The organism is Pseudomonas sp. LB3P25, from assembly GCF_054897985.1.
In genome coordinates, this window is sequence record NZ_CM142711.1 from 3,830,092 (window position 1) to 4,291,464 (window position 461,373).

Consider the following 461,373-nt stretch of genomic DNA (forward strand, 5'->3'; position numbering starts at 1 on the left):
GAAACTTTGCCAGCGGGTATCGCTGAGGCGATACCCGCGAATTTGCGACGACGATCCCGCGGCCTCTTCGCGGGGCGTGGTGGCGCATGGGTGATTGGCTTGTCGGTGCTGGTTTCGCTGCTGTCGCTGCTGCCGATTGCCTTCGTCATCGGCGTATCGTTTCAGACAGGTTGGGCGACCCTCGTACCGCTGGTATTCCGGCCGCGGGTCGCTGAATTATTGATCAACACCGTTTTACTGGTGGTGATCACGATTCCGTTGTGCGTCACGTTAGGCCTGTCTCTGGCCTGGCTCAGCGAGCGCACCAATCTGCCGGGGCGGCGCTGGTGGTCGTTGTTGGCGACCGCGCCGCTGGCGGTGCCGGCGTTCGTTCACAGCTATGCGTGGGTCAGTCTGGTCCCGCCGATTCACGGGCTGTTTGCCGGGGTTCTGGTCTCGGTCATCGCCTACTTTCCGTTCCTGTACCTGCCGATTGCTGCGACGCTGCGCCGGCTCGATCCGGCCATCGAAGACGTTGCCGAATCGCTCGGCCTCAAACCCTGGGCGATATTTTTCCGCGTGGTGCTGCCGCAACTGCGCCTGGCCATCTGCGGCGGCGCCTTGCTGGTGGGCCTGCACCTGCTGGCCGAATATGGCCTGTACGCGATGATCCGCTTCGACACCTTCACCACGGCCATCTTCGATCAGTTCAAATCCACCTTCAACGGCCCCGCCGCCAATATGCTGGCCAGCGTACTCGCCCTGTGTTGCCTGGTGATGCTGACCGCAGAATCGGCCGCTCGCGGCACGGCGCGTTACGCCCGGGTCGGTTCGGGAAGCGCTCGTGAACAGCGGGTGGTGCGCCTGAAATCCGGTACAACCCTCCTCGCGCTAACCGTGCAGGTCGTGACCTGCGCGCTGGCGCTGGGCGTGCCGCTGGTGACGTTGGGTAACTGGCTGGTGGCGGGCGGTACGCAGGTCTGGCAGATGGACGAGCTTCTGCCGGCGCTGGAACAGACGCTGCTGTTCGGCGTTGCCGGTGCCGCCCTGACCACCTGCGCCGCCATCCCGATTGCCTGGTTGTCGATTCGCTCTCCGGGCCGGTTGCAACGTGTGCTGGAAAGCTGCAACTACATCACCAGTTCGTTGCCGGGAATCGTCGTTGCCTTGGCATTGGTGACCGTCACCATCCATTTCGCCCGGCCGATTTACCAGACGACCATCACGGTGTTGCTCGCGTATCTGCTGATGTTTTTGCCCCGCGCCCTGGTGAGTTTGCGCGCCGGGATCGCGCAGGCGCCGGTAGAGCTGGAAAACATGGCCCGCAGCCTCGGCCGCTCGCCTGCTCGGGCATTGTGGCTGATCACCCTGCGCCTGGCCGCGCCCGGCGCTGCCGCTGGCGCGGCGCTGGTGTTTTTGGCGATCACCAATGAGTTGACCGCCACCCTGCTGCTCGCCCCCAACGGCACGCGCACCCTGGCCACCGGATTCTGGGCCATGACCAGCGAAATCGACTACGCCGCCGCTGCGCCCTATGCCCTGTTGATGATCTTGCTGTCGCTTCCGTTAACCGGACTTCTTTATCACCAATCCAAACGAACGGCTGGCCGATGAACGCTCTTGAAATCCATTCCATTTCCAAGTCCTACGGCTCCCATCAGGCGCTGGAGAACATCAACCTGTTGGTGCCGACGGGCAGTCGAACGGTCATCGTCGGCCCGTCTGGCTCAGGAAAAACCACGTTGTTGCGGATGATCGCCGGCTTCGAATTTCCGGACTCGGGCCATCTTTCACTCAATGGTCAAACGCTCGTCGACGACACCCACGAAGTCCCGGCGCATCAGCGCTTGATTGGCTATGTTCCCCAGGACGGCGCCCTGTTCCCGCACATGACCGTGGCCGCTAACATCGGTTTCGGGCTTTCGACCAAGGGCCACGCAAAACAGGAGCGAATCGCCGAGTTGATGGACAGCGTGGCGCTGGATGCGAACATGGCCGGCCGCTGGCCCCATGAACTCTCCGGCGGCCAGCAACAACGCGTGGCACTGGCGCGGGCGCTGGCGCAACAACCCCTCTTGATGTTGCTGGATGAGCCGTTTTCAGCCCTCGACACTGGGCTTCGGGGCGCCATGCGCAAGATGGTCGCACGGCTACTGACAGACGCCGGCGTGACCACCATTCTGGTCACCCATGACCAGAGTGAAGCGTTGTCGTTTGCCGATCAGCTGGCGGTGATGCGTGACGGTCGACTTGTGCAGTCAGGCCATCCGCTGGATCTTTACCGCTACCCCGGCGATGAACAAACCGCGCTGTTTCTGGGGGATGCCGTGGTCATGCCCGCTAGAATCGAAGCCGGCTGGGCCCATTGCGATCTCGGTCGCATACCGGTGAACAACCACCGGAACAACAAATCGGCGCAGATCATGCTGCGTCCCGAACAACTGCAACTCGTCAGCATCCAGCCCAGCCCAACCGAGGTTGCCGGGTGTCGTGCCGTTGTGACCGAGCGGGATTTCAGCGGCAATACCTGCACGTTGACGGTGGAATTGGAGTCTTTCGCTTCCGGGCAACAGCCTGGTCGATCATTAATGGTGCGCAGTTCGGGCCTGTATGCGCCACCCGCCGGCAGTGCGGTTCACGTCTCGACGATCGGCCATGCCCACGTACTGAGCGAATCTTGAACCCCGTCCATCAAAGATCGAACCGGTCCACGGCCCTACGCCGCTCGTTGTCATCGCGCACATCGTAGTTGGCCGTTGTCTGGATGTTGCTGTGATGGGCGAGTTTCTGGGCTATCGACAAGTCGTACTCCTCAATCACTCGGGTAATGAACGAACGTCGAAAATCATGCGGCATGATTTTCACCCCGACCTGCGCGCCCCGTTGTCGGGCGATGTAATAGATCGCATGTTTGGTGATGCGCTCGCGGGTGATATGACTGCCGCGGCGGATGCGGTTGAACAGGAACGGATCGTCCGTTTCGCCCTCCTTCAGTAGCGAGCGCCGCAGTTCCAGCCAGTCATTGAGTTTGGCGAACGCCCAGGCCGGTGCGTACTTGATCAATTGCTTGTTGCCCTTGGCGGTCACACGAAGGCTGCGCTCGGTGAAATCGACCTGATTCAGGTCCAGGTTCACCGATTCCGATTTGCGCATGCCTGAGCCATACAAAATCCCGATGATCGCCGCATCCCTCAACCCTTGTGGCCGTGGATCGGCGGCGCAGACCGCCATCAATTCCTGGATCAGCGTGCGCCTGAGGTTTCGCCCCTGGGACAATCGCGTGCCGGCAATCCCCTTCACCGAACGCATTTTCAGCAAGTGTTCCTGACTGATCAGGCTCATGCGCCACGCCTCGTTCATCACCCCGCGTACCGCGTTGACGTACAGCGAAGAGGTGTTCGGCGCGTAGCCGTCCGTGCGCAAGGTGGCCACCAGTGCGATGACATCTTCGGGTTGCAGGTTGTGCCAGGGAATCTCCTCGACATTCATGTCTTCGAAGCCCAACCGGTCAGCGGCGTCCTGCAACACATAACGCATGGTCAGTTGGCTGGAGGGTGCCAGACGTGCCAGATACAGGGTCAACGGATTGGTCTTTGAGGGAATTGAGGGAATTGAGTCGGTAGCGGGTAAGTCGATCAAACGAAACGGCCTTCAGTGGAAACAGTTCATTAAACAACTAAGGATTGAAACATCCTTCATGTAAAGCAGGACACTTCTGTAGGACTTTCTACTGGAAAACTCGATGAACGGCAGGAGTCTGAACAGTGGCTGTATGACCTCCAGATAAACGATTCGCCGACCGGTTTTTCATGTTCCTTTCACAAAATCGGGAATAACCTCAATGGATCCCGCCTGTCTCTTTGCGAGGGACCAACCTGCCGACCATGGCAGAAAATGTCAACCGATGTAAAACGTCAGGTATTTCGAGTAACTAATTGATGCAGCTTTTGTTTTAGCGTCTACGCTTGCAATGGATCCAAATTTTTTTTAGCCTCACAGGCTATTCACTCTTCAGCCCCGAGGTGTCCATGAGTCAGGCTTTTCTCCCCTTCTCCCGCCCCAGTATCGGCGATGAAGAAATTGCCGCCGTAGAGCAAGTATTGCGCTCCGGATGGATCACTACCGGGCCGAAAAACCAGGAACTGGAAGAGCAATTCGCCAACTACGTGGGATGCCGTCATGCCGTAGCACTGTCCTCGGCCACCGGCGGGATGCACATCACTTTACTGGCATTGGGAATTGGTCCGGGCGACGAAGTCATTACGCCGTCCCAGACTTGGGTGTCCACCGCCAACATGATCTGCCTGCTGGGCGCGACACCAGTGTTCGTCGACGTTGATCGCGACACGTTGATGAGTGACCTGGCCAGCATCGAAGCAGCGATCACACCGCGCACCAAAGCCATCATTCCGGTGCATTACGCCGGTGCCGCGTTCGATCTCGATCCGCTTTATGCGCTGGCCGACAAACACGGCATCCCCGTCATCGAAGACGCCGCTCACGCCGCAGGCACCTTCTACAAAGGTCGTCATGTCGGCGCGAAAGGCACGGCGATCTTCTCGTTCCACGCGATCAAGAACATGACCTGCGCCGAGGGCGCCATGTTTGTCAGTGACGATGAAGGCCTGGCCAGTCGTGTGCGCATGCTCAAGTTTCACGGCCTCGGCGTCGACGCCTATGACCGCATGACTCACGGCCGCAAACCTCAGGCGCAGGTCATGGAGCCCGGTTTCAAGTACAACCTGGCCGACATCAATGCCGCCATCGCCTTGGTGCAGTTGAAGCGACTGGACGAAATCAACGCCAAACGCACGGCACTGGCCGGCACTTATTTGCAGCGACTGGAAGGTTTGCCGGTGCAACCCCTGGCCCTTCCAGCCTATGCGCAGCAGCACGCCTGGCACCTGTTCATCCTGCGTATCGACAGCGAGCGCTGCGGGCTGGACCGTGAAGCGTTCATGAAGGCCTTGCAGGAGCAGAACATCGGCACCGGCATTCACTTCATCGCCACTCACTTGCACACGTATTACCGCCAGCGCTTCCCCAACATTTACCTGCCCAACACCGAATGGAACTCGGCTCGGCTGTGCTCGATTCCGTTGTTCCCCGATATGACCACCGATGACGTCGATCGTGTGGTCGGTGCCATTGAAAACGTTATGGACTCAAGCCTGTGAAACCTTACCCGATCCGTTGCGTGTCGATCGTCATCCCGGTCTACAACGAGCAAGACAGCCTGCCGGAATTACTCCGGCGCACCGAAGCGGCGTGTCAGCAACTGCACCATGACTACGAGATTGTGTTGGTGGACGACGGCAGCCGCGACAACTCGGCGCAAATCCTCGAAGAGGCCGCCCATCGCGAGTGCAGCCCGGTGGTAGCGGTCATTCTCAACCGTAACTACGGCCAGCACGCGGCAATCATGGCCGGTTTCGAGCAGTGCAAAGGTGATGTGATTATTACCCTCGACGCCGACCTGCAAAACCCTCCCGAAGAGATCCCGCGGTTAGTGGCTCAGGCCGAGCTGGGTTATGACGTCGTCGCCACCGTGCGCAACAACCGTCAAGACTCGGCACTGCGCCGCTGGCCGTCGAAGCTGATCAACCTGGCCGTGCAGCGCTCAACCGGCGTCGCCATGACCGACTACGGCTGCATGCTCCGCGCTTACCGGCGAACCATCGTCGACGCCATGCTCGCCTGCCGCGAACGCAGCACCTTCATCCCGATCCTCGCCAACAGCTTCGCCCGGCACACCACGGAAATCGTCGTGCCCCACGCCGAGCGCGAACACGGCGAATCCAAGTACAGCCCGATGCGCCTGGTCAACCTGATGTTCGACCTGATCACCTGCATGACCACCACGCCCCTGCGTCTGCTGAGCATTGTCGGTTTTGGCATGGCGGCGCTCGGCGTGCTGTTCGCCATCGCACTGATCGTCTTGCGCCTGGTCTTTGGCGCCGGATGGGCAGGCGGCGGTACGTTCGTGCTGTTCGCCGTGCTGTTCGTCTTCACCGGCGGGCAATTCATCGGCATGGGACTGTTGGGCGAATACCTGGGTCGCATGTACGGCGACGTTCGCGCCCGCCCCCGGTTCTTTATTGAAAAAGTCCTGCGTAACCAACCCGCTGCCCCTGCTCCCGTTGTCACCGTTGACGGTCTCACCTCCATTTCTTCAGATCAGGTTCACTCATGAGTGCAAAAGCTGTTGTCTTCGCCTATCACGATATTGGCTGTGCCGGCATCGAATCCCTGCTTAATTGCGGTTATGACATTGCCGCTGTGTTTACTCATCCTGATGATCCAAAGGAAAACGCGTTCTACGGCTCCGTTGCGCAACTGTGCGCACGCAAGGGCATCCCGGTGCACGCCCCGGAAGATGCCAACCACCCGCTGTGGATCGAGCGCATCAGCAAGCTCAACCCGGATTACCTGTTCTCGTTCTACTACCGCAACCTGTTGAGCGAACCGCTGTTGGCCACAGCCAGCAAAGGCGCCTTCAACCTGCACGGTTCGTTGTTGCCGCGCTACCGTGGTCGTGCGCCGGCCAACTGGGTGCTGGTCAACGGTGAAACCGAAACCGGCGTGACCCTGCACCGCATGGTCAAACGGGCCGATGCCGGCGCAATCATTGCCCAGCAAAAGGTCGCGATTGAGCGCAGCGACACGGCGCTGAGCCTGCACGGAAAATTGCGTCTGGCCGCTAGCGACTTGCTGCGTGACACGCTACCGGCGTTGCTTCAGGGCAAAGTCAACGAAACCCCACAGGACGAATCCCAAGCCACGGTGTTTGGCCGCCGCACCCCGGCCGACGGCAAACTGGTCTGGAACAAACCGGCGGAAGAACTGTTCAATCTGGTTCGCGCCGTCACCCAGCCTTACCCGGGCGCATTCTGCGCCGTGGGCGAACACAAGCTGATTGTCTGGAGCGCAGAAGTCGCCCAAGGCAATGAAGGTCAAGCGCCTGGTCGCGTCATCAGTGTCGACCCACTGCGTATCGCCTGCGGCGAAGACTCCCTGGTGATCACCGCCGGCCAGCGTAACGACAACGGTCTGTACCTCAGTGGCCCGCAACTGGCCAACGAACTGGGGCTGGTGGACGGTTCCGTGCTGCGTGGCGCCGAGTCCGGTCGTGCCCCGCGTCGCACGCGCGTGCTGATCCTCGGCGTCAACGGCTTCATCGGTAATCACCTGTCCGAGCGCCTGCTGCGCGACGACCGATACGAGGTGTATGGCCTGGACATCGGCTCGGATGCCATCGAGCGTCTGCGCAGTCACCCGAACTTCCACTTCGTCGAAGGCGACATCAGCATCCACTCCGAGTGGATCGAATACCACATCAAGAAGTGCGACGTGATCCTGCCACTGGTGGCGATCGCCACGCCGATCGAGTACACCCGCAACCCGCTGCGGGTGTTCGAGCTGGACTTTGAAGAGAACCTGAAACTGGTTCGCTACTGCGTCAAATACAACAAACGCGTGATCTTCCCGTCGACTTCCGAAGTGTATGGCATGTGCCAGGATCAGAACTTCGACGAAGACACCTCCAACCTCATCGTCGGGCCGATCAACAAGCAGCGCTGGATCTACTCGATCTCCAAGCAACTGCTCGACCGGGTGATCTGGGCCTACGGCCAGAAAGGCCTGAACTTCACGCTGTTCCGTCCCTTCAACTGGATGGGCCCACGCCTCGACCGCCTGGACTCGGCGCGTATCGGCAGTTCCCGCGCGATCACCCAGCTGATCCTGAACCTGGTGGAAGGCACGCCGATTCGCCTGTTCGATGGCGGTGAGCAAAAACGCTGCTTCACCGACATTGCCGACGGCGTAGAAGCCCTGGCGCGGATCATCGACAACGAGAACGACGCCTGCAACGGCCAGATCATCAACATCGGCAACCCGGACAACGAAGCCAGCATCCGCCAGTTGGGCGAAGAGCTGTTGCGTCAGTTCGAAGCGCACCCGTTGCGCGACAACTTCCCGCCGTTCGCCGGGTTCCGCGATGTCGAAAGCAAAGCGTTCTACGGCACCGGTTATCAGGACGTGTCGCACCGCAAACCGAGCATCGCCAACGCCAAGCGCCTGCTGGACTGGACGCCGACGGTGCAGATGAGTGAAACCATCGGCAATACGCTGGATTTCTTCCTGCGTGAAGCCATGCTCGAAATCGCGGACAAGCGCTGATGCAGGCAGGTCTGCGGATTGATGTCGACACGTACCGAGGCACCCGTGAGGGGGTGCCGCGGCTGCTGGAAATCCTCGATGAAGCGCAGGTCAAGGCGACGTTTTTCTTCAGTGTCGGGCCGGACAACATGGGGCGTCATTTATGGCGCCTGATCCGGCCGCAATTTCTCTGGAAAATGCTCCGTTCCAACGCGGCCGGCCTGTACGGCTGGGACATCTTGCTGGCCGGCACCGCGTGGCCCGGCAAACCGATCGGCCGTGATCTTGGGCATTTGATGCGTCAAACCGTGGCAGCCGGGCATGAAGTCGGCCTGCACGCCTGGGATCACCACGGCTGGCAGGCCAATGCCGGGCGCTGGAGCAACAAGCAGCTGATCGAGCACCTTCGCCGGGGCGTCGACACCCTCGCCGACATCCTCGGGCAAAACGTCGAGTGCTCGGCATCCGCCGGGTGGCGGGCGGACGAGCGCGTGATCGAGGCCAAGCAGGCGTTCGGTTTTCGCTACAACAGCGATTGCCGGGGCCAGAGCCTGTTCCGGCCGCGATTGGCCGATGGTGGCTTGGGAGCTCCGCAGATTCCGGTGGACTTACCAACGTTCGATGAGGTGGTGGGCCCCACCGTGGCGGCCAAGGACTTCAACGCTTTCATTCTTGATCGCTTCCACCCCGAAAAACTCAACGTCTACACGATCCATGCCGAAGTAGAAGGGATTCTGATGGCCAACGATTTTCGTCAACTGCTGGCCGATGCGCGCCGGCAAAACATCCGTTTTCAACCCTTGGGCGATCTGCTGCCCGAGGTGCCCGACACCTTGCCGGTTGGCCGAGTGCTGCGTGGCGTGCTCGAAGGACGCGAAGGCTGGTTGGGAGTGCAAGGCGTATGAGCAAGCGCTGGGCATTGCCGTTGTTGCTGGCCATCTTCGCTCTGGCGTACCTGCTGCCGCTGGGCAGCCATGGCTTGTGGATTCCCGACGAAACCCGCTACGCCCAGATCAGCCAGGACATGCTCCTGAGCGGCAACTGGGTGTCGCCGCACTTCATGAGCCTGCGCTATTTCGAAAAACCGGTGGCCGGTTACTGGATGATCGCCATCGGCCAGGCGCTGTTTGGCGACAACCTGTTCGGTGTGCGGATCGCTTCGGCCCTGAGCACCGGGCTCAGCGTGTTGCTGTGCTACCTGATTGCCCGCCGGCTCTGGAACGAACCGCGCAAAAGTTTCGCCTGCGCGCTGCTCTACATGAGTTTCATGATCGTTGCCGGCCAAGCCGGTTACGCCAACCTCGATCCGCAATTCACGTTCTGGGTCAATCTGAGTCTGGTTGCCTTATGGTTTGCCCTCGACAGCGTCAGCCGTGGCCAGCGCCTGATCGGTTGGGCGGCGTTGGGCCTGGCCTGCGGCATGGGGTTCATGACCAAGGGTTTTCTCGCCTGGCTGCTGCCGGTGCTGATCGCCCTGCCCTGGATGATCTGGCAAAAACGCTGGCGTGAACTGCTGAGCTACGGGCCGCTGGCGATTGTCGTGGCCATCGCCGTCAGCTTGCCGTGGGCCTTGGCGGTGCACGCGCAGGAGCCCGATTACTGGCGGTTCTTCTTCTGGCACGAACACATTCGCCGTTTCGCCGGCGACGATGCCCAGCATGACGCGCCGTGGTGGTTCTATTTGCCGTTGCTGGTGGCGTTCAGTCTGCCGTGGGCGGCGTTGCTGCCGTTGGCGCTGAAGCAGGCGTGGGACACACGACGCCAGGCCAACATCGCTTTCCTGCTGCTGTGGCTGCTGATGCCGCTGATTTTTTTCAGCCTGAGCAACGGCAAGCTGCCGACCTATATCATGCCGTGCCTGTTGCCGTTGGCGTTGCTGCTGGGCCACGCACTGGTGGACCGCTTGAAGCTTGAGCAAGGCCGGGTACTGGGCATCAATGGTCTGCTGAACCTGATGCTGGGCCTGACAATCCTGGTGGCCCTGGTCTACCTGCAACTGAAAAAACCGCTCTACAACCATGAACTGCACAACCTGGTGCTGGTGTTCATCGGTTTGATCGGCTGGATCATGGCCAACCTGCTGCAAGCCTTCAGACCTCTGCAATGCTGGGCGGCGCCGGCTTTCGGCAGCCTGCTGCTGATCGGCCTGTTGCCGGCCGGGCTGCCCGATTCGGTGGTCGCCAACAAGATGCCCGATCAATTCATCCTCGAGCATGCCCAGGAACTCGGCCAGACCGACCAGTTGCTGAGCAACGACCTCGGCGCCGCCGGAGCCCTGGCCTGGCGTCTGAAACGCCCGGACGTGGCGTTGTACAACACGATAGGCGAATTGAAATATGGCCTCGCCTATCCTGACGGCGCACAGCAGCAAGTCGACCCGAACCAGGTTCATGCGTGGATGCGCGAAGCCCGCCAGAGCGGTTCGGTCGGCGTGGTCATGCGCATCAAGGGTGACGACGAGTTGCGCGAAATCGAACGGCTGCCCAAGGATGGCAAGCGCTATGAACAAGGCAACATTGTGATTCTGATTTTTCCTCAGGAGGCGTCATGAGCCTGTTATTGCTCTTGACCGCCTGCCTGCTGACCTGCCTGGGCCAGATCGCCCAGAAATACGCCGTTGAAAGCTGGCGCTACAAGACGTCGGGCTGGAGCGAGAAACTGCGTTCGCCGTGGTTGTGGCTGGCGCTCGCCTCTCTGGGATTGGGCTTGCTGGTGTGGCTGCTGGTGTTGCAGCGCCTCGAAGTCGGCATCGCCTACCCGATGCTGAGCCTCAATTTCGTATTGATCACCCTGGTCGCCCGCTTCGTTTTCCACGAAACCATCGACCGTCGCCACTGGTTCGGTGTGGCGCTGGTGATCGGTGGCGTGGTGCTGCTGGGGCAACACACATGAACCTGCGTCGCGGAATCACCTTCGCGCTGGGCAGCGTGCTGCTGGTCAGTGCCGCGCAACTGGGCATGCGCTGGAGCATGAGCCGCCTGCCATCGCCCGAGCACTGGTTCACCACCAGCATCGATCTGTCCGCTGTCGCCGTGGTGCTGGTCGCCATTCTCGCTTACGCCCTGTCGATGCTCAGTTGGCTTGCCGCTCTGCGGGATTTGCCGCTGGGCCGGGCTTATTCGCTGCTGAGTATCAGCTACGCGCTGGTGTACCTGCTGGCCGCCAGCCTGCCGCTGTTCAACGAAGCGTTCAGTCTTACAAAAACCATCGGGGTGGCCTTGGTCATCCTCGGTGTCATTACCATTAACTCTCGGCCTGCTCGCGTGCGCGAACTCAGGAGTGCCCCATGAAAATCAGTGTATTTGGTAGCGGTTACGTTGGTCTGGTGCAAGCCGCCGTCCTGGCAGAAGTTGGCCACGACGTGGTCTGCATGGACATTGACGAGAAGAAAATAGAACTGTTGCAACAAGGCCACGTGAGCATTTTCGAACCGGGGCTGGCCAGCCTGGTGCGCGAAGGCCTGGACGCCAAACGTCTACAGTTCACCACCGACGAAAAACTCGCAGTGCAGCATGGTCAGGTGTTGTTTATCGCGGTCGGCACACCGTCCCGGGACGATGGTTCGGCGGATCTGAGTCATGTGCTATCGGTGGGAGAAGCAGTTGCGCGTCATCGTGAGCAACCGGTGATTCTGGTGGAGAAATCCACGGTGCCGGTGGGCACGGGTGACACCCTGCGCGCGCATATCGACAAGTGCCTGATCAAGGTCGGCCGCTTGCTGCAGTTCGATATCGTCTCCAACCCGGAATTTTTGAAAGAAGGCTCGGCCGTGGCCGATTGTCGGCGCCCGGACCGGATCATCATCGGCTGCGAACGCGATGAAGTGCGTGACGTGATGCGTGACCTCTACGCGCCCTTCAACCGCAACCATGACCGGGTCATGTTCATGGACCTGCGCAGCGCCGAGCTGACCAAGTACGCCGCCAACTGCATGCTGGCGACCAAGATCAGCTTCATCAACCAGATCGCCGAACTGGCCGAACACCTGGGCGCCGACATCGAATCGGTGCGCCTGGGCATCGGTGCCGATTCGCGCATTGGCTACCACTTCATCTACCCCGGTTGCGGTTATGGCGGCTCGTGCTTTCCCAAGGACATGCGCGCGCTGATCCACAGCGCTGAAGAGGCGCATTGCTCCAGCGATCTGCTGCAAGCGGTGGAAGCAATCAACGAGCGTCAGAAGCACAAGCTGTTCGAGCGCATCAACGCGTTCTACAAGGGCGATTTGCGCGGCAGGACCTTTGCCGTGTGGGGGCTGGCGTTCAAACCGAACACTGACGACATGCGCGATGCACCGAGCCGGGTGCTACTGGAATCGCTGTGGGCTGCCGGGGCCAACGTCCGCGCGTTCGACCCGGAAGCCATGCAGGAAACCCAGCAGCTGTACCCCGATGAATCGAAGTTGATGCTCATGGGCACACCGGAATCGGTATTGTCCGGCGCTGACGCGTTGATCATCTGCACCGAATGGCAGCAGTTCAAGGCCCCGGATTTCAGCCTGATCCAACAGCGGCTCAACGCACCGGTGATCTTCGACGGACGCAACCTCTACGACGCCGATCGCCTGGCTCGCGCCGGCTTCAAGTACTTCCCGATGGGCCGCGGTGAATCGCGCAATCTGCCGATTCCGCATCAGCAGTGGCCCGCTGCTTCGGTCACCGCTTGATTGCGACATCACCTGGTATCCGCCGACAGTCTCTAGGCCTAGGGCTGTTGGCGCTGCTGCTGTTCAGCGCCGGGGTGTATCAGCAGGCGGTGATCGGCTTCGATTCGCGCTTCGTGCTGTTTGCTCAGGAAATGTTGCGCCACGGGCCGGCCTTTTTTCCGACTACCTATGGCCAGCCTTATGCCGACTATGCGGCTCTTTCGACGCTGTTCACCTGGCTGCTGTCGCTGCCGTTCGGACAGGTCAACAGCCTGAGTGCCTGGTTGCCGAGCGCCATTGCCGGGGCGGTGATCGTCACGTTGATGTACCGGTTGCTGGCGCCCTACTCCCAGCGCTGGGCGTTGCTGAGCATCGCCCTGATGCTGCTGACCAACACCTTTGTCACCGAAGCCCGTGCCGTGTCCCTGGATTTGATGCTCGCGGCGGTGGCTTTTTCAGTGTTCTACCTCGGCTATGCCGCCGATCATTTCGCAGCAAAGCGCCGGTGGTGGCTGATCTTTACCTTGTTGCTGCTGGGTTTCGGGATTCGCGGGCCGATCGGGCTGGTGATTCCCACGGGCATGCTGTGCAGCTATTTCTTGCTCAATCGACAATGGCAGCATTTTTTTGGTTTTGGCCTGATGGCGTCGGTGCTGCTGGCCGTGTCCGTTGGCGTACTGCTGTGGCTGGCGGAAACCATCGGCGGCCCGGACTTCATGCACGACGTGGTGCGCATGCAGTTCATGGGGCGCCTGGACGGTAGCGAAGGCGTCAGCGGTTCGCTGTATTACTTCACCGGCTCGATGGGCAACTATGCGCTCGCGTATCCGTTGGCGTTGTTGGTGCTGGCCGCCGTCTGGCTGACAAATCCGCGGCAGACGGGTCCTGCGTTGCGCCTGTTGCAGCACTGCACGGTGGCCGGCCTGATCGTGATGGTCGGGCTTTCGATCCCCCAGGCAAAAAAGGCCCGCTACCTGCTGCCGATGTTGCCCATGGCGGCGATCATTGCGGCGTATCCGTTTCAGGTGGTGCAAGGTCGGGTATTCGTGTGGTTGCGAGGTTTGATGCAAGGGCTGTGGCTAGTGGTCCCTGCCCTGTTGATCGGCGGACTGCTGGTCGCCCAGCGACGGTTTCCCGATGAACTGACGACGCTGACTTCGATACTGATCATTCTCGGCGTGCTGCAAGTCATTGCCCTGGCAGCGTTTGTACGACCGCGCTGGCGGGCGCAAACACTTGCCTTTTGCGCAGTCCTGGCGCTGTGGTCGGTGTATGTTTTGGTGTTCGAGCCGGTCGAACGTCAGCTCTACGACACCCGGACCTTCAGCCGCTCGGCATTTGCGCTCGTGCAGAAAGACCCGGCGCCTCTGGTGCTGCACGGTATGGGCAAGGATGCCAAGGCCATCAAGTTCATGGTCAATATCGAGCAGGACTTGCAACCGGTTTTCACCGAATCGACCCAAGAACTGGAAAACCTTCAGGGACCCGCGTGGTTGATGATGGACCAGATCGATTACAACGCCCTGAAAGGTACGCCGCTGGGTGCATTGCCGCCCGTGTTGAGCGGCCGTTTCGACAAAAACGATTATGTCCTGCTGCACCTCAATCCCCTGTAGCAGTTGCCGAGCCTGCGAGGCTGCGTTCGGCGACGAAGTCGCCGCAAGACTTGCGCATGAGGTCTTCCTGAAACACCGCGTTGCCTGGGTTCACGACGACTGCGTCGTCGAACGCAGCCTCGCAGGCTCGGCAGCTGCTACAGTGACCCGCATGAATTTCGCTATTCGCCGTGCCCAACCTTCCGACGCCATCGCCCTCCCCGCCATCGAGCGCTCGGCGGCTGAGCTGTTTCGCTGCGAGCCTTCGTTGGCCTGGCTTGCCGATGCTGCGGTGACTGATGCCGAACAACATCAACGGGCAATAGAGACGAATGAGGTTTGGGTCACGCAATCCCCTGATGGCGTACTTATAGGATTTCTCAGCGCGAGGGAAGTCGCCAACGAACTGCATATTCAGGAACTGTCCGTCAGACAACACTTTCAGGGCTGGGGCGCGGGTCGAAAGTTACTATTAACCGCGGTTGAGCATGCCCGAGATCGAGAACTCTATGGTCTGACGCTGACCACGTTCCGCGACTTGCCGTGGAATGAACCGTTTTATCAGCGCCTGGGTTTTGAAACATTGAGCCTTGCACAATTGGGTCCGCGATTAGCGACTGTATTAAACGACGAAGTCGCCCACGGCTTACCCGGTGATCGGCGATGTGCGATGCGTTTGCGCCTTAGAGCGGCGCCTTCAAATTAACCCCCAACGCCTGGGCAAACGCCTTCACCAACGGGCTGCGCACCGTGTTGTGCCGCAGGATCAGATTGAACGGCGTGACGATGTTGATCAGGTCCGGACGCACCGCACGGAACTGCCTTTGTTCCACCAGCGACGCGGCGTAATGCTGGGGAAGAAAACCTACGAAACGCCCGGTCTTGATCAACAACGCCACCGCTTCCACCTGGGTGGCTGAGGCGGAAAAGCTGTCGTAGTGGGCAAAGTTCAGTTTGTCGCGATGGATCGCATAGCGGTGGTTGATGCACTCGTAATCCTTGAGCACATGACTGCCGATTTCTGCGTCCGGCACCGAATACAACGGATGACCGACCGCACAATAAACTTCGGAGCGTTCTTCATAAAGCGCGTAGTAATCAAACTCTTCGCGCTTCTGATAAACAGGCACAATCCCCGCTACTAACCGCCCCTCTACCACGCCCCTTTCCACCTCATCCAACTGAGAGGCCTGAAGTTGAAACCTGACCTTGGGCGATTCTTCTTTAATCCTCCTAAGCGCCGCAACTAACGGCGAATTAACATCGGAAATCGTATTATCAATAACCCCCACACCAAGATCACCGATAAGTTCATTTTGCGCTGAACTAAGCCGATCACGAAAGTTATCGACCGAGGCAAATAAATCAATGGACGCCTGATACACCAGACGACCCTCTTCGGTCAGGTGAAACCCCTCTCGACCTCGGGTGCACAAGCGCATGCCAATGCGAATCTCAAGGTCAGAAATCTGTTTACTGATGGCGGCCAGTCCCACGTTCAGCTCGTTCTGGGCCGCACTGAAACCGCCGGCCTCGACCACGGCCTTGAACACTTTGAGCAGTTTGAAGTCCAGACCACTGAGGGCCAGCGGTGCCCGTTGTACCGGTTTTGGTGGCGGGTTTCCGGAATTGGAAAGTGGGGTTTCCATAATGCTTATTTACCTCTGGCGCCCTATTCAACACTCTGTGCTCAACAACAAAAATAGTGCTGGCCAATAATAATGAACACAGAAAACCAGGCTTGGCAACCGCTAATAAATCCCGCACATCAGTGCCAACTCACTGATTCCGAACTACTAAAAGCTGACACTTCGATCAGCTCTCGCAACGATGCAACTGCCCCTATTGAAAACTGCTTTGGCCTAACCACGCCCAATTGAATTGCGGCGAGAGTTTCAGGCCCGGCACACCGATTTCAGTTCGCTATACCGACGAGGAAAACAACAATGTCTCAAACCACCGACCGTCTCTGGGGTGCTCGCTTCAAAAGCGGCCCGTCCGAAGCCCTGGCGGCCTTGTCCCGTTGCCCCGAGCGCTACTTTCGCCTTACCCCGTACGACCTCGCCGGTTCCAAGGCGCATGCCCGTGAATTGCAGCGCGCCGGGCTGTTGAGCGAACAAGAAACCCTGACCATGCTCGACGCCCTTGAGCGCATCGGTAATGACTTCCGCGCCGGCAGCATCGCCCCGACCCTGGACGACGAAGACGTCCACACCTTCATTGAGCGCCTACTGACCGAACGCCTCGGCGCCCTCGGTGGCAAGCTGCGCGCCGGCCGTTCACGCAACGACCAGACCGCCAACGACCTGCGCCTGTTCCTGCGTGATCACGTGCGCACCCTGGCCGTTGAAGTGCTGGCCCTGCAACAGGCGCTGGTGGATCAGGCCGAGCAACATATTGAAAGCATCTGCCCGGGCTTCACTCATCTGCAACAGGCCCAGCCGATCGTCTTCGCCCACCACTTGTTGGCCCACGCCCAATCCATGCTGCGTGACGTGCAACGCCTGGTGGACTGGGACAATCGCACCTCGCTGTCGCCACTCGGTGCGGCCGCCATGGCCGGCTCCGCCATCGCGCGCCTGCCTCAGCAGTCGGCCAAGGAAATGGGTTACAGCGGCGTGTGTGAAAACTCCATCGACGCCGTGGCCAGCCGCGATCATGTTGCCGAGTTCCTGTTTATCGCCAGCATGCTCGGGATCAACATTTCCCGCCTCGCCGAAGAGTTCTGCCTGTGGTCGTCGCGGCAATTTCGCTGGGTCGCGCTGGATGATGCCTACGCCACCGGCAGCTCGATCATGCCGCAGAAGAAAAACCCGGACATCGCTGAACTGGCCCGGGGCAAGGCGGGTCGCTTGATCGGCAACCTGACCGGTCTGCTCTCCACGCTCAAGTCCCTGCCACTGTCGTACAACCGCGACTTGAGCGAAGACAAAAACGGCGTGCTCGACAGCGTCGATACCCTGTTGCTGGTGCTACCCGCCATGGCCGGGATGGTCGCGACCATGAAGGTTAACGTTGAAGAGTTGCGTCGTCAGGCGCCACTGGGCTTCACCCTCGCCACCGAAGTCGCCGACTGGCTGGCCATGCGCGGCGTGCCGTTCAAGGAAGCTCACGAAATCACCGGCGCGCTGGTCCAGGCCTGCGAGAAACACGACATCGAATTGTGGGAAGCGTCCCCGGCACTGTTGGCCGAGATTGATCCGCGCCTGACCGCGGAAGTGCGCGACAGCCTGACCCTCGAAGCCGCCATTGCCGCCCGCAGTGGCTGGGGCGGCACCGCGCCGCAACAGGTACGCGAGCAGATCGGCCGCTTGAAAACGGCCCTCGCCGCGCAGCAGCAATGGACCGAGAACTATCAGGGTTTCCGCCTCTGAAGCAGGACGCAAAACCTGTGGGAGCGAGCCTGCTCGCGAAAGCGGTGGGTCAGTCAACATCAAGGTTGAATGAAAAACCGCATTCGCGAGCAGGCTCGCTCCCACAGGGGATTGTGGTTGGCCTGAATTACCAAGTGTACGGAGAAACAACATGAGCCAGACTCAGGCAGAACGACTCCAGGCGGAGCGCAAACTGGCGGAAAACCAGTTCGATATCACCCAGTACCACCATGTGCCACGGCGCTACTACGGGCGGATTTTCTTCGCCACCGTCATCGTCATCGCAATTCTCGGACTGGTGCGGGCCTTCGCCGAAGGCAAGATCGAGTGGTCCTACATCGGTCAGTTCCTCACTTCCCAGGCGATCATGTGGGGCTTGTTCAACACCGTCGTCATGGCGGTGCTGGCCATGGCGCTGGGCATTGTTTTCGGGGTAATCACGGCGATCATGCGCATGTCGGCCAACCCGATCCTGCGCTACGTGGCGGTGACCTACACCTGGCTGTTTCGCGGCACGCCGCTGATTCTGCAACTGCTGTTGTGGTTCAACCTGGCGCTGATTTTCCCCACCATCGGCATCCCCGGCCTGTTCGAAATGGACACCGTGAGCCTGATGACGCCCTTCGTGGCCGCCCTCCTCGGCTTGAGCATCAACCAGGGCGCCTACACCGCCGAAGTGGTGCGTGCCGGCCTGCTGTCGGTGGACACCGGGCAGTACGAAGCCGCCAAGTCGATCGGCATGCCGCGCCTGCAAGCGCTGCGCCGGATCATCCTGCCCCAGGCCATGCGGGTCATCATTCCGCCGGTCGGTAACGAGTTCATCGGCATGGTGAAAATGACCTCGCTGGCGAGCGTCATTCAGTACTCGGAACTGCTCTACAACGCCCAGAACATCTACTACGCCAACGCCCGGGTCATGGAGCTTCTGATCGTCGCCGGTATCTGGTACCTGGCCACGGTCACCGTCCTGTCCTTCGGTCAAAGCCGTCTGGAGCGTCGTTTCGCTCGCGGCGCCGGCAAGCGTTCTTGAGGAGCCCCACATGAGAAGCATCGTCAAGGCCGTGAGCCTGAACAAGTACTACGACCATTTCCACGCACTCAAGGACGTCAACATCGAAGTCGAGCAAGGCGAAGTGCTGTGCATCATCGGGCCGTCCGGCTCCGGCAAAAGCACCTTGCTGCGTTGCATCAACCAGCTGGAAAAGATCGACAAGGGCGGCCTCTGGGTCGACGGCGAGCTGGTGGGCTACCGGATCGTCGGCAACAAACTGCACGAGCTCAACGAGTCGCAGATCGCCCGTCAACGCCTGTCCACCGGCATGGTGTTCCAGCGTTTCAACCTGTTCCCGCACATGACTGTGCTGCAAAACATCATCGAAGGGCCGTGCCAGGTGCTCAAGCGTTCGCCCAAAGAGGCGCACGAAGAAGCCGTGGAATTGCTCGCTCGCGTCGGCCTGGCCGACAAGCGCAACAGCTACCCGATCGAACTCTCGGGCGGTCAGCAACAACGGGTAGCCATTGCCCGTGCACTGGCCATGCGGCCCAAGCTGATGCTGTTCGATGAACCCACTTCGGCACTCGACCCGGAACTGGTCGGTGAGGTGCTGTCGGTGATGCGCGACCTCGCGCAAACCGGCATGACCATGATCGTCGTCACCCATGAACTGGGCTTCGCTCGCGAAGTCTCCAACCGCATGGTGTTCATGGACGGCGGGCAGATCGTGGAGGCTGGAAGCCCCGAAGAAATACTAATAAGTCCGCAAAACCCGCGCACCCAAAGCTTCATTTCTGCCGTTCGAACCTAAGGGCCGTGCTTGGAAAACAAGAGCCGCCTCACAACACTCATAAGAGAACGACCATGAAGAACATAGTTATCCCAGCAGTCCTCGCAAGCGTTATGGCCTCCGGCTTCACCATGGCCGCCGAATTGCCGGCGAGCATTAAGGCCAAAGGCGAGATCGTCGTTGCGATCATGCCGAACTATCCGCCGATGGATTTCAAGGACCCGGCCACCAACACCCTCACCGGTCTCGACTACGACCTGGGCAACGCCCTCGCTGAACGTCTGGGCGTGAAGATCAAATGGCAGGAAACCGGCTTCGAACAAATGATCAACGCCCTGACCACCGACCGCGTGGACATGGTGCTGTCGGGCATGACCGACACCGCCGAACGGCAGGCCAGCGTGACCTTCGTCGACTACTTCACCAGCGGTCCGCAGTTCTACACCTTGCAGAAAAACAAGGATTTCAACGAAATCACTGACCTGTGCGGCAAGAAAGTCGGCACCAGCCGACGCACCACGTTCCCGGCGGAAATCGCCGAGTGGAGCAAGGCCAACTGCGAAGCCGCGGGCAAGCCTGCGATCAACGTGATCGGCACCGAAGGTTCGGCGGACGCCCGTGCGCAACTGCGTCAGAGCCGTATCGACGCGGCCATGCAGGGCAGCGAAACCCTGCCGTACCTCAAGACCCAGGAAAAGGACATGTACAAAACCGTGGGCCTGCCGATCTCCGAGCAGTTCTCGGGCATGGGCGTCAGCAAGAAAAAACCTGAGCTGAGTGAAGCGGTGAAGGTCGCGTTGCAGAGCATGGTGGATGACGGCAGCTACCAGACCATCCTGAAGAAATGGGATCTGGAGTTGGGTGCGATCAAGACGGTGACCATCAACGCCGGCAAATAATCAACGGGCGACCCGGTTTCAAATGTGGGAGCGAGCCTGCTCGCGATAGCAGTCTGACTGGCGACATCGATGTTGAAGGTGCCGCCGTCATCGCCAGCAGGCTCGCTCCCACAGGTTTTGCGTTATGCCAATAAATCTGCGGAGCACCACGAATGTCCTCCTCGCTACCACCCACCTGGCCCGACCAGCACAAAGCCTGCCTCGCCCTGGCCTTCGACCTCGACGGCCCGACCGGCGATGCCATGCTCAACGGCTCGATCTGGCGCAAGCCCGAGTACTTCGGTTTCGGCAGTTACGGCCCCTACCGGGCCTTGCCACGCATCCTCGATGTGCTTGATGAATTCCGGATCCCGACGACGTTCTTCGTCCCGGCCTGGGTCGTGGAGAACTGGCCGAAACAGTGCCAGGCGATTGTCGAGCGCGGGCATGAAGTGGCCTACCACGGCTACAAACACGAATCCTTTTACGCCCTGACGCTGGAACAGCAAAAGGACGTGATGAAGAAATCCCGCGAGGTGTTCTGGAAACACCTGAACATCCGCGCCGAAGGTTTCCGCACCCCGTCTGGCGATTGGCGAGCCGAAACCCCGGCGATGCTGGTGGAAGCCGGCGTGACCTACTCCAGCAGCATGCGCGGCGATGACCGGCCGTACCTAGTGAAAGTGCCGGGCTTTGATACGCCGCTGGTGGAAATCCCCGGCCGCTGGGAAATGGACGACTACGCCTCCCTCGCCTACACCCGCGCGCCAGACTTTCCTTCCGGGCTCGACCGCACCGCCAGTTACGCGCTGACCCTCGATAACTGGTGCCGCGAGTACGACGGTGCCATGAACGAAGGGTTGTGCCTGACCACCCTCTTCCACCCCAAGATCACCGGCAAACCGGGACGCATCCTGCTGCTGGAAAAACTCTTCGAACACATGCGCCAGCGCGATGACGTGTGGTTCGCCACGTGCCGCGATGTCGCCCAGTGGTGGCTGAAGGAGCATCACCATGGCTGATTCCACTGTCTGGCCCAAAGGCTACCGCTGCGCCGTAGTGCTGACCGTCGATTACAACGACATCCACGGCATCCTCACCCAAGCCCCGGACGTCGCCGGGCGCGACAAGACCCTGTCGGTCTGGCGCTATGGCACCCAACGCGGCGTTGACCGTTTGCTCGGTTTGTTCGAAGAACTGGGGGTTTCCAGCAGCTGGTTTGTGCCCGGTATCGTCGCCGAGGAAAACCCCGGGCACATTCGGGCAATCCAGGCCGCTGGGCATGAGATTGCCTGCGCAGGTTATCGCCACCAGAACTATGACAACCTGAGTCTGACCGAGCAAAACGCCGAGATTGCCAAAGGCTGTGAGGCGTTAAGCGCGCTGACGGGCCAGCGCCCGATGGGGTTTCGCCTCCCGGCCGGCAACGGTGCGCCGGGCTTCATCGAGGCGTTGAAGGATCACGGCATGCGCTGGTCCTCATCCTGGCGCGGTGATGATTTGCCGTTCGCTCACCCGACCGCGCCCGACGTCATCGAACTGCCGTTGCACTACGAACTGGAAGACGAACCCTACTTCGCCTTCAACCTCAGCCCGGCCGTGCCGCCGGCGCAATCGCGGATCGCCTCTTACAGCCACACCCTGGGCAATCTGCAAATGGACTTCGCCGGGTTTCACCGGTTCGGCTTGTGTTATGTGCTGCGGCTGCACCCGGAGATCATTGCTACGCCTGGGCGGATTGGCGTGCTGCGTGAGTTGCTTGAGGGGATTCAACAGCACGATGACGTGTGGATCGCCACGGGCGCCGACGTCGCTCAATGGTGGGCTGAATCGGCGCCGCCGGTGACCGAGAACCATCCGGCGGCCGTGTATGAGCGGCATTATCGGGATTACCTTTTATGAGTGAGCGGATGCAGCGACTGGCGCAGCTCTGCGTCGAAACCCGATTCGAAGACTTGCCGCCGGCACTGGTGGCACAAGCCAAGCGGCACATACTCGACACCTTCGGCGCGACCCTGGCCGGGGCTGGCAGCGACGTAGCGAAACAGGCTCGTCAGGTCTTCGACGGCGAAGTCGGGAACACGCTGATCTGGGGCACCGATCAGCGTACCGGTGCGGCTCAGGCCGCCATGCTCAATGGTGTCGCCGCCCATGCCCTGGAACTGGACGACACCGGTGGCTGCGACCATTCCGGCGCGGTGGTGCTACCGGCAGTCATGGCGGCGGTGTCGATGTCTGGAAAACCGGTGAATGGCCGGGAATTGATCACTGCCGTGGTGATCGGCTACGAAATCGGTCGCCGGGTGCTCGAAGCCTGCGGCAGTTATTCGGCCCACAACGGCGCCGGCTGGCATTCCACCGCCACCTGCGGCGTGTTCGGCGCAGCGGCGGCCAGTGCACGAATTCTCGGGCTGGACATCGAGCAAACCGTCTCGGCGTTGGGCATTGCCGGCAGTTTCAGTGGGGGGTTGTGGGCGTTTATCCACGACGGTTCGCAAAGTAAAAAGCTTCACAGTGGTCGTGCCGCTGAAGGCGGACTGCTGGCGGCGCGATTTGCCCAACAAGGCATCACCGGGCCGACCCGATTATTCGATGATGTCTGGGGCGGTTTTCTGAAAACCCTGGCCGGTGTGAACGCACAACCTGACGCGCTGGATGCGGATCTGGGCGTCGTATGGAAACTCGCTCGCTGTTCGATCAAACCTTATGCCGCGTGCCGAGGAACGCATTCAGCAATCGATGCGCTGGGCCTGTTACTGGATCAACTGCAGGTCAGCACGGATCAGGTCGAGGATGTCCGGGTTTCGTTGTGCGGGTTTCTTCAGGACATGTGCGGCGGGCGCGACGTCAGCACGTTGGCGGCGGCGCAGATGAGCCTGCCGTATGCCCTCGCTTCCCGGCTGCTCCAGGGTCATTGCCGGTTGGAAGCTTATGACGATGAACAACGAGGCGATCCACGGATTGCTCACTGGATGTCGCGCGTCCACCTTGAAGTGGATCCGCAACTGTCAGAGGATGGCGAGCCCGTCATCAGCGTGCGGACCGTGGACGGTCGGCAGGCGAGCCTGTGTGTCGACCCGCCGTTGGGTGCTCCGCGTAATCCGTTGAGTGATGCGGCGCTGGAGGAGAAGTTTTTCAGTTTGGCGGTGCGGGTGATGCCGCGACAGCAAGCGGCAGAACTGCTTGAGCAGTTGTGGCGGGTTGAAGAGTTGGGGTCGGTTGATGGATTAAATGTATGGCTGAGGAATGAGGTTGATCACTAAAACCACCCCTCACCCCAGCCCTCCCGAAACGTCGGACCGCCCCATAGGGGAGAGGGGGAAAGGGAGCCGATCTTCATGCCTTTCAAGGCCTGAGTTCGACTCGATGCCGCAAATATCTGAGCTTTCAAAACTTGAGCTCGACTCGGAATTTCAGGTCGATGTACTTCGAAAGAACACCTCGGTCAGTCCCCTCGCCCCTCTGGGGAGAGGGTTAGGGTGAGGGGTGGATCCCAAGCCAAACACCAAAATAAGGACATCCGCACCACCGTGGCCACTTACTCACTCGTTATCCGCCGGTTGATGATCGTTTCGCTGACCATCGTCGTCAGCCGCGCCATTACCAGCCCGCTGCTGACGTTGTTCCTGAGCAACAAACTCGGCCTCAACCAACAGGACGTTGGCTTGCTGCTGGGCATCGCGGTGTTCATCGCCACGTTGCTCGCGCTCTACGGCGGTTACATCATCGACCGCCTCGAAAAGCGCCGACTGCTGATCCTCGCGATGCTCTCCAGCGCCATCGGCTTTGTGCTGCTGACCTTCGCCGACAACCTCTACCTGACCACCGCCACCCTGGTGATCACCGAAACTGCCTCGGCGCTGTTCCTGATCGGCTCGAAGGCGATCCTCAGTGAAAACCTGCCCATGGGCCAGCGCGCCAAGGCGTTTTCCCTGCGCTACACCTTGACCAACATCGGCTACGCCACCGGCCCGATGCTCGGTGTGGTGATTGCCGGCGTGTACCCGATTGCACCGTTCCTGATAGCCGGCGGCATCGCGTTCTTCAGTATTTTCCTGATGATCGGGATACCGAAGGACTCGGCCCAGGCACCCGTGATTGGCCAGCCCGCGAGTTTTCTCAAGACGCTGGTCACCCTGAAGAACGACCGCACGCTGATCATGTTCACCTGCGGCTGCCTGCTCAGTACCGTGGTCCACGGCCGTTTCACTCTGTACCTGTCGCAATACCTGCTGGTGACCCACGATTCCAAACGGGCACTGGAAACCATGGCCGCCCTGCTCGCCTGCAATGCGATCAGCGTGATCCTGCTGCAATACCAGATCGGCCGATTCCTCAAACGCGAACAATTGCGTTACTGGATCGCGGGCGGTACCAGTCTGTTCATCGTCGGGTTGATCGGATTCAGCCTGGCCGACAGCCTTGTGAGCTGGTGCGTCGCAATGTTCATCTTCACCCTCGGTGAAATGATCATTTACCCCGCCGAATTTCTCTTCGTCGACACCCTGGCCCCGGAAGAACTGCGCGGCAGCTATTACGGCGCGCAAAACCTCGCGGCCCTCGGCGGCGCCCTGAGCCCGGTGATTTGCGGTTTCCTGCTGATGCACACCCCCGCGCCAACGATGTTTTATGCCTTGAGCACGCTGACCGCCATGGGCGGTTTTCTGTGTTTCATGAGTGGTCGCCGGGTGGCCTTACAGCAAAATTAATGCACTAAAGCTGCATTAATATGAATTTGTCAGCATCAGGAATCGACGGCACACTGTGCCCGTTCCTCCCCCAATAGTTGGAACAACTTCAAGGGCTTTCTGGGTATCCCAGCTAAGCCTTTTTTTTGCCTCGTTTTTTTCAACGGATCGTCTGCCTCATGTTTGCTCGCTGGTTTCCCGCCGCCATCAACACTCGCCCCTCCGAATGGAGCCGCGCCGCCATCGGCATGTCCCTGGGCACGATGTTCAGTGTTTGGCTGTGCAGCCAGGTATTCGGTATGCAAGTGGCGCAGCATCTGATCGGTCCGCTGGGCGCATCGGCCGTGTTGCTGTTCGCAGTGTCTTCCGGCGCCCTCGCCCAACCCTGGTCGATTCTTGGCGGCTACCTCAGCGCCGGGGTGGTTTCGCTGCTGGTCGCTCACGTGCTCGGACGAACCCTCGGCAGCGCTTGCCTGGCGGCCGGCATGGCGCTGATTCTGATGTGCTGGCTGCGTTGCCTGCACCCACCGGCCGGGGCGCTGGCACTGCTTTTGGTGTTGGCAGACCCAGCGACCATTGCCCTGGACTGGAAAGCCCTCGGCCCGGTGATGCTCAGCGGATCGACCATGCTGCTCAGCGCCCTGGCCTACAACAACCTGACGCGCATTCGTTACCCAAAACGCGCCAGCGAACCGGCGTCCAGGGTGCCGGCCGACCACCCGCCCACCGACAGCCAGGCGATCACCGCCCAGGACCTGAAACTGGCCCTGGCGGACATGGAAGCCTTCTTCGACGTCACTCCCGAAGACCTGGAACAGTTGATCCATGCCAGTGAGTTGCATGCCAAACGGCGCAGTATTGGTGAAGTACTCAGCAATAGAACCTGAAGAAACACAGATCCCCTGTGGGAGCGAGCCTGCTCGCGAAGGCGGTGTGTCATTCAACATCAATATTGACTGACAGGGCCCCTTCGCGAGCAGGCTCGCTCCCACAGGTTCAGCGCCAACCCAAAAATCTGTTTAGGCTGCTGACTGTTGCCGCACCGGCACCGCCAGACTCACCGCACGCACCGATGATCCGGCACTCAACCCAAGGCTTTTCGCAGTCTCTGCATCGACAATCAACGTACCCGCGGCCACCCGCGCCGGCGCCGCGGTAATCCGGCACTCGGCAAATTGACGGTTATGAATCAGGTACGTCGCCGCCTGTTCACCCGGTGTGCCGATGCTCAGTTGCAGCACCTGGCTGTCGCGCACCGCGCGGATATCCCCAGTGGCACATTCGATCAGCGGGCCGCCGTCGAAGATGTCGATGTAGTCGCGGTGCTCGAATCCTTCGGCATTGAGCATGCCCAGCGCCGGTTCGGTGTTGGGGTGAACCCGACCGATGACGGTTCGCGCCGCTTCTGGCAACAGGCAGGTTGGCAGCGGAAACTTGGGCATCAGTTCGGCGATGAACGTTTTGTTGCCCAGGCCGGTCAGGTAGTCGGCATCGGCAAAATCCATTTTAAAGAAGTGCCGCCCCAGACCTTCCCAGAACGGTGAAACACCCTCTGCGTCCGAGTAGCCGCGCATTTCGGCAATGACCTTTTCACCGAAGTGCTGACGAAACTCCGCCAGAAACAGGAACCGTGCCTTGGACAGCAAACGCCCGTTCAGACCGCTGCGGTGATCGGCATGCAGAAACAGCGAACACAGCTCCGAATGGCCGGTCATGTCGTTACCGAGGAACAATGTCGGCAACTGCTGATTGATCCCGAGGTTTTTCGAAGCCGCCACAAACAGGCCCAGTCGATAGTTGTACCAGGGCTCGCGCAGGCCGACGGCACCGGCCAGTGCGCAGATACCGATGGCTTCATGCTGGTCATTCTCGAGCACAAACAGGTAATCGGCATCGGCGCGTTCGGCCTCGCCGGCGAAGGTTTTCGCCGCCCACTCCAGACGCTGACGCAGACGCCCCGCGTCGGCCGGCAAGGTGGTCAAACCGGTCCCGGCGCTATGGGCCAGGGCTAACAGTGCCGGCAGGTCTGCCGGTGTGGCTGGACGAACGATCATTGCACGTGCTCCTGGGTAACCTGACGTTTGGACAGAAAGACCTCGGCCAGCATGCAGCGCGCGCTGCCGCCGCCGATGCGCTCGATGGTGTCGATATTCACGGGGAGTGGCGTGGTGTGGGTTTCGATCAAGCGACGCTGAGCGGCATCCAGCGATTGCCAGGCCGTGCGCGACATCACCAGCAAGGGTTCGCCCGCGGCGTTGTGGACCTCCAGCATGTTGCCGGCGAAGGATTCCAGCTGCTCCCAGCTCAGGGCGATGACCTTCTTGCCGCTGTCTTCCAGGCGTTTACGCAGGGCCAGGCGTTCGGCCGGGTGCGTGACCGACGCCAGGCAAGCCACGGCCAGGCGCGTGCCGACACTCATCATTACGTTGGTGTGGTAAATCGCGACGCCCTGGCGGTCCACCGCGTTGAAGGCGCACAACTCGTAACCAAGGTGGCTGACCACCTGATCCAGAGCGCGGGCATGGGTGCGGGTGGAATACCCGGCGAAGCAAATCCGTTGCTGACGATCCAGCACCATGCTGCCAGTGCCTTCGAGGAACACTTCCTGCTGTTCGAGACTGGAAAGGTCCAGCAATTGTTCCACCCGGTACTCATCCCGCAGCCAGTCGAGCACGCCTTTGTCCCGCTCCAGACGCCGGTTGTGGCCCTGCATCGGGTACAGCACCAATGTGCCGTCGGGATGGCTGCTCCACCAGTTGTTGGGGAAGATCGAATCCGGGGTATGCGGCGCTTCGCGGTCGTTGTGCACCATGACTTCGACGCCGTGGTTACGCAGCGCGGCAACGTAGCCATCGAACTCTTGCAGGGCCTTTTGCTGAACGTCTTCGCTGACGTCGGCCGGCTGCTGGAAACGGTTGTTCGCCGCCGTGTCCTGATTGAAGGAGAAACGTGTCGGGCGAATCATCAAAACGGTATTGGTGGTTTGCATGGGCACAGATTCAATGAGGGTTAAGAGGTACTCATTGTCTGTTTCGGCGCCGGGAAAACCCGGTTGATAAGGGGGGTTGGTTGTGATGGAAACGGCTGAAGATTCTGAATCGCTCAGCCGATTCGGCGAAGGTCTGTAGCAGCTGTCGAGCCTGCGAGGCTGTGGTGAGGGGATTTATCCCCGTTCGGCGGCGAAGCCGTCGTAATCCATTGGACGCGGTGTGGCTGGAAAAACAGGGGCCGCTTCGCAGCCCAACGGGGCGGTGCGACGTTTCGCTAAATCCCCTCACCACAGCCTCGCAGGCTCGACAGCTGCTACCAGGGCCGGGGGCAGTTTTATTCCATCGTGGTCTTGACCATCGCCAATTCCGGATGACTTACCAACTTGTCGATGTGCAAATCCGGGTCATCGAACCAGACTTCGGTCAGCACCCGGTAATGCTCCATGTCCCGGCAACGCATGCGCAAGCTGTAGTCGAACGCACCGCTGATCAACCGACATTCCAGCACCTGCGGGCAGGCGCGGACCTTGGCTTCGAACGCCTTTTGCGCCGCCCGCCCACTCTGGTTGGACAACGCAACCAACACCAGCAACGACAAGCCTGGTGTCAGTTTCTTTTCATCGAGAATCGCGCCATACCCACGAATGACCCCGAGCTGTTCGAGCTTGCGCACCCGTTCCAGGCACGGCCTGGGCGTCAGGTGCACACGCTCGGAAAGCTTTTGATAAGTGATGCGCCCTTCGTGGCGCAGCACTTCGATGATTGCCTGATCGATACGATCAAGCACGATCGACAGATCGCGGATATCCGCCATGTACGTCTTGCCTCACTTCAAACGACCCGATAGAAATTGCTGCAAACGTTCACTTTTTGGCTGGTCGAGGATCGTTGCGTCACCCTGCTCCTCGACCTTTCCCTGATGCAAGAACAACACCTGGCTGGAAACCTGCCGGGCAAACCCCATCTCATGAGTCACCATCAACATGGTACGGCCTTCTTCGGCCAGTGCCTGAATGACCTTCAACACCTCACCCACCAATTCCGGATCGAGTGCCGAGGTCGGCTCATCGAACAACAGAATCTCCGGTTCCACCGCCAGGGCACGCGCGATTGCCACCCGCTGTTGCTGTCCACCGGACAGAAACGCCGGGTATTGATCGGCCACTCGTTGCGGCAAACCGACCTTGTCCAGATAAGCCCGCGCACTCGCTTCGGCGGCCTTGCAGCTGATCCCCAGCACCCGACATGGCGCCAGCACGATGTTCTCCAGCACCGTCAGATGGCTCCACAGATTGAAATGCTGGAACACCATCGCCAGGCGCGTGCGCAAACGCTGCAATTGCGCCGGATGAGCGACGCGCATGCCACCGGCACCCGGGCGCGTGATGACGCGCTCGCCGTCCAGTTCAATGGCGCCTTCGTCCGCGCGCTCCAGAAAGTTGATGCAGCGCAGCATCGTGCTTTTACCCGAACCGCTGGCGCCGATCATGCTCACCACATCGCCTGCCCGTGCGTTCAACGAGACGCCCTTGAGCACTTCGTTGTCACCAAAACGTTTATACAGATTTTCAACCGTGAGTTTGTACATGTCAGCACTCCTGGAGCGGCGCGCCTGGCGGCACCGCTCTGGATAAAAAATGGGGTTCAGTGAGTCGGGCCGAGAAAACTCAGCCAGCGCTTCTCTGCCAGGCGGAAGGCTGCGACCAGGCCGAACGACAGCGTGAGGTACAGCAGCCCGGCAATGCCGAAGGCCTGGAAGGTCATGAAGGTCGCGGCATTGGCGTCCCGAGCGATTTTGAGGATGTCCGGAATGGTGGCGGTGAACGCCACTGAAGTCGCGTGCAACATCAGGATCACTTCGTTGCTGTAATACGGCAGTGCCCGGCGCAATGCCGAAGGCAGAATCAGCCGCAGGTACAGGCGCCAGCCACTCAAGCCATACGCATGGGCGGCCTCGATTTCACCGTAGGGAATGCTGCGAATCGCCCCGGCGAAGATTTCCACGGTGTAGGCGCAGGTGTTGAGCGTGAACGCGAGCAAGGTGCAATTCATCGCATCGCGGAAAAATGCTTCGAGCAACGGCTGCGAGCGCACCACGGCGATGCCATAGATCCCGCTGTAGCAAATCAGCAACTGGATATACAGCGGTGTACCGCGAAACACATAAGTGAAGAGCTGAACCGGCCAGCGCAGCAATCCCCAGCGCGAGGTGCGCATGATCGCCAATGGCAACGACAGGAAGAACCCCATCACAATGCTCGCCACCAGCAGCCACAAGGTCATGGCCAACCCGGTGAGGCTGTAGCCGTCGCTGAACAGAAAGGGTTTCCAGTATTCGGCAATCAACTCGATCATCGTGCCATCCCCCGCACACCCTGGTTATAGCGCCGTTCCAGCATGCGCAAAACGTAGTTGGACGCGCTGGTGATCAGCAAATACAACGCCGCTGCCAGCAGCAGGAAATCGAGCATGTTGAAGGTGCTTTTACCGGCTTCCTGCGCAACCTTGACCAGGTCCGACAAACCGATGATCGACACCAGCGCCGTGGCCTTGAGCAGGACCAGCCAGTTATTGCCGAGGCTCGGCAAGGCGAAACGCATCATTTGCGGGAACACCACGAAGCGAAACCGCTGCCAGCGATTCAGACCAAAGCACGCGGCGGCTTCCTGCTGGCCGCGCGGCACGCTCAGAATCGCCCCGCGAAAGGTCTCGGTGAAATACGCACCGTAGATAAACCCAAGGGTGATGACGCCGGCCACGAACGGGTCGATTTCCATGTAAGGCCAGCCCATGGCCTCGGTCAGGCTGCTCAGCCAGCCTTGCAGGCTGTAGAAAATCAGCAGCATCAGCACCAGGTCCGGCACACCGCGAATCAGCGTCGTGTAGAAGGTCGCCGGCAGGTTCAACAGCTTCAGCGGCGACAGTTTCGCCGCCGCGCCGAGCAGGCCCAGCGCCATGCTCACCAGCAGCGAGAGCGCTGACAATTTCAGAGTGACCCAGGTGCCGTGCAGCAACAAAGGGCCATAGCCTTGCAGGGCCGAGAGATCGACCCCGATCAGATTCAGGAAGGAGTTCACGTCAGTCACCTGTCTTGAGGCGCCCGCGCTCAAACGCTGCGCCTGTTACCAGAACGCAGCCTTCGGGGCGCGAGGATCAGTAGTTGTAGAGGTCCAGATCGCCGAAGTGTTTCTGCTGGATCTGCGCGTAGATACCCTTGTCATGCAGGGCCTTGATGGCGGCATTGAGCATGCCTTTGAGTTCTTCGTTGTCCTTGCGCACGCCGATGGCGATGTCGGAGGGGACCAACGGGTCGCTGATGCCTTCACTGTTCTTGAAGTCAGCCCCTTGCGGTGAGGTCAAAAAGCTCATTTGCGCCTGCATCTTGTCCTGGATGGAGGCGTCGAGGCGACCAAATACCAGGTCGGCGTAGACCTGATCCTGATTCTGATAGGCACGCAGTTTCACGCCGCCGGGTGCCAGTTTGGCCTTGGCGTAGGTTTCCTGAATCGTGCCCTGCATGTAACCGATGGTTTTGCCCTGCAGCGACTCGGCGGTGGGCATCAGCCCGGAATCCTTGCGGGTGACGATAGCGGTCGGCCCGGCATACAGGCGATCGGTGAAGTCGATCTGCTTTTTACGCGCGTCGGTCACCGTCATCGACGATTCGATGGCATCGAACTTACCGGCCTTGAGCGCCGGAATCAGCCCGTCGAAGTCATTGCTGACCCACACGCATTTCACCTTCAATTCGGCGCAGATCGCGTTGCCCAAATCCACGCCAAAGCCCTGCACGCCGCCATCGGCGGTGGTGGATTCAAAAGGCGGGTAGCTCGGGTTGACGCCGAATCGCAGCTCTTTCCATTCCTTGGCGCTGGCGCCAGTGGAGCAGCACAGCAATGCGAGTACCGACAAGCTCAGCCAATGAGTCTTCATCTTCTTGAATCCCGATTTGATTGGAGTTATCGCGGCCAGGCTAACCAGGCCACCTTTATGGGCAGGAACAGAGAGTCGATGCGGCTAACACCGCAACAGCGTTCTTATTGTTTTGCACGGTGGGCCGCACTCAGCGGCACCCGGCCTGAAACCCTCGGCACAGACGGCTTCAAACCCGAGGCCAGAATGCCAACAGATGATCGGGTGCAGGTGTCGTACTGGCCGGTGTAGACACCCGGATTGCGCTGATAAGGCTGTTTTGACAGCCGAATCTGTCGTAAGCCCGGCCCGCGGCCGTTTTCGCAGAGGAATTCTTCGCCAGCATTACAAAAATGCAGACGAGACCTGCACATATCCCGGTTGTACATCACAAATTTGCACTGTTACGATCCAGCATCGCTCGCGCGCGAGCTTCTCTATAAAGAACAATAAAAGCAGGGAGTTAGTGATGACTGCTCAGGTTTCATCGAAGGGGACTTCGTCCATGGATGCCACGCAAAACGAAGTGCTGGCCGAGGTTCGCAACCACATCGGTCACCTGACCCTCAATCGCCCCACCGGCCTCAACGCCATTACCCTGGACATGGTGCGCAGCCTGCAGCGTCAGCTCGACGCCTGGGCACTGGATCCGCACGTACACGCGGTGGTGTTGCGCGGTGCTGGCGAGAAGGCTTTCTGTGCCGGCGGTGACATCCGCTCGCTGTACGACAGCTTCAAAAACGGCGACACGCTGCACGAAGATTTCTTCGTCGAGGAATACGCCCTCGACCTCGCGATCCACCACTACCGCAAACCTGTGCTCGCCTTGATGGACGGTTTTGTCCTGGGCGGCGGCATGGGCCTGGTACAAGGCGCCGACCTGCGGGTGGTCACCGAGAAAAGCCGTTTGGCGATGCCGGAAGTGGCGATCGGTTATTTCCCGGATGTCGGTGGCAGCCATTTCCTGCCGCGCGTTCCCGGTGAACTGGGTATTTACCTCGGCGTCAGCGGCGTGCAAATCCGCGCCGCCGATGCGCTCTATTGCGGCCTGGCCGACTGGTACCTGGAAAGCGACAAGCTGGGCTCTCTGGACGAGCAACTCGATCAGCTCGAATGGCACGAAACCCCGTTGAAAGACCTTCAAGGTCTGCTGGCGAAACTCGCCGTGCAGCAACTGCCGGCTCCGCCATTGGCGGCGTTGCGCCCGGCCATCGATCACTTCTTCGCCCTGCCCGATGTGCCGAGTATTGTTGAGCAACTGCGTGAAGTAACGGTCGCCGACAGCCACGAGTGGGCCACGACCACCGCCGACCTGCTGGAAAGCCGTTCACCGCTGGCCATGGGCGTGACCCTGGAAATGCTCCGTCGCGGCCGGCACCTGAGTCTGGAAGACTGCTTCGCCCTTGAGCTGCACCTGGACCGTCAGTGGTTCGAGCGCGGCGACCTGATCGAAGGCGTACGCGCCTTGCTGATCGACAAAGACAAGAAACCGCGCTGGAACCCGCCGACCTTGCAGGCGCTGGACGCCGAGCACGTCGCGAGTTTCTTCACGGGTTTTGACCAAAGCGGGAGCTGAGCCATGCACGATATCGAATTGAGCGAAGAGCAAGTCATGATCCGCGACATGGCCCGGGACTTTGCCCGCGGCGAAATCGCGCCCCACGCCCAGGCCTGGGAAAAGGCCGGCTGGATCGATGACGGTCTGGTGGCGAAGATGGGAGAGCTGGGTCTGCTGGGCATGGTGGTGCCCGAGGAATGGGGTGGCACCTATGTCGACTACGTCGCCTACGCCTTGGCCGTGGAAGAGATTTCGGCCGGTGACGGCGCCACTGGCGCACTGATGAGCATTCACAACTCCGTGGGCTGCGGTCCGGTCCTCAACTACGGCACTGAAGAACAGAAACAGACCTGGCTACCGGATCTGGCGAGCGGTCAGGCCATCGGCTGCTTCTGCCTGACCGAACCCCAGGCCGGTTCCGAAGCCCACAACCTGCGCACCCGCGCTGAACTGCGCGACGGCCAATGGGTGATCAACGGCGCCAAGCAATTCGTCAGCAATGGCAAACGGGCGAAACTGGCCATCGTGTTCGCGGTGACCGATCCGGATCTGGGCAAGCGCGGCATCTCGGCGTTCCTGGTGCCGACCGAAACAGCGGGGTTCATCGTCGACCGCAGTGAACACAAAATGGGCATCCGTGCTTCCGATACCTGCGCCGTCACCCTGAACAACTGCACGATTCCCGAAGCCAACCTGCTCGGTGAGCGCGGCAAGGGACTGGCGATTGCCCTCTCCAACCTCGAAGGCGGCCGCATCGGCATCGCCGCGCAGGCGTTGGGCATTGCCCGCGCGGCATTTGAAGCGGCGCTGGCCTATTCGCGGGATAGGGTGCAGTTCGACAAACCGATCATCGAACACCAGAGCATTGCCAACATGCTGGCCGACATGCACACCCGATTGAACGCGGCACGACTGCTGATCTTGCATGCTGCACGCTTGCGCAGTGCCGGCAAGCCGTGTCTGTCGGAGGCTTCACAGGCGAAGCTGTTTGCGTCGGAGATGGCCGAGAAGGTGTGTTCGTCGGCGATGCAGATTCATGGCGGGTATGGGTATCTGGAGGATTACCCGGTGGAGCGTTATTACCGGGATGCGCGGATTACGCAGATTTATGAAGGGTCAAGCGAGATACAGCGGATGGTGATTGCTCGGGAGCTTAAGAACTATTTGGTGTGATGTTTGGGATCGGGGGTGGTCTTTGAAATCCACCCCTCACCCCAGCCCTCTTCCCATAGGGGAGAGGGGGAAAGGGAGCAGATCTTCAAGCTATTCAAACTTGAGTTCGGCTCGGAATTGCAGGTCGAAGAACTTCTACAAAACAACTCGGTCAGTCCCCTCTACCCTTTGGGGAGAGGGCTAGGGTGAGGGGTGGATTTCAAGACCACCCCCGCAATATCACTTACCCTTAAACTCCGCCTCACGCTTACCAATAAACGCCGCCATCCCTTCCTTCTGATCCTGCGTCGCAAACGCCGCATGGAACACCCGACGCTCAAAGCGCACACCTTCCGACAGGCTCACTTCAAACGCGCGGTTGACGCTTTCCTTGATCATCATTGCAATCGGCAACGACTTCTTGGCAATCAGCGCCGCGACTTTCAACGCTTCTTCCAGCAACTCATCAGCCGGAACAATCCGCGCCACAATCCCGCAACGCTCCGCTTCCACCGCATCGATCAAGCGACCGCTGAGGCACATTTCCATGGCCTTGGCCTTGCCCACGGCGCGGGTCAGGCGCTGGGTGCCGCCCATGCCCGGCAGTACGCCGAGGTTGATTTCCGGCTGACCGAATTTGGCGTTGTCGCCGGCCAGGATGAAGTCGCACATCAGCGCCAGTTCACAACCACCGCCCAAGGCGAAACCGTTGACGGCGGCAATGATCGGCTTGCGGCGGTTAGCCACGCGATCGCTGTCGCTGAACAGGTCGTCGAGGTAGATCTGCGGGTAGGTCAGTTCGGCCATTTCCTTGATGTCGGCGCCGGCCGCGAACGCTTTTTTCGAGCCGGTCAGCACGATGCAGCCAATGTTCGAATCGGCTTCCAGGCCATCGAGGGCGTGGTTCAGCTCGCTGACAATTTGCGCGTTCAACGCATTCAGCGCTTGCGGACGGTTCAGGGTGATCAGGCCAACTCGACCATGGGTTTCCAACAAAATCGTTTCGTAGTTCACAAGTAGCTTCCTTCTCAAAGATTGCGCGAAATGACCATGCGCTGAATATCGCTGGTGCCTTCGTAGATCTGGCAAACCCGCACGTCGCGGTAGATCCGTTCCAGCGGGAAATCGTTCAAGTAACCGTAACCGCCGAGGGTTTGCAAGGCTGCGGAGCAGACCTTCTCAGCCATTTCCGAGGCGAACAGCTTGGCCATGGACGCTTCGACCAAGGCCGGTTTGCCGCTGTCTCTTAACGCCGCCGCGTAATGCACCATTTGCCGGGCGACGGCAATTTGGGTTGCCATGTCCGCCAGGCGGAACGCTACCGCTTGATGTTCGATGATCGGTTTGCCGAAGCTTTCACGCTCGCGGGCATAGTCCCGGGCCGCTTCGAACGCTGCGCGGGCCATGCCCACCGATTGCGAAGCGATGCCGACACGGCCCCCTTCGAGGTTGGCCAGGGCAATTCGATAGCCTTCGCCCTCCTCGCCCAACCGGTTGGCCACCGGCACCTTCACGTCTTCGAACAGGATCTGGCAGGTGTCAGACGCGTGCTGGCCGAGTTTGTCTTCGACCCGCGCGACTTTGTAGCCCGGCGAATCGGTCGGCACGATCAGCGCCGTGATACCACGTTTGCCGGCACTCGGATCAGTCACGGCGAACACGATCACCACCCCGGCATTCTGCCCGGAGGTGATGAACTGTTTGCAGCCGTTCAACACGTAATGATCGCCTTCCAGACGGGCACGGGTTTTCAAGCCACTGGCGTCGGAGCCGGCCTGCGGTTCGGTGAGGGCAAAAGCCCCGAGCATCGAGCCGCTGGCCAAAGGTTTGAGAAAACGCTCTTTCTGGTCGTCGTTGCCGTACTTGAGAATCGGCACGCAACCCACCGAGTTGTGCACGCTCATGATGGTCGAGCAAGCGCCGTCGCCGGCCGCGATTTCTTCCAGGGCCATGGCGTAGGCCAGGTAACCGGTGTCGCAACCGCCCCACTCTTCCGGCACCAACATGCCGAAGAAGCCCAGCTCGGCCATCTCGCCGATGGCTTCCTTGGGGAAGCGGTGTTCGCGGTCCCACTCGGCGGCGAACGGTTTCAGCCGTTCCTGGGCAAACTGCCGGGCCGCGTCGCTGATCTGAAGTTGTTCGTCATTGGGAATCATGCCAAATCCTTAAAATTATCCTTTCGGCGCAGAACCTGTGGGAGCGAGCCGGCTCCGGGCGGCGTTCCGAAGAATGCGGTGTGTCATTCAACTGTGATGCTGACTGACAGGGCCCCTTCGCGAGCAGGCTCGCTCCCACATTGGGATAGCGCCAGTCTCAATACAGGCATTCAACGGCCATGGCCGTGGCTTCGCCGCCGCCGATGCAGATCGCTGCAACGCCGCGTTTCAGGCCTTTCTGGCGCAGGGCCGAGAGCAAGGTCACGAGAATCCGCGCGCCAGATGCACCGATCGGGTGACCGAGGGCGCAAGCGCCGCCGTGAACGTTGATCTTCTCGTGAGGGATTTCCAGTTTGGTCATGGTCACCAGACTGACCACGGCGAAGGCTTCGTTGACTTCGACCAGATCGACTTCGTCCAGGGACCAGCCGGTTTTTTTCATCAGCTTCTTGATCGCGCCCACCGGTGCCACCGGGAACAGGCCCGGGGTGTCGGCAAACGCCGCGTGGCCGTGAATCACTGCCAGTGGTTTCAGGCCGCGCTTTTCAGCTTCGGAACGGCGCATCAACACCAGCGCCGCGGCACCATCGGAAATTGAGCTGGAATTCGCCGCCGTCACCGTGCCGCCTTCGCGGAACGCCGGTTTCAAGGAAGCGATCTTGTCCAGTTTGGCTTTCGGTGGCTGTTCGTCATTGCTGATCAGCACCTGCTCTTTGCCGACGGTCACGGTGAGCGGCACGATCTCATCTTTGAAGCTGCCGTCCTTGATCGCCTGCTGCGCGCGGGTGGTCGAGGCAATGGCAAACGCGTCCTGGGCTTCACGGGTGAAACCGTTGGTTTCGGCGCAATCCTCGGCGTAGGTGCCCATCAGGCGCCCCTTGTCGTAGGCATCTTCCAGGCCGTCGAGGAACATGTGATCAAGTACACGACCGTGGCCCATGCGGTAACCGCTGCGGGCGCGGTCCTGCAGATACGGTGCGTTGGACATGCTTTCCATGCCGCCGGCGACAACCACGTCGGCGCTGCCGGCCACCAGCATGTCGTGGGCCAGAATGGCCGCTTCCATGCCCGAACCGCACATTTTGTTCAGGGTGGTGCAGCGGGTCGATTTATCCAGCCCGGCGCCCAATGCGGCTTGGCGCGCCGGCGCCTGGCCGAGGCCGGCGGACAGGACGCAACCGAACAGCACTTCTTCAACCGAGTCTGGCGCCACACCGGCGCGTTCGACGGCGGCGCGAATCGCGGCAGCACCGAGTTGTGGTGCGGTCAGGCTTTTCAGTTCGCCCTGGAAACCACCCATCGGGGTGCGGACGGCGCTGACGATAACAATGGGATCGTTAGAAATGGTCATGACAAATCCTCCTTACTTGGCGGCCATGCGCAAGGCGCCGTCGAGACGGATCACCTCGCCATTGAGCATGCTGTTTTCAATGATATGCCTGACCAGCCCGGCATACTCGCTCGGTTTGCCCAAACGTGGCGGAAACGGCACGCCAGCGGCCAGGGACGCGCGGACTTCCGGGGGCATGCCGGCCATCATCGGGGTTTCGAAAATGCCGGGGGCGATGGTCATCACGCGGATGCCGAAGCGCGCCAGTTCACGGGCGGCGGGCAAAGTCAGGCTGACGATCGCGCCTTTGGAGGCAGCATAAGCGGCTTGACCGATCTGGCCGTCGTACGCGGCGGCCGACGCGGTGTTGATGATCACGCCGCGCTCGCCGTCGGCATCCGCTTCGGTTTCGGCGATCGCCGCAGCCGCCAGGCGCAGCATATTGAAACTGCCGATCAGGTTGACGTTGATCACCTGACTGAAATTGGCCAGCACGTGGGGGCCGTTCTTGCCGAGGATCTTCTCACCGCGCACGATGCCGGCGCAGTTGACCAGACCATTCAGGCCACCGAAGGCTTTGACCGTCGCCTGCACGGCGGTTTCAGCCGCGGCTTCGTTGCTGATGTCCGCCACCACGCTTTTAGCGCCGAGACGTTCAGCCTGGGCCGCAACGGCTTCGGCGTTCATGTCCACCAGCATCACTTTGGCGCCCGCCGCGACCAGCATTTCAGCCGTGGCTGCACCGAGACCGGACGCACCGCCGGTGACGAGAAAAATCTTGTTTTCGATCTGCATCATTGTTTCCTTGGATTCAAGCTGAAACGTTCTTCGCGGCGGCCTCTTGAGCCTTGGCGATTTCCTGGTTGCGCAAGATAAAGCGCTGCAATTTGCCGCTTGGGGTTTTCGGCAACTCGCTGACAAATTCGATTTCACGGGGGTACGAGTGCGCGGCCAGTCGTTTGCGCACGTGTTGGCGCAGTTCTTCGGCCAGTTCCGGCGCAGCACGGTATTGCGGGCTGAGTACGACAAAGGCTTTGACCAGTTCGGTGCGCTCTGGATCGGGTTTGCCGACCACGGCTGCTTCGACCACGGCCGGGTGTTCGATCAACGCACTTTCCACATCGAACGGACCGACCCGGTAGCCGGAGGTGGTGATCACGTCATCGCTGCGACCGACGAAGCTGATGCTGCCGTCCGGGTTCCACTCAACGGTGTCGCCGCTCAGGTAATAGTTGCCGACGAAGGCCTTGGTCGGTGCGCCTTCGTAACCGGCGAACCAGCACATCGGCGACTGGGTGCGATCGATGGCCAGAATGCCCGGCTGGCCGACGCCGAGTTCTTTGTACTCGTCATCCAGCACCACGATACGGTGGCCCGGCGAGGCGAAACCGGCGGCGCCCATGTGGATCGGATGCTCCAGGCCATGGTGGTTGCACAGGACCATGCCCAGTTCGGTCTGGCCATAGTGGTCGTGAATGACCACGCCGAGGTTGTCGGCGAACCAGCGAATCACTTCCGGGTTCAGCGGCTCGCCGGCGCTGCTGACGATGCGCAGCTTGCCCTTGATCGAGCGGGCGAATTCGTCGCCACCGGCAATCAGCAGGCGATAGGCCGTCGGCGAACCGGTGAGGTTGGTGATCCCGTATTTGTTGATCACCCGGCAGGTGCTTTCGAGGGTGAACGGGCCATCGTAAAAGGTGATCGGATGCCCCATGGCCATGGGCCCGGTGACCCCGAAATAGATGCCATAGGCCCAACCCGGATCGGCGACGTTCCAGAAGGCGTCTTCGGGGCGCAAGTCCACGGCGTCACGGGTGTAGCTCTGGAAGGCGACGATGGCCTTGAGCGGCACAGACAGCGCTTTCGACGGACCGGTAGTGCCCGACGTGAACATCAGCAGGAACGGGTCTTCGCCGGTCAGCAGGACCGGTTCGCACTCAGGAGAATAATTGGCCAGTTCGGCCCAGAAGCTGTAATCGCCGCGGACGATGCCTTGGCCTTTAGGGCCGGCGACGGTGACGATGGTCGGGCAGTCGGCGACTTCAGAGAGTTTGGAGCGATTGCCCGCGTCGGTGACCACCACTTTGGCGCCTGAGCAACTGAGGCGGTGTTCGATGGCTTTCGGGCCGAAGGCCGTAAACAGCGGCTGATAGACCGCGCCGATGCGCCAGGTGGCGAATACGGTGATCAATAGTTCGATGTTACGTGGCAGGAGACCGGCCACCTTGTCGCCCTTTTTCACGCCCTGTGCCAGGAGGAAATTGGCGAAACGTGCAGCTTTGTCCTGCAAGTCGCTGAAGGTGTAGGTCGCGCTGGCGCCGTCGCGGCCTTCCCAGAACAGCGCGATGCGCCCCGGCAAGGCATGCCGGTCGCAACACTCGACGCACGCGTTGAGGGCAGTCAAATCGCCCGCCAGCGCGGTATCGACGGTGTGCTGATAATTGAACTGTGATGTAGCAGACAAATAATCGCGCATTGCCAGAATCCCACTGTATTTTTATTAGGTTGGGGGAACCGTAATTAACAGGGAAATACTCGCTCTGCGCGGGGCGCGGGACAATGGTCAAAGCTATCAAGTTGCGTGACTGGTTTGGCCAAGATTCAAGGGATGTGGTGCCTGCCAGGGCTTCTTCGCGAGCAGGCTCGCTCCCACAGGGGAACGCATTCCAAATGTGGGAGCGAGCCTGCTCGCGAAGAGGCCGGCTGCATCACCACCCAATCCGGATCAGCTCGCCTCATTGAGGATCAAACTCCGGTAATGCCCCGGATTTGACCCTGACCACTTGCGAAACGCCTTGTAGAACGAGCTGGCGTCGGCAAACCCCAAACGCGTGGCAATCTCGGCGAAGCTAATCGCAGGCTCGGCCAGCCAAACAATCGCCAGCTCCTTGCGCACGCTGTCCTTGAGCCCTTGGTAAGTCTGGCCCTCTTCGGCCAGGCGCCGACGCAGGGTGGAAGCCGACATGCACAGCTGTTGTGCCAGGGGTTCGGTTTCCGGCCAGTGTTCGGCGGGCAGTTGCCGCAAATCGTGCTTGATCCGGCTGGCCAGGCTCTGCGGGTCGCGGTACTTGACCAGAATATTGGCTGGCGCATGGGCCAGGAAACGCTTGAGTTCGTCCGCGCTGCGTTTGATCGGCAAGTCCAGGCACTCGGCGGAGAAAATCATCCGCGTGCGCGGCCGGTCGAAACGCAGGTTCTCGGAGAACATCACCTGATAGTCATCGCAGAAATCCGGTGCCGGGCAGCGCAACTCGATGGCCAGGATCGGAATCCGCCGCCCCGCCAGCCAGCAGGCGACGCCGTGAACGATCATCCAGTAAGTGAAATAAGTGAAGGCGCGGCGCGGGTCCTGGTCGTCTTCGAGCAGGACGATTTCCGCCAGGCTTTGCTGACGAACCAGCTGCGCGGGCAGGTGTTCGAGCATCAGCGACAAAAAGCTCAAACCCGAGGTCAGACCGGCGGCCAGGCTCGGCTGAACCATGGCGCAGCGACAGAGAAACGCCAGACTGCCGGATTTGAGTTTGCGTGGGTCCATGCCAAAAAACTCATCGTCCCGGCGTCGGGCCAGCAAACGCCAAAGACGTGCATATGCTGTGGCCGGAACGCGTGCATCGCTGCTTTCGAGAAGTGCCGGATCGATGCCGACTTTGTTCAATACCTCTTCGGTAGCGACTCCCGGGGCGCAGCTTTGCAACAGCGCTTCACGCACCAGTTGAATGGAGATGGTGTCTTTTTCCGACATTGACCGAGGCGAGCCTTGTTCTTGTTTGAGTGAGGGGCATATTAGCGCAGAACCCTGTGGGAGCGAGCCTGCCCGCGAAGGGGCCGTACCAGTCAGTATTGATGTCGCCTGACACGCCGCTTTCGCGAGCAGGCTCGCTCCCACAGGGGGACGATGTGATATTCAGGGTTGTTCAGGTTAGGTTCAGGTAAATGCTAATGAGTGCCATTTGGGAATGAGTGTCATTATGTTACAAATTAGCACCCTATCTAATGACGCCCCGGTGCTGAATGCTCGTTCCTTTTCTGATCATGTTGCGCGAAGGCATTGAAGCCGCGCTGATCGTTGGCATCATCGCCAGCTACCTCAAGCAGACCGGCCGCGGCCAGTGGATGCCCGCGGTGTGGATCGGCGTGTTCCTCGCCGCGGCCTTGGCCCTGCTGGTGGGCGGTGGCCTGGAACTGGTCAGTGCCGAGTTCCCGCAGAAGCAACAGGAACTGTTTGAAGGGGTGGTCGGCCTGATCGCCGTGGGCATTCTCAGTTCCATGGTGTTCTGGATGCGCAAAGTCGCGCGTTCAATCAAACAGTCGCTGCACGTTTCTCTCGATCACGCGCTGACCGGTTCCAGACACCAGGTCACGGCGCTGATCGCCATGGTGTTTTTCGCCGTGGCCCGGGAAGGTCTGGAAACGGTGTTCTTCCTGCTCGCGGTGTTCCAGCAGAGCGAAGGCCCGGCGGCGCCGATCGGCGCCCTGCTCGGCTTGATCCTGGCGATCATCGTCGGTTTCCTGATCTACACCGGCAGCATGCGCCTGAACCTGGGGGCGTTCTTCCGCTGGACCGGCCTGTTCATTCTGGTGGTGGCTGCCGGAATCCTTGCCAACTCCGTACAGGCGCTGCATGAAGCCGGGGTCTGGAATCACCTGCAAACCGTACTCTTCGACTTCAGCGCAACGCTGCCGATGGATGGCCCGCTGGGCTCGGTGATGGCCGGAATGTTCGGTTACCAGGACGCGCCGACCGTCAGCACCCTCGGGGCGTATCTGATTTATCTGGTGGTCGCGCTGGTGATGTTTTTTCTCCCGGCCGCGGCATCGGCTAAACAACCTTCTTCCGTTTCCAGTCAGTAAGGGCACCCATGCCAAATCAAGCCTCTCCCCAGGCCTTCCCTCCCCGCGCCTTGCGCTGGGCGGTGGCCGGTTCGGTGATCGTGATGATCGCCGCCGGTGGCCTGTTCTACTACGCCTCGAAAATGGCCGCCGCCAAGCGTCAGACCCACCATGACGAAGTGCTGGTGACCATTCACCCACACAGCTGCGAGCCGAATGCACTGAGCGTCCCGGCCGGTCGCGCCAGTTTCCGCATCGTCAATCGCTCGGACCGGGCCGTTGAGTGGGAAATTCTCGACGGCGTGCTGGTGGTCGAAGAGCGGGAAAACATCGCCCCCGGCCTGAGCCAGGTGATCAATGCCAACCTGTTGCCCGGTGACTATGCGATCACCTGCGGCCTGCTGAGCAATCCGCGCGGCACCTTGCACGTCAGCCCGACGGCCGCTTCAGACGCTGCGGCCAAGGCCAAACCTTCGATGGTGGCCTTTGTTGGCCCACTGTCGGAATTCCGCGTTTACCTGAGCACTCAGAACAGCGCGCTGATCAAAGCCGTCACCGCCCTTGAACACGCTATCGAAGCCGGCGACCTCACTCAGGCGCAAGCCTTGTATGTGCCAGCCCGCGCCGCGTATCAACGGATCGCCCCGGCCGCCCAGCGTCTGGCCGAGCTGGACAATACGATCAACGCCCGCGCCGATTACTTTGAGAAACGCGAACTGGATCCGGGCTTTGTCGGCTTCCACCGGCTCGAATACGCCCTGTTCCAGCAACGCACCCTCGACGGTCTGACGCCCGTCGCCCAGCGTCTGATCGCCGACGTCACCACGCTCAAACAACAACTGCCGGCCCAGTCGCTGCCGCCTGAGCAATTGGTGAGCATTGTGGTGCGCAACCTCAACAGCATTGCCGATGTGCGCGCCAGCAGCGGTGAAGAAGAACGCTATAGCCACACCGACTTGAACGGTTTTGCCGCCAACCTCGACGCCACCCGCAAGGTCGTCGACCTGTTGCGCCCGTTACTGAGTAAATCCGCCGCTGAATTGCTGCCGAAGATAGACAGCGCCGTCATTGCGTTCGACGCCGAACTCAACGACTTCAAGGTCAAGGAAGGCTACGCGAGCTACGACAGCGTCAGCGCCGAGCAGCGCAAACAGATCGCCGACAAGGCCAAGGTTCTGGCCGATGCACTCGATGGAATCGATCCCGCCCTTGGCCTTTCCGGCCTGTAAGCAGAAGAACAAACCGATGAACGATACAGAACAATTCAACCTCCAGCGTCGCCGGGTATTGATGGGCATGGGCGCCGCTGGCGTGGCATTGGCCGGCACCGTACTCAGTTGCCCGGCGATGGCCGCCAGCCCGGCGCAAGTAACTGAAGCGCCGAGCAGCGACAAGACCGAAGACCGCCACGCGTTCCACGGCAAGCACCAGACCGGCATCGTCACCCCGCGCCAGGCCTGCGGCATGCTGGTGTCGTTTGACGTATTGGCCAGCGACCGCGAAGACCTGGAGCGCTTGTTTCGCACCCTCAACGAGCGCATCGCCTTCCTGATGAAGGGCGGCCCGGTCACGCAGGTCGATCCGAAACTGCCGCCGGTGGATTCGGGGATTCTCGGCCCGGTGGTGACGCCGGACAACCTGACCATCACCGTGTCGGTGGGCGAATCGCTGTTCGATCAACGTTTCGGTCTGGCCGCCGCCAAACCCAATCGGCTGATCCGCTTGGTCGGTTTTCCCAACGATGCGCTGGAAGCCGATTGCTGCCACGGCGACCTCAGTGTGCAGTTCTGCTCCAACACCACCGACACCAACATCCACGCCCTGCGCGACATCGTGAAGAACCTGCCGGACTTGCTCCTGGTGCGCTGGAAACAGGAAGGCAGCGTGCCGCCCCAGGCCCCGGTCAAACCCGGTGTACCCGCGCAGAGCGCGCGCAATTTCCTGGGTTTTCGTGATGGCTCGGCCAACCCGAACTCCAACGATGCCAAGGTCATGGACAGCATCGTCTGGGTCCAGCCCGGCAGCGACGAACCGGCCTGGGCGGCCAATGGCAGTTATCAGGCCGTGCGGATCATCCGCAACTTCGTCGAGCGCTGGGACCGCACGCCGCTGCAGGAACAGGAAAGCATTCTCGGCCGGGTCAAGAGCACCGGCGCGCCGATGGGCGGCGAGCACGAAACCCAGGTCCCGGACTATGCCAAGGACCCTGAAGGCAAGTTGACCAAGCTCGATGCGCATATCCGCCTGGCCAACCCTCGCACCGCGGCGACACAGGCCAACCTGATCCTGCGCCGGCCGTTCAACTACTCCAACGGCGTGAACAAGAACGGTCAGCTGGACATGGGGCTGCTGTTCATCTGCTATCAGGCGGATCTGCAAAAAGGCTTCATCACCGTACAAACCCGACTCAACGGCGAGCCGCTCGAGGAATACCTCAAACCGGTCGGCGGCGGGTACTTCTTCACCCTGCCCGGCGTGACGGGCGACAAGGATTTCATCGGTCGCTCGCTGCTTGACGCCACACGACCAGCTCTTCAACCAAAAGCAACCGCATAACCAACCCCCAACACGGAACCGTCCCATGCATAACTCGCCCCTCGCGTTACTGCTGACCCTTGGCTTGCTCAACACCCCGCTTTCGGCTTTCGCGGCGACGGCGCCGCTGGAGTTGGTGGGGCCGATCTCGGACTACAAGATTTACGTGACGGAACAGCTCGATGAGCTGGCCAGCCACACCCAACAGTTCACCGACGCCGTGAAAAAAGGTGATCTGGCCACCGCCAAAAAGCTCTATGCCCCGACCCGCGTCTACTACGAGTCGATCGAGCCTATTGCCGAATTGTTCAGTGACCTGGACGCGTCCATCGACTCCCGTGTCGATGACCACGAAAAAGGCGTGAAAGCCGAAGACTTCACCGGTTTCCACCGCATCGAATACTCGTTGTTCTCGGAAAACAGCACCCAGGGCCTTGGCGAACTGGCCGATGGCTTGAACAAAGACGTAAAAGACCTGCAAACCCGCGTCGCCGGCCTGACCTTCCCGCCGGAAAAAGTGGTGGGCGGCGCCGCTGCACTGCTTGAAGAAGTCGCCGCGACCAAGATCTCCGGTGAGGAAGATCGCTACAGCCACACCGACCTTTATGATTTCCAGGGCAACATCGATGGCGCGAAGAAAATCGTCGACCTGTTCCGTCCGCAGATCGAAAAGCAGGACGCGGCCTTCATTGCCAAAGTCGACAAGAACTTCGCGACGGTGAACAAGACGCTGGCCAAGTACAAAACCACAGACGGTGGTTTTGAGACATATGACAAGGTGAAGGAAAACGACCGCAAGGCGCTGGTCGGGCCGGTGAATACACTGGCTGAGGATTTGTCGACGTTGCGGGGGAAGTTGGGGCTGAACTGAGTTTTTTGTAGCGTCTGATCGGGCCCTTTCGCGAGCAGGCTCGCTCCCACATTGGATTTGTGATCCACACTCCCTGTGGGAGCGAGCCTGCTCGCGAAGGCATTTTGGAGGGCGACGCACCTACCCCGCCATGCTCACAGAATCCGATAGAGCAACCGCTCGATCCGCACCCGACTCACGCGTTTGAGAAACTTGGCCACCGCCGCCGGGTATTCCAGCAGCGTTTCCAGGTCCTGGTAACGCTCGATGCGGCGGGTGTTCTCGAAAATTTCCGCCAGCTCTTTACGACGCGGCTCCAACAACTCGCCTTTCGGATCATCAATCAGCAAGGCGTTTTCCAGGTCGAGACGAAACGCCCGCGGGTTGAGGTTGTTGCCGGTCAGCAAGGTGTAGCGCTGATCGATCCACATGCCCTTGAGGTGATAGGTGTTGTCGCCGTCACGCCACAGGTGCAGGTTCAACTGGCCGCTGTCGATGCTGCGATGATGCCGCTTGGCGAAACGCCGAAGGCTGATCTCGTAAAGATAAGGCAGCGCCGAGATCACCTTGAACGGCTCGCTCGGCGGGATGTAGAAGTCGTTGGCCGTCTTGTCGCCGACAACGATGTCGATCTTCACGCCCCGCGCCAGTGCCCGGTTGATTTCCCGGATCACGGCCAGCGGCAAGTTGAAGTATGGCGTGCAGATGGTCAGTTGATGTTGAGCGCTGGCGATCAACTCGCAAATCACTCGGTTCAACGGATTGTTCTTGCCGACACCGAGCAATGGGCTGACCGACAAACCACCCTTTTGCGTGGTGCCTGTCGTGGTGTCGTACGCCGCGTGCTTGAGGCGGCTGCGCAAGTCGCCGATGTCGTTGCGCAGGCTGCGAGTGGTTGGCAGGTTCGGCAAATCCAGACGATGCACCGCTTTGGAGGCGATCAGACCGTGCTGAATCAGGTGCTGCATCGAATCAGCCAGGGCGCGGTTCTGCAGCAGGTGATAACGGTCGTAGCGGTATTTGTCGAACTTGTGCAGATAGACGTTGTTCAGACTCGCGCCGCTGTAGATCACACAGTCATCGATCACAAAGCCTTTCAAATGCAACACGCCGAACAGCTCTCGGGTCTGCACGGGAACACCATACACCGGGACTTCACTGGCATGAGTGCGGGTCGTTTCCTGATACCAGGCCGAGTTGCCCGGCTGCTTGCCGGCGCCGATCAAGCCGCGCTGGGCACGCAGCCAGTCAACGACCACCACCACGTCCAGTTCCGGACGCGCCAGTTTGGCCGCGTGCAAGGCATCGAGAATTTCCTGGCCGGCTTCATCCTGTTGCAGATAGAGCGCGACGATATAAATGCGCTGGGTGGCGCTGGCGATCTTTTCCAGCAGACACCGACGAAACTCGGCAGCGCCAGAAAGGATGGTGACGGCATCGGCGGTCAGCGGAAAACTGCGCAGTTTGGGCAGCAGAGAGCGTTTGAAAAGCGACGGCATAGGGCTCGCAAAAAGGTCGAATCCGAAGAACCCGAGAGCTTACACCATGGATCGGTTCGGGTCTTGTTACTGTCTGTAATGCCCCCTTCGCGAGCAGGCTCGCTCCCACATTGAAATGCATTCCCCTGTGGGAGCGAGCCTGCTCGCGAAAGCGATTTTTCAGGCGACAAAAATATCTTCTTGACCAAGGAGAACGATCGTTCTACTGTTCGCCACATGAACGAAATAATCAGCAACGACACACGCGACATCATTCTGGATGTCACCGAAAAGTTGATCTACAAAAGTGGCATCGCGGCCACCGGAATGGATCTTCTGGTGAAAACCGCCGGCGTCTCCAGAAAAAGTATTTACCGCTACTTCGCCAACAAGGAGGAGCTCACCGTCGCGGCCCTGCAACGCCGTGATGTGCGCTGGATGCATTGGTACAGAAGCGAAGTCGACCAGGCCGAAACGCCGGCCGACCGGTTGCTCAACCTGTTTACCGTGCTCAAGGCCTGGTTCGCCTCCGAAGGCTTTCGTGGCTGTGCATTCATCAACACCAGCGGTGAAACCGGCGACCCGCAAGACCCGGTTCGCCTGGTCGCCAAAGACCACAAACAGAAGCTGCTCGACTACGTGCGCGAGCTCTGCACCGAACATGGCGCCGCAGACCCGGAGACGCTGGCCGAACAGCTGCTGATCCTGATCGACGGTGCCATTACCGTGGCGCTTGTCATGGGTGATCACAGTGCCGCCGATAATGCGCAATGCATGGCGCGAAAGTTATTGGACCTGTAACACTTTAACCAAGCCCGACAACTTGCTAGAACTTTACTTTGATAGGGAGACTATTAATGTCTAATGCCGAAGTTCGTCCGCCATTGCCGCCATTCACCCGTGAATCGGCCATCGAAAAAGTACGCCTGGCCGAAGACGGCTGGAACTCCCGCGATCCAGAACGCGTGTCGCTGGCCTACACCCTGGACACCAAATGGCGTAACCGCGCCGAGTTCGCCTACAACCGCGAAGAAGCCAAAGGTTTCCTGACGCGCAAATGGGCCAAGGAACTGGATTACCGCCTGATCAAAGAACTTTGGGCCTTTACCGGCAACCGCATCGCCGTGCGTTATGCCTACGAATGGCACGACGACTCGGGCAACTGGTTCCGCTCCTACGGCAACGAAAACTGGGAGTTCGACGAGAACGGTTTGATGGCCAATCGGTTTGCCTGCATCAATGACATGCCGATCAAGGAAAGCGACCGCAAGTTCCACTGGCCGCTGGGCCGTCGTCCTGACGACCATCCAAGTCTGTCCGACCTGGGTCTGTAAGCACAATTCCAATGTGGGAGCGAGCCTGCTCGCGATGGCGTCCTCAAATTCAACATCAATGTTGACTAATAGACCGCTATCGCGAGCAGGCTCGCTCCCACAGGGTTTTGTGGTGTTCAGGCGACCGCAGCTTGCGGCTTCACGCCTGCCTTGGCTTCAAGCTCCCTCACCAACGGCAACACCCGCTGACCGAAATACTCCACCTCCTCCTGAAAGTGCAGAAACCCCGCCAACACCAGGTCCACACCCACCGCTTTCAACGCGACGATCCGCTCGGCAATCTGCTGCGGCGTACCGATCAGGTTGGTCTTGAAGCCATCGTTGTACTGCACCAGATCCTCGAACGTCGACTTGGCCCAGTTCCCCTCGCCCTCAGGTGACGCCCTGCCCGCCTGCTTCGCCGCGTCGCCAAATGCGTTCACCGCCTCCGGGTCTGCCTGATCGATGATTTGCGCCAGCACGGCTCGCGCTTCTTCTTCGGTGTCTCGGGCAATGACAAACGCGTTCACGCCGACTTTCACCGAATGATTGTTTGCCGCCGCCTTGGCGCGGATGTCATCGACCTGGGCCTTGATGCCTTCCGGGGTGTTGCCGTTGGTGAAGTACCAGTCCGAAACCCGCGCCGCCATGTCCCGAGCCGCGCGGGAACTGCCACCCTGGAAGATTTCCGGCTGACCCAACGGTTTGGGTTTGAGGCTGTAGTTGTCGAAACGGTAGAAGTCACCGCGAAAGGTAAAGTTGTCCTGGCTCCAGATGCCCTTCAGCGAGCGGATGAATTCTTCGGAGCGGCGATAACGCTCGTCGTGTTCCAGCCAGTGTTCGCCAATCGCCTGGAATTCACCCTTGAACCAGCCACTGACAATGTTCACCGCCACCCGGCCGTTAGTCAGTTGGTCGATGGTCGCCAATTGTTTGGCCGCCAGCGCCGGTTGCCAGGGGCCGGGCAGGATGGCGGCGATCACTTTCAGTTGAGTGGTGGCGGCCAGCAGCGCATGGCTGAAGGCGACCGATTCGTGCTGGTACTCGGCGCCGTAACCGGCGGTGAAGCGAATCTGCGTCAGGGCGTATTCAAACCCCGCCTCTTCGGCCAGTTGCGCCAGTTTGCGGTTGTAGTCGATGCCCCAGTGGGTGCGTTGCTCGATCTTGCTGACCACCAGCCCGCCGCTGACGTTCGGCACCCAGTAGGCAAATTTGACGGCTTGCTGACTCATTGGCATGTCCTCGGGACTTTAGGGATGTCCTGGGGTGAGAGCAGCAACCGTGCCACCGCCAATCTTTGAGGTGAGCCGAGAACTGTGGCGAGGGAGCTTGCTCCCGCTGGGCTGCGCAGCGGCCCCAAGTTTTTGTGAGCACTGCGCACTCAAGCGGGAGCAAGCTCCCTCGCCACAAATGTGGGTGTGTCTGAGGCAATTTGCTGCTGCGCTGTTGGCAGGGCAACAGTTGCAGACGGAGCAAACCCACACCAGCCCGCAATAGCTGGCCTCTGGGTTTCGGCATGGACCCTGCAATCACCCCTGGCAGACGCAACACTTTCTACTGCCGATCCAAGGAGCCGTCCCATGACCGAACACCAGGTAATCAATCCGCTGTCCATTGGCACCGACTACGAAGCGCTGGCCGCAAAGTTCCGGCCGATTTTCCAACGCATCGCCGCCGGTGCCGTTGAGCGCGAACAGTCCCGCAGCCTTCCGTACGAACCGATTCAGTGGCTCAAGGACGCCGGGTTTGGCGCGGTGCGGGTGCCGATTGAATACGGCGGTGACGGCGCCTCCCTGCCACAACTGTTTGAGCTGCTGATCGAATTGGCCGAAGCCGATTCCAACGTACCTCAGGCCTTGCGCGGGCACTTCGCTTTTGCCGAGGATCGCTTGAACTCGCCACCTGGGCCGGCCCGGGATCTATGGTTTAAACGCTTCGTCGACGGTGACATCGCCGGCAATGCCTGGACCGAAATTGGCAGCGTCGCCATTGGCGATGTCATCACCAAAGTCTCGCCTCACGGCGATCAATGGAGGCTCAACGGCGAGAAGTTCTACAGCACCGGCAGCCTGTTTTCCGACTGGATCGACGTGTACGCGCAACGCAGCGACACCGGCGGCGACGTGATTGCCGCCGTCCGAACCCACCAGCCGGGCATCGTGCAGAGTGACGACTGGGACGGCTTCGGCCAGCGCACCACCGGCAGTGGCACCTCACGGTTTATCGATGCCGACGTGGAGGCCGAGAACATCATCGACTTCGCCACCCGCTTCAAATACCAGACCGCGTTTTATCAGTTGGTGCTGCTGGCGACTCTGGCCGGGATCGGTCGTGCGGCGTTGCGCGATGTGGCTCATCAGGTGCGTGAACGCAAACGCATCTACAGCCATGGCAATGCGCAGCACGTCAGCCAGGATTCGCAGGTGCAGCAAGTGGTCGGTGAAATCGCGGCATTGGTGTATGCGGCCGAAGCCAGCGCTTTGAGGGCTGCACAACCGGCGCAGCGGGCTTATCTGGCGCGATTCTCGGGTGATGAAGCCTTGGAACAGACGGCGAATGTCGCGGCGGAAATCGAATCGGCCAAGGCGCAGGTGGTGGTTTCTGAGCTGATCCAGCGAGCAACCACGCAACTGTTCAACGCACTGGGGGCTTCGGATACTCGCGTGGGTAAATCGCTGGACCGACACTGGCGCAATGCGCGGACGGTGTCGTCGCACAATCCGGTGATTTACAAGGCGCGGATTGTCGGGGATTGGGCGATCAACGGGACCGAACCGCCGTTTGTGTGGCAGATCGGGAACGGGCCACAGACCAAGTGATGTGTCGTCAGGGATGACGCCTTCGCGAGCAGGCTCGCTCCCACATTGATCTGTGCAACGCCGCAGATCCCCTGTGGGAGCGAGCCTGCTCGCGAAGAGGCCAGACAGGTCGCCGCAGTAGTTGGATATAGGTAAGATATCGGCCCTTCCCCGCAGCCCCGTTCTGCACCCCGCCGAATAAGCCGATTCCATGCCTTTCGAACTCAGCGTTGACCTCACCACCCTGGCCATTCTGGCCCTTGTCGCTTTCATTGCCGGTTTCATCGACGCCATTGCCGGCGGCGGTGGTTTGTTGACCACCCCGGCACTGCTGACCGCTGGCCTGCCGCCGCATCTGGTGCTGGGCACGAACAAACTCAGTTCGACATTCGGCTCGGCCACCGCCAGTTTCACTTTCTACCGACGCAAGCTGTTCCATCCCAGGCAGTGGATGCACGCCATTGTCGGCACGCTGGTGGGCGCATTGACCGGTGCCGTGGTCGCTCACTACCTGCCGGCGGAATGGCTGAACAAGATGCTCCCGGTGATCGTTTTCGCCTGCGGCGTCTATCTGTTGTTTGGCGGCACGCCGAAAGCGCCGCTGGACAGCGACGCACCGATCAAGAAAAAGTGGCAATCGACCCAAGGCTTCAGCCTTGGTTTCTACGACGGCGTGGCCGGCCCCGGCACGGGCGCGTTCTGGACCGTCAGCACCCTGCTGATGTACCCCGTTGATTTGGTGAAGGCCAGCGGCGTGGCGCGCAGCATGAACTTCGTCAGCAACATTGCGGCACTGTCGGTGTTCGTGTTTTCCGGGCAGGTGGACTGGATCATCGGCCTGAGCATGGGCCTGTCGGTGATGGTCGGGGCATTCTTCGGCGCTCGCACCGCCATCAGCGGCGGTGCGAAGTTCATTCGCCCGGTGTTCATCACCGTGGTGCTGGGCTTGACCGTGCGGTTAGCCTGGCAACACTGGTTCAGCGTGGCCTAAGCGCCGCGCCACATAGACGTCGATCAAGTAACGGGCAATCGAGCGTGACGCCGGCAACGGCGGCAGCTCATGAACGTTGAACCACTGGGCGTCTTCGATCTCGTCTTCCTGACACACGATTTCGCCACCGGCGTATTCGGCATGGAACCCCAGCATCATCGAATGCGGGAACGGCCAACACTGGCTGCCCATGTACTGGATGTTCTTGACCTCGATCTGCACTTCTTCGCGGACTTCGCGAATCAGGCAGTCTTCGGCCGACTCGCCCGGTTCGGCAAACCCCGCCAACGTGCTGTAAACCCCGGTGACAAAGCGTGGTGAACGCGCGAGCAGGACTTCATCGCCACGGGTCACCAGCACGATCATGCTCGGCGAAATGCGCGGGTAATAGCGCAAATCACACGGCTCGCAGTACATCGCCCGCTCACGCGGAACTTGCGTCGCCGCCTGACCACAGTTGCCACAAAAGCGATGCTCGCGGTACCAGGTGCCAATCTGCGCGGCATAACTGAGCACCTTGTAGACCGTATGGTCGCCTTCGAGCATGAACGCCCGCAGGCCTTTCCAGTTACAGCCCGGCACGTCACTGTGACTGCGCAGCTCCAGCAAATAGACCGGTTCGCCGTCCAGGTGACCGATGCCATGTTCAGCGAGGATCGACAGATCCTGGCGCTTGAGCCATTCGCGGGGGAACAGCGCGCCATTGTCATCGAACAGAAAGCCTTCTGGGCTGCGCGCCACGGCCCAGCCGCCGGGCTGACCGGTGTCCAGTACTGCAGTGGTCCAGCGTGAAGTCATTTTTAATCAATCCAGAAATTCGGGTTTCTGTTTGCTCATATGGGCGGCCATGGCCACGCGCAGATCGGTGGATTGCAACATGGCGGCGTTCCAGGTGGCGACGTATTCGAGGCCGTCGTCGATGCGATGGTCGCGCATGTAGCTGATCATCTCTTTGGTGCCGGTGATCGCAATCGGCGACTTGCCGGCGATCTCGCGGGCAATGCCCATGACACCGTCGAGCAGGCTGGCGGTGTCGCTGTAAACGCGATTGACCAGGCCCATGCCACGCGCTTCTTCGGCGCCGAACGTGCGACCAGTGTAAGCCAGTTCACGCAGCATGCCGTCACCGATGATCCGCGGCAAGCGTTGCAAAGTGCCAACGTCGGCCGCCATGCCGATGTCGATTTCCTTGATCGAGAATTGCGCGTCTTCGGCGGCGTAACGCATGTCGCATGCCGAAATCAAATCAATGGCGCCGCCCAGGCAATAACCCTGAACCGCCGCCAGTACCGGTTTGCGGCAATTGTCGACGGCATTGAAAGACGCTTGCAGGGCGAGGATCTTGCGGCGCAGCAGGCGCGCGTTGCGACCGACGTCCTTGCCCAATTCATTGGCCACGCCGGCCAGCATCATCAGGTCGATGCCAGAAGAAAAATGCTTGCCTGCGCCACTGAGCACCACCACTCGGACTTCGTCGGTGTCATCGACCCACTGGAAAATCTCGATGATCTCGCTCCAGAACGCGGCATTCATCGAATTGATCTTTTCCGGCCGATTGATCTGCACATGAGCGATTTTATCGGCCAGTTCGACGGTGAACGCGGTGTACTGAGACATGGCAGTGATCCTTTACCAGGCAAAAAATGAGGCCCGAACTATAACAAGGCATCAAGCCCATCTGTAAGGCAGCGGTTCGGCCAAAGATGGGACTTGCCAAGCGCACCATAACAGTGCGCAAGCACTGCCGCGCTTCGCACATTCATGTGACATCTCGAATATTTTTTGAGGCAAAACGGTAAAAAAAACATGCCCTTCGTCGGTGCGTTGCTCCCTCCAAGCGGTACGTCCGTACCTCTTTAAACCGATTGTCGAACAATTTTGCCATCTGGCCTCCCCCGCTCTAAGTTCTGGCCTAGACTCAGTTCCGCGGGGCGAAACCGGCCGGTCACAAAGCGGAAAGAAAGTCGAAACTTTTGCCGCTCGTGACGGGTCAGGTTAAAGGGAGGTGCGTTGCGACTGGTGCAATCCTTGCAACGATCTCTACAGCCATTCTGCTTCAACGTATTGGCAGCGCTTGCTCACCGATGCGTAGCGCGTTTGCGCCCGGCCACCGGAATTGGCCACGAAACACCGTTTGTGCCAGACCTAAGAATTAGATCAACAACACGGGAGATTCATATGATCAGTGCGGCTTTAGATATTCAGGGAGAACGTGCTCATCAGCAGGTCGGCGAAACGAGCGCCGTGAGCGCCGCCAGTCACCAATCGATCAGCGTCCCCGGCACCAAGACGCTGGTACCGGTGACCAGTCAGAATCCGAACAGAAAGAAAGTGCTGTTCGTCACCTCGGAGATCGCCGATCTGGTGAAAACCGGTGGTCTGGGCGACGTTTCCGCAGCACTGCCGCGAGCCATGGCTCACTTGCACGATGTTCGAGTGTTGATCCCCGGTTACCCGCAAGTGCTGCACAGCGAAAACCCGATTCACATTATTGGTGAGCTCGGTGGCCACGCCGCGTTGCCCCCCTGCAAGATCGGGCGCATGGACATGCCCGACGGTCTGGTCATTTACGTGTTGATCTGCCCCGAACTCTACGAGCGCGAGGGTTCGCCTTACGGTGCCAACAACGGCCGCGACTGGCCGGACAACCACATTCGTTTCGCCCGTCTGGGCCTGGCAGCCGCCGATATCGCCGCCAATCTTGCACAAATTCACTGGTGCCCGGACCTGGTGCACGCCCATGACTGGCCTGCCGGTCTGGCACCCGCTTACATGCACTGGCGTGGACAGCGCACCCCGACGCTGTTCACCATTCATAACCTCGCCTACCAGGGCGTGACCAGTCTTGGCTCGTGCCCGGAACTGGGTATTCCCTTGCATGCCTTGCAACAGGAAGGCATGGAGTTCTACGGCAAGATGTCGTTCCTCAAGGCCGGCATGGCCTATTCGAGCCACATCACCACCGTCAGCGCCACCTATGCCCAGGAAATCACCACCCCGGCCTTCGGCTGCGGTCTCGACGGTTTTCTTTCCGCCAAGACCCAGCAAGGTCAGCTCAGTGGTATTCCCAATGGCATCGATGAAAGCTGGGACGCCGCCACCGACCCGCACCTGTTCTGCCCCTTCAAAATTGGCGATTGGGAAGGCAAAGCGGTCAACGCCACCCACGTCCGTGAGCTGTTCGGCCTGGACGATTCTGAAGGTCCGCTGTTCGCCGTGGTTTCGCGACTGGTCTATCAGAAAGGCCTGGACCTGACCGAAGCCGTCTCCGAGTACATCGTCAAATCTGGCGGGCAGATCGCGATCATCGGTCGTGGCGAGCCGGAAGAAGAACAAGCCATGCGTGAACTGGCCCTGCGCTTTCCAGGCCAGATCGGCGTGCGCATCGGTTTCAACGAAACCGATGCCCGTCGCATGTTCGCCGGCAGTGATTTCCTGCTGATGCCTTCGCGTTACGAGCCTTGCGGGCTGAGCCAGATGTACGCCCAGCGCTTCGGTTCGTTGCCGGTGGCACGCAACACCGGGGGTTTGGCCGACACCATTGAAAACGGCGTGACCGGTTTCCTGTTCGACGAATCCACGGCCGAAAGTTACGAGGAAGCCCTGAGCCGGGCCTTCAAGGTTTTTGCCTTCCCCGACCTGCTCAATGCCATGCGCTGCCGGGCCATGGCCGCGCCTTTCAACTGGTGCAAGGCGGTCGAACCGTATGCCGAACTCTACGAAAAACTGGTGACCAAGGCGCTGGGTAAATCGGGCAAACATTAAGAGGTTTTCAAAGATGCCGTTACGGACCCTTGAGACCTGGCCCCACGGCGCAATCATGCTGGACGCAGAGCACACGCGTTTTGCCTTGTGGGCGCCAGATGCGTTTTACGTCAGTGTCGAACTGGAAGATGGACAATCCTTGCCACTCCTGCCCCAGGCAGATGGCTGGTTCGTGATCAACACCCGTTGCCCAGCCGGCACGCGTTACCGCTATAACATCGACGGCGAGCTGGAGGTGCCCGACCCGGCCTCCCGCGCGCAGGCCGGTGATATCGACCGCCACAGCGTGGTGGTCGATCCACTTGCCTATCAATGGCAACACAGCGCCTGGCTCGGGCGGCCGTGGAATGAGGCGGTGATCTACGAATTGCACGTCGGTGCGCTCGGCGGCTTCAGCGAAGTCGAGCAGCACCTTGCGCACCTCGTCGAACTGGGCATCAGCGCGATCGAACTGATGCCCCTGGCGCAGTTCCCCGGTGATCGCAATTGGGGCTACGACGGGGTTCTGCCCTACGCGCCCCAAGCGTCCTACGGTACTCCCGAACAACTCAAACACCTGATCGACACCGCCCACGGTCATGGCCTGGCGGTGATTCTCGACGTGGTCTACAACCACTTCGGTCCGGACGGCAATTACCTGCATCGCTACGCCAAGGGCTTCTTCCGCGAAGACAAGCACACCCCATGGGGTGCGGCCATCGACTTCCGGCGCCGCGAGGTGCGGGACTTCTTCATCGACAATGCGCTGATGTGGTTGCTGGAGTACCGCTTCGATGGTTTACGCCTGGACGCGGTGCACGCTATCGAAGACCCTGACTTTCTTCAGGAACTGGCGCAAAAGGTTCGCCAGCAAACCGATCCGGCCAGGCATGTGTGGCTGACCGTTGAAAACGAACACAACCAGGCCAGCCTGCTCGAAGAAGGCTTCGACGCGCAGTGGAACGACGACGGCCACAATGCCTTGCACGTGCTGTTGACCGGCGAAACCGACGCCTATTACGCCGACTATGCGAAAAACCCCACCGAACAACTGGCTCGCTGCCTGAGCCAGGGCTTTGTGTTTCAAGGCCACGTGACCCGTCACGGTACAACCCGCGGTGAGCCCAGCGGTCATTTACCGCCCAGTGCTTTCGTGCTGTTTCTGCAAAACCACGACCAGATCGGCAACCGCGCCTTAGGCGAACGATTGCATCAACTGGCCAACCCCGACGCGCTAAAGGCAGCCACGGCATTACTGCTGTTGTCGCCGATGATCCCGCTGATGTTCATGGGCGACGAGTTCGCCGCCAAGCAACCGTTCCTGTTCTTCACCAGCCATCACGGTGAACTCGCGGAGTTGGTCCGCGAGGGACGACGTAACGAGTTTGCCGCGTTCAGCGCGTTTGCTGATCCGCACATACGCGAGCAGATTCCCGACCCGAACGCGCGCCAGACCTTTGAGGCTTCACGCCCCGAGCTGACATCAACCCGACAATCGGCCATGCACGACCTGTATCGCCAACTGTTGCAGATCCGTCATCAGCAGATCATTCCCCGCCTGCCCGGTGCTCAAGCACTGGGCGCCGACGTGCTGGCCGCAGGCGCGGTAACCGCTCGCTGGCGACTGGGCGATGGCAGCCAGCTGCGCATTGACCTGAACCTCAGCGACACGCCTGTGGTCCACTCCCCACAGGCCGACGCTTCGTTGTTGTTCGAATACCCGCCACAGTCAGCCGGTCTGTTGGATCAGGGCACGCTTGCCCCGTATTGCGCGCTAGTCACCCTCACGGCCGCAGCCCCTTTGCTACCCCCGGATGGAGAGCGCCAATGAGCGATGCGCAACTGGAAATACTGGCCAGCCGAGCTGGCCTGGCAGTCGACTGGATCGACGCAAACGGCCGCCCACAGAAAGTCGCTCCATCAGTGTTACGCAATGTCCTCACCGGACTCGGCCACCCGGCCGGCAGCGCTCAGGAAATCGACGCCAGCCTGCAAGAACTGCAGCAGGTGCAACAGACCCGACACCTGCCGCCGCTGCTGACCGCAGACTTCGGGGTCGGCCTCAGCCTGGCACATTACTTTGAGCCCGAAACACCGTGCGAGATCCACCTTGAAGATGGCTCGCGACTCAACCTGAAACTGGATGCCGAGGCAATGCTGCCCGGCCTGATCCCGGTCGGTTATCAGCACGTCAGCATTGACGGACAGCAATTTACGTTAGCCGTTGCACCGACTCGCTGCTACAGCGTGGGCGATGCCGTCGACAGTCCGATCCCGCGCGCCTGGGGCCTGAGCGTGCAGCTGTACTCACTGCGTCGTCCGGGCGATGGCGGTTTTGGCGATACCCAGGCACTCGAAGACCTGGCCCGGGTGGCCGGCGAACGCGGTGCCGAAGCATTGGCGATCAGTCCGCTGCATGCGATGTTCGGCAGCGACACCCAGCGCTACAGCCCGTATTCGCCTTCCAGCCGTTTGTTTCTCAACAGCCTGTACGCCGCACCGGGCGCCATCCTGGGTGATCGAGCGTTGCGTACCGCGATTGATGCAACCGGCCTGGCGGCAGAACTCAAGCACCTTGAAACCTTGCCATTGATTGATTGGCCGGTGGCGGCCGAAGCCAAACATCGTCTGTTGCAGGCGTTGTACGAAGGCTTTGTGCAGGGTGAACACCCGCTGCATGCCGACTTCAGCAGCTTCCGCCACGCTGCTGGCGAAGCCCTGGAAAACCACTGCCGCTTTGAAGCCATTCAAGAAGCCCGCGCCGCCAAGGGTGAAAGTCTCGACTGGCGGCAGTGGCCCGAGCAATGGCAAAACCCGCGCAGCGCGGCCTTGGCCGAATTCGCCGAAGAGAACGCCGGGCGCATCGGCTTCTTTGCTTTCTGCCAATGGCTGATCACGCGGTGCCTGGAACGCGCACAAACCGCCGCCCGCAGCGCTGGCATGAGCATTGGGCTGATCGCCGATCTGGCGGTGGGCGCCGATGGCGGTGGCAGTCAGGCCTGGAGTCGTCAGGACGAATTGCTCGCCTCGCTGACCGTGGGTGCCCCACCGGACATTCTCAACCGCACCGGTCAGGGCTGGGGGATTTCCGCGTTCTCGCCCGAAGGTCTGGTGCGCAATGGCTTTCGTGCCTTCATCGAAATGCTCCGCGCCAATTTTGCCCATGCCGGTGGCCTGCGCATCGATCACGTCATGGGCCTGCAACGGCTATGGGTGATCCCCAATGGCGCGTCACCCGCCGACGGCGCCTACCTCTATTACCCGGTGGACGACCTGCTGCGTTTGCTGACCCTCGAGTCCCATCGGCATCAAGCCATCGTCCTCGGTGAAGACCTCGGCACCGTGGCCGATGGTTTGCGAGAAAAGCTCATTGCCCGTTCGATCCTCGGCATGCGCGTGCTGCTGTTCGAACAGGACAACGCACACTTCAAATCGATTCTCGACTGGCCGGACAACGCCCTCGCGACCACGAGTACCCATGACCTGCCGACGCTCAATGGCTGGTGGCATGGCCACGATATCGACTGGAACGCCCGACTGGGTCTGGTCGAGGCCGCGGGTGAAATCGAATGGCGCCACCACCGCGAACGCGAGCGCGAAGGCCTGCGTCGAGTGTTGAGCGAGGACCCGCAGAACTTTCGCGAAGAATCCCATGAAACCGATCAGGTGCTCGACGCCGCGATACGTTTCCTCGGTCATACCCGTGCGCCGCTGGTGTTGCTGCCGCTGGAAGATGCCCTGGGCATCGAGCAGCAGGCCAACTTGCCTGGTACCACCGACACGCACCCCAACTGGTCCCGACGCTTGCCCGGCGACAGTGAGGCCTTGCTCGATGACCCGGACGCCGCCCGGCGCCTGGAACTGCTCGCCTGTGCGCGGCTTCAGGCGGCCGAGCGTGACCAATGAAGCAAACGCTTATCCAACCGCTGCGGGCAACCCTGCGGCTGCAGTTCCATAAAGACTTCACGCTGGACGATGCGGTGCCGCTGGTGCCGTACTTCGCCAGCCTCGGCATCAGCCATGTCTATGCGTCACCGCTACTGAGTGCCCGCGCCGGCTCCCTGCATGGCTACGACGTCGTGGACCCGACCACGGTCAACCCGGAGCTGGGCGGCGAAGCGGCGCTGCGGCGTTTGGTCAGCGCATTGCGCGAGCAGCACATGGGGCTGATCCTCGACATCGTCTCCAACCACATGGCCGTCGGCGGTGGCGATAATCCCTGGTGGCAGGATTTGCTGGAATGGGGACGCCTGAGCCCCTACGGCGAGTTCTTCGATATCCAGTGGCATTCGCCCGACCCGTTGATGGAAGGCCAGTTGCTGCTGCCCTTCCTCGGCAGCGACTACGGCATTGCCTTGCAGGACGGCACCCTGCCCCTGCGCTTCGATGCGCAAAAGGGCGCGTTTTATGTCGAGCACTATGAGCATCACTTCCCGATCTGCCCGACGAACTACGGCGAATTGCTCAGAACCGATGACCCACTGACCGCCGAATCGCTCAAGTCGCTGGCAGACCGTTTCAGCACCTTGAGCTACCAGACCGACGCCCATAGTCTGGCGATGCCGCTGAAAACAGAGTTGCGTGAACTGGCCAGCAATCCGGCGATTCTCCAGGCCCTCCAGCAAAACCTCAGTGCTTACGACTCACTCACCCCCGACGGTTTCCAACGCCTGCACCTGTTGCTTGAACGCCAAAGCTATCGCCTGGCCAGTTGGCGCACGGCGGCAGATGACATCAACTGGCGGCGTTTTTTCGATATCAACGAACTGGGCGGCCTGCGCGTCGAACGCCCCGCCGTGTTCGAAGCCACCCACGCGAAAATCTTCGAGCTGGTGGCCGAAGGCCTGGTCGATGGTCTGCGCATCGACCACATCGACGGCCTCGCCGACCCTCGGGGCTACTGCCGCAAATTGCGGCGACGGGTCGACAGCCTGTCGCCGGATCGGCACCTGCCGATCTACGTCGAGAAGATTCTCGGCGAAGGTGAAACCCTGCACCGTGACTGGTCGGTGGATGGCACCACGGGGTACGAGTTCATGAATCAGTTGTCGTTGCTGCAACACGCGCCCGAAGGCGCCGACACCTTGGGCGAACTGTGGAATCGCTACAGCGAACGGCCCGCCGATTTCCGGCAGGAAGCGCAGCTGGCGCGTCAGCAGATCCTCAACGGCTCCCTCGCCGGAGACTTCGAAAGCGTCGCTCAGGCCCTGTTGCAAGTGGCCCGGGATGACCTGATGACCCGCGACCTGACCCTCGGTGCGATTCGTCGGGCGTTGCAGGAACTGATCGTGCATTTCCCGGTGTACCGCACCTACATCAGCCCCCGTGGGCGTTCGGCTGAAGACGATGTGTTTTTCCAGCAGGCCATGGGCGGTGCCAGGCTTACCCTCGGCGAGGCCGACTGGCCGGTGCTCGATTGCCTGGCCAACTGGCTGGGGGGTGAATCATGGCGCAAACACCCATTGGGCCGGCCGCGCAAGATGCTCAAGCATGCCTGTGTGCGTTTTCAGCAACTGACGTCGCCGGCGGCGGCGAAGGCTGTGGAAGACACTGCGTTCTATCGCTCAGCGACGTTGCTGTCGCGCAATGATGTGGGGTTCAGCACCGAGCAGTTCAGCGCGCCGGTGGCCGATTTCCATGCGGCTTGCCTCAACCGTCTCGAAGCGTTCCCCGATAATTTGCTGGCCACCGCGACCCACGACCACAAACGCGGCGAAGACACCCGCGCGCGCCTGGCGGTGCTGAGCGAGCGCAGTGCCTGGTACGCCGAGCAAGTCCCGCTCTGGAGGACCCTCGCCCGCCCGCTGCGCGACGACGACCAGATGCCGACTGCGGGCGATGAGTTGATCCTCTATCAAGCGATCCTCGGCAGCTGGCCACTCGATGTGCGCAGTGATGATCAAACAGCCTTGGAGCACTACACTCAACGTCTGTGGCAGTGGCAGCAGAAAGCCTTGCGCGAAGCCAAGTTGCAAAGCAGCTGGAGCGCGCCGAACGAGGCTTACGAACAAGCGGTTCAGCAATTCCTGCAACGACTATTGCTCAGCCCCGAAGGTGAACTGTTACGCGCGGCCCTCGGCAAAGCAGCCAAGAGCATCGCCGTCCCCGGCGCACTCAATGGATTGGCGCAAACCTTGCTGCGCATGACCGTGCCGGGGGTACCGGACCTTTATCAGGGCAACGAGTACTGGGACTTCTCGCTGGTCGATCCTGATAACCGCCGGCCGGTGGATTACGCCAGCCGTCAGCAGTCGATGCAGACGCCATTGGCACTGCCCGAGCTATTGGCTAACTGGCAGGACGGGCGCATTAAACAAGCGCTGATCGCTCAGGTGTTGAATCTGCGACTCGAGCACACCGAGCTGTTTCGGCGAGGGACGTATCAAGCCCTTGAAGTCGTCGGCAGCCAGGCTCACCGGGTGCTTGCATTTGCTCGCTCGCTGGAAGGAAAACACGCCATCGTGATCGTACCGATACGCTGCGCCGAACTGCTGAAAAACAGTGCCGAACCCCGGATTGACGCGCCGCTGTGGGGCGATACACGAGTCAAATTACCGTTCACTGTCCCTGATGATAATGTGAAGGGACTTTTTTCAAGCACCGCAGTCACACCCCAAAGGGAACTGAACATCAGCACCGCGCTGGGGGATTTCCCGATCAATCTTTTTATCCAAACTACCCATACTTGAGTTCAGTTCAGGAGCATTGCGATGAGTATCAACGATAAACGCATCCGCGAATTTGCCTATCAGATCTGGGAATCGGAAGGAAAACCCGAGGGCCAGGACGCTCGCCATTGGGAGATGGCCCGCAAACTGGCTGAAGCCGAAGCCCTGGCACCGAGCAAATCGCCAAAAGCCGCCGGCACCAAGGCCCCAGCCAGCAAATCCACCAATGGCAAGGCGGCGGCGCCAAAAACCAAAGCCAAGCCCGCCGCTGCCTCCAAGATGATCCCGCCGGGCGAAAAAGCCACCGAGAAAAAGCCTCGAGCAGCGCGTAAACCGCCCGCTGTCTGACGCCTTTCATCTGTGTCCTGATTGAATTCGTGGCGAGCCTTCTCGCCACCGAGGGCTCGCTCGCCCTGAATTATTGATTTTGTGCAACAAAGAACGACGCGACACCCGTACCCCTTTTTGCAGGAGCACCAATGACCAGTCCAAAAAAAGCCGCGCCAGAACCTCTCGTCGAGGCCTCGCGAATCCGTGAAGGCTTGCCCTTCCCGCTGGGCGCGAACTGGGATGGCCTGGGGGTTAACTTCGCCTTGTTTTCCGCCAATGCCACCAAGGTCGAGTTGTGTATCTTCGATGATGCCGGTGAGGTCGAACTGGAACGCATCGAACTGCCGGAATACACCGACGAGATCTACCACGGCTACCTGCCCGACGCGCATCCGGGGATGATCTATGGCTACCGTGTCTACGGCCCGTACGACCCGGCGAACGGTCATCGCTTCAACCCCAACAAACTGCTGATCGACCCCTACGCCAAACAATTGGTCGGCCAGTTGAAATGGTCCGAAGCGTTGTTCGGCTACACCATCGGCCATCCCGACGCCGACCTCAGTTTCGATAAACGTGACAGCGCCCCGTTTGTACCCAAGTGCAAGGTGATCGACCCGGCTCACACCTGGGGTCACGACCATCGGGTCAGCGTGCCGTGGGACAAGACCATCATTTATGAGACTCACGTGCGCGGTTTCAGCATGCGTCACCCCTCCGTCCCCGAGAATGTGCGCGGCACCTTCGCCGGGTTGATGGTCGATGACGTGCTGGAACACATCCGCAAGCTCGGCGTGTCGACGGTGGAATTGCTGCCGATTCATGCGTTCGTCAACGACCAACATCTGTTGCACAAAGGCATGACCAATTACTGGGGCTACAACAGCATCGCGTTCTTCGCCCCCGACCCGCGCTACCTGGCCAGCGGCAAGATCGCCGAGTTCAAGGAGATGGTCGCGCACCTGCACGAAGCCAATCTTGAAGTGATTCTCGACGTGGTCTACAACCACACCGCCGAGGGCAACGAACAAGGCCCGACCCTGTCCATGCGCGGCATCGACAACGCCTCCTACTACCGCTTGATGCCCGACGACAAGCGCTTCTACATCAACGATTCCGGCACCGGCAACACCCTGGACCTGAGTCACCCGTGCGTGCTGCAAATGGTCACCGACTCCCTGCGCTACTGGGCTTCGGAAATGCACGTGGACGGATTCCGCTTCGACCTGGCGACCATTCTCGGGCGCTACCACGATGGCTTCGACGAACGTCACAGCTTCCTTGTGGCCTGCCGTCAAGACCCGGTGCTGCGCCAGGTGAAGATGATTGCAGAAGCCTGGGATTGCGGCCCCGGTGGTTATCAGGTCGGTAACTTTCCACCGGGTTGGGTTGAGTGGAATGACAAATTCCGCGACACCGTGCGTGCGTTCTGGAAAGGCGACGACGGCCAACTGGCGGACTTCGCCAGTCGCATGACCGCCTCCGGCGAGATGTTCAATCAGCGTGGTCGGCGGCCGTATGCCTCGGTGAACTTCGTCACCGCCCACGACGGTTTCACCCTGAACGACCTGGTGTCGTACAACGACAAACACAACGAAGCCAACGACGAGAACAATCAGGACGGCAGCAACAACAACCTGTCCTGGAACCACGGCGTCGAAGGCCCGACCGACGATCCCGAGATCAATGAGCTGCGTCAGCGGCAGATGCGCAATTTCTTTGCCACGCTGCTGCTGTCCCAAGGCACGCCCATGCTGGTGGCCGGCGACGAATTCGCCCGAACCCAGGAAGGCAACAACAACGCCTATTGCCAGGACAGCGAGATCGGTTGGGTCAATTGGGACCTGAGCGAAGACGGCAAGGCCCTGCTCAAGTTCGTTAAACGCCTGATCAAGTTGCGCCTGGCCTACCCGATCCTGCGTCGCGGCCGGTTCCTGGTGGGCAATTACAACGAGGACATCGGCGTCAAAGACGTCACCTGGCTCGCGCCAGATGGCAGCGAAATGTCCATCGAACAATGGGAGGAAAGCCATGGCCGCTGCCTCGGCATGCTGATGGATGGCCGCGCCCAGGAAACCGGTATCCGCCGCAAAGGTGCCGACGCCACCCTGCTGTTGGTGGTCAACGCGCATCACGACATCGTCAATTTCCTGCTTCCGGAAGTGCCCGACGGCGGTTTCTGGACGTGCATGATCGACACCAATCAACCGTCGATTAGGGGTCAGGAACGTTTCGAGTTCGATCACGAATATTCGGTCACTGGCCGTTCGCTGCTGTTGTTCGAATTGCAGCGTGAGGAAGAGGAGTGAAATGGATCTTCAGGGATTCCAGGCACTATTCGCCCCGCAGCGCTCCAGTTGCCGGGACAGGGTGCAGCGCGGATAAAAAAACGTACCGAATGGAACATCGAGGCGACGAATAGCGTCACATAAGCAATACTCTGCTCGCGGCAATCCAGGGTTTGGAGCGCCGCACATTGCTATCAACGAGAACAAGGACGTAGCCCCATGAAAACGGTCTCCATCAGCGAAAGCAGCTTACCTGTACAAATCTGGAACAGCGCCCCGCAACTGGACAACATTCCTGTCATCAACACTCAGACCCTGGTTCCTGCCGGCGCACGCGCCGTGTTGATTGCCCCACATCCCGGCGATGAAGTCGTGACCTGTGGCGGCCTGCTGCAGTTGCTCAGCGCCCAGGGGCATCCCCTGCAATTGATCTCGATTACCGACGGCAGCGCCAGCCATCCGGGCTCGCAACAATGGTCGGAGAAACGCTTGAGCGTGTTCCGCCCCCAGGAAAGCCTCGAAGCCTTGCGCCGGCTCGGGTTGCCGATGCACAGCCTGAAGTGGATTCGTGGCGGCTTCACCGACAACGCCCTGGCCGAGCGGGAGTTTCAGATGATTCAATTCATTGCCCGTTATTTACGCCCAGGGGATGTGGTGTTCAGCACCTGGCGCGAGGATGGCAATGTCGACCATGACGCCGTTGGCCGGGCCAGCGCCAAGGCCGCGGCCATGGTTGGCGCGGCGTTCAACGAAGTACCGGTCTGGGCCTGGCACTGGCCCACGCGTGATCGAGGGCTCATCCCGTGGCATCGCGCGCGCAAGGTGCGCCTGGACACTTGGACCGTAGCGCGCAAAAGCCACGCCACCCACGCCTATGCCAGCCAGCTCGACGGCGAACCGGCCATCGGCCTCGCCCCGCTGCTGCCCCCGGTGCTTCTGGAGCGGATGCGGTTACCCTATGAAATCATCTTTGTCTGACGCAGCGTTGTAGCAGCTGTCGAGCCTGCGAGGCTGTGGTGAGGGGATTTATCCCCGTTCGGCGGCGAAGCCGTCGTAATCCATTGGACGCGGTGTGACTGGAAAAAACAGGGGCCGCTTCGCAGCCGAACGGGGATAAATCCCCTCACCACGGCCTCGCAGGCTCGGCAGCTGCTACAGTTTTCGGTGAGCGGTTATTACGACGAGTCGTTCTGAACTGCCCGCTCCTGTATCAGTCGCATACATAAGCAGCCCTGATTCAGAGGAGTGAACGTGACCAGTGATTCCAAGTGGCAGGCCGTCAAATCATCTCCATTGAACACGTCCCCGGCGATTCATCGACTGAGAGTGCTGACGGTCAACACTCATAAGGGTTTTACCGCACTCAACCGACGTTTCATTCTCCCGGAATTGCGTGAAGCGGTACGCAGTACGTCGGCGGACCTGGTGTTCCTGCAGGAAGTTGTCGGTGAACACGACCGTCATTCCACTCGCTACAACGATTGGCCGCAGACCTCACAATACGAGTTCCTGGCCGACAGCATGTGGAACGACTTCGCCTACGGCCGCAACGCGGTCTACCCCAACGGTCATCACGGCAACGCCCTGTTATCGAAATACCCGATCCGCGAACACCGCAACCTCGACGTCTCGATCACCGGCCCCGAACGCCGCGGTCTGCTACATTGCGTGCTGGACGTACCGGGCCACGCCGAAGTCCATGCGATCTGCGTTCACTTGAGTCTGCTGGAAAGTCATCGCCAGCTGCAGCTCCAACTACTCTGCCAACTGCTCGAATCGTTACCTGACGATGCGCCGGTGATTATCGCCGGCGACTTCAACGACTGGCAGCTGCTAGGCAACACCGCCCTCGCCCGACGCGATTACCTGCATGAAGCCTTTGAACGCCACCACGGTCGCCCGGCGAAAACCTATCCGGCGCGCTTTCCGCTGCTGCGTCTGGATCGAATTTATCTGCGCAATGCCAGCAGTCATGAGCCGCGAATACTGGGGCACAAGCCCTGGACGCATTTGTCGGATCATTTGCCGCTGGCGGTGGAAGTGCATCTGTAGCGGTTCTACCGCGAGCCGCAACGGATGATCGGTTTCAGCCTCATTATTGACAGTAATAAACAGCGAGAATCAGTCAGCAATCAGCTCGCCCGGAGCTGTTTGAAGACCGACTGTCGGCTGACAAACGCCTCTGATTCGCGGGTTTCGCGATGATTTTTCGTACAAACAAGAACTTAGATAAACGCTGAAAAACAAATAGTTGCAGCGGCTAAATTAGCCATACCACTCATCGTTCATTTTCTTGACGCAGGGGCATCGGTCTTCTTAGCTACACGTTACTACCCCCGGAATTACCACCCGGGGCAACCCCCCCAGACACCCGCAAAATCGGGCCGCCAGAGGCTTGCCCCACGACATTCGGTCGCCCCTCATTCGGGGTAGGAGAGACGCCAGAGCGAGATACGGCATGCGATTGCAAGGTATACCTCCATGAAAACTTCATTCACCCAACATGAGATCAAAGTTACTTTTTGTACTGTCTCGAGCTCACTTCTGCTGTGCTCATCCATGGAAGTACAGGCAGGGCCGGCCGAGGAGGAAACCACGCCTTGGTACCGTCAGGATGTTCCGGTCATGACCTTGTCCGCCCTCACTATCACCGCCCCCTACCCCGGCCGCTTGACCACCGCCTCCGATACACGAAGTTCACGCCTGACCATCGAAGACGCCGCACCTTCCGCCTGGGATCAGGTGTATGGGCAGGCTTCGCGGCAGGCGCAATCCGATTTTCTGGCTCAGGGTTTTTCTAACCCCGACAGTAGCGAATTCAAAGGCCCGGCGATCCTGACTCTGCAAAGCGATAGCGGTCATACCCAGCGGGTTGGACTGGTCGGCGGCCTGACTCAGTTACAGGGCAACAGCAACGGGCTGCTGACCAGTCGCGCCCTCGCTGACCCCAGCAACGACACCCTCAACCTCGAAGGCCAGAGCCTCGGCGCCTACTGGAGCCTGACCGGGCCCCAAGGCTGGCACGTGGACTTGACGGCCAGTGGCGGCCGGGTCAATGGCTATAGCCGCAATGACCAGGGCGCCCGACAAGCGACCGAGGGCAGCGCGGTAACGCTGTCGGTAGAAGGTGGTTTCCCCATTGGCCTTAGCGATCACTGGGTAGTCGAACCCCAGGCGCAATTAATCAATCAACGCATTACCCTGGACACCCCGTATGCCGGGTCAGGCAATGCCTCGTCCAGCGATCTGACGTCCTGGAGCGGCCGGGTCGGTGCACGGTTGAAAGGTAGTTACGACATCAACGGCCTGGGGGTCGAACCCTATGTGCGAACCAACGTGTGGCACACGGTGTACACCAGCGATACCGTGAACCTCGATCAGGTCGAGAAGATCAGCAGCAGCCGCTACTCATCGACCGTCGAAGTGGGTTTGGGCTTGGTGGCCAGAGTGACACCTGCCGTGAGTCTCTACGTCAGCGCCGACTACAGCAGTAGTGTGGATGACAATGATTTGAACGGGTTGATTGGCAGTTTGGGTGTGCGGATGCGGTGGTGAGCATCTGACTGATCATTCCCACGCTGTGGTCTCCACACACAAAAAACCCCATGATCGCTCATGGGGTTTTGTGTTTTCAGCGTCGGGTTTTATGCCGGAGCCGAGGTGCGGATCAAGTGATCGAATGCGCTCAGGGAAGCTTTGGCGCCCTCGCCCACCGCAATCACGATCTGCTTGTATGGCACGGTGGTTACGTCACCGGCAGCGAACACACCTGGCATCGATGTCTCACCGCGGGCATCGACGATGATCTCACCGCGAGGCGACAGCTCGATGGTGCCTTTTAGCCAGTCGGTGTTGGGCAGCAAACCGATCTGCACGAAGATCCCTTCCAGCTCGACGGTAAGCAACTCGTCCGACTGACGATCCTTGTAGCGCAGGCCGTTGACCTTCTGGCCGTCCCCCAGCACTTCAGTGGTTTGCGCACTAGTGATCACGGTGACGTTCGGCAGGCTGTGCAACTTGCGCTGCAAGACCGCATCGGCGCGCAACTGCACGTCGAACTCAAGCAGTGTCACATGGGACACGATACCCGCCAGGTCGATGGCCGCTTCGACGCCGGAGTTACCGCCGCCAATCACCGCCACGCGCTTGCCTTTGAACAGCGGGCCGTCACAGTGCGGGCAATACGCCACGCCTTTGTTGCGGTATTGCTGCTCGCCCGGGACGTTCATTTCACGCCACCGCGCACCGGTCGCCAGGATCACGGTTTTGGCTTTCAGGGTCGCGCCGCTGGCGAAGCGGACTTCGTGCAACTCGCCGTTCTTGCCCGGCACCAACTTGTCGGCGCGTTGCAGGTTCATGATGTCGACGTCGTACTGCTTGACGTGCTCTTCAAGCGCCACGGCCAGTTTCGGCCCTTCGGTTTCCTGCACGGAGATGAAGTTCTCGATGGCCATGGTGTCCAGCACCTGCCCACCAAAACGCTCAGCGGCCACGCCGGTGCGAATGCCTTTACGCGCGGCGTAGATCGCGGCCGAAGCACCGGCCGGGCCACCGCCGACGACCAGCACGTCAAAAGCCTCTTTGGCGCTGACCTTCTCGGCCTGACGCTCAATGCCGCTGGTGTCGATCTTGGCGAGGATTTCTTCCAGACCCATGCGACCCTGGCCGAAGTTCACACCGTTCAGGTAAACGCTTGGCACGGCCATGATCTGACGGTCATCGACTTCGGCCTGGAACAGCGCGCCATCGATAGCGACGTGGCGGATGTTCGGGTTCAGCACGGCCATCAGGTTCAACGCCTGGACGACGTCCGGGCAGTTCTGACAGGACAGCGAGAAGTAAGTCTCGAAGTTGAACTCGCCTTTAAGCGAGCGGATCTGTTCGATCACTTCAACACTGGCTTTCGAAGGGTGACCGCCGACTTGCAGCAAGGCCAGCACCAACGAAGTGAATTCGTGGCCCATCGGTATGCCGGCAAAACGCAGGCTGATATCGGCACCCGGGCGGTTGATCGAGAACGATGGTTTACGTGCATCGTCACCGTTGTCGAGCAACGTAATCTGGTTGGAAAGACTGGCAACGTCTTTGAGTAATGCGAGCATTTCCTGGGATTTCGCACCGTCGTCGAGGGAGGCAATGATCTCGATCGGCTGGGTGACCCGTTCCAGGTATGACTTCAACTGGGTTTTAAGATTGGCGTCCAACATACGGGCGATTTCCATGCTGTTTGGTGAAGAGACGAAAACATAAAAAAACGCCCGAGCGAATCTCGCCCGGGCGTTTTTGAGGGCGGTGCAGCTAACTTAGGAGGTGCGGAGTTCCGCCCTGATGAAGCGTGTCACAGACTTAGATCTTGCCGACCAGGTCCAGGGACGGAGCCAGTGTGGCCTCGCCTTCTTTCCACTTGGCCGGGCAAACCTGGCCTGGGTGAGCAGCGACGTACTGAGCAGCCTTGATTTTGCGCAGCAGCTCGGAAGCGTCACGGCCAACGCCGCCATCGTTCAGTTCAACGATTTTGATCTGGCCTTCAGGGTTGATCACGAAGGTGCCACGGTCAGCCAGACCGGCTTCTTCGATCAGCACGTCGAAGTTGCGAGAGATGGCATGAGTCGGGTCGCCGATCATGGTGTACTGGATTTTGCCGATGGCTGGCGAAGTGTTGTGCCAGGCAGCGTGGGCAAAGTGGGTATCGGTGGAAACGCTGTAGATCTCGACGCCCAGCTTCTGGAACGTGTCGTAGTTGTCAGCCAGGTCTTCCAGTTCGGTCGGGCAAACGAAGGTGAAGTCGGCAGGGTAGAAGAACACTACAGACCACTTGCCTTTCAGGTCAGCGTCCGACACTTTTACGAAGTCGCCATTTTTAAAGGCGTCAGCTTTGAACGGTTTAACTTGGCTGTTGATGATAGGCATCGATGACTCTCCGTCAGGGTTGAAAAGTTTGGTTGAGAAGTTGATGGAGTGAATCCTACCCACTCGATTGCCGGATGGCTCATTGGCAAAGCTCATGCTGCTCATTGGTTTTCGCTATTAGCCGAACGTATTAATAGAAGAAAACTTACTTAGCAGCGCCAATGGTTTTTTCCGCGAGCGGTGTCATTCCGAGAAACGGGCTGGCTTCAACATAGCGCATGGCGGACTTCATATCCTTCCAGCCCACGTAACTCATCAACGACTTCAAGTCCCAACCGCTCTGATGCGCCCAGGTGGCAAAGCCGCGCCGCAAGGAGTGACTGGTGTAGTGCTCGGCCGGGATGCCGGCACGTTTCAGCGCCTGGCGCAGTAACGGGATCACGCTGTTGGCGTGCAGCCCCTCCTCGCTCAGGTGGCCCCAACGGTCGATGCCTCGAAATACCGGTCCACGGACCAGCGCGGCTTCGGTGATCCAGTCGATGTAGGCCTGCACCGGGCACAGGCGCTGCAACGCGGGCGTCTGGTAAGTCTTGCCGAGGTTTTCGCGGTCGCTCTTGGTTCGCGGTAAATAGAGCGTGATGCCTGAGCCGGCAGCCGCTTTAACGTGCTCGATCTGTAGTCGGCACAACTCGTCGCTACGAAAACCGCGCCAGAAACCCAACAGAATCAGCGCCATGTCGCGCCTGGCCCGCAACAGAGCCGGTTGATCGTGTTCAGATTTCGCGGTTTGCGCTTCTAGCTGCAACCAGGCAACCACTTGCTCCAGATGCTGAAGCTGTAACGGCTCGGCCTGTTTTTCTTGAGCCGGGTGTAGCGCGCGAATGCCCTTGAAGACCTTGCGCACCACGGGCGCCTTGGTGGGGTCGGGAAACCCTTGGCTGTTGTGCCATTGCGCCAGCGCTGACAAACGCAATTTCAAGGTATTGATCGACAGCACACCCGCATGAGCGACGAGGTAACGCGCGACGCTGTCGCTGGTCGCCGGCAGGAAGCCGCCCCAACTGACTTCAAAATGCTCGATAGCCGCCCGGTAACTGCGACGGGTGTTGTCGCGGGTGGCGGCTTGCAGGTAACGATCCAGCTCAGTCATCGGCTCAACTCTCTAAAACGTACCGCTTTGGCGGGTGAAAACACGCCCAGGACTTATCACACGGGGTAATACCAGTATATCCCGCATGAATACCTATCGTATTTTAAGTTTTTAGATACCGTGGTACATGGTGTACTTTAGTGGCATGTACCACAGTACGAAATCGTAGGAGAACTCATGGCTCGTGGCGGTGTAAACAAAGCAGTGGTGCAAGCGGCGCGTTTGGCGATTCTGGCTCGCGGCGAAAACCCAAGCATCGATGCGGTACGGATCGAAATGGGCAACACGGGCTCGAAAACCACGATTCATCGCTATTTGAAGGAGCTGGATGACGGCGCCGAGCGCGCCGAAGCGCCGTCGCAACCCATTGATGATGAGCTGGCGGGACTGGTCTCGCGGCTGGCACAAAGACTCAAGGAACAGGCGCAGGAGCCCATCGATCAGGCCCGCGAGCAGTTCGATCAACAAAAAAAACAGCTGGATACGCAGTTGCATGAAGCCCACCAGGCCAACACGCAATTACAACAGCATTACGAAGTTCAAAGCCTGGCACTGACTCAAGAGTCCGAGGCACTGCAAGAAACCCGTTCCATGCTGCAGACCGAACAAACCCGCAACGCCGGACTGAACCAGGCATTGGCCGATTTCGAATTACGCTTGCAAGACAAGGACGAGCAGATCCGCTCCCTTGAAGAAAAACACCTGCATGCTCGCGACGCACTGGAACACTACCGCAACGCGGTCAAAGAACAGCGCGAGCAGGAACAACGTCGCCACGAAGGCCAGGTGCAGCAGATTCAGATGGAATTGCGCCAGGCCCAGCAAAGCGCATTGGTGCGCCAGGATGAGGTCACGCAACTGCACCGCGACAACGAGCGCTTGTTGACGGAGAACCGTGGCACCCTGAGAGAGTTGAGCCTGCTGCAGGATCAACTCAAGCAAACCAACGCTCGACAGGATCATCTGCTGGAACAGGTGAACCGTATCGACAGCGAACGCACCCTCCTCCAGGAACGCTTGCGTGCCGCCCTGCTGGAAAGCCAGTCGCTGAAGCAGAACGTCGACGAGCAGTCGCAGATAAACAAAGCGTTGGAAATTGAGTTACTCAAGACTCAGGCGAGCCTGGATGAGAGCCTGCGGCTGGCGGCCGTCATTGCGACAGCGCCAGACGCATCAGAGCCCGAAAAGGACGATTAACCCGCGACCGGCGTGCGCATGGTGACGAACTCTTCGGCGGCAGTCGGGTGGACGCCGATGGTTTCGTCGAAATCGCGCTTGGTGGCACCCGCCTTCAATGCGATCGCCAAGCCCTGCACGATTTCGCCAGCCTCCGGGCCGACCATGTGGCAGCCCAGAACCTTGTCGGTCTTGGCGTCCACCACCAGTTTCATCAGGGTGCGCTCCTGGCATTCGGTCAGGGTCAGTTTCATTGGGCGGAAGCGGCTTTCGTAGATCACCACATCGTGGCCAGCCTCCCGGGCCTCTTCCTCGGTCAAACCGACCGTGCCGATGTTCGGCAAGCTGAACACCGCTGTCGGGATCATTTTGTAATCCACCGGGCGATATTGCTCAGGCTTGAACAAACGTCGCGCCACGGCCATGCCTTCAGCCAGAGCGACTGGCGTCAACTGAACCCGACCGATCACATCGCCAAGCGCGAGGATCGACGGCTCAGCAGTCTGATACTGCTCGTCCACCTCGACGAAACCTTTCTTGTCGAGTTTGACGCCCGTGTTTTCCAGCCCAAGATTGTCGAGCATCGGACGCCGGCCGGTGGCGTAGAACACACAATCCGCTTCCAGCTCACGACCGTCCTTGAGGGTCACCTTCAGGCTGCCATCGGCCTGCTTGTCGATACGCTCAATGTCGGCGTTGAACTGCAGGTCCATGCCACGCTTGGTCAGCTCTTCCTGCAGGTGTTTGCGCACCGCACCGTCGAAGCCGCGCAGGAACAGTTCACCGCGATACAGCAACGTGGTGTCGGCGCCCAGGCCATGGAAGATCCCGGCGAATTCGACGGCGATGTAACCACCACCCACAACCACAACGCGCCTGGGCAGTTCTTTGAGGAAGAACGCCTGGTTGGAACTGATCGCGTGTTCGTGACCTGGAATCTCTGGAATCTGTGGCCAGCCGCCGGTAGCAATCAGGATGTTTTTGGCGGTGTAACGCTCGCCATTGATCTCGATCTGGTGCGGATCAACGATTTTGGCGTGGCCTTCATGCAAGGTCACGCCGCTGTTAACCAGCAGGTTGCGATAGATGCCGTTCAGGCGATTGATCTCGCGATCCTTGTTGGCGATCAGCGTCGCCCAATCGAACGTTGCTTCGCCCGGCGTCCAGCCAAAACCTGGCGACTGCTCGAAATCTTCGGCGAAGTGTGCGCCGTAGACCAACAGCTTCTTCGGAACGCAGCCGACATTCACACAAGTGCCACCCAGGTAGCGGCTCTCGGCCACTGCCACTTTCGCGCCAAAACCGGCAGCAAAACGCGCAGCCCGCACACCGCCGGAACCGGCGCCAATCACATAAAGGTCAAAATCGTAGGCCATTTTCAATCTCCTCGGCAGTCCACAAGCATACCCGCAGACGCCCGTTGGGCAAGCGCTGCAAACGATATGGGGACGGAAAATGAAAAAGCCACCCGAACAGACTGTGTGAAAACGCACTGATGGTGGTTCCATTCAAACGCCCCAACTTGTTCGGGGCGTTTGCTTTTTTGCGGACAGCAGACAAAAAATGGGCGTTTCAGCCCATCAGCGCCATCAACTGACGTGCGCCAAGCACGTTAATCGCTCTTTTCAGGTTATAGGCGTTCACCGCCAAGGCCATTTCAGCTCTCGTGCCTTCGAGTTGTCGTAGCAAGAACCGAGCATTGCCAAACAGCCACTGTTTTAGGTTGCCAAAGGGATGCTCCACGATGGATCTTCGGCTGACCATCATTTCGGGGTGTCCCTGCATTCGCCGCTCCATTCGTTCGAAAGCCTCTTCGTGAGCATGGCGTGTGACATAGCGGCGCTGGGCCTCAGTACATTGCGCTTTCAGCGGACAGGCGGCGCAGTCGCTAACCGCCGCCTGATAGATGCGATCCCCCTTACTGATCTGCTTGAGTGTCAGCCATTTGCCGGCAGGACATTGATATCGATCCTGCGCTGCATCGTAGGTAAACACTGTTCGATCGAAGAACGCCTGCTCCTTACCGCAGGAGTTACTTGACCGATTCGGCGGTACATAAACCGTGATGCTCTCATCCTCACAAGCCTGGAACTGCTTGCCATTCGAGTAGCCCGCATCGGCAGTGACCGTCAGTTCATCTTGCTGCAGTTGTTCCTTGGCGGCCTTGGCCATCGGCTCAAGTTGCTTGCGATCATCACTGTCCTGAGTGACTTCATGATGCAGAATCAGGCAATGCTCAGCGTCCACGGCGGTTTGCACGTTGTACGCAACCCGCGGCCCTTTGTGCGTTCGCATCATTCGGGCATCGCTTTCGTGGGTATTGAATTGCTCAAGCTCCATTGATTTCATCAGTGCCTGGCACGTCAGGTTATTGGAGTGCCTGAGTTCAAGTTGCGCCAAAGCCGTCTTGACCGCACTGCGATCAACCACCTCATTGGCTTCGTTTTTATCCGCCTCATCCAACTCGGCCAAATACTGAGCGATGCGTTTATCCAGCTTCTGCTCCTGGTGCTTGAGCCGCTTCAAATTCATATGACGCCGCGAGGAAGCAACCGCCTGAAACTTGCTGCCATCGATGGCCACCAGCTCGCCGGCGATGAGACCCACCGTGCGGCAAAACTGGACGAAGGCACGACAGGTCGCGATAAAGGCAGCTTTGTTGTTCTTGCGAAAGTCGGCAATGGTCTTGAAGTCGGGTTTGAGCCGGTTGATCAACCACATCACTTCGATGTTGCGCTGGCACTCGGCTTCGAGACGCCGCGATGAGCGAATCCGCTGGAAATAGCCATAGAGGAACAGCTTGAGCTGATCGGCGGGATCGTAAGAGGGGCGCCCGGTACCTTTTGATAAGGCTTTATCAAAACCCAAGCGCACAAGATCAAGCTTGGCGACGTAGGTGTCGATCACACGAACGAGGTGATCCTCGGGGATCAACTCTTCCAGCGAGACCGGGAACAGGCTGGTCTGGCTGCGGGACTGTCCTTGGATGTAGGCCATAACGAAAAATGCTCCGTATCTTTCGATACGGAGCATTTTCTTTGAGCTCCGCGCAGATTGCTAGGTTTTCACACAGTCTGCGAAGGTGGCTTTTCAATACAAGTGGGTCAGGCGCTATCAGTAGGCCTTGCCAGTCTTGTAGAAGTTCTCGAAGCAGAAGTTGGTCGCGTCGATGTAGCCTTCAGCGCCACCGCAGTCGAAACGTTTGCCCTTGAACTTGTAGGCCATGACGCAGCCATTTTGGGCCTGCTTCATCAGGGCGTCGGTGATCTGGATTTCACCCCCCTTGCCTGGCTCGGTCTGTTCGATCAGGTCGAAAATGTCCGGAGTCAGGATGTAGCGGCCGATGATCGCCAGGTTCGACGGCGCATCTTCCGGCTTTGGCTTCTCGACCATGCTGTGAACGCGGTAGATGTCGTCGCGGATCATCTCACCGGCAATCACGCCGTACTTGTGAGTTTCTTGCGGATCGACTTCCTGGATGGCGACGATCGAGCAGCGGAACTGCTTGTACAGCTTGACCATCTGGGTCAGTACGCCGTCGCCTTCGAGGTTGACGCACAAGTCATCCGCCAGGACTACGGCGAAAGGTTCGTCGCCGATCAGCGGACGACCCGTCAGAATGGCGTGGCCCAGGCCTTTCATTTCGGTCTGGCGCGTGTAAGAGAACGAGCAATTGTCGAGCAGCTTGCGGATACCGACCAGGTATTTTTCCTTGTCGGTGCCCTTGATCTGGTTTTCCAGCTCGTAGCTGATGTCGAAGTGGTCTTCCAGAGCGCGTTTGCCGCGACCGGTCACGATGGAAATTTCGGTCAACCCAGCGTCCAGTGCTTCTTCGACGCCGTACTGGATCAGTGGCTTGTTTACCACCGGCAGCATTTCTTTGGGCATGGCTTTAGTCGCTGGCAGGAAGCGAGTACCGTAACCGGCTGCTGGGAACAAGCATTTCTTGATCATATAAGTCCTTGATAGGGCTGTGTGTACGAGTTTCGGCGCAGTCTAATCAGGCGGCGTGCACCTTACAATGCCCCGCACTGGCTAACCGATGCCATCATAGAGAAATATTCTCGCGGATAGTTCCCGAGATAGCTCCGCAGCCTTTATAGATAGCACAGACCACCAGATCTGCACGGCTGCGAATCGCACCACCCTACACCATCAGCACCCGTTGAGTGCATTTGGCGCTATCATTGCGCGATTGAACCAGTCAACGAGGCAGATAGATGTCGGTAGCGAAAAGTGTCAACGGGTTCCTGATCAATCAGGCGAAAGACGGCCAGTGGTGGGTAGACAGTGCCAGCGGCGAGAATATTGCCGGGCCTTTCCCGACCGAGGCGTTGGCGATTGAAGTGGCATCCGTATTGGAGCTCGAACACCCAGCCCCGAAGCGTCGCGGCAAGGACAAGTCCTGAGAAGCACCCGACTCGACCCAAGCCCTGCCTCGCGCAGGGCTTTTTTGTGATTGCCTGCAACGAAGTGGCCATTCGCTATAACCTTTTGACGCCAGCGCTGTCACAGGCTTAGCCCCATCCTCCTGACGACGACAACGACATGAATAAATTTTTGCCACTGATTGCGGTGTTGGCCCTGAGCGGCTGCGCCACTTCCGAAACGACCTACCTGAACAACGGCGAGCAAGGCCTGGCCATCGACTGCTCCGGGGAAGCCAACTCCTGGGCCACCTGCTACGAAAAAGCCGATGCCTCTTGCGCCGGCACCGGCTATCGGATCGTCGGTACCGACGGAACACCTTCGACCAAGGAAAGCGAGAAGACTCTGGGCGTCGACGTCGGCAACTACAAGAACCGCAGCGTCGTGGTGGTCTGCAAGTAAGGCGCCCTGCCCTACATGTGAATTTCGGCGAACTTGATCCCGAGGCCGCGCACCGTCTCGATCAAATCATCGAGGCTACTGAAGGATTCGACTTCATCGTTTTCATCCACCAGAAAATAACTGCGCCCGGCGCTTTTCTTGAAAAACACGATCCATTCTCCCGGATTTGCCGGATTCTGAATCACGTGGGTAGCAGAGATGTGACCCTCTGCATGGCGCTCCCGTACCTGCTCTCGCTTCATGCTCGACTCCAGAAATGACAATGCCGCCAAAGCGCTGCTTTGGCGGCATCGGTGCTGACGGGCGACAGTCTATCAGCCGGAAATGCACGCAGTAGCGGCATTGCGTACATCCTTGGGGCGCAACGGCACATTGGAGATGCGCTCATGCAACTTGATGCTGCTGCCGCCGGAGCGGTCTTCGATATCAAATACCGCGGCCGGCCCCGAGGAGAACTTCTGCGGCACGATGACTCGCATACCGTCCTTATGCGGTTCGACTTGCAAGGCTCCCCGGCTGCTGGCCAGTTTCTCGGTCAGGCATTGCGCGTACTCATGAGGCTTCTTGCCTGAAATCACGTTCATGGTGGGCAGCGTCTCATTGATCTCCGAGACACTCGCACAACCGCTCATCGCTATCGCCATAGGCAGGACCAGCACACCCCACTTCATACAACACCTCCGATAAAGACACTCCGACAGTACAAATGCTGTTTTTCTCCGAGGCTTGCTGCGTTTATCGCTCATAGAATTCCGTATAACTGTTTTTAATTGTCAAAGCGGACCCCGACGACCGGATAATAACCCGTTCGGGCTGATAAACTGCGCCAATCGCCCATGCTATCGTTTTGATTTTGTAGAAAAAGCCCTTCTGGAGGCGCCTCATGAAATTTATCCACCAGCGCGAGCACCTCAACGAAGACGACATCGTCGTCATTCAATGCTCCCAAACATGCAATATCCGCTTGATGAACGACGCCAATTTCCGCAGCTTCAAGAATGGCGGTCGCCACACTTACCACGGTGGTGCATTTGACACCTTCCCAGCCCGGATTACTGCGCCAAGCACCGGTTTCTGGAATATCACCATCGACACGGTCAACCGCCGGCCGATCAGTGTCACTCGTAAACCGACCCTGACTCACACCATCAAGATCATCCGCCGCTCCAGCTCGAAACTGAGCTGATTGACACCCAAACACGAAGACAAGCAGGTATGACCGTGGCCCAAACGACCAAGTACGTCATCAAATACAAACTCAATGGTGAGCGTCGCTTCGAATTTGCCCAACTTGAAAACGGCACCGAAGAAGAAGCCAAGGCCGCGCTGGACGCCATTCATGGCCAGAGCGATGACGTGATCAGCGACATAAGCGTCAGCAAAGCGTTGTAACGGGATCTGGAGCGACAACATGGACGTCTGCTCCTGCCTCTGGAATTCAACCGCAAGCGCCGGAGTGTTAACGAAGTCCCCGCTCCCTAGACTGGCCACCTCAACCTTTGGTTAAGGAGTCAGAACATGCCTACTTCCTCGATTCGCTTCATCAGCGGCACTTCCAGCCTTGGCATCTTGCTGCTGGCGTTCAGCGCCGAGGGGCTGTGCGCGCTGCTGCTCGGTGACGACCTCGCCACGCTGGAACGCGATCTTGCGCGGCGCTTCCCCGGCCCACAAGCACCGCAGCGCGATGAGGGCTTGATGCCTGCGCTCGAGCAAACGCTGCGCCACCTCGAAGACCCGCGCACTACCCTGGATTTGCCGCTGGATCTGACAGGCAGCGTGTTTCAACGGCGAGTCTGGGATGCCCTGCGACAAATACCGGCGGGTGAAACCGCCAGCTACCAGGACATCGCGCGACAACTGGGTCAACCCACGGCCTTTCGGGCAGTGGCCAATGCATGCGGAGCGAACCCGCTGGCGGTGATCGTGCCGTGCCATCGAGTGCTGCGTCAGGATGGCAGCCTCGGCGGCTACCGTTGGGGGCTGGAGCGCAAACGGCAACTGCTGGAGCGTGAGGCGCAGAGATGAGCGAGCGTTCTCTCGGTGGACTGGACTGGGCCATGCTCGAGCAACAACTCGATCAGGATGGCTGCGCGATCATCAGGTCGCTTTTAAGCCACGAGACGTGCGATGAAATCAGCACTCTGTATGCCAGTGCCGAACCGTTTCGCTCGCAAGTGATCATGGCTCGTCACGGCTTTGGCCGTGGCGAGTACAAATACTTCAGGTACCCGCTGCCGGATATCGTCGCCCGTTTGCGCAGTGCGCTTTACCCCAGGCTAGTGCCGATAGCCAATCGCTGGTACGAGCACATGGACCTGCCGACCCGTTTCCCTGAAACACACGAAGCGTTCCTCGAACGCTGCCATGCCGCTGGTCAGGAACGGCCTACGCCGTTGTTGCTGCAATATGGACCGCAGGACTACAACCGCTTGCATCAGGACCTGTACGGCGAACACGTCTTCCCGCTGCAAGTGGCGATTCTGCTGTCAGAGCCGGACGAAGACTTTACCGGCGGCGAGTTCGTGCTGACTGAACAGCGCCCACGGATGCAGTCGCGCCCCCAGGTCATTGGCCTGAAGAAAGGTGACGCACTGATCTTTGCCGTCAACCAACGACCGGTCAAAGGCGTTCGTGGTTATTACCGGGTCACTCTGCGCCACGGCGTGAGCCGCCTGCACAGCGGAAAACGGCATACCCTTGGAATCATCTTTCACGATGCGTTATGACCCCATGAACCCGATCACCTTCGACTTGTTTGCCGACGCCGAACCCGAGCAGCAACCCAGGCTCGATCAGATCGGCGAACAGTCCTGCGTCCTCAGAGGCTTTGCCCTGCCCTGGCTGGATCAGTTACTGCCCGCACTGGACGCGGTTCTGGCGGCTGCACCGTTTCGGCAGATGATCACGCCCGGGGGCTTCACCATGTCGGTCGCCTTGAGCAGTTGCGGCGTGCTGGGCTGGACCACCGACCGCAGCGGTTATCGTTATACCCGACATGATCCGCTGACCGGTCAACCCTGGCCGAAAATGCCCGACGTGTTTTTCGAACTGGCACAAGCGGCGGCGCGGGAAGCGAGGTTTGCGGATTTCGTGCCCGATTCCTGCCTGATCAACCGCTATGTTCCCGGAGCCAAGATGTCGTTGCACCAGGACAAAGATGAAGTTTCCTACGCCGCGCCCATTGTTTCAGTGTCCCTGGGATTGCCGGCGATGTTCCTGTTCGGCGGCTTCGAACGCAGCGATAAAAGCCAACGGGTGCCGCTGTTCCATGGCGACATCGTGGTCTGGGGTGGCGTGGACCGCTTGCGGTATCACGGCGTCTTGCCGATCAAGGATGGCCTGCATCCGCGACTGGGCGAACAGCGGATCAACTTCACCTTTCGTACCGCTGGATGAAGCCTTCGAATTCGACCGCAAGACCCGGAGTGCAGCGATCCCGTCAGCTGGTTAATCTGAATCAAACAGGTCAGGACATGAAGCCATGACAAGCCATTCGACAAAGATCGCCACCGAGAACGACCCCCGCTGGGCCGCCGTCGTCGCGCGTGATCCCAGGGCGGACGGACAGTTTGTGTATGCGGTGAAAACCACCGGCATTTACTGCCGCCCCAGCAGCCTGGCGCGCTTGCCTAAACCGCAGAACGTCGAATTCTTCGACACCGCCGAGCAGGCCCAGGCGGCGGGTTATCGCCCCAGCAAACGAGCCGCGAAAGATCAAAGCGAAGTCGCCGCGCAACATGCCGCGACGGTGGCGGCCGCTTGCCGCCAGATCGAAACCGCGGAGAGTCTGCCTGTACTGAGCGAACTGGCCTCTGCTGCGGGCCTCAGTAGCTTTTACTTCCATCGGGTGTTCAAAGCCGTTACCGGTCTGACACCCAAGGGTTACGCCACGGCTCATCGTTCACGCAGGGTCCGTGAACGCCTCGCGGACGGAGACTCAGTGACCGACGCGCTGTATGACGCCGGTTTTAACTCCAACAGTCGTTTCTATGAAGCAGCCGATCAGCTATTGGGTATGAAACCCGGTGATTACCGCGCAGCCGGTCAGAACAACGACATTCGTTTTGCCGTCGGCCAGTGTTCCCTGGGGGCGATTCTGGTGGCGCAAAGTGAACGGGGGATTTGCGCGATCCTGCTGGGCGATGACCCGCACCAACTGGTCTGCGATCTGCAGGACAAGTTTCGGCGTGCGAATCTGATTGGCGCCGACCACGCGTTCGAGCAACTGATCGCCAAGGTGGTTGGTTTTATCGAAGCGCCGGCCCTGGGCCTGGACTTGCCGCTGGATGTTCGCGGCACCGCTTTTCAAGAACGGGTCTGGCAAGCCCTGCGGGAGATTCCCGCCGGCTGCACCGCCAGCTACGCCGATATCGCTCAGCGAATCGGCGCGCCAAAAGCGATGCGCGCCGTGGCTCAAGCCTGCGGCGCGAACAGCCTGGCGGTGGCGATCCCTTGCCACCGCGTGGTGCGCAGCGACGGCAACCTGTCGGGCTATCGCTGGGGTGTGGAGCGCAAGCGTCAGTTGCTTGAACGCGAAAACCCGTCTGAATCCTGAATGCCGATATAGACCGACACTGAATCCGGGCCGGTGTAGACCTCGAAGTCTGTGGCGAACGTGCGGCAAACCTGCGGGTTGTCCTTAAAGTAGGCCCAGATCAGGCCCCACGTCTGAATGACGCTTTCCGGCATCGCCCCTTTGGCGCTGAACACCAGGTAATCGCCTCCCTCCACCTGAATCTGCGGAAAGTCCTCGGAGGGCGCGGTGACCGCCACACCCGCGGTCACATCGAAGTGGCCCGAAGCGTCGGACTCGTAGTTGGAATAGACGCCGTACATGAAGGAGTCCGGCTGTTTGTGGGGGATCTTGTCGAAGATTTCCTCAACGAAAAATTGCTCCCACATCGGGCCGATGCGCGCAGTGTCCGGCTGCTGCTCTGCGGTATTGAGGGTGCGCACTTGCAAACCCGAGACGCTAAAGGGCTGCACTTCACGCAGTTTTACATCCATGGTCGATAGTCCTTGTCTCTGTAGTTTGTCTGCTTGAATTAGGGTGAGACAGTCAACGATTGACGTCGACCACCACCCGCCCACGTAATTGACCGGCGAGCAATCGCGGTGCGGCCTCGATAACTTCGCTCAAACCGATTTCGTGGCTGATCAACGGCAGCAAGGCGAAGTCGAGATCCTTGGCCAGACGATTCCAGGCCAGTATCCGCTTGGCTTTGGGCTGAGTCACGCTGTTGATCCCGGCCAGGGTCACGCCGCGCAAAATGAACGGTGCGACTGAAGCCGGAAAATCCATGCCTTGCGCCAGACCACACGCGGCGACAGTGCCGTTGGCCTTCGTGCTGGCACAGGCGTTGGCCAGAGTGTGGCTGCCGACCGAGTCGATGACCGCTGCCCAACGCTCCTTGGCCAAGGGTTTGCCCGGTTCGGACAGTGTGGCGCGGTCGATGATTTCGCTGGCGCCTAATTGCTTGAGGTAATCGTGCTCAGAGGTGCGGCCGGTGGACGCGACCACCCGATAACCGAGTTTGCTCAACAGTGCGATGGCGAAACTGCCTACACCGCCATTGGCGCCGGTGACCAATACTTCGCCCTGCTCGGGCGTCACGCCGTTATGTTCCAGCGCCAGGATGCTCAGCATCGCCGTGTAACCCGCCGTGCCGATGGCCATCGCTTGCGCCGTGGTGAATGCCTTGGGCAGCGGAATCAGCCAGTCGCCGCTCAAGCGAGCCTTCTGCGCCAGTCCACCCCAATGTCCTTCGCCAACACCCCAGCCATTGAGTACGACTTGATCACCGACCTTGTAGTCCGGATGCTCACTGACTTCGACAGTACCTGCCAGATCGATGCCCGGCACCATCGGGAATTTTCGCACCACCGGGCTGCTGCCGGTGATCGCCAGGCCATCCTTGAAGTTCAGCGTGCTGTACGCCACACGCACCGTCACATCGCCCTCGGGCAATTGATCGTCATTGATCTCTTGCAGTGTGGCCCGGTAACCGCTGTCGTCTTTGTCGATCAAAATGCCTTGGAACATCGCTGCCTCCTAATGGAATCACTCAGTTGTGGTGCAATTGAAATAACACATAGCGATCTTTCACCGTACTCGACTTTAAGCCAAGAGTGGCACACGAACTGAAAACTCGACTGGCCTTATATCAGTCATAGCTGATACAAAAACGGTCCTACCGTCCCTGCCCTGTTATGACGTCGGAGAACCCTTCAAATGAGCAAATGGCCAGACACCCGCATTCTTGACCTGCTCGGCATTGAGCTGCCAATCATCCAGGCGCCCATGGCTGGCGCAACCAATTCGGCCATGGTTATCGCAGCCAGTAACGCCGGCGGCCTGGGCTCGATGCCGGCAGCCATGTTGAGCATCGATCAGTTGCGCGAGGAGCTGAAAACGATTCGCCAACACACTCAGCGCCCGATCAACGTCAACTACTTCTGCCATCAGCCACCCGCCGCCGATGAGCAACGCGCTCGAGACTGGAAGAATCTGCTGGAACCCTACTACCGGGAACTTGGCGTGGACTTCGACGCGCCGACGCCGGTGTCCAATCGAGCGCCGTTCGATAGCGCGGCCTGCGAGGTGATCGAAGAATTTCGCCCCGAAGTCGTGAGTTTCCACTTCGGTCTGCCGGAAAAGTCCCTGCTGGATCGCGTGAAAGCCACTGGGGCGAAAGTGCTCTCCTCGGCCACCACCGTCGAAGAGGCGATCTGGCTCGAGCAGCAGGGTTGTGACGCGATCATTGCCATGGGGTACGAAGCCGGCGGCCATCGGGGCATGTTTCTCAGTGATGATCTGAGCAGCCAGGTGGGCCTCTTTGCGCTGGTGCCCCAGATCGTCGATGCGGTGAAAGTGCCGGTGATTGCTGCCGGAGGGATTGCCGATGCACGAGGCGTCGCGGCGGCTTTCCTGTTGGGGGCTTCGGCTGTCCAAGTAGGCACGGCGTACTTGTTCACGCCAGAGGCCAAGGTCAGCGCGTCTCATCACAAGGCGTTGCGCACGGCCAAGGAAAGTGAGACAGCCGTCACTAACATTTTCACCGGACGCCCGGCGCGCGGAATTCTCAATCGGGTGATGCGCGAACTTGGGCCAATGAGCGCCAAAGCACCGGCCTTCCCGCTGGCGGGTGGTGCGCTGATGCCGTTGCGAGCCAAAGGAGAAGCGGATTTCAGCAATCTCTGGGCGGGTCAGGCATTCACGCTGGGCGCTGAAATGACCACGGCGGAGTTGACCCGGAAGCTGGCAGATGAAGGGTTGGCGAAATTGCTTCGTCGGTAACGCACGTTCTTGTAGCAGCTGGCGCAGCCTGCGTTCGGCTGCGAAGCGGTCGTGAAACCAGACACCGCGGTCTTTCAAATTAATCGTGGCAGCTGAATTTACGACTGCTGCGCAGCCGAACGCAGGCTGCGCCAGCTGCTACAGGTTATGCGTGGCCTCAATAACACGCATCCGACACATTCCGTTTGCAGGCAATTCGCTATATATTCCGCTATATAGCGTTTTACCCCCTCGCTGCACTTGCCTGCCACGGAGCCGTTTCATGACCATTCGTGCCTCACGTTTTGCCCCCACCTGCCTGGCAACCCTGCTCGCAGTGTTCGCTTTCGGGTCCGCCCAGGCGGACGAAGTCCAGGTCGCCGTCGCAGCCAACTTCACTGCTCCGATTCAGGCGATCGCCGCCGATTTCGAAAAAGATACTGGGCATAAACTGGTCGCCGCCTATGGCGCAACCGGCCAGTTCTATACCCAGATAAAAAATGGCGCACCGTTCGAAGTGTTCCTCTCGGCGGACGACACCACCCCGCAAAAACTCGAATCCGAAGGCGACACGGTCAAGGGCTCGCGCTTCACCTACGCCATCGGCACCCTGGCGCTGTGGTCGGCCAAGGACGGTTACGTCGATGCCAAAGGCAAAGTGCTGAGCGACAACCAGTATCAGCATCTGTCCATCGCCAACCCGAAAGCAGCGCCTTACGGTCTGGCCGCTACTCAGGTGCTGGCCAAGCTGGGCCTGACCGACAAGGTCAAAACCAAGATCGTTGAAGGCCAGAACATCACCCAGGCCTATCAATTCGTCTCCACCGGCAACGCCGAACTGGGTTTTGTGGCCTTGTCGCAGATCTACAAAGACGGCAAAGTCACCAGCGGTTCGGCCTGGATCGTTCCGGCCAACATGCACGAGCCGATCAAACAAGACGCGGTGATCCTCAACAAAGGCAAGGACAACCCGGCCGCCAAGGCGCTGGTTGACTACCTCAAAGGCTCGAAAGCCGCCGCTGTCATCAAATCCTACGGTTACCAACTCTAAATGACGCTATCGAGTGCCGACTTTTCTGCCATCTGGCTGACCCTGAAACTGGCGTCGCTGACGACGGTTATCCTGCTGGTCATCGGCACTCCGATTGCGTTATGGCTGTCGCGCACCCGCTCGTGGTTGCGCGGCCCGGTCGGGGCGATCGTCGCCCTGCCCCTGGTGCTGCCGCCGACGGTGATTGGCTTTTATCTGTTGCTGGCGCTCGGTCCGAACGGGTTTGTCGGCCACTTCAGCCAATCACTGGGACTCGGCCCCCTCACCTTCAGTTTTGCAGGGTTAGTGATCGGCTCGGTGCTCTACTCGATGCCGTTCGTGGTCCAGCCACTGCAAAATGCTTTTTCCGCCATCGGCACTCGCCCCCTGGAAGTGGCCGCGACCTTACGCGCCAATCCCTGGGACACGTTTTTCAGCGTGATCCTGCCGCTGGCCCGCCCCGGTTTCATCACCGCTGCCATTCTCGGTTTCGCCCACACCGTGGGTGAATTCGGCGTGGTGCTGATGATCGGCGGTAACATTCCTGACAAGACCCGCGTGGTCTCGGTGCAGATCTACGATCACGTCGAAGCCATGGAATACGCCCAGGCCCATTGGCTGGCCGGCGCAATGCTGGTGTTCTCCTTTATTGTGTTGCTGGCGCTCTACTCCAGCCGTAAAACCAAAGCGGGCTGGAGCTGATCGATGATTCATACGCGTCTGAAACTGAAGTATTCAGGGTTCGCCCTAGAGGTGGATCTGCAATTGCCCGGCCGCGGCGTCACGGCACTTTACGGTCATTCCGGTTCGGGCAAGACCACCTGCCTGCGTTGCATCGCTGGCCTTGAGAAGGCTGAGCAGGGTTTCATCCAGGTCAACGATGAAGTCTGGCAGGACAGTGACAAGAAGATTTTCGTGCCGCCACACAAACGGGCGCTGGGTTACGTCTTCCAGGAAGCCAGTCTGTTTCCCCATCTGTCGGTACTGGCCAATCTGCAGTTCGGCCTCAAGCGCATTCCTCGCCAACAGCGCCGGGTCGACATGGCTCACGCGACCGAACTGCTCGGGATTGGCCACCTGTTGGATCGCCATCCGCAGCACCTTTCCGGAGGAGAACGGCAGCGAGTCGGCATCGCCCGCGCCTTGCTCACCAGTCCCAAACTGTTGCTGATGGACGAGCCGCTGGCAGCGTTGGATAGCCAACGCAAAAACGAAATCCTGCCTTACCTGCAGCGACTGCACGATGAACTGGACATCCCGGTGCTGTACGTCAGCCACTCACAGGATGAAGTCGCGCGGCTGGCCGATCACATCGTCTTGCTGAGTGAAGGCAAAGCGCTGGCCAGCGGCCCTATCGGGCAAACCCTGGCCCGCCTCGACCTGCCCTTGGCGCTGGGCGACGACGCCGGCGTGGTGATCGAGGGGCACGTCAGTGCCTATGACGCCGACTATCAGTTGCTGACCCTGCAACTGCCCGACACAACCCTGAACATTCGGGTGGCTCACTCACCGATGACCCCGGGTCAGGCGCTGCGCTGCAAGGTTCAGGCGCGGGATGTCAGCCTGAGCCTGCAAAGCGTCGAGCAAAGCAGCATCCTCAATCGCCTGCCGGTCACCGTGATCAGTGAAATGGGCGCGGACAATGCCGCCCACGTGCTGATCCGTCTGGACGCTGGCGGCACGCCGCTGCTGGCGCGGATCACCCGCTACTCTCGGGACCAATTGGGCGTGCACCCCGGCCAACAACTTTGGGCACAGATCAAGGCGGTAGCGGTGCTGGCCTAAATCCGCTGGCACGACTGCAACGGCGTGCGGTCAATGGCTGTAACGGCCCCTGATCCATCGCCAAGGACTACCGCCATGCCCGATACCGCGCTGCCCGATGCGCTGCCATCCGACCTGCATTACGTCGATGACACCCAGCCCGGCATCGCCCGCAAGAAACTGCGCGGCAAGTTCTTCTACTTCGATCCAACGGGCCAGCGCATCACGGACCCGGACGAGATCAAACGCATCAACGCCCTCGCCGTGCCCCCCGCCTACACCGATGTATGGATCTGTGCCGACCCGCGGGGCCATCTGCAAGCCACCGGTCGTGACGCCCGAGGTCGCAAGCAATACCGTTATCACCCGCGCTGGCGAGAAGTGCGCGATGCCGACAAATATTCGCGCCTGCGGGACTTTGGGCTGGTGCTGCCGAAACTGCGCAAACAGCTTGAAACTCTGTTGTCGGCTCCCGGCTTCAGCCGCGACAAGGTCATGGCCACAGTTATCACTTTGCTCGATGCGACGCTGATCCGGGTCGGCAACACCCAGTACGCGCGGGACAACCGCTCCTACGGCCTGACCACCCTGCGCAACCGTCACGTCGAGGTCAACGGCAACGCGATCCTGTTCCAGTTCCGTGGCAAGAGCGGCGTCGAGCACCAGATCACCGTGAAAGACCGGCGCCTGGCGCGGATCATCAAACGTTGCCTGGAAATTCCCGGGCAAAACCTGTTTCAGTACCTGGATGAAAACGGTGAGCGACACACCGTCAGCTCCTCCGACGTCAACGCCTACCTGCAAACCCTCACCGGTGCCGATTTCACTGCCAAGGACTACCGCACCTGGGCCGGCAGCGCGTTGGCGTTGGCAGTTTTGCGGAAACTGCAGTGGGAGCCTGAGTCGGATGCGAAGCGACATGTGGTGGAGATGGTCAAGAACGTTGCCAAACAACTGGGTAACACTCCGGCAGTCTGCCGCAAGTGCTACATCCACCCGGCGGTACTCGATGGTTTTCTTTTGGGTGCGTTGGCTGAGTTACCCAGGCCACGAGCGCGCAAAGGGCTCAGGGCGGAGGAAGTCGGGCTGGCGGTGTTTTTGGAGATGAGGGTCGCAACCGTTGAAGCGACGAACTGACCTGCCTATTTTTTGCACGATCGCAAATGGCTTCTATAGTTGTTGTGAACCTGAATTAGCTGCGGTGACGCCATGGAAGACATTTTCGTTGTGAAGCGTTGCAACAAGATCATCATCCATGGTCGCCGAGCCGGAGAAACCAACCATCCACCGCCCGATGCCGCCGTCTGGTATCGCATCGCTGATACTCGAACCCACGGCTTCATCGGTGACGGTTTCGATCGTGAAGAAGACGCTCGACGTGAATGCTGGCGGCTCAATTCCAGGTCACAAGTGACGGCCCGACAAGGCTGAGGTCACCTGCCTTTTACGGGTCTATACTGAAAAAGCTGAAGGAACAGTGACCCCATCGGCAGAAAGCTCGCTCCCCGCGGGCTTTTTGCTGCCAAATACAGGTTTCTTGAACGGAGGTGTTTGCCATGTCCGAAAAAGAGTCCATCACCACTCTGCTCACCCTGCTCGACTCCCGTCAGGCTCGCCTGGCAGCGGCGTGCAAGGAAATCGCCGACTGGGTCGATCATCAAGGCGGGCACCCGACGGCCCTCAGAATCCGTGATCGTCTGAACGACATCGAGAAGGACGCGCCACTGATTCGCAATACGCTGTCGTCGCTCAAACCTGTCGACCCGCCCCTGCCGCGGTTCAGATGATTCGATCTGGACATCCTCAAGGACACGGCCTGATTCAGGACGCATGAACGGCGACCTTCTCGTCACCGGGTGCGTCCTTGCCTGAACACTTCCTGCTACACCCCCCAACCCGGCCTGGCGCTGGGCTTTTTTATGGCTAAGCAGTCTGTTTCACACCGTGTTCACAACTCACGCCCTACAGTGACCGGACTCCTTTGAAGACTCCCCCTGGCCCGCCCGCATGCGGGCCTTTTTTTTTCCCATTAATCAGGCAACGAACGTCACCGTACGCTGGAGGTCAAACCATTACACGCAACAAAGGAGACGTCTGATGGTTACTCACTACAAAGTCGGCGGGCATCTGGCCTGCGGTCACAAAGGCACCAAGCTCGTTTCAACCAGCGAACTTACCCGGGTGAAATGCAGAAGCTGCCGAAACACCGATGCATTCAAAGACGCGCGTAAAGACCAGCGTAACGCTGCACGCCGCGCCGCACGCAAAGCCAAAGTTACGCACACCGCCAATGACTGGCGTGCGGCCTGGGTCGAACGGCTCACCGCCATGCCTGGACTGCAACGATTGCCTCGTGGTTTTACCGGTCAACCCTTCGTTTAACTGACAGCTTTGGCGGCTGAATCGAACTCACTCGATCCGGCCGCTGGCGCCATGATTTCGCGCAACGACATGCGCTTGAAGGCCTCGACCAGACCACGCCCCTCCTCGGGTGCACATGAGATGGCCAGCCGCATGGTCGCCTCCCCCAGATGCCAGATCAGAAACGCGGATTCCCGAACCCGCAACGCATCGCTGTCGGGGAATACCCGAAGCATCGCGTCGGCCAATACCCCGCCCGCAATACGACTCTCCTGCAGTTCCAACTCCATGAGCTGTTTGTCCGCCTGCATCCCGGACCAGATATCACGCATCGCCGGAGTAGCCAAAACGATCTCGTAATACTGATCGAGCAGCTCCGAATAGGCTGCTCCAAGCCCCCGCGCGTCCTCGACCGCTCCCAATGCCTCTTCGATGCAGCGACGGCTTTCGGCGTTATAGCGCTCGGCCAACATCCGAATCACCGAACTCTTGTCGGGAAAGTATTGGTAAAGCGATCCGATCGATATCTCTGAACGCTCGGCAATTTCACTCATTTTTAGTTGATCGCTGCCCTTGGTCGCGATCAGTTGAGTCGCAACGGCCAGAATTCGCTCCTGACGCTCTCGACTGCGTTGTTGCGTGGGGTTGCGCCGAGTCGGCTCTGAAACAAGCGGCTCGGGCACCTCAGGAATTTTCTTGGGCACTGGTGCGCTTCCCGTTCAATAAACATGACATAGGCTCACCTTAGCACCGCTCATCAACGCGCCCAACAGGTAGCGTCCATACGTCGGCTCTTCGGTTCTAATCGTTGACGACATAACGTGAGGGTTCATCATCTTTTTAACATGAGCATCACTCACATTAACCCAATGGAGATGAACGCGATGAAAACCACTCAAGACAACATCCTGATTCTCGGCGCAACTGGCAAAACCGGACGACGGATAACCCAACGATTGGAAACTGCCGGCCTGCCTGTTCGCCTGGGTTCCCGCAGGGCGACTCCACCCTTCGACTGGGAAGATCGAGCTACCTGGGAAGCAGCGCTTGATGGCATTCACGCGGTCTACCTCTCCTTTCAACCAGACCTCGCCGTCCCCGGCGCGCTCGAAACGGTTCAGGCATTCACCGATCAGGCGGTCAAAAGCGGCGTCAGCAAACTGGTGCTGCTATCAGGGCGCGGCGAGGTCGAAGCAGAACAGGCCGAACGCGTCATCCAGAACAGCGGAGTCGACTGGACAATCCTGCGAGCCAGCTGGTTCTTCCAGAATTTCAGTGAGGCGCACTTCCTGGAACCTATCCTTCAAGGGGAATTGGCCCTCCCCGTCGGTCATATCGCAGAACCCTTCATCGATGCAGAAGACATCGCCGAGATCGCGGTCGAGGCACTGACCAAACCAGGGCACTCAGGCCATCTCTATGAACTGACCGGCCCTCGAGCGCTGACGTTTGCCGAAGCCGTCGATGAAATCGCCCGTGCGACAAAACGCGAAATCCGTTTCGCCGCAGTACCGCCGGACGCTTATCGTCAGGCGCTGGAACAGGAAGAGCTTCCTGCACAATTGATCGACCTGGTGCTGTATCTCTTCACCACCGTGCTTGATGGCCGCAATACACCAGTTGCCAATGGCGTGCAGCGTGCGCTGGGTCGGCCAGCGCGAGACTTTTCCGACTATGTGCGGCGTACGGCCGCTACGGGCGTCTGGGCAAATGAAGGATGAAATCGAAGCATCGTGCGCTTCCGATTGCGATAACGGGTGTGTGTGTTAGCTAGATGATGCTTAGCTAATACACACTGAACTTATTGTTAGTTGTCTTTTTAGTTTGATCTACAAGCCAAACTGAAACACTGTCACTGTGTGCTGTATTGCATTCTTCGCCGTACTTTTGATATTTGACACAAATGACATCGCCCGCAACTGTCCAACTGCCTCTTTCCACAGCATCACTGGAGATCTGGATTTTCGCAGTCCCGTCAGGACTCAGGGTTTCCCGGAAAGAGAGCCCCGAAGCCGTTACGCTGGTGAGCTTACGACCAATCAACGTCTGTTATATCTCACTGCTCAATATATGGTTTGGCTATAAGAGTAATAGCGGCATCAGCGAGGTGTGCACCATTGCCATGCAATTTTTTGGCGGCAAACAGATTCCTCGACTAGGGTTCTATCGAACCAAAATTGCGCCGACTGTGTTGGCGGGCACTCATCAAGGAGGGGACAGATGACATCAATTCGTAAAACCGAGCAAACCTATCGCACTTGGTCCAGCCCTATCTTGCTTGAACTCAAGGAGAGAGAGCACCAGCTGGACGCTGAAGCCCGCCAGGCCCTTCAAAATGTCTTGGTAGAGAGAAGGCTTGTCGATACCGGCAACCCTTCTGGCGAAGATCGACGCGTCGCTGATCCCAAAAAATAGCGACCCACAAACAAACAAGGGTTTGCATTAGCTTTCGCCCGCAAACCCTTGATTTATATGGTGCCCGAAGCCGGAATCGAACCGGCACGCCCTTACGAGCGGGGGATTTTAAGTCCCATGCGTCTACCAATTTCGCCATTCGGGCGGTAGCGCGGTAAAGCAGTCTGAAGACTGTCAAATAACAATCTGGCAGTTCTGACGCCTGTGCAGCAGAGGGGGAAATATATACATCCCGCCCCGGCGAAGCAAGTTCGCGACTGCCCTTTTCAAGACTAAATCTTGCAGGACAGCGCAAATAAAAAAGCTCCGTAAATCATAGATCTACGGAGCTCGTTTAAAGTGGAGGCCAAGGTCGGAATCGAACCGGCGTAGGTGGATTTGCAATCCATCCACAAAACAAGCTATTTCAATAGGTTAGCAGCTTTGCCGTTCCGCAAGCTACTGATTTTTAAGACCCTACAACCCACACCCGCTGCGGAAGGCATTTTAAGTTGCGCAAAGGCTCTTTCTCACTCCAAAGCGGTCATCTCGGTAGACCAACGACCGTCAGCAATCGGCCAAAAGCACTCATTCACCGAAAAGACGCTATCGAGCGCGCCTGCCTAATCCCAACTCGCCGAACACCTTGATCCAAAGCCCGACGGCTGGTGCGGCCTGTCTCACGCGCCAGTTTGCACAGCGCGCGCTTTCGCATGTCGCGAAAGACCAATCTTGATGCCGACCAGCAAGGGAGCGGCGACGACAAACAGCAGGGCCACGGCGTAGAACGCGGTATCGAAAGCAATCACCGTGGCCTGTCCCGACACGGCCTTGCCCACCAAGCTGGTAGCTGCCCGGCCTGCGGCTACTTGATCTATCCCCTTCCCCACCAACATCGCCGTGGTGGTCGTCAGACGTTCGATGAGCGCGTTTCCCCCAGGGCTGACGTTGGCGTCGAGGGCCGCGACATTGATGACGATGTTATGGTCGATCAGGGTTTGGAGCCCGGCGACACCCATTAAGCCGCCCAATTGACGCCCCGTATTGAACAGGCCTATGCCGCAGGCGAGGTTGCGGCTGTTGAGGTCGCTGAAGGCGATCAGCGTGATCGATAGAAACAGGAAGCCAAGGCCCAGGCCGCGCAACAGGATGGCCGTCATCATGTCGTCGGTGCCGCTTTCGCTGGTCGAACCGGACAGCATCCACATCGCACCCATGATCAGCAGGATGCCAACGGGCACTGTCGCAACCGGTGGAACGCGGCGGACCTTGATGAGAAAGGCAGCGATGAGCAGCGAGCCGACAAAAAGACCGCCACTGGGCAGCAGGAGCAAGCCGGCATCGGTCGGCGTGAATGCAAGCACCGACAGGGCGAACGCCGGAATCAGGAACGCGCTGCCGAACAAGGCGGCGCCGGCGACAAAACTGACGATAAAGGCAAAGGTAAAATCGCTCGATTTGAACACCGTGAAATCGAGCAATCCCTGACCTTTGGCCAAGACTTGCTGGCCGAGAAAAGCCAGCAGCGCTGCGGCGCCGATCATCGTCAGCATCAGGATGCGAGGTTCCTCGAACCAGTCCCATCGGCTGCCCTGACTGAAAACGTAGGTGAAACAGAACAGGGTGGCCGAGATCAGGGAGAAGCCGAGCCAGTCAAAGGGACGCTGCCGGCCCCTGGCGGGCATCGGGTGGTCTGCGATGAGCAAAAGGCCGGTCGCCGCCAAAGCCAGCGGCACCACGCTGAAGAAAATCCAGGTCCAGGACTGGCTGTCAATCAACCACCCTTGAAGGGCCGGGGCAATAGTCGCCGGCGCGACCACGGAGCCCATGGCAAACAGGGCTTGGAGGATCGGCTGAAGGGCACGCGGATAAGCACGAAAAATCATCGCCTGGCCCGCCACCAGCAGGGTGCCGCCGGCGAAGCCTTGAATGATGCGAAGCGCGATCAGCAGGTCCAGCCGAGCGGTGATGGCGGCCACGCAGCACGCCAGGCCCATGGCCAGGGTTGAACCGACGATCAGGTTACGCGCAGAAAAACGCTGTATCAGCCATGGGGCCGAGATGAAGCCGATCAGCTTGAGCGCGGTGTAGCCGATGTCCAGCCAGGCAAATTCATCAGGTGTTGCATAGGTGTCGCCGATGATATGGCCGCGCCCGATCGATAGAACGGTGCCGGCGATCGCTTCTGTCAGCGTGGCCAGCACGATGCCCACGATGAGCAGGGCGCCAGTCGTAGCCCTGGCACTGCTCGGCGTGGCGCTGGCAAAGGTGTTCATGAGCCTTTCCCTTGCATTACCTCCACCCGCGCGGACAGGCCAGGCACGATGCGCCCCGGCAGCGGATTGTTGGCCAGCCGGATCTTGACCGGAACCCGCTGCACGACACGGACAAAGTTGCCGGTTGCGTTGTCGGGCGGCAGCAAGCTGAACGCCGCCCCACTCCCCGGTGCAAAGCTGTCGACCACGCCTTCAAGTGCCGCGTTGGGGTAGCCATCGATCGTGATGCGCACGCGCTGACCGGGGCGGATATGTTCGAGCTGGGTTTCCTTGAAGTTCGCCACGACCCACACATCATTGACCGGCACGATATCGAGTAAGGAGACGCCCGGGGTCACGAACCGGCCGATGCGCACCTGGCGATTACCGATGACACCATCCACAGGCGCGTGCACCACGGTGTGGTCGAGATCGATCTGGGCGAGATCACGTGCAGCCTGTGCTTGCGACACAGCAGCCACGGCAGCCTCTCTCTCGGCCACATAGACGGCGATGTGTTGCTGTTGCGCCTCGACCGTTGCCGAAGCGGCCGATACCGAAGCCTCGGCTCTGGAACGTGCCGTGCCGGTTTCATCGACCAAGGCTTGGCTCACCGCGTTGCTGACGATCAGTTTGCGGCTGCGATCGTGGGTCTTTGTCGCCAGATTCATGTCGGCGGTGGCCGAACGCCTTTGGGCTTCGGCCTGCCGAATCAATGCACGCTGAAGCTGGGTCTGCGCATCGACATGGGTCAGGCGCGCCTTTGCAGCGCTGACATTAGCCTCTGCTTGCGCAAGCTTTGCGCGATAGTCCCGGTCATCGATACGGAACAGGACGTCACCCGCCCGGACGGTTTGGTTGTCCTCGACCTCTACCGCAGTGACATAGCCGGCCACCTTTGCGGCGAGTGAGGTCACGTCACCGCGAACATAAGCGTTATCGGTCAAGGTTGCGCCACTCGAAACAGCCATGGCCCCCCAGGCAGCCAAGATCACCACGGCGCCAACGCACAGCAGTATGCCGATTATCTTGCGTTTGCTTCGCCGCGCCACGACGACGGGGGTCCCGGCGCTTGCGCCGGAGGCAATGGTGGCCTTGTCCTGGAGCGAGTTCATTTTTTCATTTCCTGTTCAATGCCATGCACTGCAGCCGCCCCAGGGCAGCAGTGGCCTGCCGCTCTGCTGTCGAGCATTCGCCCTGCTGTCGAGCATTTATGAGCGCGTTGATCGGCTCACTTTTTGATAGGTGTGACGAGCGTCTTTTCGTCGGTGTCGAGGACGAACACGGCCAACAGGCGTGCAGGTTCGGTGTCGCTGGCGTTGGCGCTGACTTCGTGCACGGAACCCGGCTCCTCTACGAAGTTTTCGCCGGTGTGGTAGATCTTTTCCGGCTGGCCTTTGACTTTGATGCGAAACGCGCCCTCCAGGACCGTTGCATAGATGAAGGCCGTTTTCGGATGGGTGTGGGACGGCGACGCGGCGCCCGGCCCATACTCGACGACCACACCCTTCATGCTCTTGCCAGGGATGTTGGGAATGGGACGGTCAAACACGACTGTCACCTTGCCGGCGGGCGGCTCAGCGGCCGACGCTGCGCTGATCGACAGTGCTGCGAAAGCAGCGGCCAAGAGAAGTCGGGTAACCATGGCAATACTCCTTCGTGGGTAGGTGTTATGACGGCGCGCCCCATTACCGGGGCGACGCCTTCCTGAGTTGTCCCTGGAGGCCTCAGCGGCCCGCTTCGGCCATTGACTGGCTGAGCCAGTCTTCGAAACGGATCGCGCCCAGGCGTGGGTTCTTGCCGGGTGTCAGCGATTGATCGTCAAGCACGGCGCCGTAGTAGCGCGCGTGTACGTCCGGTACGACCTGGCGAGGATCCTGAGTGGCCCGCAGAAAGCGCCTGATCAGCTCGTCGAGCGGCAAGGCCTCGGGCCCCGCGACTTCGACCGTGCCATTAACCGGCGCAGCCAGCACGATGTCGGTAAGTGCCGCCACCACGTCGTCGGACGCCATCGGCTGGATCAGCGCCGGCGAAACGCAAAGCTCTTCGCCGACGGTAAACGAATGGGCAATGCCGCCGACAAATTCGAAGAACTGCGTCGCACGTAAAATGGAGTAAGGAATGCCGGATGCCTTGATCAGGTTTTCCTGCGCGACCTTGGCCCGGAAATAGCCGTTCTCGGGAAGCCGTTCGCTCCCGACAATCGACAGGGCTACGTGATGGCGAACCCCGGCGGCCGCTTCGGCGGCGAGCAGGTTACGGCTCGACGTTTCGAAAAAATCGAGGACGGCCTGATCCTCCCACGACGGCGCGTTCGCCACGTCGACGACGATGTCAGCACCATCCATCGCCTGGGCCAAGCCCTCGCGGGTGATGCTGTTTACGCCCGTGCTGGGGCTGGCCGCGAGCACGTCATGGCCGCGCTCGCGCAGGTTCTTCACAAGTTTCGATCCGATGAGGCCGGAGCCTCCGATGACGACGATCTTCATGGGCTTTCTCCACGTGTCGACTGCAACCATTGCGTCGGTGTAAAGGGAGATTGCCTGCGCGCGTGAGCGAAGTCCTTGTGCCTGCTATGGGTTTCCCTCCACGAAAGCTTGGTTTTACGTCCAAAGAAGCCGCCGTCCGACGTCGTCTCTGCTGCGGACGGTGCGGCGGGTTTAGCGCTGCCGTATCATCAATTTCAAATACTAATCGACAGTCGCCTGGGACACGGAGTTGAGGGCGCTTCGCCAGGGGAACCTCACTTTGCCATTCGTGTTTGAAGACTACGTGCTCGATGAGGAGCGCCGGGAACTCACCTTGCGCGGGCAAGTCGTGGCCGTCGGGCCGCAGGTTTTCGATCTATTGCTGCTGTTCGTCAACAACCCCGATCGCGTCGTCAGCAAAGACGACCTGCTCAAGACGGTGTGGAACGGCCGGATCGTCTCGGAATCGACGATCACCAGCCACATCAATGCGGTGCGCAAGGCCATCGGCGATACCGGCGAGGAACAGCGCCTGGTGCGCACCATCGCCCGCAAGGGCTACCGCTTCGTCGGCCAGATCAAGGCCGACGGGATCGGTGAAACGCAACAGTCTGACCGGCCTGACATCGACGAACGCGCGTCCACAGACCCGAAGGAGATGCCCTCCTCCTCGCTCGTCCTCCCGGACAAACCCTCCATTACCGTCTTACCCTTCCAAAATTTGAGCGGCGATCCGGAGCAGGAATATTTCGCTGACGGCATCGTGGAAGACATCATCGCTGCCCTGTCGCGTATCCGCTGGCTGTTCGTCATCGCGCGCAATTCGAGCTTCACCTACAAGGGCCGGACGGTGGACGCCAAGGGCGTCAGCCAGGAGCTGGGCGTTCGCTACGTGCTGGAAGGCAGCGTGCGCAAGTGCGGGAACAAGGTACGCATCACCGGGCAGCTCATCGACGCGACGAGCGGGACGCATATCTGGGCGGAGCGCTTCGAAGGCACGCTCAACGACATCTTCGAGCTGCAGGATCAAATCGCCGAAAGCGTCGTCGGTGCCATCGCGCCGCAACTCGAACGGGCAGAAATCGAACGCGCCAAACGCAAACCGACGGAAAGCCTGGACGCCTACGACTACTATCTGCGCGGAATGGCAAAACTGCACAATGGCACCCGGGAAGCCCTCGACCAGGCGCTGCCGTTGTTCTATAAGGCCATCGAGCTCGACCCGGAATTTGCATCGGCCTATGGTATGGCAGCCTGGTGCCACTTCTGGCGCAAGCTGAATGGCTGGATGACCGATCGGACGAAAGAGATCGCTGAGGGCGTAAGGCTTGCGCGTTTGGCGGTGACGCTCGGCCGCGATGATGCGGTTGCGCTGACACGAGGTGGACATGCATTAAGCCATCTCGCCGGCGATGTTGACGGCGGCATTGCATTGCTCGACAGGGCACGTCTGCTCAATCCCAATCTCGCCCCCGCCTGGTACCTGGGCGGTATCCTGCGCGCGCTGCGCGGTGAAACAGACGCCGCCATTGAGCATCTGACCCATGCCGTTCGCTTGAGTCCGCTGGATCCGGAAATGTTCAGGATGCAGGTCGGAATGGCGCTCGCGCATTTCTTCGCCGGGCGTTTCGATCCCACGACGCAATGGGCGGAAAAGGCGCTGGGCAACCTGTCCAGTTTCCTGGCCCCGGTGGCCCTGGTGGCGGCCAGTCAGGCCCTCAGCGGACGAATGGATAAAGCGAGGTTGGCGATGCAGCGTCTACGCGAACTGGATCCCTCGTTGCGCCTCTCCAACCTGAAAGACTGGCTGCCCATCCAACGGCCCGAGGATTTCGCGCGCTTCGTTGATGGACTGCGGTTGGCCGGGTTGCCCGAGTGACCGTGGAACGGTTCCATGAACTCAACGTCATCGGGAATGTGCAGGCAGACGATACGTTTGTTCGCCAGTTACGAGCGCAATCGTGCGGTGATTTTGTTGGAAGCCCTTGGAGCGAGAGGCGCCCTGAGTGACGCTGAATGGTGTGCATGATGTCCGAACAAGCAAGCCGCCCTGTTTGGGAAGGCTCTGTAGGTGCTAGCACACCGCATGACGTGACAAATTACCTGAATGCCTTACGCAAGCTCAGTTCACACCGCCCCAGGACGCACGCCTAACCAGCCTCCTGATGTAACGAATTAAGTCACGGACATTTACCTATAGAGCAGATCCTTATACGATGAAGTCCGCATCTACTGCTCTCCATCAGGCCTGAGTAAGCTATGGTTATTGTATGACAACGCGACTTAACAAATTGAACTCTATAGCCACGCAAGATTTTGCGCAAAAAACAAGCAAAAGCTGCATACAGGTTCAATTATTTTTAGAATTAAATACAACACCATTGAGCGCCTGAACGATGAACAATACTAGTTTTCCGGCTGAAAGCCATAAAACTTTCAGCATAGTTATAGTAAATTACAAAACACCAGAAATTACCAAGATATGCTTAGACTTATTGCACCAGCATGTGGGCAGCAACAGCGTCCCAATATGGGTAGTTGACAACTATTCCGCCGATGAAAGCACTGAGTATTTACGAACGCTTGACTGGATCAATTTAATCGAGCGCTCTGTTTCTGAACCAGAACCGGGCCATATCGCGCATGGCAAAGCACTTGACCTGGTTTTGGAGCGAGTTGAAACTGATTATTTATTCTTAATGCACACTGATACATTTGTTTTCGATAAAAATGTTTTTCCGATGATGCTAAATAAATGCTTGAAAAACCCAAAAGTCGTAGCCGTCGGTTGTGTTGAGCAATTAAACCGTGGCACCACGAGAGCTCTTTGGCGCTTTAGCTCACGACTATTCAAACACCATTTCAGGCACCTGAAAATCTCCATGGGATTACGTTCCAGAGAACCAAAACCGTACAGAGAAGTCTACTTGAAGAGTTTCTGTACATTGTGGAACTGCAAACTTATCAAACAGCACAACATGCATTTTTCGATGGATGATCGCGTGCCAGGCTATACGCTCCAAGATCGCATGACCGAGCTTGGCTATGTCGTTGAAATGTTATCACCGCGTAAAATTTTCAGCTATCTGGATCACATTCAGGCCGGCACGGTCGCAGCGGCTGGCGGCTATGATAAGACTCATAGACGAACCAAAATGTACAACAATATCCTTAAGCGTCTGAACAAGAATGACAGCAAAAATTAAGCTGCGAATAGACGCAACGAGCAGTGCGTTCAACGCTGTTTGAAGTCACCCATAAGTCTTTGTATTAAGTTATTGGAGCGGTAATGGCACCCATCACTCAAACACTACCTATCACCCTCTCCCCGGAGCTTGATTTCGACCAAAACGCCGCCAGCGCCTTTGGTGACTCATTGGCCAGTCACTATATTCAGGCTACGCCATTTCCGCACATAGTCATCGACAACTTCTTACACGAAGACCTGATTGCGAGTATCTGCTCGCACTTCCCAATCGAGCCAACCAACAACGAAATGCTCTACGAGCGCGGCTATAAAGGTCAACGAAAACGTCAAATTAGTCCCAACGAATGCGCCCCCTATTTGAAGACTATTTTCAACGTCTTCAACTCTGCCCCCATGCTGCAGTTTCTTGAAAAGCTCACAGGCATCGAAGGTTTGATACCCGACCCCTACTTTACCGGTGGCGGCCTGCATGAAACGAAAAGTGGTGGTTTTCTGGGGGTGCACTCCGACTTCAGGCTCAACAAAAAGCTTAATATTGAGCGCAGACTGAATATCATAATTTATCTGAATGAAGACTGGCGAGAGGAATACGGCGGCAACCTGGAACTTTGGGATGTCGACATGAAGACCTGCCTTAAAAAAGTCCTGCCCATTTACAATCGCTGTGTCATTTTCAACACAGACAAAGACAGCAATCATGGGCACCCAGAGCCTTTAACGACTCCAGAACACATCACCCGTAGGTCTATAGCACTTTATTACTACACCGCTGGAACCATGGCGATCGATCCCGCACAAAGAAACAAAACCCACTACAAGCCAAGGCCCAAAGATCGTTTAAGCCTAAAGTACTACATGGGCAAACTAATCAAGAAGAAAAACTAAACTATATCGCCAGACGATCGAGTTCGTGCTTTTTTGAGCGTTCGCTTGCAAAACTGGATATGCCCCCCACGCACAGTTACAGCTATGACATAGTTTTTTGATCTCTTCACCCTTCTCAGAGTCGAGGCACTACCGACTGTCGGCTTTGGGTCCAGGCTGTGTGAAAAGGTTTTAGAGCACGTTGAATAGTCAACGCTGGAGCGAAAATCGCGCGCCCATGTAACTTTCAAGTCTGCTAACTGATCAAGCGTTGGCAGACTTCAAAACGGCGCATACGTTTTCACACAATCTGGGCCGGAAGCAGCCATTCACCGCTAACGCCTAAAGCATGAGAATGCCTTTCTGGTAGTGACCGCATTGCACACTATCTACCGACCCTGCCTATCCCCGTCTCCACCAAGGCTCTTAAGATCCTCATGATGAAGGGAAGCTTTTCAAGCGCCTAAATTACAGATAATGTAAATACATCTACAAAATAACTAGCGATCTCTACATGTCAAAATGGCTAGCGTTGATTCTCGGTTTACCTACCGCGAATGCCACCGAGCGCATGCGCGCTTGGCGGGCCCTAAAAGCTTCCGGGGCTGCGGTTTTGCGTGATGGTGCCTATCTGTTGCCTGATACCGGTGCCTGTCGTGAGGCTCTGGCGTCTATCGAGCGCGACATCCTTTCCATCAATGGCACTGCCTATGTGTTGCCTGTGGTGGATCCAGTCGGCGAGCGCTTTGTCGGGTTGTTCGACCGCAGCGAGGACTACAGCAGACTTCGTGTTGAGATTGAGGAGTGCCGAGGACAGCTCACGACCGAGAATGCGCTGTCCACCACCAAACAGATTCGCAAGCTGCGCAAAGGCTACGAACAGCTGACCAGCATCGATTACTTTCCTGGCAAGTCGAAGCAGCAAATCGACGCTGCCTTGCAGGAGCTTGAGACTGCGGTCAGCAGAGCGCTGTCTGCGGATGAGCCACACAGCCGCAACCAACCAATAACAGCACTCAACCGTGGCGACTATCAGGGTCGTATCTGGGCAACCCGCAAGCGTCCCTGGGTCGACCGCCTGGCTTGTGCCTGGTTGATCCGTCGCTTCATTGACCCCAACGCTCTGATCCTCTGGCTGGACACTCCACTGAACTGCCCGGCCGATGCGCTGGGCTTCGACTTCGATGATGCGACTTTCAGTCATGTGGGCAACCGGGTGACTTTCGAAACCTTGCAAGCCAGCTTTGAACTTCAAGAGCCTGGCTTAAGCCGCATCGCAGCCTTGGTGCATTACCTCGATATCGGAGGCATTCAGCCGGTGGAGGCTGCCGGTATCGAGCGTGTGCTGGCAGGGCTGCGCGAAACCATTACCCACGACGACCATCTACTGGCTGCCGCGAGCGCCATATTCGACGGCCTGCTCGCCGGGTTTGCGAAGGAGGAACAACCCAATGAGTAAGGATTTGGCACCCGTGGTTGAAGAAGAACTGTCGAGACCGGAAGCAATCAGTTTGCGTGAGGCCTTCTGGTTCTGGCTGAAGCTCGGCTTCATCAGCTTCGGTGGGCCAGCGGGACAGATCTCGATCATGCACCAGGAGTTGGTAGAACGGCGGCGCTGGATATCCGAGCGCAGATTCCTGCATGCCCTCAACTACTGCATGTTGCTGCCCGGCCCAGAGGCTCAACAGTTGGCGACCTACATCGGCTGGCTGATGCATCGAACCTGGGGTGGAGTGATTGCTGGTGCGCTGTTCGTGCTGCCCTCACTGTTCATCCTGATCGCTTTGTCATGGATGTACATCGCCTTCGGAGAAGTGCCTGTGGTGGCTGGGCTTTTCTATGGGATCAAGCCCGCCGTGACGGCCATCGTCGTGCAAGCGGCGCATCGGATCGGCTCTCGGGCATTGAAGAATAATTGGCTATGGGCGATAGCGGCGGCGTCATTTACCGCGATCTTCGCGTTCAATGTTCCGTTCCCGTTGATCGTTCTGGGTGCCGCATTGATTGGTTATGTCGGTGGACGCCTGGCACCCGAGAAATTCAGAGTTGGGGGCCATAGCGCCGCCAAAAAATCCTTCGGCCCAGCCTTGATCGATGACGACACTCCGTCCCCGGAGCATGCCCGGTTCAGCTGGTTGAAATTGGCATCGCTCGCACTGATTGGCGCCGCACTATGGGCATTGCCGATGGGGATTTTGACCGTATTATTTGGCTGGGAAGGCACCTTTACCCAGATGGGCTGGTTCTTTACCAAGGCGGCGCTGTTGACGTTTGGCGGGGCCTACGCGGTGCTGCCGTATGTGTATCAAGGCGCTGTCGGTCACTATGGCTGGCTGACCGCGACACAGATGATCGACGGCCTGGCGTTAGGCGAAACCACTCCTGGGCCGTTGATCATGGTCGTGGCCTTCGTCAGCTTTGTCGGGGCGTATGTCGCACAAGTGTTCGGTAGCGAACATGTGTTTCTGGCAGGAGCTGTCGCAGCTTCTTTGGTGACATGGTTCACCTTCCTGCCCTCGTTCCTGTTCATCCTCGCGGGTGGCCCACTGGTGGAATCGACCCACAACGAACTCAAGTTCACCGCACCACTCACCGCCATTACCGCGGCAGTCGTCGGTGTGATCCTCAATCTGGCGTGCTTCTTCGGCTATCACGTGCTGTGGCCGAAAGGCTTCGGCGGCAACCTTGATTGGCCCTCTGCGCTGATCGCCATTGCAGCGGCGATTGCCTTGTTCCGCTTCAAGCGTGGGGTCATTGAGGTGCTGATGGCCTGTGCGCTCGTCGGCTTGGCAGTGCATCTGTTGCGCTGAAAAACTGGCGGGCACCCGGCCCGCCAGATCACCCAGTGGCAGTGGCAGACGTTCCTTTGTGGTCACGATGGAAACTTCTATTTAACACTCAACACCTCGTTATGCAGTCAGGCCTATCCAGCCATGGAAGCCCACGTAGAGGCCAACACCGATGATCAACACGCTGGACAGGTAGGGCGCACGACGAGCAACGGTGCCCAGCCATGGCCAGCGATTGGACGCCTGTTTAGCGCCAATGGCCGCAGCAGCACCCACTGCCACCAACGTGATCGCAAGGCCAATGCTGAAGCACAGAACGAGCATGCCTCCCAGCGCGACTTCTTTAACCTGAAGACACAGCAACAGAACGGTGATGGCCGCCGGACAAGGAATCAGCCCCCCAGTCAAACCGAACATGACGATCTGTCCTGTGGTGACCTCCCGGTTGGTGAAACGCTTACGGATGTCGTTGGCATGTGCACGTTCGTGCGCATCCTGATAGCCGTCAATCGACAACTCCAGGCCTTCCAGTTCGGAATGCGCGTGCCCGTGATCATGCTCCAGGTACTCCAGGTCGTAATCATGGGAGTGACCGGCATGCCCAAGACTCAAGCGAGCACTGAACTCATGAGGCTCGGGGATATCGACAGTTGATTCCAGGAAGCCTTCACGCTGAGCAAATGAGAACGCTTGAGTGCTGCCGTCACAACGGGTAGTGATCAGACGAACGTCTGAAGCGGGCCAGGCATGCCCACTCAACGCTTTCATGCGCCAGTGGGGTGGCATGCCGTCTTCGAAGATCGACAGTTCAATACGGCCATGACCAGTATCGATACGATGGGTTTCATCATGGTGGCCGTGGTGGTGATCGTGTCCTTGCTCGAACTTGAACATCTGCTCGCCGCGCCAGGTACGCCACAGCATCCAGAGTGCAATCACAATAATCAGTGCGCAAGATACAAGCTGGAAGTAAGGCTCCGTGGTTTGAGCATCCAGACCTTGACCCAGGTACATGCCGCCGATGGCGATCAACCACACCACAGCGGTGTGCGAAAGCGTAGCGGCCAGGCCCAATAACACCGCCTGTTTTACCGAGCCACGAACGGCCACGATGAAGGCCGCCATCATGGTCTTTGAATGTCCGGGCTCGAGCCCATGCAATGCCCCTAACAGTATCGCGCTGGGGAAATAGAGCCACGCGTGGGCGCCACCCTGCTGAAGCAGTTCTGCAAAGTTTGGCATTACCGGGCCTATTTCGAGTAACGACGGATGGCTTCGAGCAGCTCTTCGACACCCTTGGCCCGCGCCTCATCGCTCAGCTCAGGGCTGGCAACATGGGCATGAGCGTGAGCTTCGATAATTTCGTCCATCAAGCCGTTCATTGCCCCACGCGTAGCCGCGACAAGATGCAGAGTTTTGGCGCAGTCAGCATCTGATTCCAGCGCTCGCTCTATAGCCTGCACCTGTCCAGCGATGCGCCGTACGCGTTTCAACAGATCATCTTTTTGCCCATGAACATGCGACATACCATACCCCCCCTACCTATGACGGCACAGATAATCACCTGCATTGAAGGCATTCGCAAGCTCTGCGTCCGTGCTTCTCAAAGAAGTTGTGATCCAGAATGACAGCCAGAGGGGCTCCCGCGCGTGTTGCCGGGTAGCATGTGAAGGATGAATTGCAGAGCACTCAACTTTCCCACAGGCAATCGGCATAGGGGACGGCCTTCATAGGCCGTTCCCCTGCCACACCACCCGGCATGCGGGTCCGCACCGGGCGGTTCGAGAGATTGAGGTCAGGAGAGACGCGGTAAACCCGTTCTGTCGAACCACGCTATATCGAGCACTCGGTTGAGTTCAAGAGCGCTATTGCGCCACCAGCAGCGAGAGCTTCCCGCCACTTTGCGAGCAGTAGCCTCACTTGCACCCAACCTGCGCAGCTCTCGATAGATCGTTGAACTACGCCGCCATTGCTTGAGCTGGATTGCTCGTAGTCGGTGTCGTATCCATTCATCTAACTCTCGCCAGATTCTGGGAGTTTGCGACAAGCCGAAATATCCCTTCCAGCCAAGCATGTAGGGCCTTAATCGGTCGACAACTTGTTGCAAGCTGCGGCCACCTGAGCGCCGGGTAAACCAGCGGATGCACTGTTTGAAGCGCTGACGCGCTTTGACCGCTACTGTCCTTTTGACGCCTTGTGGAGAAGCCCAGAACGCGTACCCCAGAAACTTGCGACCAAATACACTCGCCACCGCACTCTTGCTCTCGTTGACGCTCAAGTGCAGCTTTTCATACAGACGCTTGAGCAAGGCCATCACTCGCTGCCCGGCCTTCTTGCTGCGAACATACACATTCGCATCGTCGGCATAGCGCACGAAGCAATGACCTCGACGTTCAAGTTCCCGATCCACTTCGTCCAGCAGCACGTTCGCCAGCAACGGCGACAGCGGGCCGCCTTGCGGCGCCCCGCAGCGGCTTTTCTCGACTACGCCATTGATCTGCGTTCCCGCATCCAGATACGCCCGAATCAGCCGGATAACCGCCCGATCCGCAATCCGCTTGCGTAAACGATCAATCAAAATATCGTGATCGACCCGGTCGAAGAACTTCTCCAGATCAACATCCACCACCACTCTTCGCCCTGAAGACACATGGCGCTGAGCCGCCAAAACAGCATCCTGCGCGCAACGTCCCGGGCGAAAGCCGTAGCTGTGTTCACTGAAAGTCGGATCGAGTTCTGGTTGCAAGACTTGCAGCAACGCTTGTTGGATCAAGCGATCGGTGACCGTTGGAATTCCCAACTCGCGCTGACCGCCGTCAGGTTTGGGGATGACCACACGTCGTACCGGGCTGGGCCGGTAGACGCCTGAAAGAAGCTGTTCGCGAATCGCCGCCCACTGGCTCAGTAGATGTTCGGCGGTCTGTTCAATATCCAGACCATCGACGCCCGCTGCTCCCTTGTTGGCCTTGACCCGCTTCCATGCCCGCTTCAGGTTTTCTCTCGCAAAGGCCCGATCCAGCAGCCCTTGCCCTGCGTTGTCGGATTCATCTTGCGGGCGATTGACCTCGTCGCTGATGGGGCTTCTCACGGTTTCACCGCTCGCGTCCTCACATCCGCCCCGCGTTTGGCAGGCATCTGACTTCCGGTCGTTCGCATCAACATGGCCTATAACGCTTTCTCTCGTTCGGCCCTTCGTCAAAAAAAAAAAAAAGACTACTACGGCCTCTGCTGACTTCTCGCTCCGGCTTGCACCGTCGCCCTTTCAGGCACAAGGCGAGATCTCCCCAGGTAAGAACGCAATCCTTCACCACACAACCGCCGGATTTACGCAACCTGATCCTTGACCACAAGAGCTTCGCGGTTTTATGCCCGCTCGCCCTGATCGGCTTCGCCTTCTATCCGGTTCTTGTACATCGGCTCATGGCTTCGATCCACGCTTCCTCCCCACACTCGGTCGCCCTCATGCAGTTGCGCTTCACTTCGTTCGCTGTGGTCAGCTTACGGCGGGACTTTCACCCACAAGATTGCGCCCATGCTGGGCGCACATAAAAAACCCCGTAGATCATTGATCTACGGGGTTTTTAATAGTGGAGGCCGAGGTCGGAATCGAACCGGCGTAGGTGGATTTGCAATCCACTGCATAACCATTTTGCTACTCGGCCTCAAACATCTGATGTCATGTAGCACAACATCAAACGCGTACAAACTTGGAGTAAGATTCGTGATCTAACTCCTTGAAAACATTGAGCTTTTTCAGCGGTCAGTGCTTTCGATGGCGTGAATTATGTACTGATTTCCCGAGGCTGGCAACCCCTTGATTTCAAAAAAAATTCCGTCAGGTGGTTTCTATGTTTCAAGGGGGGCTCAGCTCTTCCGGCCGGGATCGTCCGTCACGTCTTCTACCGCGTTCAACGGTTCAATGGCCCAGTCCCCATGCAGATACCAATCGTCTCCAATCATTTCGGCCGGATGCATTGTCCTGTCGGAGCCATTGCCGCACGCCAGGGAGTTTGCTGGACAGTATCTGTCGCAGCCCCAGCAAATGCGCTCGGGATGCTTGGGGCTGATGGGAAAATTCTTGGCCATGTCGATCCCCTGTTCGCCAAGTAGTTGCTCAAAGCAGATCTGGCGCATCGCGCCTTTATCGTCCTGGCTGCACAGCGCTCTGACGTTGTCACCGAGCACCGGCCGATAGCGCCGTGGTGGCCGGGCATAGTCGAACACCATCAGCCGGTCAGGTTCCAGCTCGATAATGGTCGCCAGCTTCAGCGCGAAACTGTCTGGCGTCTGCCAGGCATGGCCAAAACCCAGATCGACGTTGATCGATCGAAACCTAAAGGTGCGCGCGGCATCCATGAGCGATTGAATCGGCGCCGGGTTCTGGTAGCGGGCCACCGACCTGTCACAGTCGGCGTCGATATCCGGAACGCCGATGCTGACGTGATTGAATCCCTGGTCGCGCAATAACCCCATGGTCGACCAGTCGGTAGGGTGAAGGTCGACCTCGACGCTGTAGTCGCCGCCCTCATGTTCGAGAAAGTTGAACCGGCCGCGCAGATGACTCATCAGCCGTTCCAGATGGGCAGGCGCGGGGGTTCCGCCCCCCAGATGAAACTGCTCGACCCGTTGCTCCGCACCGAGGTGACAACCGACGAGATCGATTTCCTGCTCCAGATGCTGAAGGTACTGCTCGATACCGTCGTACTCGCTGGCGATATCACGCGGGGAACATGAAGACGGCTTGAGACTGGAAGGCAGTTGCACGCTCAGGGACAGCGGACGGCGCTTCTGGCGGCTGACGCGCAATGCACGAAGCAGATCCAGAGAGCCAATACCGTCATGAAATTTTTGCGTGTCGGCATGACAGTTAGGGTCAAGCACGCCTTGATCGCACCGGGCGATCTCGCCTGGGTTGTGAAATAAATCGAGCATGACGGTCTCCGAGACTGGCTGCGGATTTACAGTCTCCGGGTTTAACCATCAATGCTCCTTGATTTGCGTCAAGCGCAAGCCAAGTGTCTGCACAACGGACCACCGGTCAGCCCCGATTACCACGTCAGGTAAAACATGCCCTTGGCCAGCAGCACGATAACGATCATGTGGCAAAACAGGCTGCCATGGATGAAGTGCAGGTATCGCGGGCTCATTCGGCCGCTTTTGAACAGAAACATGGCGCCCAGGAAATGCAGCAGCACACTCACGGCCACCGCTATTTTCAACGCCAGCAAGGTGCCGAACGATGAGGCCAGTGGTGAGGCAAGAGCTGGTAAATAGCGCAACCAGACCATGCCCAGTCCCGCACCGAACAACACCAGCAGCACCCACGGCATCAGCGAGCGGGCCCGGCGACCGATACCCTGCTCCACCAGCAGCATCACCCTGGCGGGTAACTGTTTGCGGATGCTTTCCAGGAACAGGACTTCGAAGAACACCGTGCCGATGAAGATCAGGGCGGCAAACAGGTGCAAGGTAAGAATCAGCGGATAGATCATGGAGTTTTCGCCTTGAGTCAAGGCAACCCGCGCTACGGCGAACATTGGGGTGAGCGCACTGGCTGTCGGTCTCTGGAGACTACAGAGCCCGCCTGGCCATGCGGTTGATACCGATCAAGAAACCCGCAAAACCTCCCAGTTCGTGTGTATATCCGTTACTGCGGTCACGGCTGCTTATGGTTCCGCCCTTACGGCGGGTCACTTTCGAAGAGCGCGAAAGTAACCAAAGCGCTTTGCCCCTGACGTTCGGTGCCTCGCCTAGGCTCGGCATGCCCTCGCTCCGGTCCTGCTCCGTGGGCCCGCCGCCATCGGCCATCCATGGCCGGGGGCGGCTAACCCGGCATCCATGCCGGGTTGCCCACTGCGCAGAACCTCCACTCGGCCTCTCGAGGGGGCGTACACCGCAAAAGCAAAAGCGAGGCGGCCTACCTGGCCGGCCTGCCTCTTCAAGCGTACACATTCCCCCTGTGGGAGCGAGCCTGCTCGCGAAAAACGTCCGGACACCGCGTTCATTCAGACAGCACGCGTTATCGTTCACGTCTTTCGCGAGCAGGCTCGCTCCCACAGGTACAGCGCCAGGCTTTTGATCTTGCTTTTGATCTTGCTTCTGATCTTGATCTGCCCCGTCGGAAGGCCGAGCGCAGGTTCTGCGCAGTGGGCACCGCGGCAAGGATGCCGCGGTAGCCGCCCCCGGCCATGGATGGCCGATGGCGGCGGGCCCACGGAGCAGGACCGGAGCGAGGGTATGCCGAGCCTAGGCGAGGCACCGTACGTCAGGGGCAAAAGCGTTTGGTTACTTGGCGCTTTTCCAAGTGACCCGCCGTAAGGGCGGAACCCTAAGTCGCCATCACCGCAGAAACGGATATGTACCCCCAACCTTAATTAAACAGCGAGGCGCCACCCCATTCAGTGCCCACGAATGTAATGCTCCAACTGCCGAATCAGATCAGCCTGCTCGACGATGGCTTCCTTGACCAGATCCCCAATCGATAACAGACCAATCAGTTCGCCGCCGTCCACCACCGGCAGGTGGCGCAGATGGCTATCGGTCATGACCGCCATGCAACGCTCGATGCTCTGCTGACTGTCGGCGGTCACCACGGGCGCGCTCATGATGTCGCGCACCGGCGTACCGACCGAAGAGCGCCCCTGCAGAACGACCTTGCGCGCATAGTCGCGCTCGCTGATCACGCCGACCACCTGCCCGGCCTCGATCACCGGAAGCGCGCCCACGTTCTTTTCGGCCATGACCCTCAGGGCTTCAAGCACCATTTCATCGGGCGCGATGCTATGCACCTGGCGGTTTTGCACGACCTTGAGTTTCAGCAATTGTGCGGCTGTTTTCATCAGTGCCTCCGATACCGTTGCGCGATCCTGTTGACCACCTTCAAGCCACCCCGACTTGCACCACACCGGCGTTCAAGCGCACAGGCCAGACACGCAGTCGCTGTTGCGGGTACTCCAGACAGCTGCCGTCCTCAAGGCGAAAATGCTGTTTGTAGATCGGCGATGCAACAACCAGATCCCCCTTGATGCTACCGACCAACCCGCGACCGATCACATTCGCCCCGGATTGCGGGTCATGATTGTCGATGGCGTAGAGGGTCCGACCCTCGGCACCGGGCAGGTAGAACAACGCCACCTGTGCGCCGTCGAGCCAGACGACGACGCCGGAGTTGCTCACCAGGTCCTGTTGCTCACACACCGTTTGCCAGGCCTCGGTGTTTTCCAGGGAATCGATGCGTTGGGTATTGGACTGGCTCATCAGGCAATCTCCTCGGTAACAGGGATAAGGTTGAGTTCGGCCGCCATGATCGGGCGCCGCTGGCCGCGCTCCTGGACAAAGTGGATGTCCGGGTCCGGGCGTTTATCGTTGACGAAGGTACGGAAGCGTTTGAGTTTTTCCGGATCTTTGAGGGCATTCGCCCATTCGCATTCATAGCGATCGACGACCAACTGCATTTGCGATTCAAGTTCCGCGCCAAGTCCGAGGCTGTCGTGAATGATCACGTCTTTGAGGTAATCGAGGCCGCCCTCCAGGCTTTCGCGCCAGACCGAGGTACGCTGCAATTTGTCAGCGGTGCGGATGTAGAACATCAGGAAACGGTCGATGTAGCGGATCAGGGTCGCATCGTCGAGGTCGGTGGCGAACAACTCCGCGTGACGCGGGCGCATGCCGCCGTTGCCGGCGATGTAAAGGTTCCAGCCTTTCTCGGTGGCGATCACGCCAACGTCTTTGCTCTGGGCCTCGGCGCATTCCCGGGTGCAACCAGACACCGCGAACTTGAGCTTGTGCGGCGAGCGCAGACCCTTGTAGCGGTCCTCGATGGTCAGGGCCATTTGCACGCTGTCTTGCACGCCATAACGGCACCAGGTGCTGCCGACGCAAGACTTCACTGTGCGGGTCGATTTTCCGTAGGCGTGCCCGGTTTCGAAACCGGCTTCAATCAGCTCGGCCCAGATGTCCGGCAATTCATGCAACTGCGCGCCAAACAGGTCGATACGCTGGCCGCCAGTGATTTTGGTGTAGAGGTCGTATTTCTTCGCCACCACACCAATCGCGATCAGTTTGTCGGCGGTGATCTCGCCACCGGGGATGCGCGGCACCACCGAATAGGTGCCGTTTTTCTGCATGTTGGCCATGAAGGTGTCGTTGGTGTCCTGCAGCGGCACCAGCGACGCGTCCATGATCGGCTGGTTCCAGCACGACGCGAGGATCGAGCCCACCGCCGGTTTGCACACGTCGCAACCGGTGTGGCCACGACCATGCTTGGCCAGCAGTTCTTCGAAGGTGATCACCCCTTCTACCCGCACCAGCGCATAAAGCTCCTGACGGGTATAGGCAAAGTGTTCGCACAGGCTCTTGTCGACGCTGACGCCACGGGCAATCAACTCATGCTCGAAAACCTGCTTGAGCAACCCGGCACAACCGCCGCAACCGGTGCAGGCTTTGGTCTGCGACTTGAGCAAGCCGAGGTCGGTGCAGCCACCGTCGATGGCCGAGCAAATGGAACCCTTGGTGACGTTGTGGCACGAGCACACCGTGGCCGATTCGGGCAACGCGCCCGGGCCCAGGGTCGGCGCGCCTTCGGACGACGGCAGAATCAGGCTGGCGGGTTCCGCCGGCAGCGCAATCGCGTTCTGCATGTATTGCAGCAGCGTGTCGTAATAGCTGTTGTCACCGACCAGCACCGCACCGAGTACGTGCTTGCCCGTGGCATCCACCACCAAGCGTCGATAGCTGGCCGTGGTTTCGTCGATGAACTGATAACTGCGCGCGCCCGGCGTGCTGCCGTGCGCGTCGCCGATGGAACCGACATCGACGCCCAGCAGTTTGAGCTTGGTCGACATGTCCGCGCCCATGAACGGCTCGGCGGTTTCGTTGCACAGCAGTGCGGCAACACCACGCGCCATTTGGTAACCGGGGGCGACCAGGCCAAAAATGCTGCCATTCCACGCGGCACACTCGCCGATGGCGTAGATGTTCGGATCGCTGCTCTGGCATTGGTCGTCAATCACCACACCGCCGCGCGGGCCGACTTCCAGCGAGCATTGACGGGCCAGTGCGTCTTGCGCACGGATACCGGCGGAAAACACGATCAGGTCGGTTTCAAGAAATTCGTCATTGGCGAAGTTCATCCGGTAGCGGTATTCCTCGCCTGCGCTGATCGATTGCGTTCCGCGCGACAGGTGCACACCGACGCCGAGCCGCTCGATCTGCGCCTTGAGCGCCAGGCCGCCGTATTCATCCAGTTGCACCGGCATCAGGCGCGGGGCGAATTCCACCACATGGGCTTCCAGGCCCAGGGTTTTCAGGGCGTTGGCCGCTTCCAGGCCCAGCAAGCCACCGCCGACGACCACACCACGTCGGGCGTTGGTCGCCGCGGCACGGATGGCGTCGAGGTCTTCAAGGGTGCGATACACCAGGCGCGAATCGCCCTCGGCGCCTTCGATCGGCGGCACAAACGGATAGGACCCGGTGGCCAGCACCAATTTGTCGTAAGAGACACAGCCTTGCGCTGTGATCACCTGACGGCGTGCGCGGTCGATTTCCAATACCGGCACACCCAAATGCAGGGTGACGCCCGGGGTCTGGTACAACGAGGCTTCACCGAGGGCCAGCGACTCGGCATCACGGCCGGAGAAATACTCGGAAAGGTGCACGCGGTCGTAGGCACGCATCGGCTCCTCGCTGAACACGTGCAGCCGATAGTGATCAAGGGCACCGCGTTCGATCAGCTGTTCGACACAATGATGTCCGACCATGCCATTGCCGATCACGATCAGCGTTTGCAGCTTGTTCAAAGTGGCAACATTGGAATTCATAAGAGACACCCGTCGATAGCTGTTCAAAAAGCAAAAAAAAACGCCTGAAACCTTGCGGTTCCAGGCGTCTTTGCCTGTTCGTTTACGGTGCTAAGTCAGGCATCTATGCCGGATCCACCGATGTTGCCCGCGACCTGTTCGGCCAATCGATCGTCGTTGACCGAGGGGGCTGCCCACTCGACTGCGTTCACAGTGGGCCTGAACAGTGTCTTGCAGACTTTGTGCCAGTCGGCCATTGGCAGTCCTTGCTCCAGTAAACGTTGACCACGGGTGTCCATGAACGCCCGATATTTGCCTTCGCATAGTGCAGAGGCGTGTTGCGCGGCCTTATAAAAGTGCACAAAAGCTATCCCGTTCCAGATCAGAATTTGCCACCCAGCGGGTATTCAATCGCCAGGCGGATCTGATTGGCGTCCAGCTCTGCTTGCGCCGCATTCCCGCGGTGAACCGCATGCCGCAGGCTAAACGCGAGGTTTTTCGCGACGCCCGACTGCACCACGTATTTGGCCTGCAGATCACGTTCCCAGTGCTTACCACCCTGCCCGTAACCCAGCCACTTGTAGCCGCCGTTCGGGTCCATGTGAGTGCCGTCGATGCCGCTGCCGCGCACGTACAGTGCGCCGAAGCTCAGGCCGGGAATGCCGTAACCGGCCATGTTCAGGTCGTAGCGCGCTTGCCAGGAAGCCTCCCGGGGCGCGTTGAAATCGGACAGCGCCACGGCGTTGCTCAGGTAGATCGCGCCACGGGTCACGTAATCGAAGGGCGTGTCGCCATCGACCTTTTGATACCCGAAGCCGAAGCTGTGGGCACCGAGCTTGTAGGTCGACAGCAAACTCCAGGTGGTGTTGTCGATGCGGCCGGACAAGGCTTTGCCGGTGTCCTGAGTTCGGTACAGATTGAGATCAAAGATCAGGTCCTGGCCTTCCGCCAACGGCTGGGTGTAGACCGCGCCCAGGTAGTGCTGCCGCCAGGTGTCGGCATAATCCGCGCTGAACAGGCTGGCGTTGAGCCCTTTGACCGCCGTGTTGCGCACCCCCACCAGGTCGAAGCTGTCGCCCTGTTTGCCGTTGGAGTAATTGACCACAAACCCTCGGTCATGACTGGTGGCGTTGCGGTCGGTGCTTTCGTTGAAATGTCCGCCATACAGGGTGGTGGCGGGCAATTCGCGACTGGTCAGCAGCCAGCCGGTGGCGGTCTCCGGCAGCAAGCGGCTGTCGGATGAACCGAACACCGGCGTTTTCACCCGCTGCTCGCCGTAACGCAATTCCGTCGAGGAAAACCGCAGCTTGGCCACGGCGCCGCCACGGCTGAATTCATCCTTGGGGTGCCCGTCATTGTCCACGCCCAACACCCGCGCCTTGCCGGCCCGCCCGCCGCCGCTGTCCAGTTCCCAGCCGGAATACACATGAGCATCCATACCCAAGCCCACGGTGCCGGCGGTGTAGCCGGAGGTGAAATCGGCCATCAGGCCGTAAGCCCACTCCTCGGCCAGGTCGCTGCGTTCGGCGCGGGGCTTAAAGGCATTGCGCGCGCCATTGCTCAGTGAGCCGTGTTCATAGTCCCGACGGTCATAGAGGCTGCGATTGAGCAGGCTCCATTGACTGTCCTCGATAAAACCTTTTGCGGTGTCTTGCTCTGAAGCCAGGGCGAGCAGGGACTGCCCGCCCAATGCCAATAGCAGGGTGTGTGTCGATAGGGTTTTCACAGTGCAACTCCACAGAATTCGGGGTCTGCAAGGTGTCCCGCCGAACGGGGGACACCCTTGGGCACGTCAGAGGTATTTGAGGATCGCGATATCGCGACGGCGCTGTTTGAGGTTGGCGAACCAGCGCGTCGGGAAGAACAGCAGCACCCCGAGGATCACACTCCACAGCCACACCGTGGGCAGGTTATCGAAGCCATAGTAATCCCCCTGATTGGCGCCCCAGATTGCGACCGCCACCAGGTACATGGCCTTGAGTACGTACAAGTGCAGCAAATAGAAGAACATCGGCGCCCCGCCGTAGATCGCCAGGGTTGCCGTGGACCAGCGATCCTGCAGCTTCTCGAACAGCGCCAGCAAGATCAGCGAAAGGCCAATCGTCGGCATCAGGAACATCAGCGAAGGCGGGTACTTCTTGGCGCTCATGAAACTCATGAAGGTGCGCAACGAATCACCGGTTTGCACCCAGGGTTTCTCGCCATAGACGTTCAGGTAGCGAATGAACACGAACGCCACCAGCAGCCCTGCACCCAGTTTGAGCAGGCGGGAAATCCGCTCGGCCGGGTCCATGTCCTTGCCGAACCACGGCCCGATTCCCCACCCCAGCAGAATCACGCCAATCCAGGGCAATACCGGGTAAGTGGTGCGGGCCCGGGTGAATTCGGTGATGTCGATGAACACCCGCTGATGCAGGATCGACCACGGCACGAAGAACGGCGACTCCGGCCCCACGGTCACGCCATCGAGCAGGTTGTGCCCGGCGACAATCGCCACCCCGAGTACGATCAGCCAGCTGCGTTTGAAGTGCAGCAACCCGGCGAGCACGATCATGCAGATGCCGATGCACCAGATCACCTGCAGCCACAGGGTCTTGGGCGGGAACTCGGCATTCCAGGCAAAGCACACGAAGGTGACTTCGAGAAATACCAGGAACAACCCGCGCTTGAGCAGGAACACCGAGGTTTCTTTCGCCGTGTGTTTCTGGCTGTACAGCCAGGCCGACAAACCGGTGAGGAAGATGAACGCCGGGGCGCAGATCTCGCTGAGCATGCGGGTGAAGTACAGGTCCGGCGTGACGCTCAACGCATCGATCGGGTCGGTGACCTGACGGTGCAGCAGAAAGGTTTCCCGCACATGGTCGATCAGCATCAACAGCATGACGAAACCACGCAGGGCGTCGATCGCCAGCATTCGGGTGTTGGCCTTGACGGCACTGGTTGCAAGCGCAGGGGAAGCGGTTGTCGCCTGCCCTGCCAATCCTGAAGAAGGGGTCATATCAGTCACTCATGTAGTGGTCGAGGGATCAGACTTGTTTCTTGAGCCTGGCGACTTCCGATGCCGGAAGCTGCGACGGCGCTCGCGGCAATGGCGTCTGGCCCTGTGATCGATAGAACGACAGTGTCGAACTGAAGCTCTTTATATCGAACGGTTCGGCCTTGCCTTGAGGACTGATGCGTTCGCCGGGCGTGCGGTCCTTGTATTCCACGGCCACCACGTAGGTGCCCTGCCACGGCAGCTCGAAGCTGACTTTGCCCGCGGCATCGGTGCGCTGGGTGAACACGTCATCGGAGCCGGTTTCCAGCACCACGTCCTGGTCGGTCAACGGTTTGGACGCATAGAACACCTGGAACTGCGCCTTGCCAGCATCGGCGACGCCGGTGGGCACGATGTCCAGGGTCAGTTCCGGGGTGCGCGCGCGCAAGTCACCGACCCAACGGGTCGCCGGCGTCCAGTGAGTCTTCAGCGCCTTGTCCGCCTCATGAAGGTCGAAGATCGGATAGTGCGGGTCCTGGGCCAGCAGCGAATCATCTGCCCTGGTTTGATGAGCCACCGCAAAGGCCTGACGCTGCAAGGTCAGTGTTAATGGCTGGGACCTGTTGCTGATCGACCAGCCCTTGAGTTGCTGGAACCGGTCCATCCCGCCCGGCGTGACTTCCAGCATGTTCTTGTCATATTCCCCGTAGTACAACGCCAGGGGTTGCCCGGGTGGCTGTTCATACCAGATTTGATGCGCCTCGCTGCTGCTCGCCAGCAGGAGGACGCCGTAACCCAATAGTGCTTTTGCGTTGCTCATTCGCATTTTTTTCGCTCCGATTGGTGTTATTCAACGGGTCGTTGCCGCCGCCTCGTTTTATCGAAACCAGCCAGACAACAAACCGCTCCCCTCTCTCTGAACGCATTACACCGCAGAGACTTTTGCGCTTTGATCCGAAATCAACGCACAGGGGGCAATCGGCAACTGTTTTTGTGGCTTGAAACAGCCGTTTGTGCGGCTTGCGCCAGGATGAAGCGCCTTGGGCGGTTGTGCCGGCCTGATGTCCAAACGCAGTGCAATGCGAATACAACTGTGGGAGCGAGCCTGCTCGCGAAGGCGGCGTCACAGTCAACAGAGATGTTGAATGTAGCGGCCTCTTCGCGAGCAGGCTCGCTCCCACAGGGGGTTCATGTTGGGATTGGGAATGGGGGGATTGGTTCAGTGACGCAGAAGCTTGCGCAGCGGCACGCCGTCCTTGAGTACCGGAGATTTGATGACGATGTAACTGAAGTACTTGGAGATGCCGATGTTCTTGTCGAGCAGGCTTTCGATCACTTCCTGATAATGCTGGATGCTGCGGGTCATGAAGCGCACCAGATAATCGTAGCCACCGCTGATCAAATGGCATTCGAGCACTTCGTCCACCAGACGGATATTGGACTCGAACTTGGCGAAGTCTTCGCGCTTGTGGTCGCTCAAGGTGATCTCGGTAAACACCGTCACCGAATCGGTGATCTTGGCCAGGTTCAGGTGCGCCTTGTAGCTGGAAATATACCCGGCCGACTCAAGCCGTTTGACCCGTTGCAGGCAGGGACTGGCCGACAACCCCACCGCATCGGCCAGGCTGACGTTGGTCATGCGCCCGTCCTTTTGCAGCTCCACCAGGATGCTGATGTCGATTCGGTCCAGTTTGACTAACCCTTCCATTGCGTACCTCTTGACTGCCGTTTGTAAGACAATCTTCTAGCAAAATCAGCGCCGTAAAGACAGCTGATGCTGAGTCACCAGATCCGCCATGCTGTTAATACAGTAATCCGCCGCGCACGGCGTGGGGTGTTTTGACCGGCCACGACAGATCAGGCACACGTCTTTGGCCGCCTGTCGACCGGCCGAAGGTCGGGTCACGTGCAGGATGCTGCCGGGTTCAAGTTCGCTGGCCTTCAACCACTCTGGATCGAGCAAAGGGTCGCCGACCAGTGAAATGAAATCGTCGGGCATGATCCCCAGTCGCTCACACAGCAGCCCTCGATCCTCGGCGTCCCGGTCGCCGTGCACCAGCAAGCGGTAGAACTTGCGCAGGTACAACATCGCCCCGGGCGCGTCCTCGAATAGCGACCAACCGGCCACCGAACGGGCAAAGCTCATGCCCTCCTCCCAACTGGCTTTCAGGCCCCAGCGCTCGGCCAGCTGGCGATGGGCAAAACACAGCACGCCACTAAAGCCCAGTTCAGCGAAACGCGGATACAGCGCTCGCACCACCTCGCTGTATTCGGCCAGCACCTGTTCCTTGTCCGGATGACCGCCTCGGCTGTCCAGCAGCGGTTGCAGTGCCGTCCAGACACCCGAGTCCCGGTCGACCAGGACCTCATCGCAATCGATGAGCAGTGCTCGATAATCAGTCAGCCCCATGGTGCGCAAAGCCTCCGACGATGCATTCCATCAATCCATGCTCCATAAACGCTCACGGGCTGCAATCCGAAACGCAGACGCTGGAACTGGGTGTCGGGGCCAGCGCGGTGATCGGTCGAGGGACATCGCTGCGACTCCAGGCTCAAGCGGATACGTGCTGGGCCTTTTGTGCCGTCACCAGCCCCAGCGCACAGCCGACACCCGGCCTGACCGCGCTCGACCCGCTGGACATGCTCTCGCCTTCGGCCGCACCGGAACCGCAGATTTTGATCGGGCCGACGCCGCAGTGCCGCTCACACAATGCCTTCGAAGACGACGCCACCCAGCTACGCGTCGGTGTTTGGGATTCGACACCGTATGAGCGCCACGGCCGCCCCCACAAACTCCATGAGCTGATGAACCTGATCGAAGGCAGTGTCACCCTGCTGACACCTGATGGAACGAGTGTGGAGGTCAACACCGGCGACAGTGTGTTTGTGCCGCGAGGCGCACCGTGCGCGTGGAAAAGTACGCGGTATGTGCGCAAGTTCTATGCGGTGAAGTAGAGGAAGGCATCGTGATCACTGAGTCGAGCGCTTGCACTCAACCCTGATCCTGTTGGGCCCCTCCTCCTGGCAATCGATTGTCATCGGCAGGAAGCGTTCAATCACCGCGATATTGCTTTGCAGATGCTCGGTCATCCGCGGTGTTGTGAAGCTTCCACCGCCCGCCAGCGCCATGGGCAACAGCAATTGATCGGCAAGGTGTTCGGCCACTGCCGCCTCGCTATTGAGCCAGTCCGCCGCCTGATTGATCGCGCCATCGGCGACCTTTTCTGCGCGAAGGGCCGCCTGACCGAATGCGCTGAACACTTCAGTGATGTGCTCAAAAGCATATTCCAGCAGCAGGACGTTACCGGGGCCACGGTCCTGATCGAGGACGACGCACTGCAATTCGTCTTGCGCCATGTCCAACCGTTTGGCGACCTGACTCAGTTCACGCTCAGCCACATTCGGCGCGATGCCCGCGACCAGCGCACAAGCGCGTTGTGTGAGCAAGGCACCACGCTCCAGCAGGTGCAACGGAATCAGGGTCGACGGCTGAATAAACGCCTCGATCTCGCCGCCCCCAGCCGGCACAAACCCATGCCGCACCAGCTGCAATTCAACCTCGGCGCCCATGCGTCGCAGTTGTGGCAACCAGGCCAGTTGCAGAAAATCGGTGGGCGGCGCCATCGAATTATGAGTACCGCCCGATATGCGCACGCGACTGGCTTCAGGTGCCAACAACAAGGCAGGCAACAGCGTCTGCAACACCAGGGTGCAGCTTCCAGCGGTGCCAATGGCAAAGCTGAAATCCCCGCCGCGAATCGGCCCCGGCTCGAAGGACACGCTTTGCGAGCCCAGCTCGACGCCCTGCACGCTCGCATCGCAAACCTGAGCCGCCGCCAGTACGGCGGTCAGGTGCTGACGCAGCAATCCGGGTCGGCTGCGCCTGGTTCGAATATTTCTAATGTGCAGAGCGCGACCGGTCACCATTGACAGGCTTAGAGCGCTGCGCAACACCTGACCACCGCCCATGGCGCCGTCCAGTTCAATCACTTCCTGTTTCATCTTCATCCTTAGGCGTAGTGCTTGACGGTCTCTCTCAAGTAGTCGTCCAGCAATCGCGAGTTTTCCTGAGTGCGCGGCAGTTTGGGTACGGCACGCTCCAATTCTGCGGCGATGAACGCGTGCAAGGCGTGGCGCTTTGGGCCGTATGCGCTTTCATCGGCGTTGCGTTTGAGCACCAGCAGTTCCGCGACTTCATCCAGCAACGACGAGTCATCTACGGTGTTCAGCAGATCGGCGAACGTCATCGGCGGGCGACCCAGACCTTGATCGATCCAGCGCACGGCCAGCAACGGCCGTAGCACGTAGAAGTACTTCTTGAAGCGAACGCTGTCGCCTTGCAGATAGCCACGAAAGTTCTTCTTCGCCATCGACAGGTAATGGTTACGTGCTGCCGGTGGACTGTAGAACGCTTCGGCCAACGCACGCAGACGCAAGGTCGCAGCAGATTCGCTGCGATACACAAGCGGTGAATCCAGCCACTCCAGCAAGGTCGGGTTGGATTTGCGTAACAACCCCAAGGTCTTGCGCAGTTCCCAGCCGCTGACATCGAGTTCATCGTCCAACGGGCGCTCGATCACATCCCGCGCTGTATCAACCTGAACGAACCAGTCGGGCTTCTCCACATACACGAAACGTACGTCGTAATCGCTGTCAGTCGAGGCGAAACCCCAAGCCCGACTGCCGGATTCGCAGGCGTAAAGTACGGTGACGTTACGCTCGCGTTCTATGCGTTCCAGCTCCTGCAGAACCCTGACGCGCATCTCGGGCGCCAGGGGGTGGTGATCGTGATATTCCATTTTTCCTATCCTTTTACGCACACCACCTGACGCAAGGTGTGCAGCACTTCCACCAACTCGCGCTGGGCGTGCATGACGTGGTCGATGTCCTTGTAGGCCATCGGAATTTCATCGATGACGGCAGCATCCTTGCGGCACTCCACGTGGGCGGTGGCACGGATCTGATCTTCGACGGTAAACAGGCTTTTCGCTTTGGTACGACTCATGGTGCGGCCGGCGCCGTGGCTGCAGGAGCAGAACGATTCCTCGTTACCCAGCCCACGAACGATGAAGCTTTTGGCGCCCATCGATCCCGGGATAATCCCCAACTCGCCCTTCCTGGCCGATACCGCGCCTTTGCGGGTGACTAGAATTTCCTGACCAAAATGCCGCTCTTTCTGCACGTAGTTGTGGTGGCAGTTCACCGCTTCCAGCGCCACCTCAAAGGGCTTGCTGATCACTTTTCGTGTCGCTTGAATCACCGCTTGCATCATCAATGCACGGTTCTGCCGGGCGAAGTCCTGGGCCCAGCCGACCGCTTCGACGTAGTCATCGAAGTGCCGGCTGCCTTCTTTAAAGTAAGCCAGGTCACGGTCCGGCAAATTGGCGAGGTGCTGACGCATGTCCGCCTGAGCCATTTGAATGAACAGGTTGCCGATAGCGTTGCCGACGCCACGGGAACCGCTGTGGAGCATGAACCAGACCCGGTTGGCTTCATCCAGGCACACCTCGATGAAGTGATTTCCGCTACCCAGCGTGCCCAAGTGCCCACGGTTATTGGTGTTGGCGAGTTTCGGGTACTTGTCGGTGATCGCCTTGAACCGCGAGTCCAGTGCCGCCCAGGCCCGGTCCGCCTGATGCGGAACGCTGTCCCAGGCACCCTTGTCCCGACCGCCGCGCCCACTGGTGCGGCCATGGGGCACCGCTTTCTCGATCGCGCAACGAAGGCCATGCAGGTTGTCTGGCAAATCACTGGCCGTCAGCGACGTGCACGCGGCGATCATGCCGCAACCAATGTCCACTCCGACGGCGGCTGGAATGATCGCGCCGACCGTGGGAATCACGCTGCCGATGGTCGAGCCCTTGCCCAGGTGTACATCGGGCATCACGGCCAGATGCTTGAAGATGAACGGCATCTTGGCGGTGTTCATCAATTGCTGTCTGGCTTCGTTTTCTACCGGGACGCCCTCGGTCCAGAGCTTGATCGGTTTGCCGTTGGCGACTTCCAGCAGTTGGTAAGTATGTTCTTGCATGATTTCGATTCTTTTCTATTGGCCGATTGTTCGGCGTTGTTCTGTGGTTTCTCCGGCATTTACCGGGCAAATCCAAAAAGGTGGCACGACAAAAATGAGTGACTGTTGCGCGTTGCCGCGCTCCGGGGTTAACCGGCCTAAGATGTACAGCCACTCGGCATTCGTGCCTTTCACAAGCGCTGACAAGGGTTTGATGAGACGTCGTTGATGTAGTCCCATCGGCATTCAGCGCCTGTAAAAAATCAATGCTCTGTGTGACCGATCAAAGCTCCATGGCCTCGATCGCGTTTACCCAATGTTGCGCGCCATAGTTGCCGGCGGTGAACTGCGCGATCACGTCGAACACCGAGTCGCTGAAACCGCCGACATTCAAGATGTCTTCACGGTCTGGCGCCTGGGTCCAGAAGCCGGGTTGCATATCAATGCACACCAGTCGCGCCTTCGGGTTGATCTGTTTGATCCGCTCCCATTGGCGCATCGTTTCCGTTGCACCGCGGCGCCGCGCATCCATCCAGGATTCGTTGTCCGAGACCATGATCAGCGTATCGACCTTGGCCCTGGCGTCCGCCAGTTGCTCCAGCGGCGCGGAACAGCGAGTCCCGCCGCCACCGATGGCGGCCAACTTCTCGGCATTGCTCATCACGCTGTCGCGAGGGTTGAGCTGAATGTCCACCACCTGCATTTCAAACGGCATCACCCGAGCAGCCGGTTGCTTGCGCAGTACGGCGGCGGCCAGCAGCGCAGCCACATCAATACAGCGTACTGCTGTGGTCGCGCCCTGACGATAACCGGTCACCGGACTGTGCATTGATCCCGAAACATCCGGACAAACAATCACCGAACCTTGCAGCGCCGGCACGTTGACCAACGACAGTTCCAGCGCATCCTGCAACGCTTCTCGCACCACCTGCGGCACCTCATCACCGGTCATTCGGTAGGCCGCGAGCAACTGATACGGATAAACCCGCGCCTTGGCCACCGCCTCGGCATCCGCCAGGCGGGCCGCCACATACTCGGCGCAACCCGGCACCTGAAACGCACCGTGGCGCGCCAGGGTGTTGAGGTTCATACGCAGCGCCTGCCAGCCCATGTTCCTGGCTTGAGTCGCCCATTGTTCCTTGGTCAGTGTCTCATTGCCCAGCAACTGAAACGGTACCTGCGGCACCTCCTGGCTCGCCCCGCTGCGAAAGGCCAGCAGCGAGCGCGTCAGTTCAGGCAGTGCCTGCACATCCACCGGTTTACCGATCAACCAGGCAAAAAACGCTTCACGCCAGGCTTCAGAGGGTTTGGGGTGAACCATCTTCACCACATCCGCCAGCGATGGTTGATGACCGATCGATGCCTGTAACAGCTGACGTTCACTGGCGTTGTTCAACCAGTTTTGTACCAGCCGTTTTGGCTGCGAACCGAGTGACTTACGCCCCGTCACCCCGCTGCGCAGGATCTGTACGAAATTGCGCAGCATCTTGCCGCTGTCCACCACCTGTTCGAACAGCGCTGGTACCCGCTCTGAGCGCTGTGCAGTCAGGGCTGCAAGCATCAAGGCCGGCATGTCTTTCATGTGACCTTTTTTACGAGCGTAAAGGGCGGCCTTGGCGACGTAGTGGCTGTCCAGTTCGGCCACGAGGTGCAACACGTTATCCAGTTGGCTTTCGGCCGACGCGTAAAAGGTCTGGTTGAGGCAACCGGTCGCTGCCAGTTGGGCCAACTGATGTTTGGCTGTGTAGGCATAAGCCGGTGCTTGAGCCGCGTTCAGCGAGTCGCATGCCGGCAGTGTTGCCTGTTGGGTGTTGAACAGCTTGAAGTTGGCCATCGTGGCGTCTCGCTTGTTGTCTTGTTCGTTGCCAGAGGTATTGCAGCCGACGTGCCAGTTTTGATTTTCTAAACAAATAACTTTTTATCTTGTTGTTTTATAAGGTTTTTATTTTTTACGATAAATTTTATCGATCCAAATCAAGACATACCGTCAGATGATTATCTATCCTTACCTATCGCTATTTATCCTTTGGTATAAACATGTCAGACAAACGCACGGTCGCCATCGGTTTTATCGGCTCCACCCTCGACCGAGTCGGCAAAGGCGCCAATCGCTGGGGTCATTGGCGACCGACTGTTGGCCTGTGCCAGCAACAGGATGTGTTGATCCATCGACTGGAGCTGATCCACGGCGTCGACGCCCGAGACGTCAGCCTGGCGGAACGCGTGCGTGAAGACATCCGCCAGGTCTCGCCGGAAACCGAATTGCACCTGCATCCGATGCCACTGCGTAACCCGTGGGATTTCGAAGAGGTGTACGCAGCACTGCACGATTTCACCACGGCCTACAGCTTCGACACCGAACACGAGGACTACCTGGTCCACATCACGACAGGGACCCACGTGGCGCAGATTTGCTGGTTTCTGCTCACAGAAGCGCGCTACCTGCCAGCGCGACTGATCCAGACCTCCCCCGCCCGCCAGCTTGAGGAGCAAGAGCGCGCCATCGGCACCCACGCCCTGATCGACCTCGACCTGTCGCGCTACGACCGCATCGCCACGCGGTTCGCCCACAAACGCCTGGAAGGCCTGGCATTTCTCAAGTCCGGGATCGCCACCCGAAACGCTGCGTTCAACCGCTCCATTGAGCAGATCGAGCGCGTGGCGGTGCGTTCACGAGCGCCCATGCTGCTGATCGGCCCCACCGGTGCTGGCAAATCCTTTCTGGCTCGGCGCATCTATGAACTCAAGCGCAGTCGTCATCAGATGCAGGGCCGCTTTGTCGAAGTGAACTGCGCCACGTTGCGGGGTGACGGCGCCATGTCGACCCTCTTCGGGCACATCAAGGGCGCTTTCACCGGCGCGCAAAACGCCCGCGACGGCCTGTTGCGAGCGGCCGACGGAGGCATGCTGTTTCTCGATGAAATTGGTGAGCTGGGCGCGGACGAACAAGCGATGCTGCTCAAGGCCATTGAAGAGAAACGCTTCTTTCCACTGGGTTCGGACAAGGAAGTGGAAAGCGACTTTCTGATCATCGCCGGCACCCACCGCGACCTGCGTAGCCGCGTGGCCGAAGGGCTGTTTCGCGAGGATTTGTATGCGCGAATCAATCTGTGGACGTTCGACCTTCCCGGCCTGGCCGGTCGACGCGAAGACATCGAACCCAACATCGATTTCGAGCTCGAGCGCCACGCCCGGGAACAAGGGCAAATGGCGCGTTTCAACCTCGAAGCGCGGCGTCGTTATCTGGCATTCGCCAGCTCCAGCGAAGCGGCCTGGCTGGGTAACTTCCGAGAGCTGTCGGCCTCCATCACCCGCATGGCGACATTGGCCGACAGCGGGCGGATCGATGAAGCCCAGGTCGAGGAGGAAATTGAGCGCCTGCGCTATGCCTGGGGCCTGGCTCAACCAGACGACGGACTGAACAGGTTGCTTGGCGAAAACGTCGAGATGGACCTGTTCGATCGCCTGCAACTCAACGCCGTACTCGACATATGCCGGCAGGCGGACAGCCTGTCCGATGCAGGGCGACGCCTGTTTGGCGTATCACGCCAGGCTAAAGCACAGCCCAATGACGCTGATCGTCTGCGCAAATACCTGGCGCGCTTCGCCCTCGACTGGAAACAGGTGTCAAGTTGACGCTGCACCCGCAAACCCGCGCTGCAGGTCCTCAATCAACGCTTCGACATCTTCAAGCCCGATATGCAGCCTCAGCACCGGATTCAATGAACGATCCGCAGCACTGTCTCGATCCGTGGTATCGGCGACGGTGACCAGGCTTTCGTAACCACCCCAGGAAGCGCCGAGCCCAAACACCTGCAGCGAATCAATAAAACGTTCGACGTAGGCAGGGTCTGCATCACGCAGCTCGAAGGACAGCAAACCGTTGCTGCCATTGAAATCGCGCTGCCACAGGGCGTGACCGGGATGCTCGGGTAACGCTGGATGGAACACCCGCTTCACCTGCGGTTGCGCTTGCAGCCAATGAGCGATTTCCAGCGCCTGGCGTTCGTGCACGTCCAGTCGCGGTGCCAGGGTTCGCGCGCCGCGCAACACCAGGTAGGCGTCGTCGGGGCTGACGGTGGCGCCAAAGGTGTCGCCCATGGACGCCAGCGGTTGCCAGACGTCTTGTCGGGTGCAGACGCTGCCCATGACCACGTCGCTGTGGCCGCACAGGTACTTGGTCAACGCCATGATCGAGATGTCCGCGCCCAGGGTCAGCGGTCGGTACAGGTAACCCGAGCCCCAGGTGTTGTCGACGGCCAGGAGAATGCCTCGCGGTTTGCACAGGGCGGCGATGGCCGGCAAATCGCAGAGTTCATACAGCAAGGAGCCCGGCACTTCGGTGTAGACCATTTTGGTGTTGGCTTGCAGTTGTGCTTGCAGACCGCTGCCATCCGGCGCGAAGTAGCTGACCTGAATGCCGAACGGTTCAAGAAACTCCCGGGCCAGACGTCGCACAGGCGCGTAGACCGCATCGCTGATCACTACGTGATCGCCGGGCCGCAGGTAGGCCAGGAAGGTCTGCGCGATCGCCGCCAGCCCGGTGCCGAACAAGCGGGTACGGTAACCGCCCTCCAGCTCCGTCACCAGATCTTCCAGGGCGAAGGCCGTCGGATTGCCTCGGGCGCCATAGCTCAAGACCCGCTCGCTATCGCGGCGGGCACGGGCGTCGCGCATTTGCGCCAGGTTATCGAACAGCACCGTGCTCAACCGCGTGACCGGCACGTTGACTGCCCGGGCGCCATCGCCCTGTTCGGTACGCGCCGAATGGACCAGGCGTGTACGCACCCGGGCATCGCGGGGCGCTGTGACGCGCAGCGGCTTGAGACTGGCGATCTCGTCGTCGCTCATCTGCGCCAGCAAACCGATTTCCCAGGCCAAATACTGACGCGCCGCGTCCTTGTTGCCGGCGTGACGGTCGTGGGTGAAGAACAGAAAATCGATGCACTGCTTATCGGGCGGTGTCTGGGCGGATTCCTGCACGGCAAGGCCCGCCGCACGCCAGGCATCGAGGCCGCCGTCCAGCAGCCGCACGTGCAAACGCTGAGCTTCAGGCAATTCCAGCGCCGCGAAAGCGGCCAGCCATGGATCATCGGCGACCAACACCAGTGGCCGTTGCTCACCGGCCACTTCAGACGCCAGTAACGAGCGAATCGACCAGCGCGACCCGGTGATATGACCCTTGCGATAAGTCATGCTCGGTCGCAGGTCAATCAGCGCAACGGCGTCGTCCTTCAGTGCATCGGCCAAGGCCCGTGCCGTGATCAACGGCAGCGCCTCGTGAGCGATCACCTCAAGCGCGGGCAGCACCAGATCACTGCTCACCCCGCCTGCCAGCACATAGGCCTCATGCCCCAATTGCCGCAACCAACTGGCAACAATCGGTGCGCGCACGCCATCACTGTCGAGCAGCACCAACCGCGCCTGACGCACACCGACATACAGATCCGTGGATTGAATCAACTGCCCGCCCGGCGTGTGTTGTGCTCCCGGTAGACTGCCCGCAGCAAACTCCTCGGCGGTGCGCACGTCGCACAAAAACAGGCTGCGACCGGCCTCCTTGGCCCATTGTTCAACCTGCGCCGCCTCAACGGTTTTCACACCGGCGCGTTCCGCCAGTTGCGCAGCCGCGAGTCGCTGTGCCGGCAACGTGCCAGACGACACTTCCTCGGCATAACGTCGGGTGCTGCCATGCTCCAGCTGAAAATCTTCCAGATACCAACCCTGGGTTCCGTTTTCCAATGCGTAGACCGGGTTCTTCAAGCCCAGATTGATCAACGTCTGGGCCCCGATAATGCTGCGGGTCCGACCGGCACAATTGACCACGATCGGCGTGCTTTCGTCCGGCACCAGATCGTGGACGCGATAACCCAGCTCACCATTCGGGCAGCACAGCGAGCCGGGAATGGTCATTTTGCGGTACTCATCGAACGGCCGACCGTCGAGCACCACCAGCGGCTCGCCCCGCTCTTGCCATTCGGCCAGTTGTTTCGCGGTGACATGCGGCGTATGGCTGGCCTCTTCCACCAATTCACCAAAGGCCTTGGAAGGCACATGCACCCCGGCAAACAGCTGAAAACCGGCAGCCTGCCAGCCATCGGCACCGCCATCAAGCACATGCACGTGGCGATACCCGAGCGCCTGCAGACGCTGAGCGGAACGCGCCGCGACACCCCCGCTGTCCTGGTCATAGATCACCAGCCGAACCTGAGGATTCGGCGCCAGACGCCGGACCTCCAGCTCCAGACGGCTATAGGGCACGTTCACCCCGAAAAACAGGTGGGCTTCGCCATATTGGCCGTGCTCGCGCACGTCAAACAGGGCAATTTCCTGCCCGTCGAACAGCCACTGCTGCAGTTGCCCTGGAGTTACGGTCTGGCTCATGGGAGTCCCGTTTGAAAAAAAAGTTATTGAAGCGCCAGAGAGCGCTCATTGGCCGCGACTTCCCGGCCCTTCGCGTACGCACGCTGAATGGCCGGTCGCGCCTTGAGGCGTTCGCGCCAGGCATGAACATGCGGGTAATCCGCCAGGTCCTGGCCCTGTCGCAACGGTTGAATCCACGGGAAGATCGCCATGTCGGCGACGGAATATTCCCCCGCGACAAAGGGCACTTCGGACAAGCGCGCTTCCAGAACCTTGTACAGGCGCGTCGCTTCGGCATTGAGCAGGTCCAGAGCGAACGCAATCGGTTCCGGAGCCTTCTCCTTGAACAGCTGCAACTGGCTCAGGTACGGGGTGATATGCCCCACCTGCCAGAACAGCCATTCCTGAACTTTTTGCCGCTCCGCACTGCCGGCCGCTGGCAGGAAACGCCCGGCCTTGTCGGCCAGGTAATTGAGGATGGCGCCGGATTCGAACAGGCTCAGCGGCTCACTTAAGCCCTGTGGTGCATGGTCGACAATCGCCGGAATCCGTCCATTGGCGCTGATGCGCTGGAACGCTGCCTGCTTCTGCTCGCCTTCTCGGATGTTGACCGGCAGCACGCGGTACTCAAGCTCCAGCTCTTCCAGCAAGATGCCGATCTTCAAGCCATTGCCAGTCGGCCAGTAATACAGATCGATCATGCGTAGGCCTTGATCGACGGCGCCATTTGCGAGGCGTTGTAATTGAGGATGCGCCCGTCGGCCTCGACACCGTACCGGCCGTTGAGGGACTCCAGTGGCAAACCGTACAGGTGGAAATGCAGGGTCGCCTGGTCGCCTTCGACACGAATGCCATGCAGGTCTTCGCCGAGAAACGAGATGGAGGTGCCGGGTTGCACGATTACTTCTTTTTCCAGGTGCAAGGTGGTGAAACCGGGCTCGCGGCCTTCGTCATCACGACGGTAGACGTAGTTGATTTCCTGGCCTTCGACCGCGCTGATGATCGCCCAGGTTTCATGGTTATGCGGGATCGTGCTTTTGCCCGGCAGCAACGAGTTCAGGTACAGCGTCGGGGTGTCGCCATCGTCATTAAGACGGTAGCGAAACGCGGTGCTGCCCTGCCCCGGCACCGGCGCCGGGAACTCGTCGAAATTGAACAGATCACGGCGCTCGGCCAGAACTTCAAGCAAGGAAACGATTTCCACCAGCGCGGCGCGGTCGACGCCCCGTTGATGGATGACACGGATTTTCTTCAGGAAATCCTCGATGACGGCGGCACGGTTAACGGTACTCATGAACAGGCTCCTCGGTATTAGACGGACAGGCTGTAGCGACTCAGGTTGGTCAACAGATACGGATCATTGGCGATGGGCGGCCGGCGGCCCGGATCACCCAGGGCGTGACGCAAAAACTCCTGGGTGCGCTCGCTGGTGGGGTGCTGAAAGATTTGCGCGGCACTGCCGTGCTCGACGATCACGCCGTTCTCGGTGAAGTAGACGATGTCGCTGATTTCTTCGGCGAAACGCATTTCGTGGGTGACCAGCACGCAGGTCATGCCCTCTTCGGTCAACTCGCGAATCACCGTCAGCACCTCGCCGACGGTTTCCGGATCGAGGGCCGAGGTCACTTCATCGAACAGAATCAGTTCCGGGCGCATCGCCAGGGCGCGGGCAATCGCCACCCGTTGTTGCTGACCGCCCGAGAGCTGGCCCGGATAGGCATCGGCCTTGTGTTCCATACGCACCTTGGCCAACAAGGCGCGAGCGTCTTTTTCGGCGTCGATCCGGTTACGCCCCAGCACCTTGCGCGGGGCAATCACCAGGTTTTCCAGCACCGACAAATGCGGGAACAGGTTGTATTGCTGGAACACAAAACCCACGCGCTTGCGCAACTCGATGCGCTGGGCTTCATGGGCCAGGGTGTGAACCTCGGTCGTACCGACGCGGATGCTGCCGCGCTGGGGCTGCAACAGGCCGGTGATGCAGCGCAGGATGGTCGATTTGCCGGAACCGGAGGGGCCGATGATCGACACGGCCTGGCCCCGGCGCACGTCGAGGTCGATGCCTTTGAGCACCGGGTTAGTGCCAAACGACAGGTGCAGGTCGCGCAGGCTGACCAGGGGCTCGGCGACGGTTTCAGTAGAAGGCATAACGTCGCTCCAGGCGTTGGGTGAGTCGGGAAATCGGGTAGCAATAGGCAAAGAACAGCACCAACAGGCTCAGATAAATCACCACGGTGAAGCCGGTCATGTTCACGGTGTTGCTGGCGATTTGCGCGGTGTCGATCACGTCATGCACGCCCACCAGGGACGCCAGCGCAGTGCCCATGGTGATTACTGCATACAGGTTCATCCACGGCGGCAACATGCGCTTGAAGCACTGCGGCAGGATGATCGAACGGAAAATCTGCCCGCGGGTGAATGCCAGGGAACGTGCGGCTTCCCACTGGGTGCTGGGGATCGAGGCAATGGCGCCACGGAAGATTTCCGCGACATTGGCACTCGCCGGCAACGCCAGGCCGAGGGTGACCTTGACCCAGTCCGGGAACGAGACATAGGCACTGCCGATGTGGATCTCGAACGGGAACACATAGGTGGTGAAATAGATCAGCACCAGCCAGGGCGCATTGCGAAAAATCTGCACCCAGATCCACGCCGGCAGGCGCAGCAGACGCAGGGGTGACAGCGCCAACGCACCTACCAACAACCCCAACAACGACCCCAAGCCGATGGCGACGAGACTGATCAGAATGTTCTGGCCAAAGCCCACGGCCAGCGCCGGCGACCATTGCAGCAAGGCCTTGAACACCGGGCTGTGCGGGGCGACATACACCAGCCACAGTACGACGCACACCAACAACAGCAACTTGCCGACATGCCGCCGAGGCCAGGCCACCGGTGCGGTGACGGACGATTCAATGGCCATAGCCGGGCATCCTCAGGCGCGCTTCAAGGTAGCGCCCCACGCAATTGACGATAAAACTCAGCAGGCCGAAAAAGCTCAGGATCAGAATCATCAACTCCAGCACGTTGTCGCTTTGGGTCCAGATCATGATCGCCGCGTAAGTGATGTCCCCCACGGCAATGGCCGAGGCCACGGCCGTCATTTTCACCAGGTCGATCAGGTTGTTGATCAGCGACGGCAAGGCAAAGCGCAGGGCCAACGGCAGTTGCACATTCCACAGCAACTGACGACTGCTGAACGCCAGCGAACTGGCCGCTTCCAGGGTCACGGCCGGCACCGCCTCGATACCGGCGCGCAAGGCTTCGGCATGGAACGCGCCCTTGTGCAACGAGATCACGATCACCACCCAGGCGAACGGCGTCAGCGGGTTGGCCGCGCCGACGGCTTGAGTCAGCAGCATGTTCAGCACCAGGAAGGCGCAATACAGCTGCACCAGCGTCGGCGTGTTGCGGGTGACCTCGACAAATATGCGTGCCGGATTCGCCAGCCAGGGTTTTCCAGAGGTCAGCATCGCCGCCAATCCGACACCCGCCAGCAGGCTGCCGACAATAGTGAACAGGCAGAGCAGCACCGTGGTCAGCGCCCCCTGCTCCAGGGTTCCGCGCTGGTAGGCGTCCAGCAGAAAACCGTAGTTCAGGCCGATCCCGGCAGTCCAGTGGACGAAAAGCTCCAGCCAATGACTCATGGTTCGCCCCGCAATTGCGCGCAGGCGTGAGCGATGCGACGCCCGGCTTCGGCAACGGTGTCGGTCGCCGTGGCGATGGACAGGCGAAACCACGGCGACAAGCCATAAGCTCTGCCCGCCACACCGGCCACGCCCTCCTCCAGCAAATACGCCACGACATCGGCGTCGCTGTGAAGGCATACGCCGTCTGGACGATAACGCCCCAGCAACCCGGCGCAGCGAACAAACACGAAGAAACCACCTTGGGGTTCGAGCACCTCGAGACCTTCGACTTTGCGTAAGGCGCTCACCAGTAGATCCCGACGTTGCTGATAGGCCGCCACCTGCTCCGGCAAGAAATCCAGGCCGCCTTCGAAGGCCGCCAATGCGGCAGCCTGTCCCACCGAAGAGGCCCCCGACGTGGATTGCGATTGCACGACCGCCATGGCGTTGGTCAGCACTTGTGGCCCGCCACCGAAACCGATGCGCCACCCGGTCATGGCGTACGTCTTCGACACACCGCCCACCAACAGGCAGCGCGGTTGCAAGTCCGGCGCGACATTGAGCAGGCTCTGCGCGGGCTGACCGTCAAAGCGGATATGTTCGTAGAGCTCATCCAGCAGAATCAGCACCTGCGGATGGCGACGCAGCACCTCGGCCAAGGCTTGCAATTCGGCCTCGCTGTACACCGCGCCGCTGGGGTTGCCGGGGCCGTTGAGAATCAGCCAGCGAGTCCGCTCGCCGATGTGTTGGTTCAGCTGTTCTGCCGTGAGCTTGCAGCCCTGCGCCAGTGCGCACTCGATAAACACCGGTTCACCGCCATTGAAGCGCACGCTGTCGGGGAAGGACGGCCAGTACGGCGTCGGCACCAGAACTTCATCGCCGTCGTCGAGGGTCGCGGCGAAGGCATTGAAGATGATTTGCTTCGCCCCGTTGGCAATCACGATTGATTCCAGCGGATAGTCCAAATGGTTTTCCTGCTGGAGCTTGCGTTGCACGGCGACACGCAAGGCTTTTACGCCAGGCGTCGGGGTGTACTTGGTGGCACCGGCAGCGATGGCGGCATAAGCGGCCTGTTTGATGTGCTCGGGAGTGTCGAAATCCGGCTCGCCGGTGGTCAGGTCGAGAATGTCGCGACCGGCATCACGCAACGCCGTGGCTTGGGATTTGGCGGCGGCATTGGCCGACAGCGAGACGCGCTGCACGCGCTTGGACAGACGAATCGTCATGACGGAACCACCTCCAATACCTTGCCCGGATTGAGCAGGTTTTTCGGGTCCAGCGCCTGCTTGATGCGGCGCATCAGATCGAGCTCCACCGGACTTTTGTAGCGCTCCAGCATGTCCCGTTTGCGCTGGCCGATGCCGTGTTCGGCGCTGATCGAACCGCCATGGGCATGGGCACTGTCATGAACCAGCAAGCTGAGCGCCGCGTAGTGAGCCATATGCGCCTCGACCGTCGAATCAAGAGGATGAGCAACGTTGTAGTGCAGGTTGCCGTCGCCCAAATGGCCGAACGTGAAATGGCGGACACCGGGAAAATTCGCCTGCAACAGCGCATCGGTATGGGCGACAAACGCCACGACCTGGGAAATAGGCACTGAAATGTCGTGCTTCATGTTGCGACCGGCGCGCTTCTGTGCCTCGCTCATGTTCTCCCGCAATAGCCACAGGGCTTCGCTTTGGGCCAGGCTTTCAGCGATCAACGCATCGGCCAGCAACTCGCGCTCGAAGGCCTCCCCCAGCACTTGTTCAAACGCTTGGCGGGCATGGGCTTCGCTGTAGTTGTCGGACAGTTCCAACAGTGCAAACCAAGGCTGCCTGGCACCGAGAAAAGGTTGCGGACCTTCGGGGAATTGCTCGCGCAGCAGCGCGAGGCAGTCGGCACTGAGCAGTTCGAACGCGGTGAGACTGGCACCGAAACCGGCGCGGGCATGGGACAGCAATTGCACCGCTTGGTCCAGAGAGTCGAAGGCCAAGAGTGCCGTCGCTTGCGCCTTGGGCAGCGGGAAGAGTTTCAGGGTCGCGGCAGTGATGATGCCGAGCGTGCCTTCGCTGCCGATATACAGGTCACGCAAGTCGTAACCGGTGTTGTCCTTGCGCAAGCCGCGCAGGCCATTCCAGATTTCACCCTCGGCGGTGACCACTTCCAGACCCAGAGTCAGCTCGCGGGTATTGCCATAACGCAGCACCGCGGTGCCGCCGGCATTGGTGCCCAGATTGCCGCCGATGGTGCAACTGCCTTCGGCGCCCAGACTCAGGGGAAACAGCCGGCCGGCGTCACGAGCAACGTCCTGGACAGTTTGCAGAATGCAGCCCGCCTCGACGGTCAGGGTGTCGTTGTCAGTGTCCACCGCCCGCACACGATTCAATCGGTCGAGCAACAGCAACACCGCTTGGCCGCTGGCGTCCGGGGTCGCGCCGCCCATCAGGCCGGTGTTGCCGCCCTGCACCACCACCGGCGTATCACTGGCCACACACGCGCGAACCACGGCCGCGACTTCCTCGGTGTTCGCCGGGTGCACCGCAGCGATGACCTGCCCGACGTAACGTCCCTGTTTGTCGGTCAGATAGGGCGCGGCCTCTTCGCTGCTCTGCACATGGCTGGCGCCGAGCAATTGCTGCAAAGCCACGAACAACGTCTGACTCATGGCTGCACCGCCAGCGGCGCGGCGTTGCGGTACTGCTCGTGCAGATCACGCAATGCTTGAGATGGCGTCATACCGGTGCGCTCGCCCAATTCGATCAGCCAGCCGCTGCGGTGCCAGTCGCGCACGATGGCATCCAGTTTTGCCTGGGTATCGTGCTCGCCTTTGCGCAGCCAGATCACCGAGTTCGACGGGATCAAATCACCCGGCAGAGGGATTTCATACTCAGCCCACTCGGCATCGCTCAACAGCGCGTGCATGGTCGGGCTGACATGCACCGCCGCCACGCAACCATTGCCGCGCAACGACAACAACGATTCGGATTGGCTGCGGAAGGCCTTGATCTCTGCGCCGTAGGTCTCCTGCAATGGCTTGATGAAGTTGCTGCCCTGGGACACGCATACCGGCTTGCCTTTGAGATCAGCCCATTGAGTCACGCCAGCCCCTTTGCGAATCAACGCCGCGCCGCCCACTTCTTCATAAGGCGTGGGCACGTAATCGAGAATTTCGCCACGCTCTTCGGTGAACTGCATATTGGCGATCAGGATGTCGACCTTGCCCTGCTGCAGGAACTGCACGCGGTTGGGCGCCAGTACCGAAACGGTCTTCGCTTCGACGCCCAATGCCTTGGCGATGCCCTTGGCCAGTTCGACGTTGTAACCCAGGTGTTCGCCGGTCTTGGGGTCGATGGTGCCGAATGGCGGACCACTGAGAATCACCCCGACGCTGATGGCGTGGCGTTGCTCGATCTTGTCCAGCGTGGCATCGGCCTGGGCAAGACTCGCACCCAACGCGGCGGACCAAGCAAGGCACAGGGTGGTCAGGGATTTGGCGGAAAAATAACGGTTCATGCACGACTACCTTGAACGACCGCCCGGCAAAAGGACGGTCTGTTGAAAACGATGAGGTGGAGAACCGGGGTCAGGCGCCGTTGGCCTGGAACTGTTTCTGCAGTTCCACCAAAGCGGGTGATGCGGGCGTGATGTGGTTGCGGGTCTGGGCCTCAATCAACCAGCCGCTGCGGTGCAGTTCCTTGACGATTGGATCGAGCTTGGCCTGGGTATCGCTTTCTCCGGGGCGGGTCCAGATCACCGACGGCGCAGGGTTGAGTTCCGGCGTAAGTGCGCGATAGCCCTGCCATTCGGCGGTGCCGGCGAGCAGCGGATTGATCAGCGTGGCGTCATGCACCGCTGCGACGCAATTGTTGCCGCGCAGGGCCAGCAAGGATTCCGAAGAGCTCTTGAAGGCTTTGATCTCGACGCCCAACTCGGTGAGCGGCTTGATGTAGCTGCTGCCCTGGGAGGTGCAGACCGGTTGGTTTTTCAGGTCTTCCCAACGGGTGATCTTGCTGTCCTTGAGCACCGCGGCGGTACCACCAACACGGTAGAACGGTGTCGGCACAAACCCGAGGATCTCGCCGCGTTCGGCGGTCCACTCCATGTTGGCAATCAGCAAATCGACTTTACCCTGCTGCAAAAACTGCACGCGGTTGGCGGGCAATACCGGCACCAGCTCCACTTCGGCACCCAGTTGCCGTCCCAGCTCCTGAGCGAGGTCAACATTCAAACCACGCGGCTTTTGGGTCGCTGGATCAATCCCGCCAAACGGGCCGCCGGACAGCAACACGCCGACCACCAACACATGCCGTTGCTCGATCTTGTCCAGGGTTGCATCAGCCCGGGCACCGGTGCTGGCAACCAGCGAGATCAAGGCGCCCAGCATCACAGGCAACAATTGTTTAACGGCTGAGTACTTTTGCGACATGGATCTTCCCCTGATGATTGATCGGCGTACCCCGACCTGATGTGGAGGCATCCTAGGTACAGCGTTGAAGTAACGGAAATTCAAATATCTAATATCGTTATAACTTCCCGTGTTCACACCGGGAGACGACCTCCATAAAGCCCGTATTTACTGACATTAAAGATCTACCCACTAAAAAATCAGCAAAAATACATAAATAATCGTAATGTTTATGTTTTCAGCCTTGATATAAAAGCAGCCCCGGAAATGGCCATGCCGACCTCACCCACCCTCGATCTCGAATTGCTGCGCACCTTCATTGCCGTCGTCGACCACCACAGTTTTGCCGAGGCCGGCGCGCAACTGGCCCGCACGCAATCGTCGGTCACCCAACACATGCAACGCCTGGAACAGCAAGTGGGGGTGAGCCTGTTCGAAAAGCGCGGGCGGCAAAAGCAACTCACCGAACCCGGCTTGCAGTTGCTGCGTCATGCCCGGCAGATGTTGTCGCTCAACGACGAGGCATTGAACTCGCTGCGTGAAAGCAGCTTGAGCGGCGTGTTGCGCATCGGCTCACCCCATGACATCGCCGACACCATCCTGCCGCCGATCCTCAGCCACATCGCCCGCTCGGCACCGCGCTTGCGTCTGGAAATCGATGTCGGGCGCAGCCCGTTTCTGATGGAGGATTTGCACCGAGGCAAGGTCGACATGGTGATTTCCACTCGCCAGGACCCGAGCCTGGAAGGCTTTGCCTTACGCACTTCACCGGTGTGGTGGATCTGCTCGGCGCAGTACATTCACAACCCCGGCGAACCGTTGCCACTGATCCTCGTGGATGAACCGAGCATCTACCGGCGCTATGCCCTGGAGGCGCTGGAACGCGCCAATATCAGTTGGCGCCAGGCGTACCTGGCATCGAATCTGATTGGCATCAAGGCCGCGACACGTGCTGGTTTGGGTGTCACCCCCCGAAGCATGGAGATGCTTGGTCCAGACATGCGCGTGCTGGGTGAAAATGACGGATTGCCGCGACTGCCGGACGTGACCTACTACCTGTGGATCAGGCCCAACACCGCCAATTTGATTGCCCGCAAAGCCTATGACTTGATTCGTGCAAGCCAGGGATTGTCTTTTTCTTGAAATGAGCGGCCTCGATGTTTTGCACGATGTGATCGGGCAAAACATCGAGGCCGCGGGACATTTCAGAGCTTGGCGATCGAGACTTCGGTGGATTTGACGAAGGCAATCACCTCGCTCCCCACTTGCAATTCAAGATCGCGCACTGAGCGGGTGGTAATCACCGAAGTGACGATGCCGGAGGCGGTTTGTACATCGATTTCGGAGACCACTTCGCCTGTCACAATTTCCTTGATGACACCCTTGAACTGGTTGCGGACGTTGATCGCTTTGATGGTCATGATGAGGCTTCCTGTCTGATGTCGAATACATCCGCACGGATGTGCAGGCCTTCAAAATGAACCTCCCGGATCAATATTAAAAGGAATATATATTGATTTGCTTATTCCTCAATAGAATATACAAACCGACAGCCGCTCCCTGAAAATCATCTACCACAGCGCCAGGGTATAGCTGACGATCAGGCGGTTCTCATCCAGGTCATTACCGAAGTTCGAACGCACTGACGCGTTGCGCCATTTGAGTCCGAGCCCTTTCAACGAACCGTCCTGCACCACGTAAGCGATATCGGTGTTGCGTTCCCATTCCTTGCCTTCTCCCGGCGCAGTGCGTTGCACATTGTCGCCAGAGATGTAGCGCGTCATGAAGGTCAACCCCGGCACACCGAGTGCGACAAAGTTGTAGTCGTAGCGCGCTTGCCAGGAATGCTCGTCGATGTTGGCGAAGTCACCGATCTGCACGAAGTTGACCAGGTACGGATCGCTGCGCCCGATATACGGAAACGGATCGTCGCCGCTCATGCGCTGATAGCCAAAGCCCAACGCATGGCCGCCCAGGCTATAGGTGAACAACGCACCGAAGGCCTGGTTGTCGATATCACGAAAGTTACCGTCTTCGGTGCTGCGCGCATAGCGTACGTCGCTCTTGAGCGACTGGCCGGAGCCCAGGTCCAGCGTGTGCACAAGCCCGAGGTAATTTTGCTGGTAGATGTTTTCAAGTTTGCCGTAGCGGTACTGCGCGGTCAGGTTCGGCAGGAACTGATAGTCAGCCCCGGCAAACTGGAACTTATCGCTTTGCCCGCCGATGCGGTTGGCGGTCATGTCCTGATAGTCGGTGGAGTCGACAAAATTGATCTGCGTGAGTTGACCGGCCGTGAGCTTCAAACGATCAATTTCCTGCACATTCACCAGGCCGCCCTTGAACGTGCCCGGCAACAGGCGGGTATCGTTGGAGCTCACTACCGGGTCCTTGATCTGCAATGTCCCCAATTTCAGGGTGCTGTTGGACACGCGCATTTTCGCTGTCAGGCCTAACTCGCCATAGCGATCCTGTGAGCCGCCGGACCCATTCGGCGGCAACAGATTGGTGCCCGCCGTACCACCACCGGAGTCCAGTTTGAAACCGGCCATGCCTAAAACATCCAGGCCAAAACCAAACATGCCCGCGGTGTAACCCGACTCCATTCGCAACAGAAAACCCTGCGCCCATTCCTCGGCCTTGTCGCGCGAACCGTCCTGGCGAAAATCACGGTTGAAGTAGAAGTTGCGCGCTTCCAGGCTGCCTTTACTGTCCGCGACGAAATCCGCCTGAGCGGTCGGCGCGCAGAGCAGGCTCAGGCCGAGCAATGTGCCAGCCGGGGCGTACCCATTGAATGGGCGGGTGCGACCCGCTTTTAAAGGCACGTGGACGGTCATGATTTTTTCCATGGAAGAGGTTCCTGCAGCAGCAAGCGAAGATGACGGACACACCTCATTGTTTTTTTGTGAAGGCGTTGTCGTGGGGGGCGGACGCAGCGACCTGCGTCGTGGAGCGGATTCTTCGGGCCGAGACAGAACGGCGTCAAACGGGAAAAAGACGAGGTTATGCATAAGAAAATTTGATGCCCGTTGCGGCGGACTCTGGAGTAACAATTGCAACCCGCCCCTTCATTACAAGAGCCACAAGCGCCAAGGGAACCGCCATGAACCTCAAATTCCTCGAAACCTTCGTCTGGGTCGCCCGCTTGCAAAGCTTCAGCCTGACCGCCGAGAAAATGTTCAGCACTCAGGCAGCGATCTCCAGCCGGATCGCCGCGCTGGAAGATGAGTTGGGCTTGCGCCTGTTCGTGCGCGATTCACGCGGGGTGTCGCTGACGCCCGAGGGTCTCAAGGTGCTCGACTACGCCGAGCAGATGCTCGAGGTCCAGCGCGCGCTGAAACACTCGCTGGACAACACCAGCCCGCAGCAGGGGCTGGTGCGCATTGGCGTGATGGATACGGTGATTCACACCTGGCTCAGCCCGTTGATGTCGACCCTGATGCAGACCTTCCCCGCCGTGGAAATCGAGATCACTGCCGACGCCGCGCGCAATCTCTGCGAGCAGTTGAAAAAGGGCTATCTGGACATCGTTTTTCAGACTGACCTGATCCGTCACGAAAGCGTGCGCAACCTCGAATTGGCGCACTATCCCATGCACTGGATCGCCGCCAGCAACTCGATCTACGCCCGGCCTTATGCCTCGCTCACCGAGATGGCCGGCGAGCGCATCATCACCTTTGTCAAACACTCACGACCGCATCAGGATGTACTCAACCTGTTGCACGCCCATGGCGTAGGCGCACCGCGCGTCAGTTGCGTCAACTCGGTGTCGGCCATGACCCGGTTGATTCGTGACGGCTTCGGTATCGGCGCCTTGCCGGCGGCACTGGTGGCCAAACCCCTGGCCAGCGGCGAGCTGATCCAGCTGGATCCCGGCAGCCGCTTGCCGCAACTGGATGTCGTGGCCTCGTGGCGTGCGGGGGTCGGGCTGGAACTGATCGAGAACATTGTCGAAATGAGCCGCCAGGTGGTCTGCCAATACGCTGCGGATGTCGGTCCGTTACTCATGGTGGCGGCGCCGGGCCTCGACAGCCGACTGCCCCCTGAATAACTTTTAGTTGTTTGGGGGCAACAACATTCCTTGTTGGACGGCATCACCGTGGTTTTCTAAAAAGGGTCAACAACCTGCCGAGATGCCATGATGAATCAGCCCGCCACGTCCTTCGAACAATTGCAGCGCAGCACACCTCTGGCCCTGCGCCAAAGCATCGCCGCCGGATACTATCAGGGCCACACCAGCGGCCTGGGCCAAGGCCGGGTGCAAGCCAATATCGTGATTCTTCCCAGTGATTGGGCCGATGAGTTCCTCAGGTATTGCACCCTCAATCGTCAAGCCTGCCCGTTGCTCGACATTACCGAGCCCGGCGATCCGTACTTTCGCAATCTTGGGACAGCCATTGATATTCGCCATGACGTGCCCCGATACAGGGTTTATCGACAGGGTTTACTGAGCGAAGAACCGCTGGATATCGAGCATCTCTGGCAGGATGACCTGGTGGCCTTCGCCATCGGCTGCTCGTTCTCCTTCGAACAACCGCTGCTGGATGCTGGCATCCCCCTCAAGCACATCGATCTGGGGCGCAATGTCGCCATGTACCAGACCAACATCGACACGCGCCCCACCGCCCGACTGAGTGGCAAGCTGGTGGTGAGCATGCGGCCGATGAAAGCCGCTGCTGCCATCCAGGCCATTCAAATCACCGCGCGCATGCCCAACGTCCACGGCGCCCCCGTGCACATCGGTGATCCGTCGCTGATCGGCATTCACGCGCTCAACATCCCGGACTACGGCGATGCCGTTCCCATTGAAGCTGACGAAATACCGGTGTTCTGGGCGTGCGGTGTGACACCTCAATCGGTGGTCCAGGCCTCACGTCCGCCACTGTGCATTACCCATGCCCCCGGCTGCATGCTGGTGACGGATTTGTACAACAGCGCTTTGTAAAGGCGTGGGTGTGCTTGAGTTCAGGGGGGGCTGGGACGAAAAAAGAGGCCGAAGCCCTAATGCCAGTCAGTAAGCCAAAACGTGATACGTAGCAACTGGCGAAGCCTGCGTTCGGCTGCGCAGCAGTCGTAAAACCTGCGTTTGCGGTCTTCCTGAAACACCGCATTGTCTGATTTTACGACTGCTGCGCAGCCGAACGCAGGCTTCGCCAGCTGCTACAAGGTTTGCGTTGCGGCTGAAATGGCTTAACTGATCGGCATTAGTCGAAGCCTTGTAAAACCACTCAATGTAGTCAACGATGCAATTGGCCTTCGTCCCTTGTTTTGTGCCATGGACCCTGTCCCATTTCCTGAATGCTCAGGACTAAAGTTCGCGCACTTTACCCACAAAAGACCTGATGACAGCAGAACCGACTATCCTTTCGGATAGTGAACGCTGCACTCTTGGCAAAAAGGGACGCCATGCCAGACTATGATCGCGCCATCGGCTCCAGACCCGGCATCACAGGCGGTGATCGAACCTGTCTGATCAGGCGCCGGTTACTCTGGATGGCTTCAATTACGGCTTTCTGTCTTTTCGCGGCAACTCCCGGATACGGCCAGAACCTGCCAACCGCAGAGGGTGTCGAAAACGCCACGGTTACGGTGATTCAAGCGCAGGAAATCGTTTCCAGGGCCACCCTCGAAGCCGTTCGCTGGAGCGGCCCTGAATCCGGCCCGCAAGCCCTGCGGGGCAAGAGCATCGCCTTTGTCTCAGAAGATTTGCGTAACGGAGGAATTGTCGGTGTCGCGCAGGGCGCTCGCGAGGCAGCCAAGGCGATGGGCTGGACGCTGAAGATATTCGATGGCGCCGGATCATCGGCCGGGCGCGCAAAGGCCTTTTCCGATGCCCTGACAGCGAAACCCGACGGCCTCATTCTGTGTGGCTCCGATGCCCTTGAGAACAATGCGGCGCTGATCCTCTTCGCCAACAGGAATGTGCCGGTGGTTGGCTGGCACGCCGGGGCACGACCCGGGCCGATTGACGGCACGCCGGTGGCCATGAACGTCACGACCGACCCGCTCGAAGTGGCTCGCCTCACGGCCATGGCGGCAGTGGCACAGTCAAACGGACACGCCGGCGTGGTCATCCTGACCGACTCCAAGTACAGCATCGCCATGGCGAAAGCCAAGGCCATGGAAAACGTCATTCGGGCCTGTCGGGAATGTACGTTGCTGGAAGTGCGCGATGTCGCGATCTCCGAAAGTGGCGAGAAGATGCCGGCGATCACCAAGGAGCTGCTTCAGCGCTATGGCAAGCGCTGGACCCACACGCTGGCCATCAACGATATCTATTTCGACTACTCGATTACCTCATTGACCAACGCCGCAATACCCAGTGACGGCATCAGTCTGTTGTCTGCCGGTGATGGCAGCGCTTCGGCTTTCTTGCGCATACAGGCAAAAACCTACCAGACCGTCACCGTGGCCGAGCCGCTCAACCTGCATGGCTGGCAAGTGATGGATGAATTGAACCGGCTGTTTGCAGGTCAGCCGGTGAGCGGCTTCGTCGCGCCGATTCACCTGGTCAATGCCGACAATATCGCCTTCGACGGCGGGAAGAAATTCCAGTACGACCCTGACAATGGCTATCGAGACATCTATCGCCACCAATGGAATCCCTGACATTGGACGTTACTTCCCGGCTCGGACGCCCGCTATTGCCGCAATCGCTACGCGCACAGTTCACACTGGCGTTTCTGACGCTGGCGCTGCTGGTCCTGGCGAGTGGTGCAACTGCGGTCTACGCCTTGCGCACGTCAAACAGCGCCACCCGCCAGCTGACGGATGAACGACTGGTCCGCATGCAAAATGGGCAAGACATGCTGCAGCGTACCTTGCTGATCGAACGCCAGACCGATCAGCTTCTGACAACCCGCTCCCCCGACACCCTGCGTTCAAGCTATGCGGCGACCGTCGAACAGCTTGAAGCCCTTGATCAACTGGTGCAGCAGCTGACTGCCGCGAACAGTGGCGTGGCGATACTCGACATGCATCAGTCGAGTCAGATGTTCCGCAATACCGCCAACATCGTCGCGCAGCTGCGAGAAAGCCTGCTGCAAACCGAGGTCACCTTCGAGCAAACCATGGAGGATCACACCGCCCGGTTAACCGCGACTCAGACCCGGGCCAGCCTGGAACTGGCGGTGTTACTTTTCGATCTGCCGCAGGCTGTTGACAGTGATGCCGTGCAACGCCTGCGGATCCGATATGAGCGCCTGTCACGCACCGCAGGCAAGTTACCCGACGCTGATGTGGAGACGCCCGATCTCTTCTCCCTGCGCCTGAGGCTCATCAATCAGCACAACGTCATACAGCGCTTCAATGAGGAACTGAAGAATGAGGCCGGGGTTTTGGTCGCGGTGGCCCGTGCGCAATCCAGTGCTTACACCGAAGACTATCGCGAAGCCCTGCAGCGCCTGGTCGAGGCCTCAAATCGTAGCCAGCAATGGGTGCTGATCATGTTAGGCGCCAGCCTGGTGTTCGCCTGGTTCGTGACCCGGGTCTTCATGGGCCGTCATGTGCTCGTGCGTCTGAATGAAATAAGCCGGCAATTGCGTCAGGAACACACTGACAAAACGCATTTGATGATGGCGGAACATGGGAAGGACGAGATCGGCAACATGGCTCGCGCGGTGAATCAATTCCTCAAAGACCGACTTCAGCTGGAAAAAAGAACGGTCCAATTGAGTATCGCCACCGAGCGGCTCGCCCTGCAAAACAGCCGATTAGAGCAAGAAGCCGTCATCCGTGCCGGACAAGGTCATGTCCTGGAGCTGATCGCCAGGAGCACCGAGCTTGCAGAAGTCCTCGACAGCCTGGCTCACCTGGTGGAGTCCCAACTGGAGGGGATGATGGTGTCCATCCTGGTGCTGGATGAGGATGGCAAGCACCTGCTGCACGGGGCGGCCCCCAGTTTGCCGAAAGCCTATAACCAGCTCATTGACGGGATTGCGATCGGCCCGAACGTCGGTTCATGCGGCACCGCGGTGTATCGACGAGAACCGGTCATCGTCACGGATATCGAGCTGGATCCGCTGTGGGAGGCGTACCGTTCAGTCGCAACGCCCTATGGATTTCGCGCCTGCTGGTCGACGCCGATTCTGTCCCACGAGCGAAAGGTATTGGGTACGTTTGCCTTGTATTCCAACACCGTACGCAGCCCTAGCTCGACCGAGACGCGACTGATCAACATGGCGACACCTCTTGCCGGCATTGCGATAGAACGCCAACTTACCGAAAAGCGCATTCGCTATATGGGCGACCATGACGCACTGACCGGGCTGCCGAATCGCACACTGCTCGAAGACCGTCTCAAGCAGGCAATACTTTATGCTCAGCGCTACAGCCGCCTGGTGACGGTGGTGTTTCTCGATCTGGACAAATTCAAACTGGTGAATGACAGCCTTGGGCACAGTGCTGGAGACGAACTGCTGAAAACCGTCGCCCAGCGCATGCTGGAGTGTGTACGCCGCACCGACACCGTCGTGCGACTGGGTGGCGACGAGTTTGTGATCGTCCTGTTCGACCAGCCCTCAGACCTCGACGGCGTTACTCCAGCCCTGCACAAAATCCAGGAAGCCATCCTGCGGCCGATTCAACTCAGCGGACATACACTCCACGTCACCTGCAGCATGGGGTTGGCCACCTACCCTGCCGACGGCAGCGATACCGACACGTTGCTCAGCAACGCGGACGCCGCCATGTACCGGGCCAAGGAGTTGGGTCGCAACAGTTACCAGTTCTATACGAGCGAGATGAATAACAAGGTTCAGGGCAAGCTCGCCATGCAAGACGGGCTTCGAAATGCACTCAACCATGATGAGTTCCTGCTGCTGTACCAGCCACAGGTGGATTTGCAGTCAGGTCAGATTATCGGTGTGGAGGCACTGATCCGCTGGCAGCATCCCGAGCTCGGCATGGTGTCTCCAATCAAATTCATTCCGCAGGCCGAAGAGACCGGGTTGATCGTGCCCATCGGCGACTGGGTGATTCATACCGCGTGCAGACAGAACAAGGCCTGGCAGGACGCGGGCTGGCCGCCGATCACCATGTCGGTGAATATTTCAGCACGCCAGTTCATCGAAAGGGACCTGATCGACCGGGTGATGCATGCCTTGCAAGAAACCGGACTGGACCCGATGTACCTTGAGCTGGAGCTGACCGAAAGCCTGATCATGCAAGACCTTCAGCAAGCCATCAGCAAAATGAAAGAACTGCAATCAATGGGGATCAGTCTCTCGATCGACGACTTCGGCACCGGCTACTCCAGCCTCGCCGCATTGAAAAGCTTCCCGATCGCGAGACTCAAGATCGACCAGTCTTTCGTGCGCGATCTGCCCAACAACGAGAACGACAAAGCCATCGCCACCGCGGTGATTTCGTTGGGGCACAAACTGAACCTCAAGGTCATTGCCGAAGGTGTCGAAACCGAAGAGCAGCAAACCTTCCTGCGTGAAAACGGCTGCGATGAAATTCAGGGCCACTTTTTCAGCAGAGCGGTCAGCGCAGAGGAAATCAGTCTGTTACTGCGTACGCCCCGGTTGCCTCAACCGAGCCGCATTGCGCGCCCTGACTCGGTAAGGCGAAAACGCGATGTAAAACGCCCAAGCAGTCCAATGCCCGGGCATTAATGACTCAGCGTACGGTAAAACGCTGCTGTGTCAGAAGCCGATCGCCCGGTCTGACCTACAGCAGCCAAAGCCGATGGGCGTTCCCGTACTCTGAGACCATAAAATGCGTGTAACCCTCAGCATTGATAGACACTCCTTTGTTCATTCGCAGAAAAAAAACCCCGCAACCGAATGCGGTGCGGGGCAAAAAATTGGTTGGTTGCGGCCAACCAAAGGAGCTCTATGAAACGCGTTTACGGGCCGGGGTCAGATGCAATCCTGTGCGGCGCGTTCAAAACTCGAAGGCAGGAAGTTCGAGGCCAGCAAATGCCGCTCGTAGATGAACACCTTGCCGCCGTTCCCGGCCTTGTAGGCTTCCAACACGTTGTCCGCCGAGACTTTGCTCGGCACCACGATCCGGTAGCTGCGCTGGGTTTGCGAGACAGTCGGGTTCAACGCACTGCCCTGCAATTTCGGTACGACGCAGTCGGCGTATTGGGCAGGAGTCTTGTTGGTCTGCAAGGTCAGGGTCGGATCGTTCGGCGCGGAGGCACAACCGGCGAGCAGCAAAGAGGCAAACGCCATGGCAGACACGAATAAAGGGCGCATCGGTTTCATCCTGAAAATAAAAGGTTCGGTTTATTGAGCAACGGAACTGCGTCACGGGCGCCGCCATTGCCATTTGTGTTTTGTGTGTTCAGCCAAGTGCAGTGACCACTCCGCCCCTCAGCAGGGCTGACCAGAGCCAGTCGGGTCAATATCTTCATCGCGCAGGTTTCTTGACCCGCGTGTTCGATGGAGGCGATTTTCCGACTATTGCCGACAAAGCAGAACTTGCGTTTGGTAATGGTCACTATTACTTCTAGCAATAGTTGATTGATGAGGATCTCTCCTTGAGAACTTTTGACCTGATCCGCGACGCCGTTTTGCCCGATTTCCGTGACCGGGTGGCCGAGTACCTGGTCCAGTACGAAGCCGTACTGTTGTGCGCAAACTCGCCCGACCTGGAGCATGCGCGGGCCACCGCCAATCAGTTGCGCGGATATTTGCGCGGGTTGAACACCACGCGGATGTTGGGCTGGCGGATTGGGAGGAGCCAGATCGGCGAGTGGTGAATACGTGGCTTTAGCGCCCGACCAAACACAGGCTCGACTTCCCGAACTGCGCCGCAGCATCCGGGCCGCCAACGCTCTTTTCTTGCGATCTGGAGGTGTCCAATGAGCGATTACACCCGACGAGCCACCTTCAACGGCTGGGCCGTAACCGCCTGACGGCAAGCACTACGCTGCCACCGTCACCGGGCTACGACGACAAAGGCATCGACGCGGCACGGTCCACGCCGGGTGAGGTCTGGCGGTGTATGTCGGAGTGTCGTGAGCCTGCGCTGAGATGAAAACATCTCAACCCAAGCGTTTTTCAAAGTAGACGCGATCAAATCCCTCCTCCGAGCGCCGCTGCACTTCGACGTAACCGAGTCGGGGATAAATTGACAGATTGTCGGTCATCTTTGCATTCGTATAGAGATGAACGCTGCCAAGGCCCAAGCGCACCGCCTGCGCCTCGCAAAATTGAATAAGTGATTTGCCGATACCTTTTCCACGCCCTGCTTTTGACACGGCCACGTTTTCGAGAAACATATGCTGACCCACCGGAAAGAAGACGATGAAACCTTGCAATTCGTTTTGCTCTCCAGTGCAAAGGTACACATAACCCGCTGCAATCTGTCCCCTGAAATCCGCCAACATCGGTGCAGGCTTTCGTCCTATCACGCAAACATACTGGACATACGCCTGCTCGACACAAGCGCGCACGGCTACCTCATCGTCTGCAACTGCTTGGCGGATCATGTGTCGTTCACTCATGGCAAATCCTGACTAACTCAGCGTAATGTCGGCTTGGAAAAAACGTAACCGCACCCGGCCGACACGGCGACACGGCGACACGAGCGCTTGCGGTCACAGAATACCCGCGCGAGCCGCTCTGTGGCATGGGCAAGCGCCTCGATGTGCATTTATAGAATGATACGCAGCGAAGGCAGATCTGATGGCTACCTGGGTCGATTTCAGTCGTTCGGGACAGGCTGCTATCGGCCATGAGGAGACACTTGCTGCCTGGCTTGATCAGAGTGTCCATCGGCACCGGACCTTCTCATGCTGATTGTCTGCGCCAGGTGCCGGGTGATGTGCCGAACTGGCGTTTGAATGCGCGACTGAACGCGGCTTCGGATTCGTAGCCAACTGCAAAGCCAATTTGCGCCACATTACCGCGACCTTCGCGCAGGTGTTGAGCCGCCACGTGCATACGCCAGAGTGTCAGGTATTGCATCGGTGGCTGTCCGACCAATGCCGTGAATCGCTCCGCGAATACCGAGCGCGACATGCCCACTTCAAGCGCCAGGGCTTCTGCAGTCCAGCCCTCGGTTGGACGAGCATGGAGCAGCGCCAGTGCGCGTCCAATATGCGGATCTCGCAAACCCGCCAGCCACCCGCGCCGCTCAGCCGGGAGGCTCGCGACATACTGGCTGACGGCTTCGACGAACAGCAATTCGGATAGCTTGGCGATGACCGTTGTCGAGCCGACGCGCCCCGCCGCGATCTCACTGACAGCGAAACGGAATGAGCTTTCAATCCAGGCTCCCGAAGCCGTCGCGCGCACGTCTAACTTCAATAAGGATGGCAGCGACGAAAGCAACGGACTGAACGGTGCTTCAGAGCCGAGGAATCCGCACAATAACTGTGTGGCCTCGCCGCCCCCGCCGTACTTGATTCGTGAAATGCCGCCGACTTCCGGCGGCTGAATAACGTCGCGCGCCGACATGGGCGCAATGCTTGGATCACTGCCAAAAGTATGAACGTCATTGCGAGGAAGCAGAATGAGTTCGCCTGCCCGCACATCGAGGGTGGCGCCATCGTCGATTCGTAATTGCATGTGCCCCGCCGCGACAAAATGCGACGCAATGATATGTCGAGGGGCCGCCAGGAACGGTTTGCAATCGTCTGCAGAGATTCTTCCGCTGATGCACCAGGGCGCAGTGAACTCCGCCTCGAGGAAGACCCCTCCAGACAGCCGAATCACACGCAAGACATCAGAAAGCGCATCCAGCAATTGCCAGCCCTCCTTTCCGGAGTCCAGAGCATGTAATCAGGCGCACTGGTCATTCGCCGCCTGAACTGCGAGGCCTAGATTAGCACCAACGTGGACTCAGTGATCGAGACGATCCCCAGAGGCTTCACCGATGATCATTGGCTCCGACGTTAACCGTAATGGCCCCTTCCAACTCGACCAGGGAAGCAGGAGATCGATATGAACACCCTCGCTACCATACCCGGCTCAGATTCGGGCAACGCCGCCCGTTATGCTCAAATCGTCAGATCATCGAAGAAAGCGGAATGGCAGATCGATCGCGATTTGCTACAGGACCGCAGCTTCGACTTCTCGCGCAAATTCTTGCCTGACGGACTATCGCGGATCGACCGCCTGACCTTTCTCGCCGCAGACGAGGCGCGCCTGCTTAGCCAGATTCAGGGCCGAACCTATGCGTATATTTTTGGCCTGGTCGAGCGTTTTATCAGTGCCAAAATGCTCGATCAAGGTCGGGCCCATGTATTTGACGATCAGCTCGCACTCGAAGCGCTGGTGCGCTTTTCCAACGACGAGATCAAGCACCAGGAGCTGTTCCGGCGCATTGAGACGATGATGGGTACGCAATTGCCAGCGGGATATCGTCAAATTGCCGATCCAAATGATGTGGCGCGCGCGGTACTGGCGGCCAGCACCTGGTCGGTGCTGGCGCTGACCTGTCATATCGAGCTGTTTGTTCAAACGCACTACGCGCAAAGCATCGCCCCGCGCGAAGAGTTGTGCCCACTGTTCAAGGATGTCTTCAAATTTCACTGGAAGGATGAAAGCCGACACGTCGTACTCGATGAACTGGAGTGGAAGGCGGAGCACGCGAAACTCTCGCCAACCGAGCGCGACCAGGCAGTGAACGATCTGATTGCGCTGGTGGCAGCCGTCGACGCAATCCTGCAGGCACAATCGGCATCCGATGCCGACTACTTTATTCGAAATGTTTCACGATCGTTCAGCGTCAATGAGACAGTGCAAACCAACGCCTCCGTGCTGAGCGCCTACCGCTGGCAATACATTATCTCGGGCGTGCAGCATCCACACTTTGGCCGGCTGCTTACGGGCATGACAACACCCGCACAGATGTCCAGGATTCAGACCGCACTGGCACCCATCATGAGCAATTGATCGACAGGGCGCGACCGACCACGCGTCGGCCGCGCGGCTGTGGGATACGGATCGCCATCGCCCGCGCCTTGGCGCCGTCCCCTGCCCTGGTGCTTTAGCCTGAAGATTAATGGCACACCAGCCCATCGCTGATCTTCAAACTGTCGAGCATGATCGCATTGCTGCGTAGCTCCCATGCCCTCTCCTGCCCGCCCCGTTCCTGCCATTCGCGCAACCCCGCTTGCACCAGCTTCAGGCTTTTTCGATCCGGCTGTGCCAGATACACCTGAGCATCGGCGCTGGCTTCAAGGGTTTTTGGCAACATCCGATAAAATCGCCAGTCGGGTTGTTGGAGCAGGCTTTTGAGTACGCTGCGCTCATCGGCGAGCAACCCGCAGTCACCGGCGATGAACGCGGTTGTCGCGCGGATGCTTGAAGGGTAGGTCTTGAGAATGGCGCCTTGACGCTGCAAAGCGGCCGTCCAGGGACTGCCAAATGCAACGCAGACTGCCTGGCCATTCACCCCTGATCCAGCAGTCCGCGAGTCGTTACGCAATGCCACTAACGCCCCGATGTGGTAGGAAGCAGGCGGTTCGGTGAGCGCCGCGCGTTGATGGGTCAGACCCGGGACATCGAGGCTGCCAACGATCGCCGCGTCCACTTCGCCTTTGCGCAGAAAGAGCGCGATATCCTCCGCTGGTAACGCCGTCAGATGTACTGCGACCCCCAGAAATCGGCCCAACGAAGTTGCCAGCTCGCGGTCCATTTCGTCAGGTTCGGACACCATGGCGGCATTGCTGAACGTCGGTCGCGGGTAGCTACGCACGGCAATGCGTAACACCTGCTTTTGCCGGGCTTGCGCCAATACCGGCCCGGCGGGCTGCGCGGCGGGGTCAAATACCAGCAGAACCCAAAACGCCCAGATCAACCCTGCACCCACCCCACAGGCAAGGATCACCAATCCATAGGGTGCCCAACCTCGGGCAACTGACCGCTCCGGATCAGCCCGCATGTTTGAGCCCACGACGCCAGCGCGTGAAGCGCCGCTCCAACAGCGCCAGCAGGCAATTGAGCAATAGGCCCACCACCGCCAACAGCAGGATCCCGGCGTACATACTCGGAATCTGGAACACCTCTTGGGAGTTGAGCGTCAAGAAACCCAGCCCCGAGTGCGCGCCAATCATCTCTGCAGCCACCAATGCGGTGATGCTATAGGCGCCCGCTAAACGGACCCCGGTAAAAATCGAGGGCGAAGCGGACGGCAAGACTATTTTCAGAAACAGAAAACGACGATTAGCCCCCATGGACAACGCTGAATTGATCAGCAAGGTGTCCACCTGCTTGACGCCGCTAATGGTGCTCAACAGGATTGGCCAAAAGGATGCCCAGAAGATGATCGCCACCTTCGACATCTCGCCGATACCCAGAAACAGGATAAATACCGGGAAAAGCGCCAGCGCCGAGGTTTGCCGAAAGAATTGCAGCAGCGGGTCGAGCACCCGTTCCAACCTGACAAACCAGCCCATCAGTAAACCTAACGTGACTCCACTGATGATCGCCAAGACCAGGCCCGCCACGGAACGAATCAGGCTTGCCTGTAAATGCTTGAACAACACACCGGACCTTGCCATGTCTGCAATGGCTGCCAGTACCGCCGAGGGCGGACTCAAATACCCCGGATTGACCCATCCCAAACGCGGTAGCGCTTCCCAGAGTGCAAGAAAAACCAGGATGCCCAGAGAGCTGTCGACCACCCTGCGCGAAGCTGAATGCCAACTCATAATCACACCCCTACCCGGTAGCCGCCGCGCTGGGCAACCTGTTGCCAACTCTCCCAGCGGGCTCGTTCACTTATGCCTTGATCATCGGCAACTGTGCCGCCCATGGCCTCTCGCAACGATGTCCACGCCCGTTGACGCAACCGCACAAATTCGTGGCTGTTGCGCAGTTCCGGCAATCGGGGCCGCTCCAGGTTGATGTCGATGATTTCCTTGATCCGCCCTGGCTGCGGGGTCATGACCGCGACCCGGTCCGACAGGAAAATCGCCTCGTCCAGACTGTGGGTGATAAACACGATGGTTTTCTTGTGCAGGTCCCAGATCCGCAGTAACTCGTCCTGCAATGTCTCTCTGGTTTGCGCGTCCAGGGCCGCAAAAGGTTCATCCATCAGCAAGATGTCCGGCTCATACACCAGCGAACGAGCAATGGCCACCCGCTGGCGCATGCCGCCCGACAGCTCATGGGGATAACGCGAAGCGAATCCTGTGAGGCCCACCAAATCCAGGTACTCGCGGGCTTTTTCCAGCCGCTCTGCTTTTGCCACCCCACGGATTTCCAGCCCCACCGCAATGTTGTCGAGCACCGACCGCCACGGCAACAACGCATAACCCTGAAACACCACCCCTTGATTGCGGTTAATGCCCTGCAAGGCTTTGCCATCGATGTCCAGCACGCCGCCGGTTTTCTTTGCCAGCCCGGCGAGGATGTTGAGAAAGGTGGATTTCCCACAACCCGAGGGGCCGAGAATGGACAGGAACTCACCTTCGCGCACCTGTAAATCGAAGTCCTCCAGAACCACCACCCGCTCGCTGCGCCCGGTTTCATCCTGTGCCTGGTATTCCATTTGCACGCCCCGGGCTTCGATTTTATGTGTTGGCGCCTCCGTCATCAGGCGTGACCCTTGGCAAGCGGGTTGAAGTCATTGGTGTAGACGTCCTTGACGGATATAGCGCCGCGGCTCAGCTTTCCTTCGTTTTCCAGGATATCGATGTAGTACTGAATCGGCGGCTCGGTGATAACCAGATCCTCGACATAGGCGTAGCGCTCGACCAGTTCGAGCCGGGTGCCGATACGCTCGGACACGAGCTTGCGCGCGAGGTCGGGATTGGCATTCGCCCAGTTTGCTGCCTTGGCGATCGCCGCGACGAAATCGCGGGTAGCTTCGGGGTTTTCCCGACTGAATTTTCCGTAGACGCTGTAAGGCGACATACCGCCGAGGCCTCTGTCCAGGTCGTAATCGCTCCACAGCTTACGCAGATCAGGGTTGTGCTCCGCTCCGCCCGAGGCAGGTGGATGGATGATTGCGATATCGATGTTGCCGGTGGCCAGGGTTTGCTCAGCCTGGTTATCGGGGATCACCACCCAGTTGATTTTGTCGACATTGACTTGGTGCTCACGCAGGTATTTTTTGGTGACGAATTCGGCGCAGGCTCCAAAACTGTTGAAGCCTACGGTTTTGCCTTCCATGTCCTTCGGAGTGAATATCCCTGAATCGGCGCGCACGAAATACTTCATGTGTGGCGCTTCTTCCAGCGTCTTGCCGCCCGCGGCAACAACTTTGAGGTCCAGGCCACTGGCAATGGCGGAAATCACCAGCGGCACCATACGCGAGCCGAAATCAATCTCGCCGGTGCCCACCAGAGGGATGATTTGCGGTGCCGCAATGCGCCCGATGTAATTGGGTCGCGTACGCGTCCCTTCGAAGTAGCCCAGCGAATCGGCGAGGTACACCAGGTCGAAGGACGGGTTGTCCGGATACTTGAACCTCACCACTTGGTCGGCGCGGCTTTTAATCACCGCGGGTGCGCCGACAACTGGTTTAGCCGGCTTGTCGCAGCCCGGCAGAATCAACCCCGCTGCCCCTGCAACCCCTAGTAACGCGACCTGCTTGATGAACGCTCTTCGGCTGTTACGCTCTTGCATCCTGACCTCTCCTTTCGTGGCAGCCGAAAAACCTGCCCAGTGATGTAACCATTACGTCGAATAATCCGGGCTCACACCCGCGATTGACGTCCAAAAAATGGATGACTCGGGTCGTTGTAACCTGGCGTCGAGGAGTGACCTGTCACCACCAGGTCATTGACGAAGGCTTCGTCCTCGGCGGTGAATTTGTACTCCAGCGCGGGCAGGTAATCGTCCCATTGCTCTTCGGTACGAGGGCCGGCAATGGCTGAAGTGATCAAGCGATTATTCAGTACCCAGGCCAATGCGAACTGGCCGCTGGTAATACCTTGTGCCTGGGCATGATCTTTGATGCGCTGCGCCAGATTGAGCGACTCGGGTCGCCACTCGGTTTGCTGCAGGCGCGCATCCTGGCGACCGGCACGGGTGTTTTCCGGCACTGGCTGGTCGGGGAGGTATTTGCCGGTCAGTACACCGCGTGCGAGCGGGCTGTAAGAGACCACACCAATCCCGTAGTAATCGGCGGCAGGCAAGTGCTCGACTTCGACTTGTCGATTGGCCAGGTTGTACAGCGGCTGACTGGCGGTGGGACGCTCAACGCCCAGTACATCGGCGGCGCGACTGAATTCAGCCAGCTTCCAGCCACGATGATTTGACAGCCCGTAAGCGTTAATCTTGCCGGCACGTATCAGGTCCGACAGGGCTCGAACCGTTTCCTCCACCGGGGTGTGGGGATCTTCACGGTGCAAATAAAACAGATCGATGTAATCGGTGTTCAGGCGTTTAAGACTGGCGTCCACCGACTGAATGACATTGAGCCGCGACGCACCACGGTTGTTGGGCCCCTCGCCTCCCGGATTAGGGTTGACGAACTTGGTAGCCAACACCCACTGCTGACGCCGTGCGCTTATCAAGCGCCCTACCACGTCTTCAGAAGCCCCACCGTTGTAGCCGTTTGCGGTATCAATGAAGTTGATACCCTGATCAAACGCCTTGTCGGCGATACGCTTGGCCACTTCTTCGCTGGTTTGCCCGCCGAACATCATGGTACCCAAGGTCAACGGCGACACTTTAATGCCGTGACGACCTAAAGGGCGGTATTCAATAGCGCTCATGGCAGCTCCTGTTAACTAACGTGATTAACTTAACGTGACAAATAAAACGCCGAACAGCAGCAGGCCACGACAATAATTAACACCGCCAAACTCCGTCAATCTCAAGTTAAATTGTCGCTATAACATTTTCAGCTAAAGTTACGCCTACGCTCGAACTAAGCATATAACTAAAAAATCATCAAATAGCTCTACCACGGCCATCCTCGATGCCTTCACGCTACTTTCTCAAGCGTCAGCCCACCCCTCGCCATCATTGAAGTGTTGCCTGAGCAACAGCAATTACACAGAACGCCTTATTGCAACACAACACTTTCAGCGGGACTCATTTAATAACGCGCCGGCTTTAACCCCGGTATCACGTGACTTATTCATTGCTCGCCATAAACGGCACATACATTGCACTCACCCTCTTATGTAATTGAACATCGGAGTGTTCGCCTTGCCGTCTTTATCCTCGCCCCTCGATTTCCCCGACAGCCCTTTATCACGCGCGTTTTCCCAACCTCTAATGCTTGGCTTGTTTCTGCCCATCCAGGCCGGAGGATGGAGTCCTTCAGCACTGCCTCGCGGGACGGACTGGACGTTCGACTACAACAAGCAATTAACCTTGCGCGCAGAAGCCCTCGGCTTTGATTTGGTGTTTGCGCTTGCCGAATGGCTGGGCAAGGGCGGCTATGGAGGCGACATTCGTTACCATGACGAATCTCTGGACGCGTTCATTACCCAGGCCGCACTGGCATCGGTGACCGAGCGCATCATGCTGATCTCAACGCTGCACGTGCTGTATGGCCCTTGGCATCCACTGCACCTGGCTAAATTCGGCGCCACGCTGGATCACATCAGCAAAGGTCGCTGGGGCTTGAACCTGGTGACCGGTCACCGTCACCGCGAGCACCGGCGCTTCGGCCAAGGCCCGATTGAGCATGACCAGCGCTACCAACAGGCCGACGAGTTCATTCGGGTGGTGCAGCAATTGTGGGGCAGCAACGAGAACGTCGATTTCAACGGTGATCACTACCGTCTCGAAGAAGCCTACAGCAGCGTTAAACCGCTGTTTGGCCGCCCGGTACTGGTCAATGCCACCGGATCCACGGCAGGCATTGATTTTGCGGCCAGGCACTCGGACATCGTCTTCACCACAAGCCCCGGCAGCGCTGAGATTGAAGACGCGCTGGCCAAGCTCCCCGAGCATTTGCAGCGTATCAAACAGGCAGCTCATGGCCACGGCCGTCAAATACGTACGCTGATCAACCCGCTGGTGATTTGCCGCGACAGCGATGCCGAAGCCTGGGAGGTGCACGCAGCCATTACCGCAGCAGGCGACCCCGGTGCGCTGGCCGGACATACCCGCGAAGCCAGTGATGCCCATGCCTGGCGAGGCCATCAAGCGGCCCAGCGCTACGTCGGCGGCAACATCCAGTTGGTTGGCAGCCCCGAAACCGTTGTGCGCGACATTCTGCGCCTCAAGCAGGCCGGCATCGACGGCATACAGTTGAGCTTCTTTGATTTCGTCCCCGACCTAGAGCAGTTCGGCGAGCGTGTCTTGCCCCTGTTATATCAAGCCGGTTTGCGCAACTGATCATTTCCCAAGGATGACCGCTCATGCCTTTCTCAAGACGCCAATTGCTCGTCGGTTTGTCTGCCCTGCCCCTGTTGGGCGCAAGCGTGCCGTTTTTGCCCAGTGCCCTCGCGGCAGCCAGCGCAGAAGCCGCAACAGGCCGCCGTATTTTCAACCTGCTGGTCAACCCGGAGCCGCCGTCGTTGAGTTCGTTCAACACCACGGCAGGCACGACGATTACCGCCAGTAGCAAAGTCCTGGAAGGTCTGCTTCGATACGATGAAAACCTGACACCCACGCCTGGGCTGGCCGTGGCCTGGAGTGTTGCCGCCGATGGCCTGAGTTACCGCTTTGATTTGCGCCAAGGCGTGAAATGGCATGACGGCCAACCCTTCACCTCAGCGGACGTGGCGTTTTCTCTGGATCTGATCAAACGCTATCACCCCCGTGGTGGCAGTACCTTTGCCAACCTGCTGGCCGTCGATACGCCCGATCAATACACGGCGGTGGTACACCTGGCCAAACCGGCGCCCTATCTGCTTCGCGGCTTTGCCGGTGGCGAAACACCGATCCTGCCCAAGCACCTTTATGAGACCGGTGATCCGCTGAGCAATCCGCACAACAACGCGCCGATTGGCACCGGCCCTTATCGTTTCAAACGCTGGCAACGCGGAAGTTATATCGAGTTCGAGCGCAACCCCGATTACTGGGGCGTCGACCTGCCCGCCGTCGATACATTGTTCCTCAAGGTTGCACCCGACTCTGCGGCACGCCTGGCAGCGTTCGAGAATGGCAGCCTGGACGCAGGCGGCCAAAGCCCGGTACCGCTCAGCGATCTGGCACGCATTACTCAGTCAGGAAAACTGAAATTCACCACCCGCGGATACGCCTATAGCGTTACCCCGACGATGCTGGAGTTCAACCTCGATCACCCCTTGCTGTCACGCCACGAGGTGCGCAAGGCTATCGCCCATGCCATCGATCGCGAGGTCATCAAGAAGGTGGTTTATTACGGCTATGCCGACGTCAGCGTGTCGCCGATCCCCAAGAGTTTCCCGCAGTACCTCTACACCGGTCCCAACCCTTATCCCTTCGACATCGCCAAGGCCAATGCGCTGCTGGACGAGGCCGGCTTGCCGAAAAAAGGCAATGCCCGGTTCAGCCTGATTCTCGACCCCCTGCCCTATGGCGACAGCTACGCTCGCACGGCCGCGTACATTCGCTCGGCACTGGCCCGTATCGGTATTGATGTCCAGCTGCGCGCGCAGGATTTTCCGACCTACACCAAACGCATCTACACCGATCGGGATTTCGACTTCGCGGTGGTGGGCATGGGCACCATGTTTGATCCCACGGTGGGCGTGCAACGGCTGTTCTGGTCAAAAAACTTTCGCAAAGGCCTGCCCTTCTCCAACAGCACCCACTACAACAACCCGGAAGTCGACCGCCTTCTGGAACAAGCAGCGGTGGAGACTGACGAGCAACGGCGTGGCGATCTGTTCAAGGCGTTCCAGAAGATCGTCATCGAGGAATTACCCTCGATTACCTTGGTCATGCAGCAACAAGTGACGGTCTTCAACGCCCGGGTCACAGGGTTCGAAACCGACGGCAATGGTCTGGATGGCAGCCTGTCCGACGTCCGCCTGGGCGGCGAAGCGATTGCTCATGGTTGATCGCCTGAGGATTCTGCGCCTGGCGCGACGCACCCTGTGGCAAGCCGTACCGACGGTTTTAGGCATTCTGTTACTGAACTTCCTGCTGTTACGGCTGATACCCGGCGACGCCGTGGATGTGCTGGCGAGCGAGTCAGGGGGGGCGACCGAGGCGACCCTGGCCCAGTGGCGCAGTCACTTCGGGTTGGACCTGAACCTGGGACAGCAATTGCTCGCCTACCTCACGCATCTGGCGCACCTGGACCTGGGAGTCTCGCCGCGTTTCAACATGCCGGTCAGTCAGTTGGTGTTCGACCGGTTACCCAACACCTTGCTGCTGATGGTGGGTGCTCTGGGCCTGGCGCTGACCATCGGTATCGCGGCGGGGGTACTGATGGCGACCTGGGTTGGACGCTGGCCTGACCGTTTACTATCGCTCGCGGTGCTGGTGCTGTATTCGGCGCCCGGTTTCTGGATCGGTCTGATGGCTGTCGTTGTGTTCTCGGTCACCTTGGGTTGGCTGCCCAGCGACGGCATTGAAACCCTGGGTCTGGATTTGCACGGTATGGCCTGGCTGACGGACCGGCTCAAGCACACCGTGCTGCCGGTGCTGACCTTGTCGACTTTCTATATCGCGCTGTATGCACGCCTGACCCGCGCCTCAATGCTGGAGGTGCAGCGACAGGATTTTGTGCGCACCGCCCGGGCCAAAGGCCTGCCCCCTACGCGTATCGCCGTACGCCACGTATTGCGCAATGCGCTGCTGCCGGTCACCACCCTGGCCGGGTTGCACTTCGCCGCGCTGTTTGGTGGCGCCGCCGTCACTGAGACGTTGTTCGGCTGGCCGGGGTTGGGCCGCTTGACCCTCGATGCCGTGCTCTCCCGGGACTACAACCTGCTGCTCGGCATTTTGCTGCTGTCCTCAATGTTGGTGGTACTCGTCAACGTGTCCATGGACCTGCTGCAAGCCTGGCTCGACCCCCGCATCCAAGTGGAATAAACCCTTTATTTAAAGAGTGAATTTTCGATGTCGATCATTGCTATCAAGCCGACCAGGCGTGGCCACAGTGAAAGCATATGGGCTGCGTTACGTCGCAACCCAGTGGTCCTGACAGGTGCCGGCATCCTCATCCTGACGTTGGCAATTGCCCTGAGCGCTGACCATTTCTTCCCCGGCGACCCTATGGACATGGTCGCCGCACCGTTGCTCTGGCCTGGCGCTGACCCGGCTTACCCCTTGGGCACCGACTCACTGGGCCGTGACGTGGCATCGAGCCTGGCCTATGGCGCGCGGGCCTCCTTGTTGATTGCCCTCAGCGCGACGCTGCTCAGCGTGACCCTTGGCGTCGCTGTCGGCGCGTTGGCGGGTTACCACGGTGGCCGGTTGGGCGATGTGTTGATGCGCATAACCGAGGTGTTTCAAACCGTGCCCTCGTTTTTGCTGGTGATTGTGATAGTCGCCATTGGCAACCCCACGGTTAACATCATTGCCCTGGCCATCGGCATATCGTCTTGGCCTACGGTCGCGCGGCTGATTCGAGCCGAGTTTCGGACCCTACGCGAAGCTGATTTCGTCACCGCGGCGCGCAGTCAAGGCTTCAACAATCGCACGATCATCCTGCGCGAAATTCTGCCTAACGCCCTGGCTCCTTTAGTCGTGACGGCATCGATCCTGGTGGCCTCGGCGATTTTGATTGAAGCGGGCCTCGCGTTTCTGGGAATGAGCGATCCCAATAAACCGTCCTGGGGCGGCATGATTGGCAGTGGTCGCGAGCAAATCGCCAGCGCTTGGTACCTCACCGCGCTGCCCGGCCTGGCGATTATTGTCGTGGTGCTGGCATTCAATATGTTGGGGGACGGCCTCAACGACGCACTCAACCCGCGCCTTCGTCGGTACATCCCATGAGCTTGCTCGACGTACGCGGGCTTCGCGTGAGTTACGACGGTGTAGACGCTGTACAAGGCCTGGATTTCACCTTGCAAGCCGGCGAAACCCTGGCGTTGGTCGGTGAGTCTGGGTGTGGTAAGTCGACGACGGCCTTGGCATTACTGAGACTGCTGCCACCCAACGCCCAATTGCAGGGCCAGGCACTGTTCGAAGGCCGCGACCTGCTGCAACTCTCACCGAGACATATGCGCCAGTTACAGGGCAATGCCTTGGCGATGGTCTTTCAAGACCCCCTGTCGAGCCTGAACCCGGTGCTCACCCTGGGCGAGCAATTCACCGAAACGTTGCTGGCACACACTGACCTGACCCGCCGCCAGGCTTACAAGCGTGCCGAAGAATTGTTCGGTCTGGTCCAGTTGCCGCGTCCCGCCGCTCATTTGCGCGAATACCCGCAGCATCTGTCCGGGGGGCAACGCCAGCGGGTCATGATTGCCATGGCCATCGCGTGCGAACCGCGCCTGCTGATCGCCGATGAGCCGACCACTGCACTGGACGTCTGTGTGCAAGCGCAGATCCTCACCTTGCTCGATCGTTTGCGCCGCGAGTTGCGCATGGGCCTGCTGCTGATAACCCACGATTTAGGCGTGGTCGAACAACAGGCCGACCGGGTCATTATCATGCACGACGGCCAAGCGCTGGAGCATCGGCCCACCGCTGCCTTGTTCCGCAAGCCCGAGCATCCCTACTCCCGAGGTTTATTGAATGCCTCGCTGAGTCGAGACCACGGGCAACACTACCTGGATAATCGCCTCGCCGACATTCAGGTCAAGCGCCGGTCTGGACAACCTAACGGCTACCAGGTCAGCAGTACCGAGTACCCGCCCGGAAAAGCGCCGCGTCGGGTACCTCGTGACACGCCGCCGCTGTTGCGGGTCGAGGACCTGACCCTGAGCTACGGCGAGCGCACTGTTCTCAGCCAATTGTCCTTTCACATCGGCGAGCGCGAGACTGTGGGACTGGTCGGTGAGTCAGGTTGCGGCAAGTCAACCTTGAGCAAGGCGCTGCTCAAATTACTGACGCCCCGCCAGGGTCGCATTGAGTTCGACGGCCGGGACATCGCAACGCTCACCCCTGCCGAGCAACTCCTGTGGCGCGGCCAACTGCAGATGATCTTCCAGGATCCCTACGCCGCGCTAAATCCGCGGCACAGTGTCGAGACTATTCTGGACCGCGTGCAGCGCTTGCACGGCCAGACAGACCCCATCCAACGGCGTCGCGCCCGGCAATCGATGCTCGACGCCGTGGGCTTGGCGCGTGGCAGCCTGGATCGTCTGCCCCATCAATTCTCCGGCGGCCAGCGCCAGCGCATCGGAATCGCCCGGGCGTTGATTATCAAACCGCGACTGGTGATTTGCGACGAGCCCGTATCGGCGCTGGACGTCTCCACCCAGGCGCAGATTCTCAACCTGCTGGTGGAGCTGCGCGAAGCCTTCGATCTGTCCTATCTGTTCATCTCCCACGACCTGTCCGTGGTGCGCTACTTCGCCGACCGGGTACTGGTCATGCATGACGCTCGCATCGTCGAACAGGCCACGGCGCAAACCCTGTGGCAAAACCCACAACACGCTTACACCCAACGTCTGCTGGCAGCGATTCCGGGTGCCCGCCAGGCGCTTACTCCCCTGACCAGCGGCCTGTCCTTCGCTGTCGCCTGTTAACCAAGGAGCACTCTGATGACCCAACGTACCGACACGCTCAAACTCGGGCTCTTCCTGCGCGCCACCGGCCACCACATCGCCGCCTGGCGTGATAGCGGTTCACAGGCCGATGCAGGGATTCGCCTGGATCACTATGTAGACCTGGCTCGCAAGGCCGAAGCCGCCGGGTTTGACACCTTGTTTCTAGCGGACAGCGTGTCTGTTCGCGGTATCGATTCGCCGACCTTTGACCGGGTGATCGCACCCAGCCTGAGCTTTGAGCCCTTGACGCTACTAGCCGCCCTGGCAGCGGTAACCTCGCGCATCGGTCTGGTGGCCACCGCCAGCACCAGCTACAGCGAACCCTACAATCTGGCCCGGCAGTTCGCGTCGCTGGACCAAATCAGCGGCGGCCGGATCGGTTGGAATCTGGTGACCAGCAGCGATCCCGACGCGGCGAAGAATTTCGGCAGCTCCAGCCAAGCCTCTCAGGCCGCCCATGCAGACCGTTACAGCCGAGCCCGTGAATTCCATGAGGTGGTCGACAAGTTATGGGACAGTTGGGAGGACGACGCCTTGTTGCTGGACAAGGCCAACGGTGTGTTCATCGACCGCAACAAGCGCCACTTCGCCAATCACCAGGGCGAGCATTTCAACGTGCGCGGTCCTTTGAACGTGTTGCGTTCCCCCCAAGGTAAACCCGTGCTGGTCCAGGCGGGTGCTTCCGAGGATGGCCGTGCCCTGGCGGCCGCCTCAGCGGAAGCTATTTTCGCCGCCCACCAAAGCCTGGCCGATGCCCAAGCGTTTTACAGCGACATCAAATCCCGTGCCGCCGCATTGGGGCGCAACCCCGAGCACATCAAGATCTTGCCCGGCGTGACGATTTTCACTGCGCCCACCTCGGCTCAGGCACATGCCAAGCACCAGCGCCTGCAAGACCTGGTGCACCCGCAAGTGGGTTTGGACCTGCTGTCTAACCTGTTGGGCGGTGTCGACCTTTCACACTTGCCGCTGGATGGGCCGCTGCCCAAGGACCTGCCGGTGACTAACGCCTCGAAAAGCCGCCAGCAACTGATTATTCAGTTAGCCGCCGAAGGTCTGAGCATCCGCGAGCTGTACCTGCGATTGGTCGGCGCGCGCGGTCACTGGACGCTGGTGGGGTCGCCGGTAGAAGTCGTCGATCAGCTACAGGCTTGGTTTGAAGGCCGCGGCGCAGATGGTTTCAACATTCTGCCGCCCACTTACCCCGAAGGGCTGGATGACTTCATCACGCTGATCCTGCCTGAGCTGCAACGTCGAGGTTTGGTGCCCATCGGCGGCCACCAGGGAAAGACCTTGCGTGAGCGCCTGGGGCTGCCTTATCCGGCTCACCCCGCGACGCGTGAACTCTCTATTGCCATTTGAATTTTTCAGCGGCGGGACACGCCGTCGCTGATCGCTAACGAACTTCCCGCTGGCCGGGTATTCCGTCAAGGAGACAATGACCATGACACAAGTAGACGCTGCCTGGGGCTCGGGACCGACCCCTGAATACGAAGAACTGGCTGAACGATTTCGCCCTTTGTTCGCCACCTTGCGCGAGGGAGCGATAGCCCGTGAGCGCGAGCGCCGCCTTCCGGTCGAGGAGCTGCAACTGCTGAAAGCTTCGGGTTTCACCGCGCTACGGGTACCCGTCGCTTACGGTGGATCAGGCGTCAGCTTGCCTGAGCTCACCAACCTGTTGATCGAACTCGGTGAAGCCGATTCCAACCTCGTGCAAGCGTTGCGCGGGCATCTGGGTTTTACCGAGAACGTGCTCAACAGCTTTGATGAGGAGTGGCGCAAGGTCTGGCTGGAACGATTGGGGCGTGGCGAAACTGTCGGCCCGGCGACCGGCGAAGTGGGTCAAACTCAGCAGTCGCAACTGGACTCGCGCCTGTATCTGGATGGCGAGCAGTGGCGCATCGACGGCACCAAGTTCTACACCACCGGTAGTTTGTACAGCGACTGGGTCGATGTCGCCGTCAGCGATTATGAAGGTAAACGCATGTCAGCCACCGTGCGCCGCGATGCAGAGGGCGTGGAGGTAGTCGATGACTGGAATGGTTTCGGCCAGACCCTGACCGCCAGTGGCACCGCACACTTTCGAGGTGTCGCGGTGGACCCTCGCAACATCCAGGATAACGCCGATCGCTTCCAATACTCGCCCGCGTTTTATCAGATCATTCACCTGGCCAACCTGGCCGGTATTGGTCGCGCCTTGAGCGGTGAAGTGGCCGTGGCAGTCGCCAATCGCAACCGCAGCTTCAGCAACGGCAACGCATCACGTGTCGCCCAGGATCCACAGGTATTGCAGGTGGTTGGCAGTCTGCGAGCCGCTGCTTATAGCGCGGGTGCCATCGTCCTGAAAAACGCCGAAGCGCTTCAGCGCGCGTATGACGCAAGGCTCAGCGGCGACGTCGAGGCGTTGAACAAGGCTGTCATCATCGCCGAGCTGGAAATTGCCCAGTCGCAAACCGTGGTCAGCGACCTGATCGTGGATGCGAGTTCGCGCATGTTCGATGCCCTGAGTGCCTCTGCAACCCTGCGCCCGCAAGGCCTGGATCGCTTCTGGCGCAACGCCCGGACACTGACCTCACACAACCCGCGCATCTACAAGGACCGCATCGTCGGTGATTTTGCGGTGAATGGCACACCGCCGCCGCCCCAATGGAAAATAGGTATCGCTTGATCTGCTTCCCTGCACGCCATACCTGGCGTGCAGGGGCCGCACGCGGTGAAATCAATGCGCCGAGTCTTCGGCAAAATCACTGAGTACGTCATCACGAAGGGCGATAAAGCGGGAATCACTGCGGTTGCGCGGGCGTTCAAGATCCACATCGAGGATGCGTCGGATCCGCCCCGGGTTGGGCTGCATGACCACCACCCGATCACCCAGGAATACGGCTTCATCCACATCATGGGTCACCAGGATCATGGTGATTTTTTCCTTGGCCCAGATAGCCTGCAACTCCCCTTGTAGCCGCGCCCGGGTCAGCGCATCAAGGGCACCCAACGGCTCATCGAGCAACAGAACGCTGGGACGATTGACCAGCCCGCGAGCGATCGCCACCCGCTGTGCCATCCCGCCTGATATCTGATGAGGATAGGAGTCGATGAAGTCGCTCAACCCCACCAGCTCGATGTGCTCTCGTACCGTGTTGCGCTTCTGCGTGGCAGTGAGGGGGGCATTCTTGAGCCCGACCGCGACGTTTTGTTCGACGCTGAGCCAGGGGAAAAGCCGGTGATCCTGAAACACGATGCCCCGGTCCAGACCGGTGCCGTTGATCGGTGCGCCATTGAGAAGAATGCGTCCTTCAAACTCTTCATCCAGCCCGAGGATCAACCGCAACAGCGTCGATTTACCACAGCCGCTGGCGCCCACAATGCTGATGAATTCCCCCGGCGCGATGTCCAGCTGGATATCGGCCAGCACCTGCAGTTGAACGTCGCTGCCTGGCCGTGCGGGGAAACGCTTGCTGATGTTTTCTAAAGTGAGGCTATTACCGAGCATCGCAAGGTCTCTTCAATAAAGGGGTTAACAGGGCAATCACTGATTAGCGCGGGGCTATGCCGTAAAGGCGCTGCATACGTCGTTCGGCCATGCGGGCCAGAGCATTGAGCGACCAGCCGATAAGGCCGATGATCAGCATGCCGAACAACACCAGGTCCATCATGAAATGTTCGCTTCCCTCGATCAGGGTATTGCCTATACCCGCCCCCGACACCAGCAGGTATTCAGCGCCGATGGTCGCCAGCCAGGAGTAAACCAGCGCCAGGTAAATACCGGTAAAGATTGACGGCAAGGCGGCCGGCAACATGACGCCAGTAATGACTTGCCAGCGCGTAAACCTGTACACCCGCGCCACCTCCAGCAAATGGGGCGAAACGTTGCGCAGCCCGTCGCAGGTGTTGACCACCACGGGCACCAACGCCGCCAAGGATAGAAACACCACCTTGGCCACGTCGCCCAAGCCAAACCACACGGAGATCAGTGGGATCCAGGCAAACAGCGAGATTTGTTTGAAGGTGTTGAAACTCGGGCCGACCAATCGCTCGAACCATTGCGAAAGGCCCAACAGGCTGCCCAGAACCAGACCCAGCAACGTACCGATGAAAAATCCGCTGAGGTTTCGCGTCAGACTTGCCGCAATCGCGCGCCAGAAATTCCCGGAACTGACCTGTTCCCAAGCGGTGACGGCGACTTTGCCGGGTGCTACCAATAATCCCGATTGGCTCCAACCCTGGCTCGACGCGACCCACCAGACGGCGATCATCACGATGGGCAGCACCCAGCCGCGATAACGCCGACCGGTTAGCCAGTGACGTGTCACGGAGGCCGTCATGACAGACTACTCAAGACAGGCGACCGACCCCGAATCAAGCGTTTTTCGACGAGGTTAAAACCTCGATCAATCAGCAAACCAATCCCTCCGACGACCACTACCGCGGCCATCACCAGATCCAGCTGAAACAGCTGGCGACCGTAGACAATCAGGTAACCCAAGCCCTCGCTGGAGGCCACCAGTTCGACGACCACCAAGGACAGCCACGCCTTGGTGAAACCCAGACGTAAGCCGGTGAAAAAGGTCGGCACCGCGGCCGGCAGAATGATGTCGGTCACGACTTGCCGACGGGAAAAGCCGAATACCCGCCCCACTTCCAACAGGTTTTTGGGGGCCTGATGGAAAGCCTGCAGGCTGCACAGGGTCACCGGCACCAGTGCGGCCTTGGCGATCAGCACATATTTGAGGGGTTCGCCGATGCCAAACACCAGCAGCGCAAACGGCAGCCAGCCCAGCACCGGGATTTGTACGATGGCATTGAACGAGGGCAGCAAATAATCTTCGACGGTACGCGACAGCCCCATCGCCACGCCCAGGAAAATCCCCACACTCGCCCCGAGGGCGAACCCCACCAGCACCCGTTGCAAGCTGGCCGCCGTGTTGAGCCATAAATCGCCACTGGTGGCCAACTCCACCAGGGTTTGGTAGATGAACTCGGGTGGCGGCAGGACTTGTGCCGACAGCCAACCTTGCTTGGCACCCAAGTGCCACAGACTGAACAGCACCACAGGCAAAAGCCAGGGCAGCGCCACCTGAGTCAAGCGCCTGCCCCAAACCTGCGCGAGCACAGGTTTGACCTGCACGCTACGCGTCGGTCGGACTGCAACAGGGGCAAGGTATTTTACGTTGTCACGCACCGGAGTTTTCTCAAACGCCTGCGTCCCAGCTGCGACTGCTGCCCGTGCCATAAGCCTTAACCTCCGTTGCCGGTCGAGGCGGTATTCACGGTGACTTGTTTACCGTCACTGCCGTAATGGGACCAGTAGTTCTCCAGCCCTTTCGCTTTCAGCGCTTTTTCCAGATATCGGGTCTCGAACCAGCCCTCGATGCTGACGGGGCGCCGAATCAGTTTTTCTTCCCTCGCTTGATCGGCGACCGCCTGGTACCGCGAGAGCAGGAACTGATCCACCAACGGCGAAGCACGGTCACGTAACGGGGCGTTGTTAAAATCCGCCTGGATCGAGGCCAGCGGCTCATTGGTCTTGGCCCATTCAGCCAGCACCGCATCACGGTTGCTTTCTTCGGACTCCCAACGAGCGGCGTCTACCACGGAATCGACGACTTTCTGGACGTTTTCGGGGTGCGCTTTTTCATATTCGCCACGCACCACCAATGCGGTCTGGCGGGTAAAGCGAGCATCGTCGGTTGGATTGTCATAAATGATGTCAATCAACCCTTGATCGCGCAGCTTGAACAACTCGCGCCCACCGAAAGCAGCATCCACGCCTTTAGAAGCGAGTGCTGCCAAGGTGCTGCCGGTGTCCAGGTTAATCACCTTCAGGTCTCGCTCGGTCAGCCCATGTTCGCCCAGCAGGTTGATCGCGACCAAGTGGCCGTTAGTGCCGCGAAAAATCGCGACTGTCTTGCCCTTCAGGTCTTCCAGGGTTTTGATGTCCGAGCCCATGGGCACGGCAACATAAACCTTGGAGCGTACCCCGACTGCGGCGAGCAAGCGCGTGTCCAGTCCGTTGGAACGGCCAACCACTTGCGGAAGATCCCCTTCGTAGGCGAAATCCAGCTGTTTGTTGGACAACGCTTCGTTGACAGCCGGCCCGGCACCTTTGAAGAAGAACCACTGAACCTCAGTGCCGCTGCCAGCGAAGGCCTTCTCCAACAGCTGTTGATTTCGCACGATGCCAAGGCTCGATCCGCTGAACGTCACCGGATCGCCCCCACCTGCGGAGGCAACGCCTATGCGCAACACATCGGCATCGGCATGGGCCAACGTGAGAAGTGCCGCCAAAGCGACGGTGATTCGGCTTTTGTTGAAACGTGAGGGTTGTTTGTGCGCAGGCATACAGATCCATCCTTGTGATTGATAAACATGCCTTAGGCGGCTAAATGCTTTTTATCGGCTTCGGTCCTGGGCGAAAGAGTCTCTGGTGTCGGTTTCAAGGCCTGACTCAAGCGACCATCGACGCCCACCGGAATGTCGCCACTGATCGTGGTGCGCCGTACGATACGTTCGGCATCCCCATAATCATTAATCGCAATGTGTTGGGTGGCGCGGTTATCCCAGATCACCACATCACCGGCCTGCCAACGCCAGCGCACGGTATTGTCAACATGGGTAATTCGCTCGTGAAACAAACGAATAAGTTGTTTGGAGTCGTGACTGCTAACACCCTGAATATTTTTAACGAAGTGGCCAAGCAACAAGTTTCGCTCCCCCGTCTCAGGATGCACGTGCACTAGAGGATGTTCGGTTTCATACACTTGAGCCGTGAATTGCTCGCGATACCGCTTGATACCCGCGTCATTTGTATTGCGGGGTACGGCATAGTCATAAACATTGGTATGCAAGGCCCGTAACCCGTCGGCCAACTGTTTAAGTGGCTCGGGTAAGTCGGCGTAAGCCGTGGCGGTATTGGCCCATACCGTATCGCCACCATACGGTGGGATAACCACGCCACGTAAAATCGAAACCTTAGGGTAGTTGGCGACGAACGTGACATCGGTGTGCCAGGAATTAGCGCGGGTTTCTTTGGCGTCCAGGTGCAAAATCGCTTCGCCCTGCTCCGCCGAACGTACCGTGGGATGCGGAACCTGCTGACCGAACAGACGCGAAAATTGTTCATGTTGCTCGTCGTTCAAATGCTGATCGCGAAAGAACAGGACCTTGTATTTCAACAGCGCATTATTGATAGCGGAAAACTCTGCATCCGTAATGGCAGTGGCCAGGTTAATACCACTCAGCTCTGCACCAATGCGTCCAGCAACGGGTTTGATCTGTATTGCCACGGGAGAACTCCTGTATTTGGGTAAACTGCCGTACAGATCTTAATGACATAAAAGCACATCTACATAATCACTATTTGTCATAACGATAGAGTGTGAATGACGACCATTACCCGACGGCCACAATAATTAATCCGATATATCGTTAGCGTCCAAAATTCTAATCCTGGATAGAAATCCGAAGATACAGTAAGTGCCCTCTCGCCCTTTAAAGGATCGCGCCATGTCATTAGCCGCAGAAGTTGTCTGGATAAACGGAGTCGGTGTTGTCGAAGGATTGGGCGCGGCGCTGGCACGACGATTCGCTACAGGTGGATATAAGGTCGCCGTAAGCGGTCGCAGCCCCGACAAGCTCAAAGCGGTCGTCGACAGCATCCGCGCCCAGGACGGCCAGGCGGTGGCGTTGCCGGCGGATGCAGGCAGCGAAGCTGACATCCTTGCTGCAATCAAAACGGTCAGAGCGCTTGGTCAGCTGCGGGTGGCGATCTTCAATGTCGGTAATTCGGTCGCAGCCCCCAGCCTTGAACTCAGCGCCGACCTGTTCGAACAAACCTGGCGAGCATCAACCTTGGGTGGTTTTTTATTCGCCAGAGAATCCACCCGCGCAATGCTTGAAAGCGGTGGCGGCACGTTGCTGTTCACTGGCGCCACGGCCTCTTTGCGGGGCAAGCCACCCTTCGCGGCGTTTGCCGCGGCGAAGGCCGGGCTGCGCTCTTTGAGTCAGTCTTTCGCCCGTGAGTTCGGCCCGCAAAACGTGCACGTCGCCCACGTGGTAATCGACGGCAGCATCGACGGCGAACGCGTACGCAGCCATGCTCCGCAGCGTCTCCAGCAGCTAGGCGCTGAGGGTGCATTGCAGCTTGAAGATATCGCCGAAGCGTACTGGTACTTGCATTCACAACCGCGCAGCGCGTGGACTCAGGAACTGGATTTGCGGCCATTCAAGGAATCATTCTGAAGCGACTCGCATCGACTCGAGGAGTTCTTATGGGGACCCATCAGCAAGATATCGCACCTCTATCCGTGATCGGCGAGCTCAACTACCTGTTGGACAATGGCATACGTCCGGTCAATTACGCGTTCGCGCAGCCCGACGGCCAACCACAACGCACGGGTGTCCTGCAGCCGACCCGGGTCAATATTCATAACGCACGCTTGCTCGCCATTCCCGCCACCCTCGATGTGCAAGGCTTTGAGCGAATCGAGCGTCCAAGTGCAGTGCCCGATCTGGAAGACGAAGCGCAGGTTCGCCTGCTCTATTACCCCGAGGCTGACGCACTGATTCGCGAGCAAACGGGCGCCATCACAGGCTGTGTGAAAACGCACTGATGGTGGTTCCAAGCAAACGCCCCGACTTGTTCGGGGCGTTTGCTTTTGTGCAGACAGCAGGCGAAAAAGGCTTTTCAGCCCATCAACGCCATCAGTTGGCGCGCGCCGAGCACGTTAATTGCTCGTTTCAGGTTGTAGGCGTTCACTGCCAAGGCCATTTCGGCTCTTGTACCCTCAAGCTGTCGCAGCAGGAAGCGAGCATTGCCAAACAACCACTGCTTAAGGTTGCCGAACGGATGCTCAACGATGGATCTTCGAGCGGTCATCATTTCTGGATGCGCCAGCATTCGCTGCTCCATTCGTTCGAAAGCCTCTTCATGAGCATGGCGTGTGACATAGCGGCGCTGGGCCTCAGTACATTGCGCTTTCAGCGGACAGTTGGCGCAGTCGCTAACCGCCGCCTGATAGATGCGATCCCCCTTACTGATCTGCTTGAGTGTCAGCCATTTGCCGGCAGGACATTGATATCGATCCTGCGCTGCATCGTAGGTAAACACTGTTCGATCGAAGAACGCCTGCTCCTTACCGCAGGAGTTACTTGACCGATTCGGCGGTACATAAACCGTGATGTTCTCATCCTCACAAGCCTGGAACTGCCTGCCATTCGAGTAGCCCGCATCGGCAGTGACCGTCAGTTCATCTTGCTGCAGTTGTTCCTTGGCGGCCTTGGCCATCGGCTCAAGTTGCTTGCGATCATCACTGTCCTGAGTGACTTCATGATGCAGAATCAGGCAATGCTCAGCGTCCGCGGCGGTTTGCACGTTGTACGCAACCCGCGGCCCTTTGTGCGTTCGCATCATTCGGGCATCGCTTTCGTGGGTATTGAATTGCTCAAGCTCCATTGATTTCATCAGTGCCTGGCACGTCAGGTTATTGGAGTGCCTGAGTTCAAGTTGCGCCAAAGCCGTCTTGACCGCACTGCGATCAACCACCTCATTGGCTTCGTTTTTATCCGCCTCATCCAACTCGGCCAAATACTGAGCGATGCGTTTATCCAGCTTCTGCTCCTGGTGCTTGAGCCGCTTCAAATTCATATGACGCCGCGAGGAAGCAACCGCCTGAAACTTGCTGCCATCGATGGCCACCAGCTCGCCGGCGATGAGACCCACCGTGCGGCAAAACTGGACGAAGGCACGACAGGTCGCGATAAAGGCAGCTTTGTTGTTCTTGCGAAAGTCGGCAATGGTCTTGAAGTCGGGTTTGAGCCGGTTGATCAACCACATCACTTCGATGTTGCGCTGGCACTCGGCTTCGAGACGCCGCGATGAGCGAATCCGCTGGAAATAGCCATAGAGGAACAGCTTGAGCTGATCGGCGGGATCGTAAGAGGGGCGCCCGGTACCTTTTGATAAGGCTTTATCAAAACCCAAGCGCACAAGATCAAGCTTGGCGACGTAGGTGTCGATCACACGAACGAGGTGATCCTCGGGGATCAACTCTTCCAGCGAGACCGGGAACAGGCTGGTCTGGCTGCGGGACTGTCCTTGGATGTAGGCCATAACGAAAAATGCTCCGTATCTTTCGATACGGAGCATTTTCTTTGAGCTCCGCGCAGATTGCTAGGTTTTCACACAGTCTGATCAAGACCGTTATCTTTGATCACACCCTTCGTGTAGATCAGCCAGGCAGAGAGGCCTCAGGACTGCGCGAACCGGTGCGTTATGTTCATAACGACCAGACTGAGCGTTCCGCCGTGCGCCGTGTGCACGATCACTTGCCCCCAGTGGAAGCCGAGCAGCGATTGCTCAAACGTTTCGCAATCATCAATCTGTGGCGCCCCATCGGGGGACCGGTCTTAACCACACCGTTAGCGTTGTGCGATGCCAGTACCCTCGATCCTGCCGACTTCCTGCCCAGCGACCTGGTGTATCGCGACAAAGTCGGGGAAACCTTTTCCGTACGCGCGAACCCGAATCATCGCTGGTATTACTACCCCCGGTTACGACCTGAAGAAGCGCTGCTGCTCAAGATCTTCGATTCGCGCACCGACGGTGTGGCGCGAGCGGGCGCACACACCGCTTTCGATGACCCTTCTACACCGGTCGATGCCCCGCCACGGCGCAGTATCGAGTTGCGCGCGCTGGTGTTCTTCGCCGATTAGATGGGCGACCGATTCTCCAACTCATTACAGGGACGAAAGACATGTCGAGGCTGAAGAACAAATACGCACTGATCACGGGTGGTACGTCCGGCATTGGCCTGGAAACCGCTCGCCAGTTTCTGGCTGAAGGCGCAACGGTAGCGATCACCGGTCGCAACGAAAGCGCATTAGTGGCCGCCAGGCGGGAGCTGGGAGATGCCGTCCTGCCGATTCAGAGCGACGCGGGTGATACGGCTGGTCAGCAGGCGCTGGCACGCAAACTTGCAGGCGTATGGCCTCGGCTCGATGTGCTGTTCGTCAACGCCGGTGACGTCACCCACCGATCGATCGAAGATTGGGACGAGGCAGCATGGGATCAACTCATGCACACCAACCTCAAAGGACCGTTCTTCCTGATCCAGGCGTTGACGCCCTTACTGTCAAACCCTTCTTCGGTGATTCTTTGCGGGTCCGTCAGCGCCAGGATCGGCCTTCCACAGAGCAGTGCTTATGCCGCGAGCAAGGCCGGGCTACTGTCATTGGCACGCACACTCTCGGGCGAGCTCATTGAGCGCGGCATCCGAGTCAATGGGCTAAGCCCCGGCCCCACTGAAACGGCGGCCCTGAGCAAGCTGGGCTTGCCCGCCGCAGAGCAGGAAGCGTTACGCGAGAGAATCCGCCAACTGGTCCCCATCGGGCGTCTGGGAACTCCGTGGGAGCTGGCCAAGGCCGCGGTCTATCTTGCCTCTGACGAATCGACATTCGTGGTGGGGACAGAGTTATTGGTGGATGGCGGCGTCGGCAACGTGTGAGTGACAGGACGGCGAGCGGCCTTGATCAACGTCTGAAAACCACAACGCCGGGTGCAATACCCGGCGTTGCGCTTCCCCTAAAATCCTGCATTCAGCGCGCCGGATTCTGGCCAGCCCTGCGCTCGAAAATCGCCCCCTCGATACCCAGCACTTCACGCGTGTCGGCATAGATCCCGACGCCCTTTTCCCAGACATGCTTGATCGACTGATCGGCGCAGCGAATCCGGTAATTGAGTTCGAACGGCTCCTGCCGCGACAAGGCATATTGCACCTCGCGCCAGACATAATCGGCATCCTGCGCCAGGATCAGGCTGTTGTAGGTGAATTCATGGTTGTCCACCAGCCGCTCCGGTGGATACCCGGTCAGTTGCAGGCAACCGGCACTGACGAATTCCATGGTCCAGTCGCGGTTGTTGCGGCCGCGATAGATCAGCCCCGGCATGCTGTCGAGCAAGCTCATGCTGCTGCGCTGGCTGGCCTGCAAGGCAATCTCGCGCCGCTTGTGCGCAGTGATGTCGCCGGCCACCAGATAGAAACCCTGAGGCCCGCGCTTCAGGCTGACGTCGAACCAGCGCAGTTCCCCTGAAGGGTGAACAAAACGCAGCCGCTGGTTGAAGGAGGTTTCGGGGCGCCGACGCAGTTCATGCAGGGCCTGACGCCACAACGAACGGTCTTCGTGGTGCACATAGTCGATGAGGTTGCGTTCCGTACCCGGCAGATCCATCAGCTCGACCCAGGCCAGGTTGAAGTGGGCGATCTGACCGTTATCGCGCAGTTCGAGCAACGCCGCCGGAAAGCGATCCATCAGGTGCAAGGGCAGTGTCTGCACAAATGCCTCTGGTCGTTCCATCATCTAATGACGCTCCTCGTGTCTTACCGTCGCGCCGTTGTGCACCCACGCAGCCAGCTCCAGGCGCGAGTGCAGGCTGAGCTTCTGCAGGAGATTCCTCACATAGATTTTGACCGTGCCATCGCTGATCCCCAGTTCCCGGCCGATCTGTTTATTGCTCATGCCAGCGGCGATCAGGGCCAGGGTCTGCCCCTCGCGCTCGGTCAGGTTCCCGGTGTCGAGCGGATCCGCATCGTACGCAGGCCGGGTCACCGACTCGCCCTGATCGGCCAGCAGCGCAATCAGGGTTGAATCCAGAACGATCGCGCCCTTGTGGCAATTGCGCATGTAAGCCAACAACGCATCAGGCTCGGTTTCCTTGAGCACATAACCACTGGCGCCCAGGCGCAGGGCCGTCAACAGCTCGGCGCGATCCATCGATGCGGTGAGCACCACCACCTGACAGTCGAGACGCAACTGACGCAGTTCATCGAGCACCTGCAAACCGTTCAAGCCGGGCATGTGCAGATCCAGCAAGACCTGCTGCGGCGCCAGGCTCACGGCCAGGTTGATGCCTTCGCGGCCACTGGCAGCCTGCCCCACCACTTCGAAGTCGTCACTGGCGCCGAACAGCTGTGCCAGGCCTTTGCGAAACAACGGGTGATCATCGATCAGTAATAAGGTCGTGCTGTCCATCGAAACTCCCCTGTGGCAGGTCTTGGTAGCGGCGAAGGCCAAGGTGTACGCGGACCCCGTGCGGGCGGATCGCCTCAATGGTCAGTCGGGCGCCAATGCTCGCGGCGCGCTCGCGGATAATCGCCAGGCCGAAATGGTTTTCCTCCCCTGACGCCGGGCTCAGTCCGATGCCGTCATCCTCCACCGAAACAGAAGCATCACCGTCCTGGTTTTGCCGCAACTCGATGCGCACATGCCGTGCATGAGAATGGCGTACCGCGTTGGCCAGTGCCTCGCGAATGATCTGCAGAATCTGCAATTCGGTTTCCGGGCTCAAAGCATCATCAGCCAGGCGATTGTCCAGTTCAAAAACGATGATGCAGCGCCGCGAGAACTCGGCGACAGAATCGGCCAGGGCCTGGCGCAGCGAGCGCCCGTCCATGGTCAGACGAGCGCTGGTGATCAGCTCGCGCACCTGACGCTGCAGCTGACTCAAGCCACCGCACAGTTCCTGCAACGCGGCGTTGGCCTGCGCAGGCTCGCCCAACTGCGACTGCAGCAAACGCGCCTGGAACGACAGGTAACCCAATTGCTGAGCCACCGAATCGTGCAGCTCACGTGCCAGGGCGCCGTGCCGGGACGTGGCCTGTTTGCGCTGTTGCTCGCGCGCGTAGCAGCGCAAGCGCACGGTGACGCCGACCGCCTGCGCCGCCTCTTCCAGCAACTGGCGCCAGCTTGCGTGGACCGGTTGTGGGGTATCGAGCAACAACACCCCTTTGCTCGAATCGTCGCTTTGCGGCAAGGCACACAGCAGGCGATGCACGCCCCGTTGGCGGCAAGGGTCGCAGACCTGAGCCGCATCAGGCAGTGTCGAGTCACGCCAAGGGCAGCGTTCTACGTCCTGGCAGCCCTCGAGCAATCCGCGCCGTGCCGGCCCCAGGTCTTCGCCGCCCAGGATCAGATTCAGTTTGCAAGTCGGCAGCAGTGCTTCGAAACGGTCCAGAAAACCCGACAAGGCACCGTCAGCGTGCACCTGACACAAGGGCAATCCGGCCAGCAGTTTGCGCACGCTGCGTGCCTGTTCGGGGCGAATACGCCCCAACCAGAGCGGCCACCACTGCGGTCGTGTTCGCACTATCGATAACTCCCCGTCCGGTTGCTCAGCCCTGAGCAAAGACCAGCAACTTCCATGCCCCGAACAGGTGTTACGCAGGACTTATCTCCAAAGACATAGCCCTTTTTCAGGATTGAGAAGATTTTCCCCATAGGAAAGTATCTTCCCCAACAGGAAACAAACTCCCAGTCCAACGCCACCTTTCTCGCCCTTCGACAGGCGCGGATCAGCCAGGAAAGCCCCCATGACGGATAGACACAGCGCCGCCCCGGACCGACTTCACAGCCTACCGTGCTATCGCCAGCCGCTGCCTCGTGAAAGCGTCACCCGGCACATCGTGGTCATGCAGTCGGCGGCCGCCTGCGCGCCCTTTGTCGACGAACTGGAACATCCCCTGGTGCTGAACGGCGAGAGCGCCGACTTTTCCCGCCGCCTGCATCAGGTGCTGGTCAGCGCCACCGTCGGCAGCCATCTCTACATCATGGGCGACGAGGCCTTTATCTGGCGCATCCACGGCGAGGCCCGCAGCGCCGGACTGGAAAATGACGAGATCGACATCACCCGCACGATTGCCGGGCCGCGCCTGGTGTATTGCGTGCACTGCGGCCTGACTCAGGCTGCCGGGACGGAACCGGTGCTGACCTGCATCGGTTGCGACGTCGGGCTGGAAGTCCGCGAACACTTTTCCCGCCGCCTCGGGGCATACCTCGGCGTCTGCACCAACCCCGACCAGCCTTACGCCGGAGTCCGGTCATGAGCGCCGCTCTCACGGTTCGGGTCAGCGCCGCGAGAATGCTCACCCCGGTGGTGCGCGAATTCACCCTGCAGACGTGCGCCGGGCCCCTGCCGGGGTTCTCCCCCGGCAGTCATGTGCAGGTTCACCTGCCGCTGGCCGAGGGCAAGCTGCGCAATGCCTATTCACTGACCAGCGACCCGGCGGACAGCCAGCATTACCGCATCGCCGTACACTTGCAGGAGGCCTCCCGCGGCGGCTCGCACTACCTGCATCGGCAGGTCCAGGTCGGGGACACGTTGCAGATTTCGCCACCGGCCAATCTATTCGCCCTGCACTCGACCGCCAGCCTGCACATCCTGATCGCCGGAGGCATCGGCATCACGCCGTTCATGGCCTACATCGCGGCCCTTGAACAACGCCAGGCTCACTTCGAATTGCACTACCTCTGTCGTCCGGGCCTGAGCGATGCCTATGTCGAGGCGTTGCAACAGCGACTGGGATCGCGCCTGCACACCTACGCCAGCCGCCCGGACCTGAGCCGGATCCTGCGTGATCGACCGCTGGGCAGCCACATTTACACCTGCGGCCCGCAACCGTTGCTCGATGCGGTTCGGCAACAGGCCAAAGCACTCGGCTGGCCGTCCAGCCGTGTGCACTGGGAAGCCTTCAATGCCGCACAACCGGGCCAACCCTTCGACCTGGAACTGCTGCGCAGCGGCCAGCGCTTGCGGGTCGGCGCCGAACAAAGCCTGCTCGAAGCCCTGGAATCCGCTGGGCTGCAGATCCCCAACCTGTGCCGTGGCGGGGTCTGCGGCCAATGCATGACCCGCCACGTGGGCGGCGACATCGAACACCGCGACAGTTTTCTGAGCCCCGCCGAGCAGGCCGACTTTCTCATGCCCTGTGTCTCTCGCGGCTGCGGCCCTTGCGTTTCGCTGGATCTTTAGGAGTCGACCATGACCATTCAATCAAGCCCCGTGCAGAGCTATCGAGACGATTTCAGCTTTCGCAACAGCCCCACGGCAATCCGCCGTTTTCCCTTCCCCTTCACCGAGGACAGCTACCTGTATTCGGTGAACATCGAACCGGCGACCTCCCGGGATCCCGGCTCGATTTACCAGCACGGGTTCGACATCGACGAACACTACCGCTCGGAAATGGCCGAACGCGCCCTGGTGCTGGACAAGGATCCGCGCCGCTACCTGGTGCTGCCGCACATGCAAGTGGCGGCCTGGGATGCGCTGCAGATGCTCATGGAACACCTCGCCGCGGATTATCCACAGTGGTTCTCGCTGGTGCGTGACGGTGATCGCTGGCATTGGCGCAACACGCTGCTGAACATCGATCAGCACTTTGTGTTCGGTGATGCCACCAGCCTGCCCTGCGAGCCGTTGGAGTTCATTGGCCGACAGGTGCAGGGGGATTTCGCCCTGCTCGATCAACGCGACGGCGATCTGTACATGGACGCCGGCCTGGTCACCAGCCCGGCCGACTGGTCCCTGGCCTTCGACGCCGGCATGAGTTTCAAGCAGTGGCATTCACCAGTACCCATGGCCCACCAGATGGGGGTGTTCGACCGCGCGCTGAAGTACCTGCTCAACCTGCAGGTGGGGCAGCCGGTGCGACGCCTGAACTGGACGCTGACCATCAACCCGCGCCTGGACTCCTCCCCCGAGACTTTCCATGAATGGGGCGCCGACCGCGGCCGCATTACCGCCGAGAACGTCGGGCAACAGGTTCACTTGCGCGTCGAGTTGCAAGTGATGGTCCGTCTGCCCCGCAGCAACGCGGTGATGTTCAGCATCCGCACCTACCTGATCAGCATGGATGAGCTGGTCACCCAGCCGGGCTGGGGCTGCCGCCTGCACCGTGTGCTGCGCGACCTGCCCGAGCCAATCGCCGATTACAAGGGCATGAGCCGCTACCGACAGACCCTGGTCGAGTGGCTGAGCCGCTTCGACCCGCAAGCCTGAACCCTGACCCACTTTCACCGACAAGGATCTTCACATGGCGCATTCATGGCGTATTTCTGCACTGGCCGAACGGCACCGCGCACTCGGCTCGAACCTCGAAGACTGGAACGGCATGGGCACCGCCTGGACCTACAGCAGCGACCTCGCCGATCACCATCAGGCGATCCGCACCCGGGCCGGGCTGATGGACGTGTCCGGGCTGAAAAAAGTCCATTACGTTGGCCCCCACGCCGAGAGCCTTCTGCAATGGGCGACCACCCGCGACATCGCCAAGCTCTACCCCGGCAAGTCGGTGTACGCCTCGATGCTCGACGAGGACGGCAAATTCGTCGATGACTGCATCGTCTACCGCACCGGACCCAACGCCTTCATGGTGGTGCACGGTGCCGGCAGCGGCCACGAAATGCTGGTGCGCTCATCCCAGGGCCGGCAAGTGGCGGTGCTGTTCGATGACGACCTGCACGACCTGTCGCTGCAAGGACCGCTGGCGGTGGACTTTCTCGCCGAGCATGTGCCCGGGATCCGTCAGCTGCCTTACTTCCATCACCTGCAAACCCGCCTGTTCGACCGCCCAGTGATGATCTCTCGCACCGGCTACACCGGCGAACGCGGCTACGAGATTTTCTGCAAGGCCGCCGATGCCCCGGCGCTGTGGGACACGATCCTCGAACAGGGCGCGGGCCTGGGAATCATCCCTTGCGCCTTTACCGCCCTGGACTGGTTGCGGGTGGAAAGCTCGCTGATGTTTTTCCCCTACGACAACTCGCAGATGTACCCCTTCGCCGATCAGAAGGCTGGCGACACCCTCTGGGAAATGGGCCTGGATTTCACCGTCTCCCCGGACAAGCGTGAGTTCCGCGGCGCCGAAGAGCACTTCCGGCTGCGCGGCCAGGAGCGCTTCAAGATCACCGGCGTGTTGCTCGAAGGCGTGCGCGCCGCGGAGGCCGGCGACACCCTGTGGCAAGGCAACCAGCAAGTCGGGGTGATCACCTGCGGCATGTATTCGCGCTTGAGCAAACGCTCCATGGCCATCGCCCGGATGAGCGTCGCCTGCTCGAATCCAGGCATTGCCCTGCAGGTGCGCGGCAGCCAGGAAAGCGCCGCCGTGACCCACGCCCTGCCCTTCGACGACCCGGAAAAAACCAAGCGCACGGCCAAGGGCTGAGCCTCCAACCACTTTATCCAAGGGACTTTCGATGGACACTTCCAACGAACATTACATTCTCAAGATCAATTGCCCGGCAGCGTCCGGCATCGTTGCCGCGATCACCACCTGCCTGGCCGGACAGCAGTGCTACATCAGCGAGCTGGCACAATTCGACGACGAGTTCACCGGGCAATTTTTCATGCGCGCGGTGTTCCGCTTCAACACCGGCGTGACGGGCGATATCGGTGCCCTGCGCGAGGATCTGGGTGACCTGGCCGGCGGCTTCGACATGCAGTGGCAGCTGTTCTGCAGCAGTCAACCGACCCGGGTGCTGCTGATGGTCAGCAAGTTCGACCACTGCCTGACCGACCTGCTTTACCGCCACCGCAAGGGCGAGATGGACATGCACATCACCGCAGTAGTCTCCAATCACCTGGACCTGCGGGCCATGGCTGAACGCGAAGGCATTCGCTTCATCTACCTGCCGGTCACCAAAGACAGCAAGGCCAGCCAGGAAGCCGAGTTGATGCGCATCGTCGAGGACACCCAGACCGACCTGGTGGTACTCGCCCGCTACATGCAAATTCTGTCTGACGGTCTGTGCCAGCAACTGTCCGGTCGAGCCATCAATATCCATCACTCGTTCCTACCCGGTTTCAAGGGTGCCAAACCCTATCACCAGGCCTACGACCGTGGCGTGAAGCTGATCGGCGCCACCGCCCACTACGTCACCAGCGACCTCGACGAGGGGCCAATCATCGAGCAGGAAATCCAGCGGGTCGACCATACCCACCTGCCCGACTCGCTGGTTGCCATCGGCCGCGACACCGAAACCGTAGCGCTTTCCAAAGCCCTGAAATACCACCTGGAACACCGGGTGTTCATCAACCAGGACAAGACGGTGATTTTTCGCTGAGCGAGCCCTTTTCCGATCCACAGGCATGAGATATGACCATGACCACACGCGTTGCAATTATCGGCGCCGGCCCTTGCGGCATGGCTCAACTGCGGGCATTTCAATCGGCCAGGGATCAGGGAACGCCCATCCCGGAACTGGTCTGCTACGAAAAACAGCAAGACTGGGGCGGCATGTGGAATTACACCTGGCGCACCGGCCTGGACGAGAACGGCGAACCGGTGCATGGCAGCATGTACCGCTATTTGTGGTCTAACGGCCCGAAGGAATGCCTGGAGTTCGCCGACTACACCTTCGAAGAACATTTTGGCCGCCCCATCGGCTCCTACCCACCACGGGAAGTGCTGTGGGACTACATCAAGGGCCGCGTCGAAAAAGCCGGGGTTCGCGACTACATCCGTTTCAACAATGTGGTGCGCCAGGTCACCTTTGACGAAGAGACTCGCCGCTTCACGGTGGTCGCCCACGACCACGGCAGCGATACCCAGACCTCGGAACAGTTCGATTATGTGATCAACGCCTGCGGGCACTTTTCGACGCCGAAGATGCCGTACTTCCCCGGATTCGAGCAGTTCGGCGGGCGCATTCTGCACGCCCATGATTTCCGCGAGGCGCTGGAGTTCAAGGGCAAGGATCTGTTGATCGTCGGCAGCAGCTATTCCGCCGAAGACATCGGTTCCCAGTGCTACAAATACGGCGCCCGCAGCATCACCAGCTGCTACCGCACCGCGCCCATGGGCTATGACTGGCCCGCCAACTGGGAAGAAAAACCGCTGTTGCAGCGCCTGGAAAAAAACCGCGCGTACTTTATCGACGGCACCCACAAGCACATCGATGCAGTGATCCTCTGCACCGGCTACAAACATCACTTCCCCTTCCTGCCGGACGAACTGTGCCTGAAGACCGACAACCGGCTATGGCCGATGAACCTGTACAAGGGCATTTTCTGGGAGCCCAACCCGCAACTGATCTACCTCGGCATGCAGGACCAGTGGTACTCGTTCAACATGTTCGACGCCCAGGCCTGGTACGCCCGCGACGTGATCCTGCAACGCATCGCCCTACCCGACCCGACACAAAGGGCCGCCGATAGTCAGCAATGGCATGCCCGCGAACAGCAACTTGAAACCAACCAGCAGATGTTCGAATACCAGGGCGCCTATATCCAGCAACTGGTGGACGCCACCGACTACCCGAACTTCGATATCGCCGCGGTCAACGACACCTTCCTGCACTGGAAGCACGACAAGGCCCACAACATCATGGGTTACCGCGACAAATCCTACCGATCGCTGATGACAGGCACCCAGTCGCCACCCCACCACACGCCTTGGCTGCATGCCCTTGACGATTCCATGGCGGCGTACCTCGCTGAACCGCCGACGTCCATCAAGTCGATCGGTTGACCCGGGAGCCCCACCATGAACGCACCTCGTGTTTCCCGCCCGCGGGAGCCCGGACTCTTTGCCCGGGCCCCCGCCCTGGAGCGCTATCGGGTGGCCGCCGGCGGCCTGACCCTTGTCGCGCTACAGCCCGGCGACAGCCTGCAAGTGATCGACCTCGAAGGCCGGCAACCCTGCGAATTGCTGGCCATGGATACGCTCGGTCGCAGCGCCCTGGCGGCCTGGGCGCTGAGCGGTTCGACCGCATGCGGGTTCATCGGCGCACGGCTCGCCGAACCGACCTTGCAGTCGCGTCGCATTGGCCAGGCGCTGATCCGACGCGCGATTGATCCACAACACCTGCCCGGCGCCGCCTCACTCTGGGACGAGGACAGCCCTGCCGGCTTCAGCCGCCGCTTCGTCGCCAGCGATGAGCTACTGGTGATCGTCGCGGCACCCGCCGGGCCAACGGCCGTCGACCGCCAGTATCGGCCCAGCGAGCTGCGGCTGCTGGTGACACGGGCCAATCCCTCGCCCCTGTTGTTGCCACACCTGCCCGAGCCTCTGGGTGAACTGCTGGACGAGTTCACCATCGGCGCCGGCACCGCCCACAGCTACACCGTCGGCAAAGGTCAGTATGTGCAGGTGCTGGATGTCGCCGGTCGCCAGTGCTCGGACTTCGTCGCGCTGGATCGACGGGCACTGGATCGCGGTCTGGAACTGGACCTGGATCAGACCGTCACCCGCACCCTGAATGGCAGTGCCTACCCGGCACCGGGACTGTTCTCAAAGTTTTTCGACCGGCAGATGCAACCGATGCTGGAGGTGGTGCGTGACACCGTCGGCCGCCACGACTCCTTCGCCCTGGCTTGCGCCGCGCGCTACTACGAAAGCCATGGGTATTTCGGGCACGACAACTGCAGCGACAACCTCAGCCGAGTGCTCGCGCCCCATGGGGTCAAGGCCCGCAATGGCTGGCCGGCGATCAATTTCTTTTTCAATACCGGGATCGACGCACACCAGCAGATGACCCTCGACGAACCCTGGTCGCGCCCCGGTGATTACGTGCTGCTGCGGGCCATGACCGATCTGCAGTGCGCAAGCACCTCGTGCCCGGATGACATCGACCCGGCCAATGGCTGGAACCCAACCGATATCCATGTCCGCATCTACAGCGAAAAGGAGCGTTTTTCCATCGCCATGAGCACTCGAACCACGGCCGATGCCGACCCGATTCTTACCCGTGAGTCCGCGTTCCACTCACGCACCAGCGCCTTGACCGGCAGCTTCGTCGACTACCGCAACTGGTGGCTGCCGCTGCGCTATGACGGCTATGGCGCGATCGAGGAATACCTCGGTTGCCGCGAGCGAGTGGCGGTGATGGACCTGACCGCCCTGCGCAAATTCGAAATCATCGGCCCCGACGCGGAAGCCTTGTTGCAGTACTGCCTGACCCGGGATGTGCGGCGCCTGGCGGTGGGTCAAGTGGTCTACTCGGCCATGTGCCACGAGCACGGCGGCATGCTCGACGACGGCACCTTGCTGCGTCTGGGTCCGGACAATTTTCGCTGGATCTGCGGCGAGGATTACGCCGGGGTCTGGCTGCGTGAACAGGCGCAAAAGCTCGGGATGAAGGTCTGGATCAAGTCCGCCAGCGAGCAGATTCACAACCTGGCGGTGCAAGGCCCGATGAGCCGCGAGCTGCTCAAGCAGATGGTCTGGACCGCGCCCAACCAGCCGAGCCTGGAAACCCTGGGCTGGTTCCGTTTTCTGGTGGGACGCCTGGACGGTTACGACGGCTGCCCGCTGATGATCTCGCGCACCGGCTACACCGGCGAACTGGGCTACGAAGTCTGGTGCCAGCCTGAGGATGCCGAGCGGGTCTGGGACCGAATCTGGCAACTGGGCCAACCTTTGGGCCTGGTGCCACTGGGCCTGGAAGCGCTGGACATGCTGCGTATCGAAGCCGGGCTGATTTTTGCTGGTTACGAGTTCAGCGACCAGACCGATCCGTTCGAGGCCGGTATCGGCTTTTGCGTACCGCTGAAAAGCAAAACCGATGAATTCATCGGCCGCGACGCCCTGCTACGGCGCAGCACCCATCCCGCTCACAAACTGGTGGGCCTGCAACTGAGTGGCAACGAAGGCGCCCACCACGGTGACCCGGTGTACCGCGGCCGGGCCCAGGTCGGGGTCATCACCAGTGCCTGCCGCTCGCCGCTGCTGGCCAGCAATATCGCGCTGTGCCGGGTCGACGTGGCCTGCGCCGACGTCGGCACAGCGTTAGAGATTGGCAAAGTCGATGGCCTGCAGAAGCGCATCAGCGCCACGGTCACCGCAGCGATTTTCTACGACCCCGACAAGAGCCGGGTACGCAGTTGATCGATCACACGAGCCTGTGCGCCACCGGACTTTGACTGCCCCACTACAACTCTACTCAGACATGGGAATACGAAGATGGAAGCGACTACGTTCGAGGCCGTACCGCAGGCCGCCAGCTCAGTGGGCAGCCTGCACCGCAAGATCGATTGGCGCGGGGCTTTCTGGGTCGCCAGTGGCGTGCCCGCCCTGGTGCTGTTCTCTATCGGCGCGATTGCCGCCACGGTAGGCAAACCGGCCTGGATTGTCTGGATCGTATCGATCCTGTTCGGCTTCATCCAGGCCTTCACCTACGCCGAAATCGCCGGCCTGTTCCCGCACAAGTCCGGTGGCGCCTCGGTCTACGGTGCGGTTGCCTGGGTGCGGTACAGCAAGCTGATCGCACCGGTCTCGGTGTGGTGCAACTGGCTCGCCTGGTCCCCGGTTTTGTCCATTGGCTCGGGGCTGGCAGCCGGTTACATCCTCACCGCATTGTTCCCCGCTGATGCGCTGATCAATACCTGGCAACTGACCCTGCTTGACCTGGGCTGGGTCAAGAGCGGCCTGTCGCTACGGATCAACGCGACGTTCGCTATCGGCCTGTTGATTTTATTGACGGTGTTCGCCGTGCAGCACGGCGGCATCTTGCGCTCGGCACGCCTGACCCTGGTGCTTGGCGTGACCTCGCTGATTCCTTTGTTGCTGGTGGGCGTGGTGCCGTTGTTCACCGGGGACGCGGCCCAGGCCAACTTCCTGCCGTTGTACCCGCTGGCCCATGACGCGGCCGGGCAAGTGATCGACGGGCCTTGGGACATGTCCGGCTGGTCGTTGATGGCCGGCGGCCTGTTCATGGCCGCGTGGTCCACTTACGGCTTCGAAACCGCCGTGTGCTACACCCGGGAATTCAAGGACCCCAAGCGTGACACCTTCAAGGCGATCTTCTACGCCGGCCTGCTGTGCATTCTGGTGTTCACCCTGGTGCCCCTGGCGTTTCAGGGCAGCCTCGGTCTCGGGCAACTGGTGACCCCGGCGGTGCTCGATGCCAGCGGCGCGGTGGTCACACCGGCGGTCTACAGCGGTCTGTTGTCACCCGCGATCTACAGCGGCATGGGCGTCGGCCAGGTCATGGCGGACAGCATCGGCGGCGGCAAGCTGGTAGCCAACATCGTGCTGATTATGTTGGTCCTGGCCACGCTGCTGGCGATCATGACCTCGATGTCCGGTTCGTCGCGCACCCTGTATCAGGCGTCGGTCGATGGCTGGCTGCCGAAATACCTGGGGCGCACCAACGAACACGGCGCGCCTACCGCAGCGATGTGGACCGACTTGTCGTTCAACCTGCTGCTGTTGCTGATGTCCGATTATGTGTTCGTGCTGGCCGCGTCCAACGTCAGCTACATCATCTTCAACTTTCTTAACCTCAATGCCGGCTGGATCCATCGCCTGGACCGTCCCGACTGGATACGCCCGTACAAGGCCCCGACCGTGCTGTTGGCCGCGGGTGGCGTACTAAGCTTCGTCAACCTGGCGTGCATGGGGTTGGGAGCCGATATCTGGGGCGCCGGCACCCTGGTGACCGGCCTGTTGCTGGCGTTGTTGATTCTTCCGGTGTTCTGCTACCGCCACTATGTGCAGGACAAGGGGCGCTTCCCGGAAGCGATGCTCAGCGACCTGTACATTCAGACCGATACCGGTCAAAAACGCGCTGGCTGGTTGCCTTATGCCACGCTGATCGCGGGTGTACTGGTGGTGTACGGTTGCCATCAACTGGTAGCCTGAGCGCCCTTGCCTGCAGGTCTCTGATGGATCATCGGGGCACAACGATGCCTCGATGATCACTTCGCCCCCCTATCAATCAAGACGACGGTGACTCTTTTGATCAGCACCACCCCTGCACTTGCCCGCGTTATCGACGGCAAAGCCATCTCTGCCCAGGTTCTCGACGAAGTTCGAGAAGAGGTTCTGGTCCTGGCCGGACAGCAGATTTACCCCGCCCTGGCCGTGCTGCTCGTCGGTGAAGACCCGGCCAGCGAGGTCTATGTGCGCAACAAACTGCTGCGGGCCAAGGAAGTCGGGATCCGCTCCCTTGAATACCGTCTGCCGGACGACGCCAGCCAGGCGCAGGTACTCGAACTGATTGCCCAACTGAATGCCGATGCCACGGTGAACGGCATTTTGGTGCAGTTGCCCCTGCCGGGACATATCGACGAGGCGGCAGTGATTCACGCCATCGACCCGATCAAGGACGTGGACGGTTTTCATCGGGAAAACGTCGGCGGCCTGGTGCAAGGCATCGAAGTCCTGACACCCTGCACGCCCAGCGGCTGCATGCGTCTGCTGCATGAAACCTGCGGTGAGTTGAGCGGCTTGCACGCGGTGGTCATTGGTCGTTCGAACATTGTCGGCAAACCCATGGCGACCCTGTTGTTGCAGGCCAACTGTTCGGTCAGCGTGGTGCACTCGCGCAGCGTCGATGCACCGGCGTTGTGCAGGTTGGCGGACATCGTGGTTGCGGCAGTGGGTCGTCCTGAGATGATCGACGCCAGCTGGCTCAAAGCCGGGGCGGTGGTGATCGATGTCGGCATCAATCGCATTGCCAGTGAGTCCGGCAACCGGCTGGTAGGCGATGTCGATTACGCCAGTGCGCGCACCGTCGCCCGTGCGATCACGCCGGTTCCGGGAGGTGTGGGGCCGATGACCATTGCGTATCTGCTGAAGAACACCTTGATCGCCAGTCAATTGCAGCGTGCCGTGAAGCTTGGCGGGCCGCGGGTGGTCAGTCTGCCGGTGTTGGGGTGAGTTCCGCTGGAGCGTTGGGTATTTACAGTTCCGATCGGGATTTTGGGGTGGAGTACATATCCGTTTCTGCGGTCACGGCTGCTTAGGGTTCCGCCCTTACGGCCATCCCTTTCAAGGTCTTTTGACTTTGGCGGCCTTGAGCACCCTATCCGTCGACACGTGGGCATGCACTGCCTTGCCTTCAAGCCACTCCTTGGATTTAGGCACCTTCGGACCTCGTTTGCTTTTAGCGACGGTTTTTGGCGGGACTTTTCTGGCCAGCGCCAGTAAGTGCTGAGCCAGCCCTCCTGCGCGGATTGGGATGGATAAGTGCTCTGGCGGCAAGGCAATCTGCATGCCCTCATAACCACTGCGTACCTGTATCGTCAGGTGGAAAATCGATGCTTCCCAATCTTCAGGTTGGGTCTGGCGATGAGCCTGTTCAACGCTGCGCTTAAGCACCGACAAAATGTTGTAAGCCAACACAGCCGACGCAAACCCCAGCAGGGCTGCCTTAGGGTTGCCCAAGGTTTCGATTTCACTTTCCAGCACCGATTCCAGGCGCTGGAACATCCCTTCGATACTCCAGCGACGACGGTACAAGTCGGCGATTTGTTCAGCGCTGATGGTGTCGGGCAAGTTGCTCCAGAACAACAGCGTGGCGTCGCCTGATTCGGTGGGTTTTTGCAGGCGAAGTTCGACACGCCGCCACTGGCGTCCGCTTTTCACTTCGATGGTTTGCTCGCGCACGTTTCCCGTCGCGACCGCGACAGACTCCTGCCAGTCGCTTTCCTGAAACAGGCGCGGATGCTTACTTGGCTCACGAATAATGAATGAAGCCCCGGCATCTTCGCAGGCCTCCATGACCGGGAGCGTGCAATACAGTCGATCAGCCATCCACAGTTGGCCAGCACTGGCTTTTTCCAGCAACGGCAGCACGCTGACGCGCTCGCTGGCGTAAGCATCTTCGCAGGGCTGAAGGTCGACGACCTGGTCGAGATCAGGGTCGTAAACCACGACCGAAAAACCAGGCCGAGCGGCGCCTCGTTCACGGCGCAAAGCGCCCAAACGTTTTTCGCTGGAAGGCAGGTGGTTACCGTCAACGACTCGCAGTTGCCAGCCAGGCAAAATGGCAGAACAACCCAGCTCTTCAATCGTCGGAGCCAGGCGCTGTGCGCTGCCGATTACCAAGGCACGCAGCAGCGCAGGCTCTGTGCGACTGACCTTGTCATAGAGCGCCGCCAAGCTGACGGGAAGATCATTCATCTGCCGCGCTGCGGCATGCAGCGAAGGCCGCAAACCCAGTGAAACCAAGGACATCAGCTCAACGATAGTCGAAAACAAAAGCTCACGCGGGTACTGCCGTTGACGATGCTCTTCAAACACCTGATCGACCCACTCAGGCGCAATGGCCTGCTCCAACACCAATTTGGCCATGACACTGGCCGGTGCTTTTTTCTCGAACCGCGCTAAAACCTCTGCCCACATCGTCTCGTCGTCCTGACCGGTATTTTTGGGGGATTTTATCAAAGACCTTGAAAGGGATGGCCCTTACGGCGGGTCACTTGGAAAGCCCCAAGTAACCAAGGGCTCTTGCCCCTGTCGTTCGGTGCCTCGCTCAGGCTCGGCATGCCCGCGCTCCGGTCCTGCTCCGTGGGCCCGCCGCCATCGGCCATCCATGGCCGGGGGCGGCTAACCCGGCATCCATGCCGGGTTGCCCACTGCGCAGAACCTCCACTCGGCCTCTCGAGGCGGCGTACACCGCAAAAGCCAAAGCGAGGCGGCCTACCCGGCCGGCCTGACTTCTAGTGAACGCATTTCCCTGTAGGAGCTGTCGAGCGAAGCGAGGCTGCGATCTTTTGATCTTGCCGTTGCTTTGCTTTGGCTTCAGATCTGCCGCCCCTTTCCCAGAGGCCGAACGCAGGCGTTGCGCAGAGGGCACCGCGGCAAGGATGCCGCGGTAGCCGCCCCCGGCCATGGATGGCCGATGGCGGCGGGCCCCCGGAGCAATGCCGGAGTGAGGGCATGCCGAGCCTAAGCGAGGCACCGAATGGCGGGGCAAGAGCCCTTGGTTACTTGGGGCTTTTCCAAGTGACTCGCTGTAAAAGCGAAACCGCCAGCAGCCATCACCGCAGAAAGGGATATGTACTCGATCAACAAAACATAGACCGGCGACCAAGCCGCCATCGCAAAAAAACCCGGTCAGCAATGCCAACCGGGTTTTCAGTGGTTCAAGCTAGACAACGATCGACCATCAAGATCAGTGGTTATAGGCACTCTCGTTGTGTTCAGCCAGATCCAGCCCCATGTCCTCCACCGATTCATCGGCACGCAAGCCGATGACGGCGTTGATCACCTTGAGAATGATCCAGCTGATGGCGAAGCAGTACACCGTTGTCAGCAACACGCCCTTGATCTGCGCCACGACCTGAGCGCCCATGCTCACGCCTTCCACCAACCCGCCCAGGGACGGCACGCAGAACACGCCGGTCAATACCGCGCCAATCATTCCGCCGATGCCGTGCAAGCCAAACACGTCGAGGCTGTCGTCATAACCGAAGCGGCGTTTCAGCACAGTGACACTCAGGTAGCAGAACACCCCGCACAGCAGACCGATGGCCAACGCGCCGCCTACGCCCACATACGCACACGCCGGAGTAATGCCGACCAAACCGGCCAAAGCACCGCTGGCCAGGCCCAAAGCACTCGGCTTGCCGACCTTGAACCACTCGGTGAACATCCAGCCGAGAATCCCCGCGCAAGCCCCCAGTTGCGTATTGAGCATGACAATGCCCGAAGTGCCATTGAGACCGCCGCCGGAACCGATGTTGAAGCCGAACCAGCCGACCCAGAGCATGGCCGCGCCGGCCATGGTCAAGCTCAAGTTGTGGGCGGGCATCGGCGTATTCTGGTAGCCCTTGCGCTTACCGAGAATCAGGCACGCAGCCAAAGCAGCGACGCCGGCATTGATATGCACGGCGGTGCCACCGGCAAAATCGAGAACGCCCCAGTTATGCATCAAAGCGCCAGAACCACCCCAGACCATATGGGCGACGGGCGCATAAACCAGGGTAAACCACAGCGCCATGAACCACAGCGCCGCAGAGAACTTCATGCGCTCGGCGAATGCGCCGGCAATCAGCGCCGGGGTAATGATCGCGAAGGTCATCTGGAAGGTTACAAACACACCTTCCGGGATGTCACCGACCAGGCTATCCGGGGTCATGCCGGCCAGAAAGGCCCGGCTCAAACCACCGACGAAACTGTTGAACGTCACCTGCCCCTCAACCATGCCGGTGCTGTCGACCACCATGCTGTAGCCATAGATCACCCACAGCACGCCGACCAGGCCGGCGATGCCGAAGCACTGGGTGAACAGCGAGAGCATGTTTTTCGCCCGTACCAGACCGCCGTAAAACAAGGCGAGGCCCGGCAGACACATGAACAGCACCAGCACCGCGGCGGTCACCATCCAGGCGGTGCTGCCGGTGTTCAAGGTGGGTGCATCGGCCGCCTGGGCGAGCGGCGCGAGTGCGCCGGCCGCCAATAAGACAAGAAGGGATTTGCCGAGAAGACGATTGACCATGTTCAAAGCTCCTGCAAAGGAATGGTAGGTGTCTGGCAGCGAGCAAAGTGAGTGTGCACGGGCCTCTTGAGAGACCTCTTGGTCGTTGAATGAACCTGCCGCGGTCTTTTAGACCCGCTTATAACTGTGGCGAGCGAGCTTGCTCGCGCTCGAGTGCGTAGCACTCGCAAAGATTCTTGGGGCCGCTTCGCAGCCCAGCGCGAGCAAGCTCGCTCGCCACAGGGTTTGTCAGTAACCGGTACCGGAACCAGGAATCCAACTGGTTCCCGCCAGCGGCACCCGCGCCATGGCAGCCGACTCCACCGTCAGCGCTACCAAATCCTCAGGATCGAGGTTGTGCAAGTGCGACTTGCCGCAAGCCCGGGCCATGGTCTGGGCTTCCAGCACCAACACGCGCAGGTAGTTGGCCAGACGTCGACCACCTTCCACCGGGTCCAGACGCTTGGACAGTTCCGGGTCCTGCGTGGTGATCCCGGCCGGGTCGCGGCCGTTCTGCCAGTCATCGTAGAAACCGGCGGCCGAGCCGATTTTCTTCAGTTCCTCGTCCAGGCGTGGATGGTTATCGCCCAAGGCAATCAGCGCCGCCGTCCCGATGGCCACCGCATCCGCACCCAGCGCCATCGCCTTGGCGACGTCGGCACCGTTGCGAATCCCTCCGGAAACGATCAACTGAACCTTGCGATGCATGCCCATCTCCTGCAAAGCCTGTACCGCTTGCGGAATGGCCGACAAAATCGGGATCCCGACGTGTTCGATGAACACTTCCTGAGTCGCTGCAGTTCCGCCTTGCATGCCGTCGAGCACAATCACGTCAGCCCCGGCTTTTACCGCCAACTTGACGTCGTAGTACGGTCGGCTCGCGCCGATTTTCACGTAGATGGGTTTTTCCCAGTCAGTAATTTCCCGCAGCTCGGCAATCTTGATCGCCAAGTCATCCGGCCCGGTCCAGTCCGGGTGGCGGCAGGCGCTGCGCTGGTCGACACCGATCGGCAAGGTGCGCATACCGGCCACCCGCTCGGTGACTTTCATGCCCAGCAACATACCGCCGCCACCGGGTTTGGCGCCCTGCCCCAGAACGATTTCAATGGCGTCCGCCTTGCGCAGATCATCCGGGTTCATGCCATAGCGGGACGGCAAATACTGATAAACCAAATGCTGGGACTGGCCGCGTTCTTCCGGGGTCATGCCGCCGTCACCGGTGGTGGTGCTGGTGCCAGCGATGGTTGCGCCACGGCCCAGGGCTTCCTTGGCATTGGCCGACAACGCACCGAAGCTCATGCCGGCGATGGTCACTGGAATCTTCAGGTGAATCGGCTTCTTGGCGAAGCGGTTGCCCAGAATCACATCAGTGCCGCACTTCTCCCGATAGCCTTCCAGCGGGTAACGCGAAACGCTGGCGCCGAGCAGCAGCAAGTCATCGAAATGCGGCAATTTGCGCTTGGTACCGCCGCCGCGAATATCGTAGATGCCGGTTTCCGCGGCACGCTGGATTTCCTGAATGGTCAGGCGGTCGAAGGTGGCTGACTCGCGCAGCACCGGAGGGGTCTTGTCACTCATATCTATTCTCCTCGCGCGGATCAGTACGCGGACGCGTTATCGACTTTGAAGTTGTACAACTGACGGGCCGAACCGTAACGCTTGAAGTCAGCCGCCTTGTGCTCGAAACCGGCACGGTTGAGCAGTATTTGCAGTTCTTCCAGGTGCTCGGCGCGCATCTCTTTCTCGATGCAATCCGAGCCCAGGGACTCAACGGTCCCTTTCACGTAGATGTGGGTTTCATATAACGAATCGCCCAGCGCATCGCCGGCGTCGCCGCAGACCACCAGGCGACCTGCCTGCCCCATGAAGCAGCTCATATGGCCGATGCTGCCACCGACAACGATGTCGATGCCCTTCATGGAAATCCCGCAACGCGCCCCGGCGTCGCCTTCAATCACCAGCAACCCGCCATGGGCCGTGGCACCGGCCGCCTGAGAGGCGCTGCCTTTGACCCGGACGTAGCCGGACATCATGTTCTCGGCACAACCGACACCGACGTTGCCGTGGACGGTGATCGAGGCCTTTTGATTCATCCCGGCGCAGTAGTAACCGGCGTGCCCCTGGATATCGATGGACACCGCTTCATTCACCCCGACCGCGAGGTTGTGCTTGCCATCAGAGTGAGTCACCACCCACTCGTGATCGGTCACGTTATTGACCTGATCGTGCAGCGCCTGATTAAGGTCACGCACGGTAGCAGTGGAAAGATCGATGGTTTTCATGTGTGCGCTCCTTAAGCTGACTCGCGTTCCCAGATGTACAGGGTGGCCGGTGCGGGCTCCCAGATTCTGGCGTTTTCGATTCCCGGCAGGCTCGACAGCGCCTGATATTCGGAAGCCATGGCGACGTAGTCGTCGGTCTCGGCTAGGATCGCCGGCTTGCAGGCGACCGGGTCGCGGATCACCGCAAAACCGTTGCGCGTACCTATGGCGAAGGTGAAGAAACCGTCCAGATCCTCCAGCGAATGATCCAGCGCTTCTTTCAGCGAGTCCCCCTGCTGCAGGCGCCAGGTCAGGTAGCCGGCGGCCACTTCGGTGTCGTTGTCGGTCTCGAAGTGAATGCCTTCGCGCTTGAGTTCCTGACGCAGGCGGAAGTGGTTGGACAACGAGCCGTTGTGCACCAGGCACAGGTCGGCGCCAGTGGAAAACGGGTGGCTGCCTTCCATGGTTACCGCGCTTTCGGTGGCCATGCGGGTGTGGCCAATAATGTGGCTACCCTTCATGCCGGCCAGGCCGAAGCGTTGGGAAATTTCCTGGGGCAAGCCCATGCCCTTGAGGATCTCGATGCTTTGCCCGGCGCTCATGATGCGCAGGCTCGGTGCCAGTTCAGCGAGGGCCAGTCGCACCGGCGCCTCTTCGTAATGGATCTTCAGCACCGCGGCGCTGGCGTTCTGGAACCAGTCCAGCGAACAGCCGAGGCGCCCTTCCAGCTCGCCCATCAGGGTTTTCCAGTCGAAGCCTTCGGTGGTCGCCTGCAGGGTCAGCTTGACCCAGCCGTCCGCCACTTCATCGCCGTAAATGGCGAAGCCGGCACTGTCCGGGCCACGATCGGTCATGGCCTGCAACATCGGTTCAAAGAGCTTGCCGAGCTGGGATTCCAGCTGCGGATTTTTCAGGTAAAGACCTACGATTCCACACATATCAACGCTCCTTCGGAGGCAGTGAACACCCGACGCCATGCCGGGTGCCCGAATGGTTGTCAAAACACAGAGTCAGAAAAATTCGGTGTAGCGCTGGATTTCCCAGTCGGAGACGTGGCGGCTGTATTCCACCCATTCCATGCGCTTGAGCTTGATGAACTCGCCAACGATCTGCGGGCCGAGCACCTCGGCGAACAACGGGTCGGCTTCGAGCGCGTCGCAGGCTTCCTTGAGCGATTGCGGCAGGGTCTTGATGCCCCGCGCGGCGATCTGTTCGAGGCTCAGGCTGTAGAGGTTTTCATTGCAGACGTGGTCGATTTCCAGCTGACGGTCGATGCCGTCCAGGCCCGCAGCGATGATCGCGGCGCTGACCAGATAAGGGTTGCAACCGGCGTCCGGCAGACGAAATTCGAGGCGGCCGTAAGGCACCCGAACCATGGCCGAGCGGTTGTTGGCGCCGAAGGCGATAAAGGCTGGCGCCCAGGTCGCACCGGACAACGAATTGCCCACCACCAGACGCTTATAGGAGTTGACCGTCGGCGCGGCAAAGGCACACAGCGCCGGGCCGTGGGCCAGCAGCCCAGCGGCGAAGTGATAGGCCAGTTTCGACAGGCCCATGCCGCTCGGGTCGCTGGCGTCATGGAACAGGTTTTTGTTCTCGGCGCTGCTGATCGACAGGTGAAAGTGCATGCCGTTGCCGGCACGTTTCGGGTCAGGCTTGGGCATGAAGGAGCAGATCATGCCCAGGTCATTGGCGATTTCGCCGGCGGCCATGCGGAAGAAGGTGAAGCGGTCCGCCGAGGTCATGGCGTCGCTGTAGGTGTAGTTGATCTCGAACTGGCCGTTGGCGTCTTCGTGGTCGATTTGATAGACCTCGAAATCCACTGCCTGCAAGGCTTCGGTCAGGCGTTCAAGAAACACCCGGGAGCGCGACAGGCCTTTATAGTCGTAGCAAGGCTTGTCGAGGTTGTCGCTGGGGTCCACCAGTTGCAGCTTGCCCTGCTCGTCGCGGCGCATCAGGTTGAACTCGGGCTCCAGACCGGTGTTGAGGGTCCAGCCCTTTTCTTCCAGGCGTTGCACTTGTTGCTGCAACACATAACGGCTGTCATAGGGATGGGGCTTGCCGTCGACGTGGCCGACGCACACCACCCGCCCGTAACCCGGCTGCCAGGGCACCGGGGTCAGGGTGGACAAGTCGCCGCGAGCCATAAAGTCCGGACCGTGGGGCTCCATGCCCATACCACTGATCGCGAACCCGGCAAAACCCGCGCCCTCCTCGGCGACGGTCTTGAGCCCACAGATCGGCACCGACTTGGTCTTGGCCGCACCGTGAATATCCACAAATTGCGCAAGCACGTACTTGATCCCGTGCTTGTCGATGATGCGCTGGGTTTCTGCTGGCAACATTGCTCGTCACTCCTCGCGAAAGGCAAAACATCTTGGATGGGCCTTGACCGTCTTTTTATTCCTAAAAAGAAAGTTATTTTCCCAATAGGAATGCAAGGCCCTTGCCAGATTCGCGAGTGAAACGTCGAAACGCCGTGACAGGCGCTTTTGTGCTGTATATATGGGAATATTCTTTTCCCTGTGGGAATACTGCTCGATGGATGCGAGCCTAACGCCACGATTTGCACTTTCTCAGTGCGAAACTAATATTACTGAACAGAAAGTGTGCAGGATTTGATGACTATGTCGACCGAAACCGCCCCGCGCCTCAAGCTTGAGCAATATCTGGGATTGCAGATCAAGCGCCAGCGCCAGGCCCAGGATCTGAAATTGTCTGACGTGGCCAAGATTGCCGATATCAGTCAGGGCATGTTGAGCAAGATCGAAAACGCCCAGGTGTCCACCAGCCTCGATACCCTGAGCCGTCTGTGCGACGTGCTCGGCCTGCCACTGTCCAAATTGTTCAGCGAATATGACCAGCAGGACGGCAGCGCACTGTTGGTCAAGGCCGATCAGGGCATGGAAGTGGTACGCCGCGGCACCGAGAAAGGCCATACCTACCATCTGCTCAACCACACTCGCGGGCCGAAGAAGAGCTTCGAGGCCTACATGGTCAGCATGGATGACGCCAGTGAGGAGTTTCCAACCTTCTCCCACCCCGGCACCGAATTCCTCCACCTGCTGGAAGGCGAACTGATCTATCGCCACGGCAATCAGCTGTACCGCATGGAAGCGGGTGACAGCCTGACGTTCGAAGGTGAAATCCCTCACGGTCCGGAGCAGCTGGTACACGTGCCGATCCGCCTGCTGTCGATCATGAATTACGGCAGCGACAAAGAGTAACGTCCCCCTCTTCCCCCCGCTTTGCCCCGCCTTGAGGCCGACCCACGTCGGCCTCACGCATTTTCCTGTCAGTTAAAAAACTTTCTTAAAAGCTCTGGACGCGGCGCGGCCATTCCCCTATAAAGCCACCAACAGGAATAATTTATTCCCCACAAGAAAATTCGCTCATGGATGAGCCTGCTGTCCGCTGATGATTTTTTTCGCTATGCGATGAGCTGCCGCCATCATCCCGAGGACGTGTCATGCAACACGAAAAAAACCATTTCATCATCAAGATCACCTGTCCCGCGGTGTCCGGCATCGTCGCTGCCGTCACCACCTACCTGGCGGATAACAGTTGCTACATCGGGGAGATGGCGCAATTCGACGACGACTTCAGCGGCCGCTTTTTCATGCGCGCGGTGTTCCGCTTCAACGACGGCCATCAGGGCGATCTTCAACAGATCAAGGACGGTTTCGCCGACGTCGCCCAAGCGTTCGACATGTCCTGGGAATTGCACGACACCCGCGAGCCGATGCGTGTGCTGCTGATGGTCAGCAAGTTCGACCATTGCCTGACCGACCTGCTCTACCGCTACCACAAGGGCGAGATGGACATGACCATCACCGCCATCGTCTCCAACCACCTCGACTTGCGGCCCATGGCCGAACGCGAGGGCATTCGCTTCATCTACCTGCCTGTCACCAAAGACACCAAAGCCCGGCAGGAAGCCGAGCTGATGAAAATAGTCGACGACACCGGCACCGAACTTGTGGTGTTGGCGCGCTACATGCAGATCCTCTCCGATGACCTGTGCAAGCAACTCTCGGGCCGGGCGATCAACATTCACCATTCGTTCCTGCCCGGCTTCAAGGGCGCCAAACCGTATCACCAGGCCTACCAGCGTGGCGTGAAACTGATTGGCGCCACCGCCCATTACGTCACCAGCGACCTCGACGAGGGACCGATCATTGAGCAGGAAGTGCAGCGTGTCGATCACGTCTACCTGCCCGACGACCTGGTCGCCACCGGGCGTGATACCGAAACCGTGGCCCTGTCCAAGGCGGTCAAGTACCACCTGGAGCACCGGGTTTTCCTCAACCAGGACAGAACGGTGATCTTCCGGTGAACGCGCACAAATTGATCGACGGCAAAGCCACCGCCGCCCGCGTACTCGTGCAGGTCCGCAAGGACGTGGAGCGCTTGCGCGAGCAAGACATTCAACCGGCGCTGGCGGTGATTCTGGTGGGCAGCGACCCGGCCAGCCAGGTCTATGTGCGCAACAAGATCCTGCGCGCCGAAGAGGTCGGTATCCGCTCCGTGGAGCGCCGGCTGTCCACGGACACCAGCACCGAACAACTGCTGAACCTGATCGCCACGCTGAATGCCGACCGCTCGATCAACGGCATTCTTCTGCAATTGCCGTTGCCGGCGCATGTCGACGAATTACGCGCCCTGGAGGCCATCGACCCGGACAAGGACGTCGACGGTTTTCACAGTGAAAACGTCGGCGGACTCAGCCAGGGTCGCACGGTGCTCGCGCCCTGCACGCCCAGCGGCTGCCTGTACTTGCTGGAGCAAACCTGCGGCGATCTGCGCGGCAAGCATGCGGTGGTCATCGGTCGCTCGAACATCGTCGGCAAACCCATGGCCGCCCTGCTGCTCAAGGCTGATTGTTCGGTGACGGTGCTGCATTCGCGCAGCCCGGATCCGCAGGCCCTGTGTCGTCAGGCAGACATCGTCATTGCCGCCGTAGGTCGGCCGCGAATGATCGACGCCAGCTGGCTCAAGCCCGGCGCCGTGGTAATCGACGTTGGCATCAACCGCATCGACGACGATGGTCGCAACCGTCTGGTGGGCGACGTCGACATCGACAGCGCCCTGCCCCACGTCGCTGCGATCACCCCGGTACCCGGTGGCGTCGGCCCGATGACCATCGCCTTTCTGATGAAAAACACCGTGACCGCAGCCCTTATGCAACACCAGGCCCAACGCAGCCAATCGGAGGCCATATGCCATTCAATCTATTGAAATACGGGCTGAGTTCGGAGTACCCGGTGGACGTGGATTTGCCGCCACCACGGGAACTCAAATCGAGCTATGACGTGGTGATCATCGGCGCAGGCGGCCATGGTCTGGCCACCGCCTATTACCTGGCCAAGTACCACGGCATCACCAACATCGCGGTGCTGGAGAAGTCCTACCTGGGCGGCGGCAATACCGCGCGCAACACCGCGGTGATCCGTTCCAACTACCTGACCAGCGAAGGCGTGCGTTTTTATGCCGAGTCGGTGCGGATGTTCCAGTCGCTGTCCAACGAGTTCGACTTCAACATCATGTACTCCGAGCGCGGCCAACTGACCTTGGCTCACACCGATGCCACGGTGCGTTCGTTCCGTCAGCGCGCCGAGGTCAACAAACACTTCGGCGGCCGTACCGAGATGATCGACCGGCAGCAGATCCGCGAACTGGTGCCCAGCCTCAACCTCGATCCCGGCCACTTGCCGGTGATCGCCGGGCTCTGGCACATCGACGGCGCCACCGCGCGCCACGACGCCGTGGCCTGGGGTTACGCCAAACAAGCCGCCAAGCGCGGCGTGGAAATCCACCAGCTCACCGAAGTCCAGGACCTGATTATCGAGAACGGCGCCATCACCGCGGTCAAGACCAACCGCGGCACCATCAAGTGCGGTTGCGCGGTCCAGGCGATCGCCGGGCACAGCTCGTTGCTGATGGCCAAGGCCGGAATTCGTTCGCCGATCCAGACCTTCCCGTTGCAAGCCATGGTCACCCAGCCGTTCAAGCCGTTTCTCGATCCGCTGGTGAGTTCCTCCGCCCTGCACTGCTACGTGCAGCAAACCAGTCGTGGCGAGGTGGTGTTTGGCGGCGGCTCCGATCCTTATCCATTGTTCAATACTCGTTCCACGCTCGATTTGAAGGAAAGCTTGCTGGCCCACGCCATCGAGATGTTCCCGTTCCTGGCCAACGCCAAGCTGATGCGCCAATGGGCCGGGATCACCGATATGACCCCGGATTACAGTCCGATCATGGGCCTGTCGCCGGTGAAGAATTACTACCTCGACGCTGGCTGGGGCACCTGGGGCTTCAAGGCCACGCCGATCTGTGGCAAGACCATGGCCGAGTTGGTGGCCAGCGGCGGCAAGGTGCCGGAGCTGATCAGACCTTTCGGCCTCGAACGTTTCTCGACCTTCCAGCAAGTCAACGAAATGGGCGCCACGGCGGCCAGTCACTGACGGAGAGCGGACTATGAAAATCATGAATTGCCCGCTTAACGGGCCGCGCAATATCAGCGAGTTCACTTATGGTGGCGAATTCAAGCCGATGCCTGACCCGGTCAGTTGCAGCGATGCCGAATGGGCCGACTACGTGTTCAACACTGACAACCTCGCCGGTGTAGTGCGCGAATGGTGGATGCACACGCCGTCCAGCTACTGGTTTCTGGCGGAGCGTCACACGGTCAGCGATGAAATCCTGCGCACTTTCGACCCCAAAGAACTGTTCACCGCCCGCGTCGACTTCAGCGCCGCCAAGGAGATCGCCGGATGAATCGCCTACCCGCCCCCATGGGCTTGCTGATCGACCGTGATCAGCCGCTCGATTTCAGCTTCGACGGCCAGCGCTACCAAGGCTTGCAGGGCGACAGCATCGCCAGCGCCTTGCTGGCCAACGGGCGCTTCCTGATCTCCCGTTCGTTCAAATACCATCGCCCGCGTGGCCCTCTGACGATGGCCGGCCAGGACGCCAACAGCCTGGTGCAACTCCCCGAAGAACCGAACGTGCTGGCCGATGCGCACGCGTTGTCCGCCGGTTTGCAGGTGACCGCGCAGAACGTCAACGGCTCGCTGGACAACGACAAGGACGCCTACCTCGGCAAGTTCTCGAAATTCATGCCGGTGGGTTTCTACTACCGCTCGTTCTACAAGCCCAAGGGCATGTGGAAAGTCTGGGAACCGATCATTCGCAAGAAGGCCGGCCTCGGCGTGCTCGACCTGAAGTTCCAGCCTGAGTACTACGACAAGGCTTACCTGTTCACCGACGTGGCGGTGATTGGTGCCGGCCCCGCTGGCCTGCACGCGGCGCTGACGGCGGCGAACGCGGGGGCCAAGGTGTTGCTCATCGAGCAACAACCGGTTCTCGGCGGTTCGCTAACCTATGCCCGCTTCGATATCGAAGGCCGACGCAGTGAAACCCTGCGTCGCGAATTGCTGGCGGCGGTGGAGCAACACGCCAATATCCAGATCCTGACCAGCGCTACCTGCAACGCCTGGTTCACCGACAACTACCTGCCGGTGATTCAGGGCAAACGCATGTACAAGGTCCGCGCCCGCCAGTGCCTGGTGTGCAGCGGGGCCTTCGATCAACCGGTGATCTTTCGCAACAACGACCTGCCGGGCGTGATGCTGACCAGCGCCGCGCAACGGCTGATGAAGCTGTATGCGGTCAAACCGGGTAACCGCGCCGTGGTGCTGACGGGCAACGATGACGGTTACCTCGCCGCGCTGGATCTGCATGACCAGGGCGTGGAGGTCGTCGCTGTGGTGGACCTGCGCCATGGTCCTTCGGACGAATCCCTGCTGCGCGCACTGGCGCAACGCAAGATCTACCATCAGATCAACAGCACCGTATATGAAGCCCGGCACGAGAAAGGCATGCGCCATATCAACGGCGTCGACGTGCGCAAGATCACCGCACAAGGCCAGGTCGCCGAGAGCGGGCAACACCTGGAGTGCGATTTACTGTGCATGTCCGCCGGTTACATGCCGGTCTATCAACTGCTGTGCCAGGCCGGCGGCAAACTGGCCTACGACGATCAGCGTGCCGAGTTCACTCTCAGCGGCCTGCCAAAGCATCTGAATGTCGCCGGCTCGGTCAACGGTCGTCACCAGCTCGATAACGTGATTGCCGATGGCGTGAATGCCGGTGCCGAAGCCGCCCTCGCGCTGGGTCTGACAGTGGGCACGCAACGCGCGCCAATGAGCGGCGAGGCTCGGGTCAACTTTAATTGGCCAATCTTCCCGCACCCCAAAGGCAAGGACTTCGTCGACTTCGACGAGGATCTGCAAGTGTCCGACATCGTTAACGCGACCAAAATCGGCTATCGCGACGTGCAACTGGTCAAGCGTTATTCCACCGTGGGCATGGGCCCGTCCCAGGGGCGTCACTCGGCGCTGCCGACCGCACGGCTGGTGGCCTGGGCCACTCAACGCAACATCAGCGAAACCGGCGTCACCACAGCGCGGCCGCCGTTTGTGGCTGAAAAACTGGCGCATGTCGCCGGTCGCGCCTTCGACCCGTACCGACAAACGCCGATGCATGCTCGTCACCTGCAAGCTGGCGCGAAGATGATGCCTGCGGGTATCTGGCAGCGCCCGGCGTACTACGGCAGTGCCAAGGATCGCGAGTCGTGCATGCAGGCTGAAGCTCTGCACGTGCGCAACAAGGTCGGCATCATCGATGTCTCGACCCTCGGTGGCCTTGATGTGCGCGGCCCGGACGCGGCCGAGCTGCTCAATCGGATGTACACGTTCGCCTTTCTCAAGCAGCCGATCGGCCGCTCCCGTTATGCGCTGATGACTAACGAGCACGGGGTGGTGATCGATGACGGTGTCTGTGCGCGGTTTGCCGAGAACCATTTCTACGTCACCGCCACCACCAGCGGTGTCGACCGGATCTATCAGCAAATGCTTAAGTGGAACGCGCAATGGCGCCTGGACGTGGACGTCGCCAACGTCACCGCGGCCATTTGCGCGGTCAACGTCGCGGGGCCGGACTCGCGCAAGGTGCTGGAACAGGTCTGCACCGACCTCGACCTGAGCGCCGATGCCTTCCCTTATCTGGGCGTTCGCCAGGGCACCGTGGCCGGCATCAAGGCCCGGTTGTTGCGAGTCGGTTTTGTCGGCGAACTGGGCTATGAAATCCACGTACCCGCGCGTCACGGGCTCAAGCTCTGGGACGCACTGATTGAAGCCGGCAAAGCACATGACATCCGCCCCTTCGGCGTCGAAACCCAGCGCCTGCTGCGGCTGGAAAAAGGCCATGTGATCATCAGCCAGGACACCGATGGAATGACTCACCCGGCGGAAATCGACATGGGCTGGGCGGTCAGCCGCACCAAGCCGTTCTTCGTCGGCCGGCGCTCGGTGGACATCCTCGAAGCCCAGCCGCTGAAACGTAAACTGGTGGGCTTCGCCCTGCCCAAGGGCAGCTTGCAACCGCTTGAAGGGCATCTGGTGCTCAACGGCCCGGACATCAGTGGCAACGTCACCTCCTGCGAATATTCCGCCTCCCTGGGCAAGATCATCGGCCTGGCGTACGCCGGCATCGACCAGAGCACGCCAGGGCAACGGATTCCGATCCGCGTCGAAGGCGGCATCGTGGTCCAGGCCGAGGTGGTGCAGTTGCCCTTCTTCGATCCCGACAACCAACGCCAGGAGCTTTGAGTCATGACCAGTCTGAGAGAACAACACAGCATCGCCCGGCAAGCCCTGGCACCGTTGCCAGGGTGCAGCCTGGCGGACCTGACCGACCTGCCGCGGGTCGGTTTCCGCGGAGCCCACAGTGCCGAGTACCTGCGCAGCCGCGGCTTCGTCCTGCCAGATGCGCCCAACCGTGCGGTGATTCAAGCCGATGGCAGTCAGGTGGCACGGCTGTCGCAGACCGAATACCTGCTACTGGGCAGTCCCGAGGATCAGGGCCAACGAATGGCAGATGAAGAGGCCCGTTGGGAACTCGATCATCAAGCCAACTATCTGCTGCCTCGTCAGGACAGCCATGCCTGTTTTCAGCTGACAGGGGATCATCTGAGCGAAGTATTGGCCAAGCTCTGCGGGGTTGATCTGAGCCCGCAGGTGTTCGGTCCGGGAGCGGTGGCCCAGACGTCGGCGGCACGCATCAATGTGATCGTCATCAATTCCGGCACCGTGCGGCAGGCGAGCTTGCACATCCTCTGTGACCGGGCATCGCAGGCGTATTTTCGGGGGGCGTTGGAGGATGCAATGCAGGAGTTTTCAGGTCTGGCTACGGCGGTGACAACGCGCTGACTCTGCCGCCCTACTGGTCATGCATGCTGAGACGAAATTCCGTTCTGAGCATGCATGGGCAGATGTCGACAGGCCTGAAGTCAGCCGTGCAGTGTTTTCGCTGCTGACAGCAAACCACGGAATTTCTGGTAACGGGCTTGCAGCGCGAATTGTTGTTCGACCGCAGGAAAGTACCGCGTTTTGATCGGCATACCTGCCTGCAACAGATCGCAACCGCGCCCGTAAGCCAGGAAACCCAGCTTGGCGGCACCGATGCAGGCGCTGAGTTCGCTGCCGTGCAAGGTATAGATTTCCCGCTGCAGAATATTGGCGAGCAACTGCGCCCAATAATCGCTGCGTGCGCCACCGCCCACCAATGCGCAATCCTCTACGGCGGCCCCGGCTGACTGCAACGCGTTCATCGCGTCCAGCAGACCGAAGCCGACCCCTTCCATCACCGCGTAACCGAGCATCGCAGGCGTGCAGTCATGCCCAAGGTTCATGAAGCCGCCGCGCAGCAAAGGATCATTGTGCGGGGTGCGCTCACCGGCCAGATAGGGTAGAAAAAGCGGGTTTGAAAGCGCCACGGATCGATCAATCGGTAGCGACGTCTGCACGTGCTGCAGCAGCGTTTGTTCATCCGCAAAACCCAACAGGCGAGTCACCCAACGCAAGCAACTAGCGCCCGCCAGCATGGCGCCCATGGTGTACCAACGGTGCGGGAGCGCGTGGCAAAAACTGTGCACGGCACTTGCCGGATTGCCCGCAGGGTGATCAGTGATCGCGACCATCGCGGCGCTGGTGCCCAGGGTAATAAACGCATCGCCGGCATTGATGGCACCAATACCGACCGCCGAGACAGGATTGTCACCACCTCCTCCGGCGATAACCAACCCTGCGGGCAAGCCCAATCGCATGGACGCAGAGGCACTCAAGCTTGCACAGGCAGCGCCCCCCTCGACCAGCGCGGGCATCTGACCAGGCTCAAGCCCAGTGGCGCACACCATGGGTTCGAACCAGTCACGCCTGGCCACATCCAGCCATAACGTGCCAGCGGCGTCCGACACGTCGCTGATGCGCTCGCCGCTCAGTCGTAGCCGCAGGTAGTCCTTGGGCGACAAGACGCAGTCAATGGCGTTGAATACCTGCGGCTCATGCTGGTGCAGCCACATCAGCTTCGGCGCCGTCAGTCCCGCCATCGGCAAACTGCCCGTCACCTCGGCAAAACCGGGGTATTGGCGACCGAGCGCGTCGGCCTGGGTGATGGCGCGGGAGTCATCCCACAGTATCGCCGGGTACAACACACGGTCGTCATCGCCCAACAGTACCGCACCGTGCATTTGCCCCGACAACCCGACGCAGCGAATACGCGCATAGGCGTCTGGGTGACTGAGCCGTAATTGATCCAGCGCACTCAGGCAAGCCTGCCACCAGTCTTGCGGATCTTGCTCGGACCAACCGCTGTGCAGCCGTGAAACCGCCAACCGGGCACCGGAATGGGCCAGCACTGTTCCGCTCTCATCCAGCAATATGGCCTTGAGTTCCGAGGTACCGAGATCGATCCCGAGTGAGAGGGGGCTGCTCATAAACATTCACTTCCATCAGCCGGACTGATCAGAGACAGCCACATGAGTTTCGAATCCGCAGCGTTGGTGTCATGCGCACGGTCTGTTTTTTACGCTCTGGGGATTCAATTCGTTCAAGCAGCAAGGAGACTGCGCGAGCGCCCAACGCCTTGACCGGCTGTGCGATCAACGTCAGGCGAGGGACAAAAAAATCAGCCCAGTCAAAATCATCGAAACCGACCAGCGCCATTTGCCCAGGCACCGCGATGTTCGCATCGCGCAAGGCATGCATGGCGCCAAGGGTCATGAGGTTGTTGGCCGCCATGATCGCCGTCGGTGGCAATTCCAGTGTCAGCAACTGCCGAGTGACTACCCGTGCCGGTTCACTGTTCGATTCACCATTGACCAGCAACGCCGGATCAAAGGGCAGCCCCGCAGCCATTAACGCGGCTTGATAACCTTCGATCCGCTCGTCGGTGGTGCTGAATCCCGGGCGACCGGCAATCAACGCAATGCGTCGGTGCCCATGCTCGATCAGATGCGCCACCAGGGCCTGCGACGACTTTATATTTTCAACACCGACCTGATCAAAGCCTTTGGCGACGAGGCGATCGACCAGCACTGTCGGAATATCATTGGCCTGCAGATAGTCCAGGGCCAGAGGCTGCTGCCCCATCGACGGAGCCAGCAAGATGCCGTCGACACGTCGATGGTGCAGGGCTTTGACGACGCGCAATTCCTGTTCGGGATCGTCATGGGTATCGACGAACAGCATCATGATGCCGTGCTTGGCGCACTCGGTTTCAATCGCGTGCACCGTCTCGCTGAAATACTGGTTGGAGAGCGCCGAGATCGCCACGCCAATGGTGTTGGTGGTCGAACGCGCCAACGAACGTGCCAGCGTATTCGGGATGTAGCCGAGTTCCTGGACCGCCATCTCAACCGAACGCACCGTGGCCGGGCTGACCTTGCGCGTGCCGTTCAAAACGTGCGAAACCGTCGACGTCGATACCTGCGCAATCTTTGCCACATCATCCATCGTTACCACAGCACTCTCTCCACCCCGTCATCGGCTCAATGTTTGCTGGACCAGCCGCTATATGAGCCAACATTATCGCGGGTAATCAGCTTGGGCGTCAGCAAGGTGAGCACGTCGGCAGGCTTCCTGTCGTTGAGAATGTCATTGCCGATCACCACCGCACTCTGCGCCATGGCCCATGGGTCCTGGCTGGCGGACGCCTGGACCGACGACTCGGTTTTCAATGCGTTCTCGATGTCCGGCGCGCCATCCACGGAAGTAATGACAATGCCACTGCGCTTCAGCTGTCTGGCGGCAAGATCGCTACCGATGGCCTGCGGGTCGTTGATGGCGAACAATCCATCGATTTTCGGGAAGCGCGTCAGATAGCCCTGCATTGCGTTCAGCCCACCTTCACGGGAGCCTTTGGCGTCCTGATCATCGGACAGAACCTTGATCCCGGGCGCGGCGGCAAACGCTGTTTTACAGCCCGTGACGCGGTCGGTTACCGCGGTCACTTGCGGGCCGTTCTGGATGATCACGTTGCCCTTGCCGGACAGCTTGTCGACGATGAACTGACAGGCCAATTTGCCGGCCTCGACGTTGTCGGTCTGCACGGTAGCGTCCACGCCCTTGGCATTCACGTCCACGGCCACTACCACGATCCCGGCCTTGCGGGCTTTCTTGACGGCCGATTCGATGGCCGCCGGATCAACCGCGTTCAGCAGGATCAGGTCGACGCCAGCGGAAATGAAGTTGTCGATCTGGGTGAATTGCTTGCTCAGGTCGTAATCGGCCGACACCGACATGACCTTGGCATTCGGGTTCAGCTCAAGCGCCCTGGCCTTGGCACCGTCGGCCAGGGTCACGAAATACGGGTTGCCCAACGAGCCGAGGCTGATGCCCATCGATTTCAGTTCACGTGCCTCGACACCCTGAGACAACAGCGTGACCAGGCACAGGGAGACGACAGCGGGAAACGTGCGTTTGAAGTTCATGATTTCTCTCTTGTGATTATGGGTGGCTCTTTTTTGAATCAGTGTTCGAGAACAGCGGTTGAATCAGGTTCGTGCACCGGACTGGCGATAACGATCGAGCGCCACCGCACCAATAATGACGAGACCCTTGATGATGTATTGCCAGATGTCGGACACCCCCAGCAGCACCAGGCCATTGGTCAACACCGCGATGATCAGCGCGCCGATCAGGGTTCCGCCGATGGTACCGACGCCGCCGGTAAAGCTGGTTCCGCCAAGGATCACCGCGGCGATGGCATCGAGCTCGTAGGATTGCCCGAGCTGCAGACCATTGGCCGCGAACAGGCGCGAAGCGCTCATCACCGCGCCCAGACCCGCCAGGGCACCGGACAGTGCATAGACGAACAGCAAGACTTTCCACACCTTGATCCCGGACAGGCGCGCCGCTTCCGGGTTGCCACCCACTGAATAGATCTGCACGCCGATCACCGTTCGCCGCAGGATGAACCAGGAGAGGCCGATGACACACACCGCGATCACCACCAGCCACGGAACGCCTAGGATCGAATCGTTGCCGATGAAGGCAAAGGGCAGTTCGGGATTGAATACGGTTTTGTCGTCGGCCAGCAGACGTGCCAACCCGCGCATGGCGGTCAAGGCGCCGAGGGTCACGATAAACGGCGGCAGGCGCATGAACGCGATCAGCCCACCGTTGACCAGGCCCAGCAACAAGCCGAAGCCGACACCGGCAACGATGCCCAGCATGCCGTATTGCGGTGACATCGACGCCTGCAGCGCCACCACTGCCGAAGCCGCGAGAATCGCCCCCACGGAAAGGTCGATGCCGGCGGTCAGGATCACGAAGGTCATGCCCGCGGCCAGCACCACATTGACCGAGGCCTGCTGGGTAATGATTGACAGGTTCTGCAGGGTCAGGAAGTTTTCGCTCATCAAGGCGAAGCCCACCAGCAACAGCACCAACACCGGCAACATGCCCACCGTGCGCATCAGCTCACGTATCCGTTCGCGCTTGCCGATCGCCATCGCGGTCGCTGGATTGTCCAGGGTCAGCCCCATAACGTTCGCCTCCACTTTCTTTGCTTGATGAATGTGCCCCCGGGAATCAGCCATGTGCGGCCACCTGCTCACCACCGGTGGCCAGATCGATAATGGCTTCCTGGGATATTTCGTTGCCGGACGCCCCGCCCACTTCAGCCACTAGCTGGCCTGCGCGCATGATCAGTACGCGGTCGCAGGTCCCGATGATTTCCGGCAGCTCACTGGAGATCACCACGATGCCCACTCCGGCCTTGGCCAGTTCGTTGATGATTCGATAGATTTCCGATTTGGAACCGATGTCCACGCCACGGGTGGGCTCATCGAGGATCAGCACATGGGGTTTGACTTCCAGCAGTCGCGCCAGGAGCACCTTCTGCTGATTACCACCGGACAAGGCCCCGACACTGACCTTGCCCGAGGCGACACGGATCGACAGCGACTTGATGGCGGCGCCCGCCCGTTGCGCGCCACGATCACGGTCGAGCACGCCGCCGACATGGGCATCGGGGACGCAGGCACAGACGTTGATGTTGTCGCTCACGCTCATGTCCAGAAACAGGCCCTGAGCCTTGCGGTCTTCAGTGAGGTACACCACACCGGCACGAATCGCATCTGTCGGATTGCGCAGTGGCGTCACCGCCTTGCCGGCCACTTCCAGCGTGCCGGAGCTGCGCGGGTCGGCAGCAAAAATCAGCCGTGCCAGTTCGGTGCGGCCAGCACCTACCAATCCGGCGATGCCCAGCACTTCACCGGCATGCAGATCGAAACTGCAGTTACGCACACGCTTGCCGTCCGCCATGTCGCGCACTCGCATCACCACGGCTCCCGGATCGTAGGCGGCATGTTGTTTTTTGTAGAAGCCGCCAAGGTCACGCCCCACCATCATCTTGACCAGCACCTCGGCGGACAGGGCGTCGCGCTCGAGCATGCCGACGTACTCGCCATCACGTAGCACCGACACGCGATCCGACAGCTCGTATATCTCGGCCATTCGATGGCTGATGTAGATAATCGCCAAGCCCTGGGCGCGCAGCTGTTTGATCAGTGCAAACAAGCGATCCGTCTCACGCGATGACAATGGCGTCGTAGGCTCGTCCATCACCAGGATTTTCGCGTGGGCATGTAAGGCGCGGGCAATTTCCACCAATTGGCGCTCGGCGATTGAAAGCGTACTCACCCGAGTGGTGGGCTTGAACTCGGCACCCAGGCGCGTCAACACCTCAAGGCAGCCAGCCTCCATCGACTTGCGGTCGATGGTCCAGCCACGCCGCAGTTCACGGCCAAGGTAGATGTTTTCGGCCACGCTCAAATTCGGGCACAGGCTCAATTCTTGATAGATGACAACGATGCCATGTGCTTTGGCGGTGCCTGGGTTGTAGGTAGCGACTCGCTGCCCCTCGATGCGGATTTCGCCCCCGTCATCGGCCTGATAGGCACCGGACAGAATCTTCATCAAGGTCGACTTGCCGGCGCCGTTCTCACCCATCAAGGCGTGGATTTCACCCGCATAGACTTTCAAGCCAACACTTTTCAGCACGCGCAGCCCATTGAAGGTCTTGGAGATCCCTTGCATTTCAAGAAGAGGAATTGGTGCTGGGTCGAGGCTCATGGATGAGCCCTCACATCAGCTGTCGACGTGGTTTTTTGAACGAAACGAAAAAGAAGGTGGATTATCTGGCCAGACAAGATGTCCATTTTTATCCCTGAGCTTTTTTATTTTTCTTCTTGGGTCACTGCCGATAATGGCGCCTCGGGTGACCTGATCGAAAAAGACTCTAGTCAGATAAATTTGTTTACGCAAGCGCTTGCGTAAGCAATTTTTCGCCTGATGAATCGTTTCATCAAGCGACAATCTGCGTAAAAGGCTTTTGGCTCTAGGTTTGATAAAGAGCTACTTCACTTAAAGATTGATGTCGGTGGATGACCCGCAAAGAGCGCCTGGAGCACACTCAACAGCGATCATGATGTTGCTAAAGAGTTCGAGGCTCCCGGTGCTTCGCTGGAGGCAATAGCGCCCTTGTTCCAGTTGACTGGCCACCCTGAATCAAGGTCGGTTGTAGAAAAACTTTTCTTTGGACGAAAAAAAATGGACCTCTTTTCAGAGATCCATTTTTTAATACTTGGAGCGGGAAGCGAGACTGAAACCCGTGCTCTTTCTCCTTGAAAATATTGAATTTTTTATAAATTCAACACTATCGATGTACTGGATGATGTACATATTTTTGAGCTTGCAAAGCGCACCACCGGCCGCCGATGACTTAAGGCCCTTACTCGGTCACACCAACGATGTGCTCAGGTGCGGGCTCGGCATTGCCGATCGGCGCGTTGAGCAGCAAGTAGTACGCCAGGGCCGAACACAGCGCCACCACCGCACTGATCATGAACGCAGTATTGAACGAACCCGAGTACTGGATGCTGAAGCCGGTGACGATCGGCGCGACGGAACCGGCGATGTAGCCGCCGAAGTTCTGGATCGAACCAAACGAGGCCACCCGGCGGCTGTCGACGATGGTATTGACGATCATCCAGGCCGTGGCGCTGGCCATGTTGATACTGAACAGCGCCAGGCACAGCAGGATAATGCAACCGGTAAGACCCGTGACATACGACAGCGGCAAGGTGAAGAGCGCAGCCAGCACCAGGCCCGTGATCACGCCGAATTTGCGGCTGGCCAGGATGCTCATGCCACGGCGCACCAGCATGTCGCAGAAGCGCCCGGCGACGATGGTGCCCACCGCGCCGAAGCCATAGGCCAGCGACACCAGCCACGCGGTCTTGTATAGGTTCATGCCATGCTCGCGCTCGAAGTAACCGGGCAGCCAGGTCAAGTGCAGCCACAGCATGTAGATCACGCCCATGAAACCCAGCACCGCACCCCAGGTGCTGCGGTGCTTGAACAGGTCGAGCCAGCCGGCAAAGTAGGACACCTTCGGTGCCTGCGAGCTGGCTGCTTGCACTTGAGGCTTTTTCTCGGTGGGTATCGGTTTGCCTTCAGCCGCGAGCTCGGCCAGGTACTTCGCCTTGCTCTTGTAGAAGGTCAACCAGCACACAGCCAGGACGATACCAATCACGCCGGTAATGATGAACATCCCGCGCCAGCCGAAGTTGACCATGAACAGCGTCAGCAAGGGTGGCGCCAGGCATGGACCCAGGCAGGTCGACGACCAGACGATCCCGGTCGGAGTACCGCGCTCGTTGGCATCGAACCATTCGGACAGGGCCTTGGCCGCCGAGGGGAACATCGGTGCCTCGCAAATCCCCAGCAGCACGCGCAGGCCCATGAAGCCGGCAAAGCTGTTGACCATGCCGAACGTCGACTGAGCCACCGACCAGGTCAGCAATGAGGCGCCCAAGGCGATCTTGCTGCCCAGGCGGTCGATGATCAGGCCCATCGGCAGCTGCGCAAAGGCGTAGGCGATGGAGAAGGCCGACAACAGAATGCCCATCTGCGAGGGGCTGATCATCATGTCCTTCTGGATCGAGGTATTGGCGATCGACAGCGCACTACGGTCCAGGTAGTTGACGATGCCGATCAACAGCAGGAAGACAACGGTGAGGCTTTGATACTTCTTCAGTGTGTTCATCTGATGGCCTTTATTATTGTTATTGCAGCGGTGCTTGCGCTCCCGATTCGTTTGTCATGTCTGCACTATGTTGTCGTTGTCAGTCATTGAGAAAGTGCTGGCAACTGCAACTGCCCGGCGGTCTGGTTGAGGTCATCGACCACCTTCTGCGACAGGCTCACGCCTTCGAGCAGGGCTTGCTCGCGCAATTTCAGGCCGGCCTGGCCAGGCAAGCGCACCGGGCGATCGGGGTCTACCGGACGGCTGGCCAGGATCAGCTTGCTCAGGAACGAACTTTCGTCGGTGAAGGCTTCCAGCCCGCCGAAGAAGCGCGGGTCAATCACCACGGCCGTGGCCGAGGCGCCCCACTGGTCCGGAGCGTCCTTGCGCCCATGGCCGGCCAACCCCGAGGTCAGGGCCTCGACCAGAATGGCCAGGGCAAAGCCTTTGTGGCCGAAGGCCTGACCGCCCAGGGGCAGGATGCTGCCCGGCGTGGTGGTAAAGAAGTCGGCCGGGTCGTCGCTCAGGCGGCCCTCATTGCTCATCAGCACCGGGTGCGGCAGTGTGCTGCCGGCATCGCGGCACTGGCCGATCAGGCCGAAGGTTACGGTGGACATGCTCACATCCAGCAGAATCGGCTCGCCCCGGGTCGGGATGCCGGCGGCAATCGGGTTGGGCGTGTAGATCGGGTCGATCCCGCCATGGGCGCACACCAGCCCCACCGACGGGTCCGAAGAGTACACCATGGCCACCAGGCCACGGTCAGTAAAGGGCTTGAGGTAAGCGGCCAGGCAACCGATGTGCGAGGCACGGCGTACCACGGCGATACCGATGCCCTGCTCCGTGGCGCCCTTGGCCGCGCAGTCCAGGGCGCGACTGACACAATAAGGGCCGAGCACATAGTGGCCATCGAACAGGGACGAAATGCCGCTGTCCGAAACCTGCTCGAGCAACTGGGCACTGGTCTTGACCTGCCCTGTCAGCATGCCGCCGATATAGCGACTCACCAGGTTGAGGCCGTGGGTGCGATGGCCCAGCAGTTCACCTTCGATCAGCACCCGGGTCACCACCTGGGCGACCTCGACGTCGGCTCCGGCTTTTTCGAACAGTTGCTCGACGAACGTGGTGAGCGTTTGAGCGTCGTAGCGTTTGGCTTCAGTCATGTTTGCTACAATCGGTTGCATGGGACCTCTCAGGGCAGTACGGCCAACTTCTTGTTATGGCGTCGCCCGTTCTGTGAAGGGCGAAGCTGCGATAACTGTAGGGAGCCAGCCACAACATTCCCAATGAGATGATCCGATCAATCGATAACCTGGCGTTATCAAATTGCTTTATCGCACGGTGGTAATCAATCGGTCGCCCACTGTGGGAGCTGGCTTGCCAACGATGAGGCCCGAACAGACGACGTCAACGCTATTGCCCCCGCAAATACTGCAGCAGCGTATTCAACGCCACCGACCTTGGCCGAGAACGCAAGGTCAGCAGGCCAATGTTGACCATGGAGATCGGCAGCTCGACCGGCAAGATAGCGACCATGCCATAGCGCGCATAATGCTCGGCAACGTCATTGGGCACCACCGCGATCATGTCCGAAGCCTCGAGCATCGCCGTGGTCGCCAGGATCGAAGCGGTTTCAACAATGTCCAGCGACTGCACCATACCGCCGGCCTGCAGGGCAGTTTCTACCCGGCGGCGCATGGGGCTGCCGATGGGGTGCAGGATCCAGGTCAATGCGATCAAGTCGGCCAATTGCAATGGCGAGGAACCCGCTAACGGGTGACCAATCCGTGCAATCACGCGCATCTGCTCGCCGTTGTCGAACAGTTCGATGTCCAGGTCCTGACTGTCGCTCTGGTCCGGCAAGCGCCCCAGCACTACATCGAAATCGCCGCGCAGCAAGGCCGGCAGCAAGGTGTCGCTGGTGCCCACCTCAATGGAAATCCGCACCTTCGGGTGATCGCGCTTGTACGCCAGCACCGCTTTGGTCAGCAGCCGGGGCACCGGCCCCATCACGCTGCCGACGCGCACCCGTCCCATGGCCCCGCGCTCCAGTTCCGCGATCTGCGCCTGGGCCTGCTCGAACTCATGCAGCGCGCCTTGGGCGTAACGGATCATCACCTCGCCATAAAGGGTCGGCTGCATGCCGCGGGGCAAACGTTCGAACAGGCGCACGCCGAGGCGCTCTTCCAGTTGCTGCAACAGCAGGCTGGCGGCCGGTTGCGTGGTGTGCATCGCCGTGGCCGCCCGGCGCAGGTTGCCGAACTCGCCCAGTGCATTGAGCAAGGTGATCTGCCGGCTGGAAATTTTCAGGGCGCCGAGGTTACGTAGTGTGCTCGTGGTGGTTTCTGGACCTGGTGACATATCAAATCCGGTATCCCTACTTAGGAAACCGTGATTATGCATGTATCGCTTGGCGACCTACAGTCGAGTCTCCAACTGGTCATCGAGCACAAGAGCCCACCATGAGCATTCGAATCACCCAGCTGAGCGTTCGCGACATCCGCTTCCCCACATCCCTGTCGCTGGACGGGTCCGATGCGATGAACAGCGCGCCGGATTACTCCGCGTCCTACGTCGTGCTGCACACCGACGCCCCTGCCGGCCTTGAAGGCCACGGCCTGACGTTCACCATCGGCCGTGGCAACGAGATCTGTGTGGCGGCCGTGCAATCCCTGGCACCGATGGTGGTCGGCCTGACCCTGGAAGAGATCGTTGCCGACATGGGCGCCTTCTGGCACAACATCACCGTGGGCGACAGCCAACTGCGCTGGCTGGGCCCGGAAAAAGGTGTGATCCACCTGGCCACCGCGGCCATCGTCAACGCCGTCTGGGACCTGTGGGCCAAACACGAAGGCAAGCCCGTGTGGAAGCTGTTGGCCGACATGACACCGGAACAAGTGGTGCGCTGTCTGGACTTCAGCTACGTCACCGACGTGCTCACCCCCGAGGAAGCCATCGCCCTGCTGCGCCGACAGATGCCGGGCAAGGCCCAGCGTGAGGCGCAATTGCTGCGCGAAGGCTACCCCGGCTACACCACTGCCCCGGGCTGGCTCGGCTACAGTGAAGAAAAAATGCGCACACTGGCCCGCGAAGCGGTCGAGGATGGCTGGACCCACATCAAGCAGAAAGTCGGCGCCAACCTGGAAGACGACATCCGCCGCGCCACGATTTTGCGCGAAGAAATCGGCTGGGAACGTACCCTGATGATGGATGCAAACCAGGTCTGGGGCGTCGATGAATCGGTCGCCAATATGCGCCGCCTGGCGGTTTTCGAACCGCTGTGGATCGAAGAGCCGACCAGCCCCGACGACATCCTCGGCCATGCCAGCATCCGCCGGCGCATCGCACCGATCGGCGTCGCCACCGGTGAGCATTGCCACAACCGTGTGATGTTCAAGCAGATGTTCCAGGCCGGCGCACTGGACTTCTGCCAGTTAGACGCGGCTCGTTTGGGTGGTCTCAACGAGGTATTGATCGTGCTGCTGATGGCCGCCAAGTTCAACGTGCCGGTCTGCCCCCATGGCGGTGGTGTCGGTTTGTGCGAGTATGTGCAGCACATCGCCCTGTTCGACTACATCGCCGTCTCGGCCTCGCTGCACAACCGAGTACTCGAATACGTCGACCACCTGCACGAGCACTTCCTCGACCCGGTGGTGATCCGCCGCGGCCGTTACATCCCACCGCTGCGTCCGGGCTACAGCATCGAAATGACTGCTGAAACGCTAGAGCGTTACCAGTATCCCAACGGACAAGTGTGGATCGATATCGCCCGCACCTGATCGCCACGCCACGGCAACCGTCAAAGGAACGTTGATACCCGCTTGAAGCCGGTTCGTTGCGGTTGTTCCCAGCACTTAAGCCCTTCACTTTGAAGCGAACGCGGGCATTGACTGATTGCATCGACGCACCGCGCCACAATTAAAGATCTGCGAGTCGGGTGCCGATCGCGTCGAGAAACGTCCTCGTTTTTGTCGGAATATGGCGTCTGGAAGGAAGCAGTGCGTAGATAGGTGCGGATGACTGTGCCAGTCACGCAGGATATGTACCAGGCGGCCGATGGCAAGATCGGCCGCAACGTCGACCCTGGACTTGAGCATCACACCGTGGCCACCGATCGCCCAATCCCGCACGGCATCGCCGCTATTGGCCTGAAGCCGGGGGCGTGGCTGAAAATCGATGACTTCGTTTCGTGGACCTTCCAGGCGCCATGGCATGGAGAGATCGTCGTAGCGTAGACACCAATGACGATCAAGATCGCGGGCGCATTCAGGCTCCCCATGACGTTCGAGATACGCAGGTGCGGCAACGAGGATCCGGTGATTATCAGCGAGCTTGCGCATGATGGCGCTGCTATCTCGAGGCTGGCCAATGCGCACCGCGACATCGATCCGCTCATACGTCAGGTCGACAAGCCGGTCGTCGAGCCTAAGTTCGATATCAAGCTTCGGATGGCGTTCGACCAGTTCAGCCACCAACGGTACCAAGTGAATGCGCCCGAAGGAAACGGGTGAGCTGACCCGCAGCAGACCGAACGGCTCTTCACCGCCTACGGTCATTCGTGACTCCGCAGCATCCAACTCCTCGAGTATGCGATCGACATGAGCGATCAGGGCCAAACCCTCGTCGGTAGCGGACAAAGTGCGAGTGGTGCGATTGATCAGCCGCTGTCCGGCTCGCCGTTCCAGTGCCATGAGCCGCTTACTGACTACAGCGAGTCCCACGCCTAAATCACGCGCGGCCGCTGACAGGCTGCCACACACCAGGATCCGCTGGAAGGTACGGAGCTCGTTGAGATCGTCCAGCATATTATCAACCTCCGTTCGATAATCTATCTACTCACAGCCATATTCTCATACTCAAGGCAAGAGATAACACTGTCCGTACCCGATCAGAAAACCTCTGTTCGACTACGCCCAGCTTCTGGAGTCTTGCCATGACAGCTTCTTCACCCCTGTTCACATCGACCTTTGTGGCTGAACATAACGTACCTCACCGCGTGGTGATGGCGCCGATGACGCGCGCTCGTAGCACGCAACCGGGTGACGTGCCCAACGCGATGAACGCCCATTACTATGCGCAACGCGCTTCGGCTGCACTGATCGTTTCGGAGGCGACGCAGATCTCGCCGCAGGGTAAGGGATACTCTTTTACCCCGGGCATTCATAGCGAAGAGCAGATAGCAGGATGGCGACTCATCACGGATGCCGTGCATGCCGCTGGTGGGCGCATCTTCCTTCAGCTGTGGCATGTCGGTCGGATGTCTCATCCCGACTTCCACAAGGGGGAGTTGCCGGTCGCGCCTTCGGCCGTTTCATTCGAAGCACAAATCTGGAAGGTGAATCCTGCGACCGGTCAAGGCGAGATGGTGGATTGCCTGACGCCGCGCGCACTTGGCCGAGCGGAAATCCACAGCATCGTTAACGACTTCCGCGTCGGCGCGCGCAACGCTATAGCGGCGGGTTTTGACGGTGTCGAAATCCACGGAGCGAACGGCTACCTTGTGGATCAGTTCCTGCGCACTACCGCTAACACCCGCACCGACGAATACGGCGGCTCGCGCGAAAATCGCTTGCGGTTCCTCAAGGCAGTGGTCAGTGCCGTCGCGGACGAAGTGGGTGCCGAGCGCACTGCCATTCGGCTAGCACCGTTTCTGACCGCCCGCGGCATGGCCTGCCCCGACATTCTGCCGACGATCCTCGAAGCCACCTCGTTCCTGCAAACGCTGGGTGTTGCCTACCTGCACCTGGTCGAAGCCGATTGGGACGACGCACCGCCGTTCACCGAAGCGTTCCGGGCCGAGATTCGAGCACGCTTCCAACGGCCCATCATCGTTGCCGGCAAATACGATCTGGAACGCGCCAACTGGGTGATTGGCAAGGGCTATGCCGACCTGGTCGCGTTCGGCCGGCCGTTCGTGGCCAACCCGGACCTGCCGCGCCGGCTCGCCGAGAGCTTGCCGCTGGCCATGCTCGATAGCAACACGCTGTTCGGAGGCAGTGAGCGCGGCTATAGCGACTATCCCGGCTGGAGCGATACACGTCGGGCCGGCGCAGCCAGTGAACTGGAAGTTGTTTCCTGAGCAGCAACCTTTCGAAGTAGAAGCGAGGACACCATGTCGATGTCGACGAACTCAAAAATCTGGCCGAATCCTGAAACGAACTTACCGCAGCAACCGGAACGCCGGGCTTTTATCGACCTGCCGACGAGTTGCAGTTCGACCGTGCATCCGTCACTACCTGTCGGATGGAGAATCCTCATGTCGCTTTCGCCTGTTGCCCGCCTGCCCCGTGCAAGTTCTTGGCTGTTTACTTTACTGGTCACCGTCGCGGTGCCCCCCGTCTTCGCCGCGACCGATTTGCTCGTCCAGCCCCGCACCGTGATCGTCGACCATAGTCTTCCCCGGGCACAGGTCGAGGCGCAGATCCTGGCCGCACGCCGGTATGACACGTTCTGGACCACCGGCGACGAAGCACTCGCGCACGCCGCCCTGGCACCCGACTTCAAGGATTCCACGTTGCCGCCAGGTCGCCCTCAAGGCATCACCGGACCGCTCGCGGCATCGAAAATGATGCATGCGGCTATTCCCGATATCCAGTGCGAGGTCGAGCAGATGATGGTGGTCGGTGACCGAGTCATCGCTCATTTGCGTTTCTCCGGCCACTTTACCGGCCAGTTCAAGGGCGTCCAGGGCAAAGGGCAGCCGATCGACTTCATCGCAACCGATATCTACCGCGTCGTCGAAGGTCGCATCGCTGAGAACTGGCATCTCGAAGACAACCTGACCCTGCTGCAACAGCTCGGCTTGATTGCCAAGTAAGGAGATCGCACTGATGAAGTTTGATCATGAACCCATTGCTGACGGCCCGAGTACATCGGAGCAAGTCAGTCGCCGGACGTTTCTCAATCGAGCCGGGGCGGCAGCGGGCGTCCTTGCTGCGAGTGCGGTGCTCCCTACCGTCGCAGCCCAAGCCGCACAAGCCGCACCGTCCACGGCAAAGCTCGCGGCTACGCCACGCCATGGTCAGTTCTGGCCTGACGACATTCGGCTGGTCGTTTCCATTTCCATGCAGTTCGAGGCGGGTGGACAGCCGTCCAAAGGTACGGACAGTCCGTTCCCCAAGGTCGATTTTCCGCCAGACATTCCATCGGACCCGGCAGCCAACACCTGGTTTGCCTACGGCTATCGCGAGGGCATTCCGCGCATGCTCGATCTGTGGGATCGCCACCAGGTCAAGGTGACCTCGCACATGATCGGCGAGGCCGCTCGACGGCATCCCGAACTGGCAAGAGAGATCGTTGCGCGTGGCCATGAAGCGGCCGGACATGGTCCTCGCTGGAGTTCCCAATATGCGATGAGCCGCGAGGAAGAGAAGCAGTTCCTCGTCCAGGCAGCCGGCATGGTCGAAGAAGTCACGGGTCAGCGGCCGATCGGCTACAACTGCAATTGGCTGCGGCGTGGTCCGAACACGCTGTCGCTGCTACAAGAGTTGGGCTACGTCTACCACATCGACGATCTGAGCCGCGATGAGCCTTTCATCGAACAGGTCAACGGCAAGGACTTCGTCGTGGTGCGTTCATGCGCAAGGACGAAATTGCGCGCTACATCCTGAACAGCCCGCTGACCCTGCGCGAAGCCGAAACAGTGTAAAAATCTACTAAAGGTAAATGCAAAATGTTTAATTATCGCGGATCGACAGCGTTGGTCACAGGGGCGTCCAAAGGAATTGGCGAAGTCTTTGCAGAGCATCTTGCTGCTCGTGGCATGAACCTTGTGTTGGTTGCACGTTCGCTAAACGCATTGGATAGTTTGGCAAGCCGACTGACTGATAGATACGGAGTTCAATGCGTTGTACTCAATGCCGACCTCGCTGACCCAGATGCCACGAATTGGATTGCGACCGAACTTGAACATCGCGCAATTCAAGTGGACCTGCTAGTCAACAACGCAGGGTTAGGATTGAGCGGTAGTTTTCTGTCGCACGAACTGAAGCAGAAACAAGCCGAAATCCAGGTGAACGTTCAGGCGCTCGTCTCCCTCTCCTACTTGTTTGGCCGTGGGATGAAAGATCGCCGAAAGGGCGGCATCATCAATATCGCCTCAAACGCTAGTTTTCAGCCGCTCCCGGCGATGGCCACCTACGCCGCGACTAAGGCCTTCGTTCTCCATTTTAGCGAAGCGCTGAGCTACGAGCTGGCCGGCGACGGTGTTCGTGTGATGGCCGCGTGTCCTGGCCCGACAGCAACTAATTTTTTGCAGGAACCACAACCAATCTATCCGCTCTTCTCGACGGCATGCGAACTGGTCTGCTCCGGCATGGGTGTCGGGATCGTCGATCCGGTAGTCAGCCTGCCCTTCACTAATCACCATATCCTGTGGGGCTATGTGATTGCAGCTAGAGTCCGAACGCCAGTTTCAATTCACTCGGTTGCGCCCGCTGCGCTTGGCTTGATAGAGGGCATCATCGGCACGAGTCAGAAGGCTTTCCACATCGTCACCCGCTTTGGCGAGGGCGACACCAAAAGACGCAGTTACAGTGTCTAGCACCTCATCCGTGCCACGAACCTTGATCCGCAGCGCCTGAATTTTCAGGCGCAACTGTTCAGCAAAAGTATGAGCACTGGTGAGATCAAAACACTCTTGCAGGACTACACAGAACTCTTCACCACCATAGCGTGCCGCCAGGGCCTGAGGCGGGATTGAGTTCCGCAACACCTGACCAACATGCTCAAGTACGCGGTCGCCCAAAGGATGGCCAAACCGGTCATTGAACTGCTTGAAATGATCGATATCCAACATGACCAATGCCACCCCATGAGGAGCGTTGATCAATGCATGCTCCAGCAAGCGAGTGAAGGTAGCTCGGTTCAACACCTTAGTCAGACCATCCAAAGATGCAGCCAGTTGGGCTCGCTCGAGCTTGTCTCTCAGACTCTTAATTTCATTTTGCGCTGAGTGCAGCTGGGAGAGGAAAAGCTCTTGCTGATCCTGCATGACCTGGGTGCTCTGTTGCAGCTCGCTCAGAATAGCGGGCAACCTCTTGTCGACCGGCTCCGCGAGCATTTCCATGCAATGCCCAAGACTGGTTTGAAAGTTGACACTGCCATTCACGCTACGCGAGACATTACGCTCCATGTCGTCAACCAGATTGATCGCTTGTTGTTGCCCTGCGCGCGCCTCCTCCAATTCGTCACGAATGATGTAGTCGCGAAAAAGCTTCGTAGCGGATTCTGGAGGGAAACAATCGAAGTCTTTGACCACCCTGTCCAGATGGCGATTAAGCTCTGGCTCCTGACCTTTGCTGTAGGTGTACCAGAGAGCATAGTGAACGGGATTTGGTGGAATGTTGTGACGCACCATCAGCGGTACGGCCTGCTTCAGCAGAGCCGCCGCCTCGCGGGAGTCCTCTGGATACAACGTTAGGGCAGTCGCACGCGTCTCTGATTGGCTCATAACGTCACTGTGGTTGGTTTTTATTGGCATATATGAAGTCGGGGGTAGCATATCCTTACGTACATCAAGCAGCCATACATAAGGTGTCCCTACTACCTGTTGGACTAGCTATAGACCGAACTCTCGCGGTAAGCGGGCAGGTATCACACCTTGGCTTGCGAAATACGCACAGACGATCACGGCCCGGGCAGTCCCTGCACAACCGGTTCGATTAACCGCATCAGCCCTTTGGCCAACGGGATAACCAAACCGCTGACGTTAGTCGTCTTCGTATCATCATATGCACAGACGACGGGTCAGATCATTCAGAAGCCATCGGCCTGCTTTTCCTAAAGAGCGATTTTGCATGTGCGCTGCGTAGATCGTAAGTGTGTCTGGTGTGCGCTGAAGTTCGGCGGTTAACTCAAGCGGTAGGAGGCGTCCTGAAGCCAGATGATCCGCAATCAGATGCTCTGGCATTCGACACCAACCGAACCCGGCGAGCAAAAAATCCAGCCGCCGTGCCAAATCTACAAACCGCCACTGGTGACTGCCCGTCACCCCATAGCTAGGGCCGTCGGGAGAAACCGGATCGGAAAGTACCAGTTGCACATAAGGCTTGAGGTCTGCACTTGTTGCCCGACGGCCTAACATAGCCAGGGGATGCCCGCTGGCTACTACTGGCCTCAAGTCGACGCTGAGCAGCGACAGTGCAGTGACATCGTCGGGCACTGTCGGAATCAATGTGCAAAGCGCCAGTGCCGCATCGCCGTTGCGCAATCGGCGCTCTGCGCCGCCTAAGCCTTCTGTAGAAAAACTCACTGCCAGATGCGGAAAAGCCTCACGGATAGCGCGCAGGCTTTCGATGAGCGGTGCGCTAGGGACTAAAGGGTCTATGGCGAGAGCCAACTCCGGCTCAACCCCTGCTGCCGTACTTGCGGCCATTGCTTCAAACTGGGCAGCGCTTGCCAGCACTGCGTGCGCTTGAACCACTAGCACTCTACCTACCTCAGTGAGAGTTGGACGATGGCCGCTGCGATCAAACAGCCTCACACCTTGAACTGACTCAAGTGTGGCAATCGACTGGCTAATGGCAGATTGAGCACGCCGCAGGTGACGTCCCGTTGCCGAGAAACTGCCTGTATCAGCAATGGTTACAAGGATCCGCAACTGATCCAAGCTGAGATTTCCGATCATGACCCATCACTTAAACAGATGGACTCAATCATATTTACATCACTCCTGCGTAGAGATCGCATTGGGTAGAGTGTGTCGCACATCGCCTAAAGCGACAACGCAAAACATACAGGAGTTACTTTCATGTCCAGGCTTCTCACCATTGAAACCAGCCCACGTGGGGATGCTTCAATCTCCCGGCAGCTCACTCGCCGATTTGTGGCCGCGTGGGAAGCTGCACACCCTAGGGGCGCCATCAAAATACGGGATCTAACGGACACTCCGCTTACGTTTGTGACGGCCCCCTGGTTACAGGCTTACTTCACCCCAGAAACCCAACATTCGCCTGAAATGAAAGCCGTGTTGCAGCTATCCGATGAGCTTGCGGCCGAGTTGCTGGAAACCGATCACGTGGTTATTTCAACGCCGGTCTACAACTATAACGTCCCTGCGGCGCTCAAGGCGTGGGTGGATCACGTGGTACGTAAAGGCCTGACCTTGGGCTTTGATGGTAAAGGCCTGGTGACCCGTAAAAAGGCAACGGTGCTGCTCGCCTCGGGAGGTGTATACACCAACGACTCCCCGATCAGAGACCGTGACATTGCGACCCAATACTTGAAACTGATCCTGAACGTCCTAGGTATCACTGATGTCACCTTTATTGCGGCCGGCGGCGCTAAAGCTGTAGATCTCGGAGAAATCAGCATGCACGATTTTCTAGATACATTTGATCATCAAATTCAAAAGTCGCTGGTTTAGACAGCATTTTTCCTAACCCATACGATTCTGCTCTATCGACTTCGCGTGGTTAAACGGGCATCCACTTATGCGGCAGCAACTGATCGATTTCACTTGCTCGCTGTGTCGGCAGACTCGTGAGAACATCCTTCAAATAGGCATACGGATCATGCCCGTTGAGCCGTGCCGACTGGATCAGGCTCATCAGCGCAGCCGCACGCTTGCCGCTGCGCAACGAACCGGCGAAAAGCCAATTCTTGCGGCCTAGGGCCCATGGCCTTATTTGCTGTGCGGCATGGTTGTTGTCTATGGGGAGCGCGCCGTCATTGAGATAGCGCGACAATGCCGTCCAGCGTTTGAGGCTGTAATCTAGAGCCTTGGCAATGGCCACCCCATCGTGTACAAGCTCGCGCTGGGCGATCATCCAGGCATGCAGCGCATCCATCACCGGCACAGCTTTTTCCTGGCGTATTCGGCGGCGTAAATCCGGCTCCAGGTCGCTGACTTCACGTTCGATTTCGTATAACAGCTGGATGTAGCGCAAGGCCTGTTCGGCAAGCTGGCTATTGTTCGTGATGTGCAGCTCGAAGAACTTGCGTCGCGCATGAGCCATGCAGCCGATCTCGGTCACACCGAGTGCAAAACTGGCCTTGTAGCCGCCAAAATCATCGCAGACCAGTAGGCCCTTCCAGTCTTGCAGGAAGGCGCGGGCGTGTTCGCCCGAGCGACCGGGACTGAAGTCGTAAACAACAGCCTTTACGTTGGCAAACTGGCTGGTGGCATAGGCCCAGACGTAGGCGCGGTCGGTTTTCTTCGCGCCCGGCGTGAGCATCTGTACCTGCGTTTCGTCGGCGTATGAGGTGAAGAGCCAAATGCGTCCAGATCTGCGTATCCACGTTTCGGCCACTGAGGTCGCGTTCTGGGAGTCGCCCGATTTCTCCCTCACCTCCATGCCGTCGCCGGTGCCGGACGTCCAGCGGGCAACGGCCAATCAGTTCATTAGCGAATACCGCAGCAAGGTGCGCACGTTCGAGGAAGAGTATGAGGTGGCACCAGGAGTGGTCGTCAAGCTCACCGGCGGCCACACCCCAGGGCACAGCGTGGTCTACGTGACATCCGGCGGTGAGCGGTTGACCTTCGCAGGCGACGCCCTGTTCCCGGTCGCCTTCGAACACCCCGACTGGCATAACGGCTTTGAACATGACCCTGAGGAGTCGGTTCGCGTTCGTGTCCGCCTGTTGCAAGAGGCCGCGGCTAGCGGTGAGCTGTTCGTGGCTACTCACCTGCCGTTCCCCTCCGTTGGCCGGGTGGCAGTGGACGGTGACGCCTTTCGCTGGGTAGCGGGTTTCTGGGACTACTGATCGCTTGTTGGGTTTGCGCCTCCGTCCAATCTCCCCCTGTCTTTGGCTGTTGGCGACGAATGGGACGAGGAGTTGACGCGGTGAAACCTCATGAGCTTCGAGATACCAACCCTGAGCAACAATGATCGAGAGACCGCCAATGAAAGACTCCAATCAGGAGATAGATCTCCAGCGTCGTGCCATATTGACAAGTTCAGCAGTAGTGGCCGCAAGTTTGTTGGTACCGGTTTCCAGCTTTTCCGAGTTGACGCAGGCCGCTAATAAGCACCCTGCAACCCAACACAAACCAGATCACGAGGGGATGCACGCCATGAATTCCATTACGACCAAAGACGGCACCGAGATTTTCTACAAGGATTGGGGTCCGAAAGACGCGACGCCCATCGTGTTTCACCACGGCTGGCCATTGAGCGCGGACGACTGGGACAACCAGATGATGTTTTTCTTGCTCAAAGGCTATCGGGTGATCGCGCACGACCGCCGCGGTCACGGGCGGTCGACCCAAACTTGGGTGGGCAACGAAATGGACACCTATACCGCTGATGTCATCGAGCTGACCGATGCGCTCGACCTTAAAGGTGCGATCCATGTCGGCCATTCGACCGGTGGTGGTGAAGTAGCGCGCTACGCCGCTCGAGCCAAACCGGGACGCGTTGCCAAGGCCGTACTTATCAGCGCGGTTCCCCCAATCATGGTTAAGTCAGAGAAGAACCCCGGCGGTTTACCTCTGGAAGTGTTCGACGGGTTCCGTTCGGCACTGGTCGCCAGCCGCGCGCAGTTTTACGTGGACGTGCCGTCGGGGCCGTTCTACGGTTTCAATCGTCCCGGGACCAAGGTTTCACAAGGCGTAATCGACAACTGGTGGCGTCAAGGCATGATGGGCGGTGCAAAAGCTCATTATGACTGCATCAAAGCGTTTTCCGAGACCGACTTCACCGAAGACCTGAAGGCGATTCAGGTGCCAACACTGGTCATGCATGGAGAGGATGATCAGATTGTGCCGTATGCCGACTCTGCGCCGCTTTCGGCCCAACTATTGAAGCATTCCACTCTCAAGACGTACCCGGGCTTTCCTCACGGCATGCCGACTACCAACGCAGATCAGATCAACGCCGATTTGTTGGCGTTCATTCGCGGTTGAGCACTAACGTCGTGACGGCGATCTGATCGCCGTCGCGGCGTCGATAAGACCTCACCACTTCTCACATAACCACAAGGAAGGGTTGATTGAGCATCTCTTCGATTACCGCAAGTGCGTGATTTCTTTCGTCTACAGCGATGAGGCAATCGCAAAAGCCAAGGAAATTGCGCTGGCCCTTGTAGCCAGTATTGAGGGCGATGAAGGTGAGGCATATTGAGATTAGCCTGACGACTAAAGCCAATACTCCATACCCCCCATCGACAGACTACATTCACAGTTCGCTATGGGGTCGATTGCCGCCCTCAGCCACAGTCAACTCTCGGCCCAGAGTGTGTAAAAACGTCAGATTGGGTTTTCTATATCGACGCTAGGAGACCGTGCTCACGTTTCGCAAACTGATCAAGACCATAACGCTTCCAGGAACCGTTAAAACGGCTCAGCAGCCTCTTAAAGTCATTTGGACGGGGTAAAAAAGGCCGGTTTTTATGTCGTTAACGCTTTCATCAAGCCAGTGGTGCCGATGATTTTCATGACCCTTTTCAGGTTGTAAGCGAGCACATTCAGGCTCATCTCGGCACTCACTCCGTTAAGCTTTCGGGTCAGGAAGTGTGTCGCGCCCAACCATTGCTTGAGCGTCCCGAAGGGATGCTCAGCCGTCCGTTTTCGGATCCGCATCATCTCCGGCGCGTTGCTCAACCGGTTCTGCATTTCCTCAAGTATTGCTTCATGCTCCCAGCGTCGAACCCGCCGTTGCGTGCTCGGGGTGCACTTCGATTTCAGCGCGCAGCCCCGGCATTTCGAACTCCAGTAACGGTGCAACGTCAGGCCTTTTTCAACGTTGGTATAGCGCCAGATTAGCGCCTCTCCAGCCGGACAAACGTATTCATTTTTTGAAGCATCGTAGATGAAGGCATCATTGTTGAAACGCCCGTCTGCTTTGGCTCCAGAGGTCATCGGCTTGGGCACTAGGCGGTGATGCCTGCATCGTGACAAGCCAGGATTTCTTCGCTTTTGAAGTAACCTCGGTCAGCCACTATCGACAGCGTTTCAGACGCCATCGCCACGCGGGCCTGCTTGGCCATCGAGCTGAGTTGATCACGGTCGGAACCGACGTTGGTCACCTCATGCGCAACGATCAAATGGTGCTGAGTATCGACCGCTGTCTGCACGTTGTAGCCGACGATTCCCGTGCCGCGCGTCATCATGGAGCGGCTGTCTGGATCGGTCAGTGAGACCTGTTTGTCCGGCGATTCATTGAGCTGGATTTCGATCGCCTGAAGTTCTTTCATTTGAGTTTTGAGCTTGGCGATTTTCTCTTCCAGCCGCACGGCACTGGGCTCGGAAGCTGTTGGTTCTTGCCGATCGGCAGCATCGAGTGCCGTCAGGTAGCGGCTGATGCTCGATTCAATTTCTTCCATTCGCCGCTTCAGTTTGGCGCTGGTGAAATTGCGGTCGCGGTTGTTGACGGCTTTGAATTTGCTGCTGTCGAGGGCGACCAGATTCTCTCCGAATAATCCCAGCTGCTGGCACAGCACAACAAACTGGCGGCAGACGCCCCGAATGGCCTTGCTATTGTCTTTTCGAAAGTTGGCGATGGTCTTGAAGTCCGGCATCAAACGCCCGGTCAGCCACATCAGTTCGACGTTACGTTGGGCTTCTCGTTCCAGTCGCCGACTCGATTGAATGCGGTTGAGATAGCCGTAGATGTAGATCTTCAGCAGGATCGCGGGGTGGTAAGCAGGCCGGCCGGTGTCAGCTGGAATAGCGCCGTCAAAACCCAAGGAGATCAGGTCGAGTTCGTCAACGAAGACGTCGACTACACGCACTGGGTTGGTATCGCTGACGTAGTCGTCGAGGCTCTCGGAAGTAAGGCGCTTTGGCCTCGATGTTCACCTTGAATAAAGCGCTTCATGGGCGACCCCTGCGATGAAATCCTCAGAAATCATAGCAAGGGTTCGCGAAGGCGTTTTTACTCACTCTCGGCCAGAAGCTGCCATTCGCTGAAAGCAAGTTTCGACTGAATTTGCCTTTCATGCAGGCGGATGGAGACATCGACCAATCACACGGCTATATGAAGCCGCCGATTGCCATCCCCCACCAAAGATCCAAGTGCGCAGATGACCGCGCTGCTTGCGCTTCCTTGGCGAAGCCCTTCAACGTGTTGAGACGGTGGCGACATGGGTGAGGAAGAGCTTGATGCAGTCCCCAGCGCCGCTCATCAGCTGCTAGTAAGGCCAAGTTGTTGCTGCATTACGGAAGCCGCGTTGTAGCAATTAAAGGATATAACCTTTCCATGTTCCAGATGAAAAACGTCGCAGCACGGAACATCTATTGCCTTGCCCGTTGGAGCGACAGTCCCTGAGGCAAGCGTGAGGTCACCTTTATGCGTCCCCCGAATTGCGAGCTCGACGACTACGACATTCTCCGCGACATAGATGTTGAATAGCTCGCGGTGAACATCAGGAAATGCACTTGCGAAGGCGTCGATAGCATCGCCAATAGCCTGCCCATGCAATTTCAATCCGGTAGGAATGTCGCACATATATCCTTCTTCCGAGAAGAAGGAGACAAACTTCGCGATGTCTTTCCCGCTTCCCTCCCCGGCGGCGTACAGTTCTCTGACGATTTCTTTATTGTTAAGCATCATAAATCCTCCGCGTAGTTGATTACCGACTATTTGGCGCTTCGGCAAGGCTTTGTCGCCGTTCAAACGTATTCGCTGACTTTGTGAATAGTTTCGTGTGTTATCGATCTCGATGGGTCAGGGCCTGGAGCCCGCGTCCATCTCGGAGGCCCGCGCCAGTGCTTGCGTATCGATATACTCCCGGATGTTCGTCAGTTTTCCATTTCGCACAGTAATGGCGAAGACCCAATCGTCCTCCCACGTCCTATTCGTGGCTTTAATTCTCCCCCTGGCGAAGCCGACGACCAGAACCCGGTCTCCCTGCGCCACGTATTCGTGGAACTCCATGACTGATGTTTCCATCTTTTCGGAAGCCTTCTGAAGCAGATCTGCCAATCCCGCGTGCCCGCGATGCGTGCCAGCCAGCGGCCAGTCCTCGCCCGGAATGATCCATTCAATATCTTCGGAAGTCAGCGCCAGTAGATCTTGCCTATCGCTGCGGCCCATTGCTGTAAAGAAGTCCTTAACAACCTGGACATTCTTTTGTGTGTTCATCGAAATCTCTCCGTTTCTCTCGCATCTGATCGCGTCCGTTCTAATCAGATGCCTTGTTGACCTGCCGGTGAGGGGCGTGGTGTCGGTGAATCAGCCGATATCGACGTTCAAGGCGATGTCCCAAGTGCCGGCGCCGTTTTTCGCCAGGCCGATCATCATCAGGCCGAGCGCCTCGAGCGTCTGGGCCATGTGCAGGCCACCGACATCCAACGGACGCAGCCCGAGACTCTCGATGAACGTCGAGACGCGCGCCTTGGCCTCCGGATCGTCGGCGGCGATGAACGCGTCGAGGGGGCCGCCCTTGGCAAGGACGTGGCCGAAGAGGGTGTTGAATGCCTTCACTACATGCGCGCTGGCGGGGGCGATCTTGGCGATCTCCTGCGCACCAGAACTTCCGGCGGGAGAGACGAGGCCCGTGAGGTCCGGAGAGGCCGTGTTGGTGATGTCGATGATCACCTTGCCGTCGAGCGCGTCCCCGTACTCGGCCACCACCGACGCCGCACCGGTGTACGGCACGGCGAGGATGACGATGTCGCCGGCCGGAGTGGCCCCGTACGTCCCTGTGGTCGCTCCGGCTGCGAGCTTGTCGGCCAGCGCCTGCGCCTTGGCGGGGTCGCGGCTGACCACCTCAACGGTGTATCCAGCTTTGACGGTACGACCGGCGATCGCCGCGGCCATGCCTCCTGAGCCGATGATGCTGATAGTGCTCATGTGCAGTCTCCTCGTGAATTAGAGTATTGCTCGTTGTCTCAACGGGCATCCCACGATTGATATCGCGTGTGTGCCGAGCCTCGTGCGTCATTCCTCATGCCATCCCCGGGTCGACAGAATCTTTACCCGAACGGATCACGCATCGCGACATTGCTGTCCGCCGGGCCCATTGCGCCCCGGCTCCCTCCTCAACTCAACTCAACTCAACTCAACTCAGCCGGCAGGGAAGTAATGGCCGTTGTCCAGGTCCTCGAGCAGGCCGGGCTGAGCAGGCTCCCAGCCGAGGGTCTGGCGGGTGATGAGATTGGACGCCGGGAGGTCCAGCGTGACCAAATTCGCGAGGAACCCAAAGTATCCCGGCAGCATCAGTACGTCCGCGGGAATGCTCACGGCCGGCAGGCCCAGACGGCTGCCAATGGCCTCGGCGATCTCGCGGAACGAAATAGCCTCGTCGGCAACCGCGTGCCAATTTTTGCCGGCAGGGCCCTTCTCCAGTGCCAGACGGAACACGGCGGCGAGGTCGCGGGCGTGCACGGCCGACCAGTTGTTCTTGCCGTCACCGGGATAGCCTACGACGCCCTTCTCCTTCGCAAGTCCGATCAGTATCGGGAGGAAGCCGGCGTTGTCGGTCGTGCTGTGCATGATGGTAGGAATCCGCACGACCGAGGACCGCACGCCTTGCTTGGCGAGACCGAGTACGGTCGTTTCCACGATGTTACGAACTCGCAAGGTGCCCTTGAACTTCTCGCCGCCAGAGAGGGTGGGATCCTCCTCGGTTGCTGGACGGCCGAGATGTTCCCAACCCGGCGAGCCGATGCTCCCAGACGTGACCAGTGGCTTTCCGGTCCCCTTCAGTGCCTCGCCGTATGCGAGCATGATCGCCTGCTCCGCGGCAGCCACCGCGTCGAGGCCTCCGGTGGGAAGCAGGTCTTGCCTGTGCGCGACGTGAATGACACCGTCGGAATCCGCTGCCGCCGCTTTTAGCCCGTCGAGATCATCGAGGTCGCCGCGACGCACCTTGGCGCCAAGCGCAGACACCGCCTCTGCGGACTTGTCCGACCGGGCAAGCGCAGTGACCTCGTGACCGGCTGCAATGAGGTCGGAAATGATATACGGACCGGAATGGCCGGTCCCTCCAGTGACGAAAACGTGCATGTTAATGCTCCTTGTGAGTGATGTGATGCGAGAAGTGGTGCTACGGGTGCACTCAGCCGAGAAGGCTGACGCCGATTGAGAAGTTGGTGTGCTTGACGGAGTGGGCGATGAGGCCCAGCGAAAGCAGGCAGGCATGCTCCAGCGTTCGCGCCATGAGCCGCGGCCCGGTGTCCATCGGGCGCAGTCCGAGGCTCTCGATGAACGCCGAAACGCGTGCCTTCGCCTGCGCGTCGTCCCCGGCGATGAATACGTCCAGCGGGTGGCCCTCGACAGGACCGTCGGCCAGGACGTGGGAGAAGTGGGTGTTGAACGCCTTGACGACTTCTGCGTCGGCAGGGGCGGCTTTGGCGGCAAGGCCGCCGATCGCTGCCACCGTGTCGCCTGAGCCGATGATGCTGATAGTGCTCATGCGCAGTTTCCTTGCAGGTATGGGGTTGATCATTCCAAGGCTGCTGGTGCGATCCGGCGAACTCATTCAACGTACGATCCATGCTGGTCGCTTCACTTGCAAAAAGCAAGTGATCTGTGGGGTTTTACTTGCGACATGCAAGCGATGCTAAGATCCAGCCATGAAGACAACTTTTAAAGAAGACTTTCGGTCCCATTGCGCGGTGAACTACGGCGTGGAGATTTTCGGCGACCGGTGGTCGCTCTTGATCATTCGCGACATCGTTTTTGTTGGAAAGAAGACGTATGGCGATTTCCTGAAATCGGAAGAGGGAATCGCGACCAATGTTCTTGCTTCCCGACTTGCCTTTCTTGAGGAGCAAGGCGTTCTCTCGAAGGCGCCCAGCCCCGACGACAGGCGCAAGGATTTCTACACATTGACCGAGAAGGGCCTGGACCTCATTCCGATTGTGATCAACATTGTGCTCTGGAGCGCGAAGCATGATTCGAAGTCGTACGTGCGGCGCCACGAGGATTTAGTTGCTCGATTAAGTCAAAACCCCATGCAGGCGAGCGAGGAGGTGAAGGCGCTGGTCCGCAATGGCGGGTGCATCTTTCCTGAGAGTGGGGGATGAACAAGGCGGCGAACGCGCCCTTTCACGGCGCGCAGCAAATGAGATGGTATCGGTCCGGATGACTCAGGGCCTTGGGCTCGCGACCATTTCTGAGGCCCGCGCCAGTGCTTGCGTGTCGACATACTCCCGGATGTTCGTCAGCTTGCCATTGCGAACAGTGATGGCGAAGACAAAATAGTCCTCAAACGTCCTGTTCGTGGCTTTGACTTTCCCCGTAGCAAAGCCGACGACCAGAACCCGGTCTCCCTGCGCTACGAACTCGGGGGGCTCCGGGGAGGAAACTTCCATCTCTGCGGAAGCCTTCTGAAGCAAGTCTGCCAATCCCGCGTGCCCGCGGTGCGTACCGGCTAGCGGCCAGCCCTCTCCCGGAATAATCCACTCGATATCATCGGCAGACAACGCCAGCAGAGTGTGCCTATCGCCGCCGCCCATTGCTGCAAAAAAGTCCTTCACAATCTGGATATTCTCTTGAATGCTCATAAAGACTTCTCCATTGCTCTTACAGAGGATCGCGTAGTGTCCGTCATTCAGCCGGGGACGAGGCCGAGTTGTTGCTGCATCGCAGAAGCCTCGTTGTAGCAATGGAAAGATTTGACCTTCCCACCTTCGAGGTGGAAAACATCGCATGACGGGACATCTATCGTCTTGCCCGTGGGAGCTAGCGTCCCTGAAGCAAGAGGCAGATCACCTTTGTGCGTTCCCCGAATCGCGAGTTCGACAACGACGACGTCTCCCGCGACATGGATCTTAAATATCTCACGGTGCACATCGGGGAACGCACTGACCATACCCGCGATAGACTCACCAATGGCCTTGCCGCGAAACTTCATGCCGGATGCCATATCCCACATGTATCCTTCCTCAGAGAACATGGAAACAAACTTCTCGATATCCGTTCCTTGCCCTTCCGCAGCGGCGCAGAGTTCTCTGATTATTCTTTCATTATCAAGCATCATCATTCCTCTCCTTCATTATTGAGCACTTACCTGGTCGTATAAGTTGTGTCCAGGACCGCATCAACATTTGCGATCACGATTCATCAGTCGAACTTGACCAAGTCCTTGAAGATCAGTTGACCCCAGGTATTTCCGCGCGCCTGCACAAGCAGTCCACCTTCCGAAAGTCCGCCAAGTTTGATCGGCGAGAAACCGAGATTTTGCGCAAGCGCACCAATCTCCGCTTCGGCGCTGTCATCGTCGCTCGCCAGAAACACGACTCTCCTGCCACCCTGTACGGCCGGATCCTGGCCAAGGACGGCGGCGCCCAAATGGTTGAAGCCCTTGACCAGTCGTCCACCAGTAAAGGCCTGCGCGACGACTCTGGAAGAAGGCTCTCCTCCCAGTTCCTCAGGGGACACGCCGTAGGCATTGGTCACATCGATGATGGTCTTCCCCTTCCAGGTCGGCAACACCTTCGCGACATCCGGGTGCGACTCGAAACGGACAGCCAGAAAGACGATGTCCGCCTTGACCGCGTCCGCCAGTTTTTTGGGAATGATCTGGGGTCCGATCGCTGCTGCGGCGGATGCAAAGCTTTCCGGGTCGCGCGTGGTTGCAACGGATACTTCGATGCCGTTGCGGGCAAACGCCTTGGCCAAGGCCTGACCGATATTGCCGAAGCCGATGATTGCGTAGCTCATATATTCTCCTGAGGTTTACCGAGTTCTACGGCGCTCCGAATAATCGAATGGAGCGCCTGGGCGTAGGGCGTCAGAGTTGCGCAAGACCGCCGTCAACGGCGACTTCGCTGGCGGTCATGAAGCTGCTGTCCGGCGACGCGAGAAAGGCGGCCACGGCCCCGATCTCCGCCGGATCGGCCATGCGCTGAAGCGGAGTCATCGCGGCGTAGGCTTTCTGGCCCTCCTCGCCCAGCGCTTCCTTCGCGAGTTCGGTCGCCGTCGCCCCGGGCGACAGCACGTTTACCCGAATGCCGGTGCCCTTCAGGTCCTCGGCCCACGTCCGCGCGAGGTTGCGCACTGCCGCCTTGCTCGCGCTGTAGGCGCTCATTCCCGGGGCGCCCGTGGTGCCGGCGCTCGAACCGGTCAGGATGATCGAACCGCCTTTGCCCATCAGCGGCAGCGCCTTCTGGACTGTGAAGATCGTCCCCTTCACGTTGGTGTCGAAGGTTTCGTCAATGTGCTCGGCGGTGATCTTGCCGAGCGCAAGCTGGCTTCCCGCCCCGGCATTGGCGAAGACGATGTCGAGGGTTCCGCGCTCGGCCTTCACCGCCGCGTAGAGTCGGTCGAGGTCGGCCAGATCGGAGACCGAGCCCTTCACCGCGCGGGCATTGGGCCCAAGTTCGGCCACAGCGGCGTCGAGCGCTTCCTGCCGGCGGCCAAAGATGAAGACGAAGGCGCCCTCCTCGATGAAGCGTTTTGCGGCGGCGCTGCCGATGCCGGTAGCGCCACCGGTGATCACAGCGGTCTTTCCATTCAGTCTGGTCATGTCGTGCATCCTTCCTAAGCGTTGTATGGAAGCAGGGAGCTGCTTGCTTGAGGACGACTATGCGGTTCTAATAACCTAACGACAAGTATGCACTTTTAGGTAAGTACCCAATTATGACGACACCTTCTGAAACCTGCGACCCCGGCTGCGGGCTCAACGCCACGCTCCGCATCATCTCGGGCAAGTGGAAACCGCTGGTCCTGTTTTTCCTGCGCGACGGCCCAAAGCGCTATGGCGAACTAAAGCGCTTGGTCCAGGGCGTCAGTGACAAGGTGCTGATCCAGCAATTGAAGGATTTGGAGGCCGATCACGTGCTAGCGCGGACCGACTACAAGGAAGTGCCGCCGCGCGTGGATTACGCGCTGACCCCGCTCGGTCGCAGCTTGGCTGACGCGATCATCCCGCTGTGCACTTGGGGAACCGAGAACATGGCGGAAATGGCAAGCATCTTCGCCAAGCGCGACACTTTGCCCTAGCAGGATACTGAAGAACTGCTGAGTCGGACGACCCTGCGCATTCGTGGGAGGGCGGCAGGTCGAATTCCTCCGATCAGACCGTCAGGATGCGCGGTTTGGGCGCTCTGGCCCATGTTTGTGCTGAAACGATAGCCGAAGGTCCGCTTCTGGCCGATTTCTGCTGGTCGCCACCGTCAGCTTTGGGCCGAAAACTGCCGGTCATGTAGTGCGACTAACGGCCAAAAAGCTGGCTTGCTCAGCCTAATGTGAACGGCCTGAACAGCATCAACACGAGTACAACCACACATTGCGGTTCCCAGCTCGGTGATGGACTCGTTTTCTGGTGTATCCGCGCACCCTACCGTTCTATCCGGTCGCCTTCCCAACATTACGACCTTGATGAACGCCCAGCCTGCCGGGTAGCAAATGACGCGGATAACAATTTCAAGCAATACATCCAGCATCGAAGCTCCATGGCATAGTCAATTTCAACATGATTACGATCGTAGTTTGGGGCCTGCCGGAGAAGATGTCCGGACTAGACACGCTCATCCTGCAGCCCTGCCATACTGTTCAGCATGACCCGTGCAACCTTCCGCTTCTACGAGGAGCTCAACGATTTCCTGCCGGCCGAACGGCGGCGGCAGTCCTTCACCTGCGAGTGCGCGCGAGGGGCGACGGTCAAGCACATGATCGAGGCGCTCGGGATACCGCACACGGAGGTCGAGCTGGTGCTGCTCAACGGCGAGTCGGTGGGCTTCGAGCGGGTGATCCTGGACAGTGACCGGCTGGCGGTGTATCCCAAGTTCGAAGCGCTGGACATCAGCCCGCTGCTAAAGGTTCGTGCGCAACCTTTACGGGTGCTGCGCTTCGTCGCTGATGCGCACTTGGGCGGGTTGGCCAGCCTGCTGCGCATGAGCGGCTTCGACACCCTCTACGACAATGGCTTCGAAGATGGCGAGATCGCCGAGATCGCTGCGCAGCAAGGACGCATCGTGCTAACCCGTGACCGCGAACTGCTCAAACGGCGGATCATCAGCCACGGCTGTTACGTGCATGCCCTGAAACCGTCGCTGCAGCTGCGCGAATTGTACGAGCGCCTCGACCTGGCGCGTAGCGCGCGGCCATTCAGCCTGTGCCTTCATTGCAACCTGCCGCTGCAGGAGATTAGCCCGGAACTGGCCCGGCCGCAGGTGCCGCCACGCATTGGCGCCCTCTATTCGCACTTCCTGCGCTGCGGCGCCTGCCAACGGGTTTACTGGGAGGGTTCGCACTGGCGCGCCATGTGTGCACTGCTGGCACCTCTGCTGGGCCGATAGCCGAGCGCATCGGGCTGGCTGCGCTGCCGGGATAACTGGCTTTTGCATCAGGTAGATAACGGCTATTTTCTGCCGGTCGGGATCGGTTGCGCTGGGCCCGCCGGCGGCCGGTCACGCTAATTTGATGGTGCCGCCCTGGATGTCGTCGCGCGCCAATCGCAAGTCATTGGCGTCCTGATTGAGCCGGTGAATCAGGTTGAGCAACCGCTGGCGCAACAACTCGTCATCGAGCTGCTCAGCGGCGCGCATTACATCCAGCGCCGCGACCTCGTTGTTGGTGGCGACTGAGTCGAGCAACTTGCGCATGCTTCGTGATGGCCGATTCATCTCTAACACCTTCGGTTTCCGTGATGCGGATCATACGACCCGAATGTTTCGCCAGTGTTTCATTTGCAAAGAGCCGGTTTTGCGCCACCGGCGCCGGCTGAATTACCGCTTGAAAGTCCGATACCACTGGTTCCAGATACTGTTTTCTCGCAGATTCACACTATGCATTCAAGACAAATGTTTATCTGCGCAGTCGTAGTATGGCGAGAACCCCTATGTGGTTAATCGTTCGCTCTGGAGCCTTTACTCGGATCGATGACTTTCCTGTCTGGTCTTCACGGTGACAAACATTTTGATGCGGTCGTGAATCTCCTGGAGGGCATGACGAAAAGGCTCATGTCTCTCGCTGGTCGTCGGGTCTTCAAAACTCCACACGATCACCTCGCCGGAAGATGGCATCCGAGACGCCTCTTCGGACGATTTATCACACAGCGTGATGACATAGTCGAACGGCTGCCCCTCAAACTCACCGATGGCTTTACTGCGCAATCCCGTGCGGTCTACACCAATATGATCGAGCGACTCCAAGGTGCGTGGGTCGATCTCACTGGCCTCGAGGCCAGCGCTGCAGGGTTCGAAGTGTACCGAGTCAGTGTGTCGCAGCAGTGCTTCTGCCATGAGTGAACGAACGTCATTTTTTGCGCAAACGAACAGCACTCGAAATTTGTCAGCCATGACTTTCTCCCCCAATCTCAGTCTGTTGAACCAGTAATCTTAGTCAACGGGTAGCCGCCCCGTTCAGGTCTGGCTTTCAAGCAAGTTGAACAGCTCCACGAATTGCCGGGTTAGCTTGTGTTGCGGTTCCAGATAGATCAATGGCTTGCTGGCCTGGTGTGACTCACGCATCTTCACCGAACTCATCAGATACGTAGACAACACTGGCATTTTCTCGGCAACCAGCTCGTCGAGCAGTCGTTGCGGCAGTGCATTGCGAGCCTGGAATTGGTTAACGACGATGCCCTCAACCTCCAGCCTCTCGTTATGATCACTTTTGATCTCCTCGATTTCTCTCAGCACACCGTAAATCGCCTGGCGAGAAAAGCTGTCGCAATCAAAAGGGATCAAACAGCGGTCAGCGGCAATCAGTGCCGAAACGCTGTAAAAATTCAGACCCGGCGGAGTATCCATATAGATCCGCTCATAGTCTTCATCGAGCCTGTCCAGCAGCTTGCTGAGTTTCTGAATTTTGTAGCGTGTCTCGAGCTTGGATTGCAGATCAGTCAGCTCCGACGAGGCAGCGATTAAATGCAAGTTGTCGAAGCGGGTTTCATGGATATTGGCTTGGGCCTTCTTCGATGCAGGGCCTGGGAACAGTGTCTGTTTGAAGAAGTCGGCGATCCCCTGGGGAATATCTTCGCCGCTGAATCCCGTCAAATAGTGAGTAGCATTGGCTTGGGCATCCAGATCAATCAGCAAGGTGCGATAGCCCTCATAGGCACTGATGGCCGCGAGGTTACACGCGATGCTGGATTTACCGACGCCACCTTTTTGATTAAAAACCACACGTCTCATGAAATGTCCGAAAAATTAGCATAGGTGGACATCATGTCTTTCCCTGAGTTTTATAGCTTCAAGCACTGTGAAAGCTGTAACGATTCAACGTAAAGGCCCCAGCTCTGCAAGGTTGCTATGGGTTGATCAGTGTTTACTCATCAGGCCATGTAGAACGCCGAACCTCAGCCCCGGTTCGGAAGGCGTCATCTGCGAGACACCAAATACCTTGAATGCCGCCAGCATGAGCACCAGACCGCCAGGCAAGATGCTCTGGCGATGGGTTTGCAAGCCCGCCAGTCTGAGCTGTTTGACATGCCCCACTTCAAGCAGGCGCAACGACAAGCGCAATAGGCCACTGTAGGTGATGCCGCTTTCGCCATAGTCGTTCAATCCGTTGGCCTTGAGTACTTTGGCCAGCATCCGTGCGGTGCCTGAAGAACCTATCACCTGCTGCCAACCCAGCGCGCGATAACGACGCGCCACTTTTTCAAACTGCACAGTGGCCACACGCTCAGCCTCCAGGAGCGCCTGAGCCGTGATACAGCCCCCCTGAAAGTAACGCGAGCCGAAGGTGCCGCTGCCAATGGCAATACTCTCGGTCATCAGGGGCTGAGCGCCCTGCCCCAGAATCAATTCAGTAGAACCTCCACCGATATCCACGACCAGGCGCCTGTTTTGTGTACCGGGTATCGTATGAGCGACACCGGCGTACACCAGTCGGGCTTCTTCATGCCCAGAGATGACGTCAATCCGAAACCCCAGATGCCGCTCCGCGCTGGCCAAAAACAGTTGAGCGTTGTCGGCTTCACGGACGGCACTGGTCGCCACCGCCCGCACACGACCGGCCTCGAAGCCGCGTAACTTTTTGCCAAATCGCGCGAGCGCTTGCCATCCCCGGTCCAGAGCCAACTCGTCCAGCGCGCCACCTTGAAACCCCTCCGCCAAACGCACAGGTTCACGCAAGGTTTTCACTTCCTGGATCAAGAACCCCTGACTTCGTCTGACTGACTGGCCGATTATCATGCGAAACGCATTAGAACCAAGGTCAATGGCTGCAAATAGAGAGGCGTCTCCTTTCATGGGGGATTCCTTGCAAGCTGAGCGCTCTAGGCGGTTTGCGAGGATCTTGCCATGGGGTCGATGACGCTAAGATGACACCCTCTACTCTTTACGGATGAGCAGACACCAGGATCGAGGGTCTTGAGGATGTGAACTTCGAAGGACGCAAAAAATGTGTCATCGCGCTGTAACCTTCGACAGTCATACTCAGGCTATACAACGCGTGCTCGTTCTTCTGCTGCCACTTTAGGCGGCTTTTTTTTGCCTGATGATTTTGGCAGCCGCTTTGCCAGCTCTACCAATTGGGTTTCTGCTTTGTCGAGCGCGGTGACTGCGCAACTTTGCCAAACCTTTTCCAACGCACCCAGGTCGGATTCGATCAGCGCCTTTTGGCACCACTGATAATGGTCATGCCAGGAGCCCAAAGCCGATTGCAGTGCTTTGAGCGCACTCGCCGCTTTACCCGAAAGAGGTGAAAGCGTGGGAAAAGCTTCCGTGAGGTAGCGCGTGCGCTTGACCAGGATTCTCAACTCGTGCCGATCAAACCCAACGTCATCCACGGCAGCATGCAGCCGGTCAATCTGCTTTTTCAGCGCTTTCTCAATTTGAGGTTGGATGTGTTTTAAACCGCCGCCGACTTCAACTGAGCGAAAAGCGGTAGGCCACACATCCAATTGAATGAACAGGTTCTTCAGGACTGGGCTTTTTAGAATGTTGGAATAATGAGATGCCAAGCGCGCTTTTCTGACCTGCGCCTGGACAGGAAAGCCTTTGTCCTCAAGCTCCTGAATCATCACCTCCAGATCGCGAGCAGGTGTAGTCAGCCTTCCTACTTCAGTCGCAGCATTATTCAGAGCCAACACCCCGCTCACGGTGCGCATCGGTCGAAGCAAACTCCTGATACGCCTCACGGCGATCCTCAGATCATGCAAAGCTTCGCTATCAGTTCGTGCCTCCAACCGAGCACGGGCGTGATACAGGGCAACCTGAAGGGCCAATATCTCAGCAACGAACTTGTCGACGAATGCCATTCGGTCATCTCATTGAAACGGGATTGACACGAGCTTAGCAGAAGCGTCGATCCTCCAATATTGACTACCGTGAGAGTTGCTACGCGTCATCGGCGACCACTCGTAAGAAAGAATCTTCGGGAATGCTGGTCAGGAGGTCGCACAAATGTCGGCTATGGGTTTCGGTTAGTCGTGGATAGGCAGACATCGGCCAAAAGCGATCATAGTGAGCCTTAAAGGAACGGCGAAATGTTCGCCATTGCGCGCGTCACGTAGACCTCCTTCTCTCCTACCGGTGCCACATAATGAATCGCACTGCGTGCAGCCTCGACGCCTTCCAGGCGGGCGATGAACCAGGCGGCCAGATACTGCGACGACAGGCACCCGCCGGCCGTCGCGACGTTTCCCTTGGCCACGAACGGCTGATTGAGCACTGCCACGCCGGCCTCTTCGACCCACGGCTTGGTGGTCAGGTCTGTGCAGGCCGGAACGTCGTCCAACAGGCCCAGCTTGGCAAGTATGAGCGTGCCCGAGCACTGAGCACCCAGCAGCTGACGCGTCGGGTCGAGTTTCAGGCGAGACATCAGCGTGGCGTCAGCGACGACGTCCCGGGTCTTTCTCCCACTACCCACAAGTACAGCGTCCGCGCTGCAGGCGTCTTCGAGCGATGTCTGCGCCTCAATCACCGCGCCGTTCATCGACAGCACCTTGTCCGTGGGGCTGGCGATAGATACCCGCCAGCCGGGCCGCTGGACCCGGTTGAGGATGCCGAGCGCGATCAGCGAGTCGAGTTCGTTGAAACCGTCGAAAGTCAGGATAGCGATGTGCATCAGGAGCCTCGTGCGAGTAGAGACGTTGTTGGCATCATCGTAAAATCGATAATCAATTCACTCAAATAATTGTCATGGATACATGACGACCTGCCACAGCCCCACAAGCTTCTGGTTGAGGACCACCTCGCGACCGACTCGTTCGCGACTTCAGCGCAGTGTCCCTCATACGATTCGGTTAGCGCTTGGCGCCGTCAGCCCACCAACTATCCAGGCACTTGTTATGTATACAGATACTCTGGTGATGCCCATGGATTTAGGCCGGTGGCCGACGTGAGGCCGTCCTCAAGACCCTAAAGCTTGAACTGCGTTACCAGGGCATTGAAGGAGACGGCAAGCCGCGACAGCTCCTGGCTCGAAGCGCTGGTCTGGTTGGCACCCGCAGCGGTTTGGGTCGAGAGGTCCTGGATGTTCAGCAGATTACGGTCCACCTCACGGGCGACCTGAGCCTGTTCTTCGGACGCCGAAGCGATCACCAGATTGCGCTCGTTGATGGTGACGACCCTGTCTGTAATCTTCTCCAGCGCCGCACCGGCGCTCTGGGCCAGTTCCTGAGTGTTGGTGGCCAGCGACAGGCTCTTGCCCATGGCAGTGACGGCCCCATTAGCGCCCGATTGCACGGTACTGATCATGCCTTCGATTTCTACGGTCGAGGCTTGGGTGCGGTGGGCGAGCGCGCGCACTTCATCGGCCACCACTGCAAACCCACGCCCCTGTTCGCCAGCACGGGCGGCTTCGATGGCAGCGTTGAGCGCCAGCAGGTTGGTCTGTTCGGCGATGCTGCGGATCACGTCCAGTACCTTACTGACTTCCCGAATGTGCCCGGCCAGTTCGGTCACCGTCTCGGTCGACTCGGTGATCTCTTCCACCATGGTGCTGATGCCCATGAGCGTATGGTGGACCTGACTGCGGCCATGAGCGGCGTCTTCGGTCGCGGCATTAGAGGCCTCGGAGGTTGACACGGCGTTGCGCGCCACTTCCTCGACTGCCGCAGTCATTTCATTGACAGCGGTGGCCGCCTGTTGAATTTCGTCATTCTGCCGCGTCAGGCCCCGGGTACTTTCCTCGGTCACAGCACTCAACTCTTCGGCGGCTGAGGCCAACTGGTTCGAGGCGCTGGCGATCTGCGCAATGGTGTGCTTCAAGCCGCCCTGCATGTCCGCCAAGGCATTGAGTAGTTGCCCCACTTCATCGCCACGGGTAGTGGAAATGCTCTGGGTCAGATCGCCACCGGCAATGCGCTGGGCACTAGCGACTGCCACCGCCAGTGGGCGAGTGATCATACGCGTAATCAGAATGCCCAGAGCGACAGCCACCAGAAAGGCAATCACGATCCCGACCAACAGGATCAGCGTGGAGCTGGCTTCAAGTTCCTGCGCACCCTCGGCACTTTCTTTGATCTGCCGCTTGTTCGAATCGATCATAGCCCGCAGGTAATCGCGGGCATGAATGAACACGTCAACCGACAGCGCGTTCAAGCGAGTGCGTGCCTGAGCAAGATCGCCGGCGTCCACCGACTCAATGACCTTCTGGGCACCTGCCACATATCCGGGCCACAGTTCTTTGTACTTGTCCCCCGCTGCCCGCTCATCAACCGCCAGAGGTGTGGCACGGTAGGTCGCGAAGGCATCTTCTGCCCGAGCCAGATCCGTCGCCAGGTTCTGGCGAACACGCGCCTTGTCCGCTTCGGACACGTCGCCGGTGTGAGCGTCAACCAACCGGTAGAGCCCGCGGTTGTGAGCAACCAGACTGGTCATGGTCTCGTTGATGTTGCCCACTGAGACCAGGCTGTTGGAAAAGGTCAAAGACAGCGCAGTGGCCAAACGGCTGATGCCCACCATTCCCAACCCACCCACGACCAGGGTGATCAGGGCGCAGATGACGAACGAGGTCAAAAGCTTGGTCGAGAACTTGGACTGATTCAGAAGGTTCATGTGGCAAACTCGATGGATTAGAGGTAACGAAATGTCAATCAGCACCCACTATCACGAAAGTATTCGCGGTAGTGGGTGCTGATTGACAGGCAGAACTGCATCACACCCCGTTTGGATAGTTGATTAACGATTAAAGGTGAGTATTCAGGAAGGCTCACAAAAATGGACTCTATTAAACATGGCGTCTTGTCGATTAGTACCGATAGGTTGCCTGCACTGAAATTCCATTCGCACTGTTCTCGTAGTGGGCACTGTATTCCGGTTGAAGACCGGAGTTGTTCGACTGCTTTACAGAGACTTTGGAATCCCAGAGATAACCATAAGCAAAGTCTATCGTCAGATCGGAATTCGGTGAGTAAGCGCCGCCCAAGGTCACGGCCTGGCGATTCCCGACCGGAATGCGCACGCTGCGATCGGCATTTCTAATGGGCGATGGATCATAGGCGTAGCCTGCGCGCAGCAGCCATTGCTGGTTCAATTGATAGGATGCGCCAACTGCGGTGGACCACGTGTCGCGCCAGTTCATTTCTTCGGTCACACTTCCCAGGCCAGCCGCCTGGCCCACGGGGGAAAGACCGCTGTTGACTGCCTCGACCTTCTTGATCCGGCTCCAACGTTTCCAGGTGGTCCCCAGGTATCCCGTCCAGCGACTATTGAAATGATGGGTGATAGACGTGTCCACGGATTCGGGCATCGTGAGGTCTATCTTGTTGTCATACTTTCCGTCCAGCGGGATGACGCTCGGGGAGCCGGAAACCTCAGTATGCCCTTCGAGTTCATAGTCCACCTTCGAGTGATAGTTAATCCCCCAACTGGTAGCCTCAGTAAAGTCAACCAAGATGCCGACGTTGTAGCCAAGTGCCGTGTCATCGCCTTTGATGGTGACCAGTGTGTCCTCGCCGTTGTTCAGGGCGCCGGTGGCCAGGTAATTCTGAAGCTTTGCATTGAAACGGTTTATGGTCGGTCCGCCACCAATGGACACGTAATCATTGATCCGATAGGCAATGGTGGGCTGCAGGGTTATTTCCTTGGTCGTGCTATAGGAACCATGGTAACGGCCCTGAAAACTGCTCTCGTAATCATTGATCAGACCACTCGGAGCATAAAGGCCCAGACCAATCGAAAAACGATCGTCAAGCGGCGTCGACATATAGGCGAAGGGCACGACCGCCAAAGGTACCGAGTCCCCCTTGTTCGTTCCTGCGGCACTGCTCTGAGCATCACTGATGTCGTCGCTCGGCGAGATGATCGCGGCTCCGCCGGAAATCTCACTACGCTTCAACTTGGTCAAGCCTGCGGGATTTCCAAAAATGGTACTGGCATCCAGCGCAGAAGACGACCTTCCCGCATAAGCAGTTCCCGCACTGCTTGCGCTTTGTTCGTTTAGAGCAATGCCATTGGCACCTGCAATAGAAGAGGCGCTGAGGAGTGCCATGGCACTGGTGAACTTAATCCAGACAGCACACTTTCGCTGAACAGAGAGACACGGGATTACACGGCCATTCAGTTTCATTTTCCACCTCTTGTTTATTGTTTTTGTTGATTGCACGCAGGCAAGGCTTCGCCGTCCTGTGCACTTCTCAGTGCCGGTTGGAGTTGATCGAAGTTGTGTAAAACGCCCTGGCTGAACAGCGCCAGGGCATGATTGCTGGACTTACAGATGCGAATCAGGGACTCAATTAAGCCACTCGATTTGAAAGCTATAGCGCCCCAAGAGCGGAGCCAGTATTTCTTGGTCAGTTCCGGCCTTGATGCAGGCGACATGCCCACGGCGATTGTCCTGCACGACCTCGACAGCAATATTTGAAAGCCCCAGGCGCTCCACTTCCTGCTGAACTACTTTGGTAATCTCCCGCTGTTGCAAAGCGGGCTTGAATATCTTGCCCACGGCAGTCAGTGGCAACGCTTCGAGGATTTCAATACGCTTGGGAACGGCTGCCCGTTCGCTGATATTGAGCTGAGCGAACGCCTCAAGTTCTTCGGCGTTGCAGGCTTGCCCGGGGCGCAGTTGAACGTAGGCGATCGGCACCTCGCCCGAGTAGGCATCGGGGCTGCCGATTGCAGCGGCCAAGGCGACGGCGGGATGCGCCTGCAGAGCCTCCTCGATTTGCTTGGGATCGATGTTGTGGCCGCCACGGATAATCAACTCCTTCTTGCGTCCGGTCAGCCAGAAGTAACCCTGCGCATCCTGGCGCCCCAAGTCGCCCGTATTCAACCAGCGCTGACCGTCGATATCGATCCAAAGGCCCTGGTTATGCCGTTCCTCCAGATAGCCATCGAAGAGGTTCGGACCACTGATCGTGATGAGGCCGATCTCATCCACGCTGGCGTCGCGCAGGTACTCGCCAGAATCATTGAGCACCACCGCGCGCATATTCTGGTAGGCGATCCGTACCCCAATGGAGCCGATATGGCGCTCGCCATGGGGCGGATTGATTGAGGAGACGCAGGCGCCCTCGGTGAGGCCGTAACCTTCAAGAATCTTTACCCCGGTACGGCGCTCGAATTCCCGGAAAAGCTCAGCCGGCATCGGTGCGGCGCCACAGATTGCATAGCGAAGACTGGACAGGTCGCGGCCCTGCCATTCATTTTGCAGAAGTGCAGCATAGACAGTGGGCACGCCGGAAAAGAGGTTGATACCGAAGTGCTCGACCATTTCCCAGAATCGCGGGATCACCCCCTCGCCACGATAGCCATGAGGCGTCCCGAGGATCACATGGTCGCCTTGAGTCCAAGGCATCAGTCCAGTCACCAGTTGTCCATTGACATGAAATAGCGGCAGGCCACAAAACATAACCTGGACATCACTGCGTGGCTGCATGTGAGCGGCGATGGCCCATGCATTGAAGACTTCCGAGCCATGGGTACGCGCGGCGATCTTGGGGAGTCCGGTGGTGCCGCCCGTACAGATGTAGGAGGAGCATTCATCCTGGCGGATTTGCCGACCGCTCTTGAGGTGTGTGTGCGGCTGAGCATTCATCAGCGATTGCCAATCGTGGATCGCGATACCGCTGTGTAAGTCTCGTTCCTTCAGTGCCGCAACTTTCAGAGCCTCACGCACAGGTTCGGCGACATAGGGCTCCATGCTGACCCAAACGACAGACCTGATCCCGGGTAATTGATCCAGCTGCGAAGCCAGTTTGGGCCACAGATCGCTGCCCACAGTCGGCGCGAGTGTCACCACCACGGATGCCTTCGCGGCGTTCAGCAAGCCAGCCATCTGCTTGGCCTCGAGCAGAGGATTGATCGCCATGACGATGCCCGCCGCCTCCCCGCCCCATATCGTGAAATGGGTTTCCGGCAGATTGGGCAAAATAAAAGCAATCACCTCGCCCGGTTTTATGCCCAGGTCATCGAAGGCATTCGCCGCGCGGGTGATATCCGCCAAGAGCTGGGAGTAGTTCCACTCGTAGGTGCGCTTGAAATCGGCGGCATCGGCGAAGAAGCTTAGTGCCGGCGCCTGGGGGGTGCGCTCGGCCGCCTGTCGCAGCGCTTCATAAGTGCTGCAAGCCAGGCCACGCGCCGACAAGGGGACTCGTTCGAGATTTTCGATGTCGCTCAGGGTCTGCACCACCATCAGGCTTCCCCCACGACTCGGTTGCGTTGCACGCCGAGGTCGATCACGCCATCGGCGCTGCGAATGCGCGCCTCGACCACGTCACCTGCCTTGAGATACTGCGTCCGGCCCTCTTGCGCCTTGAGGAAAAGCTTCCACTTGGTGGCTTCTGGCAAAAGGGCTGCAATGCGCATTTTGGCAGGCGAAGGGATCGTTAGAGCGCAGCCGGCAGGCGTACCGGTGGCGATCAGGTCTCCAACGGCGAGATCTTGCAAGGCGGAGAGCTCGGTCAGGGTTTCAGCGGGGCCGTAAACCAGGTTGGCCGTGCTGTCGTTCTGTCGTACCTGGTCGTTGACCGTCAGCTTCAACTGCAGTGCCTTGAGGTAATGCATGTCCTTGGCATCCAGAAGGCACAGATACGGGCCGACCGGGCCGAAAGTGCGGTAGCTCTTGCCCTTGTAGAACTGCATCTGGGGAATCTGAATGTCACGAGCCGAGTAGTCATTGACGATGACGACGCCTGCAATGAACTCATGCAGATTGGCGTCGGTGACAGCAACAGCGCCGGTGATGGAGCGCTTCATCACAAGGCCCAGTTCGATCTCGTAGTCAAGGAAGCGCACGTGGCGCGGCTTGATCAGGTCGCTGTCAGCCGCCACCAGGCAACTCGTCGCCTTGGTGAAGATCATGTTGAATTTCTTCGCATCCGGGTCCATGCCCGACTCGATCATGTGCTGACGATAGTTGGCGCCCTGGCAAACGAACTGCTGGTTACGGGTCACCGGTGACAGCAGTTTTACTTCGCCCTCCGCAAGCTCCGTACCTTTCAGTTGAGCGAGGTCCTCGATACTGTTCTGGCGAATGAAGTCACCGGTGGTTTCAAAAGTACCGGGGACAACTGTGATACGGCCCTGGCGAAGCACGCCCCAGTGGATACCGTTTTCAAATTCAAAGCGGACGACGTGTACAGCAGACATTGAAGGTACTCCTGGAGCGGCGTTTGTCCCGCGCTCGGTGGCGTGGGAACTGTGGTGTTGTTCTGAAGGGGGGCTGGCAACGGTATAGACCCACGCACTGCCAGCAATCAAAGCGCCGGCTTTAAGCACGTCCCGCCGGCCAAACCGGGTTGAGTTGTCCGACATGGCGGCAGCTCTACCCGAACATCCGCATGAGTGTTACCAACTTTCGAATGGTCAGGTCCGGGCAGCGTCGCAGGTTGCGGATCAGCAGACGCACATTGGTCAGGTTCATCTTGGGTTTTGTAAAACTCTTGGGCATGCGCTGACCCCACTGGGCCATTGCCTCGGGGCTTACCGGATGAATACCCGTCGGCCGAGTGGCCGTGAAAATATCCCCGTCGCAGTAATGCTCGTGCTTATCGCCCCATGGGTCTTGCCAGTAATCGAAGATCTGACTGCCCAGAATGTGTCGGCCGATTCCCCATGAGTGCTCCCAACCGCGCTCGCGCAGGACGCGCTGCCCCATTCCCACGGCGTCTGCATCGACGACTTCATAGGCGCTATGGCTGTAGGTCGCCATGAACCCTTGCGCAATCGCGAGCGTATGGTGAGCCGTGGGAATTTCACCGAGGTCCAGGCGCATGAAGGTGACGATAGGTGTGCCATCGGGGAGTACTTGCACATCGCTGGGAATAAACCCGAAATGCTGCGTATACCAGGCACAGGTCGCCTGGTAGTCGGCCACTTCGATCACGATATGGCCAAGCCTCAGTACTTCAGGGGGAGCAATCGGCGGGCGCTGCGTGGCGTTGATTCGCGGTTGCTCGTGCACCAGATTCCAGTGCAGAGGAGCTCTATGTTTCAGAGTCTTATCTGGAGTCTGGTCGCAAACGGCTTCCACAATGAAACCGGACGGATCAGTCAGTCTGACGTAATACCCTTTGCCAGGATGTTCGGACGTCTCTAGCGATGACGCACCTGGGATTCGAGTGAGTTTTTTCAGATCCTCTAGAGACTGCACTGCCAGTCCGAACCCGATAAAACGTGCCTGTTCGGCACGTTGGACACGGTAACAGTATGAAGTGGCTTCGGTGGCGCGTAGATAGAGCGTATCGGCGTCCTGCCGACTGACCGTCAGGCCGAAGTCGGTCAGGAAACGCGCCGCCTCATTCAAGTCCGGCCGTTGAAAGATCAGGTGAGTCAGAGCCTGGGCCTTCACCGTCGGCTGCGGATGCCGCGCGGGGTGTGGTGTCGCCAACCGGTGCAATTCGTTTTTGTTGTTCATTGTTCTTGTTTTCCGGGTTTTTAGGGCAAAGCTGTCCCGAACCCCTGAAAAACCAGGGGTGTTGTCTAGTTGAGTCAGTTAGGCGCTCAGTCGAGAGACGGAAGTGCCGGCAACTCTTGGGTCGCCAGCGCACGAGCCTCCTCTGGCGTCACACCCAATGCCCGCAGTACCAGCTCGGCGGTATCAGAGCCCGACTCGCGCCACGTTCTGTGACCTTCCAGTACCAGGAAAATCGAGCCCAGGACGCTGCTCGATATCAGTGTCAGTACTGAGAGCAATTGCTCCTGCGCAAACGTGTAGCGCCCATTGGAAAGCCCGCTCAGAAGATCCGTAGTCGCTTGACTGCTGAACATTTCGCGCAACGAAGAATTGCTCATGGCGAATTTATGGATGAATGCGCCCCACTGGGAGTCCTCGTGCGCTCGACGAATGAAGAATCGAATGCCATTGGCAAGGCGCTGAGCCGGATCGGAGAGGGAGTTGAAGCTCTTATTGACGCGCTCATGCATCTCCCTCGCGAGATGACTGGCGACCGCTTCGAACAGGTTTTCCATGCTGTCGATGTTGCTATAGACCGTTCCGCGCGCCACGCCTGCCTCTTGTGCGAGGTCGAGAATGTTCACTTGTGAGGTGCCTCTCTCAGCGAACAGGCGAAAGGCGGCTTGATGAATGCGGCGCTGTGTTGGATTTAGGGATTCCACGGTTCTCTCTCCAGGATTACCTTATGGACCGATTGAACACTCGTGTTCATTTTACGTCAACACTATTTTTTGGAATGTTGGATTTTCTGTCCGAAAACCGACCTGAAACCTAACAATCTGGACGGGCCAATAAAAGTCCTGCACATTGACATAACTGAACACGCGTGTTCAATTGTGTTGGCCGACTTTTTATTAGCTGAAGGACAGAACATGACCGGCTCAAAGCTCTTCAAACCGCTTCGATTGCCTAACGGCACGGTGATTCCAAACCGAATCGCCAAGGCTGCCATGGAGGAGAACCTTGCCAATGAGGATCACGCTCCAGGGGAAGCGCTAGTTCAGCTCTATCGGCGTTGGGCGCAGGGTGGTGCCGGCCTGATCATCACGGGCAACGTCATGGTTGACCGCCACGCCTTGACCGGCCCCGCTGGCGTAGTGTTTGAGGACGATCGGCACCTGGGCAAATTCAGGCTATGGGCCGATGCTTGCCGCAGTCACGGAGCCCAGGCCTGGATGCAAATCAACCATCCCGGACGGCAGCTGTTGGCTTCAATGGGGCAATCGGCACGGGGGCCCTCCGCGGTTGCTGTCGACATTCCCGGACTATCAAAGGCATTTGTGCCGCCCAGGGCCCTGAATGAGCATGAGATCGAAGAGCTGATTGAGCGCTATACCCATGCCGCAGTGCTAGCCGAGCGTGCCGGATTCACTGGAGTGGAGATTCATGCAGCGCATGGCTACCTGTTCAGCCAATTCCTTTCGCCCTTGACCAACCGGCGTAGCGACCGCTGGGGTGGCAGTCTGGAAAATCGTGCGCAAATTCTCCTGCAAACCATCGACGCAATACGTCAGCGAGTGGCACCGATCTTTTGCGTCGCGGTGAAGCTCAATTCCGCGGATTTTCAGCGCGGCGGTTTCGATGCCGAGGATGCGGCTCGTGTAGTGGAAATGCTCAACACCAAAGCGGTCGACTTGGTCGAGTTGTCTGGTGGTAGCTACGAAAGCCCGGCAATGCAGGGGCAGACCCGCGATGGCAGCCGCTTGGCTCGAGAAGCGTATTTTCTCGAGTTCGCGGAGAAAATAGGAGAAATAGCGCGCATGCCGCTGATGGTCACTGGCGGCGTGCGTAGAAAGGAGGTGGCGGAGCGAGTGGTGAGCGGCTCGGTGTCGATGGTGGGGCTTGCCACTGCGCTGGCGATCGAGCCGACCCTGCCAAGCCAGTGGATGGCAGGTCAGGACACCGCAGTGGAGCCCATTGTCGTCCGCTGGAAGAACAAGGCGCTGGCATCGCTTGCAGTGGCGTCGGTGATCAAGAAGCAGCTCGGCTTGCTGAGTCAAGGGAAACGGACCAAACCCGGGACGTCGCCCCTCATGGCATTGATCGGCAATCAGCTGAAATCTCGTCGCCAGGCGAAGAGCTATCGGCAATGGATTGATCAAGCCTGGCCGATCAAGAATGACATCAGATCAGGCGGGTAGCGGCTTGCCGGCGATTCTCCTGGCTCTGGCAGGTGTTACGCCCAGGGCCTGGAGAACCATTTCGGCGACCCGCAGATCGTGCTCCGCCACTGCACGTCCCTCGACAACTGAGCGCATTGCTCCGGTTGTGCATGATAAGACGATGTCCAGGGCGACCCCTTCGTCCACGTAAGCAAAAGTGCCCGCACGCAGCCCCTCACGCAGATCGCCAAGTACATGGGCCGCCAAACGCGAGCGCATTGCCTGGTCGAAATGGATGATGCGCAGCAGCGCATTCGCCCATTGGTGGTCGGCGGCGGCCCGACATACAAACATGCGAACGCCAATCGAAAGCCGCTGCGCACCGCACTGCACGTCCGAGTTCAAGACGGAAATGGCGTCAGAAAACTCGGCGGCCATGGCGATGCCCACCGCCTCTAGTACTTCGTCGCGAGTTCGAAAGTAATTGTAAATGGTGCCGTTGGAAACCGCCGCCTCCGCGGCGACCTCGAGCAGTGCGATCTCCCCCACCTCCTTACGTGCGACAAGACGCAATGCCGCGTCCACCAGACCGCGACGGGTGCGCTCACGCTTCTTGTGGCCTCTCGTGAGAGGTTGTGGCGCAATCGCTTCTAAAGGAAGAATGGGGGAATGCATTATCACGCTCGCAATCTAATGGGCTCGTTGATGGTAACGGAAACGCTATCAGGCGTGGCGTCTTCGCTAGTCAGCAGGCCCCGGCAGTCTTGAAGGAGACTGCCTGCCTCTGCGCCAGGGGCGTGGTGCATGATGATACGGTCGGGACGAACCGCGACGAGCGTTCCTTTAGCAGCCAGCGGCAGGATGTCATGGTTCATGTCTTCGATGAAGTCACAGCTGCCGCCGGAGCGTTGGCCACGTGTTCTGACCTCTAAGAAGTGGCCTCCCATTTTTTCCCAGGAAACGATCTGATCAGTGGTTAGCAGTGACAACGGGTCAACACCGAATCCAACCAGGGTCAGGTTATCTCCAAGAGCATCGTCGCTCAGTTTGATCTGCTTTTGCATGGTGCGAACCCAGGCTTGGGGAAACAGGCTGCCACGTACCAACTTGTCGCCCCGACGATGCTGCATGAACAGGCCGTGTTTGAAGGTGTTCTTCGGCTTGATGTCCAACTGTTCGAAGTACCTCCTGGTAGCGGGAGTCAACGCCAGCGTACGCATCAGGCCGTGGATAAAGAAAGCGGCGATCTTGTTCTTGGGCATCACCAGGCGGCCCATGAGTTTCGCTAGATTGATCATCGCCCGGGCATGGGGGCGACGCTCTACGTCATAGGTATCGAGTATTGAAGGCGCGGCATGGCCGCGAAGGACCCAGGCCAGTTTCCAGGCAAGGTTGGCGCCATCTCGAAGTCCCGCTACTAGGCCTTGCCCGACAAAAGGGGGGGTGATGTGCGCTGCGTCGCCGGCGAGGAAGACGCGCCCCTTGCTGAATCTGTCGCAGCAGCGCGCGTGGAATCGATACACCGCCTTGCGCTCGATTTCCAGCTCCTGCGGGTTGATCCATGGCGAGATCAGCCGGGCTATGCTTTCCGGGCTTTCCAGCTCTTCCCGGGACTCACCCGGTTGCAGCATGAACTCCCAACGCTCCCTGCCGCCGGGTGCAGGCATGTGCGGCGTTGGGCGCCGCGGATCACAGAGAAACTCAACGTGATCAATCGCTGACTTATGCCGGTTCTTGACATCGACAATCAGCCAATCCTCCGCATAGGTCTGCCCTTCGAACTCCTGGCCAATCAGTGCTCTGACCCTGGAGCTTGCGCCATCCGCACCGACCAGGTACTGGGCGCGAACGGAATGCGATTGCCCACTCTGATCCCGTACGGAGGCGACGACGCAATCCGACTCCTCGACCAGACTCTCAAGCTCGAAGCCACCAAGACAGGTCACTGACTTCAGCCGGGAGACCTGGCTACGCATCGCGTGTTCGAGGTCGGGTTGATAGAACGTCACAAGTTTCGGATGGCCGTCGATGCACCCCTCAGTATTGGCTCGACCAAATTGCCCGAGTACCGGGGAGTGCATTTTCACTTCAGGGATAACGATCTTCTCGAAAGCGTCTTCCGACAAACCGGCGAGTTGCAGGATGCGCAGCGCCTCGTTGTCCAGAGCAATGGCACGAGGCATCAGTACGACCTCATGGGTCTTGTCCAGTACCAGGGTCGTTACCCCATAGCGGCCGAGCAGCGCCGCGATTGTTGCACCTACCGGACCGTTACCGACGACCAGCACGTCGACGGCGGAGGGAGGCAATTCGGAAACTTTCTTGTTGTTGTTCATCTTGAGCCCTTATTGTGATTGAAGTCGTGAGGCACGCAGGTCTCATCGTCAGGCAGGGTCAAGGTATTCAATATTGAAACTAATTTCAATATTGATGTTCTTGTCATTATATTTTTGGGATCATTACCAAGCCACGACAAGAGGAAAACCGAGGTGTCAGGGGCTTGCAAATCAAGTCCGGGCCGAAGCGATGAATGCCTCAAGCTCGAGGCGTGAAGTCACGCGTGCGCCAGTTTCCGACCGATGAGGCTTGGCTTCAGAGCCGATCAGCGTTGTTATTGGAGAATGGTCCCAGCACGAAAGAGTGTGGCTGACCTCAAGGCCTCAAAGCGTTGGAGCCGAGGCTGGAGAACAGTCGGCTCAAGAAGCGGCTGGTCGACAGGACCAGAAAGCCAGGCAATACGGTTTTCAGTATCGGGCCAGGTGCCAAGCCTCACAGCGCACAACCATGTTTTAGTTTTAGGAATCAATCGTGGCGCGTCCGCAGCCCCAACCGAATCCAGTCCAGCTCCGCTTCGTCGAGTTCGAACTCGACGAAGCCAACGCCTGCTTGTTACGCAACGGAGAAGCCGTGGCGTTGGCGCCAACGCCCTTCACACTGCTGTGCGTACTTGCACGCCAGCCGGGATCGCTAGTGACCAAGGATGCCTTGCTTGATGCAGTGTGGGGGCACCGGTTCGTCAGCGATTCGGTGCTGAAGACGGCCATCAGCGATCTGCGCAAGGTGCTGGGCGACGACCCCAGGCAGCCGCGCTATATCGAGACTGTGTCGAGGCGCGGCTATCGCTTCATCGCCGCGCCCTCCCCTGCACCTTCGAAGCCAGCTGCATCCGCGACGGTGCCAGCGGCCGGCGCACCCCTGTCACCGCCATTCATCGGTCGCACCGACGAGGTCTCAAGACTGCAACGGGCGTGGGAGCGGGCGGAAGGCGGCCAGCGTGCCGTGGTCTGGCTCGCTGGAGAACCGGGGATTGGCAAGACCACGTTAATCGAACATTTCCTCGCCAGCCTTGGCGGCATCGCCTGCGCACGCGGCCATTGCGTAGAACACTACGGCGCCGGCGAGCCGTACCTGCCGGTGTTGGAGGCGTTAGCCGATCTGTGCCGCAGCGACCCGACCTTGCCGGCGCTGCTGCGCGCCGTGGCGCCGACCTGGCTACTGCAACTGCCGTGGCTGAGTACCGCACAAGAGCGAGACGCGTTGCGGAGCGAGCTTGCCGGCATCGGTCCGGACCGCATGCTCCGGGAAATGGGCGAATTGCTGGACCGCTACACGGAGCAGCGACCGCTGTTGCTGGTGACCGAAGACCTGCATTGGAGCGATCGGGCGACGGTCCAGCTCATCAACTATGTGGCGCGGCGACGTGGCCGCACGCGGCTGATGTGGCTGGCGAGCTTCCGCCTCGCCGAGGTCGTAGCGCTCGACCATCCGCTCAGCTCGTTGCGCCACGAACTGCGCCTGCAACGTCTGTGCGAGGAAGTGGTGCTCGATCCATTCTCTGAAACCGAGGTCGCAGACTATGTCGCGCTGAGTTCGGCCTCGCTGGCGCGCGATGAAGCCTTCGTGCGTGCCCTGCACGAGCGCACTGACGGTGTGCCGTTGTTCGTATCGTCTGTCATCAATGAAGTGATGGACCCAACGGACGACGACGCCACCATCGAGGCTCGGCTTGCGGGTGTGGCGGTTCCTGAAAACCTCGCAGCCATCATTGATCACTACATTGCCAAGCTTGGGCCGGAGCAGCGTGCGCTGCTCTCGGCCGCAGCGGTGTGCGGGGTCGAATTCCGAATCGAGACGGTTTCACTGGCCCTCGAGCGCGACCTCGCTTCGGTGGCCCACGCCTGTGAAGAGCTGATACGCGAACAGGTATGGCTCATACGGTCGCGGGCCTCAGAAGATGAAGAGACGGAAGAGCTACCCCACTCGTTCCGGCATGCTCTCTTCCGCCAGGTGCTGTACGACCGCACGCCGCGCTCATTGCGCACCCAACTCCATCGCCAGGTTGGCGCTGCCCTCGAACGCGAGCGCACGGCCGGCGTGCAGGTGGCTGCCTCGGAGCTGGCGATGCACTTCGACCGGGCCAGGCAGCCGATGATCGCGCTGCGCTACTACGCCGAGGCCGCAGAAGCCGCGTTGCTGCACTTCAGCCCGATCTTGTGCATCGGCCTCACTGAGCGCGCATTGGTCCTGCTGACGCAGGCACCAGAAGGGACGGAGCGCGATGCGCTCGAAATTACCTTGGCCACGCTGCAGGGGGTTTCAGCTTTCCACCTGTTCGGTGTCGGCAGCGAAGCCAAAAGCGCCTTCGAACGTGCATACAGGCTGCTAGCGGATGTACCCGAGCACCCAATGCGTGGTCGCCTGCTGCACGGATTCGGCTATCTACTCGGTCTGCGCGGTGAGTATGCGCTGGCGCTGGAGGTGGCGGAGCGTGCTGAATCCCTCTCCTGCGACGCAAATGATCAAGAACTCATGCTGGCGGCGTGCATCGTGCAGGGCGAGGTGCATCACCTCCAGGGGCGCACGCAAACGACCCGCCGTTGGTTAGAGCGCGCCCTCGCGATTGCCGAGCCGCTGGACATCGGGGCAAACACTATCTTCGCGGCTGATCCCCAGGTCATGCTGCACGGCATGCTGGCTATAGAACTCTTGCGTTCTGGTCTGGTTGAGCAAGCCCGAGTCCACATGCAACAGGCGCGGGTACGCGCGCAGGCGTTGCGCCAGCCCATGACCTGGCTGGTCGCTGCCTGGCAGGAGGTGTTGATCGAAGTGAGGATGGGGAACCACGTGCGTGTGGCTGCGTTGGCCGACGACATGCAGGCGCTGGTCGATGAGTACTCGCTTGCACTGGGGCGTACGGCTTGCCGCTGGTGGCACGGTTGGGCCGACGCGCGCAGCGGCTCCCCGAGCGACGGCTACCGTCGCATCCGCGAAGCCTACGAAGAACACACCGGGCTCGGCATGCGCTCCGGTGCCAGCGAGGTACTTGGCTATGCCGCCGAGGCGCTGCTGCTGGCAGGCGATTGCAACGCAGCGCAAGTCGAGCTACAGGAAGCACTTCGGGTGGGCGAGGAACTGGGCGAGCGCGTATACCTGCCGCAGCTATTGCTACTGGAAGCAGCAATCGCGCGAGCGCAGGGTCAGCCCATCGCCAGTATCGCTGCGGTGCGGCGCGCGGTTGATGAGGCTCGCGCCCAGGAAGCACCGTGGCTGGAGCTGCTCGCGCTGGTCGAGCTGTGCGAGCACCACGACGCGCCGGCCGAGGATCACCAGGCATTGGCGACGCTGGTTGACCAATTGCCCGAAACTGACGGAACCGAGCTGGCGAAACGTGCGCGCTCGCTGATTCACGCTGCCAAGTCGGCTTGAAGCGACACGATTTCTGTGCAGTGCGGGGTGCTGTCCCGACCGAAGTCTGACCTTTCGCTTACGACTCGACCCAGGGGGCCGCTTACGCTGTCGTCGAACTTTCTTGCCCCCCTGGTCTGCGATGAGCCTGAACTCTGAATCCAAATACCCGAGCCGCCGTTCGTACGTCGTAAAGCTGCGTAGCGATGCCGCGCCGGGGGCCCTCGTCGGCCGTCTCGAAAACCTGGTCACCGGGCGTCAGCGCGAGTTTTCGTCCGCCGAAGAGCTGCTGGAGTCGATTGCCTCGGATCTGGCGTCAGCAGCCGGTAAGGCTGCGGTAGAAAACGGCGGCGAGTGAACCTTCCAGCATCAACATTAAGTGCACATGGCGACCGAACGGCGACGGTTCGCTGACTACTTCGCGCACATAGACCCCTACGCTGACACAACCTCGAATCTACACGAGTCCACTCTAATGCCGCGACTTTCCACCACCCATCCGCTGCCCTGTCATACCGGTCGGACAACTTTGCCGCGCACCGAGCGCGCGACCGGGTTCGCCATTGCGGCAGCCCTTGTCACTTCGATCGCCCTCGCTCTTTCCGGTTGCTCCACACCTGTCGTCAAGCCATCGGTTGAACTGCCGAGCAACTTCGCTGCTAGTACGGCCTCCGAGATGGAACCCGAGGCGGCGTGGTGGGAGGTATACCACGACCCGTTGCTGACGGATCTTGTACACCGAGCTGCGCGTGAGAATCGCGACGTCAAGATTGCCGCCGAGCGCTTGCGTGCCGCGCGTGCCGGAGAAACGGTCAGCCAGTCCTGGCTGCTCCCGAGCGTCGGAGCATCCGTCTCCGGCAGTGACCGCAGCACTGGCTACAACTCGGCCACGAAACAGGGTTATCCGGATACCAAGACAACCAGTGTGGGTCTAGACGTGTCGTGGGAGCTCGACCTGAGCGGCCGTCTGCGAGCCGGCGCAGCGGCGGCTGACGCCGATGCGCTAGCCGCTGAACACAGCATGCGTGGAGTGCGCCTGCTGGTGATGAGCGACGTCGTTAGCAACTACTTCACACTGGTCGGTGCGCAGCGCCAGGTCGCGACGCTTCGCGCAATCTCGGCGATGCAGGACGAGACGCTGCGCTTGGTCACCGCGCGTCAACAGGTGGGGCTGGCATCCGCCTTCGACGTCGAACGTGCGCAGACCGACGCATTGTCGGCGCGGGCGCAGATTCCGCCGCTGGAAACCCAAGTTGCGGTGTCACGTCACCGTATTGCGGTACTGATCGCAGACCAGTCTTTCAACACCAAGAACATCCAGCCTTCAACAGGTGATTTGACCGACGTGCCCGAGGCCAAGCCCGGCCAGCCCGCCGAGTTGCTGCAACGCCGTCCTGACGTACTGGCGCTGATGGCACAGCTCGACGCCGCCAATGCGCGACGCCAGCAAGCGGCAGCTGAGTGGTTCCCGCAACTATTCCTCGGCGCGTCCTTTGGTCGCCAGGGACTGAGCCTGAACGGTGCCGATCTCGGTGCCGCGCGCTTCACCAATGTCGCGGGCCTGCTGGCGATGCCGCTCTTCAACGCCGGGCGCACGCAGGCAATCAACGATGCGGCTGAAAGTGCTCAAAAAGAGGCACTGCTGCGCGCCGAAGACGGCATCGTACGGGCGCTTGAGGATGTGGAAAACGCCCTCGTCACGCTTGCGCAGGAACGCCGCCGCTCCGGGTCGCTTCAATTGGCCGCCGCTTCCGCAGAGACGGCACAAAGTCGCGCCCAGTCGCTCTATAACCGCGGGCAAATTGACCTGTTGCCTCTGCTGGATTCGCAGCGTGCGCGCCTGGCGGCACGCCTGAACGCCAACGAAAGCAACACCCGTCTGCTGCTCAATAGCGTACAGCTCTACAAGGCACTGGGCGGGGGCTGGCAGGTGTTCGAACAACCTTCCAACCCAACCGCATCCACCAAAGCCGACCGGCCACCACTTTCCTAAGAATCTGTCGTTTTCCAAAGAGGAACTGTCTTGAAGAATTCCCTTACTGCGGCCGGCGCCTTGGCCGTAGCGGTCATGCTGTCCGCGTGTAGCCCAGACCAGCCCACCGTGCAGGCACCACGACCGGTGCGCACCGTTGCAATCAGCTACGACAATGCCCGCGACATCAGTCGCTATGTGGGCACCGTACAGTCGCGACATGAAGTCGACCAGGCCTTCCGTGTGGGTGGCAAGGTAGCCCAGCGCAAGGTCGATGTAGGCCAGTTTGTGCGTGAAGGCGACATCCTGGCTGTGCTGGATGACAGCGACTACCGCCTCGCTGAAGAATCGTCGCGACAACAGTGGTCAGTTGCTGTCGAGCAGGCGCGCCAAGCCGACTCGGACCGCCAGCGCCTGACCGCGTTGAAGGCTGACGGCTCGGTCAGTGCGGCCGACGCCGAGCGCGCGCAGACCAATGCCCAAACCGCGCATGCGACCGCCGAGGCCGAGGCTAGAAAGCTCGAACTCGCGCGCAACCGCCTCAAGTACACCGTGCTGCGCGCCTCGCGTAGCGGTGTCGTCACGGCTGTGCGCTTTGAGGCCGGGCAGGTCGTGCCGGAGGGTCAACCGGTTGTCTCGGTCGCGAATCCGGATGAATCCGAGATCGTCATCGATGTGCCCGAGGATCAGCTGTCCGTCTTCAAGGAGGCGCATTTCAAGGCGTCGCTGGCCAGTGCGCCGAACGAAACCTTCGATGTCACGCTGCGCGAGCTGTCGCCGCAGGCCGCGGCGCAGACGCGCACCTATCGCGCGCGGCTTAAGCCGGTGCAGGCGCTGCCGCTGGGCGCCACTGCCACGGTAACGGCTGAGCGCGTGATGACCAGTGTCTCAGTGGCGGCGGTGCCGGCCACGGCACTGACGCAAAACGGCGGCCAGCCGGCGCTGTGGGTGGTCACGCCCGAGGGCAAGGATCCGTCAGGCGTCGTCGAACTGGAGCGTGTGGCAGTTTGGGGCTACCGCAACGACGAGGTGCTCGTCTCCGGGCCGCAGGCCGGCGTATTGGTCGTCACCGCCGGGGTGCAGAAGATGGCATCCGGACTGAAGGTCGCGCTTCCCGGCGCGGCGATTGTTGACGCGAACACCACGCAGCAGGCCACCCGATGAACAACTTCAACCTCACCGACTGGGCGCTGCGCCATCGCGCCATCGTCCTGTTCATGCTCCTCATCGTCGCGGCGGCCGGCGCCTTCAGCTTCACTCGACTCGGTCAGCTCGAAGATCCAAGTTTTTCCGTACCCTCCATGACTGCCATGGTCATCTGGCCGGGCGCCACTGCCCAGCAGTTGCAGGACCAGGTTCTTAACCGCATGGAGAAAAAATTCGAGCAGATCGACAACTTCGAGAAAGTGGTCACCTATGCGCGACAAGGCTACGCCGGCATGACACTTACCGTGCGCGGTGGCACCTCCAAGGCTGACCAGCGTGAGGCCTGGTACCAGGCGCGCAAGAAACTCAACGACCTGAGCCTCGAGCTGCCTGACGGTGTGATCGGCCCGATCCTGAACGACGAATACGGCGACGTGTATGGCCTGATGTACGCGGTCAAGGGCGACGGCGTCGGCCACGCCGACTTGTCGGACGCGGCCGAGGACATCAAGCGCCAAATGCTGAAGGTGCCGATGGTCAAGAAGATCGATGTCATCGGCAAACAGGCCGAGCGTGTCTACGTCGAATTCTCGCACGAGCGCCTGGCCGCGCTGGGCATCACACCGCTGGCCATTGCCGAAAGCCTCAAGAGCCAGAACGCCATGCTGCCCGCAGGCCAGATCGACACCCGCGGCGACCGCGTCATGGTGCGCGTGAGTGGCCAATTCGCCAACGAAGAGGCTATCCGCAACGTGCCCATCTCTGCGGGCGGCCGGCTGATCAAGCTCGGCGACATCGCGACCGTTGCACGTGGCTTCGAGGACCCGCCAACCTACACGGTCCGCCACAATGGACAGCCGGTGCTGATGCTTGGCATCACAATGACCAGCGACGGCAACATCGTGGACCTTGGCAAAGCGATGGACACGGCAGTCGCCAAGATCCAGTCGGAACTTCCGCACGGCGTGGAGCTGGAGCTGGTGGCCGACCAGCCGACCACGGTGAAGGATGCAATCCTGGACTTCGGGCGCGCGCTGGCCGAGGCGTTGATCATCGTGATCGCGGTGAGCCTGGCCAGCCTGGGCTGGCGCGCCGGCCTCGTGGTCGCGGCCACGGTGCCGCTGGTGCTGGGCGGCGTGGCGCTGGTGATGCTGGCGATGGGCTGGAACCTCGAGCGCATCTCGCTCGGCTCGTTGATTATCGCGTTGGGACTGCTGGTGGATGACGCCATCATCGCCATCGAGATGATGGTGGCGAAGATGGAAACCGGCATGGACCGCGTGAAGGCGGCCGCCTTTTCCTATCAGTCCACCGCCATGCCGCGCCTGACCGGCGCACTTATCACCGTCGTAGGCTTCCTGCCGATCGGCCTCTCGAAGTCCACCACCGGCGAGTACGCGGGTGGCATTTTCTGGATCGTTGGCGCCGCGGTGCTGTTCTCGTGGATCTGTTCCGGCATCTTCACACCGTACCTGGCGGTCAAGATGCTGCCCAACGACTTGGGCACGCACCAGCACGCTGATCCGCACGACACCAAGTTCTACCGCAGCCTGCGCCGCCTGATCGACGCCGCCATCGAGCGCCGCTGGATGGTCATCGGTGCGACGGTTGGCGCTCTGGTGCTCGCTCTGGCCTGTATCAAGCTGGTGCCGCAGCAATTCTTCCCCAACAGTTCGCGTCCTGAACTGGTCATTGACCTGCGTGTCAAGGAAGGCTCCTCGTTCGCCGCGACGACCGAGCAGGTCAAGCACCTGGAGGAGATCCTGGCGAAAGACGAGGACGTGCGTTTCTATACCGCCTACACCGGCGCTGGCGCACCGCGCTTCTATCTCTCGCTCAACCCCGAGCTGCCCAATCCGGGTTTTGCCCAGTTCGTTGTGATGACCAAAGATCTGGATGCACGCGAGCGAGTACGTGCGCGGCTGGTGGCCTCGGCTGACCAACAATTCCCACAGGCGTGGGTACGCGTGACCCGGCTCGAGTTGGGGCCACCTGTCGGCTACCCGGTGCAGTTCCGCGTCGTAGGCCCCGATACCCAGGTGGTGCGCAAGATCGCCCGCGACGTGGAGAAGGTGGTTGCGTCCAACCAAAAGGTGCGCGACCTCCAGCTCGACTGGAACGACCCGGTTCGCACGCTGAAGGTGGAGCTTGATCAGGACAAGGCGAGCGCGCTGGGCCTTACGCCAGCCGACGTGTCGCTGGCGACCCAGACGGTGATGAACGGCGCAACCCTGTCGCAGCTGCGTGAGCACGAGGACCTGATCGACATCGTGGCCCGTGCCGTGCCAGAGGAACGCTTGAACCTCGACACACTGAAAGACATCAACCTCTACACGCGCCAGGGCACGGTGGTGCCGCTGTCGCAAGTCGCACAGGTGCGCTCTGAACTGGAAGAACCGGTACTGTGGCGCCGCAATCGCGACATGGCGATCACGGTGCGTGCCGACGTGAATGATGGTGAGCAAGGTGTATCGGTGACGCAGGAAATCCAGCCGTTGCTTAAGGACATCGAAGCCAAGCTGCCGACGGGTTACCGAATCGATGTGGGCGGAGCGGTTGAGGAAAGTGACAAGGCGAACAAGGCGCTGCTCGCGGTGGCCCCGCTGATGCTGATCACCATCCTGCTGCTGCTCATGCTGCAACTGCAGAACTTTTCCCGCATGTGGATGGTGATGCTGACTGCACCGCTGGGCCTGATCGGCGTGGTGCCGGCGCTGCTGGTGTTCCAGTCGCCGCTGGGCTTCGTCGCGATCCTGGGCATCATCGCACTGGGTGGCATGATCATGCGGAACGCGGTGATCCTGATCGATCAAATACAAATCGAGATCGCCGAAGGGCGCGACCCGTGGAACGCTGTACTGGATGCCGCCATTCACCGAGCCCGTCCGGTGATGCTGACGGCGCTGGCCACCGTGCTCGCAATGGTCCCGCTCACGCGCAGTGTGTTCTGGGGACCGATGGCAATTGCGATCATGGGCGGCCTTACCGTGGCGACGCTGCTGACGATTTTCTTCGTCCCGGCGTTGTACGCCGCATGGTTCAAGGTGGGTCGCCAGACGGTCGCTGACACCCAACCGGTGAGGGGTGACGCCACGCTCGCTTCTGAGTGATGAGTGCCGTGGCGTTATGCCCCGGGACTAAAGCCCAATGATAGAATCTTGTTTTGAAAAAGGAGTTTCATCTGTGGAGGCTGGAAAAAAGAGTTGCCCCTATTGCGCGGAAGTCATCATGGCTGAAGCCGTTTTATGCAAACACTGCCAATCCGACCTCAGGCAGAAAAAACGGATTCCGCCTGGGGGTCCACTATCGTCAGAAAAGAGAATGGACCGTGTCAGCAAGGTCCTTGTCGGAATCGTTATTGCCATCGCCTTGTACTTGGCTTTCGGCTTTTATGTCAGTGACACGCCACAAGACAAGGAAAGAATGCAGGCCCGAGATACCGTCGAACTATGCCGCCAGGAAGTAAACAGCTACTCGGGCCCGGCGGTCGGGAAAAGCGTAATCGCAGACGCTTGTCGAAAGCTGGAGGACGAATTCCGCAAGAGTTTTGGCCACGCGCCATAGGAAAAGCCGATTACGAAGCCCGCCACTGAGCGGGCTTTTTTGCCTTTGGCATGACACAGGCAAGGTTGCGGGATCGCAAAACCGTGCCGTACCCCATCCCATCGCATAGAGAATTGGATTATTAAAGGGAAGCGACAGACTACTTTTCCTGCGAATTCCTCCACTTAAGCCCCTCGCGGATCGACAGCAGGCGCTCGAGCGCACGACGATGGCAACCCCGCCAAGGGCAAGGCCATCAGCCTCACGGCACACAAATGACGTCCAACGCCGGTCCTGCTAACATCAATCTAATGTTAGGCATTTGGGTGAAATACGGCGTGAACAAGCGGAACAGTCATATAGACATCAGGAGCGAGCGACCGGAGCTGGGGGCTGAACGCGGCGTTGCGCAATATCAACGGTTAGCTTCCGTGCTGAGGCACCGGATCGCGAAGGGCGAGTACCCGCTTGGCACACAACTGCCGCCGATCACGAAACTGGCGGACGACTTGGGCGTCGCCGTCGTGACTGTCCGGCAAGCGTACGAGCTGCTTTCCAAGGAAGGGTTGATCCGCAGCCAACGGGGTGTCGGCACCCACGTGGCTGCGCTGCCCGCCGCCACCGTCGACATCGAACTGGCAATCAACGATCCGTTCGCCGCGCCGCAGGCGCTTTCCTTCGAGATAATCGAAGTCCGGCACCATGCTCAGCTGCCCCAGGAACTGCTTAGCGCGGACGATCGGTCGGCGGACGACAATGTGTGCGTGCGCAAGCTGCACACCTATTCCGGAGAGCCGTTCTGCTACGCCGAGATTTACGTGTCGACGGCGGTTTTCGAATCGCTGCCCAAGGACATCGCCAGGAAAAGGAAGCTGCTCGCCGCGGTGCTGGACGAACTGGGCGCGCGCGGCAAACGCGTGAGGCAACGGATTACCGTGATGCCCGCGGATTTTCCTCTGTGCGACCTCCTGAAGATCCCGTTTGCCTCGCCCGTGGCGAAAATGTCACGGTGCCTGGTCGATGGCAAAGGCAACGTGCTGTACGCCGGTGTCACCTGGTATCGGGGCGACCGCTACATCGCCGAGATCGACTTCCCCGCGTCCACATTGAAGACCATGCCCGGGATGACCGAACCCAAACCGGGCGTGGTGAATGAGCGCAAGCGGGACTAAAAGCGCTCGTGCGGCCCCCAGCGCGAGTCAAATCCTGCACACAGGAGCCCCGTAACCCGGGCGACAGCAGAGCCCGCGCGCTCAAGATCGGATGCGGTTTATCTCGCGGTGCTCAGATCAATACGACTTCGGCAGGCCGAGCGCCTGCTCGGCGACGTAGCACAGCGCAAGCTCCTGGGTCACCGGCGCGAGCAGGGTCAGCACGCTTTCGCGCAGGCCGCGCTCGACATGGTACTCCGTGGCATAGCCGAATCCGCCATGGGTGCGCACCGCACGCAATGACGTCTCGAAACTGGCCTCGGCCGCCAGGTACTTCGCCGCCGTGGCCTCGACGCCACAGGGCTTGCCAGCGTCGTAGAGCGCCGCCGCCTTCCACATCATCAGCTCGGCCGCTTGCAGGCGCATCCAGCATTCGGCCAGCGGATGCTGGATCGCCTGGTTCTTGCCGATCGGCCGCCCGAATACGACGCGTTCCCTGGCATAGTCCGTCGCACTCGTCAGCGCCGTCTCCGCGGCACCCAGCGCAGCGGCCGCGACGAGGATGCGTTCCGGGTTCAGGCCGTGCAGCAGGTACCTGAACCCCTGCCCTTCCTCGCCGATGCGATCCTCGACCGGGATCTCCAGCCCGCCGATGAATAGTTCGTTCGAGTCCACGGCCTTGCGCGCCATCTTCTCGATTTCGCAGATGTGCACATGCGCGCGGTCGAGGTTCGTATAAAACAGCGTGACACCGTCCATTGGCCTCGCACATTCCTCGATCGGCGTCGTCCGGGCCAACAACAGGATCTTGTTGGCGTGCTGCGCGGTCGAGGTCCAGACCTTCTGGCCGTTGACGATGTAGCGGTCGCCCTCGCGGCGCGCGAAGGTTCTGATGCGTGTGGTATCAGAGCCAATGTTGGGCTCGGTCACGCCGAAGCAAGCGCGATCCGTGCCTTCGATCAATGGCGGCAGAAAGCGTCGCTTCTGCGCCTCGGTGCCGAATACGACCACGGGTTGTGGGCCGAACAGGTTCAGATGCACCGACGACACCGCCGCCGAGCCGAGCTTGCCGATGGTGCGCATCACCATCGCGGCCGCCGAGATGCCGAGGCCGGCGCCGCCATGCTCCTTGGGCATGGTCATGCCATACCAGCCGCCGCGGGCGACGGTGTCGCAGAATGCACTCGGCCAGCGCCCGTCACGCTCGCGCTCGAGCCAGTAATCGGCAGCGAAGTCAGCGCAGATCGCCTCAACGGCTTCACGAATCGCGAGTTGGTCGTCCGATAAATCGAAATTCATAAGGGCAGTTCCTGCAGCTGGCTTTCGGGCACCTCGAGCGGCATGTCGAGCAGCATCTGCGCCATGCCCTTGCCGAGCGGGTCGTTGCGCAGCGATGCCATGCCGCCGCCGCCCAGCGCGCGCTCGCATACGAGGTTGATGGCGTGAATGCCGGGCAACTCGTATCGATGCACCGGCCCCTGCACCAGGTGGCCGAGGTAATCCTTCACACGTTCGGGCGTCACCTGCTCGAGCAGCACCGGCAACAGCGCCGGATGGCGGGCGATCAGGCCGATATTGGACGTGTCGCCCTTGTCGCCGCTGCGCCCGAGCGCGATTCTCACGAGCGGCACAGTCTGGCGAGGACCGGCGGGCAGCGCACCCTCGATGGGCGCTAACCGCGCCGGCACTACCTCCGGTGATGGCGGCGGCAGCGTCACGGTGAACGTCGTCTCACCGAGCGTGACCGTCGGTGTCACCTGCTCCTTCGCAATGAGCCAGGCGAACTGCCGCAAGACCGGCGACACGGAGGGACGGCCACCTGAACCGGTCGTGCCCGGCGACCATGACGTGCCGGGTGCGGCGAACTCGCGGCTGTACATCTCCAGCGCGCGCCGATCGGCATGCGTTACAGTCAGGCGCAGTACGACTTCGCGCGTCGGCAACGGCCGGGCGAGCGGGCCGTAGGCTGACTCGGTGCCAATCAGCTCGATATGCGTCGCAAGGAAGTCCGCGAACCCGTGCTCGCGCAGCAACCGCCGGCCACGCTCGAGCAGCGCTTCGCCGGTGCGCCTGGCTTTTGCGGCGGCATCGATCCCGACGATGGTGAGCTGCCCGGACACCTTGAAGCCCGCCGGCGCAGTGGCGCTGACCTTATAGGTAGCGGTCGGCGGCAGGCCGCGCGCACCGGTCACCAGTACGCGATGCAGCCCGACTTGCACCAGGCGCACCTGGCGGAAGTCGCAGACCACATCCGGTAACAGATAGCGGGCCGGATCGCCGATCTCGTACAGGAGTTGCTCGCCGACCGTTCCAGGCGAGACGAGCCCGCCGGTGTCCGCGGGTTTGGTGACGACGAAGCTGCCGTCGTCGCGACACTCCACGATCGGATAACCGATGTTGGCCCAGTCGGGCACCGCGGCCCAATCGGTGTGCAAGCCGCCGGTGGCCTGGCAGCCGCATTCGATGATGTGGCCGGCAAGGCTGCCCGCGGCAAGTCGGTCGAAATCGTCAGGCGCCCAGCCGAATTCGTGCATCAGCACGCCGAGGGTGACCGCACTGTCGACGCAGCGGCCGGTGATGACGATGTCGGCACCTGCGTCGAGCGCCTGTGCGACCGGCAGCGCGCCAAGGTAGGCATTGGCCGTCACCAACCGTTCCGGCATCGGTTCGCCGTTGGACATTCCGACCGTGCCGGCTGCCCGCATGGCGGCCGCGAGTGGCAGCACGTCGTCGCCTTCGACGATTGCGATGCGCACCGCCACGCCGAGTTCGTCGGCCAGAGCCTGCACCGCCGCGGCGCAGCCTTTCGGGTTCACGCCGCCGGCGTTGCTGACGATGCGAATGCCCTTCTCGGCGGCCTGTTTCAGTACCGAGCGCAGTGCCACGGTGACGAAGTCGATGGCGTAGCCTTCCTCGGGACGCTTCATGCGTGCGCCGGCGAGGATCGACATCGTCAACTCGGCGAGATAGTCGAACACCAGGTAGTCGATGTCGCCCTGGCGCACCAGTTGCATCGGCCCGAGGCTGCTGTCGCCCCAGAAGCCCGAGGCGCCGCCGATGCGCACGCGCTTGTTCACGGCTTGCGAATTCAATTGTTGGTCCATTGCGGTTTCCTCTTGTCCTTGAATGCGGCGATGCCCTCGCGCGCATCTTGCGTCATGGCCAGTAGGCCAATCTGGCCTTCGCCGAACGCGATCGCCTCCTCGAACGACATCGAGCGCATTGCCTTCATCGCATACAGGCCGCGGCGTAGCGCGGTGGGCGAGTTGCCGAGCAGACGCGACAGCAGGCGCTCGAGCGCACCGTCGAGATCGTCGACCACCTCGTTGATCAGGCCGATCTCGCGCGCTCTCGCGGCATCGATCGGGTCACCCGTCAGGCAAAGTTGCACCAGGCAGCGCTGCGGCACCTGGGCCTGCAGCACGGCGAGCACCTGCATCGGGAACACGCCGACCTTCGCCTCTGGCAGGCCGAAGATCGCGTGCGGGGCAGCGATGGCGAGGTCACACATCGCGAGCAGGCCCATGCCGCCGGCCATGCAGGCGCCGTTGACCCGCGCGATGAGCGGCACGTCGAGCGTGCGGGCGGTGCGCAGCAGGTCGGCATAGGCGATGGTCGGCGTGGCGTAGTCGAACGCGAAGGCATCCGCGCCCAGGTCGGCACCGGCGCAGAACGCCTCGTCGCCCGCGCCGGTGAGCACTACAGCGCGGATCGAGTCGTCCGCCCGGGCGCGCTGCAGGGCTTGCTGCAGCACCGCGATGACATCCGCGTTGAGCGCATTGCGGCGCTCCGGGCGGTCGATGGTGAGAATCAGCCGACCATCCTGCCGGCTTTCCTGAAGGACCGTCGTCATGCCCTAATCTCCGTTTCCTTGGGTACCGTCGTCACCTGGGTCACGCTGACCAGTACCATCTCGCGGATCTGCTCGTGCGAGTAGCCAGCCTCCGCGAGCACTTCCTCGCTGTGCTCGCCCAACAGCGGCGGCGGGCGAAACGCCGGCAGCGGCGATTGCGGCCATTCGCTCGGCACCGCCATGGTCCGCAGCACGCCTTCGGTGGGGTGGTCGATTTGTTGGAAGAAGCCAATGTCCTGCAGGTGCGGATCCTCCAGCAGGGTCTCGAAGGTATGCGCTGGGAGTACCGGGATGCCGAGCGGCTCCAGCAGCTCGCGCCATTCTTTCGTGGTCTTCGATTTCAAGTTGTCGGCGAGGATTTCGTACAGCGCCTCGACATGCTGCGTGCGTGATTCGCCGTCGGCAAACCGCGGGTCGCTCTCGAACCGCTCGGCCTCGCCGACCACGCGCATGAAGGCCTTCCACTGCTCGTCGGTGTAGACGACCAGGCATACAAGACCGTCCTGCGTGGCGTATGGTCGCCGCTGCGGGTTGAGCAGCCGCGGATAGCCGAAGCCGCCGCGCGCCGGGATGAATGTGTGGCCGTAGAGGTGATCGCCCAGCATCATCTGCGCAGTCGTCTCGAACATCGGCACATCGACCGACTGGCCGCGTCCCGTGCGTTCGCGCGACAGCAGCGCCGCGCAGATCACGCCGAACGCGTACAGGCCCGTCGCCCGGTCCGAGAGGTTGAGCGGTGCATAGCGCGGTACCTCGGACCCCGCCCGCATGCTGGCCTCGGGGATGGCCACGGCGGCCTGGATCAGGTCGTCGAAGGCGCGCGAGGACGCATAGCGGCCGCGCTGACTGAAACCGAAGGTGCCGACATAGATAATGCGCGGGTTCACCTGCCGTACCGCTTCGTAATCCAGCCCGAGCCGCTGCATGGCCTGCGGCCGCACGTTGTAGATCAGCGCGTCGGCCGTCTGCGCCAGCTTCAGCAGCGCCTCCTTGCCGACAGGATTCTTCAGGTCCAGCACGATGCTGCGCTTGTTGCGGTTGAGGTTGAGGAACAGCGGACCGGCTCCCGCGCGGCCGCCGGGCCCGGTGGCGCGTAGCATGTCGCCACCGGGCGGCTCCACCTTGATCACGTCGGCGCCAAGGTCAGCCAGCATCTGCGTGGCCGACGGTCCCATGACGACTTCGGTGATGTCGATAATGCGTAAGCCGGCGAGCGGCCCGCCCTGGCTTGAATTGTTATTCATTGGTCCGTGCTCCTCATTTCGGTCAGGAACCGGCTATGTCGGCGCTGTTGCCGCGGATGTAGGGCACCGGCCCGAGGCCGCGCGCCGCTGCGAGGGTCTCGATCGCGTATTGGACCGAAAGCGCGTCATTCATTGAGTGGAAGGTGCCGTCCTCGTTGAAGCTGACCTGCGCGCCTTCGATCCAGGCGATGGTGATGGTGTCCTCGGTGTTTTCCTTGGGGGTGTAGAAGGTGTGCACCGAGCCACCGGGCTCGAACAGGTAGGAACCCGCTGTCTGAGGTTGGTCGGGGTACTCGAGATACTTCCAGCAGCCCTGGATCGTCCACACCTGTGCAGTACCGGTGTGGTAGTGAATCGGCAGGGAGCAACCAGGTTCCACGATGGCCATGATGACCCACTCGCCGCGCTCCGGGTCCATGCGTAGCGGCCGGAGGTGGATACCCGGGAATACATCCTTGATCAGCGGGATCTGCTCGAGGTTGACGGTCAGCAGAGTGTCCTGCGGGAGGCCGACCAACGGCAGCAACGCGCCGCTGGAAGTGGTTTGCTGCGTGGGAAATTTAGCGTTCATGCGTTGTTTCCTTTTGTTGTTGTGAGTAAAGCGGTTAACGGAAGCTGTCCTTTACGGAAGTCGTCCTTTGATGAGAAAACCGGATGCGGACTGCTCCGGCGGGCAGCGCAGGGCTGAGGCAACTCCGCATGGAAGGAAAAGGAAGTCGCCCGCCGCGAGCTGGAAGTCCTGCCCGTCGACGTGCGCCTCGATCCGTCCGTCTTCGATGTAGAGAACCTGCTCGGCCTCAGGCTCGGTTGTGCAGGCCAATGCGCTGCCGGCACGCATCCGCAGCGCCGAGATGTCGACCCATTGCGCGCCGACGGTGTCGCGATCGATGAGCGGGATGATCGGGAGGGCAGCCTCGGCGGCGGCAAGCACGCGAACTTCGCCGCGTTCAGCAACCGCAGGGTCGGGCTCCGTGATCGTGTGCGCCGGGCTCTCGCCATAAGGCGGCGCATAGACGACCAGCAGCCGACCGGGCTGGTCGCTGGTCACGCGAAACGAATGGAACACGCCCGCCGGCGCGTAGGTCCAGGTTCCGGGGGCCATCACGTCGATGCGACCCTGCGCTTGCGACTCGCCAATGCCTTCAATCATGTAGGCGCATTGCTCCAGATACGGATGCGCGTGCGGCTTCGCGCCATGGGATTTCACGATCGTGCCGACCAGCACTTCGAGCGCCGTCGCGCCCACGGTCTCGGGGCCAATCACGCGCACGTTGGAAGTGCCGGTGTGGTTCGCCGGCGAGTAGGCGGCAAGGTCCGCCGCTCTGATCACAGTGGGGATCGCTTTCATTGCGGCTGAATCCTGAGCGTTTCGCGTGAGCATTGAACCTCCGATTTGATATCAGTCTAAAGACCTAATGTTAGGAGTTTTGTCATGAAAAAAGACCTTCGTCAAGCACCTCAAGAGGGTGACCGCAGAGATTCTGGCCTAACGGTATGAGATCTCGCGAACCCGGCAGGACGAGTTCGCGGCGGGTGGACTCAACCGGTCGATGCAACAGATTGACTAAATCGTTCAGCGGGCGATCGGCCTTTACCCCATACGGTTGTTGATGTGTTTACCGAACCGGAAAAAAACTGTTTAAGACGTGAGTAGCGTTTGCAAATCCGATGTCACGCAGCAACTTTTAAACCGTCGCTATTTATCCGTGAATGAAACACCCCATCGGTTGCATCCAGCCTTTGGGGTGCAATTCATCAAGCCATCAAGAGCGCCCTACGGAACCTGTGACCGGTAGATTTCCAAGCAGTTTGAGTCCGGTACTCTTCACGAAAGCGTCATAGTCCATCGGTCTCTCGATACGAGTTTCAGCGTTGGGCAGTACGTAGGCCCAGGCACGCTTGGACGATGCGTCGTAAACCAGCTTGAACAGACGGGTCGGCACCCAGACCTTGTTGTCGCCAATAGTGGTGTGGCCTGAGTCAAAGAGCGGGCCGGTAAAGACAAAAACATTACCATCGGCTCGCTTGGCAAACTTTCTGACATCGGACTCGACCTTACTCCAGATCTTCCGGTTGTTGGTTGGGTCTTGCGGCACCATGTTCGACAGCGCAAAGGATTGGGCCATTGCATTGGGGTTCGGTGCATCGGCTGCCGGGGATTGATGACCACGGTCCACGGCCGGATGTTGGCTACGGTAGTCGCTCAACTCTGCCCGCCCACTCTTGGGGATGCGTGGGTCCGGGTAGAACTGGTTGGTGCGCTCCTCCCCTTTGGCATCCTGCAACTGGGCGGCATTAAGGCGTTCGACCACTACCAACGGCGTCTTACTGGTTTGCGAGTACAGCACCGCAAAGTTGTCAGAACACAGGGCCAGGGGTTTCATGGTTGCAGGCACAGTGGCCATGTTGATCGGTTTCGCTGCCGGAAACAGCTCTGCGCAGCCGTCAAACGATGCCTGTTTCTGTTTGTTTGAATAGAGTTCCAGCGCCGCGTTCTGGCTGATCGAGCCCGAGTGGGACGCTTGTTCATATTGGGTGGGGGGCTTGATGAAATCCAGCAGACTGCGGGCTTCTGCCCCGGTCGAGAGCAAAACAAGGGCCGACAGCCCAACTGCAATTTTGCGTAGGTGCATGCTTTTAATCTTCGAATTGGATTGAGGGGTAAACGTACGGCGAGTCCCGATTCACGGAACCAGGTGGAGGCGGTTGCTGATTATATTGCGGCGAGCATGCTTTCACTGTCCTTGATCAAAATGCCGATGCGGATCCGGTCGGCTCCGAGCAGTACGACCGCTGGCGGTCGTGCGGGATTTATTGACCATGACAAGTCACATAAGTGCTGAGCAGCGTTTACATTCTGCTTGCCAATGCCTAAGCGGGCTCGTTAACTGGCGCGAAACGTTGTGCGTACTCCTTTGGACTCACCCCCATGCGTCGCACGAAGGCTTTTCTGAGCACGTCGACACTGTGGTAGCCGCATCGGCGCGCAACCTCCTCCATCGACCGCCTTCCCAGCTCTATTTGCCGACAGGCCGCTTCGACCCGGACGTCCTCGACGTACTTCGCAGGCGTTGTCTTGAACTCCCGCTGAAACATGCGAATCAAGGTCCTCACACTGGTGGCGAGCTTGTCTGCAAGTATCTCGACCGTAAGTTCCGAATGTAGATGTTCACTGATCCATACGCATAACTCATCCAGGTTCGAACCTGTCGCATGCTGCGACTGGAGTGCGACGCTGAACTGTGCTTGACCGCCTGGACGTCGCAGAAACAGAACCAGATTTTTCGCGATCTCCAAAGCGATGTCGTCTCCCAGGTCTTCGCTGACCAATGCGAGCGCCAGATCGATTCCCGCCGATATGCCTGCCGAGGTGTACAGGTTGCCGTCTTTGACCCAAATCGGGTTGGGATCCACCTGCACGTTGGGATAGCGATCGGCCAGGCTGCGTGCCATCCGCCAGTGGGTCGTTGCCTTTCGACCATCCAGAAGCCCTGTTTCGGCCAAGGCGAAGGCCCCGACACAGATCGAACACACACGCCTGACGTTTTTGGCTCGCGTGCGGATCCACTCGATGGCCGTCTGATCCAGCTGATCCATGGCTTTCCAGCCCGACGTCACGATCAACGTGTCGATCGCCTTGTTTTCAAGACGCTCCTGTTCAAGCGTCTTGTGCGCCATAAGTGCGATGCCGGTGCTGCTCTCCAGGTGTTCATTGGCGCCCGCGCAAACGAGCTCAAGTACGTAGGGAGCAGAGTCGCCGCGGTGCAGGTTGTTTGCATAGGCAAACACCTCTGCCGGGCCGATCACATCAAGCGAGTCCACGGGTGGCAAACCCAAGATCACCACTCGTTTTTGCGCCACGCCGACAAAGGAATGTTTTGATTTCGTCGTTGTTCTCACAGCGATCTCCCGTTTTGACCTGGCACGGATATTGGCACAAATCATCTGAATATAGTCAATTTTGCCAATTGCAACTATTTAGAATGAACTGCAAGCCAACTTCATCCCCCGGGAGCAAACATGAGTACACCTGTCATCATCGGCGGCTTCAGCGCTCCAGACTCTGAACTCGCTCGCAAGGCCTCCTTCCTCGTCGAACGCGTTCACTCGACAGTGCTCCTGCACCATGTGCATCGCACGTGGTGGTTTGCCGAATTCCTCGGCCAGCAGCGAGGCCTGAAATACGACCGCGAGGCTGTCTATCTCGCCGCACTGCTGCATGACCTGGGTCTGACGTACGAATTTGCTGCCGACCAACGTTTTGAGGTCGACGGCGCCGACGCTGCCAGCCGTTTCCTGTTGGAAAACGGTTACCCGGAATCGAAAGCCGAGTTGGTCTGGGATGCGATCGCACTTCACTCTAGCGCCGGCATCGCCGACCGCAAACAGCCAGAGATCGCCCTGATCTACATGGGCGCCCATGTCGACGTGATGGGATTACGGCTGGAGGAAATCACGCCATCGCTGGTCGAGGATACGCTGGCCCTCTACCCCCGCATTGGAATGAAAGCCGCGTTTACCCAAGCAGTCGCTGAAGTGGCCAGGAAGAAACCTCACACCGCGATTGGCACCGGGCTCGCTGATGTCGGACGTCGTCACGTGCACGGGTTCGATTGCCCGAATGTGTGCGACCTGATTGATCACGCTCCTTTCGACAGCTGAATGCGATGGCGCCAAACGGCACTGTTGCGCAACATTCGTGAATCGGTAACGCCTGATACGTGATATCGGCGCAAGCAATGTGTGTTCCTTTACTTTGGAGTATTCACCATGCAGCAACGTAAATACCTCGTCATCGGCGCTACGGGAAAAACTGGCGTCTACACCATTCGCCACCTTCTCAACGGAGGCCATACGGTTCGGGCTTTTGTGCACCAGGAGGACGAGCGCAGCGCAGCGCTCCAAAGCGAGGGCGCCGAAATATTTGTGGGCGACCTCCTTGAACATGACGACATCATTCGTGCGATGGAGGGGGTCACAGGCGCCTACCTGTGCTATCCCGTGCGTCCTGGTTACATTCAGGCGACTGCCTATTTTGCCGATGCCGCCCGGCGAGCCGGCGTCGAGGTCGTAGTGGAAATGTCGCAGATTTCTGCCCGGGAAGACTCTTTGAGTCACGCCGCGCGCGACCACTGGATTGCAGAACGTGTGCTCGACTGGTCGGGCGTACCCACCGTGCACATCCGCCCGACGTTCTTTTCCGAGTGGCTGATCTTTCCGTGGGTGCTTGATCAGATCGTGAAGGAGAACAAGATCTCGCTGCCATACGGCACCGGCCGACATGCACCCATCGCCGCTGAAGACCAGGCGCGGCTAATCGCCGCCGTTCTCACGCAACCGTCTGGCCATATCGGGAAAACCTATCCGCTGTACGGTCCTGTCGAGCTGAGCCATCAACAGATTGCCGACGAAATCAGCGGCATCGTAGGCCGCACCATCACCTACAACCCTTCGACCCTGGAAGAGTATCGTCAGCATCTGGAAACCTACGATCTGCCGGAATTTGTGATCCAGCACTTCCTTGCAGTCGCGATCGATTACCAGAACGGTATCTTTAGCGGTGAGGACGGGGTTATCGGCCAAATCACCGGACAAGCGCCGCAAACGGTGGGTGACTTCGTACGCGCAAACCGGCAAGCGTTCGAGGTGTGATCACTATGGGCGTATGCGCTTGGTCTTGAAGACATACGCATACGCCGCTTTTCACTTAGCATCCAATGATTGTCCATTCATTTCCAATGGAGTGCCTGATGAACCCTAAAATAGAGCTGTATGGCGCTCATACCGGCAACAGTCTGAGGGCTGCGATAGCCTTGGAAGAAGCAGGTAGGCACGGAGACTGAATCTGCAAGCGAATGAGCAGCGCGACTTGGCGTACCTGGCGCTTAATCCGGCAGGAAAAGTCCCAACCCTGGTCGACCATACGTCGACACCGGCACTGGTCATCAACCAATCAAACGCAATCATTCAGTTCGCTGATGCCAAAGCTCCCGGTCGACTCGCACCAGCGCATCCTGGACCAGCGCGCGACAGGGTGTTTGATCGTTACTTCTTTTTCGTAACGGACGTAATCGGGCCCAGCCATGCGGCATTCTTCCTGCGTCAAGCGGGATTAAATGATGCGGCCACGGTCATTGATCTGCGCGTCATTGAACAACTCGTCTATGCAGAACGGTTTCTTACCGACGACTTTATGGCCGGAGATCAGTTTTCCATGGCGGACATCTCTGCGTTCACCATTGCGGCATCAATTCGTGACCGGCTGGATTGGGCAGTGCTTTCACGCTTATCACGCTGGTTCGACGCGATCGAAGCCAGGCCTGCAGTACAGCGAGGATTGAAAGCGTTCCAAAATCACTAAGCGCTGCCCCGCAGACCTTATTGTGTGCGCTAAAGAGCTCGACGACTCCTGCACGGACATTGAAAACCATTCTGGTTTGATCAGGAACACCTCCGCCTTGCTGTGTAGAAACTGGGCTGGCCAATACAATCCAGCTCATTCGCCGTGGCGGGAGCTTCGGTTCCCCGCGAATAGGATAATCCGAAGCGGACGTTCACCCAGGTTCGTTGCTCAGCAAGACGACTGGGAGGTCATTTGTGACCATCCTCAGCGCCCGATCGGCAGCAATCCACAATCGATTGCGGCCTTTCGCGACAGGCAGAAATCGGCCATGAGCAGTCACTCAAAATCGAATACCCACCTCTGAGGATCCGCCTGCTTCGTACTTATCGCCGACAACTCGCCCACCGGCATAAAGGGGGGATGAAACAGTCATCAAGCTAGCGCGAGCCGATAACGCATACGTCCTCAGCAATGACAGATTCGTAGAGTTCGAGAGTTCGCCGGCTATGAAAGGGCGCAGGTTCATCAAGTACGAGATCGTCACCAACACCGCTCTCGTACATTCGGACCGGCCGGTGAACCCCATCGAGGAAGGCTACGAGGCTATCGTGCGAATCGGGCCGTTCGATCAAAACCTGGCGATGGTGGCACGTCCGCTACTGCGATACCGGTTGGTCGCCTGCGCTTCGCCGGCCTATCTGAACGAGCATGGAACACCGCTGGAACCGGCGGATCTGGCCGACCATGAATGCGTGGGGTGCCGCCGCAGCGGCGAATGACCCCGCTTGTCGGCTGCACCAACACTAGTCAATTAGCATGGCTCATCCTGCTGAGCATCAGTCTTGGGCGGATAGCACAACATCCAAAGGAGCAGAAGATATGTCGATATACATTGTCCGGATGGAACATCCAGCCGGCGATCTCTGGAACAAACATGTTCTTGAGCATGTCGCGTATCTCAAGGAATTGATCGCGCAGGGCCGACTGCTGGTTTCCGGTCCTCTCAAGGGAACGCCATTGCGTGCAGGGTTCCTGATCATACGGGCGGAGAATCGCCAGGAAGTCGAAGCGATGGTCAAGGGCGATCCTTTCTCCCGGGAAGACCTGATCTGCGGGCTGACGATCGAAGAGTGGGATCCTCTCTTCGGCATGCTGGTTGATCAATCCAGCGGGCAGCCGCCGGCGGTGTAGGCGTCGCTGTTCTGACTCGCTGGGCTTTGCGCGAAGTGTGTATCTGTTTCCTACCACTTCCGCGCGAGTCTCAAAACACCAAAGCACCTCCTAGGCAGCGCTCGCCATGACTATGACTCCCCTCCTTAAATGTCCGGGTGAAGGTCGCGAACCGGACTGACCGTTTCCAGAAACGACGCGAGGTGCAGTATCGTGGATTCGGCCAACCATTTAGACACCAACTGGACTCCAATTGGCAGTCCATCCCGACTGGTGCCGAATCTGATCGACAGAGCCGGAAGGCCCGTCACGTTGAACGGCACGGTAGCGCCCTGGATCTGCACCGCAGACACTGACTTGCCGTTGATGACGATCTCCGACAGCCCATGCGCGTGTGCGGGGATAGGCAGTACGGGGCAGAGCAAAGCGTCGTAGCTCTGGAAATACTCCGCGAAGCCATCTCGCAGTCGATCCGTTGCTTGCTCCGCCTGGATAAAGTCGGCCATGGACGTATCTGGCGTCGCAAGCATGCCCTTGGATATCTTGAACATCTCGTTTTCGTGGCCGGCAGTCGCCTCCTTAAATGCGGGTTTCATTTCCATCACGTGCAGGGCATTGAACACCTCGAGGGCATTGTCCCGCTCGAGTGCCGGAATTCGTACAGGTTCCACAATGACGCCAGCACCGTGAAGCGCTTCGGCCGCCGCCTGCACGGTCGCCGCAACCTCGGCATCGATAGGCCCAAAGCCAGGTTCGACCAGCCAGCCAACACGAAGCGGCCGATCGGGATTGGCTCCCACCCCAGCATCGAACCCGAGTGGGCTCGTGGAAAAGCTGTCCAAACCATCCGGACCAACGAGCAGCGAATAGGCCAACGCGATATCGCGAACGCTGCGCGCCATCGGACCGACATGCCAAAAGCGACGTGGCGCCCGCGACCATACGCCTGTCATCGGTATGCGTCCGTGTGTGGCCTTCAAGCCGATGATGCCCGTCTGCGCTGCCGGGCCGCGTATGGAGATGGCGAGATCGCTGCCCAGGCCAAACGGCGACAATCCTGCCGCAATGGTCGCCGACTCCCCACCGCTCGACCCACCGGGGGTGCGATCGAGATTCCACGGGTTGTTTGACCTTCCGGTCAGCAGGTTGTCGGTTTCGGTCGAGTAGGAGAATTCCGGAAGATTGGTTTTCGCTAGCAGGATTGCACCGGCGTTCTTCAAGCGCGCGATGCTTGTTGCGTCAGTATTAGGGATGCGGCCCCTGAAGATCGGCGAGCCGCGTTGAGTTAGCACCCCTGCGCTATCGATCGAATCCTTCGCCGTGAAGGGCACCCCATGCAGAGGGCCGAGCTGACCACCCGCCAAGATCGTTGCTTCTATAGCCAGCAAATCAGCTGGCCCTGGTACACGAGCGAATATCGACGAGTTCACAGAGACCACGTCAAAAGCAATCGAAGTGATCGGAGGTGCAGCCAAGGGCAGGGCGATTATCGTCATGAACCCGGCTGAGCCGCCGCTGCTGATGCGCGATACGGTGTTCGTGCTCTCAGAGGCGACCGACGAAGCAAAGGTAGCCGCCTCCATTGAGGAAATGGTGGCTGCCGTGCAGGCCTACGTACCTGGTTATCGTCTCAAACAAAAATTGCAATTCGACGTGATTCCCGAGGATGCGCCGCTGAACATCCCCGGTCATGGCTGTTTCTCCGGGCTTAAGACTACGGTTTTCATGTTCGCCTTCAACAGCTGCGCGGTGTCGGCCCAATGATCGCCACAGCGCTCGTCGTCGCTCTCGGTGATGCCCGTCAGTTTGCCAATGGCCGACAGTTTGCCGCCTCGCTGGGACTGACACCGAGGCAACACAGTTCTGGTGGTAAGGATCGACTGCTCGGTATCAGCAAGCGCGGTGATGCGTATCTGCGAACATTGATGGTGCATGGCGCACGCTCGGCGCTACGCACAGCCAAATCCAAAGAGGATCGGCTCAGCCAGTGGGCCGTTCGTTTAGCCGAGCGATCGCATCCCAATGTGGCCGCTATTGCGCTGGCCAACAAAACTGCACGCATGGCTTGGGTGATGCTGCGTCACGGCACTGATTACCAACCGGATCAGGCAGCGGCCTGATCTATTTACCCGACGTGCTCTACGAGAGAAACAACTCTTAACCACGATTGCGAAGCAACCTGGACGATGGCAAACCGGTCGAACCGGCGTCGGCAAAACCCTCAAATGTCCAGGTGCGTAAAGCACGTAGAAGCGATGGGGAGCCGACGCGCGAATAGCCCATCATGGCCCTGCATCGAATCGATGCCGAAGTCAGAGGCCGAATATACGTGTGCAGTCGGCACGGGCGCCAAAGCAAAGGGGGCTTGCAATGAGGAGGAGTCCATATACAGACATTCGCCTGCCAATTTCATGTCCTGCTTTAGATTTTACTGGATTTCCGTATATGGAATATCATTTAGTTAGTTCGCTTTGCTAATCGAGGTCGATTACAGTAGTGGTCCAAACTTAATCTTCATATTTATGAAGTCATATGCAAGCCGGAGACGTAGTTGCCACAATAGGAAATCGCTTCATTCAAGTATCCATGATATCGATGTAGTTTAATGACCATATAAAAAAACAACACAAAGCATTACACATTGATAGCAACCTAATTAAAAGCTGATTAACTATTTTCTTTCCAACTCACCGCTCGTCGCCATGCAGAAAATAAATTCAACTTTTTCTAAAGCGGGTGACTCCCACCAATACAGCCATCAAGACGGTGTGTACATTTTCTGATTGATTGGCGATTACTGATAGGAGATAGCAATGAACTACGAAGATCGCGATACCTATGGCATGTACAAAACCAACCTCCTACGAGATGCCGGCTCCGAGGAACAGGGGCCTGGCCCCGACCTGATGGGGGCAGACACACTCATTGGAAATGATGTTTATAACCATAACGAAGAAGACTTGGGGGATATTAAGGAAATCATGCTAGATGTTCGCAGCGGTAGAGTGAGTTATGCCGTTCTATCCTTTGGTGGCTTTCTTGGCATGGGAGAAAAACTGTTTGCGGTACCCTGGAATGCATTGACACTCGATACAGTCAATAAGCGCTTTGTACTAAGCATAGAGAAAGAACGCTTGGAAAATGCACCAGGTTTTGACAAGGACAGTTGGCCTAATATGGCCGACGAGTCTTGGGCAACAGAAATCCATTCTTTCTATGGAACTAAACCCTACGATTACGACACTATCCAAAGACAAAGTATCGACAAGAGCTAACTGTCCATATCCGAAACGAAGAGTGATGCGCGCCGTGCAAAACAACGAGATGTTAAAAGCTGGTCATTGGGGGTGCCAAACCCTAAGGCGCGCATTGCGAGAAAAGGTTCTGTCGGCAGCAACAAGGATTTAGAGTGGATTCTGCTGACCACCGCCGAATCCCGCGTTGGCTCGTGCGGGAAAGGCATTCGGAGAACAATAGGACGCCGCGATCGAGCACGAACGTAGGCTCGCGAGAAGATTACCTGGCTGCTTGATACAAAACTTTTCGGGGGGCGTTACAAAACTCTTCCTCTTTTTCCCGCTTTCCGGCTCCTGTCGATACTCCGATCACCATCCAAGAAATCCTGCTGCTACTCTGAAAACTCCACGGAAAATTCACGATGCCAAACTCAGATCTGCGCCCTTCCCTGCTATTCAAGATCAATGAAAACCAGCTCGTTCGGGAACGGCTTGAATCTGTCGTTGATAGCCAACCGACATATCCCTACTAAGAAGTGAGAGAAGATGCCGTCGCCAATTGATGATCTCTACAAAATGATTTTCGGATCGGCACCAACGAAACCAGGGACTGCATTCGAGCGTTTGGCGGCAATCGCTACTTACGTTACCGAAGAGAATGGGGATGTCACGCACGATGCCGCTCTCAAGGGAGCTTACTCCAACAGCCGCTATCAGATAGATGTACTTCACCAACGCGCAGAAACAAAAACGATGGGTGAAGCAAAGGACTATACAGATCGTGGTGGAAAGGTTGGCCGCCCTGATTTACAGAAACTTGCAGGTGCGCTCCGAGATCTTCCTGATGTGGCAAAAGGGGTTTTCTGGTCCGCAACGGACTACACGAAGCCCGCTCGACAGTACGCTGAGGCAGCCAAGGACATTGCTGGCAAGGAGATCCTCCTTAGGGGCCTCAGGGAGAGCACAGATCCTGACGAGCGGGGCTTCGTCAAAACCATTCGCATCACAGGCCACTACCACATGCCGAAATTGGACGAGGCAATTTGGATAACGCAGTAGTCGTCACAAGGGCATGCCAGCTTGCGCGCGCTCGTTCCAGATGGTGAGACAACGATGGAAATCACCGGGATTATTGAAGACATCTTCGACTCGAACGGAGGCAAGATTACATCGATTTCGGAACTCACATCGGGCGGTTACGGTGACATTGGAGAAGACGGAGTGAGCCGAGGTTGCTACTGGCTGCCTGGCCATTACGTCAGGGCCAATGGAATTCTCGCCTCCATCTGCAACACTCCTTCTGCTTACACAGAATTTAGTTGTGTTGCGTCGACCGGTTGAATCCACAGCCATAAGTTGACACTCACCTCATATGGATGACCTTGGCTCAGAGGGTGACAACCCCGACAACACTGCGAACTGCGAGTGAGTGTATGTTAGGCACGTTACCGGCCGAGCAACCCTGATGATTGATCATGTATCGCTTCTGTCCTATCCGGAAGCTGTGTGGAACGCTCGCGCCGCGCGTCCCCCATCAGTCACCGCATGAAAGCTAATTTGCGACCGGTGAACGCTGAAGGCGTCATATCGAATTGAACTATCGCGGTGGGCGTACCATCAATCGTGGATAAAGCGAGCAAAGGGAATCGTAAGAAGCTAAGGCACAGGAGGCTTTTTCATTCGACTCAATAACGGAGATCATCTCCATGAGGATCGCTCAGATTGCGCCGCTTACCGAATGCTGTCCGCCCCGCCTATACGGCGGCATTGAGCGGATTGTTTCTTACCTGACTGAAGAACTGGTTCGGCAAGGGCACGATGTAACGCTCTTTGCCAGCGGGGATTCACAAACTTCGGCACGCCTGGAGCCAGGGTCGCAGCGAGCCTTGCGACTGGACCCGGACGTCAAGGATGCGATTCCTCATCACATCCTGATGCTGGATCAAGTGATCAGACAGGCGGATCAATTCGACGTGATGCACTTTCATGTCGACATCTATCATTTTCCGTTAATTCGTCGCTTGGCCGGCCGCAGTGTAACCACTCTTCACGGACGTCTGGATATCGCAGACTACCAATCGTTTTACAGCCATTTCCCCGAAGTACCGCTGGTCTCGATTTCAAAAGCCCAACGCGCGCCGTTGATCGGCAACGTCAATTGGATGGGCAATGTTTATCACGGGATTCCAGCCGATCTTTTAGCGTTCACCCCTGAGCCCAAAGGCGACTATCTGGCTTTCCTGGGCCGTATTTCCCCCGAAAAGCGCCCGGACCGCGCCATCGAAATTGCCACCAGGGCGGGTCTTCCGTTGAAGATCGCGGCCAAGGTAGACAAGGCGGATCAGGTTTACTGGGACGACGTCATTGCCCCGTTGATCGCGACGCATCCGAACGTCGAATTTATCGGTGAGATCGATGATCACCAAAAAGCCAATTTTCTTGGCAATGCCCGCGCGCTAATTTTCCCCATCGATTGGCCTGAGCCTTTCGGCCTGGCCATGATCGAAGCGATGGCGTGTGGGACGCCTGTCATTGCCTTTCGTCATGGCGCGGTGCCGGAAGTGATTGATGACGGAGTGTCCGGTTACATTGTCAACGACATCGAGGGCGCGGTAGCGGCTATCCAGCGGCTGGAAGCGCTTGATCGTCGCAGGGTTCGGGCCGCGTTCGAGGAACGGTTCACGGTCGAGTGCATGACTAACCATTATCTGGAGCTGTATCGTCATCTGACGACGGGCCACACTACAGGTCAACCCAACACGCCTTTCGATGTTCCCGCCTCCGCGTCGTTGCAAGAGTTGCGCTTACGCACCCTTAAACATAACGATACTTTTGCGATATTCGACCCTAATGGGGATGTACTGGTTACAGAAGAAAGCCCGCAGGGGCTTTTCCATACCGATACCCGGCATCTGTCGGGGTTCTATCTGACGCTTAACGGGACGCGACCACTGTTGCTCAGCTCCACGCTGCGCGACGATAACGCGATGCTCACTTGCGATCTTACCAACGCCGATCTGTTCAACGCCCAGGGCCAAAAAGTCCTGCACCATGATTTGATCCATCTGCGCCGCTCACGTTTTTTATGGGAAGGATCATGTTACGAACGGCTGACCTTGCGCAATTTCGACGAATACCCACATCGCCTGCAACTTAGAATCCAGTTCGTAGCCGACTTCAAGGATCTGTTCGAGGTTCGCGGTGCTCGGCGTCCGCAACGCGGAGAAGCGCATCGGGCGGAAATTACGGGTGAGCAAGTCGTTCTCTCCTACACCGGGCTGGACCACAAACGGCGCACCACCCGATTACGTTTTGACCCATTGCCAGCCACTCTTTCCTGCGACCAGGCTCTGTTCGACATCGAATTGGCGCCCGGCCAAATCCAGTCATTATTCATGGATATCAATTGCGGCGTTCAAAACCCACCCTATTCAGTGCGTCACGGGTTTTTCGTTTCACTGCGCGATGCCCGGCGCCAGTCACGCACGTACTCTTCGCGCGCGGCCTCGGTCGTAACATCCCATGAAGTGTTCAACGAAGCGGTGAGTCGGAGCGTTTCCGACCTGTACATGCTTATGACCAAAACCCCTCAGGGCCTGTATCCGTACGCAGGCATCCCTTGGTTCAGCACGGTCTTTGGGCGTGATGCTTTGATCACCGCGTGGCAGATGCTCTGGCTCGACCCCGGTATAGCCCGAGGCGTGCTAGGGCATCTGGCGGCCAATCAAGCGACGACCGTCGACCCTGGCGCCGATGCCGAACCCGGAAAAATCCTGCATGAAGTCAGGCTCGGGGAAATGGCTGAGTTGGGTGAGGTGCCATTCCGGCGTTACTACGGCAGCATCGACTCCACGCCGTTGTTTGTGATGTTGGCCGCGGCCTATCTGGAAAGGACCAATGACCTGGATACACTCCGCCAACTCTGGCCAAACATCGAGGCAGCGCTGACCTGGATTGAGGAGTATGGCGACCGCGACGGTGACGGTTTTGTCGAATATGGTCGGCAGTCCGCCGAAGGCCTGATCAACCAGGGATGGAAGGACAGCCATGACTCGGTGTTTCATGCGGACGGTCGATTGGCCGTCGGCCCGATTGCGATCGTTGAAGTGCAGGCTTACGTCTATGGCGCCTTGAGTGGTGCCGCGCAAATTGCACGACGGCTTGGCGAGCCAGACCAGGCGCTACGTTTGAAAGAAAAGGCCCGACACTTGCGCCAACAGTTCGATGCTCACTTTTTCGACGAGGAACTGGGCACGTATGTCCTGGCGCTGGACGGCAACAAAATGCCCTGTCGAGTGCGCACCTCCAATGCGGGCCATGCGCTGTTCGCCGGCATCGCGTACCGCAAACGTGCGCCATCGGTCGTGGCGGCGTTGATGGACCGCTCCTCTTTTTCAGGCTGGGGTGTGCGAACCGTCGCGTCCTCACAGGCACGCTATAACCCGATGAGTTATCACAACGGATCCGTCTGGCCCCATGACAATGCCTTGATCGCGGCTGGGTTTGCCCGTTACGGCTTCCGTCAGGAAGCGGCGCGGATTTTCGAAGGGATTTTTGCCGCGTCCACGTACATTGATCTTCGACGACTTCCGGAACTGTTTTGCGGCTTTCCCCGGCAGCGCACCCAAGGGCCGACGTTTTATCCAGTCGCCTGCATGCCGCAGGCGTGGGCTGCTGCGGCGCCGCTTTCGATGATTCAGTCGTGCCTGGGACTTAGCTTCAGTCCTACGAAACTCAACATCATGTTTGACGAGCCAATACTTCCGGCATTTCTGGACACCATCGCCATTCAGCGTCTGGCAGTGGGGGCGGAGTCGGCTGATGTGCTGCTGAGGCGTTCGGGAAAGAACGTTATGATCGAAGTCCTTAACCGTCATGGCCCTGTTCGGATAATGAGTACCAGTTAGAGCGCCGATGCAATGAGCGCATTGCCTCCCCGCAATGAGACAAAAACTGGCGGAGCACCAACACATTCAAGGAGAATTGCGCATCATGGATGAAGCCATTACGTACCGAACCGCAACCGTAGAAGATGCACTGACCATTTGTGAGTTGGGCCAAGTGCTTAACGCGGTACATCACGCTGCCCGTCCCGATATTTATGCAGCTGCCACCCAAGATTTTTCCCGTGACCTTTCTCACTGGATGAGTTTTTTCGAGAAGCCGGGTCAGGTCGTATTCATCGCGAATGTCGGCCACCAGGCCGCAGCCTTCATTACTGCCAGCCTGGGGGAAAGGTATTGGACGTAGGCTAATTCAACTCGTTAAAAACTGGGCAATCGAAAATGACGCCCAGGACTTGGGGTTGTCTGTCTGACCGTTCAATGCACGTGCTGCTCGCATGTACACAGAGTTCGGGTTTGAGACTCGTGCTTTCGAGATGGGTATGCGTCTGTAAAGGCGATTCCCCGAAAGGTAGAAAGAGGTTCGAGGGACTCCATGAACCACCACGATCAGACCGTTCTGGATCTTTCTGTTCAGACCGAAGCGGGACTGGTAATTCCATGTGCGGGCCTGGGCATTCTGGATTACTCCAAAGAACTCCCGCCGCCTTGCATCGAAGTGAATATTTTCGGTATTTCACATCCTCTCTATGGTGAGTTGTTTCCTCCAAACGGCATTACGAACGTCTATGTAGCTGACTAAGGTAATTCGCGCTTCCGCCCGCTGATTTCACAGGCAATCCTCGCGCCTCTCAGTTTTCGACGTATTTAGTGCGTTTTCACACAGGCTGGGTCGATTGCAGCCGTTCGTGGCTGGCAGAAAAACATCGCTAGTAGAGTTGCTCCTGGCGTATGGAACCCGATCGATGCATATATGCCTAACGAGTGAATCTAAAAGTCAGCGAGTAATCACATACATATGTCAGAGACGTACCAGGTCATGGAAGCTCTATCCGCCAATGACGTGAACCTAAAGCTTCATGAGGGTTGGAAGCTCATCACCGTCGTGGTGACCACACATTCAAATGGCCAACTTCACCCATGCTACATACTTGGTAAATTAAAAGCGGTGCATGAAGACCCTTCATCAAATTGATCGACGTTAGACACGGAAAGCTGTTCTCTTGAAGCCAAAAAGCTCGCGCACGCGGGCTTTTTGGTTCGACATCTACACCTCATTCGTGACCCGATCGATATGGCTAGCGGATGAGATTCACGGCAGTGGCGCGGATCAGAATTTCTTCCTGGTGAAAACGCTCTTCAAGATCGCGCTTGTAGCTTTGCCACCAAAGCCGATCAACAGCTTCAACCATGAGCTCATAAACGATGATGTCGTCCTCTGATTTTTCGTTGTCTTCCAGCAGCGATATTCCTTTCGCCGGATTGCGGGTGAAAACCGTCACTCCTCCGAACTGTTCGGCCAACTGCTCCCGTACATGGCGAAAAAGCTCGACGGGCTGAGGCGTGCCATCGTTCGTGTTGAACGGCAAAAAAATCTCGATCAGGTGCATTGGGATAACCTCGACATCTTAAGAGGTTGTTTCGTGAACAAGGCAGATGCCTGTTCATAGGATCACTTATGCCGCCTCTTGCGTTTAAATTTCGATCGTCTTGGGGCCAATCCCTTCGAAAGCGGTAGAAGCGATTCTTAAAATTCTGGCGATGGGCACTCGCCTCTGATATTGCTCCCCCCCAAACATATTCGTTGCTGAGTTGTGAGCCGAGACTCGGATCTTAGTATTGGCCGACAATATCGAAATCAAGCCCCGAAAGACTCGGGGCTTGATAGGGTCAGACGGCATCAGGGTTTGCGTCCTCCACCTCCGCTCATCCCATCGTCCTTGCGTCCCATTTCAGATGATTTATCGCGGTCATCGGCAAGGTTGCTATCGCGTCCGCTTCCTTTTCCACCGGGGGTGGATTGATCAGCCTTGTTGGATTGTTGTCCGCCTGAAGCCTGGCCGCCTTTTTGGCCTGGTTTGGACATGTTTTCTTTATCGTCGGCAAATTCGCCTCCGCGATTCGTACCCTGCCCGCCTCCGGACAGGCGATCGCTATCGCGGGATTGTTGTCCGCCGGAAGCTTGACCACCTTTCTTGCCGGCTTCAGAAGCCTTGTCCCGGTCATTAGAAAAATTGCCTGGATTTTTGTTTCCTGTATTGGCCATTTTTGTTCACCTCTACATCGTTAGCACGAGCATGGGCTCGTCTAATTCGGAGCACGCACAAAACAGAAAGTTTGAACGGAAATATCAGGTTCGCGACGAGTGGATTGGGGTATTTGGTTCCATTGAAAATGCGCGCATTCGACTGACGGTGTGTCTCCATCCATCGATGGCACGCTTTTCATACGAAATGTTCGATATTTACTAGACTTAGTAACTCGTAGAAGCCCTCCATGCATCACACTCAGGAGGTCAATCGATGACTGAACACATCGTGCATTTTCATTGCCAGATCGATCAGGGAACGACTGAGCGCTTCCGGGACTGTTGCCTCGAAGCCATCGATCAAGGCGCCACCTCCTTGCTCCTCAATCTTTCTACAAGCGGGGGTAGCACTAACTTTGGCTTCACCCTCTACACGTTCCTGAAGTCATTGCCGGTACCGCTATGCGCGATCAACGCGGGCAACATCGAATCAATGGGCATCATTATGTTTTTGGCGGCAGCCCGCCGTATCACCTCGCCCCACTCACGCTTCCTGATTCACCCGATGAATTGGTACTTCAGCCAAAAATCAGTCGACCATCAGCGCCTGCGTGAATACCTGTCGAGCCTCGACAACGACCTCGCGCGTTACGTGCAAATTTTCACACTCGAAACTGCTGACGCAGAAACCAAGCTCGATATTTTTCATTGCCTTTCAGCAGAAGAAAAAGTCATCGCTGCCCACGAGTCTCTGGCATACGGGATTGCTCATGAGATGAAGCAAATGATGTTCGCTGATGATGTCAAACATTGGAAAGTCAGCGGTGGATGAGCCGAGCCCGCTCCGCGATATATCCGTGTATATCAAAGACTAATCACGAGAGAGCAATCGTTGCTGCCATCATGGAATTGACGCTTTGGGTTGAGCAGCGCGGATCTGCGGACGTTGCCGAAAACGTCCGTGGTGCTTTGGACACGATCAGCAAGAATGAGGAGTTCATCAACATGAGTCTCGCCGTGCTCATGGCACCTGAGTGATTTATCCATAGGGTCGCTACTCGGCGAGGCTTACGGCTAAAGCAGTGAAATAGCCTAGAAAAATGCACGCCAAGCAATGGGCATCGAAATACACCGTTGAGCCTTGGCGTTGAACTCAACCGTCACACGCTCCGTCTAGCGCATAGATGGGGCTAAAGCTTAAGCCCTCTCATCCCTTGTACGTTTCAAGGAGATTGCCATGGCTACCACTGCCGCACGCTTGAACTACTTCCACGACACTCTTTTCGGCCCTATAGCGAAAAGCGTTGATTGCGACCTTGTCATTACGCCTATCACCCCCGGCGCTTTTCAGGTGCAGGTGCTTTCTCCAGTACCAGATGACCTACACAAGGCACATTCCTTAACCATAATCCTTTCCCCCAAAGAACATCTGACAGGCACGGTGGCTCAGACGCGCAAGTTAGACAACGGTGATCTGGAATTCCAAATCGATGTATGAACGTCCGTTGGCGTAGCTAAATTTCGGAGATCCTTTAATGAGCAAGTCGCAAGCTGTGACAGCTACCGTTCAAATCCTGATGTTTGGACGCAACAAATGGGTTCCCAATAACCCTCGCTTGCCGGTACTCATTTATCCCAAAGCAATTGCCGTCCAGGACAGCGAGCCAGCAGCACTGTTCGAGAAAATCTTCAGCGCCAATGGCTGGCCGCCACAATGGCGATACGGGGTTTACAGCTATCACCACTACCATACCGAAGGTCATGAAGTGCTTGGCATCGCCAGCGGCAAGGCCCGCTTGATGCTGGGCGGCCCAGATGGACATGTATTGGAGGTCAGTTCAGGCGACGTATTGCTACTGCCCGCTGGTACCGGCCACTGCAATTTAGACTCCAGCGAAGACTTTCTGGTTGTCGGTGCTTATCCACCGGGTCAGCGTGCAGATATCTGCCGCGAGGCGCCAACCACAGCCCAACTGGCAAGCATCGACACGCTGCCGTTTCCCGACCAAGACCCGGTGCAAGGCTTGCAGGGCGCCGTACACCAGTATTGGGTTGGCCGGCGTTGAAAGGCTGCCGTCAATCACGAGCAGCACGAACCTTCCCGCTAAAGACGCTAAAGCCGTAGGTGTTGTAGATGAGCGTCACAGGTATCAGCACGGCGAAACCGACCAACATGAACATCTGACTGGTCGGACTGGAAGCGGCGGCTTGCAACGTCAGTTGCGGCGGGACAATCAACGGAAAGAGCGCTGCGATCATCAAGGCGAACGCCAAGATGAAGATCCCCAGTGCGGCGAATAGCGGCAGATAGTGCCGGCGGCTTCGAAAGCCCAAGGCGAAGCCGATCAGCAGTGCAGTGAGCAATATTGCGGCCGGCAGCCCGACAAGAGGATCTGAAAGCCGATGCGCATATCGAGTATCGAGTGTCGCTGTCCAGGCAACCAACATGGCCAAGAGCACCACGGTTACGATTGCCAGCATCCTCGCCTGACGGCTTGATCTACATTGGAGATCGTCTTGAGTACGCCAATAAAGCCAGCAGGCGCCCAGCCACGTGTAGCCCGCGACGAGCACCGCGCCACAGTACAGCGGGAACATACTCAGCCACTCCCAGCCGTTACCATTGTACTGCCCGCCGTCATTAGGTACGCCTTGTACCAGCGTGCCCAACACCACTCCCTGAGATCCGCCGGCGAGCAGTGAACCGACGAGCAGCAAGCCGTCGACCATGCGCTTGAATCCGTCACTGGGCGAGTAATCACGAAATTCCAGCGCTACCGCTCGAAGAATCAACGCCAAAAACATCAGAATGAAAGGCAAATATAGCGCGGGCAGCAGGATGGCGTAGGCCAGCGGAAACAGTGCCAAGAGGCCGCCGCCACCTAGTACGAGCCACGTTTCATTGGCATCCCAAATCGGCAAAATGGTCACTGCCATGGCGCGACGATGCTTTCTACTACGGGTAAGGCCCATCAGTACGCCAACGCCAAGATCCGTGCCGTCCAGTAACACATAGTTCATCACTGAGAACGCCAAGGCCGTCGCGGAAAGGAGTGTTATCCAGTCATTGTCCAACATGGATTCATGCCCTCAGGATTCACCTGTCTCGTCCGCCAAGGTTGGCTGTGGCCCGGGCTCGTCTTCGTGCGGTGGCTCATGTAGGAGTCGCAGAAGCACCCATAGGCCAACGCCGAATATCAGCAGGTAAAACGACAGGATTATCCACGTTGCTCCTACTACCTGCTCCCGAGACACCGAAGAAAGACTGTCAGCCGTGCGCAGCAATCCATAGACGGTGTAGGGTTGGCGGCCAACCTCGGTCACCACCCAGCCACTCAGCATTGCAATAAATCCGGTCGGGGCCATCAGCACACACACTCGAAGCATCCAGCGCGCGGCGTATAAACGTCCTCGCCAGCGCAATACCAAACTGGTAACCCCCTGCCCCAGCATCAACAGGCCCAGACCGACCATGACGCGAAATGCAAAGAACACCGCAGGCACCGGCGGAATGTCCTCAGGCGGAAATTCGTCCAGTCCGGCGATAGTGCCACTCAGGTCATGCCGCAAGTACAGCGACGCTATGCGCGGAATAGCCACTTCCCAATGGTTGCGCCGCTCGGTCATGTCAGGAATGGCAAACAAGCGTAAAGGTTCGCCCGCACCTTCAGCCGGGCGAGTCCAGGAGCCTTCGATGGCGGCCACCTTCTGCGGCTGAACTTTAAGGCTGTGCTCACCATGAAGATCTCCCACGAGGATTTGTACAGGTGTGAGCAACACAATCGCCCAAAGCGCCATGGAGTATGCAAGCCGAGCTCGCGGATTTTCAGGTTCACGTAACAGCTGCCAAGCGCTGATACCGGCTACCAGCGTGCCGCTGCCGAGCAGTGCCGCCAACGTCATGTGCACCAGTCGATAAGGGAACGATGGATTGAAGATGATTGCCCACCAGTCCTCGGCCATGAAACGCCCATCTGTGGCAATGGAGTACCCAGCGGGTGTATGCATCCAGGAGTTGGCTGACAGGATCCAGAACGCACTGATCAGCGATCCGAGCGCCACCGCGCAAGTGGCGAAGAAATGAATCCGAGGGCCGACCTTCTTCAATCCGAAGAGCATGATGCCAAGAAAACCGGCCTCTAGAAAAAAGGCGGCAAGCACTTCGTAGAACATCAAGGGGCCGAGGATGTCTCCCGCTTGAGTCGAAAGCCGCGACCAATTGAGTCCGAACTGATACTCCAGAATCAGTCCCGAGGCAGTGCCCACCGCCACATTGAGGGCAAATACCTTTAACCAGTAACGATAAACGTCCAGGTAGACACTTCGCCCACGCCATAGCCATAGAGCTTCGAGCACCATCAAAAAGTTGGCCAGACCGATGGTGAGTGCTGCCAGCACGATATGAAAGCTGATGGTGATCGCAAACTGGGCACGCGCCGCCATTAGCGCCGAATCAACGGCGTCCATGTCGTCCACTCACCGTTAGCCAACCCATGCTGAAATAAACTGTTCGCGGGAAATGATTACGCGGATAGCTGAAGGTGGTGGCGGGAATAGGCATGGCACCTGTCCGATGCATTATTGTCGGTTGACTCGCGGCAGTGCCAATGATTCCGAAATTCAAAAGTTCGAACGAAAACTTCTTTTTGTATAGCGGATCTCGAGCTAATAGCTCCGAATAAAAATTGCCCTTGCTGGCGGACAGGCACAGCCAAAAGAGGTCATTCGGCTTAATCCACTCAACGACCAGTCACTCTGCATAAGGTGATGTGAGTTGTTTGGTAGAAATATAGAGCAGGTAGGGTGCTGGCACTAAACCGGTAGATACCTACTAACCGCTTGATGCAATACATCGAGTGTGCATGGCTTACGCAGGAACATTGCGTTAGAAGGCAACAGCCCGTCAGGAACCGATTTATTGCCAGACGTGACGATGACAGGCAAGCAAGGCCAACGAGACCAGATGACCTTCGCCAATTCCAGCCCATCCATATTGCCCGGCATGCAAATGTCGGTCATTACCAGGGCTATTGAACACGAACCTTCCAGCAAACGGAGAGCGTCATCTGCAGAGCCACAATCAAGCACAGATACACCCTGCAGCGAAATCGCCTCAACCGTAAGGGAACGCAGTATTTCATCATCTTCTACGACCAGCACTGTTGGACACATGATTGATAAATCCCGAAAGCTTGTCACTTAGTGTTGCTGCAGGTGGTTAGCGTTTCGAGCAGCTGACGAGCGGAGTTCGGAGCGGGATCGGTAGCCGATTTACCTCATCCCGCTAGTCTGAATCTGTCGACTAATTTTGGATGGCTGGTACCGTCATAGGAGACAGGAGCCTAGAAAGGATTGCCATGCGACTTTCAGATTTCATCCTTAAAAACCTTGAGCCTATTCTGCAAGCGTGGGAGGAATTCGCCAGGTCTGTTGATACCCCGATGCCGACTATGGATTCCCGTGGTCTGAGAGACCATGCCGAGTACATTTTGAAGAGTGTCGCGCTTGATATGCGTACCTCTCAAAGCGCGCAGCAGCAGATTGAGAAGTCCAAAGGGCTCGGGCCTGTGGGCGAGGACGAATCGGCGGCTCAAAGCCACGCACTTACACGCCTGATGGCGGGTTTCACTTTAGATCAGATGGTCTCCGAATATCGCGCCCTCAGGTCGAGCGTACTCAGACTGTGGCTGGCAGACGGGTACGCCGGGGAAGACCATCAAGTTGTGGACATGATCCGATTCAACGAGGCGATTGATCAAGCGCTCATCGAGTCGATTGCGACTTATGGAAAGGCGGTGGAGACCACCCGAAAAACAGTCTTGGGAGTGTTAGGCCACGACCTTCGCACACCATTGGGTGCCGTGACGCTGGGCGCCGATCTGCTGAGGCAGACAGAAGAACTGGGCAGTCGAGGGAAAAAAATAATTTCACAAATTTCCGTAAGTGCTCAAAACGCTAACCAGATGGTGAACGACCTGCTCGACCTGGCGCGCTGTAACCTAGGCACTGGTATCCCAGTACGACCGGAAAACACTGACCTCACTTCTGTTTGCAAATCAGTTGTGGATGAGCTCACAGTCGCCCATCCCAAAGCACATATCGTGTTTAACAACACGGGCACCGTAACGGGTCATTACGACCCATCACGCATGGCGCAAGTTTTCTCTAACCTCATTGGCAACGCCGTGCGACACGGCAATTCACAGCATCCTGTCAACGTCACTTTGAGCGGGGATGGCACCAGCGCCCGCTTTTGCGTGCAAAATTATGGAGAGCCAATTCCTCCCAGCGCATTACCCTCTCTCTTCGATCCGGAAGGACGTTATTCTAGGTACTCGGAGGAAGAACCAGGTGCATCTTCCGGGCTGGGGCTGGGATTATTCATCGCCTCTCAAATTGTAGAGGGCCATGGTGGAAAGATAGAGGTGGAGTCGACGCTTGAGAAGGGCACGATTTTCAGTATGGCTATACCCGTTAGCCAATAACCGAGTTTCAAATGTATAAGTAACGCAGAGCCCTTAGACCCCTACGGTGAATATCTGCTATGGGTCTGTTTTTTGCCCGTTGCGACAGGCAGCTAGCGGGCTAGAGTGTGTAAAAACGCTTCGTCACAATTGAAGTTTGCGCGTCTATGCGAAATCTGAAAATTATCGGCTGCTTAGCCGATCTGGATTTTACGTAGAAACGCGATTTTCAGTCCAAAATTGGGCTCCAATCGCGCTGAAAACGTTTTTACACAGCCTCGGCCAGAAGCGGACTGTCACCAAAGCCCACTTTGATTGGCAAGATGCGAATTTCGCCCCCTACTTCGTCTGCCCATGCATTCGGCTGTCCTCGCCAACAACGTACCGGCTTGTTGAGCGAGCTTGCGCCACTCGGTGCTGGTGGGTCTGTGAGAGCTGTTCAGCTACTTGCGCTCTCGCTCTTCATACCACTGCATGAACGCTTCGGCGCTTACCGGTCGGCAGACGTGAAAACCCTGGGCCATGTCGCAGCGGTAACCGCCCAGCGCATCAAGCAACTCGGCTGTTTCTACGCCTTCGGCGATGACCTTCATGCCAAGGTTATGTCCCAGGTCAATGACGCTCCGTACGATCAGTTCGTTGGCCGGATCGCTTCGCATGGCCAGTACAAAGGATTTGTCGATCTTGAGTTCGCTGATGGGCAGGTCCTTCAACTGAGCCAGGCTGGTATAGCCGACGCCGAAATCATCGATGGCAATATGGATGCCCAGCGTATGCAGCTGCGTCAGGAGGGTACGCCAAACGTGCATCGGCACGCACCACGTCGAGTTCATTGCCCAGGCCGGCATCGCGCAGGCTGACCGTCACGGTGCGCGAGTCCTGCTGATTCTTCAGGTTCTCTTCAATGCGCTATGGTTAAACAATCAGTCACCGCCAGGAGACTTCTATGCCGACCACACATGCGGGGCGCCCTCTTCTGTTCGCTCTGCAAGGCAGTGAGCACTACGCTACCCGCGTGGCGCAACGGCTCGGCTGTCAACTGGCGCTCCACGAAGAACGCGACTATGAGGATGGCGAACATAAATGCCGACCGCTGGAGTCGGTCAATGGCCGCGAGGTGGTAGTGTTTCATGCTCTGTATGGAGATGACCGACAGAGCGCGAACGATAAACTGTGCCGCCTGCTCTTCTTCTGTGGCGCACTCAAGGATGCCGGTGCTCACCAGGTCCAAGTGGTGACTCCCTACCTCTGCTACGGACGCAAGGATCGCCGCACCCAGCATCAGGATCCAACAATCACTCGTTACCTGGCGGCCATGCTCGAAGCGTGTGGCGTAGATCGTCTGGTTGCACTTGAGGTCCACAACCCGTCGGCGTTCGACAACGCCTTTCGCATTCCCACATGGAACTTGCAGTGCACGGAATTGTTCGCCGAGTATTTCGCCGGGCTGGTCGATGACACCGAGGTAGTTGCAGTTTCCCCCGACACTGGAGGTGCCAAGCGCGCCGAACAATTTCGCCAGGCCCTGGAGCGGCGACTGGGTCGCCCGGTCGGCGGTGCGCTGATGGAAAAGCACCGAGAGCAAGCCACGCTCACTGGCACACTGCTGGTGGGCGAAGTCCTGGGCAAGACCGCCATCATTTTTGACGACCTGATCAGCACCGGTAATACGCTGATGCATGCTGGCCGCGCCTGCCAGAGGGCCGGCGCCGTCCGCTTGCTCGCAGCAGCCACCCATGGCTTGTTCACCGGTGGCAGCGATCTGCTCGACAACACGCTGTTTGAACGGATCGTCATCTGTGACAGCGTGCCACCGTTTCGCCTGCCACCCGACCAGGTGACGCAACGCTTGCACGTCCTCGACAGCACGGCCCTGGTTGCCACGCTATTGGCTGAAAATGGAGCGTGGGTTTCAGAGGGACTGACCCAGCCCCTCTGAACGCAGTCGTTGTGATGGGGCCGCAGGTGCGCTAATCGGGGCCTGTCCCCGGTTTACGTTATTCGGGATATCCGGGAGGGTGCCATGGCAGCTGTTACCGATACGCTGAAGCTGTTTCTCGCCGGCGACGTCATGACCGCCCGCGGCATCGACTCAGTACTGCCTCATCCTGGCGATCCGCGGCTTTACGAAGCTTACGTCAAGAATGCCGGCGATTACGTCGGGCTGGCAGAAAGACTCAATGGCTCGATTCCCCGCCCAGTCGATTTCACCTATGTCTGGGGCGCTGCGCTGGATGAGTTCGAACTTCGCCAGCCACACGCACGCATCATCAATCTGGAAACGGCTGTGTCCCGCCGCGGACGACCGGAGCAAAAGGGCATCAATTACCGCATGAGCCCGGAGAACTTCCCGGCCATCAGCGCAGCCGGCATCGACTGCTGCGTACTGGCCAACAATCATGTGCTGGACTGGGGGGCAGCCGGCCTGGCCGATACGCTAGATACCCTGTCGAGCAACGGTATGTGCAGCGCCGGCGCCGGGCACAACCGGCAATCTGCCGAAGCGCCCGCCGTGCTGCCGCAGCCTGGCGGGCGGCGCTTGCTGGTGTTTGGCCTCGGCGCACCCGATAGCGGCATTGCGCCGGACTGGGCCGCCACGGACGGGCGCGCTGGTGTCGCGCGGCTGGAGGATCTGTCGATGCAAAGCCTGCGCCCTGTGGCCAAACGGATTCTCGAGGGCAAAAAACCGGGGGATCTGGTGGTCGCCTCCATTCACTGGGGCGGCAACTGGGGGTTCGATATCCCGCGGGAGCAGGTCCGGTTCGCCCATGCCTTGATCGACGAGGCCGGAGTTGACGTGGTGCACGGGCATTCCTCGCATCACATCAAGGGCATCGAGGTGTACCGCGAACGCCTGATTCTCTATGGCTGCGGTGATCTGCTGAACGATTACGAAGGCATCGAGGGCCACACCGCCTTTCGCGGCGACCTGGGGCTTCTATACTTTGCCTCGTTGGACCCGGGCGGGCACCTGCAATCGCTGGACCTGATACCCACCCGCCTCTATCGTTTTCGCATCTGTCGCGCCGAAGGGGAAGACCGTCAATGGCTGCACGACACCCTTTCTCGCGAGTGCGCACGCTTGGGCAGCAGCATCCAGCCGGGCGCGAAAAATGCCTTCGAGTTGCGTTGGTAGGAGCGTCTGGACCCGACTAAAGTAACCGCTCCACACCCCCCCCACCCTATCCAAGGCGGGGCATGTTTTTTTCAGAGGATGTCGCGGGAAAAGCCAAAGAAAGACTTTTCTTTGGACGAAAAAAATGGACCTCTTTTCAGAGGTCCATTTTTTAATGCTTGGAGCGGGAAACGAGACTCGCATCTAGCGTCCGACCCATTGAAATCTAGGGGTTTCTTTTCTTCCTGAAGTAGGAAAAGACTCAATTCTGGACTTGTTTTTTGGGTGTTTCAATAGCAAAAAAAGGGGGTAATTCTATGCAAGGCTATTGGATTCCACCCATAGCCAATGGACGAACGATCATCAAATTGGCGGTGTCATTTGGACAGAATCAACAGGAGAGGAGTCGCCACCGAAGAGACGTCCCACCCCCTACTAGTCGACTCACGATCGATGAATATCGGCCGTCGCAGGGACTCTGTCGTCGTATGTCGAATTTTTATAGCGCTGAACTCCTTGTAGTTATGTATATATCGCGGAGCGCGCGGTTCGGGTCGATTCCACCCACATGACCCGCAGCGCATCAGCCGTGTGACCGCGACTTTGACTCACTAAACCTAAATCGTGTGATTGCATAAGTCCGCTTGGGGTCCAGGCGGTGAAAACTCATGCGCTGTTTTAAAGTTTGCGTTGCTCCGTAAAACGGCAACGCAGCTTTGTGTATGAGTCGAGATGTAACCTTGATCAGAACAGGCCAGTCATCCACCCTTGGTGGTCAAGGATCTACTTGCCCCATCAATTCGGCCACCGGTTCCTGGCGATTGGCATAGCGCTGCGCGAGCACCGCACAGACCATCAGCTGTATCTGATGGAACAGCATCAGCGGCAGGATCAGCACACCGAGGGTGCTGCCAGCGAACAACACCTGAGCCATCGGCACACCGGTAGCCAGGCTTTTCTTCGAACCGCAAAAGAGGATGGTGATGCGATCTTCCTGATTGAAGCCAAATGCTTTGCCCAATACGGTGGCGGCCACCAACACCAGCCCCAGCACCACACAGCAGGCCACCACCAGCCCAGCCAGGTCCCGGAGTGGGATCTGGTGCCAAATGCCTTCGTTCACCGCTTCGCTGAACGCCCCGTACACCACCAACAGAATCGAACCCTGATCAACGAACTTCAGCCAACTCTTGTTGCGCCCTACCCAGGCACCGATCCAGCGCCGCGTGATCTGTCCCGCAATAAATGGCAGCAACAGCTGCAAGCTGATCTTCACAATCGCATCGAGGGTCGAGCCGCCTTCGCCATGCACATTAAACAGCATCGTCACCAACAACGGCGTCAGAAAAATCCCGAACAGACTGGACGCTGCCGCACTGCAAATCGCCGCAGGAATGTTTCCGCGAGCCAGCGAGGTAAAGGCTATCGCCGACTGCACCGTTGCGGGCAACGCGCAGAGGTAAAGCATGCCCATGTACAGATCGTCGCCGATCAATGGCGACAGCAACGGTTTGAGCGCCAGACCGATTAGCGGGAATAGCACAAAGGTTAAACCGAACACCAGTAAATGCAGACGCCAGTGGCCAGCCCCGGCGATGATCGACTCGCGCGACAGTTTGGCCCCATGCAGGAAAAACAGCAGCGCAATGGCGATGTTGGTCAACCAGCCAAAGCCCACCGCGACCTGGCCACTGGCGGGCAGCAAGCTTGCGAGAGTGACCACGCCGATCAGGGTCAGGGTGAAGTTATCGGGTAAGAAACGAGGGCGTGTCATCAGGATCATCCGAGTTTGCAAGAAACGTGATCACGACTCTAACGCGCCTGCGGATTACCGACTAACGCTAATAGCCCAGTAGATGTCGCCTAAAGGACATCCCGATGGATTAGGAGGTCAGAATTGATCCGGCTTTCAGAGCGCACCTACCCCGGCATAAAGAACCAGCGGGAGTATGGCAAACATTCAATCGACCCTGCTCCTGCAGACACATTACCAATCTCTGCGTCAGCCGATTGCCGCCGGTCGATGCAAAACTCCCTCTGTTTACACAGGACTTATTGTGTTGAATCGACCGGTTGAATCCAACAGTCCGAAAGCAGTCAAGCAGTTCGAAAGGGACTGTCGAAACGGCTAACCGCCGCAGCTGAGCGTGATAGTTCCCCCATACAATTCACGCAGCCGCACCTCGTTCGTTGTTGCTACTCACCTCAAACTGCCCCACTAATTTTTGCAGTTTGTTGGCATTCAACCTCACGGTTTCCGCACTGCTCTGCAGCACGACGACAGTCTGGCGCATCTCTGTGGAGGACTGGTCGACCTTCTTGATCGTCTTGCCGTAGTCAAGGCTGCGCTTGTTGAGTTGCTGGATGATCATGTGCACCTATAGCGCCAAAAAAACCTGAGATGACAACATTCAGCGCCGAGGTATAAGGGGTGTAATCTTCCTGCAGGTCCTGCGAGACAAAGCCGATCTTGCTGCGCAGGTTCCAAAGGTTGACCCTTTCATCGCCAAACAGCTTGAGATAGCTGCCTGTCTTGTCGACGGGATGGATCTCCCGGGTCATCAGTTTCAACAGTGTGCTTTTGCCTGCCCCATTGGGGCCGAGGATGGCGACGCGTTCGTTGTAACCGATTTTCAGTGAGAGCCGATCAAACACTTGGGTCTGTTGTTGATAGGCGGTGACTTGGTTCAACTCGATCATCGTTTTGCCTTTATGAGCGGTTGGGCAACGACCTGTTTGTGTTGGTTGGAGGCAGGCAGAGCAAGGGGGAGCGAGGCGAGCCAGTTCCCCCTTTAGTTGTTACGAGACGCCAATGACGCAAAGCATGGGAATGATCAGTTACAGGACTTCGCGGGACGGCTGGCCATCCACCAGGCGTTGAATGCGCAGTGGATTTGCGTTCTTCAACGGCTCCGGCAGCAGGCTGTCGGGGTAGTTTTGGAAACACACCGGACGCAGGAAACGGTCAATGGCCAAGGTGCCCACCGACGTGCCGCGCGCATCCGACGTCGCCGGATACGGTCCGCCATGGACCATCGAATCGCAGACTTCAACACCGGTCGGATAACCATTGAGCAAGATCCGCCCAACCTTTTGTTCCAGCAGCGCCGTCAGCTCGCTGAACTGCTCAAAGTCCGCCGGCTCGCCTATGATCGTCGCCGTCAGCTGTCCGTGCAGGCCGTTCAACGCCGCACTGAGTTGCGCCTGATCGGCCACTTCGATGACCACCGTGGTCGGGCCGAACACTTCCTCTTGCAGCACTTCATCGCCGTTGATCAGCAGGCTGACATCCGCCTTGAACAATTGCGGCTGGGCTTGATTGCCTTGTTGCGCAGTGCCGGCCAGGTGCTCGACGCCAGGATGCGCGAGGAGTTTGTGCAAGCTCGTGCCATAGCTGCTCAAGGTCCCGGAATTGAGCATGGTTTGCGCCGGCTGATCGCCGATGAGACCCGCGACCTGTTGCACGAATGCACTGAACTGCGGCGAACGAATACCGATGACCAAACCGGGGTTAGTGCAGAACTGACCGCAGCCCTGCACCACGGAAGCGGTCAGGTCCCGGGCGATGGTTTCTGCCCGCTCGTCCAGCGCCTGAGGTAACACGATCACCGGGTTGATGCTCGACATCTCGGCGAACACCGGGATTGGCTGTGGACGTGTTGCCGCCATGTCGCACAATGCGCGACCACCCTTGAGCGAACCGGTAAAACCCACCGCCTGAATCGCCGGGTGCTTGACCAGCGCTCCGCCCACTCCGCCGCCGTAGATCATGTTGAACACACCGGCGGGCATGCCGGTTTTTTCGGCGGCGCGGATGATTGCATCCGCGACCAGTTCAGCGGTGGCCATGTGGCCGCTGTGCGCCTTGAACACCACCGGGCAACCCGCCGCCAATGCCGAAACGGTGTCGCCACCGGCAGTGGAAAATGCGAGGGGAAAGTTACTGGCGCCAAACACGGCAACCGGTCCGAGGCCGATGCGGTACTGGCGAAGATCCGGACGCGGCAGCGGTTTGCGCTCGGGCAATGCCTGATCAATCCGCGCACCGTAGAAATCACCGCGACGCAGCACGTTGGCGAACAGACGCATCTGGCCACTGGTGCGGCCGCGTTCGCCTTGAATGCGAGCAGCGGGCAATGCAGTTTCGCGGCAGACCATCGCGACAAAGTCATCGCCGAGGGCGTCCAGTTCATCGGCGATGGCGTCGAGGAACTCGGCACGTTTGGCTGCACTCAGGCTGCGGTAGACCGGATAGGCGCCAGCGGCCGCCAGTGCGGCACGGTCGACCTCTTCAAAAGTGGCCTGGTGGAAACTGTAAGGCAACTGATCGCCCGTGCTGGCATCAACACTTTTGACGATGATAGTGCCGGCCGCACTGCGCTGACCGCCGATGAAGTTGTGCCCAAGAATCAGGGTCATGGGAGTCTCCTTAAAGGGTGCCGACGGTGCCGGGCTCGAACGCCGCTTCAACCGGTGCAATCCCGTTGACCAACGGTGCACCGAACTCGGCCTGACTGATCTCGAACACGTCACCCGGTTGGGTGCGAATGCCGTCGGCAAAGGACAGGGTCGCGGTGCCGAAGAAGTGAATGTGCACGTCGCCCGGACGCAGGAACTGGCTGTACTTGAAATGGTGGTACTCGAGGTTTTCCAGGCTGTGGCACATGTTGGCCTCGCCACTGAGAAACTCGTTCTGCCACAGCACTTCACCATCGCGCAGAATGCGACTGCTGCCGGCCAGGTGCTGCGGCAATTCGCCGACCCGAAGTTCCGGGCCATAACTGCAACTGCGCAATTTCGAATGCGCCAGGTACAGGTAGTTTTTGCGCTCCATCACATGATCGGAGAACTCGTTGCCCACGGCGAAACCGAGGCGATACGGTTTACCGTCCTGACCGATGACATAGAGACCGCTTATCTCGGGCTCTTCACCGGCATCTTCGGCGAATGGCGGTAGCGGGAAGGGTTGGCCCGGTCGGACGACGATGCTGCCGTCGCCCTTGTAGAACCATTCCGGTTGCGCGCCAGCCTGCCCCGCTGCCGGTTGTCCACCCTCCACGCCCCACTTGAAGATGCGCATGGAGTCGGTCATCGCGGCTTCATCGCCGGCCTGTTGATGCATTTTGTCCCGCGCCGAGGCGCTGCCCAGATGGGTCAGGCCGGTACCGCTGACCAGCATGTGCGCCGGGTCCGGGTGATCCAGCGGCGGCAGGATGCGCAGCTTGGCCAGCAGCTCGGCGTAATCGTGACTGATGCCCAGTCCCAGGGTTTGCACCTGCTGCTCAAGGTTAACGCCCGCCTCGATCGCCGCCAGTGCCAGGTCACGCACGGTGCGCGCGTCCTGCACTTCGCGCACCAGACCGTCTTCGACCACGCCGACGCGGCGTTCGCCGTTACTCAATTCGAACTGAACCAAACGCATGAATTTTCTCCCGTGTACAAAATTCGAAAACAAACGCAGATCCCTGTGGGAGCGGGCTTTCCCGCGGTAGCAATCTGTCTGATGCATCAATGGTGAATGTGCCGCCGCCATCGCGGGCAAGCCCGCTCCCATCGGGTCGGCATGGATCAGAAAATGGGCGTCAGGTGCGGGTCGCGCTACGCGCACTGGCAGCGAATTGATCGGCCGGCAACACATGCTTGCGCTCCAACAGGCGATAGACCACGCCGGTCAGCACCAGGCCGAACAGCATCACGCCGGAGAGGAAGTACAGCCCCGACGCCAGGCTGCCGGTGTACTCCTTGAGCGCGCCGATCACGAACGGGCCAATGTAGCCACCGAGGTTGCCCACCGAGTTGATCAAGGCGATCCCGGCCGCCGCGCTGGCACCGGCAAAGAAGCGGCCCGGCAAAGTCCAGAACACCGCGGTGCAGGAAAACAGGGAGAAGGCCACCAGGCACAGCGCCGCCAGTTGCAGCACCGGCACCGTCAGCCAGGCGCTGAGGAACAGGCCGATGGCACCCAGCACGTAAAGCACCGCCAAGTGGCCGTAGCGATCATTCAAGCGGTCGGAACTGCGCGGAATGATCAGCAAACCGATGATCCCGAAGATGTACGGCACCGAAGAAACAAAACCGGTCACCAGATCAGTGCCGCCAAACTGTTTGATCAGCGTCGGCAGCCACAGGCCCAGGCCATAAATGCTCAGGGTCACCGGCAGGTAAAACAGCGCCAGCAGCAACACGCGTTTGTCTTTGAGCGCGTGCAACGGGTTGCCATGTCGGGTTTGGCCGTACGCCTCCAGATCCTTTTTCAGCTCACCGGTCAGCCAGTCTTTCTCGGCCTGGTCCATCCATTTCACCTGTTGCGGACCATCCGGCAGCCAACGCAGCACCGGCCAGGTCAGCAGGATCGCCGGGGTGCCGATAACAATGAACAGCCACTGCCAACCGTGCAGACCGAGGGTGCCGTCCATGCCGAGCAAACCGCCGGACACCGGGCCGGTGATCATCATCGCGATAGGTTGGGACAGGATGAACAGCCCGAGGATCTTGCCGCGATGGCGAATCGGAAACCATTGGGTGATGTAGTAGAGAACGCCCGGAAAGAACCCGGCCTCGGCCGCACCGAGCAGAAAGCGCATCAGATAAAAGCTGTGCGGCCCCTGGACGAAGGCCATGCCGATGGTGATGGCGCCCCAGGTGATCATGATCCGCGCAAACCAGCGTCGCGCGCCGAAGCGATCGAGCATCAGGTTGCTGGGGATTTCCAACAGGAAGTAGCCAATGAAAAACAGCCCTGCACCCAGACCGTAGGCCGCGTCACCGATGCCGATATCGGCGCCCATGTGCAGCTTGGCGAACCCCACGGCGGAGCGATCCACATAGGCGATCAGGTACAGCAGGATGAGGAAGGGAATCAGTTTCAGTGTGATGCGACGAATAAGCCGCAATTCCTGGCTCATGAGATCGGTCTCCGATTGTTTTTATAGAACCTCGGGGGACGCCTCTCGCACAAAAATCGCCAGGGTCATCCCTCCGTCGAAAACGACTATATAGTAATACTAATTGATCAACAATACTTCCAAACAGGCGAATTTGCGTTTATGTTACGCCTCATTATGAACAATATAGTCATACAATAAGAGGCCTATCATGTCTGATAAGAAACCCACCCTGCGCTCCGCTCAATGGTTTGGCACCGCCGACAAGAACGGCTTCATGTACCGCAGCTGGATGAAGAATCAGGGTATCGCCGACCACCAGTTCCACGGCAAACCGATCATCGGCATTTGCAACACCTGGTCGGAATTGACCCCGTGCAACGCGCATTTCCGCCAGATTGCCGAGCACGTCAAACGTGGGGTGATCGAGGCAGGTGGCTGGCCGGTGGAATTTCCGGTGTTCTCCAACGGCGAATCCAACCTGCGTCCAACCGCCATGTTCACCCGCAACCTGACGAGCATGGACGTCGAAGAAGCGATTCGCGGTAACCCGATTGATGGCGTCGTCCTGCTGACCGGTTGTGACAAAACCACCCCGGCATTGTTGATGGGCGCCGCCAGTTGTGACGTACCGGCGATCGTCGTCACCGGCGGGCCAATGCTCAACGGCAAGCACAAGGGCCAGGACATCGGCTCGGGCACCGTGGTCTGGCAGCTCAGCGAGCAGGTCAAGGCCGGCACCATCACCCTTGATGATTTCCTCGCGGCCGAGGGCGGCATGTCCCGTTCGGCCGGCACCTGTAACACCATGGGCACCGCGTCGACCATGGCCTGCATGGCGGAAGCCCTCGGTACTTCCCTGCCCCACAACGCGGCGATTCCAGCGGTGGATGCGCGGCGTTATGTGTTGGCGCACATGTCCGGCATGCGCGCGGTAGAGATGGTTCGAGAAGATTTGAAGCTGTCGAAAATCCTCACCAAAGAAGCCTTCGAAAACGCCATCCGCGTCAACGCGGCCATCGGCGGTTCGACCAACGCCGTGATCCACTTGAAAGCCATCGCCGGCCGCATCGGTGTGGACCTGGAACTGGACGACTGGACTCGCATCGGTCGCGGCATGCCGACCATCGTCGACCTGCAACCGTCCGGACGCTTCCTGATGGAAGAGTTCTACTACGCCGGTGGCTTGCCAGCGGTATTGCGTCGCCTCGGTGAGGCCAACCTGATTCCTCATCCGAACGCCTTGACCGTCAACGGCAAGACCCTCGGAGAGAACACCAAGGACGCGCCGATCTACGGCCAGGACGAGGTGATCCGCACCCTCGACAACCCGATCCGCGCCGACGGCGGCATCTGTGTGTTGCGCGGCAACCTCGCACCGCTGGGTGCGGTGCTCAAGCCTTCAGCCGCCAGCGCCGAACTGATGCAACACCGCGGGCGTGCGGTGGTGTTCGAGAACTTCGACATGTACAAGGCGCGGATCAACGATCCGGAACTGGATGTGGATGCCAACTCGATTCTGGTGATGAAGAACTGCGGGCCGAAGGGTTATCCGGGCATGGCCGAAGTCGGCAACATGGGCTTGCCGGCCAAACTGCTGGCCCAGGGCGTGACCGACATGGTGCGTATTTCCGATGCGCGCATGAGCGGCACGGCGTACGGCACCGTCGTTCTACACGTTGCCCCCGAAGCCGCAGCCGGTGGGCCTTTGGCTACGGTGAAGGAAGGTGACTGGATCGAGCTCGACTGCGCCAGCGGGCGTCTGCATCTGGACATTCCGGACGCGGAACTGGCGGCGCGCATGGCTGATCTGCAACCGCCGCAAAACCTGATTGTGGGCGGTTATCGTCAGCTGTACATCGACCACGTGCTGCAGGCGGATCAGGGTTGTGACTTCGACTTCCTGGTGGGTTGCCGCGGAGCCGAAGTCCCCCGCCACTCTCACTAATCCAGTGAGCCCTCTGTAGGAGCGAGCTTGCTCGCTCCTACATTTGTTTGCGCCACGCCTGTTATCATACGCGGCCCCCATCGCACAGGATCGCGCAGCTCCCCATGGATTACCGCAAACCCTCTGACCGCAAAAGCATGCACTCGCGCATCGTCCAGGAACTGGGCATGCAGATCGTTTCCGGGCGCTTCAAGCCGGACGATAAACTGCCCGCCGAAGCCCTGCTGTGCGAGGAGTACGCGGTCAGCCGGCCGGTGCTGCGCGAAGCCACTCGAGTACTGGTTGCCAAGGGCCTGGTGTATTCCCGTCCGCGGGTTGGCACCGTGGTCAAACCGCGCCGGGAATGGCACATGCTCGACCCGGACGTGCTGCACTGGTTGATGCAAAGCAGCCCGCAGAACGAGTTTTTCAGTCTGCTGACCAGCGTGCGCAGCATCATCGAACCGGCTGCTGCTGCGCTGGCTGCGCAGTTCGCCACCGACGATGACATCGCCTCCATCGGTGAAGCCTACCAACGCATGGAGGCCGCACCGACCCCCGAAGCGTTGTTGCAACCGGACCTGGATTTCCACAGCCGGATTGCCCACGCGACCCATAACGACTTGCTGGCGAATCTTTGCAACATGCTGTCGGTGGCGATTACCGAAGCGTTGAAGCATTCCAATCAGCGGCCGAATCTGCATGAGCTGGCGCTGCCACGGCATAAGGCGATCCTGACAGCTATCGAAAACCGCGATGCGTTGGGTGCGCAACATGCGACGTTGGTGCAGCTCGATGATGCGCAAAGTGCGTTGAGAGTGGTGTTGGTTCCTGACGAAGCAACGGCCTTGTCGCTCTAGTTCCATGTCCACCTAACCCAGCAACACATTGGCCAGCAACGGTGAATGTGGGTCGGATCAGACGCAGAACACTCAAAGCGGGTGCGGCTTCTCCCAGTAATCGGCGGAATTATATAAAGTTTTAAGATACTCGATAAAAAAACGTACTTTGGCTGGTAAATAGCGTTGCTGGGGGTACACCGCCTGAATGTCGTAATTGGGCAAAGCAAACTCATCCAGAACCGTTACCAGTTCACCCCGCTTGAGCTCTCCTTGAATTTCCCATGTTGAGCGCCAACCGATACCGAGCCCCTGACATATCCAGGCGAAAAGCAATTCACCGTCATTGCAAGCAACGTTACCGCTGACTTTCATCGCTACTAGTCGGCCATCGCGCAAGAACGTCCAGCCCCGTTGCTGGCCACCCTGCAGGTTGAAGGCCAAGCAATTGTGCTGTGCCAACTCTTCCAGCGTTTGCGGTGCACCATGCCTGGCGAAATAGTCTGGCGTCCCGCAAACCACCCTCCAATTGGGGAACAGCTTGATCGCCACGTAGTTGGGGTCAGTGACTTCTCCGATACGAATGCTCATATCGTATCCCTCGCTGACCAGGTCAATCACGCTGTCCGTAAAGTTGAAGGATAACTTGAGATCTGGAAAACGCTGCTGGAAGGCATAGACATGAGGGGCGATATGCTGTCGTCCAAAAGCAGCCGGAGCGGACACCACCAAGTGGCCGCTGACGGTGGTGCTTCTGTTGCTGATGCTTGACTCGACCTCGTCGAATTCGCGCATCAGATGCTTGGCCCCTTCCAGTAACTGCTCTCCCGCCTCAGTCAACTTCAAGCCTCGCGTGGAGCGATGCATCAACTTGACGCCCAAGCGTTTTTCTAGCGCATCAAGTCGTCGACCAAGGATGGCTGGCGTCACCCCCTCATTCAGTGCAGCGGCGGCAAAGCTGCCCTTATGGGCTACCTGAACAAAACTGTGTAGCTCGGTATAACGACCCATCGATACCTCATGTATCGGCAGAAACCGATTTATGACTGTTCAACTCAATAATAACCTCCTGCATGCTGAGATCCGTCAATAAAAATACCGACCAGCCTGAAGGAGACAACAATGGCCAAAATGAGAGCAATCGAGGCTGCAGTATTGGTGATGCGTCGCGAAGGTGTTGACACTGCTTTTGGCATTCCCGGTGCAGCCATCAACCCGCTGTACGCTGCACTGAAAAAAATCGGCGGTGTTGACCACATTTTGGCACGTCATGTGGAAGGAGCCTCCCACATGGCTGAAGGTTACACTCGCACCAAGGCGGGCAATATCGGCGTCTGCATCGGCACCTCTGGCCCCGCGGGTACCGACATGGTCACCGGTTTGTACTCAGCCTCGGCCGACTCCATTCCCATCCTCTGCATCACTGGTCAAGCGCCCCGTGCCCGGATGCACAAGGAAGACTTCCAGGCAGTCGATATCACCAGTATCGTCAAACCTGTCACCAAGTGGGCAACCACCGTGATGGAACCTGGCCAGGTACCTTATGCCTTCCAGAAAGCCTTCTATGAGATGCGCTCCGGTCGCCCAGGTCCCGTACTGATCGATCTACCATTCGATGTACAGATGGCAGAGATCGAGTTTGATATTGATGTTTATGAACCACTGCCATTGACCCGCCCTTCCGCTACTCGGGTTCAGGCCGAAAAGGCACTGGCAATGCTCAACGATGCTGAGCGCCCGCTGATCGTTTCTGGTGGTGGCGTAATCAATGCTGATGCCAGCGCCAAGCTTGTCGAGTTCGCGGAGCTTACCGGTGTACCTGTGGTTCCAACCCTGATGGGCTGGGGCACAATTGCGGACGACCACAAGTTGATGGTTGGCATGGTCGGCTTGCAGACCTCGCATCGCTACGGCAACGCCACCTTACTCGCGTCTGACTTGGTGTTCGGCATTGGTAATCGCTGGGCCAACCGCCACACTGGCTCAGTCGATGTGTACACCGAAGGTCGACGCTTCATTCACGTCGACATCGAACCCACTCAGATCGGCCGAGTATTCACCCCAGACCTGGGTATCGTTTCAGATGCCGGCGCAGCCTTGGACATGTTCTTGACTGTGGCTCGTGAATGGAAAGCCGCTGGCAAACTGAAAGATCGCAACGCGTGGGTAAATGCTTGCCGTGACCGCAAGCGCACTCTTCAACGCAAAACTCATTTTGATAACGTGCCGATCAAGCCCCAGCGCGTTTACGAAGAAATGAATGAATTCTTCGGTAAAGACACCTGCTACGTCAGCACCATTGGTTTGTCGCAGATTGCGGGCGCGCAGTTCCTGCACGTTTACAAGCCGCGGCACTGGATCAACTGTGGCCAGGCTGGCCCACTGGGCTGGACTATTCCTGCCGCGTTAGGTGTGGTCAAAGCCGATCCAACACGCCAAGTTGTAGCACTGTCTGGCGACTATGATTTCCAGTTCATGATCGAGGAATTGGCCGTCGGCGCTCAGTTCAACCTGCCCTACATTCATGTCCTGGTGAACAACTCCTACCTGGGATTGATCCGCCAGGCACAGCGCAACTTTGACATCGATTTCTGTGTGCAGCTTTCGTTCGACAACATCAACGCTCCAGAGCTGAACGGCTACGGCGTCGATCATGTGGCAGTCGTTGAGGGACTGGGATGCAAGGCCATTCGCGTGCGTGATCCAAATGACTTGCAGGCCGCATTTGCTCACGCCAGGGAACTCATGCACCAGCATCGCGTGCCCGTGGTTGTGGAAATCATTCTTGAACGCGTGACCAACATCTCCATGGGTACCGAGATCAACGCCATCAACGAGTTCGAGGATCTGGCGCTGAGCGGTGCCGATGCACCGACGTCCATTTTGCCTTTGAATTAACGCTTCCCCCCTTTCTGACTTCATCCAGACAACGACACAGGAGCATTCCATGCCCCGATTTGCAGCCAACCTATCCATGATGTTCACGGAAGTGGATTTTCTGGATCGTTTCACCGCCGCCGCTGAAGCTGGCTTCACCGGTGTTGAGTACTTGTTCCCTTACGATTTCAGCTCCACCGAAATCAAGGAGAGACTCGAGAGCAACGGCCTTACCCAAGTGCTTTTCAATTTGCCCGCGGGGAATTGGGCCAAGGGAGAGCGCGGTATCGCCTGCCATCCCGACCGCGTTGAAGAGTTCCGGGCTGGCGTCGATTTGGCCATCGCCTACGCGCAGGTACTGGGCAATAAGCAACTCAACTGCCTGGCCGGTATCCGCCCTCATGGTGTGGACGCCAAGACAATCGAAAAGACCTTCGTGGCCAACCTCAAATATGCCGCTGACAAGCTGGAAACCGCGGGCATCAAACTTGTGATGGAAGCCATTAACACGCTGGATATTCCAGACTTCTATTTGAACAACACACAGCAGGGACTCGACATCAGGAAAAAGGTCGGTAGTGCCAATCTTTTGCTGCAGTACGACATCTACCACATGCAGATTATGGAAGGTGACCTGGCCCGTACTATGTCCACCTATCTGGATGAAATTAACCACATCCAGCTCGCAGACAATCCGGGCCGCAATGAGCCTGGCACCGGTGAAATCAACTATCACTTCCTGTTCCAACTCCTTGACCGAATTGGCTATCAGGGCTGGGTCGGTTGTGAATACAAGCCAGCTACCTCCACCCTTGCCGGCCTCGGCTGGCTGAAAACCCATAACGTGATCTAACGGAGATTTTACCTATGGCCAACATCGGATTTATTGGCACCGGCATCATGGGCAAACCTATGGCTCAGAACCTGCAGAAAGCCGGTCATAAACTGTTCTTCTCTGAACACCACAATAAAATGCCCGCCGACCTGCTGGGTGAAAACGGGATTGGCCTGGCCACCCCAAAAGAAGTCGCCCAAGAAGCCGAATTCGTCATCATCATGGTGCCGGATACCCCCCAGGTTGAAGATGCACTGCTACGCGAGAAAGGCGTTGTAGAAGGAGTAGGTGCGGGCAAGGTCGTTATCGACATGAGTTCGATCTCCCCTTCTGCCACCAAAGTCTTCGCCGAGAAGATCAACGCTACTGGGGCCAGTTATCTGGATGCCCCGGTTTCCGGGGGCGAGGTCGGTGCGAAAGCCGCCACGCTGAGTATCATGGTCGGCGGTGAAAAACACGCCTTTGAGCGCGCTTTACCGCTGTTCCAGGCCATGGGCAAGAACATCACTCATGTTGGAGGCAATGGCGATGGTCAGACCGCCAAGGTCGCCAATCAGATCATCGTCGCGCTGAACATCCAGGCCGTAGCCGAAGCTCTGCTATTCGCCGCCAAAAACGGCGCCGATCCGGCCAAAGTACGTGAAGCATTGATGGGTGGCTTTGCTTCCTCGAAAATTCTTGAGGTGCACGGTGAGCGCATGATCAAAGGCACCTTCGATCCAGGCTTCCGCGTCAGCCTGCATCAGAAGGATCTCAATCTGGCTCTCTCGGGAGCTCGGGAGCTGGCCCTGAATCTGCCCAACACAGCCAACGCACAACAAGTGTTCAGCACCTGTGCCGCGCTGGGTGGCAGCAACTGGGATCATTCGGCGCTAATCAAAGGTCTCGAACACATGGCCAACTTCTCAATTCGTGAGCAGTGAACTCCGCTCCGACGACCTCCCGGTAGCCCGAGATCCTCGCCGAGGGTGACGAAACCCGAGGCGGGCAGCCATCGCAGCTTCACGGCGAAAACCATGATCAGCAGGATTCCGAGCCAGAAGTGCGGAATGGAAATCCCTGACAACGCGACGATGTTCGCCCCGTAATCCACTGCTGTACCCTTGCGCACAGCAGAGGGAAACGGCTGTGTCCCGCCGCGGACGACCGGAGCAAAAGGGCATCAATTACCGCATGAGCCCGGAGAACTTCCCAGCCATCAGCGCAGCCGGCATCGACTGCTGCGTGCTGGCCAACAACCATGTGCTGGACTGGGAGGCAGTCGGCTTGGCCGATACGCTAGAGACCCTGGCGAGCAACGGTATGTGCAGCGCCGGCGCCGGGCACAACCGACAATCTGCCGAAGCGCCCGCCGTGCTGCCGCAGCCTGGCGGGCGGCGCTTGCTGGTGTTTGGCCTCGGCGCACCCGACAGCGGCATTGCGCCGGACTGGGCCGCCACGGATAGGCGCGCGGGTGTCGCGCGGCTGGAGGATCTGTCGATGCAAAGCCTGCGCCCTGTGGCCAAACGGATTCTCGAGGGCAAAAATCCGGGGGATCTGGTGGTCGCCTCCATTCACTGGGGTGGCAACTGGGGGTTCGATATCCCGCGGGAGCAGGTCCGGTTCGCCCATGCCTTGATCGACGAGGCCGGAGTTGACGTGGTGCACGGGCATTCCTCGCACCACATCAAGGGCATCGAGGTGTACCGCAAACGCCTGATTCTCTATGGCTGCGGTGATCTGCTGAACGATTACGAAGGCATCGAGGGCCATACCGCCTTTCGCGGCGACCTGGGGCTTCTATACTTTGCCTCGCTGGGCCCAGGCGGGCACCTGCAGTCGCTGGACCTGATACCCACCCGCCTCCATCGTTTTCGCATCTGTCGCGCCGAAGGGGATGACCGTCAATGGCTGCACGGCACCCTTTCTCGCGAGTGCGCACGCTTGGGCAGCAGCATCCAGCCGGGCGCGAAAAATGCCTTCGAGTTGCGTTGGTAGGAGCGTCTGCACCCGACTAAAGTAACCGCCCCACAAACCCCCACCCTATCCAAGGCGGCCATGTTTTTTTTCAGAGGATGTCGCGGGAAAAGCCAAAGAAAGACTTTTCTTTGGACGAAAAAAATGGACCTCTTTTCAGAGATCCATTTTTTAATGCTTGGAGCGGGAAACGAGACTCGCATCTGGCGTCCGACCCATTGAAATCTAAAGGGTTTCGTTGCTTCCTGAAACAGGAAAGGACTTGATTCTGGACTTGTTTTCAGTGGGTATCAAGAGGAGAAAGGACGTGATCCCTGGCTCTAGCGGTCAGACTGGAAACGGCCCACCACGTTAACTGCAACTCAAGTCAGATAGACCCTCTTCACTTCGAAGCTGCCGGCTCATGTCATCGCAACTTTGCGACCAGTCTGTCAACCATTTGGACATCACGGGCGGGCGCTCTGCTATTCCCAACTCTCGGACGAAATCATCAGGTGGAATCGTGCCGTCTGCAGAGCGGAAAAGACCTCGCATCACGACCACGCCGTCCATCGACCGGCTTACGCCAGGGTCTACGAAACAGCAGAAGCAGAAGACGAAACCAGAGATTCATAGGGATACCGATGGTGAGAAAACTATGTAGGCAAACGTGGTGTCTGCTAGGGATTCGGAGCGGAAATCGGGTGCAATTTCTCATCGAACTCATCAAGTGAGACGAATGAAAGCCCTTGCAGTGTGTCCAGCGAGCGCAGGTGCTGTCGATACATCGCTAACTGAGTGACACGTGCTTCCTGGGAAATGTACGGTACGTGATAGGCAACAAAGGTCGGAAGCACAGTCATCCCGGTATAGGCCAACGTTCCACGCAGGATAGGACGGAGCATATCGTTGAGTTCACCGTGCACGCCGCCGCTCACCAACATGTGTGGTTGACCGCCGACAGTAATGGCGAGCATGGCCTTCTTGCCAACCAGGCCGCCCTGATCGTAAAAGCGCTTTCCGCCATAGCAGACGCCAGATACCAATACTCGGTCTATCCAGCCTTTCATGATCGCCGGCATCGAGAACCAATAGATTGGGAAGTTGAAGATCACCAGATCGGCGTCCAGCAACTTATCCAGCTCCTTCTGGATGTCCGGTGCCAGTGTGCGTTGCGAGCAATTGTGACGCTGCTCCAAGGCATACGTCAGGTACTCGGAATTGACGCGGCTGCCAAAGTCAGCCGCGCTGGCGATCGGATTCCAGTTCATGGCATACAGGTCAGACACTTCGACAGAGTGCCCTTGCCCCCGCAGTTCTTCGACCGCCAGATCTTTCATGGCCGCATTGAACGATTGCGGCTCGTTGTGCGCGTGGATAATGAGGATGTGCATTGGGCAGCTCTCCATTGGGTTGGCCATCCAATCAGCCGGTGATGTCTTTACCGAAGATGGCACGTGCAATGACTAGCTTCTGAATCTCATTGGTTCCCTCATAGATTTCGGCGATCTTGCAGTCGCGATAGATCTCTTCGACACGGTAGTGCGAACCATCCGCCGCGAGCTCGCGCATAAAGCCGTAGCCACCAAAGATCTGTACCGCGTCGCGGGCGAATTCACCGGCAAGGTTGGTGCCGTACCATTTGGCCATCGCGGCCTCGGGTTCCGGGAAAGCGAGTCCTTCGTCCATGCGCAACGCCGCCTTGAGATACAGGTTGCGGGCGTTCTCGATTTCAGTGGCGCGTTCAGCCATCTTGAACTGCCAGTGTTGGAACTGCGCGATGGCTTTGCCAAACGCCCGGCGCGTCTTGAGCCGCGCGATACTGTGATCAAACAATGCCTGAGCCATGCCGGTCCCGCTGGCGGCAATCCCTATGCGTCCGAATGTCAGCGTTTGCAAGGCTATCTTGAGACCTTCACCGGGCTGGCCAACAACATTCGTCATGGGCACTTTGACGTTGTCGAAGTAGATGTCCGCCGTCAGTTGGCCATGGTTGCCCATTTTCTTGTCGGGTTCGCCAACACGTACACCTGGCCAATTCAACTCGACCACCAGCTCAGTCATGCGCGCGCCATCGACACAGAGCAATACGACGAAGTCGGCAACTGGTGCGTTGGAAATGAAGCGCTTGCGGCCGTTGACGATGTAGCCATCCTCTGTGCGCGTAGCGTGGGTGCCCATGGCTTCAACGCTCAAGTCGGTACTGGCATCCGGCTCGGTAGTTGCGAAACTCCCGATCTTGTCGCCGCTGAGCAAAGGCCTGAGATAGCGTTGCTTGATCGAGTCCGCCCCGTGGTTCAGCGCATTACCCGCGAGAATGCAATGCACGTCCACGATGGCGGCCACCGAGTTCGAATGGTAAGCCAGCTCCTCGATCATCACCGCAGTGGCTGCGGTGGGGTATTTGAGCCCTCGCCCACCCACATCAGCGGTAAAGGGAATGCCAAATAAACCGGCCTTGGCCATTTTGGCGAACAAGTCACGCGGGAACGCTGCAACGGACTCCTCTGTGTGGCCAATGGCGTAGGCCACCGGGGCGACATGTTCGTCGGCGAAGCGACGAATCTCCTGGCGGATAGCCAGGATTTCCTGCGGGGTATCCAGGTCGTGATACAGGCGATCCTGGTGACGCGCAACAGTCGCATTGACCGAAGTATTGGCAAGATGGGTCATGGTTATCTCTTCTGCAGGCTGGGGAAGCAACGTGATGTGAACGGTATGGAAACTGATGGAATGACGTAATAGGCAAAAACGACGGTAAATATGCGAATATCGCCATCCACGCCAAAAAAGGTTCCGCCATGACCACCGTTGCGATTCTGGGTTTTGACGACTCCTATGCCTCCGTTGTGGGAGGTTTTGCTGACATGCTTCAGGTTGCCAACGCGCACATGTCAAAACAGGGGATGCCACCGTCAGGTCTGTTTGAATGGCATTTCATATCGCAGAACGGGTTGCCTGTGCGCGCGAGCAATGGCCTCGAGCTTGGCATGCGGGCGCTGCCGAAGAACCAGCATTATGATTTGGTCTTTATTCCCAGCCTGCATTATCGCGGCTGGCAGCATTTCGAGGGCTTCCTGGAAAAGCACCTGGCTGTCCGTGACTGGCTGGTTAAGCAATGGCGAAATGGCGCATGGTTGTGCGCAAATTGCACTGGCACGTTTCTACTTGCCGAGACGGGTTTGCTTGATAACAAAGTGGCGACCACCACTTGGTGGCTGGAGGAGCATTTCCGCAGCAGATTCCCAAAGGTTGATCTGCAAATGCGTCCAGTGGTGACTGAATCTGAACGTCTGGTATGCGGTGGCGCACATGCCACATTTTTGTTGCAAGCGGTTCACGTGCTTAACAAATTCGCGGGAGAGGCCATCGCCAGGCAATGCGCCCGCAGCATGCTGATCGATTTGACCCAAACGACGCAGACACCTTTCCAGCCGCTTATCGCCGACAAGACCCACAATGATCCCTTGATTCAACGCGCGCAAAAGTGGCTTCAGGATCACTTGGCGGAACAGGTGCGCATGACAGACCTGGCGCAGAAGTTGGCCGTCAGCGAACGTACATTGATACGCCGCTTCAATAAGGTGCTTGAGCAGTCACCGCTCACCTATCTGCAGAACCTACGCGTTGATACGGCGCGAGCTTTACTGGAGGCTGGCGACCTGAGTACCGAGCGAATCGCTCACTATGTCGGTTACAGTGATATCAGCTCGTTTGCACGCCTGTTCCGTGAACGCGTTGGATTCACTCCGGGCGCTTATCGAGCCAGGTTTCAGTTACCCATGGAGAACTGACCAAGCACTGTCGCCAGCGGATCGCCTGACCCATTCGCTGCAAACCGCCACCCTCGCCTACCGTGCTGGCGAGGACAAAGAATGCACGGGAGGTTTTCAGCAAGATTGCAAGGGATGGCTTGCCAAAAATGCGGCGACTCGCTCAATGACCTCGTCCGGCCGGGAATCAGCAAAAAAATGTCCGCCCGCTATCGCAGAAGCCTCCATCATCGTGCAGCGATCCACCCAAGTGGCGGGTAAATCATAGTGCTTGGCCATCGCACCTGAGGCGCCATAGAGGATCAGCGCGGGCGCGGTGATGCGTCGTCCGGAATCGGACATGTCGTCTGCCAGATCCACAGTGAGTGCGGCACGATAGTCGTTGCAAAACCCAGCGATCGTTGCCGGATCACGCCAGGCTTTCCGATACGCCGCCAGTTGGTCAGCATCAAAATCCTCCGGCCCTGCGGCACCCCAGCCGAAAAGGCAGCTCTCGAAAAAGAAATCGGGATCCGCCGCAATCATGCGCTCCGGAAAGGGTGCGGGCTGAGAAAGAAAAAACCAATGCCAGTAACTGTGGGCTATGTCCTTGCGCAGATCTGTCAGCATCACAGCCGTAGGAACGATGTCCATCAGCGTGACGCTCGCCACCACGTCTGGATGATCCAGTGTCATCCTGTATGCAGTGCGCGCGCCACGGTCGTGTCCAACAAGATGGAACCGTTCATGTCCGAGCACACGCATCAGTCCGACCTGATCCGCGGCCATGGCGCGAAATCCGTAATTTGACAGATCCGCTTGAAGCGGCGGCTTATCCGATGCCCCATACCCACGCAAATCAGCACAGACAACCCGATAGCCACGCGCGACCAGCTCAGGTGCGATACGTGCCCAGAGCGCCATGGTCTGCGGAAAACCGTGGAGCATCAGGATGGGTTCGCCTTTACCCGCTGCAACACAGGCAATTTCCACATCGCCTACGGTAATTTGGTGCGTTTCGAAGTTTTCGAACATGGGGTCGTCTCGTTATTTCACCTTGACGATGACCTTGCCTTTTGCCCGACCGGTTTCAACATAAGCCAAGGCATCCGGGGTCGATTCGAATGGAAAAACCCGGTCCACCACCGGGCGTATGACACCGGAATCGATGAGCGCAGTAAGCTTACGCAACTGGTTACCGCTGGCTTTCATGTAAAGGAATGAATAGCTGACGCCACGGCGTTTGGCTTTTTTCCTGATCCCGTAACTCAACAGGCCCATGACCAGTTTCAGGAATCCGGACAATCCAGCGTTTTTCGCAAAATCAGCATCCGGTGGTCCAGAGATCGAGATGAGCTTTCCACCAGGCTTGAGTATGCGCAACGATTTCTCAAGTGTATCCGTGCCCAGGCTGTTCAAGACCACATCGTAATCGTGCAGGACCTTTTCGAAATCGTCTTTGCGGTAATCGATCACGATATCTGCACCAAGGCGCTTCACCCACTCGACATTCGCCGTGCTCGTGGTCGTCGCGACAGTCGCCCCCAGGTGCTTGGCCAGCTGAATGGCCAATGTTCCCACGCCACCGGAGCCCGCATGGATAAGCACCTTTTGACCTTTCTTCAGGTTCGCTTTTTCGACCAGCGCCTGCCAGGCCGTCAAGCCAACCAGAGGGATCGAAGCCGCTTCTTCCATGCTGAGATCTTTCGGCTTGATCGCCAGCGAGCCTTGATTGATCGCAATAAATTCAGCAAATGCACCGATTCGATCGTCATCTGGCCGCGCATAGACCTCATCGCCCGGCTTGAATTGCTGCACTTGTGAGCCAACCCGCACGACGACCCCGGCCAAATCATTGCCCAGAATAAGCGGCATGCGATAAGGCAAAATCATTTTGAACTCACCGTCCCTGATTTTTAAATCCAGAGGGTTCACACCCGCCGCATGAATCTGGACTAAAACGTCATCCTTGCCCAATTCAGGTTCTGGCATTTCGGTCGCCCGTAACGCAACTTTTTTTCCATAGCGTTCGATAATGAATGCTTTCATCGTACTTCCTTACTCCTGGCGTACCCAGGTCTGTGAACGCCCCAGCAGCGGCGTGCCAATATAGCCGCGCACGCTGAGTTTTTTACCGTTGTCGGTCAGGTGGACTTTACTGCTATAGACCTTGCCGTTATCCGGATCGAGGATTTCGCCATCGGTGTATTCTTCGCCGTCCTTGCGCAAACCGGTGAGAATGGTCAGGCCTACAATCGACGCATTCTTGTTCACGCCATCACATTTACCGCACTTCGGATTCTGGTCTTCGCTCGGGGCGGGATACGCTTTTTCGATAACGCCCTTCAGAGTGCCATCGGACTCGGTGATTCGAATCAATGCCCTCGGCTTGCCACTGACATCGTCGATGTTTTGCCACAGGCCAACCGGCGAATTGTCGTCTGCCCACAGTGCCGATGACATGACTGCTGCTGCCAGGGTGAGTCCGAAGACACCTGCTTTGAGCGTACGCATTGTCTGAATCCTCATGATTGAGCGAATTTTCTTGTCGGCCTGATGCCAGTATGAGATTGGCCCTGTGGCTTACGGCTATCGGATTGCGCTCGCTGTGTTCAGATCGCTTTCTGAGCAAGCTTCCAGTCGCGCCAGTAATATAACGTTGTTATTTGATTAACATAACGCCGTTATGGCAGTATTGCAACATGACCACTGATAACTCACTTCCTAATGCCCCCACCCGCCTCGTCGAGGCAACCATCCGTGTGCTTGCGACTAACGGCCCGTCCGAAGTCAAGGCCCGTTCGGTAGCGAGCGAAGCCGGCCTGTCGACGATGGGGGTTTACACACACTTCGGCGGAGTGCCGGAACTTCTACAAGCAGTCGCTGACGAGGGATTCAAGCGGTTGGCTGCAGTCTTCAAGCGTGTGCCAATCACGGATGATCCGATAACCGACTTGTGTGCGATGCTCCTGGCTTGCCGAGACCTTGCACGAAGCAATCCCCATCTGTACGACTTAATGTTTGGTCTTTCGATTGACGGCAGATATAGCCCCTCACGAGGTGCCATGAAATCGATTGCAGATGGGCAATCGGAAGCCTTCAAGGCGACATACGCGATTCTGATCAACGCGTGCGCTCGCTTGGTTGATGCCAAATGCGTTCGCAAAATCGATCCTGCCCTCATCGCGCCACAGCTGTGGAGTGCCGCGCATGGATTCATCATGCTCGAACTCGCTGGCCACTTCGCAGGCACGGCCAATCCTGCTTCGCAGATCCTGGTAGCGACGTGTAACAACATTGTTGTCGGCTTGGGAGCGAAGCGCGAAAAAGTAGAATCTTCCACTGCTGGCGTAATTGCCGGGTAGGCAACTCCGCTAGAACCTTGAAAAAACCGCGCAACCCTGCAGTAACGCGGAGCGAACAGTATTTCAGTTCAAGTACGCAGCCACTCGGCATGTTCAGAGGTTGGGTCAACCGGTTCGCTCATGCAGAGAAGGAACCGGTCATGACAGATGCTCGTATGCTTTGCGGCTCAATGCTCATATGTGCAGCAGGATAGGGATCTGTATCGAGGCCACGCGCTGATTATCAGGGTGGCTGAGCACGCCACTGGACGGTTTCGTAGCTACCGCCTCACCTCGCTCATGAACACCTTCGTTATTGCGGGCCTGTGGAATCTGCGCCATTGCGTACTCGGCGAGTGCCGTGATGGTCAGCGCAGGATTAACCCCAGGATTTGCAGGCATCGCAGCGCCGTCACAAACCAACATGTTCTGGTAACCAAAAACGTGTAGGTTCTGATCAATCACACCGCTTTGGGCATCGGCGCCGATCACGGCACCGCCCAGCACATGGGCTGTTGTCGGAATGTTGCCCAGCGCTTCCAGTACGTTGCTCTGGGCAATACCGCCGGTGTGCCTGGCCAACCATTGAGCCGCCTGGTTGCCCATCTCGATGTAAGTCGGATTTGGCTTGTCGCGATTCTGCTCGGTGACGAGGCGGTAGCCGCGACCCAGCCAACGCTTGCTGGGGCGAAGTGCGATCGCATTGTCCAATGTCTGCATCACTAACAGCATCACCATGCGTCGGCTCCAGCCCCATGGCCATAGCGACTTGAGCCATCGCGCTGGGTGCAACACGATATTCCCCAGCCACTTCAGCGGCCGCGTTACGCGGTTACCCTTACCGACCAGCAACGTGCAAAGCAAACTGAGGAAGTCGGCGTTGCGACCGTAGGTGAGAAACTCGATGTGGGTATCCTGATCGACGTGCACACTGCTGCTGGCAGTAACATCGTTCCAGGTCTTGCGGTCCTCGGGCAAGCGCACGTTCAGAACCGATTCGCTGTTGGTGCGCACCAGTTCACCAAGGCGATCGCTGACCCGGGGCAACGAGCCGCCGTGCTTACAGTTGGCCAATAATTCGTTGGTACCGAGAGCCCCGCCGGCGAAGATCACTCCGCGGGCGGTGTAAGTACGGCGATCACGGGTGAACCAGGCGCCGGGGCGCTGGGCGGTCACACGGTAGCCGTCACTACCATCGGCTGCCCCGAGGGGGCTCACATCAACGACCTCACGCTCTGCCAATATCTGCACGCCGCGTTTCTCTGCGAACCACAGGTAGTTTTTCACCAGCGAGTTCACGGCACCGACGCGGCATCCCACCATGCAGGCGCCGCAACGTATACACCCGGTACGGTCAGGCCCTTCCCCACCGAAATAGGGGTCCTTGACGGTTTTGCCCGGTTCGCCAAAGAACACTCCGGTGGGTGCTCGAGTGAATGTGTCTTCGGTTCCGAAGTGTTGCGCCATCTCCCGGGCCAGTTGCTGGTTCGTCGAGTCGAATGGCACCGTCTTTACCCCAAGCATGTGTTCGGCCGTATCGTAGTGAGGCTGCAATAGCCTTTCCCAGTGGCCGAGCTCCCGCCACTGCACGTTTTCGAAGAACTCTGGCTTGGCGCGGTACAACACACCGCCATACACGGTGCTGCCGCCACCGACACCCGACTGGCTGGGAAAAAAGACATGGCGAAACAGCGACATGCGCATGATGCCCTTCAAACCCAATGCGGGTGCCCACAGATACTTGTTGAACTGCCAGGCCGACTTGGGGAGGTCTTCGTCGCGATAGCGACGGCCGCGCTCGAGTACCCCGACGCGATAGCCTTTCTCCACGAGGCGCAGCGCCGAGACGCTGCCGCCAAATCCCGATCCGATCACCAGCCAGTCGAAGTCTGCGTTTTTCATGATGTGTCCCCTTCTACGTGCCGATTGCTTTGCGCCTAAAGTCCATCAGGTAATTACCTGTCAATCGACATATTCGGTCCACATCTTGCGCAGCCTCAGCTTGTCGACTTTGCCCACGGCATTCTTTGGCAGGCTGTCGATGATGTTGATCGTGGAAGGTCTTTTGTAACGCGTCAGCCGGTCAGTGCAGTGCTCGCTCAAGTCCTCCTGGGTACCGGCGAATCCCGCACGAAACGCGACATAGGCAACAACAATTTCGCCAAGGGTCTCGTGAGGGACACCAATCACTGCTGCTTCAAGAACCCCCGGAAATTCGAACAACACATCCTCGATCTCCTTCGGGTAGATGTTCTCGCCGCCGCGAATGATCATCTCTTTAAGGCGCCCGACGATGACCAGATAACCGTCTTCGTCGATCCGGCCAATGTCGCCGGTGTGCAGCCAGCCATCGACAATGGTCTTCGCTGTTTCCTCGGGCTTCCCAAGGTAACCACGCATGACGTTAGGACCTTGAACCAGCACCTCGCCAGTGGCGCCCTGTGGCAAATGCACACCGCTCGGGTCGGCGATTGCAATGCGTTGCCCGATGAAGGGCAGCCCGACCGTACCGACCTTGCGTAGGCCGTCGAAGGGGTTGATGGTCGAAGCGCACGTGCCTTCGGACAGGCCATATCCCTCAAGCAGCGGAAAACCGAAGCGAGCTTCAAATTTTTTCAGTAGTTCCGCCGATGCAGGCGCCGCGCCGCAGATGCCATACCGAAGACTGGAGGTATAAGGTTTTACCTCGCGAGGTAACGCGTTAAGCATTGCGTAGATGGTTGGCACTGCAGAGAAGTACGTGGGTCGAAGCCACTCGACATCCTCAAAAAACGTGTCGACGTTGAAACGCTTGCGAATCGAAACCCGACCACCGCTTGATAGCGGGACGAGCGTGCTCACCACAATGCCGTTTACGTGAAAGAGTGGAAGTATCAATAAACAGTGGTCTGCTGCCGTGACCTTGAGTGAGTTTCGCCCCATTTCCGACATGGCCTCAATATTGGCGTGATCGAGCATCACGCCCTTCGGCAGGCCGGTAGTGCCACTGGTGTAGATCAACAGTGCCAGTGCGCCAGGCTCTTCAAAGGGTACGCCGGTGTAGGACGCCCCCGTTTCCAGAGTGGCAACAGGCAGGGACAGCAGATTCGGGACTATGACTTCGCCGCTGACGTTGATGAGCAGCTTCGCCCCCGAATCAACCAGTTGATGGGTTGCTTCCTTGCTGGTCAGCCCAGGATTGATCGGCGTGACCGCCGCCCCCAGACGCCAGGCGGCGAACATCGCCACTACAAACTCCACCTGGTTGGGCAACATGATGGCGACGACGTCTCCAACGCCTACACCCCTATCCGCGAAGACTCCCGCCGCTGCGAGGACCCGGGAATGGAACTGCCGGTTAGTCAGATTGCTGCTGTCGTCAGCGATGCACAGACCATCAGGCTCTGACACCGCGCGTAAATCTGAAAGCTTGGAAAAACACATTATTTTTGTTCTCTCTGAAAAGTGACGAAAACGCTTGAATCAGTAGGTTGAAGAGCCGAGTAGATGTTTCGTCAGAAACTGGGTCTGATCCTTCACCAGTTCTTCGAACGCCTCGCCCATGTAGAACTCGAAATGCCCAGCGGAATAAAGCCTGGTCTCTCCATGCGGCGCCTTGCGCACCAGGGCAATCGTCTGTTCCGGTGGCGTGACGGTGTCAGTGGTGCTGACGCAAAACAGGATGGGAAACTTCACCTTGGAGGCGGAGCGTCCGGGTCGATAAGCCATGATCTCCGGAAGCACCCGCGCGGCGACGTGATTGACGAACACCATCCCTTTCGGCACCAAGGCCAGATAACCCGGCAGGGCATCATGGGCATTCATCAAGGCCGGCTGACCGGGAGCGGCAGCGATTGGCACCATCACTGGCGGACGACCCAGCAGCTTGGCCGCAAAATCACGCAAGAGCACCGGGGCTACCTGCAGCGATCCCTTCACACCCAGTGCGGCGGCGGAGGCCAGACCGTCGGTAAAGGGGCACTGACTGATGGCAGCCAGTAACTCGGGATGCCGACTGGCCACGGTGATCGCATGCCCTCCCCCAAACGAGCTTCCCCATACGGCAACCCGTCTCCCATCGACATCCGCGCAGCCTTTGACGAAGTCCAGCGCCGCATCCCAATCAGCAAGTTGCCGCTTCACAGACATCAACTGCCTGGGGCGACCACCACTGTCTCCGAAATAACGGTAGGTAAAGGCCAATGTAGCGATTCCCGCAGCGGCGAATCGCTCAGAAAAGGCGTCGAGGCGCATCTCGCGAACCGCACCGAGTCCGTGACCGAGTACTACAATCGGCGGTTTCTCTACTCCGACCGGCAGGTAGAGCCAGGCCGAACAGTAGGTTTCACCCGAGTCAAAGCGGATGTCCTGGCGAGTGAATAGGTAGGGAAGCTGTGACATTTGATTCATTTCCTGCCTCCCCCGCCTTGCAGGGGCAAGGAGCCTTGCTCGAGCGTTTGCTCGAAAATGGCCGGGCTGTAGAACGGCACATTGCCGTCGCGAACGGTGCGTTCAAGGTATTCGACCATTAGCGATTGCGCAGTCTCGGAAGGCGAGATCTTGATGAATTCGGTGCGCTCCATGTGCAACCCCTCATCGAGAGTGGCTGATCCGCCGAAGTACACAGCCCGCTTGATAGCCTCAATGGCACCCTTGGGTCGAGAGCCCAGATACCGGGCCAGCTCAATGGCTCGCTCAAGCAGCGCATCCGGAGCAACCACTTCGTCGATATACCCTATTTCGAGCGCTTTCTGTGGCGACACCGGCCTGCCTTCGAGCATCAGCATAAGCGCTCGATGGGCACCGACCAGCCGTGGTAATCGCTGAGTGCCCCCGCCACCGGGAAGGATTCCAAGAAGCACCTCTGGCTGCCCGATGAAGAAATCGCCATCCGCCATCAGACGGGCGTCGCAGGCTAGCGCGAGTTCGCTGCCCAGCCCCAGCGCAGACCCGTTCAGAGCGGCGATGAAAATGACGCCGCTGCGGTTCATCCGCAGAAAAGTGTCGTGCAGCTTGTCAAGCTGCATCCCGCCCTCCAGCGGTGTCAGAGACGCAGCTGCCGCCAAAGGCGGAACTCCGCGAACGCTCTTTGCAGTTCGAGCGATAGCCGAGGCAGCAGTGCGCCCGACCGACGGGATACTCTTTCCACCTTCCTGTAGCCAACGTACGTCTGCATGACCGATGAAACGCTCAGGATGAGTTCCGGTGAGCACCACCGCTTTTACCGCGGTATCGGACTCTAGCTTGTCCAATAGCTCCGAAAGCTCATTAGCCATCTCCAACCCCATCAGCCCGTGTGGACCTCCATCCAGCCGCGCAACCAGGACAGAGCCTCGGGGCTCCACTTCAAGGTGCTCGGGCGGTGTATGCGTCTTCGTCATCTCTTAGATCCTCCGGGACAAGCGTGGAGAGCAAGCGCGCCCCCCATCAGTAGCCTCCGGACAGTCAGCAAATCAGCCGGAGGAACAAAATAACACTGTTATACAACAAACATAACACTGTTATATTACCGTCGCAATATGTACTCTTATGGCTCGCTCCCCGTGTCATGCACCAACCCGCACCTGAAGGGAACTTCATAAAATGAAACCGCACATCACTGTGGTACAGATTAATCCGGCCACCAGGAATCCGTCTGAATCCCCTCTTCCAGAATGGAGGCCAGCAATCCTCGTCACAGGCGCTGCTTCCGGAATCGGTCGCGCCTGCGCTGAGTTGTTTGCGCAGCGCGGTTGGTTCGTTGGTCTATACGATATTGATTCTGAGGGTGTCGCCGCGGTCGCCGCGACCTTGGGAGAGGGAAACGCCATCTCTGGAGCTCTCAACGTAAGCGATCCTGCAGCATGGGAACGGGTACTTACGGATTTCTGGGCGCAAAGCGGCCAGCGGCTTGACGTGCTGCTCAATAATGCGGGGATTCTCACAGCCGGGCAGTTTGAAGCCGTTCCGTTGACCAGACACCATGCAATGCTTGACGTGAACGTTCTGGGAATGATCACCGGCTGCCACAGCGCCTTCCAATACCTGCGGGGGACGCCCTCCTCTCATGTCATCAATATGGCCTCGGCCACCGCAATCTATGGCCAGCCTGAACTGGCAACCTACTCGGCGACCAAGTTCGCCGTGCGCGGATTCACCGAAGGGCTCGAGCTCGAATGGAGCAAGTTCGGCATCCGCGTGAGTGATATCTGGCCGAGCTTCGTAAAGACCGCAATGGCTGACGATTACGGTCGTATCCCCAGCGCCAAATCGCTGGGCATTCGTCTCACACCACATGACGTCGCATCCACGGTATGGGCTTGCGCGACGGCAAAACGATGCATCCACAAAACCCACCGGACTGTCGGCCTGCAAGCCGGATTTCTAGCGATCGCCACTCGTCTCGCGCCGCCGGCCCTCAGCCGCTGGATCGTCCAACGCATTGCGCGATAAAGGAGAGGTTTACGACTCTCGAAAACGAACCAGGACGAGACATCCGAAAGCGCGACCGGCCAGGCCCGGATCGACATCGCTTTCCATCAGGATTCCGATGCACATTGCCTACAATGGAGCTGCCACCAAAAATGAAAGGCTTCAACTGGATCGATGAACTGAGCCCTCAAGTACGGGATACCGTTCTGCGATGCGCTCATCCAAGAACCGTTGCCGATTCGAAGATCCTGTATCAAAACGGCGATCGTGTAACGGAAATTTTCCAGATCGTTTCCGGGGCCATCCGCAAATGCATTCTCACCGAGGATGGCCAGGAGGTTCTGCTCTATGTCTACGGACCCGGCGACATAGTAGCCGATGCTCCCGTGACTGATGACGAGCCCTCCCCCGTCACGCTGACTACCCGGGGAGAAACCAAATTGAGGGTCTGGTCGGCGAGTGACTTGAAACTGCTGCGCGAACAGCATCATGAAGTTGAAACGGCACTCGCATGCCAGATCAACCGTCGCTTGCGGGTAGCACTTCAGTTGATCGAGGAGCTGCTGACCTTGCCGGTCGCGGCAAGAATCGCGTCCCGCTTTGCTCAACTCAGTGACCTGCAGAAGCCTTCTGATCGAGGGATCGATTTACTGCTTTCTCAAGTAGATATAGGCCTCATGGTTGGAAGCACACGCCAAAGCGTCAATCGAGTGGTCAACGAACTGAGAGGGCTGGGCCTGATAGAGCCGCTCTACGGCAAGATCATTATCAAGGACCTGCCAGGGCTGAACCGTTACGTTCGAGAGCATCACCGCTTGAACGAACGATAGCCTACACAATGTAAGCCGGAATCAGAGAAGGTTACTGCTATCAGTGGCTTTCAAAAAATGGGGCGACGCAAAGGGACGTGGCTCCTTTCCGTCACCCCAAAACCTTGAGGCGAGGGTCTTGTTAAACGACCTAGACGACCTCGAATAACCCAGCTGCGCCCATACCGCCGCCGATGCACATCGACACCACTACAAACTTCACTCCTCGACGTTTGCCCTCGAGCAGTGCGTGCCCAACAAGGCGCGCGCCAGTCATGCCATAGGGATGACCAATCGAAATGCTTCCACCGTTGACGTTATAGTGCGCAGGGTCTATATCGAGCTGATTGCGGCAGTACAGCACTTGGCAAGCGAACGCCTCGTTCACTTCCCACAATCCGATGTCAGAGACGCTGAGACCGTGCTGTTTAAGGAGCTTTGGAATCGCATGGATCGGCCCGATGCCCATCTCCTCGGGGGCACAGCCAGCTACGGTCATCCCGCGGTAGACCCCCAGAGGTTCCAGCCCACGGTTATTGAGTGGCGCTTCCGAGACCGATGGTAGGAGACCCTAGAGTTCAACAACGTCGTCCAGAAGACATTGTTGTGTTTTTTTCTATCACTCAGCTGTAGGAGATCCAATCACTCAGAAGCGAAATGAAAAATAGCTTACACAATGTAATCTGGAAGACGTTTCCTCCCAATAACGCACCCTACCATCAACTCCGTAAGCGCCATTGCCATAACAATAATCCAGGCGCTACCGGAGATCTCTTATGTATGCACCAACGCTCGTCACTATCCCTCCTCCCCCCGTCCCACCGACGTCTCATCACACAGCCCATTTTTTACCCACCAATCTGTCAAGACCGCCAATGCCGCCATCGCTGATCTAGAGCCCTTTGTGAGCCTTGGACAGCATGAAGATGAGCACTCATTACGGTTACATCAGATCCGCTTCTTTGCACCTGTGCACGACGGAAAACGTGATCGCCTCAAAGTGGTGATGAGCCACGCTGTCACCCTGTTCGGAGTAAAAGCAGTGAACAAGATTATTCTCCAAAGCACTTTCGTACTGACCGCCTGCGCGTTTTGCGCCACCGCTGTTGCCAATGGCCTGGCCGTCAACGAGCAAAGCGCCAGCGGCGCCGGCACTGCCTATGCCGGCCGCGCCTCAACGGCGCTGGATGCCAGCACTGTCTATGGCAACCCCGCCGGCCTGAGCAAGCTCAAGCGCACCGAGGTCAGTGGGGGTTTTGCGGTAATCAGTGCCAAGGTCGATATTAGTGACGCTCAGAGCAGTGCCTCGGGCAGCAACAAAGGCGACTCAGTACCACTGGTTACGGTGCCTTTCGGTTACTTCTCTACGCCGATCAATCAGGACTTCACCTTCGGAATGGGTATTTATGTCCCCCAAGGCCTGGTCAACGATTATGAACGCAACTTCCAAGGCCGCTATCATGGCTCCTATAGCAAGGTACAGGTGATCACCTTGCAGCCGACTCTCGCTTATCGTATCAACGAGCGCATCACCATCGGCGGCGGCCCAACCATTAATCGCATAGAAGGCGATCTGCAGAGCGAACTGGCCACCGGCGCACTGAATGCCGGCACGGACACCCAGATCAAGATCAAGGGCGACGATACCGCACTCGGCTACAACGTTGGTCTGATGGTCGATCTGAGTGACGCCACCACCTGGGGCATTACTTACCATTCCAAGGTCGACTATCACCTCACAGGCCATACTGAAGTGAGCGACTCTCCGAGCGCGTTCGGCCTGAACGGCAAGTACAAGACATCGATGGATGTGACCCTTCCGGAGTCGGTGAATACCTCTTTCACTCATCGCTTCAACGAACGTTGGACCGGTTACCTGGGTACCACCTGGACGCGCTGGAGTCGTCTGCCAAAGCTCGAGGCAAAGAATAAAGGTGTGCCAGCGCTCGGGCAGCAACTCGGTTTTAACACCATTGGCGAAGAGCTGAACTGGCACGATACCTTCTCGGTGGCAGTGGGTGCATCCTATCAGCTTGATAAGCAGTGGGTGCTGCGTGCGGGCTTTGCCTATGATCCGTCACCGACCACCAATGCAGACCGGGAAGTGCGCATTCCTGTAGGCAATCGCCGAGCCCTGACCTTGGGAGCCGGTTACTCACCCAACGAGGATCTCACCGTCGATCTCGCCTACGCCTACCTGTGGGAAGGCAGCAGTTCGGTTAGCCAGGCCAACACCTCCGGACTCCAGCCAGCCTACAGCGCCAAGTACGAGAACAGCGCCAACGGCCTGGTGGCGCAACTGACGTATCGTTTTTGAGTCCAGCACAACGCTCTATCTGACATGGGTTGGCTCTTGATAAGCAAACCCATGTCAGCGTGCGGCCCAGCACGTGTAAAAACACATCCAATCTCATCGCGCAGATACCAGACATAACTGAAGGCTTGTTCGGCAGGTGAAAGCCGCCCTATGAGCAATCAGTGATGTCGCCTTCCCGGACAACGCCCTCAGCAATCTCCAGACTATATTTTTCGTATAGTATTAAAACTATATAATATGTATAGTTAGATCAATGGGACCTCCCAACCAACTCAGGCAGTGAGCAATACATGACAACGGCTGTGAGATCAGCGGCAAAAGGCGCGGAAACGCTGCCCCCTTTCCATTGGGGGGCGGTGCGGTTAGCGGCGCTGCCAGAGGGCAAAATTTCTGGCCTTGAACTGCTGGAGAATTTCCAGCTTGGCTATCGGCTACCGCATTGCGCCGCGTATCGGCTGAGCGGAATATGTACAATGAGACATGACAAACAAAACCTACGGTCAACTCTGCCCAATAGCCCGGTCGCTGGACGTACTGGGAGATCGCTGGACGCTGCTCTTGATTCGCGAGTTCCTGTTGGGTCCGAAGCGATTCAAAGACCTGCTCGCGATTCTGCCTGCAATGGGTACAAACCGGCTGTCCGAACGCCTGGCCATGCTGGTGCAGAACGGCGTCATCCAACAAGTTACGCTACGCACGCCCCCAGCGACGCCAGCTTACGAGCTGACGGCTTTGGGCGAGCAACTACGCAAGCCAGTGCTCGCGCTGGGATTCTGGGGACTGGGTCTGCCGATCGACGAGCGCATCGATCCGGCCAGTGCTCGTGCGGAGCTCATAGCACTTTGCCTGACAGGCTCGAACGATTCGGCGGCGAGCGCAGGCTTACAGGAGTTGTACGAGTTCCAAGTGGAAGCAGAGGTCTTCCATGTTCAAGTAAACGACGGGAACCTGTTGGCGCGGTCTGGGCCGAGCGCAGAGCCCACCGACGTCAAGATACAGTGCGACATGGAAACCTTCATCGCGTTGGTCCTACGCCAGATCACTCCAACGCGTGCGCTTCGCGAAGGGCACGTAAAGCTGCTGCAAGGGGATCGTCCAGCGTTTACGCGAGTGTTCAAAGTACTCGAGTACAAGCCCTAAGACCGCAAGCCCTCCCCCTCCTTCCCTCGCATCATGCGAGTCGGGGGATGGCAGGCCTGAATGAACGGGTCGTTTCCAGCCCTGTATACCGTGGAGCAAATCAACTCCGCCCTGGTACCCACCGCCACCTCATTACCCGTGCTCAGCCCGCCGTGTTAGACGCGCACGCGCAACCCGGTCTGGTGTCTTGGCTGCGAGCCGTACCTCTTTTCCTTTACCTATCCGAATCCGATGTTGCCCGGTGGTGAGCCTGTGCTCGTCATACGGCAAACAACCCTCTCAGTAGTGCCTGTCCTGTAACTAGTGTCCGAAGCACCATTACAAAAATAAGGAGACGCAGCATGACTAGTTTTTTCACACCTGAAGACGGTGCTCGCCTGAGCCGCACGCAATGAGTCCATCTTTCGATTTCGACTACATCGTTATCGGCTCCGGATTCGGTGGCAGCGTGTCCGCCTTCCGGTTGACCGAAAAGGGCTATCGCGTTGGCGTAATGGAGATGGGCCGACGCTGGACGGCTGAGGACTTTCCAAAATCCAACTGGGACGCGCGACGCTGGATGTGGCGACCCGGATTGAAAATGTTCGGCTTCTACAACATGCGCCTGTTCCGTCACGTGATGATCGTCAGCGGCAACGCAGTCGGTGGCGGATCCATCACCTATGCCAACGCCTTGCTGACACCGCGCGATAGCGTATGGAATGAGGGTTCCTGGGCCGGCCTGGCGGACTGGAAACGAATCATGCCGCAGTACTACGCCACGGCGGAGAAGATGCTGGGCGTGACAGAGAGCAAGATCATGGGCGAGGCTGATCTACGCCTCAAGAAAATGGCGGATTTGCAAGGCGTGGGCCATACGTTTCACGCCCCCCGCGTAGGGGCCTTCTTTGCTCCCGACGGTGAAGCAGGCGGCAAGAGCTACCCGGATCCCTACTTCGAGGGTGAGGGCCCGGAGCGCGGGACTTGCACCGGTTGCGGTGGCTGCATGATGGGTTGCAAGCACAACGCCAAGAACACACTCGACAAGAATTACCTTTATCTCGCAGAAAAACGTGGCGCCCAGGTTTTTGCCGAAACCAGGGTGGTGGACGTGCGGCCGCTCAACGGCAAGGAGGACGGCAGTGACGGCTATGAAGTCCTCACTGAGTGCTCGACCACCTGGTTCGACAAGCAGCGCCGCAGCTTTCGCTGCCGCGGCGTGGTCTTCGCCGCGTCGTCGTTGGGCACGATGGAATTGTTGTTCCGGCTCAAGCAAAACGGGTCGTTGCCGCGCATCAGCGACGACCTCGGAAAACGTGTGCGCACCAATGCCGAATCCCTTATCGGCGTACGCTTCCCGGCAGCGGACAAGAGCATGTCGCCGGGACTGGCGGGGGGTGGCAGCATCTATCTCGATGAGCGCACACATATCGGAGTCGTGCGCTACCCGGAAGGCTCGGACGCCATTGGCCTCATGATGACCTTGCTGTGCGGCGGGCGCCCGGGGTGGACGCGAATATTGACCTGGCTGTGGACGCTGCTCAAACATCCGCTGCAAGCATTGCTCGTGCACAACCCCGCCGGTTTCGCCCGTCAGACCATGTTATTGCTGGTCATGCAGACCGTGGACGCGTCTCTCGACATGCGGTTCAGGCGTCGCTGGTTTTGGCCGTTCGCAAAACAGCTCGCCAGCGAGGGTGGCCCCATCCCAACCTTCATTCCAGAGGCGAACGCGTTTGCCGAAAAGGGCGCAAAAGCGCTCGGTGGCATACCGACCACCTTTCTGTCCGAGATCTTATTCAATATCCCGACCACGGCCCACTGCATGGGCGGCTGTGCGATGGCGGACTCGCCGGAGCGCGGCGTGATGGACGTACAGAACCGGGTCTTCGGCTATCAGAACTTGCTGGTTTGCGACGGCTCGATGCTCAGCGCCAATCTCGGGGTTAATCCAAGCCTGACGATTACCGCGCTGACCGAGCATGCCATGTCGTACATCCCATTGAAAAACACGCAATCCCGGCGGGTATCGGACTCCATCCCGCTGCACTCCCTTCAATCATGAAACAGCCCTTATTGAGAACTCACCATGACCGCCTCCTCGCCTGAAGAAAATCTGCTGAACCAGCCTTTGCAACTCCCGAACGGCAGCGTTTTTCGCAACCGCCTCGCCAAGGCGTCCATGAGCGAAACGTTGGGCACCTACAACAATCATCCGACGTTGAAACTGGTCGAGTTGTACCGGCGCTGGTCCGCCTCGGGCATTGGTTTGCTCATCACCGGAAATGTGATGATCGACCGGCGTGCGCTCGGCGAACCAGGCAACGTGGTGATCGAGGATGTAACTGACATGCCTATGCTGCGCCAGTGGGCCGGTGCTGCAACCGAGCAGGGAGCCGCGATCTGGGTGCAGCTTAATCACCCTGGCAAGCAGTCGACCAAAGGCCTGAATGACAGCAACCTCGCGCCATCAGCGGTCCCGTTCCGCGAGGACATGGCCGCACTGTTCGAGACTCCACGCGAAGCCACCACGGCCGAGATCGAAGACATCATACGGCGCTTTGGACGCAGCGCAGCCATCTGCAAGGAGGCCGGCTTCAGCGGCGTTCAAATCCATGGCGCGCACGGTTATCTGATCAACCAGTTCCTCTCGCCACACCACAATCGGCGTACGGATGAATGGGGTGGCAGCCCGGAAAAACGTCGACGTTTCGTGTTGGCTGTTTACGCCGAGATTCGCCGCCAGGTCGGCGCCGAATTTCCCGTCGGCATCAAGCTCAACTCAGCAGATTTCCAGCGCGGAGGTTTCACCGAAGAGGAGTCAATGGCGACGATTCATGCACTTACCGAAGCAGGCATCGACCTGATTGAGATTTCGGGGGGCACCTATGAGGCTCCAGCCATGAGCGGCGGGCTCCAGGAGATGAAAAAAGCATCCACCGTAGCGCGCGAGGCTTACTTTCTTGAGTTTGCTGAAAAGGTGCGCGCCTCGATCAAGGTGCCTTTGATGGTCACTGGCGGTTTTCGCAGTGCCGCCGCCATGAACGCTGCGCTGCGTTCCGGAGCGCTCGATGTCATTGGCCTCGCGCGGTTATTGGCCATTGATCCCGAGGCACCGGCGGCCCTGCTGCAAGGTCAGGACAGTTCGCAACGTGTACGGCCGATCACCACAGGCATCAAGCAAATCGATCAGATGGGCGTCATGGAAATCTTCTGGTACACGCTGCAGCTCAAACGAATCGCCAATGGCGGTGATCCGCGTCCCAACGAAAGTGGGCTGTGGGCACTTTCGAAATCAGTGATGAAAAGCGGCTGGGGCACGTTCCGTACGCGACGCATGCGCGCACGGGCCTGAGCCCGAGGCTCGCTCGCATCGATTGCCACAATAACCACCTGGAAGACTTCAACATGACCGACACCCATTTCACCGCCCCTACCCGCTTCGTGGAAGTTGATGGTGATCAATTTGCCTATCGCCGCTGGGGCAACAATACGACAGGCCAGCCCCCTCTGTTCTTCCTTCAACATTTTCGCGGCGGTATGGATCATTGGGACCCACTTATGACGGATGGCCTGGCTGCAGGGCGCGAGGTCATCCTCTACAACGGTCGAGGGATTGCCTCTTCTTCCGGCAAACCGCGTAACCGGATCGAACATATGGCCGATGACGCGGCTGCGGTGATCCGCACGTTAGGCCTGTCCAAGGTGGATGTTCTAGGCTTCTCACTGGGTGGTTTTCAGGCCCAGGACCTGACACGACGCCATCCCGACCTCGTCCGCAAGCTCATGCTGCTCGGCACCGGACCTCGTGGCGGTAATCCGGATTCAGACCCTGGAGTGCTGGAAGCTGCACCGCGCCCCGTTCCGACCCTCGAAGACTTTCTGTTTCTGTTCTTCGGTCGATCCGCGGCGGCGCAACAGGCCGGACGTGATTTCTGGGAGCGCCGTCATCAGCGTGTCGACCAGGACCCACCCAGCGCTCCTGAAGTGATACAGGCCCAGATCGAAGCGAATATGTACTATTTGCCAAAGCTGGACCCGAACGATCCTTTCAATCATCTGCGCGAGATCAAACAGCCGACGTTCATTCTGAACGGTATGAATGACGTTATGGTTCCAACGGTCAATTCCTGGTACATGGCTCAGAACATCCCGAACGCCCAACTGTTCCTGTACCCGGATGCCGGTCATGGTGCTCAATTCCAATGCCCTGAGCGTTTTCTCAAACACGCCATTCAATTCCTCAACGAGTCACCTCTTGCGGAGCAAGCTCACCATGCTGAAGTTTAAATTTTTGTTATGGGTTTTGACCAAGCTATTACAGAGAACAATCAAAAAAAGTCCTGACTGTGCAACATACGTTAAAGGCAAGGAGTTGGTCTTTCAAATCCAAACGCATGACGGAGTGGGTCGCTACTTCACCCTTAAAAACGGCAAGATAAAATCCTCTGCCGGTTTGACTGAAAAGCCAAAATTCACCCTGTCGTTTAGAGATACAGCAAAGGGTTTCGCCATTCTGTCTGCCAAAGATAGTAAAGATGCATTTCTGACAGGATTGCGTAAAGAGGACTTGGTTATCCGCGGTGACTTTGTTGAAGTGATGTGGTTCCAGGGATTAACTGAATACTTGCAGCCCGGTAAAAAAACATCAGCATTTTACCCTTCGACGCGCTAGGAATTTGATGCAGTGAGCCCTACTTGATCTGACAGTCACCCGCTTTTTTAGGGTGCCTGTCAGATCTGACTTTCGCGAACCATGGCCAGCTTCTGGTCGGCGCTCCAGCGGCGTCGGCGTTCCTGGTCGAGCAGCTCACCACCCTTATCGTTGCTGTTAGTCATAAACATACCCGTTTGCCTAGCCGCCCTCTTCTTATGCAGTCTGTCGACGCATGGTCAGGATGGCTGCTCCGAAGCAGATGAACGTCGACCCAACTACCCGGCTGACCCACCGGGATAGCTCGGGACGGGTCTACACGCCCTTGGCCAAGAGACCAGTGCGGCATACAGACTAAGAGACGTCACCGAGACCGATCACGCGAGCTTTATGGCTCCGCCCTGGATATCGTCACGCGCCGCTCGTAAGTCAATAGCGTCCTGGTTGAGTCGGTGAATCATGTTGAGCAACCGTTGGCGTAGCACTTCGTCTTGGAGCTGCTCTACTGCGCGCATCATATCGAGCGCCGCTACCTCATTGTTAGTGGCGACGGAGTCGAGCAGTTTGCGCATGCTTCTTGATGGTCGATTCATCTCCAACTCCCTGGATTTCAGTGACGCGAATCATATGGCCAGAATGTTTCGTCAGTATTGCAGCTGCACGAACTGGCTTGTGTCACCGGCTCCGGCTCATTTGAAGCTAGCTGGAGGGACAACCTGAGGGGTCGATTACGCTTGTAGCAACCCGTCATTGATGAAGCTAAGCGGCTCGCTCCAGAGCATCCAGCAAACCAAAAAACTCCCGAGAAAGCTTATGCCGGGGGCCATCGAGCGTTGGTCACTGCGCTGGCAGGCACTGGAAAAACCCTGATCCAAACCAGCGGATCCAGCATTGTCTGCGACGACGCCATGGGAGGTGAACCCAGCCTGGCCATTTACGCGGATGATCAGCCTTTCACGCCCATGCTGCACTGCGTTCCCCGGATTGAAATTGATCGGACGGTCAGGACTGCTGGCGTGACCCAAGGTCTGCGCGCATTTGTTATCAGTCCGTCGACGGTTTACGGCAAAGGCCTGGGCATGAAAGTCGAGAGCGATCAACTGCCCAAGATCGTCGCGAAATCCAAAGAGCTAGGTGCCGGGGTTTACATCGGCAGCGGCAAAACGATCTGGTCCAACGTCAACATCAACGACCTGGTGGATCTCTACCTGTCAGCCTTGGAACGCGCGCCATCCAGTTCATTTTTCTTTGCGGAAAATGATGAAAGCACCTTCGAATCCATCGCTCGCGCAGTGAGCATGCCTTTGGGGTTTGAAGGTAAAACCTTGAGTTGGGACATCAACGATGCGATGTCTGAATTCGGTGGTTTCGCTCGGGTTGCGCTGGCGACAAACGCACGTTTACGTGCCACCAACGCACGCAAACTTTTGAATTGGCAGCCAAGCGGGCCGTCGCTTGAACAGGCTGTTGAACAAGGCCTCTGATGTAGCTATCTGAAATATCTATTGGAATGCATCCGCAATTCTGGGGTGCTATCCAGTTCATCAGGTAAGTGTTCTTCAGCGTTCAGAAATCAAGATCTCAGCGATAGCCATCGCTGAGATCCGATTTCAGACATTCGCGTGCGGACACACGACGTCATCGACGTAGAAGACCGGTCAGGTATGGAACGGGACCCACATCATCTTCACTTCGACATTCAGCAGGCCTGACTTAACCGTTGGATCGTCAGTGCCGATCTTGATGGCTTCTTCGAGGTCGGCGGCTTTGAAGATCGTCATGCCGCCGTCAGCCAGCACGCCATTGAGGCCTCCGGCCTTTTCCATGAACGGGCCGCTGAGTACGGTTAGGCCTTTCTCCTGCGCAACATCACTGTCAATGTCGTACACGCCGGCTTCATGAAAACCGACCTTAATGCACATCTACGGGACGCTCTGGCACCCTTGGTCGAGCGCTTGTGCTTTCCGAGGTTCGGCCGACTGGAAGAAGTCGTCGCACCGATTCTGTTCCTTGCCAGCCCTGCCGCGTCCTACATCACCGGCACCATCATCGATGCCGACGGCGGCTACAACATCTAGTCGCCGCCGCACGCCGATGACTCGGCTGAAATTATTGGGGAATGCAGCATGAAAAAACTCGAAGGAAAAATTGCACTCGTCACCGGTGCCAGTTCAGGGATTGGTTTGGCGACAGCACGCTTGCTGGTGGAAGAAGGCGCGTACGTTTTCATTACGGGTCGTCGCAAAGCCAACCTGGATGAAGCAGTCCGCTTGATTGATCGGAATGTGACGGGTATTCAGGGTGACATCGGTAGCCTTGAAGACCTTGATCGGTTGTTTCGGGTCATCACCGAAGAGAAAGGCCGTCTGGACATGGTGTTTGCCAATGCGGCTGTTCAAGCCGGGAGCAATAGAGATCGAGCAATACAACCGTATCTTTGATGTGAACGTGCGCGGCACCTTGTTTACCGTTCAGGGCGCCTTACCGCTGTTGTCGGATGGCGCTTCGGTCCTGCTAATGGCATCCGTTGCTGCGTCAAAAGGCAACCCGGCCAGAAGCATCTACGGTGCGTCCAAGGCTGCGATTCGATCATTTGCACGGTCGTGGGCAAATGACCTCAAGTCTCGCGCCATTCGTGTCAACGCGATCAGTCCCGGTCCTACTGATACTGCCGCATTCAATTCGCCGGGAGTACCCGCCGAGCAGATCGCTCAGATCAAGAACCGGATGGCATCGACAATTCCACTAGGTCGACTTGCCCGATCTGAAGAAATCGCGAAGGCGGCGCTTTTTCTCCTGTCAGACGACAGCAGTTTCATTACGGGATCAGAAATGTTCGTGGATGGAGGATTTGCCCAACTATAAAATCCGTAGAGCCATTCTTCGTTTCCCCTATGTCGAAAAGTGTTCACCTGAAGAGTGAAAGATGCTGAAAGCGCCGCTTCGTGAGCGGCAGCTTTCGGCTGTGGATTCAACTGGTCGACGCAACACAACTAAATTCTGTGTAAGCAGAAGGAGTGTTGCAGATGAAGCAGAGACCTCGGATCTATTACACCGAAAGCCAGAAAAAATTGATGTGGGATCGCTGGCAAAAAGGCGACTCTCTCCAGCAGATCGCCCAACTATTTGAACGAAACCACTCATCGATACAGCGCATCTTGGCGGAAACAGGGGGATCAGACCCGCTGTGCGCCGCAGGTCCAGATTGGCGCTGACGTTGGCTGAACACGAAGAGATTTCGCGTTCAGTGGTGGCAGGTAACTCGATCCGTTCCATAGCCGCGCTGCTAGGGCGAGCAGCCTCTACCATTAGCCGTGAGGATGCTACCGGGCTAATCAAGCTGATCAGGCTGCCTGGGATCGCGCACATCGACCTAAGGTCTGCAAGCTTGTTGAGAACCGAGCGGTGGCGCAAATTGTTGCAGACAAGCTTCAATTGCAGTGGTCACCGGAACAAATTGCCGGCTGGCTGAAGCGAACCTACCCGGACGATACGAGCTATCAGGTGACACACGAGACGATCTATCGCACCCTCTTCATACAGGCTCGCGGGGCTCTGAAGAAGGAGTTGCTTGAGCATTTACGGCGTACGCGAGCCCTGCGTCGCTCGCGCCATCACACCCAGAAGAAAGAAAATCACGGTCGAATCACAGACGCGGTATCGATCCGCGAACGCCCGGCCACGGTTAAAGATCGGGCGGTGCCAGGTCGCTGGGAAGGTGACCTGTTGTGCGGTAGCAGGAACAGCTAAATTGCAACTCTTGTTGAGCGTCATACCCGCTACGTAAAGCTGGTGAAGGTGGTCGGTAAGTATACCGAGACGGTCTTAGCGCCCTGATCGAAAACGCCCGCGAGTTACCCCCGGAACTCTACAAATCGCTGACGTGGGATCGCGGCAAAGAGATGGCTGACCATAAGCGTTTTACGGTGGCTACCGACATAAAGGTCTACTTCTGCGATCCTCATCGTCCTTGGCAACGGGGAACGAATGAGAACATCAACCAGTTGTTAAGGCAGTACTTCCCGAAAGGAACCGACCTTGCGGATCACTCGCAAGCCACGCTCAATGAAGTGGCAAGGCAGCTAAATAGCTGCCCTCGGAAAACACTAAACTACGAAACGCATGACCACCCAGATTGCCGCGGCCACTGAAGAGCAAACTGCCGTCGCTGAGGAAATCAGCCGAAACATCACCACGATCGCCCACTTGGCCGATCAAACCTCGGAACAGGCGCACCAATCGGCAGATCTGAATAAGGAACTGACCAAGACCGCGTCCACGCAATACTCATTGGTTGAGCGGTTTAACCGATAACCGATCAATCCTCATCGAGAGGCCCGCCTTACGCGGGCTTTGCCCGCGCTTTCGTATCCGCCCTGTCATGCCTTTGTCACACCCACCAAGCACAATGCGGTCAGCCAAAAGGATTTGGCCCCATCGACAGAGAGTCCGCCTAAGTGCCAGGTTTTTTCGTTCCAGCGACATGCTTTTCACGAAGTGCTCACAGAACGGAGCGCAGATTGAACGGACAAAAGGATTTGACCCCATACAGAGAGCCCGCAATACGCGGGCTTTTTGTTGTCAGCCATTCCCGCGGCCAAGCTCCCCACTCTCTCGAATGGAGTCGAAGCTATGCCTTCCCCCGAACACTCTCTCCCCGATGTTCTTGAACGCCTGCATCACAACCAAATCGCCCTGGAGTCTGCGCTGATGGAGCTGACCTTATTGGTTAAGAGCCAAGGCCATGCCGAGACTGGCGACAACGTCCGCGGCGCGCTTCACACGATCGGTGAGAACGCCGGACACATCAAGCAGGGCTTGGCCAAGCTGAGGGCCCAAGGCCCACACTAATCAAGCTGTCCCCGACGTCCCGCCTGCAACACCCTTTTTTGGACTCTGTGCACATGCAGTCCGGAGCCAACACGCGCTGTTCGGCGCGAAGGATGACCCGTACTACACAGTTCGTCAGATACAAATCCCAAACTATGTGTTCGCAGGCAAAATGGCATAATATGCCAATGGTCGAAAGAACCTATTTGCCCAGAGCTGAAGCTAATTATGGCGACGCGAAACGTTGTGCTCACCCCTCACCAGGAACAGGTTATCCAAGACCTGGTCCAGTCCGGCCGTTATCAGAATGCCAGCGAAGTGATGCGAGAAGGTTTGCGTCTATTGGAACAGCGCGTCGCCGAAGACACCGCCAAAATTGAGGCCCTGCGTCAGGCGACCTCGATCGGCATCATGAATCTTGAGCACGGGCGCTTCACTCAGTTGAACGAAGGGGATCTGGAGCACTACCTCGAGGGGTTGAGTCTGGAGGCAACCATCCCCGCGAGAGAGAAACACTGAGCATGCCGCAGTATCGGATTTCCAACGCGGCGCGCGCCGACATTGTCGACATCCTCAGGCTCTCCCAGACACAGTTCGGCGATCAAGCACGCCAGCGCTACCTGGCGCTGATCCTTGCGGCGCTGCAAGCTATTGCCGGCGCGCCTTATCGGGTTGGCAGTCACGACCGCGATGAGCTTGCACCGGGCCTTCGCAGCTATCACCTCATCTATTCACGCCAGCAGGCCAAACACCCCCATGGGACGGTCAAAAGCCCGCGCCATATCGTGTTCTATCGTGTGGCAAACGACGACGTGATCGAGGTCGTCAGACTCCTTCATGACGCCATGGAAGTGCAGTTGCACTTGCCCAATGACTGATCACCGGCCTGGCTCCGGCGCTGGACGGTGTTTTCCCCTCAATCGAGGACACCGCCGGCCTGCACGATGCCGTTCAATTTGCCCGCGACATGGGTTTTGGTGGCGCGTTGTGCATCCATCCGAACCAGGTCGCAATCATCCATCAAGCGCTAAAACCCAGCCCTGAAGAATTGCACTGGGCGCACCGCATCATGGATGCCGCAAGCTCGGGGGAAGGTGTATTCGTAATGGATGGGCAAATGGTCGATGCGCCGGTCATTGGTCGTGCACAAGCCATTTTGTCGCGCGCGAACTAGCCAGTTCTCGTGGCAATAAATGCAGCTATCGCCAGAAAAAAAATGCATTGGGCGGGTGACCAGACCTTCCCAATGCAAAACGACCTGATTAGATGTTCCTCGAATCGATTAACCCAGCGTGTTCAGGCACACCACCTTGGGTTGGGTCATCTCCTCATAGGCGAAGCGCACCCCTTCCCGGCCCAGGCTTCCGTACTTGGAGCCGCCAAACGGCATCGCATCGAAGCGGTAGTCGGAGGAGTCGTTGATCATCACACCACCGGCTTCGATTCTTCGTGCGGCGCTCATGGCCGTTGCCAGATCATTGGTGAAGATCCCCGCATGCAGGCTGTATTCGGGCTCGTTGGCCAATGCGATGGCCTCATCGAAGGTTTCGAAAAGCTGCAAAACCACCACCGGCGCGAAGACTTCGGTCCGCCACAGCCGACTGCAATGATCGACGTTTTCCAAGACCGTAGCGGCGTAGCACGAGCCTTGGCGCCGATGGCCGCAGAGCAATGTGGCGCCCTCTTGCAACGCGTCGTTCACCACTTGCTCGGCATTCTGCGCGGCTTGCGGGGTAATCATCGGGCCGATATCAGTGTCGGCACGCATAGGGTCGCCGTTCACAAGCGCCTTGGCCTGGCTGACAAAACGCTCACGGAACGCTTCATAAATCGACGCCTGAATCAGCAAACGCTGAGTGCCTATGCAGTTCTGCCCCGCTGCCCAGAAGGCCCCTGACAAGCAACTCTCGACGGCGGCTTCAAGGTCGCAGTCGCCCATGACGATCACCGGCGCATTGCCGCCCAAGTCCATGGCGAGTTTCTTCAGGCCGGCCGTGCGTGCAATATGCTCCCCGGTGACGAAGCCGCCAGTAAAGGAAATCATCCGCACCTCACGTGAGGCGACTAAGGCCTTGCCCAGTTCCGCCCCCCCGGTGGCGACCGTGACCACCGATTCGGGCAACCCAGCCATGACCAGATACGACACCAATTTGATGGCCGACAACGGCGCAAGCTCAGACGGTTTGAGAATCACCGCGTTGCCGCCGGCAATGGCGGGACCGAGCTTGTGCGCCACCAGATTCAACGGATCGTTGTACGGGGTAATCGCGACGATCAGGCCCAGGGGTTCGCGGGAGAACCAGCCTTGGCGCGACTCGGAGCCCTCATAGGCGTCGAAAGGCACCACTTCTCCGGCATTACGCTTGGCCTCCTCGGCAGAAAGCTTGAGGGTGTTGACGCAGCGTTTGACTTCTTTTTCGGCCTGCTTGAAGGTCTTGCCGGCTTCGTCGACGATCAGCCGGGCAAACGCTTGGGCATCACGCTCGATGTTCAATGCAGCCTGTTCGAGAATGTGTGCCCGACGATGACGCGGTAACCCGGCGCAAGCTCGCGCACCGCTGCGCCCGGTCTCCAGCAACTGCGGCACTTGCGACGCACAGACATCCGCGACGGTCCCGATGACGGTACCGTCAAAGGGGTTAAAGACTTCGATTTGTGGCTCCACAACAGCCAGGGCCAGACGCGATACGTTCACAGGCTTTCTCCTAGTTGCTCGCAACAGACTGATGGATGCTGATGATGTCCGACAGCAGCGCAAACGCTGTTTCCGTGCGCCCTGCCCCCGGCCCCGAAACCGTCACTGCGCCAAGCAGATCGGTGCTAAACGACACGGCATTGGTGGCGCCGGAAATACCGGCCAGCGGATGATCGTGTTTCAACAGACGCGGTTCGACACTCGCGCTGATCGAACCATCGGCATGCCGCGTGGCCGCGCCAATAAGCTTCCAGCGAGCCCCGTCCTGCCGGGCTTTTTCAATGTCGCCAAGATCGAGTGAGGAAATACCGCTGCAAGTGACATCGCTGACCTTCAGCTTGGCGTCCAGCAGTTCGTTGGCCAGGATCACCACCTTGAGGCGCACGTCATGCCCCTCGACATCCGCCGTCGGATCGGCTTCGGCGTACCCCAGTTCCTGAGCTTTACTGACCGCTTCGGCAAACCCCAATCCACCTTCCATACAGGTAAGAACGAAGTTGGACGTGCCGTTGAGAATCCCCTCGAAACCGACAATCGAACTGCCTGCCAGTGACTGCTTGGCTACGCGAATAACCGGCGTGCCACTCATCACCGAACCTTCGTATTCAAAGGCGACGTTATTGCGTCGGGCCAGTGCTTTCAGCTCGGCGCCGTGCAAGGCAATGGGTCCTTTGTTAGTGGTGACTACATGTTTGCCGCGTTCCAGCGCCCAACGGCAGAACGAGGTGGCCGGCTCGCCGTCCACCGGATTGGTGAAGGTGGCTTCGACAATGATGTCTGCGCCGCAATCCTTGATCACCGCTTCGTTCAGGGCATCTGCTTCGCCACCCGGAAGCTGCGCCATTGCACCTTTGACTGCCGGCAGCTTGGCCAGCAACGCAGCATCCAGCCCTTCGCGGCCAATCACCGAACCGAGAAACAGGTCGGTCACGCCAACGATTTTCAGGGTGAAACCCAGTTCGGTTTTCCAGTTTTCGTTACGTTCGGCAATCAGCTGAGCCAATGCCCGGTTCACACCGCCGAAGCCAACCAGCGCCAGTTTGTATTCAGTCATTTTTTTATGCCCTTGATCCGGGTGATGGGTTGTTGGGCTCTAGGTTAGGGGCAGGACCAGGGCAGTGAAATAGGCCAATTTGCTCTATTTTGTGGGCGTTTTGACCAGCACCCAGGCAAAACGCCAGGCATAAAAAAAGCCAACACAGGTTGGCTTTTTTCACAACGATAAAGGGGTTAGACGACAGACGACAGCACGAATGAGGTCACGGTGTTTTCCACCCCGGGCAACGCGGAGATTTCACTCCAGACCTTATGCACCCGCTCCGGACTGGCAGCGCCGACCCGCAGCATCAGATCGAACTCGCCACTCATCACATCGCACTGAATGACTTCCGGTATTGCCCGCAGGGCCTGCAGCACTTCCGCGCCGCGCATGCGGTCGTAGCGGTAGACGAAAATCACCGCATTGATGTTCGAAGAAGCTTGTCGCCCCTCCCCTGTGCGTACCGTATAACCCTGTATCGCCCCGTCGCGCTCAAGCCGTTCAATGCGCTGGCGCACGGCATTGCGCGACAGGTTGACCTTCGCCGCCAGCTCGGCGTGGGCAGCCCGGGCATTGAGCCGCAGTTCGGCGATGATGTGTTCATCGAGAGGGTCCAGAATTCGCTTCACTTGGCCTCCTGTTGCCGCGCCGTCACAGCGCGCCGAGCAGCTGATGGATGGTGTCGAGGTCGTCCGGTTGAATCCGGTAAAGCTGCGCCGGCACTTGCATCCCGACCGGGCTGTGTTGCGCCGGCGTGCTGATCCCCAGCTCGCCGAGCAGCACCGCCGATTTGACCGGCGAGATTTCCCCCAGGGTAACCATCGGCGCCACCAGGCTTCGACGGTACAACCTGGCCGCGAGGACGCCGGTGGCGGTATGCGGGTCGATGACGTAACCGGTGTCGCGATACAGCGAGGTGATTTCCTTCAGTGTCTCCTCATCACTGACCGCGTAGGAGTCGATGATCATCCGTGCCTGCAACCAGAACTCGTTGGCGATGGTCATCTCGCCGCTGGATTCGAACGCTGCCATCAGCGCGCTCACGGCCTGATCGTCATGCCCGTAGAGCTCCCAGAGAAAACGTTCCAGGTTAGAAAAGATCGACAGGTCCATGGCCGGCGACAAGGTCTTGTTGGCTCGCAACCTGGAGTAGTGGTTCTTCAGAAACAACTGATGCAACGCGTCATTCTGGTTGGTCGCAACGATTATCTGAGTGATCGGCAAGCCCATTTTCTGCGCGATGTAACCGGCATAGACCTCGGCAAAACTCGCGGCTGGCACGCTGAAACCAATCGGACGCTGACCGCCCCCCAGTTGCAGCACGGCGTGGAAATAAAACACCAGTTGCGCCAACACACTGACCCAGTTGCTGGAGTTGAAACTGATCGCCTCGTGCTGCGTGTACGGCCACTGAAGGAAAAGCCGGGTGACGATGGCCTGGCACTCGTCGAAGCTGCCATTCACTGCGAACTGATGAACCTTGGGATGCGCCACCGCTTGCAGATGCTGGAGTTGGTCTTGCGGTACACCTGCCTCCGGGTAAAACACCACCACGTCCGTTTCGTCGCAGTGCTTGAATGCCTCGATGGCCGCCAGCCCGGTATCGCCGTTGGTGGCACCGAGTACCACCGCGTGACGCCCGCGTTTGCGCAGAAAGTATTGCACCAGCCGTGCCTGCAACTGGGCGGCAAAATCCTTCGAGGAGCGGGTCGGTCCATGGAACAGCTCCAACACCCATTCGTTGCGATCCACCTGATGCAAAGGTGCCAGGGACCGATGGCTGAATTGGCTGCCAGCCTCCTTGAGCATGCATTTGAGGTCTGCCTCGGAGATCGTCTCGCCAACAAACGGACTGATCACCCGATAGGCCAATTCGTCGTAGGACAAGGTCGACCAGTTGGCAATGTCCTGTGGTTCGAACAGCGGCAGTTCGAGCGGCACGAACAACCCACCGTCCTCGGCAATTCCAGACAACACGACCTTTTCGAAATTGACCTGCACGGCCGAATTTCGGGTACTCACATAGCGCATGGTTGGCTCCGGCCATTCATTTGAAACGATGTGCCTGCTCGACCAGCCAGGTGGAAAACATGACCGCGTCGGGGTGCTGGTCGGCCCCGGAACCGCGTACGAGGTAAAAAGACTCGCTGGCCTCGATGCGCTGGTCGAAGGGCTCGACCAGTCGTCCGTCCTGAAGCATCTCTTCAACCATCGAGGACCGGGCCAGGGCAATCCCCTGTCCCAACTCGGCCATGCGCAAGGTGGAAATCAATGTGTCGAACTGCATGCCGGTCGACGAATCGACGGTGTCTGCACCGACCATGTTCAACCAGTAACCCCAACCCTCTTCGTAACCCAGGACATGCAACAACGGATGGTTCGCCACGTCCGCCGGCACTGTCAGCGGCGAGCTCGCCATCAGGGCTGGCGAGCAGACTGGAAACAAGGTGTCCCAAGTCAGGCGCTGCGACACCAGGCCGGGCCATTGACCATGGCCCCAGCGAATCTCCATGTCGTCCTCACCATCCAGTTCTTTGACCCAGATGTTGCTGATGTAGCGGATGTCGACCTGTGGATGGGCCTGGCGAAAATCCACCAGCTTGGGCGCCAGCCAGTGCACGAAAAACGCCAGGCTGCCGCGCACCTTGATCGGCCGGCGTTTGTGCTGGCCAAAAATCTCGTTGGTCCCCACCGCCAGTCGAGTGATTGCATCCTGCACGACCGGCAGATAGGCCTGACCTTCCTCGGTCAGCCCCAGGCCACGGGGCAAACGCTTGAACAGCGCCACCCCCAGATGGCTTTCCAATTGGCGGATCTGCTGGCTTACCGCGCCCTGGGTCAAAAACAGTTCTTCAGCAGCGTGGGTGAAGTTCAGGCAACGGGCGGACACCTCGAATGCCCGCAACCAGTTCAATGGGGGTAACGTCTTTTGCTTCATGGTCTGAACCTCATTGACACCCCCTCCACCGAGCAATTTGCCCACCCCGTCGAAGGCGGCTAGAACGCATCGGACGGTTGTGCCAAGGGGGTAACCGACAAGCGTCGCTCGCGGCTTTTGCGCGTAATGTAATACACGAAGTAGCACCAGGCGATGAATGGCAAACCGAAGTACAGAGCCACCCGCTGTTCAGGGTCAAAAGCAATCCCGACACACGCAAGGCTGCAGCAGACCAGCGCTCCCAGCGGCACCCACGGATACCCCCGGACGCGGAACTTAAGGTCGCGGACATCGCCTCCATTGGCTACATAGTGACGGCGGAAAGCAATCTGGCTCGCGGCGATGCTCATCCACACCACCACTACTGCCAGTCCGGAGATCGACACCAGTGCCAGATAGATGGTGTCGGCGGCAAACACGCTGCTGAGCAAAGAGGCGGCGCCACCGGCCATGCTGACGATAATGGCGTTGAGTGGTGTGCCCATGCGGGTCAGGGCCGAGAACCGTTTGGGCAGGTGACCCTGGTCACTCAGGGTCCAGAGCATCCGTGAGGCAGCGTACAAACCGGAGTTGGCAGCCGACAATAAGGCACTGATGATCACGAAGTTCATAATATCTGCGGAGTACGGAATCCCGATGTAGGTGAACACGGTGACGAATGGGCTCTCTACCAGCCCGGCCTGTTCACGTGGCAATAGGGTCGCCAGGACAAAAATGGTCCCCACGAAAAAGATTGCCAGGCGTAGCACTGTAGTGCGAATGGCACGCGGCACATTGCTCTGGGGGTCCTTGGTTTCACCTGCGGCGATGCCGATCAGTTCAGTGCCGGAGAACGCAAAGGAGACCGCCAGTAACGTCATGGCAATCGGCATGAAACCGGTAGGGAAAAGCCCCTCGCGAGTGAAGTTGCTCAGCCCGATACTGTGAGCCTGATCGATATGCAGCAGGCCAAGAATTGCGCCACCACCGATTAGCAGAAACACCACCACGGTCACCACTTTGACCAGAGACAACCAGAATTCTGTCTCAGCGAACAAGCGTACCGAAATCACGTTGGTCAGAAACACCAAGCCTGCGAACAGCGCACTCCAAATCCATACCGGTGTATCCGCAAACCAACGCGCCATCAAAATCCCGGCGGCGGTAAATTCAGAGCCGATTGCCACAGTCCAGGTCAGCCAATACAACCACGCCACGGTGTAGCCGGTGCCGGGTCCGAGAAAACGCGTGGCGTAGGTGCTGAACGAACCCGTTTCCGGCATCTGCACCGCCAATTCGCCCAAGCACATCATGACCATGTAAACCATGAGTGCGCCGATGATGTAAGCGATGACCGCACCCAACGGACCGGCCTGGTTGACGGTGTACCCGGACGTGAGAAATAGCCCGGTACCAATGACGCCACCTAATGCCAACATGACAATATGGCGCGTCTGCATTTCCTGTTTAAAACCGGTACGTGTGTTGAGTTGTTCTTCTTTTATGGACATGGTTGTTCTCATGAAAGTTGTCAGGGCGCGCATTAACGTCTGCGATCAGTTACTGGGCAGAGTCAAAACAGGTCGCCACTAAGTTTTATTATTATTCCACTTCATGAACGCCTCACTAACGGCCTTGTCGTGAGGTACTAACGTTAAAACTTCAGCTTGCTGCCTCGATGCACGTTTTGTTGTTTGAGTGCTGTGTGTTTGCCTGTACCAGCTCATCGCGCGAACACCTGACAAAAGCGAACGCCTGCTTCAAATCGTCGAGCAGATCGTCAGTGTCTTCGATGCCGACCGAGACCCGCACCAGTCCTTCGGAGATACCCAGAGCCAGTCGTTCCTCCAGCGTGTTCTCGACATGGCTGGTGGTCCGGGCCGGGCCGTAAATGGTTTCCACTGCACCGAGATTGCCCGCGCAGTGGGCGAATCGAAGACGTGGCAAGAGCACCTTGACCGTGTCCATCCCACCGACCAGAACAAAACTGACGATGGCGCCGAAGCCGGACATTTGCGTGCACGCCACAGCGTGGTTCGGATGACCGGGCAAGCCGGGATAATTGACCGACTCCACCAACGGTTCCGTGCAGAGGAACTCCGCCAGGGCACGGGCACTGCGTTGCTGTTGACGCATGCGCAGCACCAGCGTTTTCATGCCCCGGATGATCATGTAGGCCGAGAACGGGTCGAGCGTTGCACCGTTGATTTCCCGATAATGACGAACCTTGGCCATCAAGGATTCGCTGCCGCACACCAGGCCGCCAAGCACGTCGCCATGACCGCTGAGGAACTTGGTCGCGCTGTGGATGACCACGTCCACCCCTAACGCCAGGGGGTTCTGATTCAGCGGCGTGGCAAAGGTGTTGTCCGCCACCACCACGGCACCGACGCGCTTGGCCGCAGCCACCAAACGCTGGATATCGAGTATTTTCAGGGTCGGGTTAGTCGGCGTTTCCAGGTACACCAACTGGCAGCCTTTGGCGATTTCTCGTTCGATCTCCTCGTGATCGAACGTCTCGCACAAGGTCACCTCCACACCTGTGCGCGGCAGGAACTCTTCGAAAATCTTGTTGGTGCCACCGTAGCTGTCCTTGGTCGACACCACACGATCGCCATTGGCCAGGAATGTGAAAAGCACACTGCTGATCGCCGCCATGCCGCTGCTGAAGGCCACGGCGGACTCGGCCATTTCCAGCTCGCGAATTTTTGCTTCGAGGGTCTCGACCGTCGGGTTGCTCATGCGGCTGTAGATAAAGCCCGGCGTCTTGCCCAACGCAACGTCGTACCAGACGTCGATGTCGTCGTAACCGTAAGCGGCGCTGACCACGATCGGTGTTTGAGTGGCGTTGTAGGGGTGCCTGACTTGCTCCCCGCCCCAGACCGCTCGGGTCCCCGCTCCGGCGTTATCAAGCCCTGCGTTGTCAGGTTTATTGTTCATTAAGACTACTCGCACTGAGGGTGGTGAGTGTTGAGTCATTCACCAGATCTGGCGGCCAATATATTGAAAAGCGGTGCGCCCGAGAAACGATGTTATCGGTGCCAAAGGGCTGCTTTTTTTAATGGCTGTGTCTAGCCCTGAAACAGGTTTACACCTTCTGATCTGTTTTTCAGGAGGGCATGATTCTTCAGCGGCTGTCGCCCAATGTCGCCTGGGCCATCGTCGGGGCTCCAGACTACCTCAATCGTTTTACCCCCTGCTCGATTTGGGTATCGCTATACGGCTACTGGTCTTGACCTCGCGTAACGACAAGCTGGACTGGATGGATGCAATACCCACCTGACGCCTGAGTACCTGCTCGATAAAGTCACTGTAGCTATCAAGATCCTCTGCCAACACTTGCAGCACGTAATCGGCATCCCCGGTGATCTTGTGACAGGACAACACTTCGGGCAGTTGCGCAATCACCGCCTCGAAGGCGTCCGGAGCGTGATCGGCGTGGGTGGAAAAGCGGATGTGCACGAACGCCAGGATGTCCAGCCCCAGCATTCGTCGATCAAGGTTGGCCTGGTAGCCCTTTATCACGCCCGCCTCCTCCATTCTCTTACGCCGCCGCCAGCAAGGCGTAAGGCTTAACGACAGCCGCTCACTGAGCTCGGCGTTGGAAATACTCGCGTCCTCCTGCAGTAACGCGAGAATCGCCAGGTCGGTGTCGTCGAGACTGATGCGTTTGGATGATTTTTTCTGCATTGCGCCATTCCTGAGTAAAAATTCCCGAATAATTTAGTAAACCACGAAAACAAAGCAAAGAAAGCGCCTCCCAGCCGGAACAGAATATTTGCACTGGCTCACATCAACGGATGCGCACAATGTTTACAGTTTTCAGTGATTCCCACCGTTTGCACCACGGCACCGAATTGAAAGACGGCGTGCTCAAGCCGTCCTTCGAACAGCCCAGTCGGGCCGATACCGTCCATCATCGGGTCAAACAGGTAGGGCTTGGCCAAGTCATCGAACCGCGAGCATTTGACCGGTCGTGCTATGTCAACGCACACAGCGAGCGCTATGTAGCCTTTCTGGAATCCGCCTGGTCTGAATGGAGTGCAACCGGACGCACCCACGATGCCTTGCCGCTGGTATGGCCAGTGCGTGATCTGGCCAACGAGCAAGTGCCGACGTTCATCGACGGCAAGCTGGGTTTCTACGCCATGGATGCCGGCTCCCCGATTACCGCCACCACATGGCAAGCAGTAAAAACCAGTGCCGATATCGCGCTGACCGGACTGGCGCTGATCGATGAAGGCCACGACAGTGCCTTTGCGCTATGCCGTCCGCCGGGCCATCACGCCGCGCGTGAATACATGGGCGGCTATTGCTATCTGAACAACGCAGCCATTGCCGCACAGCAGGCCATTACCCAAGGCGCCAAACGCGTCGCGGTACTGGATGTCGACTTTCATCATGGCAACGGAACCCAGAACATTTTCTACGGACGCAGCGACGTCATGTTTGTCTCGTTGCACGGCGAACCGGCGGTGTCCTATCCGTACTACTCAGGCTTCAGCCACGAAGTCGGCGTAGGGCATGGCGAAGGTTACAACCTGAACTATCCGATGCCGAAGAACACCACTTGGGAAAGCTACCGCAACGCCTTGCTCCACGCCTGCAAGAAACTCCAGCAATTTGCCCCTGTAGTGCTGGTTATTTCACTGGGCGTGGACACGTTCAAGGACGACCCCATCAGCCACTTCTTGCTGGAAAGCGAAGACTTCATCGGCATCGGTGAGCTGATAGCGGGCGTGGGCTGCCCCACCCTGTTTGTGATGGAAGGCGGCTACATGGTCGATGAAATCGGGATCAATGCGGTCAACGTGCTGCATGGCTACGAGAGCAAACGCGCCTGAGTCATCCCCCTGAATCGCGCACTTCAACTATTGAATCGGAGAATAAAAACATGACTCTTTTTATAGACGTCGATCATGCCGCACGCCTGTTCGCCAAGGTGGGAATCCGCCGGGCTATCCGCGAAATGGCGGCTTACATCGAAGCAGACTATTCACGCTGGGCGCAGTTTGATAAGTCGCCCCGCACCGCCAATCATTCGGCCGACGGTGTGATTGAGTTGATGCCGACCGACGATGGCCAACAGTACTCGTTCAAATACGTGAATGGCCACCCGGACAACGGACAAAGGAATTTGCTGACGGTCATGGCCTTCGGTGTCCTGGCCGATGTCCACAGTGGCTATCCAACCTTGCTCAGCGAACTGACGCTGACCACCGCCGTGCGCACTGCCGCGACCTCTGCCTTGGTTGCGAAGTCCCTGGCGCGGCCCGGTGCAAGCATCATGGCAATCATCGGCAATGGCGCCCAGAGCGAATTTCAAGCCCTCGCCTTCCACGAAATGCTGTCCATCAAGGAACTACGCATTTTCGATATCGATCGCGACGCTTCACTCAAGTTGAAGCACAACCTGTCCGCATTCCCGGATATCGAGGTGATTCTGGCCAACTCGGTACAGGAAGCGGTCAAGGGCGCGCACATCGTCACCACCGTTACCGCAGACAAAGCCTATGCGACGATTCTGACGCCCGAGATGATCGAGCCCGGCATGCACATCAATGCCGTCGGCGGTGACTGCCCGGGGAAAACCGAACTGCACGCCGAGATCCTGCGCAATGCCCGGGTCATCGTTGAATTTGAACCTCAAACCCGAATTGAAGGCGATATTCAACAACTGGAACCCGACTTTCCGGTCGTAGAGTTTTTTCGGATTGTTCAGGGCGAAGTGCCGGGCCGCGAGAACGACGCACAGGTCACCGTTTTCGATTCGGTGGGTTTTGCCCTGGAAGACTTTTCGTCACTGCGCTACGTGCACGATCTGGCGCGAGAGCATGCCATCGGTGAGCGCATCCATCTGGTGCCGACGCCTGCCAACATAAAAAATCTCTACCAACTGCTTGATCAGCAGCCAGCAATCGTCCCCTCGCACCTGCGCACGGCCAGCTGATAGCCATCGATGACGCCCCCTGAGCAAAGTGCCAAGGGGTCACTCACCGTGTGAGTGGACGAGAAACCCTGCCACCCCCAAACCACCACCGTCAGTAGCCGTTGCATCTCTAACAAGAACGCTAGACACCCACTTTCTGCCAAAACTCAAAAACATAAAATCAAGAGGTTTTGTAATGAAATCGACTCCGTCCGAGCGGGTTGAACAGCCCGCGCTGCAGCGCACGCTCAGCAATCGTCACATCCAATTAATGGCCATGGGAGGCGCCATCGGTACAGGCCTGTTCATGGGTTCCGGGAAGATCATTGCCCTCTCAGGCACGTCGATCATCCTCATTTATATGATTATCGGGATGTTCGTCTACTTCGTCATGCGCGCCATGGGCGAACTGTTGCTGTCCAACTTGAACTTCAAAACCTTCGCGGATTTTGCCGGTGCCTACCTCGGCCCGCGAGCGGCATTCTTCCTCGGCTGGTCGTACTGGTTGAGCTGGAGCGTCGCAGTGGTGGGGGATGCCGTGGTGGTCGGCGGATTCTTTCAGTACTGGTTCCCCGATGTACCCGCCTGGATACCGGCCATCGGTATGCTAATGACGCTGTTCGCCTTAAACGTGCTGACCGTCAGGCTTTTCGGTGAAGTGGAGTTCTGGTTCGCGATCATCAAGATCATTGCCGTCGTCACCCTGATTGGCGTCAGCATAGTGATGATTGCCAGCTCCTTTGTATCACCTAGTGGCGTTACTGCCTCCCTGAACCACCTGCTGGATAAACAGGCAGCCTTCCCCAACGGCCTGTTTGGTTTCTTTGCCGGATTCCAGATGGCAATCTTCTCCTTTGCCGGCACTGAGCTGATCGGTACTGCAGCCGCCGAAACCCGTTCCCCCGAGAAGACCCTGCCTAAAGCCGTCAACTCGATTCCGCTGAGAATCATTCTGTTTTATGTGCTGGCACTGGCCTGCATTATTGCAGTGACTTCCTGGCAACAGGTTTCGCCCAACAAAAGCCCTTTCGTCGAACTGTTTCTGGTTGCAGGGTTTCCCGCAGCAGCAGGTATCGTTAACTTTGTGGTGCTGACGTCTGCCGCCTCATCGGCCAACAGTGGCGTATTTTCATCCAGTCGCATGCTGTTTGGACTGGCCAGTCACGACAATGCGCCGGGGATTTTTCGGCGTTTGTCGGGTAATAGCGTGCCTCTGCTAAGCCTGGCGTTTACCACACTGTTGATGCTGGTGGGTGTACTGCTGCTGTTCATCGTTCCGGAGGTCATGACAGCGTTTACCATCGTCTCCACCGTGTCGGCAATCCTGGTGATTTTCACTTGGTCGACCATCCTCGCGTCGTACATTGCCTATCGCAAAAGCCGACCCGACCTGCATGCGCAATCGACCTACAAGATGCCTGGCGGCGTGCCGATGGCCTGGTTCTCCCTGGCGTTCCTGGGGTTTGTTCTCTGCCTGCTGGCATTAAGACCTGACACTCGTATTGCCTTACTGGTCATGCCAGGGTGGTTCATTTGGTTGGCAATTGCTTATCAGCTGACCCATTCCAGAAAGCTAAAATCCGCTGCTGGTTCGGCAAATCAGTACAGCTGATGTTCACCTGCCGCCTCCAGGTGCCGATGCAGTGAAACGCGCTTGAGCAACGTGGCGTTTGTGGGGCGCTGCGTTGCGTCCCACTGCCGATCACCCCATCCCCAATTAGGTGGGCTTGGTGGTGTAGTAAAGAAGCGAAAATCTGGTCGGTGTTTTCCGAGGCGAATCAACCTCGACAATTCGGTGCGCCCGGATCGACCTCGGTACCTACCGCCACATCACCCACAACTGTCGATCACGTATTGGACGGCGATTGCGGCGTATCAGGATTGAGTTGCTGACGCCTGAATTGCCCCGGAGGCTGGCCGTGGATCTGGCGAAAGCGTCGGGAGAAATAAGCCTCGTCAGCGAAACCGCACAACCTCGCCACCTCCCCCACCGGTCGTGTCCCATTAAGCAAATAATTGCGTGCCGCGTGCATCCTGCGCTCGAGCACCAGTTCGGTGAAAGTCTTGCCGATTTCCTTGCGCAACCAGTGCGTCAGGTACGTCGGTGACAGGTACGTCGCGGCAGCCACCTTGATCAGGTTGAGGTCAGGGTCGGCGATGTTCTTGCGCAAGTATTCCGACATCCTGCTCAGTGCGTCGCGTCGGCTGACTTCGGCGGCATTCTCTTCGGCCAACCGTTTGAGCGGCTCGGCATACAAGGCACAAACGCTCCCCACCAGTTGCAGCAACAACCCCTTGAGCATCTCGCGGGTGCCAAACTGACGGTTCTCATCCAGGACTCGCATCTGTTCGATCAGGGCACAGACTTTGTTGAAATCCTCATCGGCCAGAATGAAATCCAGATGTTCCTGAAAGCGGAACGGTGACAACTCCGGGGCCAGCAGAATCGAGACCTCCTCGAGATCCATCGGGTCGCACTGCAAATGCGGCAGCAGAAAGGTCTGGGAAAAATTGATCACCATGAAATTGCTGTCGGCCGGATGCGGAATCACGTGCACGCGATGCGGCAAGATGAAGGCCAGCGTATTGCGCGGAAACGAACGTTCGACGTTGCCGATGTGCTGCACGGTATCGCCACCTAGATTGACCTGGATCTGGAAATACTCGTGGCGATGCGGGCTGGTTTCGGCGCGCCGTCCTTTTTTGTCGCGGATGTAGAAATCCGTCAATTCGCTGCGTTGCTGCATGACGTAAGTGGGTACTCGACTCGGTGACGACATCGCCTGAGGATCCTCGGCAGGTACATGGACAGGTTGTCGTCGCGCCGCGATGCAGGCGGCGACCGCGGTGATTGTGAAGGCAGACACCGCTGGCTTCAACACGTCATAGGATGACAACGAAATACAGAGAATTAATTGTATCCGTGTGTGATGTGTCGTCTGTCCAAAAAACCACGAGCACAAAAAAATAATTAATCTATTAAAAACATCAGCTTATGAAACACATGACGCATAACGAAGGAAATGTGCTGATTTGATTTTTCTTGGACACCTGCATTAATCGCCTTTTACCGGAGAAAAAACGATCTAACGCCTCCATTGATTTTGAGAGGTTGTACGACCACTGTAACAACCAATGCAGCCCGACCCTTCCAAAAACAATCAAAAGGTGCGCTCGTGATGAACCTGTTTTTCCCCCTCGCCAACCCTCCCCCGACCGAGCCAGTCCGAAGGCGTATCTGAGCGCCTGACAGCGGCTGTCCGCGCCTCTCATTCAAGTAACGATTGCTCTGCCCCGGCACTGGGGGCATCGGCTTCGGCTGCGCGCGAACATCTCGATTCTTCTAACAATAAAAAGGTCTACTCATGTCGAACTCACAAACCTCCCCGTCCACCGCGCCGTCGGTGAGTGCCGGCGCCCGGGACGCCCTGCAGCCTCAGCGACTGCCGACGCGTCGGCGCTGGTTCATGCTGTCGTTGCTGCTGATTGCAACCATCATCAATTACATCGATCGGGTGAACATCTCGATTGCGGCACCGTTCCTCGCCAAGGACCTGGGCCTGGACAAGATCGAAATGGGTCTGATTTTTTCCGCGTTTGCCTGGACTTACGCCCTCGCCCTGGTGCCCGCGGGGTTTGTTGCCGATCGCTTCGGTTCCCGGTTCACCTACGGTGTATCACTGATCAGCTGGTCGACGGTCACCGTGTGCCAAGGCTTTGCCACAGGATTCGCTTCGTTGTTCGGGCTGCGCCTGGCTGTCGGCGCCATGGAAGCTCCAGCGTTTCCGGCCAACAGCCGAGCGGTCACGGTGTGGTTCCCGGCCCGCGAACGGGGCCTGGCCAGCAGCATTTACGTGTGCGGCCAATATCTGGGCACGGCACTGTTTACCGGTGTGCTGTTGTGGCTGGCCACGACCTATGACTGGCGCCATGTTTTCTACAGCACCGGGATACTCGGCATTGTGTTCGGTGTGATCTGGCTCTACGTGTACCGCGATCCGCTGAGCTGCAAGAACGTTAGCCAGGAAGAACTGAAGTACATCGAAGCCGGGGGTGGACTGGTCAAGAGCAGTCAGGAACGCACCCGGTTCAACTGGCGGCAGATCGCCGAGCTGTTCAGCTATCGGCAGATCTGGGCGATTTGCATCGGCAAGTTCGCCAGCACCTCGGCGTTGTACTTCTTCCTGACCTGGTTCCCGACATACCTGATCGAAGAACGCAAGCTGACCATGATCAAGGCCGGAATCTTCGCCGTGCTGCCGTTCGTGGGTGCAACGGTCGGCATTCTGCTGGCCGGCATCGTCTCCGACTTGCTGATACGCCGTGGTTACTCAATGTCCTTCGCTCGCAAGTTGCCATTGGTGGTCGGATCGATGCTGGGCATGTCGATCGTGCTGGTGAATTTCACCGACTCGAACGTGATCTGCATTGCCGTGCTGACCATTGCCTTCTTTGCCCAGGGAATCGCTTCGTCGTCGTGGGCGGCCGTATCGGAAGTCGCGCCCAAGGAACTGATCGGCCTGACCGGCGGGGTCACCAGCCTGGCCGCCAACATCGGCGGGATCGTCACCCCGATCGTGATCGGCGGCATCGTCCACGCGACAGGCTCGTTTGCCTACGCCTTCTGGTTCATCGGCGGCGTGGCGCTGATTGGCACCTTGTCCTACTCGTTGTTGCTCGGTCGCTTGTACCGCATCGAACTCAAGGCGCGCTGAGCCAAGACACCGTTTTTCTCCAACACGAGGCGGTATTCGTCCAACTTCGCAAAAGATTGCCGCCGTACGCTGACACTTCTAACAGGACGACTACAAAAATGACGATGACCGAGTATGTGTTTACCCCGGATCTGCCCGTGACCTTGCCGGTTGCCGGCAGCCAGCAGCGCTTTCCCGTTGGCCGGGTATTTTGCGTCGGCCGCAACTACCCTTGGCCAGACACTCAAGGCCAGTCCCGGCAGCCGCCAGTGTTCTTCATGAAGCCGGCGAGCAACGTGGTGGATGCGGCGGGTGAAGTGACTTTCCCGCCGTTGACCGAAGAGTTTGTCCACGAAATCGAATTGGTCGTGGCCATCGGTGAAGGCGGCGCCAATATCCCGGAGAGTCAGGCGCTGGCCTATGTCTGGGGCTATGCCGTCGGTCTTGACCTGACCCGTCGTGATGTCCAGCGCGCGGCCAAAAGCAATGGTTTGCCGTGGGAAGGTGCCAAGGTGTTCGACGGCGCCGCGCCGATGACCGCCATCGTGCCGGTCATGCGGGCAGGACATCCCGATGGCGAGTTGTGGCTGAACGTCAACGGCGAAGAACGACAGCGCGACAGCCTCGACAGCCAGATCTGGTCGGTCAGTGAAATCATCAGCCGCATCTCGCAGTCGGTAGCGCTCCGGGCCGGTGATTTGATCATGACCGGCAGCCCGGCAGGCGTCGATGTGCTGCAACCGGGCGACATCATCAACGCCGGGATCGACGGCATCGGCCAACTGGAAATGCGCGTCGGTCAGCGACCTTGAACCCGGCATACGCCCTCGTGAATTGAAAAAAGGAGATAACAGCATGTCCAGTCCTTTGAAAGTGGCCCTGGTCACCGGCGCCGGTAGCGGAATCGGCCGCGCCGTGGCCCTGGCTCTGATGGCCGACGGATTCACCCTGGTATTGGCCGGACGTCGACCGGAGCCGTTGCAGGCATTGGTCGAATTGGCGCTCAGCGAAGGACACGAAGCGTTGGCGGTGCCCACTGATGTGCGCGACCCGGCCAGTGTCGATGCGCTGTTTGCCACCATCACCGAGGTCTACGGACACCTCGACGTGGTGTTCAACAACGCCGGGGTCAACGCCCCTGCCGTGCCGCTCGATGAACTGACGTTCGAGCAGTGGCGAAACGTGATCGACACCAACCTCAACGGCGTTTTCCTCTGCGCCCGTGGTGCCTTCGGACTGATGCGCCGGCAACAGCCACAGGGCGGACGCATCATCAATAACGGCTCGATCTCAGCGCATACCCCACGCCCCTTCAGCAGCGCCTACACCGCCAGCAAACATGCGGTGTTGGGGTTGACCAAATCCCTGGCCCTGGACGGGCGCGAATTCAACATCGCCTGCAGCCAGATCGACATCGGCAACGCCTTGACCGAAATGTCGGTGCGCATGACCAAAGGCGTGCGCCAGGCCAACGGCACCATCGCCGTGGAGCCGATGGTGGACGTCAAGCATGTGGCCGATGCCGTGCGCTACATCGCCACTCTGCCGCTGGAGGCGAACGTCCTGAACATGACCGTCATGGCCAGTGCCATGCCGTTTGCCGGTCGCGGTTAAACCGGCCTTTTTATTCCGTTACGCGAGGTTTACATGAAGCCAGAAGTCTTGCAGCTCAGCCCGATCCTGATCCCTGAAATCAACGCGCGGCTCGATGAGCTGTTTACCGTCAGACGTTACTTCCAGCAGGCCGACAAGCAGGCTTATTTGCAGGAACACGGCGCGAACATTCGCGGGGTGATCACCGGCGGGCATACCGGCATCAGTCAGGCGCTGATGGCGCAATTACCGAAACTGGAAGTGGTGGCAGTCAATGGCGTCGGTACCGATGCGGTGGACCTGGCTTACGCCCGGGATCGCGGGATCCGCGTGACCGCGACCATCGGCGCGCTGACCGAGGATGTCGCCGACCTGGCCATCGGCTTATTGATCGCCGTGTGCCGGCGCCTGTGCACCAGTGATCGTTACGTGCGTTCGGGCCAATGGCCCCATAGCCCGACGCCGTTGGCACCATTGCCATTGGCGCGTCAGGTGTCGGGCATGCGCATCGGGATCGTCGGCATGGGCCGGGTCGGCCGTGCAGTGGCGACCCGGGCCGCAGCGTTCGGCTGCCCGATCAGTTACACCGATCTGCAGCCGATGAGCGATGTGAACCACACGTTCATCGCCGATCTGAAGCAGCTGGCCAGCAACAGTGATGCGCTGATTCTCGCGGCCGCTGCCGACAAGGCTGAAGCCATCATCAATGCCGAGGTGCTGCAGGCGCTGGGCAAGGACGGGTATCTGATCAATGTGGCGCGCGGCAAGCTGGTCAACGAGGTCGATCTGGTGGCGGCGCTTGCCGCTGGTGAGATCGCGGGTGCGGCGCTGGATGTGTTTGTCGATGAACCGAACGTGCCCGAGGCCCTGTTTGGTAACGAGAACGTGGTGCTGCAGCCCCATCGCGCGAGTGCGACGCTGCAGACCCGAACGCGGATGGGAGAGATGGTGGTGGCGAGCCTGGTGGACAGTTTCGCCGGGAGAATACCGCAAGGGTCTGTGACTGACTGAACGTTGGCCGCCGAGGGGACGTTGCGTTCCCTCGGTGGCTCGGTGGCTCGGTGTCAGGAAAACAGATCGACGCCCAACTGGAAGGCGCCCCACAGCGCGAGGCCTGTAGCAAAGGACGATGCCGACGACATCGGGACCGGACATCACGGCCAAGGCAATAAAGGCCAGGGTCATGATCGCCAGCAGCACCTTCTTCACCCTTCGATCATCGAATAAATATTACGACCCACCAGCATCCACACAGCGAGTACCACCGCCAGTGAACACAGCAGGGGCTGGTGACCCGCCCCCTTGATCATGTAGGCGTTCATCAAGTGCCCCATCAGCAGGGCGTAGACGAGCATGAACCAGGCGAAAAAGGGATTCAGCTGCGCATAGCCTTGCAGGATGGTCATGCCCTGGTTATTGCACAAACGGAAGCGAGCGATTATGAACATAGTAGATATGACGTCGCACAACCATTCTTGAGCGAGTGTGTATAGAAAGGTTTCAAGCTCGCGGTTGCGTGAATGGCACCGAATCGGGCTGTGGTCAAGCAAACACTACGCCTGAGCCACGACGTATCTTTCCAACCTGAGAAAAAACAGCGATTGATGTCGTTTAAAGACAGTCATAGGATGACCGACCACAACCATAAAAATAAAGGATCACCTGTGAGAAAACCCCTCCTCATGGCCGCTGCAGTTGTCTACGGCCTCAGCCTGCAAGCCAATGCCGCCACTTTTGCCTATATCTCGAGCCCGGGAGACGGTCTGATTTCCCAGTATCGCCTTGACCAGAACAACGGCGCGCTGAGCCTGATTGAACAGGTCAACGCCGGTGATCAGGTCAACCCCATGGCCATCACCCCTGACGGCAAAGTGTTGTTTGCCGCCTTGCGGGTCAAGCCGTTTCAGGTGCTGGGCTACCGCATAGACCCCAAGAGCGGACATCTGACTCCACTGTCCAAAGCGCCACTGGCAGAAAGCATGGCTTACCTGTCAACCGATAGAAAAGGACACTATCTGCTCGGTGCATCCTACGGTGCCGACACCGTCAGCGTGCAGGCCATCGACAAGGCCTATCAGCCTTCTGCCAGCATCCTGAGCTACAAGACAGGCCCGCATGCGCATTCGGTTCGTACTGACCCGAGCAACCGTTTTGCCTACGCGGGCAATCTTGGCGCGGACCAGGTGCTGCAATATCGCCTTGATGCCAAAACCGGCGCGCTCACCCCCATCGGCAGCGGCTACATCAGTGTCCCGGACAATACCGGGCCTCGGCACCTGGCCTTTTCCCCGAATGGCAAATACCTGTATGTGGTCGGTGAAATGAGCGGCACGGTCACAGCGTTTTCAATCAATGACAGCACCGGCGCATTGACTCAGATTGCCGTTGCCAATGGCATTCCCGAGCGTTTGAAACTGGCACACGGCGAAGTCCGTGATGCCCGTAACAACGACTTGAAGGACGACCCCACACCCCGTATCTGGGCGGCGGACCTGCGGATCTCGCCCGATGGCAAGCTACTGTTGATGACCGAGCGCACCAGCAGTTCGGTATCGGCATTCGCGGTTGAGCCTTCTACAGGCGGCTTGAGCTTTCTCGAGAACTATCCGGTGGAAGAGAAGCAGCCACGCAATATCGCTTTTTCACCCAGCGGGCACTGGTTGCTAGTGACGGGCGAGAAAAGCGAAAAAGTCGGCACTTACGCGGTCAGCAACAACGGCGCCTTGAAACGTGTCGGTGAAGCGGCGTCGGGCAAAGGTGCGTTATGGATTGAGGTACTGCAAACGCCGGTGGAGTAATCTTCGGGCGGAAAAAGACGCGACGCATGGAGGTCGGGAGTTGGCTCATTCCGACCTCCATGGTTTGGCGGTTATCCATAAAACGCTGCCTTGAATCGCCGTGGGTTTCTCCGGGCACGTTCTTGCAAACGCTGGTTTGGTAGCTCTCCGTCACCATGGCGCTAGCCTGCCCCTCGCAACACTGCGATATCTCGTTTAGGCGCGACTCCAAACAGCCTGCTGTATTCGCGGCTGAACTGCGAAGGGCTTTCATAGCCGACTTTGAACGCCGCGCTCGATACATCCTGATGCTCGTTGAGCATCAAGCGCCTCGCCTCGTTTAGCCGTAGCCATTTCTGGTACTGCAACGGGCTCATCGCGGTGAGCTGGCGGAAATGGTGGTGAAAGGTCGGCGTACTCATCTGTACCCGGGCCGCAAGGTCGTCGACGCGAAGGGCCGAGGTGTAATTCAACTTCAGCCAATCGATGGCTTTGGCGATCCGATAGCCCTGGCCATCGACAGAAGTGATTTGTCGCAACCTGCCTGCCTGATCACTCTTCAAGAGACGGTAGTGAATTTCACGCTGGATCAAAGGGGCGAGAACAGGAATGGCTTCCGGCTCATTGAGTAGCGCCAATAATCGCCCGAACGGCGCCAGCATGGCTGCGGTCACTGTACCGATGCCTACCCCTTTCATTACAGGCCGTTCACGGGTGGGCGGCAGGTCACTCTGCGCTATCAGCTCAGCCAGCATGCGCAGATCGAGCTTGAACGTCAGCCCGAGGCACGGCTGCTCCGGGCTTGCAGCCAGCACCTCTGAATTGGCGGGTAAGTCGAATGAGGTGACAAGAAAGCGCGACGTGTCATACGGATAACCTTCGCCGCCGACCCAAAGCTGTTTCTCGCCTTGGGCGACGAGAATGATGCTCGGCTCGACCATGCAAACGACGGGCGGCGACGGGTGTTCGCGCCGAAAGAAGCCGAGGCCGGCAATCGGTGTTGTGTAGTCACCCGGTTTCAAGACTCGCGCGCCGATGGTCTGCGCGAGTACTTCTTGGGGCGATAGGTGTTGAGCAGTGGTTTCGTGCTTGATTGTCATGTTCGTCTCATGCCTCTTCGCTGAACTCTAACTTGCCCGCTCGCTACCGTCCTGAAGAAGAGCGCAGATTCATAGAATCAGGCAAGTAATCCAGCGCAATGCACTGTAAGGAGTCTGGTCAGAGCGGGAAAATGTTCATCCGACACACCCATCGAGGATGCTCCCATGCTTGTCAAAGCCTACGGTGCTCACGCGGGCGACAAACCCCTTGAGCCTTTGCAGATCAGTCTCCGCCCCCCCACCTCTCATGACGCTCAGATCGATATCGCCTTCTGCGGTATTTGCCATTCGGACTTGCACCAAGTGCGCGCTGGACGCTCGCCGGCTCCAGCCAATAACGACTCAACCGAAAGGACGATCCAGTGAAAGGTATTTTTCTCGCCTTCGGGCTGCTTGTTACCTCTTTTTCTTCAATGGGAGCCGATATGTCAAACGGCGCGGACAACTTCTACAAAAGCGAGAAAGTGACCGTTGAAAAGGTCATCTTCAACAATCAATACGGAATGAAAGTCGCGGGCAACTTGTTCACCCCGAAAGACCTCGACCCGAAAACGAAAAACGCCGCCATCATCGTTGGCCACCCCATGGGCGCGGTAAAGGAGCAAAGCGCAAACCTGTACGCCACCAAAATGGCCGAGCAGGGATTTGTCACGCTGTCGCTGGACTTGTCCTTCTGGGGCGAAAGTGAGGGCACACCTCGCCAGGCGGTCTCGCCTGATATCTACGCCGAAGACTTCAGTGCCGCCGTAGACTTTCTCGGCACTCGACCGATAGTTGATCATGAGCGTATCGGCGTCATCGGAATCTGTGGCAGTGGCAGTTTCGCCATCAGTGCGGCCAAGATTGATCCGCGCCTCAAGGCCATCGCCACCGTCAGCATGTACGACATGGGCGCGGCCAATCGTAACGGCCTCAAGCACGGCGTAACGGTTGAACAACGCCAGCAGATCATTCGCGAAGCGGCGCAACAGCGCGATGTTGAGTTCCAAGGTGGGCAGACCCGCTATACCAGCGGCTCACCACTGAAGCTGACCGGCAATGCCGTGGGTGACGAGTTCTACGACTTCTACCGCACCCCGCGAGGAGAGGTCACGCCTGCCGGCGCATCGGCGCAGACAACCACGATGCCGACGCTTTCCAGCAACGTGAAATTCATGAACTTCTATCCGTTCAACGACATCGAGACCCTCTCCCCTCGCCCACTGCTGTTCATTGCTGGCGCCCAGGCACACTCACTCGAGTTCAGTGAGGATGCGTACAAACGGGCGGCCGAACCAAAAGAACTGCTCATCATTCCAGATGCCGGGCATGTGGATCTTTACGACCGGGTCAACCTTATTCCGTTCGCCAAGTTGACCTCGTTCTTCAAAAGCAACCTGAAGTAACCTGAACGGTGCCCTGGCCGGGCATCCGTTCTCTCTCGCGGCCTCGCTCCCGGGGCCGCGACGCTTCGCGCATTACAGGATTCAATCAATGATCCAACACACGCTCTCAGCCTCGCGAAAACCTGAACAATCGTGGGCTGCTGTATTCGCCATGTCGCTTGCCGCCTTCGTTCTGGTGGCATCGGAGTTCATGCCCGTCAGCCTGCTGACACCGATTGCCGCAGATCTGCATATCACCGAAGGGCAAGCGGGCCAGGGCATTTCAGTCTCCGGGCTGTTTGCGCTGTTTGCCAGCCTCCTGACCGCTTCGGTGGCGGCGCGGGTCGACCGCAAGCCACTGCTGTTGTCCCTGACAGTGCTGATGATCGTTTCGGGAACCGTGGTCGCGTTCGCGCCGAACTACTGGGTGTTCATGGTCGGCCGCGCGCTGATCGGCGTGGCCATTGGTGGCTTCTGGTCATTATCGGCGGCAACCGCCATACGCCTGGTGCCTGACGACCAGATCGCTCGCGCCATGGCAGTCGTCAATGGCGGCAACGCTCTGGCGACGGTGATTGCAGCACCTTTGGGCAGTTTTCTCGGCGCCTTGATTGGATGGCGCGGTGCATTTTTGTGCGTCATCCCGGTCGCGGTAGTCGCCAGTATCTGGCTTTTGGTCAGCCTTCCTGCAATGAAGTCGCAAAGCGGTTCAGGCACTGGAAATGTTTTCAGGTTGATGAAAAGCACACCGGTCGCGCTAGGCATGGTGGCAGTCAGTGTCTTTTTCATGGGCCAGTTCATGCTATTTACCTACCTGCGCCCGTTCCTTGAAACGGTCACGCAAGTCAATGTTTCCATGCTGTCGCTGATGCTACTCGTCCTCGGTCTGGCAGGCCTCGCGGGCACCTTCCTGATTGAAGCATTCTTGAAAAATGGCTTGCATCGCACCCTCATCGTCATCCCGATATTGATGGCGGTAATCGCAATGGCGCTTGTGTCATTCGGCAGCTCGGTGGCCGCCACCACGGTCTTGCTGGGGCTCTGGGGATTGGTTGCGACCGCGGCGCCGGTGGGATGGTGGACATGGCTGGCCAGAACATTGCCAGAGGATGCTGAAGCCGGAGGCGGCTTAATGGTGGCGATCGTCCAACTGGCCATTGCATCCGGCGCAACCGTTGGCGGGCTGGTATTTGACTCGAACGGCTATCGAGCGACTTTCGAGTTGAGCGCCACGTTGCTAGGCGTGGCGGCAGTTCTTGCCTTCCTGGCTGCGCGCGCAGCCTCGCGGGAGCCAGCTGCATCGGTGAACATCGCTTGAAAAAACACAAGACGCGCCAAGGCGAGTCTTGTGGTCCCAGTGGAGCAATCGGTTGCTGACTGGACGGTAAAATCAGCGTGCGCTGTCGATGATTTGACCGCCGTCAGGCGTCAGGCTATACCCCGTCAAAAATTGCCCATCCTTGCTGGCGAGAAACAGCACCACCGGCGCAATGTCCTCTTCGGGCGATCCATAACTGCTCCAGCAACAAACCGATTCAGTACGCGTCAGAATCCTGAACTTAAACGCACTGGACAGTGCTGGATTTCAGCATTTCCCGCCGGAACGAAAAAAGGACCCGAAGGCCCAAACCGGCACGCTTGCATCCAATGCGAGCGAAGATAGGTTCCCGGTAGTAGAGCCAGTTTTCGTGCCTCCTTACCTGCCGGATCCTCAGCTGAATCATCTGCTTGGCACTAGTTTTTTTTGCGATAGGCCATCGAGTCATCGATACGTTTGAGTATGTAATCGCCCGCAGCCACCGGCGGATACAGGCTCTGCGCCGGGTCGATACCCAAATCGCAGGGATCGACTCCAGCGCTATAGGTCGGGTCGTAGAAGGTCGCGATGGAGTAGCGCTCATGACCTGAAGTGTTGATCACTCGGTGTAGGGTTGAACGAAAACGATCATTGGACCAATGCGCCAACAGGTCTCCGACATTCACTACCAGACTACCCGGGATCGGCGTGGCCTCGATCCAGCGATTGGAGCCCAGCTCGCGCACCTGCAAGCCGCCGCTGTTGTCTTGATAGAGCAAGGTGATGCAGCCGTAATCTGTGTGCGGGGCCACACCGAACTGATCGGCCCCAGCCTGCGGGGGCTGCGGAGGGTAATAGACCATCTGCGTGCGCTGCAGCGGCTTGGTGTATTTATCCGTGAAAAAATCCTCTTCGATTCCCAATCCCACCGCCACCGCGCGCAACAGATCAGCCCCAGCCTTGCCGATTTCCGCATAGTACTCAGCCAATGCCTCACGCAGCTGGGGCATGAATGCGGGCCACTGATTCGGCCCTCGCAAGGCCTCACCGGCAAGGACGCAAGGATCATCCTCCGCCAGCTCCAGACCGATACTGAAGAATTCCTTGTGATCGGGCTTGGTGGCTTCATACATGGTCGCTCCACCCAGTGCATGCCAGCCTCGATGCCGGTTGTTCACTGCCACCTGGCGTTTGACCTCAACCGGAAAGGCAAAGAACTGCTCGGCAGCCGACATGGCTCTGTCTATCACCGTTTGCGGTACACCGTGATTGATGATGTAGAAGAAGCCGGTTTCGCTACAGGCTTTTCGAATGGCGTCTCCGGCTCGACGAATACTCGCCTGATCACCTTCGCGGACACCGGACATATCGATCAAGGGCAGATTGGTGCTCGAGGTCATGTTCACTCCTGGGTGCATCGTGCATGCAGTGGTGGGATAACGGGTTTCGCCAGCGAATGACGAACCGGTATATACAGGACAAAGCATTTACTGTGCCGACCCAACAGGCAGTCGCCAGCAAGCCTCGGGCTAAAGCGAATAGCACTTTCTAATAACAGCACGAGACCGCAATAAATCTGTTACCCGCCGGTTTCCCTTCGCCCCAGCAGGGGGCGGAGAGACCTCATTTGGTGCAACCTTTGGTTACAGGCCTGAACAAAGAAACACCCGTGATTCTCTTTTCGTTTTGGATTAACAGGGTCTGGAACGCTGGTTGGCGAGCGGAGTTGGGATTTTGGCCTGCATTTTGCCTTACCTGTATATACAGGAGCATATAGCTACCCTATTCCTCACCACCCTGACCTCAGGACACTTTCAATGTACGCATCGCTGCAGCTCAAACCCGGCCAACTCACCCTCGATCAATTGCGCGCCATTTACCAGTTGCAAAGCCCTTTCGAACTGGACCCGGCCGCACGCGACGTCGTCGATGCCAGTACTCGTACAGTAGACGAGATCATCGCCAACCAGCGCACGGTGTACGGCATCAACACCGGGTTCGGCCTGCTGGCACGGACCTCCATCCCCACCGAGTCGTTGGCCAAGCTGCAACGCAACCTGCTGCTGTCGCACTGCACGGGCACCGGCCCGTTACTGGATGACGCCAGTGTCGGCCTGATCATGGCGCTCAAGGTCGGCTCCCTGGCCCGTGGTTTTTCCGGGATTCGCTGGGAAGTCATTCAGGCCCTGAGCAAGCTCTATGCTGCCAGGGTTTATCCGTGCATACCGTCGCAAGGGTCGGTCGGCGCTTCGGGCGATCTGGCGCCGTTGGCGCATATGTCCGCAGTGCTGATCGGCGTCGGCCGGGTGCGTCATGAAGGCCGTGAGATGGATGCCCTCGAAGGCCTGGCGATTGCCGGTCTGGAACCGATGGTGCTGGGCCCGAAGGAAGGCCTGGCGCTGATCAATGGCACCCAGGTTTCGACGGCGCTGGCCTTGCGTGGTCTGTTCGCCTGCGAAAAACTGTTCAGCGCTGCGGTAGTCGCCGGCAGCCTGAGTGTTGAAGCGTTGAAAGGCTCGGACGTGCCGTTTGACCCACGGATCCAGGCCGTTCGCGGGCAGCCGGGGCAAATCGACGTGGCGTCGTTCTACCGCGAACTGCTGGCCACCAGCGAGATTCGCGAATCCCATCGCGATTGCGACCGGGTGCAGGACCCTTACTCGCTGCGCTGCCAGCCTCAGGTCATGGGCGCGTGCCTGGATCACATGCGTTTCGCCGCCGGGGTGTTTCTGCGTGAAGCCAATGCCGTCTCGGATAACCCGCTGGTGTTCTGTGCCGATGGCGACGTGCTCTCCGGTGGCAACTTCCACGCCGAGCCGGTCGCCATGGCCGCCGATGTGCTGGCCTTGGCCATTTCCGAAATTGGTGCCCTGTCCGAGCGGCGAATCGCCCAACTGGTTGATCCGGCACTGTCGGGGCTGCCGGCCTTTCTGGTGCGCGAAGGCGGTCTGAACTCCGGCTTCATGATCGCTCAGGTCACCGCTGCCGCCCTCGCTTCGGAGAACAAGACCCTCGCGCATCCAGCGTCAGTCGATAGCCTGCCGACTTCGGCCAACCAGGAAGACCACGTCTCGATGGCGACCTTTGCGGCACGTCGTTTGCTGGACATGGCCGGTAACAGCAGCGCGGTGGTCGCCATCGAACTGCTGGGGGCGGCTCAAGGCGTGGACTTGCATGCCCCGCTGCAGACCTCGGAAAAGCTCGGCGAAGTACTGACGATGATTCGCCGTGAAGTCGCGCACTACGATGAAGACCGCTATTTCGCCCCGGACATCGCCGCTGCACGGGCCTGGGTCGAGAATGCTGCGTTCACTCGCTGGTTGCCTGCCGAACGTCTGTATGGCTGATTTGTACATCCTGCTCTGTAAACCTGAGCAAAATCCGTTCGCCGCCGCGTTGCTGCGGCGAACACCTACTCTTTCGTAGCCGATGGGAAGTGCCATGCGCCGCTATTATTCAGGCCCGGACTATCGTCGAGCACAGAGCATTGCCGAGTTGGCAGTGATGGCCCGTCGACGCTTGCCGCATTTCGCCTGGGAATACCTGGAGGGTGGTGCGGAAGAAGAGTTGACCTTGCGCCGCAACCGCCAAGGCTTCGCTGAAATCGCCCTGCTCCCGCAGACCCTGGTGCCCTGTTCTGTAACGCAACCCCAGCGCTCGCTGTTTGGTCGAGCGTTGCCGCTGCCCATCGCCATCGGTCCCACCGGCTACAACGCCATGCTCTATCGCGATGCCGATATTCACTTGGCCCGGGCCGCTACGGAGCGCGGCCTGCCTTTCACCCTGAGCACCGTTTCCACCAGCTCACTGGAGCAAGTGGTGGCGGCGGTGCCTGAGGTGAATCTCTGGTTCCAGCTATATTGCCTGCGTGATCCCAAGGTCCAGGAAGACCTGTTGCTACGCGCCAGCGCCGTGGGCTGCACGACCTTGTTGTTGACCAGCGATGCCGTGCTGCTGGGCAACCGGGAGTGGGACAAACGCAACTTTGTTCGCCCCCGGCAACTGAGCCTGCGCAACAAGCTCGACGTGCTGTGTCATCCACGCTGGATGGCCCAGGCAATGTGGCCACATGGCCTGCCGAACCTGGGCAACATCGAACGCTATCTGCCACCCGAGCAACGCAACATCGAAGGTGCCGCCCATTTTATCGGCAGCCAGATGGACACCGGGCTCGACTGGGATGCCCTCGCCCGACTGCGCGACCGCTGGCCACAAACACTGCTGCTCAAAGGGGTGTTGCACCCGGGCGATGCCGAGAAAGCTGTTGCGCTGGGCCTCGATGGACTGGTGGTGAGTAACCACGGCGGTCGGCAACTGGACGGCGTTCCCGCCAGCATCGACTGCCTGCCGGCGATTGCCGCCGTGACCAAAGGCAAGCTGACGCTACTGCTCGACAGCGGCGTGCGCCGTGGCACCGACATTCTCAAAGCCTGCGCCCTTGGTGCCGATGCAATTTTGCTCGGGCGCGCTACGTTGTATGGAGTGGCTGTTGGCGGACAAGCAGGTGCCCGTCATGCCCTCGACCTGCTCGCACAAGAGTTACGTTTAGCCCTGTCATTACTCGGCACGCCGGACCTGAACCAGCTCGACCGTCGTCAACTGTGCGCGACGTCTTCCACTTCCTTCACCGTGAGTTGAACCGATGAACGATCTGCAACAGACCCTCGAACAGTTGCGCCAGGCGCTGGGTGATGCCGCAGTGGTGACTGGCGCCGATATCAGTCAACGGCACTACAGCGACTGGACCGGCCATGCACCGGCCTGCCCTGCCGCGCTGTTGCTGCCGCGCACCACGGAGCAGGTCGCGAGCGCCTTGCGCATCTGCAATGACGCGGAGCAATCGGTGGTGCCCCAAGGAGGGATGACCGGACTGGCGGGCGGCGCAGTGCCTCGTGAGACGGACATTGCCCTGTCCCTTGAGCGGCTGCGCGGCATCGAGGAAATCGACCCGGCGGCGGCGACCATCAGCGTCTGGGCCGGCACGACGCTGGAGGAAATCCAGCAAGCGGTGCTCGAGGCGGGTTTTGTCTTCCCCCTGGATCTCGGCGCCCGTGGTTCGTGCCAGATCGGCGGCAACATCGCCACCAATGCCGGCGGCAATGCGGTGATCCGCTACGGCATGACCCGTGATTTGGTCCTCGGACTGGAGGTGGTCCTGGCCGATGGCCGGGTACTCAACTTGCTCAACAAGATGATCAAGAATAACTGCGGTTATGACCTGAAACAGTGCTTCATCGGCAGCGAAGGCACTCTTGGGGTGATCACTCGTGCGGTATTGAAACTGGCGCCACAGCCTGGCGAAACCACCACCCTGCTCTGCGCCCTGCCCGATTACGCCAGTGCGGTCAGTCTGCTGCGCCGGGTACAGCGCAGCGTCGGCACGCCGCAAGCGTATGAGCTTATGTGGCAAGACTTCTTCCGCCTGGGGGTTTCCTGGCTGGAAAACCCGACCGCCCCGATGTCGCTGGATCATCCGCTGTATGTATTGCTCGAGTGCGCCAGTCCTCGGGAACTGCTTGAACAAACACTGGAGGAGGCCTTTGCCGCCGGTGAAGTGGTTGATGCGGTATTGGCCAGTTCCCAGGCCCAGGCCCGGGCACTCTGGAAGATCCGTGAAGCGACCGGCGAATTCCCCCTGCGCATGACCCCGTTGAACTTCGACGTCAGCCTGCCCATCGGCCTGATCGGCGACTTCGCCGAACGCTGTCGCCAGCGGCTGGAGCAACGCTGGCCGGGCAACCACAGTGTGTATTTCGGTCACATCGGTGACAGCAACCTGCACCTGACCATCGACTGCGCATCCTTGCCCCAGCCCGCGCCCATCCTTGAGGTCGAGGAACTGGTTTACAGCGCTGTCGGCGAACTGGGCGGTTCGGTTTCCGCGGAACATGGCATCGGTCTGCTCAAACGCGAGTTTCTCCATCACTCGGTCAGCCTCGAGGCTCGCCAGGCGATGCAGCAACTCAAGAATTGCTTCGACCCCAAGGGCATTCTCAACCCGGGGAAAATCCTCGGCTGAGTTCAAATTCACCTGTATATACCGCTATGGCACGTTAACTGCTGTGTCTGTAATAGATGTCGCTGTCATGGACCAACCGCAACGTATAACTAGAACCAACACAACCATAAGCCTCGCTGTACCTGATGAAGGAGTTACACCATGCAACTCGATTCTCTGTTCAGTAAAAAATTCAACGGTCTATGCATCGCCTTGACCCTGGCTGGCGCCTGCATGGCCTCCCAGGCCGATCAGCTCGCCGATGTCAAAAAGGCCGGTGAACTGGTGGTGGGCACCGAGCTGCAATTTGCGCCTTTCGACTTCACCGAGAGTGGCAAACAGAAAGGCCTGAACGCTGAGCTGTTCGAGCAGTTGGGTAAGGAGTTGGGGGTCAAGGTCAGGTTCATGGACTTGCCATGGCCAAGCGTATTGCCGGGGCTGGAAGCGAAGAAATTCGACGTGGTTGCAGGTCCCATCATCGTCACCAAGGCGCGTAAGGAGCGTTACCACTTCGTGATGCCGATCGCCGAGGCGACGGTAGCGTTGCTGGTCAGCGCCAAGGACAGCCCGATCAATAAACCGGAAGACATCGCCGGCAAAGCCGTGGGCGCAGGCAAAGGCTCGGCACAGCTCGAAGAACTGAAAACTTTCGCCGCCACCCTGCCGAAAAAAGTCGATGTTCGTGAATACATTGACAACAACCAGGCCTACGCCGAGCTGGGAACCAAGCGCATCGTTGCGGTCGCCAACTCCCTGCCGAACATTTCCTACGTCGCCGCCCAACACCCGGACAAGTACAAAGTGGTGATGCCTCCGTTCGGCAAAAAATCCTATTTCGCGTACCTGGGGCGCAAGGATGACGACGCCAACAGTCTGATCGCAGCCCTCGATTCCGCCATGCTGAAAATGCACGATGACGGTCGCCTCGCCGCTCTGCAAAAGAAATGGCTAGGTACTGAAATGGACGTGCCAAAAGCTGACTTCGAGCCTACCTGGTAATCAGAATATGCGGGTTCGATGAACGGATCGCCGGCTCAGCCGAGCCGGTGATTTATCCATGCTGGAGGCACGACGATGTTCGATTGGCCTTTATTGCTGCTAAACCTGCCACTACTGCTGGACAGCCTGCTGGTGACCCTTGAGATTTCCGTCTTGGCACTGGCCATTGGCTTTGTCATCGGCGTTATCGTCGGGAGCTTGCGTCTTTCGCCCCTGCCGTTGCTCAGACGTTTGGGTGGCGCTTATATCTTCGTGTTCCGTGGCATTCCGCTGCTGGTGCAACTGCTGTTCATTTATTACTTCCTGCCGCGTATCGGCCTGCCCAACGTTTCACCCATGGTGGCGGCGGTGATCGGTCTGTCCCTGGCAGCCGGCGCCTATATCGCTGAAATCATGCGCGGTGGTTTTCTCGCCATCCCTGGCGGTCAGCTGGAAGCCGCCGGCCTGCTTGGCCTGAGTTCAGGACAAATGCTGGTGCGCATTCGTGTCCCTCAAGCCGTGCGCCTGACCCTGCCGGCACTGGTCAATGAAATGATCCTGCTGATCAAGGCTTCGTCACTGGTGTCGGTGGTGGGCCTGGCCGACCTGACTCGCACGGCCCAGAACATTGCGGCCAGTGACTACATGTTCGTTCAGGATTACCTGATGCTGGCCGGCTTCTATTGTCTGATCAACATCCCGCTGGCGTTCTTCGGCGGCTTGCTGGAACGCCATCTGAAGGAGCGTACCGCATGATCTTTGACCCCACGATCATCACCAATCACCTCGCAGATATCGGCCAAGGCTTCATGGTTACTCTCGGTACCTGGTCCGCCGGTGTCGCATTGGGTCTGTTGTTGGGCTTGTTGATTGCCGTCGCCCAACTGTTCGGCAACAGCCTGGTGCGCGCGCCGTTGCGAGTATTCATCGAGATGATTCGAAGTACGCCGTTTCTGGTCCAGTTGTTCCTGGTGTATTACGGCGGCCCGTCTTTCGGTTTGAGCCTGGACCCCATTCCGGCTGGCATTCTCGGTTTGGGCATTTATGGCAGCGTTTATTTCGCGGAAATTTTCCGTACCGGTTTTGAGTCCGTAGCCCGCGGACAACTGGAAGCCGCCGACTGCCTGGGTATCAGCCGCTTGCAATGCATCATGCGCATTCAGATTCCACAAATGCTGGTGATCATCCTGCCGGCGCTGGTCAATCTGGTCACCATCCTGTGCAAGGAAACCGCCGTGCTGTCGATCATCACCATCCCCGAACTGACCATGGTCCTCACCGGCATCGGCTCGGAAACCTTTGCCTTTGTCGAGACCCTGCTGGTGCTATGCATCGGCTACCTGCTGCTGGTGGAAGCCTGTTCCCGGATGGGCATGCTGCTGGAAGTACGCGTTGGGCGTTTCATGCAGAAGCAGCCGCGATGAGTACCCTCCTTCCTGCCGCCGCGGACCTGCGCGCGAAACCAGCCCCTTCGGCGCCAATAGCCCCGCCACACTCATCCGTATTGAAAAAATCAGGTGAAGCGATGAAGACTTCCAAGGCACTCTCCGACAATAGCGAGCCGATGCTGAAACTTCACAACGTCGGTAAGAGCTTCGGCAACCTGCGCGTACTCAAGGGTATCGACTTGCAGGTCCGGCATTCTGAAGTGGTGTGCCTGATCGGCCCCTCCGGCTCAGGCAAAAGCACACTGCTGCGCAGCATGGCGTTCCTTGAGGAATACGACGAGGGCGAAATTTTTATCGAAGGCCAGCTGCTTGGCTGGATGCCGGAAAACGGCAACGGCCGCAAGCGCGCGGCGCAGTCGCAAATCAATCTGGTGCGGCGCAATGTCGGTATGGTCTTCCAGCAATTCAACCTGTGGCCGCACATGACCGCTCTTGGCAATGTCAGTGAAGCCTTGTTGCGCGTGCGCAAGTTATCTGCCGATGACGCTCGGCAACGAGCCATGGCGATGCTTGATAAAGTCGGTCTAGCCCATAAAGCCACGGCCTATCCGGCGCAGCTGTCTGGTGGCCAGCAACAGCGCGTTGCGATTGCCCGGGCATTGGCCATGGAGCCGCACATCATGCTGTTCGATGAACCCACCTCCGCTCTCGATCCGGAGTTGGTCGGCGAGGTGCTGCAGGTCATGAAGACCCTCGCCAAAGAAGGTATGACCATGGTGGTAGTCACCCATGAGATGGGCTTCGCCGCTCAGGTCGCCGATTCGGTGGTGTTCCTCGATCAGGGCCAGGTGGTCGCTCATGGCACCCCTCACGAAATCTTTCACAACGCCGAACAGCCGCGACTGCAGCAATTTTTGCAGAACTACCTGGATCGCAACGCCTTCTGGCAGGACACCAAAGAGGTTAGCCCAGTATGAATGCCAACGACCTGAATCTGTTGGCCCGCGCCGAGGTGCGCGAACTGGCCAGCTACAATGCCGGCCTCGGCTCGGATGCAGTGCGCAAGCGTTTCGGTCTGACCCGCGTCGCCAAGCTGGGCAGCAACGAAAACCCGATGGGCCCGGCGCCTGCCGTTACCGCCGCCATGGCCCAGGCCTGCAGTGAAATTGCGCTTTACCCCGATGCCGGTTGCCAGGCATTACGCGCCGCACTTTCGAAAAAACTCGACGTACCGGAAGATCAATTGGTGTTCGGCAATGGCTCGGAAGATTTACTGAGCGTCATCAGTCGGGTGTTTTTAGACCATGACGATGAAGTAGTCACCGTGGTGCCCTCCTTCGGTTTGCATTTTATCTACCCAATGGCGGCCGGTGCCCGGGTGGTAGGCGTACCCATGACCGCCGAAGGCACTTTCGACGTGGCGGCGATGGTCGCAGCGCTCACGCCACGCACGCGTCTGCTGATGTTTTCCTGCCCGTCCAATCCGGTTGGCTGCACCCTCAGCGCCGACGAGTTGCAACAGTTGCTCAGCGCATTGCCCGCGCGGTGTTTGCTGGTGTTCGATGAAGCCTATTACGAATACGCCCGATGGGAGGCCGATTACCCGGATTGCCTGAGCTTAATTCAGGCCAGCGGCAAACCGTTTGTCCTGCTGCGAACCTTCTCCAAGGCTTATTCCCTGGCGGGCTTGCGCGTCGGTTACGGTATCGTGAGCGACCCACTGCTGGCCGATCTGATCAATCGTCTGCGCACGCCTTTCAACGTTAACCGCGTGGCCCAGGCCGCGGCCATTGCAGCGCTGGCCGATGATGAACATCTGCAAGCCTGCCTTTCCCATGTCGCCAGCGAACGCCGGCGGCTGGCGGTCGCGCTGCAGGAGCAAGGCATCTCGACCGCACCGTCCATGGCCAACTTCCTGTACTTCAGCACCCCTTATCCTGCCGAAGTCATCAATCAGTTACTGCTGCGTGAGGGGGTGATCATCAAGCCCTGGCGCGAAGCCGGATACGCTAATCACTTGCGGGTATCCATCGGAAGCTGTGAGGATAACGACCTTTTTCTCCAAGCCCTGGCAAGAGTCCTTGCCGTACAAGAAACGCGGACCGACTGATGATTAAAAATGCACCGCAAGCGCTCTATCAGCGCGCGAAGGATTTTGTGCAAGGCCAGCTTCGCGCGGGCGTTTGGAAACCCGGCGACCTGATCCCTTCAGAGAACCGTTTGGTGCAAGAACTGGGCATGTCGCGCATGACCGTCAACCGGGCATTGCGCGAACTGACCGAAGAAGGCCATTTGGTGCGAATTTCAGGCGTCGGCACCTTCGTGGCCGAAAGCAAACCGCAATCGAACCTGCTGCGAATCACCAACATTGCCGACGAAATCCTCGCTCGGGGTCACAGTTACACGTGCCGCGTCGTGCATCTGGGACGTGAGGCGGCCTCAATGCCAGTTGCCTCCGCTCTGGCGCTGACCACCGGCTCTTCGGTTTTTCATCTGATTTGCGTGCATTGCGAAGAAGGCGTCCCGGTGCAGCTCGAGGATCGTTACGTCAATCCCGAGCTGGTGCCGGAGTTCCTGCAGCAAAACTTTGGCGAACACCTGCAACCGGCCAGATACCTGTTGCAGGTCATCAAGCCCGATGAAATGGAACATATCGTCGAAGCCAGCCACCCCAGCAGCGATGAAAGCAAACACATGCAAATCGATGCCAATGAACCCTGCCTGGTCCTCATGCGCCGGACCTGGAGTCAGAGCAAAATCGTCACCTATGTGCGCTTGATCCATCCCTCCTCACGCTATCGCCTGGGCAGTCGCCTGCCGGTGAATGGAGCGCATAGAGACAGTTGAGGCCCGATGGCACTTGGACCGCCGGGATAACCCTTTTCAAACAGCTAAAATCGCCCTCACCCGTTCAGGTATAGCTTCGAACAGGTCCGCCACCAGGCCGTAATCGGCCAGGGCGTACAGATATTTGAAGTTGTCGACGTTCTGCATGCCACGGCCGCCGGAAACGACGATCTTCAGCGGTAAGTTCCGGACAGACCAATTCGACGAATTCTCGACTCAATACGTAGGTTGCGTTTTTCCGCGCAGTGTAGCCGAGCGCGTATCTGGCCATGGCCATGACTGAGCCAGAAGAAAAAGCAGCGCGTTTCAAACTGATGCAGGAGCACGGTATTAGCGATGCTGGATGCGGCAATACATGTGGCTGAAGACATCGATCCACCGATACACGCCGGGCAGAGGACGGTGCAGCTCAGTAGGAGTCAACACGCCAAAGTTCAACCCATGTCCAAAATAGTCGACTAACGGTCCCCCCGTTGGGCACAAACCCTGCAAAAGCACTCTCGACGAACATTTGACGTCAATCTACCGCCATACGAATTTCACGCTCAGCCCGCCCAATTGACGCAGTTCAATCGCGCAGGTCAGAGCACCACTGTGGCCGCGACATTTCATCCTCGCCTATAGGATCCTCGACATGATCGACCTCGCCACCTGGAATTTAAGCATCCCTGAAGGCAGCCCACCGGCCACCATAGAAACGCCTCAACTGGCGCAAGGGTTCAACGATAAGTATTTCAATTCTGACACCGGTACCCTTTCCTTCTGGGTACCTGTGACCGGTTCCAAGACGGCCAACGCTATTTACCCACGTAGCGAATTGCGAGAAACCTATAGCGATGGAACTGTGCGCAACTGGCAGTATTCAGCGGCGGATAACATTCTGCGGGCGAGTCTGACCGTCAATCAGGTGCCCAGCACCGGCAAGATCGTGATTGGTCAGATTCACAACAAGGACAGCAACAACCCCATGGTGAAGCTGGAATACCAATACAAAACGTCGGCTTCGACGGGAAACATTGTCGCCAAGGTGCGCATGCGCCCCGACGATGAAGAGGGCCAGGTCATTACCATTGCGACGGGTGTGCCGCTCAACCAGAACTTTTCCTACATGATCCACCTGAGCCCGAAGGGCGCGCTGGGCATCAGCGCAGCCGGAAACAACTGGAGAACCACCATCGACCCGAGCTGGAAGACCAAACCTCTGTATTTCAAAGCGGGTGCGTATGTGCAGGACAACACCGGCTATCCCACCGAGGGCGGAAAAGTGACGTTCAGGATGCTGGAAATCCACCACGATATTTAGTCGCTTCTTGCGGGCGTCGCAGCAGCATGGAAAGCTGCCCGACTGCCGCTTGTCAATTCATTGGCAGGCGATGCTCTACAGATCGACCTGACTCCGCACGCCACCCGATTCCCTTCCTGGGGCGGCCGCCAAAAACCCTGTTCAACCACTCCTGAGTATTGCAAGCGAGTCGTTTGTGATTTGCCCATCCTTGGTCACGCGGTGCGCCTCAGCATCGTCCGCTGCTGGAGCGTCGAGCCTTGCAAGCAGCAATGAGCACTCTGCCGACAACGCCCCAATTTAGCCTCTCAGCGTAGCGAATTCGCTTCTGTGAACGCACGATCAATGAGCAACGCAGTACTGCCGTTTCAGACTCGGAATTCGATGTACGTTTTAATGTTCAAAAAAAACGTGGCTGGTGGTGGTTTTCAATAGCTATCGCTGGAACGAAAAAAGAGGCCGAAGCCTCTCCTTTCAACGATAAACGTAAATGTCGCGCACAAAAAAACGCCACTCATTGAGTGGCGTTTTTTGTGAATCTTGGAGCGGGAAACGAGACTCGAACTCGCGACCCCGACCTTGGCAAGGTCGTGCTCTACCAACTGAGCTATTCCCGCGTCTTGGTGAGGCGCATTCTATAGAATCCAGATGCCCCGTCAACCCCTTGATTCAAAAAAGTTTATTTCTTTTCCACGTCGGTCTTCAGATGCGGCCAGGCAGCCCGTAAATATTGGACCATGGACCACAACGTCAGGCCCGCGGATATCAGCAGCAAGGCGTAACCCAGCAGTACCCAGAACGTGAAATCCGACGGATTGGCCAGCAGGATCACCAGCGCCAGCATTTGCGCGGCGGTTTTCCATTTGCCCAGGTTCGACACGGCGACGTGAGCGCGGGCGCCGAGTTCGGCCATCCATTCGCGAAGTGCCGAAACGACAATCTCGCGGCCGATGATCACGGCGGCCGGCAGCGTGAGCCACAAGTTGCCATGTTCTTGCACCAGCAATACCAGCGCAACGGCGACCATCAGCTTATCTGCCACGGGATCGAGAAAAGCCCCGAACGGTGTGCTTTGTTCCAGTCGGCGAGCCAGATACCCATCCAGCCAGTCTGTGGCGGCGGCAAATGCGAAGACCGAGGCGGACGCCAGGTAGCTCCATTGATACGGCAGGTAGAACAGTAAAATGAAGATCGGAATGAGCAGGACGCGTAGTACGGTAATCAGATTAGGGATATTCATCGGCACAACTGGCTACGAGGTGAGGGGGGCATTCTACTCGCTGTGCAGATTGGCATAAATCAACTCTGCGAGCTTTTTACTGATCCCGGGTGCTTTGGCGATCTCTTCGATGCTGGCACGAGACAGCTCCTGCAATCCACCAAAATGTTTCAACAAATCGCGGCGACGGGTCGGTCCGACACCGGCGACGCCCTCAAGTGTAGACGTGCGGCGAGTTTTCCCACGACGTGCGCGGTGCCCGGTAATCGCGAAACGGTGAGCCTCGTCGCGTATCTGCTGGATCAAATGCAGCGCAGGGGAATCGCCGCGCAAGGTGAATTCGTGGGCAGCATCGTTCAGGTACAGGGTTTCGAAACCGGCCTTGCGCGTGGCACCCTTGGCTACGCCCAGCAGAATCAGATCAGGCACGGCCAGTTCATTGAGCACGTCGCGGGCCATGGACAGCTGCCCCTTGCCACCGTCCACCAGCAAAATGTCCGGTAGCTTGCCCTCCCCGTCCTTCAGTTTGCTGAAACGTCGGGTCAGAGCCTGATGCATCGCGGCGTAGTCATCGCCCGGGGTGACGCCTTCAATGTTGTAGCGACGGTAGTCGGACTTGATCGGGCCTTCGGGGCCGAACACCACGCAGGATGCCACGGTCGCTTCGCCACTGGAGTGACTGATGTCGTAACACTCCAGACGCTGTGGCGGTTCGTCCAGGTTCAGCACTTCTGCCAGCGCGTCGAAACGTGCAGCAACGTGTTGACGATTGGCCAGGCGTGCTCCCAGTGCCTGCTCGGCATTGGTGACCGCCAACTGTTGCCAGCGTGCTCGCGTACCACGAACCCGATGACTGATGGTCAATTCACGACCGCGCAGCTCTTCGATGGCCGCAATCAGGGTCGGAAAATCTTCGTGAACCACGTTGACGATCAGCTCGCTCGGCAAGTCGCGCTCGGGACTGCTGATGAAGTACTGGCCGAGAAACGCCGCCATGACTTCAGAAACGTCCTCTTCAATACCCACCTGCGGAAAGAAGTTCTTGCTCCCCAGCACCCGTCCACCACGCACACTGATCAAATGAACGCAGGCCCCCCCCGGATTGACAAACGCCGCGATCACGTCGACATCGCCTGTCCCGCCTTCCATGCTCTGCTGATCCTGGACCCGGCGCAGTAATGAAATCTGATCCCGCAACTCGGCCGCACGCTCGAACTCGAGGTTGATCGCCGCCTCTTCCATTCCTGCGGACAACTCATCCGTCAACGCATTGCTGCGCCCCTCAAGGAACATCACCGAGTGCCGTACGTCTTCAGCGTATACCTCGGGCTCCACCAGTCCGACACAGGGCGCCTTGCAGCGTTTGATCTGGTATTGCAGACAAGGACGCGTGCGGTTCTTGTAATAGCTGTCTTCGCACTGCCGAACAAAAAACGTCTTCTGCAGCAGGCTCAGGCTTTCGCGAATAGCGCCGGCGCTGGGATAAGGGCCGAAATATTTGCCCTTGGCCTTTTTTGCACCGCGATGGATGCTCAAGCGTGGAAACTGACCATCCGAGAGAAAGACGTAGGGGTAGGATTTGTCGTCGCGCAGCAGGATGTTGTAAGGCGGACGCCACTCCTTGATCAGCGTCTGCTCAAGCAACAAGGCTTCGGTTTCATTGGCCGTAATCGTCGTTTCGACCTGAGCGATACGCGCGACCAGCGCCGCGGTCTTGGGCGCAAGACCGGATTTGCGGAAGTAACTCGACAGACGATTCTTGAGGTTCTTGGCCTTGCCGACGTAGAGCAGGCGTGCCTCGCTGTCGAACATGCGATACACACCGGGACGCCCACTGACCGTCGACAGAAAGGCGCTTGGATCGAAGGCTTCAGTCATTTTCAGAGGCTGGCATCGACCATGCCGTGACGAACCGCCAACAGCGTCAACTCGACATCGCTGCTGATCGAAAGCTTTTCGAAAATGCGGTAACGGTAAGTGTTCACGGTTTTTGGCGACAGACACAGTTTGTCGGAAATGATCTGGACCTTCTGGCAGCCGACAATCATCAGCGCGATCTGGATTTCCCGCTCCGACAAGGCGTCGAATGGCGAATCATTGGTCGGCTGGAAGGATTTGATCGCCAGTTGCTGTGCAATTTGCGGGCTGATGTAGCGCTGCCCGGCAAACACCAGGCGGATAGCCTGGACCATTTCCGGCAGCCCGGCCCCCTTGGTCAGATAACCCGCGGCACCGGCCTGCAACAACCGCGTCGGAAACGGATCTTCTTCGCACACGGTGACCGCGACGACTTTGATATCCGGATGACTGCGCAATAATTTGCGTGTGGCTTCAAGACCGCCGATACCGGGCATCTTGACGTCCATCAGCACCACATCGGGTTTCAACTCACGCGCCTTGAGCAGGGATTCTTCGCCTGACTCAGCCTGGCCGACTACTTGCAGGCCATCGATGTCAGCCAGCATTCGTGTAATGCCTGTACGAACGAGATCATGGTCATCGACTACTAGCACCCTAATCAAGCAGACACCTCGCGATATGGTCTTATTGGGTTGCCGACACCTTAGCAAAAAGCGACTGGCAGACCTAGCGGCAAGCGTCATATAAAAAGTTTCAATACATCTTGAAAGGCTTGTCGTATGCGTGTTTCAGCCAGACGAGGCATCGATATCGCGCTGCATTCTCAGGAAACACTGGTCTGTGCCGACCACCTTCAGACCCTTTCTCTCATACAACGCCTGCGCGGGATTATTTTCAAACACCGTCAAACGCAATGCCGGACGCCGTTCCTTGCACGCCATGGCGAATACCTGATCAATTGCCCAGGAACCGGCGCCCTGCCCTCGAAACGCTTCGAGGACGTGCAGTTCGCGGATGTACAGGGCTTTGGCGTCACGACTCAGACTGAAAAAACCCAACACGGTACTGCCACTCACAATCAACCAGTTCTTGCGCCCGGCCCAGCCAACATCGAACCCTTCGTCCTGCCACAGCAGATCGTGCTGAATGTAATAGCGGAGCATGTTGTTGCGGGTCAGTTCACGAGCGAAGTCGAGGTCCCGGAGCGTCGCCGGACGTAATTCAAATACCATCACCCCAATGCAACCTCCACTAATTGCCCTTTCCAGCCGTCAGCGTTGCGTCGAGCAACGACCATCAGGTTACCGGTTCCGGGTGCAGACGCAATCAGCGAGCCGTCAGACGCCCAGATCGCGCTGCGTCCTGCCGACTCCCAACCACCCGTTGCACCGCCATGGTTAGCCATCAGGACCGCCATTGAATGAGCGCTGGCGTAACCTTGCAACAACGCGGTATCCGGGGCGTAGCCGTTTTCCGTGATCAGCACGCCCGCCGCATAGAGATCGGCGCCTTGCTGCGCCGCTGCGGCGGCATGACTGGCGTGAGAGAAATCCGCACACACCGCCAGCGCGACCGTATCGGCACCGATTGTCAGGGTCGAACCGCCGGTTCCCGGTGCAAAGGCCACCTCCTCGCCTGGATGCAGATGTTGCTTGCTGTAGATCCTGAGCGATCCATCAGCGCCCAACACCAGTGCCCCAATCAATACGGGCGAATCCTCTGACAGGCGAATCGGCATGCCGACGACAGTCGTCACACCGACTTCCCGCGCGAAATCCCGTAGCGGTTGCAGAACCTCGGCGTCTGGCGCAATGGCCAATTGAGCCGCAAGTCCACGCTCGTACCCGGTCAGCGATAACTCCGGGAACACCAGCAATTGCACGCCCTGCTCCGCAGCTACTTGAATGAAGCGCCGATGCCACACAATGTTTGCGGCAAGGTTACCGGCAATGGAGATCGATTGAGCAGCGGCGATGATCAGTGGCGTCATGGTTCGTCCTTGTGACGTTGTTCGTAAGCGGAGCACAAAGTGTGTCACAACCGGCGACGCACTCAAGCGATAGAAAATGCCGCCAGTGATCGATAGCATTTTCTGATTGAATCGGTGTACCAGCCTCGAGTAAGCTCGGCGCATTCATCGGAGAAAGACCATGTCCAGCACCCTCTCACCGCTTCATACCGTCAGCGCCTTGCGCTCGGTGGCGGCTGCCCGGGTGAATGACGTTTGTGCTCCGGTCAGCTTTTATTTTGGGTATTGGTTTAGCCACTGGCGCGCCTGATACCCACACGGCGCCCACTTTAAACGGGTCGCCACCAGAGAATTCTCAACCCCCGGTCGGCTTCCCGACCGGGGGTTTTGTTTTTTCAGCCCCGCACATATTTAGCGACACACCAGACAACCAGAGGATTCAAAAATGAACTACGCCACTTATTACCGTTACGACAGTTTTACCGCCTGGCGATTTAGCAGCCTCCGCTCGGGACAGCCTGCCGCCTCCGATCGGTCACCCACAGGTGGCAAGCACACACACGCAGCCAATCCGGCCAATTGTCGAACACCCCAGTAGGGCCGAGTGCGCGGGAACGAACCCGCCGCCAGCCCAGGAAGCCCGAATATGAACTCGTCCGTCTCTGCTCTGCCGCTGTCCACCTTGAGCCCTGCCAATGAAGCGCTGACCCTGCGCCTACCCAGCTCATTGCAACTCAAACAGCAATTGCCACTCAGCAATGTCCTGAGCCAGCAAGTCGCCGCTCACCGCCAAGCGGTTCGCGCGATCCTCAACGGTGAAGACTCCCGTCTGCTGGTCATTGTTGGCCCCTGCTCGATTCACGATCCTCATTCCGCCCTCGAATACGCCGGCAACCTCGCACGCCTCGCCGCCGACGTCAGCGATGAAATGCTGCTGGTGATGCGCGCCTACGTCGAAAAACCCCGCACCACCATCGGATGGAAAGGCCTGGCCTACGACCCGCAGCTTGATGGCAGCGACGACATGGCCAGCGGCTTGACGCTGTCCCGCGAGCTGATGCGCGAAATGCTCCGCCTGGGACTGCCGATTGCCACCGAACTGCTGCAACCGATGGTCGCCGGCTACTTCGATGACCTGCTGAGCTGGGTCGCTATTGGCGCTCGCACCACCGAATCGCAGATCCATCGGGAAATGGCCAGCGGCCTGGGCATGCCGGTCGGCTTCAAGAACGGCACCGATGGTGGTGTCGGTGTTGCCAGCGACGCCATGCGCTCGGCCGCCCATCCCCATCGCCATTTCGGTGTCGACAGCCAGGGTCATCCGGCAATCATTCAGACGCCGGGCAATCCCGACACCCACCTGGTGCTGCGTGGCGGACACCGCGGGCCGAACTACGACCGCGACAGCGTCGCCCAGGTGAACAGCGATTTGACCCAACTGAAGATCCCGGCCCGGATCATGGTCGACTGCAGCCATGCCAACAGCGGCAAGGACCCGTTGCGTCAGCCAGCAGTGTTTAACGATGTGCTTGAACAGCGCCTGCAAGGTGATCGATCACTGATCGGCATGATGATCGAGAGTCATCTGTTCGAAGGCTGCCAACCGCTGGGGCCGTCAATGCGTTACGGCGTCTCAGTAACGGACGGCTGCCTTGGCTGGAACGGGACGGAATTACTGTTGCGCCAGGCAGCCGACCGGCTCAGAACGCAGAGCAGCGATCAACAATCGGCGTGAGCCACACCCTCGTCCAGTCCTCCCATCGAGGACTGGACGTCGGAATCGAGACACGATTAACAGGCAAAGGGTGTTCCCGGAGTAGGCCATCGCAGTAAAACGCTCTGTTACAGATAAAAAGATGTCCAAATATTCCGACCAAGACCTCATGTACTTTCGAACTTTCGTACATTTTCTATTCCGTTTTCATCAGGTTACAGCGGCTTCTTCATACAACGCCGAACAGCTGGTGTGCTTTAGAGTGAGCCCATCAACACACCTCTGAACGACTGCGAAAAAGGAAAGAACATGCTACGGAATGCAACTACTCAGTATCCGATCCTGTTGGTCCACGGGCTCTTCGGCTTCGACCGCATCGGCAAGGTCGAACTCTTTCATGACGTCAAGCAGGCCCTCAGGAGTGCAGGCGCAAGAGTGTTTATCCCGCACGTGTCGGCTACCCATAGCAATGAAGTCCGAGGCGACCAACTTCTGGCGCAGATCGAACGGGTACTGGAAGGAACCGGTGCGAACAAAGTCAACCTGATCGGCCACAGCCAAGGCGCACTCGCCGCACGTTATGCGGCAGCGACAGCGCCGGAGGCAATCGCTTCGGTGACGTCCGTCAGCGGACCGAATCACGGATCGGAACTGGCCGACTTCTTGCGCAAGGCGCTGACGCCCGGGCGCCTGCCGGAACATGTCGCCGCGACGGTTGCAACGTTGTTTGCAGACTTTCTATCGTTGCTCAGCGGCCACCGTCACCTGCCGCAGAATGCCATCGCCGCGCTGAATGCCCTGACCACCGAAGGCGTAGGCGCGTTCAACGACAAATACCCCCAGGGGTTGCCGAAAACCTGGGGTGGCAAGGGTCGCGAACGGGTCAACGGCGTACGTTATTACTCCTGGAGCGGCACCCTGCAGGGCGACCTCCTCGACAAAGGGCTTGATGCACTGACTCCGCTGCACGGGTTTCTCCGTGCCTTTTCCCACTACTTCACCACCGAACCCGAGCAGAACGACGGCCTGGTTGGCCGCTACAGCTCTCATTTAGGCAAAGTCATCCGTTCCGACTACCCGCTGGATCATCTGGACAGCCTCAGTCAAACCGGCGGTCCGCTGCGCAAGGGCATCGACCCGATTGCCCTGTATGTGCAACATGCCGAGCGCCTGAGAAATGCCGGCCTATAAAGAAATGCCATACCGGCCTGCAGGGTCTGAACGGAACTTTGAGGAGAAATAGACCACTGAATCCGGTAGGCTCCGCACTTTACTGAACATTGAAAGGAGTATTTTCCCATGGCCAAAGCCACTGCCCGTCACATCCTCGTTGCCAGCGAAGCCAAGTGCAACGAATTGAAAGCCCAAATCGAAGGCGGCGCTGATTTCGCCGAAGTCGCCAAAGCCAACTCCACGTGCCCGTCCAGCCGCCAGGGCGGTGATCTGGGTTCGTTCGGTCCAGGCCAGATGGTCAAGGAATTCGACGCCGTGGTCTTCAGCGCACCGATCAACGTGGTGCAAGGCCCGGTCAAGACCCAGTTTGGTTACCACCTGCTGGAAGTGACCAGCCGTCAGGACTGATCAACCCTTGGTTTTCTGCACAACGGCCCGCCTTTTGGTGGGCCGTTGTGTTTGGGATATGTGATACGGGTGGCGAGGGACGCGCCGCTAGCGTACAAATTGCGGTTATTGACCACCCGGCTCTAAGGCTGACAATGCGACTGGCTTTCCCTACTTTATTGTTCACTGCCGTGGCCCTGTTGTTGGGCGCCGCAGGTGTGAATGCAGCACCGCAACATGCGTTGACCGTGTACGGTGAACCGGCGAAGTATCCTGCCGGCTTTAGTCATTTTGCCTACACAAACCCGCAAGCCCCCAAGGGTGGCACGATGCGCCGCTCGGCAATCGAAATCGGTCATTTCGATCATATGTTGCCTTACATCGACAAAGGCATTGGCGTCACACAGATCGACGGCCTGCTTTACTCGCCCCTCGCCCAGCGTTCACTGGACGAGCCTTACACCGTGTACGGTCTGGTGGCTTCGATGATGGAGCGCTCGGACGACGGTTTGTTCCTGCGCTTCTACCTGAACCCCAAGGCCCGTTTCGCGGACGGCAAACCGATCACGGCCGAAGACGTGCGCTACACCTTCGACCTGTTGATGACCCAGGGCAGCCTGCGTTATCGCACCCAATTTGCCGACGTTAAAGGCGTCGAAGTGGAATCACCTCTGACGGTTCGGTTCGACTTGAAAAGCAATGAAAACCGTACCCTGCCCCTTGATATCGCGACCTTGCCGGTGTTTCCCGAGCATTGGTGGAAGACTCGCGACTTCGCCAATGGTGGCGGTTACGAGCCACCTTTGGGCAGCGGCCCCTACAGGGTGAGCAAGGTCGACTCCGGTCGCAGCATCACCTTCGAGCGCAATGCCGATTGGTGGGGCAAGGATTTACCGGTCAGCCGCGGCCTCTACAACTTCGATCATTTCAGCATCGAGTACTTCGGCGATACCGACGTCGCCCGCCAGGTTCTGCGCGGCGGTGCCTACGACTACAACCGCGAATTCTCCGCCACCGCTTACTCCATCGGCTACGACGGCCCGGCCCTGAGTGACGGGCGCCTGCAAAAGGCGCATCTGGCAACACAAGCCCCCCAACCGGCTCAGGGCTTTGTGTTCAACCTGCAAAACCCGCTATTCCAGGACCGTCGAGTGCGTCAGGCGCTAGTCATGCTCTGGGATTTCGAGTGGAGCAACCGGCAGATGATGCGCGACATGTACATCCGCCAGCAGAGCTTCTTTTCCAACACCGACCTCGCCGCCCGACACCTGCCGGATGCCGGCGAGCTGGCGATTCTCGAACCCCTGCGCGGGCAGATCCCCGACGAGGTGTTCACCCAGGTTTTCGAAGCACCGAAAACTGATGGCAGCGGCGTGATACGCGACAAACAGTTGCAGGCACTCGATTTGCTCGAACAGGCCGGCTGGAAACCCGATGGCGATCAACTGGTCAACGCCGATGGCACGCCACTGAGTTTCACTTTCCTGGTCAGCCAAAACGGCATGGACCGATTGTTGCTGCCTTATAAGCGCACCCTGAAACAGATCGGCATCGACCTGAACATCCGCCGCATCGACTCGTCCCAATACGTGAATCGCCTGATGAGCCGCGACTACGACATGATCGTCACCGGCTACCCGGTCACGACTTCGCCCGGGGGTGAACTGCTCAATTACTTCGGCTCGGTCTCGGCCAACGACCCTGGCGCCAATAACTACATGGTGTTGAAAAATCCGGCGGTCGACACACTGATCACCGGGCTGGTTCGCGCCACCACCCAACCCGAGATGCTGCACTACGCCCACGCGCTGGACCGGGTGCTGCAATGGAACTACTACTGGATTCCCAACTATTACCCGCCGGGCACCTCCACCGTGTGGTGGAATCGTTTCGGCAGGCCCAACGAGCAGGCGAGTAATGACGAAGCCATCGAGAGCTGGTGGGAAATCAGCACCACGCCGCTGACCAACCAACAGATGACCGCTGAGCAAATCCGCCGTGGCAAACCCGGAGGGCCGCACTGATGTGGGCTTATATATTGCGGCGTCTGCTGCTGATCATTCCGACGCTGGTGATCATTCTTCTGGTCAACTTCATCATCGTCCAGGCCGCGCCGGGCGGCCCGGTGGAACAGGCCATCGCGCACTTGCAAGGCATCGGCGGCGCGAGTGTCGGCGGCGGTTCCGGCGAACGCATGTCCGGCACCTCCCGATCCAGTCGCGGCCTCGACCCGCAACTGATCAAGGAAATCGAAAAGCAATACGGCTTCGATAAGCCGGCGCACGAACGCCTGTGGCTGATGCTCACCAGTTACGCGCGCCTGGACTTCGGCAAGAGCTTTTTCCGCGGTGCCACCGTCACTGATCTGATCCTCGATAAAATGCCGGTGACCATTTCCCTCGGGCTCTGGGCAACGCTGATCACCTACCTGGTGTCGATTCCTTTGGGCATCCGCAAGGCCGTGCACCACGGCAGCCATTTCGATATCTGGAGCAGCACCGCGATCGTCATCGGCTACGCCATGCCAGCGTTCCTGTTCGCGATGTTCCTGATCGTGGTCTTCGCCGGCGGCACCTCGCTGAACTGGTTCCCAGTGCGCGGGCTGGTCTCGGACAACTTCGAATCGCTGTCGACCGTGGGCAAAATCGCCGATTACTTCTGGCACTTGGTGCTACCGGTGACGGCTCTGGTGATCGGCGGGTTCGCCACGCTGACCATTCTGACCAAGAACTCGTTCCTCAATGAAATCACGCGCCAGTACGTGGTCACCGCCCGCGCCAAGGGTCTGAGCGAACGCCGAGTGCTTTACGGTCACGTGTTTCGCAACGCCATGCTGCTGGTGGTCTCGGGGATTCCCCAGGCGTTTATCAGCGTATTTTTCGCCGGTTCGCTGCTGATCGAAGTGATTTTCTCCCTAGACGGCCTGGGGCGCATGAGTTACGAAGCCGCGGTTTCACGGGACTATCCGGTGGTATTCGGCTCGCTGTTCATCTTCACGCTGTTCGGTCTCTTGATAAAACTCGTCGGCGACCTCTGCTACACCCTCGTCGACCCGCGCATCGACTTCGCCGCGAGGAACGCCTGATGTTCAAGCTCTCGCCGTTGGGTCGTCGTCGTTTCGAGCGATTCAAGAAAAACCGTCGCGGCTGGTGGTCGCTGTGGTTGTTTGTCGGCCTGTTCCTGCTGACTCTCGGCGGCGAGCTGATCGCCAACGACAAACCGCTGATCGTCAGCTATCAGGGCTCACTCTACTTCCCGGCCCTGAAGCGTCATACCGAGCAGGAATTTGGCGGGCAACTGCCGTTCCAGGCGGACTACCGCAGCGATTATGTGCAGAAGCTGATTCACAAGGACGGTGGCTGGATGCTGTTCCCGCCGATCCCCTTCAGCGACGACACGCCGAACTATGACCTGAATCAACCAGCACCTAGCCCGCCGACGAAGGTCAACTGGCTGGGTACCGACGACCAGGCGCGGGACGTGTTGGCCCGAGTGATTTTCGGCGCGCGGGTATCGATCCTGTTTGCCTTGATGCTGACCTTTGTCAGCGCACTGATCGGCATCGCTGCCGGCGCCCTGCAAGGCTATTACGGTGGCTGGGTCGACCTGATCGGTCAACGGTTGCTGGAGGTTTGGTCGGGGCTGCCGGTGCTGTACCTGCTGATTATCCTGTCGGGGTTCGTCGAGCCAAATTTCTGGTGGCTGCTGGGGATCATGGCGCTGTTTTCCTGGTTGGCCCTGGTGGACGTGGTGCGCGCCGAGTTCCTGCGCGGACGCAACCTGGAATACGTCAAAGCCGCGCGTGCGCTGGGTCTGACCGACCGCAAGGTTATCGTCCGGCACATCCTGCCCAACGCAATGAACGCGACGCTGAGTTATCTGCCGTTCATTCTGACCGGGGCAATCTCGACCCTCACGGCACTGGACTTCCTCGGTTTCGGCATGCCGGCCGGCAGTGCATCGCTGGGCGAGTTGATCGGTCAAGGCAAGCAGAACCTGCAAGCGCCGTGGCTGGGGCTGACGGCGTTTTTCACCCTGGCGCTGATTCTTTCTTTACTGGTGTTTATCGGGGAGGCGTTACGTGACGCTTTCGATCCACGATCTTGATCCTTGGCCATGACGCGGACTGTTGATATGAGTAACAACCTGATCGAAATCCGTGACCTGCGCGTCGCCTTCAGTGGCCAGACCGTGGTGCGCAATCTGTGCCTGGACATCCGCCCCGGTGAATGTCTGGCGCTGGTGGGTGAGTCGGGCTGCGGCAAGTCGGTGACCGCTCACTCGATCCTGCAATTGCTGCCCGAGACCGGCACCGAAACCACGGGCAGTATTCGCTACCGTGGCCGGGAGCTGGTCGGCGCTCCGGCCAAGGTATTGCGAGAACTGCGGGGTAACCGTATCGCGATGATCTTCCAGGAGCCGATGACCTCGCTCAACCCATTGCACAGCATCGAAAAGCAGATTGGCGAAACCCTGCTGTTGCACAAGGGCCTGGCCGGCAAAGCGGCGCAAGCGCGGATACTCGAGTTGCTGCATCTGGTGGGCATTCAGAAGCCCAAAGAGCGGCTCAAGGCCTATCCCCATCAATTGTCCGGCGGCCAGCGGCAACGAGTGATGATCGCCATGGCCCTGGCCTGCGAACCGGAATTGCTGATCGCCGACGAACCGACCACAGCGCTGGACGTGACGGTGCAGCGCAAGATCCTGCTGCTGCTTAAATCCCTGCAACAGCGTCTCGGCATGTCGCTGCTGCTAATCAGCCACGACCTCAATCTGGTGCGCAGCATTGCCCAACGAGTCTGCGTGATGAAGGCCGGGGAAATCGTCGAGCAGGCGCCTTGCGAAACACTGTTTACCGAACCGAAACATCCTTACAGCTGCATCTTGCTGAACGCCGAACCTGAAGGTGAAGCGCTGCCCCGGGACGAGCGCGAGAACGTGCTGGAAGTGGACAATCTGCGCGTTCAGTTTGCTCTCGGTGGCGGGCTGTTTCAGCGCAAGACTTACCTGAAAGCAGTGGATGGCATCAGCCTCAACATTCAACGCGGCAAGACGCTGGGCATTGTGGGCGAATCGGGTTCCGGCAAGTCGACGCTGGGTCAGGCGATCCTGCGCTTGCTCGATTCCGAAGGCGGCATTCGCTTTCAGGGTGAAGCGCTGGACGGCCTGACGCAAAAACAGCTGCGGCCGTGGCGCAAGAAAATGCAGGTGGTGTTTCAGGACCCGTTCGGCAGCCTCAGCCCGCGAATGTCCGTGGCGCAGATCATCAGTGAAGGCCTTGAGGTGCATAGCCAGTTGACGGCTGACGAATGCAAAGCCGAAGTTATTCGCGCACTGGAGGAAGTCGGCCTCGACCCGCAAAGCCGCCATCGCTACCCGCACGAGTTCTCCGGCGGCCAACGCCAACGCATTGCCATCGCTCGGGCGCTGGTGCTGAAACCGGCGCTGATCCTGTTGGACGAACCGACCTCGGCGCTGGATCGCACGGTGCAAAAACAAGTGGTCGCCCTCCTCCGCCAGCTTCAGGAAAAACATGGCCTGACCTACCTGTTCATCAGCCACGACCTGGCGGTGGTGCGCGCACTGGCTCACGACATGATCGTGATCAAGGACGGCAAAGTGGTGGAAAGCGGTGCCAGCCACGACGTGTTTGAATCGCCGCAGCATCCGTATACCAAAGAGCTGTTGGCTGCGGCGCATCCTGGGTAGGCATAATGCCCCGAAAAGATCGCAGCCTGCGGCAGCTCCTACGCCGATCGCATTTCTCTGTAGGAGCTGCCGCAGGCTGCGATCTTTTGATCTCGACCTTCGACAATGGATGCCGCAATGAACACCACCGAAAGCCTCAAGGACTACCAGCGCGTTCGTTTGCTGGCGATCCGTTCGTTGTTCGAGATCATCGAGCAGTCCAGCGAAGGCACGGTGATTGTCGACCGCGATGCCAACATCGTCTGGATGAACGAGCGCTATGCCCGACGCTTCGGCCTGGAATCGGCGGAAGTGGCGATCGGCAAGGCCTGCGAAAGCGTGATCCCCGGCAGTCTGTTGCGCGAGGTGGTGCGCACCGGTCGGCCGATACTGCTCGACATGCAGGACACCCCCAAAGAGCCACTGGTGGTGATGCGCCTGCCGATTCATGACGACGCCGGTGTGGTGATCGGCGCCATCGGGTTTGCGCTGTTCGACGAATTGCGCAGCCTCTCGCCGATGCTCAAGCGCTACATGAGCATGCAGGAAGAACTGGCGTCCACCCGCTCGCTGTTGCGGGCGCGGCAGACCAAATACAACTTCGCCCACTTCATCGGCACCAGCGCCGCCAGCCTGGAAGTCAAACGCCGCGCCCGACGCAGTGCCAGTGCCGAGTCCCCGGTGTTGCTGCTCGGTGAAACCGGCACCGGCAAAGAGCTGCTGGCTCAGGCGATCCACGGCGCTTCGCCGCGCGCGCACAAAGCCTTTGTCAGCATCAACAGCGCGGCGATTCCCGAATCGTTACTGGAAGCGGAATTCTTCGGCACCGCGCCCGGCGCGTTTACCGGCGCCGATCGCAAGGGCCGCGCCGGCAAGTTGCAAATTGCCCAGGGCGGCACCCTGTTCCTCGATGAAATCGGCGACATGCCGTTGCCACTGCAAAGCAAATTGCTGCGGGTACTGCAGGAAAAAGAATTCGAGCCGGTGGGCTCCAACGAAGTGATCCAGAGTGACGTGCGGGTCATCGCTGCGACCTCAACGGATCTGGAAGCGGCGATCAAACGCGGCGAATTTCGCGCCGACCTGTATTACCGCTTAAACGTGCTGCCGATCCAGGTCCCGCCGCTGCGTGATCGGCTCGATGACCTGCCAGCCCTCAGTGAAGCGATCCTTGAGGAACTGCGCAGTCAACACGAATTGAACCGCGAAGCGCTGGACCTGCTGGGTCAACATGCCTGGCCGGGAAATATTCGCGAGCTGCGCAACGTGCTGGAGCGGGCGGCATTGCTCAGTGATGACTTGATGCTGAATACCACGGATATCCGCGCGGCAATAGGAACGTTTACACCGGTAGAGCGTGCCGTGCCGTTGGCGATTGAGGCGGTTGCGCACGAAACCTTCAGTGAGGCCCGGGAGCGGTTTGATCGGCAATTGATTGAATCTGCCCTTGCCCAATGCGGGGGTAAAGTGATTGAAGCGGCGGCGCGGCTGGGCTTGGGGCGGTCAACTTTGTATAAGAAGATGGTGGCGCTGGGGATTGCAGAGTCTCCTTAATGAGACAAAAATCTCCATCGATAGACAGACCTTCGCGAGCAGGCTCGCTCCCACTCTTGATTGCATTTCTACAGGTTGAACACTCAACCTGTGGGAGCGAGCCTGCTCGCGAAGAGGCCTTCAAAATCGACACATGTCTCCAAATAGAGACGAAAACCTCAAGCGCATCATAAAAATCTGAAAAAAATCCATATATTTCAATGTCTTAACCATCTGGCACGAAACTCGCTAAAGCCCTCTCCCACAACAGACCCACCCTACAAAAATAACAATCCAGGAGACACACCATGAGTGTGATCATTGCCTTGGCAGCCCTCGCGCTGCTGATGCTCGCGGCTTACCGTGGCTACAGCGTTATCCTCTTTGCCCCGATTGCCGCCCTCGGCGCCGTTCTGCTCACCGACCCTTCCGCCGTCGCCCCTGCCTTCACCGGGGTGTTCATGGAGAAAATGGTCGGCTTCATCAAACTGTATTTCCCGGTGTTCCTGCTCGGTGCGGTGTTCGGCAAGCTGATCGAACTGTCGGGCTTCTCGCGCTCCATCGTCGCCGCGGCGATTCGCCTGCTCGGCACCCGTCAGGCGATGCTGGTGATCGTGCTGGTCTGCGCCCTGCTGACTTACGGCGGCGTGTCGCTGTTCGTGGTGGTGTTCGCGGTCTACCCGTTTGCCGCTGAAATGTTCCGCCAGAGCAATATTCCCAAGCGACTCATCCCGGCGACCATCGCCCTCGGCGCATTCTCGTTCACCATGGACGCCCTCCCCGGCACTCCGCAAATCCAGAACATCATCCCTAGCACCTTCTTCAACACCACCGCCTGGGCCGCGCCCTGGCTGGGCCTGATCGGCGCGATCTTCGTGGTCTGCGCCGGCATGCTGTTTCTCCAGCGCCAGCGCAACAAGGCGCAGCACGCCGGTGAAGGGTATGGCACCGATTTGCGCAACGAGCCGGAAACCGCTGCCGACATCAAACTGCCCAATCCGTGGATCGCCGTGTCGCCGCTGCTGGCCGTTGGCATCATGAACCTGCTGTTTACCCAGTGGATTCCACAGTGGTACGGCAAAACCCACAGCCTCGCGCTGCCGGGCATGGCCGCGCCGGTAACCACCGACATCGCCAAACTCACGGCGATCTGGGCCGTTCAGGCAGCCTTGCTGGTCGGCATCATCATGGTGCTGGTATTCGGCTTCCAGGCGATTCGCGGCAAACTCGCCGAGGGCAGTAGAAGTGCGGTCGGCGGTTCGTTGCTGGCGGCGATGAACACCGCGTCGGAGTACGGCTTTGGCGCAGTGATCGCCTCCTTGCCGGGTTTCCTGGTATTGGCCGACTGGCTCAAAAGCATTCCCAATCCGCTGGTCAACGAAGCGATTACCGTGACCCTGCTGGCCGGCATCACCGGTTCCGCATCGGGCGGTATGAGTATCGCGCTGGCGGCCATGGCCAATGACTTCATCGCAGCGGCCCATGCCGCCAACATCCCGCTGGAAGTGCTGCACCGGGTGGCCGCGATGGCCAGTGGCGGCATGGACACCCTGCCGCACAACGGCGCGGTGATTACCTTGCTGGCGGTCACCGGCCTGACCCACCGCGAAGCCTACAAAGACATTTTCTGTATTACGCTGATCAAGACCCTGGCGGTTTTTGTGGTGATCGGTACTTTCTACGCCACTGGCATTGTGTGAGGTATTCATGACGACTCTTTCGGGCAAGACTGCACTGGTCACCGGTTCCACCAGCGGCATCGGCCTGGGCATCGCCCTCAGCCTGGCCAAGGCTGGCGCCAACGTGGTCCTCAATGGTTTCGGCGATGCCTCCAAGGTCATCGCTGAGGTCCAGCAGTACGGTGGCAAGGTCGGTCATCACCCGGCCGACGTGAGCAACCCTGAGCAGATCGCCGACATGATTGCCTACGCCGAGCGTGAGTTCGGCGGCATCGACATTCTGGTCAACAACGCCGGCATCCAGCACGTGGCATCGGTGGAAGATTTCCCGGTGGAGCGCTGGGACTCGATCATCGCGATCAACCTGTCGTCGGTCTTTCACAGCACCCGCCTGTGCCTGCCGCGCATGCGTGCCAAGAACTGGGGCCGGATCATCAACATCGCCTCGGTGCATGGTCAGGTCGGCTCGGTGGGCAAGGCGGCTTACGTGGCGGCCAAGCATGGCGTCATCGGCTTGACCAAGGTGGTCGGGCTGGAAACGGCCACCACAAACGTCACCTGCAACGCCATCTGCCCCGGTTGGGTGCTGACGCCACTGGTGCAGAAGCAGATTGATGATCGCATTGCCAAAGGGATCGACCCGCAGCAGGCGCAGCATGATTTGCTGGCCGAGAAGCAGCCTTCGCTGGAGTTTGTAACGCCACCACAATTGGGCGAACTGGTGCTGTTTTTGTGCAGTGAGGCCGGTAGTCAGGTGCGTGGCGCGGCGTGGAATATTGATGGTGGGTGGTTGGCGCAGTAACCAACCGCTAAATCGCGTTATCGTTCTTCGCGAGCAGGCTCGCTCCCACATTGAAATGCGATCCCCCTGTGGGAGCGAGCCTGCTCGCGAATGGACCTGAAGACATAAGAAGAGGCAAGCCATGTCCGACATCCTCTGGCAACCCAGCGCCAAGCGCATCGGCAAGACCCGCATGGAGGCCTTTCGGCGCTTCATCAAGCAGCGACACAACCTCCACGTCGACGACTACCCTGCCCTGCATCAATGGTCCATCGATCAGCGGGTCGCGTTCTGGCAAGCCATCGTCGATTTCTTCGACATCCGTTTCCACGATCAACCGGACGCTGTGCTGGTGGAAAGCCCACAAATGCCCAGCGCCCAATGGTTTCCCGGTGCCACCCTGAACTTCGCCGAGCACCTGCTGCGCCGTCGCGACGATGCCGTGGCAGTGGTGGCCATCGGTGAAAACGGCCAGCGTGAACAGTTGACCTGGGCCGAACTGGCGGAGCATGTCGCCGGTTTCCAAAACAGCTTGATCGCCGCCGGCGTCGTCGTTGGCGACCGCGTGGCCGCCTGCATGCCGAACACCTGGCAAACCCTGGTGGCCATGCTCGCCACCACCAGCCTGGGGGCGATCTGGTCCTGTTCTTCGCCGGACTTTGGCACTCAGGGCGTCATTGATCGCTTCGGCCAGATCGAGCCGACAGTGCTGATCACCTGCGCCGGTTACCGCTATGCCGGCAAGGACATCGACCAGACCGCCAAGGTCAATGAAATCCTCGAACGCTTGCCGTCCTTGCAGCAGTTGATTGTTGTGCCTTACGCCCGACCGCAAGCGCGCATCGAACACTTCCACACCCAGGCCAATGTGACGCTCTGGGATGATTTCTACGACATGGGCGGCGAACCGGATTTCGTCGCCGTGCCCTTCGCTCATCCGCTGTACATCCTCTATTCCAGCGGCACCACGGGCGTGCCGAAATGCATCATTCACAGCACCGGCGGCGTGTTGCTGCAACACGTCAAGGAACATGGCCTGCATTGCGATCTCGGCCCCGGCGACCGGTTGTTTTACTACACCACCTGCGGCTGGATGATGTGGAACTGGCTGGTCTCGGCGCTGGCCGTGGACAGCGCGGTGGTGCTGTACGACGGCTCGCCGTTTCATCCCGACCCCGAACGCCTGATCGACCTGATTGACGACGAACGCATCAGTGTTTTTGGCACCAGCCCCAAGTACCTCGCGACCCTGGAAAGCAACGGCGTCAAACCTCGCGAAAGCCATGAGCTGAGCAGCCTTAAAACCCTGCTCTGCACCGGTTCCGCGTTGTCGCCCCAGAGTTACGACTACGTCTACCGCGACCTCAAGCCTGACCTGTGCCTGGCCTCGATGTCTGGCGGCACTGACATCGTTTCGTGCTTTGTGAACAGCAATCCGCTGCAACCGGTGCGCCGTGGCGAGATACAGGGCAAAAGCCTGGGCATGGCGGTAGAAGTCTGGAACGACGACGGCCAGCCTGTAATCGGCGAGAAAGGTGAGCTGGTGTGCACCCGGCACTTCCCGGCAATGCCCATCGGATTTTGGAATGACCCGCAGCACGAAAAGCTTCGCGCCTCGTATTTCAGTCAGTTCCCCGGCGTCTGGGCCCAAGGCGATTACGCGGAACAATTGCCCCATGGCGCGATGATGATCCACGGACGCTCCGACGCCGTACTCAACCCCGGCGGCGTGCGCATCGGCACCGCGGAAATCTACCGTCAGGTGGAGAAAGTCCCGCAAGTGCTGGACAGCGTGGCCATTGGTCAGCAATGGCAGGATGACGTGCGGGTCGTGCTGTTCGTGCGGTTGCGCGACGGTGTCGAACTGGACGAAGCGCTGCAACAGCAGATCCGCCAGGTCATCCGCGCCAACACCACACCGCGGCATGTGCCGGCGAAGATTGTCGCGGTGACGGACATTCCACGGACGATCAGTGGCAAGGTTGTCGAGTTGGCGGTGAGGAATGTGGTGCATGGTCAGAAGGTGAAGAACACCGATGCGCTGGCCAATCCCGAGGCGCTGGAGCAGTTTCGGAATCGTCCGGAGCTGGACGATTGAAATGCCCCAGCGCTGCACCTGAGAAGTAAGCGTTGCTGGTAGATGCCGCAGTAGCAACTGCGGCATCGGCGTTAATCTCAATCGGTATTCAGATTCACCAACACTTCAGTATCAATGGCGCGGTTGGCACTGCCGCCAATCGCTGCCGTCATGATGCCGATATTTTTTAGATACGCCGGTTTGTCACTCACCAATTGGTTGAGCAATGCCGTTGTCAGTGCGTAAGAGTCAGCATTTTTCAGGGCTTTGGCGCTGTCGTGGTAACGGGCCGGTACTTCATCGGCCGACACTGGCTGGCGACCTGAAGCAAGGTTCAACAAAGAAGCCACGTCCAATTCGGGATTGCCCCGTGCCTGCGAGTGGGTGGCGGAGATCAGATCGACAGTATCAGGCCCACCACGGAACATTTCATGGATCAGATCATCGGCAATCGCGCCGTATTTCCGGCCCGACAAATCAAAACGGTCATTAAGGTTACGGGGATCGATGGTCATGTATGGCTGGTTTCCGGCCATGCCAGCGCCTTTCCATACCTTGTATTGGTCAGGGTTTAAAGCAACGATGCTGTGATCATCTCTCGCACTGTCCAGAACAAAATTACTGCCGGAGATGCCGTTGAAGTCCGTTTTGAGGATTCTCAAGAAGGCGAGCATATCGTCACGAGCTTGCGGTGTGCTTCCCAGCAGCAGGCCGATCGCAAGATTGGTCTCATGCTCGAGGCGTGGCGACGTCAGCGCCATGATCGCGTTGTCTATTTTTTTGCCCGCAACCGGCAGGCTGTGCTGAATAATCTGGCGTGTATAGCTCAAAGGCAACGCTCTGTGGGGCCTGGGTACCGAGAACATATGCTTGAAGTCGAAGTTGACCAATCGCTTGCCCCACGGCCGGCCGTGACGATTGACGGCGTACCATTGGTCATTGTTGCGGATGGCACACACGCTCAATGCGTCAGCCGTACTGCCGCGAGGCCGCCACGTGCCTTGTGCAATGTGCGGCAGGTTGACCCCTTGAATCAGATCCACGGACTGAGCTTTACCGGTCAGCTTGCGCAACTGGAATGTTGCCGCTTCTACCACTTGAGTACCTTGCCTGCCTAACTTCAATCCACTTCTGCAAAGTCCTTGCGCGCCCCGGTACGCCAAGGTTGGCAAACCGTCGATCGGATTGAAAACCGACACCGTCAGGCCCACGCCGAACTTTGCAAAACTGGCGACCTTCGCCGTCAGGGACACTGTTCTCGCCGCAATGCTCATGACTTTGGTCGCCACGCCAACAGCAGAAGCGGCAATGCCGATACCGTCCATGATGCAGCCAAACACGCCATCGACGACCCGGTTCTTTTCGCCGGAAGCGATGTCCTCGATGCATTTTTTAAACGGTACGACCAGATCAACAACGTAGTTCACCACTTTTTCCGTGGTGGCATGAGTCTGTTCTCGTTTAGTCAGTACCGTGGCCACTTCCTTGAGTTCATCTTCGGTCGCCAAAGGACGATGAGTAACAATGAACTGCGCAATCCAGTTGAATTGCGGGTTCATGAAGTTTTGATAGGCGCTCCGCTTACTCACGAATCGGTTGCCCGCCGTCTCCGTTCCCAGTTTTTCTATGACAGCGGTGCTGGTGGGGTTGATGCTGGCTTCGACGCCTTGGGTATAGCTTTTTAGATCGATCGGAAGATGAAACGGAGTAATCGCCGGCGTCAGTTCCGTCATATCCCCCGTGAAATCCAGCCTTGCAGGTGTTTTCATTTTTTTTGAGTCGCGGATGATCTCACCCAACCGGACATTCTTCCGACATTCCCCGCGCAAGGTGAAGAGCTCATAGCACGTCACTTCATTATTGCCATGGCTCGCGTACAAGACGATGCCATAACGACCGGTTGCCGCGTCCTTGCTTGCCTGATTTTCTCCAGGCTTAGAAGGACGCGTGTTGACTCCGGTCAAACCAACAGAACTGGCCGACTGTTGCATCGGAACACTGACCGAAGGTCGGACCGTAAAAAAGGTAACGTTTTCGTTTTGAAAGACCTCGCGATCACGACTTGGCATTTGCGACAAGGCCAATTTTATATTGGTCACCAACGCCGTATGGAGTTGGTTGTGATGACTTAATACTAGATTTTCAAAATGGCGCTGATTGGACTCCAGGTAGTACAGTTGCAGGTATCTTTCGTAGATGCTCCGGGCATTGTGCAAGTCCCATTCACCCACCGCCAATTGGCCTTCTACATGCAGGTCTACCATGGACATCTTGTAGGATTGCCCCGTTTTGTCGGTGTAGTGCCTTAGGACTTCCTGCTCCAAAAAATCACACCCTGGTGCCGCGATTTTCAAATTCGCCAGCGCAACGTCCCGTCGGCTCGGTAGCGGAGCGGACAATGCGCTGGACACCTGGCCCAACCCTTCAAGATGTGTTTGATAAACGGACACGGCGTTTTCACAGGTTTCTTTGGCGGATGCAGTCAATGTTTCATGGGTGATCACCTCGTTGAGCAACGCCCAATCGACAATCGACTCGACGGCCGCCAAGCCTTGCAACTGTGCCATTGACTGACTGACAGGCTCAACGTCAGCACATTTCATGACCTGGTCATACGTCATGAAGCGTGAAGCGCCTTTGGAACCCAGTTCGACCAAGGCCACAGACTGCGAAAAAACCGTCCAACCCACCGAGCCTGCCAAAAGCCCTTGGGGTATGTCCTTGACCAGGAGCGCCGGGGCTATTTGTGCCAACAGCAGCTGCGAGGCCAGTGGCGCGGCTTCGCGGGAAACCCTTTTGTTGTTGACCAGGTAGCCCTCCAACCCCTGGCGAATACTGTCCGAGGGGCTGTCGACATACTCCGCGGCAAAAACATCATGAGTCCCCACATGATTTCGCTGCTCGACGTTGCCGATGCCCGGATCGAGATCAAGCAGAATCGCCGTAACGAGCAGTTGTTCAAGTTCCTCTTCGTTTACTGTTTCGCCGGTGTTCGCCCCATACCAACCCAAAGCCTTAAGGTATTTTTTAGCGTAAGCCTTAGAGGAAGGGTGCCCCACCAAATACGCTATTGATTCATTGGCGCTCTGCCAATTGACGGTGCCGGAGAACGCTGGCTCAACATTTCTAAATAACGTGTCGAGCAAACTCTCGTTCATGGGCACAAATGTGGCGGTCAGTGCGCGGATTTCCGCGTACTGTGTGTCAGTCAGTACGACTGACGAACTGTCATGGCCGGTAAGTTGTTCCCAGTAGTTACTAAGGTGATCACCAACGGGCCACTCCATTTCCAGAAAGGAAAGCAGGTTTTTAATCTGCGCAACGTTCTGCGGTACATCCAGTTCGTGAAAACGCAGCCATTGAAGGACACCCACAACATCATCAGCCCATATTTCCCCGCCTGCCGCCTTTGCAGCATCCACCAAGCTGGCAAACCAAGGCCCCATTACCGCGTCGGTAGTGAAGTAGTGGGCAACATCCTTGTCACCCTGATCGCCAAGAACAATCATATGACCATCGCTGGTAACAGCAACAATATGGCGCTCTTCTATGCGCTCCTGTGCAAACATATTTTGTACTGCATCCGATCGAAGCATCTCTATCAACAGCATGCTGGCGGGACGGTACACCTTATCGAGCGACGAGCCCACCTGCAGCGTGACATCGAAGTCGTCACAATTAACGAGTTCGTTATCGGATTTATTCTCAATACCTGACCTGAGCGCAGCAATTAACGCTGCGCGCTCGACTTTATCTGCTTCATGACACAACAAATATTCATTAGCCGCTGCAAGAGTGGAGCGACTCAAATTATTTCTAACTTTCATAGCATGACCTTAGTTCAACTTCCGATGTGTTATCTAACCGGAACGAACTTTACCCACAACTTAAATGCCATCAACCAGCAAACTGTTAGCTCAAATTACAACCCATTTTCAGGCAGCGCTATTTTTTCGCGCTTAACACAACAACACGATCAGCCGTTATTCAACTAACCCCCACTCTCCGGGCGCTAATTTCTGAGTAGCTGTTGTATCTTCATGAAGTTTCAAACGCAGTCTCAAGTTATTGACGGAGTCTGCATATTTCAACGCTTCTGCTTCATCAATTGCCCCCTCAGCGACCAGATCGAATAGCGCACCATCAAACGTCTGCATGCCCACATCACCAGACTTCTCCATAATCCCCTTGAGTTCGGAAAACTCATTGCGCCGGATCAGGTCCCCAATCGTCGGCGTGCCCAGCATCACTTCCACCGCCGCCCGTCGCTGGCCGTCACGGGTACGCACCAAGCGCTGGGAAACGAACGCCTTGAGGTTGTTACCCAGGTCGTGCAGCAACTGCGGCCGTCGCTCTTCGGGGAAGAAGTTGATAATCCGGTCCAGCGCCTGATGGGCGTTGTGCGCATGCAGGGTGGAAATCACCAGATGCCCGGTATCGGCAAACGCCAGCGCGTGCTCCATCGTCTCGCGGTCACGGATTTCGCCGATCAGCACGACGTCCGGTGCCTGACGCAGGGTATTTTTCAATGCGGCATGAAAACTGCGGGTATCGACGCCGACCTCACGCTGGTTGATGATCGACTTCTTGTGCCGATGGATGTACTCGACCGGGTCTTCGATGGTGATGATGTGGCCACTGCTGTGGCGATTGCGGTAGTCGATCAGTGCTGCCAGCGAGGTTGACTTGCCCGAGTCTGTAGCGCCGACGAACAGCATCAGTCCTTGTTTGAGCATCACCGTTTCGAGCAGCACCGACGGCAGTTTAAGGTCTTCGAAACGCGGAATGTCGAGTTTGATGTTGCGGGCCACGATCGACACATCGTTGCGTTGTTTGAAGATATTGACCCGAAAGCGCCCGACACCTGTCAAAGAGATCGCCAGGTTCATCTCCAGTTCCCGATCGAACTCCAGACGCTGTTCGGCGTCCATCACGGACGCGGCAATGGCTGCAATTTCTCCCGGTTTGAACGGCTGATCCGCCACGGGTTTGAGCGCACCCTCGAACCGTGCGCAGGGTGGCGCACCGGTGGACAGATAAAGATCGGAGCCATTCTGGCTGGCCAGGAGCATTAACAGTGCATCGATTTCCATGGCAAAAAGCACCCGCGAAGCATTCAATGAATAAAAATGACCGCAAATGGATCATCCAGCGTCTACTGCGGTACAAGGATAGTTGACACCGCCACACCGACTTAAGTGCAGGACATCTTGATGAACGCATCACCGACCGGCAGCGATGCCCAGGCCTTGATTGCCCGACTGGACTGGAGACGCAGCCCGCTGGGCGCTGCCAATACCTGGCCGCAGAGCCTGCGAACCGCCGTGGATATCGTGATTCATTCGCCGATGCCCATGCTGTTGCTGTGGGGCCCGCAGCTCACGCAGATCTACAACGACGGCTTCGCCCTGTTGGCCGGCAGCAAGCATCCACACGCATTCGGACAGCCGACACACCTGATCTGGCCAGAGTTAAAAGACTTTACCGACCCCATTTACAGCGCCGTCCTACAAGGACAGGTGCGGACCTACAGCGAACAGCGCTTTACCTTGCAGCGTAATGGCCATGACTCTGACTTCTGGCTGGACCTGACCTACAGCCCCATCCGCGATGAAAGCGCCCAGGTCGCCGGGATTCTGGTCACAGCCATCGAAACCAACGAACGCCGACGTATCGCCCTCGAACTCGAACAGCGTTCGGCCGCCAGCCTCAAGGCCCAGCACGAAACCGAGGAGCGTCTGCAACTGGCCCTCGCCGCCACCGACGCCGTCGGCACCTGGGACTGGGACATCGGCGAAGACCGCTTCATTGCCGACACCCGCTTCGCCCAATTACACGGTATCGACCCGCTGCTCGCCAATCAGTTGCCTATCAGCGCCTACCTCCAAGGCGTGCATCCAGAAGACCGCGCCATGGTCGCCCGCAGCATCAAGCACTCCATCACCCACGGCACCGAGTACGCCGAGGAGTATCGCCTGCTGCAACCCGACGGTCAGCTGCGCTGGGTATTTGCCCGGGGTCGTTGCTACAAGGACCACCATGGCCGGCCGATTCGCTTCCTCGGCGCTGCCCTGGACCTGACCGAACGTAAACACACCGAACAAGCCTTGCGGCAAAGTCAGACCGAGCTGCAACTGATCATCAACGCCATGCCGATCCTGATCAGCTACGTGGACCGCGAGGAACGCTTTCGCCTGAACAATGCGGCCTACCTCGACTGGTACGGGCTCACGCCTCAGGAGCTCTTTGGCAAAACCATCCGTGAAGTACTGGGTGAAGAAGCCTATGCCTTGCGCGCCGAATACATCGCCCAGGCGCTGTCCGGCAAGCCTTGTTGTTTCAGCATCAGCACCCCGCACCGTGACGGCAGCATCCGCCATGCCCTGATGAACTACTTGCCGCGCCACGGTGCGGATGGCGCGGTCAATGGTTTCTATATCTTTGTGATTGACGAAACAGAGCGCAAACAGACCGAAGAAGCCCTGCGCAACCTCAACGAAACGCTCGAGGAGCGAGTCGCCGCCCGCACCCAACAATTGGCCGAAGCCAACCAACGACTGCAGAACGAGATGTTCGAACGCGAGCGCGCCGAAGAGGCGTTGCGGCATGCGCAGAAGATGGAAGCGCTCGGCCAGCTCACCGGCGGCATCGCCCATGACTTCAACAATATGCTCACCGGGATCATCGGCAGCCTCGACTTGATGCAGCGCTACATCGCTGACGGGCGCGTCGCCGAGGTGGGCCGTTTCAGCGAGGCGGCAGTGTCCTCGGCCAACCGCGCCGCCGCCCTGACCCATCGCCTGCTGGCGTTTTCCCGGCGTCAGTCACTGGATCGCAAGCCGCTGAACGCCAATGATCTGATCCATTCTCTGGAAGACCTGCTCAGCCGGACCAAGGGCGACCACATCGAGCTCAAACTGCAACTGGCCGATGACGTCTGGCCGGTCAGCACCGACGTCAGCCAGCTGGAAAACGCCCTGCTCAATCTGGTGATCAACGCCCGGGACGCCATGCCCGATGGCGGCGAGTTGCGCATTGAAACCGCCAACGTTTACCTCGACAGCAGTGACATCAACACCCTGGAACCGGTCAAGGCCGGGGATTACCTGATGATTGCCGTCAGCGACAACGGTAGCGGCATGACACCGTCGGTGCTGGCCAAGGCCTTCGAACCGTTCTTCACCACCAAACCCATCGGCCAGGGCACCGGTCTTGGACTGTCGATGATCTATGGTTTTGCCCAGCAGTCGGGTGGTCATGTCAGCCTGTTCAGCTTGCCCGGCCAAGGCACCAGCGTTCGTTTGTACCTGCCGCGGCTGCACGCCTCAGAGCCCGAAAACATCCTGATGCCGGTCACCAGCGAGGCGCCGGCCGCGATTGCCGGTGAAACCGTGGTGTTGGTGGAGGACGATCCGGCGGTGCGCATGCTGGTGCTCGACCTGCTCAACGAGCTGGGTTACCACGCCCATGAAGCCAAAGACGCGAAGACCGCCCTGCCCCTGCTGGAATCCGACCTGCGGGTCGATTTGCTGGTCACCGATGTCGGGCTGCCGGGGATGAACGGTCGGCAACTGGCGGAGATTGCGCGCCAGCACCGCCCCGAACTCAAAGTGCTGTTCATGACCGGTTACGCGGAAAAAGCCTCCGAGCGCCAGGGCTTCCTGGAGGAAGGCATGGACATGGTGGCCAAGCCCTTTTCCATTGACCTGTTGGCCAACAAGATTCGCGCGATGATCGGTCAACCGCACTGAGTTAAGGCATAATCGCGCGCCCCCCCGCTGGCACCAACATAGCCACCACCGTTGCAAGGTACCTGCCCCAATGAAAGCTCAAGCCCGCCATATTCTGGTGAAAACCTCGGAAGAAGCCGAACAGCTCAAACAGCGCATCGCCAAGGGCGAAGCCTTCGATGTGCTGGCCAAGAAGTATTCCACCTGCCCGTCCGGCAAACGCGGCGGCGACCTGGGTGAAGTGCGGCCCGGGCAGATGGTCGGGGTCATCGATGCCGTGATTTTCAAAAAACCGTTGCGCGTGGTGCACGGGCCGATCAAGAGCAAGTTCGGCTATCACCTGGTGCAGGTGTTTTACCGAGATTGAAGTGGTTGGCTTGATGGCCCTGTGGCGAGGGGATTTATCCCCGTTGGGTCGCGCAGCGGCCCCAAAAGATGGGACTGCTGCGCAGTCCAACGGGGATAAATCCCCTCACCACAGGGATTGCGTCAACTCTTTGGAATCAGCGCACCGGGCACTTGAATCACCCGACTCGCCAAGCGATGCCCCGCTTCGGCAGCCTCAACCGGGCTGCCGCCCTTGAGCCGACTGGCCAGGTACGCGGCGCTGAACGAATCCCCCGCCGCCGTGGTGTCCACCACCCGCCCGACCACCTGCGCCGGCACCTCGAACGACTCGCCATCACAACGAATCAGACACGCCTCGGCGCCACGTTTGAGTACCACCTCGGGCGTGCCAATCTGCTCGTAAGCGGCAAACACCGCTGCGCAATCGGAAAAATGAAACAGTGCTTGCTCGTCGTCGACGGTCAGCAACGCCAGGTCGACATAGGGCAGAACGCTACGATAGGCCGCCCGTGCGTCCTCGATCGACGCCCACAAACGTGGCCGGTAGTTGTTGTCGAACACGATCCGCGCATCCCGCTGCCGGGCTTCGATCAGGGTTTCCAGCAACTTCTCCCGACCTTGCGCACCGAGTACCGCCAGGGTGATGCCGCTGAAATACAGCACATCGTAATCCGGCAGTGCCGCCAGGATCGGCGCGGCGGCCGGGGTGGTGAAACAATCGCGGACGGCCGCTTCATTGCGCCAGTAAAGAAAACGCCGTTCGCCGGCGGCGTCAGTCTGGATGCAATACAAGCCGGGCAATCGACCGGGCAAGCGCTGGACCATGCCCAGCCCGATGTTTTCGTCGGCCCAGCTCTGGCACATGGCATCGCTGAAACTGTCGTCGCCCAAGGCAGTGACGTAATCCACCGTGCCGCCCTCGCCCAGTTCCCGGGACAGGTAAACCGCAGTATTCAGGGTATCGCCACCGAAACTTTGTTGCAGGCTGCCGTCGGCACGTTGCTGCAACTCGATCATGCACTCGCCGATCAGTGCGATGCGCGGGGTGTTGGGGCCGAGGGTGTTGATGGTGTTCATTGTTGTGTCTCAGGTAGTTCGATGGTGTCTGGCCGGCCGCCTTCGCGAGCAGGCTCGCTCCCACAATGGAATGCGTTCCCCTGTGGGAGCGAGCCTGCTCGCGAAGGCCGCCCCTCGGTCTCAAGCCTTAGAAACAGGTTTCCATGGTCTCGATGACATTCAGTTGCTCATCCACCAGGCACCCGGTACGCCATTTGTCGAACGTCAGGCACGGATGGGAAGTACCAAAGGAAATGATGTCCCCCACCCGCAGCTCAACGCCCGGCGCCACGGTCATGAACGCATGCTGGTCCATCACCGCCGTCACCTTGCAGGCGCTGACATCATCGCCCGTCGCCGGTACCACGCCGGCCTTGTAGCGCAACAGCGGCACCGGCAAACCGGCGTCGTAGGCCACGTCGCGTTTACCCAGGGCGATCACCGCGAAACCCGGCTCCGGCAACGACTGCACGTGAGCCCAGACTTCCAGCGCCGGGCGCAGGCCCTCGTGCAGATCACTGCGGCGGTCGAGCACGCAGCATTGCGCTTCTTTGTAGATGCCATGATCGTGGGCCACGTAACTGCCGGGACGCAGCACACTGAGGAAACGCCCACCGGCGTTCTGCGCTTCGAAGGATTCAGCGATCAGGTCGTACCAGGCCGAACCCGATGCGGTGATGATCGGCTTGGGAATGGCGAATGCGCCGCTGTCCTGCAACTGCACGGCCAGACGCACCAAAGAATCAGCGAACGCACGGATGCCGCTCACCGCGTGATCGCCGTGAATTACCCCTTCGTAACCTTCGATCCCGGTCAGCGCCAAGGACGGTTGCGCAGCGATGGCCTTGGCCAGCGCGACCACTTCGTCTTCCGTGCGACAACCGCAACGACCACCGACCACGCCGTACTCGATCATCACGTTCAAGCGCACACCGCGCGAGGCGAAATACGCCCCCAGATCAGCAACGTTGTCCGGGTGATCGACCATGCAATGGAAGTCGAAAGTCGGGTCTGCCAGCAGATCAGCAATCAGCGCCATGTTCGGCGTACCGACCAATTGGTTGGCCATCAGCACCCGACGCACGCCATGGGCGTAAGCCGCGCGAGTCTGTGTGGCGCTGGCCAGGGTGATGCCCCAGGCACCGGCGTCCAATTGCCGGCGAAACAGTGCCGGGGTCATGCTGGTTTTGCCGTGGGGGGCGAGTTCGGCACCGCTGTTACTGACAAAGTCCTGCATCCAGCGAATGTTGTGTTCCAGCGCTTCGCGGTGCAGCACCAACGCAGGCAGGCTGACGTCGCGCACCAGGTTGGCGCCGGTCTGGGCGGCGCCCTTTTCCACGGCGGCAGTATTTTGGGCAGTAGACATGGTCGAGCTCCTCACATTCGCGGCCACAGGCAGCCGCTGTTATTCGCTGATACGACGGGCCAGGCTGTTGGCGCTGTCGATCAGCACCCGGCGATAGTCGTTGTAGTTGTTCTTGGCATCGGACCGTGGGGCGACAATGCACAGGGTAGCAACGGCCACGCCGTTCGGGTCTTTCACCGGGGCGGCGAAGCAATGGGTAAAGGTGTCGGCAACGCTATCGAAAGAGAAGAAGCCATCGATAGCGGCCTGACGAATCTCCTGGAGAAACTGCGCCAGCGGCAAGCGTTCACCGTTGGGCAGGATGAAATCGTCGTGATCGATCAGGTCGATGATTTCCTGGTCGCTCAAATGCGCCAGCAGCAGACGCCCGGAAGCGGTCCAGGGAATCGGCGCGTTCTCGCCGATGTCGGAGGAAATGCGAAAATGCCGCTCGCCTTCTTTCATCAAGGCCACGGTGTATTTCCGTCCGTTGAGCAGGCACATCTGCGCGGTTTCGCGGGTCTGGCTGACGATCTCCTGCAAGGCGTGATCGGCCTCGCGGGTCAGGTCGAAGTGACGCAAATGCGCCTGCCCGAGGAAATACAGTTGACGGCCGAGGTAGACGTGACCGTCCTTGCCCACGGCCTCCAGAATCCGCCTCTCCAGCAGGGAAGCAACCAATTCGTAGACCGTGGATTTCGGGCTGCCGATGCCGCTGGCGATTTCGTTCGGGCGCAGGGGTTTACCGACTTCCTTGAGGAAATCGAGGATATCGAACGCCCGGTCCAGACCGCGAGCCCGGCGCTTGATGGTGTCTTCGGTCATGTTTCAGGTTCCCATTCAAAGTGGCCGGGAGTTTAACCAGGGTGCTGCGTCGACCGTTAGGCCGCCTTCGCGAGCAGGCTCGCTCCCACAGGGGAATGCATTCCAAGGTGGGAGCGAGCCTGCTCGCGAAGAATTCACCGCAAATCTCAGGCCTTTTTCTTGTACGCGATGCAGTCAATCTCGACCTTGCAATCGACCATCATGTTCGCCTGTACGCAGGCCCGGGCCGGTGCGTGCTCGCTTTTGAAGTACTCGGAAAACACCTTGTTGAAACTCCAGAAATCCCGCGGGTCTTCCAGCCACACACCAGCGCGCACTACGTCTTCCAGGCCATAACCAGCCTCTTCGAGAATGGCGATCAAATTCTTCATGGCCTGGTGAGTCTGCTCGACGATGCCACCCGCAATGATCTCACCATCCAGCGCCGGCACCTGGCCGGACACGTGCAGCCAACCATCGGCTTCAACAGCGCGGGCAAAAGGACGGGGCTGGCCGCCACCGGCGGTGCTGCCGGTGCCGTAACGAGTAATGCTCATGAGTGTTTCTCCTGATTGATAAGTGAAATTCTTTGAAAAAATCAGAACCGCGTGTTTTTGAGAAACTCCGCCAGTCGTGGCGATTGCGGGCGTTCGAACAGTTCCTTGGGTGGTCCCTGCTCTTCGATCCGCCCCTGATTCATGAAGACGATCTTGTCCGAGACTTCGAAGGCGAAGCGCATTTCGTGGGTCACCAACAGCATGGTCATGCCGTCCTCGGCCAGACCCTTGATCACGCTCAGCACTTCACCCACCAGTTCCGGGTCGAGGGCTGAAGTGACTTCGTCGAACAGCATCAAGCTGGGGTTCATCGCAATCGCTCGCGCAATCGCCACGCGCTGCTGTTGACCGCCGGACAACTGACCGGGGAAGTGATCTCGCCGTTCCAGCAAGCCGACCCGTTCCAGCCATTTTTCCGCCAGGGCCACCGCTTCATCCTTGTGCAGCTTTTTGACCTTGAGCAAACCGAGGGTGACGTTCTGCAACGCCGTGAGGTGCGGAAACAGGTTGAACTGCTGGAACGCCATGCCGGTCATGGCCCGATGCCGGGCGATGACTTTTTCCGGGTGCCGCACGCGCTTGCCGTTGATCTCGTCATAACCGATGGACTCGCCATCGAGCATGATCTGCCCGCCCTGAAACTCTTCGAGCATGTTCACGCAACGCAGCAGCGTGGTCTTCCCCGAGCCGCTGGAACCGATCAGCGTCACGACGTTGCCGCGCTGCAGGGTCAGGTCGACGCCCTTGAGCACTTCGAGCTGGCCGTACTTTTTGTGCAACCCGCGAATGTCCAGCAGGGGCTGATCGTTTTGAGCATTTTTTGCGTTAGAGAGCGAAGGTTGAGTCATGGCAAGGCCACCCGCTTTTCAATGTGCCGGCCGAGTAACTCGATGGCGTAGTTGATGACGAAAAACAGAAATCCGGCGAACAGGTAAAACTCGAGGGTCATGAAGGTCCGGGCGATGATCTGCTGCGTACTGAGCAACAACTCGGCGACACCGATCACCGACAGCAGCGTGGAAGCCTTGACGATCTCGGTGGACGAGTTCACCCAGGTCGGCAAGATCTGCCGCAGCGCCTGAGGCAACAACACGTAACCGAGCGCTTGATAAAACGTCAGGCCGATGGCCTTGCTCGCTTCCATCTGACCACTGGGCAGCGCTTGCAACGCACCGCGAACAATCTCGGCGACGTGGGAGCCGCAAAACAGCGTCAGCCCCAACGCACCGGCCTGGAACGCGCTGATCTGCCAGCCCAGCGCCGGCGCCATATAAAAACAGGCCAACACCAATACAAACACCGGCGTGCCGCGAATCAGGTCGACGTAAAACCGAAACGGTGCGCGCATCCAGAACTTGCCGTAGGTCAGCACCAGGCCGGCGACGATGCCGACCATCGTGCCCAACAGAATCGACAGGGCCGAGACCTGCACGCTGGTCAAAAAGCCTTGCCACAGGACTTCCCGTGCCACCCATAACTCATGCAACCAACTGGGGGATTCGTACATGTGGCCTCCTATCGGCGAATCGCCAGACGCTGCTCGAGGTAACGCAGCATCATGGCAATGAGGTAACAGGCCGCCACATAGAGCGCTGTGGTCACGAGCCAGGTTTCAATCACCCGGTAGCTCTCGACATTGATTTTGCGCGCGTAATAGGTCAGCTCCGGCACGGCAATCGCCGCGGCCAGCGAGGTGTCCTTGAACAGCGAGATGAAGTTGTTCGACAAGGCCGGCAGCACATTGCGCAGCATCACCGGCACGGTGACGTACGCCTTGACCTGCCACTCGCCCAAACCGATCGCCAACCCCGCTTCGCGCTGGCCTTTGGGGATACTCAACAGACCACCGCGGAACACTTCGGTCAGATAGGCCCCGGCATACAGCGACAGCGTGATGATGAACGACGGGATCTTGTCCAGACGGATCCCCAGGCTCGGCAAGGCGAAGTAAATCAACAGAATCAACACCAGAATCGGCGTGTTACGGATCACCGTCACGTACACCGATGCCAGCACCCGCAACGCGCGGTGCTTTGACAGCAACGCAAACGCCATCATCAGGCCGATCACGCAGCCGATGGCGATCGACACCAGCGCCAGTTCAAGGCCCAGACCGAGCCCCGCCAGCAAGGTGTCGAAATCGCGCCACACGGCGGCAAAATTCAACTGATAGTTCATGGTCAGCAGCACCTTGAACGGGGCGATCGGAACCGCCCCGCTCTCACGGGATCATTTGAATTCGACGGGGAAACCGATGGCGGGCGACGGCAGATCGACACCGAACCATTGCTTGAACGACGCCGCGTAGGTCGGGAACTCCACGCCTGTCATGCCTTCATGCAAAACGGTGTTGACGAAGTTCAGCCAATCCTGATCGCCGCGCTTGACCGCGCAGGCGTAGGTTTGCGGGCTCCAGGCGTAAGTCGGGCTGCGATAGCGGCCAGGGTTCTGCACCATCAGGTATTTCACCGACGACTGATCGGTGGCCGCGGCGTCGGCACGGCCGGAGTTCACCGCCTGATACATCAAGTCCACGCTGTCGTACTGATCGACCTTGGCCTTAGGCAAGGCCTGATGCACCAGTTCTTCGGCGTACACGTTCTGCAGCACCGCCACGGTCACGCCGTCACCGGCGGCTTTGAGGTCTTCGATTTCCTTGTACTTGCTGTTGGCCGGTAACAGCAGGCCGACACCTTCGCGGTAGTACGGCAGCGTGAACGCCACTTGCTGCGCACGGCTGGCGGTCACGGTGATGAACTGGCAACTCATGTCGACCTTGTCGGTCAGCAAGTTCGGAATCCGCGCATCGGACGACTGCACCACGAACTCGACTTTGCTCGGGTCGTTGAACAACCCTTTGGCCACCATCCGCGCGATATCGATATCAAAACCCTGCAACTTGCCATCCGCTCCCTGGAAGTGCCACGGCGCATTGGTACTGCCCGTGCCCACAATCAGTTTCCCGCGGGCCAGCACGCTATCGAGCTTGCTGTCCGCCGCCTGGGCCACGCCCATGGCAACAGCCGAAGCCGCGAGAACAAAAACACACGCTTTAAACAAGGAAGGTCGGCGATGCATGGCAAGCACTCCAGGGTGATGTTTATTCCGTTATACCGGATATAGGTATGTAACAACGGAATAGACAGCAGAAAGTGTGCCACAGGATGTGGGCGGAATGTTGGGGAGATTGAAAAGTGTTTTGAATCAAATGGATGGATAAAAATACAAACCGGACATTACGAAATGCACAGATGAACGACCGCTACCGTTGGCTACACAGTGCGGGTACCTGGTTCACAGTTGGAGTTTTGATGAGCTGATTCGGTGCGGTGCTGCATTAGACAGAGCGGTCGGAAGATGAATTTAACAAGGCCCGTCAGCGATCGGCTGCGTCCTTGTAAACTTCGCCCCGTTCCCTTTTCCCCACTGCTATTACGGTCACTACCAGCACATCATCAAGCACGCGATATACCATTCGATATCCGGCACTACGTAGCTTGATTTTGTAAGCGTTCCTAAGTCCGATAAGTCGGTCTGCGGGAACGTGCGGGTTTACAAGACGCTCTTGAAGCTTCCTTTTGAACTGGTCCTTCAGGTTTACTCCGAGTTTTTTCCATTCTTTCCAGGCTTTTTCAGAAAACTCCAGCTCATAGGTCATCAATCGAAACCCTAATGGTCGGATCGTTTTCCCGCTCTTTACAAAGGGCAAGTAACTCCAAATCATCCAGGCGATTCATCATGGCTTCGTACTCTTTGGCGGGAACACAATAGAAAGCCGGCTCATTGCGGTTAAGGATCGCAACAGACAGGCCACCGCCGGCAGCGACCGTACCCATTGGATTTTTTTTCAGTTCAGAGATGCTAGCCACCACCTGCGAAAGCACGATATGTGTCATGAAGTTATTCCTTAGAGTGCTTTTAGAAGTGCTAAAAATAGCACTCCAAAGCGTATCTGCCTCTATCCTTTTGTCATAAATGAGCTGCTCAGTACTGGCCGCTTTTTGCCCTTCGATTCGCAGTTTGATCTTGCGCTCCAGGTTCCCTCTCATCTGTTCGGACACTCCTTTCCCACCGTCCATGACTGCCTCTATTGAGGAATGAACAAAAAGTATCACGCCACACGCTTCCGGCTTTCCGTGTTTCCTGTCGGGTTGGTCCCGCATCGCGGTAAGACGTGTCCTGGTCCATGTAGGAAAACCTACCTGTTATTTCTGACAGTAGACCCGTCCCTGCGCCTTCCTTTACCGTCGACGGACCGCCAATGGCCGTTGTTAAAAGGAAATTTCAATGAGCTCAAAAATCGCTCGCAAAGCGCTGGCCCCGGTCTATCGCAAGGCCCTGAAAACCTGGCGCCCGGTGATCCTGTATTTCGGCAGTCAACACTGTCCCGCCTGTGAAATGGCCGGACCGGTCTTTCGCCAGATTGCCGAGCCGTATCGGCTTCAGGCCAAAATCTACATGTTGAACACCAGCGAATCGCCTCGGCATCCGGACGTCACCGGCACTCCGACCGTGCTGTTTTACAAGAATGGGAAACTGCTGAAGAAGCTCAAGGGAATTGGCACTGAGCAAACCCTGCAGGAAGACTTCGCCAGGCACATCGGCAAGGTGAAACCGGCAACGGTGAAGCGTAAACCGGTTCACGATCTGGCATGGTTGCGCCAGACCCTGCGAAGGTTGCGCACTGTGCGTCGCGCAACCGGGCAGTTGAATCGGTGGATTTGCTGCTAATCCTTGTCATTTTCAGTGTTTGAAAGATCGCTTTCGCGAGCAGGCTCGCTCCCACAGATGACCGTGTCTGTTTGGGTAACTCGGTCAATTGTGGGAGCGAGCCTGCTCGCGAAGCTTTTGCGCTTAGCGATTCTTGACCTGCTCGATATACCTGGCGACCGCTGCGGACTTCTCGAATCGCCGATGGATCAACGACAACCACGAACTCGCCTCGCAACCTTTGATCGGCCGGTACAAGACACCGGGCAGACTGACATGCCCGACCACCGATTCTGGCACCACCGCCACGCCCTGCCCCAACGACACCAAGGCAATGACCGCCACCAACCCACCCGGTTGCGCCCCCAGTTTCGGCGCAAATCCACCCTCGGCGGCGACTTGCAAGGTGCCGCTGATTTGCTCCGGCAGGATGAACGTCTCGTTCTGCAAATGTTCCGGAGCAATCTCGGGCAGACGGCACAGCCAGGACTCGGCCGACACCGCCAGCACAAAACCCTCTGCATCCAGGCGAATGGCGTCCAGGCCTTCAGGCAGGGTCATGGGTGAGCGGACATAACCAATATCGAAACGCCCCTCGACCACCATCACCGGCAATGACGCCATGGGGCTTTCCCGTACGTTCAGGCTGACATCAGGACACTCGCGGCTGAAGGCTTGCACCTGTTTCTGCAGCGAGCCCGAATACACCGCCGAAGCCACGTAACCCAGTTCGATATGGCCAATATCCCCGCGCCCGGCACGCTGGGCGTTGTACTGAGCGTATTCGAATTGCCGCACCGTCGCCTCGGCCTCGATCACCAGCGCGGCGCCGGCCTCGGTCAGGCTGACTTCACGTGTTTGGCGCACGAACAATCGCGTGCCGAGTTCGTTCTCCATGTCCTGGATCTGTCGAGTCAAGGTCGGTGGTGCGATACCGAGTTGTTCGGCGGCGCGGGTGAAATTGCCTTGCCGGGCAACGGCGAGGAAATAGCGAAAATGGCGAATATCCATCGGTGCGTTAGCTCAAAGGTAATGAAGTGACAAGGAGTACCTAACAAGGAAAGTAGCAACCGGCGATAAGCTGCACTGACTTTTACAGTAGAGAAACGCTGCCATGCCCGTCAAACCCAAGGTGAGCCCGCGACTGACGTTACTCACAGCCTCAGGCGTTTGCTCGCTGATCGTTCTCGACACCAACATCGTCGCAGTGACGCTGCCCACGATCGCCCGGGACCTGGGCGCTAACTTTGCCGACATCGAATGGGTGGTCAGCGCTTACATGCTGGCCTTCGCCGCTCTTTTACTGCCGGCTGGAAGCATTGCCGACCGCTTCGGCCGGCAGAAAACCCTGCTCTGCGGGCTGGGTATTTTCATCCTCGCGTCCATCGGTTGCGGTGCCGCGCCCAATGCGTTGTTTCTCGACATCGCCCGGGCGATCAAGGGTGTCGGCGCGGCCTTGCTGCTGACCTCGGCCCTCGCCTCCATCGGCCACACCTTTCACGATGAAGTGGAACGGGCCAAAGCCTGGGCGTTCTGGGGTGCGTGCATGGGGGTGGCGATGACCGCCGCACCGACGGTCGGCGGGCTGATCACCGAATACATGGGCTGGCGCTGGATTTTCTACCTCAATTTACCGGTGGGATTGTTGTTGATGGTGATGGTCTGGCGCGCCGTGCCGGAGTCCCGCGACACTCAGTCCGCCCGCCTCGATCCCTGGGGCAGCCTGGCGTTCAGTGCAAGTTTGCTGTGCCTGATCTGGGGCCTGATCGAGGCGAACCGGATTGGCTGGAGCAATCCGCTGACCTATGCTCGGCTGATCGGCGGCGCCTTGTTGCTGGGGCTGTTCGTAGTGATTGAACGGATGCAGCGGCGGCCGATGGTCGATCTGCAACTGTTCAAGCATCCGCGTTTCATCGGTGCGCTATTGGGCATGTTTGCCTACGCCGGTTGCGCCCAGGTGATGATGACCCTGCTGCCGTTCTACCTGCAAAACGGCCTGGGTTTCTCGGCCATCGATTCAGGTCTGGGGATGTTGCCGTTTGCCCTGACCATGCTGATTTGCCCGCGCATCGGAGTACGTCTGGCGAGTCGATTTGCCCCCGCCACATTGATGGCCGCCGGTTTGACCCTGGTCGGCAGCGGCAGTCTGCTCAGCGCCTGGGCGGTCAGCAACGGTGGTTACCTGCCCTTCGCCCTGGCGATTGCCGTGACGGGCGCCGGTGCCGGGCTGCTCAACGGCGATACGCAAAAAAACATCATGGCCTGCGTGCCACGTGAACGCACCGGCATGGCTTCAGGCATGAGCACCACCATGCGCTTCAGCGCAATCGTGCTGGCCATCGGCGTGTTCGGCGCGTTGCTGTCCAGTCATACCGAGCTGTTGTTGCGTACGAGCCTGACGGCGCAAGGTGCGCAATGGCTCGGCCAAACCCAGGGCATCGCCTCGCGGGTGGTGGCCGGTGACATGACGGCGGCGATGGGCCTGTTGCCGGAAACCGCACGTACCGTGGTCGAACCGTTGGCCCGGCAAGCCTTCGTCGGCGGCTTCAGTCTGCTGCTGTGGGTCGCGGGATTGTTGGCACTACTGGGTGCGCTGGTGGTGGGCACGCTGATGCGCAATCCGATCCCCGCTCCGTCGACTGCAGCCCTCGGCGCTAAGGCTTGAACGACGCCAATACCCGCTGGGCATTCGCTTCGCAACCCATGCCCTCGGGCCGCGACTGAATGTTGTCGATCACCTCCAACAGCTGCGCCTTGCTCTGCGCCAAGTGCAGCTGCATCTCTTCGATCTGATCGACTTTACGCTTAAGACCCGCCAGCAATTCGTCTTGCTTGAACTCACCGGTCGCGCTGTCCGGCAATAACTGTTTCAACTCTTCCAGGCTGAATCCGGCCTGTTGGGCGCACCGGATGATCTTCAGGGTTTGCAGCACTTGGTCGGGATAATGCCGGTAACCGTTGGCCCGGCGTTCCACCTGCCGAATCAAACCCTGAGCCTCGTAAAACCGAATGCGCGACGCGTTCAACCCGCTCAATTGCGCCAGTTCACCAATCTTCATCTCAGCCTCATTTGCCTGCTTGACATTAAAGTTAACTTTAAGCTTAGCCTCTGTTCATCACTGATGAGGAGTCAAGCATGTCGCCCTTCCAAGCGTTGAATTTGCCCAACGGCCAGACCATCGGCAACCGCATCGCCAAAGCCGCGATGGAAGAGAACCTCGCTGACAGCGGGCAGGCACCTGCAGAGGCCTTGTTCCGTCTGTATCAGGCGTGGGCCGAGGGTGAAGCCGGCCTGCTGCTGACCGGTAACGTGATGATCGACCGCCGCGCCATGACCGGTCCCGGTGGCGTGGTGCTGGAAGATGAGCGGCACCTTGAACGCTTTCGCCAGTGGGCAAGCATCGGTCGGGCCGGTGGCGCGCAGTTCTGGATGCAGCTCAATCATCCTGGCCGTCAGACCATGGCCAACCTCGGCCAGCAAGCGTTGGCGCCTTCGGCGGTAGCACTGGACCTGGGCGCGTTCTCGAAGATGTTTGCCGAGCCCAAACCCATGAGCGAGCGCGACATCGAAGACGTCATCCAACGTTTCGCCACCAGCGCCGCCCTGGCGGAAAAGGCCGGTTTCACCGGGGTGCAGATTCATGCCGCGCACGGTTATCTGATCAGCCAGTTCCTCTCGCCGTTGACCAATCGCCGGACCGACCGCTGGGGTGGTTCACTGGAAAACCGCGCTCGCTTGTTGTTGACGGTGGTCAGCGCCGTGCGCAAGGCCGTGTCGCCGACATTTTGCGTGTCGGTGAAGCTCAATTCGGCGGACTTCCAGCGCGGCGGTTTCGATGCCGACGACGCCCGGCAAGTGATTCAGTGGCTCAATGATCAACCGATCGACCTGCTGGAGCTCTCCGGCGGCAGCTATGAAGCCCCGGCCATGCAAGGCGAGGCCCGGGATGGCCGAACCCTGGCGCGAGAAGCGTATTTTCTGGAAATGGCCGGTGAGCTGGCCAGCGTGGCGAACATGCCGGTGATGGTGACCGGCGGAATTCGACGCCTGGCCATCGTCGAACAGGTGCTCGACAGCGGCATCGCCATGGCCGGAATCGGCACGGCACTGGCGCTCGAACCTCAACTGGTCAAACGCTGGCGCGAAGGTCAGAACAGTCACCCGCAACTGCCGCCGATTCGCTGGAAGCGCAAACCCCTGGCGGCACTGGCGAGCATGGCTGTCGTGAAGTTCCAGCTCAATCGCCTGAGCCGTGGGCGCAAGACCCGTCCCGACGTTTCGGCGCTATGGGCGTTGATCCTCGACCGCTTGTACATCGCCAAACGCACCCGCCAGTACCGGCAGGCGATGGGAATGAAGTGATCAAATGTGGGAGCGAGCCTGCTCGCGAAGGCGGAGTGTCAGACAACATCATTGTTGACTGGAAGGCCGCTTTCGCGAGCAGGCTCGCTCCCACAGGGGGTACATCTGCCCGGCGAGCGTGTTTACCGTCCGGAAAAGCGCACTCTTGAGAGCATGCGCAAATCCTCCGCGCGATAGTAATCATCGGTCCAGCTGTCATCCGCCGCCAATGGCTGGACCTGCTTGAGCGCGAGTTTCCTGGCGAAATAGCGAAAGCGGTAATGCTCGTAGAACCGCAGCAGTTCCAGACCATAACGGTCTGCCAGATCGGTATCACCGCGAATGATCAGGTAGTTCTCGTCATTGCCATTGCTGGCCGCGGCACTGAGGTTATGGCTGCCGCTGATGATCGTCGGCGCATCGCTGGTGAAGTCCGTCACCACGGCTTTGGTGTGCACCAGCAGGTTGCCCTTCTGGCCTTTCATGTTCTCTCTGAGCCAGCCTTCCAGCCCGGTGTTGAGCAGCGCGGTGGCGGCGAATTCGGCGGTGCGGTCGGCGTGGAAACCTGTGATGCGGCTGGTGGTGTTTTGCAGGCCGTAACGCAAAATGTCGTCGTGGGGCTGTCCGAGCAAACCGTTCAGGATATCGTCGGGCAAGGCGAACGCGGTGACGAACAGCACGTCCTTTTTCGCGGCGTTGATGATCTCGACAAACTCATCCAGATCCCCTTTGCCCGAGCGCGGTGAGAACCCGGCGAACATCGGTTGCAGCGGATCCATCGGGTTGTTTTGGTTGAGCCAGTTTCGAGTGGCGCCAACATCCGCCGGGTTAGCCCAGACCTGCTCGAAGGTGTGCAGGTAGCTGGCGCTGACGCGTGTGTCGTCCAGCACATGCACCACGTTGGCCTGGCGGTAAACGCCGTTGGGCGTGAAATTGGTGCTGCCGCACAGCACCGCTTCCGGTTGACGCTGCCCCGCGGCGTCGAGCCGGTTCAGGACGATGAATTTGTTGTGGAAGATGTTGTGGGTGACCCGCCCGCGCTTGTTCTCTGCCGGGATTTTTTCCAGGCTGGTCTCGTTCAGGGTGGTGTCTTCATCGCCCGGTTGAGCGTGATACAGGACTCGGACGTTTACCCCACGCTCGAACGCGGCATTGACCGCATCGACAATGGCCTGCAATTCATACTCGTAGATGGCAATGTCCAGCGCCCACTGGCCATCCACCGCACGCTCGATAAACCCCAGCAAACGCCCGAGCAAACCGTTTTCCAGCCATTGCCGCGGGGCATCCGGCCAGGCTTCGATGGGCAGGTTCTTGTTGGCGCTGATCAGCGCGTCGAGCTCGGGAAACTTGCGCTGGAACGCCTGGCTGGCGGCCACTGCGCGATTGAAGATCACGCTTTGGTTATTCGGCTGACCATTGTCGGAGGTGACCGTCACTTCCAGGTATTCACCCAGTTGCGGCGCATCAACGGTGCCGTAGGCCAGATGGATTCGGTAATGGATCGTCATCCCCGGATTGACCGCGTAATCGGCCCAGCGAAATTTCTGTAATGGCGCGATATCGCTGGGGGTCGCGTGAAACTGGGGAAATGTATGCACCTTACCGGGGAAGGTCAGGCTGTTGAACAGGAACAGCCAGGGCTTGGGGCCTTGCTGTTTTTCGATGGCGAAACCCAAGAGGCCTTTGCGGCGGGGTTCGGACAGGTCCATGGCCAACAGCACGCCATTGGTGCCAGCGTAGGCTTTGACGCGGAAATCATCCTGATGGTTAGCGGCTAGAACGCGCATACGTCACTCCTGTGATGGTTTTGCTCATAGAGCATAGGGCAGCGATGCGGGCTGACCGTGATTATCCAGTTCCGAGGTGATGCCATCGCGAGCAGGCTCGCTCCCACATGGGATTTGTGAACGCCACAGACCATTTGTGGGAGCGAGCCTGCTCGCGAAAAGGCCAGCCGAGGCAACATAGTACTCAGCCTGAAATCAGCTCATCAATGTGCCGATAATCAGCCAGCAGCGCCGCCGCCAACTGTTTTGCACGCCCAAGCCGAATCGGCCCGCGTTCGATGTCGATCAGCAGCCCCGGACAATCAAGCGCCGGCAACATCGACCAGTCCTTCAATCGGCCATCGGTCACCAGCAACAAGCGCTGCTGTTCCGCCGGAAAACGCTTCTGCCTTACCGCCAGCCAGCGCCCTGCCTCACCCAGCGCCGCCAGCAATGGCGTACCACCGCCCGCTCCCAGCCCATCAAGCCAGTTGCGCAAACCCGCGGAGGCTTTCAACCCTTGCACTTGCCATTTCGGCACATGACCACTGGCAGTCAGCAATGCCAGGCGCGCACGCTGGCGATAGGCGTCGTCGAACAGTTGCGCCAGCAAACCCTTGGCATCGCTCAACGCCTGATGGCGGCGAGTCGAGGCCGAGGCATCGACGATCACCAGCCACAGTTCGTGGGGCGAACGGGTGCGCAGGTGAAACAAGACGTCGTCGCGTTGACGCGGACGGCCGTTCAGCAACGTGCCCGGCCAATTGATCGAACCGCTACGCGCCGCGTGACGTTTACCCTGTTTGCCGTTATCCAGTCGTCCGGCGCGGGGTTTGGCATTCGCCCCCGCATCAGATCGAGGGCGAATGCCTAGGACTTTTTTGGCCAGCTCGGCACTTCACGTCGTGCGCCGACCGGTAACGCCTGGGCGGGCATTTCCCCCCATTGGCCCTGGCCTTCGCTCGGGTTGGAATGTTGCGTAGAGGGCGGCTGACTGTGTTGCGGCGCCGGTGGCGATGGCTCGCGGCGGCGATGGCGCAAGGCAAACTCGGCGACGGCGTCGATGTCTTCCTCGGCGATTGCATTCGCCCCGCGCCACGCCGCGTGGGCACGCGCGGCGCGCAACCAGACCAGGTCGGCGCGCAAGCCGTCGACACCGGCGGCAAAGCAGCGCTCGGTAATCTGCGCCAGCGCATGATCGTCGAGCGGGATGCTCGCCAGTGCGCTGCGCGCTTTCTGGCAACGTTCGCGCAGCGACTGCTGCGGGCTTTCCCATTCGGTGTAGAAGCCGTGGGGATCGCTGTCGAAATCCAGCCGCCGACGAATGATCTGGCCGCGCTCGGTCGGTGCTGTGTGGCCACTCAGGGCGACGTTCAGGCCAAAACGGTCGAGCAGTTGCGGACGCAGCTCACCCTCTTCCGGGTTCATGGTCCCGATCAGCACGAACTTCGCCGAATGCCGATGGGAAATGCCGTCGCGCTCGATCAGGTTGGTGCCGCTGGCGGCCACATCCAGCAGCAGGTCCACCAGGTGATCGGGCAATAAATTGACCTCATCAACGTAGAGCACGCCGCCGTCGGCCTTCGCCAGTACTCCGGGGGAAAACTGTGCGCGCCCCTCGCTCAGGGCGGCGTCCAGGTCAAGGGTGCCGACCAGCCGTTCCTCGGTGGCGCCCAACGGCAATGTCACAAATTGGCCGCTGGCGAGCAAGTCCGCCAGGCCTCGGGCCAATGTTGACTTGGCCATGCCGCGGGGGCCTTCGATGAGAACGCCACCGATTTTCGGGTCGATGGCGGTCAGGTAGAGGGCGAGTTTGAGATCGTCGGCGCCGACCACGGCGGAGAGGGGGAAATGGGGGGTGTCGGTCATGGGTTGTCTGGGTCCGTGGTCGTTGGTTTGGTGGTGGGGTGTCAGGGGGATCGGCCCCTCACCCTAACCCTCTCCCCAGAGGGGCGAGGGGACTGATCGGGTTGTTTAAACGAAATTCTGCGACCTGCGATTGCGAGTCGAACTCAGGCGTTGAAGCGCATGAAGATCGGCTCCCTTTCCCCTCTCCCCCGTGGGGAGAGGGTTGGGGTGAGGGGTGGATTTCAGTCTGTAAAAAAATACCGAAACAACCACTACCCCTCCTCCTCAATATCCAACAAAAAATTCTCCAGCGCCTCCCGATAATCACCCGGCTCCTTCCACATCCCCCGCTGCTGCGCCTCCAGCATCCGCTCGGTCATGTCGCGCAACGCATGCGGATTATGCTCACGAACAAAATCACGGGTCGCCGGATCCAGCAAATACGCATCCGCCAGCAACGCATACTGATGATCGTCGATCAACTGCGTTGTAGCGTCGAAGGCAAACAGGTTATCAACCGTCGCCGCCAGTTCAAACGCGCCTTTATAGCCGTGGCGCTTCACGCCGTCGATCCACTTCGGATTGGCTGCCCGGGAGCGAATCACCCGGTTCAGCTCTTCCTTCAACGTGCGGATCTTCGGCAAGTCCGGCTGACTGTGATCACCATGGTAACTGGCCGCCGCTTCGCCACTGAGGCTTTCCACCGCCGCGAGCATGCCGCCCTGGAACTGGTAATAGTCGTTGGAATCGAGCAAGTCGTGTTCACGGTTGTCCTGGTTTTGCAACACGGCTTGCACCTGGCTCAGGCGCTGAGCGAACTGCGCTCGCGCCGCAGTGCCTTCATCAGAACCGCCGTAAGCGTAGCCGCCCCAGTTCAGATAAACCTCGGCCAAATCGTCACGGCTTTGCCACAGACGACCATCGATGGCGCCCTGCACGCCCGCGCCATAAGCTCCGGGTTTGGCGCCAAAGATGCGCCAACCGGCCTGACGCTTGGCCGCGTCTTCATCCAGCCCCGATTGCATCAACGCTTCGCGCTCGGCACGCACCTTGGCGGCCAGGGGGTTGAGGTCGTCCGGTTCGTCGAGGGCGGCGACCGCTTGTACAGCGGCGTCGAACAGACGGATCAGGTTGGCAAAGGCATCACGGAAGAATCCGGAGACGCGCAACGTCACGTCCACGCGCGGACGGTCCAGCAGACTCAGCGGCAGAATCTCGAAGTCGTCGACCCTCTGACTGCCCGTGGCCCAGACCGGGCGCACGCCCATCAGCGCCATGGCCTGAGCGATGTCATCGCCACCGGTGCGCATGGTCGCAGTGCCCCACACCGACAGACCAAGCTGACGCAGGTGATCGCCGTGGTCTTGCAGGTGTCGTTCAAGAATCAGGGTGGCCGACTGGAAACCGATGCGCCACGCGGTGGTGGTCGGCAGGTTACGCACGTCCACCGAGTAGAAGTTGCGCCCGGTTGGCAGCACGTCGAGCCGTCCGCGACTCGGCGCACCGCTGGGGCCGGCCGGCACGAATCGGCCGCTGAGGGCGTCGAGCAGACCGCGCATTTCCGCCGGGCCGCAGGCGTCCAGCCGTGGCGCGACGACTTCGCGCAGGCTGTCGATGATGGCGTGCACCTCGGCCCAACCCGCCTCCTGTGGGAGCAGGCTTTTGTGGTGAGGGGATTTATCCCCGTTGGGTCGCGAAGCGGCCCCGGAAAATGGGACTGCTGCGCAGTCCAACGGGGATAAATCCCCTCGCCACAAAAGCTCGCTCCCACAGGGTTCGGGGGTGGCTAATGTGTTCGAGATCAGTTGCCCGGCAAACAGCTCCAGACGTTCGCGGGTATCACCTGCTGTGCGCCAGACTTCGTCGGTGAGGGATTGCAGTTCAATCGGACGCGGCCCGATCCAAGGTTCGGCGAGCGCACAATCCAGCGGATCGAAGCCCAACGTGAACGCCTTGGCCAAGGCCCGCAGCAGGCTCGATTGCGCACCACGCCCATCGCCTCGCGGAATGCGCAACAACGCCAACAACGTATCGATGCGCAAACGCCCGGTCGGCGACTCGCCGAACACATGCAGACCGTCGCGGATCTGCGACTCTTTCAAGTCGCACAGATAGGTGTCCAGACGCGGCAACCAGATCGCCGCATCGGCATCACTGTCGAGTTTTTCGTCCAGTTGCAGTTCGCGGTCGATGTGCGTATCGCGCACCAGTTGCAGAATGTCGCGCTGCAATTCCCGGGCTCGGCGCGGATCGAGCAATTGCGCTTCGTAATACTCGTCAGCGAGTAATTCGAGGTTGCGCAACGGGCCGTACGTTTCAGCGCGGGTCAGCGGCGGCATCAGGTGATCGATGATCACCGCCTGCGTACGGCGCTTGGCCTGGGCGCCCTCGCCCGGATCGTTGACGATAAACGGATAGATGTTCGGCAACGGCCCGAGCAGCGCATCCGGCCAGCAACTCTCGGAGAGCCCGACGCCTTTGCCCGGCAGCCATTCGAGGTTGCCGTGCTTGCCGACGTGGATCACGCCGTGGGCGCCGTAGGTGTTGCGCAACCAGAAATAGAACGCCAGATAACCGTGAGGCGGCACCAGGTCCGGGTCGTGATACACCGCGCTCGGGTCCACCTGATAACCCCGTGCCGGTTGAATGCCGACGAAGGTCAGGCCAAAGCGCAGCCCGGCGATCATCATTCGCCCGCCACGGCACATCGGATCGCTTTGCGGCGTGCCCCAACGTTCCAGCACGGCCTGACGGTTGGCTTCGGGCAAAGCGTTGAACATCAGCAGATAGTCGTCCATCGACAGACTTTGCTGACACGGACGCTGGTCGAGGGTGTCGAGGTCGTTGCTGACGCCACCGAGTAACTGCTGGATCAACGCGGTGCCAGTGTCCGGCAACTCCGCCGGTAGCGGATAACCTTCGGTGTGCAGCGCACGGAGGATATTCAACGCGGCGGCCGGGGTGTCGAGGCCCACGCCGTTGCCGATACGACCATCGCGGGTCGGGTAGTTGGCGAGGATCAGGGCGATGCGTTTCTCGCCATTGGGCACGCGCGCCAGATCAATCCAGCGCCGCGCCAGTTCGGCGACAAAATCCATACGTTCAGGTTGCGGTCGGTAGCAGACTACGTCGGATTGGCTGCGCTCGCTGCGCCAGGCCAGGTCCTTGAAGCTGATCGGCCGACTGATGATTCGGCCATCCAATTCCGGTAGCGCGATGTGCATCGCCAGATCACGTGGACCGAGGCCCTGTTCACTGGCGCGCCAACCGGTCTCGTTGTCCTGGGCGCAGATCGCCTGAATCACCGGAATGTTGCGGCGAAACGGTCGTAAGTGCGGCGCTTCAGGGCTGGATTGCGCGAAACCGGTGGTGTTGAGAATCACGCCGGCTTCGACTTCGTCCAACAGGTCCTCAACCACCGTCAGGCAGCCGGGCTCTTTCAAACTGGCCAGCGCAATCGGCAACGGGTTCAGCCCCGCTGCCTGCAAACGCTGGCAGAAAACATCGATGAAGCCGGTGTTGGCCGCCTGCAAATGCGAGCGGTAGAACAGCACCGCCGCGACCGGTTGATCGGCCTGCCAGTCGGCTTGCCAATCCTTCAGTTCAGCCGGGCTTTTTTGCGGGTGGTAGATCGCTGTGCGCGGCAGGGTTTGCGGCTCGGCCCAGGCGTAGTCGCGATCCAGCCAACGATTGGCGAGGCAGCGGAAGAAATCCAGGGCATTGCTCATGCCGCCCTGACGCAGAAACTGCCAGAGCCGATCGCGGTCGCAGGCAGCCACCGTGCTCAGCTCGCTGAGTTCCGGGTCCGGGCGGTCATCGCCGGGCACCAGAATCAGCTGCACGCCGCGCTCCGACAGTTGCACCAGTTGCTCGACGCCGTAACGCCAATAGGCGATGCCGCCGTGCAGCGAAATCAAAATGACCTTGGCGTGGCGCAGCACTTCGTCGACATACAGGTCGACCGACGCGTGGTTCTGCACCTGCATCGGGTTGGCCAGACGCACGCTCGGGTAATCATCCGGCAACTGCTGCGCCGCCTCGGCGAGCAGTGCGAGGCTGGAGTCGCCGCTGCACAGGATCACCAGCTCGGCGGGAGTTTGTCCAAGGTCGGCAATGTTGTCATCCGACACGAAACCGCCGGGCTGGGTCCTGAGCAGGTGCATGGCTTAAACGCTGAGCGCAGCGCGCAATTGCGTTTCGAGCAGCGCGGCGTCCAATTCCTGGCCGATCAACACCAGGCGCGTGGTGCGCGCTTCATCGGCGCCCCACTGACGGTCAAAGTGTTTGTCGAAACGCGTGCCCACGCCCTGGATCAGCAGGCGCATCGGTTTGTTCGGGATCGCCGCAAAACCTTTGACGCGCAGGATGCCGTGCTGGACCACCAATTGGGTCAGCGCGTCCAGCAGCAGGCTTTCGTCGGCTGACGGCAGTTCGATGGAAATCGAATCAAAAGCATCGTGGTCGTGATCGTCTTCGCCTTCATGGTGGTGATCGTGATGGCTGTGACGGCTGTCGATGTGTTCTTCGGAACCGGCGCCGAGACCGATCAGCACGTCCAGTGGCAGACGACCGCTGCTGGCTTCGATGACTTTCACCGCGGGCGGCAGCTCTTCAGCGACTTCCAGGCGTACACGGGCCAGGTCTTCAGGGCTGATCAGGTCGGCCTTGTTGAGAATCACCAGGTCGGCGCTGGCCAGTTGGTCGGCGAACAGTTCGTGCAGCGGCGATTCGTGGTCCAGGTTGGGGTCGAGTTTGCGCTGGGCATCGACCTGGTCCGGGAAAGCCGCGAAGGTGCCAGCGGCGACCGCTGGGCTGTCGACCACGGTGATGACCGCATCAACGGTGCAGGCGCTGCGGATTTCCGGCCACTGGAAGGCTTGCACCAGCGGTTTTGGCAGGGCCAGGCCGGAGGTTTCGATGAGGATGTGGTCGAGGTCGCCGCGACGGGCCACCAATTCGCGCATCACCGGGAAGAATTCTTCTTGGACGGTGCAGCACAGGCAGCCGTTGGCCAATTCGTATACGCGGCCGTTGGCTTCTTCTTCAGTGCAGCCGATGGAGCACTGCTTGAGAATTTCACCGTCGATGCCCAGCTCGCCGAACTCGTTGACGATCACCGCAATGCGGCGGCCCTGAGCGTTGTCGAGCATGTGCCGCAGCAAGGTGGTTTTGCCCGAGCCGAGGAAGCCGGTAACGATGGTGACGGGGAGTTTGGCCAATGTTTTCATCGGATGCCCTTTGGCAAGGTGGCGGGCATACGGGACGACGACCGGCAACGCGGACGCGCGTGCCTGAACAGTTCGCCACCGGATCACCCCGCCCGGTTGAAAGTGAGAATCTGTGTCGAGGCAGGTCTCCTGGCTGACGGTTTGCCGGGCTTGTGGGCCTGGCATTCGCTGCGCCTTCCCGCGAACCCGTTGCACAGGGTTTGCAGTGGCGTGGCAGCGAACATCACCGTTCACAGTTGCGGGGGCAGCCGCGGCATCGACCGCGTTCCCTTCTTAGCTTCGGCAGACGCCGAAGAACCTCGAAAGCGCAAGGCTACGCATCGTGTGGGGGCGGGTCAATGTTCAGAAGTTGATTGCGATCCCTGTGGCGAGGGGATTTATCCCCGTTCGGCGGCGAAGCCGTCGCAAGACCTGTTTGCGGGGTAAGCCTGAAGAATGCAGGGGGCCGCTTCGCAGCCCAACGGGGATAAATCCCCTCGCCACAGATAAATACCCTCACCGCAGATATCCACCTCACCACAGAGTTGAGAACCCATGCCAATTGACGCCCAACCCCCGCCCATGCTCTCCTACACGCCTTGTTACGGGTGCCCTTCACAGGGTGAAACGGGAAACCGGTGAATCATGTGCTTTACTCTAAAGTCATGTCAGTCCGGTGCTGCCCCCGCAACGGTAAGCGAGCGAAGCGTCAGATCCACTGTGCCAGCAGTTCGGCATGGGAAGGTGATGCTTGCAGGTCAAGGCGAAAGCCAGTGCCCCTCGTGAGCCCGGAGACCGGCCCGCAACACAAAGTGACCATTACGATCACTGAATAACAAACCCGCGGTGGGCGGGCGCTGTTTGAACCTCTGCGATCCCGATTCGCAGGGGTCTTCCATGCGCTCTATTCACCCCCTGACAGACCAGAGGGAAGCGCCATGTCGATCATTAGCAGCACCGGCAGCAACACTGATAAGAGCACCGCCAGCACTACCACGACCCTGACTCAACGCCTGACCGCCGCCGTGTGTGCGTCGATCCTTGGCGCTAGCCTTGTGTATTTCGCCGGTTTCTCGCACATCGAAGCGGTGCACAATGCCGCGCACGATACCCGCCACAGCTCTGCGTTCCCGTGCCATTGAGACCTGCCGACATGATCAAGCGTATTGCGCAAACCGCAGGGTTCACCGGGCTCCTGGCCGCCCTGCTGCTGACCTTGCTGCAAAGCTTCTGGGTGGCTCCGCTGATTCTGCAGGCTGAGACTTACGAAAAATCCGAGCCCGCCGCTGTTGAGATTCACGAACACGCCGCGGGTGCTGTCGCCGCTCACACTCACGATGCTGAAGCCTGGGAACCGGAAGACGGCTGGCAGCGCGTGCTGTCCACCACGGGCGGCAACCTGGTGGTAGCGGTCGGTTTCGCGCTGATGCTCGCCGGCCTCTATACCTTGCGCGCTCCGACCAAAACCTCCCAAGGTCTGCTCTGGGGCCTGGCCGGTTACGCGACGTTCGTGCTGGCACCGACCCTCGGTCTGCCGCCTGAGTTGCCGGGCACTGCCGCTGCTGATTTGGCGCAACGGCAAATCTGGTGGATAGGCACAGCTGCCTCCACCGCGGTCGGCATCGCATTGATCGTGTTCAGCCGTCACTGGCTGATGAAAGTGCTCGGCGTGGCCATTCTGGCTGTTCCTCATGTGATCGGCGCACCACAACCGGAAGTCCACTCGATGCTCGCTCCGCAAGCCCTGGAAACTCAGTTCAAAATCGCTTCGCAGCTGACCAACATGGGATTCTGGCTGGCCCTGGGCCTGATCAGTGCCTGGTTGTTCCGCCGCAAAAGCGATGGTCAGTACCACGCATGAGTGACACCAGCGCAGCGCCGCCCCTGGTGGTCGGCCTGGGCTGCCAGCGCGGCTGCCCCGTCAGTACGCTGCGGGCGCTGCTCGATCAGGCGTTACAGGCTCATAAAATCGAACTTCACCAGATCAAGGCCCTGGCCAGCATCGACCTGAAGCGCGAAGAACCTGGCCTGATCGAATTGGCCGAACAGCTTGCGTTACCCTTGCAGTATTTCAGCTGCGAACAATTGTCCGTCTATCAACCGCAACTTAGCCATCGTTCAGACATCGCGTTCGAACGCACCGGCTGCTACGGCGTCGCGGAAAGTGCCGCCCTGGCCTTGGCCGAACAGTTGGCCCAGGCACCGGCAAAATTGCTGATTTGCCGACAAAAATATGCCCAGGCCACCTTGGCATTGGCCGGCGCCGCCTAAAATCCTCGATAATCCCCGCCTTCGATCATGAGCAATCTTCATCTGGAGCCTTGCCCAGCCCCTTTTTCTCACAGGAACCGACGATGACCGTCTACTTCATTGGCGCAGGTCCCGGCGACCCGGAACTGATCACCGTCAAAGGCCAACGGCTGATTCGCAGCTGCCCGGTGATCATCTATGCCGGCTCCCTGGTGCCCGCCGCCGTGCTGGAAGGCCATCGCGCCGAACAGGTGGTCAACAGTGCCGAACTGCACCTGGAACAGATCATCGAACTGTTCAAGACCGCCCATGCCAATGACCAGGACGTGGCCCGGGTGCATTCCGGCGACCCGAGTCTTTACGGTGCCATTGGCGAGCAGATTCGCTACCTGCGCGAACTCGACATCCCGTTTGAAATCATTCCCGGCGTCACGGCCACGGCGGCCTGCGCGGCACTATTGGGCGCCGAACTGACGTTACCGGACGTGTCGCAAAGCGTGATCCTGACCCGCTACGCCGACAAGACCGCGATGCCCGCCGGCGAAGAGCTTGGCAGCCTGGCGCAGCACGGGGCGACCATGGCGATTCATCTGGGGGTCAAGCATCTGGAGAAAATCCTGGCCGAATTGCTGCCGCATTACGGCGCGGATTGCCCGATCGCGGTGATTCACCGGGCGACCTGGCCGGATCAGGATTGGGTGGTGGGGACGTTGGCGGATATTGCCGAGAAGGTTGAGGCCAAGGGATTTCGGCGCACGGCGTTGATTTTGGTGGGCCGAGTGTTGGGCAGTGATCACTTCAGTGAATCATCGCTGTATCGCGCGGGGCACGCGCATCTCTACAGACCCTGAGCCAAACACAACCCTGTGGCGAGGGGATTTATCCCCGTTGGGCCGCGAAGCGGACCCTCTGCATTCTTTCAGGCATACCCAGCAAGCAGGTTTAGCGACGGCTTCGCCGCCGAACGGGGATAAATCCCCTCACCACAGGTAAACCCCTTCACTCACAGGTTATCAATTGCCCATAAAAAAACGGCGCTCACGGGGCGCCGTTTTTTTTTGTTTGCAGCGAACACCTTACTTAGTAGTAGGCGTTTTCTTTCTGCGTGTGGTCAGTGACGTCACGAACACCCTTGAGCTCGGGAATGCGCTCGAGCAAGGTGCGCTCGATGCCTTCACGCAAGGTGACGTCTGCCTGGCCGCAGCCCTGGCAACCGCCGCCGAACTTCAGCACGGCGATGCCGTCTTCGACCACATCGATCAGGCTGACCTGACCGCCGTGGCTGGCCAGCCCCGGGTTGATCTCGGTTTGCAGGTAATAGTTGATACGCTCGTTGACCGGGCTGTCGGCGCTGACCATCGGTACTTTGGCGTTTGGCGCCTTGATGGTGAGCTGGCCGCCCATGCGGTCGGTGGCGTAGTCGACGATCGCATCGTCCAGGAAAGCTTCGCTGAACGAGTCGATGTAAGCGGTGAAGCTTTTCAGCCCCAGCGCCGTGTCTTCAGGTTTTTCTTCGCCCGGCTTGCAGTAAGCAATGCAGGTTTCGGCGTACTGAGTGCCAGGCTGGGTGATAAAGACGCGGATGCCGATGCCTGGGGTGTTCTGCTTGGAGAGCAGATCAGCCAGATAATCGTGGGCGGCGTCGGTAATGGTAATAGCGGTCATGGAAACTCCTCGCAGGCTTGGGCGCAGTTTACGCCAATCATCGCGCCGTACAAAGTCCTAGTATTTTTGTCGGGAAAGATGCGCCTGTCGATGAACATCTGATCACCGCAATCCCTGTAGAAGCGAAGCTTGCTCGCGAAAGCGGTCTGATAGTCGACATCTATGCTGAATGTCAGCACCCTTTCGCGAGCAAGCTTCGCTCCTACAGGGGTTCGGCGGTGCGTGTTCAGGCTTTCGATCAAAGATTCTCGTACCGGTTCATGTCCAGCACGCCCTCTTCCACCGGATCGGTCTCGTGGACGTACCGGCTCAAGTCATGGAAGTAGAACCAGAAATGCGGATGGCTGCGGCGAATACCCCAGCGCTCGACGATTTTCTCGAAGCGATTGGCGTCCTTGGCGTTTTCCATCTCGTCCACGAACTCAGGCACTTGTTCGGCCGGAATGTTGAACATGAAGTTCGGATAACTGCTGAGCACGCCCGGAAAAATGGTGATCGTGTCGAGTCCAGGCTGATAGCGCAGCGATTCACCCAGCAGGAACGCCACGTTGCTGTGAGCACGGTTGCGCAGCAGGCTGTAGACCTCGCGCTTGCCGCTCGCGGTTTCGATGCGCAGCAGGGTGGCCTCAGGCAACTGATCGATGACTTTCAACCCGGCCGCCGGACGCGAAGTCAGGCGACTCAACGCCTGCTCGGCGCTCTGCAAGGCTAGATCGATGTTCGGCCGCGAGCAATAAGCGTCGTCACAACGGTTGATCGGATCAGGCTTGGCGTTGAGGTCGCCGTAACGGGTGAGTAACTGCATGGCGAAATCGCGTTTCGGGTCCTTTGCGTCCAGTACCAACGCTGTCTCTTTGTCGTTATCGATGGCCTCGTAATCCAGCCACATCTTGAACTTGCCGCCGCTCTGGTACCAATCGTCGAGATAGTCGTCGCGCGAGTCGGCGGGCATCAAGCGCAGGAAGTTCTGCTCGGCGCCGTTGCGGATCAGGTCAAAGTACAGGCGCGTTTGCGCCTGATGGGAGACGTTGCCGAACACGTCGAAGTTGACCGCCAACTGGTAATACGTGCGCTCCAGCAGCGGAAAGTCGAACAGCCACATCGTTTGCGGCACGTCACCGATCAGGCCTTTGTTCACCGAGGCACTGTCGAAATGCCGGAAGATCGTCAGCAGCGCATTATCGTTGCCGGCCCACAAGGTTGACCAGCTCGGCGCAGGCAGCTCGGCGTAACTGTCACGGCGCAGCGCCTCGTACTCGTTACGCTTGTTGCGGTAGTCATGCCACAGGCTCAGGACACTGCCGACATCGTCGTTCTGCCCCGGCATCGCCAGCAACGGCGTGGCCTGGCCGCGATATTTCGGATCAATGATGTAGAGATCGTGCTCAGGCGCCTGGAACAGTGCCCAAAAGTTATCGCGGATCACGTCGGTGGCGATCTGGCCGCGGCACACCGGGCCGCGAATGAAGGTACGGACGAAGTATTCGGCGTTATCGAGCATGAATTGATAACGCGCCTGGGCCGGGATCGCCTCGAACGTGGTGAACGGATTGGCCCGACGCTCCGGCCCGTAACCCGGCAAGGCGTTGACCTGCCAGTTGCCGTTATAGAAGAGGCTTTTGATCCGAGCCATCTTCGCCGCACTCAGCGGGTAGGTGATGTGGGTCTTGTGCACAATCACGCCTTGCACCGGCCACAAGCGGTAATACACCTGAGTGCCCGGGTCGTCATTCGGGCGGCGTGTATTGATCAGATCGATAGGCTGGCCAGTCGGCGTGCGCGAACGTACCCACTGAAAAAAATGCCCCGGCTCGCCGTCCTTGAAATAGAGGTGAGCGAGAAACCAATGCTCGAACAACCAGCGCCCCACCAGGCTTTGACGTGCGCCCGGTGAGTCGAGCAGGTTTTCCCACTGCACCACCTGCAACGCTTCTTTGGCGCTTGGCACAAGACCTTGCTCGTCAATCGGCGCGCCGGACGCCAGCCAGCGTTGCAGCGTCTGGTACTGCTGATCGGTCAGGCCGGTGACCGCCAGCGGCATGCCCTCTTTGGGATGTGATTTCGCGTAGCCGTCGAACTCGGCCGGCATGGCGCACATGTTTTCCCGGTTCAGGTCCAGAACGATCTCTTCTGGCAACTTGGCATTGGGTTGCAAAGGGGTTTTGTGGCCCAGCTCAAGCATCCGCGCCATCAATGCGGCCTGACTGCCCTGAGCGTCGAGCACCGAATAGAAGTCCTTTTGCTGCCAGGCACGTTTGCCGAAGGCGTCATAAAACAGCCGGGTCGGCGCGGCAGCCTGGCGGCGTTCGCCATCGTAGACCGGGATCTTGGTCGCGCCACGAGCAGCCCCTTCGCCACTGCCCAGATTGAGCTGACAAGCGGAGTCATAGCAGGCATGGCAGGCCACACACTTTTCGGTGAAGATCGGTTGGATGTCGCGGCTGTAGGAAATGGCAGAGGAAATGGCCGAATCCTGCGCAGCGGCGCCCCAGCTTAAAAACAGCAAAACAATGCTGATGACGCGATAAGACATATCCCTGGTACCGATCATGAAAAAACGCCGCGATTCTACCGGTCTGACCCCTGCATCAACATGAGCGATATTCATGCAAAACCGGGACATGCTCTAATACCGCACAGGTTTGCTATTATCCCGGCCCTTCGTCATGGTCTTTCCGAGTAGTCCAAATGTCCGATCGCAGTGTTCGCCTTCAAGCTCTCAAGCACGCCCTCAAAGAGCGCATCCTGATTCTCGATGGCGGCATGGGCACGATGATCCAGAGCTACCAGCTCGAGGAGCAGGATTACCGCGGCAAACGCTTCGCCGACTGGCCAAGTGACGTCAAGGGTAACAACGACCTGTTGATCCTGACGCGCCCGGATGTGATTGGCGCCATCGAAAAAGCCTACCTGGATGCCGGCGCCGACATTCTGGAAACCAACACTTTCAATGCCACCCAAGTGTCCCAGGCAGACTACGGCATGCAAGGCCTGGCGTACGAGCTAAACGTAGAAGGCGCGCGTCTGGCGCGTAAGGTTGCAGACGCCAAGACCCTGGAAACCCCAGACAAGCCGCGCTTCGTCGCGGGCGTGCTCGGTCCTACAAGTCGCACCTGCTCGCTGTCGCCTGACGTGAACAACCCCGGCTACCGCAACGTGACCTTCGATGAACTGGTGGAAAACTACACCGAGGCCACCAAAGGCCTGATCGAAGGCGGCGCTGACCTGATCCTGATCGAAACCATTTTCGACACCCTGAACGCCAAAGCGGCGATCTTCGCGGTACAAGGTGTTTACGAAGAACTCGGCGTCGAATTGCCGATCATGATCTCCGGCACCATCACCGATGCCTCCGGCCGTACGCTCTCCGGCCAGACCACCGAAGCCTTCTGGAACTCCGTGGCCCACGCCAAGCCCATCTCGGTCGGCCTGAACTGCGCCCTCGGCGCCAGCGAATTGCGCCCGTACCTGGAAGAACTGTCGAACAAGGCCAGCACCCACGTCTCCGCGCACCCGAACGCCGGTCTGCCGAACGAGTTCGGTGAGTACGACGAGCTGCCGTCGGAAACGGCCAAGGTCATCGAAGAATTTGCCCAAAGTGGTTTCCTGAACATAGTCGGTGGCTGCTGCGGCACCACGCCGGGCCACATCGAAGCCATCGCCAAAGCCGTGGCCGGTTATGCGCCGCGTGAAATCCCGGACATTCCGAAGGCCTGCCGCCTCTCGGGCCTGGAACCGTTCACCATCGATCGCAACTCGTTGTTCATCAACGTCGGCGAGCGGACCAACATCACCGGCTCCGCCAAATTTGCCCGTTTGATCCGTGAAGACAACTACACCGAAGCCCTGGAAGTCGCCCTGCAACAGGTCGAAGCCGGCGCCCAGGTGATCGACATCAACATGGACGAAGGGATGCTCGATTCGAAGAAGGCCATGGTGACCTTCCTCAACCTGATTGCCGGTGAGCCGGACATCTCCCGCGTACCGATCATGATCGACTCCTCCAAGTGGGAAGTGATCGAAGCCGGCCTCAAGTGCATCCAAGGCAAGGGCATCGTCAACTCGATCAGCATGAAGGAAGGCGTCGAGCAGTTCATTCATCACGCCAAACTGTGCAAGCGCTACGGCGCCGCCGTGGTGGTGATGGCCTTCGACGAAGCCGGCCAGGCCGACACCGAAGCGCGCAAGAAAGAAATCTGCAAACGCTCCTACGACATTCTGGTCAACGAAGTCGGCTTCCCGCCGGAAGACATCATCTTTGACCCGAACATCTTCGCCGTGGCCACCGGCATCGAAGAACACAACAACTACGCTGTGGACTTCATCAACGCCTGTGCCTACATCCGCGACGAACTGCCATACGCGCTGACCTCCGGTGGCGTGTCCAACGTGTCGTTCTCGTTCCGTGGCAACAACCCGGTGCGCGAGGCGATCCACTCGGTGTTCCTGCTGTATGCGATCCGCAACGGCCTGACCATGGGTATCGTCAACGCCGGTCAGCTGGAGATCTACGACCAGATCCCGGCCGAACTGCGTGACGCCGTTGAAGACGTGGTGCTCAACCGCACCCCGGAAGGCACCGACGCCCTCCTCGCCATTGCCGACAAGTACAAGGGCGACGGTAGCGTCAAGGAAGCCGAGACCGAAGAATGGCGCGGCTGGGACGTCAACAAGCGTCTGGAGCATGCGCTGGTCAAAGGCATCACTACCCACATTGTTGAAGACACCGAAGAATCCCGTCAGTCGTTCGCCCGGCCGATCGAAGTCATTGAAGGCCCGTTGATGTCCGGCATGAACATCGTCGGCGACCTGTTCGGCGCCGGCAAAATGTTCCTGCCGCAGGTGGTGAAATCCGCCCGAGTGATGAAGCAGGCCGTGGCCCACTTGATCCCGTTCATCGAACTGGAAAAGGGCGACAAACCGGAAGCCAAGGGCAAGATCCTCATGGCCACGGTAAAAGGCGACGTGCACGACATCGGCAAGAACATCGTCGGCGTGGTGCTGGGCTGTAACGGCTACGACATCGTCGACCTCGGCGTGATGGTGCCAGCGGAGAAAATCCTGCAAGTGGCCAAGGAGCAGAAGTGCGACATCATCGGCTTGTCCGGCCTGATCACGCCGTCGCTCGATGAAATGGTCCACGTGGCCCGCGAGATGCAGCGTCAGGACTTCCATCTGCCGCTAATGATCGGTGGCGCGACCACCTCCAAGGCCCACACGGCGGTGAAGATCGAGCCGAAGTACAGCAATGATGCGGTGATCTACGTGACCGACGCCTCCCGCGCCGTAGGCGTGGCGACGCAGTTGCTGTCCAAGGAGTTGAAACCGGCTTTCGTCGAGAAGACCCGCCTGGAATACATCGACGTCCGCGAGCGTACCGCCAACCGTAGCGCCCGTACCGAACGTCTGAGCTACCCGGCGGCCATCGCCAAGAAGCCGCAGTTCGACTGGAGCTCCTACGAGCCTGTCAAACCGACGTTTACCGGTGCCAAGGTGCTGGACAACATCGACCTGAAAGTCCTGGCCGAATACATCGACTGGACGCCGTTTTTTATCTCCTGGGACCTGGCCGGCAAGTACCCGCGCATTCTGCTGGACGAAGTAGTCGGTGAAGCCGCCACCTCGCTGTTCGCCGATGCCCAGGAAATGCTCGCCAAGCTGATCGACGAAAAACTCATCAGCGCCCGCGCGGTGTTCGGCTTCTGGCCGGCTAACCAGGTGCGTGAGGATGACATTGAAGTCTATGGCGATGACGGCAAGCCGATTGCCAAGCTGCATCACCTGCGTCAGCAGATCATCAAGACTGACGGTAAACCGAACTTCTCTCTGGCCGACTTTGTTGCGCCGAAGGACAGCGAAGTGACCGACTACGTGGGTGGTTTCATCACCACTGCTGGTATCGGTGCCGAAGAAGTGGCCAAGGCCTATCAGGATGCCGGCGACGACTACAACTCGATCATGGTCAAGGCCCTGGCCGACCGCCTGGCCGAGGCTTGCGCCGAGTGGCTGCACCAGCAGGTCCGTAAAGATTACTGGGGTTACGCCAAGGACGAGACGCTCGACAACGAGGCGTTGATCAAAGAGCAATATACCGGTATCCGCCCTGCCCCGGGCTACCCGGCCTGCCCGGATCACACCGAGAAATCCACGCTGTTCAAGTTGCTGGACCCTGAGGCCTCGGAAATGAAAGCCGGCCGCAGCGGCGTGTTCCTCACTGAACACTACGCCATGTTCCCGGCGGCAGCGGTCAGCGGCTGGTACTTCGCTCATCCGCAGGCGCAGTATTTTGCCGTGGGCAAGATCGACAAGGATCAGGTACAGAGCTACACGTCGCGCAAAGGTCAAGAGTTGAGCGTGACCGAGCGCTGGCTGGCGCCGAACCTGGGTTACGACAACTAAGTAAACTGTGGCCCAACAGAGGTCCCCTGTGGGAGCGAGCCTGCTCGCGAAGTCGGTGTGACAGTCAACGAAGATGTTGAATGTTATGGCCCCTTCGCGAGCAGGCTCGCTCCCACAGTATTTGCGTCAATTGTCTATGCTTAGTTCTCACACACACGTGACGAGGGGTATATGGACGATCCAGTCGACAACAAGCCGCCTACTTTCTGGCAGATGCTGCAAAGCGTCATGGCGGCAGCGTTTGGGGTGCAGAGCGGGAAGAACCGGGCCCGGGACTTCACCCACGGCAAGCCCAGTCATTTCGTGATCCTGGGGATTGTGTTCACGGCGGTGTTCGCGCTGACGCTGTACGGCATCGTGCAACTGGTGGTGCATCTGGCCGGGGTTTAGCGCATCAAGGTTTGCAGGCTGAACGGATAGCGATACGACGTCGGCCGGCCCTTGGCTGAAAGTCGACGGAAGTTCACACCGTAGTCCGGTGATTCACCCATCGCCAGTAATCGCTTGGCCTGAGCCTTGTCGATCAGTTGCAGCAACGGGATTCGCAGGTCTTGGCCGCCGTAATGGTTGAGATCCACGCCCTGCTCAAGATCATGCAACTCCACCAGTGCCCAGCCACCCAAGGTGAAGTGCCCGCCCATCAGCACGCTGAGTCGTCCGTCGACCATCGCCTGCAACGCCGCCGGCGAGGTGTTGACCGCACTGAACAACGCATCCTTGCCGGGTATCCCACCCGTCTCCGAATACGCCTGCATGGCGCCAAACGCCATTTCGTCATTGGCGGACCACACCAAGGAGACCTTCGGATAACGCTTGAACAGCAGTTTGGCCTGTTCATACGCCCGCTCCCGGGTCCAGCCGCTGTAAACCAGCTGACGCAAGCGCACTTCCGGGTGTTCGGCCAAGGCCCGCATCATGCCTTGCTCGCGCAGTTGCGCCGAAGGGGTGATCTTCAGACCGGAAAACGCCAGCAACTCGACGACCTGACCGGGCGCGGCGGGGGGATGCTGACGAATCAGTTCCGTGAGCATCAGGTAGCCACCCTCCTCGTCGTTGGGCACCAGGCTGCCCAAGCGTTCAGGGTGCTCGCCCAGCAAGCTCATTTGATTGGCCGTCAGCGCAGCGTTGACCATGAACAACTTCACCCCGCTGCCCTGGGCCAGGCGAATGATCTGCGGGGCGACGTACTGTTCGTTGGCGAACACCAGATAGTCCGGACGATCAGGGCCTTGCAGCGCCTGACGGGCTTGCGCCAGCGTGAGCTCCGGCATGCGCCGGGAATAGAGAATTCGCAGATCAATGCCCAGATCCGTGGCGGCCGCGTGCATGAATTGCGAATAGCTGATCCAGAAGGCTTCGTCAGTCTTCCCGGGATTCAGGAACAACACCGATTCCGCGCGCGCACCAGGTCCGTAAACCGCGCCGCACATCAGCAGGAATGAGTAGAAAAACTTCAACATGGATCGTCCGAGCCCCCCGGCAATTCGCCGCGCATTATAGCCAGCGAAGTCCCGGAAAACGGCGCTTATTCCGTTTATTGTCCGACAATCGTCGGAATGGGGCCCGGACGGGGTCGGTTATTGATGGCTGACCCAAAATACCGCGGTGCCCACGACCAGGATGATCAGGAACAGAATGGCCCAAGCATCGACCGTGCTATCGGGTTTTGACGTTTTGGTAGGGTTGCTCATTGCATCGCCTCTTGTCGGTTTTATCGGGGATTGCATAAAGACTCGAGCACAGTTAAGACGATGATTGCCCGCACCACAAATGTGTGTTTTACCTCATTGGCCTTCATTAGTCGTTTTGGTTCTTTACATATACTCAAACATCACTTTTGCGCATAACCGCAAACTGGTATCTTGCCCCGGCTCCGTTGGGAGTGCGCGGCCGTGCGCGCAGAATTGCCGAGGCAGCATCGGAGACTTCTAGGCGAAAAACGCAACTGGATCCGACCGGCCCAAGCCTGAGAACAGGACTTATATGTACGTATACGACGAGTACGATCAGCGGATCATCGAGGACCGCGTCAAGCAGTTCCGTGATCAGACCCGACGCTATCTGGCAGGCGAGCTGAGCGAAGAAGAATTCCGCCCTCTGCGCCTGCAAAATGGCCTTTACATCCAGCGCTTCGCACCGATGTTGCGGGTGGCGGTACCCTATGGCCAGCTGACTTCGCGCCAGACGCGAATGATGGCCAAGATTGCCCGTGACTACGACAAGGGCTATGCCCACATCAGCACCCGGCAGAACGTGCAGTTCAACTGGCCGGCGCTGGAAGACATCCCGGACATCCTTGCCGAACTGGCGACCGTGCAGATGCACGCGATCCAGACCAGCGGCAACTGCTTGCGCAACGTCACCACCGACCAGTTCGCCGGTGTCGCTGCCGACGAACTGATCGATCCGCGCCCATGGTGTGAGATCGTCCGCCAATGGACCACGTTCCACCCTGAATTCGCTTACTTGCCGCGCAAGTTCAAGATCGCCATCAACGGTTCGACTTCCGACCGTGCGGCCATCGAAGTTCATGACATCGGTCTTGAGCCGGTGCACAACGCCGCGGGCGAGCTGGGCTTCCGTGTGCTGGTGGGTGGTGGTCTGGGCCGTACCCCGGTGGTGGGCGCGTTCATCAATGAATTCCTGCCGTGGCAAGACCTGTTGAGCTACCTCGACGCCATCCTGCGGGTCTACAACCGCTACGGCCGTCGTGACAACAAGTACAAGGCGCGGATCAAGATTCTGGTCAAGGCCCTGACACCTGAAGTCTTCGCGCAAAAAGTCGATGCGGAAATGGAACACCTTCGCGGTGGTCAGACCACGTTGACCGACGCCGAACTACATCGCGTCGCCAAACATTTCGTCGACCCGGACTATAAGGCACTGGACAACCAGACCGCTGAACTGGCCGAGCTCGACAAACAGCACCCAGGCTTCGCGCGCTGGCGCACCCGTAATACCCTGGCTCACAAAAAGCCGGGTTATGTGGCCGTGACCCTGTCCCTGAAGCCGACCGGCGTTGCACCCGGCGACATCACCGACAAGCAGCTCGATGCCGTGGCCGACCTGGCCGATCGTTACAGCTTCGGCCAACTGCGTACGTCCCACGAGCAGAACATCATTCTGGCCGACGTTGAACAGTCCCAACTGTTCGCGATGTGGGGCGAGTTGCGCGAGCAAGGTTTCGCCACACCAAACATTGGCTTGCTGACCGACATCATCTGCTGCCCAGGCGGCGACTTCTGCTCCCTGGCCAACGCCAAGTCGATCCCGATCGCCGAATCGATCCAGCGTCGTTTCGAGGACCTGGATTACCTGTTCGATATCGGCGAGCTGGATCTGAACATCTCCGGCTGCATGAACGCCTGTGGTCACCACCACGTCGGCCACATCGGCATCCTCGGGGTGGACAAGAAAGGCGAAGAGTTCTACCAGGTGTCCCTGGGTGGCAGCGCGAGTCGCGACGCCAGCCTGGGCAAGATCCTCGGCCCGTCTTTCGCCCAGGAAGCCATGCCTGATGTAATTGAAAAGCTGATCGACGTGTACATCGAACAACGTACCGAAGACGAGCGTTTCATCGACACCTATCAGCGTATTGGCATCGACCTCTTCAAGGAGCGCGTCTATGCAGCGAATAATTAAGAACAACGAGGTCGTCGACGAAACCTGGCACTTGCTGCCCAAGGACTTCAACATCGACGAGATCAGCAACTGCGACGACCTGATCGTCCCGCTGCAGCTGTGGCGTGAGCACAGTCGCATGCTCAAGGCCCGCGATGGCGGCCTGGGTGTGTGGCTGGATGCCGATGAAGAAGCCGAGGAAATCGGTGAGGACGTGGAGAACTTCCAGGTCATCGCCTTGAATTTCCCGGCCTTCACCGATGGCCGCAACTACTCCAACGCCCGCCTGCTGCGTGACCGTTATGGTTTCAAAGGCGAACTGCGGGCGATTGGTGATGTGCTGCGCGACCAGCTGTTCTATCTGCATCGCTGCGGTTTCGACGCATTTGCCATTCGCGCCGATAAAGACCCGTACGAAGCCCTTGAAGGACTCAAGGACTTCTCGGTGAGCTATCAGGCCGCCACCGACGAACCGCTGCCGCTGTTCCGTCGCCGCTGATCGTCAAACCTTGAACCCCTTCGCGGGGTTCAAGGCCCCCTCCTTGTACTGAACGCCACGGATAAATCCGTTTAAAGGCCTGCGCGCTGTTCCAGCGCCCTGAAAGCCACGAATGGGTTTTCAAACCGCCCACGCCCCGCGCTCAATCGACTCCACACTTCGTCTGAAGCATCTGCCTCCTCCAGGAGTCGCCAGACCCGCGCCTGAAGCGACAGATAACTGACCTGGAAGTCGGCGGTGAGGCTCAGCCTGTCTATTGTGCTTAAAACCGCGTACCGGAGGGGTTGCCTGCCAGCCGCTGCCAAAGGGCTTGCCGGGACTGTTGCAGCGATTCGTCGCAGTCTCGTAGCCACACAATCGGCTGTCCATAGTCGGCGCATGGTGCGCTCAGCCATAAATTGATTCCCGTTTGCTCACGATGACTGATCAGTCGGCGGAGTGTGTCCTCGTCCGTCAGTGGATTGCCCCACAGCAGCACACGATCCACCGAGACGGCCTGATTCATCACCGCCGGCGGAACCCGGGTGATGCGGTTATCACGCAAATCCAGTGAGACCATATAGGGCTCATCCCTGATGCCGATCGGGCACCGGGTAATTTGGGTGTTGCTCAGGTTCAGCCGACGCAAGTCATTCATCCCGAGCAACATGGGTGGTACGCCCAATGGGTTTTCACTCAGGTCCAGCGTGTGAAGCTTGACCAACCCGCTCAGTTGCGATGCCGTCTCTTGAATGAACGCCAGGCCGGTGCCCTTGAGATTCAGCGTCGTGAGATGACTCAGGCCGAAAATGGCCGGCGGCAGAACAACCTGCGCCCTACCTTCGGCGTCGAATTGAGTCAGTTCGGCATGTTCAAAATTCAAGGTTTGCAGGTTCGGAAAGCACTCGAGAAACCCATTCAAGGTTTCACGCTCGGTCACATGGAAGTGCTGCATCGACAACTCGACGACCTCGTTGAACCGGATGTTCATTATCGGCAATCGGTGATAGTCCTCGAACCCCATGTCGAGCCTGAACCCCACACACTGTTCGCCTGAATAGACGCGCAAGTCCTGCGATGCACGTTTTTTCCAGATGGCAATCAGTTCGTCAGCCAGCTCGGTCCTGGTTTCCCGCTCGTAGTGCAGGATGTTTTCAACCAGTTCCGCGTTATGTTCTTCAATCTGCTCATCGGTCAGGCCTTGCGCCTCCTCATCACCCTCGATCAGGAAGGGAACATCCATGTCCTCAATGTCTTCCGCCACCTGATCGATCCAGCCGCTCAGATCAGTGTTCAGTTGTTGAAACTCCTGCTTCAGCGCCTCGATATGAGCCTGAGCCTCGCCACCGGTACGCTGTAGGACTTCATCGGCTTCAGCATTCGAAAAATCCGGATAAAGCTCCTTGAGCTGCAACCTCATCATCTCGTGCGTCAACCCTTCGGCCTGTGGCGTACCGGGGAAGCCGCCGCCGCGTAGCCCTTGCGCCTCGAAGGGCAGACCGGAATCCATCCTGCCCAAACCGAGCACGAGTTCGGAACGGGGCATTGCCCGATCGCCGACTTTCAGCCGCAACTCGCGGACCGGATCGAGCGATGACAGTTGCAACGCGGAACGCTCGTCCCCGGACAAGGCATCAAGGACTGCTTCATAAAAGCCCGTTCGCACATCGCGACGCTGGTAACGGTTTCCCACCTTGATCAGCCGTCGAGTGCTGGTGGCATCAAGTGCACCGCTGCGGTCCAGAATCCGGCCTGCGGGGGAACTGTCGAGGACTTCGATTCGAAGGCTTTTTGGCCATCCGGGCAGATTTTTGAGGGAATGCAGGGCCAGTGTGTCCGACTCCGGGTTAACCACCGAGCGAAGGTACAAGCCTTCATAGGCACGATTGAGCCGCACATGTTGTTGATACTGGCGGGCCTTGCTGTCCAGACGCTTCAAGACTTGCCGGACCTGGGTCGCGTGGGGTGGACTCTGGATGTCCACACCATAGCGGTCGAGCATTTGCTCAATGGCACTTTTGGGCAGGCCTGGGTATTGGCGCTGAAACAACCGGCCCCATTCATGTTCCGAGTGCTGAAGCGCTTCGTAACGGCTGTTGAACAGTTCGACTCGCTCGCCCTGCGACACGGTGGCTTGCCCGAGTTCCTGATCAATCCTGAAGCGGTTGATCGTATCGGCCAGCAAAGGCGTCGGCGGGCGCCCGGCCTGCATCAATCGCAGCATGTCGTCATCGACTCCACTGACCTTGCCGATCTGCGCCAGCACTTCATCGCTGAAAGACGCCACCGACGGACCGATTCCACGGAGAAGTTCCACGCGGGTCGGCAACGCCTGGTTCGATGGTCCAGGAGTCGGGGCAACGGCCTGATCCGGCGTCGGGCTGGCAACCTCCTCCCCCGGTGCTGCGTCAGGTTCGCGCACTCTCTCGGCAATGGCACCGGCCTCGGCGGCTTCACCCTTGAGCGCCGCACCTGCGCCTGCCAGCGGCAGCGCATTGAGCAAGCCAAACACCGTGCGCGTCACGCCCGCCGCTCGATCACTCGATGTTGCGCCGTTGACGGCCTGATCAAGGCCATACCCGGCGTCGATGATGCCGGCCAACACCAGTAACCCTTCACCACCGGGCACGAACAACGCCAACGGACCGAAACGGTTGATCCACTGCACGACCGGTTCGACGACGGCACTCAAGTTGTCCCGGTTGACCTGCGCATCGTCACGAATGGTTTTGACACTGGCCCGGGAGGCCTCCTTCATGGTCAGTACCAGCTGGGCAAATGGATCGGTGCCTGATGGCGAGTCATCGAAATCGATGTATCGGGCGGGTTCCCAAAAGCCGTCATCGTTAAAGAACCCCGCCTCTTTGGTCAGCCGGTGTTGCTTCGGATAGACCGCCATGCCATCCAGCGCTGTCAGCACACCGGCATGGAAAGTGCCGTCCTTGCGATCATCCTCGGCGAAATGGGCGGCCAAGGCCCGTTTCGTATCGTCACTCCCGCCCTGCTTCACAACCCATTGGTGCAATTGCCCGGAATCGTCAAACGCGTGCAGGGGTGAAGAGTTGCCGGGGATGTACAACACAATCCTGCCGCCAGGCTCACGGTAGCCCCAGATATCTTTCGAGGTGTAGCGATAAAGCTTCAGGCGTCCCGTCTTGAGCATCGCGGGCACCCTGGTGGGTGCCTGCAATTGTTCGAGCGTCAGCGTTGCCCATGCCTGATCAGAGGGCAGCCCTGCCGCCTGCATGGCCAGCTCGAACCCCTTTGAGGTCAGACTGTTCTCATGCCGCTGCAGCAAAGCGGCCATGACGAACGCAGCTTTGGCCGAGGTTTTCAGAGCGTGGAGGCTGGGTGCAACGATCACTTCGTCCGACGGCCAGGTTTGATCGAGGTAAGTCTGATATCGGTACTGGAGATCCAGTTCCCAGACCCACTTCTTGAAGTCGGCCGGCCTCACGGCGATCTGGGTTAGCGGCCCGTAGCTCTGCGGAACGGTTCGGCGATAAATGCCTTCGTAGGTGTAGTGATAGTCGTTGCCGGGCTCGGCCAACTCATCGGCGTGCTCCGTAACAACGATGGACGGCCCGACATCGGGTGGCGTGTACAAGCCAAACACTGTTTCGCCGAAACGCCCGTCGCCCACGGTTTGATAGTTGGAAATCAGCACCTGCACCAGGGACATGGCACTCGCCACCCGCCCCTGATGGATGCCGTTCTGCGCAGAACGCCCGGCGTAGTCGTAATCGAGTGTCACCAGCTGTGCGGTTGTCGGGTCTATTTCATGCCCCCACTTTTCTTTGATCAGGTGTTCGCCAAATTGGCCGGGAGTCTGCGGCAGCGCGGCATCCACGGCGGACTTCAGCGCCTCGCGCATGCCGGGTAAGGTCGATGCAGAGCCTTCATTACGTAGGTGGTCGCTCATTGTGCGGCCTCGCTGGTGCTGGTGCTGGTGCTGGTACCGGGCACTTCAGGCGCGGGATTGCGAACCAATGCCTGGGAGGTCAGCTGCTTGATCAACTCCCGACGTTCATTTCTGAAGTTATGAAGGATGGCAGTCATGCGCTCGGAGGCGACCACCCGTGTCAGTTCGACTTGTCCCTCCAGCTGTGCAAAGCCTTGCGCTGTCCGATCCGTGATAGCCGCGAACCGGTCACGATGGGCTGCCTCCAGATACTCGACCCAGAATCCTTGAGTAACGATCCACTCTTGCAAGGCGCTGGTGCGTTCTGTTTTCAGGACAGCCTGACAGGCTCTGTCCAGTGCCGCCGGAGAAACCTCGACATCCAACCGGATCGCCATCTCCCGAGGCTGCGCCGGCAAGTCCAATCGTTCGGCCAGACCGACGCGATACGCCAGACTGATTTGAAGTGCGTGATCGTAGAGCTTCGGTTGAGAACCGGTGCGCGTGTTGATATCCACCAGGGCCAATCCCTCGACCTCTTGCAACCGGAACAACCCTCGGAGCAGATTGATGAATTGCCGCTCCAGCGTCGCCGACCCCGTCGTGGCTGCTGCCATGGCCCTGAAACACAACACCTGCACTTCCATTTCACTGAACAGCGCCGAGTAACCATCGACGCTGACTCGCCCGGTGCGGGCGACGCTAAAAAGAGAACGGCGCAAACGGTCGTCTTCGCCGGCCGCCTCCAGAACGTCCCAGACCCGCTGGCTGAATTGCGGGTAAAGCCGCTTGAAATCGGCCGTGTCCCGCAGGCGCGAAATCACATTGAAAAAATCCCTGGAGCCGGGACAGGCCAGCAACGAATCCCACAAGGCACGCTTGGGCACGGATTCGGCAAGGGATTTCCCTGCCAGCCATAGCGCGCTTTTTGCCTCTTGGGTCGCAGTCGGTGCGACTTGCCGACGGTAGTCCGAGGCAATGACCCCAAAACTGACCCCGTTCTTTTGCTGATACGCGATTATCTGTTTCACGGTCTCGGGCGATACCGGGTTGCCGTGAAGGTTGGTTTCCCGGTTTAACGCCAAAGAGTCCTTGAAGAACTCCTCCGGGAGCCGTTCTATCCGGTTGTCACGCATATCAAGCACACGCAAGTTCGACAGATCGGAGGCGCCTGCCGGCCACTGGTCGATCCCGGTGCCTCTCAGGTTCAGCTGTTGCAGGTGCCGCAGTTTGCTGACATCCGGCACTCGCGAAAGCTTTGGGTTATAGCTGAGGTTCAGCGTCCGCAGACCGGTCATGCCCGCCAACTGGCTCGCCGATTCTGCCGTCAGCTGAATCCGGTTGTCGTTCAGATTCAGATGCGCCAGCCGGGGCATGCTTGTCACGGCCAGAGGCAGTCGGTCCAGGTGGTTACCGCTCAAGGACAGGCTTTGCAGGTTGCTGAAGTTATGCAGGAAAGTATTCAAACCGGCACTGGCCCCTACACCCTCCATCACCAGACTGCCAATGTGGCTGAAATCGCCGACGATCACCGGTAGCTCACCCAACGGCTGTGGGGCAAATGTCAGCGCGCTGTATAGCCCTTCGCTTGTCTGGACAAAGCCCGACTCTTTGCGCCAACTGCGAATGATCGCCTGGGCAGCGCGAAATTTGCTGAGCTTCGAGACTTCCAGCCTCGGGCCATCCGGCGCCTGATGCCAGGTTTGCCGATTCACCCAGCGGCCCAATGCCTCCCGGATGGCAAAAAACTCCAGCCTCAGTGACTCCAGCTTCTTCAGAACAAGAATCTCGTTCGTACCGAGGGCCGTCAGCAACCTGTGAATTTGCGCGGGGGAATGCATCGGATATAGCTCGCGCGCGCGCTGCACCAGCACGTCGGTGCTGCTGGCTGTTGCCGTGCTGCCAGAGGGAACCGCCGAATGCTCAGTCATCGACCTGTCGGCCAACCCCATGGGCGAGCGGTAACCCGGCCGGCCTGCGGCCCCTATCAACTGGGTAATGGCAGCGCGGCGTTCCAAGGCAAGCTGCGTGATCTTCTGTCGCAATGCCGCCCCGGCGTCATCGGTCTGCACGCCCAGTGCTGTTTTGCGCGAGGCTGGGAGCCCGTGCCAGAGCGCCTGGAAATAGTGTTCACGGGTACGATTGAGGAATGAAGTGAGCGGCCCGTCCTTCCCGTCGAAAACGCTGTAGCGGTCACCATGAGCGTTGATCACCAGTTTCTCCGTGGCGGGCTCTGATCCGATACTGACCACCTCATTTTGTTTGCCGCTCCACTCCAGTATCTGAACCTGCAGATTTGCGCTCCAGCCCGGCAAATGCTCAAGGGTATGGAGCACCAAACGATCAGTGTCGATGCTTGCGGCACTGTTCATGTACAGGCCTTCGTAAGCCCGAGAGACACGCATCACCTGCAAGTAGCGACGGGCCTCTTCAGCCAGGCGTAAAGGCACCCGTGCTACATCCAGTTCTTCCCACTCCGCGGACAAGGCATTTCCCACCAACTCCTCCGCCATACTGGCGGGTAAATCAGTGAACTTCTCCAGCAAGACGGCCTCGCGAGCATTGCCTGGTGTCTCGGTGCGTTGATAAATCCGTGTGAACAGCGCCAGTCTTTGGCGCTGCGCTTCTTCGGCAAGGATTTTCGTCAGTTCCTTGATCTCAACATTCCGGTCGGTGGTGCTCAGCCCTACCAGATGCTCACGTTGTTCACTGCTAAGGGCTGACAGCAGCGCAGTGTGGAGCTGTCCGTTATCCAGCGAGGTTTGACTGAGCTTGAGCGTCTTTGCGGCCTGTGCACTGGAAGAACCGTGGAAACTCACTGGTTGACCCGCGGCATCATCCACACTGACACCTGTGTCGGCCGGCCAACGCCTGAGGCCGACCAGCAGGAACAATTGCAGGTCGGGGTCCGCCAGTGATACGGACGACGGTGTCTGTATCTGTTCGATAAACCGGTTGACGACGGCGTCCGCGCGAAAGCGCCGAACCGTATCAATCAGCAAGGCCGGCGGGCTGCTTCGATCAATGTGAGCTTGACGCAGAACGCTGTTTTCGATGCCGCTGACGGCCAGAATCTGCGTGGCGGTGACGTCGGACAGGTCATCGCGGGTGTAGCCGAAACGGCGAAACAGCATCAGCCGGTCCCATTCCTGCGGCAGCTCCGAGTCATGGCGCCAGGCACCCCGGCCGTTCGTTTCGAGCAGGGGCAAATACCTGCCGACGGCACCATTGGGGTGAAGAACTTCCCACAGGTCTGTTTCGGGCCTGGGCTGCACCGCGTAAAGTTTTGTGCTGATGGACAGGTAAGCTTGACCGTCCACCCGGTGCAGCCCCCGATCATCAGGCACCGACGTCGCTGGCAGCGATCGACTTTGGTGATAGGCGGTCAGGTCAGGGTTCCATAGGCAGGTCAGGGAATCCCCCAGAGTGACGGTTCTCAGGCGTTCGATGAACGCCGACGTCCTGATGGTTTTATAGGCGCTGTGGGCGCCCGCCGTCCCCGCCGCAAAAGCCGCCATCAGGATCAGGTTCTCCACCGTATCAAACAGATAATCCATGGCCTGCTCCTGCTCACCCCTCGACCAGCTGGCGATGCCTTCATAAACCTGCGACAGCAGTTGCGCGCCGGTCACCACCAACAGGACCTCGCCTACAACGGGTAAAAAAGATGCCGCGGTCAGCAGTAGATTGAGGCCAACGGTCTTCCAGGTTTCCAGCCTGGCGAGCCGGGTTTTTTCGTCTTCATCGTCCGTGGGAACGACCAGAAGCCGTGCATCCGCCATGACCTGGTTCGAATACTGGCGAAAGAGTTCCTCAAACATGTCACCTTTCACGTCGACACCGGATAACGACACGTAAACGGTACTCGCTGGAAGCGGTGAAGATTTGCGCGATATCAAGTTTGAATCCAGGGCATCCAGGAACACAGAGCGATCGCCCAGCTTGATGTAGCGCATAAAGAACTTGCGGAAGTTGGCGCCTTTCAATCGCGCGCTCAGCTCTTTTTCAAAATCGCTGAAGGACGAATACTCCTTCAGCGGATGCAGCGGGTCTCCCGGCAGATAGACCATACAACGGTAATCATCATCGTCATGCTCACTGACCGGACCGATGAACATAGCGCCCGTGAGTGTCACGTCGAACATTTTCAAGCTTTGGTAGCCCAGTGTGTTGCTGCCTAGCCTGATGGGTTGCTCATTGTTTCTTACGGCCTTCAACATCTGATGAACATCAGCACTGATATGTTTTTTCATCAGTGCCAGATGCCTGTCCACTTCAAAACAATTCTGTGAATGGCTGATGCATTTGTCGCGCAGCGCATTCACTTTTGATTTGGGGTTAAACAACGATTGAAGATGAGTCTGGTACTGTTTCCCCAGATCCAGTGAACGGCACAACGTGGCAAATTCATGTGGTTTTATCGACAGTATCCGGTTTGTTTTGCCTGTCACTTTTTCAGGAATATAAATCAATGAACTGTCGTGATAGTTCCCTTCAAGCGTTTCGCTTGCTTCGAAATTCTCACAGGCAGCGGTCAAAAGATCCCGGTCGATCGGCAACACCAGCTTCTTGCGAAGGCCCAGCAGACTCGACGTCGAACGCACATGCTGAAACACCACGCCCGCCACATCAAGCGGCGTGCCCAGCTTGTCGGACATGGCTTTGGCTAGCAACGGCGTGCAGAACGCTTGCGGGGACTTGAGGCTTTTCAGGAGGCTGGCGGTTTCGGTTTTGGAGCGATGGCTGGCCACCAGGCTTTCATGGAGTTCACGGCGCAATTCAGCCGATGCAGCCAATAGCCAGGCGGGAACGTTCTTCCTGACAAGTTCTAAAAAGACGCCTTGCTGCTCTGGCGTTAATACTGGAATGGTTTGATTGGCGGATATGGAAGACATGCTTGAATAACTCGAAAACTGACAAGAACCTCAGCTTACCGAGCCTTTTTTTTAATAAGCGCTATCTATATACCACCACAAAACAAACGGGCCCTTCACTGCGAAGCAATGAAAGGGCCCGTCATAATTTGAAAGGATTACCAGAAGCGTTGCTGGGTCAGCCGGCTCCACCAGGTCAGTAGCACACGATCGACCGAGCCGCTGGCCGCCATGCCGATGCGCTCCTGCAGGCTTTTGCGTTCGGCGTAGTGCAAGTGGTACAGCTCGGACTTCTTGGTACGTTCGGCGAGGTATTCATCGCTGGTCTTGAGTTCGTCCACCAGTTGCTTGTCCAGCGCGGCGATGCCGAGCCAGATTTCGCCGGTGGCCACTTCGTCGATGGCCAATTGCGGGCGATAGCGGGAAACGAAGTTCTTGAACAACTGGTGAGTGATGTCCAGGTCTTCCTGGAACTTCTCGCGGCCCTTCTCGGTGTTTTCGCCAAACACCGTCAGGGTGCGCTTGTATTCGCCGGCGGTCAGCACTTCGAAGTCGATGTCGTGCTTTTTCAGCAGGCGGTTGACGTTAGGCAACTGCGCCACGACGCCGATCGAGCCGAGGATAGCGAACGGTGCGCTGATAATCTTCTCGCCGATGCACGCCATCATGTAGCCGCCGCTGGCCGCGACCTTGTCGATGCACACGGTCAACGGCACACCGGCATCACGGATACGCGCCAGTTGCGAGGAGGCCAGGCCGTAGCTGTGAACCATGCCACCGCCGCTTTCCAGACGCAGCACCACTTCGTCCTTGGGCGTGGCCAGGGTCAGCAGCGCGGTGATTTCATGGCGCAGGCTTTCAGTGGCCGACGCCTTGATGTCGCCGTCGAAATCCAGCACGAACACCCGAGGTTTGGCTTCAGGTTTTTTCTTTTGCTTTTTCTCGGATTTAGCCTCGACCTTGCGCAAGGCCTTGAGCTGGTCCTTGTCGAGCAAGGTTTGCTCCAGGCGTTCGCGCAGCCCTTTGTAGAAATCATTGAGTTTGCTGACTTGCAACTGGCCGACCGACTTGCGCCGACCTTTGCTGCGCAACGCCGCAAAACTGGCCAGGACCACCAAAATGGCGATCACCAGTGTCACGGTCTTAGCCAGAAAAACTGCGTACTCGGCAAAAAACTCCACAGGGACTCCTTTAATACGATGCGCTGCATAAACGCGCGCGGGATACCTCCAGCATACCCATGCGCCGCCCCGACGGCCAGCCGTGAAACCTCTGGCAACCGGTCTGTAACGGGCATTTCAAACAAGCGTATGTTTTTTCATTGACAGCTCACCGTCATCCTCATAACCTCGCCGAACCTTCAACGTACCGGGATGAAGCGGACGTGGGCAGTATCTATTTGATTCGACATGGCCAGGCCTCCTTTGGTGCAGACGACTATGACGTCCTGTCGCCGACCGGTATTCGCCAGGCAGAAGTCCTCGGCCAGCACCTCGCCGAGCTGGGTATCAGCTTTGATCGCTGCCTCTCGGGCGACCTGCGCCGCCAGCAGCACACGGCCAACAGTGCACTGGAACAGTTCGCTGCCGCAGGCCTGCCGGTTCCCGTCCTGGAAATCGATTCCGCTTTCAATGAGTTCGACGCCGACGCGGTGATCCGCGCGCTGCTGCCGGCCATGTTACCGGACGAACCCGAAGCGCTGCACATCCTGCGCAATGCCGCGCAAAACCGTGGTGAGTTCCAGCGCATCTTCGCCCTGATCATCGAGCGCTGGCTCGCTGGCACCTATGACACACCGGGCCTGGAAAGCTGGCTGGGGTTTGTCGAACGGGTGCAAGCCGGTCTGCAGCGCATTCTCGAACAGGCCGACAACACCCAGAAAATCGCCGTGTTCACCTCCGGCGGCACCATCACCGCCCTGCTCCACCTCATTACACAAATGCCCGCCAGGCAGGCGTTTGAACTGAACTGGCAAATCGTCAACACCTCGCTCAACCTGCTGAAGTTTCGTGGTCGCGAGGTGGCTCTGTCTTCTTTCAACAGTCATGCGCACCTGCAACTGTTGAAAGCCCCGGAACTCATCACGTTTCGCTGAGTCCGGACTATTGTGACCCTGGCTGTATTCACCCAGCTCTAATTACCCAAGAAAGGATCGAACCATGACCTCCGTAGCTGATGCCGTACAAGCAATGAAAGCCAAGTTCAACCCAGCCGCTGCTGTCGGTCTGGACCTGGTATTCGGTTTCCGCATCGACGACACCAAGAACTTCTCGCTGATTGTCAAAGACAGCACCTGCGAGCTCCAAGAAGGCGAAAACCCGGACGCCCAGGTGACTCTGGTAATGGACGGCGAAACCCTGGAAGGCATCGTCAGCGGCGAAACCGACGGCATGCAAGCGTTCATGGGTGGCAAACTGCGCGCCGAAGGCGACATGATGCTGGCCATGAAACTGTCCGAGCTGTTCCCGGCCTAAGCGCGCCGCTCCCGACCTTCGGGGGCACGCCTGGCTGCAAACGAATCCCGCCCCTCGTGGCGGGATTCGTCGTTTTTCGCCATTGGAAAACGGCTACCTGTGGATTTGCCGTCTATATTCCTTCTGGCCGCATGCGTCAGACATCGGCTGTTTGCCCTCGCTTCTATTATGAAGAGCCTTTGCGCGGAGCACTGCCATGAGCCCACCTGACGACCATGACGGATTTAACCGCCGACGTGTACTGCAAGGCCTTTCGGCAGGCGCCGTCGGTGCCTGGATCAGCCCGCTAATCGCAGGGAGTAAAACCATGCCCGATGCCCCCGCCGACCTCATCCTGTACAACGGACGCTTACACACCGTCGACCGCAAAAAACCCCAGGCCAGCGCCGTCGCGATCAAGGACGGACGCTTCGTGGTGGTCGGCAGCGATGCCCAGGCCATGGCCCTGCAAGGCCCCGGCACCCAAATTATCGACCTGCACGGCCGCACGGTGATTCCCGGTCTCAACGACTCGCACCTGCACCTGATCCGTGGTGGCCTCAACTACAACCTCGAACTGCGCTGGGAAGGTGTCCCCTCACTGGTCGACGCGCTGCGCATGCTCAAGGATCAGGCGGACCGCACACCCACGCCGCAATGGGTGCGAGTGGTCGGTGGCTGGAACGAATTCCAGTTCGCCGAAAAACGCCTGCCGACGATTGATGAATTGAACAAGGCCGCGCCAGACACCCCGGTGTTCGTCCTGCACCTCTATGACCGTGCCCTGCTCAACCGCGCCGCGTTGAAGGTGGTCGGTTATACCCGCGACACGCCGAACCCGCCGGGTGGCGAAATCCAGCGCGATGCCAACGGCGACCCGACGGGCATGCTGATCGCCCGTCCTAACGCGATGATTCTCTACTCGACCCTGGCCAAAGGGCCGAAACTGCCGCTGGAATATCAGGTCAACTCGACCCGGCAGTTCATGCGCGAACTCAATCGCCTCGGTGTCACCAGTGCCATCGATGCCGGCGGCGGTTACCAGAATTATCCAGACGACTATCAAGTCATCCAGCAACTGGCCAAAGACCAACAACTCACGGTGCGCATTGCCTACAACCTCTTCACGCAGAAACCCAAGGAAGAGCTGACTGACTTCAAAAACTGGACCAGCACCTCCCACTACGGTCAGGGTGACGATTTTCTACGGCACAACGGTGCCGGGGAAATGCTGGTGTTCTCGGCGGCCGACTTCGAGGACTTCCTCGAACCCCGCCCAGACCTGCCGCAAACCATGGAGCAGGAACTGGAACCGGTGGTCCGCCATCTGGTGGAACAGCGCTGGCCGTTCCGTTTGCACGCCACGTACAACGAATCCATCAGCCGCATGCTCGACGTGTTCGAGAAGGTCAATCGCGACATTCCGTTCGATGGTTTGCCGTGGTTCTTCGACCACGCCGAAACCATCACCCCGCAGAACATCGAGCGGGTGAAAGCCCTCGGCGGTGGCATCGCGATCCAGGACCGCATGGCATTCCAGGGCGAATACTTCGTCGACCGTTACGGCGCCAAGGCTGCCGAAGCCACGCCGCCCATCGCTCGTATGCTGGCCGAGGGCATTCCGGTCGGCGCCGGCACCGATGCCACGCGCGTGTCCAGCTACAACCCCTGGACTTCGCTGTATTGGCTGGTCAGCGGGCGCACCGTCGGTGGTTTGGCGCTGTACCCGCAAGGCTTGAGCCGCGATACCGCGCTGGAACTCTTCACCCACGGCAGCGCCTGGTTTTCCTCCGAGCAAGGAAAAAAAGGCCAGATCAAGGTCGGGCAACTGGCGGACCTGATTGCGCTGTCGGCGGACTATTTCCACATCGAGGATGAAGCGGTCAAATGGATCGAATCGGTACTGACCATCGTCGACGGCAAGATCGTCTACGGCAGCGTCGAGTTTGAAAAACTCGGGCCGCCTCCGGTCCCGGTGGTGCCTGAATGGTCGCCTGTCGCCAAAGTACCGGGCCATTGGAAACCCCTGGCGCCGCTGACGGCGCAGGTTCATCAATGTGTCGGGGCTTGCGCGGTGCATGCGCACAGTCACGAGAGAGCGAGACTGTCGTCCGCGCCGGTCAGTGATTTCGCCGGCTTCTGGGGGGCCTTTGGCTGTTCGTGTTTTGCGTTTTGAAATGAGCCGCTAAAAGATCGCAGCCTGCGGCAGCTCCTACTCGATCCCTGTAGCAGCTGCCGAAGGCTGTGGTGAGGGGATTTATCCCCGTTGGGCTGCGAAGCGGCCCCTGTTTTTCCAGCCACGCCGCGTCCAATGGATTACGACGGCTTCGCCGCCGAACGGGGATAAATCCCCTCACCACAGCCTCGCCAGCTGCTACATGAACTGGTCCGGCGGTATCCGTTTACAATGCCTGCACCTCCCGCACCGGCCGCCCCATGGACATCGATCTCGCCCGCACCTTTCTGGAAATCGTTCGCCACGGCAGCCTTGCCGCAGCCGCCGAAAAACTCCACGTCACCCAGACCGCTATCACGGCGCGGGTACAGAAACTCGAAAGCCAGCTAGGAAGTACGTTGTTCGTGCGCAACCGCGCCGGTGCGCGCCTGACGCCGAACGGTGAAGCCTTCGTGGTCTACGCCAATCAACTGGTCGAAACCTGGGAAGCGGCGCGACGGGACTTGCCGTTGCCCGAGGGTTACCGCGACGTGTTGCACATCGGTGGCGAGGTCAGTCTGTGCAACCCGTTGATGCTCAGCTGGGCCGGCGCGCTGCGCGAGAAGATCCCCAGCCACGCCCTGCGGATGGAAATCCGTGACGGTGAAAACCTGCTGCGCCAACTGGAACTGGGGGTTCTGGATGCGGCGCTGGTTTACCAGCCCGAGTATTGGCCGCGCCTGCAAGTCGAGCAGGTACTGGAAGAAAAACTGGTCCTCATCCGCCTGGCCGCAAGACCCGATCCCTACGTGTACATCGACTGGGGTCCGGACTTCCGCCGCCAGCACGATGCGGCCCTGCCGGAAAAAGCCAAAGCCGCGCTGAGCTTCAACCTCGGCCCACTGGGCTTGCAGTACATTCTGGAAAACGGTGGCAGCGGCTATTTCCGCACCCGGGTGGTCCAGAGTTATCTGCAAAGCGGTGTGCTGGAGCAAGTGTCCAAAGCTCCGGAATTCAGCTACCCGACCTATTTGGTTTACTCCCGCGACCGCGACTCGGCCACCTTGCAACGAGCCTTCGACCTGCTGCGCGAAGTGATCAAATCCGACGATGACTGGTCGCAACGCTGGAACCCGCTGACCTGAGTCCGGTTTGCACCGGATCATGGCATGTGTGACCTCACTGTTCGGCCCGCCCGAAACGCCGGGATCGTCTAATCTGCTGGAGATAACAAAAACAAAAGGTGAACGCAGTGAGGCAGACCACCGAAGCATTCCGCGCCCGCTACCGCGCCGACATTCATCCGCTCTACAACCCATGGCTGCACGGCGCTTTTGTGCTGCTGTTCGGGTTGCTGGCCATCGGCGGATTCTGGAGCACCGTGCACCGGGTGCAGCCACTGGAATGGCTGGCGATGCCGTTGACGTTGTTGTTCTTCAACTTCGGCGTGTACATGGTCCATCGGCACTTGGGGCATCATAAAAAAAGCTTCGCGCGAATGTTCTACGCCCGCCATGCCGGCGACCATCACAGCTTTTTCGCCCCCGGCCACATGACCTACGACAGCGCCCGAGACTGGCGGGTGATTCTGTTTCCGGCCTGGCTGATTGTGTTGCACACGATTGTCATCACCCTGCCCGTCTGGTGGCTGCTTGAGCAGTTCGATGCCAACGTCGCCGGGTTGTTCGGCGGCTGCCTGGTCCTCGGCTACCTGACCTATGAAGTGTTCCATGCCTGCGAACACTTGCCACCGCAGAACCCCGTCACACGGTTGCCGTGGATCCGCCAGATGCGCCGCCTGCATGAACTGCATCACCGTCGAGAGCTGATGCAGGAACGCAATTTCAACATCGTTTTTCCGCTGATGGACTACCTGTTCGGCACCCTCTATTGGGAACCGGAGCCGACCGACCTGCACCCGACGAGAACGACCATGACCTGCATGCAGCATCAGATCGACATTGCCGGAAACCCGTTTGACGTGCTCGCCTATGCCTGCACCGTGACCCGTTGGCCGGAGTGGCATCCCTCATCCCTCAAGGTCGATGGCCCCAGCGGTCCGCTGCATGCCGGGAAGCGGTTTGAGGAAGACATCAAGGCTGGCGGGCGTGAGGGACACTTGCGCTGGGAGGTTAACGAATACCTGCCAGGCCGCCGCTGGAGTGCCTGGGCCCAGGGCGATCACGGGTTGTCTTTAGTGGTGACTTACGAGTGCGAAGCCCGGGGCGGTAGCACACGCTTTGTCCGCACGCTGGAGTATCAGTTCAGCGGCCTGGCGATGCGCATTGCCAATCGACTGCTGCTCAAGCGCCGCATCGATCGTGAGTCGGCAGCGTCGATGCTGGCGTTGTGTGAGATGGCGCAAAAACAGTGGGTTCCGGCAGGAGTCAACGCGTGAGTCGAACCGTCAAGTTTCGCCATCTGTTGTTGCTGATAATCGTCGCCATCGGCGCCTTTCTGCTGCTGATGCCAACCAAGGTTCGACCGGTGGCCTGGACACCACCGCCGGCACCCTCCCTCACCAGCGGAATCTACGCCGACAATCAGCGCCTCAAAGGTCTGGAGCGCGTCGGTGCCGCTGATATCGACGGGCCGGAAGCGTTGCTGCTGGAGGAGGACGTCCTCATCACGGGTTTGCATGACGGCCGACTGCTACGTACCAGCCTCGACGGCAAGGTCACCAAGGTCCTGGCCGATACGGGCGGCCGACCCTTGGGCCTGGCCCGTCACCCCAACGGTCTGCTGGTGATTGCCGACGGGGTCAAGGGCTTGCTGTCACTGGATGCCCAGGGCCGGTTGATTCCATTGACCACTGCGGCCAACGGTGTGCCCTTCGGTTTCACCGACGACGTGGCGATCGACAAGTCCGGGCACTACGCCTATTTCAGTGATGCCTCCAGCCGCTTTGGCTATGGCAGGGACGGCGAAGCGATCATCGAGCACGGCGGCGATGGCCGCTTGTTGCGTTATGACTTCCAGACCGGAAAGACCGAGGTCCTGTTGGATAAGCTGGAATTTGCCAACGGCGTGACGCTGGGACCGGACGATGCCTTTGTATTGGTCAACGAAACGGGCGCCTATCGCATCAGTCGTTACTGGCTGAGCGGGTCGAAAGCCGGCACCCACGATCTATTCATCGATAATCTGCCAGGGTTGCCGGACAACCTCGCGTTCAATGGCCGCGACCGCTACTGGGTGGCGCTTTATGCACCGCGCAACGCACTGCTCGATGCCACCGCGCCGCATCCATTCGTGCGCAAGATGATCGTGCGGGCAATGACTGTCCTGCCTAAACCAGTGGAGAAACGCGCCTTCGCGCTGGGCCTGGATCTGGACGGTAAAGTGATCGCCAACTTGCAGGACGGCAGCCGCGACAACTACTCGCCGATCACTACCGTTCGCGAGTATGGGGATTGGTTGTATTTCGGGTCGTTGAAGGCGAAAAACATGGCGCGATTGCCGCTGAGCACTGCGCTACAGTAAAAATCAAAAGATCTTGGTTTACCGCGGATCCACCTCGCCATCGCGCTCCGCATTATCCGTTTCCTCAAGCACCCTCTCCGGGTCCATGGCGGTGGTGTCATCCTCGTCCAGTGGGCGTGCGCCTTCATTGTTCGGCAGTTCGTCGATGCCCGGTTCATCTTCGGGATTGACGGCAGTGCGTCCAGGACTCAGTGGCTCGGGATGTGTCGGGATGGGGTCGTAGCCGCCCTGCTGTTCGCTGGGAAAGGTAGGTTTAGTCATGGGGCACCTCGCATGGAGCCGTAAATTCGGACTCTATTCATTCGAGGTGCCGGTATTTATCACCGTTCCACTTTTTCAGTCACCGGTCGTCGGTGGCTGATACGGAGTATCAGGACTGCACCTGGAGTCGGTTAACGATGTCCTTCTTGAACTGCATACGCTTCTCCTTGAGCTTCTTCAGTGCCTCATCGCTGGGCGCATCCGATTGGGCGGTTTCAGCCTTTACGACGTCGGCGTCCGCCTGCGAATACTTGTTGATCAGTGAATCCAGTTTCGGATCCTTGGTGCGTTTTTGCTGGATATCTTCCTTTGAAAGTTTGAGGTCCTGACAAAGATCGTGTGGCACCGGCATGGAACACCTCCGTTTGTTGATCGGAGGTAAACGCGATCAATTGCGTTCACCAACTATCAGAATGGCCTCGGTTAGTGGGTTCTGTCGACCGCCTATCAGACCAGCGGTGCCCGTTCGTCGCCCTGCCGCAAACACAATAAAACCTTTGCCCGCCCGTCGGCCTCCACACGTTAACGATCAATCGATCGCCCCTGAAAACCTGTGTGGAGAAAAACCAATGGACGGACTCACCCTGCGCCACCTCACATTGGCCGTTGCCTTGAGCACCAGCATGGGCACGGCACTCGCGGCTACTTCCAATGACTTCGTCGACAACGCAGCCGCGGGCGGTATCGCGGAAATCGAAACGAGCCGACTGGCCCTGGAAAAAAGCTCATCGGCGGACATCAAGGCATTCGCCAACATGATGATCACCGACCACTCCAAGGCCAACGATGAACTGGCGGCGCTGGCGAAAAAGAATGACATCGAGGTACCGGACAGCACGACGCTGGTGAAGCAGGCCAAGGAAAAAATCCTCGATATGCGCGATGAATCCTTCGATGCGGCCTACGCCAACAATCAGGTGAAGGCTCACGAAGACACCATCAAGCTGTTCAAGAAAGAGGCCAATACGGTGACCGACGACAAAGTCAAAGGCGCCACCGACCTGAAAGGTTTCGCGCAAAAAATGCTGCCGGCGCTGGAGAAGCATCTGGAGATGGCGAAAAAGCTCCAGGCTGCTCATCCGAGCAAATAACCCTCTCACAAAAAGGCCGCATCGTTTGATGCGGCCGTTTTCAATGCCTGACTAGCCGCCATCGGTG

396 protein-coding genes, 3 tRNA genes, 31 pseudogenes and 2 riboswitches (2 of these 432 cut by a window edge) are annotated in these 461,373 nt (G+C 58.9%); of the genes and pseudogenes, 218 read left to right on the top strand and 212 right to left on the bottom strand.

What is annotated here, in order from left to right:
* On the top strand, positions 1–1,593 hold the 3' portion of the coding sequence (locus tag ACYZTW_RS17370; protein ID WP_462001041.1) for an ABC transporter permease. It extends 6 nt beyond the left edge of the window; 1,593 of the gene's 1,599 nt are visible here — the last part of the coding sequence; the start codon falls outside the window, past its left edge; its stop codon occupies positions 1,591–1,593.
* On the top strand, positions 1,590–2,660 hold the full coding sequence (locus ACYZTW_RS17375) for an ABC transporter ATP-binding protein (RefSeq protein ID WP_462001042.1): 1,071 nt from the start codon (positions 1,590–1,592) through the stop codon (positions 2,658–2,660). The genes ACYZTW_RS17370 and ACYZTW_RS17375 overlap by 4 nt, the downstream gene beginning before the upstream one ends.
* A gap of 10 nt (positions 2,661–2,670) precedes the next feature.
* On the opposite strand, the gene ACYZTW_RS17380 is transcribed toward ACYZTW_RS17375, so the two are convergent.
* Positions 2,671–3,618 carry a site-specific integrase gene (locus tag ACYZTW_RS17380; protein ID WP_462001043.1) on the bottom strand — a complete coding sequence of 316 codons (948 nt, stop codon included), beginning with the start codon at positions 3,616–3,618 and terminating at the stop codon, positions 2,671–2,673.
* Positions 3,619–4,007: 389 nt separating this feature from the next.
* Between ACYZTW_RS17380 and arnB the strand changes: the two genes are divergently transcribed.
* The 10 genes from arnB to ACYZTW_RS17430 all read left to right on the top strand — a co-directional run bounded on the left by arnB (position 4,008) and on the right by ACYZTW_RS17430 (position 15,085).
* Positions 4,008–5,156, top strand: coding sequence for a UDP-4-amino-4-deoxy-L-arabinose aminotransferase (gene arnB, locus ACYZTW_RS17385; RefSeq protein WP_462001044.1), 1,149 nt, complete (start codon positions 4,008–4,010; stop codon positions 5,154–5,156).
* Entirely contained in the window at positions 5,153–6,172 is a 1,020-nt protein-coding gene (gene arnC, locus ACYZTW_RS17390) for an undecaprenyl-phosphate 4-deoxy-4-formamido-L-arabinose transferase (RefSeq protein WP_462001045.1), read from the top strand. Before arnB ends, arnC begins: the two co-directional genes overlap by 4 nt.
* Positions 6,169–8,160: a bifunctional UDP-4-amino-4-deoxy-L-arabinose formyltransferase/UDP-glucuronic acid oxidase ArnA gene (gene arnA / locus ACYZTW_RS17395; RefSeq protein ID WP_462001046.1), complete on the top strand. Its 1,992-nt coding sequence runs from the start codon at positions 6,169–6,171 to the stop codon at positions 8,158–8,160. The genes arnC and arnA overlap by 4 nt, the downstream gene beginning before the upstream one ends.
* Positions 8,160–9,044, top strand: a complete 885-nt coding sequence (gene arnD / locus ACYZTW_RS17400; protein ID WP_462001047.1) for a 4-deoxy-4-formamido-L-arabinose-phosphoundecaprenol deformylase — start codon at positions 8,160–8,162, stop codon at positions 9,042–9,044. The genes arnA and arnD overlap by 1 nt, the downstream gene beginning before the upstream one ends.
* A complete protein-coding gene (gene arnT / locus ACYZTW_RS17405) occupies positions 9,041–10,690 on the top strand; it encodes a lipid IV(A) 4-amino-4-deoxy-L-arabinosyltransferase (RefSeq protein WP_462001048.1) in 1,650 nt (549 codons plus the stop codon). Before arnD ends, arnT begins: the two co-directional genes overlap by 4 nt.
* Positions 10,687–11,031, top strand: a complete 345-nt coding sequence (gene arnE / locus ACYZTW_RS17410; protein ID WP_462001049.1) for a 4-amino-4-deoxy-L-arabinose-phosphoundecaprenol flippase subunit ArnE — start codon at positions 10,687–10,689, stop codon at positions 11,029–11,031. Before arnT ends, arnE begins: the two co-directional genes overlap by 4 nt.
* Positions 11,028–11,429 (top strand): 4-amino-4-deoxy-L-arabinose-phosphoundecaprenol flippase subunit ArnF, encoded by a 402-nt coding sequence (arnF, locus tag ACYZTW_RS17415; protein ID WP_462001050.1) that lies wholly within the window; start codon positions 11,028–11,030, stop codon positions 11,427–11,429. Before arnE ends, arnF begins: the two co-directional genes overlap by 4 nt.
* Positions 11,426–12,805, top strand: a complete 1,380-nt coding sequence (locus ACYZTW_RS17420) for a UDP-glucose dehydrogenase family protein (RefSeq protein ID WP_462001051.1) — start codon at positions 11,426–11,428, stop codon at positions 12,803–12,805. The genes arnF and ACYZTW_RS17420 overlap by 4 nt, the downstream gene beginning before the upstream one ends.
* Positions 12,802–14,400, top strand: a complete 1,599-nt coding sequence (locus ACYZTW_RS17425; RefSeq protein ID WP_462001052.1) for an ArnT family glycosyltransferase — start codon at positions 12,802–12,804, stop codon at positions 14,398–14,400. The genes ACYZTW_RS17420 and ACYZTW_RS17425 overlap by 4 nt, the downstream gene beginning before the upstream one ends.
* Positions 14,401–14,551: 151 nt before the next feature.
* Complete coding sequence (locus ACYZTW_RS17430) at positions 14,552–15,085, top strand: GNAT family N-acetyltransferase (protein ID WP_462001053.1); 534 nt, start codon at positions 14,552–14,554, stop codon at positions 15,083–15,085.
* On the opposite strand, the gene ACYZTW_RS17435 is transcribed toward ACYZTW_RS17430, so the two are convergent.
* Positions 15,063–16,028 carry a LysR family transcriptional regulator gene (locus ACYZTW_RS17435; RefSeq protein WP_462001054.1) on the bottom strand — a complete coding sequence of 322 codons (966 nt, stop codon included), beginning with the start codon at positions 16,026–16,028 and terminating at the stop codon, positions 15,063–15,065. The two genes, ACYZTW_RS17430 and ACYZTW_RS17435, sit on opposite strands and share 23 nt — an antisense overlap.
* 297 nt (positions 16,029–16,325) lie before the next feature.
* Between ACYZTW_RS17435 and argH the strand changes: the two genes are divergently transcribed.
* From argH to ACYZTW_RS17480, 9 genes are all read left to right on the top strand, one after another.
* Positions 16,326–17,753, top strand: a complete 1,428-nt coding sequence (argH, locus tag ACYZTW_RS17440) for an argininosuccinate lyase (protein WP_462001055.1) — start codon at positions 16,326–16,328, stop codon at positions 17,751–17,753.
* Between the two features lie 151 nt (positions 17,754–17,904).
* Entirely contained in the window at positions 17,905–18,783 is an 879-nt protein-coding gene (locus tag ACYZTW_RS17445) for an amino acid ABC transporter permease (protein WP_462001056.1), read from the top strand.
* A 10-nt stretch (positions 18,784–18,793) separates the two neighbouring features.
* Positions 18,794–19,558: an amino acid ABC transporter ATP-binding protein gene (locus ACYZTW_RS17450; RefSeq protein WP_462001057.1), complete on the top strand. Its 765-nt coding sequence runs from the start codon at positions 18,794–18,796 to the stop codon at positions 19,556–19,558.
* A 53-nt stretch (positions 19,559–19,611) separates the two neighbouring features.
* Positions 19,612–20,436, top strand: a complete 825-nt coding sequence (locus ACYZTW_RS17455; protein WP_462001058.1) for an ABC transporter substrate-binding protein — start codon at positions 19,612–19,614, stop codon at positions 20,434–20,436.
* A 152-nt stretch (positions 20,437–20,588) separates the two neighbouring features.
* Complete coding sequence (locus tag ACYZTW_RS17460; protein ID WP_462001059.1) at positions 20,589–21,437, top strand: polysaccharide deacetylase family protein; 849 nt, start codon at positions 20,589–20,591, stop codon at positions 21,435–21,437.
* A complete protein-coding gene (locus tag ACYZTW_RS17465) occupies positions 21,430–22,317 on the top strand; it encodes a polysaccharide deacetylase family protein (protein ID WP_462001060.1) in 888 nt (295 codons plus the stop codon). Before ACYZTW_RS17460 ends, ACYZTW_RS17465 begins: the two co-directional genes overlap by 8 nt.
* Positions 22,314–23,678, top strand: coding sequence for an MmgE/PrpD family protein (locus ACYZTW_RS17470; RefSeq protein WP_462001061.1), 1,365 nt, complete (start codon positions 22,314–22,316; stop codon positions 23,676–23,678). Before ACYZTW_RS17465 ends, ACYZTW_RS17470 begins: the two co-directional genes overlap by 4 nt.
* A 267-nt stretch (positions 23,679–23,945) precedes the next feature.
* Positions 23,946–25,124, top strand: a complete 1,179-nt coding sequence (locus ACYZTW_RS17475) for an MFS transporter (RefSeq protein ID WP_462001062.1) — start codon at positions 23,946–23,948, stop codon at positions 25,122–25,124.
* Positions 25,125–25,282: 158 nt separating this feature from the next.
* Positions 25,283–25,990: an HPP family protein gene (locus tag ACYZTW_RS17480; RefSeq protein WP_462001063.1), complete on the top strand. Its 708-nt coding sequence runs from the start codon at positions 25,283–25,285 to the stop codon at positions 25,988–25,990.
* Between the two features lie 132 nt (positions 25,991–26,122).
* Here the strand turns inward: ACYZTW_RS17480 and astA are convergent, their stop codons facing one another.
* From astA to ACYZTW_RS17515, 7 genes are all read right to left on the bottom strand, one after another.
* Positions 26,123–27,157, bottom strand: a complete 1,035-nt coding sequence (gene astA, locus ACYZTW_RS17485) for an arginine N-succinyltransferase (RefSeq protein WP_462001064.1) — start codon at positions 27,155–27,157, stop codon at positions 26,123–26,125.
* Complete coding sequence (gene ctlX / locus ACYZTW_RS17490; protein ID WP_462001065.1) at positions 27,154–28,092, bottom strand: citrulline utilization hydrolase CtlX; 939 nt, start codon at positions 28,090–28,092, stop codon at positions 27,154–27,156. The genes astA and ctlX overlap by 4 nt, the downstream gene beginning before the upstream one ends.
* Positions 28,093–28,427: 335 nt before the next feature.
* Positions 28,428–28,907, bottom strand: coding sequence for an Lrp/AsnC family transcriptional regulator (locus ACYZTW_RS17495; RefSeq protein WP_007974731.1), 480 nt, complete (start codon positions 28,905–28,907; stop codon positions 28,428–28,430).
* A gap of 12 nt (positions 28,908–28,919) precedes the next feature.
* The gene (locus tag ACYZTW_RS17500; protein WP_462001066.1) at positions 28,920–29,681 is read right to left on the bottom strand and encodes an ABC transporter ATP-binding protein; all 762 of its coding nucleotides are present in this window, start codon (positions 29,679–29,681) and stop codon (positions 28,920–28,922) included.
* A 56-nt stretch (positions 29,682–29,737) separates the two neighbouring features.
* Complete coding sequence (locus ACYZTW_RS17505) at positions 29,738–30,448, bottom strand: ABC transporter permease (RefSeq protein WP_462001067.1); 711 nt, start codon at positions 30,446–30,448, stop codon at positions 29,738–29,740.
* Positions 30,445–31,170, bottom strand: a complete 726-nt coding sequence (locus ACYZTW_RS17510; RefSeq protein WP_462001068.1) for an ABC transporter permease — start codon at positions 31,168–31,170, stop codon at positions 30,445–30,447. The genes ACYZTW_RS17505 and ACYZTW_RS17510 overlap by 4 nt, the downstream gene beginning before the upstream one ends.
* Positions 31,171–31,246: 76 nt before the next feature.
* Positions 31,247–32,026, bottom strand: coding sequence for a transporter substrate-binding domain-containing protein (locus ACYZTW_RS17515; protein ID WP_462001069.1), 780 nt, complete (start codon positions 32,024–32,026; stop codon positions 31,247–31,249).
* Between the two features lie 448 nt (positions 32,027–32,474).
* Between ACYZTW_RS17515 and ACYZTW_RS17520 the strand changes: the two genes are divergently transcribed.
* A complete protein-coding gene (locus tag ACYZTW_RS17520) occupies positions 32,475–33,581 on the top strand; it encodes an enoyl-CoA hydratase/isomerase family protein (RefSeq protein ID WP_462001070.1) in 1,107 nt (368 codons plus the stop codon).
* 3 nt (positions 33,582–33,584) lie between these two features.
* On the top strand, positions 33,585–34,736 hold the full coding sequence (locus ACYZTW_RS17525) for an acyl-CoA dehydrogenase family protein (protein WP_462001071.1): 1,152 nt from the start codon (positions 33,585–33,587) through the stop codon (positions 34,734–34,736).
* Positions 34,737–34,955: 219 nt separating this feature from the next.
* Here ACYZTW_RS17525 and ACYZTW_RS17530 read toward each other — a convergent pair whose 3' ends face one another.
* The 6 genes from ACYZTW_RS17530 to ACYZTW_RS17555 form a co-directional block, all read right to left on the bottom strand.
* Positions 34,956–35,729, bottom strand: coding sequence for an enoyl-CoA hydratase (locus ACYZTW_RS17530; protein WP_462001072.1), 774 nt, complete (start codon positions 35,727–35,729; stop codon positions 34,956–34,958).
* Between the two features lie 14 nt (positions 35,730–35,743).
* A complete protein-coding gene (locus ACYZTW_RS17535; RefSeq protein WP_140678919.1) occupies positions 35,744–36,871 on the bottom strand; it encodes an acyl-CoA dehydrogenase in 1,128 nt (375 codons plus the stop codon).
* Positions 36,872–37,028: 157 nt separating this feature from the next.
* The gene (locus tag ACYZTW_RS17540; RefSeq protein WP_462001073.1) at positions 37,029–38,222 is read right to left on the bottom strand and encodes an acetyl-CoA C-acyltransferase; all 1,194 of its coding nucleotides are present in this window, start codon (positions 38,220–38,222) and stop codon (positions 37,029–37,031) included.
* A 12-nt stretch (positions 38,223–38,234) separates the two neighbouring features.
* Positions 38,235–38,996, bottom strand: a complete 762-nt coding sequence (locus tag ACYZTW_RS17545) for an SDR family NAD(P)-dependent oxidoreductase (RefSeq protein WP_462005780.1) — start codon at positions 38,994–38,996, stop codon at positions 38,235–38,237.
* 16 nt (positions 38,997–39,012) lie between these two features.
* A complete protein-coding gene (locus ACYZTW_RS17550; RefSeq protein ID WP_462001074.1) occupies positions 39,013–40,677 on the bottom strand; it encodes an AMP-binding protein in 1,665 nt (554 codons plus the stop codon).
* Positions 40,678–40,926: 249 nt separating this feature from the next.
* On the bottom strand, positions 40,927–41,943 hold the full coding sequence (locus tag ACYZTW_RS17555; protein ID WP_462001075.1) for an AraC family transcriptional regulator: 1,017 nt from the start codon (positions 41,941–41,943) through the stop codon (positions 40,927–40,929).
* 269 nt (positions 41,944–42,212) lie between these two features.
* Between ACYZTW_RS17555 and efeU the strand changes: the two genes are divergently transcribed.
* The 4 genes from efeU to efeO (ACYZTW_RS17575) are packed head-to-tail and all read left to right on the top strand — an operon-like array spanning position 42,213 to position 46,437.
* Complete coding sequence (gene efeU / locus ACYZTW_RS17560; RefSeq protein ID WP_462001076.1) at positions 42,213–43,052, top strand: iron uptake transporter permease EfeU; 840 nt, start codon at positions 42,213–42,215, stop codon at positions 43,050–43,052.
* Between the two features lie 8 nt (positions 43,053–43,060).
* Complete coding sequence (gene efeO / locus ACYZTW_RS17565) at positions 43,061–44,260, top strand: iron uptake system protein EfeO (RefSeq protein WP_462001077.1); 1,200 nt, start codon at positions 43,061–43,063, stop codon at positions 44,258–44,260.
* 16 nt (positions 44,261–44,276) lie between these two features.
* A complete protein-coding gene (efeB, locus tag ACYZTW_RS17570; protein ID WP_462001078.1) occupies positions 44,277–45,587 on the top strand; it encodes an iron uptake transporter deferrochelatase/peroxidase subunit in 1,311 nt (436 codons plus the stop codon).
* Between the two features lie 25 nt (positions 45,588–45,612).
* Complete coding sequence (efeO, locus tag ACYZTW_RS17575) at positions 45,613–46,437, top strand: iron uptake system protein EfeO (protein WP_462001079.1); 825 nt, start codon at positions 45,613–45,615, stop codon at positions 46,435–46,437.
* Between the two features lie 134 nt (positions 46,438–46,571).
* On the opposite strand, the gene pssA is transcribed toward efeO (ACYZTW_RS17575), so the two are convergent.
* Complete coding sequence (gene pssA, locus ACYZTW_RS17580; RefSeq protein WP_462001080.1) at positions 46,572–47,915, bottom strand: CDP-diacylglycerol--serine O-phosphatidyltransferase; 1,344 nt, start codon at positions 47,913–47,915, stop codon at positions 46,572–46,574.
* 216 nt (positions 47,916–48,131) lie between these two features.
* Here pssA and ACYZTW_RS17585 point away from each other — a divergent pair, with 216 nt between their 5' ends.
* Positions 48,132–48,695, top strand: coding sequence for a TetR/AcrR family transcriptional regulator (locus ACYZTW_RS17585; RefSeq protein WP_462001081.1), 564 nt, complete (start codon positions 48,132–48,134; stop codon positions 48,693–48,695).
* Between the two features lie 56 nt (positions 48,696–48,751).
* Positions 48,752–49,228, top strand: a complete 477-nt coding sequence (locus ACYZTW_RS17590) for a nuclear transport factor 2 family protein (RefSeq protein ID WP_010460010.1) — start codon at positions 48,752–48,754, stop codon at positions 49,226–49,228.
* A gap of 116 nt (positions 49,229–49,344) precedes the next feature.
* Here ACYZTW_RS17590 and sfnG read toward each other — a convergent pair whose 3' ends face one another.
* Positions 49,345–50,439, bottom strand: coding sequence for a dimethylsulfone monooxygenase SfnG (sfnG, locus tag ACYZTW_RS17595; RefSeq protein ID WP_462001082.1), 1,095 nt, complete (start codon positions 50,437–50,439; stop codon positions 49,345–49,347).
* Positions 50,440–50,787: 348 nt separating this feature from the next.
* Between sfnG and ACYZTW_RS17600 the strand changes: the two genes are divergently transcribed.
* A complete protein-coding gene (locus tag ACYZTW_RS17600; protein ID WP_462001083.1) occupies positions 50,788–52,026 on the top strand; it encodes an acyl-CoA dehydrogenase family protein in 1,239 nt (412 codons plus the stop codon).
* A gap of 190 nt (positions 52,027–52,216) precedes the next feature.
* Positions 52,217–52,996: a TSUP family transporter gene (locus ACYZTW_RS17605; RefSeq protein WP_462001084.1), complete on the top strand. Its 780-nt coding sequence runs from the start codon at positions 52,217–52,219 to the stop codon at positions 52,994–52,996.
* On the opposite strand, the gene nudC is transcribed toward ACYZTW_RS17605, so the two are convergent.
* Positions 52,964–53,794, bottom strand: coding sequence for an NAD(+) diphosphatase (gene nudC, locus ACYZTW_RS17610; RefSeq protein WP_462001085.1), 831 nt, complete (start codon positions 53,792–53,794; stop codon positions 52,964–52,966). The two genes, ACYZTW_RS17605 and nudC, sit on opposite strands and share 33 nt — an antisense overlap.
* Positions 53,795–53,800: 6 nt before the next feature.
* Positions 53,801–54,613, bottom strand: a complete 813-nt coding sequence (locus ACYZTW_RS17615) for a crotonase/enoyl-CoA hydratase family protein (protein ID WP_462001086.1) — start codon at positions 54,611–54,613, stop codon at positions 53,801–53,803.
* A gap of 561 nt (positions 54,614–55,174) precedes the next feature.
* On the opposite strand from ACYZTW_RS17615, the gene glgA reads away from it, so the two are divergent.
* From glgA to ACYZTW_RS17660, 9 genes are all read left to right on the top strand, one after another.
* Positions 55,175–56,761: a glycogen synthase GlgA gene (glgA, locus tag ACYZTW_RS17620; protein WP_462001087.1), complete on the top strand. Its 1,587-nt coding sequence runs from the start codon at positions 55,175–55,177 to the stop codon at positions 56,759–56,761.
* Positions 56,762–56,774: 13 nt separating this feature from the next.
* Positions 56,775–58,571: a malto-oligosyltrehalose trehalohydrolase gene (treZ, locus tag ACYZTW_RS17625; RefSeq protein ID WP_462001088.1), complete on the top strand. Its 1,797-nt coding sequence runs from the start codon at positions 56,775–56,777 to the stop codon at positions 58,569–58,571.
* Positions 58,568–60,646, top strand: coding sequence for a 4-alpha-glucanotransferase (gene malQ / locus ACYZTW_RS17630; protein WP_462001089.1), 2,079 nt, complete (start codon positions 58,568–58,570; stop codon positions 60,644–60,646). Before treZ ends, malQ begins: the two co-directional genes overlap by 4 nt.
* On the top strand, positions 60,643–63,429 hold the full coding sequence (locus tag ACYZTW_RS17635; protein WP_462001090.1) for a malto-oligosyltrehalose synthase: 2,787 nt from the start codon (positions 60,643–60,645) through the stop codon (positions 63,427–63,429). The genes malQ and ACYZTW_RS17635 overlap by 4 nt, the downstream gene beginning before the upstream one ends.
* A 21-nt stretch (positions 63,430–63,450) precedes the next feature.
* Positions 63,451–63,756 carry a DUF2934 domain-containing protein gene (locus ACYZTW_RS17640; protein WP_462001091.1) on the top strand — a complete coding sequence of 102 codons (306 nt, stop codon included), beginning with the start codon at positions 63,451–63,453 and terminating at the stop codon, positions 63,754–63,756.
* Between the two features lie 131 nt (positions 63,757–63,887).
* Positions 63,888–66,047: a glycogen debranching protein GlgX gene (gene glgX / locus ACYZTW_RS17645; RefSeq protein ID WP_462001092.1), complete on the top strand. Its 2,160-nt coding sequence runs from the start codon at positions 63,888–63,890 to the stop codon at positions 66,045–66,047.
* 198 nt (positions 66,048–66,245) lie between these two features.
* Positions 66,246–67,004, top strand: a complete 759-nt coding sequence (locus tag ACYZTW_RS17650) for a PIG-L deacetylase family protein (RefSeq protein ID WP_462001093.1) — start codon at positions 66,246–66,248, stop codon at positions 67,002–67,004.
* Positions 67,005–67,277: 273 nt separating this feature from the next.
* Positions 67,278–68,078, top strand: coding sequence for an endonuclease/exonuclease/phosphatase family protein (locus ACYZTW_RS17655; protein ID WP_462001094.1), 801 nt, complete (start codon positions 67,278–67,280; stop codon positions 68,076–68,078).
* A gap of 429 nt (positions 68,079–68,507) precedes the next feature.
* Positions 68,508–69,581 carry an autotransporter domain-containing protein gene (locus ACYZTW_RS17660; RefSeq protein WP_462001095.1) on the top strand — a complete coding sequence of 358 codons (1,074 nt, stop codon included), beginning with the start codon at positions 68,508–68,510 and terminating at the stop codon, positions 69,579–69,581.
* A gap of 89 nt (positions 69,582–69,670) precedes the next feature.
* Here the strand turns inward: ACYZTW_RS17660 and ahpF are convergent, their stop codons facing one another.
* From ahpF to ACYZTW_RS17675, 3 genes are all read right to left on the bottom strand, one after another.
* Positions 69,671–71,233: an alkyl hydroperoxide reductase subunit F gene (gene ahpF, locus ACYZTW_RS17665; RefSeq protein ID WP_462001096.1), complete on the bottom strand. Its 1,563-nt coding sequence runs from the start codon at positions 71,231–71,233 to the stop codon at positions 69,671–69,673.
* Positions 71,234–71,372: 139 nt separating this feature from the next.
* Positions 71,373–71,936: an alkyl hydroperoxide reductase subunit C gene (gene ahpC, locus ACYZTW_RS17670; RefSeq protein WP_462001097.1), complete on the bottom strand. Its 564-nt coding sequence runs from the start codon at positions 71,934–71,936 to the stop codon at positions 71,373–71,375.
* Between the two features lie 145 nt (positions 71,937–72,081).
* Positions 72,082–73,026, bottom strand: a complete 945-nt coding sequence (locus tag ACYZTW_RS17675) for a site-specific integrase (RefSeq protein WP_462001098.1) — start codon at positions 73,024–73,026, stop codon at positions 72,082–72,084.
* Between the two features lie 177 nt (positions 73,027–73,203).
* Between ACYZTW_RS17675 and ACYZTW_RS17680 the strand changes: the two genes are divergently transcribed.
* Positions 73,204–74,223, top strand: a complete 1,020-nt coding sequence (locus ACYZTW_RS17680; RefSeq protein ID WP_462001099.1) for a DNA-binding protein — start codon at positions 73,204–73,206, stop codon at positions 74,221–74,223.
* Here ACYZTW_RS17680 and gorA read toward each other — a convergent pair.
* From gorA to galU, 3 genes are all read right to left on the bottom strand, one after another.
* The gene (gene gorA / locus ACYZTW_RS17685) at positions 74,220–75,578 is read right to left on the bottom strand and encodes a glutathione-disulfide reductase (RefSeq protein WP_462001100.1); all 1,359 of its coding nucleotides are present in this window, start codon (positions 75,576–75,578) and stop codon (positions 74,220–74,222) included. The genes ACYZTW_RS17680 and gorA overlap by 4 nt on opposite strands.
* 196 nt (positions 75,579–75,774) lie before the next feature.
* Positions 75,775–77,199, bottom strand: coding sequence for an IS1182 family transposase (locus ACYZTW_RS17690; protein WP_462001101.1), 1,425 nt, complete (start codon positions 77,197–77,199; stop codon positions 75,775–75,777).
* Between the two features lie 117 nt (positions 77,200–77,316).
* Complete coding sequence (gene galU / locus ACYZTW_RS17695) at positions 77,317–78,156, bottom strand: UTP--glucose-1-phosphate uridylyltransferase GalU (protein WP_010460715.1); 840 nt, start codon at positions 78,154–78,156, stop codon at positions 77,317–77,319.
* A gap of 266 nt (positions 78,157–78,422) precedes the next feature.
* On the opposite strand from galU, the gene ACYZTW_RS17700 reads away from it, so the two are divergent.
* Entirely contained in the window at positions 78,423–78,611 is a 189-nt protein-coding gene (locus ACYZTW_RS17700) for a hypothetical protein (RefSeq protein ID WP_033055162.1), read from the top strand.
* Between the two features lie 139 nt (positions 78,612–78,750).
* Positions 78,751–79,032: a lipoprotein gene (locus tag ACYZTW_RS17705; RefSeq protein WP_046054134.1), complete on the top strand. Its 282-nt coding sequence runs from the start codon at positions 78,751–78,753 to the stop codon at positions 79,030–79,032.
* A gap of 11 nt (positions 79,033–79,043) precedes the next feature.
* Here ACYZTW_RS17705 and ACYZTW_RS17710 read toward each other — a convergent pair whose 3' ends face one another.
* Together ACYZTW_RS17710 and ACYZTW_RS17715 are read right to left on the bottom strand one after the other, a co-directional pair.
* On the bottom strand, positions 79,044–79,274 hold the full coding sequence (locus ACYZTW_RS17710) for a hypothetical protein (RefSeq protein ID WP_123364930.1): 231 nt from the start codon (positions 79,272–79,274) through the stop codon (positions 79,044–79,046).
* Positions 79,275–79,346: 72 nt separating this feature from the next.
* Positions 79,347–79,703 (bottom strand): hypothetical protein, encoded by a 357-nt coding sequence (locus ACYZTW_RS17715; RefSeq protein WP_149629820.1) that lies wholly within the window; start codon positions 79,701–79,703, stop codon positions 79,347–79,349.
* Between the two features lie 212 nt (positions 79,704–79,915).
* Here ACYZTW_RS17715 and ACYZTW_RS17720 point away from each other — a divergent pair, with 212 nt between their 5' ends.
* From ACYZTW_RS17720 to ada, 6 genes and pseudogenes are all read left to right on the top strand, one after another.
* Positions 79,916–80,218: a DUF1883 domain-containing protein gene (locus ACYZTW_RS17720; protein ID WP_462001102.1), complete on the top strand. Its 303-nt coding sequence runs from the start codon at positions 79,916–79,918 to the stop codon at positions 80,216–80,218.
* 29 nt (positions 80,219–80,247) lie between these two features.
* On the top strand, positions 80,248–80,424 hold the full coding sequence (locus ACYZTW_RS17725; RefSeq protein WP_462001103.1) for a hypothetical protein: 177 nt from the start codon (positions 80,248–80,250) through the stop codon (positions 80,422–80,424).
* A gap of 342 nt (positions 80,425–80,766) precedes the next feature.
* Positions 80,767–81,057 (top strand): annotated as a pseudogene (locus ACYZTW_RS17730) (methylated-DNA--[protein]-cysteine S-methyltransferase); the annotation flags it as partial.
* A complete protein-coding gene (locus ACYZTW_RS17735; RefSeq protein ID WP_462001104.1) occupies positions 81,054–81,758 on the top strand; it encodes a 2OG-Fe(II) oxygenase in 705 nt (234 codons plus the stop codon). The pseudogene ACYZTW_RS17730 and the gene ACYZTW_RS17735, both read left to right, overlap by 4 nt.
* A complete protein-coding gene (gene alkB / locus ACYZTW_RS17740; RefSeq protein WP_462001105.1) occupies positions 81,748–82,428 on the top strand; it encodes a DNA oxidative demethylase AlkB in 681 nt (226 codons plus the stop codon). The genes ACYZTW_RS17735 and alkB overlap by 11 nt, the downstream gene beginning before the upstream one ends.
* An 85-nt stretch (positions 82,429–82,513) precedes the next feature.
* Positions 82,514–83,587, top strand: a complete 1,074-nt coding sequence (gene ada / locus ACYZTW_RS17745) for a bifunctional DNA-binding transcriptional regulator/O6-methylguanine-DNA methyltransferase Ada (RefSeq protein WP_462001106.1) — start codon at positions 82,514–82,516, stop codon at positions 83,585–83,587.
* Here ada and ACYZTW_RS17750 read toward each other — a convergent pair.
* Together ACYZTW_RS17750 and acuI are read right to left on the bottom strand one after the other, a co-directional pair.
* The gene (locus ACYZTW_RS17750; protein WP_462001108.1) at positions 83,551–84,039 is read right to left on the bottom strand and encodes a GyrI-like domain-containing protein; all 489 of its coding nucleotides are present in this window, start codon (positions 84,037–84,039) and stop codon (positions 83,551–83,553) included. The genes ada and ACYZTW_RS17750 overlap by 37 nt on opposite strands.
* 52 nt (positions 84,040–84,091) lie before the next feature.
* The gene (gene acuI / locus ACYZTW_RS17755) at positions 84,092–85,075 is read right to left on the bottom strand and encodes an acrylyl-CoA reductase (NADPH) (RefSeq protein WP_462001109.1); all 984 of its coding nucleotides are present in this window, start codon (positions 85,073–85,075) and stop codon (positions 84,092–84,094) included.
* A gap of 189 nt (positions 85,076–85,264) precedes the next feature.
* On the opposite strand from acuI, the gene ACYZTW_RS17760 reads away from it, so the two are divergent.
* The 8 genes from ACYZTW_RS17760 (at position 85,265) to ACYZTW_RS17795 (ending at position 91,484) form a co-directional block, all read left to right on the top strand.
* The gene (locus ACYZTW_RS17760) at positions 85,265–86,329 is read left to right on the top strand and encodes an NAD(P)H-dependent flavin oxidoreductase (protein ID WP_462001110.1); all 1,065 of its coding nucleotides are present in this window, start codon (positions 85,265–85,267) and stop codon (positions 86,327–86,329) included.
* Positions 86,330–86,591: 262 nt separating this feature from the next.
* Complete coding sequence (gene modA, locus ACYZTW_RS17765; RefSeq protein ID WP_462001111.1) at positions 86,592–87,359, top strand: molybdate ABC transporter substrate-binding protein; 768 nt, start codon at positions 86,592–86,594, stop codon at positions 87,357–87,359.
* Complete coding sequence (gene modB, locus ACYZTW_RS17770; RefSeq protein WP_462001112.1) at positions 87,360–88,040, top strand: molybdate ABC transporter permease subunit; 681 nt, start codon at positions 87,360–87,362, stop codon at positions 88,038–88,040. It abuts the gene before it with no gap.
* 3 nt (positions 88,041–88,043) lie between these two features.
* Positions 88,044–89,123 (top strand): molybdenum ABC transporter ATP-binding protein, encoded by a 1,080-nt coding sequence (gene modC, locus ACYZTW_RS17775; protein WP_462001113.1) that lies wholly within the window; start codon positions 88,044–88,046, stop codon positions 89,121–89,123.
* Between the two features lie 75 nt (positions 89,124–89,198).
* Complete coding sequence (locus ACYZTW_RS17780) at positions 89,199–90,239, top strand: DNA topoisomerase IB (RefSeq protein WP_462001114.1); 1,041 nt, start codon at positions 89,199–89,201, stop codon at positions 90,237–90,239.
* A gap of 72 nt (positions 90,240–90,311) precedes the next feature.
* A complete protein-coding gene (locus tag ACYZTW_RS17785) occupies positions 90,312–90,533 on the top strand; it encodes a hypothetical protein (protein WP_462001115.1) in 222 nt (73 codons plus the stop codon).
* 125 nt (positions 90,534–90,658) lie between these two features.
* On the top strand, positions 90,659–90,889 hold the full coding sequence (locus ACYZTW_RS17790; RefSeq protein WP_010460746.1) for a hypothetical protein: 231 nt from the start codon (positions 90,659–90,661) through the stop codon (positions 90,887–90,889).
* Positions 90,890–91,199: 310 nt separating this feature from the next.
* Positions 91,200–91,484, top strand: a complete 285-nt coding sequence (locus ACYZTW_RS17795; protein WP_462001116.1) for a hypothetical protein — start codon at positions 91,200–91,202, stop codon at positions 91,482–91,484.
* Here ACYZTW_RS17795 and ACYZTW_RS17800 read toward each other — a convergent pair.
* Positions 91,481–92,167: a TetR/AcrR family transcriptional regulator gene (locus tag ACYZTW_RS17800; RefSeq protein WP_462001117.1), complete on the bottom strand. Its 687-nt coding sequence runs from the start codon at positions 92,165–92,167 to the stop codon at positions 91,481–91,483. The genes ACYZTW_RS17795 and ACYZTW_RS17800 overlap by 4 nt on opposite strands.
* 180 nt (positions 92,168–92,347) lie before the next feature.
* Here ACYZTW_RS17800 and ACYZTW_RS17805 point away from each other — a divergent pair, with 180 nt between their 5' ends.
* Complete coding sequence (locus tag ACYZTW_RS17805) at positions 92,348–93,184, top strand: NAD(P)H-binding protein (protein ID WP_462001118.1); 837 nt, start codon at positions 92,348–92,350, stop codon at positions 93,182–93,184.
* A gap of 499 nt (positions 93,185–93,683) precedes the next feature.
* Positions 93,684–93,878 (top strand): hypothetical protein, encoded by a 195-nt coding sequence (locus ACYZTW_RS17810; protein WP_462001119.1) that lies wholly within the window; start codon positions 93,684–93,686, stop codon positions 93,876–93,878.
* Positions 93,879–93,936: 58 nt separating this feature from the next.
* On the opposite strand, the gene ACYZTW_RS17815 is transcribed toward ACYZTW_RS17810, so the two are convergent.
* From ACYZTW_RS17815 to ACYZTW_RS17835, 5 genes are all read right to left on the bottom strand, one after another.
* Positions 93,937–94,023, bottom strand: a tRNA-Leu gene (locus ACYZTW_RS17815).
* A 514-nt stretch (positions 94,024–94,537) separates the two neighbouring features.
* Positions 94,538–96,133 (bottom strand): DHA2 family efflux MFS transporter permease subunit, encoded by a 1,596-nt coding sequence (locus tag ACYZTW_RS17820; RefSeq protein ID WP_462001120.1) that lies wholly within the window; start codon positions 96,131–96,133, stop codon positions 94,538–94,540.
* The gene (locus ACYZTW_RS17825; protein WP_462001121.1) at positions 96,130–97,227 is read right to left on the bottom strand and encodes an HlyD family secretion protein; all 1,098 of its coding nucleotides are present in this window, start codon (positions 97,225–97,227) and stop codon (positions 96,130–96,132) included. Before ACYZTW_RS17825 ends, ACYZTW_RS17820 begins: the two co-directional genes overlap by 4 nt.
* Positions 97,228–97,343: 116 nt before the next feature.
* Positions 97,344–97,757 carry a cupin domain-containing protein gene (locus ACYZTW_RS17830; RefSeq protein WP_462001122.1) on the bottom strand — a complete coding sequence of 138 codons (414 nt, stop codon included), beginning with the start codon at positions 97,755–97,757 and terminating at the stop codon, positions 97,344–97,346.
* Between the two features lie 82 nt (positions 97,758–97,839).
* On the bottom strand, positions 97,840–98,601 hold the full coding sequence (locus ACYZTW_RS17835; protein ID WP_462001123.1) for an SDR family oxidoreductase: 762 nt from the start codon (positions 98,599–98,601) through the stop codon (positions 97,840–97,842).
* A gap of 259 nt (positions 98,602–98,860) precedes the next feature.
* Between ACYZTW_RS17835 and ACYZTW_RS17840 the strand changes: the two genes are divergently transcribed.
* From ACYZTW_RS17840 to chrA, 5 genes are all read left to right on the top strand, one after another.
* Complete coding sequence (locus ACYZTW_RS17840; RefSeq protein ID WP_462001124.1) at positions 98,861–100,459, top strand: winged helix-turn-helix domain-containing tetratricopeptide repeat protein; 1,599 nt, start codon at positions 98,861–98,863, stop codon at positions 100,457–100,459.
* A gap of 517 nt (positions 100,460–100,976) precedes the next feature.
* Positions 100,977–101,786 (top strand): glycosyltransferase, encoded by an 810-nt coding sequence (locus tag ACYZTW_RS17845; RefSeq protein WP_462001125.1) that lies wholly within the window; start codon positions 100,977–100,979, stop codon positions 101,784–101,786.
* An 83-nt stretch (positions 101,787–101,869) separates the two neighbouring features.
* Entirely contained in the window at positions 101,870–102,673 is an 804-nt protein-coding gene (locus ACYZTW_RS17850; protein WP_462001126.1) for a 2OG-Fe(II) oxygenase, read from the top strand.
* 493 nt (positions 102,674–103,166) lie between these two features.
* Positions 103,167–104,111 carry a chromate resistance protein ChrB domain-containing protein gene (locus ACYZTW_RS17855; protein ID WP_462001127.1) on the top strand — a complete coding sequence of 315 codons (945 nt, stop codon included), beginning with the start codon at positions 103,167–103,169 and terminating at the stop codon, positions 104,109–104,111.
* Positions 104,104–105,462 carry a chromate efflux transporter gene (chrA, locus tag ACYZTW_RS17860; protein WP_462001128.1) on the top strand — a complete coding sequence of 453 codons (1,359 nt, stop codon included), beginning with the start codon at positions 104,104–104,106 and terminating at the stop codon, positions 105,460–105,462. The genes ACYZTW_RS17855 and chrA overlap by 8 nt, the downstream gene beginning before the upstream one ends.
* 99 nt (positions 105,463–105,561) lie before the next feature.
* Here the strand turns inward: chrA and ACYZTW_RS17865 are convergent, their stop codons facing one another.
* From ACYZTW_RS17865 to ACYZTW_RS17940, 16 genes and pseudogenes are all read right to left on the bottom strand, one after another.
* A complete protein-coding gene (locus ACYZTW_RS17865; RefSeq protein ID WP_462001129.1) occupies positions 105,562–106,683 on the bottom strand; it encodes a nickel/cobalt efflux protein RcnA in 1,122 nt (373 codons plus the stop codon).
* Positions 106,684–106,691: 8 nt separating this feature from the next.
* The gene (locus tag ACYZTW_RS17870) at positions 106,692–106,967 is read right to left on the bottom strand and encodes a metal/formaldehyde-sensitive transcriptional repressor (protein ID WP_462001130.1); all 276 of its coding nucleotides are present in this window, start codon (positions 106,965–106,967) and stop codon (positions 106,692–106,694) included.
* A 269-nt stretch (positions 106,968–107,236) separates the two neighbouring features.
* Positions 107,237–108,529 (bottom strand): group II intron reverse transcriptase/maturase, encoded by a 1,293-nt coding sequence (gene ltrA, locus ACYZTW_RS17875; protein ID WP_462001131.1) that lies wholly within the window; start codon positions 108,527–108,529, stop codon positions 107,237–107,239.
* A gap of 500 nt (positions 108,530–109,029) precedes the next feature.
* Positions 109,030–109,103, bottom strand: a tRNA-Cys gene (locus ACYZTW_RS17880).
* Between the two features lie 202 nt (positions 109,104–109,305).
* Positions 109,306–109,527, bottom strand: a complete 222-nt coding sequence (locus ACYZTW_RS17885) for a DUF3079 domain-containing protein (RefSeq protein WP_462005781.1) — start codon at positions 109,525–109,527, stop codon at positions 109,306–109,308.
* A gap of 18 nt (positions 109,528–109,545) precedes the next feature.
* Positions 109,546–110,373, bottom strand: a pseudogene (locus ACYZTW_RS17890) (oxygen-independent coproporphyrinogen III oxidase); the annotation flags it as partial.
* A 116-nt stretch (positions 110,374–110,489) separates the two neighbouring features.
* Positions 110,490–110,933 (bottom strand): CopD family copper resistance protein, encoded by a 444-nt coding sequence (locus ACYZTW_RS17895; protein ID WP_462001132.1) that lies wholly within the window; start codon positions 110,931–110,933, stop codon positions 110,490–110,492.
* Positions 110,934–111,839: 906 nt separating this feature from the next.
* Complete coding sequence (locus tag ACYZTW_RS17900) at positions 111,840–112,280, bottom strand: CBS domain-containing protein (protein ID WP_462001133.1); 441 nt, start codon at positions 112,278–112,280, stop codon at positions 111,840–111,842.
* A 40-nt stretch (positions 112,281–112,320) separates the two neighbouring features.
* Positions 112,321–112,698, bottom strand: a complete 378-nt coding sequence (gene nirD, locus ACYZTW_RS17905; protein WP_462001134.1) for a nitrite reductase small subunit NirD — start codon at positions 112,696–112,698, stop codon at positions 112,321–112,323.
* Complete coding sequence (nirB, locus tag ACYZTW_RS17910; protein WP_462001135.1) at positions 112,698–115,259, bottom strand: nitrite reductase large subunit NirB; 2,562 nt, start codon at positions 115,257–115,259, stop codon at positions 112,698–112,700. Before nirB ends, nirD begins: the two co-directional genes overlap by 1 nt.
* A gap of 95 nt (positions 115,260–115,354) precedes the next feature.
* On the bottom strand, positions 115,355–115,600 hold the full coding sequence (locus ACYZTW_RS17915; protein ID WP_462001136.1) for a hypothetical protein: 246 nt from the start codon (positions 115,598–115,600) through the stop codon (positions 115,355–115,357).
* 20 nt (positions 115,601–115,620) lie between these two features.
* A complete protein-coding gene (locus ACYZTW_RS17920; protein WP_462001137.1) occupies positions 115,621–116,964 on the bottom strand; it encodes an OprD family porin in 1,344 nt (447 codons plus the stop codon).
* A 66-nt stretch (positions 116,965–117,030) separates the two neighbouring features.
* Positions 117,031–118,236 carry a DUF1624 domain-containing protein gene (locus ACYZTW_RS17925; protein WP_462001138.1) on the bottom strand — a complete coding sequence of 402 codons (1,206 nt, stop codon included), beginning with the start codon at positions 118,234–118,236 and terminating at the stop codon, positions 117,031–117,033.
* 28 nt (positions 118,237–118,264) lie between these two features.
* Positions 118,265–119,035 (bottom strand): DUF4198 domain-containing protein, encoded by a 771-nt coding sequence (locus ACYZTW_RS17930; RefSeq protein WP_462001139.1) that lies wholly within the window; start codon positions 119,033–119,035, stop codon positions 118,265–118,267.
* Between the two features lie 399 nt (positions 119,036–119,434).
* Entirely contained in the window at positions 119,435–119,923 is a 489-nt protein-coding gene (locus ACYZTW_RS17935; RefSeq protein WP_008055821.1) for an Lrp/AsnC family transcriptional regulator, read from the bottom strand.
* A gap of 45 nt (positions 119,924–119,968) precedes the next feature.
* Entirely contained in the window at positions 119,969–120,625 is a 657-nt protein-coding gene (locus ACYZTW_RS17940; RefSeq protein WP_462001140.1) for an HAD family hydrolase, read from the bottom strand.
* A 59-nt stretch (positions 120,626–120,684) separates the two neighbouring features.
* On the opposite strand from ACYZTW_RS17940, the pseudogene ACYZTW_RS17945 reads away from it, so the two are divergent.
* Positions 120,685–121,170: pseudogene (locus ACYZTW_RS17945) on the top strand (cupin domain-containing protein); the annotation flags it as partial.
* 15 nt (positions 121,171–121,185) lie between these two features.
* Here the strand turns inward: ACYZTW_RS17945 and rtcA are convergent.
* The 4 genes from rtcA to ACYZTW_RS17965 all read right to left on the bottom strand — a co-directional run bounded on the left by rtcA (position 121,186) and on the right by ACYZTW_RS17965 (position 126,059).
* The gene (gene rtcA / locus ACYZTW_RS17950; protein ID WP_462001141.1) at positions 121,186–122,217 is read right to left on the bottom strand and encodes an RNA 3'-terminal phosphate cyclase; all 1,032 of its coding nucleotides are present in this window, start codon (positions 122,215–122,217) and stop codon (positions 121,186–121,188) included.
* Between the two features lie 8 nt (positions 122,218–122,225).
* On the bottom strand, positions 122,226–123,014 hold the full coding sequence (locus ACYZTW_RS17955) for a nucleotidyltransferase domain-containing protein (RefSeq protein WP_462001142.1): 789 nt from the start codon (positions 123,012–123,014) through the stop codon (positions 122,226–122,228).
* Between the two features lie 5 nt (positions 123,015–123,019).
* The gene (locus tag ACYZTW_RS17960) at positions 123,020–124,246 is read right to left on the bottom strand and encodes an RtcB family protein (RefSeq protein ID WP_462001143.1); all 1,227 of its coding nucleotides are present in this window, start codon (positions 124,244–124,246) and stop codon (positions 123,020–123,022) included.
* Between the two features lie 262 nt (positions 124,247–124,508).
* Positions 124,509–126,059, bottom strand: coding sequence for an RNA-binding protein (locus ACYZTW_RS17965; RefSeq protein WP_462001144.1), 1,551 nt, complete (start codon positions 126,057–126,059; stop codon positions 124,509–124,511).
* 203 nt (positions 126,060–126,262) lie between these two features.
* Here ACYZTW_RS17965 and rtcR point away from each other — a divergent pair, with 203 nt between their 5' ends.
* The gene (rtcR, locus tag ACYZTW_RS17970) at positions 126,263–127,861 is read left to right on the top strand and encodes an RNA repair transcriptional activator RtcR (RefSeq protein ID WP_462001145.1); all 1,599 of its coding nucleotides are present in this window, start codon (positions 126,263–126,265) and stop codon (positions 127,859–127,861) included.
* Here rtcR and metC read toward each other — a convergent pair.
* The 10 genes from metC to ACYZTW_RS18020 all read right to left on the bottom strand — a co-directional run bounded on the left by metC (position 127,853) and on the right by ACYZTW_RS18020 (position 138,625).
* A complete protein-coding gene (gene metC, locus ACYZTW_RS17975) occupies positions 127,853–130,609 on the bottom strand; it encodes a cystathionine beta-lyase (RefSeq protein ID WP_462001146.1) in 2,757 nt (918 codons plus the stop codon). The two genes, rtcR and metC, sit on opposite strands and share 9 nt — an antisense overlap.
* A 23-nt stretch (positions 130,610–130,632) precedes the next feature.
* The gene (locus tag ACYZTW_RS17980; RefSeq protein ID WP_462001147.1) at positions 130,633–131,289 is read right to left on the bottom strand and encodes a glutathione binding-like protein; all 657 of its coding nucleotides are present in this window, start codon (positions 131,287–131,289) and stop codon (positions 130,633–130,635) included.
* Complete coding sequence (locus ACYZTW_RS17985; protein WP_462001148.1) at positions 131,286–131,882, bottom strand: cysteine dioxygenase family protein; 597 nt, start codon at positions 131,880–131,882, stop codon at positions 131,286–131,288. Before ACYZTW_RS17985 ends, ACYZTW_RS17980 begins: the two co-directional genes overlap by 4 nt.
* Before the next feature lie 17 nt (positions 131,883–131,899).
* Positions 131,900–132,736 (bottom strand): amino acid ABC transporter ATP-binding protein, encoded by an 837-nt coding sequence (locus ACYZTW_RS17990; RefSeq protein WP_462001149.1) that lies wholly within the window; start codon positions 132,734–132,736, stop codon positions 131,900–131,902.
* A complete protein-coding gene (locus ACYZTW_RS17995) occupies positions 132,723–133,511 on the bottom strand; it encodes an amino acid ABC transporter permease (protein ID WP_462001150.1) in 789 nt (262 codons plus the stop codon). Before ACYZTW_RS17995 ends, ACYZTW_RS17990 begins: the two co-directional genes overlap by 14 nt.
* Positions 133,501–134,235 (bottom strand): amino acid ABC transporter permease, encoded by a 735-nt coding sequence (locus ACYZTW_RS18000; protein WP_462001151.1) that lies wholly within the window; start codon positions 134,233–134,235, stop codon positions 133,501–133,503. Before ACYZTW_RS18000 ends, ACYZTW_RS17995 begins: the two co-directional genes overlap by 11 nt.
* Complete coding sequence (locus ACYZTW_RS18005) at positions 134,232–135,443, bottom strand: aminotransferase class I/II-fold pyridoxal phosphate-dependent enzyme (RefSeq protein ID WP_462001152.1); 1,212 nt, start codon at positions 135,441–135,443, stop codon at positions 134,232–134,234. Before ACYZTW_RS18005 ends, ACYZTW_RS18000 begins: the two co-directional genes overlap by 4 nt.
* Complete coding sequence (locus ACYZTW_RS18010) at positions 135,440–136,864, bottom strand: FAD-binding oxidoreductase (RefSeq protein WP_462001153.1); 1,425 nt, start codon at positions 136,862–136,864, stop codon at positions 135,440–135,442. The genes ACYZTW_RS18005 and ACYZTW_RS18010 overlap by 4 nt, the downstream gene beginning before the upstream one ends.
* A complete protein-coding gene (locus tag ACYZTW_RS18015; protein WP_462001154.1) occupies positions 136,861–137,712 on the bottom strand; it encodes a transporter substrate-binding domain-containing protein in 852 nt (283 codons plus the stop codon). Before ACYZTW_RS18015 ends, ACYZTW_RS18010 begins: the two co-directional genes overlap by 4 nt.
* A gap of 70 nt (positions 137,713–137,782) precedes the next feature.
* Positions 137,783–138,625, bottom strand: a complete 843-nt coding sequence (locus ACYZTW_RS18020; protein ID WP_462001155.1) for a transporter substrate-binding domain-containing protein — start codon at positions 138,623–138,625, stop codon at positions 137,783–137,785.
* Between the two features lie 252 nt (positions 138,626–138,877).
* Between ACYZTW_RS18020 and ACYZTW_RS18025 the strand changes: the two genes are divergently transcribed.
* Positions 138,878–139,747: a LysR substrate-binding domain-containing protein gene (locus ACYZTW_RS18025; protein ID WP_462001156.1), complete on the top strand. Its 870-nt coding sequence runs from the start codon at positions 138,878–138,880 to the stop codon at positions 139,745–139,747.
* Between the two features lie 62 nt (positions 139,748–139,809).
* Here ACYZTW_RS18025 and ACYZTW_RS18030 read toward each other — a convergent pair whose 3' ends face one another.
* Both ACYZTW_RS18030 and ACYZTW_RS18035 read right to left on the bottom strand, forming a co-directional pair.
* A complete protein-coding gene (locus ACYZTW_RS18030; protein ID WP_140678013.1) occupies positions 139,810–140,025 on the bottom strand; it encodes a TOBE domain-containing protein in 216 nt (71 codons plus the stop codon).
* Positions 140,026–140,175: 150 nt separating this feature from the next.
* Positions 140,176–141,438 carry an OprD family porin gene (locus ACYZTW_RS18035; RefSeq protein ID WP_462005782.1) on the bottom strand — a complete coding sequence of 421 codons (1,263 nt, stop codon included), beginning with the start codon at positions 141,436–141,438 and terminating at the stop codon, positions 140,176–140,178.
* A gap of 266 nt (positions 141,439–141,704) precedes the next feature.
* On the opposite strand from ACYZTW_RS18035, the gene ACYZTW_RS18040 reads away from it, so the two are divergent.
* The 4 genes from ACYZTW_RS18040 to ACYZTW_RS18055 all read left to right on the top strand — a co-directional run bounded on the left by ACYZTW_RS18040 (position 141,705) and on the right by ACYZTW_RS18055 (position 148,218).
* Positions 141,705–142,652, top strand: a complete 948-nt coding sequence (locus ACYZTW_RS18040) for a LysR family transcriptional regulator (protein WP_462001157.1) — start codon at positions 141,705–141,707, stop codon at positions 142,650–142,652.
* Positions 142,653–142,742: 90 nt separating this feature from the next.
* The gene (locus ACYZTW_RS18045; RefSeq protein ID WP_462005783.1) at positions 142,743–143,546 is read left to right on the top strand and encodes a putative hydro-lyase; all 804 of its coding nucleotides are present in this window, start codon (positions 142,743–142,745) and stop codon (positions 143,544–143,546) included.
* 644 nt (positions 143,547–144,190) lie between these two features.
* A complete protein-coding gene (locus ACYZTW_RS18050) occupies positions 144,191–145,210 on the top strand; it encodes a substrate-binding domain-containing protein (protein WP_462005784.1) in 1,020 nt (339 codons plus the stop codon).
* The gene (locus ACYZTW_RS18055; protein WP_462001158.1) at positions 145,198–148,218 is read left to right on the top strand and encodes an EAL domain-containing protein; all 3,021 of its coding nucleotides are present in this window, start codon (positions 145,198–145,200) and stop codon (positions 148,216–148,218) included. Before ACYZTW_RS18050 ends, ACYZTW_RS18055 begins: the two co-directional genes overlap by 13 nt.
* Positions 148,219–148,464: 246 nt before the next feature.
* On the opposite strand, the gene ACYZTW_RS18060 is transcribed toward ACYZTW_RS18055, so the two are convergent.
* On the bottom strand, positions 148,465–148,806 hold the full coding sequence (locus tag ACYZTW_RS18060) for a hypothetical protein (protein ID WP_462001159.1): 342 nt from the start codon (positions 148,804–148,806) through the stop codon (positions 148,465–148,467).
* A gap of 5 nt (positions 148,807–148,811) precedes the next feature.
* Positions 148,812–149,051: a hypothetical protein gene (locus ACYZTW_RS18065; RefSeq protein ID WP_462001160.1), complete on the bottom strand. Its 240-nt coding sequence runs from the start codon at positions 149,049–149,051 to the stop codon at positions 148,812–148,814.
* Between the two features lie 39 nt (positions 149,052–149,090).
* On the opposite strand from ACYZTW_RS18065, the pseudogene ACYZTW_RS18070 reads away from it, so the two are divergent.
* Positions 149,091–149,326: pseudogene (locus ACYZTW_RS18070) on the top strand (hypothetical protein).
* A gap of 271 nt (positions 149,327–149,597) precedes the next feature.
* Here ACYZTW_RS18070 and ACYZTW_RS18075 read toward each other — a convergent pair.
* Both ACYZTW_RS18075 and ACYZTW_RS18080 read right to left on the bottom strand, forming a co-directional pair.
* Entirely contained in the window at positions 149,598–150,059 is a 462-nt protein-coding gene (locus ACYZTW_RS18075) for a GNAT family N-acetyltransferase (RefSeq protein ID WP_462001161.1), read from the bottom strand.
* A 286-nt stretch (positions 150,060–150,345) separates the two neighbouring features.
* Complete coding sequence (locus ACYZTW_RS18080) at positions 150,346–151,302, bottom strand: AraC family transcriptional regulator (protein ID WP_462001162.1); 957 nt, start codon at positions 151,300–151,302, stop codon at positions 150,346–150,348.
* Positions 151,303–151,500: 198 nt separating this feature from the next.
* Between ACYZTW_RS18080 and ACYZTW_RS18085 the strand changes: the two genes are divergently transcribed.
* Complete coding sequence (locus ACYZTW_RS18085; protein ID WP_462001163.1) at positions 151,501–152,454, top strand: diiron oxygenase; 954 nt, start codon at positions 151,501–151,503, stop codon at positions 152,452–152,454.
* Between the two features lie 106 nt (positions 152,455–152,560).
* Here ACYZTW_RS18085 and ACYZTW_RS18090 read toward each other — a convergent pair whose 3' ends face one another.
* The 5 genes from ACYZTW_RS18090 to ACYZTW_RS18110 form a co-directional block, all read right to left on the bottom strand.
* Positions 152,561–153,445, bottom strand: a complete 885-nt coding sequence (locus ACYZTW_RS18090) for a type 2 periplasmic-binding domain-containing protein (protein ID WP_462001164.1) — start codon at positions 153,443–153,445, stop codon at positions 152,561–152,563.
* Positions 153,435–154,214 (bottom strand): ABC transporter permease, encoded by a 780-nt coding sequence (locus ACYZTW_RS18095; RefSeq protein ID WP_462001165.1) that lies wholly within the window; start codon positions 154,212–154,214, stop codon positions 153,435–153,437. The genes ACYZTW_RS18090 and ACYZTW_RS18095 overlap by 11 nt, the downstream gene beginning before the upstream one ends.
* A gap of 2 nt (positions 154,215–154,216) precedes the next feature.
* Positions 154,217–155,056, bottom strand: coding sequence for an ABC transporter ATP-binding protein (locus ACYZTW_RS18100; protein ID WP_462001166.1), 840 nt, complete (start codon positions 155,054–155,056; stop codon positions 154,217–154,219).
* Positions 155,057–155,100: 44 nt separating this feature from the next.
* Positions 155,101–156,135 (bottom strand): ABC transporter substrate-binding protein, encoded by a 1,035-nt coding sequence (locus tag ACYZTW_RS18105; RefSeq protein ID WP_462001167.1) that lies wholly within the window; start codon positions 156,133–156,135, stop codon positions 155,101–155,103.
* Positions 156,136–156,206: 71 nt separating this feature from the next.
* Positions 156,207–157,229, bottom strand: a complete 1,023-nt coding sequence (locus tag ACYZTW_RS18110; RefSeq protein ID WP_462001168.1) for an aldo/keto reductase — start codon at positions 157,227–157,229, stop codon at positions 156,207–156,209.
* Between the two features lie 439 nt (positions 157,230–157,668).
* On the opposite strand from ACYZTW_RS18110, the gene ACYZTW_RS18115 reads away from it, so the two are divergent.
* The 7 genes from ACYZTW_RS18115 to ACYZTW_RS18145 all read left to right on the top strand — a co-directional run bounded on the left by ACYZTW_RS18115 (position 157,669) and on the right by ACYZTW_RS18145 (position 166,734).
* On the top strand, positions 157,669–158,808 hold the full coding sequence (locus ACYZTW_RS18115; RefSeq protein ID WP_462001169.1) for an LLM class flavin-dependent oxidoreductase: 1,140 nt from the start codon (positions 157,669–157,671) through the stop codon (positions 158,806–158,808).
* A 23-nt stretch (positions 158,809–158,831) separates the two neighbouring features.
* Positions 158,832–160,460, top strand: a complete 1,629-nt coding sequence (locus tag ACYZTW_RS18120; protein WP_462001170.1) for an ABC transporter substrate-binding protein — start codon at positions 158,832–158,834, stop codon at positions 160,458–160,460.
* Complete coding sequence (locus ACYZTW_RS18125) at positions 160,453–161,439, top strand: ABC transporter permease (protein ID WP_462001171.1); 987 nt, start codon at positions 160,453–160,455, stop codon at positions 161,437–161,439. The genes ACYZTW_RS18120 and ACYZTW_RS18125 overlap by 8 nt, the downstream gene beginning before the upstream one ends.
* A gap of 27 nt (positions 161,440–161,466) precedes the next feature.
* Complete coding sequence (locus ACYZTW_RS18130; RefSeq protein ID WP_462001172.1) at positions 161,467–162,345, top strand: ABC transporter permease; 879 nt, start codon at positions 161,467–161,469, stop codon at positions 162,343–162,345.
* Positions 162,342–164,045, top strand: a complete 1,704-nt coding sequence (locus ACYZTW_RS18135) for a dipeptide ABC transporter ATP-binding protein (RefSeq protein ID WP_462001173.1) — start codon at positions 162,342–162,344, stop codon at positions 164,043–164,045. The genes ACYZTW_RS18130 and ACYZTW_RS18135 overlap by 4 nt, the downstream gene beginning before the upstream one ends.
* A gap of 15 nt (positions 164,046–164,060) precedes the next feature.
* Positions 164,061–165,428 carry an LLM class flavin-dependent oxidoreductase gene (locus ACYZTW_RS18140; protein ID WP_462001174.1) on the top strand — a complete coding sequence of 456 codons (1,368 nt, stop codon included), beginning with the start codon at positions 164,061–164,063 and terminating at the stop codon, positions 165,426–165,428.
* Between the two features lie 82 nt (positions 165,429–165,510).
* Positions 165,511–166,734: an acyl-CoA dehydrogenase family protein gene (locus ACYZTW_RS18145; RefSeq protein ID WP_462001175.1), complete on the top strand. Its 1,224-nt coding sequence runs from the start codon at positions 165,511–165,513 to the stop codon at positions 166,732–166,734.
* Between the two features lie 51 nt (positions 166,735–166,785).
* On the opposite strand, the gene ACYZTW_RS18150 is transcribed toward ACYZTW_RS18145, so the two are convergent.
* From ACYZTW_RS18150 to ACYZTW_RS18170, 5 genes are read right to left on the bottom strand one after another with little or no spacing between them, the layout of a single operon-like run.
* Positions 166,786–167,556 carry an ABC transporter ATP-binding protein gene (locus ACYZTW_RS18150; protein WP_462001176.1) on the bottom strand — a complete coding sequence of 257 codons (771 nt, stop codon included), beginning with the start codon at positions 167,554–167,556 and terminating at the stop codon, positions 166,786–166,788.
* Between the two features lie 43 nt (positions 167,557–167,599).
* Complete coding sequence (locus tag ACYZTW_RS18155; RefSeq protein ID WP_462001177.1) at positions 167,600–168,388, bottom strand: ABC transporter permease; 789 nt, start codon at positions 168,386–168,388, stop codon at positions 167,600–167,602.
* Positions 168,385–169,296: an ABC transporter permease gene (locus ACYZTW_RS18160; RefSeq protein ID WP_462001178.1), complete on the bottom strand. Its 912-nt coding sequence runs from the start codon at positions 169,294–169,296 to the stop codon at positions 168,385–168,387. The genes ACYZTW_RS18155 and ACYZTW_RS18160 overlap by 4 nt, the downstream gene beginning before the upstream one ends.
* Before the next feature lie 5 nt (positions 169,297–169,301).
* Positions 169,302–170,405: an ABC transporter substrate-binding protein gene (locus ACYZTW_RS18165; protein WP_462001179.1), complete on the bottom strand. Its 1,104-nt coding sequence runs from the start codon at positions 170,403–170,405 to the stop codon at positions 169,302–169,304.
* Between the two features lie 32 nt (positions 170,406–170,437).
* Entirely contained in the window at positions 170,438–171,349 is a 912-nt protein-coding gene (locus ACYZTW_RS18170; protein ID WP_462001180.1) for a TauD/TfdA dioxygenase family protein, read from the bottom strand.
* A 220-nt stretch (positions 171,350–171,569) separates the two neighbouring features.
* On the opposite strand from ACYZTW_RS18170, the gene ACYZTW_RS18175 reads away from it, so the two are divergent.
* Positions 171,570–172,304 (top strand): SDR family NAD(P)-dependent oxidoreductase, encoded by a 735-nt coding sequence (locus tag ACYZTW_RS18175; RefSeq protein WP_462001181.1) that lies wholly within the window; start codon positions 171,570–171,572, stop codon positions 172,302–172,304.
* A gap of 29 nt (positions 172,305–172,333) precedes the next feature.
* On the top strand, positions 172,334–172,675 hold the full coding sequence (locus tag ACYZTW_RS18180) for a hypothetical protein (RefSeq protein WP_462001182.1): 342 nt from the start codon (positions 172,334–172,336) through the stop codon (positions 172,673–172,675).
* Positions 172,676–172,749: 74 nt separating this feature from the next.
* Here the strand turns inward: ACYZTW_RS18180 and ACYZTW_RS18185 are convergent, their stop codons facing one another.
* A complete protein-coding gene (locus ACYZTW_RS18185) occupies positions 172,750–174,174 on the bottom strand; it encodes an IS1182 family transposase (protein WP_462001183.1) in 1,425 nt (474 codons plus the stop codon).
* Between the two features lie 83 nt (positions 174,175–174,257).
* Between ACYZTW_RS18185 and ACYZTW_RS18190 the strand changes: the two are divergent.
* Both ACYZTW_RS18190 and ACYZTW_RS18195 read left to right on the top strand, forming a co-directional pair.
* A pseudogene (locus tag ACYZTW_RS18190) lies at positions 174,258–174,776 on the top strand (CmcJ/NvfI family oxidoreductase); the annotation flags it as partial.
* Positions 174,777–174,817: 41 nt separating this feature from the next.
* Complete coding sequence (locus ACYZTW_RS18195) at positions 174,818–175,567, top strand: SDR family oxidoreductase (RefSeq protein ID WP_462001184.1); 750 nt, start codon at positions 174,818–174,820, stop codon at positions 175,565–175,567.
* Between the two features lie 91 nt (positions 175,568–175,658).
* Here the strand turns inward: ACYZTW_RS18195 and ACYZTW_RS18200 are convergent, their stop codons facing one another.
* From ACYZTW_RS18200 to ACYZTW_RS18210, 3 genes are read right to left on the bottom strand one after another with little or no spacing between them, the layout of a single operon-like run.
* Positions 175,659–176,420, bottom strand: a complete 762-nt coding sequence (locus tag ACYZTW_RS18200) for a PAS domain-containing protein (RefSeq protein WP_140683878.1) — start codon at positions 176,418–176,420, stop codon at positions 175,659–175,661.
* Positions 176,421–177,092, bottom strand: coding sequence for a response regulator (locus ACYZTW_RS18205; protein WP_462001185.1), 672 nt, complete (start codon positions 177,090–177,092; stop codon positions 176,421–176,423). It abuts the gene before it with no gap.
* Positions 177,061–178,206, bottom strand: a complete 1,146-nt coding sequence (locus ACYZTW_RS18210) for an ATP-binding protein (RefSeq protein ID WP_462001186.1) — start codon at positions 178,204–178,206, stop codon at positions 177,061–177,063. The genes ACYZTW_RS18205 and ACYZTW_RS18210 overlap by 32 nt, the downstream gene beginning before the upstream one ends.
* A 223-nt stretch (positions 178,207–178,429) precedes the next feature.
* On the opposite strand from ACYZTW_RS18210, the gene ACYZTW_RS18215 reads away from it, so the two are divergent.
* The 9 genes from ACYZTW_RS18215 (at position 178,430) to ACYZTW_RS18255 (ending at position 189,496) form a co-directional block, all read left to right on the top strand.
* Complete coding sequence (locus tag ACYZTW_RS18215; protein ID WP_462001187.1) at positions 178,430–178,942, top strand: dimethylamine monooxygenase subunit DmmA family protein; 513 nt, start codon at positions 178,430–178,432, stop codon at positions 178,940–178,942.
* Positions 178,939–179,868, top strand: a complete 930-nt coding sequence (locus tag ACYZTW_RS18220; RefSeq protein ID WP_462001188.1) for a PDR/VanB family oxidoreductase — start codon at positions 178,939–178,941, stop codon at positions 179,866–179,868. The genes ACYZTW_RS18215 and ACYZTW_RS18220 overlap by 4 nt, the downstream gene beginning before the upstream one ends.
* A gap of 9 nt (positions 179,869–179,877) precedes the next feature.
* Positions 179,878–180,894, top strand: a complete 1,017-nt coding sequence (locus ACYZTW_RS18225; protein ID WP_462001189.1) for a heme-dependent oxidative N-demethylase family protein — start codon at positions 179,878–179,880, stop codon at positions 180,892–180,894.
* A gap of 34 nt (positions 180,895–180,928) precedes the next feature.
* Positions 180,929–182,059, top strand: coding sequence for an aminomethyltransferase family protein (locus tag ACYZTW_RS18230; RefSeq protein ID WP_462001190.1), 1,131 nt, complete (start codon positions 180,929–180,931; stop codon positions 182,057–182,059).
* Positions 182,060–182,090: 31 nt separating this feature from the next.
* Positions 182,091–182,957 carry a formyltetrahydrofolate deformylase gene (gene purU, locus ACYZTW_RS18235; RefSeq protein WP_462001191.1) on the top strand — a complete coding sequence of 289 codons (867 nt, stop codon included), beginning with the start codon at positions 182,091–182,093 and terminating at the stop codon, positions 182,955–182,957.
* Between the two features lie 38 nt (positions 182,958–182,995).
* A complete protein-coding gene (locus tag ACYZTW_RS18240) occupies positions 182,996–184,363 on the top strand; it encodes an NAD(P)-binding domain-containing protein (RefSeq protein WP_462001192.1) in 1,368 nt (455 codons plus the stop codon).
* A 15-nt stretch (positions 184,364–184,378) separates the two neighbouring features.
* Positions 184,379–186,721, top strand: coding sequence for a DUF1989 domain-containing protein (locus ACYZTW_RS18245; protein WP_462001193.1), 2,343 nt, complete (start codon positions 184,379–184,381; stop codon positions 186,719–186,721).
* A gap of 75 nt (positions 186,722–186,796) precedes the next feature.
* Positions 186,797–188,476, top strand: coding sequence for an APC family permease (locus ACYZTW_RS18250; protein WP_462001194.1), 1,680 nt, complete (start codon positions 186,797–186,799; stop codon positions 188,474–188,476).
* A 96-nt stretch (positions 188,477–188,572) separates the two neighbouring features.
* On the top strand, positions 188,573–189,496 hold the full coding sequence (locus ACYZTW_RS18255; protein ID WP_462001195.1) for a bifunctional 5,10-methylenetetrahydrofolate dehydrogenase/5,10-methenyltetrahydrofolate cyclohydrolase: 924 nt from the start codon (positions 188,573–188,575) through the stop codon (positions 189,494–189,496).
* A 111-nt stretch (positions 189,497–189,607) separates the two neighbouring features.
* On the opposite strand, the gene ACYZTW_RS18260 is transcribed toward ACYZTW_RS18255, so the two are convergent.
* From ACYZTW_RS18260 to glnT, 6 genes are all read right to left on the bottom strand, one after another.
* Positions 189,608–190,912, bottom strand: coding sequence for an IS4 family transposase (locus tag ACYZTW_RS18260; protein WP_462005703.1), 1,305 nt, complete (start codon positions 190,910–190,912; stop codon positions 189,608–189,610).
* An 823-nt stretch (positions 190,913–191,735) separates the two neighbouring features.
* Positions 191,736–193,061, bottom strand: a complete 1,326-nt coding sequence (locus tag ACYZTW_RS18265) for an ammonium transporter (protein ID WP_151213099.1) — start codon at positions 193,059–193,061, stop codon at positions 191,736–191,738.
* Positions 193,062–193,289: 228 nt separating this feature from the next.
* The gene (locus ACYZTW_RS18270; protein ID WP_462001196.1) at positions 193,290–194,618 is read right to left on the bottom strand and encodes an FMN-binding glutamate synthase family protein; all 1,329 of its coding nucleotides are present in this window, start codon (positions 194,616–194,618) and stop codon (positions 193,290–193,292) included.
* A 20-nt stretch (positions 194,619–194,638) separates the two neighbouring features.
* Positions 194,639–195,322: a GltB/FmdC/FwdC-like GXGXG domain-containing protein gene (locus ACYZTW_RS18275; protein ID WP_462001197.1), complete on the bottom strand. Its 684-nt coding sequence runs from the start codon at positions 195,320–195,322 to the stop codon at positions 194,639–194,641.
* Positions 195,323–195,333: 11 nt separating this feature from the next.
* Positions 195,334–196,239, bottom strand: coding sequence for a class II glutamine amidotransferase (locus tag ACYZTW_RS18280; protein WP_462001198.1), 906 nt, complete (start codon positions 196,237–196,239; stop codon positions 195,334–195,336).
* 72 nt (positions 196,240–196,311) lie between these two features.
* Positions 196,312–197,646: a type III glutamate--ammonia ligase gene (gene glnT / locus ACYZTW_RS18285; RefSeq protein WP_462001199.1), complete on the bottom strand. Its 1,335-nt coding sequence runs from the start codon at positions 197,644–197,646 to the stop codon at positions 196,312–196,314.
* Positions 197,647–197,928: 282 nt separating this feature from the next.
* Between glnT and ACYZTW_RS18290 the strand changes: the two genes are divergently transcribed.
* From ACYZTW_RS18290 to ACYZTW_RS18320, 7 genes are all read left to right on the top strand, one after another.
* Positions 197,929–198,528 (top strand): helix-turn-helix domain-containing protein, encoded by a 600-nt coding sequence (locus ACYZTW_RS18290; RefSeq protein ID WP_046052997.1) that lies wholly within the window; start codon positions 197,929–197,931, stop codon positions 198,526–198,528.
* Between the two features lie 242 nt (positions 198,529–198,770).
* Positions 198,771–199,637 (top strand): formyltetrahydrofolate deformylase, encoded by an 867-nt coding sequence (gene purU / locus ACYZTW_RS18295; RefSeq protein WP_462001200.1) that lies wholly within the window; start codon positions 198,771–198,773, stop codon positions 199,635–199,637.
* On the top strand, positions 199,634–200,539 hold the full coding sequence (gene folD, locus ACYZTW_RS18300; protein ID WP_462001201.1) for a bifunctional methylenetetrahydrofolate dehydrogenase/methenyltetrahydrofolate cyclohydrolase FolD: 906 nt from the start codon (positions 199,634–199,636) through the stop codon (positions 200,537–200,539). The genes purU (ACYZTW_RS18295) and folD overlap by 4 nt, the downstream gene beginning before the upstream one ends.
* Positions 200,521–201,762, top strand: coding sequence for an FAD-dependent oxidoreductase (locus tag ACYZTW_RS18305; protein ID WP_462001202.1), 1,242 nt, complete (start codon positions 200,521–200,523; stop codon positions 201,760–201,762). Before folD ends, ACYZTW_RS18305 begins: the two co-directional genes overlap by 19 nt.
* Positions 201,763–201,775: 13 nt before the next feature.
* Positions 201,776–202,075 carry a sarcosine oxidase subunit delta gene (locus tag ACYZTW_RS18310; RefSeq protein ID WP_462001203.1) on the top strand — a complete coding sequence of 100 codons (300 nt, stop codon included), beginning with the start codon at positions 201,776–201,778 and terminating at the stop codon, positions 202,073–202,075.
* Positions 202,072–204,969, top strand: a complete 2,898-nt coding sequence (locus ACYZTW_RS18315; protein ID WP_462001204.1) for a 2Fe-2S iron-sulfur cluster-binding protein — start codon at positions 202,072–202,074, stop codon at positions 204,967–204,969. The genes ACYZTW_RS18310 and ACYZTW_RS18315 overlap by 4 nt, the downstream gene beginning before the upstream one ends.
* Before the next feature lie 3 nt (positions 204,970–204,972).
* A complete protein-coding gene (locus ACYZTW_RS18320; protein WP_462001205.1) occupies positions 204,973–205,569 on the top strand; it encodes a sarcosine oxidase subunit gamma in 597 nt (198 codons plus the stop codon).
* 80 nt (positions 205,570–205,649) lie between these two features.
* Here the strand turns inward: ACYZTW_RS18320 and xylB are convergent, their stop codons facing one another.
* The 8 genes from xylB to ACYZTW_RS18360 form a co-directional block, all read right to left on the bottom strand.
* Positions 205,650–207,134 carry a xylulokinase gene (xylB, locus tag ACYZTW_RS18325; protein ID WP_462001206.1) on the bottom strand — a complete coding sequence of 495 codons (1,485 nt, stop codon included), beginning with the start codon at positions 207,132–207,134 and terminating at the stop codon, positions 205,650–205,652.
* A gap of 28 nt (positions 207,135–207,162) precedes the next feature.
* Positions 207,163–208,161 carry a LacI family DNA-binding transcriptional regulator gene (locus ACYZTW_RS18330; RefSeq protein ID WP_462001207.1) on the bottom strand — a complete coding sequence of 333 codons (999 nt, stop codon included), beginning with the start codon at positions 208,159–208,161 and terminating at the stop codon, positions 207,163–207,165.
* A 26-nt stretch (positions 208,162–208,187) separates the two neighbouring features.
* On the bottom strand, positions 208,188–209,129 hold the full coding sequence (locus tag ACYZTW_RS18335) for an ABC transporter substrate-binding protein (protein WP_462001208.1): 942 nt from the start codon (positions 209,127–209,129) through the stop codon (positions 208,188–208,190).
* 63 nt (positions 209,130–209,192) lie between these two features.
* Positions 209,193–210,185, bottom strand: coding sequence for an ABC transporter permease subunit (locus tag ACYZTW_RS18340; RefSeq protein WP_462005785.1), 993 nt, complete (start codon positions 210,183–210,185; stop codon positions 209,193–209,195).
* Between the two features lie 46 nt (positions 210,186–210,231).
* A complete protein-coding gene (locus ACYZTW_RS18345; protein ID WP_462001209.1) occupies positions 210,232–211,776 on the bottom strand; it encodes a sugar ABC transporter ATP-binding protein in 1,545 nt (514 codons plus the stop codon).
* Positions 211,777–212,434: 658 nt separating this feature from the next.
* Positions 212,435–213,751 (bottom strand): MFS transporter, encoded by a 1,317-nt coding sequence (locus ACYZTW_RS18350; protein ID WP_462001210.1) that lies wholly within the window; start codon positions 213,749–213,751, stop codon positions 212,435–212,437.
* Between the two features lie 83 nt (positions 213,752–213,834).
* Positions 213,835–214,893, bottom strand: a complete 1,059-nt coding sequence (locus ACYZTW_RS18355) for an Ldh family oxidoreductase (RefSeq protein WP_462005786.1) — start codon at positions 214,891–214,893, stop codon at positions 213,835–213,837.
* Positions 214,894–215,143: 250 nt separating this feature from the next.
* Complete coding sequence (locus ACYZTW_RS18360) at positions 215,144–216,091, bottom strand: LysR family transcriptional regulator (protein WP_462001211.1); 948 nt, start codon at positions 216,089–216,091, stop codon at positions 215,144–215,146.
* A 101-nt stretch (positions 216,092–216,192) separates the two neighbouring features.
* Between ACYZTW_RS18360 and ACYZTW_RS18365 the strand changes: the two genes are divergently transcribed.
* Positions 216,193–217,509: an L-fuconate dehydratase gene (locus tag ACYZTW_RS18365; protein ID WP_462001212.1), complete on the top strand. Its 1,317-nt coding sequence runs from the start codon at positions 216,193–216,195 to the stop codon at positions 217,507–217,509.
* Positions 217,510–217,593: 84 nt separating this feature from the next.
* Here ACYZTW_RS18365 and ACYZTW_RS18370 read toward each other — a convergent pair whose 3' ends face one another.
* Positions 217,594–218,535, bottom strand: a complete 942-nt coding sequence (locus tag ACYZTW_RS18370; protein ID WP_462001213.1) for a LysR substrate-binding domain-containing protein — start codon at positions 218,533–218,535, stop codon at positions 217,594–217,596.
* 128 nt (positions 218,536–218,663) lie between these two features.
* Here ACYZTW_RS18370 and ACYZTW_RS18375 point away from each other — a divergent pair, with 128 nt between their 5' ends.
* The 4 genes and pseudogenes from ACYZTW_RS18375 to ACYZTW_RS18390 all read left to right on the top strand — a co-directional run.
* The gene (locus tag ACYZTW_RS18375) at positions 218,664–219,809 is read left to right on the top strand and encodes an alkene reductase (protein WP_462001214.1); all 1,146 of its coding nucleotides are present in this window, start codon (positions 218,664–218,666) and stop codon (positions 219,807–219,809) included.
* 177 nt (positions 219,810–219,986) lie between these two features.
* On the top strand, positions 219,987–220,547 hold the full coding sequence (locus ACYZTW_RS18380) for an ester cyclase (protein ID WP_462005787.1): 561 nt from the start codon (positions 219,987–219,989) through the stop codon (positions 220,545–220,547).
* A 13-nt stretch (positions 220,548–220,560) separates the two neighbouring features.
* Positions 220,561–221,340 carry a polysaccharide deacetylase family protein gene (locus tag ACYZTW_RS18385; protein ID WP_462001215.1) on the top strand — a complete coding sequence of 260 codons (780 nt, stop codon included), beginning with the start codon at positions 220,561–220,563 and terminating at the stop codon, positions 221,338–221,340.
* A 62-nt stretch (positions 221,341–221,402) separates the two neighbouring features.
* Positions 221,403–221,978: pseudogene (locus ACYZTW_RS18390) on the top strand (SDR family NAD(P)-dependent oxidoreductase); the annotation flags it as partial.
* A 165-nt stretch (positions 221,979–222,143) separates the two neighbouring features.
* Here the strand turns inward: ACYZTW_RS18390 and ACYZTW_RS18395 are convergent.
* Both ACYZTW_RS18395 and ACYZTW_RS18400 read right to left on the bottom strand, forming a co-directional pair.
* A complete protein-coding gene (locus ACYZTW_RS18395; protein WP_462001216.1) occupies positions 222,144–223,181 on the bottom strand; it encodes a GGDEF domain-containing protein in 1,038 nt (345 codons plus the stop codon).
* A gap of 276 nt (positions 223,182–223,457) precedes the next feature.
* On the bottom strand, positions 223,458–224,357 hold the full coding sequence (locus ACYZTW_RS18400) for a LysR family transcriptional regulator (protein WP_462001217.1): 900 nt from the start codon (positions 224,355–224,357) through the stop codon (positions 223,458–223,460).
* Positions 224,358–224,480: 123 nt separating this feature from the next.
* On the opposite strand from ACYZTW_RS18400, the gene ACYZTW_RS18405 reads away from it, so the two are divergent.
* The gene (locus tag ACYZTW_RS18405) at positions 224,481–225,095 is read left to right on the top strand and encodes an FMN-dependent NADH-azoreductase (RefSeq protein ID WP_462001218.1); all 615 of its coding nucleotides are present in this window, start codon (positions 224,481–224,483) and stop codon (positions 225,093–225,095) included.
* Between the two features lie 49 nt (positions 225,096–225,144).
* Here the strand turns inward: ACYZTW_RS18405 and tnpC are convergent.
* A pseudogene (gene tnpC / locus ACYZTW_RS18410) lies at positions 225,145–225,930 on the bottom strand (IS66 family transposase); the annotation flags it as partial.
* Between the two features lies 1 nt (position 225,931).
* Between tnpC and ACYZTW_RS18415 the strand changes: the two are divergent.
* The 3 genes and pseudogenes from ACYZTW_RS18415 to ACYZTW_RS18425 form a co-directional block, all read left to right on the top strand.
* Positions 225,932–226,435: pseudogene (locus ACYZTW_RS18415) on the top strand (MBL fold metallo-hydrolase); the annotation flags it as partial.
* Positions 226,436–226,745: 310 nt separating this feature from the next.
* On the top strand, positions 226,746–227,576 hold the full coding sequence (locus ACYZTW_RS18420) for an alpha/beta fold hydrolase (RefSeq protein WP_462005788.1): 831 nt from the start codon (positions 226,746–226,748) through the stop codon (positions 227,574–227,576).
* Positions 227,577–227,658: 82 nt separating this feature from the next.
* Positions 227,659–227,793, top strand: a complete 135-nt coding sequence (locus tag ACYZTW_RS18425) for a hypothetical protein (protein WP_462001219.1) — start codon at positions 227,659–227,661, stop codon at positions 227,791–227,793.
* Positions 227,794–228,059: 266 nt separating this feature from the next.
* On the opposite strand, the pseudogene ACYZTW_RS18430 reads toward ACYZTW_RS18425, so the two are convergent.
* The 6 genes and pseudogenes from ACYZTW_RS18430 to ACYZTW_RS18455 form a co-directional block, all read right to left on the bottom strand.
* A pseudogene (locus tag ACYZTW_RS18430) lies at positions 228,060–229,488 on the bottom strand (IS1182 family transposase).
* A 306-nt stretch (positions 229,489–229,794) separates the two neighbouring features.
* Complete coding sequence (locus tag ACYZTW_RS18435; protein ID WP_462001220.1) at positions 229,795–230,223, bottom strand: ester cyclase; 429 nt, start codon at positions 230,221–230,223, stop codon at positions 229,795–229,797.
* Between the two features lie 114 nt (positions 230,224–230,337).
* A complete protein-coding gene (locus ACYZTW_RS18440; RefSeq protein ID WP_462001221.1) occupies positions 230,338–230,754 on the bottom strand; it encodes a nuclear transport factor 2 family protein in 417 nt (138 codons plus the stop codon).
* A 90-nt stretch (positions 230,755–230,844) separates the two neighbouring features.
* The gene (locus ACYZTW_RS18445) at positions 230,845–231,465 is read right to left on the bottom strand and encodes an NADPH-dependent F420 reductase (RefSeq protein ID WP_462001222.1); all 621 of its coding nucleotides are present in this window, start codon (positions 231,463–231,465) and stop codon (positions 230,845–230,847) included.
* A gap of 213 nt (positions 231,466–231,678) precedes the next feature.
* Complete coding sequence (locus ACYZTW_RS18450; RefSeq protein ID WP_140893119.1) at positions 231,679–232,620, bottom strand: SDR family oxidoreductase; 942 nt, start codon at positions 232,618–232,620, stop codon at positions 231,679–231,681.
* A gap of 52 nt (positions 232,621–232,672) precedes the next feature.
* A complete protein-coding gene (locus ACYZTW_RS18455; protein ID WP_462001223.1) occupies positions 232,673–233,029 on the bottom strand; it encodes an NAD(P)-binding domain-containing protein in 357 nt (118 codons plus the stop codon).
* A 160-nt stretch (positions 233,030–233,189) separates the two neighbouring features.
* Here ACYZTW_RS18455 and ACYZTW_RS18460 point away from each other — a divergent pair, with 160 nt between their 5' ends.
* A complete protein-coding gene (locus tag ACYZTW_RS18460; RefSeq protein ID WP_462001224.1) occupies positions 233,190–233,642 on the top strand; it encodes a winged helix-turn-helix transcriptional regulator in 453 nt (150 codons plus the stop codon).
* Positions 233,643–233,705: 63 nt separating this feature from the next.
* Here the strand turns inward: ACYZTW_RS18460 and ACYZTW_RS18465 are convergent, their stop codons facing one another.
* The 4 genes from ACYZTW_RS18465 to ACYZTW_RS18480 form a co-directional block, all read right to left on the bottom strand.
* The gene (locus ACYZTW_RS18465; RefSeq protein WP_462001225.1) at positions 233,706–234,122 is read right to left on the bottom strand and encodes a nuclear transport factor 2 family protein; all 417 of its coding nucleotides are present in this window, start codon (positions 234,120–234,122) and stop codon (positions 233,706–233,708) included.
* A gap of 47 nt (positions 234,123–234,169) precedes the next feature.
* Entirely contained in the window at positions 234,170–234,601 is a 432-nt protein-coding gene (locus ACYZTW_RS18470; RefSeq protein WP_462001226.1) for a nuclear transport factor 2 family protein, read from the bottom strand.
* Between the two features lie 80 nt (positions 234,602–234,681).
* A complete protein-coding gene (locus ACYZTW_RS18475; protein ID WP_462001227.1) occupies positions 234,682–235,281 on the bottom strand; it encodes an NADPH-dependent F420 reductase in 600 nt (199 codons plus the stop codon).
* 70 nt (positions 235,282–235,351) lie between these two features.
* Positions 235,352–236,086, bottom strand: a complete 735-nt coding sequence (locus tag ACYZTW_RS18480) for an SDR family NAD(P)-dependent oxidoreductase (RefSeq protein ID WP_462001228.1) — start codon at positions 236,084–236,086, stop codon at positions 235,352–235,354.
* A gap of 113 nt (positions 236,087–236,199) precedes the next feature.
* Between ACYZTW_RS18480 and ACYZTW_RS18485 the strand changes: the two genes are divergently transcribed.
* Both ACYZTW_RS18485 and ACYZTW_RS18490 read left to right on the top strand, forming a co-directional pair.
* Positions 236,200–236,562, top strand: coding sequence for a winged helix-turn-helix transcriptional regulator (locus ACYZTW_RS18485; protein ID WP_462001229.1), 363 nt, complete (start codon positions 236,200–236,202; stop codon positions 236,560–236,562).
* Positions 236,563–237,119: 557 nt separating this feature from the next.
* A complete protein-coding gene (locus ACYZTW_RS18490; RefSeq protein ID WP_462001230.1) occupies positions 237,120–237,860 on the top strand; it encodes a Mut7-C RNAse domain-containing protein in 741 nt (246 codons plus the stop codon).
* A gap of 111 nt (positions 237,861–237,971) precedes the next feature.
* On the opposite strand, the gene ACYZTW_RS18495 is transcribed toward ACYZTW_RS18490, so the two are convergent.
* The 13 genes and pseudogenes from ACYZTW_RS18495 to ACYZTW_RS18555 form a co-directional block, all read right to left on the bottom strand.
* Positions 237,972–238,187: a hypothetical protein gene (locus tag ACYZTW_RS18495; RefSeq protein WP_462001231.1), complete on the bottom strand. Its 216-nt coding sequence runs from the start codon at positions 238,185–238,187 to the stop codon at positions 237,972–237,974.
* Between the two features lie 243 nt (positions 238,188–238,430).
* Positions 238,431–238,862, bottom strand: a complete 432-nt coding sequence (locus tag ACYZTW_RS18500) for an arsenate reductase ArsC (RefSeq protein WP_462001232.1) — start codon at positions 238,860–238,862, stop codon at positions 238,431–238,433.
* A gap of 63 nt (positions 238,863–238,925) precedes the next feature.
* Positions 238,926–239,699, bottom strand: a complete 774-nt coding sequence (locus ACYZTW_RS18505) for a ParA family protein (protein WP_462001233.1) — start codon at positions 239,697–239,699, stop codon at positions 238,926–238,928.
* A gap of 126 nt (positions 239,700–239,825) precedes the next feature.
* Positions 239,826–240,761 carry a Ppx/GppA phosphatase family protein gene (locus ACYZTW_RS18510; RefSeq protein ID WP_462001234.1) on the bottom strand — a complete coding sequence of 312 codons (936 nt, stop codon included), beginning with the start codon at positions 240,759–240,761 and terminating at the stop codon, positions 239,826–239,828.
* A gap of 191 nt (positions 240,762–240,952) precedes the next feature.
* The gene (locus ACYZTW_RS18515; RefSeq protein WP_462001235.1) at positions 240,953–241,771 is read right to left on the bottom strand and encodes a CHAD domain-containing protein; all 819 of its coding nucleotides are present in this window, start codon (positions 241,769–241,771) and stop codon (positions 240,953–240,955) included.
* Between the two features lie 212 nt (positions 241,772–241,983).
* A complete protein-coding gene (locus tag ACYZTW_RS18520) occupies positions 241,984–242,580 on the bottom strand; it encodes a DJ-1/PfpI family protein (protein WP_462001236.1) in 597 nt (198 codons plus the stop codon).
* Between the two features lie 293 nt (positions 242,581–242,873).
* Positions 242,874–243,737: a methyl-accepting chemotaxis protein gene (locus ACYZTW_RS18525; RefSeq protein WP_462005789.1), complete on the bottom strand. Its 864-nt coding sequence runs from the start codon at positions 243,735–243,737 to the stop codon at positions 242,874–242,876.
* Positions 243,732–244,514: pseudogene (locus ACYZTW_RS18530) on the bottom strand (MCP four helix bundle domain-containing protein); the annotation flags it as partial. The pseudogene ACYZTW_RS18530 and the gene ACYZTW_RS18525, both read right to left, overlap by 6 nt.
* A 193-nt stretch (positions 244,515–244,707) precedes the next feature.
* Positions 244,708–246,027, bottom strand: coding sequence for an outer membrane protein transport protein (locus ACYZTW_RS18535; RefSeq protein ID WP_462001237.1), 1,320 nt, complete (start codon positions 246,025–246,027; stop codon positions 244,708–244,710).
* Between the two features lie 162 nt (positions 246,028–246,189).
* Positions 246,190–248,091 carry an acyl-CoA synthetase gene (locus tag ACYZTW_RS18540; RefSeq protein WP_462001238.1) on the bottom strand — a complete coding sequence of 634 codons (1,902 nt, stop codon included), beginning with the start codon at positions 248,089–248,091 and terminating at the stop codon, positions 246,190–246,192.
* Positions 248,091–249,047: a fumarylacetoacetate hydrolase family protein gene (locus ACYZTW_RS18545; protein ID WP_462001239.1), complete on the bottom strand. Its 957-nt coding sequence runs from the start codon at positions 249,045–249,047 to the stop codon at positions 248,091–248,093. Before ACYZTW_RS18545 ends, ACYZTW_RS18540 begins: the two co-directional genes overlap by 1 nt.
* Before the next feature lie 175 nt (positions 249,048–249,222).
* Positions 249,223–250,314, bottom strand: coding sequence for a VOC family protein (locus ACYZTW_RS18550; protein WP_462001240.1), 1,092 nt, complete (start codon positions 250,312–250,314; stop codon positions 249,223–249,225).
* Between the two features lie 86 nt (positions 250,315–250,400).
* Positions 250,401–251,015, bottom strand: a complete 615-nt coding sequence (locus tag ACYZTW_RS18555; RefSeq protein ID WP_462001241.1) for a TetR/AcrR family transcriptional regulator — start codon at positions 251,013–251,015, stop codon at positions 250,401–250,403.
* A 210-nt stretch (positions 251,016–251,225) separates the two neighbouring features.
* Here ACYZTW_RS18555 and ACYZTW_RS18560 point away from each other — a divergent pair, with 210 nt between their 5' ends.
* Positions 251,226–252,494, top strand: a complete 1,269-nt coding sequence (locus ACYZTW_RS18560; protein WP_462005790.1) for an NADH:flavin oxidoreductase/NADH oxidase family protein — start codon at positions 251,226–251,228, stop codon at positions 252,492–252,494.
* Here ACYZTW_RS18560 and ACYZTW_RS18565 read toward each other — a convergent pair.
* Together ACYZTW_RS18565 and mhpA are read right to left on the bottom strand one after the other, a co-directional pair.
* The gene (locus ACYZTW_RS18565) at positions 252,483–253,130 is read right to left on the bottom strand and encodes a TetR/AcrR family transcriptional regulator (RefSeq protein ID WP_462001242.1); all 648 of its coding nucleotides are present in this window, start codon (positions 253,128–253,130) and stop codon (positions 252,483–252,485) included. The two genes, ACYZTW_RS18560 and ACYZTW_RS18565, sit on opposite strands and share 12 nt — an antisense overlap.
* 2 nt (positions 253,131–253,132) lie before the next feature.
* Positions 253,133–254,791: a bifunctional 3-(3-hydroxy-phenyl)propionate/3-hydroxycinnamic acid hydroxylase MhpA gene (mhpA, locus tag ACYZTW_RS18570; RefSeq protein WP_462001243.1), complete on the bottom strand. Its 1,659-nt coding sequence runs from the start codon at positions 254,789–254,791 to the stop codon at positions 253,133–253,135.
* Between the two features lie 472 nt (positions 254,792–255,263).
* On the opposite strand from mhpA, the gene ACYZTW_RS18575 reads away from it, so the two are divergent.
* The 7 genes from ACYZTW_RS18575 (at position 255,264) to ACYZTW_RS18605 (ending at position 265,973) form a co-directional block, all read left to right on the top strand.
* Positions 255,264–258,161 carry an ATP-binding protein gene (locus ACYZTW_RS18575; protein ID WP_462001244.1) on the top strand — a complete coding sequence of 966 codons (2,898 nt, stop codon included), beginning with the start codon at positions 255,264–255,266 and terminating at the stop codon, positions 258,159–258,161.
* 121 nt (positions 258,162–258,282) lie between these two features.
* Entirely contained in the window at positions 258,283–258,498 is a 216-nt protein-coding gene (locus ACYZTW_RS18580) for a hypothetical protein (protein ID WP_462001245.1), read from the top strand.
* A 117-nt stretch (positions 258,499–258,615) separates the two neighbouring features.
* Positions 258,616–260,133, top strand: a complete 1,518-nt coding sequence (locus ACYZTW_RS18585; protein WP_462001246.1) for an efflux transporter outer membrane subunit — start codon at positions 258,616–258,618, stop codon at positions 260,131–260,133.
* Positions 260,134–260,163: 30 nt separating this feature from the next.
* On the top strand, positions 260,164–261,276 hold the full coding sequence (locus ACYZTW_RS18590; protein ID WP_462001247.1) for an efflux RND transporter periplasmic adaptor subunit: 1,113 nt from the start codon (positions 260,164–260,166) through the stop codon (positions 261,274–261,276).
* Positions 261,273–264,368 carry an efflux RND transporter permease subunit gene (locus tag ACYZTW_RS18595; RefSeq protein ID WP_462001248.1) on the top strand — a complete coding sequence of 1,032 codons (3,096 nt, stop codon included), beginning with the start codon at positions 261,273–261,275 and terminating at the stop codon, positions 264,366–264,368. The genes ACYZTW_RS18590 and ACYZTW_RS18595 overlap by 4 nt, the downstream gene beginning before the upstream one ends.
* A 118-nt stretch (positions 264,369–264,486) precedes the next feature.
* Positions 264,487–264,822, top strand: coding sequence for a hypothetical protein (locus tag ACYZTW_RS18600; protein WP_462001249.1), 336 nt, complete (start codon positions 264,487–264,489; stop codon positions 264,820–264,822).
* 254 nt (positions 264,823–265,076) lie between these two features.
* Positions 265,077–265,973 carry a GntR family transcriptional regulator gene (locus ACYZTW_RS18605; RefSeq protein ID WP_462001250.1) on the top strand — a complete coding sequence of 299 codons (897 nt, stop codon included), beginning with the start codon at positions 265,077–265,079 and terminating at the stop codon, positions 265,971–265,973.
* A 117-nt stretch (positions 265,974–266,090) separates the two neighbouring features.
* Here the strand turns inward: ACYZTW_RS18605 and ACYZTW_RS18610 are convergent, their stop codons facing one another.
* The 8 genes from ACYZTW_RS18610 to ACYZTW_RS18645 all read right to left on the bottom strand — a co-directional run bounded on the left by ACYZTW_RS18610 (position 266,091) and on the right by ACYZTW_RS18645 (position 274,994).
* Positions 266,091–267,251 (bottom strand): acyl-CoA dehydrogenase family protein, encoded by a 1,161-nt coding sequence (locus ACYZTW_RS18610; RefSeq protein ID WP_462001251.1) that lies wholly within the window; start codon positions 267,249–267,251, stop codon positions 266,091–266,093.
* Entirely contained in the window at positions 267,248–269,029 is a 1,782-nt protein-coding gene (locus ACYZTW_RS18615; protein ID WP_462005791.1) for an acyclic terpene utilization AtuA family protein, read from the bottom strand. The genes ACYZTW_RS18610 and ACYZTW_RS18615 overlap by 4 nt, the downstream gene beginning before the upstream one ends.
* Before the next feature lie 11 nt (positions 269,030–269,040).
* A complete protein-coding gene (locus ACYZTW_RS18620; protein ID WP_462001252.1) occupies positions 269,041–269,805 on the bottom strand; it encodes an enoyl-CoA hydratase-related protein in 765 nt (254 codons plus the stop codon).
* Complete coding sequence (locus ACYZTW_RS18625; RefSeq protein WP_462001253.1) at positions 269,802–271,049, bottom strand: CaiB/BaiF CoA transferase family protein; 1,248 nt, start codon at positions 271,047–271,049, stop codon at positions 269,802–269,804. Before ACYZTW_RS18625 ends, ACYZTW_RS18620 begins: the two co-directional genes overlap by 4 nt.
* Positions 271,050–271,071: 22 nt before the next feature.
* Positions 271,072–271,620 carry a 2,4'-dihydroxyacetophenone dioxygenase family protein gene (locus ACYZTW_RS18630; RefSeq protein ID WP_150643081.1) on the bottom strand — a complete coding sequence of 183 codons (549 nt, stop codon included), beginning with the start codon at positions 271,618–271,620 and terminating at the stop codon, positions 271,072–271,074.
* Positions 271,621–271,671: 51 nt separating this feature from the next.
* On the bottom strand, positions 271,672–272,397 hold the full coding sequence (locus ACYZTW_RS18635; protein ID WP_462001254.1) for a cupin domain-containing protein: 726 nt from the start codon (positions 272,395–272,397) through the stop codon (positions 271,672–271,674).
* Between the two features lie 415 nt (positions 272,398–272,812).
* Positions 272,813–273,682 (bottom strand): DNA/RNA non-specific endonuclease, encoded by an 870-nt coding sequence (locus tag ACYZTW_RS18640; protein WP_462001255.1) that lies wholly within the window; start codon positions 273,680–273,682, stop codon positions 272,813–272,815.
* Between the two features lie 238 nt (positions 273,683–273,920).
* Positions 273,921–274,994 (bottom strand): GlxA family transcriptional regulator, encoded by a 1,074-nt coding sequence (locus ACYZTW_RS18645; RefSeq protein ID WP_462001256.1) that lies wholly within the window; start codon positions 274,992–274,994, stop codon positions 273,921–273,923.
* A 75-nt stretch (positions 274,995–275,069) separates the two neighbouring features.
* Between ACYZTW_RS18645 and ACYZTW_RS18650 the strand changes: the two genes are divergently transcribed.
* From ACYZTW_RS18650 to ACYZTW_RS18670, 5 genes and pseudogenes are all read left to right on the top strand, one after another.
* Entirely contained in the window at positions 275,070–275,711 is a 642-nt protein-coding gene (locus ACYZTW_RS18650) for an HD domain-containing protein (protein WP_150655705.1), read from the top strand.
* A 108-nt stretch (positions 275,712–275,819) separates the two neighbouring features.
* Positions 275,820–276,701, top strand: a complete 882-nt coding sequence (locus tag ACYZTW_RS18655) for an NmrA family NAD(P)-binding protein (protein ID WP_462001257.1) — start codon at positions 275,820–275,822, stop codon at positions 276,699–276,701.
* A gap of 98 nt (positions 276,702–276,799) precedes the next feature.
* Positions 276,800–277,410: pseudogene (locus ACYZTW_RS18660) on the top strand (glutathione S-transferase family protein).
* A 488-nt stretch (positions 277,411–277,898) separates the two neighbouring features.
* Positions 277,899–278,171, top strand: a complete 273-nt coding sequence (locus ACYZTW_RS18665; RefSeq protein ID WP_462001258.1) for a LysR substrate-binding domain-containing protein — start codon at positions 277,899–277,901, stop codon at positions 278,169–278,171.
* A gap of 100 nt (positions 278,172–278,271) precedes the next feature.
* The gene (locus ACYZTW_RS18670) at positions 278,272–278,583 is read left to right on the top strand and encodes a YciI family protein (protein ID WP_462001259.1); all 312 of its coding nucleotides are present in this window, start codon (positions 278,272–278,274) and stop codon (positions 278,581–278,583) included.
* A 125-nt stretch (positions 278,584–278,708) separates the two neighbouring features.
* Here the strand turns inward: ACYZTW_RS18670 and ACYZTW_RS18675 are convergent, their stop codons facing one another.
* Positions 278,709–280,001, bottom strand: coding sequence for an amidase (locus ACYZTW_RS18675; RefSeq protein ID WP_462005792.1), 1,293 nt, complete (start codon positions 279,999–280,001; stop codon positions 278,709–278,711).
* Here ACYZTW_RS18675 and ACYZTW_RS18680 point away from each other — a divergent pair.
* The 7 genes and pseudogenes from ACYZTW_RS18680 to ACYZTW_RS18710 all read left to right on the top strand — a co-directional run.
* Positions 279,922–280,290: pseudogene (locus ACYZTW_RS18680) on the top strand (acetaldehyde dehydrogenase); the annotation flags it as partial. The gene ACYZTW_RS18675 and the pseudogene ACYZTW_RS18680 overlap by 80 nt on opposite strands.
* A gap of 2 nt (positions 280,291–280,292) precedes the next feature.
* A pseudogene (locus tag ACYZTW_RS18685) lies at positions 280,293–280,682 on the top strand (IS110 family RNA-guided transposase); the annotation flags it as partial.
* A 693-nt stretch (positions 280,683–281,375) separates the two neighbouring features.
* Positions 281,376–281,837, top strand: coding sequence for a PRC-barrel domain-containing protein (locus ACYZTW_RS18690; RefSeq protein ID WP_462001260.1), 462 nt, complete (start codon positions 281,376–281,378; stop codon positions 281,835–281,837).
* 507 nt (positions 281,838–282,344) lie between these two features.
* Complete coding sequence (locus ACYZTW_RS18695) at positions 282,345–282,857, top strand: restriction endonuclease (protein WP_462001261.1); 513 nt, start codon at positions 282,345–282,347, stop codon at positions 282,855–282,857.
* 647 nt (positions 282,858–283,504) lie between these two features.
* Complete coding sequence (locus ACYZTW_RS18700; protein ID WP_462001262.1) at positions 283,505–286,705, top strand: glycogen debranching N-terminal domain-containing protein; 3,201 nt, start codon at positions 283,505–283,507, stop codon at positions 286,703–286,705.
* 85 nt (positions 286,706–286,790) lie between these two features.
* Positions 286,791–287,196: pseudogene (locus ACYZTW_RS18705) on the top strand (GNAT family N-acetyltransferase).
* Positions 287,197–287,237: 41 nt separating this feature from the next.
* The gene (locus ACYZTW_RS18710; RefSeq protein WP_462001263.1) at positions 287,238–287,444 is read left to right on the top strand and encodes a hypothetical protein; all 207 of its coding nucleotides are present in this window, start codon (positions 287,238–287,240) and stop codon (positions 287,442–287,444) included.
* 496 nt (positions 287,445–287,940) lie between these two features.
* Here the strand turns inward: ACYZTW_RS18710 and ACYZTW_RS18715 are convergent, their stop codons facing one another.
* Complete coding sequence (locus ACYZTW_RS18715; protein WP_462001264.1) at positions 287,941–288,252, bottom strand: hypothetical protein; 312 nt, start codon at positions 288,250–288,252, stop codon at positions 287,941–287,943.
* Between the two features lie 290 nt (positions 288,253–288,542).
* A complete protein-coding gene (locus tag ACYZTW_RS18720; protein ID WP_462000936.1) occupies positions 288,543–288,908 on the bottom strand; it encodes a KGG domain-containing protein in 366 nt (121 codons plus the stop codon).
* A 256-nt stretch (positions 288,909–289,164) separates the two neighbouring features.
* Between ACYZTW_RS18720 and ACYZTW_RS18725 the strand changes: the two genes are divergently transcribed.
* The 4 genes from ACYZTW_RS18725 to ACYZTW_RS18740 all read left to right on the top strand — a co-directional run bounded on the left by ACYZTW_RS18725 (position 289,165) and on the right by ACYZTW_RS18740 (position 290,956).
* The gene (locus ACYZTW_RS18725) at positions 289,165–289,722 is read left to right on the top strand and encodes an ATP-dependent Clp protease proteolytic subunit (protein WP_462000937.1); all 558 of its coding nucleotides are present in this window, start codon (positions 289,165–289,167) and stop codon (positions 289,720–289,722) included.
* Between the two features lie 17 nt (positions 289,723–289,739).
* Entirely contained in the window at positions 289,740–289,928 is a 189-nt protein-coding gene (locus ACYZTW_RS18730; RefSeq protein WP_462005772.1) for a hypothetical protein, read from the top strand.
* A gap of 199 nt (positions 289,929–290,127) precedes the next feature.
* On the top strand, positions 290,128–290,388 hold the full coding sequence (locus ACYZTW_RS18735; RefSeq protein ID WP_462001265.1) for a hypothetical protein: 261 nt from the start codon (positions 290,128–290,130) through the stop codon (positions 290,386–290,388).
* A 37-nt stretch (positions 290,389–290,425) separates the two neighbouring features.
* Positions 290,426–290,956: a cupin gene (locus tag ACYZTW_RS18740; RefSeq protein ID WP_462001266.1), complete on the top strand. Its 531-nt coding sequence runs from the start codon at positions 290,426–290,428 to the stop codon at positions 290,954–290,956.
* A gap of 10 nt (positions 290,957–290,966) precedes the next feature.
* Here ACYZTW_RS18740 and cydB read toward each other — a convergent pair whose 3' ends face one another.
* The 3 genes from cydB to ACYZTW_RS18755 form a co-directional block, all read right to left on the bottom strand.
* Complete coding sequence (gene cydB, locus ACYZTW_RS18745; protein WP_462001267.1) at positions 290,967–291,968, bottom strand: cytochrome d ubiquinol oxidase subunit II; 1,002 nt, start codon at positions 291,966–291,968, stop codon at positions 290,967–290,969.
* A gap of 12 nt (positions 291,969–291,980) precedes the next feature.
* The gene (locus ACYZTW_RS18750; protein ID WP_462001268.1) at positions 291,981–293,357 is read right to left on the bottom strand and encodes a cytochrome ubiquinol oxidase subunit I; all 1,377 of its coding nucleotides are present in this window, start codon (positions 293,355–293,357) and stop codon (positions 291,981–291,983) included.
* A 345-nt stretch (positions 293,358–293,702) separates the two neighbouring features.
* Positions 293,703–294,062: a response regulator gene (locus ACYZTW_RS18755; RefSeq protein ID WP_462001269.1), complete on the bottom strand. Its 360-nt coding sequence runs from the start codon at positions 294,060–294,062 to the stop codon at positions 293,703–293,705.
* Between the two features lie 185 nt (positions 294,063–294,247).
* On the opposite strand from ACYZTW_RS18755, the gene ACYZTW_RS18760 reads away from it, so the two are divergent.
* Positions 294,248–295,375: an ATP-binding protein gene (locus ACYZTW_RS18760; RefSeq protein WP_462001270.1), complete on the top strand. Its 1,128-nt coding sequence runs from the start codon at positions 294,248–294,250 to the stop codon at positions 295,373–295,375.
* Positions 295,376–295,797: 422 nt separating this feature from the next.
* On the opposite strand, the gene ACYZTW_RS18765 is transcribed toward ACYZTW_RS18760, so the two are convergent.
* Positions 295,798–296,187 carry an EAL domain-containing protein gene (locus ACYZTW_RS18765; RefSeq protein WP_462001271.1) on the bottom strand — a complete coding sequence of 130 codons (390 nt, stop codon included), beginning with the start codon at positions 296,185–296,187 and terminating at the stop codon, positions 295,798–295,800.
* Between the two features lie 113 nt (positions 296,188–296,300).
* Here ACYZTW_RS18765 and ACYZTW_RS18770 point away from each other — a divergent pair, with 113 nt between their 5' ends.
* Both ACYZTW_RS18770 and ACYZTW_RS18775 read left to right on the top strand, forming a co-directional pair.
* On the top strand, positions 296,301–297,293 hold the full coding sequence (locus ACYZTW_RS18770) for a ribose-phosphate diphosphokinase (protein WP_462001272.1): 993 nt from the start codon (positions 296,301–296,303) through the stop codon (positions 297,291–297,293).
* Between the two features lie 84 nt (positions 297,294–297,377).
* A complete protein-coding gene (locus ACYZTW_RS18775) occupies positions 297,378–298,490 on the top strand; it encodes a CapA family protein (protein WP_462001273.1) in 1,113 nt (370 codons plus the stop codon).
* Positions 298,491–299,244: 754 nt separating this feature from the next.
* On the opposite strand, the gene ACYZTW_RS18780 is transcribed toward ACYZTW_RS18775, so the two are convergent.
* The 6 genes and pseudogenes from ACYZTW_RS18780 to ACYZTW_RS18805 form a co-directional block, all read right to left on the bottom strand.
* Complete coding sequence (locus tag ACYZTW_RS18780; RefSeq protein ID WP_462001274.1) at positions 299,245–300,243, bottom strand: bile acid:sodium symporter family protein; 999 nt, start codon at positions 300,241–300,243, stop codon at positions 299,245–299,247.
* Positions 300,244–300,637: 394 nt separating this feature from the next.
* Positions 300,638–300,838 (bottom strand): annotated as a pseudogene (locus ACYZTW_RS18785) (hypothetical protein); the annotation flags it as partial.
* Positions 300,834–301,169: pseudogene (locus ACYZTW_RS18790) on the bottom strand (ATP-binding cassette domain-containing protein); the annotation flags it as partial. The pseudogenes ACYZTW_RS18790 and ACYZTW_RS18785, both read right to left, overlap by 5 nt.
* A gap of 138 nt (positions 301,170–301,307) precedes the next feature.
* Positions 301,308–302,888: an aldehyde dehydrogenase (NADP(+)) gene (locus tag ACYZTW_RS18795; RefSeq protein WP_462001275.1), complete on the bottom strand. Its 1,581-nt coding sequence runs from the start codon at positions 302,886–302,888 to the stop codon at positions 301,308–301,310.
* A gap of 10 nt (positions 302,889–302,898) precedes the next feature.
* Positions 302,899–303,891: an AraD1 family protein gene (gene araD1, locus ACYZTW_RS18800; protein ID WP_462001276.1), complete on the bottom strand. Its 993-nt coding sequence runs from the start codon at positions 303,889–303,891 to the stop codon at positions 302,899–302,901.
* A gap of 160 nt (positions 303,892–304,051) precedes the next feature.
* Positions 304,052–305,374 carry an MFS transporter gene (locus ACYZTW_RS18805; protein ID WP_462001277.1) on the bottom strand — a complete coding sequence of 441 codons (1,323 nt, stop codon included), beginning with the start codon at positions 305,372–305,374 and terminating at the stop codon, positions 304,052–304,054.
* A 190-nt stretch (positions 305,375–305,564) separates the two neighbouring features.
* Between ACYZTW_RS18805 and ACYZTW_RS18810 the strand changes: the two genes are divergently transcribed.
* Both ACYZTW_RS18810 and ACYZTW_RS18815 read left to right on the top strand, forming a co-directional pair.
* The gene (locus tag ACYZTW_RS18810; protein WP_462001278.1) at positions 305,565–307,301 is read left to right on the top strand and encodes an IlvD/Edd family dehydratase; all 1,737 of its coding nucleotides are present in this window, start codon (positions 305,565–305,567) and stop codon (positions 307,299–307,301) included.
* Between the two features lie 104 nt (positions 307,302–307,405).
* A complete protein-coding gene (locus ACYZTW_RS18815) occupies positions 307,406–308,140 on the top strand; it encodes a FadR/GntR family transcriptional regulator (RefSeq protein WP_462001279.1) in 735 nt (244 codons plus the stop codon).
* A 72-nt stretch (positions 308,141–308,212) separates the two neighbouring features.
* On the opposite strand, the gene ACYZTW_RS18820 is transcribed toward ACYZTW_RS18815, so the two are convergent.
* Positions 308,213–309,130, bottom strand: coding sequence for a LysR family transcriptional regulator (locus tag ACYZTW_RS18820; protein WP_462001280.1), 918 nt, complete (start codon positions 309,128–309,130; stop codon positions 308,213–308,215).
* A 111-nt stretch (positions 309,131–309,241) separates the two neighbouring features.
* Here ACYZTW_RS18820 and gcl point away from each other — a divergent pair, with 111 nt between their 5' ends.
* Genes gcl through ACYZTW_RS18835 form a run of 3 tightly spaced genes read left to right on the top strand, consistent with a single transcriptional unit; the run spans position 309,242 to position 312,754 of the window.
* Positions 309,242–311,017 carry a glyoxylate carboligase gene (gene gcl / locus ACYZTW_RS18825; protein WP_462001281.1) on the top strand — a complete coding sequence of 592 codons (1,776 nt, stop codon included), beginning with the start codon at positions 309,242–309,244 and terminating at the stop codon, positions 311,015–311,017.
* A 49-nt stretch (positions 311,018–311,066) separates the two neighbouring features.
* Entirely contained in the window at positions 311,067–311,849 is a 783-nt protein-coding gene (hyi, locus tag ACYZTW_RS18830) for a hydroxypyruvate isomerase (protein WP_462001282.1), read from the top strand.
* A 14-nt stretch (positions 311,850–311,863) separates the two neighbouring features.
* Entirely contained in the window at positions 311,864–312,754 is an 891-nt protein-coding gene (locus ACYZTW_RS18835; RefSeq protein ID WP_462001283.1) for a 2-hydroxy-3-oxopropionate reductase, read from the top strand.
* A 26-nt stretch (positions 312,755–312,780) separates the two neighbouring features.
* Here ACYZTW_RS18835 and ACYZTW_RS18840 read toward each other — a convergent pair.
* Positions 312,781–312,948: pseudogene (locus ACYZTW_RS18840) on the bottom strand (ABC transporter permease); the annotation flags it as partial.
* Positions 312,949–312,950: 2 nt separating this feature from the next.
* Between ACYZTW_RS18840 and ACYZTW_RS18845 the strand changes: the two are divergent.
* Positions 312,951–313,808 (top strand): annotated as a pseudogene (locus tag ACYZTW_RS18845) (CapA family protein); the annotation flags it as partial.
* A gap of 330 nt (positions 313,809–314,138) precedes the next feature.
* On the opposite strand, the pseudogene ACYZTW_RS18850 reads toward ACYZTW_RS18845, so the two are convergent.
* The 3 genes and pseudogenes from ACYZTW_RS18850 to ACYZTW_RS18860 form a co-directional block, all read right to left on the bottom strand.
* Positions 314,139–314,333 (bottom strand): annotated as a pseudogene (locus ACYZTW_RS18850) (thioesterase); the annotation flags it as partial.
* 113 nt (positions 314,334–314,446) lie between these two features.
* A complete protein-coding gene (locus ACYZTW_RS18855) occupies positions 314,447–315,160 on the bottom strand; it encodes an NAD(P)H-dependent oxidoreductase (protein ID WP_462001284.1) in 714 nt (237 codons plus the stop codon).
* Positions 315,161–315,191: 31 nt separating this feature from the next.
* Positions 315,192–316,439 carry an acyl-CoA dehydrogenase family protein gene (locus tag ACYZTW_RS18860; protein WP_462001285.1) on the bottom strand — a complete coding sequence of 416 codons (1,248 nt, stop codon included), beginning with the start codon at positions 316,437–316,439 and terminating at the stop codon, positions 315,192–315,194.
* Positions 316,440–316,567: 128 nt separating this feature from the next.
* Here ACYZTW_RS18860 and ACYZTW_RS18865 point away from each other — a divergent pair, with 128 nt between their 5' ends.
* Positions 316,568–317,560 (top strand): GlxA family transcriptional regulator, encoded by a 993-nt coding sequence (locus ACYZTW_RS18865; protein WP_462001286.1) that lies wholly within the window; start codon positions 316,568–316,570, stop codon positions 317,558–317,560.
* 96 nt (positions 317,561–317,656) lie between these two features.
* Here ACYZTW_RS18865 and ACYZTW_RS18870 read toward each other — a convergent pair whose 3' ends face one another.
* From ACYZTW_RS18870 to ACYZTW_RS18880, 3 genes are read right to left on the bottom strand one after another with little or no spacing between them, the layout of a single operon-like run.
* Positions 317,657–318,553 carry an alpha/beta fold hydrolase gene (locus ACYZTW_RS18870; protein ID WP_462001287.1) on the bottom strand — a complete coding sequence of 299 codons (897 nt, stop codon included), beginning with the start codon at positions 318,551–318,553 and terminating at the stop codon, positions 317,657–317,659.
* Positions 318,554–318,565: 12 nt separating this feature from the next.
* Complete coding sequence (locus ACYZTW_RS18875) at positions 318,566–319,567, bottom strand: NADP-dependent oxidoreductase (RefSeq protein ID WP_462001288.1); 1,002 nt, start codon at positions 319,565–319,567, stop codon at positions 318,566–318,568.
* A 9-nt stretch (positions 319,568–319,576) separates the two neighbouring features.
* The gene (locus tag ACYZTW_RS18880) at positions 319,577–320,032 is read right to left on the bottom strand and encodes a DUF2147 domain-containing protein (protein WP_462001289.1); all 456 of its coding nucleotides are present in this window, start codon (positions 320,030–320,032) and stop codon (positions 319,577–319,579) included.
* Between the two features lie 188 nt (positions 320,033–320,220).
* On the opposite strand from ACYZTW_RS18880, the gene ACYZTW_RS18885 reads away from it, so the two are divergent.
* Positions 320,221–320,883 (top strand): TetR/AcrR family transcriptional regulator, encoded by a 663-nt coding sequence (locus ACYZTW_RS18885; protein WP_462001290.1) that lies wholly within the window; start codon positions 320,221–320,223, stop codon positions 320,881–320,883.
* 174 nt (positions 320,884–321,057) lie between these two features.
* Here the strand turns inward: ACYZTW_RS18885 and ACYZTW_RS18890 are convergent, their stop codons facing one another.
* From ACYZTW_RS18890 to ACYZTW_RS18905, 4 genes are read right to left on the bottom strand one after another with little or no spacing between them, the layout of a single operon-like run.
* Positions 321,058–322,764, bottom strand: coding sequence for a GMC oxidoreductase (locus tag ACYZTW_RS18890; RefSeq protein WP_462001291.1), 1,707 nt, complete (start codon positions 322,762–322,764; stop codon positions 321,058–321,060).
* 60 nt (positions 322,765–322,824) lie between these two features.
* The gene (locus ACYZTW_RS18895) at positions 322,825–324,285 is read right to left on the bottom strand and encodes a class I adenylate-forming enzyme family protein (protein WP_462001292.1); all 1,461 of its coding nucleotides are present in this window, start codon (positions 324,283–324,285) and stop codon (positions 322,825–322,827) included.
* Between the two features lie 39 nt (positions 324,286–324,324).
* Entirely contained in the window at positions 324,325–325,251 is a 927-nt protein-coding gene (locus tag ACYZTW_RS18900) for an alpha/beta hydrolase (protein ID WP_415769353.1), read from the bottom strand.
* Complete coding sequence (locus ACYZTW_RS18905; protein ID WP_462001293.1) at positions 325,248–326,222, bottom strand: enoyl-CoA hydratase/isomerase family protein; 975 nt, start codon at positions 326,220–326,222, stop codon at positions 325,248–325,250. Before ACYZTW_RS18905 ends, ACYZTW_RS18900 begins: the two co-directional genes overlap by 4 nt.
* A gap of 202 nt (positions 326,223–326,424) precedes the next feature.
* Between ACYZTW_RS18905 and ACYZTW_RS18910 the strand changes: the two genes are divergently transcribed.
* Both ACYZTW_RS18910 and ACYZTW_RS18915 read left to right on the top strand, forming a co-directional pair.
* Positions 326,425–327,273 (top strand): SDR family oxidoreductase, encoded by an 849-nt coding sequence (locus ACYZTW_RS18910; RefSeq protein ID WP_462001294.1) that lies wholly within the window; start codon positions 326,425–326,427, stop codon positions 327,271–327,273.
* 131 nt (positions 327,274–327,404) lie between these two features.
* Positions 327,405–328,082 (top strand): Crp/Fnr family transcriptional regulator, encoded by a 678-nt coding sequence (locus ACYZTW_RS18915; protein ID WP_305489990.1) that lies wholly within the window; start codon positions 327,405–327,407, stop codon positions 328,080–328,082.
* 130 nt (positions 328,083–328,212) lie between these two features.
* Here ACYZTW_RS18915 and ACYZTW_RS18920 read toward each other — a convergent pair.
* Positions 328,213–328,593, bottom strand: a pseudogene (locus ACYZTW_RS18920) (acetyl-CoA C-acyltransferase); the annotation flags it as partial.
* Positions 328,594–329,067: 474 nt separating this feature from the next.
* Here ACYZTW_RS18920 and ACYZTW_RS18925 point away from each other — a divergent pair.
* The 6 genes from ACYZTW_RS18925 to ACYZTW_RS18950 all read left to right on the top strand — a co-directional run bounded on the left by ACYZTW_RS18925 (position 329,068) and on the right by ACYZTW_RS18950 (position 336,172).
* Positions 329,068–330,378 (top strand): outer membrane protein transport protein, encoded by a 1,311-nt coding sequence (locus tag ACYZTW_RS18925; protein ID WP_462005793.1) that lies wholly within the window; start codon positions 329,068–329,070, stop codon positions 330,376–330,378.
* Between the two features lie 480 nt (positions 330,379–330,858).
* Positions 330,859–331,518, top strand: coding sequence for a winged helix-turn-helix transcriptional regulator (locus ACYZTW_RS18930; RefSeq protein WP_415769356.1), 660 nt, complete (start codon positions 330,859–330,861; stop codon positions 331,516–331,518).
* Positions 331,519–331,909: 391 nt separating this feature from the next.
* Positions 331,910–333,562 carry a GMC oxidoreductase gene (locus tag ACYZTW_RS18935; RefSeq protein WP_462001295.1) on the top strand — a complete coding sequence of 551 codons (1,653 nt, stop codon included), beginning with the start codon at positions 331,910–331,912 and terminating at the stop codon, positions 333,560–333,562.
* A gap of 24 nt (positions 333,563–333,586) precedes the next feature.
* Entirely contained in the window at positions 333,587–334,852 is a 1,266-nt protein-coding gene (locus ACYZTW_RS18940) for an NADH:flavin oxidoreductase/NADH oxidase family protein (RefSeq protein WP_462001296.1), read from the top strand.
* A 53-nt stretch (positions 334,853–334,905) separates the two neighbouring features.
* Positions 334,906–335,787, top strand: a complete 882-nt coding sequence (locus ACYZTW_RS18945) for an alpha/beta fold hydrolase (protein WP_462001297.1) — start codon at positions 334,906–334,908, stop codon at positions 335,785–335,787.
* Positions 335,774–336,172, top strand: a complete 399-nt coding sequence (locus tag ACYZTW_RS18950; protein ID WP_462001298.1) for a helicase — start codon at positions 335,774–335,776, stop codon at positions 336,170–336,172. Before ACYZTW_RS18945 ends, ACYZTW_RS18950 begins: the two co-directional genes overlap by 14 nt.
* A 195-nt stretch (positions 336,173–336,367) precedes the next feature.
* On the opposite strand, the pseudogene ACYZTW_RS18955 reads toward ACYZTW_RS18950, so the two are convergent.
* Both ACYZTW_RS18955 and ACYZTW_RS18960 read right to left on the bottom strand, forming a co-directional pair.
* Positions 336,368–336,528 (bottom strand): annotated as a pseudogene (locus tag ACYZTW_RS18955) (LysE family translocator); the annotation flags it as partial.
* Positions 336,529–336,744, bottom strand: coding sequence for a hypothetical protein (locus ACYZTW_RS18960; RefSeq protein WP_462001299.1), 216 nt, complete (start codon positions 336,742–336,744; stop codon positions 336,529–336,531). It lies immediately after the preceding pseudogene.
* A 156-nt stretch (positions 336,745–336,900) separates the two neighbouring features.
* On the opposite strand from ACYZTW_RS18960, the gene ACYZTW_RS18965 reads away from it, so the two are divergent.
* Positions 336,901–337,635 (top strand): NAD-dependent epimerase/dehydratase family protein, encoded by a 735-nt coding sequence (locus tag ACYZTW_RS18965; protein WP_462005794.1) that lies wholly within the window; start codon positions 336,901–336,903, stop codon positions 337,633–337,635.
* Between the two features lie 174 nt (positions 337,636–337,809).
* On the opposite strand, the gene ACYZTW_RS18970 is transcribed toward ACYZTW_RS18965, so the two are convergent.
* Entirely contained in the window at positions 337,810–338,040 is a 231-nt protein-coding gene (locus ACYZTW_RS18970; protein WP_462001300.1) for a YciI family protein, read from the bottom strand.
* Between the two features lie 9 nt (positions 338,041–338,049).
* On the opposite strand from ACYZTW_RS18970, the gene ACYZTW_RS18975 reads away from it, so the two are divergent.
* The 8 genes and pseudogenes from ACYZTW_RS18975 to ACYZTW_RS19010 form a co-directional block, all read left to right on the top strand.
* Positions 338,050–338,229, top strand: coding sequence for an SDR family oxidoreductase (locus ACYZTW_RS18975; RefSeq protein ID WP_462001301.1), 180 nt, complete (start codon positions 338,050–338,052; stop codon positions 338,227–338,229).
* Between the two features lie 48 nt (positions 338,230–338,277).
* Positions 338,278–339,016, top strand: a pseudogene (locus ACYZTW_RS18980) (SDR family NAD(P)-dependent oxidoreductase).
* A 161-nt stretch (positions 339,017–339,177) separates the two neighbouring features.
* Positions 339,178–340,302 (top strand): annotated as a pseudogene (locus ACYZTW_RS18985) (IS30 family transposase).
* A pseudogene (locus ACYZTW_RS18990) lies at positions 340,274–340,465 on the top strand (chemotaxis protein); the annotation flags it as partial. The pseudogenes ACYZTW_RS18985 and ACYZTW_RS18990, both read left to right, overlap by 29 nt.
* Before the next feature lie 318 nt (positions 340,466–340,783).
* On the top strand, positions 340,784–341,002 hold the full coding sequence (locus tag ACYZTW_RS18995) for a hypothetical protein (RefSeq protein WP_462001302.1): 219 nt from the start codon (positions 340,784–340,786) through the stop codon (positions 341,000–341,002).
* A gap of 207 nt (positions 341,003–341,209) precedes the next feature.
* Positions 341,210–341,500, top strand: coding sequence for a type II toxin-antitoxin system ParD family antitoxin (locus tag ACYZTW_RS19000; protein WP_462001303.1), 291 nt, complete (start codon positions 341,210–341,212; stop codon positions 341,498–341,500).
* A gap of 2 nt (positions 341,501–341,502) precedes the next feature.
* Positions 341,503–341,859 carry a type II toxin-antitoxin system RelE/ParE family toxin gene (locus ACYZTW_RS19005; protein WP_462001304.1) on the top strand — a complete coding sequence of 119 codons (357 nt, stop codon included), beginning with the start codon at positions 341,503–341,505 and terminating at the stop codon, positions 341,857–341,859.
* A pseudogene (locus tag ACYZTW_RS19010) lies at positions 341,859–342,155 on the top strand (HpcH/HpaI aldolase/citrate lyase family protein); the annotation flags it as partial. The gene ACYZTW_RS19005 and the pseudogene ACYZTW_RS19010, both read left to right, overlap by 1 nt.
* 108 nt (positions 342,156–342,263) lie before the next feature.
* Here the strand turns inward: ACYZTW_RS19010 and ACYZTW_RS19015 are convergent.
* From ACYZTW_RS19015 to ACYZTW_RS19050, 8 genes are all read right to left on the bottom strand, one after another.
* Entirely contained in the window at positions 342,264–343,676 is a 1,413-nt protein-coding gene (locus tag ACYZTW_RS19015; RefSeq protein ID WP_462001305.1) for an aldehyde dehydrogenase family protein, read from the bottom strand.
* Positions 343,677–343,686: 10 nt separating this feature from the next.
* Complete coding sequence (locus ACYZTW_RS19020; protein ID WP_462001306.1) at positions 343,687–344,730, bottom strand: homoserine dehydrogenase; 1,044 nt, start codon at positions 344,728–344,730, stop codon at positions 343,687–343,689.
* A gap of 176 nt (positions 344,731–344,906) precedes the next feature.
* A complete protein-coding gene (locus ACYZTW_RS19025) occupies positions 344,907–345,344 on the bottom strand; it encodes an Lrp/AsnC family transcriptional regulator (protein ID WP_462001307.1) in 438 nt (145 codons plus the stop codon).
* 22 nt (positions 345,345–345,366) lie between these two features.
* The gene (thrC, locus tag ACYZTW_RS19030) at positions 345,367–346,746 is read right to left on the bottom strand and encodes a threonine synthase (RefSeq protein ID WP_462001308.1); all 1,380 of its coding nucleotides are present in this window, start codon (positions 346,744–346,746) and stop codon (positions 345,367–345,369) included.
* Between the two features lie 16 nt (positions 346,747–346,762).
* Entirely contained in the window at positions 346,763–347,653 is an 891-nt protein-coding gene (locus ACYZTW_RS19035) for a LysR substrate-binding domain-containing protein (protein WP_462001309.1), read from the bottom strand.
* 59 nt (positions 347,654–347,712) lie between these two features.
* Entirely contained in the window at positions 347,713–349,143 is a 1,431-nt protein-coding gene (locus ACYZTW_RS19040; RefSeq protein ID WP_462001310.1) for an amino acid permease, read from the bottom strand.
* 151 nt (positions 349,144–349,294) lie between these two features.
* Positions 349,295–350,572, bottom strand: coding sequence for a cystathionine gamma-synthase family protein (locus tag ACYZTW_RS19045; protein ID WP_462001311.1), 1,278 nt, complete (start codon positions 350,570–350,572; stop codon positions 349,295–349,297).
* 249 nt (positions 350,573–350,821) lie between these two features.
* Entirely contained in the window at positions 350,822–351,322 is a 501-nt protein-coding gene (locus ACYZTW_RS19050; protein ID WP_462001312.1) for an Lrp/AsnC family transcriptional regulator, read from the bottom strand.
* Positions 351,323–351,441: 119 nt separating this feature from the next.
* On the opposite strand from ACYZTW_RS19050, the gene ACYZTW_RS19055 reads away from it, so the two are divergent.
* The 3 genes from ACYZTW_RS19055 (at position 351,442) to ACYZTW_RS19065 (ending at position 355,173) form a co-directional block, all read left to right on the top strand.
* The gene (locus ACYZTW_RS19055; RefSeq protein ID WP_462001313.1) at positions 351,442–352,476 is read left to right on the top strand and encodes a histone deacetylase family protein; all 1,035 of its coding nucleotides are present in this window, start codon (positions 351,442–351,444) and stop codon (positions 352,474–352,476) included.
* Between the two features lie 50 nt (positions 352,477–352,526).
* Positions 352,527–353,582: an ornithine cyclodeaminase gene (locus ACYZTW_RS19060; protein WP_462001314.1), complete on the top strand. Its 1,056-nt coding sequence runs from the start codon at positions 352,527–352,529 to the stop codon at positions 353,580–353,582.
* Between the two features lie 175 nt (positions 353,583–353,757).
* Entirely contained in the window at positions 353,758–355,173 is a 1,416-nt protein-coding gene (locus ACYZTW_RS19065; RefSeq protein ID WP_462001315.1) for an amino acid permease, read from the top strand.
* Between the two features lie 235 nt (positions 355,174–355,408).
* Here the strand turns inward: ACYZTW_RS19065 and ACYZTW_RS19070 are convergent, their stop codons facing one another.
* Complete coding sequence (locus ACYZTW_RS19070) at positions 355,409–356,341, bottom strand: helix-turn-helix transcriptional regulator (protein ID WP_462001316.1); 933 nt, start codon at positions 356,339–356,341, stop codon at positions 355,409–355,411.
* A 585-nt stretch (positions 356,342–356,926) separates the two neighbouring features.
* On the opposite strand from ACYZTW_RS19070, the gene ACYZTW_RS19075 reads away from it, so the two are divergent.
* The 4 genes from ACYZTW_RS19075 to ACYZTW_RS19090 all read left to right on the top strand — a co-directional run bounded on the left by ACYZTW_RS19075 (position 356,927) and on the right by ACYZTW_RS19090 (position 360,859).
* Positions 356,927–358,276 carry an MFS transporter gene (locus ACYZTW_RS19075; RefSeq protein ID WP_462001317.1) on the top strand — a complete coding sequence of 450 codons (1,350 nt, stop codon included), beginning with the start codon at positions 356,927–356,929 and terminating at the stop codon, positions 358,274–358,276.
* Between the two features lie 98 nt (positions 358,277–358,374).
* A complete protein-coding gene (locus tag ACYZTW_RS19080) occupies positions 358,375–359,067 on the top strand; it encodes a fumarylacetoacetate hydrolase family protein (protein WP_462001318.1) in 693 nt (230 codons plus the stop codon).
* Positions 359,068–359,110: 43 nt separating this feature from the next.
* Positions 359,111–359,869: an SDR family oxidoreductase gene (locus ACYZTW_RS19085; protein WP_462001319.1), complete on the top strand. Its 759-nt coding sequence runs from the start codon at positions 359,111–359,113 to the stop codon at positions 359,867–359,869.
* A 33-nt stretch (positions 359,870–359,902) separates the two neighbouring features.
* Positions 359,903–360,859, top strand: coding sequence for a 2-hydroxyacid dehydrogenase (locus ACYZTW_RS19090; RefSeq protein WP_462001320.1), 957 nt, complete (start codon positions 359,903–359,905; stop codon positions 360,857–360,859).
* Positions 360,860–360,973: 114 nt separating this feature from the next.
* Here ACYZTW_RS19090 and ACYZTW_RS19095 read toward each other — a convergent pair.
* Positions 360,974–361,290, bottom strand: a pseudogene (locus ACYZTW_RS19095) (Nramp family divalent metal transporter); the annotation flags it as partial.
* 222 nt (positions 361,291–361,512) lie between these two features.
* Here ACYZTW_RS19095 and ACYZTW_RS19100 point away from each other — a divergent pair.
* Positions 361,513–362,646 carry a lactonase family protein gene (locus tag ACYZTW_RS19100; protein ID WP_462001321.1) on the top strand — a complete coding sequence of 378 codons (1,134 nt, stop codon included), beginning with the start codon at positions 361,513–361,515 and terminating at the stop codon, positions 362,644–362,646.
* A gap of 161 nt (positions 362,647–362,807) precedes the next feature.
* On the opposite strand, the gene ACYZTW_RS19105 is transcribed toward ACYZTW_RS19100, so the two are convergent.
* On the bottom strand, positions 362,808–363,725 hold the full coding sequence (locus ACYZTW_RS19105; RefSeq protein WP_462001322.1) for an AraC family transcriptional regulator: 918 nt from the start codon (positions 363,723–363,725) through the stop codon (positions 362,808–362,810).
* Between the two features lie 165 nt (positions 363,726–363,890).
* Between ACYZTW_RS19105 and ACYZTW_RS19110 the strand changes: the two are divergent.
* From ACYZTW_RS19110 to ACYZTW_RS19120, 3 genes and pseudogenes are all read left to right on the top strand, one after another.
* Positions 363,891–364,037 (top strand): annotated as a pseudogene (locus ACYZTW_RS19110) (NAD(P)-dependent alcohol dehydrogenase); the annotation flags it as partial.
* Positions 364,038–364,150: 113 nt separating this feature from the next.
* A complete protein-coding gene (locus ACYZTW_RS19115; protein WP_462001323.1) occupies positions 364,151–365,110 on the top strand; it encodes an alpha/beta hydrolase in 960 nt (319 codons plus the stop codon).
* Between the two features lie 88 nt (positions 365,111–365,198).
* The gene (locus ACYZTW_RS19120; protein ID WP_462001324.1) at positions 365,199–366,407 is read left to right on the top strand and encodes an MFS transporter; all 1,209 of its coding nucleotides are present in this window, start codon (positions 365,199–365,201) and stop codon (positions 366,405–366,407) included.
* Positions 366,408–366,823: 416 nt separating this feature from the next.
* Here ACYZTW_RS19120 and ACYZTW_RS19125 read toward each other — a convergent pair whose 3' ends face one another.
* Positions 366,824–367,786, bottom strand: coding sequence for an isopenicillin N synthase family dioxygenase (locus ACYZTW_RS19125; RefSeq protein ID WP_462001325.1), 963 nt, complete (start codon positions 367,784–367,786; stop codon positions 366,824–366,826).
* 417 nt (positions 367,787–368,203) lie between these two features.
* On the opposite strand from ACYZTW_RS19125, the gene hutH reads away from it, so the two are divergent.
* The 9 genes from hutH (at position 368,204) to hutC (ending at position 377,597) form a co-directional block, all read left to right on the top strand.
* Positions 368,204–369,733, top strand: coding sequence for a histidine ammonia-lyase (hutH, locus tag ACYZTW_RS19130; protein ID WP_462001326.1), 1,530 nt, complete (start codon positions 368,204–368,206; stop codon positions 369,731–369,733).
* A 94-nt stretch (positions 369,734–369,827) separates the two neighbouring features.
* Positions 369,828–371,024, top strand: coding sequence for an alpha-hydroxy acid oxidase (locus tag ACYZTW_RS19135; RefSeq protein ID WP_462001327.1), 1,197 nt, complete (start codon positions 369,828–369,830; stop codon positions 371,022–371,024).
* A gap of 4 nt (positions 371,025–371,028) precedes the next feature.
* The gene (locus tag ACYZTW_RS19140) at positions 371,029–372,405 is read left to right on the top strand and encodes an FAD-binding oxidoreductase (RefSeq protein WP_140682540.1); all 1,377 of its coding nucleotides are present in this window, start codon (positions 371,029–371,031) and stop codon (positions 372,403–372,405) included.
* A 141-nt stretch (positions 372,406–372,546) separates the two neighbouring features.
* Positions 372,547–373,383 carry a transporter substrate-binding domain-containing protein gene (locus ACYZTW_RS19145; RefSeq protein ID WP_462001328.1) on the top strand — a complete coding sequence of 279 codons (837 nt, stop codon included), beginning with the start codon at positions 372,547–372,549 and terminating at the stop codon, positions 373,381–373,383.
* 75 nt (positions 373,384–373,458) lie between these two features.
* Positions 373,459–374,118: an amino acid ABC transporter permease gene (locus ACYZTW_RS19150; RefSeq protein ID WP_140682546.1), complete on the top strand. Its 660-nt coding sequence runs from the start codon at positions 373,459–373,461 to the stop codon at positions 374,116–374,118.
* Positions 374,115–374,786 (top strand): amino acid ABC transporter permease, encoded by a 672-nt coding sequence (locus tag ACYZTW_RS19155; protein WP_140682549.1) that lies wholly within the window; start codon positions 374,115–374,117, stop codon positions 374,784–374,786. The genes ACYZTW_RS19150 and ACYZTW_RS19155 overlap by 4 nt, the downstream gene beginning before the upstream one ends.
* 140 nt (positions 374,787–374,926) lie before the next feature.
* Entirely contained in the window at positions 374,927–375,727 is an 801-nt protein-coding gene (locus ACYZTW_RS19160) for an amino acid ABC transporter ATP-binding protein (protein ID WP_462005795.1), read from the top strand.
* Positions 375,724–376,860: a histidinol-phosphate transaminase gene (gene hisC / locus ACYZTW_RS19165; protein WP_462001329.1), complete on the top strand. Its 1,137-nt coding sequence runs from the start codon at positions 375,724–375,726 to the stop codon at positions 376,858–376,860. Before ACYZTW_RS19160 ends, hisC begins: the two co-directional genes overlap by 4 nt.
* A complete protein-coding gene (gene hutC, locus ACYZTW_RS19170) occupies positions 376,860–377,597 on the top strand; it encodes a histidine utilization repressor (RefSeq protein WP_462001330.1) in 738 nt (245 codons plus the stop codon). The genes hisC and hutC overlap by 1 nt, the downstream gene beginning before the upstream one ends.
* 102 nt (positions 377,598–377,699) lie before the next feature.
* Here the strand turns inward: hutC and ACYZTW_RS19175 are convergent.
* Positions 377,700–377,787: pseudogene (locus ACYZTW_RS19175) on the bottom strand (hypothetical protein); the annotation flags it as partial.
* A gap of 61 nt (positions 377,788–377,848) precedes the next feature.
* Between ACYZTW_RS19175 and ACYZTW_RS19180 the strand changes: the two are divergent.
* The 3 genes and pseudogenes from ACYZTW_RS19180 to ACYZTW_RS19190 form a co-directional block, all read left to right on the top strand.
* Positions 377,849–378,059, top strand: a pseudogene (locus ACYZTW_RS19180) (hypothetical protein); the annotation flags it as partial.
* Between the two features lie 172 nt (positions 378,060–378,231).
* Positions 378,232–378,900 (top strand): polysaccharide lyase family 7 protein, encoded by a 669-nt coding sequence (locus tag ACYZTW_RS19185; protein ID WP_462001331.1) that lies wholly within the window; start codon positions 378,232–378,234, stop codon positions 378,898–378,900.
* Positions 378,901–378,966: 66 nt separating this feature from the next.
* Positions 378,967–379,119: pseudogene (locus ACYZTW_RS19190) on the top strand (ISL3 family transposase); the annotation flags it as partial.
* Positions 379,120–379,420: 301 nt separating this feature from the next.
* Here ACYZTW_RS19190 and ACYZTW_RS19195 read toward each other — a convergent pair.
* The 6 genes from ACYZTW_RS19195 to ACYZTW_RS19220 form a co-directional block, all read right to left on the bottom strand.
* Positions 379,421–379,496: transfer RNA gene (locus ACYZTW_RS19195), tRNA-Gly, on the bottom strand.
* Between the two features lie 62 nt (positions 379,497–379,558).
* Positions 379,559–380,119 carry a CDP-diacylglycerol--glycerol-3-phosphate 3-phosphatidyltransferase gene (gene pgsA, locus ACYZTW_RS19200; protein ID WP_008150904.1) on the bottom strand — a complete coding sequence of 187 codons (561 nt, stop codon included), beginning with the start codon at positions 380,117–380,119 and terminating at the stop codon, positions 379,559–379,561.
* A 33-nt stretch (positions 380,120–380,152) separates the two neighbouring features.
* Positions 380,153–381,976: an excinuclease ABC subunit UvrC gene (gene uvrC / locus ACYZTW_RS19205; RefSeq protein WP_462001332.1), complete on the bottom strand. Its 1,824-nt coding sequence runs from the start codon at positions 381,974–381,976 to the stop codon at positions 380,153–380,155.
* A 2-nt stretch (positions 381,977–381,978) separates the two neighbouring features.
* Positions 381,979–382,620 carry a response regulator transcription factor GacA gene (gene gacA / locus ACYZTW_RS19210; protein WP_008015884.1) on the bottom strand — a complete coding sequence of 214 codons (642 nt, stop codon included), beginning with the start codon at positions 382,618–382,620 and terminating at the stop codon, positions 381,979–381,981.
* 126 nt (positions 382,621–382,746) lie between these two features.
* The gene (locus ACYZTW_RS19215; RefSeq protein ID WP_462001333.1) at positions 382,747–383,190 is read right to left on the bottom strand and encodes a GNAT family N-acetyltransferase; all 444 of its coding nucleotides are present in this window, start codon (positions 383,188–383,190) and stop codon (positions 382,747–382,749) included.
* On the bottom strand, positions 383,190–383,948 hold the full coding sequence (locus ACYZTW_RS19220) for a carbon-nitrogen hydrolase family protein (RefSeq protein WP_462001334.1): 759 nt from the start codon (positions 383,946–383,948) through the stop codon (positions 383,190–383,192). The genes ACYZTW_RS19215 and ACYZTW_RS19220 overlap by 1 nt, the downstream gene beginning before the upstream one ends.
* 625 nt (positions 383,949–384,573) lie before the next feature.
* Between ACYZTW_RS19220 and ACYZTW_RS19225 the strand changes: the two genes are divergently transcribed.
* From ACYZTW_RS19225 to ACYZTW_RS19275, 11 genes are all read left to right on the top strand, one after another.
* Positions 384,574–385,662: a 3-deoxy-7-phosphoheptulonate synthase gene (locus ACYZTW_RS19225; RefSeq protein ID WP_462001335.1), complete on the top strand. Its 1,089-nt coding sequence runs from the start codon at positions 384,574–384,576 to the stop codon at positions 385,660–385,662.
* 288 nt (positions 385,663–385,950) lie between these two features.
* Positions 385,951–386,832 carry a lipase family alpha/beta hydrolase gene (locus tag ACYZTW_RS19230; RefSeq protein WP_462001336.1) on the top strand — a complete coding sequence of 294 codons (882 nt, stop codon included), beginning with the start codon at positions 385,951–385,953 and terminating at the stop codon, positions 386,830–386,832.
* A gap of 108 nt (positions 386,833–386,940) precedes the next feature.
* On the top strand, positions 386,941–387,222 hold the full coding sequence (locus ACYZTW_RS19235) for a peptidylprolyl isomerase (protein WP_046048458.1): 282 nt from the start codon (positions 386,941–386,943) through the stop codon (positions 387,220–387,222).
* A 134-nt stretch (positions 387,223–387,356) separates the two neighbouring features.
* Entirely contained in the window at positions 387,357–389,225 is a 1,869-nt protein-coding gene (locus ACYZTW_RS19240; RefSeq protein WP_462001337.1) for an extracellular solute-binding protein, read from the top strand.
* Entirely contained in the window at positions 389,225–390,286 is a 1,062-nt protein-coding gene (locus tag ACYZTW_RS19245; protein ID WP_462001338.1) for a microcin C ABC transporter permease YejB, read from the top strand. The genes ACYZTW_RS19240 and ACYZTW_RS19245 overlap by 1 nt, the downstream gene beginning before the upstream one ends.
* Positions 390,286–391,308: an ABC transporter permease gene (locus ACYZTW_RS19250; protein WP_033061673.1), complete on the top strand. Its 1,023-nt coding sequence runs from the start codon at positions 390,286–390,288 to the stop codon at positions 391,306–391,308. Before ACYZTW_RS19245 ends, ACYZTW_RS19250 begins: the two co-directional genes overlap by 1 nt.
* Positions 391,309–391,335: 27 nt before the next feature.
* Entirely contained in the window at positions 391,336–392,910 is a 1,575-nt protein-coding gene (locus ACYZTW_RS19255) for an ABC transporter ATP-binding protein (RefSeq protein ID WP_462001339.1), read from the top strand.
* A gap of 117 nt (positions 392,911–393,027) precedes the next feature.
* Positions 393,028–394,443, top strand: coding sequence for a sigma-54 interaction domain-containing protein (locus ACYZTW_RS19260; protein ID WP_462001340.1), 1,416 nt, complete (start codon positions 393,028–393,030; stop codon positions 394,441–394,443).
* Positions 394,444–394,730: 287 nt separating this feature from the next.
* A complete protein-coding gene (locus ACYZTW_RS19265; RefSeq protein WP_462001341.1) occupies positions 394,731–396,122 on the top strand; it encodes a GntP family permease in 1,392 nt (463 codons plus the stop codon).
* A 7-nt stretch (positions 396,123–396,129) separates the two neighbouring features.
* Positions 396,130–396,903 (top strand): 3-hydroxybutyrate dehydrogenase, encoded by a 774-nt coding sequence (gene hbdH, locus ACYZTW_RS19270; RefSeq protein WP_462001342.1) that lies wholly within the window; start codon positions 396,130–396,132, stop codon positions 396,901–396,903.
* A gap of 121 nt (positions 396,904–397,024) precedes the next feature.
* Positions 397,025–398,980 (top strand): acetoacetate--CoA ligase, encoded by a 1,956-nt coding sequence (locus tag ACYZTW_RS19275; RefSeq protein WP_462001343.1) that lies wholly within the window; start codon positions 397,025–397,027, stop codon positions 398,978–398,980.
* 77 nt (positions 398,981–399,057) lie between these two features.
* On the opposite strand, the gene ACYZTW_RS19280 is transcribed toward ACYZTW_RS19275, so the two are convergent.
* Together ACYZTW_RS19280 and ACYZTW_RS19285 are read right to left on the bottom strand one after the other, a co-directional pair.
* Complete coding sequence (locus tag ACYZTW_RS19280) at positions 399,058–402,786, bottom strand: hypothetical protein (protein WP_462001344.1); 3,729 nt, start codon at positions 402,784–402,786, stop codon at positions 399,058–399,060.
* Positions 402,787–402,942: 156 nt separating this feature from the next.
* A complete protein-coding gene (locus tag ACYZTW_RS19285; protein WP_462001345.1) occupies positions 402,943–404,052 on the bottom strand; it encodes a PilT/PilU family type 4a pilus ATPase in 1,110 nt (369 codons plus the stop codon).
* A 120-nt stretch (positions 404,053–404,172) separates the two neighbouring features.
* Between ACYZTW_RS19285 and ACYZTW_RS19290 the strand changes: the two genes are divergently transcribed.
* Together ACYZTW_RS19290 and ACYZTW_RS19295 are read left to right on the top strand one after the other, a co-directional pair.
* Positions 404,173–406,710, top strand: coding sequence for a hybrid sensor histidine kinase/response regulator (locus ACYZTW_RS19290; protein ID WP_462001346.1), 2,538 nt, complete (start codon positions 404,173–404,175; stop codon positions 406,708–406,710).
* Positions 406,711–406,780: 70 nt separating this feature from the next.
* On the top strand, positions 406,781–407,056 hold the full coding sequence (locus ACYZTW_RS19295; RefSeq protein ID WP_007898282.1) for a peptidylprolyl isomerase: 276 nt from the start codon (positions 406,781–406,783) through the stop codon (positions 407,054–407,056).
* A gap of 122 nt (positions 407,057–407,178) precedes the next feature.
* Here the strand turns inward: ACYZTW_RS19295 and ACYZTW_RS19300 are convergent, their stop codons facing one another.
* From ACYZTW_RS19300 to ACYZTW_RS19345, 10 genes are all read right to left on the bottom strand, one after another.
* Positions 407,179–408,114, bottom strand: coding sequence for a sugar kinase (locus ACYZTW_RS19300; protein ID WP_462001347.1), 936 nt, complete (start codon positions 408,112–408,114; stop codon positions 407,179–407,181).
* A 127-nt stretch (positions 408,115–408,241) separates the two neighbouring features.
* Positions 408,242–409,459: an amino acid deaminase gene (locus tag ACYZTW_RS19305; RefSeq protein WP_462001348.1), complete on the bottom strand. Its 1,218-nt coding sequence runs from the start codon at positions 409,457–409,459 to the stop codon at positions 408,242–408,244.
* Positions 409,460–409,498: 39 nt separating this feature from the next.
* On the bottom strand, positions 409,499–410,263 hold the full coding sequence (locus ACYZTW_RS19310) for an IclR family transcriptional regulator (RefSeq protein ID WP_462001349.1): 765 nt from the start codon (positions 410,261–410,263) through the stop codon (positions 409,499–409,501).
* A 146-nt stretch (positions 410,264–410,409) separates the two neighbouring features.
* Positions 410,410–410,799: a RidA family protein gene (locus ACYZTW_RS19315; protein ID WP_462001350.1), complete on the bottom strand. Its 390-nt coding sequence runs from the start codon at positions 410,797–410,799 to the stop codon at positions 410,410–410,412.
* Between the two features lie 41 nt (positions 410,800–410,840).
* Complete coding sequence (locus ACYZTW_RS19320) at positions 410,841–411,647, bottom strand: amino acid ABC transporter ATP-binding protein (RefSeq protein WP_462001351.1); 807 nt, start codon at positions 411,645–411,647, stop codon at positions 410,841–410,843.
* Complete coding sequence (locus ACYZTW_RS19325) at positions 411,644–412,306, bottom strand: amino acid ABC transporter permease (RefSeq protein ID WP_462001352.1); 663 nt, start codon at positions 412,304–412,306, stop codon at positions 411,644–411,646. Before ACYZTW_RS19325 ends, ACYZTW_RS19320 begins: the two co-directional genes overlap by 4 nt.
* An 8-nt stretch (positions 412,307–412,314) precedes the next feature.
* On the bottom strand, positions 412,315–412,977 hold the full coding sequence (locus tag ACYZTW_RS19330; RefSeq protein WP_008015908.1) for an amino acid ABC transporter permease: 663 nt from the start codon (positions 412,975–412,977) through the stop codon (positions 412,315–412,317).
* A 51-nt stretch (positions 412,978–413,028) separates the two neighbouring features.
* Positions 413,029–413,877: a transporter substrate-binding domain-containing protein gene (locus ACYZTW_RS19335; RefSeq protein ID WP_462001353.1), complete on the bottom strand. Its 849-nt coding sequence runs from the start codon at positions 413,875–413,877 to the stop codon at positions 413,029–413,031.
* A gap of 298 nt (positions 413,878–414,175) precedes the next feature.
* Positions 414,176–414,457 carry a type II toxin-antitoxin system RelE family toxin gene (locus ACYZTW_RS19340; RefSeq protein ID WP_462001354.1) on the bottom strand — a complete coding sequence of 94 codons (282 nt, stop codon included), beginning with the start codon at positions 414,455–414,457 and terminating at the stop codon, positions 414,176–414,178.
* Positions 414,447–414,695, bottom strand: a complete 249-nt coding sequence (locus ACYZTW_RS19345) for a type II toxin-antitoxin system Phd/YefM family antitoxin (RefSeq protein ID WP_461979762.1) — start codon at positions 414,693–414,695, stop codon at positions 414,447–414,449. The genes ACYZTW_RS19340 and ACYZTW_RS19345 overlap by 11 nt, the downstream gene beginning before the upstream one ends.
* Positions 414,696–415,086: 391 nt before the next feature.
* Between ACYZTW_RS19345 and ACYZTW_RS19350 the strand changes: the two genes are divergently transcribed.
* Positions 415,087–415,530, top strand: coding sequence for a thioredoxin family protein (locus tag ACYZTW_RS19350; RefSeq protein ID WP_462001355.1), 444 nt, complete (start codon positions 415,087–415,089; stop codon positions 415,528–415,530).
* A gap of 123 nt (positions 415,531–415,653) precedes the next feature.
* Here ACYZTW_RS19350 and ACYZTW_RS19355 read toward each other — a convergent pair whose 3' ends face one another.
* A complete protein-coding gene (locus ACYZTW_RS19355) occupies positions 415,654–416,520 on the bottom strand; it encodes a LysR family transcriptional regulator (protein ID WP_462001356.1) in 867 nt (288 codons plus the stop codon).
* Positions 416,521–416,623: 103 nt separating this feature from the next.
* On the opposite strand from ACYZTW_RS19355, the gene ACYZTW_RS19360 reads away from it, so the two are divergent.
* Positions 416,624–418,174: an MFS transporter gene (locus ACYZTW_RS19360; RefSeq protein WP_462001357.1), complete on the top strand. Its 1,551-nt coding sequence runs from the start codon at positions 416,624–416,626 to the stop codon at positions 418,172–418,174.
* Here ACYZTW_RS19360 and ACYZTW_RS19365 read toward each other — a convergent pair.
* A complete protein-coding gene (locus ACYZTW_RS19365; RefSeq protein WP_462001358.1) occupies positions 418,164–418,568 on the bottom strand; it encodes a MerR family transcriptional regulator in 405 nt (134 codons plus the stop codon). The genes ACYZTW_RS19360 and ACYZTW_RS19365 overlap by 11 nt on opposite strands.
* A 77-nt stretch (positions 418,569–418,645) precedes the next feature.
* Here ACYZTW_RS19365 and ACYZTW_RS19370 point away from each other — a divergent pair, with 77 nt between their 5' ends.
* Positions 418,646–419,872 (top strand): NADH:flavin oxidoreductase/NADH oxidase family protein, encoded by a 1,227-nt coding sequence (locus ACYZTW_RS19370; protein WP_462001359.1) that lies wholly within the window; start codon positions 418,646–418,648, stop codon positions 419,870–419,872.
* 122 nt (positions 419,873–419,994) lie between these two features.
* Here ACYZTW_RS19370 and ACYZTW_RS19375 read toward each other — a convergent pair whose 3' ends face one another.
* The 5 genes from ACYZTW_RS19375 to cobW all read right to left on the bottom strand — a co-directional run bounded on the left by ACYZTW_RS19375 (position 419,995) and on the right by cobW (position 428,696).
* Entirely contained in the window at positions 419,995–421,641 is a 1,647-nt protein-coding gene (locus ACYZTW_RS19375; RefSeq protein WP_462001360.1) for a phospholipase D-like domain-containing protein, read from the bottom strand.
* Positions 421,642–421,825: 184 nt separating this feature from the next.
* Positions 421,826–422,371 (bottom strand): vWA domain-containing protein, encoded by a 546-nt coding sequence (locus ACYZTW_RS19380; protein ID WP_462001361.1) that lies wholly within the window; start codon positions 422,369–422,371, stop codon positions 421,826–421,828.
* Between the two features lie 119 nt (positions 422,372–422,490).
* Positions 422,491–423,489, bottom strand: a complete 999-nt coding sequence (locus ACYZTW_RS19385) for an ATP-binding protein (protein ID WP_462001362.1) — start codon at positions 423,487–423,489, stop codon at positions 422,491–422,493.
* A gap of 251 nt (positions 423,490–423,740) precedes the next feature.
* Complete coding sequence (cobN, locus tag ACYZTW_RS19390) at positions 423,741–427,631, bottom strand: cobaltochelatase subunit CobN (protein ID WP_462001363.1); 3,891 nt, start codon at positions 427,629–427,631, stop codon at positions 423,741–423,743.
* Positions 427,632–427,634: 3 nt separating this feature from the next.
* A complete protein-coding gene (cobW, locus tag ACYZTW_RS19395; protein WP_462001364.1) occupies positions 427,635–428,696 on the bottom strand; it encodes a cobalamin biosynthesis protein CobW in 1,062 nt (353 codons plus the stop codon).
* A 102-nt stretch (positions 428,697–428,798) separates the two neighbouring features.
* Positions 428,799–429,013: riboswitch (cobalamin riboswitch) on the bottom strand.
* Positions 429,014–429,264: 251 nt separating this feature from the next.
* Positions 429,265–429,493, top strand: a riboswitch (cobalamin riboswitch).
* A 120-nt stretch (positions 429,494–429,613) separates the two neighbouring features.
* On the opposite strand from cobW, the gene ACYZTW_RS19400 reads away from it, so the two are divergent.
* The 4 genes from ACYZTW_RS19400 (at position 429,614) to cobM (ending at position 431,776) form a co-directional block, all read left to right on the top strand.
* The gene (locus ACYZTW_RS19400) at positions 429,614–429,817 is read left to right on the top strand and encodes a CbtB domain-containing protein (RefSeq protein WP_223513157.1); all 204 of its coding nucleotides are present in this window, start codon (positions 429,614–429,616) and stop codon (positions 429,815–429,817) included.
* An 11-nt stretch (positions 429,818–429,828) separates the two neighbouring features.
* The gene (locus tag ACYZTW_RS19405; RefSeq protein ID WP_462001365.1) at positions 429,829–430,536 is read left to right on the top strand and encodes a CbtA family protein; all 708 of its coding nucleotides are present in this window, start codon (positions 429,829–429,831) and stop codon (positions 430,534–430,536) included.
* Positions 430,533–430,946, top strand: a complete 414-nt coding sequence (locus tag ACYZTW_RS19410; RefSeq protein WP_462001366.1) for a cobalamin biosynthesis protein — start codon at positions 430,533–430,535, stop codon at positions 430,944–430,946. Before ACYZTW_RS19405 ends, ACYZTW_RS19410 begins: the two co-directional genes overlap by 4 nt.
* A gap of 83 nt (positions 430,947–431,029) precedes the next feature.
* Positions 431,030–431,776: a precorrin-4 C(11)-methyltransferase gene (cobM, locus tag ACYZTW_RS19415; protein WP_462001367.1), complete on the top strand. Its 747-nt coding sequence runs from the start codon at positions 431,030–431,032 to the stop codon at positions 431,774–431,776.
* A 229-nt stretch (positions 431,777–432,005) separates the two neighbouring features.
* On the opposite strand, the gene nfuA is transcribed toward cobM, so the two are convergent.
* The gene (gene nfuA / locus ACYZTW_RS19420; RefSeq protein WP_462001368.1) at positions 432,006–432,590 is read right to left on the bottom strand and encodes a Fe-S biogenesis protein NfuA; all 585 of its coding nucleotides are present in this window, start codon (positions 432,588–432,590) and stop codon (positions 432,006–432,008) included.
* Positions 432,591–432,828: 238 nt separating this feature from the next.
* On the bottom strand, positions 432,829–435,123 hold the full coding sequence (locus tag ACYZTW_RS19425) for a fatty acid cis/trans isomerase (RefSeq protein WP_462001369.1): 2,295 nt from the start codon (positions 435,121–435,123) through the stop codon (positions 432,829–432,831).
* 155 nt (positions 435,124–435,278) lie between these two features.
* Between ACYZTW_RS19425 and metH the strand changes: the two genes are divergently transcribed.
* Both metH and ACYZTW_RS19435 read left to right on the top strand, forming a co-directional pair.
* Positions 435,279–438,989: a methionine synthase gene (gene metH / locus ACYZTW_RS19430; RefSeq protein WP_462001370.1), complete on the top strand. Its 3,711-nt coding sequence runs from the start codon at positions 435,279–435,281 to the stop codon at positions 438,987–438,989.
* A gap of 171 nt (positions 438,990–439,160) precedes the next feature.
* Positions 439,161–439,379 carry a DUF2970 domain-containing protein gene (locus ACYZTW_RS19435; RefSeq protein WP_462001371.1) on the top strand — a complete coding sequence of 73 codons (219 nt, stop codon included), beginning with the start codon at positions 439,161–439,163 and terminating at the stop codon, positions 439,377–439,379.
* Here ACYZTW_RS19435 and ACYZTW_RS19440 read toward each other — a convergent pair.
* On the bottom strand, positions 439,376–440,449 hold the full coding sequence (locus ACYZTW_RS19440) for an ABC transporter substrate-binding protein (protein ID WP_462001372.1): 1,074 nt from the start codon (positions 440,447–440,449) through the stop codon (positions 439,376–439,378). The two genes, ACYZTW_RS19435 and ACYZTW_RS19440, sit on opposite strands and share 4 nt — an antisense overlap.
* A 523-nt stretch (positions 440,450–440,972) precedes the next feature.
* On the opposite strand from ACYZTW_RS19440, the gene ACYZTW_RS19445 reads away from it, so the two are divergent.
* Positions 440,973–442,631, top strand: a complete 1,659-nt coding sequence (locus ACYZTW_RS19445) for a nitrite/sulfite reductase (RefSeq protein ID WP_462001373.1) — start codon at positions 440,973–440,975, stop codon at positions 442,629–442,631.
* Positions 442,615–443,109, top strand: coding sequence for a DUF934 domain-containing protein (locus ACYZTW_RS19450; protein ID WP_462001374.1), 495 nt, complete (start codon positions 442,615–442,617; stop codon positions 443,107–443,109). Before ACYZTW_RS19445 ends, ACYZTW_RS19450 begins: the two co-directional genes overlap by 17 nt.
* A gap of 71 nt (positions 443,110–443,180) precedes the next feature.
* Here ACYZTW_RS19450 and ACYZTW_RS19455 read toward each other — a convergent pair.
* The 3 genes and pseudogenes from ACYZTW_RS19455 to sohB form a co-directional block, all read right to left on the bottom strand.
* Positions 443,181–447,010: pseudogene (locus ACYZTW_RS19455) on the bottom strand (dermonecrotic toxin domain-containing protein).
* Positions 447,007–451,884 carry an NEL-type E3 ubiquitin ligase domain-containing protein gene (locus ACYZTW_RS19460; RefSeq protein ID WP_462001375.1) on the bottom strand — a complete coding sequence of 1,626 codons (4,878 nt, stop codon included), beginning with the start codon at positions 451,882–451,884 and terminating at the stop codon, positions 447,007–447,009. Before ACYZTW_RS19460 ends, ACYZTW_RS19455 begins: the two are co-directional and overlap by 4 nt.
* Positions 451,885–452,021: 137 nt before the next feature.
* Positions 452,022–453,044, bottom strand: coding sequence for a protease SohB (sohB, locus tag ACYZTW_RS19465; protein ID WP_462001376.1), 1,023 nt, complete (start codon positions 453,042–453,044; stop codon positions 452,022–452,024).
* Between the two features lie 203 nt (positions 453,045–453,247).
* Between sohB and ACYZTW_RS19470 the strand changes: the two genes are divergently transcribed.
* The 6 genes from ACYZTW_RS19470 to ACYZTW_RS19495 all read left to right on the top strand — a co-directional run bounded on the left by ACYZTW_RS19470 (position 453,248) and on the right by ACYZTW_RS19495 (position 459,954).
* Entirely contained in the window at positions 453,248–453,958 is a 711-nt protein-coding gene (locus ACYZTW_RS19470) for a histidine phosphatase family protein (RefSeq protein WP_462001377.1), read from the top strand.
* 64 nt (positions 453,959–454,022) lie between these two features.
* Positions 454,023–454,337 carry an SCP2 sterol-binding domain-containing protein gene (locus ACYZTW_RS19475; RefSeq protein WP_462001378.1) on the top strand — a complete coding sequence of 105 codons (315 nt, stop codon included), beginning with the start codon at positions 454,023–454,025 and terminating at the stop codon, positions 454,335–454,337.
* A 307-nt stretch (positions 454,338–454,644) separates the two neighbouring features.
* Entirely contained in the window at positions 454,645–456,492 is a 1,848-nt protein-coding gene (locus ACYZTW_RS19480; RefSeq protein WP_462005796.1) for an amidohydrolase, read from the top strand.
* A 260-nt stretch (positions 456,493–456,752) separates the two neighbouring features.
* Positions 456,753–457,616 (top strand): LysR family transcriptional regulator, encoded by an 864-nt coding sequence (locus tag ACYZTW_RS19485; protein WP_462001379.1) that lies wholly within the window; start codon positions 456,753–456,755, stop codon positions 457,614–457,616.
* 107 nt (positions 457,617–457,723) lie between these two features.
* On the top strand, positions 457,724–458,869 hold the full coding sequence (locus ACYZTW_RS19490) for an SRPBCC family protein (protein ID WP_462001380.1): 1,146 nt from the start codon (positions 457,724–457,726) through the stop codon (positions 458,867–458,869).
* Positions 458,866–459,954, top strand: a complete 1,089-nt coding sequence (locus tag ACYZTW_RS19495) for an SMP-30/gluconolactonase/LRE family protein (RefSeq protein WP_462001381.1) — start codon at positions 458,866–458,868, stop codon at positions 459,952–459,954. Before ACYZTW_RS19490 ends, ACYZTW_RS19495 begins: the two co-directional genes overlap by 4 nt.
* 18 nt (positions 459,955–459,972) lie before the next feature.
* Here ACYZTW_RS19495 and ACYZTW_RS19500 read toward each other — a convergent pair whose 3' ends face one another.
* Positions 459,973–460,215 (bottom strand): hypothetical protein, encoded by a 243-nt coding sequence (locus ACYZTW_RS19500; RefSeq protein WP_462001382.1) that lies wholly within the window; start codon positions 460,213–460,215, stop codon positions 459,973–459,975.
* Between the two features lie 109 nt (positions 460,216–460,324).
* A complete protein-coding gene (locus ACYZTW_RS19505; protein WP_462001383.1) occupies positions 460,325–460,567 on the bottom strand; it encodes a hypothetical protein in 243 nt (80 codons plus the stop codon).
* Between the two features lie 217 nt (positions 460,568–460,784).
* Between ACYZTW_RS19505 and ACYZTW_RS19510 the strand changes: the two genes are divergently transcribed.
* A complete protein-coding gene (locus tag ACYZTW_RS19510) occupies positions 460,785–461,306 on the top strand; it encodes a DUF4142 domain-containing protein (RefSeq protein ID WP_462001384.1) in 522 nt (173 codons plus the stop codon).
* A 51-nt stretch (positions 461,307–461,357) separates the two neighbouring features.
* On the opposite strand, the gene ACYZTW_RS19515 is transcribed toward ACYZTW_RS19510, so the two are convergent.
* Positions 461,358–461,373: the final stretch of a hypothetical protein gene (locus ACYZTW_RS19515; protein ID WP_462005797.1), read on the bottom strand. Its footprint extends 173 nt past the window's final position; the window shows 16 of its 189 coding nt (coding positions 174–189); its start codon lies off the right edge, out of view — the gene reads right to left on this strand; the stop codon is at positions 461,358–461,360.

Bases quoted from the DNA above. Each gene is read 5' to 3' on its own strand.
- ACYZTW_RS17375 (WP_462001042.1), top strand. From the start codon at position 1,590: ATGAACGCTCTTGAAATCCATTCCATTTCCAAGTCCTACGGCTCCCAT.
- arnB (WP_462001044.1), top strand. From the start codon at position 4,008: ATGAGTCAGGCTTTTCTCCCCTTCTCCCGCCCCAGTATCGGCGATGAA.
- arnA (WP_462001046.1), top strand. From the start codon at position 6,169: ATGAGTGCAAAAGCTGTTGTCTTCGCCTATCACGATATTGGCTGTGCC.
- arnD (WP_462001047.1), top strand. From the start codon at position 8,160: ATGCAGGCAGGTCTGCGGATTGATGTCGACACGTACCGAGGCACCCGT.
- arnT (WP_462001048.1), top strand. From the start codon at position 9,041: ATGAGCAAGCGCTGGGCATTGCCGTTGTTGCTGGCCATCTTCGCTCTG.
- arnE (WP_462001049.1), top strand. From the start codon at position 10,687: ATGAGCCTGTTATTGCTCTTGACCGCCTGCCTGCTGACCTGCCTGGGC.
- arnF (WP_462001050.1), top strand. From the start codon at position 11,028: ATGAACCTGCGTCGCGGAATCACCTTCGCGCTGGGCAGCGTGCTGCTG.
- ACYZTW_RS17420 (WP_462001051.1), top strand. From the start codon at position 11,426: ATGAAAATCAGTGTATTTGGTAGCGGTTACGTTGGTCTGGTGCAAGCC.
- ACYZTW_RS17430 (WP_462001053.1), top strand. From the start codon at position 14,552: ATGAATTTCGCTATTCGCCGTGCCCAACCTTCCGACGCCATCGCCCTC.
- ACYZTW_RS17435 (WP_462001054.1), bottom strand. From the start codon at position 16,028: ATGGAAACCCCACTTTCCAATTCCGGAAACCCGCCACCAAAACCGGTA.
- argH (WP_462001055.1), top strand. From the start codon at position 16,326: ATGTCTCAAACCACCGACCGTCTCTGGGGTGCTCGCTTCAAAAGCGGC.
- ACYZTW_RS17445 (WP_462001056.1), top strand. From the start codon at position 17,905: ATGAGCCAGACTCAGGCAGAACGACTCCAGGCGGAGCGCAAACTGGCG.
- ACYZTW_RS17450 (WP_462001057.1), top strand. From the start codon at position 18,794: ATGAGAAGCATCGTCAAGGCCGTGAGCCTGAACAAGTACTACGACCAT.
- ACYZTW_RS17455 (WP_462001058.1), top strand. From the start codon at position 19,612: ATGAAGAACATAGTTATCCCAGCAGTCCTCGCAAGCGTTATGGCCTCC.
- ACYZTW_RS17460 (WP_462001059.1), top strand. From the start codon at position 20,589: ATGTCCTCCTCGCTACCACCCACCTGGCCCGACCAGCACAAAGCCTGC.
- ACYZTW_RS17465 (WP_462001060.1), top strand. From the start codon at position 21,430: ATGGCTGATTCCACTGTCTGGCCCAAAGGCTACCGCTGCGCCGTAGTG.
- ACYZTW_RS17470 (WP_462001061.1), top strand. From the start codon at position 22,314: ATGAGTGAGCGGATGCAGCGACTGGCGCAGCTCTGCGTCGAAACCCGA.
- ACYZTW_RS17480 (WP_462001063.1), top strand. From the start codon at position 25,283: ATGTTTGCTCGCTGGTTTCCCGCCGCCATCAACACTCGCCCCTCCGAA.
- astA (WP_462001064.1), bottom strand. From the start codon at position 27,157: ATGATCGTTCGTCCAGCCACACCGGCAGACCTGCCGGCACTGTTAGCC.
- ctlX (WP_462001065.1), bottom strand. From the start codon at position 28,092: ATGCAAACCACCAATACCGTTTTGATGATTCGCCCGACACGTTTCTCC.
- ACYZTW_RS17495 (WP_007974731.1), bottom strand. From the start codon at position 28,907: ATGGCGGATATCCGCGATCTGTCGATCGTGCTTGATCGTATCGATCAG.
- ACYZTW_RS17500 (WP_462001066.1), bottom strand. From the start codon at position 29,681: ATGTACAAACTCACGGTTGAAAATCTGTATAAACGTTTTGGTGACAAC.
- ACYZTW_RS17505 (WP_462001067.1), bottom strand. From the start codon at position 30,448: ATGATCGAGTTGATTGCCGAATACTGGAAACCCTTTCTGTTCAGCGAC.
- ACYZTW_RS17515 (WP_462001069.1), bottom strand. From the start codon at position 32,026: ATGAAGACTCATTGGCTGAGCTTGTCGGTACTCGCATTGCTGTGCTGC.
- ACYZTW_RS17520 (WP_462001070.1), top strand. From the start codon at position 32,475: ATGACTGCTCAGGTTTCATCGAAGGGGACTTCGTCCATGGATGCCACG.
- ACYZTW_RS17525 (WP_462001071.1), top strand. From the start codon at position 33,585: ATGCACGATATCGAATTGAGCGAAGAGCAAGTCATGATCCGCGACATG.
- ACYZTW_RS17535 (WP_140678919.1), bottom strand. From the start codon at position 36,871: ATGATTCCCAATGACGAACAACTTCAGATCAGCGACGCGGCCCGGCAG.
- ACYZTW_RS17540 (WP_462001073.1), bottom strand. From the start codon at position 38,222: ATGACCATTTCTAACGATCCCATTGTTATCGTCAGCGCCGTCCGCACC.
- ACYZTW_RS17545 (WP_462005780.1), bottom strand. From the start codon at position 38,996: ATGCAGATCGAAAACAAGATTTTTCTCGTCACCGGCGGTGCGTCCGGT.
- ACYZTW_RS17550 (WP_462001074.1), bottom strand. From the start codon at position 40,677: ATGCGCGATTATTTGTCTGCTACATCACAGTTCAATTATCAGCACACC.
- ACYZTW_RS17555 (WP_462001075.1), bottom strand. From the start codon at position 41,943: ATGTCGGAAAAAGACACCATCTCCATTCAACTGGTGCGTGAAGCGCTG.
- efeU (WP_462001076.1), top strand. From the start codon at position 42,213: ATGCTCGTTCCTTTTCTGATCATGTTGCGCGAAGGCATTGAAGCCGCG.
- efeO (WP_462001077.1), top strand. From the start codon at position 43,061: ATGCCAAATCAAGCCTCTCCCCAGGCCTTCCCTCCCCGCGCCTTGCGC.
- efeB (WP_462001078.1), top strand. From the start codon at position 44,277: ATGAACGATACAGAACAATTCAACCTCCAGCGTCGCCGGGTATTGATG.
- efeO (WP_462001079.1), top strand. From the start codon at position 45,613: ATGCATAACTCGCCCCTCGCGTTACTGCTGACCCTTGGCTTGCTCAAC.
- pssA (WP_462001080.1), bottom strand. From the start codon at position 47,915: ATGCCGTCGCTTTTCAAACGCTCTCTGCTGCCCAAACTGCGCAGTTTT.
- ACYZTW_RS17585 (WP_462001081.1), top strand. From the start codon at position 48,132: ATGAACGAAATAATCAGCAACGACACACGCGACATCATTCTGGATGTC.
- ACYZTW_RS17590 (WP_010460010.1), top strand. From the start codon at position 48,752: ATGTCTAATGCCGAAGTTCGTCCGCCATTGCCGCCATTCACCCGTGAA.
- sfnG (WP_462001082.1), bottom strand. From the start codon at position 50,439: ATGAGTCAGCAAGCCGTCAAATTTGCCTACTGGGTGCCGAACGTCAGC.
- ACYZTW_RS17600 (WP_462001083.1), top strand. From the start codon at position 50,788: ATGACCGAACACCAGGTAATCAATCCGCTGTCCATTGGCACCGACTAC.
- ACYZTW_RS17605 (WP_462001084.1), top strand. From the start codon at position 52,217: ATGCCTTTCGAACTCAGCGTTGACCTCACCACCCTGGCCATTCTGGCC.
- nudC (WP_462001085.1), bottom strand. From the start codon at position 53,794: ATGACTTCACGCTGGACCACTGCAGTACTGGACACCGGTCAGCCCGGC.
- ACYZTW_RS17615 (WP_462001086.1), bottom strand. From the start codon at position 54,613: ATGTCTCAGTACACCGCGTTCACCGTCGAACTGGCCGATAAAATCGCT.
- glgA (WP_462001087.1), top strand. From the start codon at position 55,175: ATGATCAGTGCGGCTTTAGATATTCAGGGAGAACGTGCTCATCAGCAG.
- treZ (WP_462001088.1), top strand. From the start codon at position 56,775: ATGCCGTTACGGACCCTTGAGACCTGGCCCCACGGCGCAATCATGCTG.
- malQ (WP_462001089.1), top strand. From the start codon at position 58,568: ATGAGCGATGCGCAACTGGAAATACTGGCCAGCCGAGCTGGCCTGGCA.
- ACYZTW_RS17635 (WP_462001090.1), top strand. From the start codon at position 60,643: ATGAAGCAAACGCTTATCCAACCGCTGCGGGCAACCCTGCGGCTGCAG.
- ACYZTW_RS17640 (WP_462001091.1), top strand. From the start codon at position 63,451: ATGAGTATCAACGATAAACGCATCCGCGAATTTGCCTATCAGATCTGG.
- glgX (WP_462001092.1), top strand. From the start codon at position 63,888: ATGACCAGTCCAAAAAAAGCCGCGCCAGAACCTCTCGTCGAGGCCTCG.
- ACYZTW_RS17650 (WP_462001093.1), top strand. From the start codon at position 66,246: ATGAAAACGGTCTCCATCAGCGAAAGCAGCTTACCTGTACAAATCTGG.
- ACYZTW_RS17660 (WP_462001095.1), top strand. From the start codon at position 68,508: ATGAAAACTTCATTCACCCAACATGAGATCAAAGTTACTTTTTGTACT.
- ahpF (WP_462001096.1), bottom strand. From the start codon at position 71,233: ATGTTGGACGCCAATCTTAAAACCCAGTTGAAGTCATACCTGGAACGG.
- ahpC (WP_462001097.1), bottom strand. From the start codon at position 71,936: ATGCCTATCATCAACAGCCAAGTTAAACCGTTCAAAGCTGACGCCTTT.
- ACYZTW_RS17675 (WP_462001098.1), bottom strand. From the start codon at position 73,026: ATGACTGAGCTGGATCGTTACCTGCAAGCCGCCACCCGCGACAACACC.
- ACYZTW_RS17680 (WP_462001099.1), top strand. From the start codon at position 73,204: ATGGCTCGTGGCGGTGTAAACAAAGCAGTGGTGCAAGCGGCGCGTTTG.
- gorA (WP_462001100.1), bottom strand. From the start codon at position 75,578: ATGGCCTACGATTTTGACCTTTATGTGATTGGCGCCGGTTCCGGCGGT.
- ACYZTW_RS17690 (WP_462001101.1), bottom strand. From the start codon at position 77,199: ATGGCCTACATCCAAGGACAGTCCCGCAGCCAGACCAGCCTGTTCCCG.
- galU (WP_010460715.1), bottom strand. From the start codon at position 78,156: ATGATCAAGAAATGCTTGTTCCCAGCAGCCGGTTACGGTACTCGCTTC.
- ACYZTW_RS17700 (WP_033055162.1), top strand. From the start codon at position 78,423: ATGTCGGTAGCGAAAAGTGTCAACGGGTTCCTGATCAATCAGGCGAAA.
- ACYZTW_RS17705 (WP_046054134.1), top strand. From the start codon at position 78,751: ATGAATAAATTTTTGCCACTGATTGCGGTGTTGGCCCTGAGCGGCTGC.
- ACYZTW_RS17710 (WP_123364930.1), bottom strand. From the start codon at position 79,274: ATGAAGCGAGAGCAGGTACGGGAGCGCCATGCAGAGGGTCACATCTCT.
- ACYZTW_RS17715 (WP_149629820.1), bottom strand. From the start codon at position 79,703: ATGAAGTGGGGTGTGCTGGTCCTGCCTATGGCGATAGCGATGAGCGGT.
- ACYZTW_RS17720 (WP_462001102.1), top strand. From the start codon at position 79,916: ATGAAATTTATCCACCAGCGCGAGCACCTCAACGAAGACGACATCGTC.
- ACYZTW_RS17725 (WP_462001103.1), top strand. From the start codon at position 80,248: ATGACCGTGGCCCAAACGACCAAGTACGTCATCAAATACAAACTCAAT.
- ACYZTW_RS17735 (WP_462001104.1), top strand. From the start codon at position 81,054: ATGAGCGAGCGTTCTCTCGGTGGACTGGACTGGGCCATGCTCGAGCAA.
- alkB (WP_462001105.1), top strand. From the start codon at position 81,748: ATGCGTTATGACCCCATGAACCCGATCACCTTCGACTTGTTTGCCGAC.
- ada (WP_462001106.1), top strand. From the start codon at position 82,514: ATGACAAGCCATTCGACAAAGATCGCCACCGAGAACGACCCCCGCTGG.
- ACYZTW_RS17750 (WP_462001108.1), bottom strand. From the start codon at position 84,039: ATGGATGTAAAACTGCGTGAAGTGCAGCCCTTTAGCGTCTCGGGTTTG.
- acuI (WP_462001109.1), bottom strand. From the start codon at position 85,075: ATGTTCCAAGGCATTTTGATCGACAAAGACGACAGCGGTTACCGGGCC.
- ACYZTW_RS17760 (WP_462001110.1), top strand. From the start codon at position 85,265: ATGAGCAAATGGCCAGACACCCGCATTCTTGACCTGCTCGGCATTGAG.
- modA (WP_462001111.1), top strand. From the start codon at position 86,592: ATGACCATTCGTGCCTCACGTTTTGCCCCCACCTGCCTGGCAACCCTG.
- modB (WP_462001112.1), top strand. From the start codon at position 87,360: ATGACGCTATCGAGTGCCGACTTTTCTGCCATCTGGCTGACCCTGAAA.
- modC (WP_462001113.1), top strand. From the start codon at position 88,044: ATGATTCATACGCGTCTGAAACTGAAGTATTCAGGGTTCGCCCTAGAG.
- ACYZTW_RS17780 (WP_462001114.1), top strand. From the start codon at position 89,199: ATGCCCGATACCGCGCTGCCCGATGCGCTGCCATCCGACCTGCATTAC.
- ACYZTW_RS17785 (WP_462001115.1), top strand. From the start codon at position 90,312: ATGGAAGACATTTTCGTTGTGAAGCGTTGCAACAAGATCATCATCCAT.
- ACYZTW_RS17790 (WP_010460746.1), top strand. From the start codon at position 90,659: ATGTCCGAAAAAGAGTCCATCACCACTCTGCTCACCCTGCTCGACTCC.
- ACYZTW_RS17795 (WP_462001116.1), top strand. From the start codon at position 91,200: ATGGTTACTCACTACAAAGTCGGCGGGCATCTGGCCTGCGGTCACAAA.
- ACYZTW_RS17805 (WP_462001118.1), top strand. From the start codon at position 92,348: ATGAAAACCACTCAAGACAACATCCTGATTCTCGGCGCAACTGGCAAA.
- ACYZTW_RS17810 (WP_462001119.1), top strand. From the start codon at position 93,684: ATGACATCAATTCGTAAAACCGAGCAAACCTATCGCACTTGGTCCAGC.
- ACYZTW_RS17820 (WP_462001120.1), bottom strand. From the start codon at position 96,133: ATGAACACCTTTGCCAGCGCCACGCCGAGCAGTGCCAGGGCTACGACT.
- ACYZTW_RS17825 (WP_462001121.1), bottom strand. From the start codon at position 97,227: ATGAACTCGCTCCAGGACAAGGCCACCATTGCCTCCGGCGCAAGCGCC.
- ACYZTW_RS17830 (WP_462001122.1), bottom strand. From the start codon at position 97,757: ATGGTTACCCGACTTCTCTTGGCCGCTGCTTTCGCAGCACTGTCGATC.
- ACYZTW_RS17835 (WP_462001123.1), bottom strand. From the start codon at position 98,601: ATGAAGATCGTCGTCATCGGAGGCTCCGGCCTCATCGGATCGAAACTT.
- ACYZTW_RS17845 (WP_462001125.1), top strand. From the start codon at position 100,977: ATGAACAATACTAGTTTTCCGGCTGAAAGCCATAAAACTTTCAGCATA.
- ACYZTW_RS17850 (WP_462001126.1), top strand. From the start codon at position 101,870: ATGGCACCCATCACTCAAACACTACCTATCACCCTCTCCCCGGAGCTT.
- ACYZTW_RS17855 (WP_462001127.1), top strand. From the start codon at position 103,167: ATGTCAAAATGGCTAGCGTTGATTCTCGGTTTACCTACCGCGAATGCC.
- chrA (WP_462001128.1), top strand. From the start codon at position 104,104: ATGAGTAAGGATTTGGCACCCGTGGTTGAAGAAGAACTGTCGAGACCG.
- ACYZTW_RS17865 (WP_462001129.1), bottom strand. From the start codon at position 106,683: ATGCCAAACTTTGCAGAACTGCTTCAGCAGGGTGGCGCCCACGCGTGG.
- ACYZTW_RS17870 (WP_462001130.1), bottom strand. From the start codon at position 106,967: ATGTCGCATGTTCATGGGCAAAAAGATGATCTGTTGAAACGCGTACGG.
- ACYZTW_RS17885 (WP_462005781.1), bottom strand. From the start codon at position 109,527: ATGGCCAAGAATTTTCCCATCAGCCCCAAGCATCCCGAGCGCATTTGC.
- ACYZTW_RS17895 (WP_462001132.1), bottom strand. From the start codon at position 110,933: ATGATCTATCCGCTGATTCTTACCTTGCACCTGTTTGCCGCCCTGATC.
- ACYZTW_RS17900 (WP_462001133.1), bottom strand. From the start codon at position 112,280: ATGAAAACAGCCGCACAATTGCTGAAACTCAAGGTCGTGCAAAACCGC.
- nirD (WP_462001134.1), bottom strand. From the start codon at position 112,698: ATGAGCCAGTCCAATACCCAACGCATCGATTCCCTGGAAAACACCGAG.
- nirB (WP_462001135.1), bottom strand. From the start codon at position 115,259: ATGAATTCCAATGTTGCCACTTTGAACAAGCTGCAAACGCTGATCGTG.
- ACYZTW_RS17925 (WP_462001138.1), bottom strand. From the start codon at position 118,236: ATGACCCCTTCTTCAGGATTGGCAGGGCAGGCGACAACCGCTTCCCCT.
- ACYZTW_RS17930 (WP_462001139.1), bottom strand. From the start codon at position 119,035: ATGAGCAACGCAAAAGCACTATTGGGTTACGGCGTCCTCCTGCTGGCG.
- ACYZTW_RS17935 (WP_008055821.1), bottom strand. From the start codon at position 119,923: ATGGAAGGGTTAGTCAAACTGGACCGAATCGACATCAGCATCCTGGTG.
- ACYZTW_RS17940 (WP_462001140.1), bottom strand. From the start codon at position 120,625: ATGGGGCTGACTGATTATCGAGCACTGCTCATCGATTGCGATGAGGTC.
- rtcA (WP_462001141.1), bottom strand. From the start codon at position 122,217: ATGAAACAGGAAGTGATTGAACTGGACGGCGCCATGGGCGGTGGTCAG.
- ACYZTW_RS17955 (WP_462001142.1), bottom strand. From the start codon at position 123,014: ATGGAATATCACGATCACCACCCCCTGGCGCCCGAGATGCGCGTCAGG.
- ACYZTW_RS17960 (WP_462001143.1), bottom strand. From the start codon at position 124,246: ATGCAAGAACATACTTACCAACTGCTGGAAGTCGCCAACGGCAAACCG.
- ACYZTW_RS17965 (WP_462001144.1), bottom strand. From the start codon at position 126,059: ATGGCCAACTTCAAGCTGTTCAACACCCAACAGGCAACACTGCCGGCA.
- rtcR (WP_462001145.1), top strand. From the start codon at position 126,263: ATGTCAGACAAACGCACGGTCGCCATCGGTTTTATCGGCTCCACCCTC.
- metC (WP_462001146.1), bottom strand. From the start codon at position 130,609: ATGAGCCAGACCGTAACTCCAGGGCAACTGCAGCAGTGGCTGTTCGAC.
- ACYZTW_RS17980 (WP_462001147.1), bottom strand. From the start codon at position 131,289: ATGATCGATCTGTATTACTGGCCGACTGGCAATGGCTTGAAGATCGGC.
- ACYZTW_RS17985 (WP_462001148.1), bottom strand. From the start codon at position 131,882: ATGAGTACCGTTAACCGTGCCGCCGTCATCGAGGATTTCCTGAAGAAA.
- ACYZTW_RS17990 (WP_462001149.1), bottom strand. From the start codon at position 132,736: ATGCCTTCTACTGAAACCGTCGCCGAGCCCCTGGTCAGCCTGCGCGAC.
- ACYZTW_RS17995 (WP_462001150.1), bottom strand. From the start codon at position 133,511: ATGGCCATTGAATCGTCCGTCACCGCACCGGTGGCCTGGCCTCGGCGG.
- ACYZTW_RS18000 (WP_462001151.1), bottom strand. From the start codon at position 134,235: ATGAGTCATTGGCTGGAGCTTTTCGTCCACTGGACTGCCGGGATCGGC.
- ACYZTW_RS18005 (WP_462001152.1), bottom strand. From the start codon at position 135,443: ATGACGATTCGTCTGTCCAAGCGCGTGCAGCGCGTCTCGCTGTCGGCC.
- ACYZTW_RS18010 (WP_462001153.1), bottom strand. From the start codon at position 136,864: ATGAGTCAGACGTTGTTCGTGGCTTTGCAGCAATTGCTCGGCGCCAGC.
- ACYZTW_RS18015 (WP_462001154.1), bottom strand. From the start codon at position 137,712: ATGAACCGTTATTTTTCCGCCAAATCCCTGACCACCCTGTGCCTTGCT.
- ACYZTW_RS18020 (WP_462001155.1), bottom strand. From the start codon at position 138,625: ATGTCGCAAAAGTACTCAGCCGTTAAACAATTGTTGCCTGTGATGCTG.
- ACYZTW_RS18025 (WP_462001156.1), top strand. From the start codon at position 138,878: ATGCCGACCTCACCCACCCTCGATCTCGAATTGCTGCGCACCTTCATT.
- ACYZTW_RS18030 (WP_140678013.1), bottom strand. From the start codon at position 140,025: ATGACCATCAAAGCGATCAACGTCCGCAACCAGTTCAAGGGTGTCATC.
- ACYZTW_RS18035 (WP_462005782.1), bottom strand. From the start codon at position 141,438: ATGACCGTCCACGTGCCTTTAAAAGCGGGTCGCACCCGCCCATTCAAT.
- ACYZTW_RS18040 (WP_462001157.1), top strand. From the start codon at position 141,705: ATGAACCTCAAATTCCTCGAAACCTTCGTCTGGGTCGCCCGCTTGCAA.
- ACYZTW_RS18045 (WP_462005783.1), top strand. From the start codon at position 142,743: ATGAATCAGCCCGCCACGTCCTTCGAACAATTGCAGCGCAGCACACCT.
- ACYZTW_RS18055 (WP_462001158.1), top strand. From the start codon at position 145,198: ATGGAATCCCTGACATTGGACGTTACTTCCCGGCTCGGACGCCCGCTA.
- ACYZTW_RS18060 (WP_462001159.1), bottom strand. From the start codon at position 148,806: ATGCGCCCTTTATTCGTGTCTGCCATGGCGTTTGCCTCTTTGCTGCTC.
- ACYZTW_RS18075 (WP_462001161.1), bottom strand. From the start codon at position 150,059: ATGAGTGAACGACACATGATCCGCCAAGCAGTTGCAGACGATGAGGTA.
- ACYZTW_RS18085 (WP_462001163.1), top strand. From the start codon at position 151,501: ATGAACACCCTCGCTACCATACCCGGCTCAGATTCGGGCAACGCCGCC.
- ACYZTW_RS18090 (WP_462001164.1), bottom strand. From the start codon at position 153,445: ATGCGGGCTGATCCGGAGCGGTCAGTTGCCCGAGGTTGGGCACCCTAT.
- ACYZTW_RS18095 (WP_462001165.1), bottom strand. From the start codon at position 154,214: ATGAGTTGGCATTCAGCTTCGCGCAGGGTGGTCGACAGCTCTCTGGGC.
- ACYZTW_RS18100 (WP_462001166.1), bottom strand. From the start codon at position 155,056: ATGGAATACCAGGCACAGGATGAAACCGGGCGCAGCGAGCGGGTGGTG.
- ACYZTW_RS18105 (WP_462001167.1), bottom strand. From the start codon at position 156,135: ATGCAAGAGCGTAACAGCCGAAGAGCGTTCATCAAGCAGGTCGCGTTA.
- ACYZTW_RS18110 (WP_462001168.1), bottom strand. From the start codon at position 157,229: ATGAGCGCTATTGAATACCGCCCTTTAGGTCGTCACGGCATTAAAGTG.
- ACYZTW_RS18120 (WP_462001170.1), top strand. From the start codon at position 158,832: ATGCCTTTCTCAAGACGCCAATTGCTCGTCGGTTTGTCTGCCCTGCCC.
- ACYZTW_RS18125 (WP_462001171.1), top strand. From the start codon at position 160,453: ATGGTTGATCGCCTGAGGATTCTGCGCCTGGCGCGACGCACCCTGTGG.
- ACYZTW_RS18130 (WP_462001172.1), top strand. From the start codon at position 161,467: ATGTCGATCATTGCTATCAAGCCGACCAGGCGTGGCCACAGTGAAAGC.
- ACYZTW_RS18135 (WP_462001173.1), top strand. From the start codon at position 162,342: ATGAGCTTGCTCGACGTACGCGGGCTTCGCGTGAGTTACGACGGTGTA.
- ACYZTW_RS18140 (WP_462001174.1), top strand. From the start codon at position 164,061: ATGACCCAACGTACCGACACGCTCAAACTCGGGCTCTTCCTGCGCGCC.
- ACYZTW_RS18145 (WP_462001175.1), top strand. From the start codon at position 165,511: ATGACACAAGTAGACGCTGCCTGGGGCTCGGGACCGACCCCTGAATAC.
- ACYZTW_RS18150 (WP_462001176.1), bottom strand. From the start codon at position 167,556: ATGCTCGGTAATAGCCTCACTTTAGAAAACATCAGCAAGCGTTTCCCC.
- ACYZTW_RS18155 (WP_462001177.1), bottom strand. From the start codon at position 168,388: ATGACGGCCTCCGTGACACGTCACTGGCTAACCGGTCGGCGTTATCGC.
- ACYZTW_RS18160 (WP_462001178.1), bottom strand. From the start codon at position 169,296: ATGGCACGGGCAGCAGTCGCAGCTGGGACGCAGGCGTTTGAGAAAACT.
- ACYZTW_RS18165 (WP_462001179.1), bottom strand. From the start codon at position 170,405: ATGCCTGCGCACAAACAACCCTCACGTTTCAACAAAAGCCGAATCACC.
- ACYZTW_RS18175 (WP_462001181.1), top strand. From the start codon at position 171,570: ATGTCATTAGCCGCAGAAGTTGTCTGGATAAACGGAGTCGGTGTTGTC.
- ACYZTW_RS18180 (WP_462001182.1), top strand. From the start codon at position 172,334: ATGGGGACCCATCAGCAAGATATCGCACCTCTATCCGTGATCGGCGAG.
- ACYZTW_RS18185 (WP_462001183.1), bottom strand. From the start codon at position 174,174: ATGGCCTACATCCAAGGACAGTCCCGCAGCCAGACCAGCCTGTTCCCG.
- ACYZTW_RS18195 (WP_462001184.1), top strand. From the start codon at position 174,818: ATGTCGAGGCTGAAGAACAAATACGCACTGATCACGGGTGGTACGTCC.
- ACYZTW_RS18200 (WP_140683878.1), bottom strand. From the start codon at position 176,420: ATGATGGAACGACCAGAGGCATTTGTGCAGACACTGCCCTTGCACCTG.
- ACYZTW_RS18205 (WP_462001185.1), bottom strand. From the start codon at position 177,092: ATGGACAGCACGACCTTATTACTGATCGATGATCACCCGTTGTTTCGC.
- ACYZTW_RS18215 (WP_462001187.1), top strand. From the start codon at position 178,430: ATGACGGATAGACACAGCGCCGCCCCGGACCGACTTCACAGCCTACCG.
- ACYZTW_RS18220 (WP_462001188.1), top strand. From the start codon at position 178,939: ATGAGCGCCGCTCTCACGGTTCGGGTCAGCGCCGCGAGAATGCTCACC.
- ACYZTW_RS18225 (WP_462001189.1), top strand. From the start codon at position 179,878: ATGACCATTCAATCAAGCCCCGTGCAGAGCTATCGAGACGATTTCAGC.
- ACYZTW_RS18230 (WP_462001190.1), top strand. From the start codon at position 180,929: ATGGCGCATTCATGGCGTATTTCTGCACTGGCCGAACGGCACCGCGCA.
- purU (WP_462001191.1), top strand. From the start codon at position 182,091: ATGGACACTTCCAACGAACATTACATTCTCAAGATCAATTGCCCGGCA.
- ACYZTW_RS18240 (WP_462001192.1), top strand. From the start codon at position 182,996: ATGACCACACGCGTTGCAATTATCGGCGCCGGCCCTTGCGGCATGGCT.
- ACYZTW_RS18245 (WP_462001193.1), top strand. From the start codon at position 184,379: ATGAACGCACCTCGTGTTTCCCGCCCGCGGGAGCCCGGACTCTTTGCC.
- ACYZTW_RS18250 (WP_462001194.1), top strand. From the start codon at position 186,797: ATGGAAGCGACTACGTTCGAGGCCGTACCGCAGGCCGCCAGCTCAGTG.
- ACYZTW_RS18260 (WP_462005703.1), bottom strand. From the start codon at position 190,912: ATGGCCAAATTGGTGTTGGAGCAGGCCATTGCGCCTGAGTGGGTCGAT.
- ACYZTW_RS18265 (WP_151213099.1), bottom strand. From the start codon at position 193,061: ATGGTCAATCGTCTTCTCGGCAAATCCCTTCTTGTCTTATTGGCGGCC.
- ACYZTW_RS18270 (WP_462001196.1), bottom strand. From the start codon at position 194,618: ATGAGTGACAAGACCCCTCCGGTGCTGCGCGAGTCAGCCACCTTCGAC.
- ACYZTW_RS18275 (WP_462001197.1), bottom strand. From the start codon at position 195,322: ATGAAAACCATCGATCTTTCCACTGCTACCGTGCGTGACCTTAATCAG.
- ACYZTW_RS18280 (WP_462001198.1), bottom strand. From the start codon at position 196,239: ATGTGTGGAATCGTAGGTCTTTACCTGAAAAATCCGCAGCTGGAATCC.
- glnT (WP_462001199.1), bottom strand. From the start codon at position 197,646: ATGTTGCCAGCAGAAACCCAGCGCATCATCGACAAGCACGGGATCAAG.
- ACYZTW_RS18290 (WP_046052997.1), top strand. From the start codon at position 197,929: ATGTCGACCGAAACCGCCCCGCGCCTCAAGCTTGAGCAATATCTGGGA.
- purU (WP_462001200.1), top strand. From the start codon at position 198,771: ATGCAACACGAAAAAAACCATTTCATCATCAAGATCACCTGTCCCGCG.
- ACYZTW_RS18305 (WP_462001202.1), top strand. From the start codon at position 200,521: ATGCCATTCAATCTATTGAAATACGGGCTGAGTTCGGAGTACCCGGTG.
- ACYZTW_RS18310 (WP_462001203.1), top strand. From the start codon at position 201,776: ATGAAAATCATGAATTGCCCGCTTAACGGGCCGCGCAATATCAGCGAG.
- ACYZTW_RS18315 (WP_462001204.1), top strand. From the start codon at position 202,072: ATGAATCGCCTACCCGCCCCCATGGGCTTGCTGATCGACCGTGATCAG.
- ACYZTW_RS18320 (WP_462001205.1), top strand. From the start codon at position 204,973: ATGACCAGTCTGAGAGAACAACACAGCATCGCCCGGCAAGCCCTGGCA.
- xylB (WP_462001206.1), bottom strand. From the start codon at position 207,134: ATGAGCAGCCCCCTCTCACTCGGGATCGATCTCGGTACCTCGGAACTC.
- ACYZTW_RS18335 (WP_462001208.1), bottom strand. From the start codon at position 209,129: ATGAACTTCAAACGCACGTTTCCCGCTGTCGTCTCCCTGTGCCTGGTC.
- ACYZTW_RS18340 (WP_462005785.1), bottom strand. From the start codon at position 210,185: ATGGGGCTGACCCTGGACAATCCAGCGACCGCGATGGCGATCGGCAAG.
- ACYZTW_RS18345 (WP_462001209.1), bottom strand. From the start codon at position 211,776: ATGAGCCTCGACCCAGCACCAATTCCTCTTCTTGAAATGCAAGGGATC.
- ACYZTW_RS18350 (WP_462001210.1), bottom strand. From the start codon at position 213,751: ATGAACACACTGAAGAAGTATCAAAGCCTCACCGTTGTCTTCCTGCTG.
- ACYZTW_RS18355 (WP_462005786.1), bottom strand. From the start codon at position 214,893: ATGACTGAAGCCAAACGCTACGACGCTCAAACGCTCACCACGTTCGTC.
- ACYZTW_RS18360 (WP_462001211.1), bottom strand. From the start codon at position 216,091: ATGTCACCAGGTCCAGAAACCACCACGAGCACACTACGTAACCTCGGC.
- ACYZTW_RS18365 (WP_462001212.1), top strand. From the start codon at position 216,193: ATGAGCATTCGAATCACCCAGCTGAGCGTTCGCGACATCCGCTTCCCC.
- ACYZTW_RS18370 (WP_462001213.1), bottom strand. From the start codon at position 218,535: ATGCTGGACGATCTCAACGAGCTCCGTACCTTCCAGCGGATCCTGGTG.
- ACYZTW_RS18375 (WP_462001214.1), top strand. From the start codon at position 218,664: ATGACAGCTTCTTCACCCCTGTTCACATCGACCTTTGTGGCTGAACAT.
- ACYZTW_RS18380 (WP_462005787.1), top strand. From the start codon at position 219,987: ATGTCGCTTTCGCCTGTTGCCCGCCTGCCCCGTGCAAGTTCTTGGCTG.
- ACYZTW_RS18385 (WP_462001215.1), top strand. From the start codon at position 220,561: ATGAAGTTTGATCATGAACCCATTGCTGACGGCCCGAGTACATCGGAG.
- ACYZTW_RS18395 (WP_462001216.1), bottom strand. From the start codon at position 223,181: ATGAGCCAATCAGAGACGCGTGCGACTGCCCTAACGTTGTATCCAGAG.
- ACYZTW_RS18400 (WP_462001217.1), bottom strand. From the start codon at position 224,357: ATGATCGGAAATCTCAGCTTGGATCAGTTGCGGATCCTTGTAACCATT.
- ACYZTW_RS18405 (WP_462001218.1), top strand. From the start codon at position 224,481: ATGTCCAGGCTTCTCACCATTGAAACCAGCCCACGTGGGGATGCTTCA.
- ACYZTW_RS18420 (WP_462005788.1), top strand. From the start codon at position 226,746: ATGAATTCCATTACGACCAAAGACGGCACCGAGATTTTCTACAAGGAT.
- ACYZTW_RS18435 (WP_462001220.1), bottom strand. From the start codon at position 230,223: ATGATGCTTAACAATAAAGAAATCGTCAGAGAACTGTACGCCGCCGGG.
- ACYZTW_RS18440 (WP_462001221.1), bottom strand. From the start codon at position 230,754: ATGAACACACAAAAGAATGTCCAGGTTGTTAAGGACTTCTTTACAGCA.
- ACYZTW_RS18445 (WP_462001222.1), bottom strand. From the start codon at position 231,465: ATGAGCACTATCAGCATCATCGGCTCAGGAGGCATGGCCGCGGCGATC.
- ACYZTW_RS18450 (WP_140893119.1), bottom strand. From the start codon at position 232,620: ATGCACGTTTTCGTCACTGGAGGGACCGGCCATTCCGGTCCGTATATC.
- ACYZTW_RS18455 (WP_462001223.1), bottom strand. From the start codon at position 233,029: ATGAGCACTATCAGCATCATCGGCTCAGGCGACACGGTGGCAGCGATC.
- ACYZTW_RS18460 (WP_462001224.1), top strand. From the start codon at position 233,190: ATGAAGACAACTTTTAAAGAAGACTTTCGGTCCCATTGCGCGGTGAAC.
- ACYZTW_RS18465 (WP_462001225.1), bottom strand. From the start codon at position 234,122: ATGAGCATTCAAGAGAATATCCAGATTGTGAAGGACTTTTTTGCAGCA.
- ACYZTW_RS18470 (WP_462001226.1), bottom strand. From the start codon at position 234,601: ATGATGATGCTTGATAATGAAAGAATAATCAGAGAACTCTGCGCCGCT.
- ACYZTW_RS18475 (WP_462001227.1), bottom strand. From the start codon at position 235,281: ATGAGCTACGCAATCATCGGCTTCGGCAATATCGGTCAGGCCTTGGCC.
- ACYZTW_RS18480 (WP_462001228.1), bottom strand. From the start codon at position 236,086: ATGACCAGACTGAATGGAAAGACCGCTGTGATCACCGGTGGCGCTACC.
- ACYZTW_RS18485 (WP_462001229.1), top strand. From the start codon at position 236,200: ATGACGACACCTTCTGAAACCTGCGACCCCGGCTGCGGGCTCAACGCC.
- ACYZTW_RS18490 (WP_462001230.1), top strand. From the start codon at position 237,120: ATGACCCGTGCAACCTTCCGCTTCTACGAGGAGCTCAACGATTTCCTG.
- ACYZTW_RS18495 (WP_462001231.1), bottom strand. From the start codon at position 238,187: ATGAATCGGCCATCACGAAGCATGCGCAAGTTGCTCGACTCAGTCGCC.
- ACYZTW_RS18500 (WP_462001232.1), bottom strand. From the start codon at position 238,862: ATGGCTGACAAATTTCGAGTGCTGTTCGTTTGCGCAAAAAATGACGTT.
- ACYZTW_RS18505 (WP_462001233.1), bottom strand. From the start codon at position 239,699: ATGAGACGTGTGGTTTTTAATCAAAAAGGTGGCGTCGGTAAATCCAGC.
- ACYZTW_RS18510 (WP_462001234.1), bottom strand. From the start codon at position 240,761: ATGAAAGGAGACGCCTCTCTATTTGCAGCCATTGACCTTGGTTCTAAT.
- ACYZTW_RS18515 (WP_462001235.1), bottom strand. From the start codon at position 241,771: ATGGCATTCGTCGACAAGTTCGTTGCTGAGATATTGGCCCTTCAGGTT.
- ACYZTW_RS18520 (WP_462001236.1), bottom strand. From the start codon at position 242,580: ATGCACATCGCTATCCTGACTTTCGACGGTTTCAACGAACTCGACTCG.
- ACYZTW_RS18525 (WP_462005789.1), bottom strand. From the start codon at position 243,737: ATGCAGGGCGGCTTGAAGCACACCATTGCGCAGATCGCCAGCGCCTCG.
- ACYZTW_RS18535 (WP_462001237.1), bottom strand. From the start codon at position 246,027: ATGAAACTGAATGGCCGTGTAATCCCGTGTCTCTCTGTTCAGCGAAAG.
- ACYZTW_RS18540 (WP_462001238.1), bottom strand. From the start codon at position 248,091: ATGGTGGTGCAGACCCTGAGCGACATCGAAAATCTCGAACGAGTCCCC.
- ACYZTW_RS18545 (WP_462001239.1), bottom strand. From the start codon at position 249,047: ATGTCTGCTGTACACGTCGTCCGCTTTGAATTTGAAAACGGTATCCAC.
- ACYZTW_RS18550 (WP_462001240.1), bottom strand. From the start codon at position 250,314: ATGAACAACAAAAACGAATTGCACCGGTTGGCGACACCACACCCCGCG.
- ACYZTW_RS18560 (WP_462005790.1), top strand. From the start codon at position 251,226: ATGACCGGCTCAAAGCTCTTCAAACCGCTTCGATTGCCTAACGGCACG.
- ACYZTW_RS18565 (WP_462001242.1), bottom strand. From the start codon at position 253,130: ATGCATTCCCCCATTCTTCCTTTAGAAGCGATTGCGCCACAACCTCTC.
- mhpA (WP_462001243.1), bottom strand. From the start codon at position 254,791: ATGAACAACAACAAGAAAGTTTCCGAATTGCCTCCCTCCGCCGTCGAC.
- ACYZTW_RS18580 (WP_462001245.1), top strand. From the start codon at position 258,283: ATGAGCCTGAACTCTGAATCCAAATACCCGAGCCGCCGTTCGTACGTC.
- ACYZTW_RS18585 (WP_462001246.1), top strand. From the start codon at position 258,616: ATGCCGCGACTTTCCACCACCCATCCGCTGCCCTGTCATACCGGTCGG.
- ACYZTW_RS18595 (WP_462001248.1), top strand. From the start codon at position 261,273: ATGAACAACTTCAACCTCACCGACTGGGCGCTGCGCCATCGCGCCATC.
- ACYZTW_RS18600 (WP_462001249.1), top strand. From the start codon at position 264,487: ATGGCTGAAGCCGTTTTATGCAAACACTGCCAATCCGACCTCAGGCAG.
- ACYZTW_RS18605 (WP_462001250.1), top strand. From the start codon at position 265,077: ATGACGTCCAACGCCGGTCCTGCTAACATCAATCTAATGTTAGGCATT.
- ACYZTW_RS18610 (WP_462001251.1), bottom strand. From the start codon at position 267,251: ATGAATTTCGATTTATCGGACGACCAACTCGCGATTCGTGAAGCCGTT.
- ACYZTW_RS18620 (WP_462001252.1), bottom strand. From the start codon at position 269,805: ATGACGACGGTCCTTCAGGAAAGCCGGCAGGATGGTCGGCTGATTCTC.
- ACYZTW_RS18625 (WP_462001253.1), bottom strand. From the start codon at position 271,049: ATGAATAACAATTCAAGCCAGGGCGGGCCGCTCGCCGGCTTACGCATT.
- ACYZTW_RS18630 (WP_150643081.1), bottom strand. From the start codon at position 271,620: ATGAACGCTAAATTTCCCACGCAGCAAACCACTTCCAGCGGCGCGTTG.
- ACYZTW_RS18635 (WP_462001254.1), bottom strand. From the start codon at position 272,397: ATGAAAGCGATCCCCACTGTGATCAGAGCGGCGGACCTTGCCGCCTAC.
- ACYZTW_RS18640 (WP_462001255.1), bottom strand. From the start codon at position 273,682: ATGCACCTACGCAAAATTGCAGTTGGGCTGTCGGCCCTTGTTTTGCTC.
- ACYZTW_RS18645 (WP_462001256.1), bottom strand. From the start codon at position 274,994: ATGATTTGTGCCAATATCCGTGCCAGGTCAAAACGGGAGATCGCTGTG.
- ACYZTW_RS18650 (WP_150655705.1), top strand. From the start codon at position 275,070: ATGAGTACACCTGTCATCATCGGCGGCTTCAGCGCTCCAGACTCTGAA.
- ACYZTW_RS18655 (WP_462001257.1), top strand. From the start codon at position 275,820: ATGCAGCAACGTAAATACCTCGTCATCGGCGCTACGGGAAAAACTGGC.
- ACYZTW_RS18665 (WP_462001258.1), top strand. From the start codon at position 277,899: ATGAAAGGGCGCAGGTTCATCAAGTACGAGATCGTCACCAACACCGCT.
- ACYZTW_RS18670 (WP_462001259.1), top strand. From the start codon at position 278,272: ATGTCGATATACATTGTCCGGATGGAACATCCAGCCGGCGATCTCTGG.
- ACYZTW_RS18690 (WP_462001260.1), top strand. From the start codon at position 281,376: ATGAACTACGAAGATCGCGATACCTATGGCATGTACAAAACCAACCTC.
- ACYZTW_RS18695 (WP_462001261.1), top strand. From the start codon at position 282,345: ATGCCGTCGCCAATTGATGATCTCTACAAAATGATTTTCGGATCGGCA.
- ACYZTW_RS18700 (WP_462001262.1), top strand. From the start codon at position 283,505: ATGAGGATCGCTCAGATTGCGCCGCTTACCGAATGCTGTCCGCCCCGC.
- ACYZTW_RS18710 (WP_462001263.1), top strand. From the start codon at position 287,238: ATGAACCACCACGATCAGACCGTTCTGGATCTTTCTGTTCAGACCGAA.
- ACYZTW_RS18715 (WP_462001264.1), bottom strand. From the start codon at position 288,252: ATGCACCTGATCGAGATTTTTTTGCCGTTCAACACGAACGATGGCACG.
- ACYZTW_RS18720 (WP_462000936.1), bottom strand. From the start codon at position 288,908: ATGGCCAATACAGGAAACAAAAATCCAGGCAATTTTTCTAATGACCGG.
- ACYZTW_RS18725 (WP_462000937.1), top strand. From the start codon at position 289,165: ATGACTGAACACATCGTGCATTTTCATTGCCAGATCGATCAGGGAACG.
- ACYZTW_RS18735 (WP_462001265.1), top strand. From the start codon at position 290,128: ATGGCTACCACTGCCGCACGCTTGAACTACTTCCACGACACTCTTTTC.
- ACYZTW_RS18740 (WP_462001266.1), top strand. From the start codon at position 290,426: ATGAGCAAGTCGCAAGCTGTGACAGCTACCGTTCAAATCCTGATGTTT.
- cydB (WP_462001267.1), bottom strand. From the start codon at position 291,968: ATGTTGGACAATGACTGGATAACACTCCTTTCCGCGACGGCCTTGGCG.
- ACYZTW_RS18750 (WP_462001268.1), bottom strand. From the start codon at position 293,357: ATGGACGCCGTTGATTCGGCGCTAATGGCGGCGCGTGCCCAGTTTGCG.
- ACYZTW_RS18755 (WP_462001269.1), bottom strand. From the start codon at position 294,062: ATGTGTCCAACAGTGCTGGTCGTAGAAGATGATGAAATACTGCGTTCC.
- ACYZTW_RS18760 (WP_462001270.1), top strand. From the start codon at position 294,248: ATGCGACTTTCAGATTTCATCCTTAAAAACCTTGAGCCTATTCTGCAA.
- ACYZTW_RS18765 (WP_462001271.1), bottom strand. From the start codon at position 296,187: ATGAACTCGACGTGGTGCGTGCCGATGCACGTTTGGCGTACCCTCCTG.
- ACYZTW_RS18770 (WP_462001272.1), top strand. From the start codon at position 296,301: ATGCCGACCACACATGCGGGGCGCCCTCTTCTGTTCGCTCTGCAAGGC.
- ACYZTW_RS18775 (WP_462001273.1), top strand. From the start codon at position 297,378: ATGGCAGCTGTTACCGATACGCTGAAGCTGTTTCTCGCCGGCGACGTC.
- ACYZTW_RS18780 (WP_462001274.1), bottom strand. From the start codon at position 300,243: ATGACACGCCCTCGTTTCTTACCCGATAACTTCACCCTGACCCTGATC.
- ACYZTW_RS18795 (WP_462001275.1), bottom strand. From the start codon at position 302,888: ATGACCCTGATTCTTGGGCACAACTTCATCGGCGGTCAGCGCAGTGCG.
- araD1 (WP_462001276.1), bottom strand. From the start codon at position 303,891: ATGCGTTTGGTTCAGTTCGAATTGAGTAACGGCGAACGCCGCGTCGGC.
- ACYZTW_RS18805 (WP_462001277.1), bottom strand. From the start codon at position 305,374: ATGAGCCAGGAATTGCGGCTTATTCGTCGCATCACACTGAAACTGATT.
- ACYZTW_RS18810 (WP_462001278.1), top strand. From the start codon at position 305,565: ATGTCTGATAAGAAACCCACCCTGCGCTCCGCTCAATGGTTTGGCACC.
- ACYZTW_RS18815 (WP_462001279.1), top strand. From the start codon at position 307,406: ATGGATTACCGCAAACCCTCTGACCGCAAAAGCATGCACTCGCGCATC.
- ACYZTW_RS18820 (WP_462001280.1), bottom strand. From the start codon at position 309,130: ATGGGTCGTTATACCGAGCTACACAGTTTTGTTCAGGTAGCCCATAAG.
- gcl (WP_462001281.1), top strand. From the start codon at position 309,242: ATGGCCAAAATGAGAGCAATCGAGGCTGCAGTATTGGTGATGCGTCGC.
- hyi (WP_462001282.1), top strand. From the start codon at position 311,067: ATGCCCCGATTTGCAGCCAACCTATCCATGATGTTCACGGAAGTGGAT.
- ACYZTW_RS18835 (WP_462001283.1), top strand. From the start codon at position 311,864: ATGGCCAACATCGGATTTATTGGCACCGGCATCATGGGCAAACCTATG.
- ACYZTW_RS18855 (WP_462001284.1), bottom strand. From the start codon at position 315,160: ATGCACATCCTCATTATCCACGCGCACAACGAGCCGCAATCGTTCAAT.
- ACYZTW_RS18860 (WP_462001285.1), bottom strand. From the start codon at position 316,439: ATGACCCATCTTGCCAATACTTCGGTCAATGCGACTGTTGCGCGTCAC.
- ACYZTW_RS18865 (WP_462001286.1), top strand. From the start codon at position 316,568: ATGACCACCGTTGCGATTCTGGGTTTTGACGACTCCTATGCCTCCGTT.
- ACYZTW_RS18870 (WP_462001287.1), bottom strand. From the start codon at position 318,553: ATGTTCGAAAACTTCGAAACGCACCAAATTACCGTAGGCGATGTGGAA.
- ACYZTW_RS18875 (WP_462001288.1), bottom strand. From the start codon at position 319,567: ATGAAAGCATTCATTATCGAACGCTATGGAAAAAAAGTTGCGTTACGG.
- ACYZTW_RS18880 (WP_462001289.1), bottom strand. From the start codon at position 320,032: ATGCGTACGCTCAAAGCAGGTGTCTTCGGACTCACCCTGGCAGCAGCA.
- ACYZTW_RS18885 (WP_462001290.1), top strand. From the start codon at position 320,221: ATGACCACTGATAACTCACTTCCTAATGCCCCCACCCGCCTCGTCGAG.
- ACYZTW_RS18890 (WP_462001291.1), bottom strand. From the start codon at position 322,764: ATGAAAAACGCAGACTTCGACTGGCTGGTGATCGGATCGGGATTTGGC.
- ACYZTW_RS18895 (WP_462001292.1), bottom strand. From the start codon at position 324,285: ATGTGTTTTTCCAAGCTTTCAGATTTACGCGCGGTGTCAGAGCCTGAT.
- ACYZTW_RS18900 (WP_415769353.1), bottom strand. From the start codon at position 325,251: ATGAATCAAATGTCACAGCTTCCCTACCTATTCACTCGCCAGGACATC.
- ACYZTW_RS18905 (WP_462001293.1), bottom strand. From the start codon at position 326,222: ATGACGAAGACGCATACACCGCCCGAGCACCTTGAAGTGGAGCCCCGA.
- ACYZTW_RS18910 (WP_462001294.1), top strand. From the start codon at position 326,425: ATGAAACCGCACATCACTGTGGTACAGATTAATCCGGCCACCAGGAAT.
- ACYZTW_RS18915 (WP_305489990.1), top strand. From the start codon at position 327,405: ATGAAAGGCTTCAACTGGATCGATGAACTGAGCCCTCAAGTACGGGAT.
- ACYZTW_RS18925 (WP_462005793.1), top strand. From the start codon at position 329,068: ATGAGCCACGCTGTCACCCTGTTCGGAGTAAAAGCAGTGAACAAGATT.
- ACYZTW_RS18930 (WP_415769356.1), top strand. From the start codon at position 330,859: ATGACAAACAAAACCTACGGTCAACTCTGCCCAATAGCCCGGTCGCTG.
- ACYZTW_RS18935 (WP_462001295.1), top strand. From the start codon at position 331,910: ATGAGTCCATCTTTCGATTTCGACTACATCGTTATCGGCTCCGGATTC.
- ACYZTW_RS18940 (WP_462001296.1), top strand. From the start codon at position 333,587: ATGACCGCCTCCTCGCCTGAAGAAAATCTGCTGAACCAGCCTTTGCAA.
- ACYZTW_RS18945 (WP_462001297.1), top strand. From the start codon at position 334,906: ATGACCGACACCCATTTCACCGCCCCTACCCGCTTCGTGGAAGTTGAT.
- ACYZTW_RS18950 (WP_462001298.1), top strand. From the start codon at position 335,774: ATGCTGAAGTTTAAATTTTTGTTATGGGTTTTGACCAAGCTATTACAG.
- ACYZTW_RS18960 (WP_462001299.1), bottom strand. From the start codon at position 336,744: ATGAATCGACCATCAAGAAGCATGCGCAAACTGCTCGACTCCGTCGCC.
- ACYZTW_RS18975 (WP_462001301.1), top strand. From the start codon at position 338,050: ATGAAAACCGACCTTAATGCACATCTACGGGACGCTCTGGCACCCTTG.
- ACYZTW_RS18995 (WP_462001302.1), top strand. From the start codon at position 340,784: ATGCCTTCCCCCGAACACTCTCTCCCCGATGTTCTTGAACGCCTGCAT.
- ACYZTW_RS19000 (WP_462001303.1), top strand. From the start codon at position 341,210: ATGGCGACGCGAAACGTTGTGCTCACCCCTCACCAGGAACAGGTTATC.
- ACYZTW_RS19005 (WP_462001304.1), top strand. From the start codon at position 341,503: ATGCCGCAGTATCGGATTTCCAACGCGGCGCGCGCCGACATTGTCGAC.
- ACYZTW_RS19020 (WP_462001306.1), bottom strand. From the start codon at position 344,730: ATGACTGAATACAAACTGGCGCTGGTTGGCTTCGGCGGTGTGAACCGG.
- thrC (WP_462001308.1), bottom strand. From the start codon at position 346,746: ATGCGCTATGTGAGTACCCGAAATTCGGCCGTGCAGGTCAATTTCGAA.
- ACYZTW_RS19035 (WP_462001309.1), bottom strand. From the start codon at position 347,653: ATGAAGCAAAAGACGTTACCCCCATTGAACTGGTTGCGGGCATTCGAG.
- ACYZTW_RS19040 (WP_462001310.1), bottom strand. From the start codon at position 349,143: ATGTCCATAAAAGAAGAACAACTCAACACACGTACCGGTTTTAAACAG.
- ACYZTW_RS19045 (WP_462001311.1), bottom strand. From the start codon at position 350,572: ATGAACAATAAACCTGACAACGCAGGGCTTGATAACGCCGGAGCGGGG.
- ACYZTW_RS19050 (WP_462001312.1), bottom strand. From the start codon at position 351,322: ATGCAGAAAAAATCATCCAAACGCATCAGTCTCGACGACACCGACCTG.
- ACYZTW_RS19055 (WP_462001313.1), top strand. From the start codon at position 351,442: ATGTTTACAGTTTTCAGTGATTCCCACCGTTTGCACCACGGCACCGAA.
- ACYZTW_RS19060 (WP_462001314.1), top strand. From the start codon at position 352,527: ATGACTCTTTTTATAGACGTCGATCATGCCGCACGCCTGTTCGCCAAG.
- ACYZTW_RS19065 (WP_462001315.1), top strand. From the start codon at position 353,758: ATGAAATCGACTCCGTCCGAGCGGGTTGAACAGCCCGCGCTGCAGCGC.
- ACYZTW_RS19070 (WP_462001316.1), bottom strand. From the start codon at position 356,341: ATGTCGTCACCGAGTCGAGTACCCACTTACGTCATGCAGCAACGCAGC.
- ACYZTW_RS19075 (WP_462001317.1), top strand. From the start codon at position 356,927: ATGTCGAACTCACAAACCTCCCCGTCCACCGCGCCGTCGGTGAGTGCC.
- ACYZTW_RS19080 (WP_462001318.1), top strand. From the start codon at position 358,375: ATGACGATGACCGAGTATGTGTTTACCCCGGATCTGCCCGTGACCTTG.
- ACYZTW_RS19085 (WP_462001319.1), top strand. From the start codon at position 359,111: ATGTCCAGTCCTTTGAAAGTGGCCCTGGTCACCGGCGCCGGTAGCGGA.
- ACYZTW_RS19090 (WP_462001320.1), top strand. From the start codon at position 359,903: ATGAAGCCAGAAGTCTTGCAGCTCAGCCCGATCCTGATCCCTGAAATC.
- ACYZTW_RS19105 (WP_462001322.1), bottom strand. From the start codon at position 363,725: ATGACAATCAAGCACGAAACCACTGCTCAACACCTATCGCCCCAAGAA.
- ACYZTW_RS19115 (WP_462001323.1), top strand. From the start codon at position 364,151: ATGTCAAACGGCGCGGACAACTTCTACAAAAGCGAGAAAGTGACCGTT.
- ACYZTW_RS19120 (WP_462001324.1), top strand. From the start codon at position 365,199: ATGATCCAACACACGCTCTCAGCCTCGCGAAAACCTGAACAATCGTGG.
- ACYZTW_RS19125 (WP_462001325.1), bottom strand. From the start codon at position 367,786: ATGACCTCGAGCACCAATCTGCCCTTGATCGATATGTCCGGTGTCCGC.
- hutH (WP_462001326.1), top strand. From the start codon at position 368,204: ATGTACGCATCGCTGCAGCTCAAACCCGGCCAACTCACCCTCGATCAA.
- ACYZTW_RS19135 (WP_462001327.1), top strand. From the start codon at position 369,828: ATGCGCCGCTATTATTCAGGCCCGGACTATCGTCGAGCACAGAGCATT.
- ACYZTW_RS19140 (WP_140682540.1), top strand. From the start codon at position 371,029: ATGAACGATCTGCAACAGACCCTCGAACAGTTGCGCCAGGCGCTGGGT.
- ACYZTW_RS19145 (WP_462001328.1), top strand. From the start codon at position 372,547: ATGCAACTCGATTCTCTGTTCAGTAAAAAATTCAACGGTCTATGCATC.
- ACYZTW_RS19150 (WP_140682546.1), top strand. From the start codon at position 373,459: ATGTTCGATTGGCCTTTATTGCTGCTAAACCTGCCACTACTGCTGGAC.
- ACYZTW_RS19155 (WP_140682549.1), top strand. From the start codon at position 374,115: ATGATCTTTGACCCCACGATCATCACCAATCACCTCGCAGATATCGGC.
- ACYZTW_RS19160 (WP_462005795.1), top strand. From the start codon at position 374,927: ATGCTGAAACTTCACAACGTCGGTAAGAGCTTCGGCAACCTGCGCGTA.
- hisC (WP_462001329.1), top strand. From the start codon at position 375,724: ATGAATGCCAACGACCTGAATCTGTTGGCCCGCGCCGAGGTGCGCGAA.
- hutC (WP_462001330.1), top strand. From the start codon at position 376,860: ATGATTAAAAATGCACCGCAAGCGCTCTATCAGCGCGCGAAGGATTTT.
- ACYZTW_RS19185 (WP_462001331.1), top strand. From the start codon at position 378,232: ATGATCGACCTCGCCACCTGGAATTTAAGCATCCCTGAAGGCAGCCCA.
- pgsA (WP_008150904.1), bottom strand. From the start codon at position 380,119: ATGAATATCCCTAATCTGATTACCGTACTACGCGTCCTGCTCATTCCG.
- uvrC (WP_462001332.1), bottom strand. From the start codon at position 381,976: ATGACTGAAGCCTTCGATCCAAGCGCCTTTCTGTCGACGGTCAGTGGG.
- ACYZTW_RS19215 (WP_462001333.1), bottom strand. From the start codon at position 383,190: ATGGTATTTGAATTACGTCCGGCGACGCTCCGGGACCTCGACTTCGCT.
- ACYZTW_RS19220 (WP_462001334.1), bottom strand. From the start codon at position 383,948: ATGACGCCACTGATCATCGCCGCTGCTCAATCGATCTCCATTGCCGGT.
- ACYZTW_RS19225 (WP_462001335.1), top strand. From the start codon at position 384,574: ATGAACTCGTCCGTCTCTGCTCTGCCGCTGTCCACCTTGAGCCCTGCC.
- ACYZTW_RS19230 (WP_462001336.1), top strand. From the start codon at position 385,951: ATGCTACGGAATGCAACTACTCAGTATCCGATCCTGTTGGTCCACGGG.
- ACYZTW_RS19235 (WP_046048458.1), top strand. From the start codon at position 386,941: ATGGCCAAAGCCACTGCCCGTCACATCCTCGTTGCCAGCGAAGCCAAG.
- ACYZTW_RS19240 (WP_462001337.1), top strand. From the start codon at position 387,357: ATGCGACTGGCTTTCCCTACTTTATTGTTCACTGCCGTGGCCCTGTTG.
- ACYZTW_RS19245 (WP_462001338.1), top strand. From the start codon at position 389,225: ATGTGGGCTTATATATTGCGGCGTCTGCTGCTGATCATTCCGACGCTG.
- ACYZTW_RS19250 (WP_033061673.1), top strand. From the start codon at position 390,286: ATGTTCAAGCTCTCGCCGTTGGGTCGTCGTCGTTTCGAGCGATTCAAG.
- ACYZTW_RS19255 (WP_462001339.1), top strand. From the start codon at position 391,336: ATGAGTAACAACCTGATCGAAATCCGTGACCTGCGCGTCGCCTTCAGT.
- ACYZTW_RS19260 (WP_462001340.1), top strand. From the start codon at position 393,028: ATGAACACCACCGAAAGCCTCAAGGACTACCAGCGCGTTCGTTTGCTG.
- ACYZTW_RS19265 (WP_462001341.1), top strand. From the start codon at position 394,731: ATGAGTGTGATCATTGCCTTGGCAGCCCTCGCGCTGCTGATGCTCGCG.
- hbdH (WP_462001342.1), top strand. From the start codon at position 396,130: ATGACGACTCTTTCGGGCAAGACTGCACTGGTCACCGGTTCCACCAGC.
- ACYZTW_RS19275 (WP_462001343.1), top strand. From the start codon at position 397,025: ATGTCCGACATCCTCTGGCAACCCAGCGCCAAGCGCATCGGCAAGACC.
- ACYZTW_RS19280 (WP_462001344.1), bottom strand. From the start codon at position 402,786: ATGAAAGTTAGAAATAATTTGAGTCGCTCCACTCTTGCAGCGGCTAAT.
- ACYZTW_RS19285 (WP_462001345.1), bottom strand. From the start codon at position 404,052: ATGGAAATCGATGCACTGTTAATGCTCCTGGCCAGCCAGAATGGCTCC.
- ACYZTW_RS19290 (WP_462001346.1), top strand. From the start codon at position 404,173: ATGAACGCATCACCGACCGGCAGCGATGCCCAGGCCTTGATTGCCCGA.
- ACYZTW_RS19295 (WP_007898282.1), top strand. From the start codon at position 406,781: ATGAAAGCTCAAGCCCGCCATATTCTGGTGAAAACCTCGGAAGAAGCC.
- ACYZTW_RS19300 (WP_462001347.1), bottom strand. From the start codon at position 408,114: ATGAACACCATCAACACCCTCGGCCCCAACACCCCGCGCATCGCACTG.
- ACYZTW_RS19305 (WP_462001348.1), bottom strand. From the start codon at position 409,459: ATGTCTACTGCCCAAAATACTGCCGCCGTGGAAAAGGGCGCCGCCCAG.
- ACYZTW_RS19310 (WP_462001349.1), bottom strand. From the start codon at position 410,263: ATGACCGAAGACACCATCAAGCGCCGGGCTCGCGGTCTGGACCGGGCG.
- ACYZTW_RS19315 (WP_462001350.1), bottom strand. From the start codon at position 410,799: ATGAGCATTACTCGTTACGGCACCGGCAGCACCGCCGGTGGCGGCCAG.
- ACYZTW_RS19320 (WP_462001351.1), bottom strand. From the start codon at position 411,647: ATGACTCAACCTTCGCTCTCTAACGCAAAAAATGCTCAAAACGATCAG.
- ACYZTW_RS19325 (WP_462001352.1), bottom strand. From the start codon at position 412,306: ATGTACGAATCCCCCAGTTGGTTGCATGAGTTATGGGTGGCACGGGAA.
- ACYZTW_RS19330 (WP_008015908.1), bottom strand. From the start codon at position 412,977: ATGAACTATCAGTTGAATTTTGCCGCCGTGTGGCGCGATTTCGACACC.
- ACYZTW_RS19335 (WP_462001353.1), bottom strand. From the start codon at position 413,877: ATGCATCGCCGACCTTCCTTGTTTAAAGCGTGTGTTTTTGTTCTCGCG.
- ACYZTW_RS19340 (WP_462001354.1), bottom strand. From the start codon at position 414,457: ATGACCTATGAGCTGGAGTTTTCTGAAAAAGCCTGGAAAGAATGGAAA.
- ACYZTW_RS19345 (WP_461979762.1), bottom strand. From the start codon at position 414,695: ATGACACATATCGTGCTTTCGCAGGTGGTGGCTAGCATCTCTGAACTG.
- ACYZTW_RS19350 (WP_462001355.1), top strand. From the start codon at position 415,087: ATGAGCTCAAAAATCGCTCGCAAAGCGCTGGCCCCGGTCTATCGCAAG.
- ACYZTW_RS19355 (WP_462001356.1), bottom strand. From the start codon at position 416,520: ATGGATATTCGCCATTTTCGCTATTTCCTCGCCGTTGCCCGGCAAGGC.
- ACYZTW_RS19360 (WP_462001357.1), top strand. From the start codon at position 416,624: ATGCCCGTCAAACCCAAGGTGAGCCCGCGACTGACGTTACTCACAGCC.
- ACYZTW_RS19365 (WP_462001358.1), bottom strand. From the start codon at position 418,568: ATGAAGATTGGTGAACTGGCGCAATTGAGCGGGTTGAACGCGTCGCGC.
- ACYZTW_RS19370 (WP_462001359.1), top strand. From the start codon at position 418,646: ATGTCGCCCTTCCAAGCGTTGAATTTGCCCAACGGCCAGACCATCGGC.
- ACYZTW_RS19375 (WP_462001360.1), bottom strand. From the start codon at position 421,641: ATGCGCGTTCTAGCCGCTAACCATCAGGATGATTTCCGCGTCAAAGCC.
- ACYZTW_RS19385 (WP_462001362.1), bottom strand. From the start codon at position 423,489: ATGACCGACACCCCCCATTTCCCCCTCTCCGCCGTGGTCGGCGCCGAC.
- cobN (WP_462001363.1), bottom strand. From the start codon at position 427,631: ATGCACCTGCTCAGGACCCAGCCCGGCGGTTTCGTGTCGGATGACAAC.
- cobW (WP_462001364.1), bottom strand. From the start codon at position 428,696: ATGAAAACATTGGCCAAACTCCCCGTCACCATCGTTACCGGCTTCCTC.
- ACYZTW_RS19400 (WP_223513157.1), top strand. From the start codon at position 429,614: ATGTCGATCATTAGCAGCACCGGCAGCAACACTGATAAGAGCACCGCC.
- ACYZTW_RS19405 (WP_462001365.1), top strand. From the start codon at position 429,829: ATGATCAAGCGTATTGCGCAAACCGCAGGGTTCACCGGGCTCCTGGCC.
- ACYZTW_RS19410 (WP_462001366.1), top strand. From the start codon at position 430,533: ATGAGTGACACCAGCGCAGCGCCGCCCCTGGTGGTCGGCCTGGGCTGC.
- cobM (WP_462001367.1), top strand. From the start codon at position 431,030: ATGACCGTCTACTTCATTGGCGCAGGTCCCGGCGACCCGGAACTGATC.
- nfuA (WP_462001368.1), bottom strand. From the start codon at position 432,590: ATGACCGCTATTACCATTACCGACGCCGCCCACGATTATCTGGCTGAT.
- ACYZTW_RS19425 (WP_462001369.1), bottom strand. From the start codon at position 435,123: ATGTCTTATCGCGTCATCAGCATTGTTTTGCTGTTTTTAAGCTGGGGC.
- metH (WP_462001370.1), top strand. From the start codon at position 435,279: ATGTCCGATCGCAGTGTTCGCCTTCAAGCTCTCAAGCACGCCCTCAAA.
- ACYZTW_RS19435 (WP_462001371.1), top strand. From the start codon at position 439,161: ATGGACGATCCAGTCGACAACAAGCCGCCTACTTTCTGGCAGATGCTG.
- ACYZTW_RS19440 (WP_462001372.1), bottom strand. From the start codon at position 440,449: ATGTTGAAGTTTTTCTACTCATTCCTGCTGATGTGCGGCGCGGTTTAC.
- ACYZTW_RS19445 (WP_462001373.1), top strand. From the start codon at position 440,973: ATGTACGTATACGACGAGTACGATCAGCGGATCATCGAGGACCGCGTC.
- ACYZTW_RS19450 (WP_462001374.1), top strand. From the start codon at position 442,615: ATGCAGCGAATAATTAAGAACAACGAGGTCGTCGACGAAACCTGGCAC.
- ACYZTW_RS19460 (WP_462001375.1), bottom strand. From the start codon at position 451,884: ATGTCTTCCATATCCGCCAATCAAACCATTCCAGTATTAACGCCAGAG.
- ACYZTW_RS19475 (WP_462001378.1), top strand. From the start codon at position 454,023: ATGACCTCCGTAGCTGATGCCGTACAAGCAATGAAAGCCAAGTTCAAC.
- ACYZTW_RS19480 (WP_462005796.1), top strand. From the start codon at position 454,645: ATGCCCGATGCCCCCGCCGACCTCATCCTGTACAACGGACGCTTACAC.
- ACYZTW_RS19485 (WP_462001379.1), top strand. From the start codon at position 456,753: ATGGACATCGATCTCGCCCGCACCTTTCTGGAAATCGTTCGCCACGGC.
- ACYZTW_RS19500 (WP_462001382.1), bottom strand. From the start codon at position 460,215: ATGACTAAACCTACCTTTCCCAGCGAACAGCAGGGCGGCTACGACCCC.
- ACYZTW_RS19505 (WP_462001383.1), bottom strand. From the start codon at position 460,567: ATGCCGGTGCCACACGATCTTTGTCAGGACCTCAAACTTTCAAAGGAA.
- ACYZTW_RS19510 (WP_462001384.1), top strand. From the start codon at position 460,785: ATGGACGGACTCACCCTGCGCCACCTCACATTGGCCGTTGCCTTGAGC.